A 396814-nucleotide genomic window follows, 5' to 3' on the forward strand; every position below is an offset into this window, starting at 1 on the left:
TTCGCATATCGTGATGACGGCGACAATTTCGGCCAACAGCCCATCGAAGAAAGAGCGGGCATAACACATTGACGCGATCAGGTAACGCACAAAACATTGCAGCCTTCGATGCGGTTAAAAACAGGATCTCATACAGCTGCAGCACATCCTATGGCATCGAGATAAAACGTGGTGAAAAGAGGAACTGTACATGAACAATCAATGGAAATTACGCGATATTATCGTGCTTAGCTCTTTATCCGTCGTCTTTGCGGTTATTTATTTGCTCTTTTTGCAATTGGGCAATGTGCTTGTCGGCTTTATGGGCCCGATGGGATACGAAGTTATATTCGGCATTTGGTTTATTGTGTCGATAATCGCAGCCTATATTATCCGCAAACCGGGAGCGGCAGTCATCTCGGAGACCGTCGCCGGTGTCGTGGAAGTTCTCATCGGCAACGCCGTAGGACCGATATTGATCGTGTCCGCCCTTATTCAAGGCTTGGGAGCTGAAGCCGTGTTTGCCGCTTCGCGCTACCGCAGCTATTCAACCAAGGTCCTGATGCTAGCCGGCGTAGGTTCCGCCATATTCAGCTTTGTATGGGGTTATTTCCGCAGCGGATTCGGGGCCTACTCCCTCGGTCTCGTCATCGCCATGCTCGTAGCTCGCTGCATTAGCGGAGCGCTCATTTCGGGCCTTCTCGGCAAATGGATTGCCGATGCATTGGCGAAGACCGGCGTCCTGCGCAGCTTCCCGATAGCGAAGGAGCGCAAGTAAGATGACGCCCGGTCAGCTTCTTGCAACAGGCCGCGGTCATGCTGCTTCTGCTCCAGCAGGGAACGTTGAGCACGACGGCAGGATGGCAGTCATAGCGGAGAGTCTCGCGCTCGCATTCGAAGAGCACGGGGAGCCCGTTTTTTCCGATATCGACGCTGCTGTTCGCGAAGGCGAGACCGTGCTGCTGCTCGGTCCGAGCGGATGCGGCAAGAGCTCGCTCGCTTTCTGCCTAACCGGACTGTATCCCTACGCGGTCGACAGCCAAGTGAAGGGACGGGTGAGCGTATATGGCAAGCCGCTGGCAGACTATGAATCGGGAGATATCGCTCAGCTCATCGGCATCGTGTTTCAAGATTTCGAGAGCCAGTTCTGCATGCTGCGGGTGGAAGAGGAAATCGCCTTCTGTCTCGAAAATCGGAATTGCCCCCGCACGGACATGGACTCTGCCATACACGAAGTGCTCAATAAAGTCGGTTTGAACGACTGGCGCCATGCATTCATCCACGAGCTGTCCGGAGGAATGAAGCAGAAGCTGGCCCTTGCCTGCGCATTGGCCCTTCGCACGCGGATGCTCGTGCTGGACGAACCGACATCGAATCTCGACCCGCATGCCAGACGCCAGTTCGCAGGCCTCGTGGCTGAGCTTTCGCGCAAGGAAGGACTTGCGTTGCTCATTATCGAGCATCAGCTTGATGATTGGATTGGCTTAGCGGATCGCCTGCTCGTCATGGATGCGGACGGAACGATCGCCTATGACGGACTGCCCGCTTCCTATTTCAAGCATCGCGTTATCGAGGCCAAGGCGCATGGCATTTGGCTTCCTCGCGCGCTTGAACTGCAGCAGGCGCTGGCGGAGGATTTGCCCGCGTCCGGGAAGGCAGACGGCACGGCCGGGAACGCATTGGCCGACACCGCTATGTATACAGGCGATCCGCCGCTGACGGAGCAGCAGCTGCTTGCCGCGCTGTGTTCCCTTCCCCGCGAAGCACAGGCGACAGCGCTGCGCCTCTTGACGCCAACGAAGACGAAGCGGCCGCATACACGAGACCGCGTCTTGCTGCAAGCGAACGGACTCGTTTATCGCCGCCAAGGGCGTGCCGTCATCGACGGAGTCACTCTTGCACTCCATGCTGGAGAATGGGTGGCGCTTGTCGGACCGAACGGGGCTGGAAAATCCACGATCGCCTCGCTTCTATCTGGACTGACCAGGCCGGACGTGGGGCACATTCTGTTGCAGGGGATTCACCTTCATCGTTACGCCGAACGGGAGCTGAGGGCGTCTATCGGCTACGTGTTTCAAAATCCAGAGCACCAGTTCATAGCGGATACGGTGCGCGACGAGCTTGCGTTCAGCCTCCGGCTGCAGGGCATAGGCGAAGAGGAGGTTCAAAGGCAAGTCGCCGGCACATTGACCCGTTTCCGGTTGACGAAAATGGAGGATGCCAACCCGTTCTCGCTTAGCCAAGGCCAAAAACGGCGTCTTAGCGTAGCAGCTGTACTGACCGACAGCCAGCAGCTGCTCATATGCGACGAGCCAACTTATGGCCAAGATGCCTACGCCTCGAAGCAGCTGATGGAAATGCTCCATTCACGGGTGCAAGGCGGTGCGGCCGTGCTTATGATTACCCATGATATGGAATGGGTTGAGGCGTATGCAGACCGTGTCATCGTGCTGTCCGAGGGACAGATTCGTTATGATGGCTCTCCAGCCGCCTTATGGAGGGAGCATGCTTCTCTGCTGGAGGCCAATCATCTGCGCATGCCGATGAATTATTCGGTGGCCGAACAGCTCCGCACTCTAAATCAACATGCGGAAGGCGGTGCTAGGATATGATGCTGCGGGATTGGAATCCTAGCATCAAGGGACTGGCGATTATTGTGGCCGTCATTTTGCTGTCTCTTACCTTTGATCCGGTAACGCCGCTTTTGGCGCTCGCCTATACCATCCTTTTTACGTTCGGATTGGGGCGGGTGCCTTGGCGCAGATGGCTGTTGGGCTTTGCCCCCTTTTTTATTATGGGCTTTGGCTACGTGTGGACGGCGCTTCTGTTTCCCCGTTCAGCCGCTACCGAAGCGAGTGCCGCGCTCTGGCAGTGGGGATCGTTCATCGTGACAGAAGCAACCCTTCATCAAGCGTTGTCACTGGGCCTAAGAGTGCTTATCTTCTCTGCGCTATCGCTCATATTCATCCTGACGACAGATCCTGTCCGCTTCATGCTGAGCCTGATGCAGCAGTGCAAGCTGTCTCCGAAATGGGCATACGGCATACTGGCCGGCTACCGCTTTCTTCCGTTCTTCAAGGAAGAGCTTCGCATTCTGCAGCATGCTCACCGCATGCGCGGCGTCGAACGCGAACGGGGCTGGAAGAACAAGCTGCGCGCTTGGAAGCGATATGCCATTCCGCTGCTTGCTTCCGCCATCCGCAAGTCGGAGCGTGTGGCAGCCGCCATGATCTCCAAAGGCTTCACCGGACGGCGCGGCCGCATCTACTACACGGAGCTGCGCGTCACCTGGAAGGACTGGCTCTTATTCGCTCTGCTGCTCGGCGGGATCGCGCTATGCTATTTCCTGTCGTGGAAGCTCGGATATGTGCAGTGGTATCGGGGACAACTGTGACACGATGCAGCAAAGTCATTGGACTTAGGGAGATGAGAGCGTGGCGGCCCATCTCCCTCATGCCTATTCTCCCCCTGAATCAGGAAAGGCTCCATATGGAATAGTCTCTGCCTGCGTACCCCGCTATCCATCTTCATTCCCGCACTTCTTTCCTTGCCATGTCCCGGTGCATTTCCCGTACATTTCCGCAGCTCCTCTGACTCTTAGGGAGAGCGTTGCTAAGGAAAGAAACAACAAGCCTGTTCCGTAAAAAAAGGCCCAAACGGGCTCCATGCTCTCCCATTCAGACCTTCTTGGCTAAGTTATTTCGCATGCGCTTCCCAGAAATTTAGCGGGAAGCCCCGCCTTCCGCAATCTCGATTTCACCCGCCACGTCACGGCCAGTCAAATCAGCGTTCATAAAGCCCGCAGTTTCCGGAAAATGAAGGTGCAGCTCCGCCGGCTGGCCAATCTGAACCGTTCCGCCAAGCAGCGTAAAATCCAGCACATGTCCGCCGCCTGTACGGTCATCATCCACAAAATGCAGATGGTAGCCTGCCACAGACAAGCCTTGGGCGAATGCCGGCATTCTAAATCCGGCCATTGTCCCCTCGACTTGATTCAGTGTAAATACCGGCTGGGATTTTGTCGCCTCGACCAATGTCGGGTACGGACGCTTCTGCTTCGTGACCGTACGAGTCACCACTTGTTCGAATTGGCCATCCATGCGCAGCGCATAAAACAAGTTTTCACTGGGAAGCAAGCCGTCAATTAATGCTTCAAGATCCGTGCGGCTCATCGGGCGATCGATGGTGAACGTCGTCTCTGGCTGAAAATAGGTGACGGAGGCGAACGGTGTCATCTCCTCCGCATGAACCGGATTGACGCTCCCGTCATGACGAAGGTGATAGAACTCGCCATCGAACGCGATTAATTCCCCGTCCAATTCATCAAATGTTCCGAGGCCGAAGTCTCCGTGCCGGGCCAATTCCTTCATCGTCATGCTCCCTTCATACACACCATCCAGCAAGGCGCTCATCGTGGATGTCTGAAAGATGGTGACGGGTTCTGAAGCACCCCCCCGAGGCGCATGGCCGGCAAGGGGGTTATTGTTCGCTGCCTGTTGTTTTGGTTGCTCTTGTTGCTCCTCCATCGGTTGTAAAACGGCATTCATAATGTTATGTCCTCCTTGCTTTTTAATGGAATTGATCCGGCAGAAGCATGTTGCCCAATGTGATGTTGTCGCTGTAGTCGACCGGAATATCGATGATGACCGGCCCTTCCGCCGCCAGCGCCCGCTGCAGCGTCGGCACCAAGTCGTCCGGATCGGTGACGCGGTAGCCCTGTGCCCCATAGCTTTCGGCGAATTGAACCATATCCGGCTGGCCAAAGTGAACCCCTGCGGTGCGTCCGTATTTCATTTGCTGCTGGAAGGCGACCATATCATACGTGCCGTCATTCCATACGAGATGCACGATAGGCAATTGGAGCCTTACAGCCGTTTCCAGCTCCATGGCTGAAAAGAGGAAGCCCCCATCGCCAGATACCGAGACGACCTTCTCTCCGGGTCGTACCAGCGCTGCGGCAATCGCCCATGGCAGCGCAACGCCTAGTGTCTGCATTCCATTGCTGAACAGCAAACGGCGCGGCTCATAAGAGCGGAAGTAGCGCGCCATCCAGATGTAGTGCGAGCCGACGTCGCACGTTACCGTCACCTTGTCATCGATGACACGGCGCAGGCTGTGTATAATTTGCAGCGGGTGCAGCAATCCTTCCCGCACATGCTCTGGAGGCTCGCAAGCTTCCAACAGCTTCGCTTGCAGGGAATCGCACAGCTTGGCGGCTTCCGGCGTGCGCTGCAGACCGGACAGGTGCTTCGTCAATTCCTGTATCGTCCGTTCAATGCTGCCGAGCAGTTCCAGATTCGGTTGGTAATCGTGGTCAATATCAGCTTGAACCTCATCCACATGAACAATGTGGCGCAGCCCGTCGCCGTTCCAGAACTTCGGATCATACTCGACGGGGTCATAGCCTACCGTTAGCACAACGTCGGCTTGCGCCAGCAAATCATCACCCGGCTGATTGCGGAACAATCCAATCCGTCCGAAAAAGTGGCTTTCAAGCTCGCGCGAGATGGCCCCGGCTGCCTGGAATGTCTCTACAACCGGTATATTTGTATGAGAGATCAATTCACGGATCGCATAGGTCGCTTCCGGCGCGCTTGCTCTCATGCCGAGCAAAATGACTGGAATGCGCGCCCCGCGCAGCGCTTCGGCTGCCGCCCGGATCTCTTCAGAAGGAGCGGCCCCCAGCTTCGGTGAAGGAAGCGGACCGATCGCCGACACTTCGACCGGGCTTGTGATGACGTCCTGAGGCAAGCTGACGAGTGCTGCACCCGGGCGCGGCGACGTCGCTGCCCGGAATGCATTCGTGAGCACTTCAGGCAAATTGTCCGGATGCTGCACTTCGGCGCTATATTTGGTTACGGGCTGGAACAGTGCCGCGTTATCCATCGATTGGTGCGTCCGCTTCAGACGATCCGCACGCGATACCGCACCGCTCAAGGCTACGACGGGATCCCCTTCCGCCGTAGCGGTCACGAGACCAGTGGCCAGATTGGAAGCGCCCGGCCCCGACGTGACGAGGCATACGCCCGGTTTGCCGGTCAAGCGTCCGACTGCGGCAGCCATAAACGCGGCATTCTGTTCGTGACGGCACACGATCAAAGAAGGGCCTTGATCTACTAGTGCATCAAATACACTGTCTACCTTAGCCCCCGGAATGCCGAATATGTGAGAGACGCCTTGCCGCATCAGGCATTCGACGACGATGTCTGCCCCGCGGCTAACGACTTGATGTTGTGGTTGTTCTTTCGTTGCATTCATGTCGGTCACCCTTTCTATGTTCCTATCAATAGAATAAACACACTGATACAGATTAAAACACATTATATGAAAACAAATGAAAATATTCAGTCTGTAATATATATAATACTCCTTTTTTTCAGTTTGTCCATTCGCAATTTCCAATCGTTCGTGGTATCTTCGATTTAACAGCAGTTATAGTGAAAGGATGAATCGAGATGAACGAAAAGTGGAACTCGCTGATGAAGGCGATGGAAAAGGAATCACTTCCTGCGATGCTCATTACCGATCCGAAGCATGTATATTATTTGACCGGGTTTGCCTGCGATCCGCATGAGCGCTTTCTTGGCCTCATCGTATCGAAGCACGAGGAACCGGTATTGATTGTGCCTGCTCTCGATGAGGATAAAGCGGCCTCCGCTTCCTCCGTCAAGCGGATCGCAACCCACGCAGATACGGATAACCCGTATGATCTGCTGAAGCAGCACCTGCCGCACGGCATTCCTCTCCTCGGCATCGAAAAAAATCATATGTCCCTGCATCGTTTTGAAGCGTTGGACCATGCCGTGCAGGCGCAACGATACGCGGATGCTGGTCCAATACTGCAAAGCATGCGGCTTATTAAGACGGAAGATGAGCTCGCGCGAATGAAAGACGCCGTAAACCTCATCGAAGACGTGCTTCGTCAAGGTGTAAGTAAAGTACGTACAGGCATGACCGAAATCGAAGTCGTGGCGGAATTGGAATATTTGATGAAGAAGCTCGGCGCAGACGGTCCTTCCTTCAGCACGATGGTGCTGGCAGGGGAAAACTCCGCACTGCCGCACGGCATTCCGGGTACGCGCATAATCCAAGAGGGCGAGCTTCTGCTGTTCGATCTGGGCGTATACTTGAACGGATATGCTTCCGATATAACGCGCACCTTTGCCGTCGGCGAAGTGAATGCGGCATGCAAAGAGATTTACGACACGGTGCTTGCCGCGAATGAAGCGGCGATCGCAGCGGTGAAGCCGGGCGTCACGTTCGGCAGCCTGGATCGGACAGCGCGCCAAGTCATCACGGAGAAGGGGTACGGCCAGTATTTTACCCACCGTCTCGGACATGGTCTCGGCATAGATGTTCATGAATATCCGTCCATACATGACCAGAATGAAGATCGGCTCCAAGCCGGCATGGCCTTTACGATAGAGCCGGGCATCTACGTTCCTCAGGTCGCAGGCGTGCGCATAGAAGATGATGTTGCTGTCACCGAAACAGGTGTCAAGGTGCTGACTTCTTATCCGAAAGAATTGACCGTTATCGGGGTATAAGCCGAATAAGCAGCAAACGTCTTTGCCCCTTCCATTTCATTAAGATTTTACTAGTGAAAATGGTATTGAAATACAATCAGTACTTATTTACAATAAAATCTGAAGACTCACGCCGTCCACTGGGACGATAACGTTCGACCATAATCGCCCTTTATCGGGCTACTGACTCCTATTCGGAAACGCGACGCCTTCGCCTTTCGATAGGGGTCTTTTTTATGTTGTGACACAGTCAGCCGAGAGGAGTTCTATCATCATGAAGGTGTTGCAAGCAAATGAACGGGCATCGGTGCGCCAACTGTGCAAATGGCTCATCATTTCCGCTGTTATCGGCATATTGACCGGTTCCGCTTCCGCCTTGTTCCTGCTTTCCCTGGAGGCTGTAACGAGCATTCGGGAAGCCAATCCGTACTTGCTTTACTTCCTCCCGATCGGGGGAATGACGGTCAGTTATTTGTATTGGAAGTATGGGGGCTCATGTGCCAAAGGGAACAATCTCATACTTGAGCAAATTCAGGGGGGACACGAGCGCATTCCGAAGCGGCTCGCGCCGTTCGTACTGTTCGGTACGCTCGTGACGCACGTGCTGGGCGGTTCGGCTGGACGGGAAGGGACCGCGGTGCAAATGAGCGGAAGCTTATCCGATTGGGTCGGCAGAGGCTTCCGCCTGAGCGGCAAAGAACGGAAAATCGCCTTAATGTGCGGAATTAGCGGCGGATTCGGCTCTGTATTCGGCACTCCGCTTGCCGGAGCTATTTTCGGAATGGAAGTGGTCGCCATCGGAGCGCTGCATCTGGAAGGGCTATTCCCCTGCTTTATCGCGAGCTACATCGGCGACTATGCCGCGACCGCAATATGGGGCGTTCATCGTTCGCACTATGCCGCTTTCTTTCCCGGCGTTGCGCTGCCGACGATATTGAAAGTCGCCTTCGCCGCCGTCTTGTTCGGCCTCGCAAGCCGCGGCTTCAGCTCGTTGACGCACGGCATCAAGCGGATATCGGCGCGTTGGATTGCCCATCCCGTCCTCCGCTGCGGTATTGGCGGCACCGTAATCGTGCTCGTCACGCTCGCACTCGGCACCACCGCCTATCAAGGGCTAAGCCTGCCGCTTGCCCATCAGTCGTTCGAAGGCGAAGTCGCGCCGCTGTCCTTCTTCTGGAAGGCATTCATGACCGCGCTGACGCTCGGCACTGGGTTCCAAGGAGGCGAAGTGACACCGCTCTTTATTATCGGCGCCACACTCGGCAACACCTTGTCCGCATGGCTTCACGTCGACATGACGTTCCTTGCGGCGCTTGGCTTCATCGGCGTATTCTGCGGCGCAGCCAACACGCCGATCGCGTGCATGTTTTTGGCATTTGAAATATTCGGCACGTCCGGCTCGTTCTACATCGTCCTTACCTGCTTAATCAGCTACTTGGTGTCAGGCCATTCCGGCATCTACACCTCGCAGCAGGTAAGCCTGCCGAAAGGAGCGCAGTCCGCCCGCCGCCGGGCCGTCAGCCTGACCCGATTCCAACAGCTGAAGCGGCGCGCCCACAAGATGAAGCACCGTTCTTCTTCGGGACAATAGCCGCTTCGAGTAAAGGACGCCATAGATTGCCACTGTCCCTAAAATAGCATCTGGCGCAAATGGGAATGGCTGCTTAACAGAACCTCCGCCAATGGATGCCTCAAGCAAAGGCAAGGATTCTATTGCTTCATTCTCCCCTTCCATCAGATAAAAGACGGCACGTCCTTTAACACTACACACAACGGAATGCGTCTAATATGTTATCCTGCCTGATTGCATGGGAGAGTATGGCAATGGATGGAACGGGCATAAAAGAAAGGGGCTGACTGAATAGGTGTGAGTGACCTAAGGAATAGTCACGGTTTGTTGCTGAATGAAGCACGGGGTGTATCTCTCGTGCCTGCTGCAGGCAACGGACGCGGAACAAGCTTCAAAAGCGAAGTATGCGATGCGCTCGACGTCTGGGCGGGGCGGCCGCAGCCAGTAAAATGCAAAATGGTGAAGCAGAAATAGTCTCTGCCCCACCATTTTTTTATTTATAGATTGCTTATTATTTCTTTATGCCGAGCGTGAAGATCTCTGCGCTGCCCAGCTGAATCGCTACGTCTTGGTTGTTCGCCGCGGACGCAATGCTGTCGCCCGTGTGCTCCAAGATGTTGCTGCGGTAGAAACCTGCCGCCGCTTCCGGCAGACGGACGTTCAATGTCTTGCCTTCGTGCGCGACGTTGAACCAACGGCCGACCATGTCGCCTGTCTCTTCCGCCATCTTGATCGAGGAGAACGCCACGCCTTCGCCTTCCCATGCCAGGAACGCATGGTTTGCCGGAAGACATCCTTCGTGCACGTCTACTTGGCGAACGATCCAAGGCACTTGGAACGAATGCGCTTCGGCGTGAACGCCTGCAGCTACGGCATCGCCCGCATGCGGAATAATTGCGTATTCCGCCGTGTGTGTGCCAATGCACTGCGCTTCCGGCGTCGGGAAGTAACCCCAGTCGCCCAATTCGCCCGAAGAGCGGAGCAATGTGACGGCAATTGTATTTTTATTGTCTTGCGATACTTCGTATTCGAACAAGCCTTTGTTCGCAACTGTCAAGCCGAGCTTGCCGTCGCTGACGCTGACGAACGTATGCTGGTGCTGGTCGTTGCTCGGATTCTCCCATTCTTGAGCCGGCACGTTGTTGCGGCGCGCCACTTCGAAGATCGATTCCGCCAAATGCGTTTCGGCTGTAAAGCCGCTTGGGAACAACGCTCTGACGCGGTGGTCTTTGGACTGGTTGTCCATGGTCACATGCACGTCCACGCGCTTCGCTCCGCGGTCCAGCGTGTAACGCGTCACGATATGGAACGGCGCCATTTCCATCGAACGCTGTGCCTTCCGTTTCGGGAAGTCAACGATGTCGAGCTGCTCTTGCTTCAACGTGTCATCTGCGGAAACCGGAATGCTCCAATGATGCGTGACTTCGATGACCGCGCGGAACGGCGTATTTTCGACGACATTACGCTCTGCCTTCAGCCCTGCCGTCGTCAACGGCTTCGAGCCTTCCGGCATGCGGAACATGTACTCGTTGCCGATGTCGCCCGCGTCTTCATACACGTTCAGCCCCGCGAGCGTGTGTCCTGTCTTTTTATCCGTCAAGGTAAGCGATCCGTCTTCGGCCACCTGTGCCTTCAAGTGATCGTTCTCCAGCATAAATTCGCCTGTAACCAATCCTGCGGATTGTTCTTTCGCCGCTCCTGGCACCCATGCGAGCGTCCGGTATCCGAATGCCGGAATATCTTTCGCCTGCAAGCGCACGTTGATGGAGCGCGCCATATATGGTTGGCGGAATTTGTCCTTCGGCAAGTCATAGCCGAATGTGACGCCCGCATCTTCCCATTGGCAATCCAGCACGTTGCCGTCCGCGTCGACGATTGCGCCCGGAACGATTGGCTCCTGCTTCATTTCCGCAGCCAATTTCGTCGGATGGCCTTCCCGGAAATAACGGCGCGACAGCTCAAGCTTCACTTCCACGACGCCGCTGCGGTCATACCCCGCCGTGTTGAACACCGTAAACGGCACCGCGCCTTTTCCGTTATATACAGTCGTATCGATTTGCTTAAGCAAGCTGTCGACTGTTTCATTAATAATCATTTCCGTCATATGCTTCGACTTCTCGAAGCGGGTAACCATTTCACGGTGCACTTCGTCCACGCTGCAGCCGCAAATGCTGTCATGCGGATGGTTCTGCATCAGCGTCTTCCATGCGTACACGAATAGATGATGCGGATAAGGCTTGCCTGCCTGATGAGCGAACGCAGCGAGCGGCTCCGCCACTTTCTCCAGCAGCGTCTGATTCTCGGCGTTCATCTGCTTCAGATAGACGCGGGAGGAAGCCGTATTGACAAGCGTATACCAGCCGTCCGTGCGTTGGCTGCGCAGCTCGCCTTGTATCGTCTGCAGATTCTCAGGCAGCTCTTGCTTCAGCTCATCCACATAGTCATTAAAGTTGGAGTGAACGAAATCGACGTCCGGGAACAGCTTCTTCGCCACTTCGATAGCCTTGGACAGATCGGTCTGAATCGGCTGATGGTCGCAGCCGTTCATGAACAGCAGATGGTTCGTCGACGCGAATTTCTCCGCATTTTCGATATTCTTTTCCCAATAGGCGACCGCTTGCTTCTCGTCCACCGGAACTTCCATGCCGTTGCAGTACCAATTCGCGAACAAAATACCGATGACACGCGAACCGTCCGGGGATTGCCAGATCATTTCCGAGAATGGAGACTCATAAGCCGCGTCCTCAGATACTTGGTTGTTGAAGCCGGTCGGCTTCACGCCGCGGCCGAATACGGCTACGTCGATATTGGCTTGCTTCAGCATCTGCGGAGCTTGTCCCATGTTGCCGAACGAATCCGGGAAATAGCCGACTTTAGAAATATGTCCGCCGTAATGGGCGCAATCGCGATGCCCGATTTGCAGATTGCGCACGTTCGCTTCGCTGCTTGTCAGGAACTCGTCCTGCAAAATGTACCACGGACCAATATGAATGCGGCCTTCGTGGATATATTTCTCCAGCTTGCCCTTCATTTCCGGGCGAACTTGCAAGTAGTCTTCCAGCATAATCGTCTGGCCGTCCAGATGGAAGCTCTTGAAGCCTGGATCATGCTCCAGCGTATCAAGCAAGGTATCCATCAATTCAATCAATAGCGCATGGTGATATTCATAAGGCATGTACCATTCGCGGTCCCAGTGAGTGTGCGAGATAATATGGGCTGTCTTTTTCGTCATGTTCAATCCCTCTCTTCCTCTAGTTGTTATGCCTTCAACCAGCGTTCGCGGTAAATCAATTCAGAGAACAAGCTGTTCGACCATGCGAACCATTCGCGCGTAAATTGCGCTGGATCGTCGACACAGAAGCCTTCGTGCATATATCCTGTACCCGCATCCGTCTCTGTAAGCAGCTGGATCAACGAGTCGATTTCTGTTTGGGAATTCGCTGTCAACCCTTGCATCGATAACGCAATGTGCCAGATATAACGTTCCGGCGTATGCGGGCTTCCGATGCCTTTCGCTTTTTTCCCGGCATAGAAGTACGGGTTCTCTTCGCTTAAAATAAAGCGGCGCGTATTTTGATAGATTGGATCGTCAGCCGTCGTATACCCGAGATACGGAATCGCGAGCAAGCTAGGCACGTTCGCGTCATCCATCAGGTTATAGTTGCCGAAGCCGTCTGTTTCATATGCATAAATTTTGCCGTATTTCGGGTGGTGGAAGACGCCGTAGCTTTGAATGCCATCTTCGATTTCTTCGTGCAAAGCACGCGCTTTTGCGGCAAACGGAGCATCTTGGTACACCGTGTCCGCGATTTCCTCCAAGTAGCGCAGCACAACAACTGCGAACATGTTGGAAGGCACGAGATAACCGAATGTGCACGCGTCGTCGCTTGGACGGAAGGCAGACCAGGTCATTCCGGTATAGTTCACCGGCATGCCCATGCCGTTGTTCTTCAACGTATCGGTCTTGCGGCAATCCATGCGCTCGAAGCGGTATGGCGAGTGCTCGAAATGACGCTGCTCCGTAGTCCACAAGTCCATGATGATGTGTGCCACAGTTTTGAATTCTCCGTCGAACAGCGATGTATCCCCAGTCTCTTTCCAATAAAGATAGCTGAGCTGCAACGGATAGCACAAGGAATCAATTTCGTATTTGCGCTCCCATACCCAACCGTTCAATTTCGTTTGGTCGCGGTGATGGATTTGGTCAAGCGGAATTTCTTCTTCGTTAAAAGCATTGGCATACGGATCGATTTGAATGTACTTCAGCTGCTTGCGCACCAATCCGGAAATTACGCGGCGAACGTCCGCATCGTCTTTGGCAAGCGGCATGTACTGGCGCACTTGAGCGCATGAATCACGCAGCCACATCGCCGGAATATCTCCGGTAAAGACATAGGACGTGCCGTCCTCGTGCAATTTGGTCGTTGTTTGCAGCGTGTTCGGGAAGCAATTCAAGAACAGCTGCATCAATTTCGGGTTATCCGCCAATTTTGTCTTTGCTTCTTCCATCACGCGAAGCACGGCTTGCGGTAGACGTTCCATATCGGCTCTCTCCTTCTCCAATCCAATCTGTGTGTTTTGTCTATAGCAAATAAATCATTAAATATGTCAATCATATTGTATATAAGCCATTGGGAAAATACAACTCATATAGCCCGTGTTCAAAATGGTCATTGAGCAACCTTATATAAACACAATCAGGTGAAGCCAACGCTTCACCTGATTGCACACATTGGGCTATTCATTTCGCTTATGCATCGCTGTCATTCCATGTTGTCAAATCTGCTGCAAGGCGAGATGCTGCTGCCTCATTATGAATTGCTGTTCTTTACTTTTTGGATGCTTTCCACTCATCCAATTGTTTCTGCATTTCCGCTTGAACTTTGTCAAGGCCGGCTTGCTTGAATTTCTCAATTGCTTTCGGAACATAGACTTTCGGGTCTACTGTTCCTGTGTACAAGGAAGCGTAGAACTCTTCTTTTACGTTCTGCAAAGCGGCAACTTCCGTTTTTACATTGTCTCCGTTGAAGTGGAATCCAAGCAATGGCGCATTTTTAGCGGAATTGTTGAACTCTGCGAATTGCTCCCATTTGTCTTTAGGGTCAGTAGGCAGCTTATCCAAGATGAAGAAGTTGCCTAATGTAAAGGACGGCATATCGTAACCCTCTGTTTTCGCAGGCAAGTATTCGATTGTTTCGGCGTCAATGCGTTTGTAGTGAACGCCTTCGATACCGTTGTTAACCAGGTTGCGCAAGTATTTGTCAGAGTTCAACAGGTTCAAGAATTCCATTGCTTTCTCTGGGTATTGAGAATTAGCGGAAATACCGTGCATGGAACCCATTACGGACCAGTTGTATACATAAGGCTCTGTGTAAGGCGTGGAGACGACTTCATAGCCCAATGTTTGGGACCAGAGGTTGTCTGCGAACGGTTGTGTATCCGGCATGTCAACAAGCCATTTGCCCGTTTTCATTTCGTCGCCGTTTTGAGCCGTTGCCGCGTCTTTTTTCAGATAGCCTTTTTTGTAGTACTCATGCATTTTTTCGAAATTTTTCATCATATCCGGTTGTTCCAGCACGTTAACCAGTTTCAGGTCAGTCGTATCTGTCAAAGCTACGCCAAGCGGCAAGTTTTCAGATACCAAGTCGTAAGGAACGCCGAATTTAAATTGCTTGTCAGCGGAGATTGGATACAATCCCGGTTCGCCTTCTTTCACTTTTGCAAGCAATGGCTCCAGATCGTCCAATGTTTTTACACTCGTGATATCAAGGTTGTACTTGTCAACGAATTCCTTGTTGAAGCGGAATACTTTTTGTGCAGGCAATTCTTTGTTGACCGGAATCGCATACGTTTTGCCGTCGATTTTTGCTCCTTCCAAGAAAGATGGATGAACGTTCTTCTTAATGTCCTGGCCATATTTCTCAAGCAGGTCATCCAGTTCATAAAAAGCGCCTTTTTTCGCGTTCGCAACATAATCAAATGCCCAGGAGCAAGTGAAAGCGATGTCATAAGGTTCGCCAGAAGCGGCAATTACACCCATCTTTTGGTTATAATCGCCCCAGTCGAACATTTTCATTTTTACAGTAACGCCGATTTTCTCAGCAGTGTACTCGTTTACTTTCTCCATAACCTTGTCAACGTCTTTTTGCGGTGTGCCAATTGTGTACCAGATCAGTTCAACCGGCTTTTCGTTCTTCGCTGCTTCACCTGTGCCGCCGGCAGCTTCTTCTTTCTTGCTGCTGCCGCAACCAGCCAGTGCCAAGGACGCGACCAACATGAGGCAGAACGTCATCAGCAACATTTTTTTTGCCTTAGCCATTTTGTTTCCTCCCCTTTTGTACCACACATAATTGTGTATATTATTTCCGAAATGGCGGCAACCATTCGAGACGGAAGCCGCCTTCCGGGAATAATCAAGATGGTAAGAACGTGTTACTCTTTAACGGCACCAATCGTTAACCCTTGTACGAAGTAGCGTTGGAAGAACGGATACGCACAAGCAATCGGTACGGTAGCCAATACGACGAGCGCCATGCGCGTCGCTTCTTGCGGCAACGAGCGGAGCAATTCAAGCGATTGACCCGAAGAGCTTAGCTGCGCGTTGCTGAGCAGGAACTGCATGCTGTTCTCGATCCGCATCAGCATCGACTGCAGCGGAACAAGTGCCGGATTGTCAATGTAGAGCAAGGCGTTGAACCAGTCGTTCCAGAAGCCGAGTGTCGCGAACAGCCCGATCGTGGCGATCCCCGGCAAGGAAATCGGAAGCACGATTTTGAAGAACGCCCGCAGCTCGCCGGCTCCGTCTATTTTCGCGGATTCAATAATGGCATCCGGAACAGTCGTGCTATAGAACGTCCGCATGATGAGCACATAGAACGCGTTCATGACGAGCGGAAGAATCAATGCCCAAATGGAATCCTTTAAGCCCAATACTTGCGTAACCACCATATATGTCGGTACGAGACCGCCGTTGAACAACATCGTAAAAAATGCGATGAAGGAGAAAAATCCCCGATACGTAAAGTTTTTGCGTGAGATCGCATAGGCGTACAATGCAATCATGGCCAAGCTGACAACCGTTCCGAGAATCGTAATAAATATCGTTACTCCGTAGGAACGAAGCAATTGATCCCCTGCTTTGAAGATATATTCGTAAGCTGAGAAGCTCCATTTATCCGGGAATATGCTATACCCTTTTGTCGCCAGCGATGATTCGTCTGTCAACGAGATGACAATAACGAACAGGAACGGATACACACATAGGAAAGCAAAACCACCGGCAATAATGTTGAACAGGATATTCATGCCTTTCGGTAAATCATGAACGTCCCGATGTTTTTTCTTACGCAATGTCATTCCCCCCTATCCTAGAACAGCGCATTTTCTTTGTTGAATTTTCGTACAATCCAGTTCGAGGTCATGACGAGAATGAAACCGACGATCGATTGATACAGACCCGCAGCCGTACTCATCGAAATTTCGCCTGTCGCCTTCAGACCACGGTATACGTAAGTGTCGATAACGTTCGTAACCCCGTACAACGGACCCGAATCGCGCGGAATTTGATAGAACAGACCGAAGTCAGCATAGAAAATCCGGCCAACCGCAAGCAAAGTCAAGATAGTGATAAGCGGCGTAATCGATGGAATCGTAATGTGGCGGATTTGCTGCCATTTGCTTGCTCCGTCAATCATCGCGGCTTCATAATACGTCTTGTCGATACCTACAATAGCCGCCAAGTACACGACGCTGGAATAACCGATCCCTTTCCATAGGTTCAAAAACACCAAAATGTAAGGCCAGTACGTCGTCTCTGAATACCAAGATAACGGTTCTTTACCCATCCAAGCCAGGAATTGGTTCATAACCCCTTTGTCCACGCTCAGGAAGCTGAACGTAAAGTATCCGACGATAACCCAAGATAAGAAGTGAGGCAGGAACATCCCTGTTTGATATACTTTGGCCAATCGTTTGTTAACGATTTCACTCAAAATAATGGCCATCGCCACGGCACATACGAGCCCGAGCACGATAAACACCAAGTTGTACAAAATCGTATTTCGTGTAATGACATAGGCGTCATTCGTACTAAAGAGATATTCGAAATTTTTAAATCCTACCCATTCGCTCTGCTGCAAGCTGGCAAGGAAACCTTCTCTGCTAAAACGATAGTCCTTGAAAGCGATCACAGTTCCGAACATCGGCAGGTAGGAGAAGAACAAAAACCACAAGGCTCCTGGCAGAACCATGAGAAGAAAGATCCGATTGCGGTTTAGGTTCGATAAGGCATTCTTGATGAATTGCATCCGATCATCCCCCGTTGCTTATGTTGTACATTTAGCGTAACCCAATTAATACGTTTTCAACAGTAAACAAACTTTAGATTTGGTGTACAAAATAAAGAAAGGGCTTTCACGCCGGAACTATTGCGCCGTTCCGATGTGGATGCCCTTTCCTGTTATGGTTTTCATCCCAATTCAGTCTGTCTTCCAGTGGATTTCACGGTATTCTTTAGGAGAAATGCCCACATACTTTTTAAATTGTTTGTAAAAGTAACTTTTGTCCCAATATCCGACTTTCGCCGCAATATCAGTCATGCGAAAGTTCGTTTCGACCAACATTTCTTTCGCTTTTTTAATCCTTGTCTTATTCAAATAATCGGAGAAGGTGGATTGCACTTCTTTTTGGAACAATTGACCTAGGTAGACCGGATTAATGTTATAAATCTGGCTTAGTGTCTTCAGTGACAATTCCTCCGCGTAGCGGTCATGAATGTCATTCAGCACCTGCTTCACGACCGGACTCATATCTTCCGGTTCAGCCAGCCGCTCAATCATGCGTCTGGCCACCTGCATGACATGCTCCTTCAATGCGTCCAGCGTCTGAATATGATACACGTCATCGAACCAATCCTGCTCATCATCCAGCTGCAGAATGGCAGAATCCTTCATCGATTGCTTCCATGCAATAAGGAGCTCGACCGCAAAATTGCGAATGTCGCGCGGGGCCGCCCCTTCCGTCACGGATAACTGATCGAAATCCTGCTGCAGCTGCGCGGCGATTCCCTGCCGATCACGAGCATACAATAACTTCACATAGGGTTCCGTCTCCGGTTGAACGGCAGCCGGGCGCGACGAGCGGTAGCTTGCGATCTCATCGCAATCGACGACATCGTCATCGAGCCGGACGAGATGATACGGCTGCACCTGCTTCGCGTGTGCGAAGCTCAGCGACGCATTGGAGTATCCGTCCTGCACGCTGCCGATCGTCACTTGCAGCGGTGTCATCAATCTGTGCTCCGCTTCCTTTTTCCACTGGCGCAGCTTCTCCACAATCGCCTGCTTGTCTGCAGGCTGGCACAGGCCGAATACAATGGCTGTCTCGCCATCCCACTCCCGGACACAGAAGCCTCCAGAGAGCGAAGCGAGAAGCTCCTTGGCCTCCTTGGCAACCGCATCCTGCTTCGCATAGTCCAATTCGTTGTCCATGTGAACCTCGGGCCGAACCAATACGACCATATAGCATGGGTGCTTGAACTGAATATCCAGCATATCGGCACGCTGCTGCAGTTCTTCCAAATGAATATGATCGCGCAGCCAGCGGTACAGCACATTATCACGCAAAATGTCGCGGTTATGCTGTTCAGCCATATGGTGCATACGGGATTGGTCTAATTTTTGCACTGTATTTTCCAAGGTCGATCGAAACTCTTCAATATTAATTGGCTTGAGCAGATAATTCTCTACTCCCAGCTTGATGCCTTCCTTTACATATACAAATTCGTTATAGCCGCTTAGTATGATAAATCTGGTGTGCGGATGAACCTGTTTTACTTTTTGTATCAATTGAAGTCCGGTCATCTTCGGCATCATAATGTCGGTAACGACCAAATCGACGGGCTGATCCTTCAAGATGTCCCATGCAGCTTCACCATTTTCAGCTTGACCGACAATGCGAAGCCCGTAATCGTTCCATTCTAAAATCGATTGCAAACCATCAATAATAAACGGTTCATCGTCGACTAAGAACACATCATACATCGTTTTATCCCCCCAACCCTAGTCCACTCCATTACTTAAGCGGCACGCGAATGGTAACTATCGTGCCTAGGTTCAATACGCTGTCAATGGTCAAACCATAAGATTCGCCATACAAGATTCTGAGACGTTCCTGTATATTTTTCAAGCCGAGCGACCCATGATCCTGTATCTGGGCTTCGTTCAATTCTTGCTGAATTTGCTTGAGACGTTCCGGTTCGATTCCCTTTCCGTTATCGGAGATGCGGATGACGAGTTTCCCTTCCGACTGCATCACTTCAATTAAAATGTGATTGTCGGTCCGCTCGAGGCCAATGCCGTGCACCAAATAATTTTCGATAATCGGCTGCACCGACAGTTTCATAATATTATAACCGCCCAGTCTTTCGTCCATATTGATCGTGTACTGCAGTTTATCCCGGTACCGAATCCGGGTCAATTCCAAGTATCTGCGGCAGTTCTCGATTTCTTCATTGACGGTAATGACGGTTTTATCTTTAACCATATGCCTGAACATCGAAGCAAGGCTGTAGATCATCTCTCCCACATCATGCACGCCTTGCGAGATGGCGCGCATCCGGATCACTTCCAATGTATTGAATAAAAAATGAGGCTTAATCTGGGCTTGCAGCGCGATGAGCTCCGCATGCTTCTGCTTCAATTCCGATTTATAAAAGCGGTTGATATATTGCTTCAAATCTTCACACATCTTATTGAAGCTTTCTGAAATCAGTCCCAGCTCGTCTTCTCTATCTACAGGCAGACGCGCATTCAAATTGCCGTCCTGCACTTTCTTCATCGCCTTGACAATCGTCTGCGTGCGGCGGGATAGATGGAGCACCGAAAAATAAGTCAGCATCAATACGGTGACGATGCATAGAACGGTAACGATGCCAATCGTATTTCTGATTCCGGATAAATGATCCGTAATCGCAGCTTGCGGCAAAGCCCCCACTACCGTTAACCCAAGCTTGTTCGTCTTGGATACGATGACGTAGGATTTTTGACCTTCCAGATCAACCGCTTGCGACTTATTGCGGTCTACAGAAGCCAGCTTCTCATAGTTCGGCCATACTTGCCCATCATAGGCCGCCTCGGCGGGATACACGATCTCGCCTTTCTGATTCAGGACAAGCCATTGCTCTCCTTTAATGGAAGAACCGATCTGGCGCGCAATCCCTTTGGCATTGAAATCTATCGATATATGGCCAGCCGTCAGCAACGTTTCCGGACTGCTGATGCGGGTCGTCACCGTGAATAACGACATATCCCGCGATCCGTCCATATCTTTCGCCGGCTCCTGACCGCGATTGCCCTGTGTGGATTCCGTTCCCTCCTGCTTCGCCTTTTTACTCATATAGGAAGGATTCTGAAAACCGTAGCGCTCGCGCCGCCACTGTTCATTCAATCCGGGATCCTTGCTCCAATCGTACATCTTGCCGCTTAACGCCTGCGCGCTGTACATCAGGGCAAACTGCTTCGCGGGGCTGATCAAGCTAATGTTCTGCAAGTCGGGATCCTTCCAAAATTGCAGGACATAAAAATCCTGTAAATTGCGGGTAAAAAACACGTTGCTCGAACTATACGTATCGAGGCGGTAACGAATGTATTGCTCGTATCCTTGCTCAAGCAAATAAACCGTATCGCGTATGAGCATATTATCCTGGAACATCTGCTGGGTTATCGCCTGCGCCATATCGTACTTCTGATCCAGAAAGCGATTCATGTTGTCCACGGTACGCTGCTGCTCCAGCAGAGCGGTATTAATATCATTGCGCGCAAAGTACTGATAGGCAAATACGGATACGGTAAGCAAAGAAGCGACCGCGATAAAGGAGTAGACGGCAATCAATTTATTGAACAGCTTTTTCTTAAAGTGTTTTTGATAAATTTGTTTGAACGCTTTGAACATGATGGCGCTTACCTCCATCTTAAAGTTAACGAAAATGTTTCCAAGGGAAACATATCTATTAGGTTTTCTGCAGACTTGGGCTTATTCTTCATTCTTCTTATTTACTTTATCAAACGTTTGCATGGAGAAGGAGAACCAAATGGTGCCAGACCCAAATTTTCAAATCGAAAATGTGCCACTCGTTTACTAGACTGGACTATACACCTATAATATCATAATCAATATATTAAATATTAATTATTTCTTTCTGAAGAGGAAGCCAGTTCTGGCCGGTGTGCGACTTGACAGAAATTGCGCAAGCAAGGTGATGCGCGCCAGGACGAATTCGCCTGTACGCTCAAGCCGTATGAGCACAGAGATAACAAAAAACAGCAGCCCGTACCGGCAATCGGTATAGGCTGCTGTTTTGGTATGCACTTGGTCCCGTCCGCTATCTTTTTTAAAGGAGAAAGCCGATAACGGGCCGGGTCCCTCTGCCCCATTCGTGCGCTATTGCTTCACTGCCATCTGCGATGCATCAATTCCGAACGACTCTGCCCAAGAAGCGTTTCACCGGCCCGTAAGGCGTATCAAGCATTTCATAGAAGTTGACGATGACCGGATATCTTACCGTTATCATATCAATATTCTCGAAAATGATGTTCTGCTCTCCCTCAGCCAGACGAGGCTCCTCGACGAGCGAGAACAGCTTCGATCCGAGCATGCGCCCGCCATGATCCGTCAGCTCCAGCTTTATTTTGGACAAGCTCGGATCGGCCATTACCTGTTGAGCACGTTCGATATTGAGCTTCAGCTTCAATCCGTATGACGTCGATTCCATTATCGAATTTCCGTCCCGAAGCCATTTGCCCTCCCAATCGTTGATCTTCAAGCGGAACGGGTACATGTCGAACAACAAGTCGCCTGTATAATCAGGACTCGTCTTGAAGCGAAACGTATCAACAACGAATGGATATTCCTTCTCTTCACGGTTGTCAACGATATGCAGCAACAACTCTTGCTCCTTCCCCCCATCCGGCAGAACGAACAGATGCGATTCGACTACGGCCGCATTCGGGATGAGCGACTTCTTGTCTGTCTTCGATCCGATACGTTCTCCGCCGAATCGGGCTCCGTCCTTATTCTCCAATTCAGCATGGAACGATGGCAGCACCACGGCGGATCCGCTCTTGTTTTCAAGCTTGAAGCGAAGCAGCAAGGCCTTGAAGCCCGCCTCCTTGTTCTCGAGCATCGTTTCCTCTTCGATCGATACGTTCAAGCCTTCTGGGAATAAATCGACCCCGGCTCCGAACTTCATCGGCTCCCGCAGCTTGTAGTCAGTCGGTGTCACTTGGCTTGACGCTTGCTTCGGAATGTTAATAAAGAGACGCCCCACTTGATACGTGACCGCTTGCGACGCATCGGCCGCTCCCGGCGGCTGGAACGATTCAGGCGTCATCAACTGCAAGCCGGTCAGCTCCGTCCGCGGTCCCGTCTCGACCGCAAACCGGAGGGTCGTGCCTTCCCCCGGCATGAGCGATTCGGGAACCTTGCCCAGCTTCTTGCTGTAATAGAGGACGTTGTTAGACCAAGCAGTCAGCTTAAAGTCCGGCACGCTTTCCCGTATGTTGTTCCGGTTCTCTACGCGGAACGTGACGACATGGACGGACTCCAGCTTTTCTTTGCCGCGTTCCGCCGCCTGCTCCGGCTTGCCCGAGCTCTTGACGATGCTTATCGGCGTGTAGACAAGCATCGACGCATCAGACAATGCTCTGAGTTGGAAAGGCTGGCCCCAGTCCTTAATCATCCGGGGATCGGTTATCGGCGTGTAGTCGTTCTCCCATGCCTGCTGCGGCATATGCATTGTAGCGACGGCCGTTTCCTTTTTCGGATACACTTCACGGTTGACTTCCTTCCATATGAAGCGGATTGGAGCGGCCGTTTCCTCAGCCACCACATGGCTCATCCAACGCCATTCGGCGACTTCGCCCTGCGACATTACGCGCACATTGTTCGAGCTGGGCTCCATGGCATACTCCGCCCTATTGTCCATCTGCACGAACAGCTCATAGTTAGGCAGGCGAAGCCGTTTGCCCGAATCGTTCTTTAGCTTGATAACAGCGGCAACCTGCCGTCCCTCAGTCGTATCGCTGTTAATGACATCGGCCAATTCGATGTTCAATCCGAATTTGGCCTTCATGTATTCCGTTGCATCCGGCACCAACGTTTGTATTGGCTTGGGCGGATTGGCGGTATTTGCGCCGCTTTTTTCATTAGTTGCATTAACATTGTTGGCGGCGTTAGCGTTAGCTTTATTAGCTGCATTAACTTTGTGCTTGGAATTAGCTTTATTAACCGCATTAACCTTTTTAACGTTATTTCCTTTGTTGACTGCAATGGTTTTGTCAGCGTTGCTAATCTTATTGGCATCATGGAGCGAGTTTACCTGACTGACTTGCATAGCCTCATCAGGCTGCAAAGCTGGCTTAACGGAATAGGCTGTCACTCGCCCGTCATCCATAGGCTGGCGCGCATGGACTGGAATCGTGCCGGCGTAGATTCCAAGCAGCACAGCAACTGCCGTCACTTGAATCATTTTTTTATTCATTGATCGCCATCTCCTTTACTGCGCAAGCCGCACCTGCTGCTTATCCTGCAGTTGATGCTGGCCTGATACTATGATGGATTCTCCTTCCCGCAATCCGTCCGTCACCGCATATAGAGCTTCCTCCAACGGCCCCAGTCTGACAGGACGCTTCACTGCGGCACCGTCTTTATATATAAAGACGAATGTTGCTCCCTCGTCGCGCACGACTGCGTTCGCCGGCACGACAGGAACCTCGCGCTCTTTCTCTCCCGCCAGGCTTAGCTGAACCTTCATTCCCGGCTTCAGTTCAAGCTTGGAATTATCCGCCTTCAGCTCGATGGCATATGTTCGCGTATCCATATCCATGACGGATGACAAATAGGTGATTGTTCCCTTAAAGATTTTCTCCCGGCTGCCGGATACATAAAAATCCAACGTCTTTTTACCGTGCACGAGCGGGAGCATATCTTCGGCCAGCTTCGCCTGAACACGCACCGTGCGGATGTTGGCGACGCGGCCTAGCTTCGTCCCGGGAGCCACATTCATCCCGGAGAGGGCTTCCCATTCCGTCAATATGCCATCGGCAGGCGATTTTATTTCCGCTTCTTCCAGCGCGAGATTCGCCTCTTTCAACTGATACTGCGCCGCCGCAATTTGATCTTCCGCTGTCACTTCGGACTGAACGCTCTCCGCTGTATCCAGCTTTATTTTCAGCACTTGCAAATCAAGGTTGGTATTTTTAAGCTGCACCTCCGCCTGTTCGACGGCCGTTTTTTCCACCGTGCCTTCGTCATATCCGTTTTTCAGCTTGTTCAGCGCCTTCGTCTGTTCCTCGACTTGGGCTTCCAGCTTCGTGATCGACAAGCGCGCTTCAGCCATGTCCGCGCGCTTGGTCTCCCGTGATGACGCAAGCAGCTTCTGGGCGCTCTGCAACGCTTGTTCCGCCCGCTGCTTCTGCGACTCAATGCGGGCTACATCCGTGCGGGCTATCACTTCCCCGCGTCTGACCTGCTCCCCGCGCCGCTTCTGTACCGACACGACATCGCCCCCTCCCTTCGCGACGATATCCATCATGATCGATGGAGCAATATCGGCTACAACCTCCGCTGGAGCTCCCATCGGCTGCTTAGCCACGGCCGCCGTCTTGACCTCGGGAATGGCTGTCTGCTGCCCGCTCTCGGCTCCCGGCTCAGTGGCCTGGTCTGGCTGAGAGCATCCGGCGGCGACAACAACCGTTCCCGCGAGTATCGCCAGGAGAAGCGCTCTTTTGATGCGGCTGCTTCTATAGGTTTGATTCATGAGTTATATCCCCTTTCCTGCGGCATGCGGCGCCGCATCGTTCCCCGGTTGTCCGGAAACGCGCTTGCCGCTTCGCTGCCGCCGGGCAATGATATCGTAAATGATCGGAACGACGACGAGCGTTAAGAGCGTAGATACGGTCAGACCGCCGATAACGACAACCGCCAACCCCCGCGAAATGAGCGTTCCGTGGCCGAACCCGAATGCAAGCGGCAGCAACGCCATAATCGTGGCGCCGGCCGTCATGATGATAGGACGCAGACGGGAGAGCCCCGCTTCGATCAATGCCGGACGTACTTCCAATCCCGCTTCGCGCAGCTGTTGCGCCTTATCGATATACACAATGGCATTCGTGACCACGATGCCGATAAGCATCATGAAACCGATGAGCGATGTAATATTGATCGATTCATTGGTTAAAAACAGCCCCAGCACGCCCCCTATAGCCGCAAACGGCAGGGAGAACAAAATCGCGAACGGCGCGCTCGCATTGCCGAACGTCAGCACCATAATCAAGTACACGACGAATACCGCCGCGCCCATTGCCACAAACAGCTGACTGAAGCTCTCGCCGATGTCCGCGCTCACGCCCGTTACTGAACGGCCAACGCCTTCAGGCAGCTCGACGAGATCCAATCCGGCCGCAACCTGGGCGCTGATGCCGCCCTTGTTCTGTCCGGTAATTTTTGCGGTTACGTTGATGACTTGCTTTTGATTGTCCCGCTTAATGGAGGCAGGCGCTTGCACCCGTTTGATATCCGCGATATCCGCAACCGCTATCGTGTCTTGAGTCGGTGTTTTCAGTTGAATAAGGCCAAGGGCATGTAAGCCGTTTTGCAGTCCGCCCTCCGTTTCGACTACGGTAGACAGCAGTCCTTCCTCGTACCGGTATTCGCCAATTTTGTCTTGAAACAGCCACGTTTGCAGCGTGTTCTGCACAACAGCAGGGGTAAGCCCGAATTGATTCGCTTTGCGCGGATCGACATCAATGACGACTTCCGATGCGGCTTCACTCAATGAGTCCTTGAATTCAGACAGCTCAGGGAACTTCTTCATTTCCTGCTTGATGACGGCGGCGGCCTGCCTCAACTGGGCAGCGTCTTCTCCAGACAGAACGTAGGTGAAATCCGGCGACGAGCCGGCATCTCCTGACAGAGTCATCGTATCCAATTCCGACCCTGCCGGAATGAGCTTGGCAAGCTTCGTTTTATATTCCCGCTTTACCTGATCGACATCAGCCTCTTCGTTTACTTCCGTATATATTTGCGCCATATATGGCAGCGCATTCGGATCGCCGCCATAACCGACCAGTGTTTCGATGAAGGTGAACAGAGGGCGATCTTGTCCGTCCCGTGCCGCACGCAGCTCTGCCTCCATTTCTTTCAAGATGAAGTCCGTCGTCTTCAAGGAGCTCTCATAAGGCAGCTTCACCGTGAAGAAGAACTGACGCGGCGGATTGCCTTCCGGCATAAAGGTGAAGGAAAGCTGCGGCACAATAGCCACCATCGTGACGATGAACAGCAGACCCGATATAAGCAGGGTCTTCAAGCGGTGAGCCAAAGACCATTCCAGCAATCGCCGGTAACTGGACGCAAGAGCCGATGGCTTAGACTGATCGTGCCCCTTGACGTCAGCCTGCTTCAGCACGATCAGCTTGGCAAGCATCGGGATAACGGTCAAGGCAACGAGCAGCGATGCCATCAAGGCGCAGGCCAGCGTAATGGCGAAGGGGCGGAACAATTGACCGGCCGGGCCGCTAATCATGCCGATTGGCGCAAATACGCCCACTGTCGTCAACGTGGATGACGTGATGGCATTCGCCACTTCCTTGGTCGCTAAGGCGATGACAGACTCGTCCCTCTCTTCAGCCCGCTGCAGCTTCGAATAAATATTTTCGATGACGACAATGCTATCGTCGACGACGCGGCCAATCGCTATAAACATGCCGCCGAGCGTCATAATATTAAGCGAGATGTCCATCCATTTCATAAGCAGCAGAGCGATAAGCACCGACAGCGGAATAGACACGAGCACGATAAGCGTCATCCGCATATTTTTCAGAAAGACAAGAATCATGAGCGATGCCAGCAAAGCGCCGACAAGCCCTTCGCGCACAAGTCCCCCGATGGATTCTTTGACTTGGTCTGCGTAATTGTATACCTTCTTGAAGGTTACGCCCGCGAGCTCCGACTTCCACTGTTCCATCAGCCGATCCGCCCCGCTGGAGAACTCGACTGCATTCGCGCCGCTTGCCTTATACAGCAAAATGCCGATGGCTGGTTGATCGTCCAGCCTTGCCATGAACTTGGACTCGGTAATCTCGGCGATCCTCCCCAGTTCAGCCAGGTGAACCGTTCCTCCTTGGGCAGTCTGCAAAGGAATATCCTCGAGCTGCTTCACGCTGCTTATTCCGTTGTCCATGCGGGCAAGAAGCGTGTTCCCATCCAGCTCCACCGTTCCTGCAGGACCGGATGCCAGAGCGCTGCGCACCGCTTCCGACACTTGAACCGGCGCAAGCCCGTATGCGCGGAGCCTCTCCGGCGATAGACGGATGCTCAGCGTCGTGCTGCTCGCACCGATAATATCCATATGATCCAAGCCCCTTAACGCTTGAAAGCCTGGCTTGATCGTCTTCTCGAAGTGCTGTTCCAGTTCAGACTGCGTCATGCCTTCGTCCGCATACATGGCCAAATAATAGGAAGGGATCGATGCAACGCCGAGCGTAGATACATGAGGGCGATCCATACCAGCCGGGAGTGAAATTTCCTGAATCAAACTTTCCATATCCGATTTCTTCCGATCCGGATCCACGCCTTCCTCAAATGTCACGAGGATCGAAGCTATTTGGTCGCTGGATGTCGAGGAGATCGACTTCACGCGCTCCATGCCGGATATTTTTTTCTCAATCGGCTTCGTCACCTCCTCCATCACGTCCTGCGGAGGCGCCGCATACCGCGCAGTCACTAAGACAAGCGGGAAGGAAATATCGGGCATGTTATCTATTTTCAAGCCCGTGGACGCATACACCCCTCCTCCGAACAGCATCGCTACGATAATGAGAACCGCAGCCACATTTTTCATTGAAAATCGAATCAACGAATTCATAGTTTTCTCCTTGCCTCCTCCTTTACAGCTTCATGTTCCAAGGTTCCGGCTTAGAACATAACGTATCAAGGAAATATGAACGGAGCATGAACAAAAGAAAATTCTGGAACAAGAAAAAGGCCATAACCGCAGGGAAGCGGTTATAGCCATTGAAAGCATAAATTATATGTTAATATGGAAGAGGCAGCATGGTAACAACTAGTAATGAGACCACGTTTGACTGGCTATCCCTTTATAATCGGCAGGGTCACCGTTACTTTCGTTCCTTGGCCTTTCGCGCTTGCCAACGCAATCGACCCATTGTGCAATGACACGACCTTGTTCACAATCGCCAGGCCGAGGCCGCTTCCGTTCCCATCCCGCCGCCGTGACCGATCCACCTTATAGAACCGTTCGAACACCCGCTTCTGGTCATCTTCAGGTATGCCTATGCCTGTGTCGGAAATGACAACTTCGATTCCTTTAGATTGGCGGGACAACGCTATCGTAATCGTTCCGTTAGCTGGAGTGAATTTCATACTATTACCGATTAGATTCATCCAGACGAGACTTAGCATATCTTCATCTGCAATAATGGCGACTGCTTCGAACCGAAGCTCCATCTGCAATGATTTGGCTTGCCACTGCGGTTCACAAGCAACAATGACTTTGCGCAGCTGCTCGTCTAACGAATAGGCCCTCATATTAACAGGGTGATGTTCTGACTCCAAGGAAGCGAGCTGCAGCAGATTGTCGCTCACACGGGACAAGCGTTCGCTCTCCGTCATAATGATTTGCAGGTACCGTTCACGCTGCTGTTCGGGGACAACGTTATTTTTGAGCGCCTTGGCGAAGCCGAATATAGACGTCAGTGGGGATTGAATCTCATGCGAGACATTCGAGACGAAATCTTGCCTCATTTTCTCCACCTGATTCAACTCTTTGGCCATATAATTGAAGCTGGCCGCCAATTCTCCGATCTCATCCTTTCTCTTCGTGCGCAATTCAGTCGTAAAATCACCCTTTGCCATTCTCCTTGTAGCCGCGGTCATCTTCTTCACCGGAAGGACAATATAACGCGCAGCCACGAGGAAGCACAGGCTTCCCACTGCCAGCACGACGATAAGCACCATGATAATGAAGCGCCCGATGACGTCCGAGCCGCCGAAGGACATCTGCAAAAAAAGCGCCTGCCGTTCTCCGCCAATATCGATAGGGAGTCCAATAATCGGACCGCTATCGTCATTATCCGCAATGATGCGTACTTGCTCGCCCGTCAACACTTGTTTAACCCTATCCGCTTCAACATGGAGCATCTGGCGTCCATTGATGCCGCGCTCCAGCAAAGTCCGGCCTCGACTGTCGAAGAGTTGCATTTGATACGTATCCAAAGAGTGCATCGAGAGTAAATATTGCTGAAATTGAGACAACGGCATACCTGTACGAAGTCGAACCAGATCTTGACCCAGTTTCGATAAATCCTGAAACGCAACCTCCTCCATCTCTTTTTGAAACAACATCCCAGACACAGAAAACGCAGCAAAGATGCCTACAATCAATGCTAGCATAAAAGTGAGCACGACCCGGACATACAGCGTCTTAATCATGGTATACCTCTAAGCGATAGCCAAGACTGCGGGCGGTCACGATGTTGAATGACTCCGCATAGCCGGAAAACCGTTCTCGGAGGCGCTTAATATGTACGTCTACCGTACGATCGTCCCCTTCATAATCCATGCCCCATATTTCTTGAATCAGCTGCTCGCGCGTCAAGATTTGTCCTGGACTGCATGCGAGCTTAAACAGAAGCTCAAATTCTTTCAGCGGCAATGTCATAGTCGAATCGTCTTCCTGCCGGATCACTTTATAACTGCTGCGATCCAACCGCAGCTGGCCGAGCTGGACAACTTGCGAATATACGATCCGATAACGTCGAAGCAGCGCCTTCACCCGCATGACAATCTCCATCGGATCGAACGGCTTCGTTATGTAATCATCGGTGCCGAGCTGGAACCCTTTGATTTTCTGCCCGGGTTCCCCATTCGCAGTAACCATAAGCAAGGGCAAATCAGGGTAGCCGCGGCGCAGCTCGCTGCATAGCTCCCATCCGTCCATACACGGCATCATAATGTCTAAAATGACCAAATCCACCCGATTCGTATCCATTAAATGAATAGCTTCCAATCCGTCCCGCGCTTCAAGCACGTGGAATCCTTCGTTGCGCAAATATAATCCGATGAGCTCGAGAATATGTTCGTCGTCGTCCGCTACCAATATCGTCCTCATCCGCCCTGGTCTCCTTCAACACAATTGGTTCATTTCCGATGCAATATGCTGCCAGATAAGTTCTTTTAGCAGTTCAATTGTATTATATTGCAAGGATTTGATCCATAATTTCCCCTATGCCGAAGCAAACCATATCCGTCTAATCGGCAGGCTCAATCCCGTCTTCTACCAACCTGTCAGCGAAATACAGCTCTATATCGGGGTTCACGGCGCGCAACAGCGTGCACTCTTGCCGGACGGCGCCGAACATCTCTCCTCTTTGATCGGACGTCAAGCCTTCGGCCGTAATATAGAATTTCAGATCCATCAGGTACCCTTCCTCATTCGCCTCATCCTCCACCTCAATCTGCAGAAAGGTCAAGTTCCATCCCTTCTCCTCGGCATAGCTCTCCATTGATATTGCTGCACTTGAAGCGAGAGAGAACAGCCATAGTTCCAAAGAACTAAATCCAGCTTTATCATCGCTGCCTCCGCCTTCATGATTGATCATGACGCTGCGTGAATCGGCATACCCAATTTGTTGCCGCGGTTTCAATCTTTTCACAAGCACATGCATAAATAATGTCTCCTTTTTCATACTCGGCTCGTTTGTTCGCAACTGCTGACATAGCAAGGGTTACAAACAAATTTCCAGTATATTTTTCGACAAATTTCTGGTTTTTTATTACTATCCCTTTCATTCCCAGTATCCGTTCTATGTTCTAGATAACTAAGATTTCGCAACAACCCGGCTCTGTAAAATGAATTGAAGTAATAGTTACATTTTTGTAATAATGATTCTTCGAGACTATTGTCAGCTTTTTAATAATTATGCTAGTCTATTTTTGTCGATTAATTAGTAATCAACTTACATTTTTTACATTGAAGGAGGAGATGCAGTGAAAACCGCATTACGCACTGTCCTGGTGGCAGGCGCAGTATTCGGCTGCATGCTGTGGGCAGATGACGCTCTCGGCGCGACGGTACATGCTGCCGAAGCAAAGCAAGTGACGATTCACGTTAATGGAGAAGCACTGCAATTTACTGATATTATTCCAATTCTTGATGAGAATAAGAACCTTTACGTCCCATTGCGCGGCTTTGCCGATCAAATGGGGTATACGATAAATTGGACTGCAATTAACGAAGATGTTGTTGAGATCGAGTTCTCCAACGGCGGCAAGACCGTTCGGTTCCGCACCGACAGTCCGAAGGCCGAAGTTGACGGACAAACCGTTGATATGGGAAGCAAGCCATGGGCGTATAAAGACAATACATATATCCCACTGCGCTTTTTAATGGAGCAATACAATTTAGCCTTTACGTGGAATTCAGATTATTTAAAGGACATTCCAAGCATTGAGCGCAATGCTCTGGAAAAACCTCAGGCAGCTAAAGCAAAAACAGGCGGCCAGGCTGATCGCATCCTGAACACGGCCAATAGTTACGTCGGCGTGCCCTATGTATGGGGAGGCACTTCGCCTAGCGGCTTCGATTGCTCCGGTTATGTTAATTATGTATATAGCAAGCACGGAATATCCCTGCCGCGCACTTCCCGCGAAATGTATCGTGCCGTGGGCACATCGGTAAGCAGCCTGCAGCCCGGAGATTTGGTCTTTTTTGCGGACGGAGGTAAATCCATAACGCATGTCGGCATCTACATCGGCAACAATCAGTATTTGAATGCTTCATCAGGCAAAGCCCAACGCGTTGTCGTGTCGAGCTTGTCTTCGTCCTGGTCCAGCCGCACCTATGTCGGCGCCAAGCGTGTTCTTTAATCATTATAACCAGGAAGAAACAGGAAACGAAACGACAGTGAAACAACAATTGAATAGCACTTCCAAGCCCGCAACGATAGTATGCGGGTTTTCTTCTGGGTGTGGTATTGTTCAAGGGAGAACAAATATCTCGTGACTGGTTTCTCCGGAAAAGACATATACCGGATCTGGTGCACAAGGTTTAAAAAAAGTAATATAGTCATGCATACAAAAAAACGGCAGATCCACATGAAATTAGATCTCCCGTTTCCTTCAATTTTCTTTCGCTGCCTCTGCCCTCATACGTCTACTGGTTCTTTAGCGCCGACTCCGGAAGCAACTGCTCCAACCGGACCGATTCAGCATCAATGGGATCCGATGCCACCTACTGCTCGGTTGCCTCAGCATATCAGGAACAACTTCTCCTACAGCTCAACATAACTTTGCAATGAGTTACCAGTACTCGTTGAACTCGCTGACACATTCTATTTTTTTCTTTTTTGAACAATGTTAAATATTACTGCAACAGTGTTAATAACAATTAGTATAATAAGCAAATTATTTGTGGTGCTTAGATTTTGACTTAAATTACTGAGCTCTGCTCGCACCTCGAATAAAGCATTGCTGGTTCCCTTGGCTACGTCTCCGATACTAGAACTTATGTCATTGAAAAACTGATGAAGTTCAGAAAAATCATTCTTTTCCATAATTCACCTCCAAAATGATAAGTTTTTATTGACTCTCCGCGCATCCATAGATTAACATATAATTGTAAAATAATGAATATGAGGGAGGTATTTTCTTTTGAGAAAAAAATTTGCACCCTTTTTGGCACTGTTTCTATGTATTGCTTTTATTGTTTCTTCTGTAGCATCTGCACAAGAAGGATTAGATCGATCGGTACAAAAAGTTAGGTTGAAAATGATGTATGTACAAGTTCCGAACTACGATAATGTAAAAATTGTAAGGAGCGAAACTACAAACACTGCAGAAGTTAAATTGTTCGACAAAACTACTGGCGACTTGTTACATAAATACGTAGAAACAGTTGAAAAGGACACTTCCTCAACCTTTGCTGCAAAAAGTGGAGATTTTTACATTGTAACCGTTCATGAAGAACAAACGGATGGGCCAGCTGTAACTAGATTAGAAGTGAAAATGAATGTTTATAGTTCAGGTTCATTCCGACAAATTAATAGCATAGAAAGTAAGAAAATGTTCCCTGTCAGTTCAGGATATTTCACTGTAGAAGACAGAGACGTAGTTGCTATCTCAGCTACTGGATCTTTCCCTACTACAGAAATTAGAGCCAATGGAACTGGAGTAGTGACCCACAAAAGCACAAAAACTGAAAGTGGAGAATTAGCTTTTACTGCAGGCTATTTAGCAATTTGGGGTTTTAATATTTCATACACCAACTCTGATCAAAAAGATTTCTACGCCAGAAAACACATAAGTATGTCACTAAACTATAATTTGTATCCAAACTGAATAATCGAGTAGGAGGAGGCTAGCCTCCCGACCTCTCACAGAATACGTGTAACGGTAGACGGTTTCAAAAGTTTCACAAAGTTCCAGATTATCAGCCCTCTTGCTTAGCAATAAGCCAAGAGGGCGTTTTTTATGTTTCGAGCTATTTCCCAAGCCGCACAACGGGAGAAAACCATTACGCAGGAATAGTAACACGATAAGGATTTTGCCGCCCATCCCGATCTCAACTTTCCCTGCTCGATGAGATCCGCTGCTAACACCTCCACCACTCTCTTGTCCAACTTCTGGTGTTAAGAAAAAAGTCTTCGAGTGAAAAGAAAGTATTAAACTGACTTATTTGGACGTGCCTCTCTTAGCTATTCCTTGATCGTACAGGGACTGCGGTGCCATGCGTGGGGCTACGGATGTTTTGAAGAGCTCGGAGTTAAAGATAAGGAATTATAAGAGATTTGGACCAGCCATGAAATCCAACCACCCACTAATCCCCAATCGTTCCAAAACCACTAACAGGCGAAGCTAGAGAATGGCACTAGGCTCCATTGGGCTTTTTGCTCCACAATAGTGGGTATCTGATAATGTAACCAGTAAATAACTTCAGTTTAGAGCTTAACAAACGATTCTATATTGGATATGTGGATCATTTTGTAAATTGTTAGGATAGAAAGAAAAAGGACTATTTGGCAGCCCTTTCTCTAGAGGAGAGCAAGTCAGTGGTCCACACGACTGTTAAAGTTGAATGCGCTTATATTGACATCGCGGAAAAGTTCATAATTCGGCGTAAGAAAGAGCAGCAGGGTAAACTTGGCATTTAAACAGTGACATTACAGCTATAGGAGAGGATTGTTCGCGATTCCATTATCTGCTACGCTCGTAGGGAATCGTAGCTGTGCATCAAAGGAGGAAAATCATGAAGTTATCCATAGGTGGATTTTCGTTCAACAACATGCGCTTGGAAGGGAAAATGGATATTTTCTCTTATATAGACACGGTGCATGCACGTTACCAGCTTCACGCCATTGATTTCTGGAACGCCTTCTTCGCTGATATCTCGCGTCCGCTTTGGAGAGTTGCTGATGACGACCTGCTGCGGCGCATCCGCGACGCTTTGAAGGAACGAGAAATGACGCTGGTGAACATTGCTGTAGATAGCGCGCATCTATGGGACCCCGATCCGGAAGTGCGGGAAGCGCTCCATCAAAATGCGCTCTCCTACCTGCGTGCCGCAGAAATACTGGAAGCGAAATCGGTGCGCTTGGATGCCGTGCTGCATGGTGACGGTCAGCTAAGTGACGAAGCTTTGGCGTACATCGCCGCGCGTTACCGTGAATATGCCGACCGGGCGGCCGACGGCGGTTACTGGGTCGGTCCCGAAAATCACACCGGCCTCGCCCTGCAACCGGCCTCGCTCGTTCGCATCTCCGAAGCGGTCGATCACCCGCATTACGGCATTCTGCTCCATCTTGGCCGCTGGCAGACGAGAGGCGTGTCATTCGGTCACCGCAAACCGTCAGCGGAAGATGCCGCACAGCTGGCGATGGAAGCAGATCGTCAAGTCAGCCGCTGGGTTCGCCACACGCACGTCGATAACCGCTTAATTGAAGCGGAGAACGCAGTGGAGCGTATATCCAGCTTGCTCCAAGCCGGATACGATGGATATTGGGCCATTGAGCACAATGCGGACAATGATCCGTTGAGCGCAGTTGGCGGCGCATTGAACAAACTTCGTCATCATGTGGCGGCTGCATGCCAGAACGAGAACAACTCAGAGCATACTTCAGACTGAATATGATTATAAGGAAGAGATAGGATAGCAGGAGGAATATAAATGGAACAAAGACGTATTGCCCTCATTGGCGTTGGTCAGATTGGCAAGCACCATGCAAGCGAGTACGCGCACGTCGGAGGTGTCGACATTGTCGCGGTGTGCGATGTGAATGAAGGAGAAGCAGCGCGCGTCGCCGAGCAATACAAAGTGCCCCATGTATATACCGACTTCCGCAAGCTTCTGCAACGAGATGACATCGAGGCTGTCGAAGTCTGCCTGCACAACAACTTCCATGCTCCGGTTACGATTGCCGCATTGGAAGCAGGGAAGCACGTCTACTGCGAGAAGCCGATTGCCGGATCCTATCGTGACGGCGCAGCGATGGCGGCAGCAGCCCGCGCAACCGGCCGCATGCTGCATATCCAATTAGGCACGCTCTATTCCAAAGAGACGAAAGCAGCTAAAGCATTAATCGACGCCGGGAAGCTCGGCAAGCTGTATCACGCCCGATCTACAGGCTTCCGCCGCCGCGGCCGCCCATTCGTCGACGGGTACGGATCGAAGGCCTTCACGCAGAAAGCGACCGCATCGGGCGGAGCCCTGTATGATATGGGCGTATATCATATTTCCCAGCTGTTGTACCTGCTTGGGCTGCCGAAGGTAACACGTATCAGCGGCCAGACGTATCAAGAAATGGAAATGCTCCCGGACCGCCGCGAGCAGAGCCAATTCGACGTAGAGGAGCTTGGTCTTGGCTTCGTCAAATTCGAAGGCGGCCTGACACTCGATATCGTCGAAGCATGGGCGATATACCTCAGCAGCTTCGAGGGCAGCAGCATCGTCGGATCCGAAGGCGGTATCCGCATGCCGTACCGCACGAGCCAAGGGGCTCATTCGTTCTCCTACCACAGCACAGTAGCCGATTTGGACTTGAATGCGACGATCGATCTCGACGCGATGGACAGCCGCCGGCACCTGATCAATCCGCATGAATGGGCATACGATTCTTCGCAGGGCCACTGGGTGGCTGCGCTGAACGGATTGGTTCCGCTTCTGCCCACTGCGGAATTGGCGTTGGATACAATGCTTATCAGCGAAGGCATTTATATGTCGAGCACGCTTGGCCGCGAGGTGACAGCCGAGGAAATTGCGGAATCCTCCGTATCCACGGCCTTTGAACTATCTTCCCTTTAGCGGTTCAAAATGGAAGCAGCTACCTCGGATAAGCGGCTTGAAGGTAACGGTTGAGCATAAGCGGTCGCCTAGAGCGTCTGATATGTTGTATGATGGAGGCAGCATACAGGCTTCCGTTCCGTCTCACCCCCGCACGGAGACCTAACATCTTAGATAGGAGTGATGCTTATATGTCCACATCCGAATCGATCATACCGTCCGCCCGATCCGCTGCACAAGCCGTTCAAGCCGAACTGACGCGCGGAAGCGCGCCCGGCAAGCTAAGCCTGCGCTTATCAGACGGCAGACCCGATGCCGAGTATGAAGTGTACAGCAGCCCTTCACCCGACTGGAACCGGGAGCAAGCCTCCTTCATCACCAGTACCATCGGCACCGAGGGGAACGCTCTGGAGATCGACGATCCTACGCCTGGACGACGTTGCTACATTCATGTGATGCAAAGCGGATACTCGGTGCTGACCGTGGGGGAACGCGTGCTGCCGCTTGCAGGGGGTTCCAACTTTCGCGATCTGGGAGGCTATGTCGCCAGCGACGGACGAAGGGTGCGCTGGGGCCGGCTGTTCCGGTCCGCAGAGCTGTCTGAATTGACAGCAGACGATGTGTCCTATCTTGATTCACTTCATCTGCGCGCGTTGTGCGACTTCCGCGACAGCGACGAAACAGCTTCCATGCCTTCTCCGCCTCTGCAGATTGTGAACAGCAATCACATTCCGCTCATGCAAGCGGCAGGGTCAACCGCCATTCGCCAGACACGGGATATCTTCCGGCAACCGTCCGCCTTTAATGCGAGCGAGCCAGGGCAATTGCTCGTCGACTTGAATCGTTCGCTCGTTCATTCAACAGCCGGTATCCGCAGCGTGTTCGAGCTTCTGCTTCGGGAGGACGGTGCGCCGCTTCTCTTCCACTGCACAGCCGGCAAAGACCGCACCGGGCTTATGGCGGCGCTTATTCTCATTGCGATTGGCGTGCCGAAGGAGACGGTCATGCACGATTATATGCTGACGAATACGTACCTGAATGTCTTTAACTTGCGCCTGAAGACGGAAGCTAAGATGGCCGACAGTCTCGGGCTGATGAACCCCGACGTGCTGCAAGCGGTCATGGAAGCTCGGCCTGAGTATTTGACCGCCGCCTTCAAGGAAATGGAACAAGCATATGGCGGCGTCCATTCATACTTGGAGGATGCGCTCGGTCTAACCGAAACAGATATAGAGGAGCTCAAGCGGAAGCTTCTGGAGCAACTATAACGCAGTCTGTCACAGCGAAAGATAGAAGAAAACCGGGCCCTAGCAAGAGCCCGGTCTACTGTATACACAATATGGAAGTTCGGTTGCTATCCTAATGTGACGACTTCATGCTGCGAAGCCAAATCGACAAACGCGCCCATGCTCGATATTTCGCCTGCCGCCAGCTCATCTGCGATGCCATAATGATCGACACATGTCTTGCAAGCGAGCACCGGCACTCCCGTTCGGGCCAACTCGGCCAACTGCAGCGATGCCAGCGAACGGGACGTAAGAGCCAGCACTCCGCGGTTCATGCAAAAAATGGCCGCCGGCTTCTCTTCCCGTTGCTTCAGCAGCGTTAAAAAAGTTTCCAGAATGGTCGCGCCGAGACCGTTCTCCTGCGCCCCAATCGAATCCGATGTCAGTAAAATGACTTTCCCTTTCATGCTTCTTGACCTCCCAGCCTGTGCGGCAATCTCTGCCGATCTCTCGTGCAGCCCTGCTCATTCCGGTCTATTCGTGCGTCAAGATACGGCGCAATTACTTCTTCGGCAGCTCAAAGGAGCTCTTTAACGAAACAATTAAGTTAAACACGATGTGATCGTCGCTCGAATCCTTCGGATCGACATTGAAATACCCATGACGGAAAAATTGGAACTTGTCTTGTCCCTTTACTTCCTTCATGTTCGGCTCCACGAAGCCGTGTTCCTTCACGAGCGAATTCGCATTGATGCGGTCCAAGAACGACGACGATTCATCTTCATCGTTCTCTTCATCCAGGATAAGCGGCTCATACAGGCGGAATTCGGCCGGCACTGCGTGCGAGGCTTCCACCCAGTGAATCGTCCCCTTCACTTTACGTCCGGTAAAGCCGCTGCCGCTCTTCGTTTCCGGGTCATATGTGCAGTGAATTTCAACCACGTTGCCGTTCTCGTCTTTCACGAAGTCATGGCATTTAATGAAATAAGCGTGCTTCAAACGGACTTCATTGCCAGGGAACAAGCGGAAATACTTGTTCGGCGGATTCTCCATGAAGTCATCCTGCTCGATGTAGATTTCGCGCGAGAACGGAATTTGGCGTACGCCCATCTCCAAATTCTCCGGATTGATTTCCGCATCCAGCCATTCCACTTGGCCTTCCGGATAATTCGTAATCACGACCTTAAGCGGCTTCAGAATGCCCATCGTCCGCGGGGCCTTCAGCTTCAAGTCTTCGCGCAGGAAATGGTCCAAATATTTGGAATCGATAACGCCGCTGCCCTTCGTTACGCCGATCTCCCGGCAGAACGTGCGAATGGACTCCGGAGTATATCCTCTGCGGCGAAGCCCGGAAATGGTCGGCATGCGCGGATCGTCCCAGCCGTCAACCGTCCCTTCATCAACGAGCAGCTTCAGCTTGCGCTTGCTCATCACCGTATTCGTCAAATTGAGGCGCGCGAACTCATATTGGTGCGGCGTCGAATCCATCTCGCACTGTTCGATGACCCAATCGTAGAGCGGACGCTGGTCTTCGAATTCCAACGTGCAGATCGAATGTGTAACGCCTTCAATCGCATCCTCAATCGGGTGTGCGAATGCATACATCGGATAGATGCACCATTTGTCGCCCGTATTATGATGCGTCGCATGAGCGATGCGATAAATGACCGGATCGCGCAAATTGATATTTGGCGAGTTCATGTCGATTTTGGCGCGGAGCACCTTTTCTCCGTTCTGGAATTCGCCGCCCCGCATACGTTCGAACAAATCCAGATTCTCCTCCACCCCCCGGTCACGATACGGGCTGTTCTGGCCCGGCTCCGTCAGCGTTCCCCGCATCTGGCGGATCTCGTCCGGGCTCAAATCATCGACATACGCTTTGCCCTTCTCAATAAGCAGTATCGCACGCTTATACATTTCCTCGAAATAATCCGACGCGAAATAAAGTCCGTCCCATTCAAAGCCGAGCCATTGCACGTCCTCTTTAATCGATTCGACATATTCCGTATCTTCCTTCAACGGATTCGTATCATCAAAACGCAAATGAACGCGACCTTTGAATTCGCGTGCCAGCTCGAAGTTCAAGCAGATCGACTTCGCGTGTCCGATATGCAGATAACCGTTCGGTTCCGGGGGAAATCGGGTCACGATGCTGTCCACGCGGCCTTCCTTCAAGTCATCTACAATGATGTTACGAATAAAGTTGGATGTGTTATTTGGATTCTCCACCAATATCAACCTTTCTGTGCCCTTTAACGCTTTGCTTATTAATATACCCGTATCGTTACGGGAGTTCAACTCCGATCACCTCGTCCGAATGACCTCTTGGGGTGCCTCGTGATTAAAAGTGAACTTTTCTCTTATAGTGCGTGTTCATAAAATCACTTTTCAGCACCGAGAAGGTTGCAAGAACTCGAAGGAGGAGGAGCGCAGTGTAGGCCGGGACTACATGAGCACCGGACTTCGAGAGCGAATGCAAGATTCGATGTCGAATGGCCTCTTGGGATGCTTCGTGATCAAAAGTGAACTTTTTGCACAACCTCTTATACGAGCAAATTAAACAGTGTCATATCTTTGTTCAATTCAATAAACTGAATGCCCTTCTTGCGGAGTCGTTCGACAAGCGGCTCGTAATCTTCCGGATGCTTCAGCTCGATTCCTACCAGCGCAGATCCATTGTCCATATTGTGCTTCTTGTTATATTCGAAGCGCGTAATATCGTCGTTCGGCCCGAGCACATCCTCCAAGAATTCGCGCAGGGCGCCTGCCCGCTGCGGGAAATTAACCGTAAAATAATGCTTCAAGCCTTCATAGATGAGCGAACGATCTTTGATTTCCTGCATCCGATCGATGTCATTGTTGCCGCCGCTAACGACACAGACGACATTTTTGCCGCGGATTTGGTCGCGGTACAAATCGAGCGCCGCTATCGCCAGCGAGCCGGCCGGCTCAACGACAATCGCATTTTCGTTATACAATTCGAGAATCGTCGTACAAGCCTTCCCTTCCGGGACGCGAATCACATCGTCCAGCACCTGCGAGCAAATTTCGTAGGGAAGCTGGCCAACCCGCTTCACAGCCGCGCCGTCAACGAATTTATCTATCGTCTCCAGCGTCAGCACTTCCTTATGTGCCAGCGCAGCCGTCATGGAGGCTGCCCCTTCCGGCTCCACGCCGACGATACGGGTCGACGGACTGACGGTCTTGATGTATGTTCCGACACCGGCTGCCAGACCGCCCCCGCCAATGGTCACGAACACGTAATCGGCCGGCACATCCAGCGACTCCATAATTTCCATGCCTACGGTGCCGTTTCCGCCCACGATAAATGGATCGTCGAACGGATGGATGAACGTCATGTCGTTCTCCTTGCAAATGTTCATCGCCGCATCATACGCATCATCATACGTATCGCCCGTAAGCACCACATTGACATGAGAGCCTCCGAAGCGCTTCACCTGCGTCACCTTCTGGCTCGGCGTCGTGCTCGGCATGACGATCGTGCCTTGAATCTTCAACGCCTGGCAAGAATAAGCCACTCCTTGCGCATGGTTGCCGGCGCTGGCGCAGACGATGCCCCGCTCAAGCTCTTCCGCGGATAAGTGGCGGATCATGTTGTAAGCCCCGCGAATTTTGAAGGATCGCACAATTTGCAAATCCTCCCGCTTCAAATATACGTTGCAGCCGTATTTGGCCGATAATATCGGGTCTCGTTGCAGCGGGGTCCGCACAATCACTTCCTTCAGCACGTGGTGTGCGCGGACAATATGCTCCATCGTAACGGCTGGAGCCGTGTGTGTCGTCTCCATATCGGTTTCCTCGCTTTCGGTGTAGGTCCTGCGTGTCTGGTCTTATATTTTGCTTATAAAAATAAAAAAACTCGCCCCTAATAAGGGACGAGATCTTCTTCTCGTGGTACCACCCTTGTTCCGCAGAAACAAGAGCTGCATGAATAAGGTTACTTCTCTCAGACGCCTCTTCTCTTCTGCTCAAGGAGCAAAAGACAGTTCGAAAGCAAAGCACCTTACTGCATACTACACTTATGTCCTGCGGCACTTGGCCGCGAATGAACCGCGCATCCGGTAACGGCGGATATACCGTCCACACTTACTATCTGCGAAGCCGCATGTTCCGGCAGAGTTCGGCATAGAATCTCGGAGAGGATGTTGCGCTGTGCCAGACATCGACTCGCACCGGCCGTCGACTCTCTTCAGACTGCATCACAACGAACTTGTTCTCGTCATCGATGTTGGTCCAACCTTCCAACTTATTTCTCTTATTATGAACAAGCGGCGTGCCCAAGTCAATGGGCCGCCGCAGTTCTTCACAAAACTCACAAGCTGATGGCACTATTTCGATTACGATTCCGTACCGGTAGCCTCAGCCTGCGGCATAGGCATCGCTTGCTTCCGCATCCGCAGAATCGGCGCCAGCACCACAATGCCAATCAAGAACAAGACCGTCGCGGCTTCGTACATGAACACAATCGAGGTCATTCCTTTAATCCAGCCAGACAAGGACATCGTAATGACCATCGCCCCCATGAACATCGGGCTCAAGATGCCATTGACGCGGCCGATAAACGCACCTTCGGTATTTTGCAAAATCATCGTATTGATTCCGATCTGGATCGAAGGCAGCACGAGTCCGCTGATGAATTGCGCAGTTAGCGTTAACCACAAATCCGTAGACAAGCCGGCCAGCAGCATGCCGCCGCTGCTGGTAAACATGCCGATCGCAAGCATATGCTGCGGCAACAGCTTCTTCGACAGCCCCATCGCAAGCGCCCCGCCGATCAGCATTGCAATCCCATTCGTCATCAACAGGTAGCTCAAATATTCTTTCGGCAGTCCAAGCCGCTCCGTAACGAGGAACGCTCCCATCGGCTGAATGAGGCCAAGCGCCAAGCCGGCAAAGGCAAAGCTGGCGCCAAGCGGCTTCAACAGGCTGCTGCGCATCACATAGCGGAAGCCTTCCGCCAGTTCCTGCCACACATTGGACTTCGCCTGCTTCTCTGTATCCTCCGCATGATCGGATGGCAGGAACAGAAGCGCAAGCGCGGACATGATGAACGCAATGCCCGTCACGATAAGCGAGACGGTTATGCCATATTTTTGAAAAATAGCCGTTCCGATAGCCGGACCGAGTATCATAAATAACGCAACCATCGTTTGAAAGATGGACATTCCCGCCTGCAGCATCTCACTTGGCACGTGCTGCTTGAACAGCTTCATAGAGGAAGGCTGCGAGAACTGGGATAAAATTGCGGAAATAAACGTCGTGAAAAAGACCGCCTGCCATGAGCCGGACAAAATGGTCAGCATGACGGCAAACACAGACATGGCGCTTAAGAAGTCGCACCATATCATCGTGCGTTTCGGACGCCAGCGATCGGCGAATGTTCCGCCGATAAACGAGAAAACAAAGATGGGAGCGAATTCCGCGACGGACACCATCGATACGGCGAACGCATCTCCATTCGTCATTTCCATTACAAAAAGCAGGACTGCAAAGTTCCTCACCCATATGCCAACCTGCATGAACAGACCGGCCAACATAATTGCTTGCACAAAGCGGTTGCGGAACAAGCTGAAAGCTGATTTGCTGTTCCCGGATTGGGCGGTAGTCATGGTGCATCTCTCCCCGTCAAATCATAGATTGTCGTTCTGTTCTCTCTTTTTGTTGCAGAACCCATTTAGTTTAATAGAATTGATTAAGTTGCGCAATCGTTTTTAGGACGTATTTTTTTCCTAGCCAATCCGTGGTTTATCCTGGGGTTGACTCTCGCCTCAGCCATGTCTGAATCACGTCTGCATGAAGCTTGAGCGGCAGCTTCTTCTCTCCCGGGAGCCAGAGCTTCGACTGCTCGGTCACGCTCATTGAGTATAAGTTTATTGGAAAAGATATTCGTATACATCCGCTCGAAGAGGGAGTTCTATCTCCTGTTGCAGAATGGATTGCGATCGGGTCACAAGACGGAAATCGAATAGGACTTCAGGAGGAGAGTTGAACAATTAAGAAAATTTATTGAAATAACAGGAAATTATTATACATTGCTATGGTAAAGTGTTAATGTTTTAATTAATTATCATAGCAACGTGAGGGTGACTATTAATGAATGCGGTCTTGTTATCATTGGTCGTATTATTCGGATTAAGTTTGTTGCGGGTGAACGTCATCTTCTCCCTGCTAACGGCCGCAGTCGTCGGCGGGTTGACCGGCGGACTCGGCATGACCCACATGGTGGAGGTATTCACCGAGGGCTTGAAGGATAACGCGAGCATCGCTTTGAGCTACGCACTGCTGGGCGCATTTGCCGCAGGTCTGACCGAGACCGGACTGCCGGAGCGGCTAGTGAAGCGGGCCGTTAGACTCGTGAAGGGCAAGCAACCGGGAGATGCTCCGCGGGCAGCGGCTCGTTATGGCGTGGTAGTCGCGATTGCCTTCATCGCCTGTTTATCGCAAAATGCAATCCCGGTGCACATCGCCTTCATTCCGGTGCTTATCCCGCCGCTATTGGCGCTCTTTAACTCGCTTCAGCTTGATCGGCGCGCAGTGGCGTGCGCATTAACCTTCGGCCTTATTACGCCGTACATGTTCCTGCCGGTCGGATTCGGCGCCATCTTCCACGAGACCGTGGTGAGCAATATGACGATGAATGGCCTTGCCGTTAATGCGTCCATGCTGCCGAAGGCGATGATGATTCCGGCTATAGGAATGGTTGCCGGCCTCTTGACGGCGATTGCTCTCTCCTATCGCAAGCCACGGTCTTATAACGCCGGCACGGAAGCTGCTGCCGAGGCCGGCAAGGAGGAGTCGGTGGCTTCCGGGAGCGGTGCCGGAGGCACCTGGGCCGGGCTTGGGGCCGTGGTAGCCATGCTTGCCGTACAGCTGAGCACTGGATCGATGATATACGGTGCCGCGGCGGGACTTGCCGTGCTCCTCATCACGCGCGTCATCGCATGGAGCCGGGCTGACCGCGTGCTAACCGACGGCATGCGCTCGATGGCTTATATCGGATTCGTCATGATGTCGGCCTCCGGCTTGGGTGCGGTGCTGCGCGAAACCGGGCATATCGAATCGCTCGTGCAAGCGGCTGTCCATGCGGTAGGCGACAACCGGGCTCTGGCAGCCATTCTGATGCTGGCCATCGGCCTGCTCGTAACGCTCGGCATCGGTTCGTCGTTCTCGACGATACCGCTCATCGCCACCGTCTTCGTGCCGCTCTGCATGGAGCTGGGCTTCAGTCCGCTGGCGGCCGTATCGCTTATCGGCACGGCCGCGGCGCTCGGCGACGCCGGTTCCCCCGCCTCGGACAGCACGCTCGGACCGACGGCCGGGTTGAATGCCGACGGACGGCACGATCACATTTGGGACACTTGTGTGCCGACATTCCTCCATTACAACGTGCCGCTCCTGCTGTTCGGCTTCATCGCCGCCATGGTGCTCTAACAGACTGCCCAATTGTTCAACTAGTGAGCTTTTTGAACGCGTGTTATACCACAAAAATACGAGGGCCTGATATAAGTCTAGTCAGAAAAGGGGCGATCCGCCGGATCGCCCCTTTCACTTGCCTCTGTTATAAGTCGTTCCGGCCTACACGCCATAACAGCACCGCGCATTATTCCGCAGCAGCACCGCCGCTTCACCGATGTCCATTGCGTGAATTCGCGCCCACGCTCCGGCAACTGCATGGACCATAGTAGGTACCGTCACCTGCCCCGCCCATGAGCCTTCAAAAGGCCATGGCCCATCCGTCTCAGTCATGACTTGCTCTACCGGATAGCGGCGGGCCAGTGTCTGTATTTCCTCTTCATATGCGATGTCCGGCGTGAACGAAATAAAATACCCGTTGCGCGCCATATGCTCCACTGTACGCGCATCTCCCTTGAACCAATGGAAATGCGCCTTCTTCACGCTAAAGCGCTCCAGCAAGTCGATGACGAGCGGAGCATCGTCGTACACGGCATGCAGCACAATCGGCTTATCCCATGCCGCCGCCCGCTTCACCATAGGCTCAAGCAGCTCCAAATACGGCTGCCGCTCGAAAGGACGCCCCTGCTCCAATGCCTCTTGGCGCATATAGTACGGCAGCCCGACCTCGCCAACCGCGATCATCGCCTCCGCATGCGCATCCATCCAAGCGAGCAAGCTGGCCAGCCCGGCTTCGGACGGCAGCGTCTGCTCGGGGTGAAAACCATATGCTGGCAGCACCCTTCCCGGGTAGCGCTCCGCCCACGTCTTCGTGCGGCGGCCTGATTCCAGCCCCATCGATACCGCCACGACATACTCCAGCTCGGGGCTCTCCAGCGATTGCTCAAGAGCCGCCGTCTGACCGGGCTCATATAAATCAAGATGGATATGCGTATCCACCACATACACAGGCTGATCAAGCCCTCCAGGGTGATTTGAATGATTAGGTTGCATGCCCTGCACCGTCATCCCCCTCTCCTCCGATCCTTTTACGCTTCGCCATATTTAAGCGCGTCATCGGCACCGCTGCCATTGTCAGGCTTATCGTTCTTCCCTTGGCCCCGCTCCACCATCCGGGCATTTCCCATCAGCGCGATGCAGATAAGCGCCAAGGCAACCGGCACGAGGGCCCACATAAAGGTGCCGCCGATGGAATCGGCAAGCGCGCCAGACATCCCCTTCAGCACTTCAGGCGGCAGATTCTGACTCTGACCCGCATTAAGCAGCTGTTCCGGCTTAATGTCGGCAGCTGCGCCGCCCTCAGGGAACATTTCTTGCATGCGGCTTGCAAAAATGCTCGATTGCACTGAGCCGAACACGGTAATCCCGATCGTCATCCCGAGCGAACGGGAGAAGGAGGCCGTCGAATTGGCCGCTCCGCGCTGATGATATTCCATGCCATGCATCGACGACATGCTGATCAAAGAGAAGGAGAACCCTACGCCAAGACCGGTCAACACCATGTATAGCGTAATTAACGCCCGCGGCGTATCTGCCGACAGCGTGCTTAACAATACGATACCTGCGGTAAAGAAGACGCCGGATATAATCATCAACTTACGATAACTTGTTCTGGCTGCCAGAATTCCGCCAATCGAACTCGTAATGACAGATCCGATCATCATCGGTGTCAGGACAAGACCGCTATTCGAAGCTGCCCCGCCATATACACCTTGAACGAACAACGGAATATAGACGGTGGCGAGAACGAACGTGACTCCATAGAAAAAGCCTACGCCCTGGCTGGCTGCGAACAGACGGCGTTTGAAGAGCGAGAATGAAATGATCGGCTCCTTCACACGCTGTTCAATGAGAAGGAATGCAATCAGGAAGACCGCAAACGTGGCAAATAACCCAACAATGAGCGGCGAGCTCCATTCAAATTTTTTCCCGCCAAGCTCCAGCGCGAACATAAAGCTGACTACGGCGACGACAAGCGTAACCGCACCGCCCCAGTCTATCCGCTGCTTCGTTGTCTTCGCTGTTTCTTTGTAGAACTGCAAAATAAACCATAATGACAGAACGCCGAGCGGCAGGTTGATGTAGAACACCCACTCCCAGCCGATATACTCGGTAATATAAGCGCCCAGCAGCGGCCCGGCTACGCTGGATATACCGAATACCGCACCGAACAATCCGGTCATTTTGCCCCGTTTCTCCACCGGGAACACATCATAAATAATCGTGAACGCAATCGGCATCAAAGCGCCCCCGCCAATTCCCTGAACGGCGCGGTACACGCTCAGCATGACAATGCTGTCCGCGGTTCCGCACAATGCGCTTCCAATCAAGAAGACGAGCAGTCCAAAAATATAGAACCGTTTGCGTCCGTACATGTCCGACAGCTTGCCGAATATCGGCATGCCTGCCATGGTCGCTACCATGTATGCGGAGGTAACCCAGACGTACTGCTCATATCCGCCCATCTGCCCGACTATGGTCGGCATCGCAGTCGCAACGATGGTATTATCCATTGCCGACATCAGAATACCCAACAGCAGTCCGGCCACAACATAGCGTAAATTGCTGTCCTTTGCTATCATTTTGTTTCCTCCCAAATCGAAACGGCCTTGCCGTCCCCTCGTAATGGACGAAACCGTTTCTGCGCGACGAATAAGTCAAGTATGTAGGTAATGAGCCCATCTTTCCCATTCATTCAGTCTGCGGTTTCACCTGTTCCGTCAACATTCGTTTTTAACAGAATCCCATTATAAACGTAACAGCTAACATTTTCCACTCAAATATGAACGGCGGGTCAGCCGCTTTTTCCCTTTCTGCTGCCCTTGCGCATATGTTTCATGTGCAAAGCTTTCTCAATGCAATTATGCCTGCAGAGGGGCGGTCATCGTTACGTCCCCTTGTAGAAACTAGCTTACCATAACATTACTCTTGGCGAACGAACCTATGCGGCTCATTTTTTCAGCAGATCGGGCAGCACATGCACCAACTGCAATTGTACATTTGCTTGATCCCCGTTACTCGCTATACGCGAGGCTGGACTGCAAAAGTGCACTTGATTTTCATATAATATCATAAATAATGGTAATTTTTGCGTTTTTAACTGTACTTTTGCATTTTAGAGGGCGAAAAGGTTCTATTTCCCTCAGTTCTAACTGCATCTTTGCAGTTAGCCCGCTGCAGGCCGGTAGGTGAACAGGCGTTTTGGGCGCTAAGCGCAATTGGCAGGCTGCACGGGCGTTTGGGCGTTTGGACGCTGAATATAGGCCGGCGAAGAAGCATATGCTGCTCAGGTCGGCTTGGCAGAAGTAATCATGTTCCAAGTGCCTCTTTTTGAACATGTACTAAACCTAAAAAGGGCTGTTCTCATATGGAGAACAGCCCCTCGCGTATTATTCGCCAACTGGCTTCTGAACACTATGCAGCAGTTCTGATAGCTCCTGCTTTAAACGGATGAACTTCGCTTCCGAAGCCAGCGACCCGGCACGCGGCCGCGCGAACGGCACTCGCACCTTCTGCAGCACCCGCGCCGGACGATTCGACAGCACGTATATTGAATCGGATAAGAGCAGCGCCTCCTCAATGCTGTGCGTAATGAACAGCACGGAGCGGCGGTGGCGCTCCCACAGCTCGATGAGCCAGCGCTGCATGTCGCTCCGCGTCAGCGCGTCCAGCGCGCTGAACGGCTCATCGAGCAGCATGAGCTCATGCGGGCTCATCATGGCGCGCAGAAAAGCGACGCGCTGCTGCATGCCCCCCGACAGCTCATGCGGGTAGGCCCGTTCATAGCCGGACAGGCCGACGTTCGCGAGCCACCGCCGCGCCTCAGCGCGCGCCTCGTTCTTGGGGGTCCCGGCTATTTCCTGGGCGAGGATGACATTGTCCTCCACCGTACGCCAAGGGAACAGCGCTGGCTGCTGCGGCATATAGCTGACGTGCCCCGTCTGTCCGACGACATCTTGGCCGTTCACCCGAATCGTCCCTGCCGCTGGACGGAGCAAGCCTCCAATCAGGTGGAACAAGGTGCTCTTGCCAGATCCGGAGGGGCCGATAATGGAGACGAACTCGCCTTGCTCCACCGTCAGCGACACGTTGTCCAATACGTGGAGCTTGCCCGTGCTCCCGGCGAAGGACATGCTGGCGTCCTTCAACTCAAGCGCGTGAGAGCGTCCTCCCGCTCGCGCGGATTGCGCATCCCATGCTTCCGCAACCATCGTAATTCCGTTCATGGGCTTCTCCTTTCATCACTCTTTGTCATCGCGCCGCCAGTGAATCAACATCCGCTCCAATGCGCGTACGGCTCCGAACATCGCCAAGCTCAACAGGACGACGACTGCAATCGCGACAAACATCCGATCGGTGCGGAACGCTGCCTTCTGCAGCACCATATAATAGCCGATTCCTTTGTCCGTCCCGAGCCATTCGGATATAATGGCGCTCATGACGCTGTACGTCGCTGCAATCTTCAGACCGGAGAACAGGGACGGCAGCGCATGCGGCAGCTCTAGCTTCCAAAACAGCTGAGCTCGTGTTGCCCCGGCCATGCGCATATAATTGAGCATCGTGCGGTCGGTCTGCGCCAGACCGTCTAGCGCCGCCACGCATACCGGGAAGAAGCAGACGAGCGTGATGACGACAATCTTCGGCATCATGCCGAAGCCGAACCAAATCATGAGCAGCGGCAGCAGCGCGATGGTCGGAATGTTCTGGCTGACGATGACAAGCGGATAAATGGCGTCCTTAAGCCAAGGGATCGGATGAAGCAAAAATGCGAGCAACAGACCCACGGCAGCTCCCACGCCGAACCCTATGATGGTCAGCTGCAGCGTTGCGAGCGTATGCGCAAGCAACGCGCTCCCGTTATCAGCTGCTTCCTTCATGATATCGAGCGGGCTCGGCAGCATCCATTTTTCCACGCCTGACACCATGACCCCGATTTGCCATAATAAGATAAACAGCAGGAACGCCGCTATGGGCGGTCCTGCTTTTGCGAGGCGGCGTCGGCTCATGACCGGTATTTCACCGTCAATTCATCCATTGTAATGCCAGAAGGCATATACAAGATTTTGACTTGGGAAATGACGTTTGAGCTGCCCAATTCAATCATCGCTTCGTTCATCCGTTCAATAACCTGCATCAATTCACTCAGTTCGCCTTCCATTGTCGTCTCCAGCGGTCCTACCTGATACTTCACACCCGAGGCCTGAATGACCTCGATTGCACGGTCCACGTACGGAATTACATTTTCCCCGTTCTTCGTCTTCGGAATAATTTGAATGCTCACTAAGCTGTTTGCCATTCGTGTTTCCTCCTTAGTCAATCCCCCGTCCTGCCAGTACACTCATCGTTTCCAACCAGCGTTATGCCGAAGGAAGGAAATCATTCGTGTATGCCTTATCGACATCAATCGCTTTTTCCATCAGCTTGTGGTCGAGCAGCCAGTTCATATAGTTGTCCCACACTTCCCGCTTCTGCTCGCCCCAACGTGCCGCATCATCCTGATATTTGGAGCTAAGCCATTTCTGGCTTGCCACAACCAAGTCTTTATCCAAATCCGGAACGGCCTTCAGCAAAAGATTGGCCGCATCTTCCGGCTTGTCGATGGCATATTTATAGCCTTTGGAGGTAGCGCGCATAAATGCTTTAATAAGTTCGGGATCCTCCTGAATCAGCTTCTCATTCGTGGCAATGACCGGTGTATAGTAATCCAATTTATCCGAATATTGATTAACATACATCATATCGATCGGTTCGTTGCGCAGCTCGGCTTCAATGCCCGTCCACGCGTAGAAAATCCATGCGAAGTCAATATCCTTTTTCACGGCCGTGAAGAAATCAGCCGAACCCATATTGACGTTCTTGACTTTGTCATAGTCTGCGCCTTCCTTCTCCATTAAAGAACGGATCACCATCTCTTCCACCGGAGAGCCCCAGCCCCCATAGGTTTTGCCTTCAAAGTCTTTCGGTGTCTTCATGTTTTTGTCCTTCGGCGCTGCAAAGCCTGACGTATTGTGTTGAATGATCGCTGCAATGGACACAATCGGCACGTTCTGTACGCGCGCGAGTGTAATGCCCTCTTGAATGCTGATGCCGAATTGCGCTTCGCCGGAAGCGATCATCGCATCTGCTCCGCCAGTGCCAGGCTGGATGATCTCCACATTCAAGCCCTCTTCCTCATAGAAGCCCTGCTCCTTCGCTACATAGAGGCCAGTATGATTCGTATTCGGCGTCCATTCCAGCACCACTTTGACGTCCTTCTTCTCCTGCGGCTGCTTCGTGCCTTCGCTTTGCGCAGCCCCGTCGTGAGACGCTGCTTCTTGCCCTCCGCATGCAGCCAGCACCACAGTCATGATCATGACAAGTGCGAGCAGCCATCCGCGTGCCATCCGTGTTCTTTGCATCGTCAATCCCCCGCTCCTCTATTCATTCGCAACGATATATCCGTTACGGGCATTTCAACGGCGCTGCCGACAACCCATGCATGCTATGAAAAATAAAAAAGCGCCCCTCATCGGGACGCTGTTCTGCCACTATGTGCGTACATGCGAAAATGCATGATGCGATGACCGTCATCTTCTCCTTCTCTCAAGTCGATGCTTGCCTGCTCAGCCGCTGCGAATGTTCTTCGGAAGCCGCTTGGCGTTCCAAAAAAGCGCAGCAAGTCACCGGACAATCTGACATGCATGAAACCCGATATTAGAGACGCGGTTCAACGTCTTTCCTACGCTGGCATTACCCAGATCAGGTGTAAGGGTCGGTATCTTATACGGGATACAATCTCAGCCGGCCATATTCCAGCACCCCTAGCGTGCGTATATAGTTGTCGAAGTTTGCCGTTTCATTCGTAATTATAGTCCCCGGTCACCGGAAAGTCCAGTATTTTGGACCCGGATGAATTCCTTCGTCTACATTGTTTCTACACATTTTTTATGTACATTAATTCACAAGGAGGGATGAACAATGAAAAAGAGTGTCATCGCCATTACCGTGCTGGCCGCAGTCCTCGTCATGGGTACGGCTGCTTATGCCGCTGTGGATGATACCGGATTCCGGCAAATGCTCCCGTGGATGAAGCAAATGCATCCATCGATGAATGACAACGAGCTGGAAGAAATGTATAACAACTGCCACGGCCGAAACGTTGAACAGACGCGTGGCATGATGGGAAGCGATACTCCGGCCGAATGGAGATAAAAGCATCTCCAGTTGTCTTACAAAGAGAAGCCTAACGTCGCATAGAGTTGGGCTTCTCAATATTTCCGCATACGAAATAAGCCCCTCCTTCAGATGGCGGGGACATCATGAGGGGGTATTAGACACTTTGCTTCATTCTCCCCTTCCATCAGAAAGCGGGCACAACAGCGGGATCTTCACTTTGACCGATTCTCCTCATCCTTCAGATGGTGGATACACTATGAGGGGGGATTTGACATTTTGCTTCATTCTCCCCGTCCATCAGGAGGCGATATGCCAAAGACCATTTCTGGCATACTGCCACTAGAATCGAACTCTTCATGGCATGGTGTCTATACGGCACCGCATGCCCCCTACCCTCGACATTCTCCCTCCTGACTATGTGGGAGAAGGGGGCCATTGCATGTGGTGTTTACAAGGGGAAAAAGGCTTCCATTCTGAATGAAGGGTAGAGCAAGCTTCGAAGCCTCCCCTCTATGCCATTGTCTAATAGGCCAATGTCTACTGCTGACCCGCTCACCCATCATCCCTCAGCCGTAAGATCTGCATACCAGCGCTTCACATCCGCCGTCAGTCGTTCCACCAGATCTGGATAATCCTTGGCCAGGTTAACACGCTCTCCCGGATCGTAAGATAGATTGGACAGATGGACTTCATCTGGCTGCCCCTTGTAGAAATCAAGCATGCCGCTCAGCACGAGCTTCCAACTGCCTTCGCGTACGGCAAGCTGCTTGCCATATTCCCAATACAGCCGCTCGTGCGGGGAAGCCCCGGATTGTGTCAGCATCGGCTTCAGACTGCGTCCGGCAAATGTATCCGCCGCATACGGCACGTCCGCCCAATCCAGCACCGTCGGCACCATGTCAGCCATCATGACCGGCTCATCGTTCACGCCGCCGCACATTCTGTCCCTAAGCGCGTCCGGCACGTACAGAATGGCCGGCTCGCGAATGCCGCCGTCGAACAGGCTCGCCTTATGCCCGCGGAAGATACCGGCGCTGCCGCCATAATACTCGTCCTCGCGTCCGTCCAACCAGTTGCGCGCTTCCGAGGACGGCCCGTTATCGCTCGAAAAGAAGAGGAGCGTGTTATCATACAGCCCCGCGCGCTTCAAGGCTGCCACTATTTCCCCGACTCCGTCATCGACCGCCGAGATCATCGCCGCCATCACTTGGCGATCCCACGGCAAATGCGCGAAGCGGTCCATATATTTCTGCGGAGCATGCATCGGATAATGCGGCGCATTGTATGCAACATAGAGGAAGAACGGCTTCTCTTCCCCCCCTGCCGCGTGAATGAATTCAACAGACTTCCCGGTAATGACTTCCGTCAAGTAAGCGCCGTTGTTCCATACCTCGCGTTCGTTGTCCCACAGGTCATGCGTCGGATTCACTTCCGGCGATCCATGATAAAAGATGTGGGAATAGTAATCCACGCAGCCGCTCAGAAATCCGTAGTAATCGTCAAAGCCGCGATCGTTCGGGCGCGCGCCTTCGCCCGCGCCAAGATGCCATTTCCCGTAGATGGCCGTCCGGTAACCATGCGGCTGCAGCAGCTCTGAAATCATCGGCACATCGCGGTGCACGCCGGCAGTATCCCGCTTGCCGCCCACGATATGGCCAATCCCCGCCCGGCGGGGGTACTGTCCGGTAAGCAGCGAAGCGCGGGACGGGGAGCAGACCGGAGAATTGGAATACCACTGCGTAAAGCGGACCCCCTTCTCCGCCAAATCGTCCAAATGCGGCGTTCGCACAGCGTCTGATCCGTAGCATCCCAAATCGCCATATCCCAAATCATCGCAATAAATAAAGATTACATTCAGCTTTCTTTCCATTGTTGCAAGTCCTCCCTATTTATCTCTTAGGCGCATGCGGGCAAACTCCGCAATAAGACTGTCGTCATGTTCCTTCATCCATGATGCCAACGCTCCCCGCATGTCGGCCAACTGCTCGGCATAGGCTGTATGCCCGGCCAGATTCACCAATTCATGCGGATCATCCTGCAGATGATACAGCTCGTCAACATCGCCGCAGTTGAACACATACTTGTAGCCGCCGCGCCGAAGCATACGCTGCGTGAACATGACGCCGCCAAGTCCAGCCCCTTCCGTGACGACCGACTCCGGCCAGTCTTCCACCTCATGACCATCGACCAGTGGCATCAGTGAACGGCCATCCGTGCCCGCAGGAAGGTCATGAACACCTGCACAGTCCAGCACGGTGGCATACAGATCGCACATGCCTGCCATTGCGGACTCGCGCCGGCCTGGGGGCTGTCCATGGGCTGGCTTAATGATAAGCGGGATGCGGCACGTTTCGTCATACATGAAAAATCCCTTGTCGCACAGTCCCCCATGGATGCCTAGCGATTCCCCGTGGTCGGCGCAAAACATAATGACTGTATTATCGTACACGCCGCGCTTCTTCAGGAATTCAACGACGCGTCCGATCTGTGCATCGATATGAGTCATGCTCGCATAATAGTGCTTCACGAAAGGCTCGAACACGCTCCAATCCGTCACCGGACTTCGCTTGATATCGTGTATGCGCGGCTTGTCCGCTTCCTTTGCATGGAAGCTCGGCCAAGGCGGGATGGATATATTACGATATACATCCAAAGCGCTGCTTGGCGAAATATAAGGCTCATGCGGCCCCCAGAAGTGAATGCCCATCATGAACGGGCGCTCTCTCTCCAGAAAACGTTCCATGTGAAACATGGCGCAATTTGTCAAATAATGCTCGATCGTCGTCTCGACCGGAGACGTCACTTCCGCCGCACAATGGCCCTCGTAATGGCCTCTGATGCGGTTCTCTATTTTCAGCTCCAGTCCGGCATCCGACAAGTACTGCCTGAACTGCGGATAATCCCATCCGCCTCCCCCGTGCCCCGGAAAATCATCCCCTTCATAGCCAACATCGGAAGGCAGGGAACGATGACCCGCCATCATGTCCGGGAACGCCACATGCTTCAAGTTGCGGTCGAACTTGGAGCGTTCCACCGGGCCTTGTCCGAGATGCCATTTACCCGTATGTCCAATGCTATAATTCGTATGCCGCTGCAATTGGCGGCTGAGCAGGCCTGGGCTGTCCGGAAGCTCGTTGACGATGCAGCCCAACGTGTACGTATTGGTCTGCATGCCATGCTTGAACGGATACATGCCGGTCTGAAGCGAAGCTCTTGCCGGCGTGCAGACCGGGCATGTCGTATAAGCATTGTCGAACACTACGCTGTCCGCGGCTAACGCATCCAGATTCGGCGTCTGGCACAATGTATTCGGGTCATAACAACGGAGCGTGTCGCGGCGCTGTTGATCAGTGACGATCATAACGATGTTGGGACTCTGTTCGCTCAAGATCAAGGGCCTCCTCTAGGTTGCAGGTCTCGTATTTTGGATTCTTATGAAAATACCGATATAGCAGAACAGCGAAGCCGCGCCTCCCCGGCTGCGGCTTCGCTGTATATCCGATTATTGCTTAGACTTCTTCCACTCATCGATCTGACGCTGCGCTTCCTCCATCACTTTCTCAATGCCAGCCTGTTTATATTTCTCCATGGCCTTTGGCACATACACCTTCGGATCGACGGTTCCTGTCGTCAGCGTCTTCATGAATTCGTCCGTCACGTTCTGCACGGCCGCAATCTCGGTGCGAATCTTGGACGTATCCAGCGCAAAGCCAAGCAACGGCGCATTTATGGCCGAGTTGTTGAAATCATCGAACTTCTGCCACTTGTCTTTTGGATCTTCCGGAAGCAAATCAAGCAGAAACAAATTGCCCAAGGTGAAGGTCGGCAAATCGTAGCGTTCCTTCTTCGCAGGCAGCAGCTCGATCGTTTGTTCGTCCACCCGCTTATAGTGCTCGCCTTCTATGCCGTAGTTGATTAGGTTGCGCAAATATTTGTCCGTGTTGAGCAGATTCAGGAATTCCATCGATTTCTCCGGATATTGCGATGTCGCTGAGATCGCCATCATCGAACCGGTAACCGACCAGTTATATACAATCGGCTCTTCCGCCGGTTGAACGACGACTTTGTCCGGAATGCCCTCAGACCAGCTGTTTTCCGCATATGGCTGGTAGTGCGCCGTATCGACGAACCAACGCCCTGTCTTCAGCGCTTCACTCTGATTGGCATCGGTGTATGATGCGACATCAGACGGCAAGTATCCCGCCTTATAGAACTTACGCATCGTTTCGAACTGTGCCATCTGCTCTGGCGTATCCAGCGTAAGTTGAAGCTTCAAGTCTGTGGAATCAAGCGGAACGCCGATTGGAATATCCGCGTTAATGATATAATCGAACATTTGCGGGAGACCGATTCTGGAGTTGATCGGTTTGATATTTTCCTTCTCAAAAACCGTTTTCAGCATCGGTTCCAAATCTTCGATCGTCTTTACTTTTGCAATATCAAATCCATATTTATCGACCAGCGTCTTATTGAAGCGGAATACCCGCTGCGCCGGAAGCTCTTTGTTGACCGGTATCGCATACAGCTTCCCGTCAATCTTCGCCCCTTCGAGGAAGGAAGGGTGAAGCGTCTCCTTAATGCCTTTTCCATACTGGTCCACCAGATCATTCAACTCAAGGAAAGCTCCCTTTTGCGAATTGTTGATATAGTTGAACGCCCAGGAACAAGTAAATGCAATATCATACGGCTCGCCGGAAGCGGCAATCACTTGCATCTTCTGGTCATAATCGCCCCAATCCAGCATCTTCATCTTGATGGTGGCGCCGATTTTCTCTTTCGTATATTCGTTCACTTTCGCCATGACTTTGTCTACATCCGGCTGTGGAGTGCCAATCGTGTACCAGATGAGTTCAACCGGCTTCTCGTCCTTCTTGGCCGTATCGCCGGAAGCATCGCCCGGCTTGCTGCCGGAAGAACTGCTGCCGCATGCCGCCAGTACCATTGATGACATGAGCACCATAATGAGGGTGAGCAGTAATGTCCTCTTTCCACGTTTCATCGTAAATCCCCCTTGCTGCAAGATATTTTCTAAAGCTGTTGAGATCAGTCAGTGCTATCGTATCCTTGCAAACGGACTTCCTGGGTTATAAATGGAATTACTGCAATAAGCGAGGATAAGGATTACAAACGGCGGGATCAGTACGATACTGCATAGCCATTTGTAATCGCTTACATTGATATATTTTTATTATATTTGACCTATTCGATAGAATCAACCTATTTTTCTCAATAAGCCCGCTTCAGCCTGTTTTTGTTTTCCGCAGCCTTCGCCACGCACACCTTCGATCAACGGTGTTTTATATAACTTTTTGTACAAAATGGTTAATATTTTTAGTATTGTTTTCATTTCTCAAATACCATGGTAAAATATAGGAAGTCAATGAAGAAGCAAAGAAAGGTGCAGATGTAGTGTGATCAATAAAACTGTAGCACTCATCCCCACGTGCGAAAAATCATGTTAATAGAATAAAAGGAAAAGAAATACTGACCTTGCTACATTCCAACTTTTGTCAACGCTAAGCACCTTCGGTTATAGCACCCCACTTCATGTAATAAATAAAATTTCATTTCTTTTTTTCCAAAAAAAAACTGTCAGATATAATAGTGTGATTATTATGGAAGGAACATTAATCTATGCGTTTAAGCGAGATGGAAAAAGAGGTAGCCGTTCTTATTGCACACGGATATAAAGACGTTGAAATTGCAAAACAGCTTTTTATCAGCCGACGACGAGTAGGCGAGATCATCTTTCTGATTAAAAAAAAGTGGAAGATTTCTTCACGTGTGGAGATCGGCGTTCTTGCGTATCACTTCGGTTGGATGTGTCCATTGGATCCACCTTCCACCGATAGGGAAATGAAGAGGTGACGCATATGTTTAAACGAGTACCATTCATTGAACAAATCGAAGATAGTGAGTGCGGGCTAGCCTGCACAGCAATGCTTCTTGGCTATTACGGTCATTCCATAACCCTCCATGAAATTAGAGAACAATTTGGCATCTCCAAGGGCGGTTCTTCCCTAGCTCATTTAGCGCAGATCGGTGCACATTATTGCATGAAATCAAAAGGATTGAAAACGGATTTCCCCGGGCTTGCTTCTGTACCTCTTCCCGCTATTGCTCAGTGGGATCATCATCGTATTTGGAAAAGGTGACCAATTAAATTTTTTCTAATTTCCTCCCAGTTGTCGTTTAAAGGCTTCAAATAGGCTTGAATATTCGCGGCAAAGAAGCTGGTTCGATTCGTAAGCAACTTGCTCAGGACGGGATATTCATCGAAAAAAACCATCATTTGCTCTGTGTTTACGAACCTCAGCCGCACATAACTGCGGAATCATTGTTCCGGGGTATCGCCTTCCAACAAACATTGCTCTTTGCAAGCATGCAATTCATTAATGAACGACTTGCTTGCAATGTATACCAGTGATTCACAAAATTCTTCCATCAACATTGTAAGGCTTGTTTCTGATAGCGTTATCAAGGCATAGCTGGCGTTTAGCTCGTCTAATCTCTCTTTCGCCCATACTAAGAACCACTTTAAAGCCATTGCAAAATCGTCTGTATTCTGCACTTGATTTGGAAGCGTGTGATGTCATTACGTTTTCCAGAATCCCCACTCCTTCAAAAATGGTTCCTCATAGCATCGCAAAACGTCTTCATCCTGCAGCTGAGCAATATAGCTTTTACCTCCATCACTGGATCTGTTTAAAAACAATTGCATTCGTTGTTTCATCATAGGATGGATGTCTACATCAGCAGTTTCCAGTAAAAGAAGTAACCTTTCCGCATCTTCCCGTTTATTCTCTAATCTTATATTCACCACCTCATAACATAATATAAGCGCCACCATTTCCCTGCTTTGCTTTGGTAACGTTAGATTGGATATAGATTCTTTTAGCACTTCAACAAAATCGTTTTTTATCCTAAGTTCTTTTCCTGTAACTTGGCAAAAGTACATAATGAAATAGAGGATGTGTAAATCAGACAAATTTAAAGCTATATTTTGTTTATTGTTTTCGAATGTAGAGCTCAAGTGGTATTCTGACTCATTCAGCAGAAAACGTAAGCTATCTTTGTTGACATGAGGAACAGTGAAGAACAAGGCCCAATAATAGGCTAAAGCATAGTTTTTTCGAAACATCATTATGCCTTGCTTTCCATCGGTCATCAGCAGAGTACCAATTCCAATTACGAGAGATAATGTTCCATACAATGACATAAAACCAATGCTATCATTAGGATAGCTCACTATCAGGGCGGCACCCCCGGTTACTATACTAATGAGTGGTCCCATAACGGAAATAACAAATTGCCTTTTGCAATCCGCCTTGAATGAATCTGCATCCTGAACATAATTGGATGAATCTACCATAACGGCTCCGAAAAAATATTTATTCTTCCAAGAAACTTTCAATCTTTTTTGCTGTACAAACAGCATAAAGGGGCCCCATAGAAATTGGACGATTTTCGCTCGCGTCAGCAGAGCTCCGATCACATGTCCAATCTCATGGATTAAGATTGCGACGGGAAATGCAATGAGGAGTAACACCAGAACTTTGATGATATGAATAGCAATATCCGATTCATACACTAAAAGCAACACTGACAACGATAGAATCAAACCGAACAGAAATGGCATTATGGATTGTTTCACAGTTACCTCCCTCTTTTAAATCGAGTAAGACATATATTCATACTAATGTCTTACTAATTAACGCTCATTTAACATTCCTTGATGGAAAGAAAAATTGTCACACCAGTTGCAACACCTGCACCGAATTTACCACTTTCATGAAATTCCGCCCTCCTTTCCAATCATTTGAGATTCAATTCTCCATTTATCCTATCAATGCTTCACTCTTGTTTGCACTTCGCAAAGTTGCAAAGTTTCGTTTGCGGTCGGAAAGCATCAAGTTGTTTTAATTAACCGTTAGCTATTGTTTACCACATCCCTTGACGCTGCGCGAAAATGTGCAGTAATCATGAAGCAGCCAAAAACAAGCACCTCCGCGCATCGGGTTCATGCGGTTGGGAAGGTGCTTGTTTTTATTGAAATGGGAGTTCCGCATTCACAGGCATGCGCAGCTGAACCAGCTATTTGCGCAGCAGCTTGTTCGCCTTCTCCGTAGCCGCTTGCAGCGCCTCGTCAGGAGTTGCTTGGCCGAGAACGACCCGCTGAATTTCGGTCATGATGACCTCCTGCAATTCTTTGTATCCAGGCACCATCGGACGGGCTTTTCCGTATTGGAGCTGGTCGATGGCGACCTTGAAGTTCGGATCCTTCGCAAATGCCTGCTTTAACGTATCGGACTCTACGGCCGATTTGCTGACAGGCATATATCCGGAGCCCTGCGACCACCGAATCGTCTGCTCTGCGCCGGTCATCCATTCGATGAACTTCCATGCCGCCTGCTTCTCCTCGGCGGACGATTTTGCGAGCACGGCTAGGTTCGCGCCGCCCGTGGGAGCGCCGTAGTCTTTATTCGCGGGCAAAAAGGCAGTGCCGACATCGAACTTCGCGGTTTCCTTCAAGCCCTTCAAGTCGCCCGTCGACGTAAAGATCATGGCGACCTGTCCGTTGACGAAGTCCTGCTTGGCCACGTCCCATGCATTGTATTTTTCACCGGGAGGATTCTTCATGATGCCCTCCTTAATCATGCGCGACCAGAATTCGAGCGGCGCTTTGCCCGCTTCGTTATGAAGCGCGAGCTGCTTGTTGTCCTCCGTCAAAATGCTGCCTCCGCTCTGGAAGACGAGCGCTTCGTAGAACCAGATGTCAATCGGTGTGGAGAAGCCGTAACGCACCGTCTTCCCGCCTTCCTGATTCGTCAGCTTGCGGGAGAATTCCTCCAGCTCCTGCCACGTCTTCGGACCATCCGGACTGAGACCCGCCTCCTGCAAGAGCGCCTTATTCAAGTAAAGGAGCGGCGTGGAACGGTTGAACGGAATGGCATATAGTTCGTCCTTCCAATAGGAGTTCCCCATCAAGCCTTCAATGTAATCCTTCTCTTTGCCTTGGGTATACGAAGTTAACGGCTCGATGACTTTCGCGTCCGCGAACGCGCCGACCGAAGCGACTTCAATCATCGTCACATCGGGTTGGTTGCCGGCGGCGACCGCGGCCAGCACTTTGGAATGGTTCGTATAGTAGTCGCCTTGATAAGCCGGCTTCACGATGACTGTATCCTGAGCGGCGTTGAAGTCGCTCACCATCTGCTCAATGAGCTCGCCATTTTTGCCGCCGAGGGAGTACCAGAAATCAATTTCCACCGGTTTGCCAGAGGCTGGCTCTGAGGTGACATCCACCTGCGCCGCGGTCGTTGGTGCGAGACCGCCATTTTGTCCCTCGGCTGTACCGCCTGCCGCTTTGGTGCCGCAGCCCGCCAGCAAAGTTGCCAATCCTATGAAAGCCGCCAACAACAGATGAAGCATCCGCTTGCCACGATACAAAATCGAAATCACGTTTCTCCAACCCCTTTTTTGGATGTTATGATTCACTTCCTTACTTCGTGCTGTATACAAATGCCCGCATAATATGGCGCTGGGCCAGAACGAACAAGAGCAAGGCCGGAACGACCAGCATCAGATTCCCGGCCATCAGCACATTCCACGCGCTCATGCCTTCGGTCTCCTTCAGCATGGCGATTCCGACGGGAAGCGTCCGCATCTCGGCTTGATTCGTCATGATTAGCGGCCAGAAATAATCGTTCCAATGATAAATAAGACTGAAAAGAGCGAACGTCGTCACGGCTGGCGCCGACATCGGAACCGCAATGCGCCACAGTATCGTCCACTCGGACGCATGATCCAACCGGGCCGCCTCCAGCATATCTTCCGGAATCTGCATGAACGACTGCCGGATAAGGAAGATGCCGAACGCGCTTGCCCCGAATGGCAGAATTAACGCCCACAACGTATTGACGAGGTTCCAGCCGCTCATCTGCACATAGATGGGAAGGAATACCACCTGTGAGGGAATCATAAGCGCAAGCAATAGAAGGCCGAACAAGAAGCCTCTGCCCTTGAAGCGGAATCGCGCGAAGGCGTAGGCTGCCGGAATGCCGGTCAGAAGCTGCAAAGCCAAAATACTGACGGCGACGATTATATTATTCAACACGTACCGGCCAAAAGGACCTGAATTCCACGCCGCCTCGAAGTTGTCCCAACGCCATTCCTCCGGTACCCATGACGGCGGGAATTGCAGGACTTCGGACTGTGATTTGAAGGCGGTCACGAGCATCCATAAGAATGGAAAGAGAAAGATGCCCGCAACGGCAATGAGTGCGATACCCTCCAACATGCGGACCGGCCATTTGCGTACAATCGTATGCACGACGGCAACCCCCTTCATTTTTTGTGTAGCGAACTAGTGGTAATGCACCCTGCGCGAGAGCAGCGCAAAATGCGCGAGCGTCACAAGACCGACAGCGGCAAGCAGCACGACAGATCCGGCTGCGGCGTAACCGCCGTTAAAGAAATCCATGCCTTGCTCGTAAATGTAATAGACAAGCATATTGGTGCTATTCACGGGACCCCCTTGAGTCATGATGCTGATCGTGTCGAATACTTGAAACGAGCTAATCGTGTTCATGATGAGCAGGAAGAACAGGCTCGGCGACAAGAGCGGGATCGTAATCCGCCAGGTTACACGCCAGCGCGATACGTTATCCAGCATGGCCGCTTCGTGGATCTCCCGCGGGATGCTCTGCAATCCGGCAATGAGCACGATCATGTTGTAGCCTACGCCTTTCCACAGCGCCACGAGGATAAGGGAAGGCAGCGCGGTCGATGGATCGGCCAGCCACTTCAAGCCGGACACTCCGATGGCATCGAGGATGGTATTCAGCAATCCGTACTGCGGATCCATAATCCACAGCCAGAGGATGGAGATCGAGACGAGGGATATAATATGCGGGCTGAACAGCATGCCCTGCAGCAGCCCGAACCTGCGCGAGGAACGATTCAGCCAAAGCGCAAGCAGCAAGGCCAGCAGCAGTCCCAATCCGACGGTGGCAACGGTGTAGATGGCCGTATTGGCAAGGACATGAGCGAAATCCGGGTCTTGGAACAGCTCGCTGTAATTCGCCAGTCCGTACCATGAACGGTTGGACAAGTCGAGCAGAGTCCAGTCGAAGAAGCTAAGCGTAAAGACGGACAACATCGGATAGTAGAAAAACAATGTTAAAAAAACAAGGGCCGGACCAATATAGAGATAAGGCCGAATACTCTCCCACAGACGACGGCGCCGAATGGCAGCTTCCGTCTCCTGTGCTGCTTGCGTATCCCGTTCCGCGGAAATCACGGTTCGATGTGCAGGCAAGACGGTGGACTTCATAATGGGCACCTCCCGCATTCAGATGCGCTAACGCATGCTGCGATTAACAAGGCATGGACTTTTGAACAACCTCTAATAGCGTAACGAGAAAGTGTGAACACAGTATTAGAGGTATGTTAAGCGAGCCCCCATTCTTTGCGAAGGTTTTATGAAGCTGCCTTGCCAACCTTTATCAACAGCAATAGGCATCTTTCGACGCTTCTACGCCTAAGGGGCTATATTCAACGCTTTGGTTCACTCTCCCCTTCGCTCAGTCGGCGGCACGCCAAGGTAACTCCGGTTCAACGCCATCGGGCGGCCACACTCCTGGCATGACGCTGATTCCCTGCCGCCACGATTGCCGCATCATCCGATTGGATCAAAAACGTCCTGTGCCTATCCCCGTCATTGTTTCCTGACTGTATGGGAGTATGGAGCTAGAGCTATTTTATGAAAGCCTGAAATCATGTCCGCGCGTGAAAAAGGGGCTGTATTACTGAGTGAGAGGGAGAGTGGGACAAAGAATAAATCAAGCAAACAGTCAACCCTTCCCGGGTATGGTCAAGGCCAACGAGTCCATTCAAGTTCATGCAAAAAAGCCTGCCTTCCTCTGCACACGCAAAAGGAAAACAGGCTGGCAAGCCGAACGTATAAGGGCTGACACGGATGCATCAGTTAGAAGCCCGCTCCCGTTCCAGATCGTCCGGCACACGGAAGCTTCTGGCCCAATACAGAAACGGAGTCGATGCAATGGACAAGATTAACTTCACCAGATAAGTGGTCAAAAAGATTTGAAACCAGACGTCCCACGTATATAATCCGGATCCGGCAAAAGCAATCGTACAGAAAACGAGCGAATCAGCCAATTGACTAATGCCGGTGCTTCCGTTGCTGCGGATCCACAGCTGGCTTGCTTTCGGATATTTCGCTCTCACGAGGGCAAACAGCTTCACATCGAGAAACTGGCTGACAAAATAAGCAGTCAAGCTGCCTAGCGCCAGACGCGGCATGAGACCGAATATCGTTTCGAGCGACGACTGGGCAATGTCGGTCGGCTGCGGTGTGAAGACGAGCGCCATCTGCATGATGACCGTCGTCATAATGAGCGTAAAAAAACCGAACCATACGGCGCGGCGCGCTTCCTTCGGCCCATATTTTTCGTTCAGCAAATCAGACGTCATGAACAGGCTGGCATTGGCCGTGTTGCCAAGCGTCATGACGATGCCGAACATTTCGATCGTCTTTGCCACTTGAATGTTGGCGATTACGGTCATAACACCAATCCAGGCATATAAGCCGTACTTCCCGAACAGGCGGTAGCAGAGCAAAAAGAACGCAAAGTTCGCCAAAACGAACGTGACGCCCCACACAAAGTTATACATGATGCAATTCCCCTTTAGTTTTGATTACGCGGGAGGTTTCGAACCGCGGCGCCGGTGAGTCCCGGACGCAATCGTTAACTTTAACATAAATCGATGAGAAAGCCAATATAAAAAACGCATGCCCGGATTGCTTAGAGCCGGACATGCGAAACGAATACTTTCCTTATCAATGCGGGTTGCAGTTTAAGATGACATTTCCCAGAACTCGTAGCCCTGTCCAGATTGCAAATAATCTATCCCCTTCTGCATAACTTTGATTTGCGCCTGATAGTCCTGCAAGCTGAACTGTATCGAAATAAGGCGCGGCGGCGATAAAACCGCCTTATGCTCCTCATATGCCGTTTCCAACTGCCGCAACAACCGAATTCGCTCGTCTATCCCCTCTTGCAGCCAGCGAACCAAAGCATCGGCGCTTCCGTATTTCCCAAAATATAATCGAGCCAATATATCCGAGCGATAAAAGTCCGGTTGAACGGGAGAAGCTAAGTAGTGCTGAAACTGCCGCTCGCCAAGCTCCGTAATGGTGAACATGTGCTTATTCGGCTTGCCCTCTTGCACGACGATCTCCTTGACGATCATGCCGGATTTCTCCAATTGCTTCAATGCCGGATACACGGAACCATAGCTGGCGTCAAAAAAATGGGACAGCCCCATTTCATACTCTTGTTTAATAGCATATCCCGATTTGGGGCCTTGCATGAGCAGGCCGAGAACGACGTCTTTCGCTTGCATGTTCTTTTCACCTCTTTGTTAGTCGGCAAGTTTGTTTTTGTAAAGAGCATGTAGTGGTTGACATATGATTCGAGTGAAATTTAGACTTTTTTTACGTGTCTATATTGTATAAGATAGCGCCCAACATGGCAAAGTATGGAGTAGTATATTTTAAAAATAACGTTTTAGGTGTGATATTTATCACATCTAAAATATGGGCCCGATGTTATAATTGGCTTGTCAAATGGTTAGTTAAAATTTTCACAAAGTATTTTTGAATAAGGAAAAGGTGGGGACTGTAATGAAAAAGAAACTTGTACTGTTGTTATCCGCAGTATTGGTCGTAGGCATGCTGGCTGGCTGCGGCGATAAGAAAGAAGAAGCGAAAGAGCCTGCAGCAGGTACGGAAGCACCGGCAACTACTGACACAAACACGACTGCGGAAGCTCAATACAAAGATGGCGAATATCATCAGGAAGCATCTGACTTTGACGAAAAATCCGGCTGGAAAGATACCCTCGACATTACTGTAAAAGACGGTAAAATTACAGCAGTCAACTGGGACGCTGTCAGCAAAGACGGCGGCAAAACTAAGAAAGAACTCGGCGAAGAGTATGGCATGAAAAAAGGCGGCTCTGAGTTCGAATGGAGCGAGCAAGCTGCGAAGATGGAACAAGAATTGATCGCAAAGCAAGATCCTAAAGCTGTCGCAGTTAACGATGAAGGCAAAACAGACGCTGTATCCGGCGTATCCATCCACGTAAGCGGCTTCGTTCAATTGGCTGAACAAGCGTTGGCTCAAGCGAAGTAAGACGAATCTCTTATCTTCCTTGATGGAAATAAGTAAGACTTTGGAAGCTCCGCTGTAGGAAAGCGAGATGGTCAACGAGCATGTTTTGAACGGCTTGGTGAAAAACATCATTGCTTTTTTACTTGCGGGGCTCCATTGTTGATAGCATGAAGTTCAATTTTTAACCATTTACACCATTTATAAATAATATAGCTATCGCAGGGGTGAAACCATGAAAAAGATCGTTGTGTTGGGCGGCGGTTACGGTGGGGTCCTGACGGCGAAGAAGCTGGCGAATCGTCTGAAAAAGGACAAAGATGTCAGCATCACGCTCATAGACCGCAAACCTTTCCATACGATGATGACCGAGCTGCACGAAGTCGCGGCCTGCCGTGTCGACGAAGAAGCCATCAAGATGGACCTGAAGCAAATCTTCGCCGGCCGCAAAGTAGAAGTCGTATTGGATGAGGTCACGAATATCGATTTCGACGGCAAGGCATTGAAAGGCAAGAAGAAATCTTACGATTATGACTATCTGGTTATCGGTACCGGTTGTAAGCCATCTTTCTTTGGCATTGCCGGCGCGGAAGAGAACTCGTTCTCGCTGTGGTCCTTCGAAGACGCAGTCGTATTGAAGCATCAAATCCGCCAAATGTTCATGGATGCGACGAAAGTAACGGATCCAGAGCTCCGCAAGCAAATGCTGACGTTCGTTGTCGTAGGCGCCGGCTTTACAGGTGTGGAGATGGTCGGCGAATTGGCGGAATATCGTGAAGAGCTGTGCCGCGAATTCTATGTGGACGAATCGGAAGTTCGCCTTGTCGTAGCCGACATGGCTCCGAAAATTCTGCCTATCCTGCCGCAGAACCTGATCGACAAAGCGGATAAATATCTCCGTAAAATGAAGGTCGAAATCGTAACCGGGGCTAAAATTTCCGGCGTTACGCCGAATTCCGTCGTTCTCGGTGAGAATAACGAAATCAAATCGAACACCGTCATTTGGACGGCCGGCGTCGAAGGTTCCGATCTGGTCGGCAACCTGGACGTGCAACAGCAAGGTCGCAAACGTATTTTGACGAACGACAAGCTGCAGTCCGTTGACCATGAAAATGTGTATGTTGTCGGCGACAACATCTTCTATATTCCGGAAGGCGAAGAGCGTCCCGTTCCGCAAATGGTCGAGAACGCCGAGCATTCCGCAGGTCTTATCGCCCATAATATCACTTGCGACATCAAGGGTGGCACGAAGAAGTCCTATAAACCGACGTTCCACGGCACGATGGTATGCATCGGCGGCCGTTACGGGGTAGCTGCCGTAGGCACACCGAAGAAGATGTTCCACTTCTCGGGCTTCATGGCGATGTTCTTCAAGCATATGATCAATATCGTGTACTTCTTGCAAGTGCTCGGCTTCCATAAGATTTGGTCTTACATGATGCATGAATTCTTCCATGTTAGAAACCGCAGAAGCTTCGTCGGCGGCCACTTCTCGAAACGTTCGCCGAATTTCTGGCTCGTTCCGCTGCGGATTTATATCGGTGTCATGTGGTTGATGCAAGGCTGGGAAAAAGGCACGAAATTGCTGAAGGATCCTTCCCAGATGTTCTTAATCCCGCCTAAGGCGATGGACGGCGTAACGGCTGCTTCGCAAGCGGTGGATGCGGTGCATTCGACCGTAGACGCTCAGACGGCGGCATCGGCCGTAGAAGGCGCAAGCACGGCTATCAAGGCTATTCCGGTGCCTGATTTCGTCAAGAGTATTGTAGATTGGTCGATGGATTTAATGTTCTATACAAATGACGGCGGATATACGACGATGGCTTACATTTTCCAAGGCTGCATGGTTGCGGCTGAAGTCATCTTCGGCATTATGCTCATCTTGGGCTTGTTCACGGCAATTGCGGCCATCGGCACATGCGCGATGGGCGTCATGATTTACACGTCCGGCATGGCTCCTTATGAGATGTTCTGGTACTTCTTCGGCGGCATCGCGCTTATCGGCGGTTCCGGCAGCACGTTCGGCGCGGATTACTATCTGTACCCTCGCCTCAAACGGATCTGGAAGAAGATTCCGTTCGTCAAGCGTTGGTACCTTTACACGGATTAATACGTAAATAAGAATAGTCTTTTATGCATACAGGAAAAGTAATGTGTACCATGTGTCACATTACTTTCCTTATTTCTTAGGGAAGCGGGGGGTTCCCATGAATCGGCAACTCATAATGGAAACAGGTCGGCTCCTGGCACAAGAGATGCCGCCTGAAGCAGGCATCCGATTAACAGTCGGAAGCGATGAGCATTTCTTGTTGGATATGGCGAGCGCGCTGCATGCCTACGATATGGGGCCAGATGAGCGGCGGGCGCTGTTAGGCTGCTATTGGCTGCTTCGTCAATCCATGCGCACCCACCAGCATGTTCCTGATGAGGAGCAGCTTGCGGGCAAAACCGTATTGGACGGCGACTTATTGATGAGCATGTATTATCAATTCGCCGCGCGGCACGGACAGATGAAGCTCGTCATCGACTTGGCCACGACTATCAAGCGCATTCAGATTCGGCGCGCGGAAGGCAACACGACGGATATGCTTCTGCACCAGCGCATATGCCGGTTTCTCGCGAAGCATTACAAGCAGGTGGCTTATGAAGTCATATAACGATTCGCTTCACGAGCAGTTGAATATCCCGCTGCAGCGCATTAATCGCGATTTAGAGCGCATCGTTCTGCACGATCCTGATGTATCCTCCCGATCCATTGTCGCTCAGAGCGTCTTGGAACTCATCCGTGCAGGCGGCAAGCGCCTTCGTCCGATGATGACGATCGTAGGCAGCCGATTCGGCACCGAGCCGGAATCCGATGATGCGTACCGTCTTGCGGCGGTCGTCGAGTTCATTCATGCGGCCTCGCTCGTTCATGACGATATTTTGGACCAAGCGGATATGCGTCGGGGCCAACCGGCTCTGCACCGTAAGACGGGCATATACAAAGCGGTCCATATCGGCAATTACATGATGAGCCGTGTCATCGAGCTGATGACTGCCAACGTCCAAGAGCCCGAACGTTACATTCAGGATGTGACGTCCGTGACGACCACCCAGTTGTGCATCGGCGAGTACCAGCAGATGCATCACCGTTATAACTTCGAGCTGTCGCTGGATGAATACTGGGAGAAGACGCGCAACAAGACAGCGCTGTTGATGGCGACATGCTTGCAGGTCGGGGCAAAAGCCTCCTATGCCGAAGACTTGGTATCCGATCGGCTTTACGCTTTCGGCGACAATCTCGGCATGGCGTTTCAAGTTCGCGACGATATTATGGACTTTACGAAGTCAGCTGAACAGTTGGGCAAACCAGCCGGTGCCGACCTTCGCAATGGCCATGCGACACTACCCGTCATATTGGCAATGAAGGATGAAGCGGTAGCGCGCAAGCTGCGCGAACTGCACTCGGCTTCACCCGACGCAGCGTTTGACGAGGCAATTGAGCTCATTCGCGCCAGCGGCGCGTTGGAGCAAGCGCTGTTGATAAGCCATGACTTCATGCGACGGGCATGGAATATCATCGATCAGCTTTCGGATTTCACCGCTCATAAGGATTTAACGACGCTGTGGAATTATTTCGAAGACCGAACTTACTAACGATATTGAACTGCCTCCATAAGTGGAAAGCCGAACCCTTTTTGCAAAGGGCTTCGGCTTTATTGTTATCTCCACTTACAAATTGTACCGTTTACTCTTTTGTGCGATAGGGCAAGGTGGTATTATGTTAATGTGCAGTTTGCTTGTCAAGCTTTCACATCTTAGATAAAGGGGGATCGACAATGAAGCCTCGACGATTTGTTATCGAAGCCGTGATGTTAGCGGTATACGGTCAATTATTTACTCCTAAGCGCCCGGTGGAGTATATCATTCCTTACACGACCATTATGGAATTGTATGAGATGCGTCAAGAAGGCGATCAGGTGATGCCCGACCCTGAAGATGACGTACACGCCAAGCAGCAGATTGAGCAGCTCATTACATTTTTCGAGAGCGAGCTGAATAAGAAGAAAATCGAACGCGCCTTGACGGTGCCTTGGCGTCAAAGCCCGCCGCTGCTTCTGCAAGATAACGTTTCCTGCATCATCGTGAATGCCATGGACAATGCCCGGTATGGAGAGCTGTTCGATCCAGTGGAGACTGAACTTATTCTTACTGCATTGCGCGAACAAGCTCCTCTGCTCACGGACCAATTCGAGTACGTCGGCCGTCTAATCGAGAATGAAATCCCGATTCCGATCTATGATATCGATGACTTTGATTATGCTTTAGAGCAGGAGGATGCCAAAGGCGACTCCAACATGAAGTAGAGACAACCCGCCCCTTCGTTGTCAGGAGGCGGGTTTGTTATGTGAAGTCCAGCACGATTTTACGACGCTATCTATTGTGTTGATCATTTATGTTTTTGTATATAGCCTCGTTTTGTCTAGAGTACCCAACAATGTCCACAGGGCTCCTTTCGATTTGATCACTAATCGCTATAACAAAGCGAGTGTCGTTGTAATCAATATATTTGAGCTCATGCTGCATCTCTTGCCCACTCATCGATTTCACCGTAATCCTGTCGATCGCATCGTCATATAAAATAGAAGTAAACAGAACGTTTCCATTATTCGAGATCGTATGCCAGTATACTCTAGTTTTCTCCGGTATCATTTTAGGCACATATAGATAATTGACAATTGAATGCTCTGCATTTACATAGAATACATGTGCACTGTACTGGTTATCCGTTATAAAAGATACATGGTACGAATTGACTTTATACTCTACAAGTGAGGAACGATCAAGCTGGTATTTTGAATTGAGATAGGACTGGAATGGAGCTAATTTATCGTTATTCTTCATGATGATGGCTGCCCCTATTATGATCAAAATAAGAGTGATACATGATGCAAGGAGATATTTTTTTTTCTTATTCATCCCTACCACCTTTCTTCACAGACAAAAAAGAGGAGTCGCCCCCTCTTTAAAAACTCATGTAAGTTACCTTCTCACGCAACCAATTATCATAAGATTTATCAAATGTTATACCTACAGACCACGGCCCAACACTTATACTACTTACATAATTTGAAGCCCATGTATGGCCCACACTAGCTTTGAATGAAATGGTAGTACCCGAAGGTGGATAACCATCAGTAAAGTTGAAATAATACCACATTAAATGTCTATATGCATTATATTTCTCGAACTTTGGTGGATTGACTCTTGCCACCTGAACAGTATCATCAAAATAGAAACCGGCTCCTCTGGCATCCTTTGGATCATTCGCTCTATATGACCAGTCAGTCTCAGCTAATGTGCCATGTGTAAGTGTATAAAACTTCGGAGCAAAAACATTAATATCTCGATGCAATGAAAATAACCCTATTCCATCCCTTCCTCCTACATTTATGGTTCCTGAACAGAAAGCTGGACATTGTGCATCATTATAGAAGTTTGTGTTTTGCCACATTCCTGCCATTTCGATAACATGCATATTTACTTTGGAATCATAATAGATTGTGAGCTTATCTATCTCATAATCAGCTCTAGTAGATAAGGGGGTAACTGAATTATCACCTTTATCGACCCGTATAAGACCAAGTCTTTCATAACCTTTCTCTAATTCTTCAAGCTCTGCTTTCGAAGCCAAAAAACTGTTTGAATTCGTCAAATGTTGCTCTGAGATTTGATCCAATTTTGCTCTTGCCTTTGCAACCGCAAGAAAATAGTTACCAACCTCTTCACTTCTCTTCTCAATTCTCACTTCTTCATCTTTCGAAAGAAACCTTTTATTTACTCGTAACTCGTCTCCAACCATGTTTTCATTTGCAAAGACAGTGCTAGAAATACATAACATGACGACGACAAAAGCTAAAATAGTTTTTCTCATTTTTCCCTCCTAAGAAATTATTTCCAAATGTCATATTAACCCATATTTTAGATGAATACAATAGGTATTTCCTATTTAACCGAAATCGTTTTCATTCATATTTATTGTAGAAATAAATAGAACAATGATGAAAAATTGAAATCTTCTTTGTATTGGTTCCACCATGTACAACTTAAGACCTAAAACATCTAAGTAATTCTATTGATGCCAATAATGAATTTCTTTTTATCACCACTATGAAAGACAGACAACCCCCTAGATATTACATATAAAATAAAACTCATTTTAATTTTTAAAAATGGATGGCGTATAGGACGGAAATGGTGGGCGTTAAATCGGATTCTTCGATGATCTTCATAAAATTCCATGAGGATATGGACTTGTGTACAATTGTTGTTAGAATCTCGCTTAACTCGCTAAGGAAAAGTGTCAATGAAAACACGCAGTGGTTCAACAAGGAGTCATAATGCACTACCGGAACGCTATCCATTTCGGCAGAAGTACCATTTACATTGATAAGATTAGTATCTGCCTGTACCGTTAACGTATTCCTATTCATTTTAAATGGAGTCCTTCTTTTCTCTTTGTAGTAGTTCTTTTGCCGCCGAGGAACTCGCTGACTGCATGCAGTGGGATTATGAGTTAGTTGTGCTTATCAAGGTACGGTGCTTAGGTAAGGTGTAAAGCACGTTGCATTGATTTGAAGCAAGATAGGTACTTTCTTGGCAGTGTTAAGCGTAGACGACGACGCATGTTCGTCGTTCGGTTGAGATGAGGGATTCGGCAAGAATTACCCAATATAACCCTATTCATCCGAAAGATAGAAGATTCGTTTTCCTAATAAAAAAGAAAGGAAGAATGCTTTGACGCGCACCTCCTTTCCCTATCGCACATATTCAGTTCAGAAAAAAGTCAGCCATCGTACAGAACAAGATCACCATACTAATGACTTGATTCAAGTTATATGACGCCACGTTCATCCGTTGACGGTTCGATGGCTTGATGATGTTGTGCTCGATCGCGAGCAGCACTGCTGCAGCCCCGATGCCCCCCAAGTAAATCCAGCCCAAACCCTGGATGAAGAACAGCGTCAGCAGGAGCACAACCATAATCGTGTGCAGCGAACGAGCGATAAAGAGAGAATCCTCGTACCCGAATAGGCTCGGCACCGACCACAACCCTGTTTTGCGGTCGAATTCAATGTCCTGCGTGGCATAGATAATATCGAAGCCTGCGATCCAGAGCATGACGATCGTGCCCAGAATGAATGGCGTGACGGCGAATTGGCCCGTTACCGCGAACCAAGCGCCGATGGGTGCGGAGGCAATCGTAAAGCCCAAATACAGGTGGCAAAGCCATGTAAACCGCTTCGTGTACGAATACGAGCAGATGAGCACGATCGCTACCGGCGACAGCCACAGACAGAGCGGGTTAAGCATGCCCGCTGCCAAGATGAAGATCGCGAAGTTAACGACGACGAACAGCGTCACTTCCCGTTCCCGCAGCAGCTTGCGCGGCATATGGCGGTGCGCGGTGCGCGGGTTCGCCTCGTCGAAGCGCCGGTCCACGAGCCGATTAAAGGCGTTAGCTCCATTCCGGGCTCCTACAAGCGCGATCAGCGACCACAGCATCACATGCGCCGAAGGTATGCCGCCCGCTGCCCACACCATGGAGATGACGGCGAACGGCAGCGAGAAGAGCGTATGCGAGAACATGACAAGCTCGCCGAACATGCGCGTCTTGCGGAATACTTTCTGAATCATTTCCATGAATTACTCCTCCATTGCAAAGCGTTCCGGCATTGCCGCCGTTACATCCAGCGGATGAGGCGAGGCAGGGCGATCTGATCCTATGATGGACGCCCCGATTCGCTTGACTCTGGCCAGCGGCGACCCGTGCGAATTACGCCTGAACACCAGCCAATACATTATCGAGCTCGGTCAGCATCGACTTGATGTCTTCCTCCGTCATGACGATCGGCGGCTGAAAAGCGAGCACGTTGCGGGCCACTCCATTTTTCCCGATAATGAAGCCCCGATCCTTCATCGCTTCGAGCACGCGATCCGTCAGCGCCGCACTGTCACCATCATCCGGACCGCGCAGCTCGGCACCAAGCATCATGCCTTTGCCGCGCACGTCGGCAATCATTCCGTGCTTCGCTTGGAGCCCTTGCAGTCCTGCCTTCAATAAGCCGCCCAGACGCTCCGCACGCTCTACCAAGCCCTCCTGCTCCATATAATCCAACACGGCGAGCGCCGTCGCCGACGATACCGGATTGCCCCCAAACGTCGATGCCGACGCGCGATTGAAGCTGGCCGCGATCTCATCGGTCGTGGCGAAGGCGCCGATGGGCACCCCGTTGCCGAGCGCTTTGGCCATCGACATGATATCCGGCACGACGCCGTAGTGGCTCATGGCGAACATGTGTCCCGTACGGCCGAACCCGGTCTGAATCTCGTCGGCGATAAGGAGAACGCCATATTGCTCCAGCAGCGCCTTCACTTCGCGGAAGTACCAATCCGGAGGCGCGATGATGCCGCCGTTGCCTTGAATCGGCTCTACGATCATGGCTGCAATCGTAGCGCCCTTCTCCGCGAGCACTTGCTTCAATGCCTCAACCGATCGGCGCGCAGCCGTCTCGTTGTCAGTAGCCGGGTCATATGGACGCGGAATGAAGGTTACGCCCTGATCGAGATAATCGTCGGAACGCCACATCGGAATGCCCGTTACGCCCATTGTCAAGAAGGTGCGTCCGTGCAAGCCCTGCTCCAGGGCGATGAAATCGCGCCGCTTCGTATGCAATCTGGCGAGCGTCATCGCGCCCTCATTCGCTTCCGATCCGCTGTTGCAGAAGAAGGTCCGCTTCAGCTCTCCGGGCAGAATCCCGTTCGCGAGCCGCTCTGCCAGGTCTGCCATCGGCTGGGTCAAATAGATGGTAGTCGTGTGCTGCAGCGTCTGCAGCTGCTTGATGGTCGCTTCTGTAATGCGGGGATTGCAGTGTCCGCAAGCGACGACCGATACGCCGGCAAAAAAGTCCGTGTACCGTTTCCCCGTGTCATCGAACAAATATTGCATGGAACCGCGCACGATTTGCGGCGGATTGCTATAAAAATGATGCGTGCACGGGAAGAAATATTGCTTCCGCTTCGCGACGACGCCCTCCGGCCCGATATATCCGTTCTCTTTATCTTTTCCTGTGTCTATCACCTTTCATCCACCCCTTCGTTTATACTCCGGCTGGTTCCAAGGCCAGTGCTTGTCCGAATTGAAGCGATCCGAGCGTATAACCTGCATACACCGGCTTCATCTCACGGTACAAATCTCCGCAGCGCGACAAGTCTTGAATAGCCGTCCGATACGTGCGAATGATTCCACGCAGTTGTTCGGTTGTATAGGTCTTGCCCTCAATCCGGAAATGATTCACGCCCGCTTCGTGCAGCTCCTTCAGGAATGGCATATAGCACAGCTCCTTCGCCAGCGCCAAGTGATTGCGGCCGCTCCAATCGCGGTAGACCGGATTTTCTCCTTTATCCGTCAGCAGCACAAGGTACTGATTGTCCACATGCTTGTTGTCTTCCTGCATGATCGGCTCCATCACTTCCGCATTTTCGTACAGGTCAAGCTCCAAATACATGACAATCGGCGACCCGTGCACAATGACTTCTACCGGTACTTTCGATTGCTTCAGCAGGCTTGTGAAGTCGTCCAATGGAAGCTCCAACGAAGCATGCACGCGCTCCATGCCGAAATGTCCGTGATAGAGCTCTGCCGACATATGATTGAAGACGTTCAAGTTAAAATCGCCAATCATCGGCAGTCCGAGATCGCGGAATTTGTGCATCGCGCCAATATTGGTCACAAGCAGTCCATCCAGGCCGTAATTGCCATTGCGCAGGAAATGATTGTATTGCTCCATATGCATTTCATTCATCATCCGCGGCATGCCGAGAATGATTTGGGAAGCACCCTTCATCGAGGTCAACGTTTCGAGATCATTCCGGGTAAACGGCCGATCTGGCTGAAAAACATCACCGGTCACATATACCGCATCGACTCCCTCTTCAAGAGCCGCCTTCGCTTGTTCCAAGTTGTTGACGTGTACGGACAACTGAGGACGCGCAGCTGCTGCGTCAGGCTTGCGGCTTTCCGCAATGGTGTCGCGAACCTGCTCCAACCGTTCCAGCTTCACTTCACGTTCCGCTGTTGGGGTGCTGAATACTTTCCCCGTACTATAGAACTTGCCTGTACCCTCATAACGGGTATTAATATATTCGATTCCCGGCTTGCCGAACGCATAGGCGGTCGAGAAATCACGCTTGCGATTTTCATGCAGCGTCTCGCTGTCCTTCTTGCGGTCATAACCGATCGGATCTGCAATATACCGATCAATCGCATCGCCATAGCTGTTGGTAATCATGAGCAGGAATTCCTGATCGCGCATCCGTCCTTCAAGCTTGAAGGAGGTAATGCCGGACTTAATCAGTTCTGGAATATGCTCGTACATGTACATATCTTTCGCCGCCAGCGGATATTCGGTTGGGTACACATTACCGTCCTTCTTCACCCGGTAATCCCAGCGGCAAGGCTTCATGCAGCGGCCGCGGTTGGCGCTGTTGCCATACAGCATCGAGCTGTACAAGCAGTTCGCCCCATGCACCGTACACATATCTCCGTGCACGAAATACTCGAACTCCATCCCCGTCTTCGCCTGCAGCAGCTCGGCCGTATGCAAATCCATCTCGCGCGAAGCCACGACCCGCGTCACGCCCATTTGCTTGAGCGCCTCAATCATGTCCAGATTGTGCACATTCATCATGACGGATGAATGGATAGGCACATTCGTTAAGTTCATTTCTTGGATGAGTGGGAATACGGCTAAATCCTGAGCAATGATCGCATCCGGACCAATTTCGTTCAAAAACGTCAAATAACGCTTCGCTTCGTCCAAATCCTCTTCGTTCATCAGATTGTTCACGGTCACGTATGCGCGTTTGCCCCGTTCATGCGCCATGATAATTGCTTCACGCACTTCGTCGTACGATAAATTGTAGCCCTTGCGCATCATTCTCATGTTGAGGCTCGGTCCCCCGAAATATACGGCATCGCAATTCGAATCAATGACCGCTTTGAAAATGTCAAACGTACCGGCCGGAGCCAACAGCTCAATTTCTTTTCCGTTAAAATATCTAGCCACAGTCGCTCTCCCCCAAGCTTATACTTTATTTATATTGCAGCATGCATAGCAGCAATTTCCTCACAAAAATCATATCATATTTTAAATTAAATTTGTGATAATTTTCACAATTTATGTGAAAAAATTCGCTTTCCAACCGCGATTGTTGAAAAAAATTCATTTTTCACACCTTTTATTGCCGCTTACCACCACATCACAAGCAGCAGCATTGCGATAAACAAGGCCATAAAGGCATGATCCGCACCGCTCCACGTTAGCTTCCTGAGTGAAGTGCGAGGAGCGTTTAAAACATACCCGCGCGCCTCCATCGCTTGCACAAGCTCCTCCGCACGCCGAAAAGCACTTACTATGACCGGCACCATGAGCGTCATGACCATCTTCCCCTTTTGAGTAAAGGACAGATCCTGAGCATCAGCTCCGCGGGACGCTTGCGCCTTCATCACTTTGTCTGCCTCTTCGAAAATGGTAGGAATGAAGCGCAGCGAAATGCCGATCATCATCGACCATTGCTGCGGCGACCCGCCTACGTATTTGATAGGCTTAAATACGCGCTCCAATCCGAGATTCAGCGCAACCGGGGTGGTCGTAAACGTCAATATCGCCGTAAATGTAACGAGCAGCGCCATGCGCCATACCGCATAAGCGCCATAGGTGACCCCTCCGGTCGTTATGTTAAGTCCAGCTACGTTCACGAGTGAATTGCCGCTCTTGTCGAACAACAAGTAGAAAATAAACATAAAGGCCATAATGAACCATAGCGGCCGTGACGCGCGAAAATAGCGGTACAGCGAAATGCGCGAGCTCATCATAATAAGAAGCGCGAATACGGTAAGCGCGGCAAGCTCCGTGAATTGCTCGGCTAATATCACAGCGACAAGATAGATAACCATCGCAATGAGCTTCGCACGCGGATCGAGCCGGTGTATCCAGGAGTCGGCATCAACGTAGCGTCCGATCATCATTTTGGCTTGCATAGCGGATCCTCCTTCCCGTTCTCGCCGTCGCCGTTGCCCTGTATGTCTTTGAGCCGAAGCGCAATCCAATCCGCCCACGCCTCGACATCACACGGCAGTTCTTCCCACGCAGCGTCCGTCCTCTCCATCACGAGAGAGGCAAAGCGCAGCGTGCTCGGAATGACAATGCCTGCCCTTTCAAGCTGTTCCGGTTGACTCATCAATTCAGACCGCGCGCCTTGGAACGTCACCGTTCCTTCTTTCATGAGCACGAACGTATCCGCATAAGCGAACACCTCGTCCAACCGATGCGTAACCATGACAATCGTCTTGCCCTCTTCCTTGCACAAGCGGTTGAGCAATTGAATCAGTTCCGTCCGGCTCACCGGATCGAGCGTGGCTGTAGGCTCATCCAGCACGACCACTTCCGGGTTCGATGACAGTACAGTAGCAATCGCTACTTTCCGAATTTGTCCGCCGCTCAGCTCGAAGGGGCTCGCTTGCAACAGCGCCTCATCCAGGCCGACTTGCCTTAGCGCCTTGCGGGCCGAAGCTGCGGCCTCCTCCTCGCTCTGCCCGAATTGAAGCGGACCGAACTTCAAATCGCGCTCCACCGTCTCCTCAAACAACTGATGCTCCGGAAATTGAAATACGAGTCCCACCCGTTGCCGCAACGGCTTCAGGCCTTTCTGCTTCTCGCCGCCGGCAAACTTATATTCAAGCACCTGCAGCGAACCCGATACAGGCTGCAATATACCGTTAAAATGCTGCAACAGGGTCGACTTGCCGGAGCCGGTCGAACCGAGCACGGCAATGAATTGCCCCGCTTCCAGCGTAAGATCCAGCCCATTTAGCGCCAGGGGCGCAGCCGGTCCCTGTCTAGGGTAGTGAAACGTCAACCGTTCGGCATGTACGATGGCCATAGCGAGTTCACCAGCTCTCTTTCATCATTCGTATCCGCCACGTTGATGCCGCGCGCTTGAAGCGCTTGGGACAATGCCAACGCAAACGGTGGCTGCAGGCGGCATTGCCGCATCAGGTCTTCATTGTGAAACAATTCAGCAGGCCGCATATCTGCCGCAATCTGCCCTTCCTTCAGCACGATGGCCCGGTCCGAGGCCAGAATTTCCTCCGCATCATGCGTGACGGAAATAATGGTATAACGGTTCGATGCATGCATTCGCTGCAATTGTGCCGTCAGCTCCCGCTTGGAACGTTCGTCGAGCATCGAGGTTGCCTCGTCGAATATAATAATATCGGGCCGCAGCACCATGATGCCCGCTATGGCCACCCGCTGCTTCTGTCCGCCCGACAGCTCTGCCGGATGACGATCCAACCACTCGTCTACGCGGAACTCGGCGGCAACCTCTGCAATCTGCCGCTCCATCTCTTCCCGGGAGACGCAGCGATTCTCCATCCCGAAGGCAATGTCGTCCTTCACTGTCGTTGCAAAAAATTGATTGTCTGGATTTTGGAACAAAAAACCGACGCGTCGGCGAATGTCGCCGACGCTGCTCTCATCGAGGTGCAGCCCATTCACATAAATATGCCCATCATGGGGCATAAACAAACCGTTCAACAGCTTAATGAGCGTCGATTTGCCCGAACCGTTCGGACCGACGATGGAGACCCATTGTCCATGCGGCACATGCAACGATATGCCCGCGAACAATTTCTGCTTGCCTCCATATTGAAAATGCACGTCCTTCATCACGATTGCATCGTCCGGCTTCCAATTACGCGCCTTACGCGCCGCCGCGGATTCCGCGGACGGATCAGCCGCAGACTGCGGCGCAGCTGCCTGATCCACCAGCATTGCTTGGGCAGAGGCTTGCTCCATTGAGGGCGCTCTGCGCTTGCCGTCCGTTGCTGATGCGCCAACTTGGGGAGTCCAAGTGTCGAACAGCGGCAGCTTCTCCAGTGCAGCAACAATATATTTCACGGCAATGCCGATAAAAATCCCCGTAACGACCCCGGTAATGAGCAGAGCAGGCAAATAGTAAAATATATTACCCGTGCCGAAGACGATGTAAGCCGCCGTCAATTGCCCCGCATTGTGCGCCGCCCCGCCGACAACGCTGATGCCGATTAAGCTCACGCTGTCGCGTCCTATCTTCAGAATGGCATACATGACGATAAAGCTGAACAGCGAGCCCAAAAAGCTGAATAAGAACGCGGAGAATGTGCCGAGCATTAACGTCATGAGGAGCGTCTTCAGCACGACGAGCATCAATGCATCGCGTCCGTTCAAAAAGTACAAGCACGCCAAAATCATCACGTTGGCAAGCCCCAGCTTCGCCCCCGGAATGGGCAGAATCGTCTGCACTGGAAGCATCGCTTCAACGAATCCGAGCACGACGGCAACAGCGCTGAAGATAGCAATGATGACTGCTTTCTTCAACGCTTCCGATTGGTTCGGCAGGCGGGAGCCCTCCGATTTACTGTACGACGGCATCGATGTCACTCTCCTCACCGGTGTCTCCTTCGCTAAACAACTCTACGAGCACGCGATGGGGAAGGCATACGATCGTATCGTTAGGCCGCGACACGAAGCCGAATGATAGACATACCTTGTCCGGACAGTCGGCATCGAACATTTCAATGCCGTAATCATGGACTTTTAAAATGTTGATGCCGTGATCGGTGTCGACTTTAATAATTTGCTCTTCTTGCGTCAATTCCACTTTTTTATAGAGCTCGCCATCTACGGATATGTGGGCGACCACCTTTGAATTGTGCAAATTTTCACTTTCGTTCTGAAACAACCACTTCGGCACGAGAAACGCCAGCGCCGCGATGACAATTACACCGATGAGGATCAGGTCTCCACGCTTCATGTTTGTTGACTCCTCGGGATTCATTTTAATTTTGAAACTATATGTCATTATAACTCTTCGTGTAGAAAGGTTCAATGTTCGCGCCTTGGCGGAACCGTGAACAAAGGGCATAAATCGGGCTTACGCCGCTCCATTTATGATGTGCTTGATTTGCAACTCGGATGGGAACTGCTATAATAAGATGCTTGCATAAGACCTTTAAAGCTTAAAAATGTTGGAGGAATGGCCTATGACACATCGTTCACGCGGTTTGCTGCGCAGTGCGCTCCTTCTGCTGGCTGCCTTCGCTCTCATTGTTAGCGGATGCGGAAATGGCGGCAAAGACAGCAGCGCTGCCGGTGCCAAGACGGATGCCGGTAAGGCGGGCAGCAAATCATCCATTAAACAACAGTCGTACTTTATCTTCGATACCATCGTTACCGTCAAGATATATGATGAGCGTGCCGGAGACAATCAATTCAAAGATATTGAGGCCATACTGAATGAAATCGACGCCAATCTGAACCGAACGAAAGACACGAGCGAGCTTGCCAAAATACGCAGCGCTGCCGGCAAAGAGGCAGTTCAAGTATCGCAGGAAACGTTCGATGTCGTGGCGAAGTCGATTGACTACGCCAAACGGACGAAGGGACGCTTCGATCCGACTGTCGGCCCGATTGTGGATTTATGGAATATTGGACACGAGAATGCCAAAGTACCGGACCCGAAAGTATTGCAGGATAAGCTGCAGCTGGTTGGATACGAAGACGTGACGCTCAATCCCGACAAACGCGAGATCAAGTTGAACCGAGAAGGGATGGAGCTGGACATGGGCAGCATCGGCAAAGGATATGCAGCCGACCGCATTGCCGATTACTTGCGCGAATCCGGCTTTCCAAGCGCGATTGTCGACTTGGGAGGCAACATCTACGCCGTAGGCGAGAAACCCGGCGGAAGCGATTGGACCATCGGCGTACAAGACCCGGATACTACCCGGGGCAATCAGATTGGAAAAATGAAGGTGAAGGATAAAACCATCGTCACTTCCGGCGTATATGAACGTTATTTTGTAGAGAACGGGAAACACTATCATCACATTCTTGATCCAGCGACGGGATACCCTGTCGATAATCAACTGAGCAGTGTGACGATTGTAACGAGCAGCTCGACGGACGCGGATGCGCTCTCCACCTCTACCTTTGCCCTTGGCTTGGAGGAGGGCATGAAATTCGTCGAATCAAATCCAGATGTGGAAGCGATTTTTATTACGACGGAGCATGATGTATACTGCACCTCAGGCATCAAGAAGATATTCGAACTAACGAACGATAAATATAAGATTGTCAATTAGAGGTTATTTTCAATCGCGACCTTTTTTGAACCTGCACCATTCGTGTTGCGTCAACAATCAAGCGCCCGCTTCGCGGCAAGCTCCTGCTCCATGCAGGCTGCCAGCGATAGCGGGCACTTCTGTCTTAATAAACGATATGAAGATGTTGGAAGGATGTTATCCATGTTTTGGTTACAATTGCTTATAGTCATCATTGCCTTATACATCGGATCCAGACTTGGAGGAATCGGACTCGGCGTTATGGGAGGCCTTGGTCTGTCCATACTCACCTTCGGCTTCGGGTTAGAACCGACTGCTCCGCCCATCGACGTGATGCTGATGATTGCTGCCGTCATCACGGCAGCCTCTACCATGCAAGCGGCCGGAGGGATGGATGTGCTCGTTCGCATTGCCGAACAGGCGCTGCGGCGCAATCCGCAGCACATCACGCTTATGGCGCCGCTTGTCACCTATTTGTTCACGATCTGCGCCGGAACCGGGCATGTCGCATACTCCGTGATGCCGGTCATTGCCGAGGTGTCCCGCCAATCGGGAGTGCGTCCGGAACGGCCGATGTCCATTGCGGTTATCGCCTCGCAGCAAGCCATCACCGCAAGTCCGATCTCGGCGGCGACCGTCGCTCTGCTGTCGCTCCTGTCCGGTCAAGGATACCATCTGTTCGATATTTTGCTGGTGAGCATTCCCGCAACGTTTATTGGCTGCTTAGCGGCCGCGTTAATTATGACCCGGTACGGCAAGCCGCTCGACCAGGACGAGGAATTTCGCCGCCGTGTAGCAGAAGGAAGCGTGCCGCCGATCGGCGTTCGTGACGGGCAGGGCGGTGCAAGCGCACAAGATGGAGCCAATGCGAATCCAGGCTTGGGACGGGGAGCGATTGCTTCGGTTGCGCTGTTCTTGCTTGGCGTCATCCTTGTCGTGCTATTCGGCTCTATTCCGTCCCTGCGTCCTTCTTGGACAGATGCGGAAGGGCTCATGCATACGCTCGGCATGCCCCAAGTCGTCGAAATGGTCATGCTCTCTACCTCTGCCGTCATTTTGCTCATCACCCGCATACCGGCTGGCAATGTAGTGAAAGGCGGTGTGTTTGTCCCCGGCATGCAGGCTGTTATCAGCATATTCGGCATTGCATGGATGGGGGACACCTTTTTTAAAGGAAATATGGATGTGCTCCAACGGTCGATCCATGATGCCGTCACTGCGGCTCCATGGCTATTCGCCTTCGCCTTGTTCGCCATGTCCATTCTGCTGAACAGCCAGGCGGCAACGATCCGCGGCTTAATGCCGCTCGGCATCGCTTTAGGCTTGCCCGCCCCTGCGCTCATTGCGATGTTTCCGGCGGTGAACGGCTATTTCTTTATCCCGAATTATCCGACAGTCATCGCCGCGATTCAATTCGACCGCACGGGAACGACGCGAATCGGGCGCTATTTGCTCAATCATAGCTTTATGCTGCCCGGACTGGTCGCTACCTTGGTCGCGGTCATCGCGGGGTTCATTCTAGCTCAGCTTGTGCTCTAGGCGGCCTAAGCCGCCTGGAACCACACTAGATCCGCCGTGACTGCCGCATGGTCAGAAGGGGAACGGATGGCATGTGTCTTAATGACAGAAGCGTGTGACCGCTAACACAAAGCCGGCATCAAACCTCCATAACGTCTTACTATACGCCAGAGCAGTTGCCTCGCCAGGCATTGCAGTGAATTCCATGCTTTCACCCTATCCCCAAATACTAATCAAAGCCATACCAGCCGCTACTATAGCTGAAGTAACAAGCCTCGCCCGCCCCTGCTGCTCTTTCAGCACAAAAATGCCAAGCAATGTCCCGATAACAATGCTGAATTCACGAATCGGAGCCAAGTGCGCGAGCGGCGCCAATGTCATGGCAAACAGGAACAAGAGATAAGAACCCGGCGATAAAATCGTTCCAAGCACAATGGTGCGCCAATTGATGCGCCATTCCTGACGCAGCTGCTTCGTCCGGACGACGGATGGAGCCAAGAAGAGAAGCGCGCCAAGGTTAGAAATTTGGATAAGTCCCAACGGGCTGAAAAATTCAACGACCATCTTGTCGGTAAGCGTATAGCCAGCGGTACACAGCCCGACGGTGGTCGTAACGGCCAACGTGAGCCACCATCGTCTGTCCCGCGGTTCCTTCGACGAGAACATTCCGCTTAAGGCGAACAAACCGCCAACGATGAGCCCCCATCCGATCCACCCGACGAGAGACATGCTCTCGTTATACATAAATACGCTGACGACAGGCACGATAAGAGCGGCTGTCCCCCGCATCATCGGATAGACCTTCGATAGATCGCCTACCTGATAGGCTTTGGAGACGAGCCATAAGTAAATCCCTTGCAAAAATAGCGAACCTGCGAGCAGCATTCCGCTCGGCCAGGTCCACTGCATAACGTATAAATCGTGGATAAAGAATGGCATGAACAAAATGGCAGCCAAGCCGTGCAGACAAAATAAAAAGGATTCCTTATGAACGCTCCGCTTCGCGAACATATTCCATGTGGCATGCGCGAAGGCAGAGGCAATGACCAACAATAATCCGTATATAAACATAACGAGGTTCCTTCTTTCAGTATGCAGAGGTATCGTAAGCGAAAGACGTGGCGCAGTCCTTCCCCCATCCTGCCCGGGCGGTTACTGCAAGACATCATTGTTATCAGGAGACCCGAAGACAGAGTCGTCGAGTCTCCCCTCTTGCAGTCAACAAGTCGTCAAGTAGCGGATAATACAGCTCCCGTCGCGATGCGGTGGAAGAACGGAGAATGAGAGATGCGATGCTCCCCTACCGGGTCGTTCGAATAGAACGGCAACCGCTCCGCTTCCAGCTCTTCCAAGCGCTCCGTCCGGCCTTCAACATAATCGATGAGGCGATCTTCCGCCGATTGCAGGCGGGCAAGGACACCGCCATAGCGAATGTCGAGCACTTCCCAACCGAATGGCTTGCTCGTCGCCATCCACAAGCTGCGGTGCGCCTTGCGGGTCATATCGACAAGCGCGCGAATGCGCGGCAGCACATCCTCCGCGATACGGCGCAGCTCCGCCTGGTCACCGCCTCGATAAGCGCGCGTCACCTGCAGACCGATTGATGTCTTCGCGGCAAGCGCCTCGGCCAGCTTCGCGTAGAGATCAAATACGAGCACGTGATCTCCTGACGCCTTCGCGCGCGCATCTGCGAGCCGCTGCGCCAGATTGGCATAGTGCCCTGGCAGCGCAGTCTCCAGCTCACCTTCAATATGCTTGTCGAACAAGCCAATGAGCGTATCCTGCCAGAGCAAGAACTTGGAGCCGTTCGAGCCGTGCATATTGTTCTTCGTTACACCCGGCGTCTCGTCCAGATACGTCAGCTGCCAGTAATCGTCGAAGTTCTGCCCCGTACACAGCTTAAAGCGTTCCTTCATCTTCGCTTCATCGACTTCCCCCGCCGTATAACCGTGCTCCGCGAATAATTGCAAGCCAGGCAAGATCGTCATATGGTTCGTTTCTTGCCCGTTATCCCCCCAAGCGGTGGCGAATACTTCCTTAATCCCCTTGGATTTGCATGCCATAAGCGCCGGATTCGTGTTTTGCCACGTCTTGCCGTAGTTCGGGCTCATGCTGCCCCATAGCCAGACGCCACCGGCAAACACCGGATCAGAGCCGAATTTGCGGTGCTTCTCAATGAATTCTTCATAAAAGCCTTGGTCGTCGTGGTAGTAATCCCAGTAAACGAATTGTACGCCCTTCGGAATTTTCTCCACCACTTCTGCGGAAAAATCAATGTCCAGATCGTAATAATGTCCGCCATTGTTCATCAACAGATGGAAGTACATATCGCTCCACATCATCGGTTCCAGCCCATGCTTGCGCGTAATGTCCATAACGCGGCTCAAATGCTCGTTCATAATGTCAAACCGTTCGCGGAAGCCATTCTTGAACAGGTAACGGCCGAGACCGAGGCCGAAAGCTTCGTCCATGCCGATATGAATGCGCCTGGAACGAAGCGATTGCGTCGCGGCTGTAATCATCTCTTCGATAAATCGATACGTCTCTTCAAAGCCGGCGAGCAGCACGTCCTCCGTATCACGCAGCTCATCCGCGTAATCCCACTTCAGCGCTTGCGCCAAATGGCCCAGCGTCTGTATGCATGGCACGATCTCGATGCCGAACCGTGCGGCATACTGATCGATGTCGTACAATTCTTCAGCGGTATAGCGGCCCCGCATATATCCGAAATACGGACGTTCCGGCACTTCATACGTATCTTCGGTGTAGAGCATGACGCCATTCAAGCCCATCAAGGCCATCGAACGCATCATTTCCTTCATCATGCGCACATTCGGGACTGCGTTGCGCGAAGCGTCGATCATCGTTCCATTGTAAGTAAATTGAGGTTGCTCCGTTATACTGAATTCCGTCCGCACGCGCGCCTGCTCCACAAAAAGCCCGAGCGCACGGAAGAAATGAATTTTATCTTGGTAGCGTATTACACCTTGCCCTTGCGAAAGCTCGGCTGCAAGCGGACCGTCCCTGCGCTCCACCCGCACGGCAATGCCGTCCTCCGCCAGTTCAATCCCTAGCAGCTGCCGAAGCTCAACCACCCCTAGTGTCAAATCATCGATGTCGCCTTGCATGTTCAGTTTCATGCCAGTTCCCTCCAAGTGGTCATCATTTCCTGCTCTCTAACCGTTGCGGAAACGGTTACATCTCGGTTAACTCCCGCAACCGCAATTTGGGCCCCTGTTAGATTGTAAACTGCTTTTAACACGAACCACTGCCTATTCTAACACAATTTCCAGCTCGTTCAACCGGAGCATTTATAGAAATGTACCCTTTGCTCCATTCTCCCCTTCCATCAGAAGAGTGGCGCGCTCTATGTACAATCTCGCTCTCTAATCGTGTTATTGCCGCCGTAGCAGATGGCAGCCGGTAGGCAGCTAATTCAGAATACGCTGCACTTCCCCGGTATCCTTTCTGATTGTATGGGAGCATGGACATCAGAGCCATTACAAAAAAGATAAACCACCTGTTTTCGCTCGAATGGATAGAATGGCTTTCATTCTGAATGAAGGGGAGAGTGAAACGAAGGATGAAAAAAGCCCCCCTCTCCGGCAAGGATATGGATGACTCCGCGACGAGACATCAAAAAAACCAAGCCCCATAAGGGCTTGGTCTCCTATATCAATCTGCCGGGAAATCAACTCACGCCCGCACCGGCCGCCGATGCTCCCGCAGAAGCGGAAGCGCTTGACTGCGCTGGCATAGCTTGCGGCTTCGCAGCCGTCTCTTGTTCGGGAATATTCCGCAAATAAGTCAAATAATATGCTCCGGCCACGAAGATAACGCCGCCAACCAAGTTGCCAAGCCATACCGGTACAAAATTCACGAAATATTCTCCCCAGCTGTAATGGCCTTCAAATATGGCAGCCGGAATGACAAACATATTAGCCACAACGTGCTGAAATCCGATGGCGACGAACGTCATAGTCGGGAACCATATTCCCATAATTTTGCCACTGAAACTTTTGGCTCCATACGATAACCATACTGCAAGCGCAACAAGCCAGTTGCAGCCGATACCGGAGATGAACGCTTGCAGGAAGCCATCATGCAGCTTATGCCCCGCCACATCCACCGTCTTTTCCAGGTAAACCCCTGATGCCGTCAGACCGACGATATGCCCGAAAAAATAAGCGACGAACAGCGCGCCGACAAAGTTGCTCAGTGTAATGACGATTAGGTTGCGCATCATTTCGCCTGTCGAGATGCGTCCTTTCATCCGTGCCAGCGGCACTGCCATCATGTTGCCTGTCAGCAGCTCCCCGCCTCCAAGCAGAACGAGAATGAGCCCTATCGGGAACAACGACGCTCCGATAAAGCTGTTTATGCTGCCCCATGCTTGAGGCGCGTCGGCGGTTACACGAATATATAGCAAGTACCCGAGCGCAATGAACGCTCCGGCAAGAAACCCAAGAATAATCATCGTCGAGAGCGGATTTCTCGCTTTTACCACACCGGTCTCTACCGTCGCCTCTGCAATTTGCTGCGGCTTTAAATAGCCAGCCATATGAATCCCCCCTATGCTACCGATGCCCGATATGTCTGGTTCTGCCTTGAAAAGAAAATCTGCATCCGATCCAGAGAATCATGCACTCTCCGTTCCGGTTGCAAGTTTATTGTAACGAAGTGAATCAGACGATGTTGTGCAAATTATCACAAAGATTGCTTCAAAGATGTACAATTTCATTCACAAGCCGCATCGTAACCCGCTGCATGACGAACAGGCCTGCAAGCGTAGCGACGCCTGCAGGCCTGGTGAACGGAGCTGCCTCATATATTAGATGAAGGTTCCTTCGCGTTTCTCGATAATGCTGCGCGCGATATGAACGCCTGCCGCCCCGGCTTGCGCCAATCCGCGGGTCGTTCCCGCACCGTCTCCTCCGCAGTACAGTCCGGAGATTTCCGATTCAAACGTCCGATCCAGCTTCGGCCGGGCAGAATAGAATTTCGCCTCCACCCCGTAGAACAGCGTATGTTCGGAAGCAATGCCCGGTGTTACTTTGTCTAACGCTTCCACCATCTCCACCAAACTCTTCATCGTATTGTATGGCAAGACGAGGCCCAGATCACCAGGAACCGCTTCTTTCAAGGTTGGCTCCAGGAACCCCTCCTTGATGCGGTTGTCCGTAGAACGGCGTCCGCGCATAATATCACCGAATTTCTGTACAATGACGCCGCCGTTGGAGAGGTCATTCGCCCGTTTGCAAATCTCGCGCGCATATTCGTTCGGCTTATCGAACGGTTCCGTGAACTTGTGCGAAACGAGCAGCGCGAAGTTCGTATTGGCGGAGCCAAGCTTCGGGTCTTTGAAGGAATGGCCATTCGCACACATAATGCCGCTGTGATTCTCCACCACAACGTGCCCCGACGGATTGCTGCAGAAGGTGCGGACCTGTGTTCCGACGGATGTATTGAATATGAATTTCCCTTCATATAGATGCTCGTTGATTTCGCGCATGACGACATCGGACGTCTCTACGCGCACGCCGACGTCCACTTGGTTGTTGAACATCTTCAGACGGCGCTTCTTCAAAATTTCCGTCAGCCAAGCCGAGCCGTCACGTCCGGGGACGATAACGACCTGTGCCGCCTCATGAATGTCACCGTTTTTCATCTCGATGCCTGTCACGACATGACGGCCATCCTGCTTGACAGTGACAATATCGGCCACTTCCGCCTTATACGCCATGTCAATGCGCGGGCGCAAATATTCGTATATCGACTTCATAATTTCTAGATTCTGCTCTGTGCCCAGGTGGCGCACCTGCGCGCGCAGCAGCTTCAGTCCCGCTGCATAACCCTGCTGCTCGATGCGGCGGACGGTCTCGGTCGTCGGGTCTGTAATATCTGGCGTCGCGCCATGCTCCAAATTGATATTGTCTACATATTTAATCAGATCCAACACATGCGAGGGCTGCAAATAATCGGTCATCCAGCCCCCGAACTCGGTTGTAACGTTAAATTTACCGTCACTGTACGCCCCGGCGCCGCCGAAGCCGTTCGTAATGGAACAAGCCGGAAGACAGCCCGCGAATTCCTTCCTGCCGGCAGCCGGCGGGCACATTTGAATTTTTTCCTCCAATATCGGGCAGCTGCGGCGGTAAATATCATGTCCTTTATCCACCAGCATCACTTTTAAATGGGGAGCCTTCAACGTCAGTTCATAGCATGTAAAAATTCCAGCCGGTCCTGCGCCAACGACAATTACATCATATTTGCTCATTGGTTCCTCCTCGATATGCTCGTTGTCATGGTCCGATTCGTCTCTGTTCCAGGGCCCGACATGATACGGGCAAAAAAAATATCCTGTTACGTTCAGGTATGCGGAAGCACACCCATCGTAGTCAGGAATTTACGGCTCCTGGTAGAGACCCCCAGACCTTATCTCCAGGGATATACGAACAGGATAAACAAATAAGAGTCCAATCGATTCTTGCAGTCGCTTTGCTGGCGACATGGATATTGTATCGAATTATGACGAACAAGTCAACAGTTTATTGGCCTAATGTTCGTAAATTAACTGTAAACACAGAAAAAACTCCCTTTTAAACTGGAGATTTCGGCACTTAAACACGAACGTTAATTATTTTCCCTGCTTTTGTAAGCCCCTTTTCTGCAACAACAGGCTACTCAAGCCCAGCATCTCGATCTATGATTATTAATGATATTTGTCACACAATCTTTGATTATAAAGAAACGGAGTGTTCTCCATGACCTTGAAGCCCGCCTCGGATTCGGACGGTCTCATTTTAGACAAGCTGCACGTAACGAAAGGAAACTCTACATTATTAGAATCGCTTAGCTTAACCATAGAACCCGGTCAATGCTTGGCCGTTCAATGTAATCATATAACCGGCTCGCTCATTATCGACGTGCTGATGGACAAATCGAAGCTGTCTGCCGGACGAGCGACATGGGGCGGACACCCCCTGTCCGCTGCCTCCTCGACTTCCCGTATCGGCTGGATCCGGCAAAGCGACGCCATTCACGAGCGGCTTAATGCCCGCGAAGCGCTAACCTTCTATATGAAGCTATATGGATCATTTAATAAAGCGCGCGTAGACCGGCTGCTGCAGTTGGTCGGCCTGCATGAAAGGCAGTATATCCCGCTCGGCAAATGCTCGGTGTCGGAGCAGCGGCGATTCCATCTGGCCCGAGGAGCGGTCCACCAGCCTGAACTGATCGTGATTGAGGATCCCGAATTCCAGATGGACCTGGAAAGCGGCTATTTGCTGCGCCAATGGATACAGGCAATGTGCGAGGAAGGCGTCTCGATCTTCATGACGGTGCCGTCGTTGGAAAGCGCGTTAACATTGACGGAGGATGTCATCCGCTGGACCCCATCCGGCTTCAAGCCCGTGCTGATCGAAAATGAAAACCAATCGTCGGAACATATTGGCTGGCGTGTTGCGGTAGCGGCAGATCCGGAGGCAGTCTGCGACATTGGCGGATCGGATCCAGACGGCTCGGCAGCGCCGCTTGACGCGCCACTTTCCCCGCCGGCAGCGTCGGATCGAATAGATGCGGAAGCCGGCAGCGATGCTGAAGACCCGCTTGAATCGAAGGAGGGGGAAGAGGCCGAGGCATCTGGGCAACGCTGGTATCCACCGCTCTCTTTTGACAAAATACCGGCGCGGGTAGAAGACAAAATCATGCTCATTGACCCGCTTGAGATGAATTTCATCGAGAGTCAGGATGGCACATCACAGCTGCATGTTCATACCGGTGTATACCCTTGCTCGATGACGCTGGCAGAACTGGAAAAGAAACTGAAGCCGTTCGGCTTCTTCCGCTGCCATCGCTCCTACCTGGTCAACCTGCAGCGGGTGCGTGAGGTTATCATTTGGTCCCGCAACAGCTATAGTCTGGTGCTCGATGACGAGAAGAAAAGCACGGTGCCGTTATCGAAGAATAAGTACGAAGAAATGAAAACCATTATGGGAATTTCCTAATTAGGGGCGGATCCGCCTGATTCATTCGCCCCTAGAAGCGTTCCATTCACCCTCTATAATGCGCCTGTTGCCGCCTTTATAAGGCAGCTTCCGGGCATGCGGGATATGATGAGGATGTCAAAAGGCAACCGGTTGACATGAACGACTCAGGCTTACCGTTCGCGGCTTGCAAGCAGACGACACGGAGTACGACAATCATCATAACCATTTATATAAAGCGAGGTAACGTGACATGGAACCAATCATTGAAGTGCGGGCGTTGAAGAAGGCGTTCGGCAACAAGCAGGCCTTGAAGCAAATCGACTTTACGATACAACGCGGGGAAATATATGGCTTTCTCGGGCCGAGCGGCTCAGGGAAGACGACGACGGTTAAAATTCTTTCCGGCCAAATGCTTCCCACTAGCGGCACGGCGCGCGTATTCGGCGTTGATATTGCAAAAATGAACGAAGCCGATCGCCATCGCCACTTGTCGCGAATCGGGATTCTAACCGATAACAGCACCTTGTACGACCGGCTGTCGATTCAAGACAATCTGGAGCTGTTCTGCAAGCTCTATAACATGCCATTGAGCCGCGTAAAGGAAGTATTAGAGCAGGTCAATCTCGCCAACGAACGGCAGTCGGCAGTCAAGACGCTCTCCAAGGGCATGAAGCAACGCGTTACATTGGCAAGATCGCTGCTGCACAATCCGGATATTTTGTTCCTGGATGAACCGACATCGGCGCTGGACCCTGCCAACACCAAACATATCCATGATTCACTGAAAGCTCTAAACCATGGCGGAACGACTATCTTCCTGACGACGCACGATATGGAAGAAGCCGAATCGCTCTGTCATCAGGTTGCCTTCCTCCATCAAGGTCATATCGCTGCAATGGACTCACCGCAAAGGCTGCGCCTGAAATATGCGGATTCGACAATAACGGTAACGACTACCGAAGGCACCTATACGGTGCAGCGCGATGACGAGGGCGCACGCCGCATTTACGACTGGATGACGTCAAGCAAAATGGTGGCGATTCATTCGAACGAGCCGACCTTAAGTGATATTTTCATCAAAGTAACAGGGGGCATATTAAAATGACACTTGCAATGAAACGTGTTTCGGCCATTATTCAGAAAGAATGGAAGGATGCTTCCAAAAATTCAATGCTGCTGTTAACAGGCGCAATTCCTATCCTATTCGCTTTCTTGTTCCGCGGCGAACATGGAGCAAGGGCTTCCGTCCTCACAATGCCTATAAACATGGCCCTGAGCATTACCGGAGCTTTCGTGCAGGCGATGATGGTTGCCGAGGAGAAAGAAAAGCATACGCTGCGCGTGCTCATGCTGTCTCCGGCCAAACCGTTGGAAGTGCTGCTCGGGAAGAGCGCCATCGCTGCCATTTTGACAGTGAGCGCGGTCATCCTGTCCATCTTGATTGCCAAGACGCCGAGCATCGATATGGTGTCCTTCTCGCTCCTGCTGCTCCCGAACATCGCCATGTATCTGGCGCTTGGCACCTTAATCGGATTGCTGTCCCGCACGTCAATGGAAACGTCGTTCCTTGGCATGCCGCTCCTGCTCATCTTCCTGATGGGACCGATGTTCGGCGCCCTGCTGAACAGTGAAGCCGTCAACGTCGCTATCGGCTACTTGCCTACCGAACAGATGTCGGCAGCATGCGAGACGCTGTGGAATGGCGGCAGCTTGGCTGATATTTGGAGCCATATCGGCGTTACTTGCATCTGGGCGGTTGCCTCTGTTCTGTTATGCGTCGTTGCGTACCGAGCAAAACGTTATGACGCATAACGAGTTCATTCGACGCGAACATGGCGAGGAAGCGTTATTTCCCGAGAAATACGCCGAATGATGACAAAAAGCCCCGTCAGGGACGCCATTGGCAGCTCCTTGTACGGGGTGTTCTTATAAAGGTAAGGTTTTCGTGTTGACTCACTATCAACATCCAATGCTGCTCAATCAAGTCTCGGATAATTTTTGTTCCACTTATATAGGAGATACATAATTGAGTTTAACAACCTAATATACAATTTTTTTAAAATTTTTTATAGCTTCGTTTCACCATCACGTCCGGGACGTTTTTCGCCGCCGAACAGATCGCTCAGGCTCCATTTCCCCCGTTCCATCGCCAAGTCTTCAATGGCGAAATGCTTGATGGATTTGACGCATGACAAAGACAACAGTTCCCCGAGCAATGTCTCGACATGCCAAGCCCGGGACTTCAAGGTCAATTGCATCAAGACGCATTCCATATTCAACGCGCCGACGTCCGTATTCGACTGCAATCCGTCTCCGTTGCCATTCCACGAATCAAGAGGCTCGACAGCCATGTCGCATACGGTTAGCCCCTGCTCTTTAAGGATTTGAAGCACCGTGCCAATATGGCTTGGCGCATCCTGCACGACGAGGGCAAGATGGCGGGTCTGCGAAGACTTCGTGAAGCGCGCGAACTTTTTCTCAAGCTTATTCAACATGAACAGACTGAAGAATGCGGTGAATGCGGTCAAAATGGCTCCGTAATAGAAGCCGGCCCCTACAGCAAGGCCAATGGCAGCTACTACCCACAGCGAGGCCGCCGTCGTGAGCCCGGATACGGTCATTCCGGTCCGCAGAATCGTGCCTGCGCCCAAAAAGCCGATGCCGCTGATGACTTGGGCCGCAAGGCGTGCCGGGTCCATCCGGACGTTCGTCTCATAGATGAATGCCGAGAAGCCGTAGCTGGACAGCATCATAATCAATGCGGAGCCAAGACAGACGAGAATATGCGTGCGGAACCCGGCCGCATGCTCGCCCAACTCGCGTTCCAGTCCGATTGCGCCGCCGAGCGCTACCGCAATGATCACGCGAATCGTTAATTCCCAATAATCGATCTGCCATACTTCGGGGTGTATGGATATCATGTCCGTCATCTTATTCATCATCCTTATAAGAGGTTGTTCAAAAAAGCTCCCTTTTGACCATTAAGGTTATTTAAGCTCAATACAGTTCACGTGATGTATAGCTTATGCGGCTGCCGGGGCATTCAGAAGCTTTTCCGGCTCGGAAGCCTTCTTCAACACGGTTTTATAAAGATTAATCCTGTCCGCTGCGGCTGTCAAGGCGATTCGCAAGCTTGATGTGCAGCCAATTCTGGTTCAACCCCAGTCTCCAAGCCAGAGGAGAGGTCATTTTATACAGAGGACACAGCCTTTTCCATAGCGAAGCCAAGCAAAAACCGGCAGAATGAGGACTGCCGGTTTTTTTGTTCCCTATTATTTTAAAACAGGCGGCTGTGCAGCCCTTCGACGGCTTTCGTCGGCTTGAATGCGATGAAGCGATATTCCGCTACTCCATAGGCCCAGAAAGGGTCCTGTTCAATGATGCGGCGCGCCTCCTCTTCCGTCTCGGCGTCCACGACGATGATACCTCCCGTACGCGGTTCTTTCGGTCCGGAAATAATGAATTTGCCCTGCGCATATTGTTCATCCAGGAAGGAACGGTGCCCATCCAAATGCACATCCACTTCCGCCATCGGCTTCGTATAGGTTAATTCCACGACGTACATCTTGCTCACTCCTGACTATCGTATGTATGAAGGAGGTTGCAGCCTCCTTCGTTCATTCATTATATATGATTCCGAACTAGACCATTAGGGATTGGCTTCCCCTCATACTCGCGCCAACGTCTGCAGCCCGACCGTGTTCAAGAAGTTCCACGGCTTGTTGAAGTGCGGCTGGAAGAAGAAGTCGACAACCGCCAGCTCGTCCATCGTCATTTTGTTCTGAATACTGAGTGACAGCGTATTGACGGCAGCCGTCAAATCGATTTTCGATGCCAGCTGTGCGCCGACGATGCGGCCGCCATCCGCTTCGTACACTACTTTGAGCATGACTTCCTCATGAGTCGGCATGAACTCGGGCCGATAGCTATCTGTTATTGTGTTCACTTTCACATTCATTCCGGCTGCAAGTGCCGCCTGCTCCGTCAAGCCTGTAGAAGCGATGTGGTGATCGTAAATTTTAATTCCAGACGTCCCTTGTGTGCCAAGAGAGCGGATACGCGGCTCCACCAAGTTGCATGCGGCAATCGTGCCCATGCGGACGGCATTCGTCGCCAGCGGAATGTAGGCGGCTTGCCCCGTCGGATTGTACTGTACGGCGCAGCAGTCCCCTGCGGCAAAGACATCAGGCTGGCTTGCGCGCATATACTCATCGACTACGATGGCTCCATTGTCCAGCATGTCAAGCTGGCCGCGGAACAGTTCCGTGCTTGGCTTGAAGCCGATGCAGAGAATGACGAGATCCGCTTCATACTCGCCCTCATTGGTAACCACCTTCGAAACGCGCCCCTCAATTCCTTCAAAACGGGCTACCGTTTCCCCGAGCGCCAACCGGACGCCTTTGGCCCGCAATGTCTCTTCTACCGGAGCCGTAAATTCAGCATCCAAGTATTTCGACATCACCCGATCGCTCATGTCGATAAGCGTTACTTCTTTGCCGTTCTCCTCGAACGCTTCAACGAGTTCGATGCCGATATAACCTGCGCCAATGACGACGACACGGCGGGCATCCCGAGCTTTTTCAATAATGGCATTGGAATGGTTATAATTTTTGCAGAGCATAATATTGTCAAGATCGATACCTTCAAACGGCGGCACAACCGGCCATGATCCCGTCGTAATGATCAACTTGTCGAATGTATCCTCAATCTCTTCTCCCGTCCCCAGATCGCGTACACGGAGCGTCTTATTGGCTGTGTCCACATCAAGCACATCGTGGCGCATCTTTGTGACGACTCCAAGGTCGGCAAGCTGATTCGGCGAAGAATAGAACAGTCCTTGCGGGTCTTTCACGACCCCGCCCACATATAAGGCGATGCCGCAGGACAAGAAGGAGATATTGTCGTTTCGTTCATATACGGTAATTTGAGCCTCAGGGTAACGCTTGGCTGTTTGGACGATAGCGGCCGTGCCTGCATGTGTACAACCGATGACTGCAACTTTCATAGTAAGTTCCTCCCTAATGTTCAAATCTATATGGTATGAAAAAGGTAAAAATGAATAATTCATGTGAATGTGAATACCTTCACTTAACAGGCTAAAAAATATCGCCTTATCAATTGCCGTTGTATGATATTGTTCATTGCATCAAGCGAACATACTATTATTATATTCGTTTCCTCGGGCGCCACAACCCCGGGCAAGCGCTATCATATGTCTAATTTGTGAAAATAAGAACTTTCACAATGTATACCGAATAAAGTTGTGATAAATATCATAGAATACTATCTCTGCCCATTCGCTCCGGGCTGCACAAAATCATATATTTACCTTTTTGGATTATGGCGGAAATCCTTGGATTTTATAAGGGTTTGTATTAAAGTATACGTAGTGTGCATAATTATACTTTTAGCTCGAAGGAGATTATATATGATACCAACGAACGACTCACAGCCGCCCGCTGCAGCACGGGGCGAAGGCTGGGGAGGAATTTTGCGCTTTGTCATCCCCTCCTTGCTGGGGCTTCTGCTCTTCGTCGTGCCTCTGCAATGGAATGGGGAGGTCACGGTTCCGATAGCCTTTTTGGCCAAAGCGCTTCAACATGCGCTAGCGCCATGGCTGCCGCTCACCGCCACTATCCTCATTGCGCTGGCATGGATCGGAACGGCATATACCCGCTGGTTCGCGCCGAAACGCTTGCTCGCGCTCCCATTATGGAAATCCATGTTCCACATCTCCCCCTTCTGGTTCGCTACCCGAACACTGGGGATGATATTTGCGCTATTGACGTATTTTCAGATCGGCCCCGGCTGGATTGGCTCGGACAGCACGGGCGGGATGCTGCTTAGCAGCTTGATCCCCGGCTTGTTCGTCGTTTTCCTGCTGGCGGGTCTGCTGCTCCCGCTGCTCGTTGATTTTGGCTTGCTCGAATTTTTCGGAACGCTGATGACGAAGATTATGCGCCCGATATTCACCTTGCCCGGCCGTTCATCCATTAACTGCATGGCTTCGTGGCTCGGTGATGGCACGATAGGTGTCATGATGACGAGCAAGCAATACGAATCGGGTTATTATACGAAAAGAGAAGCTGCAGTTATTGGAACGACATTTACGGCCGTCTCGATTACGTTCAGCTTTATCGTGCTGTCCAACGTCAATCTGGCCCATCTGTTTCTGCCATTCTACGCCACGGTGACGTTTGCCGGCATGGCCGCAGCCATCATCATGCCGCGCATCCCGCCGCTCTCGCGCAAGCCTGATACGTATTACGGCGAAGCGCGCCAAGCCGAAGAAGAAGTGATACCTTCTTCTTGGAAGCCATGGCGATGGGCGCTCCATCAGGCGGTCGGCAAAGCGAAGCAGCATGAAGGTACAGGCTCTTTTCTGCGGAACGGAAGCAAAAACATCATCGACCTGTGGATTGGCGTCATCCCGGTCGTCATGGCAATCGGCACGCTTGCAGTAGCGATTGCGGAGTTCACACCATTGTTCAAATGGCTCGGCTGGCCGTTCATTCCGCTCTTGAATCTATTGGGCGTGCCGGAGGCGGAGGCGGCTGCACAGACGATTCTGGTCGGCTTTGCCGATATGTTCTTGCCGACTGTGCTCGCCTCCAATATCGAAAGCGAGTTGACCCGCTTCGTCGTCGCAGCGCTGTCCGTAACCCAGCTCATTTATATGTCCGAGGTAGGCGGTCTCCTGCTTGGCTCCAAAATACCGGTCAATATGAAGGATCTTTTAATTATATTTTTGCTGCGCACACTCATTACGCTGCCGATTATTACATTCATTGCGCATCTGATGTTCTAATGCGAAATCGTGTGAAATGCCCCTATCCGGTAACGGGAATCCCCGTTTTTGCTTGGATATGGGCCTTTTTATATATTGCTTCCCTCCCTAAAAACGATTATCGTTACATCAATCATTAGCAAGTGCTGCGACATAGCCTCTTTTCAACTGACATCATGCATTCCGCTGCGCTATCTCTACTTATTCGCTCGTTTCTTCTGCCCCTGTCATCCCATGGCGGCAATGGGGAGATGAACCGCCATATCGCGAATGAACTTCTATTTCGATAATGCAACATACATAATACGCCAGTGAGAAAGGAGCTTGGCCATGAACGGCAAATCTGCCGCCGGCGCGAGCCCTGCATCCGCAGCGCATCGGCCGCAAGCAAACCCGCAGCAGACCACCGTGTTCCGGATTCTGCTCGCCATTAGCTTCGTACATTTATTCAACGATTCGATTCAAGCCGTCATTCCGGCCATCTTCCCGATTCTGAAGGACACGATGAGCCTGTCCTTCACCCAGATTGGCTGGATTTCATTCGCCATCAACTTTACCGCGTCGCTCATGCAGCCAGTCGTCGGTTATGCGGCAGATCGCAAGCCAACGCCGGCCCTCTTGCCGATTGGGATGGGCTTTACCTTTACAGGGGTGCTCCTGCTCGCTTATGCGCCCAATTATTGGATGGTGCTGCTTGCCGTCATCTTCGTCGGCCTCGGATCCGCCGCCTTTCACCCAGAAGGCAGCCGGGTTGCCCATATGGCCGCCGGAATGCGCAAAGGCTTGGCGCAGTCCATTTTCCAAGTTGGCGGCAATGCAGGACAATCCTTGGCGCCGATGCTGACGAAGTGGGTATTCATCCCATTCGGTCAGATAGGAGCGCTCGGCTTCACGATTATCGCTGCCGCGGGAATCGCCGTGCAGACCTATGTAGCCATGTGGTACCGGAGCATGCTCGATGCCGGCTACACGTTCAAGAAGCGCCATCAGGCAAGAGCGATCGACCCTGCGAGGCGCAAGAGCATTCTCTGGGCGACGACCATTTTAGTCGTGCTCGTCTTTGTCCGTTCGTGGTACGGCGCCGCTATCGGGAGCTACTACGCATTCTATCTGATGGATGCCTATCAGCTCAGTCTCGATAATGCGCAAATCTATATTTTCTTGTTCCTGGCCGCCGGTGCGGTTGGAACATTCTTCGGCGGTCCGCTCGCCGATCGCTTCGGCAGGCGCAATCTGATTCTCGTCTCCATCGTCGGCACGGTGCCGCTCGCTCTGGCGCTGCCGTTCGTCAATCCATTCTGGGCGGCCGTCCTGTTGACCTTGAACGGGTTCATCCTGCTCTCCAGCTTCTCGGTGACGGTCGTCTACGCCCAGATGCTTCATCCCGGCAATATCGGTACCGTATCGGGGCTTATTACCGGGTTCGCATTCGGGATGGGCGGCATAGGCGCGCTTGTGCTCGGTTACTTCATCGATGGCTGGGGCATCGCCAATGTGATGATCGCCTGCGGCTTCCTGCCGCTGCTCGGCCTGCTGACGTGGCTCTTGCCTAACGACGCAACACTGGATGAATGGGCGCAGGAATTGCCCGAGGATTAATCGCTAATCTGCAGCCAACGAATAACGAAAAGCATGGCACCGCTTATCTGACGAGACGCTTCTCCCAGATAGCGGTGCTTTTATGTTTGAAGCTTGCATTCATTATTTAGACACATTTTAACAATCCAGTCCTGCCAAGGGCTTGCGGCGCTAGCCGCTGAGATCTACAATATTGTCAGCTTCCCTTACTGATATATTTGACAACACACCTTTTTGGTTAGCGAATAAATATATTCAATGATGCAGAATGGAAGATAGATGAATGACAAACATGGAGGTGACGGAGGATGTCGCAAGAGCAAGACGGTAAACAATCGATCGAGACGATCGACGAGCCTCAGGCTTGCCACGAACAGCAGGAAGAAAAGGCGAATGAGCCTGAAGACCGCGAGTCGATCAAACACCTCCAAATGGCAATTCAACAAATCAATGAGCTGTATCAACGGCAACGATATAAAGAGGCGCTGCTGGAGACCGCCCGGCTGCAGCAGCAATACCCGGAGCATCCGACGATTATGTCGCTCGCTGCGATGGTCCACAAGCATGTAGCGCCGGACAAAGCGCTCCACTGGGCAGCGGAAGCGCTGAGGCGCGATATTTATCAACCCGATGCCTGGCGGGTAAGAATGTCGGTGTATTACGACCGCGGGGAATGGAGCGCCTTCGAGACCGCTGCGCGGCAGCTCGCCATCGTGGCCCTGGATGACCCGACGCCCCATTTGCTCCTGGCGCAGCACCAAATGCGAAGGGGCGCACTGGAGCAAGCGCTGCTGTCGCTGGAACGCTGCATAGCGATTGAGCCCGCTGGGATTGCCTATGCCACTTACAGCTATGTACTCGCCCAATTGGAACGGGTGCCTGAATCCAAAGAAGCCGAGCGCAAAGCGCTGGAGATGAATGAGGAGCATGCTTATACGTTGATGCAGCTGGCATGGGCGGCAGACCAACGCGGGGAACATGACCATTCCCTCAAATTCATGGAGGAGGCGGTCCGACTCGATCCGGGCGATCAGCAGGTGCGGGAGGAATATATGGACGCGCTGCAGAAGACCCACCTGTGGTTCCGCCTTCTCTGGTGGCCGGCACAACTGTTTCAAAAGCTTCAGCCCTTTATTCTGCTTATCATTTGGGTCATTTTCGCCATCATTCAACCGACTCTGCTTATCGGCTTCATTGTGCTTCATATTGCAACATATTGGCTTAGCCGCTTCGTCGTGAACTGGAAAGTATACGGCAGGCCGTGGGTGTCATAAGGCACCCTCTCGGCCTTCACGGGTGAACTGGCAGCTTAAGCAATCGTCGTCAGAATGACGCCTGCGGCAATCAGCACGACCCCCACCGTCCCCCATAACGATAGCTTCTCTCCCAGGAACAAAAAGGCAAAGCCGACAGCCAGCACGACGCTGAGCTTGTCGATAGGCGCCACCTTCGCCACGTCCCCTTTTTGAATCGCCAAAAAATAGAACAGCCATGACAGCGCCCCAGCCACACCGCTCAATACAATGAACAGCAACGCCTTGCGGTTCGCCAACACTTCGCCGATCTGGGTCAGCTTTCCTTGAACGGCTATGACGCCGATCAGGAACAACGCCATAATGACGGCACGAATCGCCGTAGCCGTGTTCGAGTCTACTTGCTGAAGGCCGATTTTACCGAAAATCGAGACGAACGCAGCCATTACGGCAGAGGCCAGAGCGAACCAAAACCAACTTCCCATGGATTTTCCTCCCTTTCATCATCAATTATGTAGTAGCATGCTCAAGCCAGCGGTCATTTACATGCGCCGAACGAATGCGCAGATTCCCGCATTGCATTGAGAACAATTATCAATTATAACAAAAGAGTGCGCTTGCAAACACCCTTTTAAAAAAGGAAAATGTTAATAAGTTAAAAACGGTCATTTACATACGTTGCTGGAAACGATATACTAGTGAACGTTTTGGTTTGAGTTCGGGGCGCGTCATTCTATTTGACGCGTATTTATAAGTTGAAATTAGGAGCCGTTCCTTCATGATAAGCTTTGTAAAAAGGAGACGTTCACATGAATACTTGGCGTAAACGAACGTTGCACTGGACGCCGGCACGCGTGCTGGTAACCGGATTTCTGTTTATTATTACGATTGGCACCATCCTCTTGAAATTACCGATTTCCACTGCACCCGGGCATTCCCTCTCGCTCATCGATGCGTTGTTCACGGCTACGTCAGCCGTCTGCGTTACAGGGCTGGTGGTGGTCGATATCGGGACGACCTTCTCCGCGTTCGGACAAGGGGTCATTATTTCGCTCGTTCAAATAGGCGGCATCGGCTTCATGTCCGTCGCTTTGCTCTTCTATTTGATGCTCGGCAAGAAGATCTCGCTGCGCGAGCGGTTGATCCTGCAGGAATCGATTAACGCGAACAGCATGGAGGGCATCGTGCGCACCATTCGGCGCGTCATTATCTTTGTATTTGTCATTCAAGGGACCGCAACCATCATTCTCATGCTGCATTGGTCCAGCCATATGCCTTGGACGCAAGCGTTCTGCTACGCCTTGTTCCATTCCATATCGCTCTTCAACAATGGGGGCTTCGATCTGTTTGGTTCAAGCTTTCAGCAGTATGCAGGCGACTTCGTAACGAACTTGGTCGCATTTCTGATCGTCCTGTCTGGCGGGCTCGGCTTCATCGTGCTGGCGGAGCTGTACGATTATCCGAAATCGCGCCGGCTGTCGCTCCATTCGAAAGTCGTGTTGTCCATGACAGCGCTGCTTGTCGTTGCAGGCGCCTTATTTATATTTATATTCGAAATAACGAACCCGAACACGCTCGGCGCATTATCTTGGGACGGAAAGCTGTATGCGTCGTTCTTCCAGTCCATTTCGGCGAGATCGTCCGGGACGGCGACGCTGGAAATTGCCGATATGCGGCAAGTGACGCAATTCTTCCTTATCATATTGATGTTTATCGGGGCCTCGCCGGGCTCGGCCGGGGGCGGAATCAAGACGACGACGTTCGCCATTCTGCTTGCGGCGGTCTATGCCATGCTGCGCGGACGCGAAGATGCGGTATTGTTCCGGCACCGCCTCGCCAAAGACCAAATCGTGAAGGCATTGACGATTATTTTCCTGGCGCTGTTCATGGTGCTGTCCGTCTCCATGCTGCTTGCCGTCACGGAGGACGAGCCGTTCATCAGCATCTTGTTCGAGACGGTATCCGCCGTCGCCACCGTCGGAATGTCCATGGGATTAACGCCGGAGATGACGCCCTTCGGCAAGCTGGTCATCTGCATGACGATGTTCATCGGACGGATTGGACCGATGACGCTCGCCTATGCGCTAGGCAACCGCAAGGAACAATCGTTGTTCCGTTATCCGGAAGGCAAGATTATGATCGGGTAAGGAAAAAAGGAACAGGCAGCAGCGCCGCGGCGCTGCTGCCTATTTTCATGCTCTTTGCGTATATAAGGGAACGGAACGATTAGGAAGCTGCCGTAGCGTCGCTTGACAGCGCGGACTCTTGATGCGTATTCTTTTTGCCTGACGGAATAAGCAGATTCAGTATCAGGGCCGCAAGCGCGCCGACCGTAATGCCGGAAGACAGGACGTAGACCGCGAAGTCCGGCAATCCGTCCAATGCGCCTTGCGGCAGCACCGTTACGGCCATCGTGAGCAGAATCGGCACTCCGATTATCATCATGGCTCGCTCATCCAGATCGACGAACTGGATAACCTTCAGTCCGTTGACGACAATGGCTACGCCCCCGAACAAAGCGCCGACGAAGCAGCCCAAGCCTTCCCCTGCCGCCGCGCGATTCAAGCGCTCATCTGTCAGCTCTTTTCCCGTAATGGAGGAGATGACGAACCACGTTCCCGTCGTTTCAATCAAAATAATAAAATATACAAACACCATCGTCAGAATGGCGCTTACATCGAATACGGGTGCGCCGAACGGAAAGAAGCTCGGCAAAGAAATCCAGTCTGCGTCTGCAACCGGCGCAAAATCAACCTTCCCCAGGAAAGAGGCAGCCACAGTCCCGACAACAATCGCTACAATAACCGACACAAGGCGCGATACCGTGCCCAGACCCTTGGACTGGCGTCCCAGCAGCATGCACGCGATAAGCACACCCGCAGATACAGCGGCAATGAAGATGTTCGTCCACAGATCCCCTGGCGCTCTATAAATATTGTTCATGCCCGTCGGCATGAGCGAAATGCCTACAATAAGAATAACCGTACCGCCTACAAGAGGAGGAATCACACGGCGTACCGCCTTGGCGAACCATTTCAGCGGCATGCCCAGCAGAATCATCAGCAGCGCGCCGGGAATGAGACTTCCTGTCATCGCGCCCAGCCCAAGCTTGCTGCCGATCGCGCCAATCGCGCCGATCGGCACATACGAAGGCCCTTGCACGACAGGCAGCCGCAACCCAAAGCCCGTCTGAATCAATGTCGCGATCCCGGTTCCAAGAAAGCACATTTGAATAAAGAAGGAAGTATCGGCTGCGTTTAACGAAAGCAATCCGGCAATAATGATCGGCGCAATGTACAAATCCATCGCCAAGACGTGCTGAAGCCCGAGAATGAAAGCTTTCCCCATACTGATCTTGTCGTCAACGCCGACGACAAGCGTATTTGACTTCGCTGGTTGTTCCATGAGTGATATCAGCTCCCAATTTTGTGTGTCGTTCCGTATATGATTTTTATCACAACCTGATTATAGAGCGAAGTTTTATTTTTGTATAGGCAAATTACGAATATTTTTTAGTTATAAAAATCAATTGTTCGTCTTTTAGGTTGACTGAACGGTCTCGATTCCCTAAAATAAGCTTATATCACACTAAACAACGAAAGTAACAGTTAAAGAAGTCATTTAGAGTATTCACTTCCATATAAAGGGGACTTATGTAATCATGATCGTCAACGACGCCGTATTGCACAATGAATGGATAGTAGCCTGCCGTGCTCAGGACCTTCAAGAGAAGCCGATGCAGGTGCTCATTATGGGAGAACGTGTCGTCTTGTTCCGCACCGGGGAAGGGGTGCACGCCTTTAAAGACTTGTGCGTGCATCGCGGCGCGGCGCTGTCGCAAGGCTGCGTAAAGGAAGGAAAGCTGGTCTGCGCCTACCATGCATGGGAGTTCGACGCTTCCGGCGCCTGCGCAAGCATCCCGCAGCTTCCGAAAGAGCAGGCCATTCCTACGAAAGCGCGTGCAATCACATACGGGTGCGAAGAACGTTATGGCTTCATTTGGGTCAACCTTGGCCAAGCGGACGCGCCATGGTTCCCGTTCCCGGAATACGGCGCAGGCGGATGGCGCAACGTTGTTTGGGGGCCGCAGACTGTGGCGGCGAAGCCGCCGCGCATCGTCGAGAACTTCTTGGATGTCGGCCATCTGGCTATCGTCCATGAGGGGTATTTGGGGGTTGAAACACATACGGAAATCGGAGATTATCGTGTACACCGGGTACCGGAGGGAATCCGTTCCGAGGAAATCGCTATTTTTCAGCCGGATCCGGATGGCTCGGGACAAGCGAAGCATGTCTATTACACCTATGAAATCGCCCGTCCGTTAACGGTGAAGTTTACAAAACGCGATAACGAGACCGATCATCTCATGTCTATCGTCCTGACGGTGCAGCCGAAGGATGCGGACACTTCGGTAGCATACGGAGTGCTCTCTTTCAATTACGATCCGGGCCTGACCGATGAGGAAATAACGAGCTTCCAAGACATGATCTTCGCGCAGGACAAGCCAGTGGTGGAGAATCAGAAACCAGAGGATTTGCCGCTTGATTTGCAGGTGGAGCTGTCTCTCAAATGCGATCGTGTCAGCATTGCCTACCGCCAATATTTGAAGGAGCTCGGCGTCGTCTGGGGAACGGCCTGATATAGCGATGCACGATCACAAAAAGTCTGGGACCTGGCAGGGTGCCCAGACTTTCTGTGCATTCAATGCGATCGCCTTCGTCTCCGGCAAGGCACTCATGCTCATGTCCATATCGTGACAAGGCAGCTTGTGCGGCCGCAGACCGTGGTGCAGCAGATTGCCGCATGCGCATTCCATAAGTTCGCCGCTCAACCTTTCCCTCGTTTTAACTCAGGTTGCCAGGCACAGATTTGGATACACGTCCGGTCTTTACGCATGCAGCCTGTGCTGCGGGACGGATAACTTTCATGTATGTCACCTCCTTGCAATGAGATAGGCAGTACGCTCGTTGCGAATTGACATGAGCAGAACGGAACATTCTCTATGCCGTTATGTTGCATTCCGATTCGCGATTTGCTGCCATTCGTTAGAGCTCGTTGCGAGAGATTGCAGTCCACTCTAATGCTTGTGGCAATATACCGCTCTATGCATCCACGGCTTCCCCGGTTTGGGTCTGCAGCCAAATCGTGCGCAGCACCTTTTTAATTTGGCGCTTCTCGTAGGAACAAGGGCGGTTGCCCGAACGCATCCGGTAGAGCGGACAATGATTGCCTTGGCAGGCCGGACGGAAGAAGCAGGCCTGACACTTCTCATCCGTTTCTTCTCCAGACGTCGTCCACAAAGCCAGCTTGTCCATATCCAATTCCAGATGGCCATCTGCATGTATGCGCCCGAGCTGATTGTTCTCTTGATCGATGGCGACAGAGCATTTGTACAGCTTGCCATCCGATCCGACAATCATCGAGTTCGGCTTCGCCGCGTAGCAGACCGCTCCTGTCGGCAGCAAAATGTCCGAGATGAAGGAGCTTACGTTCAGGCCCTCTTCTATCGCGCGTTCATTGAACTCCCAAATCTTCTTGTCCTTAGTCCGATCATCGCAGACCGGCAGCGTAAGATCGTTCTCGCCGCCCATGCAGCCGACCGGGCGGAAGTACACTTTAAAGCGCGGATCGTCCGCAAACAAATCACGCAGCATCGGAATGAACCGCTCGACCGCTTCCAAATTGCTGTTGTCGAAATTTACCCGCAAATTGATTTCGAACGGCCGTTCCACCGACTTAAGCGCCAGCAGATTGTCGACAATTCGCTGATACGTGCCTCCCCCGCCATGCAAGCCGCGGCGCACATCATGCGCTTCCTCCGGCCCGTCCAGCGTTACCATCAGACGTTCCACACGCCAATCGAGCAATTGCTCGAACCGTTCCCGCGTCAGAAAGTAACCATTTGTCGCCATCTCCGCGTTATAGGTCACGCCGTGCTTTTCGCATGCCGCCATGAACGACTTGGACAACTGCTCGATAATTTGCGGTACTAACAGCGGCTCGCCTCCGTGCCAGCTAATCGTCAGCAAATCAAGCGTCTTCGCGCGCTGCTCGATATAGGCTTCGAGACCCGCTACAACCTCCTCCCGCATACGGCCGCGGGGGAAGGATTCATAGCAGTAATTGCAGCGGAAATTGCATGCCTCCGTCACGAGCAGCACCAAATGCATCGAGTCGAGCTGATGCATCGTGTGATGAAGGAACTCGGCCCGGCGCAATTCGTCCGCGTCGGCCTGCACGAGAAACCCATGCTCTACCAGTTGACCGTGAAGTTCATCATCCGCTTGGAGCGCCGGCTGGTCCGGGCGCAGCCAAGCCGACACCCGATCGCGCTCTTCAGGCGAGAAAGAAGCTATTGCACCGGAGTAGCTATTGTATAGAACGAGACCCCCATCATCGACTTGCGTTTGCGCATTGAAGCGTGACGGGCGCCATTGAATCAAATCTTGTGTCATCGAAGTTCCCTCTCTTATTCTGTATAGAGCTGCAATAGCAACAACTATATATCATGCCGCGATTAGAGACGGCTCACAATGACACCGGTCACGTTCCTTGTGCATCAATGCACCCATTCACGCAAGGCAAGCACAAAAAAGAACCCTGAGCTTCTTCGCATGAAGAAGCCGGGTTCCCGATACGCGCTATTTTATTTTGATGCTGGCGCTATCCGCTTCATTAACTGCCGTCAGCTTCTGGAACTGCATCAGCATGGCTGCACGCCATGGCAGCAGCATGCCGAACGCCAAGATGAAGAAGATGGAGGCGCTTTGCGAGATGGATACGTACTGCTCCACCACATCGTGCAAAATGAGCCGCATAATCAATAGCGCGATAATGACCACGATAAACATGTTGGAGCGTTTCAAATATATCTCGCCGCCGTCCATTTCGAACTTGGAAGTGCGTATGAGCGGATACGAGAAACAGATCGCACCGACCAGAAAAGCGGCAATTCCCCACGTCCACGGAATGCGCATCGCCGGAACCGCAAACATCAAAAAGCCTGTGGCCATTCCCAGAGGCGGCATGATGATTTTTTTGGCGGACGTCGGTTTGTTGGATGCGCGCAAACGCAGCACAATGACGGCCATTCCGGCAAACAGCGACACGATTAACGATAGAAATTGCGACGACACCATGACTTGTGACATGGCAATTCACCTCGATATATTCAAAAATGAAGTCAATCAGCGTACATGCAATGTAATCTTTTGTCTATGATTTATTTTACATCATTATGTCCTTTCTTACAAAAGGTTCCCCATTGTTCGATATCGATGACTCCATTACCTGCAAAAAAGCGATCACTCTCCGATAGACCGGGAGCGATCGCCACTATACAAAATTTCGGGTTATATCCGCTTTCGTTTATAACGGGTGACAAATACGCAAGCCAGAACAAGCACCGCCATAGAGGCGACAGTCGTGACGGCTTCCTCCATGCTGCCTTGCGTGGCGCCGCCGCCCCCTTGACCTGGCGGCATGCCGTCAGGCCTGCCGCTAGGGCCGCCGCCAAAGCCGCCGGCGCCTCCTGGTCTGCCTTGGCCTGCTCCAGCGCCATTGGCGCCTCCTGCTCCGCCTTGGCCTGCTCCAGCGCCATTAGCGCCTCCTGCCCCGTCTTGGCCTGCTCCAGCGCCATTGGCGCCTCCTGCCCCGTCTTGGCCTGCTCCAGCGCCATTGGCGCCTCCTGCTCCGCCTTGACCTGCTCCGGCACCATTGGCGCCTCCTGCCCCGCCTTGGCCTGCTCCGGCGCCATTGGCGCCTCCTGCCTCGCCTTGGAAGCCTCCGAAGCCGCCGGGCGGTTCCATGTTGCCTTGATTAGCCTGCTCGTCTGGAGCGCTGGCGCTCTGATTATTCGGAGCGGCATCATCGTTATTGCCGGCGTTATCCACTCCCGGCATTCGCCCGCCTCTGCCTCCTCCCGGACCGCCGAAGCCACCCCCGCTGCCGCTCCCGTCGCCAGAGGAAGCAACTGTGCCGTCAAGCTGCTGTGCGATATTTCCGATCGTGCCGGCATTGGTCTCAGTCAACTGCTTTACCGCTTCTTGATGCTGCTCAAATGTGTAGAACGCAGTCGGATCCTGTTCAACACTGGCAGATATCATGTCCGCTACTTGCTCCACCCGCGCCGCAAATGACTCGGAAGACAGATATCCCTCGATCGCATTGCGGATAATTTCATGGTACGTATCCTTGTATTCGTCTACGGCGAGCAGCTTCGCGATAAGCGGCCGTTCTGACAAAGCGCCTTGTGTCGGTTCATCTATCAGCACACTCGCCCCTCCTGGTCCTCCGCCGAAAGCCATGTTATAGTCCCATGGCAGGACCGAAAAAACACCGTCGTTTTCGTACAAGTAATAATTTTGCTTGTTGGATCCAAGGTAACTGTCCCAATTGACGGTCACCACATTGAGTGCGATGTATTTCAGCACTTCCTCCACATCGAGCACCTGCTCATAATCGGAGCCGTTGTTCAATTCATTTAGCATATCGATCAGTGCGCTGTCGCTAGAGGCTTTGGATTTCAATACAAGCCCGGAATAGGAATCGGCCTTATCGCCCAGCCACGACAAATCGGTTCCGCTGCCGTTGAGCTCTGCCTTGTACAAAGACCCGTGCGCATTGCCGAAATTCCGTTCAAGATAAGCGTCGCCCACCTGTTCCACCGCCAAATAACACCCTCTCAGTTCCTCATTCACATATACATTTACGAAAGAGAATCCAGGCGTAGGCAGCCCCATCTTCTGAGCAAGTTCATAGGTTACAAATTCCCGCATATAAGAAGCGTCACTGTAATTGTTGTTCAGGTTGATTTTGCTGATGCCGTACAGCGTCTGATTCGATAAATATTCGTCAAACGAGAGCTTGAAGCTGTACCTGTCAGAATCGGAATTAACCACGCTGCGCAAGCTTAGATTTCCTTTAGTCCTTATGCCTACATTATCGAAATGCATGCCGTTGTAATCGACAGCAGCCGTTTTCATTTCTTCAGCAGACGCATTGTCCAGCATATCTTGAAAATCATCTTCGTCCAGTGTAATTTTCACATCGACAACTTCATCTTTTGGAAATACATTTTGATTGATCTCGGTGATTTTATCGGATGAAGAAGGGCTATCTATAACTCCCGATGCTCCATCCTTAAAAAAGGTCATCGTTACGGCTGTGATAATGATGAGCAATGCAGCGCCTGCGCACAAAATAATGGGTAAGGCGGATTTGAATCTCATGTTCCCACCTCCTGTCATTGAGATACATAATCGCCGCTGTAGCTGATTAACACAGCATTGCTCACTCCGGATAGCTTCGTAATTTCATTAACGAAACGCGGATCATCCTGGCCCAAGCGAACCTCCACTGTCATTTCGACGCCGGAGTCCGTGACCGTTTTTTGCTTCACATTAAAGCGTTTGACCAGTGAATTAAGCTTCTGCAGAATACCCTGCTCACTCTCAGCGGAATCGCAATTGACTATGAGCAAATAAGGTGTCTCAAACGAAGCGCTTTTAATGAAAATAAATAATACCAAGCCTACGATGACAGAGCCGACAACGGCCAGCGTATAAAATCCTGCACCAGTGACAATGCCCGCCACAGCCGCCCAGAACAGGAATATCAAATCCGTAGGATCTTTAATCGGCGTTCGAAAGCGGACGATACTCAATGCGCCGACCATCCCGAGCGACAGCACCAAATTGGAATTGATCGCGATGATAACGAGCGCAGTTATTAAGGACATGCCAATCAGCGAGACGTTGAAGCTCTTGGAATATAGCACGCCGCTGAACACCCGCTTGTATAACAAGTAAATAAAGAGCCCTATTACGAATGCGATAGACATCGTCAGCAAAATGGTAACGACACTGATATCCGAGTTGAAATTTTCAAGCACCGATTTCTTGATGAGATCGGAAAAGTTGGTCGATGTGTTCTGATCCATTATTGATCCTCCCATGTGTTGAATTTTAAATATTTGCGGCATATGACGTACTTGGAATTAGATTGACGCATCAGACCCTCGGCCTGGATTGCGGTTCGAATGTATTCGGGGAAAAACTCGTCATACTTCACCTCGAATACGATGGCGTTGTTGTCATAAGCATCGATTGTCTTCAGATCGGGAGCGAAAATATCGATGGCGTTCAGTCCCGTTCTGAGACGCTTATCGAACGTAATTCTTACGTTGCCCGCCCTGGATACATATGCCTCGCGGACATAATCGACGATAACCTTGGGCCTTAACAACCTGTTTTTCATCTCGCGGTACACCTCGAACAGCAGCGGCCTTTCCGGAACGTTGAGCACCTCATAACGTCCAGCCAAGATGGAGTCAACCATCTCTCTGGTTAGCGGCTCTTTCACTTTGGCAATGTAGTCGTTGAATTTAATTTTCTTCTCCAAATGAATGACCCGATCCGAGAGGTTGTAAATCCGGATTCGATATTTCTCCCGATCCCGGACTCCGCCCAGCTTCTCATGCAAAGCTTTGTTGTCGATATCATCAAAATAGAGGCTGCGAATATGATACTCGCCAGCCGCTTGAGCATGCTTGTCCCTTTGCAGCATATTGATCAGCTGTTGGCGGATAATGTGATACTGATGGTAATTCATGTGATATTTCAACTCATGACGGAACTTCAATGACGGGTTCAATGGATACACCCCTTTCTGCATTACAAACACTTTACAATGCGCAGCTAATTTTTCACTGAATAGAACCTGAATGCCAACTGAAAGTTTTCAACATATTTCATTTTGGGGTTGAATAAAGTTCACCGTTAAGATTTGATAAAGAGAACATCATTATGAAATGAGAGGAGCGAGGAGCATGGGTGGAAAAAAGGGGCTGTGGGCACTCGCAGCGATTCTAATCATGTTCATTGCAGCAGCTTGCGATTCCGAGTTGTTGCAGGCGAAGGAAGCGGCTTCCGTCAAGCCTAAGTCGCTCGTAACCACGTTCAAGGGCGATCCCCGCACGAGCCGGGCCTTCACGTGGCATACGAACGATCCCGATACGGCAGCCATCGTGCAAATAGCCAAAGGGACGCATCCCGATGCGTTGGAGGGGCAACAGGTTATTACGATAAAGGGAGCGACGACTACGCTAGATATTGGCAAGGGGCGTCTTCAAGGGGTTCATAAAGCAAATGTGGACAATCTTGAGCCGGGAACCGACTATACGTATCGGGTCGGAAACGGCGATCCTGACGGATGGAGTGAGCCCGCCACGTTCACGACCGAAGCGGAGGAGCTGACCGATTTCACTTTTATTAACGTTACCGATTCTCAAGGTGTGACAGAACGCGATTTTAAGATTTGGGGACACACGTTAAATCAGGCGTTTGGAAAGTTTCCAGATGCGCGGTTTATCGTGCATAATGGCGATTTGACTGAGGATCCCGAGGATGAATCGGAGTGGGACTATCTTTTCAGCGAAGCGAAAGCGTGGCTGACGCGGTTCCCTCTCATGCCGGCGACAGGCAATCACGACGAAGTAGATAAGAATGCGGACCATTATGTATCGCATTTCAACGTGCCTGACAATGGAGCAGACGGCTCTATTCCAGGGACAACCTACTCGTTCGATTACGGGCCAGTCCATTTCGTTTTTTTAAATACAGAATCTAATAAAAAAGAGCAAACCAAATGGCTACAACAAGATTTATCTGCCACGGACAAGGCGTGGATTATCGTAGCTCTGCATCGCGGTCCGTACGGCGGCAATCAGGATCAATCCGTACTTAAGCGATGGGTTCCCGTGTTCGACGAGTTCGGTGTCGATCTGGTGCTGCAAGGACATAACCATGAATATTCGCGATCGTATCCTTTGAAAGACGACCAAATCGTTGCGGAAGGAAAAGGAACGGTCTATGTCGTGACCAATGCTTCAGGAGCAAAATTAAATGCGAAGAAGAAGGATAAATATTATCATCAAGTCCATTTTCAGCCTAACAAGCAAACGTTTGCGGGCATCCGCATCAATGGCGACACCCTGACCTACCAAGCCTACGATGTTGATGGAACGAAGCTGGACGAATTCGTACTCAAGCATTGAACTGCAGCGAACAAGATGAGATTCCACCTGAAAAAGCGAGGCGGCAGAGTTCGCCTCTCTACCTCCTTGCCTGCTCCCCCCTTCACTCAGAACACCTGACCGCTACGGTGCTGCCATTTTGCTCTTATGACCATCCTCCCCTTCACTCAGAACACCTGACCGCGACGGTATTGCCACTTTGCTCTTATGACCATCCTCCCCTTCACTCAGAACACCTGAGCGCGACGGTATTGCCACTTTGCTCTTATGACCATCCTCCCCTTCACTCAGAACACCTGACCGCGACGGTATTGCCACTTTGCTCTTATGACCATCCTCCCCTTCACTCAGAACACCTGACCGCTACGGTGCTGCCATTTTGCTCTTATGACCATTCTACCCTTCACTCAGAACATCTGCCTACGACGGTATATACTACTGACTCTTATGCTCATTCTCCCCTTTAATCAGAAGCTTTATCTGCAGCCTGTATGAAACTTCTCGTCTCCCCTAGATATACCCCAATGCAAGTGTTCCTGCGCCAGGTCTACCGGTGCATCAGAAAGCGGCCTCCCAAATAAAAGGCAAAAACTGCCTACAGTTTTCTATACCGCAGTGAAAACAGCATATCTTTTGTTCTCACGATAATACATTTCTGAACCTTGGGGAGAGTGGCGCTAAGAGTTCGATAGGTATGTTTAGTTATCGAATCATCCTTTTTCTGTAAAAAATATAACTGCTCGTCAGGCGCACTTTCATAGGCTGTTTGCTTCCTAAAATAGGATCACACAAGCCCTTTCCGTGAGGTTTCGCAGCGTCTGAACGTTGGGGAGGTTGGCTCCAATCACGGCATACGGCATACTTCCGTTATTAAAAAAGACCGAACCATCAGACATGTGTTCTGACGGCTCGGTCTCTTCAACTATCGATCGATGAAGGCACGTTGTATCATACACCCGAAATGTCTCTCTCGCCTCAATACTATCAGCCGTTTGCCTGCTATCCTTGAGGCTTCGTTCTGCGCGTCGCTATCGCTTCATGCGGATCATCCGGCCAATAGTGCTTTGGGTATCGCCCTTTTAAGTCCTTTTTAACGTCAAAGTATGTCGTCTTCCAGAAGCTTGCCAAGTCTTGCGTCACCTGCACCGGGCGCTGTGCCGGTGAGAGCAGATGAAGCGTCAGCGGCACCTTCCCCATTGCAACGTGCGGTGTTTCTTTCAGGCCGAACACCTCCTGCAGTCGCACCGCCAGTACAGGCCGCTCCGGATCGCTGTAGTCGATCGCGATACGGGAGCCGCTCGGCACGACAAGATGAGTAGGCGCCTCTTGCTCAAGCTGCTGCCGCATGTCCCACGGCAGCATGGATTCGAGCACGGCGCTAACGTTCAGCTTCTGAAGATCGTCACGGCTCTTCATGCCGTAGACATGCGGGCCCAGCCACTCCTCCAGCGCCGCGAGGAGGGCCTCGTCACGGGCATCGGGCCAATCAGGCCAATGCCCGTGCATGAACTGGAGCCGCGCCTGCAACTGGCGCGCGTGCTTCGTCCATGGCAGCAAGGCAAGCCCCTCCTGGGCAATGCCTTGCAGCAGGGCGCGCAACACCTCGTCCGCGTCTGGCGCGGGGTGCTGCGCGTCCTTGAGCTTGAGCGCGCCCAGGCGCACGCGCTCGCGGGCACGGACGGACTTCGTCGTCCGGTCCCATGCAATGTGCGCTTCGCGCGCCATGTCAGCGGCGAAATGCTGCTCCAGCATGGAGCGCTCTATCGGCGCCGCCAGCAAAATGCGGCTGTCAGCGCCCTGGTCGTCCAGATGCAGCGCGACCAGATAAGGGGCCTGCGCCAGTGGAGAATTTGCAGCCGCGGCTTGCGAAAATGCCGCGCCACGGCCGTTCCGCAGCAGATAGCGCCCGTCTGCGCGCCGCTCGGCAATCCGGTCCGGGTAAGCGAACGCCGCCAGCAGACTCCATGCCTGTGCCTCATCCTGCAGGGTCACTGCAATGGACTTCTGCGCCGGTTCGGAGCAAGTCTCCTTACCAGCGCCAATCTCAAAAATGCGCATGTATTGCTCGGACTGCTCTCGAATACGCTGAATCGCTGCCGCATCCACCTGCGCCTGCGCCACTCGACCGGCAAGACGCTGCTTACCCCCGCCCGCCGCTTGAATAAGCATCTCCATGCGAAGGCGCAAATCTGGGCTTGACGGTCCTGTCCCGGGGCCGCTGCGCACGATATCCCGTTCGCCAAGCAACGCGGCCAGCTGGCAAGCTGTCTGACCCAGCCCAAGCGGCGCGGACTGCACAATCATATGCGCGAACCTCGGGTGCAGACCGGAACGGGCCAACAGGCGGCCATGCGGCGTGAGCGCCCCGGCAGCAGTCAATGCCCCGAGCTGCTTCAGCAGATCCGCAGCCTGATTCAACGCCGGGACCGGCGGCGGCGTCAGCCACTGCAGAGCAGCCGCTTCGGCACCCCATACCGCAAGCTCCAGCGCCAGCGGCGCCAGATCCGCGTCCAACAGCTCCGGTGTGCCGTGCGCTGAAAGCTGTGCCTGCTCCTGCTCGGTCCAGAGCCGATAGCAGACGCCAGGGCCCAGCCGCCCAGCCCGCCCGCGCCGCTGATCCGCGGATGACCTGGAGACGGGCATCGTCTCCAGCCGTGTCATCCCCGTTCGCGGCGAGAACCGCGGCACTCGCATCAGACCGCTGTCGATGACGACGCGGACGCCTTCCACAGTCAAGCTCGTCTCCGCAATCGCGGTGGCCAGCACAACCTTACGGCTGCCGTTACCGCTCGGAGCTATGGCCGCGTCTTGCGCCTGCGGAGAAAGCTGTCCGTACAGCGGCGCAATATTTACCCGCCCCTCAAGTGATTGCGCCCGCAACGCCTCGGTCAGCGCCTCCTCCACACGCCGGATCTCACCCGCTCCCGGCAGAAAGACCATCATGTCGCCCTCATGGCTGGCAAGGGCTGTTATGACGGTACGCACAACCTTCTGCTCTAAGCGCGCATCGTCCCGGCGGGTTAAATAATGCGTATCCACCGGATAACTGCGCCCGCGGCTTTCCACAATCGGCGCCCCGCCCAGCATGCCGGACACAGGTCCGGCTTCCAACGTGGCCGACATAACCAAGATGCGGAGATCATCGCGCAGGACGGCTTGCGATTCAATCGCAAGCGCAAGTCCTAGATCCGCATGCAAATGACGCTCATGGAATTCGTCAAAAATAAGGAGACCGACTCCGTCCAGGGAAGGGTCGTCCTGCAGCATTCTCGTCAATATCCCTTCCGTAATGACCTCCACTCGGGTCTTCGCGCTAACTTGCGTATCCAAGCGGACGCGGTAACCGACCGTCTCCCCGACCTTCTCACCGAGCGCCTGCGCCATGAAGCGCGCAGCCGAACGCGCAGCGATCCGCCTTGGCTCAAGCATCAGGATCCGCTGTCCTTGCAGCCAAGGCTCCTCCAATAACGCAAGCGGGACGCGCGTCGTTTTCCCTGCGCCCGGCTCGGCGACAAGAACCGCCCCTGTGCGCTCCGACAGCGCCCGCCTCAATGATGGCAACACTTCATCTATCGGTAAATGCTGATGCATCAATCCATATCACTCCAACCATAAAAAGCTGCACTTTTGTCCATTATACCCCTGTCCATCATAGACAAGATAGCCTCGCAATGACAATAGCAACAGACAGCTCGGGAGGCACGCAAAATGCAAGAAAGCCGCTCCAAAGAGCGGCATCTAGTCAGAAGGGCAGGCAGATGAATCGGAAAGCGAGGTTATACATGCATTTCTGCCTTGGCTTGCATACCAAGCGAGTACGTTTTCGGATGACGACGCATTAATATAGAGAAGCTGATCGCAACCGAAAGGATGACGGTACTGACGACGACTAACGATGTCGTGACTGTCAATGTATCCGTCAACACCCCGCTGGCGACAGGCCCAAGCATCATGCCGACGGCGTGAATCATATTGAACAGCGCGTACGCGGCGCCGTAATCTCCGCCTGCGGCATCTTTGTCGACTATGCTGCCGAGCGTCGGCAATGTCGGCGACAAGGTGAAGCCGACCGCAGCTCCGATGAAGCATCCTGCCAACATCATAAGCGGCACGCTGGTCGCCATGACGATAAGCGGCAAGGTGACGGCCAAGCCTGCCAGGCCGAACAGCATGAGCCGGAACGGATTATAACGCACGGCAAGCGAACCGGAGATCGGCGCGATCAGGCCGTAGCATAAGGTCATTGCCCCGAAGAGCAGACCAAGCGTCAGCGGGGATAGCTGGAACCGTTCCGTTACATATACAGGCAGAAGCGGCTCAAGCATCGTCAATGTCGTCTCCGCCAGCAGAATGACACAAGCTATGAACAGAACGGTGCGGTGGCGCAGGAGCGAGAAGGCTCCTCCTTCCGCAGGACGTTCCATCCGCTTCGGTTCACGCAGCAGCAGCACGACCAAAATAGTAATAAGCAACGTCAGTCCCATTGCAAACCAGAACGGTGTATGATGATCTCCCACTTCGAACAGCCAGCCTCCAATGGGAGCACCGAGCAAGGACCCCGAGGAAATGCCTGTCATGGCAATCCCCATAACAGCTCCGCGCATCGGACCCGGGAACAGATCAGCCAACAAGGCCAACGCCGCCGTCCAAGACGCCGCCGCAGCCAATCCCTGAATGAACCGGGCCAAAATGAGTGTCATTGTCGTCTGGGAGAAGACGAACAACAGCGTGGCGGCAATCATGCAAATGAGCCCCAAAATAATCGTTTTTCGCCGGCCCAGCCGATCGGTAATACGTCCGAACATCGGCGTGGTCAGGAACAACGCCGCCGCATAGCTGCCAAATAAAATACCAAGCGTCGTCGAAGACATCTGGTATTGTTCCGTAAAATACGGCACTACCGGAATAAATAAGCTGTACAACAACATGTCGACGAACAAAATACTAATAACCAACACAAGGCCAATCCACTGCGTACGTGTCAGCTGCCGCAGTAATGACATAAATCCCACTCCTAAAACTATTTCGTTTTTTTCAGTTTTCTTACACCAATCCTAACCGGATTGGCCATGCAGAGACGGCCGCTTAGCTTGAACAAGGCGAGCCGCCACTGCTGAGCACGTCAACACGCGCATCATTTTTCGGTCGATTCATTCTCACGCGGGACGAGGCCGTACATAATGACATCGGCAATGGCTTCCAATGCCTCAGGCAGCGCGATGTTCTGCTGCGCAAAAAAGCGTTGATCCAAAGTCGAATTCACTGCGTCCAGAATGACCTTCATAATAAAGGCCACATTTTGCTTGCGAATCGTCCCTGCTTCCATCCCTTGTTCAATCAGAATGCGCAGCGTATCCCAATCATCCTTCAAAGCCTTGTCAATCTTCACCCATTGCTCCGGGTAGACGCGCTTCATCTGTTCCAAGATGCGAATATCGTATAGTTCAAAGTGATTCGGCAGAACGGTCATTACGGCTTTCATCTTATCCATTAAAGACAATGATTTGTCCTCGATAATCTCGTTCGTCTTCGCGTCGCCCTCTTCAAGCGTCTGCTCGATGATCGTGTCGAGCACTTCCGCCTTCGAAGAAAAATGCTCGTACAGCGTGCGCTTGCTAATGCCGAGTCTCCGCGCCAAATCGTCCATCGTAAACTTGATGCCTTTGTCCTGAAGCTCTTCCATAAATGCCTTCATAATACGTTCGCGCATGGATATGGGTACCACCTCCAACACAGCCGACATTATAATTCGCGATAAAAAACTAATGAAACTATAATAGTTTTTCTAGTAATTATATGATGTATTATAGCTTATGATGAGCCTTTTCGGCAAGCTGCAAAATTAGCGGGCACTTGTTTACCGATACATTGAGAGAAGCACGATACCGCTTCAAGCAAACGGCGCAGCCGAATCAAGCTTTCGGGTGCGCCGTTTGTCGTTCCTCACGTCGTATAGTTCCCCAGTCTTCTGCTCAGACCTGACGGGAAAATCGCTTTTTTATCGTTTATTCTTGATGCCGCTGCAAGAACTCGACCATCGCGCGATACACGCGCATTTCATTTGCCTTCTTGGAGAAGCCGTGCCCCTCGTCATCCAGTACCATGTATTCAACGTCGCGGCCCTTGTCCTTGAGCGCCTGGACGATCTGATCCGACTCCGCCTTGACGACGCGCGGGTCGTTCGCCCCTTGAATGACGAGCATCGGGTTGGTCATGCCGTCCAAGTACGTAATCGGCGAATCGTAAATAAAGCGCTCCTTGTCCCGCTCCGGATCGCCGACCCAGCGCTCCATCAGCGGCTTCCAATGATCCGGCACGGAATGATAGAACGTGAACAAGTTGCTCACGCCGAATATATCGACCGCCGCCCGGAAATAGTCGGCATGCCGGCCATGAAGCAGCAGCGTCATGTATCCGCCGTAGCTGCCGCCGACGACGAACAGGCGCTCCTTGCTCGAGATGCCCTGCTCGAACAGCCAATCCATCGCGGCGACGCAATCGAGGCGCGGCCCTTCGCCCCAGTCGCATTCCACCATCTTCGTGAAGGCGCTGCCGTACCCGGTGCTGCCGCGGAAGTTCGGCGCGAATACGTGGTAGCCTTGCGCCAGGAAATATTGGAACATGCTGCGGAATTGCTTGCGCTCTGCCGCCTGAGGTCCGCCGTGCGGCCAAAATATCGTATAGCCGTTCGCCTGCCCCTCCTTCGCCCGGAAGAGAAGCGCCTCTATCTCCATGCCGTCATAAGAACGGTACGTCACGACGACCGGCTCGACGAGCTGCTCTTGGGCAAGCCCCGTAACCACGTTGCGCGTAAGCGTCTTCCACTCTCCTTGCTCATACTTATAAATATTCGCCGGAGAAGATGCGCTCCGTCCCAGTACATACACATTGCCGGAACGTGCGGCCTGCAGTTGATCAACGACTGCCACCGGAAGCGGCAGTTGCGTGGACTGCCTGGAATCGTAGTGAATGAGATATAAGCGGTCCTCCACTCCTTTTTCCGTAACGAGATACAAGCTCCGGTTCTGCTTATTCCATTTCAGAATCTTGGCGCTCTCTTGCTGAATTCGGCACACTTCTGAAAATTGGCGTGTTGGTATATGATATTGCGCGACATACGCGTAATCCGCATCATAATCCGTCAGAAATACAATCGTATAGTCATCGATGAACGACGCATCGCCGGAAAGGTGAACGGCATCGGCCGACGGGGTCAGGCACAGATCCTCCGTTTCCGTACGCGCGTAGCTCACGCGGTATGTATTGCCATAAGATTTGGCATACACGAAGCGCTGGCCGTTCGGGCTGATGTCGTCGAGATCGGTCAATGTGTCGGTCCCCTCGAGAATCAGCTCGTCTTCCTGCGTTAGCAGGTTATAGCAGCGGCTGTTCAAGAAGTTCGGATTGCCGCGGCTTGTCGAATAATACAAGCGCTCTCCGTCTTCGGATAGACGAACGAAGAACATCTTATCGTTCTCATCCGCTGCGATGAGCGCCAGCGGAGCGCCGCCGGATGGGGGAAGCGCATGGATATGATAGTTCTCGTTCCCGTCATGATCGAATCCGGTCAAAATATAACGTTTCTCCGGATCAATGGCGATAAAGTCGCTCGCTTGATTGCAATAGGTGATCGGGTACGGAAAAAGGGCATCCCCATTTAGATCGACTGCCCACAGGTTGAAATGCCCGTTCATGTTGCTGCTGAACACGATGCGGCTTTCATCCGCGCTTACTGCAAACTGCCGAATCACGTACGTCTGGAAATATTGCTCTACATCCGGCTTTGGAAAGCGTATCATATCAGTTCCTCCTTTGCGCCAAAACGGTTGTCGGAATGAGAGTTCATCCCAAAGTTTGGCATTCTATGCTTTTCATCATAGCTTGGAATTGACTGCGCTGTAAAGTGATGACCTGATGCGTAAAAAGCCGCAGCAACCGCATTGCAGTTACTGCGGCCCGTAAAAAATAGCATCATTTATCGGCCGGTCTATTATGATATCCGTTCTCTTCGTACGGCTGCAACTTATTTAACCACTGTTCTTCCAGCTTTTTCAGTTGAGCCGCATATTTCTTGCGATCTTCATCGCTGGCGACGTACTCTTCATCCGGCTTCACTTCTTCCAACAGGTGGAACTCGAAGCTGTCTTCCCCGTCCCGTTTCCAATCTTCACTAAGCCTCTTATTCACATGTGTGCCCATATTGAGCATAAAGTAGAGTCCGTTGCGTTTCCCATTCACATCCATGGCGCTCGCTATGAACCATTTTCCGCTTTGTTTATGCTTCAAGCCATACACGCCCATCAGCCGGTGGGAATGAGCGTACATGTTGCCTGCCTGCTTTCTCTCTTCTGCATTCATTATATTGCACCTCTTTCATTTCTATTACACGGACTGCAACGCGTTTTTACTTCATTACCCAATACGCGCTGCCGTCGGGAAGGCGATCCATAAATCCGTACTCGATCAAATATCGGCGCAGCGTGACGTATTCCTCGTCATGTGCGGTCTTCAGAATCTCATTCACTTCCTTCTCCGTATACTGCTTCTGCGCATCGAACCGCTGCATCAAGTGAGTCAGAATGACGATTTTGCGCTTCTCCTTCTTCGGAAATTCGGAGATCGGCCCATCCAATCCTTCCGTGAAGTATTGGTCCAAAATTTTTGCCCGCTCCTCCTCCGTGACCGCATATCGCTCGTCGACCATCGTGGCTGTCCGGTGCGCATGCACGAACTTCGGCCGCTGATCTGATTTTGATTCGGCCAGCTCCATCAACGCCAGGAACAGCTTCGCCTGCTTCATCTTCTCGCGCAGCGTGAAGCGGTGATTCCGAATTGTGGAGGCGCTGCCCCCGCCCATCAGCTTCAAAATCTCGTTGTCGCTCCGGTCCTCATGGAAATGGAGCAGCAGCTCCTTTTGCAGATCGGTTAACCCGGTCAGCTTCTTATCCAGCGTGAGTAAATAATGGAGCATGGACGTATGCCGCTCGGCAATGTGCAGCTCCGTATATTTTTTCGCTTCATACAACACGTTCCCATGTTGATAAACGACACCATTCGTGAACCGTTCTCCGCATACGAGGCAGGCGTACTCTTCAGCTTGCGCATCATATATATATCCCTTCTTCAATTCATCGATTGATGCGCTCCAAAACAGATCCAATACCGTTTTATTCATAAACAATCATCCTTATTGTTTGTTTAATATATAAACATTATATGTTAATGTTTGTTATTATGCAATACCACATTTAGTATGCTTCGACTATATCGACAATTGTTCCTATATAAAACGAATAAAAAAACGGAATCCAAACCCCTGCGGGTTCAGATTCCGTTCTGCGCGCGGCAGCCTGTACAGCCATCGCAATATAATAGAAGCAGCCAGCCATGTTGTTTTGTGCCCGATCGCCTGAATCATCCGCATCAATGCGCCGGAAAAAACACCATTTGAATAGCGAAAATGACGCCGAACACATATAGAATGGGGTGAACTTCCTTGCCCTTGCCGCTGAACAGCTTCATAAGCGGGTATGTAATGAAGCCAATCGCAATGCCGGTCGCGATGCTGGAAGTGAGCGGCATGCTGATCAAGATGGCAAACGCCGGGAACGCTTCATCGAATTGCTTCCATTGAATGCGCGCCAACCCGTCCATCATGAAGCAGCCGACGATGATGAGCACCGGAGCCGTAATGGCCGGCAGCGACGAAATGCCTTCAATAATCGGCGAGAAAAATAGCGACAGGAAGAACAATCCCGCCACGACTGCCGAGGTCAGCCCGGTCCGTCCCCCTGCGGCGACGCCGGCAGTGGATTCCACATAGGCGCTTGATGGAGTCGTGCCCATTAAAGACCCCGCCGTCGTCGCCAGCGCGTCGGCCATCAACGCCTGCTTCGCGCGCGGGAACGTATTGCCCTTCATCAGACCTGCCTGCTCGGCAACGCCGATCATGGTCCCCGTCGTATCGAAAATCGTCACGAGCAGGAACGCGAATACAACCGTATACAATCCATGCGTAAAGACGCCCGCAATATCCAAATCAAATAATACCGGAGCCGCAGGCCAAGACACGAAGCCTTTGAAGTCCATCATTCCCATGAAATAACCAATAACCGCTGTGGCGGCCATGCCGATAAATAAAGCGCCATGCACCTTGCGGGCCATTAGTATCAATGTAATGAACAAACCTGCCAAGGTCAGCATCGTGACCGGCTGCCGCAAATCGCCGAACGCAACCATCGTTGATTCATTCGCCACGACGATGCCGGATGATTTGAGCCCGATAAAGGCGATAAACAAGCCAATCCCTGCCGTAATCCCGAACTTGAGCGATGCCGGGATCGATTCAATCAATGTTTCGCGCAGCTTGGTGAACGTCAGCAGCAAGAAAATAATCCCTGCCAAGAACACGGTGCCGAACACGACTTGATAGCTCACGCCCTGGGAAGCGACGACCGACGCAAAATAAGCGTTCATGCCCATGCCGGGAGCAACCGCGATCGGGTGATTCGCGAACAATGCCATATATAACGTGCCGATGAAGGCCGAAATCACCGTTGCCGTGAACACCTGTTGAAACGGAACGCCCGCGCTCGACAAAATTGCGGGATTGACCACGACAATGTATACCATGGTCAGGAACGTCGTAATGCCCGCCGTGACCTCAGTACGCGCGTTCGTGCCGTTTTCCTTCAATTTAAACCATTTTTCCATGACAATCATGCTGCCCCTTTCACACCATATTCATAGCATATGGCAGAAAATTGGAAGCTTCGCCTCGGCGAAAGCCACCTTACGTATCCTAGTCGAAAGCCGATTTTTTGTCAATGATGTTGTCGATTTATTCGCTTTTAGGTCAATTAATTACCCGGGAAATCAAATTTTTACGATATTTATGTCGATTATGCGAACAATATCGCGTATTTGCGCAGTACATCCTCTCCATATAGTATACCTTTGCGAACCAGAAGCTCATTCATGCCTTTCTCCATCCTTTTCGCCTCAACATTAACTTGCTTCCGCCCTTCATTCGGAATCTTCACCCGTCTAAGTGCTCCATTCACCTTCCGTATCGCTCCTTTCATAGAAAATAGAAGGACAGGAGCAACTTGGCGGGGTTATGATGGATTCATCGAGAAAGTTAAAAACACCAACTTCATAGGGAGAGATGATACATTGAATTTATCATTCGCAATTTGGAAAAGACGTACGGTTCAAGTGCTGCTGGCATCTGTTATTTCATTGGGCGCCATGCTGTCATGGGGTCCGGCTGTATATGGGGAAGCTGCGCCTGAAAAGAGCGCTTCGGCAGCTTCCGTAAGCGGCACGACCTCCACCGATTTCAGACAACAGTGGGAGAACTGGATTCGGGAGAATGCTTACGCCCTCGATACGATTCAACCCGTGAAGACGACAGACGGACAAATACAGAAAGACAGCTTCGCCGATTTGGATATGTTGAAGCCTATACTGATGGACAAGCAAATCGTTTATTTGGGAGAAAGCTCGCATGGCGTTGCCGAATTCAATTCAGCCAAGGCGCGGCTCATTCAATTTTTACACGAAGAAATGGGATTCAATGTCGTAGCCTTCGAATCTCCGCTCGGGAATGCGGCATCCGCATTCGGCAACGTGAAGACGACGACGCCGGAAGAGACGCTGAAGAAATCGATTTTCCCGCAATGGTGGACGGAAGAGACGCTGCCATTGTTTCAATACATAAAGGAGACGCAAACGACGGAGAAGCCAGTGCAAGTGGCAGGCATCGACATGCAGCCGATGGGACCGATCCTGGCTGGCGAATGGATGGGCGACGAGGATCTCGCGACTCGTTATATCGAAACAGAGCAGTCGCTGTGGAAGTGGATGAGCGAGGAAGATATGGCATCTTACACGAAAGTAAAGCCAGAAATGCTGAAGCTGTACAAGGATGTCAAGGCGAAGGTCGCCGAACGCGAGTCGCAGCTTGCGAAGCTGTACCCGGACAACCCGCATTTTATTGCCATGGCGAACCGGATGCTGGACGACCGTATCCGCATCGTGGACGAATACATTGAACTGAGCATTACAGCGAATCAAGCGGCGAAGACCGGGGATTATGCAGCAATGACGAAGATGATGGAGTGGCGTGACCAATCGATGGCGGACAACCTCCTGTGGCTGGCAACGGAAATCTATCCAATGGAGCGAATCGTCGTCTGGGGCCACAACGCGCATATCAGCAAGGCAGAATCAAAAATGAAGCAATCGTTCCTGCCCGTTTCAGGCCGCTTCATGGGTGAAATCATGCAGGAGACGATGTTCGGCCCTTACAGCTATACGATTGGATTGTATATGGGGGGCGGAACGAACGCGGATAACCTAGGCGAGTCGATGGAAGTGCAGCCGCTGCCGATAGATTCGGTGGAAGCGATTATGAAAGCCGCGAATCGTCCGTACTCATTCGTGGATATGCGATACCACGACATCACCCCGGGCAACTCATGGATGGCCGAGCCGCGTTCCGCGCTCTACTTCGGCTTGCTGCCGGAAGTATTCGTGCCGCGCGAGCAGTATGACGGCATCCTGTACATCGACAACGTGAAGTCGCCTACTTTTCTGAAGTAAAAATGGAAGTGGATAAAAAGGAAAACTTTTTCATCAAATGGGGAGGGCACATCATTGAACTCATATAAAAGGAATTGGAAACGCCGGGGAACGTCCTTGTTCCTTGCATCGATCATGACGTTCGGCACCCTGCTGTCATTCGGTGCGACGGCGCACGGGCAAACCGCATCGGAGAAGGGATCAGCAGCCGATACGACACTGGCGGCAGCCTCGCCCGAACGGGCACGAACAAGCACGGAAACGCGCCAGGAGTGGAAAGAATGGATGCGGCAGAACGCTATTGCGCTGGACTCCATTCAGCCGGAGACGACGAAGGACACGGTTGTGCCGGCGGAACGGTTTACAGACTTGGAAGCTTTAAAGCCGCTGCTGCAGGATAAGCGAATCGTATATTTGGGCGAAAGCTCGCATGGCGCAGCGGAATATAATTCGGCCAAAACCCGCCTGATTCAATACTTGCATCAAGAGCTTGGCTTCAATGTGATTGCATTCGAGACGAATTTGGGCAATGCCGCCTCGGCATACGGCAGCATGACGACGAGAGAGCCGATCGCCACGATGAAGGATTCCATTTTCCGCATTTGGCGGGTGCAGGAGAATGTGCCGTTGTTCCAATATATGAAGGATACGCAGAAGACGAACACGCCGTTGGCGCTTGCCGGCTTCGACATGCAGCCGCAAGGGCAGCTCATCTCCGGAGAGTGGATGGGCGATGAGAAGCTTGCCAAGCGCTTCCAAGAAGCAGAGTTAGAGTTGGATAAGTGGCAGCAGTCCGAAGATGTCGAGGCTTACCGCCAAGCGAAGCCGAAGCTGCTGGACGTGTACAAGCAGGTGCGCCAGCTCTTGCCGAAGCGCGCGGAAGCGTTGCGCAGCCAATATCCGGACAATCCGCACATTGTGAAGCTAACGGAACGGGCTTTGGACAACCGGATTGAAGTGGTCGATCAATATATGGAAATCTCGATTCCCTCCACCTCGTTCCTGAATGGGAAATCGGCTGATTACATGACCATTATCCGTTCTTCGGAGTACCGTGATCGCATGATGGCAGACAATCTGATCTGGCTGGCCACGAACGTATATCCGAACGATAAGATTATCGTATGGGCACATAACGGCCATATTTCCAAGGCCTATTCCAAAGAGATGAACTCGCTCCCGCGCCGCCATATGGGCGAGCTGATGCAGAGCACCAAGTTCAAGGACGAGAGCTACGTCATCGGCCTGTTCATGGGCGGAGGCACAAACGCGCACGTCGCCGGGGGATTCTCCGATGTGCTGCCTCCGATGGCGCATTCCGTGGAAGAAGTGATGAAGAGCGCAGGCCATCCTTACACTTTCGTCGACATGCGCTATCAATCGCGCGTCCCGGGCAACACTTGGATGACGCAGCCGAACATTTCGTATTACGACGGCGTCATGCCGGTCAGCAGCATCCCGTTGGAGCAATTCGACGGCATGCTCCTCATCGATAAGGTCCATTCACCGGATTATTTGAAATAATCCGCATCATTCAAAAAGGCTGCACCTTCAAGCAGGCAATCTGCTTGAGCGTGCAGCCTTTCTCCATTTACAAATAAGAAACCGTGGAACCGCAATACTCGCAAGTCACGGTCGTTCCTGGCGGCACGCTGTTCTGTGCGCCGCAGCCAGAGCAGGCAATCATTTTCGGAAGCCGGAACGGCGGGGCGCTAACGGCTGCCTCGGCCGCAGCCTGGCGCGCTGACTGCCCCCGGTCTTCTTCCCGCTCGTCTTTATTCCAATCCCCATCTTCCTCCCTATCCGATAGAAGCGGATTGTGCATGAATTCCATAAATGCCGCTTGCTGCAACGCATCTTGTTCCGCCGCTTTTTTGTTAAGCTTCCCGCCCGCCCGATACATCAACGCGCCGGGAGTAAAGACCAGAACCAAAAATAATAGGAATAATTCCAGTTTATCTTTCTGCGTAGACCAATATAATGTTATCACCATCACTACTATCCCGAACAAGAACAGGAATATCCCGCCGAATACGCGCAGCACATTGCCGAGACTGAATGCTTTTCGCCGCACGACGATCCCCTGCTGACGCATTGCTTTGATTGCATCCGCTTTTCTCTTCCTGTTCTCCCCAGCCTTGAACAACAATACTCCGGGAACGCTTATTGCAAACACGGATAATAGAACTGTCCCGATCTTATATGCGCCATCAAATGAATGGAGCCGCAATATGGGCAGGCTGCCTGCACCTTTTTTCCTCCTCACCCTATTTCAAAATGGTCAATTGCTCATTGCGAAGCCGGATCGCATTCGACAAATCCTGAATCATGCCGCGCAATTCCTCTGCAGAATAAAGCGTATGCCGCTCCCGCACGGCCGAGCGCACGCCAGCTTCCAGCCGGTTGGCTTTCTCCATCAGCTGCGCCTCCTCCAGCACCATGGCAGGAAGAGATACCGGATCGCTATATTTGACTTGCTCCTCCAGCTTGCGCAGCAGTTCCAGCATCGTCTCACGTTCCGCATGCTCCCAGCCCTCCAGCTCCAGCCGCGCTCCATGCACGACGAGCTGCAGCTGCTTCATCGACTGCAGGCGCATCCGCTCGTCCGTTACCAAGCGCCCAACGAACACTTTAGAGAGGCCCAACAACAGCGCAATCACGAGCGCCACCGCAAACGTAAGTAACTGAATCCAGAGATACGCTTGCGCAGATACGTCTAAAATGATCCAAAATAAAACGATATGTATCAATACGGCCAAATCATAGAAAAACAGCACGGTGCCTAAGGACAAATACGCCGGAACGGCAGCCTTGAACTCAGGTCCGCCCTTAAGCAGCTTGAAAGAGAACAGATAACTAAGCAATTCCGCCAATACGAGTGAACCTAGCGACAACCACCAGGAAAGGTCGCGGGTATCGATTTCACTGAAAGTAAAAAACAAAGCAACCGTGACAGTTAATATCGTCAGAAAAATCGCCGTCGTGATCCAATTGTACTGCGTGTCTTGTTTCAAAGTGGCCCCTCCCTTCTACGTGAGCTTGTTGCCGCATTCCACGCAAAATTTTTGCCCCGGCTGCACTTCGAGGTTGCACTGGCTGCACGTCAATGCCGTCTCGCCGCCGCAATGCGGACAGAACTTGACCTTGTCCGGCACAGCTTCGCCGCAATGGCGGCACGGAACAGGCATGGCTTGCCCGCATTCCGCGCAATGGGTCCGATCCGGCTGATTGTCGGCGCCGCATTGCGGGCACGGATTATATGGATCGCCGCAATTCGGGCAGAACTTGGTATGGCACGGCATCCTTTCACCGCACGCTTGGCACTTCACCTCTGCTGGCTGCCCGGGAGCATCCGATGCTGCGAGCGATGTGCCGCAGCCCGTGCAGAAAGCGGCATCCTGCTGGTTTTTCCGGTGACACTTGGAACAGACCTTATCGTAAGCTTCAACCTGAAGCTTATCGGCCAGCCGCGACACCGCGCCTCCGATTGCGCCGCCAACGCCGTATCCCATGCTGAGCCCAATCCCGGCCCCCATCAGATCCGATTGGATGCCGCCCTCATTCTTCGCCACCTGCCCGAGCGTATCGAACGTGCGCTCCTGTTGGTAGGTGAATCCGATGATATCCATCTCCGCCCTCTTCGCAAGCGCTTCCCGCAGACGTATCGTGGCCGGGTCATCCTCCGGCGTATTGACGGAATCAACGTAGAAATTGAGCAATCGAATGCCGTACTCCTCGAATGCAGGTGCCACCCGTTCTTGAATATGCTTTGAAATGTCAGATATGTATGCATTGATTTCTAAGATGCTAATTTTTCGATGCACGAAATAGGAAGAAATAAGCTCGTGAATGTTCATCATCAACACGCCGCGGAAATATTCCGTAAGCGTCTCTTGATTGAACACCGGCAGCGTTCCGACGAGCTTGCCCAGAAATTTGCAGGCGTCATCGATTTGAATGCCGAATTGGCCGAAGGAGCGCACCTTGACAAACAGTTGATACTTCGGGTCCTGCAGCTGAAGGGGAGAGCGCGTGCCCCACTTCACATTGAGCGAATGGAGCTTATTGACATACCATACCTCCGCCGTGAAGGGCGAATCCCCGCCAAAAGGCAGATTGACGATATGATTGAGAATCGGAATATTGGCCGTACTTAGCGTATGCCTGCCGGCTGTGAACCGATCGAACGCCTGCCCGCCTTTATATAAAATCGCTTCCTGCGATTCATTAACAATAAGCTGCGTCCACGTTCCGAGCTCATGGTTCGGATATTTCCACGCGAACACATCAGGTGAACCGTCATATTTGATAACATCAATGATTGCCATGCCCGATTAGACCTCCGTCACAAAAATGTATTATGGAGCAACACGCCCCTCTATGAGTTCATCCATTACTTTTATACTACGAAGAAGGAAGCAAAAAGCATCCGCGATGCGCCCGCATTCCTAATCTCTTGCATTTCGGCGCCCGTTTCTATTATAAATGACAGCCGCATCGGAACCCATCCTAATACTGGAAAACATAAAAATAGTTCAAAACAACTATCTTCATTTTTTTCCAATACTATGATAATACATCAAACCCCCGCTCGTTTTCATACAAATAAGTTACAGTTTTCTAATAGAAATCATATAAAAAAAGACTTACCTCCCTCGCGGATGAAAGGAAGGAATAAGCCTTTACACGTTTTCACGCACCCAATTACTAAGATTCATCTGAGCTTGGCCACACATTAACATCTTCAGCGTCCAGAACCGCTTCAATCTCATCGCCTTTGTACACGGCCATATACCCCCGGGGCAGCGCCAGCACTTGCAGCAGAGACGGCCGAAGGTGCAGCAGCTGATATATATAATATGCCTCTAAGTCTTCATCTTTGACTGCCCCATCAACCGGCCCAATATACCAGCCTGAATCTCCATCCCCGCCATTTTGAGTCCGTTCGAGATATACGCGTTCTGTATCCATTACACCTTTGGCAGCAATGATTTTGTCTTGGAACACTGCCGCTTCTCCTTCAAGCCGCAGCCTTTGCAGACAGTAGTTCTGCTGCAATTGCACAAACAGCGAGGCAGTCAGATCGTCGGTTTTATCCACGAATGGATTTTTGTCATACGCAGGCGCCATAACGGCAACATCTTCACCACGCTGGGACAGATAAAGAATGGTCCAACCCACCTGAATGTTCGCACCGTCTTTTAAATGCCCTTTCTCCTGCTCCAACTCCTCGAATATTTGCAGGAGCGAATCCGCTGCCACGGCTAATTCCTCTTTGCATGTGACATGAAATGTCCGCGTGCCTATCCTTTTTGACCTCACAATCATGGTTATATTCTCCTTTTCGGATGCATATGGGTTGATTCAGAGAGATGGTTATGTAATTGCATTTAGATTTATTCTGCAAATATCTCGTAAGACCTTTAAGTTTCAATTTTTTGGTGAAGCCAAGGCCCGACACTTTTTATCGTAATTACGACAATTTGCAACGTGTACTTCAATGATTTCTTTTGCCACCACGGTTGATATCGCAAATAAAGATAAGCGTTACCTAGTGCCAAATTCCAATTGTATACATGTCCTTTGTGACGTATGGCAGGTTTAATATCAAACCAATCTCGAAACAATAGTGCGAGCTGATTGTAAAAGTGGAGCGTCACTCCTTGATACTCAACGGAAACTTTATCAATGGAAAGTTGTACGTTATTCATGCGTTACCCCCACAGGCAAAACTTTTGACGGATTTGCCGGTTGTATATAATAGATGAGGGAGTCGATGGCCAGCCTCTCACACATGACCTTCCCGTTGATATAAAACATTCAGTTGTTTCCTGACAATCTTTATGGTCGGCTTACCCTACTCGAAAGTTGCGACCGTCTTCCTTTCACCCTATCAATCGTCCTATGTATGTACATTATGGCAGTTATATTTGAAAAAACCGCAAGAAAGCGAAGATAACAAAAAACAGGTCAATCATGGTAGTATCTGACCATAATTGACCTGTTCAATGTAACGGGATATCGGTATTTTGGTTATAAAATAACAGCATTTGATGTGCGTACAACCGAAATGGATAAATCTTTATACGGGTATTACATGGGTTAAGTCTACTTGGACTTAGCCGCCTGACTTATTCGGCACTGGGTAGTCCTACCAAATGACCTTGTTAATATATAGCCTATTCTGTAGACTTCACTCTTGCATACGTTATGAATGAATCTTCACAAGAAAATCTTCAAGAACTTTTTTTACTGGTGTACTTGCTTTTGACATTAAATCATCTATTCGAGGCAGTATAGATGGATTGGCTAATATTAATTGCTTACTTTCCAGACTGATAAAACTTCTTAAAGTATCAATGCAAACCTCAAAAAGCTCCTCATCCTCAGTATCAAGCAATGACAATAGAATCTTTAGCTCGTACATGTTGCAGTTGTTATCCATACAATAGGCTAGTTTTTTCTGCCATGCTAATGGTTTTATAAGAACGCTCTTTGATAGCTCCTCCCAATCCATTGGACTGAACTCTGAAAGTATCTCACTTGCAATTTTACAACCATCATCATACCAAGAATCCACTGATGATTCGGCTAATAAAAGATTATCCAATTTTTTGTACATTTTCATTTCATCACCTAACTTTTTATATTACTTACTAAAAACCTGCCGGACGAGCACCATTCACAGTGCCTGTAGGATAAGCGCTAGTTACATTATCAACAATTTTAAGTACATCAATCTCTACACCATCTATGATTGCTCTATGCCAAGTTGCCCCATCCCTTAATCTAGTTGATATCGCAGGTTTATTTCCGACTTTGGTAATGCCCTCAAGAATTTTCTCATCACTCCATGAATCTGGAAACAGCGTACTCTTTTTAAGTTTAGAGATGTTACCGTCTGAGAATTGTTTGGTGAATTGGACATTTTTCGTTCCATCTGCATTTGTTGAAAAGACTTCCACCGCAAAATCATCATTCGCGTTATTAATAGCAGGGGAATGCCCTCCTATAACTTCATTCTTTGGATATTTTCTTTGACCTTCTAATATCTTGGCTTCCATCTCTGAACTAATTACAGTCTTAGATGGTGTTACAACTTCACCCATCCCCTATGTTGTAAAGCTAAACTATTGAAAAGTAACAGTGGCTGCTAGGTACCAACAATACCACCAGTTAGCTTGCTTGTTTCTCCACTTGATCGGGGAGACGGAACGCTGTCTTGTTCTTCATCATGCCGTAAATGATGTTGACTAAACGCCGCATCACACATACCAAGGCTTGCGTAGGCGTTTTTCCTTCCTCTTTCTTGCGGTTGAAGTATTCGTAAAATAGTGGATTTCGTGGCTTTTTACTTCCTTTTGAAACCTGTACTTGCTGAACAGCCAGGTTGTAAAACAGTCCGTGCAGCACCCGATTTCCCTGTCTGCTTTTCAAATTGACATGCTTGCCGCCCGAACCCACTTTCACTGGAGCAATCCCGGCAAAACGAGCCAGTTTATCTGCGCTGGCAAACCGATGAATGTCGCCTATTTCCGCTACCATTGCTGAGAACGTGACCAAATCTATGCCCGGCATCGTCTCCAGTTGATAGTCCAGCAGATTCATCATTCTATGTAATTCGCCTTCCACTCTGGCGATTTCCTTCTTGTTGAACCTTATGTCGCGAACATGGCTCCGAATCAGGAAGTCACGCTGCTCCTGATACGTTCGGGTCGTGTCACCATCCGCTTCTATCCACTCTAGCAATTGCCCTGCCTTCCGGGTGGAACAGGCGTTGTTACTGGTTAATCGTAGAAAATGAGTCAGCGACTCTACCGTTTTGCCATTAAGCAAATAAGGAGACGGGTACTTATGCCAAAATGCCAGCGCACATTTTCCATCCAGCTCGCTAAAGAACTTTTTGTAACTCGGATAGTGGTAACTGAGTTGCATATGCAGTTGGTTTTTAAGAGAGGTCAATGCCTTAATCAAGCCATTCCTTCTCGTCACCAGTTGACCAATCGTCCAGTATACGTCTTGTGGGTTTGCGTCCGGTAATATGTCTAGCTTGTTCAGCAGGATTTTCGCTACACATTCCGCATCCCAACTATCGCTCTTTTGCACAATGGGATTGCTCTTGCGTTCCGCATACGACAGGGCGGAGTTGACCTCCTTCACCTGTTGTTTCTGCTCCAGCAAGTATACTGCCAGCGATCGACCATAGCCGCCTACATCCTCTAACCCATAAATCGGCGTAATGCCGCGTTTCTTGAACTGCTTCACAAAGGCAATCAGTTCAGGGAATGCCGATGGCTTGTTTTCAAACGTAACCTCACCTAATTTCTCATGCCAGCAATTGACCACAACTGCCGTATGGGTCTTCTTGTGTAGGTCAATACCAATATAAATATGCTTCGCTTTGTAGTGCATGTCATCCTTCCTTTTACCCATCAAGTACAATGCTTTGTGAAAACATGTCGGCAACCTCAGTTCAAGCGTTAGCTGCTTACACAGACCGCAACGGGATGCTAGCCTGTCCATGCTCCCTTCTGCATCGTCTGATGGATATATATCAAATTTTCCCTGCTTTTTTTAAGTGCAGCGGCAAAAAAGTTTCAGGTTGTTCATGCTGTCCAGTGTGCCGCTTGCCTTTATTGTTGCGCAGTATACGATATTTCCCAAAATCTGCACAACCCTTATTTTTGTTGTCGTGTTCAGCCGAGGAGCTATCGTATACTGTATTTGTTACTGCCATTTGTAATGGTCGCTCTTGAACTTGTGGTTTCTGCTGCCCAAGCAATACCCCACATAGTTCTTCTAATAGCGGCTCCCATGCTTCCCTTGCTAACTCGTTGAAATCTACTTGAGACGAGGGAGCAAGGGTTTCTTTTACCTTCTTGCGTATATACGGCGTTACTTCCTCTATATCTGCCCCATCTCTTAACCTTTGCGCCTGTTCTGCTCGCTTCTTTGGAAGGCTGTCCCAGTCCGTAACTACTGCTGCAAAGTATTGCTTGTTTTGCTCGGGTGGATGATGCAGCAATTCTGCTAATGGTATTCTCTTCTCTGGCTTGTAAACGATCTCGATTCGTGTCAACTCGTGGTCAATCACTATGTCCTGATTCTCCAGCAACTCAAACTGCTTGTTATATATCTTACAATGACCATTCGTCTTCCGTTGATGCTTCTCCCCGAAATAACGTGTCCCTTTGTATCCCGTCATTTTTCTGCTTCTGTATATCCCTGAGCTTGCCGTTCTCCCGAATCAGTGCCGCGACATTCATTTGGACTTTCGTGATGGCATCTTCAATCGCTCTGATTTCAGCAGGATCAGGGCTATCCTTCTGTTCCTCTTGCCGGATGCGCCATAACATGCGCCTAATACGTAATGCTGAAAGTCGATATTCGCTATCTACCTGTACATTCGGGTCAGTTGAAACCTGCTGGTACAGTTCCCGTTCTGCCTCGGTTAGCGTATCCATCCAGATCGTTTCGTACAGTCCGTGCTTCAAGGCATTTTTGTTACCCTTGAGCTTTGCCGGGTCTTTCGGCCCCGTTGATTTACCTCCGTGCAAGCGGCATCGACCATTCGCTAATGCCCTTCTCTTGCAAGGTTTGCCGTTCCTTGTCTTTGCTCCGCATTGGCTTTTTTCCATCTTTTTCACCCCTAACCTCATTTCATGGGGTTCGTTTCCCTGACCGTGGGGAGGGCATCTTGCCTCCAAGCTGTTTATCTATCCGTTTTCACTACATGCTTCCGTATGCTTATTCATTCGGTTTCAACAATCAAGCTCTGCTAATTGCTTTTCTCTACTCTCTGCTCTCTGCTTCTGATGTAATTGAAATGCCTCAAGCTGTTCTGTTTGAGCAATGAATGTCAGGCAATCAAAGGCCATCCGTGTTAGCTCTGCTTCCATTTGGCTTTCTTGAAGGAGTTGCTCCCATAGGAATTCTTCATGCTTCGTCATTGTGCTACTTCCTCCTGTGACTTTCGTATTTGGTTGCTCTCGTGGTTTCGTATCTGCTGCGGTAAAATGTCCTTGGTCGTACGTTTGAATCGGTGCTCAGCCTATGAGCGTTGGGCTGCTTATGCTATGCTTTGGATTGCTGTGCCTTGCGTTCCCAGTATCTGCGCTCGTACTCTCTTTGCTTCTCTTTGTTTTCAGGTTTTTGCCGCCATTTCCGTCTGTACTCTCTTTCGTAATGTCGGCGTGCTTCTAATGCTTCCGGGCTTAGTTTCAACATATCACTATTCCTCTCTCTGCTTACATTCTGCCTGTAGCGTTGCTAATCGTTTCACGTACTGCGCCTTGAACAACCGCTCTCAATTCTTCTGTTGAGCCTACACCATCAACTTCAATGACTTCGCTATCTTCTACAATCTCAATCACGAAGTTGCTGCTATCTTTGCTGGCCTGCATCGCATAGGCTCCCTTCTCCGTAATCAGTTCAATTTGTTTGCCTGTTCCCTTGTATCGCTGTAACAGAGCTTTCATCATGTCATGATCGGGTTGTGGTATACGGTTACTCATCTGCCTTAGCCTCCAGTTCTGCAAGCTGAGCCTCTTTTTCAGCCAGTATCTTACTTGTTTGTTCCAACCGCTCCTCTGCATCCTGAACCATTTCCGCCGCCGTTACCTTTGCATCTTCAAGTTCTTGTTGCTACCGATCTAGAACTGTCCTGTTATACTGCACAAGTTTCCTGCATTCGGACGCTTCTCGCTCTAACCTGTCTATGAGTTGAAGTGCTTGCTGGCGCGGCAGTCCATCTTTCTGATCTGCTACTGCATCCAAATGCTCCGCACGTTTCAACAACTGCTGAATCTTTTCGCTAACCTGAAAATCTGTGCACTCTGATTGCTGTAACTTTTTCGCCTGTTCGCGTAATTCCCTTGCTTGCTGACAGTAACTACGAATTTCATCCATAAGCTGCTCACATGCTGCTTGTGCCTGTACAATCAATGCTGCCTGTTTTACTTCCTGTTCTCGTTGTGCCATATCATTCAGCTCCTCGGTTTAATTTCTGCATACAAAAAAGCTCATTCCTACTCATGGTTCAAGTGGGAAAGAGCTTTAGAAAGTTTATAAAGTATGTTTATCAAGTCTTTAAGTGTTTGGTTTGTTGATTGTATTGTACGACCTTGTAACTAAGATGTAAACCCAAGATTTTTAATCACCAATCTCCTCTTTCAAAATCATCATTATCTAGTTCTTTAACATATACCGATATCCACAATACTGTATGTTCAACAGGGTCAGTTTCAATAAATACTCCTTTGGGGCTAACATAGACTTCTTCAAAATCATCGTATTCAAAACTTGGCTCTATTTGGAGCACATCATCAATATGCATCCCAATATGAATCTTATCAAATAATAATCCTTTGTAACCTCTCGACGCCGTTATTTTAAAGAGTTTCCCATTCATCAAATTAAACCACAAATCTACAGAATCTTTAATTTCAAATCTTACAAAGAATTTCACTAACAACGATGACTTTTCATCCAACTTATCAATTAAATCGTAGTAATGACTTATATGACTATAAAGTTTAACTCCTCCAAGTCCGACCCATGGTATAATTGGCGAATTATTGTCAATCACTCTATTCCCTCCCTGTAAATATAATAGTTGCAGTTTCTGCACCGTCTGTTTTATAAACCTTCTCAGAACCATCGACAATCTTAATAATCCCCTGGTCACTTGTGCTTATTTTAACGTATGGACTATCCCCGTGCCTTCCTCCACCAGGTGAAACCTGCACTTGCGTTATGTTTTTCTCACTTCCAGTATTTTGAATTTTGATAATTTTTGCACCTGATCTTGATTTTTTAGAAGCCTGAACTGTGACTTCGTATCCTGCATCCTCTAACATCTTTGCAATTTCTTCGGCTGATTTGTCACTGAAAACCTTTGGATTTGACTTGAATGTTTCAATTGACGCCCGACCATTCTCAAACACAGCTTTTGGCGTCCCCTTATTCGAACTCTTCTCACTCTTCCCGCTGTTCCCTTTTCCGCCACTGCCGCTCTTTAATTTAACTACCTTGCCGATTCCCTTGTCCGTTATCCCCGAGACGATTGAATTGCCTACACCTTTGGCTATCCCGTTCCAGTCTTCGGTATCTATCATATGTTGAATTCTTCGACCATCGGCTTCTGCCTCTGCAACCAGTTCATCCCATGCCTTCTCAGGATTGCTTACCCATTTCCATGCTTCTGCGGCGGTGTCAGTTACCACATTCGTTGTGACCCCGATGGGGTCGTTAAGGACGGCCTTTGCCGTATCCAGTGTCGACTTGACCGCTTCGGTACTTCCAGCCCATGCCCCTTTCGCCACATCTAGCGTTTTATCCAGAGCCGTAGGCTGATATACGACTTCACCTTTTTTCAAAGGGCACATATATCCGTTGCCCATTGAACATGATTATCGTTTTATAACGCATCCGGTTCTTTATCTGCTGTGTCATTTCTTTTTACGATTTTGTGCGTGCTCGTATTTAGAACCATTCCTAATGGCTTGGACAGTACATTTTGAGCAAAAAAAGCTTACTCCTACTCATATTTCAAGTGGAATAAGCCTTCTATGTTTATCAAGTTGGTCAAAAGTGTTTGGTTTGTTTGTTGGTTGTATTGTATGATCTTCTTGTTAGGATTGTAAACGCGATAATAAGAACCGTATTGGATCACATCTGACCTATAAAGCAACTAATTTAAGTATCCTCCTTTTTTAGTAATATTTTATTTGCAGGAAGAAGAAAATCACTATTTCTGGATCGATCTCCGATTAATTTGTTGAACAAGCATGTTTCACAATATTCATATAAATCTATGCCCTCGGCATCTGTAAGTATTCTAAGGTGATCACTTGTACATTGTGGGCAAACTATGTTTGATGTAAAAGTAATTAAATCTTTAATAAGATTAGAGATCCTTCTCAAAACCTCCAAATGGGACCTTGGGGCTCTATGAATGTAATTATTTACGATTGATTCAAAATTGTCTCCTGATGAACCTATTACAAACATTTCTGGATCGACTTTGGTTATAAATTTGAAGAATAACTTTTCACTTTCTGAGAATTTATATTTCTGATTTTGACGATCATCGTTTAATAACATACCGACAGAATTCCCATATTTTGTTACTAACTCGATCAAACTACATAAAAAAGCTAACTGATTAGTATTCTTGATTTCTAAAAATAAAACCTTCGACCTCTTCGATTGGCTATATATCAAGATAGTATCTGTAATTTTAAAAATTCATCACTTCCTTGGTTTCTTTTCTCTTCAGAAAAATCCCCGTTGTTGAGAATAAATTAACGAACGAGTTAAGTCTTATATTCGTTAATAAGGAAAGGCCTCATCCCTGTAGGGATTTTCTCTTCTCTCAATTGGTCAAGGGTACGCTACGCCATTGCCCTTGACCCTAATGGCTCAGAGAAAGAAAACTCCAAATAGAGGATGAAACCTTTTTCATATACAGGCTGAGACCATCTACACAAAATCGTTGACAGACCCTCTAGTATAACTCTAATTGTTTCTTCTGACTTTCTGCAATTTGCCTAAACGGTTCAAATAAATCGTTAATTTTTTTAGTAAATGAAATTTCTGCTAATAAGCACTCATTTGAATTTATTTCATTTAGTATACTGTAAAAATCCTCATACTCATTTATTGATGATGCTGTTGATATATCATCTTCGTCACTTAATTTATCAATTAAATCACGTAGGCTTATTTTATTCTCTAGAAATTGGATATAGTAATAGCCAACTATTGCATCACTTGGTGAAGATTTGTTTTCTTCATAATAGCATTCTTCGAGCTTTTTATCACTTACCGCCGAACTCAATTCTTCTATATCTTTGGCTAACGAAACTTTATATATCCAATCTTCAACCTCGTTTTTCTTTAATATTTGTCTATCAGCCCACCCCTGCCAATCTGATTTAGAATAGTATCCGCTTACACAGGCTATATATAAAAAGTGCCCTATAGTCATTTAATACCTCCTTGGTGTCTCTGGATGCAATCCTGGGATGCCTTTTCCATGTTGAGCTGGGTCTGTAGCTGGGTTTGCATGATAATGAGGATTTGTATGTGTTGGAATATCTGGCCTTCCATGGTCTGTAAAATCATTATTACCTATCCTTCGTCCATACTTGTCAAATATTGTTTCTCTCATATATGTTTCACCAGTCTTTTCATTAATTTTTACATCCATGATGCTTCTCTCACCAGGAACAGTGTATAATCGTTGCCTTGTATTAATTTGTTTTCCTTCCATTACTTTATATACAAATTTCCCATTCTCTTTCACTTTTTGAATTGAACCAGCACCTTGTTTCCAGTATGCTTCATATCTAGCCGCTTCTGCAGATTCCATCATATCAACAAAGGTTTTTTTAGATTTACCCGACCCCTTATTCGAACTCTTCTCACTCTTCCCGCTGTTCCCTTTTCCGCCACTGCCGCTCTTTAATTTAACTACCTTGCCGATTCCCTTGTCCGTTATCCCCGAGACGATTGAATTGCCTACACCTTTGGCTATCCCGTTCCAGTCTTCGGTATCTATCATATGTTGAATTCTTCGACCATCGGCTTCTGCCTCTGCAACCAGTTCATCCCATGCCTTCTCAGGATTGCTTACCCATTTCCATGCTTCTGCGGCGGTGTCAGTTACCACATTCGTTGTGACCCCGATGGGGTCGTTAAGGACGGCCTTTGCCGTATCCAGTGTCGACTTGACCGCTTCGGTACCTCCAGCCCATGCCCCTTTCGCCACATCTAGCGTTTTATCCAGAGCCGTAGGCTGATATACGACCTCACCTTTTTTCAAGGGCACATATATCCGTTGCCCATTGAACATGATTATCGTTTTATAACGCATCCGGTTCTTTATCCGCTGTGTCATTTCTTCTTGCGAATGGTTACTCTGCATCTTCCGGGCAGCCGTAAGCACTTTGCCAATTAGGAAGTTCGTGCTTAGCCCTGTCCCTCCCGTTTGAGCCAAGCCGCTTCCGGTTGCTTGCATGCCCTTCGGCGCCAATTTCCCTCCTGTGGCGGTCAATCCCATATACGGCACGCTCGCAGCCAATGATAGTCCAGCTCGTGTATAATCGCCGCGGGCAGCCGATATTCCAGCGTTCGCCACACTAGCTGACTTTCCTACAACCGGTATCATCCCGACGACATCTAGCGCAAGCTGCACTCCATCAAGAAACTTATCCAAGAGGCCCTTCTTCGGCCCCTCCGCAGCTTCCCCATTTTCCCCGGACTCCGGTTCCAAGTCTTTCACGTAGACGGGCGCTTTTGTCAGTCCTTCGATGCGAAGGCTTGTCCCTTGGATATCCGTATCCCCATCCAGCACCATACTGCTGCTGCCGCACAGCAGATATACAGCCTCTCTCGCGTGAATATTCAGTTTCTTGTCGAGCCCGAGCTCCAAATCCCTCTCTGTATGAAACACGATTGCTTGTTTACTATGAATCTCAATGCCCTCATGTTCATCCAGTTTGACGAAGACATGGTTCTCTTTGGCGGTCAACATAAGGTCATTGCTTCCGAATTTCACTTCCTTGCCGAAGCTGGTTCCCCAATATTTTACGCCCGGGTTCGCCATCTTTGGTAAATCATGACCGCCTCTGCGAACGGAATTCAAAGCAACCGCTTCTTCCTCCTGGCTGCTCGGAAAATACACCTGCGCTGCATCACCCACCTGAGGCATCAGTAGAACCCGCTGTTTCCTTCCGCCGTGTATACGGAAGAGTAAGGGAACCAGCATGCTTCTTGCTTGGCTTGAACCGAGTCGATATTCAAATGTACCTGAACTTTATCTTTCGTGACATCAATGATTTTTCCTTCCAAAGACGCCCCGCAAATATCAGGATTGGTCATCGGATTCTGCCGGATGCCCGTTGCCGGGCGCAGAAGGTATTCATAAATGAAGGCCCCTTCGTTGAACCGGGCTATTGACTCCATCACGGTTAATTCCTTGTCTTTGAATACAATGCGGTCTCCGATGGAGTAGTACCGTTCAGTTTCGATGGAATAGCTTGTAACGTCCGTTTCCTGCAAAGCATCGTTATTGTGCCAGTCAATTAGCGTTCGCATGACGCTATAATGAGCATTCGTCATTGAATCGGCCTTCCCATCTGGCACGCCTATCCACAGCTTCGGAGAATCCGCCGCCGCTTCGGGGATGAGAACCGCTCCGAAGCGCGAAGCCATTCGTTTGAGAAACTGCCAATCCGTTTCCTGATACTGCAAGGTGAATTGGTTTAATGAGGTGTTGTCAAAGGCAAGATCAATACAGTCGGACCCTGGGTATTCGGAAAGGATATGATGGACAAGTTCGTGGCATAACATGTTACGATTCTGGAAGGAACGCGATTTCAGCTTGATATCCATACGGGAGGTATGAGATATTCCTTCCAATTCCAAATAGTAAATGCCCCTAACCGATTTAATGGCCATATCAGAGACTATACCGTGGAACAACGTTCTGACCGCATTACCTTCATCGATCTCTTGAATTTGAATCGTGTCCGAATCACTGGCCATATCTATGTATCTGTCTTTTTTCTCTTCCGGTATAATCGCTGTAAGATGCAGATGCGCATGCTCGTTTACCTTTTTTTCAATTTGAACGCTGCTGAGGGTCTGTATTTCGTAAGGTGACACTAGCCGGATGTGTTCATACCCGTTCAGCTTGCTTGCTGTGCTCACATAATCCCCCCTTCATTTGGGTGGTAAAGCAGTTCATAAATAGATACTTTACAGTCGCAGAAAAGAACTGAAATTCATTTGATATCCGTTCCAGAGGCTTCAGCCTTCTCACGGTATTCTTGCAACACTTGGTTGTAAGCTGTTTCCTCCATGTCTTGATAGCCGGTGAAGAATACTTTTTCGATCTGGCAATGATCAAACAGAAACGCTTGATTAGCATCAATATTCCCTTCTGGATATAAGCATGCAATATAATCCCACAGCTTTTCGTTGTCTCCCGTCTTTTGCAGCCTTCCGTAAATCATAATTCTTTTTTCTCCGCCCTTTAGCAGAACAACAGAACCGTTGGGCAGCAATCTCATCGTTTCATCACGCTCCAATCGATCCATATTAATCATTTAAGTGAAATTAGCCAGTATACCTATTACTCCAACCATCAACAATACAGCTACAACAATAAAGATACAGGCAAGTACTACTCTATGTTTATCGGGGTCATTTTTTGTTTTGATATATGCTCCAGCTAAAATACATACACCTGCTACTAAGATACAGAAAATGGCTATCATTTCCACTATCCACAATTTATCTGTCATCAAATTATAGTTTTTTAATATTTTATTTGTGCCCAATAAGATACCGCCTACACCCACGAGCACCATACCTAAAACAGCAACTTTTGGATAGCGGTTTGGTTCTTTTACAACAAGTCTTATTGTAATGAAGGCACAACTGAAAACCAGTATGACGAACAATGGCCACGGTAAATAGCTAAAACTCATCCCGTCCACCTCTCCTCATTTTCCAAACCATTTTTCCTTAAGATAGCTTACACCTGCACTTACTCCCACGCCCACAACAACACCTATCCCTATTACTCCTATAACAGGAGCTCCAAGTGCAGCAGCTCCTGCACCGACTGCTCCCGCCACAAACGTACCGCCAATAGATAAACTAGCAGCACCAACCAAATCACTGCCTTCATATTTCTGAAAGTCTTCATAAACGTCTAACCCAGTTGTTAAAACAGCAGCTGGACCTGCAAATTTAGATACTCCTTTAATCACACCTACGCCTCTTCTAAATCTAACACTCTCAAATTCAGCAGCCGGCCCAAGCCCCGGAGCTTTTGTTACATAATGGGTTCGGTCACTGATTTTATCGATTACTTGTTTTCCGGCTATAGCATCCGCAACTCCAATACCGGAGTTTTTTATAAGATCCTTTTTCAATTGCTCCTGCCAGGTTTGAGCCGCTTCTTGCTCGTTTATGTCTTCCAACAGAGAAGCTCCCTCTAGATTCTGTCCATCATCCTCAACTCGGATTTGCCCGCAATACATGCACATATTCGTTGAATCATTCAACAATGCCGGGAAATTCTCAACCGCCTTGTCTGACTTCCCGCCAATCCACGGCATGGTAACCATTGGCATACAAGGCATTCGCGTCAAGACGCCATTACTCGCTGCCGTCGCCGAACCAACAGCTGGATTCATTCGACTGCCGCAAGTTCCAAATGGCATAATATTGATGTTCGGGACGTAGTCCATCACATTCATGATGGGCTTGCCCTTCACGTACACGCCATGGCTCATCTGCATTTTCAGTCTGCTCTTCTGGGAACCGAAGCTGCAGCTCAGTATTGCCCCCGCAACGACATAGCTTTTTTTGTCGCCGCTGCCCGGCTGGGGTATATTCCCCATCATATCTTTTTCCGCACTCATCGCCGTTCACCTCCTGCTCCAATAGAAGCTAGGCTTCATTTTCAATCTTCTTTAGCTTCAGCCCATTGAAGTCTCGTCGCAGAATGCTCTCTGCTAGAGCCAAATTCACCACGATGATCGTCTCCTTTATACCATCTAATTGGAATAACGGCGCTTTCCCCGCCCTCGTTCTATCAATGACGAGCCTCTTTAGCGTGTCGTTTCGATAAAATTCGCTCTGCGGGGAGAGGCAATTGAGACGCTGCGGAATCATGAGCCAGTATACATCCTGCCGCATCCGAATCATGTCGAAGATTCCAACCGGGCGATATTTTTGCCTTGGCAAGAACCTGGCTATCAACTGCTTCAGCTTGTCCGACAAGAGTGGAATTGGCCTCTCTATGAAATCTACATATTCTATGTGATCACGTTGTTGAACCTGGAACTGCAGTGTCAGACGATCCAATTCACTTCCTCTCGCCTCGGTTAGCATGTCTTTATGGACTATCTTCGAAATTCCAGCTGGTACAATGGCATCTGGGATGCGTTCATCCTGCGAGAGGATAAAATAGCTCATCTCCCGTCTCCTTTCCCCTTTACACTTTCCATAGCACCTGTGTTTGTTGAATCTCGTTCAAGTGAACGCTCTCTCTCTGTTTTACAGAAAACACCGCATTTTTCATGTTCGCTCCGTCAAAGACGGCATCAATTATATTGGCGTCGGAGAAATCTGCACCATACAGCCGCGCTCCTGTGAAATCGGCTCCTTCTACATTTGATCCGGCAAAGCTTAATGCCGATATACCGGGCATATAGAGAAAACGCGATTCCTCCCAACCGTTCGATCCTTCAATATCACGGAAAACGGCTCCCTTGAGATCGCAATCGCGGAATTCAGCGCCATGAATCTTGCAGCGGGAGAAATCTGCCCCCTTCAAGTCGGAGCCAATCCACCTTGTTCCAATAAGCACACAGTCTCGCAACAGGCTATGCGACAACTCGCTGTCAATGAAGTCGGAATAACGAAAGTCGAGTTGTCCGTAGTCCCCATCAGTCAATTTAAGATTCCGAAATGACTCATATGCATACTCACCATCGTTTTTCTCGTCCAGCCATGCCTTGACGGCTTGCAGTTCCTGCTCCCGTTCGTCCTGTTTGAACACTGCCTCACTGATATCCATATATTCTCCTACCCGGATCTCGAACATGGGCTCCTTGACGATATCCCGGTACTCCTTCAGCTGTACCGCTCTTGGCAAGGCATATCTCGCCAATGCAATGACGTAGCGATGAATGAAAAGCGCTTCGTGGAGCAGAATTCTTTCCACAACAGGGAGAGTCACTGCTCCCCCATACAGCTGACGGCTAGCAGTTAATCTCTTACCCAATATATCCAGATGGCGGAACGCCCACGTGGCATCATAGCTCCCTGCACACGGCGCACCGTCAAATAACCAGTTGGTGTCCATGGCCTCGACGAGGTAAGTGTACCTTCCTTCTGCAATTTCAGTACGCAGCATGGAATACATCAAGTATCCGATGGCACCTTTGTCTCCCTGATCCTGCGCATCCGTTATCGTTCGGCACATATCCGTGAAGGAAGAAATAAACTCTTCGGCACGCTGCGCCTTATGCAACTGAAAATCCCTCTCCAATATAAGCAGCATGTTCATCCGTTCCCGCCGTACGACATGCTCCCGGAAATGGGCAATTGACTCGGCCTTCTTCACTTCATCCCCCCACTTAGTTCGTCTTCAGTTCCTTCCCGATAATCGTGGCATTTCCGTCCAGCTTAATGCTGCTCTCCTTGCACGACATACTGATTTCATTTTTGGCCGATATGACGACTTTCTTCCCGGAATCCATGAGAATACTATCCTCTGACGTAATTTTGATGTTTTTCTTGCTAAAAATCTCAATTCCGTTCTTCTCATTCAGCCTGATGAAAATCTCGCCGTCTTTTGCAGTAATCACAATCTCGTCCGGGCTCATCATCAGTTCCTTGCCGGAAGCCGTTCGGAAATATTTGATGTTCGGGTTGCCGAGCTTGTTCGTCCCGCCCTCCGTCGAGTCTTGGCGGACCGAACTGCTTGCCACGCCCTCTTCTTCTTTTTCGCTTGGGAAATAGATCCGCACGGTGTCGCCAAGCTCGGGCATGACGTACCAGCCGCTATGACCTTCTGCCGTGTACACCGAAGTATATGGAAACCAGTGGGCCTCGCCCTTGTTCTGCTTCTCATCGATATCCAAGTGCACCCTTACCTTATCTTTGGCGATGTCGATGACTTTGCCTTGCAGCGAAGCGCCGACAATCTGACGATTGTAGAGCACCTTCTGGCGCAGTCCTTTGTGCAAACATAGCACGTACCGATGCATCAGCAGACCGTTCTTCACTTCCGTCAGCGCCTCGCATACGTACAAGCTCTTGCCTTTGAACCCAATCCAACTGCCAAGCTCCAGCACCCTGTCCGTCTCCACCTCATAGTAGATAAAGTCATTCTCGTCCACGTTCGGAGAATCGTTTTCGGCAAAATAACGATATGTGGTCATCCGCTTTCTGACCGTATAATGGTAGTCTTCCAAGCGGGTTTGCGAGCTGCTCTCGAAAATACCGAAGTAAAATTTGGGGCGATCGAATACCGCAGCGGGCATTAAGCTCGTATGAAAGCGGGACGCCATTCGTTTGAGAAACTGCCAATCGGTTTCCTGATATTGCGCGGTGAACCGTCCCAATCTCGCATTGTCGGTAGCTTCATCCACCACATCCATGCCCGGATAATCCAATGCAATCTCATTCAGCAGCATCGGGATCGTCATGGCTTTGTTCTGAAAGGATCGGCTCTTCCGTTTCACATCCAGCTTATAAGAATGAGACACGGCCTCCACCTCAAGATAATAGATGTCACGCACAACCTTGATCCCAATATGGAGCACGATGCCGCTGAACAACGGTTTACTGCCGCCCTCCTCATCGATTTGACTGATCTCGATGGTTGTATCTGCGTCGGTCATCTCCACATAACTGTCCTTCAATTCCTCGGGTACGATGCCTGTAAATGTAAGCCGCGTATGGTCGTTAATTTTCTTTGTCAACTTCAGTTCCTGCAAATTGACAAGCCGATAGGGGGCCACCTGCAAATTGTGATAAGTCAGAGCGGATTGACTCATTGCTTCGTCCTCCCTTCCTCCGATTCGCCGATAACGAGGGAATCCATGAGGCCCCGGGCAATCGGCTGCCAATGTTTCATTTCCTCTTCCGTGCAATTGAACGTGCAGAGCAGCGCCTTATGCTCCAACTCGGCAAAGAACATCAAATTATACAAATTGGCATTCAGAGCAGGAGCCAGAAATTCGCAATATCCTACATGCTTCCCGCGAATCTCTCGGGCACCGTCTTCGTACCACTGCAGAATGGGCTGCGTTCGACGCAAAATTTGAATCATGGCCATCGTAAACTCTTCCATTTCTTCTTCCATCACGGCATGATCCGTATGGTTGAATGCGATGTTAATGGAGGTGCTGTCATTCGTATATATTATGTTAGGCCTTCGTTCCGACGGGTATTTCATGGCTGCGGCTTGGGGTGGCATCAGGTGAAACGTCCTGGGCAGCGGTACGCGGATTTTCCCGTCCAATAACCGTTCTTCCGTGAACGGTATCGTCTCCCCGTCTATCTTCAGTACAGTCTGGTGGAAAAGGAGGGGCTGATCCGGTTCTGTTAAACCTTCATTATGCTTATCCGCAGCTTGCTCTTCACGCCCTTGATCCCCATATAACATGGAAATGATCTGTTCATCCATGTGCTCCATATCACTCATCTTCCTCACCTCTCGTTCATTGCGCCCCTATTGCTGGCATCCTCTTGCGTCAGTCCACAATCACCCGCTGCCGGCCGCCGTGCCGGACATCCGGCGCCAGCGCTCTGCCGCCCCCCGCTTCGCCCAGAATCCGCCGCAAGCCCGCAAATATCCTTTCATTGGTCAGCTCCCTGTACCCCGTTCCGAGCCGGTGCCCGAGATAATGCTGGATCACGTCCCGCTCCACGTCCCCGCCGTTCAGGCACAGCATGGCGAACCCCGCGTCATAAGCATGATCCGTTCCGCTCTTCAGCAGCTCATTCGCGAAATACCGCAGGATGAACGGAGACAGCGTACTGTGCCCCAAGCCCGCATAGGGCACATGGATGACGTTGAACGTATTGTATTCAGTCGCCAAGTCGGCGAAGCTCTGATAGTCCGCACGCAGCCGGGCGCCCTCCTTCAGCTTGAAGCGCCCCAGCTCCAGCTCGTCGGGCCGGACATGGACGTTGTCCTCATCGAGCACGATCTCCCCTGGAAGCGTGGTGAAGTCGCTCAATACCTGTTCCGCAAGAAAGCGGATTTTGAGCACCGTCTCCTTCCCGTTCGACCGATAGGGGAGTTCGAAGTCGCGCTCCAATGTGTATAAGCGGCCCTCATGCTTGACGATGCCTCTTGCAATCGTCAGGCTGCTGGCATGAACCTGAACCTCGGCCCCCGTTATAATCCCATCGGAGTGCCGCTGATAGGCGATGTCGGCGAACTGTCTCGGGTAATCCCGCAAATTTTCGAGCATGGCGGTCTTCAGAATCCGCCCTTTATGGAAGTGTGGAACATGATGCGTAAACAAGACGATCCCCCCTTTCCCTCACACCCCGTTATTTCAAGCCGTCGAAGAAATCCAGCTCCGACAGGTCATTTTCAAAGGCATAGAACTGCTTCTTGCCTATATACAGCTGCTCGTCGAGCCGTGCGACCGGCACCGTGTCGAAGCCCCAGCTGCCATCGCCTGCGAACACGAACCACTTCGCCTCCCCGTTGGCGATGGAATCGGTATCGTCCTGCGGAATGCAAGCGCCGAACTGCGCGGCAATCTCCTCATACAGCACGGGACGGTAGCTCGCGAAATCATTCTGGTATACGGCCGTATGCCGCAGTTGTCCGTCGCCCCCGCGAATATGGAATTCGATCTCGTGCGCGCCGAGCGGCCTCGAGATCGAGCCCTGCGCCTGATCCAGCCGTTCGTAGCCGGAGATGAGCATCTTCTCCCGGCCCGTGTGGGTCCAAGCGCTGACCGAATACGGAACGACAGGCGCGTGATTCGTCAGCTTGGCTTCGATAAGCCCCGACTTCCGGGCGCTCAAGTAACGCAAGGCGCCCCGCAAGCAGGCTAGCTTCAGCTCCGGCACCTTCCCCGAATCCTCCGCCTTCTGCCGGAACTCGATCGCCCGTCCAGGCACGAATTCCTTGAGCGCTTCCCGGAATACGTCGATGCGGCACGATTGGCCCGTCAGCTTGATGATGGAATAATCCTGCAGCCGGCCGTCGCGGTAGAACTCGTCCAGGAACTTGCGGACGATGGCGTAGATATCCCCCCGGATAAGCTGGTTCATCTCCTGAATGTTGAACACGACGTCCGGCGGCTCGTGCACATCCCGGAATTGCCCGTTCTCCCGCAGCGACAGGCACCACCGGTCAACGGCGGTAAGGTTCAAGTCGCTCTCCTGCCGGCAGCCTTGGCCCGAATGGAACCGGCTGCGCAGAATGCCCGTCTTGCGGAAAAATTCCTTCTTCATGCCATCGGCCATCTCCCATAGGACATAGAAATTGTTCCGCACCCGTTGGTATTCATCGCGGGCCCGGTTCTCGTATTCCTTGAACCGGGTCGGAAGGAAGGCCTCCGCCTCGCGGTAGCGGGCGTCGAACTGCGCATAGACCGCCTCTGCGCCGAACTCGTCCACGTGGCGGTAGATGTCCGTGGCCGGGATATCGATTAAGCTGTCGATATCCGGCAGAACTCCCCCGCTGCCATAGAATCCGGCAAATGCGATCTTCATGAATTGCATAATGCGGTATGTAATGTTGTTCCCGCCGAAGTTCGTATCCCCGTTCTCGTAAGACGTATGGATATCGAGCTTGTAGGCGATATTCCCATCCTCGATGCGGAAGCGGCAAGACGACAGGTCAGTCGTTCCCCCGCCGCAGTCGATGACAAGCGCTTTATATTCCTCTCCGTCCATGAAGCGGCGTTTCTCCATCTGATCGGCGATCGTGTTGTACAGCACAGCCAAGCCTTCATCGAGCGCATCGCCCGACTCGATGTTGTATTCGGGCAGGATGTCGGCGAACATGTCGATGAACTGCGCCTTCAGCTTAACCGGCCCGGATAGATGCAAATGCTTGAAGCGGCACTTGAACTGGTGCTCGGCCATACGCACCACGTGCCGCATATACGCGCGCAGCATGTCGCTTCTCGTCACGGCGGCCGCGTTCCCTTGGCCATCCGTCACTTCCTCCAGCCGCTTGTAGTTGTTCACCCAGCGCTTCATGCCGTGGAAGACGGAGGCGCTGCCGCTGTACCCGCCCTTCTTCTTGTCCTGCAGCGCGTCGTAACCGAAGCTGAACCGGACACGCTCCGGATCGGCGCAATCGGCGACCCCGATCACCGTCGGCAGCACCTCGATCCATTCCCCATCCCTGGATGTCGTATCGGGGAACGACACATAGTTGATCCGATCCAGCCGGATGCGGCCATTCAACAGGTCAGTTGCGTTGAGCGAAGTCACGTATCCGCCGTCCAAATACGCCCCGGCCGTCGTATTGGACGTCCCGAAGTCAATCGCCAACACGGCATCCGTCTCTTCGAGCTCGCGGATGTCGAGGTCTGCGACCGGAACCTTGTAATAGTACAGGTTGGCGGGCGGAAGCGGCTTGTCGCGGTAATAGGTGTGATACATATATTCCGACACCTGCTTCTGGAAGAAAAGCAAGCTATATTGACGGTTCGCCGTCTTCTTCACTTCCGCGTCTTCGCCCATCGCGAGGCAGTAGACGCCCGGCTTCGCTCCATCCTTCACCAGATTGAGAATGGCGCACAGCTCCAGATTTTCGTTGATGAGCAGCACATTCGATTCGGTAATTGCCTGCCCGGCTTCGACCCGATATCCGTCGAACCGATCCAGCTTCAAACCGGAATACAGGGTGATTTTGGCTGGAATGCGAATGCCTCCACCATCGGAAAGAGGCGTGCCTAGATAAGTTCTCAGCGCCGCCTCGACCCGGGCGAATCCGCCTGGCTGTATGTCATTAATGAGCAGGCTCTCATCTGCGCCCCGGTATTTCATTATGGTCGCGATGAGCCCTTCCCGATCCAGTGTATGAATTAGTCCTATGACCAGCTTCTCTTGATGGCAAATGTTCCGGAGCTGGAACGTCGTCATCTCCGACAATTCCTCCCGGGTATATTCCGCGCGCTTCCGCCCGCCGTCCCGGCTTGCCGGCTGCGTATAAAGCCTGTATGTATATCCGCCCATCATTGCCTCCCTCCCAGCCTCGCTTCATGAGGCTGCTGTGCTGAACCGTTCGCTTTTTGTCCGCACCTCGTTTTTTGACCGACCGCTAATAGAGCGAAATGCCGCCCAGCCGCATCGTGTCATCCACATCGATGATGCCGAAGTGATCCCGCCAATATACTTCTATGTGGAACCGCGCCGGCAGGAACAGCTCCTTAATCAATTCGAGCTTGGCCCGAGCCGTATCGGTATCCTCCTGTCCGACATAGAACAGCAGCTCGTCCTTGTCCTCGCAGTTCGCATAAATCGTCGAGCGCGGGAAAATATCCCGCATCGTATCCTTGAGCAGATATACCGCTTCGCCCGTCTCATACAAACGCAGCACATTGCCGGCGATAGCCTCGCGCTCCTCGCGGTCGAACAGCTTGATGCCCTCGCTGACGCGGGCTCCGAATCGGCCTTCCTCCATGTCGCGCAGCGCGAACCTGATGTAATATTCCCGCCTGTTCATGCCCTGGACACGGTCAATGCCCGTCAAGAAGTGCAGCACGATGTCGAACAGCGTGCTGCGCAGCTCCACATCCTCTTCGTTGTTAATATCGAACATGTCCTTGAACAGATCATAGAACCGGTAATACGGATTGACCTCGACCATACCCAACTGCCCAATCGCCTGCGCGTTGAGGTCCTCCAAGCTTAGCTCCATATAGGGCGAATACACTTTGGCGGGAGTGAACCGGATGTCCAGCGCGTTCACGCCGGATTGTTCCGCCTTGATGATCAAATCCCATATATAATTCACGCCCATTCCCCTTCGCACTTGTATTCCGGAAAATACATCTGCACTTCGGACACGAGAAAGCTCATCAGGTCATGCAGGATGAAGCGGTTGCCTTCTTCCGCATTGCGCGCCCGGAAGCCTAGCCGCATCACCTTCTTGTCTCGTTCCGTGCGGACATTGTCACTAATGAACGGGTTCATCTCGTACGTCTGCTCCGTCCCATCCACCCGGTCCCGGATATCCACATGCTCCAGCTGCAGCATGCGGGCAGCATCGAAGGAGTGCACGATCCGCAGGATTTCGCCCTTGGCCCGCACAATCTGCGCTTGCCTGCGCGCATACTTGCCGATAAAGCCATCCGTTCTCCGATTGGACACCAGCTCGTATTCAAGACTGCCGAGGCGTGAAGCGACAGGCTGCGAAATTTTCAGAACGTTCCAGATGCCTGCCTTCTCCTGCGGCGAGACAATCGTCAGCTCGTCCCGCGTGCGCTTGATATAGCGGATGTTATCTTCATTGCCCTCCACGAGATAGCCATGCTCGCTGCCCGTCTTGTGCAGCGACAGCACATGCTCGAAGTTGACGCGATCGGACGCGGGAACCGGGAATCCGCTGTTTTTGATGGCAAGCTGCTCGATGTTCCAGAGGGGAACGACATCGACCCGCTTATGCGGCTCGAATTCCTCCAGATCGACCGTAATCTCGTAAATCTCGTCTTCTTCCCGCAGCGTATCCTCGCAGTCCGTGAGCAGAACGTCGAAAAACTTGTGCGCATACGGATGATTGACCGTTTTCCATGGAATGCTATTTTGCTGAAATACATGGTATAGCTTTTCAATCTCGTTGATGTACAGCTGGCTTTGCGACAATCGCACCTGTATGGCGCAGCTGCCTCCAGATGTCTTCATTTCCCCGCGGAATGTTCTCTTGCCGGTCAACAGCTCTCGCAGCGCCGCGAAATCACACTGCAGAAACAGCGTAAACAGCAGCGCTTCCTCCTGCCGCTGCACCTGTCCCACGAGACTGCTCATATCGATGGGCTTCCGCGCCGCATCTTCCGGCAGCATCGGGTGCAAGAAGTCGTGAATCGGGTCGAGGTCATCCCGGCGGCACATCGAGACGAAGATGTCATGCTTGTCCTCGCCGTCCTCAACCTCGTCGAACACCTTGCGCTCCATATTCCGGTTCATCTCTTCCTGATACTCCACCAGATTCAAGAACAGTCCGGTCATCAGCTGCTTCAGCAGCTTGCGCTGTTCGAGATCCTCCATCCTGCTTAACCGATCGTGTACGATGTCCTTCATGGCGATTGATGGGTTCCCTCCTTCTGCGGTTATTCCCCGCTGCCTTTGGCATCCGCCGCTTCCGCTTCCACAGCAGAGGCCGTACCTCCGCCATCCGCAGCAGCCGCTCCGGCGGATGAGCCCGAGGACGTACCGCCGGTAGACGGCTGCTTGGCGCTCCCGGATCCGGCTCCCGCCCCTCCGTTGCCGGAGGCTTGTCCCGCGCCTGCAGTGCCGGAGTTGGCTCCGCCCGCTGCGGGCTGCGCCTGTCCGGCGCCCGATACCGGACCGCCGGCCGCATTGCCCGCTGCTGCGGCACCGGCACCATCCAAGCCGGCAGACGGCTGAACGGCTGGCTGCGCCGGATTGAGCTTATCAACCGCTTTGTCGATCTTCCGCTCCATGCCAAGCACCCGTTCCAGCATATCGATTTCCTGATAGATCTGCTGGGCGGCGGAGTAGGCGTCGATAGCTCCCACATAATCCTGCGCGGCAAACTGCTGATCGCCCTTCTTCTCGTGCTTGTCGCCCTCCAGCAGCCGTTTCTCCTTCTTCAGGCCGGAGACCTTGTCCTCCGCCGCATCGAGCTTCGCGCGAATATCCTTCTCGCCGTCCGCATAGCCTTCCTCGATGGCCGCCTTCCGCGCCTTCTGGTAGGAGCTGCGCGCTCCGACGTAATCTTGGCCTTCGAACTTCATGTCCCCTTCCTGCACCCAGCTCATAATTTGCATGTACGTAAGGGAACGGTCTATTTTGTCTTCCAGCTCTTTATGATTGAACTCCTTGTACGGCTTCGCTTCTTCCTTTGCCTTCTCGTATTTGTCCAACGCCTTGGCGAAATCCCCATCCTTGAAGAAGCCGTCTCCGTCCACCATAAGCTGCATCAAGCGCTGCTTCTTGCCGTACATGTCGCGGTGAATCCGATCCTTCAGCCGGATGGCCATATTGCGTGCTTCGCTGTACTCCTTGACGGCCTTCGGATAGTCGCCGTCCTTCATGTACATGTCCGCATTCTGCGAGAATTCAAGCATATTCGCTGCATTCTCCGCCTTGCGTGCCGCCTCCTTCACGAAGAAGAAGGTCGCGCCTCCCCCTGCAATGAGCAGCACGATCAGCGCCAGCAGCCACTTTTTCAGCAGCCGCCATTTCCGCTTCGGGTCTTCCTTGAACACCTTGTTGGCGTACACGGCGACGGCGGTATAATTATTCACCGTCCTCCGCTGCTTGCTGAGCAGCACATCCTCCAGCGTATCGGTGAATTCCTCCGGCTCCTTCGCTTCCGCGAGCGCATCGATCATTTCCGTGCCGTTGACATCCTCCCATAGCCCGGGCGTGCAGAGCAGCAGGGCATCTCCCTCGGAGAGCGGCACCTTCTTGGAGACGAACGGCTCGAAGCCGTCGGGCTGGCCCATGTAGTGAATCAGGTTGTGGCGCTCTTCATGTACCTCCATCGCTTCTTCCGAGATTTCCCCGGCATCCGCCATCATCTGCGCCAGACTCTGATCCTTGCTGCGCGCGAACAGACGCCCGCCGCGGAAATGATACAGCCGCGCATTGCCCGCCACTGCCCAGACGATCTTCGCATAGTCGGTCACGACCAGTATCAGGCTCGCCTTGAGCCGCACCCTGCGGCTCTCCGCCTTCAGCCATTCGTGCGCCTCCTGCATATATTGCTTCAGCCGCAGCGGCGACATGGTCGGCTTCTCGGTGAATCGCCGGAGGATGCTTTTGACGACCATCTCGGCGCTGTCCGCTTCCCGGTCCGCATCCAGGCCGTCGGCGATGACCCAACAAGCCATATCATCAAGCTCGACATAAGCGAAATAATCCTTATTATGTAGAAAAGAACCGGCTTCCGAGACGAAGCTGGTCTTGAATTCGCTGTTCTCCTTTCTCATTCGTACCCCCGCTTCTCCTGTTATCCGCATGCGCGCTCATTCATGGAAATCTCCCGAAGCCAGGAACAGCCGCTTCAGACGTTGTCCACAATGATAACGGTCGCGTTATCTTGATTCGCCAATCCCTTCTGTTCGATCGCTTCGATGATCTCCTCGGCGGCATCGTGAGGCGGGAGCGGCTTGGATAAAATATGCTCCATTTCCACTTCAGTCAGCGTGTTGTACACTCCGTCGCTGCACAGGACGACCCGGTCTCCCGGGTGCAGCTCAAAGGGCTCGCTCCCGATTTCGATGCTTTTGAAGTTCTCGTAGCCCAAATAATTGATGAGCCGTCTCTTCATCGGGTGATCCAGCGCTTCTTCCCTCGTCATCTCTCCCGTTAAATAACGTTCCTGCAGCACCGACTCCAAAATGTGCTTCTCGTTCATCCGGATGAACTCCCCGTTCCGGAACACCATAATGATGCTGTCGCCAACGGCTCCCCAATACAGGCGTTCGTCCGCAATGACGGCAGCCACGAGCGTTGTTCCTCCGGGTGCCCCCTTCAAGTTCCTTACAATTTCCGTATTGCTCACTTTAGCCGCCTTCGTGAAATAGTGCCGGACATCCCGGATGTCTTCCAGCTTCAAAAACTCCCGGATGAATACCGTCACGGCCAGCGTGCTCGCCATTCTGCCGTGCGCAAGGCCGCTGATGCCGTCTGCCAGCACGGCCGCCGTACCGTGCGCAGTGGTGACGCTGGAGAAATAATCATCCTGCTCCTCCCGGACACCGATGGTCTGGCCGTTCCCAATCGGTATGCCCGCCGGCTCGCTGCTTGCCGCATCCGCCATCAGGCGGCTCCGCGCCCCGAGCAGCAGCAGAATCGCGGCAATAGACGACAGCACGATCAAATACGGCACCCAATCCTGTACTTCCATCGTGGTCATCATCCCTAACCCATATCGTTATTCCATTCAAAATGGACGCCGCAAAGCGCAATAAAGATGAACTTGCTGCGGCCGAGCTGAATGACATCATAGGCGGCCAGCTCTACTGGCGAATAGACGGCCTCGTTGTTGTGATAGGCAAGGCCCGACGCATCTCCTGGCAGAAGGTAGAAATTGCGCTTCTTCGGGTCGTAGACAATAACCGCATGGTTCCGCCGCGATATGGCATTGTCCCCGAGGATGCGGATGTGCATTTCTTCCGAGCGGCCAATGAAGTTTTTCTCCGCCATAATCCGGTAATCCTGACCGAGCTGCGGCCCCTCGATGCAGACGAGCCATCCGGTCACCGGCTCGATGCCGGTCGTTTCGCCCAAATACGGCATCGTCTTCTCTTCTTCCTCCGCCCGCGCCTGCTTCTTCACTTCGCCGCTCGGCGCCTGTTCCACCGAAATGCTGCAATAAGGGCATATGCTGCCATGTTTTCTCGTGCTGAACATGTGTCCGTTTGCGCATCTTGTCAGACTCATCCTGTTCATTCCTCCGTTAATTTTGATCGATGCTTGAATGGGTATGGTTACTTCGCTAATATTCGCGTGTTGGCAATGCAGATGATATCCCCGGATTGAATCCGGTACGGCTCATCCACCTCCAACCGGCTTGCCGTTCTGCTCCCTGCTTGGCGTATGCCGACGCCGTTCCGGGAATCGAGATCCTCGACGAACCAGTTCCCCGACGCATAATTCAACACCGCGTGATGCTTGCTGATGAGCGACGCATATTCCGAATCGGACAAATCTATGTCAACCTCGCTTTGCGCGCAATTTTTGCCGATGAGCAAGGATGTTTCCCCATGGATGTACCATTCCTTTACGCTCTCCCCTTCTTCGTCCAAGAGGACAAGCTTGGCAATGGTTGCGTCTTCCTCCTGTCCGGCCGTACGGCTCCGGGCGCGCAGAACGGCATAAATCACCGCCGTTGCCGCCAACAGGACACCGACCGCCGCCTTCAAGACAGGGTCCATATTCCATACATACACATAGAACAGCGCTGCCGCCGCAATGACGGCGATCAACAAATCGATGACGATAATCCAACCGGACCTTTCCTGCCGGTACGGGTGACGCTTTGCTGGCTCAGTGCCCGCTATATTCCCCACGTTCCATTCCTCCGTTACTCCCTTGAGTCCGCAGGGGACCCGTCCAAAATCAATATATGTTTGGCCATAACAACGAAAAAAAGGCCCCGAACATGAGCAGAATGATGTATCGGACATCCTGCATCATTCCACCTTGCAAAGGTTGTTCCAAAGTGCCCTTTCGACCGTGAAGCATACCATTTTAAAAAATAAAGAGCACATAGCAACGCCGGGCCGTTATTTCTTCTTCATTCCAAAATAGCGTTGAAACAGATCCGACGTGTCGATCGGATTGGCCGCTCCCTTCCCGCCGTCCTTCTTGCCCGTCGGCCGCTTCGTCTTCGGATCGAAGCCGAAGAACCGCGCAAAGTCAGCCTCCACGTTCCGCGGATCGAACTGCGTCCGCGCTTCCCGTGCCGCAGCTGTTCCCCGAGCCGATCCCTGTCCTTCCGTCTGGAAGCCGCTTCCCCGGCCGGAACCTTGGCTGTTGCCGTCCAACCGTTCGTCATAGGCTTTCCGCGCCGCCTCGTCCTGCAGCACCGCATACGCCTCATGGATCTGCTTGAACCGCCGCTCCGCTTCGGGACTGCCGCCGTTCACATCGGGATGATGCTGCTTGGCGAGCCGCCGGTACGCCTTCTTCAATTCCTCCGGCGCCGCATCCCGCCGTACGCCCAGCAGGTCGTAATAGTTAACCATCCGCCTCACCCCGCCAACCATTAGAATATAAAATTTTAAGAGGCTGGAAGCCTCTTAAAATTTGTTGTCCGATTCTAGTTACGAGCACATGCGTAACCTTATTAGGCAGGATAACCGCCGTCAATCGTAGCAAGCTCGGTTTTGTCTTTCTTCTGTTTGATGTAGAGGCTGAACGTACCGACCCCTTCAGTGTCGCCATAAGTCTCGGTGTAGTCCACAACGAAAGCGTTCGGGAAGTACACTTTGCGCACGACCTGATCCGCGGCGATAACTTCCAGCGTTACCTTGCGGTAGCAGTCCGACTTCTCGGCAGGAACAAGCGACCACAGCGCCAGTTTTTTCGTATCATCGGCATTGTCGCCATCGGTTGCCGTGATGATTTTGCCGGAAATGCGCATTGTCGCGCCTACGTCCGTCGATCTCGCATTGGAATCGTTAGGCGTGTCGGTGTCATAGATGACTTGCTGAATGTTGTCCATGCCGAGCTCGATTGTTTCTGCGCCTTCTACTCTGAGAATGAATCCCATGAATAAAACCTCCTTGAATTGGGTTGAAATATTTTCCGAAAGCACAGACCGCTTTCGGGATTTATGTTTGGAGGCGAACTTGGATAAGCACGCCTCTAACACACGTTTCCATATGCCTGTCACGCTCTTCATGCTTTGACAGGCGTCGTGCCTTTCGTAATCATGACTTCGAGGTTTTTCACGTTGCCGTTGAACACGAGGTCAATGTGGCACAGGTTGCTCTTGTCGTCGATAATATAGGACATGTCGTCCCCGTCTTGAATGATGGAGTTGACATACCCGCGTGAACCGAGCCATTTGCTCTTTTGGCTGCTCGGGTTGTTGCTGAAAAATTTCACGATGTTCTCATGCTTGAAATCGCCCGTCTGGAAGCAGAGAATGCGTTCGATGTAGGTGCTGACAAGCGTTTTATAGAGCGAGTCGAAGCCGTTCTCCGTCAAGGCCATGCTTCTCGCCTTGTACACCGTAATCCGCTTGATATCCTTGTCCTGCAGCTGCGCATTCTCGGAAGAGAAGACAAAGCCGAAGTTTTTGCGGTTGATCGCGTCTTTGATATTGTTCGTGAAGCCGGTGATTTCCTTCGCCATCGTCGTGACGGCGCGCAGCGCATGGTCGCTGGCCTCGATATCGAAGCGCACGCCCGGGTATTCCCGGCTGACATTTTTGAACGACTCGCGCAAATATTCAGGACATTGGTACGCGGCGACTATCCCGGCAGCGACGTAGGCTGCTCCCACATACACGCCTTCGATCCACAGCTTCAAAATGTCTTCCTTCTCCTGGGACAATTTGACGCCGTTTTCCGTTTGCAGCATGCGGCTGTCGATGATAACGCCGGATTTGTCCTTCGGAATGACCGTGAAGTTCGGGATGCACGGAATGGCGAATTCGCTGTATTCCTTGCGGACCATGCCGCTGCACTTGTCGATGTACTTGTCGAGGCCGGCAGTCGCCATGCTGCTGAAGGTCGTCTCTTCGCCCGATTCGAAGCTGAAGAAGACCTGCACCTTGTAGTCCTTGACGACCTGCAACAGCATCGTCAGCGATTCCATCGTATTTCCGTCCTGCTTCACGACTTTTCCGTTGCCCCGGAACCGCTCGCGGGTGACCTTCACCTTGCCGGCCGATTCGAGCTCAACAGAAGGCACGATGCCGAACCAGATCGTATCGGAGAATTCGTTTTTGGAGTTCACTGTGTTCAAATACGTTTCCAATCTCGGAATATTATTGCTCTTCACCGTCATGTCGAGCTTCGCGTTCGTGATGAGAAGCGATGGCTGCATCCCTTTGTTTTTGGTCGCGTATTGGTCGAAGAACATGCGGACGCCCAATATTTTTTCCACCAAAGGTTTAACCGTTTTCACAAAGTCGTCCTTGGCGTTTTTGTAAAACTCTAAATACGTGTTATAGTTCTTTACTTCTGTCTCCGTATCGACCTCCGTCTGGACGGCTGGCAACGGACAGAACGTGCGCACCACCAGATCTTTCACGTAGGAAGACGGCGTCTCCGTAATCGATTCATAATCTTCCTCGAATACGTTGGCGAGCCCGGTGCCGCTGCTGTCATCCAGCAGCATCAGCTCGGTATTCTCGCTCTTCGGCGCTTCAATGATTTTCAGTTCCCCGGCCTCGCCGATCGTGAGCATGCCGATTTGAATCGCTTCGGACTGGTTCTCTTCCCGCGAGCCCCCGAGCAACAGCCGGGTCTTAATATCCTCGATTGCGAGCGGAAGCATCGCCATCACGTTGTTATAGTTTTTGCTCGCATCCTCGAACATGCCGTTCAGCTTATCGCCCAGGTCGAGCTTCTTCGGATCGCCGTCATCCAGCTTGTCGTGCTGGCTGTACAAGTAATGAATCTCTTTCCGCACTTGGCGGATATCATCCATGACCTTCTTCGGCGAAATCATGTCCAACAGATTTTCGAACTTGAAGTCGACATTCGTAATGCCTTGGCTGCGCTTCGTATCGATGAGCGTGAACAGCATCTTCAGGAAATCATTGCTCTGATCGATTTTGATCTCCGAAATGCAATCTTCCGAGATGCCTTCCGGCTTCTTCAAGGTGTACATCACTTTCTGGTTCGCGGCATTGTAGAACGAATACACGCTCGGCGAGAACTTGTCCAGAAACTCGTCAAAGCTGCGGACAAGCAAATGCTCGTTGACTTCCTTGATTTTGTCGTCACTGAGGCTGTCAATCCCTTTGACATCGCCTACGATAGTCAGAAGGTCCAGCATCTCTGGATTGATTTCCTCGAAGAGCATGGCGCGGTTCGTTTGATTAATAATGTCCATCGTGTTCAGCATAAAAAGTGGCAAACCGCCTTTCACGCTTGCGCGCTCATGCCGGCCTGCAAATCTTCATGCTTCCTCCTCTCTATTTCGTTGTGATAGTCTCTTCGCACTAGCTGCGTGAGTATCTCTATCGCAAAAGTACTGCTTGTTCAAAATCTAGGAGATTAGTTCGACACAATCTTATATAGACCCATCCTTTTTTGTCAATATTTTTTATAAAAGGTACTAAATAACTATAAATCTCCTTGATTCCCCCAACAAAGAATGATTTTTTACAAATCGTCTTCAGTTTTCGGGACAATTTGCCGATGCTATATTTTGGGACGGCGAGCTGAATTCTCCTATTGTCCCGATTAACCCCCTCATTCTCCCAATTATTTCGGTACTAATTAACAAAATGTTTATATCGTTACAAAAAAATATATATTTTTATTTTAAGTTAAAAGGTGGTATCTCGATTTTTATGAGGAGAATATGGGGATTTAATCCTATTATTTCACTTCTTTTAGCCTGTGCCGTATGGCTTGCCGCATCGGCCATGATACCCATCCGATATGCCGATGCGAAGGCCGGATCGGAGCAGGGAATCGACGCTGTCTTTGTCATGGACGTCAGCTACTCCATGAATGAGACCGATAAAGAGGGTATAGCAGCGGAAGTCGTCAACATGTTCATGGACATGAGCGATTCGGAGCGGACCCGCATCGGGTTCGTCGCCTATAATGACAAAATTGTGGCGTCGGAACCTCTCACGTCCCTCGCGCTGCCCGGACAAAAAGAGAAATTAAAGCGCAAAGTCGGCAGTTTGCGCCGTTATGGATATACGGATCTGGGCCTCGGCTTGAAAAAGGGCGCGGATATCGCGACAGGCGGGACGGGCAAGGGCGGCAAGCCCTTTATCATCCTGCTGTCCGATGGGGGGACCGATTTTGGAAATACATATACCGGCAGAACGGTAGCGGACTCGAATAAGGATGTGGAGCGTGTCATCCATCAGGCCAAAACAAAGGGGTATCCCATTTACACCGTCGGCCTGAATCATGACGGCTCCGTCAACGAGCAGCAATTGGAGCAGATTGCGTCGGAGACCGGCGGTTCTTCTTATATGACGAGCAGTGCGGAAGATCTGCCCGAAATATTCAACCGGATCTTCGCCGATCAGATTCAATCCGTTCTCGTTCCCATCGCTGCGGTAACCGCAACCGGGGGCATGCAGGAAGTGAAGGTGAACCTTCCCAACTCCAGCATGTCCGAGGCGAACATCATTCTGCTCTCGCAGAACCCGTTGAAGGAATCGCAAATTTATTACAGCTCCAAAAACGTCCGGTTCTTCAAGTCCGGCAAATATACACTGATGAAAATAGCAGAACCGAAAAAAGGGGAGCTGCTTCTGAAGTTCAGGGGAACGGCCGGTGGCGTAGTGAAGGTGAACCTGCTCGGCAGCTACAACATGAAGGCTGGCGCGGAATTGACTTCCGCAGAGGCCATTAAGGGACAGCCGACCGCTTTTGCTTCCCGACTGCATTCGTTCCAAGGCAAGGCGTTGGCAGACAAGGACGTATATCGCAACCTGGAAGCAGAGCTCGTCATCAAGGATCGGAAGACGAACAAAGAAGAGCGGGTTCAGATGGATAATAACGGGGCAGGCTTCACGGCAGAATACCAATTCCGTGTATCCGGAGCTTACGATTGGAAGGTCGTCATGAATGGGCCTTATTTCTTCCGGGAAACGGCGGGCAGTCATCTGGACATTACGAATAAGGCTCCGCTTGCCACCGGCCTGACATCGATTGAGATCTCGAAGGAGGACGGCGAGGCCAAGCTGGATTTCAGCCGTTATTTTACCGATCCGAACGGGGATGAATTAACATACAAGATTGCTGCCGGCAAGCGCGAAGACCGGATCGAGGCACGAGTGGATGGGACGTGGCTCTTCCTGTCGCCTCTTCGTTCCGGTTCTGCCGTGCTGACCGTAACAGCCACGGATCCGGAAGGCGGCACCGTCACGGGCGATCTGAACATTACGATAACTTCCGTGTGGGATCGTTACTTGATTATAGGGGGCTGCGCGCTCGCCGCATTGATAGCTGCGGGGGTATTATTCGCGTTGCTGCGGCCCAAGCCGGCGTTCACCGGCAGGCTGGAGGGCTACTTCCTGAATACGGCGAGCGGCAATGAAGTTCCCGTCAAATATTGGCCGCTCACCTCCTTGGGCAAGGCGCGGCGCGTAAGCCTGCAGCAATTGTTCGCCCGCCTGGACGTGAATGAACCGCTGCCTGAAGCAGCCAATATCGTATTCGAGGCGGGCAAGAACGGCACGCTTCGGGTCAAGCACCGCACCAACTGTACGGTTGCCAAGGGCCGCACGCCGCTGAAGCCCAATCATACCGAAATCCTCGAATACAATGACAAGCTGTACATTACATTCGAGGACGGAATTACGGAGATCGAGCTGCGCTTCAAGGCGGTGAAGCCGGGCTCCGTGTCGTATGCGGATCCGTCTGCGCTCCAAGCCCGTTAGACCTCGACAGCCCTTCCGGGCCCGGATTTGACAGCGGAATCCTTTTATACGCGGAGCTGCGCCGAGCTTCCGAACTCGCGGGTGGCCGGCACGATTCCGCACGAAAAAGACGCCACTTGCCGTGCTGTTGCACGGTGTTGGCGTCTTTTTCGTGCTGTAACTGCAGCGTGTATCCGAAGCTAGCCTTTCCGGACCCGGGCTTCCGGAACTAGGCTTGTTTGCGTCCGGGCATATCCTGCCGGGCATTGTCCGGCTTGCGCTTCCCGGGCAGCCGGTCGAGAACCGTCCGCAGAAGGCGCTCGGTATGAATTGCGGCTTTCAGCGTCTTCATGGAAGCGTGTCTCTTATCCGGATTGACGGCAAGCCCTTTGCGAATAACATGCGACATCAATGGGCTCACGCTCCGGTTCCAGCTTCTGACCGGATCGATGCTGTCGTCGAACAGCCGCCTTGTCACATCGTTCGGCGCCCGGCCGCAGAGGCAGAAGTACAACGTGGCCGCAAAGCTGTACACGTCGGATACGACGCCCTGGCGTGACTTTTCCGAATAAAATTCAAGCGGTGAATATCCTGCGCTCGTAAAAATCCGGTGTCCGGTCTGCTCATAATATATCGCCGAACCGAAATCGAGCAGCTTCGGCTGCCCGTCTTCGCCGATGATAACGTTAGCCGGCTTGATGTCGCGATGAATGATGCCTTCGGCATGAACGTACTCGAGCGCATCGATGAGCGGCAGCATCGTTCTATGCAGGAAGTCGGCCATTGAAGCGAGCCGGCCTTCCTCGATGTAACGATCCAGCGGCACTCCCTTGCAATATTCCGTGACGATATAATGCGTGCCGTTTTCTTCGAAGTGATCGAGATAACGGACAATGTTCGGGTGGCTCAATTGTTGAAGCACCTTCGTTTCGAGCAGAAACGCTTCGCGCAGCTCGTCATACTGCCTTCTGGCAGATGGTATTCGGCAGAGCACCGTCCGCTTGTCCAGATCGCGAACCGCCAGCTGCTTCGGATACGACTCCTTAATGATGACGGCTTTCCCGCTCTCCACATGGCGTCCGGTATAGATGATCGCCAGTTCGCTGCGAGAGACCGTTTTTTTTACTTTGTACGCATGATGAAGCAATGCATTTCTGTTCAGGCATATGCCGGCATGTTCCGGTTTCACAGCTTCCTCCCGATACTCATGGCCTCAGAACCGTGGCAGAGTCAGATTTCCCTGCCTGCTGTTCACTAGGCGCGTAATTACATCCTATTGTAGCACAGCACCCATAATTTTCTACGTGATTCTAGTCGCTTCATTCAAAAAACCGCCTCATGCTTAGTCCCTTGAATCATGCATTGCTTCACTCTCCCTATCCATCAGGATGCTAAGCTTCTGCGTAACAGAGAGCCTTAACGCGATGAAAATAACTGCTCGCTTCTGAGTGTGCGGGAGCGCGCCCTCTATATCCATTCATTTATTAACCGGTAAAAACAATTCCGTAATCCGCCACGACACGGTTGCGTCCGGCCTGCTTAGCCATGTACAACGCTTGATCCGCCTGGGCAATAAGCATGCTTGGGGTATGATCCGGCAGCGTGTTCTCCGGCAGCCACGTTGCGGTGCCCAAGCTGCAGGTCACAATGGATCCCGTTTTGGAAGCGACATGCGGGAACGCCAGCGATGCCACATATATGCGAATCGCCTCCGCCACTTCTATCGCCTTGGCAGCATTCGTCTGCGGCAGGATGATGCCGAATTCCTCGCCCCCATACCTGGCCATCACGTATAGCGGATGAATAACCACCGTTCGGATAGCTTGCGCTACGTGACACAGGCATTCGTCTCCGGCCAAATGTCCATACGTATCGTTGTATTTCTTAAAATAATCGATATCGAGCATAATGAGCGATAAAGGACTCTTCTCCCGCTTCATTCGCTCCCATTCCTGCTGCATCATCTGATCGAAATATCGGCGGTTGTATACACCAGTAAGCCCATCCGTGTATGAGAAGTCGGTCAGGAGCCGATTCGCCATTTGCAGCTTCTTGTTCGCTTCCCTCATTTGTTCCTCTGCCACAATCCGATCTGTCACATCGCGATAGTACATGGATATCCCGTGGCGGGACGGGTATACCCGAATTTCAAGCCAGCGGCCGCGCAGTTTGTCGAAGTCGGTAAATTCCGCCGGCTCTGCTTGCTCCATTACCTGATGACACATATGATACAGCTTCGTATTCAACAGATGCGGACTGATGGTCCAGATGGATTGTCCCTTTATTTCGTCGAACGTAAATCCGGAATATTTCTCTGCTGCTTTATTCATATAGGTATATCCCCACTGTCTATCCACGGCGAAAAAGGCATCCGTTATGCTGTCCAGAATAACGGCCACCCGTTCTTGAGATTGCTTAAGCGCGCTCTGCGAAATAATTAACCGCACATACAGACGATTCATCTGATGAAAGAAGACAAACAGCACCACTGTCGAAGATATAAGCGAATTCACGCACGCCACGTACCAGCCCAAGCTGTAACGGACCCCCGCGAACTGCGTAACCACAAGATCGAGAAATAACATAAAGACCGAGAGCAAAAGCCACAGATGAAGCAAGCTTTGCCCTCTGGTCATCACATACAAATATACAAGCACCGCCAAATTCATCAAGGACAAAACAGGACCTATCCCCATCGCGATCAGTTCGTGATATTTCCCCCCCTGTATAATGACGGGCAGGAACTCATGATGCTTCGTAAGCAAATAAGTCAATCCTGCGAGGATCCCGATGACACCGCCAAAAATGACACCTGGCCCGGCCTTGCCTTTGCGCTCTGTCGAGGCAAAGGTCCATCTTCTCAAACTGATCGCATACATGAAAATGCCTAATGGAAACCCGGCATGCCAGCATATCCAGAACCAGACGGGCGACTGCGGCCCTGCATTAAGCAGCCCCTGCTGCGCAAACACCCCAGGAAATGTAAGAATTTCCGGTATCGTAATCAGACCGGAATATAGAAAGGTCGCGGATAAAATCAAAATCGGTTTATATTGCGTTACCTGAAATTGAATATAGAGCAAATACGACGTCATGAAATAACCAAACATAACCCATGCGATAATGATAGACATGAACGGTTTAATAGGAATCAATGGGGTCGACGCAAAAGGAATTGAAATCAGTGATATGACGAACATGACGGACCCGATAATGATGGCCATCAGCTTCTGTCTGGGAGCAGCCGGAGTATTAATTAAACTTGTTAGCGGGTCGCGCATGCGCAGCATCGATGTCTCTCAACCTTTCTTCCAGTCGTTCGTCCCACCTGTCAACGAAACAAAGCTTACTTCTCCATAGTAACATACTTCTGTAACCCGCTTCGCATTCAACAATGAAAGTAACCCTACACGATGTGTAGGGTGAAACGGACATGTTATGCTTCTAAACTACTACCCGAAGATCGTAAGGTTTAAACACGCATTTTATTTTTCATTGCTCACCTTGCTTCGAATGCCGATATGTCTAAGGGATTTATTTGCTACTTTGCCCCATTCTGCCCTTTCATCAGGTAGTTTGGGCGACTATGAGCCTTTTCTGCTCCTTTGCACCATTCTCCCTTTCCATCAGGTAGTTTGGGCGAGTATGGGCCTTTTCTACTCTTTCACCCATTCTCCCCTTTCATCAGGTAACGGCTGTCTAGTGATGACTCTTGTTCATTGTCCTCTCTGGTTCTTTCGCTGCATCTCTTGCATACGAATCGGAAACATTAGGCTTCGCCTCGCTTGCCTTCTGACTGTATGGGAGAGTGAATCTAAGAACATATACCGAAAACCGATCGGCTGTTTTTAGTACGAAGGTAAAAGGAGACCTCTTTACTGAATCAAGGGGAGAGTGAAGCAATGAGAAAAATAGGCATGCTTTCTCACTGAAGGACAGCGTATCATCTTCAAGGCAATAAGAGCCCAACCAAGGTTGCAAAAAGTCTATCAACGCTTGAAAAACAATCAAAAAGCGCTTATGGCCGGATTAGCCATAAGCGCCTGATATTAGCGACTAGCGTGTTCTCTTATTGTTCCTTCTGCCTGCACTTGCGGGCGCATTGCCCTTGCGATTCGGCGAGGAAGCGCGTGATGCGCCAGATGAGCGCGTTCTGGACGCCGGCTTGGAGCCCTGCCGCTCATTGCGGCGCTCTGGCCCTGCTTGTCCCGGCCGCGCCGGCCGCCCCTGCTTCCGCTTCTCGCCTCTAGCCTGCTCTCGCTTCGCTGAGCCCGGCTTGCTTCCTTCGGCTCGGGAACGCTCGCCACGGCGGCCGCGAGCGGCTTCATTGCTGCGGCGCTTAGCGGCCGTCCCCGCCCGTCTAGGGCCGCCAGTCCGCTCAGCCTCGCCAGCCGATTCAGTCGAACGAGCCGCACCGTCGGCTCCGCGCTTCTCCAGCTTCTGCCCGATGCCCCGCTCGATGAGCTCCAGATACACGCGATCCCGGGGAGCGGCGAAGGTAATCGCAAGCCCGTTGTTGCCGGCCCGGCCCGTCCGCCCGATACGGTGAATGTAGCTTTCCGCATCATGGGGAATATCGTAGTTGAATACGTGTGTCACGCCTTCAACATCCAGCCCCCGCGCAGCCACGTCCGTCGCAACGAGCAGCTGCATCTTCACATCGCGGAAACGCTGCATGACCTGCTCACGCTTCGCTTGAGACAAATCGCCATGCAGTTCGTCCGAATCGTATCCTTGCGCATGAAGCGCTTCGTTCAACGTGCTCGCTCTGCGCTTCGTCCGGCAGAAGATGATGGCTTGGTACGGGCGGTGCTCGTCAATGATCTGGCACAGCGCCGCCTGCTTCGCCCGGTCGCTCGTCTCGACGACAATCTGCTTAATTCCCGTCAAGGTGACGCGTTCGCTTCGGATCCGAATGTCGACCGGCTTGCGCATGAAGCGCTCTGCCAGCTGCCGAACCGCGCCCGGCATCGTAGCCGAGAACAACAGCGTTTGACGTCTTGCAGGCGTGTTGCGAATAACCTCCTCCACTTCGGCCAGAAAGCCCATATGGAGCATTTGGTCAGCTTCATCAAGCACAAGTGTGTCCACATGCGACAATTGGATCGTGCCCCGGCGCAAATGATCGAGCAGCCTGCCCGGCGTAGCGATGACGAGATGCCGCCCGCCCTGAAGCTTCTGCATTTGCCGCTCTACATCCTGTCCACCGTATACGGCCAACACTTTCACGCCGTTCTGCGAGTCGACGAGCTTGCGGACTTCTTTCGTAATCTGTAAAGCCAACTCTCGTGTCGGCGCCACAATAAGCCCTTGAACATAAGGCTTGCTCACATCGATGCGCTGCAGGATAGGAAGCAGAAACGCAAGCGTCTTCCCCGTCCCCGTCTGCGCCTGCGCCACGACGTCCTTGCCCGCCAGCACGACCGGAATCGTCTGTTGCTGAACTGGCGTCGGAACGGCAATGCCGTTCTTTTTCAAAGTGAGATTAAGTTCCTGTTGAATCCCTAGTTGTATAAAGCCTGACAGACAGGCCACCCCTTTTCTTTAACTTTCGGACGAATTGCCGCCCGATTGCGTGGTGTGAATAATGGTCTTGACCCTGCCGACTTGCCCGTCCTGCAGGCGCACCTTGATTCCGTGCGGATGGTACGGCGAATTCGTTAATATATCCTTCACCTTGCCGCGAGTCGTCTTCCCTGTTCGTTGATCTTGCTTTAACACAATGTCCACTTCCAGATCGGCATGAATATGTTGACGATGCTGTCCGTTATTTACCATACGCAACCTAAAGCTCCTGTCCAGCGAAAAACCGCAGTTTAATGTCGATGTTAGCCGCCGTTTCCAGCGGTATCCTCCATATTATACACGTTATTGTGCATATGGTATAATGAACAGGCAAAATGGATTCCGATCCATATTCAGGAGGAAACATGCTGACGTTTGAACAAAAATTAGCGGTAATTGAATCCTTTTCCGAGCTGCAGCGCAAGGACGTCTCGCTTGGACGAGTGAACTTCCATTACGCCGAGAGTGTATTGGATAAGAAAACCGTCGTCTATCACCTGCATCCGAACGGCAATGGCTACGTATACGCCGGGAATCTGGCTGGATACGCGGCAGATCCGAAGGGCATGGTCAATATTCGCGACTATACGGAGGAAGAGCTGCGCGCTATAATTCGGGCATCTATCGATTCGCTTGCGCCCGGAACGCATGCCGGCGGAGCCGCCTCGAAGGGCACCGGCGACGAGATTTGGAGCAATCGGGACAAAGAGAAATTGGTGCTCGTTCATGAGCATGATTTGTGGAACGTCTATGCCGGGTCCAATCTGGAGATGGCTTTTGAAACTCGCGAAGAAGCAGTGGAATATTTGCATGAAGAAGGGTTCATTCCATCCAAATAATTATTGTGCACGCTCTTTCCATCGGGGAGAGCGTTTTTTATTGAATCAGGCATCCGGCAATGATGCACCGTTTTCCCCATATATAAAGAAGGGCCAACCGTATGCGTGAAAATGATGGAGTTTCCAAGTCAGTGCGCGTTACAATAGAGGAAGCTTTTGGGTAATGAGTATAAGCTTCACGTCATGATAGATAATCAACAAGAGGAACGAGGCCATGGGTATGGAGAGAAAAGTGAAAATAATCGGCACGGGGTCATATTTGCCGAAGCAGCGCATTACCGCGGAAGAGATGGATCGGAGGCTCGGCGTTCCCGCCGGTTGGTCCTTGAAAAAGTCGGATGTTCGCGTGCGATATTTTGTTGAAGACGAAACGGCTGCCGAGATGGGGGCGTTCGCTGCGCAAGCCGCGCTGCAGGACGCGGGGCTTACATTCGCTGACATCGACTGCATCGTATGCGCGAGCGGAACGATGCAGCAGCCGATTCCATGCACAGCCGCATTGATACAACAAGCAATGGGGCAAGGACAGTCCGGGGTACCGTCCTTTGACATCAATTCGACCTGCCTCAGCTTCATGGCGGCGCTCGACGTCATGTCGTACCTGATTGCCGCGGGACGCTATCGGCGTATCCTCATCGTCTCGACAGAGATTGCCTCGGTCGGCCTGAACTGGGAGCATAAAGAAAGCGCGGTTCTATTCGGCGACGGCGCCGCTGCCGTCATTGCAGGCCAATCGGCAACGCACGAGCAATCCCGAATCGCAGCCTCTCTAATGGAAACCTATAGCACCGGAGCCTCATACTCCGAGATACGCGGCGGAGGAACGGGACTGCATGCCAAGCTCTACGATGATACTCGGATGAGCGACTATATGTTCCATATGGACGGTCATGCGATCTATAAAATGGCGTCCAGGCTGTTGCCTGAATTCCTCGAACGGCTGCTCGGACCGGGGAATACGGCAATGTCGCAATTCCCGCTCATCATCCCGCACCAAGGCAGCGCCATGGCGATGCGCGTGATTAGCCGCAAGCTGGGCATTGCGCCGGAACAGCTCATGAACATTACGGCGGATCACGGCAATACGATCGCGGCCTCCATTCCGATGGGATTGCATGAGGCGATTCGACAAGGGCGGATGCAGCGCGGTGACCGCATTCTGCTGCTTGGGACCTCTGCCGGACTGTCGCTGGGAGGCCTGGTGCTTGACTACTAGCAGCGCGTCCAATAATATTCCGCGGGGCAGGGGACGAACCGTCCTGATTACCGGGAGCCGCGCCCCCGTCTCCTTGGAGCTGGCGCGCCTATTGGGCGATGCCGGGCACCGCATCGTCATGGCGGACAGCTTGCGCGTGACGCTAGGCTCGGTCTCCCGCTTTGCCTCCCGCCATTACCGTTATCCGCCGCCCCGCCACGAACCAGAGCGGTTCCTTGCCGCAGTAGAGCGCATCGTGATAGACGAGCAGGTGGATTGCATTATTCCGACCTGCGAGGAAGTGTTCTATCTGGCGCAGAGGGAACAGGCATGGCCCAATGGATGCGAGCTATTCGCGTCGCCGCGGGAGATGCTCAAGCAGCTGCATCATAAGGGGCAGTTCATCGAAATGGTCCGGCAAGCTGGCTTAAGTGCGCCGGCGACACGGCTGCTGACATCGCAAGCGGAAGCAAGCGGCTACGTGCGGGCGCTTGGGGCGGATGCTGCCGTGCTCAAGCCGGCTTACTCGCGCTTCGCGAGCCGTGTTTTATTCGTCCGGGCCGGCTACGCCCTGCCGGACGGCATTCAAATATCCCCGGCCCGCCCTTGGGTCGGGCAGCAATATATTCGCGGCGCGCTGTACTGCACGTACAGCATCGTCCGGGAAGGCGCTGTGCGGGCGCATGCTTGCTACCCCTCCGAATTCACGGCGGGCGCAGGGGCAAGCATCGCCTTCAAGCATGAGCCGCGGGCCGATCTGCTGGCATGGGTGCGCCAATTTGTCGCCCCGCTTCGTTATACGGGACAGATTGCGTTTGACTTTATCGTCACGCCGGAACGGGACATTTACCCAATCGAGTGCAATCCCCGCGCAACAAGCGGCGTCCATTGCTTTACGGCCTCCGATCGGCTGGACAAGGCATTCTTCGGGATGAACGGCGGCACCGAACGCGGTCCGGATGGCGGAACGGGCGGCTGGGCAGATAACAGTGCCGATAACGATGAATATCTTGATGCACATCTTGGCGCGCATCACGCTGAATCCTGCCCCATCGAGCCAACGTCCGCCCGCGCCGCCATGTTGACGCCCGCCATGCTGGCATACGGCTGGAGAAGTCCGCGGCGCGCCTATTGGTTAACGCAGCTATGGAAGGGACGAGACGTCATCTTCCGCTGGCAGGATCCGAAGCCGTTTGTCGCGCAAGCCATTATGCTGCACAGCTTCTGGCGGGAGAGCCGCAAACGCTCCATCTCGCTGATGGAGGCCACTACATCAGATATAGAATGGAATGGTGAAGCATGAGCCGACGAGCATTAGTGACGGGAGGAACCGGATTTCTCGGACAGCGCTTGGCCTTAAAGTTGGTTGAAGAGGGCTATACAGTTAGCGTCATTGGCCGCAATACGCATGTAGGCCATGAACTGGAACGGACGGGGATCCGGTTCATTCCGCTCGACTTAGGCGATGCCGATCGGGTCAAGGAGACATGCCGCAGTCACGATGCCGTATTCCACTGCGCGGCGCTGTCTGCTCCATGGGGCGCATACGCTGACTTCTACGCCAGCAACGTCATCGGCACGCGCCATGTCGTGCAAGGGTGCTTAAGCGGAGGAGCCCGGCTCGTGCATGTGTCAACGCCGAGTATTTACTGGAATTGGCAAGACCGGCTGAATATTAAGGAGGCGGATCCGCTGCCTCCTAAGCAGGCGACTGCCTACGCCGCCACGAAGCTGCTCGCCGAGCGGGAAGTGGATCGGGCCGTGGAAGAGGCCGGACTGCACGCCATTACGCTGCGGCCGCGCGCGATCTACGGGCCGGGCGACCGCGCCATCCTCCCGCGTCTGATAGAGGCGAACCGGGGCGGCTATATGCCGCTCATTCGCGGCGGCCGGTCGCTGCTCGACGTGACATACGTCGACAACGTGGTCGACGCGCTGCTGCTCGCCGCCACAGCCTCCCCTGCCGCGCTCGGCGGAAAGTACAATATTACGAACGGCGAACCGATGCTGCTGAGCGATATGCTGGCGAAGCTGTTCGCCCTGCTCGACACGCCGTTCCGCCCCATCCCGCTCGCCTACCCGATTGCTTCGGCGGCGGCCGGACTGCTGGAGCTTCGCGCCCGGTGGCTTGCCGGAGGCAAGGAGCCGAAGCTGACCCGCTATGCGGTTGGGCTTATCGGACGGAGCCAGACGCTCGACATTACGGCTGCCCGCGAGAGGCTGGGTTATAAGCCTAGGATCGGCACCGAGGAAGGCATGAAGCGATTTGCTGAAGCACGAATGCAGGAAGGAGACGCATCGGCAGCATGGAAGTGAACAAGGAAGCTAGGACAGAAGTTAAATTGAACTTGATGACCGCAGGTTACTGCACACACCGGGAATGGCTCACGATTCAAGGCGGAAGCCGCGCTTCCGTGCGCTTTCCGGCCATGTTCGCCTATATCGAGCATCCCCGGCTCGGGCCCGTCCTGTTCGACACCGGCTATTCCGCGCGCTTCTTTGAGGCGACATCAGCCTTTCCCGCGAGGCTGTACCGGTGGACGACGCCGGTCTATATCGGCAAGGAAGAGAGTGCAGCCAATCAGCTGCGCGATCTTGGCGTGCCGCCAGAGCGCGTGCGTACGATTATATTGTCGCACTTTCACGCGGATCATATCGGCGGTGTGCGCGACTTCGCGAATGCCGAGTTTTATTATTTGCGCGAAGCCTATCGTCCCCTGCAGGACATGTCCCCTTTCAGGGCTACGCAAGCCGGCTTTCTGCCCGGGCTATTGCCGGACCGGTTCGGAGAACGGTCCCGCCTTATCGAAGAGACATGCAGGAAAATAAACTTAGACGAGGGATATGCGCCCTTCACGGAGGGATATGATTTGTTCGGGGACGGCAGCATCATCGGCATCGACGTATCGGGACATGCGCTTGGTCAGCTCGGCCTGCTTCTGCGCGCCGCAGGGCACGAGTACTTCCTCTGCGCCGACGCTGCTTGGTCAACGGCGGCCTTTGCATCGCACCGGCTCCCGAAGCCCGTCGTCAAGTGGATAAAAACGGATTGGCGGCAATATAAAGACAACCTTTACCGTCTGCACATCCTGCACCGTCAACGGCCGGATCTGCGCATCATCCCGACGCACTGCCGGGAGGCCGAACAGAGATACGTAACAAGCCCTAAGGTTAAGGGAGGTGCTCGGCGTGAATAAAGGAACGATGATCGCCGCCTGGGAATATATCCACACGAAGTACGGGCGGGGCTGGAGCAGCCGGGAAGCCCTGGAGCAGTGGCAGCATCGTCAAGTGGTAAAGCAGCTGTGGCGAATCGGGAAGCGCTCCTCCTTCTTCCGCGAACGCATGGGCGGACGGCCCTTCGAGCAATGGCGCAACATGCCAGTGATGGACAAGGCGATGATGATGGAGCATTTCGACGCCCTCAATACCGCCGGCATTCGGAAGGAGGAAGCGTTCGCCGTGGCGCTGGCCGCCGAGGAGAGCCGCGATTTCACGCCCGAATGGAACGGTATTACCGTGGGCATGTCCTCGGGGACATCAGGCAATCGCGGCCTCTTCCTCGTCAGCGTACAGGAGCGCATGGCATGGGCCGGAGCGATGCTCGCGAAGGCCTTGCCTGGATCCGTGCTGGCACGGGAGCGCATTGCGCTCTTTCTGCGCGCCAACAGCAACTTATACGGCAGCGTGAGCAAGCGGCGGCTGCAGTTCGCCTACTTCGACCTGCTCGACCCGTTGGGGGAACAGGTCAAGCGGCTGAACGCATACGCCCCTACCCTGCTCGTCGCGCCGCCGTCCATGCTCCGCATGCTTGCGGACAAGCTGGCGCAGGGCATGCTGGCGATACATCCGCGCAAGATCCTTGCCGTGGCGGAAGTGCTGGATCCGCTCGACGAAGCGATAATAAGCGCGGCCTTCCAGCAGCCCGTGCACCAAATCTATCAATGCACGGAAGGCTTCCTCGGCATCACGTGCGTACACGGGACGCTTCATTTGAATGAAGACCTCGTCTACATAGAGAAGGAGTGGCTAGACAAGCCGGCACGCAAGTTCACACCCATTATTACCGACTTCCGGCGTCTGACCCAGCCGATCATCCGCTATCGGCTGGACGATGTCTTGACGGAGCGAGACGAGCCTTGTCCGTGCGGATCTCCCTTCACCGCGCTGGATCGCATCGAAGGGCGGCACGACGATATGTTCTATATGCCCTCCCTGAGTGACGGCACGCTCACGGCTGTCTTTCCCGACTTTATTCGCCGTGCGATTCTGTCCGCCTCATCCAAGATTGAACACTATGCGGCGGTGCAGCATGCGCCGCAACACATGACGGTGGCGCTGCAAGTGCCTGCGAAATACCGGGCGGCATGTGAACGGGACATTGCGCTAGAACTGCGCAAGCTGTCTGAAATCGTTCATTGCGCAGCGCCTGACATCATATTTACCGATTGGAAGCCGCAGCCTGCCGGGCATAAGCTGCGCCGGATCGAGAGGAAGTTTCCTTTATGAGCACCGTAGTACTATATGATGCGACTAATATCGACGGGATGCCTTGGCCGAACGATGAGGAGGGACAGGCGGCTAAGGCATGGATAGAGCCATGGATACGGCAAGGGCCAGAACGCTACGTGGACAATATTCAGACCCGCATGATGGCGCTCGTCATCGACGGCCAATATGTGCTGCCGATTACCGTTAATGAGCAAGAGTACGACAACGCATACGTATGCTCTCCGTATACGCACTATGTCTCTTATGCGAAGCAAGAGCTCGGCATGCTGAAGCAGCCGCTGCTGGAACGGCCGCTTGCGTGGCTGCTAAGCGGAATCGGATATGGCATGAAGCTCGCCCGGTGCAATCGCGTCGTGAATGTGAACAATTGGCTGTTGTCCACCAACCTGTATCCTCGCATGACGCCAGAGCACGTATCAGCCATTATCGCCATGCTGCAAGCCAGGTTCCCGGATTACGCGATCGTGTTCCGTTCGTTAAATCGCCACTATTACCCGGAGCTGTGCCGCAGCTTGGAGGAGGCTGGGTGCGCGCTTGTGCCAAGCCGCCAGATCTACTGCTTGGATACCCGTGATTCCAGCACCCAGAATGCCAAGGCAAGGTGGTTAATCAAGCGCGATGAAGGACTGCTTGCGAAACACGGATACGAGGCGGTTTCGCATAACGAGCTGGCGCCGGCTGATATTCCCCGCTTGGTTCAACTGTATAACTTGCTCTACATCGATAAATATTCGCCGTGCAACCCGCAGTTCAATGAGCGCTTCTTCGCACACGCATTGGCGGAGAAGACGCTGCGCTTCATCGCCCTGCGCACAGCGGGGGGCCGAATTGACGGCATCCTGGGTTACTTCTGCCGCGGCGGCATTCTGACGACGCCTATCTTCGGCTACGATACAGCCCTTCCGCTGGAAACCGGCCTCTACCGCATGCTGTCCGCCGTCCTGTTCCGCGAGGCGCAGCGGCTTGGCATGCAGTGGAACGAGAGCTCGGGGGCGGCGCAGTTCAAGCGCAACCGGGGGGCCGCCGGGCATTGGGAATATTCCGCCGTCATGGACCGGCATCTGCCAGCATACCGCAGGAGCTGCTGGTCATTCATTTCCTTGGTCGCCAATCGAATCGGCGTTCCGCTGATGGAACGCCACAAATTATGAGCATACAGACGCGGAAGGAGGCATCATGTTGACATCGCCAATTACGAAGTCGCGGCAGAGCGCAGCTTCCCCTTCGCGGCCAATCGCCGTCGTCACCGGTACGTCCAGCGGCTTCGGGCTCTACACGAGCGTCGCGCTGGCAAGCGCAGGATATGATGTCGTGGCGACGATGCGCAATACGGCCAAGCAAGGGAAGCTGCTTGCTGAAGCGCAGACAAGCGGCGTCTCCGAACGCCTCCATGTGCTGCCCCTTGATGTCACTAATCAAGAGAGTATTGAAGCTGCATTCGAGCATATCCGCCAGCACTTCGGCAAGGTCGATCTGCTGGTTAACAATGCGGGCTATGCCGCAGGAGGATACGTCGAGGAAGTGGACATGGACGCTTGGCGCGCCCAACTGGAGGCCAATTTCTTCGGCACGGTCGCCGTTACGCGCGCAGCGCTGCCCATAATGCGGGAACAAGGCAGCGGAACCATCGTGAATGTGAGCAGCATTAGCGGCCGATACGCTTTTCCGGGCTACGCCCCGTATGCCGCCTCCAAGTTCGCCGTCGAAGGCTTCACCGAGGCGCTGCGGCTCGAGATGCTGCCTTTCGGCGTCTATGCGGTTCTGATCGAACCTGGCGCCTACAAAACCGATATATGGGGAAAAGGGTTCTCCTCCATCCACATACGCGAGGATTCACCATACAGCACGCCGCTTCAAGCAGTGCTGCAGTTCTCGAAGCGCAGCTCCGAGACGGCTCCGCCCCCGCAGGAGGTGGCGCGTCACATCGTCAAGATTGCGCGCACGCCAAGACCGAAGCTGCGCTATTTCATGGGCAGGGGAGCGGCGCCTCTGCGCCTTATCCGCCTATTGCCCTGGAAGTGGTATGAGCGGCTCGTGCTGTGGGCTTTACGACGCTAGACAAGGAGGCTGGCCCGGCACGGATACCGGGCACAGCCTCCTTTGCGTGCGTTTGCCTATTCATGAATAAGGCCGATGGGAAAAAATTCAGCCGAGCTATGTGTCGGACAACGGGGCGCTGAACGTTCATGTCAAAGGCAAGCCCGATCAGAAGGTGTGCATTTCCATTAAATATAAGACGTTCGAGGTCATTAGTTCCGTGCGTCCGAAGCAACGAAGAAGCCCCCTCCAGCAGGAGGGGGCTTGAGCCTGTTGAGAAATCGTAAGCCGCCGCTACTTGTTCTTATCCACTGCCGCCTGCGTGAACAGATTGCCGTCCAGATCGACGTCGAACGCCTTGCCGAATCCGGCGACATAGCGCCCTTGTCCCGGCGCCAGCTCGAATAGAGAAAAGTCGAGACCGCGCAGGACATTCATCAGCTTTACGCTGTGACGTTCCTCGAACAGTTCAAAGATGGAATCAGATCCCTCGTTGCCGATATGCCTTGGCACGCATCTCCAGCGGACGCGCTCCAAGCCGAACAAGTTCGGCGATTCCGATTCATCCGCAAGCAGCATGACGTGAAGGCAAGCGCTGCGCTCAATGAGGCGGTAATGATCGGCGATTCGGCTAATGTATATGTATAGCTTGCCGTCCTTTTTCACGAAAGGGGCGTAACTGACAAAAGGCTCCCCTTGTTCATCTGTCGAGCTTATAATGAGCGTCTTCCGGTTATCTATGAAATCGAGATAATGCTGCTTATACTTTTCGAGATCGATCGTAAACTCCATACAAGCTCCCCCTCATTCACGCTTCTTTAAATGATTATGATAATCATTATCAATTATACATCATTTATAAAGCTACCACGTTTATCCCCGCATTTCAAGCTGCAATGAACGCGCAAATTTGCCTCTGCAGCCAGAAGCGGTATCATCCTGTGGCCTGAAGAAGGTAAAAACATAATAGGGCCGCAAAAAGAAGGCCTTTCTTATAACAGCAGCATCCGCTTCAGCAAAGATAAATGCAGGAGCGGCATATAGGAAAGGCTCATCGGTATCTTATTACCGGTTTCAGCCCGGAAGGCTTGGACTATTCGGATGGCGCACTACGATATCATCTGTGCTGTCTGGTATGGATGGCATACGGCCTCGGCCCGATGAGTCACTTTATTGCGCAGGTCGCCTTTAAAGACCAACTGCAGCGACTTCGACTTTCGGAAATCATCTGGCGTAACGAGCGCCGCTGATTTGTCGATCAGCTTCATTCCGCTGTCTTGGAACAGCGCAGCGACGAATTGGGAGCAAAAATAGGCATTCTCCCGCTCGATATGCAAGTTGAATGGAATGCCGAACAAGCCCAGAAAATTATATTTATACTGTTCTTTGCTCTCTTCCATGTGCTGCACGCGCTTGCGTATTTGATCGTAAATGCCGCTCGTAACGCTGCAACGATACAGGGCGCACAATGTGGGCCGCCCATCGGTGCGGATGAGGCTGCCATGCACCTGCTCCTTCACAAATCCGCCGACGAACGGATTGGCCGCATCCCTGCGCCCAAAGCTGTATATTTCCCTCAAATCTGCATCGAACGCAATCGATACATGATTAAGCGGCGCCCGTGTGTACATCTTTATCATTTTGGACAACAATGTCCCGGTATCTGTAAGAAGAATATAAATGTTCCTCTCGCTCACTATACTCACCAACCCATATTTTGCTTTGTGTCTTCATTGTACGGGGTTCATGAGCTTTCCAACACAATCCCGCGGCGGGATTCATCCTAGACTAGCGACGGGGTTAAAGGATCGGAAGCTATTACTTGTCCGGGACAGCGCTGCAGCTCTCACGAATAATGAGCTCCGTCGGGATTAACACTTTTTTGCCGATGGTTCGGTTTTTCTCGATACGTTCAAGCAGCAGATCCAGCGCCGTTTCCCCCATGAATTCGCTGTGAAGCTTCACGGTCGTCAAGGACGGCGTCATGAATTGGGCTACGGTTATATCATTGAAGCCAATGACGCTAATATCGTCCGGAACGCGCAGTCCCTGCTCTTGAATCGCGCGAATTGCGCCAATGGCCATCGAATCGTTGGCGGCCAGCACAGCAGTGCATGGCGTGCCGGACGTCAGCAGATTGCTCATGAGCCGATAACCGTCCTCTGCCGAGAAGGAACCGATCTGCACCAGTTCAGCATCGAATAGGCACGCATCCTTCATCCACCGTTCATAGGCCTCTTCCCGCCGATCCGCCATCAGTTGACCGTCCATTTCGTCTCTGCCGCCAACATAGGCGATTCGCCGATGTCCCAGATCATGCAAATAGGTCAGCGTCCGATTGACCGCATCATACAGATCCACCATGACAATATCGCTTCGGCGATCCCACGGGACGGCATCGACGAACACGATATTGGGCGCTATGCCGTATAATTGACGGATCTGTTCCTCATTGATGGGGCCTATGACGATCATGCCGGACATCGAGGCGGCAGGCAAATCCGGCTCGTCCTTAAATCCCGCCCTCAGTTGAACGTCATGCTCCTGCGCAGCCTCTTCTATCGCAAGTCTCATCGCTAAATAATAGGGGTCATTCAATTCTTCGCTTTTCGTATAGGTCATGACAATCCCGATTTGCTTCTTCTTCGCAGCCGGCTTCGATGCAGACGAAGCCCTGCCATCGTTGCCGTCGCTGTGCTTGACCCGTTTGAATTTGCGGTATTCCAACTCTTCCGTTATTTCGAAAATGCGCCGCTTGGTCTCATCCGACACCGACAACGTCTGATCGAAATTGAGAACCCGGGAAACGGTAGAAATAGACACATTCGCCCGCTCCGCAATATCTTTCAATGTCGCCACTATATATCAACTCCATATATATGTACTCTTAAGATTTACTTTGCCATCCCCTTGATTGTACTTTGTTTTTTAGTAAAAATAAATACGATTTAGTAAATGGACCCCTGAATAACAAAGCCCGCTGCCCTGTCGGATAGCGGGAATGGAGCTTACTCCATCGTTTGTATCGTTTCTTTGGCCTTCATGATATCGGATACTTCCTTGTTCGAATACACGGACAGCTTAAGGTTCAGTTGGAATGGCTCGAACTTGCAACGGTATTTATCCAGCTGGTTCTGGCCGCAAGAATTGGAACCGAGCCCATTCTGCTTATAATCGAGATTCAGCACGATATAATCCCGCTTCTTCAGGTCAATCGTATGCTTGGCGGCGTCCACATCCTCCACTTCGTAATAGGATGCGCTGAAGTCCAGGCGCGGATAACCGACGGCCATCAGTCCAGCCCCATACCGATCCGCCAACCGGACCCACCGGCAGTCGGTATGATTCCCGTTCTCCTGCGGATACACATAGCCGGTGAACATCTCATCGACCGTCCGCTCATATACGCCGAATAGATTCGCTTGCTTCGAATCGGCGTATGATTCTCCCGGCCCGCGGCCATACCATTTTCCGAATTCACAAGCTTGATTCAGACGCATGGCCACTCCGATGCGCGGAACCATGTCAGGCGCATGTTGAATCATGCCCTCAGGCATGCCGCTCACTTCGAACAGCATATCCCCATTCGGGTAAATCCGGTACTGATAACGGGAACGGTAGTGCCACGCGGAGTTCGTCGTGCCGTTGATTACCGCTGCAGTAAACCGCACATAGTTCCCGGCGTGCTCGTAAGACACTTCTTCCACGATTTCATGCATCAGATGCATAAAGGTTTTCTTTTTATAATCTTGTACAATCTCCATATCGTTATCGATCGTCGCCCGCCAAAATTGAAGCCGAGGTCCTTGCTCCACAATGACCTTTCCGTTGCGTTTCCATGATGTCAACCTGCCTTTGACCGTGTCAAAGCGAATTTCAAAGTCAGCTCCGCGCACGATAAGCTCGCAGTGCCGCTCTTCAGCCTGCAAGGTCCCGCCCGGTTCAATCACGTACGGTCCGGTCTCAATCGGGAGCCGGAATTGAGCCGTCGCCAGCTCATGCCCCTTCGGCGCCCACCGATATTCGCGGTTCAAAATATAAGATAGATTCAAATAGTAATCCGTGCCAAGCTCCGGCTCGAAGTCGAGTGAATAGTCAAGCTGAATGTCCCGGCTGGAACGGGCTTGAATTCCCGACAGGCCCGCTTGTCCGGTCTGCATGATTGCATCGTCCTTCACGATGGTATAGATGAGCGTCAAATGATCCAGTGAAGCAAAATCATATTTGCTCTCGACCGTGATCACGCCTTGACGCAAATCGACGGCATGGGTATGCACGGGTTCGATGACCTTTTTATACTCCAATAGCCCCGGGGATGGCGTACGGTCTGGCATAATGAGTCCGTCGATGCAGAAATTGCCGTTCGTCGGATCGTCACCGAAATCACCGCCATAGCGGTAATACGTGCGGCCGTGTTCATCGACGCTCTGGATGCCGTGGTCGAACCACTCCCAGATGAAGCCGCCCTGCAGCTTGTCATGGGCATAGAACAGGTCCTGATAATCCTGCAAGTTCCCTGGACCGTTCCCCATTGCATGGGCATACTCGCACAAAATATGCGGTTTCGCGGACGTTTCGATAATTTTCTGCATCGTCTTCCTCGTCGGATGATCAAGCCAAGAGTACATCGTCGAATATACATCGGTCACTTCCGCCTCATGGTCCCCTTCATAATGCACTAGGCGGGTCGGGTCCAGTTCCTTCGAGCGCTGTGCCATCGCCTTGAAGTTACACCCGAATCCGGATTCGTTGCCTAGCGACCACATGATAATGCAAGGGTGGTTTTTGTCCCGGTGAATCATCCGCTCGATTCGATCGACATAAGACAGCTCCCAAGCCGGATCGTCGGAGAGCCAGTCGTAATTGCCGGTTAGTTCGAACCCGTGGCACTCGAGGTCGGTCTCATCAATGACATACATGCCGTATTCGTCGCACAAATCGTAAAAATACGGAGAGTTCGGATAGTGCGCAGTACGTATGGCGTTAATATTATGCTGCTTCATGAGCACAATATCTTTGACGATATCTTCCTTGGCTACGACGCGGCCCGTTACCGGATGGTAATCATGGCGGTTGACTCCTTTCAGCTTAATCGCGACGCCGTTAACCGTAAACGTATCTCCTCTTGTCTCTATCTTGCGGAATCCGACCTTCTGCGGCACGACTTCCACAACCGTATCCCCTTCCTTAATCGTTAACAGCAAGGTATACAAATAGGGCTGTTCGGCGCTCCACAGCTCCGGCGCTTGGACATGCTCCCGAATCGTCACGCTTGCTCCCGCTTCCCTCCCGCCGGACAGCACCTGCTTGCGGTCAGCATCCAACAGCTCGTAGGCCAGTGCAAGACCCGGCTTCGCCCCGCGAATTGCGGCGGTGATCCGCAGCTCCGCTGCCGTGCAATCGGAGTTCAAATCGGTGACGACGCTGTAGTCCTCCAAGCCCGTCAACGGCTGCGTGTACAGATCGACATCCCGGAAAATCCCGCTCAGCCACCACATATCCTGATCTTCCAAATACGTGCCGTCCGACCATTGGTAGACACGGACGGTGATTTCATTGTCTCCGGCATGAACATAGCCGCTAATATCAAATTCAGATTGCAGGCGGGCGCCCTTGCTATAGCCGGCCTCCTGGCCGTTCACCCACACGTGGAAAGCCGAGTCTGCGCCATGGAACCGCACGATCACTTGCTGATTACGGAGCCAGTCCTCGCCGATTGCAAAGTTCCGTTTGTAAATGCCGGTAGGGTTGTCGGTCGGTACGTATGGAGGACGAATCGGGAAGTTGTACCACAAGTCGGAATAATGCATATTGCCGTATCCCTCAAGCTGCCAATTGCTTGGAACGGCAATGTCATCCCAGCCCGCGCAATCGAACGAAGGCTGTTCAAAACTCACGGGCGAATACTCGGGCGCTTCGAGAAACTTGAATTTCCATATGCCGTTCAAGCTTTTGAAATGATGTGTATAGGCAGGTTGGTCAAATAACGCTTTTTGTCTATCGGGATATGAATAAAAGAATGCCCTTGGCTTCATCCGGTTGACATGAGTGATTGAAATATTTTCCCACGTTTTTACTTTGTTCATGATAGATAGCCTCCTTTTGCTTCCCTGTTGCGCATGAATATATCTACGCTCGCAATGTCTCCAGCCAATAACCGCAGCGCCAGTAAATATAATGATTTCGAGCACGAAATAGAGCAATGCAAAGCACGGACAGGCTCCTCGCTTGCAATCGTTTACAATGAAACTTTACCATTTGTTTTACTTGTTATCAATATATTTTAGTAAAATATTTACTTGAAGAATGCAGCGGTTTTATTTACCCATTTGTGTAGTAGTAAAAAAAATAAACCAGCCTGTTTTTACAGGCTGGTTCAAAATTTCCTTTTCATTTCATTTTGACATCATCCATTTGCCGCGTCTCCGGCGGCTCCAGACCGTCCATGCGACATCGGTCAGGAAATAGAGCATAAACATAGGACACAGCAGGTTCCATATGAGTGACAACTGGCCATATAGCGCCGTCACCCAAGGGTGAACCCCGTACACGACGGCGAAAGACAAGAGGAGCCAATAAAGCGAAAACTGTAAACATATATGTCCATGCAGCTGAAGCGGATGCTCCGAATAGTCCCACAATTGACGGTAAAATACTTTTTGCAGCATCAATCCGCTTATATATTCGACGGCCGATGGGATAATGAAGCATAAAATAAGCATCGTGCTCCAATGCGTTCCCCGTTCCGCATAGAGCAGCAAGAGAACCGGCGCAATGCCGTACATCGGCTTGAACGGTCCCCACAGGAAGCCTTCTTTCCAGAAGGTTCCCGTGGTGAACCAACTATATACTTGTTCCAGTAACCATCCGCCGAAAGAGTAGAGCATAAAGTAAAAGAGGAACGCGAGCGCATCGTCCGACCCGGAGAAAGCTGCCTGAAATGGATGAGATGGAGTGAGCAGGTTCATATGGATGACCAACCTTTACGTGAGATATATGTCTCCCTTATTATGGTTCGCCATCCTTGCTTTATTCCCATTGCTTGTCGAATGATGGGCTTCGCGCGCCATTCCCGGCGTGGACCTCGTGCTTATTCCATTATTCCATCCGGGAATGGGCGCAAAGCCCGCGTATTAAGCTTCTCCGTTAAGCTTGCTGATCCAATCCGCAATCGCCTGCTCCGATTGGATATTACCCATCATTTTTGCGATTTTGCCAATCGGCATATCCATCATGAACGTAATCAGGAACTCATCCTTGTACAATCCTGCCGGCGCTCCGCCTCCCGTGGACGGATCGGCCAGCATCTGCAGCGCTTCGGCAGCGGTATAACGCTTCAGCACATCCTTGAACAAGGACATGGCGTGGAAGCGCGCCTGCACTTTCTGCGTCGATTCCATCATGACCGACGCGCGCAGCGGCAAATCGGCGCTCGACGTGCCCGCCAAGATGACGAATTCGCCTGACTCCACGCACCAAGTGCTGCGCTCGCTGTCATAATAGGCGAAGTCACGATCCTGCAGGACGAGCGTCACTTCCTTCTCCTCACCCGGCTGCAGGCTTACTTTGGCAAATGCCTTCAGCTCTTTGATCGGACGCGCCATCCGGGACTCGGCGTCTTGAACATACAGCTGCACCACTTCGCTGCCCGGACGCGCCCCTGTGTTGCGCACGCAGACCTTGACCTCCAGCGTATCTCGGTCTGTCATGTGATGGCGGTTGACATTCATGCCCGTCAGCTCAAACGTCGTATAGGATAAGCCATACCCGAACGGGAATAACGGTTCAATGCGCTTCTTGTCATAATAGCGGTAACCGACGTACAGCCCTTCGCCATAGCGCACTTTCCCCTCTTCTCCGGGGAAGTTCAAGAAGTCTGGCGCGTCCTCCAGACGCATAGGGAACGTCTCCGATAACTTACCGGAAGGATTGACGGCGCCCAGCAGCACATCCGCGGCGGCAGCGCCGGATGCTTGCCCGCCGAGCCAGCCTTCCAAGACGGCCTTCGGTCCCTGAATCCACGGCATCGCAACCGCGGAACCGTTCGACAGGACGACGACGGTATTCGGCTGCACACGGCACACTTCTTCAATGAGCCGGTTGTGGGATGCGGGCATATCGATATTGCGCCGATCAAAGCCTTCTGACTCGAAAGATGGCGGGAGTCCAGCAAATATGACGGCGACATCCGCCTCTGCCGCCTGTTGCGCCGCTTCATTCAGCAGCTCTTCATCCACGCGATCTTCCCCTGGGTAACCATCTGCATAAGAGACAGTCACTTGATCTCCCAGCGACTTCTTCAATTGTTCGATGGCCGTGTCCACTCGGGTCGGTTCAATCTGCGAGCTGCCCGAACCTTGATATCGGGGCTGCTTGGCGAATTGACCGATTACCGACACCGAACGCAGCTTATCCGGCTGCAGCGGAAGCAGGCCGCCCTCATTTTTCAACAGCACGAAGCACTCTGCCGCCACCTGCCGTGCCACAGCATGATGAGCTTCGGCATCGAAAGACGCGCCCGGCTTGCGATTGCGCATCGTGGCAAGCACGATGCGCAGGATGCGCTCAACCGATTGATTGAGCACTGTTTCCGGGAACTCCCCATTCCGCACCATGTCCGCCAAGCGCTGCACCGTCTCTTCGTCACGGCCCGGCATTTGCAGGTCCATACCGGCGCGAAGAGAAGCCGCTTTGTCGTTCACTGCTCCCCAGTCGGAGACGACAAAACCTGTAAATCCCCATTCTTCCCGCAAAACTTGTTCCAATAGCTCACGATGCTCTGTTGCATAGATTCCGTTCACTTTATTGTAGGCTGCCATGACAGTCATCGGCTGGGATTGCTTGATGACGCGCTCAAAGGCGGTCAAGTAGATTTCACGCAGCGTGCGCTCATCGACTTCCGAGCTTATCGTCATTCGCTCATGCTCCTGATTGTTGCAGGCAAAGTGCTTGAGCGACGTGCCTATGCCGCGGCTCTGAACGCCGCGCACGAACGCAGCTCCCATCTCTCCCGCCAGCACCGGGTCCTCGGAATAATACTCGAAGTTGCGTCCGCCCCGTGGCGAGCGCTTAATATTGACGCCTGGACCGAGCAGCACTTGCACGTCCAAGGCCAAGCATTCGTCTCCAATGGCCTGCCCGACGCTCTCCAGCAGCTCCACGTCCCACGATGAAGCGAGCGCTGAAGCGGTAGGAAAACAAGTTGCCGGCAGCGAATCGAAGCCGACATCCGTACCGGCTTTCGGCTTGCGTATGCCATGCGGTCCGTCATTTAGCGAAATCGACGGAATGCCTAACCGTTCTATCGAACGTGTATGCCAGAAGTCCCCGCCAACGGTAAGAGCCGCTTTCTCCTCTAACGTTAACTGTTCCATCCATTCCTTTAATTGCTGTTCCATTCTGTCCAGTCTCCTTCCATTTATCTGTATGTTTATTGTAAGCGGTTTACATCTAATGTTCCTCCCGTTTTTTATCCCTTTTTGGGTCTTAATTTAAGCCTTATTGGAGACAGGTGATAGAGACGCCTGCGCTCGGCTTCAATTAAGGACACAATTTGCCCTTTCGGGCTCTCATGCCCGTATATTCCGAGGCAGGTTAACCGCACCAAACGAAAAAAAAGACCGGGGACTATCCCCGGCCTTGCCATGCCTGCTTGTTGAGTTGAACTCGAAGCCTTCCCAATGGGGCATGTTGTCAGAAGTTAGCCTTGCAGGCCTTTCTTCACCCATTCGGCAACCGTGACGGTTCGTTTGGCTTGATGCATAACCGCTTCGCGCACATTCTCGACCATATTGCCGTCTTGGTCCACCGTAACACTAGTTCCGTATGGATTGCCTCCCGCGGCGAAGATGCTAGGGTCCGTATACCCCGGCGTAGCCACAATTGCGCCCCAATGATGCATCGTAGTATAGAGGGACAAAATGGTCTGCTCTTGGCCGCCATGCGGATTCTGAGCGGAAGTCATCGCGCTGACGACCTTGTTGGCGAGCTTGCCTTGGAACCACAGGCCGCCTGTCGTATCGAGGAATTGCTTCATCTGAGCCGGCATATTGCCGAACCGGGTCGGGATGCTGAATATAATCGCATCAGCCCACGTCAAATCATCATGCGTTACGACCGGCACGTCCTGCGTTGCTTCCACATGGGCTTTCCAAGCCGGATTGCCAGCGATGGCGGCTTCGGGAGCCAGCTCCTGCACCTTCACGATCTTCACTTCCGCTCCCGCTGCCTTCGCGCCTTCTGCAGCCATTTGCGCCAATTGATAGTTCGTGCCGGTAGAACTGTAATAAATAATCGCTAATTTAACATTGGACATGTGAGACACGCTCCTTTAATGGTTGTTGATTTATGGTTTTTTCGGATATAACGGATAATCCACTTCTGTTGGCACTTCAATGAGAACGAACCGCAATCCGTTGGTGCCTCGGGCTGCAAAACGGGCCTGGCCGTCTTCTTCCGAGCGAAGCACGAGGAAATCCTTCCCCGCGAACGACTGCGCTTCGGCATCATCCGCTGAGCATTCCCCGCCGCCTCTCACGGCTAGAACTGCCAGTGTTCGGTTGGGATGCAGAGCGTGCACATATGACGCGCCCGGCGACACCGATACGTCCCACATCCCGGCATCAGCCACGATATGAATGGGAGATGGCCCGCCGATGACGGTCTTCACCGTGACTCCCTCTTGCTCTCGCTCAGGAAATTCATGAGCTTCATAGGCGGCGTACTGCGGATCTCTGCGCAGAGCGTCCCGAATATTCGGCTCAAACCAGATCTGGAACAGCTCAGCGTCTGGGCCGACGAGCCGTTCTTGATGATATACGCCGGAACCGGCCTGAATGAGCTGGGCGCCGCCAGGGCCTACTATACTCTCCGTCCCGAGCGAATCTCCGTGATAAGCTTGCCCGTGAATGACATAAGTGAGAATTTCAAACGCCTGGTGGGGATGCGAGCCGATAAAGCCTTCCGCTTCCGCATGCGCCCATGCCCAGTAGAAGAGCGGCCCCAGCCGATGTATAGCCGAGCCTTCTCCGGAAAATCCTATTGGCTTCTGCTCGGTAATCGCGCCTCCATCGAACTCTCCAGAGCCTTGTTCGGCTGGAGGCAGAATGCGAAGTTTCATCTTGGAACACCCCTTTCATCATTGTTGCCCATTGTCTGGAAGTTATGAACTATCACGAATTCAATAATTACGAATTCGAGATATCAGTCAAAAAAATGACGAGTTCAACTTTTATCTTGAACTCGAGATAATTATAGATCGCCATTCCATCAAAGTCAAACCAAATCGATCACATACATATCGGACCCGATCTAACGGCGGTTACTAACAATCTATATTAAATTGCTTATCGTTTCGACAAGATGCTGTTCTTGAAATGGCTTGATAACGAAGCCCTTCGCTCCAGCGCAGAAAGACTCCCGTATAAAATGGGACTGTCCCATCGCCGACACCATGACAACGTTAGCCTGACCGTCCTGCTGGCGGATCTGACGCAGCGCAGCCAGCCCATCCATGACCGGCATCGTAATATCCAGCATCACAATATCGGGCTTGAGCCGGCCGTACTGCAGGACCGCCTCGCTGCCATCGGCTGCCTCGCCAATCACTTCATAACCATTGCGCTCCAGTATATTTCCCAACACATGCCGCATAAACATTGAGTCATCAACAACGAGCACCTTTTTCACCATTCGCCTCTGCAAAATTTTCCGATTCACCCCCGTTCTGAGCAAGCTGCTTCACGAATTCCGCCAATGCATTTATGATGGACAAATCGTATTGATGGCGGTTCGAGTAGAAATAACCCAGTATTTCTTCGTCCGACACTTCGATATCGCGGTAAGCTCGGGGCACCTTCATGGCCGCGTACACATCGGCGACGGCAGCAAGCCGCCCGATCGCCGGCACCTCCGTTCGTCCGGCTGGATATCCGCTTCCGTCTGCGCGTTCGTGATGATACAAGCAAAAATCTACAATGTCCTTATTCATTCCTAGATTTTGCAGAATGCCGACCCCCTCCGTCACGTGCTCTTCCAGTTCATTTCTCTGGCTTCCGTCCAGCTTCTTGTCCGATTTTAAAATGTCATCCCCCATGGACAGCTTGCCAATATCATGCAGCAGCCCGCCGAGATAGACTTCATCAATATGCATATGACGCAAAAATGCGCTCTTGAACCGCAAATGAATCAACAGCTGAACCGACACATATCCCGTAACGAGGGAATGCATGGCCGTAACGGCATCCCGGCATTTCAACGCCTCCAACAAAGCTTGGGCCTGCTTCCACTTGGTCCGGTGACGGTGATTCCGGCTCATGTCTGTATAGAATCTGCCTGATAGCTCAATTATCATGCTGGTTCCCTCCTATCCATTTTCTTCTTGTGTGCCGCAATGTTTACACCCTAACAAAAGACCGCACCGATGCATAGCGATTCGGCCGCTTTGTCCAAGCAACGTCCACAGACGATATTCATGTAATTTCCAGCACGCTGCCCAGCTGCTTTTGTCCTCAATCTGTCCACAAAAAAAGAACCACTATCGGTATGTGAGTCGAATAGTGGTTCCGTTATTATATTTTGGCGCTCAAATTAATTTGTCCAGCGTTGTCCTATTGTCATCCAACCAAGCGAGATGCTTCTCCAGCCAGCGTATCCAGTGGGCTTTATCCTTCGACTTCCAGTCCGCATGCTCCCAGTTCAACAGATACCGCTGCTTGAACAGGCTGACAATAAACGGATCTTCAATCGAAATGTGAATGCTCTCCGCCGCCGAGCCCGTTTTGTGTCCTGACGGCTTGACACGAAGCTCAATTTGCAACTGGTTATCATCGAATAGAATGGCCCGGTTCAGCCGTTTATGCTCTATATCTTGAAGGTTGTATACAAGCAAGTTAACGGTTGGATTACCCAGCATCTGCATCAAATACTCGATGCATTCTATCCGTTCCTGTACCGAGAAATGCAGATCGACACCGAACAGCGTCAATTTTCCCGTTCGCACGAACTGCATGAAGGTGGATTTGGACAGCTTGCAATAAAATTTGTAACTGGTCATTTGCGTCAACATAAGCGCTCTTTTTTCCCGCATGTTATGGATAAATTCATCTTGGTTGCCGGAAAATAGCGGTAGCTTCAATTGTTCAAGCACACGTTCGAACAGCTTGTCCGGCATGAATATGGTCGGAATATTGCGCAACAGAATGTACATGTCCCCTGCAAGATAATTCCATTCCTCCGCATCGGCCGTAATGGCCGGATCTTGATCATGCGTGCGAATGAGCGGGCGGAATGTCTTCAGCACGTTGCGATAATACATAAGCATCTGGCCTACGGCTTCGGTATTGCGCACGATAATCGTCAGATCTCTTCCCTGATCATGGAGTTGATAACTTAGTAATGCTCCAACACCGGATATGACGGTTACTCTATCGATGGATATCAGCTTATAATTGCTGCTCGGCATGAAGTAGTTGATTTCGGGGCATTGGATATGTACGGCTATCAGTTTTTTGAACGAATCATACGAGATTTCCTCATATAGATCGTGGATATATCCGACAGCAAGCCCCCATCCTTGCCGCGATAGCTGCTTGAGCTGACGGATGAGGCCCTGACGCATGTCTTCGGGCTCGCTCAGCATGTCACTCCCCCACCGTACGATGCTGATAAGCTGCTTGTCCGCGACATCTCCGGCTTTGCCCGCTTCTTTCAGCAATGCAAGCAGCGCTTGATGGTAGCTTTCCGAATGGCCGCAAATTTCGGCTCCAGCAGGAATAGGATAGTCCGCACAGACAGGCTGCATGGACTGTCCATCCGCTGCCGCCATGTCAGGGCTGGCTCCGTCCGCTCCGCTGGCTGCGAACGGCCATGACGCATGATGGCGCTTGGAAAATTTGGAGACCGTATATGCATGCTGCAGAGCGTGCTCCACCCATTGCTCGTAATGTTTCTGACGAGGCATGGAAGAGAAGCTCTCTTCCGGTTCCGCGGCGTAGCAGAGCAGCAGCGGTCTGATTCGGTCTTCCATCGGAGAATCGGGCACGATGAGCCCGGCGATCTCAGCGGCGATGGAATTGCACAGGCGCGCCATGCTGTTCTGCTGCGGGAGCCGCTGCCCGGTCATCCATTTATATACAGACGACACCTCGAAGTGAAGCGTATGCGCCAAACGACGTGCCGTCAATCCAGTGATGTCCATCATCGTCTTGAGGCATCTGGAAAAAGTCAGTCTGTCACTCATTTTATTTCATCTGCTTTCATTATTGAAAAATAAGACTTGAATTGACTTACTCTATACTGAAAACCGGCTCGAAAATTCAGCGCTGAGAGGTTCATTGTCGGAAAACAAATCCGGGAACTCACGCAGCATCTCGAGCAGCAGCTCTGTCATTCCCGCCGTAGCGCATACACGCGCTTCGGCATCGCCGAATGTGCCCTTATGCATGACGCCTCTCTCCTCGAACACACCCTCTACCTTCCAGAAATGCTCTGACCAATTCTTCCCGCAATGCCTCCGGGAAGGGACCGGTATTTCCGTGCCGTCAGGCAGCACCGTGTACAGCAGTTCCGGTTCATCGGCGATCCGTCCGGGAATATCGGCCCATTCTTCCACCCCGTGCATGAACGTATTCCGCCGCAGATCGACGCCAATAAGCAAGATGGCGGCCTGCTTGTCGAGCAGCTTGCCCCAGACAGATTCCCTCGCGCATGGGGTATCGCATCGTTCGTCTCCGCTTGTAAAAGCCGAGGCGTCTGCTCCCAATGCCGCCACTGAATGCGTCGGATGCCAAGAACGCACCACGCCTTGACGTTTGCGGAATAGTTCCGGCAATATGCCTATGCAAGAGGGAGAGTCGTCCACATGGAACTTCGGGTTGTCCGCATTAATGTTCGCCCATGTATGGGTAGGCAGCACCAGCAACCCGTCCTGCATATATTCCGACAATGCATCGAGCACTGTATCGGCACCTTGCTCCAACTGGCCCATGCTCTTTAATGAAGAGTGGACGAGCAGCGTGCCATATCTGTCGATGCCCAACTGCTCCAATTGCTTCATCAAGCTTGCTTTCGTATGCACAGCAATCCTCCTCTACAGACCCCATGCCTATAGTATACCTGATGTTATGAACGGTTCATATTGACATAACGGATCGTCAACGGGCGGCAATTCTCCGGCTAATGAACGAATCGAAGCCCGCTTTGATGACGGCCACAATCGGTACGGATACAAACATGCCGATAATGCCGAACCATCCTCCGCCGATAATAATCGCGAGTATAATCCAGATCGGGCCAATTCCGACTTTGTTGCCCAAAATTTTCGGTCCAATAAGATACCCGTCCAATTGCTGCACCAGGAAAATGAACAAAATAATCCATAGCGTCTGGGCCGGGGATACGAACAAGGTAATGATGCCGACAATGACCATACCCATGAACGGACCGAAATACGGGATCACATTCGTCACTGCCACAATCAAGCTCGATAGCAGCGCGTACGGCGATTGCAGGATGAGCAGGCCTGCAAATACAATAGTGCCGATAACCGTCGCATCCAAGATAACGCCGACGAAGTATTGCGAGAAGATGTTGTCCGTCCGCTTGACGATCGCAATGATCGAGTCAGCCCGCTCCTTGGACAGCAGCGCATACAATATTTTGACGGAACCCGCGCCAATCTTCTCCTTATCCTTCAGCAAATAAATCGAAATGATAAAACCGATGACTAAATTAAGCAGCGTGGAAGTAAACGTAAGCAGACTGGACAGCAAATTATTCAAAATCAATTTGAGAAAGTCGCTGATGTGACTGGAAACGGAACTCAAATACGAGCCCAGCTTCTCGCCTAATCCCGAACGGATAAACCATTCTTGCTCCAGCACATTCGATCGTATCCATACATCACTGCTTGCCAGATAACTCGGCATATTGGCCAGCAGATTGCTGACGCTAGAGATGACCCTTGGCGTAATCACCGTGATGCACAGCACGATAATACCGAGAAATAACGTGTACACGAGCAATATACTGTACATTCGCTTCAAACGGGTCTTGGCCAGCAATTTTTTCTCCAAAAGGTTCACGAGCGGCCGCAGCAAATACGCGATGAAAAAAGCAATGAAGAGCGGCGTAAGCATGGTTAAGAAAGAAACGACAACACCCAGTACATTATCGATATTGTCAACAAGCTTGTACAGCACCAATCCAATGGTGAACAAGCCCAAATAATACAGCGTTCTCCGATCCTTGAACATCATGACCTCCGGGACTGTAATTTTCGTATATACAGATTAGTATATATGGATTACGTTTTGAACTACAAATGGTTGCCAATCATAAAACAAGCCGGCATCTGTCGAAACAGACGCCGGCTTGCGGTCGAACGGGAAGGGGATGAAGCTTATTGCTTATTTTCGATTATTTTTGCTCCGCAGAACGGCCGAACATAAGCCGGTCAAGCGAAAGCAGGGAACTGCCGCTTACGAGCAAATGCAAAGACATCGCGATTAACGCCACATCAAGCTCGTAACCGCCGATGAAGCCCATTGACAATTTGACCGTCGCAACCGCACCCAGCATAATGATGAAAAATGCCCCGGCAATGATTCGCGTGCCAAGACCGAGCACCATGCAGATGCCCCCTACCAGCTCTATCGCGGCAACGACATACGCCATAAACCCGGGAATGCCTACGCTATCGAAAAATCCGGACGTATTTTCAATCCCGCCTTGGAATTTTTGCAAGCCGTGCGCAAAGAATATAACACCAAGCACCAAACGAATAATTAAAGAACCTGCTTCTTTGTTTGCAAACATAATGAAATCCTCCTCATTTGAATGATTGTACATTTTTCAAACTACATGTTGTAGTGCAATATGTTAAAAAAAATTAGGACAAAGCAACAATAAACATCGCGCACAGCGCGAGCAGCACCTGCAGCGAGATCATCGCCGGCGTAAACGGCAGCTTCCACGAATCATCCGTCTCCGGATCGACCAGTTGTTGAATACGGTAGTTGATCGACGTGTCGGCAAATGACACATAGGAGAACGGCATCGGTGCCGCTTGGCCGCGTTTCAGCATTTTGAACAGAGCGCTGCCTAAATGCGCCGGTGTCCCAAGCCGGCTGATCGCATAATGGTCCGCCAGCACTTCTCTGGCGATTTTATATTTTTGTCTTGACCATTTCAGGATCGGAAGGTACCACATAATCGATGCAAACAGCGATACCGCAAAGGTCTTGAGCGGGTCTCTATGCTTCAGGTGATACATCTCATGATAGATGACCGCCTCGAGCTCATTGCTGTCCAGCAGTTCCATCAGGCCGGTGGAAATAACAATTCTCGGCTTCCACAAGCCCATCGTAAACGCAATCGGCGATCGGCATTCGATGACGACGATTCGTTCCCTACCGCCATTATAAGTGCGGTTGAAGGCTTCGGTGTGCCATTCGTGCCGATAGGTCTTTAATCTTTTATAGGCATTCTTGGAAAGCGCGGTCTGTCTTACTGCTGCAAACAGCATTAAGAACAACGTATAAAAGACTAAAGCGTCAAGAGCGTAAACAAACGTGGACAAGCCGTAATTCTGCATCAACGTCGAGCATGCCTCGACGAGGTTAAAATGCAGCTCCCAGCCTGCGAGTACCTGCATCGCGTACATTCCCATCTGACACAGAACGATTGCCGCAATCAGAACGGACGACCCGAAAATGAGCCTTGATCGATTATTCCACATGGATTACGTATCCTTTTTCCACTCTTTTATTTTTTGCTCAAGCTTATCCAGCAGTCCTTCATCCACATCCTCCAAAGCATCGAGCATATGATTGACAACAAGAGGACCGAATTCATCCATCAGCTCGTGCGTCAGCTCCTTGGATTGTGTATCCAGGAACGATTCGCGGCACAATACCGGGTGAAATAACGAAGTTCTTCCTTCCGTCCGCTTGAGCAGAATCCCCTTCTCTACCAGTCGGTTCATCACCGTCATGACGGTATTGAAATTGAAATTCTTCTCTTGCTCCAGCTTCTTCTGAACGTCTTTAATCGACATTTCATTGCCGTCCCACAGGATGTTCATAATCTTGGCCTCCAACGGTCCAAAGAAACGATTCAATCCGCTCTCGTGAAACTTGAAGTTCTGAATCTTCATCACTGCACGACCCCCCACTACGAATTGTAGTGTGAAACCGGAGCACATGTCAAGTATGTCCATATTTAGGTATGATTATGGTCTGCAAGCGAGCCGCCTTCATCGATTGATGTGCGCGAAGCGGCTCGCTGTTAGTAAAGCTATATTTTACAATATCGGCGACAGCAGGCGGGAGATCGACTCGACGAAGCGGCTGCCGATGCCTCTCCGATTGTATTCGGGCCACGTCAATAGACGCGCATCCCGCATATCGTCTTCGAAGATGCGCTCCAACCGCCTACCTATCTCACCGTCATAGACAAAGGCATTTACTTCGAAGTTCAACTCGAAGCTGCGATGATCCATATTGGCCGTGCCGACCGAAGCCGCTTGTCCGTCCACCACGACCGTTTTGGCATGAAGAAATCCTTTCTCATACCAATAGCAGCTCGCTCCTGCGCGCAGCAGCTCTCCCAAATACGAATTGGAAGCCCACTGCACGACCCGGCTGTCCCCTTTTCTCGGTATCATGATGCGCACATCCACTCCAGACTGAACGGCAACCTTGAGCGCCGTCAGCACACTATCATCCGGTACCAAATACGGCGTTTGCAAATAAATTCTTTCCTTTGCCTCGAAAAAGAGCTTGATCAGGCCGTTGCGAATTTGCTGCTTGTCCGAATCCGGTCCGCTCGCCACGATTTGCACTGCTTTGCTGCCGTTCGTATTGATCTCCGGAAAATACGCTGGATCAAACGGAATGTATTGCTGCGCCGCAATCGACCAATCGAGCATGAACTGGGCCTGCAGCCGATGAACGGCATCCCCCCTAATCACGAGGTGAGTGTCGCGCCAATGCCCTATTTTCGGGTCTAATCCCAGATACTCGTTCCCGATATTGAACCCGCCGACAAAGCCGACTTCCCCGTCGATAACCGCGATTTTGCGGTGATTCCGATAGTTGACCCGCAGATTCAAATAGGGAATCCGGGACGGGAAGAATCGGTATACCTCTCCACCGGCAGCCCGCAAACCTTGAAGAGCGTTCTCCTTCAATCCGGGCGAACCGATGTCATCATACAAGAGCCGCACCTCCAATCCTTGCCGCGCTTGAGCGGTCAGAGCATCGATGACCCTTGTGCCCGTCTCGTCGCCCGCCAATTTGTAATAGAGCAGATGAACATGCTTCGCGGCGTTATGTATGCGCGCAATGAGCTCATCCATTTTTTCATGGCCATCCGTAATGATGTCAATTTCATTGTTCTGCGTCAACGGCGAGTAATTGTTCGCCAGGTTCATATAGATTAGATGCTCGTATTTCCGGTTCGAAGGCTGCCGATACTGAAACTCGCCTTGCTGCATCTGCCGCACCTGCACGGCAATTTCGTCCCGGACAAGCCGCTCCGTGCGGGGCTTTATTTTATATACTTTTTGGCGGGCCATATTTTGCCCAATCAAGATGTAGACGAGAAAGCCGATGTATGGCAAAAACAGCAGCAGCATGAGCCAAGCCCATGTCACGCCGACGTTGCGCCGCTCCAGAAAGATGATGACCGCCGCGAACAAGAAGTTGATAACGACGATCCACTTCGCCAAAAAGTTGATTGCTTCCGACATCCACATTCGCTTGTTTTCTCCTGTTCTATGCCTGTTCCTCGTTGTTCAGGGGCAGCCAGCGGAGCACATCCTGAATCCGGGCATCCCAATAGGCCCAATCATGCGTTCCCGGACCTTCCTCGTACGTGTAAGCAAGAGCCGTCTGCTGCGCGGCATCGCGGAATAACACATTATCTTCGTATAAGAAGTCCTCGGTGCCGCAGCATTGATACAGCTTCGGCTTCGCGCCTTCCTTCCGGCCGCATTCCGCCAGCAGGTGAAACAAGTCGTTCCGAGTCCCCTTTATATCCGCTTCGCCGTAAATCAGCTTATAATCCAGCGGCATCATGTCCTCGCGAAAGTACGGGTTCGCCATATTGACCGCGCCGGACAAGCTTGCCGCTGCCGCAATGCGGTCCGGATGGGACAGCGCCCATTTGAACGCGCCGTAACCGCCCATGGACAACCCCGCGACGAAATTGTGTTCGCGCTCCGGTGACAACGGGAAGAAATCCCGCGCAATCATGGGCAGCTCCTCCGTCACAAACGTCCAATAGTTATACCCATGGGCCATATCGGTATAGAAGCTGCGCTGCACCTGGGGCATGACGACGGCGAGTCCCAGCGGGGCAACATATCGCTCGATCGAGGTGCGCCGCAGCCAGTTCGTATTATCATCCGACAGCCCATGCAGCAGATACAGCGTTGGATGGAGCTGCTTGCGCACCGCGATATTTTCAACCCCATACTGCGTCTTCGTGCTCTGTGGCAGTATGACGGTCATGGATGTGTGGAACCCCAACACTTCGGAATAAAAACTGCAGTTGATTAGAGCCACTCCTCTATCCCCTTCCATGTTTGCTTGTAGAGGTTATTAAAAAAGCATATTTAGCGAACTTGCATTTCGAACAGGTCGTTCAAAAATTCTACTTTAGTATCACAAGGCCATTCTGGCTGCATATTCGGCATCCAATCTTGCAATCAACCTCAGCTTTATCATAACCGATATTAAGCCGGCGCAAAAGACGAGCCCCACTGTCAATTCACCATAGGAAAACATGCAGCCTGTCCTGTTTTAAAATGTGGTTTTCACACTTGGAGAAGAGGGATTGAGGCCGTCAACTGCAAATATGCAATTGTTTTTGCGCAACACCACCCATATTAAGCATTTGAACTGCAAATGTGCAGTTCAAAACGAGGAAACTACCATTATTTATGAGATTACGCAAAAATTAACTGCACTTTTGCAGGCTAGCGTGACGAAAGACGAAAAAAGGAATTTTCAAATGTATATTTGCAGTTGAAGACGTTCGCTTCCCTATCTTATTAACCGTTAATCACACCATAGAACACTTGGGCGATGCGGGAAACGTACATTTTGACTGTAGCCAACTCGCATCCATTCAATAGTTCAATTTATGTATGCCGTTATTATAGTTACGCCCGTTTTAGCCAGTATTCGTCGTGATGAAGCGGTTATGGTGCCCCAAACATCAGCATAGATCCGCTTAAAAGACTTGGAGCATCTCCCAATCACTTGTCCAGTGATCAGGCAGATGCTCCATCCACTCTGCGATGCCTTGAGTATCGTTCTTAAGAAATCACACGACTTGCTTCTGTATGCCTCCATTCGAGAACTGGCTATTGTACAGATCGGCGTAAAATCCGCCTTGCTCCAGCAGCTGCTCGTGGTTGCCCTTCTCGATGACGCTGCCCTGATTCATGACGAGAATGAGATCGGCATCGCGAATCGTAGACAAACGGTGGGCTATGACGAAGCTCGTTCTGCCGTTCATCAGCTCTTTCATCGCCTTCTGGATATATACTTCGGTACGCGTATCCACGCTGCTCGTCGCTTCATCCAGAATCAATATGGCCGGGTCTGCCAGAATCGCGCGGGCAATCGTCAAGAGCTGCTTCTGGCCTTGCGATATATTCGACGCTTCCTCATTCAGAACCGTGTCGTAGCCGTCTGGAAGCGTGCGGATGAAATGGTCGGCATGCGCCGCCTTGGCGGCCCGGACGACATCCTGCACCGAAGCCCCTGCCCGCCCGTAAGCGATGTTATCGCGAATGGTGCCGTTAAAGAGCCATGTGTCCTGCAGCACCATCCCGAACATGCTGCGCAGGCTGCCGCGCTTCAAGTCGGTGATATTCACGCCGTCAATCGTAATCGCCCCGTCATTAATTTCGTAGAAGCGCATAAGCAGGTTGATGAGCGTCGTTTTCCCCGCGCCCGTCGGCCCGACGATAGCGATTGTCTGGCCGCGCTTCACATCGATATTCATGTCTTCAATCAGCATTGCATCTTTTTTATAGCCGAACTGGACATGCTCGAAGCGAACATCGCCTTGAGGCTGAGCGATCGCCGTGGCGTTCGCCGCTTCCGGCGCTTCCTCTTCCTCGTCGAGCACCTCGAATACCCGTTCCGCAGAAGCGATGGTCGATTGAATAATATTAGCGATGTTGGCTGCTTGGGCAATCGGTTGCGTAAACTGTCTGGCGTATTGAATGAATGCCTGAATATCCCCGATTTCGATCGAGCGCTTCGTGACAAGCACCCCGCCGACGACACAGATCAACACATAGCCGATGTTGCCGATGAAGGACATGAGCGGCATAATCATGCCGGAAATAAATTGCGAGCGCCAGCCGGAATCATATAGCTTATCATTGATTTTATTGAATTCGTCCAGCGATTTCTCTTCGCGGCCGAAGGCTTTTACAATTTTATGTCCGGTGTACATTTCTTCCACATGCCCGTTCAGCTGGCCGAGCGAGGCTTGCTGGCTCATAAAATGCTTCTGCGAACGCTTGGCAATCATGATCGTGGCGACGAAGCTGAGCGGCAGCGTCAGGATGCAGATAAGCGTCATTAACGGGCTAATCGTCAGCATCATCACGATAACTCCGATAATCGTCACGACCGATGTAATAAGCTGCGTCAAGCTCTGCTGGAGCGTGCTGCTTATATTATCGACGTCGTTCGTCACCCGGCTCAATATTTCCCCATGGGTGCGTGAATCGAAATATTTCAGCGGCAAGCGCGACAGCTTGTCGTTGACCTGCTTCCGCATGTCGTACACGATGCGCTGCGCCACGCCAGCCATCAAATATTGCTGGATATAGCTGAACATGGCGCTCACCAGATACAGTCCGATTAAGACGAGCAGGATGTGCCAGATGTATTCAAAATCGATCCCCGTTCCCGTCATCAAGCCTTCGAACAGCTTGGTCGTAGCCTTACCCATAATTTTCGGGCCGACAATCGTAAATACGGTGCTAAGCACCGCCATAATCAACACGGTAATCAATTGATACTTGCGGGGCTTTAAATAGCCCATCAGTCTCTTTAATGTTCCTTTGAAATCCTTGGCCTTCTCGGCCGGCATCGCCATGCCCGGCCCCATAGGTCCTCCATGTCCAGGTTTCGGTCCTCTCCGTTGCTCACTCATGCAATCTCCTCCTCCGACAGCTGTGAGGATACGATTTCCCGGTATACGCTGCAGGTATCCATCAGTTGGTTATGCGTGCCTATCCCTGCAATGCGGCCTTCATCCAATACAATGATCCGGTCCGCGGCCATGACCGTGCTTACACGCTGCGCCACGAGCAGAACGGTCGATTCGGTCGTCTCCTCCTTCAACGCCGCGCGCAGCTTCGCATCGGTCTTGAAGTCCAATGCGGAGAAGCTGTCGTCGAACACATAGATTTCCGGTCTTCTTACGAGCGCCCGCGCAATGGACAAGCGCTGCTTCTGTCCTCCGGATACGTTCGCGCCGCCTTGCGCAATCTCTGAATCGAAGCCGTCCTTCATGCCCGAAATAAATTCGCCCGCTTGGGCAATCTCCGCGGCATGGCGTATTTCTTCGTCCGTCGCGTCTTGCTTGCCGTAACGGATATTATCGTTAATCGTGCCGGTGAAGAGAACCGCCTTCTGCGGAACGAATCCAATCTTCGAGCGCAAATCTTGCTGCGCCATCTCGCGCACATCTACGCCGTTTACTCGAATGCTGCCGCTATCCACATCGTAGAAGCGCGGAATGAGGCTAAGCAGCGTAGATTTACCCGAGCCGGTGCCGCCGATAATCGCCGTCGTCTCGCCAGGTCTCGCGCTGAAGGATATGTTGGAAATCGCCGGTTGCTCCGCGCCCGGATAGCTGAAGGTCACATCATTGAATTCGATGAAGCCCCGTTCGCGATCCGATTTCTTGATTTGCGCGGCGTCCTTGATTTCCGACTGCATGTTCAACACCTCGTTAATCCGGGCGGCCGAAGCGGAAGCGCGCGGAATCATCACGAAGATGATGGAGACCATAATGAGCGAGAACATAATTTGCATTGCATATTGAATGAAGGCCATCAAGCTCCCGACCTGCATATTTCCGTTGTCGATGCGAATGCTGCCGAACCAAATAATCGCAATCGTGGAGAAGTTCATCGCCAGCATCATAATCGGCATTAGCGAGGCCATGATGCGGTTGACCTTCACGGCCGTGTTGGTCAAGTCCTGGTTCGCCTCGTTGAAACGCTCTTTCTCGTGATCAATGCGATTGAAGGAACGGATAACCCGGATGCCAGTAAGGCCCTCACGCAGCACCAGATTCAATTTGTCCAGCTTCTTCTGCATCGCCTTGAACAGCGGAATCCCTTTGCTGGCCACTGCGAAGATAGCCAGAGCAAGGAGCGGAATGACGACCGCGAGCACCAGCGTCAGCTTCGCATCCTTCGATACGGCCATAATGATGCCGCCAATGCACATCATCGGCGCGCTGACCATCATGCGCAGTATCATAATCAGCACTTGCTGCAGCTGCGTAATGTCATTGGTCGTGCGCGTAATGAGCGAAGCCGTTCCAATCTTGTCGAACTCCTGCAGCGAGAAGTTCTCCACATGGGCGAACACCTTGCCGCGGAGCAGCTTGCCGAATCCTGCGGCAACCTTGGAAGACAGGTAGCTCGCTCCAATCGAACAGATCATGCCTCCAGCCGCAACGAGCAGCATGAAGCCCCCTATTCTCAAAATATAGGGCGTATCCCCCTGCACAATCCCCGTATCCACAATATCCGACATCAGCGTCGGCAAGTACAAATCCGACAGCGACTGCACAAAAATAAGCGCCAGCACAAATACGATCTGAATGCGGTACGGTCGTAAAAATCGAAACAATTTCATCATGCGTCATCATCTCCGCTCGAATCAATTTCCTCTAAACATACGGGATTTTCTTTATAGTACGTAAAGACTTTAAACAACAGATCCGCGAGGAGATTGCTCTCCTCTTCCCCCAAATAAGCAATCAACCCATTAAAGGACATGTTAAAAGCCGCTTCTGCCTTCGCGGTCACCTTTTCCCCCTTGCCAGTCAGCTTGATGCGCACCGCACGGCGGTCGGAAGGGTCGACCGTGCGTTCCACCAGTCCCTTGGTCTCCAGGCCTTTAATAAGCTGCGTAATCGTGGGCGACGTCACGTGCAGCAAACTGCTGATTTCCGACACCATCAGGCCGGGCGAGTCCGGCTTCATTTTCTTTTTAATACAAAACATCACCGTCATCTCGCTCGGCTTATGGCCTTCTATCGTGCGACGTTTCCACTCCGCCTTATTGAATTGCATAAAAGCCTGCAGCAGTTTATGCGCAGTTGTGTTATCCGTCATCTCATATACCACCCTTGAACATTAGTTAGTGCACCTATTAATTAGGCAACTAATTTATTTAGTAACCTAAGTATATTTCTGCAAAAAATCATTGTCAACCTTATGCCATCGCCTATTTTTCCCACCATCCAACACATCGGAGCCGCTGTTCCAATGGACATGTGAACTATAATTTTCCCTGTTGGTTGACGGAAACATGGCCGGCCTATACAATGTAGAGAATCAAATCGAATAGGCCTTTCTTCGTATAATATTGGAAATATGGTCCAGCCGTCTCTACCAAACTACCGTAAATAGTTTGACTACGAGGAAGAGAGCGCTTGTCACGGATGATCGCACCCGCAATGACAGGCGTGTTCTTGCTCCTTGCCGTCAAACTCTAGTTGCTGAACTAGAGTTTTTTTGTTGTACCTGCATCGGCACTATCATCCTACAACGAGCAAAGGAATGTGATATAGAATGAATTGGAGCAAGCAGCATTGGAAAAAGCGGATTTCCGCAGCCGGCAGAACGGAACCCGCCGATCTCGTCATTACGAACGGACAAATCGTCGATGTCTTCAATCTCGAAATTATGGAAGGGGATATCGCGATTGTGGACGGCATCATTATCGGCATCGGCGGCAGCTATGAAGGCGCCCGTGTCGTCGATGCGGAGCGGCGCTACATCGCCCCGTCCTTCATCGATACGCATGTTCATATTGAATCCGCGATGGTCACGCCGGCTGAATTCGCCCGCGTCGTGCTCCCTCACGGCGTTACGACCGTCATTGCCGATCCGCACGAGATCGCGAATGTGGCGGGTACGGACGGAATTCAATATATGCTGGATGCTTCCGAGAATCTGCCGCTTGACGTATACGTCATGCTGCCATCCTGCGTCCCGGCCACTCCGTTCGAGCATGCCGGCGCGAAGCTCGACGCAGCCAGCCTGGAGCCGTTCTACTCCCACCCCCGCGTATTGGGATTGGCCGAGGTAATGGACTATCCTTCCGTACGCCGCGGCGATGACGACATGCTGGCTAAATTGCTGGCCTCGCATCAACATGGCGGGATGATTGACGGTCACGGCGCGGGGCTGGATGAAGAGGCCATCAATGTGTACCGTGCGGTCGGGGTTCGCAACGACCACGAGTGCGTGACGGCCGAAGAAGCCAAGGCGCGTCTGCAGCGGGGCATGTACGTCATGATTCGCGAAGGCTCCGTCGCCAAGGATGTCGAAGCGCTCATCCCGGCCGTCACCGCGAGCAACGCGCGCCGCTGTGTGTTCTGCACCGACGACAAGCATTTGGACGAGCTGCTGCAAGAGGGCAGCGTGGACCATAACGCACGCCTGGCCATACGATGCGGGCTGGATCCGCTGCAAGCCATACAGATGGCCTCTCTGAATGCGGCCGAGTGCTTCGGACTGCATGCCAAAGGTGCGATCGCTCCCGGGTATGAGGCCGACTTGCTGCTGATCGACGACCTGCAGCGCCTCTCGATTGCCCAAGTGTATAAATCGGGCATCCTCGTCGGCGACAACGGCCAATATACCGGACCGGTGCCGCAACCAGCCGAGATTCCGTCCCGGCTGCTGGAGACGGTCCACCTGCCCGAGATAACGGAACGGGAATTGCAAATCCAGCTGCGTGAGGATCGCCGCTGCCATATTATCGGCATTAATCCGAACAGCCTCATTACGACGCATCTCATGGAGGAAGTCGATACGGAGGACGGATGCTTCCGCCCATCCGTGGATAAAGATCAACTCAAAATCGCCGTGCTGGAACGGCATCACCATACCGGATGCATCGGACTCGGCATCGTCAAGGGCTTCGGCATCGAATCCGGCGCGATCGCTTCTACCGTGGCGCATGATTCCCATAATCTTGTCGTGGCCGGAACCAACGATCAGGATATGCTGGCCGCCGTTCGGGCGCTGCGCCATATGGAAGGCGGGTTGGCCGTTGCAAGCGGGGGCGCCGTGCTGGCGGCCATCGAGCTGCCCTTGGCCGGATTAATGTCCACTGGCGATTATGTCGAGGTGCTTCATCATATGGAACAATTAAATCAAGCATTATCCCGGATCGGCGCTTCTAGCGAGTTCAATCCCTTTGTCACGCTATCCTTCCTGTGCCTGCCCGTAATACCCGAACTGAAGCTGACGGACATGGGATTATTCGACTTCTCCGCCTTTGCGCATATTCCGGTGTCGGCAGATAGCAGCCGCACCCCTGATTACGTGTCGGGCTGATTCTGTCCTTCCGATGCTGTTGCAGCTTCTGCCGCCTTCGCCGCGCCTTTGCCGCGAATGGCGGCTACGGCCAACAGCAGGGCTGGCAGCAGCAGCCCCAGCGTAATGGCATGCAGCGCCCAGGTCGGATACACCTCGAACCAAAAGGAAGTATTCGGGGAAATCAAGATCGAGTAAACGATGAGAATAATCCCCAATGGCATGGTGAGGAAACGGTACTCTTTCAGGTTCAAGCTCTGGGCGAAACCGATAACCGAAATATAGAACAGCAGCGTCAGTTTAAAAAAAATCGTGAAAAACCAAATGATGGCCATCAGCCCTTCGATACGTTCCAAAAAATTGCCGATGCTTATCTTTCTTGCAAGCATATAGCTCGGATATATTAAACGGGCAGTCGTATCTGGGCCCATAACCAGCACTGACATCATTGTAATAATGAGCAATACCGCGCCTCCAATCAAAATTCCCCAGAACAAAGCGCGTCCCACCTTATCTGGACGATTGGCATGCGGAAAAAGCATCAAAAATACGGCAGTCTCCATAAACGGAAAGGCGGTGAACGGGATCCCCGCTCCGATGACCGGCCTAATGCCGCCTTCAAGCACCGGCAAAATGTTCTCCCACTTTATTTGCGGAGATATAAAGATGATGAAGCAGCCAAAGAGCAGAATGAACCAGGGAAAAATAATTTCCGCTGCCCGCATAATCGGTTCCAATCCCAGCCTCACTCCGATGATGACTATGATCAGAAATATAATATGAATGGCTTGAATCGGGGTATCGGGCATAATTTGCGTCGTCATGAAATCTCCGATATTTCTCAAGGAAAACGCAGCCATGGTAAATGGAAAGGCAGCCAAAAAGAAAAGAGACACCGCCTTTCCGAGCCACGTGCCGAGGATGTCTTCCATATATTGAACCAACGTCTTTCCGGGATACTTATTCCCCAGCGCTATATATAAGGGCAGCACCGCCAATCCCGTCGCTATCGACAAAAGTGCCGAGATCCAAGCATCTTGGCCCGCATATGCCGCAAGATAAGACGGAATGATTAAGATGGAGCTTCCGACCATATATAAGGCGACGATGATTGTCAATTCACGCGTGCTTATCTTTCCTTTGTCCAGCATAGATGCCTCCCTCCTCCCTTCCCAAAGCGCTGCAGGCCGCTATTTTAGCACACTGGTATACCAATCGCTCAAAGGCTTATAGACTGCGTGCACCAAGCGCATCGGGTTCGGAAGTTCCACATGCATCAGCATGGCAATGCTCAAGATTGTTCCCGTCAAAAGCAGAAGGTAAAATACCCGCAGCTCTTTAGCCAACCGTTTCCTCTTCAGAGAGGGGGCCTCCATCTTCATGATCGCCGCAGCAATCGCTATTATTGCCAAGCTTGACCACATGTCCAGTTACTCCTTCAGCTGATTGAAAAACGGGCTGGCGACCGTACCCGTATGTCTGATTTTCACATCCGCCTTGATACGTACGGGCAGATCGACGAACCGGCTTCTCCAATCGTTCTTGACCGTGCTCCAATAACGGGGGTTGTCCCGGCGAATCGCTTCCCCGAACCCGAATATATCCGCTTCTAGCGATTTCGCTTTTTTGATTGCTTGCTCCGCATTTTGTTGCATAATTTTCTCGAATTCCTGTTCCAGTCTTACAATCGTTCTTTCTTTCGTCAGGTCAAGCTTGCATTCAACATCGCCGATGTTGGCCTCGGTGCGGATCTCGAGCTCCACTTCCGGCTTGCCGTTTCTTGCTTTTCCTTTCATTTTCGTTTTGGATTTGATAACCTCGATCCCCACCCTTCCACCCTCGGGGCAAGGCGCACTAATAATTGTGCTGTCCAACATGTCCGTAATGATGCTGTACCCTTTGCTTTCCTTTTCATTTAACCAGCCGACCAGTTTATCCTCCTGAAATACGCCAATTCCTAAATATTTTAAAAATGCGGGCGGATCGATCGTTTGAACATTCTCTCTCTTGGTGCCCTCTTCCCGCTCCCCCAGAATGGTAATCCCCGTCAATACCGCCTCTTTCCCGTCGCTTACCAGATCCGTAATCAGCTCATCCAGCTTTATGGCTACGGTCGGCGCCCATGATTTTTCCGACACATCCAACGAATTATGCATCTTGCTGGCCGGTATTTTCTCTAACGGGGTGTAGAACGACATTATTTCTTTCGCAGTCAATTCTCTGGCTACGGCAATGTAGAAATCAGTGCGCAGCTCGTGATCCCGCGACAAGAAATCCAACGCTTCCCTGATGCCTTCTCTCGCTAATGCGTCCCCGATAATGAACATCCGAAGCTGCGAAAAATAAACCTTTCTCGGAGTGACCGTCGTCATTCTGCGAATGGCTTCAAACACCGTATTTCCTTTGGCATGATACATCGTGACCGGAGCACGCTGGCCGCCTGGCTGCTTGGCAGCCACTTCGCCCGGATTCACCACCTGAACCGACACCTCATATTGCTCCCCCGACCGATCGATGCCGAATCCCACCGCAATCGCAAGATCGTTCAATTCACGACGGCTCCAGCATCCGGCGATGAATATCAACAGAACACACATTAACAAGGCTGCCTTGCGCTTCACGGTTTCAACTCCTTTTCTGCCGGTGCATTCAAGCGCTTCATTCCCTTGATTTTGGCTGTGGTTGTTCAGGAATTTTCTTTCGAGTCAAGCTCTTCTTGCCAATAAGCCGCGGACGCGAGAATAGAGCCCATTGCGGCAAACGGAAGATCGCATCTTTCTGGTCCGTCGGAATTAACGGCGCAAACGGACTCATATATGGAACGCCGAATGAACGCAAACTGCTCAAATGAAGCACAATCGCGATAATTCCGATGATGATGCCGAACAACCCAAAGGAAGCAGCCAGCATCATAAGCGGAAATCGCAGCATGCGAATCGAGTTGGACATGCTGTAAGAAGGAAACACGAAGCTGCATATGGCCGTCGTCGATACGACGATAACCATAGCTGCCGATATAATTCCCGCTTCAACAGCCGCTTGACCGATTACGAGCGTACCGACGATAGAGACCGCCGGCCCAATCATCCGCGGCATGCGCAGTCCCGCTTCCCTCAAGATCTCGAAGGTGACCTCCATCATGACCGCCTCGATAAATGCGGGAAAAGGAACGCCTTCCCGTTGCGCCGCCAGACTAATCAACAGCTGCGTCGGCAGCATTTCCTGGTGAAACGTCGTGATCGCGACGTACAAGGATGGACCGAGCAAGGCGATAAAGATGCCGATGTAGCGCAAAATACGGACCAAGCTGCTGATGTCGGCGCGAAAATAATAATCCTCCGCCGCATGGAGAAAGCTGACGAACAAGGCCGGGACGACGAGAACGAATGGAGTGCCGTCAATCAGAATGGCTACCTTTCCCTCCAGCAGCTCCGCGGCAATAACGTCCGGACGTTCCGAGCTATAAATAGTGGGAAACGGCGTATACGTCTCATCTTGAATGAGTTCTTCGATATAGCCGCTTTCCAAAATGCTATCCGTATCGATTCGATCCAGACGCGCATGAACCTCCTTGACGACCTTATCGTCGGCAATCCCCTTGATAAACATGACGGCCACGTTCGTCTGCGTTACTTGCCCGATTTGCTTCGTCACCAACCAGAGATGCGGACTCTTGATTTTGCGCCGCAGCAAGGCAGTGTTCGTGCGCAGCGTTTCCGAGAAGGCCTCGCGCGGTCCGCGTACAACGGATTCAGACGTCGCTTCATTCACTCCGCGGTCTTTCCATCCTGGAGTGGCGACAGCGATCCCCGTTGCATATCCCTCCAGTAAAATAAAGGTATCCCCTGACATTATCGAATTGAACAAAGACTCAAAATCGGCGACTTCTCTGATTTCGCCTACCGTGAGCACATAGTCTTTCAGAATTTGCACGATATTCGGTGCTGCTATTGCTGTTTGGCTCATATCCATCTGCTTTACGTCCAGCATTAACGTCTCCATAATGAAGTCGATGACAACTTTGCTGTCCGCCAAGCCATCTGTATAAATAACCGCTATTTTTTGTTCACCGGTCTTGCCGATCGGGACTTCCCTTATGATGATGTCGGTGCTGTTCCCGACCGTCTCTTGAATATGCTGCAAATTCACCTGCAAGCTTGTCTGCAGCGGTTGCGCAGCCGTTGCAAGTCCCTGATCCGGGGCAAGCGCTGCCTCATCGAAGTTGATTTCCATTGCTTCTCCCTTATGTAAAAGCATTTTTGGAATACATTATTTCCTTGCGGCGCGTTAGATAAACTCAGGTGCCCTCGCTCAGACTAAAATTGCGTTGCTCTCATCCGCCTGTTGCCTCATTCTCCCCCTCCATCAGAACTATCCATGTCGGATTTCATAAAAAAACCGATAGCATAATGCTACCGGTTCTCAACTATGATTTGAGTTGATCAAGCAGTTTTTCGGCCAGTCGTTTATAGATGTTGGCGTGATGAGTCAGAGCAAGAATCGTAAGCAGCATTCGTTCCTCCTCATTATCCACACGATCCAGCGCTGCGATCTGCTCGTTCATTTGTTTTTCGATTTGTATGGACTGCTCCTCTTTATGTTCCAAGAAATCTTGGTACACCTTCCACAAGTCGACACCGTCCCGATGAAGCGTGCTTTGAAAGAGGGTCTTAATGTCACCGATGGAGAGCGATTGCTTCAAATGATAAATAAGAACCATCTGAATGATATGCTCGGGCGAATACTTTTTGTTCTGAGCCGGCTGCAAAATCTTATCCTTCGTGTAATTGTTAATCATCGTCTTGGTCAGCAGCTTGTCGTCAGCGTTCCGTTTCGTTTGCTCCAATGTGTTCTCGAAAAGCGTAATGACCTGGTCCATATATAAATCAAGCTTCGGAATATCCGATACTTCAATCTCCGGCGTATTCACGAGTTCCCTTAATAGGTCATGGATAGGTTCGTTCATAGTCTCTCCTCTTATGCGATCCCGTTTCCGTGATCTCCGTTACTGTTTTCATATCATCATACTACGAACTAATATATCCGAACAACATTGCGCATGTATAATATTTAATATTTACACATCTATATTCCATGTTATAATATAGTTATTACTTGATGTAGTTTTGAATACTACATATCGAATATGTCTATATTAATAGATGAATCAATTTATTGGAGAGGAGTCGGGAGCATGGAATTTAAGGAGCACTACAACGTTGTCCTATACGGAGATTCGATTGCCAAAGGGATTGTGTATGATGATGAGAAGGGAAAATACTCGATGTCTGGCAATAGCTTTGCCCAAATCGTTCAGCATCGTCTCAAAGGGATGCTGCACAATGCCGGAAGGTTCGGCTGTCTGATTACGAAAGGAGCCGAGAAGCTGCAGCATGATGTGCTGAACAAGCGTCCCGACATCGTGCTGCTGGAATTCGGCGGCAACGATTGCGACTTCGATTGGGGGCAGATTGCGGAGCACCCATCGAAGCAGCACGAGCCCCGGACGAACTTGGATCGGTATACGAGCACATTGCGCAGCATGATCGCCACCTTGAAAGACAACGGCATTGTTCCTGTGCTGATGTCTCTCCCGCCTCTTGATGCAGATAAATATTTCCGCTGGATAAGCAACAACAACGAAGCTTCCGCGGCCAACATTCTGTCCTGGCTGGGCAGCGTCAGCCGCATTTACTGGTGGCATGAGCGCTATAACGCCGCCATTATTCAAGTCGCCGAGGAAATGAACACGAAGTGGATTGATGTAAGAGGGGCTTTTTTACAGGCATACGATTTCCGGAAATATATTTGTTCCGATGGCATTCATCCGAACGAACAGGGCCACCGTTTAATCGCCGACAAAATTACCGATTATATGAAAGCCCACTACCGCTGCCTGCTCAAATCCGTGTAAACCGGCAGCCTGATGAAGAAAGAGTTGCAAAAAATAAATAAAACGGAGGCGCCCAAGGCGTCTCCGTTTGCATGTTCACATATGCTATTGAACGATCGGGGCTGTGCATGCTACAATAAAGAATGGCTGCGCAGCTTTCGAAAGATATTATTTTATCCCAATACTATAATATCACAGAAGAGCTCGCTTGTCAAACCTTTCTCCAAATCGTAATGCAAAGGAGCGGTACCATGAGCACAGCAAAGCAAACTTGGCCGGAAGAACAACATCGGGTCGATCGGATTGTCGGCGAGATTCACAAGCGAATGACGGTCCTTGAGCAGCAGGTCGACGGTATTAACAAGGATATCGTGGAGTTCCGCAAAACGTTCTGGGACGATGTCACCGTGAATCTGGACGAACCGGATGATGCGGTAGAGACTCATGCGAGCATGAAGCAGCAGGCGGAAGTGCTGTCTGAGCGGGAGCGCATCCATCGCCATGCCCGCAGACAGCTTGCCACGCTGCGGCGGCTTCAAGATACTCCCTATTTCGGGCGCATCGACTTCACCGAGGACGGAGAGAAGAACGCCGAATGCGTCTACCTCGGTATCGGCTCTTTCCTCAATGAGAGCGGCGACCAATTTCTTATCTATGATTGGCGGGCCCCGGTGTCGAGCCTGTATTACGATTACCCGCCTGGACCTGCCCAATACGAAACGCCCGGAGGAACCATATCCGGCACGATGGAGCTGAAACGCCAGTTCATCATTCGGGAAGCCCGCATCCGCAGTCTGTTCGATACAGGCGTAACGATTGGCGACGAGCTGTTGAAGGAAGCGCTCGGCAAACAGGCGGATGCGCAAATGAAAAGCATCGTCGCCACCATTCAGAAGGAGCAGAACCGAATCATCCGCAATGAACGCAGCCGGCTGCTGGTCGTTCAGGGCGCGGCTGGCAGCGGCAAGACGTCCGCCGCCTTGCAGCGGGTCGCCTACTTGCTCTATCGCTACAGGGAGACGCTGCGGGCAGAGCATATCGTGCTGTTCTCCCCCAATCCGATGTTCAACAGCTACGTGTCTACCGTACTGCCCGAGCTTGGAGAGGAGAACATGCAGCAGACGACGTTCCAGGAATATTTGGAACATCGGCTAGGCCAGACCTATCAGATCGAAGATCCTTCTATGCAGATCGAATATGTGCTTACTGCGAGGAATGATCCCGAATATGAAGCCCGCGTAGAGGGAATTCGCTACAAAGCCACCGCTGGCTTCATGGAGATTATCGATCGGTATGTCACGTATTTGCAGCAGGAAGGCATGCGGTTCGCAGATGTAACGTTCCGCGGCGAAGCGCTGATGACTGCGGAACGCATGAAAGAGCGCTTCTACGCCATCGACCGCTCCTTGCCGCTTCCGAATCGAATCGGCCTGCTGACCGAATGGCTGCTTGGCGAGTTGAAGGAGCTGGCTCGTCGCGAGCGCAGCAAACCCTGGGTGGAACAGGAAATGGAACTGCTTGATAAAGAGGATTACTTGCGCGCATTCCAGAAGCTTCAGCGGAACAAACGCTTTACCGAGGAATCGTTCGACGATTTCAGCCGCGAGCAGGAGCTGCTGGCCGCCATGATCGTAAAAGATCATTTCCAGCCGTTATTGAAGCGCGTGAAGCGATTGGAATTCATCGACATTCCTGCGATCTACCTGCAGCTATTTGCGAATCCGGAGTTCGCACATTCTTTGGCGCCGAACGGTGCACTGCCGCAGCAGTGGGCCGCCATCTGCATGCAGACGTCAGATAGGCTGGAGCGATCCGATCTGGCGCATGAAGATGCAACGCCTTATTTATATTTGCAAGAACGGATTGAAGGCTTCCGTACCAATACATCCGTCCGTCATGTATTCATCGATGAAGCGCAAGACTACTCCCCGTTCCAGTTCGCCTTCCTGAAACGGATGTTCCCGCGCAGCAAGATGACCGCGCTTGGCGACTTGAACCAGGCGATATATGCCCATAGCTCTGGCGGAGCCGGCCTCGCACCGCTCTCCTCGTTGTTCGGGGCCGATGAGACCGAAATGTTCGTACTGACGCGCAGCTACCGTTCCACGAGGCCAATCGTTGAATTTACACGCCGCTTGCTCGGTACAGAAGAAGCGATAGAGCCGTTCAATCGTGAAGGCAGTATCCCTACAGTAACGAAGGTGGCCGATACGGGGGAGTTAACCGCCAAGATTGCGAATCGCATCCGCGCGCTGCAGGAAGACGGACATCGCACGATTGCGGTCATTTGCAAGACGGCCGAGGAAAGCAGGCAAGCGTATGAGCAGCTGCAAGACATTACACCGCTGCGCCTGATCGGGAAAGAAACGGCCTCCTTCGAGTCCGGAACGCTCGTCATCCCTTCCTATCTCGCCAAAGGTGTCGAATTCGATGCGGTCATCATCTACAACGGTTCCCATGCACAGTACGGGGAAGAAGATGAACGCAAGCTGTTCTATACGGCCTGTACCCGGGCCATGCATGAGCTGCATATCTATTCCGCCGGAGAGATAAGTCCTTTTATTACCAATCCTGACACGTATGCGCTTGAGCTGTGAATCCGCCTTTAATGAAAGACAACCTTAGTCCGCATTTGCGCCGGCTAAGGTTGTCTTCTTCACATTATGTCGTCCGCCCACTCCTCACGAAATTGAACAAGACACATTCCCCTCTTGCCGGGGATGGCTATGATAATCCACATATCGCGATATATACTCCGGAAATGTCAGCTGTTCGCCGCCAAGTGTATACGTTCGGTCCCCCGGGCGCACAAAGCGCAAATCAAGATGCTTGATGACACTTGGGTATATCGGGTGTATCAAGTCAATAAAATCAACATCGTGGAGAACGTGGGCAACCTCTTGTCCCGAGATGCCTAACCGCTCCAAAATGTTCATCGCCAAATATCGTATGATGTGGTATCTGGGGTGGCATACCGTGCAGAACAAATGGAATTGCTGATAATTGCGGTCGATGAAATCGGCAAGCGGAATGTCGATGCCGATCTCTCTGGTTCGCAGATCCTCCATAAAGTTGGCATACATCTGCTTTAAATCCCGAGAAGAGTAAAATTGTTCATCTGACAACAGAGCAACGATTTGATCTTTGCTCGCTCCGCTCTGCAATAATCGAATCACGTTCTGATCTCCGTATCCGAACAACGGCTCTTTGTTGTCCGGGGTGAATTGAGGATAATAAGGCATGAAATAGGCATTGCCGATGCTGATGCGCTTGCATCGCTCGGGAAGCCTGCTTAAAAGATACTCGGTGGACAGATAAGGCCCGAATGCACCGCTCGTTCTCTGATAGATGAACACATCGCACTGATTCAGCAAGTGATCACCCACTCCGGTTGCCTGATTGCATACTTGTACGAGCGGAACTTCAACCAGCTGGTACGTTTGTTGAAAGGTCCTGGACGACGCTAAATATCTGCGAATGGGAAATCCATGGCAGTTCCCAAACACTATGCATTTTTTCATATCGCTACCACCCCCATAGGCGCCCGTCAGGGCGGAATGACATCTCAACATTCAACGCGGTTCAGCCTCTTTGGCAATCATGCCGAGAGTTCTGCACTGGATTGAGAGGATATCGGCCGAATGGGGCGGGATTTTCCTGCCCCAAAGCGCCCTCTCCGGTGAATTCCCTATATTTAATGCAGAGCAGACGCCGCGTGTCAGGGACAAAATGCCCCTTCCGCCGAAAATACCATCTCCTCCCCTGACTCTGCTAGATGCGCCATGGCGATGAATGTCCGTCCGGGCGGCAAACGCCTTTTTATGCGATTACACGGACAATCCCCGAGTCTCTTTCCCATGCCTGCACATAGAATAATGCAGATTGTCTCTTCATTCTGTAATTCTATTTATGGGGGAATGATGAATGTCCATTGAGGAGAAACATGTCCTGCAGCCGAGCCAGCCTATAGCAGATGCCAGGCAGGACGGGGAGACGGATGGGGTGGGAGCCATCCCCAATCGAACGGATGAGAACATGATGATGCGCCCCGACCCGAACTCCAATCAGAATGCGCTGTACGGGATTATCGCAGATGCGTCAACCAACCTGCCTATCGATAACGCAACGGTCGAGCTGTTCCGGGTACAAGGCGCCGAAGCGCTCAGTGAGGGAATTATCGCAACGAATGCCGAAGGGCATTATTTATTTGCCGATTTGCCGCCGGGACAATATTGGATCGCCGTAAAGAAATTCGGCTTTTTCCCGGCCGAAAGCGATCCGATCCATCTGTCCGCACGGGAGCGTGCTTCTGCAAATATCGGCCTGACCGTTGACGAGGACGCAGCTGCCGGATCCGTCAGCGGAATAATAAAGGATAAGGCCAGCGGCGCCCCGCTGGCCGATGCCATTGTCGCTCTATATGAACTGACTGATTCTATCGAGACTCTGACGCTAATTACGAGAACGAATGCGGATGGATTATACGTGTTCGGCAATCTCCCGCAAGGGCGATATAAAGTAAAGGCAACCGTTCACGCGGTTTCGGAGTGATTACCATGACCATACGAGACCTGTACACACTGACGACAAGCGCCCCTTTTTCATTAGAGTCCAGCGATGTAGAAGATATCAGTCTCCTGCTGACGAAAGTGCCTCCCAGCCTGCACACCCATATTTCCGGAAAAGTAGTCACCGCGGCAGACGGAGAGCCCATCGAAGGAGCCACCATTAAAGTATTCAGCTCGGATCTGGAACCGCTCTATCACACGTTAACCGATGCGGAAGGGAATTATTCATTCACAAATGTCATTCCGCCCGGAACATACAAAATTGCCGCCGTTGCGGAAAACTATTTGCTCTCTGAAATCAAAAATCTGTCGATTCGCAAAAGAGTGCCGCTCTCAGATAACTTTAAGCTGCCATCCAACCCCTTGGCCTTATATGGAATCATTTATGGGAAAATCGTCGATCACGAGACAGGGATGCCGTTGTCTTATTGCACGGTTGTGTTGTTAAATACCGATGGAACAACTTATGCCGAAACGACAACAAACGAAGACGGAGAATACTTGTTATACCATGTACCGCCCGGCCAATATGAAATCGTTGCGAAGGCAGCGGACTATTACAACTCCGGCCCGTTGTCTGTAGATTTGCAACTGAATGATCGGATCAAAGCGAATGTGGGCCTTAAGACGGCAGCTATGGCCAACACCGGAGCAATCAGCGGGGTGATTCAGATCGATAATTCGCCTGCTTCCAGTATCCCTGTCTTTTTATTCCGGAAGGAAGGGGAAGAAGAGAAGATTGTGCAGGTGCAAATGACGCAGGAAGATGGCCTGTATCTATTCGGCGCAGTGGAGCGCGGAGAATATGTGGTGAGGGCCAAGCTGCAGGAAGGCGGCGTATATATCGAGGTTTTGTCGGTTACCTGAATGAACAAGGTAGAGCGGCTGAAATTCAATTTCGTTCAACCGTTCTACCGCTTCTTACATATGAGGAATCAGCACTTCATTTATAGGCCGTGAAAATGAGTGGCCCTATTTTCCTAATTACGAATATTAATAAGAAAAATGTAAATATAAATCGTATTTTTAGTGATATTATCAAAAATATCACTTTTTTTTTGCTTAAAAAATAAAATTATAGACAAAAACACGAATATTAATTATTATGTTAATCGTGCAAAGCGCCACAACATACTAGAATCCGCTCAAGGGGTGTGCTTATGAAAAAAGTAGTAATGCTATTATCCATGTTGATGATGATAGGTATCGGATTGCCAAGTTACGGAGCGACAGCGGCCAACAAAGATGACCGTCCAATCGCCGTTCAAGGCGCTATGGATGTAGAAGTATCGGCGCTGCTCAAGGAAATGGGCAGCTATCGGACGGAAACCTATGGCTCCTATACCTATTATATTGGCCATATCGGCAATGTCCCTGTCGTCGTATCGAGAACCGAGATCGGCATGGTCAATGCTGCCGCTTCGACAACGCTGCTGATCGAGAAATACCATCCGAAAGCGATTGTTAACCAAGGCACCGCGGGCGGACACGATCCGAACCTGCATGTCTTCGATACCGTCGTAGGCTCGAAAGTTATGAATATAGGCAACTATCGGACGGAACGCTTGGCCGACGGTCAAGGAATTAAGCCGGAAACGTGGATTTTTCAGGAGACTTCGTTACGCGAGCATGGTACAGAATCGTCTTATGACACCTTTTCCAGCGATCCAGAGCTCGTCAAAGCCGCTTTAAGCGCCGCTCCTGCATACAAGCACGGCAAAGTGGCAGAAGGCTTTATCGGCAGCGCCGATGTCTGGAACCGGGAAGTGGACCGGATTCAGTGGTTCCATGACAAGATCGGCACGAGCGCCGAGGAGATGGAAGCGGCAGCGGTAGCTCAAGTGGCGCAGGCGTTCCACGTTCCATACTTATCGCTCCGGACGATTTCGAACTCGGAAGTATCGGGAGATACCATTGAAGATTTGACGACGGCAGGGCAATACGGGGCGGAATTCGCCGTTGAAGTCGTCAAAGCCATCGACAAACAAGTTCAATTCGCTTCAATGCCTTCTATCTATGTGAAGCAAATCAAGCTGCGGAACCAGCATGCCGTATGGAACAGCAACGGCGAATGGTTGGTGCCGGTACGAAGCGTAACGGAATTTTTGGGCGGCCAAGTGAAGTGGGACGGTGCGAAGCGGCAATTCTCCATTCAAGTGAATGATGCGGAAGCTGACGTATCCCTCGCGGATGGCACAGCAGTCGCAGACGGCAAGCCGCACGCCCACACGGTGCTGAAGCAAGATGGAGTCGTCTGGGTTGATGCCGATCTGTTTCATACCGCATTAGGCTTAAGCGTTGATGTGCTAGGCTCCGAGGTATACATTCAGTAGATAGTTGTTGATTGGCAATTAATCCATCCTCTTGCTTGCCCTATCTGATGGGATGCCCGCTATCGACAGCGGTTGCGTGACGGTGATAGTATAAATACGTGTTCAGAGGCAATGGGAACGCAGCAAAATCACCCGGAACGATCATGGTCCGGCTGTACGAGGAGGACATCATAATGGCAAACCGCTCACAAGGATTGACGCTCGTCTATACCGGCGATGGAAAAGGGAAGACGACTGCCGCTGTCGGGTTGTGCGTCCGCGCCGTCGGGCGAGGCTTTAAAGTGCTCATGCTTCAATTCATAAAAAGTCCGCAGCGCACATATGGAGAGCAGATTGCTCTCGAGAAGCTCGGAGTGGAAGTCAGGCAGCTCGGCATCGGCTTTACTTGGACCAAGACGCCAGAGGAGCACCGGGAAGCTTTCGCCAAAGCATGGGCGGAGGCACAACGGGAGATTACGTCTGGAAACTACGACATGATCATTTTGGACGAATTGAACAATGCGCTGGCGATTACCAGCTTTCGCGTCGATGATGTGCTGCCGCTGGCTGAGATCACCGATGTGATTCGGAATCGTCCAGAGAAGCTGCATGTGGTCATTACCGGCCGTTCGGCTGCGCCGGAGATTCAGGAAATCGCCGATCTGGTCACGGAGATGCAGCCAGTAAAGCATTATTACGAGGAAGGAATCCCAGCCGTGCTCGGTCTGGAGTTCTAATAAAGACGCCCGGATTGCTTCTGCAGCATCCGGGCGTTTTGCTATGCTAATCCAATACTTTGTCTTTCGTCTCCGGCACGAACAGCAGCATGGTAAGCAGTCCGATTGGGTAGATGATGAAAATAAGCGACATTGCGCCCATAATATTGCCGCCAACCGCCAATGCGCCGATAATGGTTGGCCCAAAGCCCGCCAAGCCGCGCCCTGTGCCAAAGATGAAATTCTCTGCCGTGGAACGGGCTTCCGACGGGTAATTCTCCGCCAGAATCGCGCCGAAGCCGCCCATCATGCCGTTGGCGAAAAATCCGAGCAATGCGCTTCCCCACAGCAAAGCGGACTCACCTTGGAGAACAAAGAAATAAATAAGGCAAAATACCGTTCCCCCTATATAATAGATGGTAAACGTTTTGCGGCGGCCAATCTTGTCCGCCAAAATGCCGAAAATGGCGATGCCAACCAGCATCCCAACCGTAGAAATGAGCATCCAGCCGCTTGCTTTTGCCAAAGAATATCCGTATTTCTGCGATAAAATCGTCGGCATCCATGTGAATATCCCATAGTATCCGAAATTTTGAATGAAGGACATAATGATAAGACCGATTGTCGTCATCGTAATCTTCTTGTTGGCAAACAATTTTTTCAACGGGAATTTCCGGACCTGATTGAGCTGCTCTTGTTCCTCGGCGGTAATCGTTCCTGCCGCTTCTTTCTTCAGCAGTTCCCGCTTCATCTCTTGCTTCCGTTCCCAGAGCTTCGGTTCAGAAATGCTCTTTCGCACGAACACGGCCAGCAATGCCGGTATTAGACCGAATAGAAATACGGCTCTCCAACCGAATTGCGGCACGACGAGCGCCGGAATGATGGAAGCGCCAAGCACTCCCAGCTGCCATCCGAGAGCGACGCAGGAGGTTGCTTTTGCGCGCATCTTTTTCGACCACGTTTCGGTTACGATGGCCATTCCCACTCCGAATTCGCCGCCGACACCCATGCCGACCAGAAAACGCAGACCGAGAAGCTGCCAATAGCTGTCCGCAAAATAAATGAGCGCGGTGGCGACGGAAAACAGTAAAATGGTCACCGTCATCACGCGGATTCGTCCGAATAAATCGGCTAAAAATCCGAACAGATACGAACCGGCCATCATCCCGACAGTCGTCGCCAATGTCAAATTGCCGGCTTGCACCGGGCTTAGTGAAAAATCGTGAATAATAAACACGAGCACGAAGGACAAGAGCAGCATGTCCAATCCTTCTGCGGCGTAACCCAAGACAGAGCCGATGAGCGCCTTATAGCGCTGCCCCTTGCTCTCGGTCGGTTCCGACGCTTGCCGTTGTTGCGTTACTGCATTCCCCATGATGTCCCCAGCTCCTGATGTTCGTTTTTTGCACAAAACTACAAACATTTAATCATAAATGGAATTGAAATACAATTTATAGTTTCATCCAATTTATGTGTCAATTTGTATTTGATGGAAGACCGTGCCAATTCGTGGCTGTTTGTACGGATATCACTGCTATTTTTAAAGAAAATGGCACTTGTATGGGTTGAAATGGATGGTTCACAGCTTTATAATGATAATGAGAATCCTTATCAATAATGAACTTTATGAATATAGAGGGGGAATCCCGCGTGGAACGTTTATACACGGAGCGGCTCGATATCGCATATGGCGAGCTGTCGATTGTCCATAACCTGAATATTGGCATTCCTTCAGGAAAGATTACCGCCCTGGTCGGAGCAAATGGATCAGGCAAATCAACCATTCTTAAGGCTATGGCGCGCATTATGAAACCCAAGGGCGGAAATGTTTTTTTGGATGGCAAATCAATCCATCAACAATCGACGAAAGACGTCGCCAAGCAGCTCGCCATATTGCCGCAAAATCCGGTAGCTCCTGACGGATTGACCGTGTCGGAGCTCATCACCTACGGACGGTTCCCGCACCAGAAAGGCTTCGGTTCTTTAACGAAAGAAGATAAAGAGATTGTGCAATGGGCCATTGAAATGACAGGCATGACCGAGTTCTCCGATCGCCCCGTCGACCAACTGTCCGGGGGACAGCGGCAGCGCGCTTGGATTGCAATGGCGCTTGCGCAAGGAACCGACATCTTGTTCCTGGATGAGCCGACGACGTTTCTCGATATGGCTCACCAGCTCGAAGTGCTGAAATTGCTGCAAAAGCTCAACTCGGAGCAGCAGCGCACGATTGTAATGGTCGTTCACGACCTCAATCACGCCACTCGCTACGCCCAGCACATGGTCGCCATCAAGCGCGGTCAAGTCGTGTGCGGCGGATCTCCGGAAGAGGTCATGACCCACGATGTGCTGCGGGAAGTATTCGGAATTGAAGCGGATATCATCCCTGATCCGCGCACTGGCGTTCCTTTGTGCCTGCCGTACGAATTGGGCCGGAGCGCTTCGGCTTCGAGTTCCGCCGCATCCAGCAATATGGCGCAGAACATGAAGCACCGCCCACAGCCAATCGCGGTTGGATAGCAGCTGCATCCGCAGCATGGGATATGCCATTTTTCGGTGACTGAGCCCATATCCATAAGCGCTTGCCGAAATACTATCCACATGTGGACAACTTTTTCAGGCACAGTTATTCCCCCTTATCCACATATGAAATGTGAGTTACGAACAATAAAACCGTCTCTTTCCGGTCAACGCACCGGAGAGAGGCGGTTTTATCTATCTCTTCTATCAATTCACCAGCCCCGGTCCGCAAAGAACACCTATTAATCCGCATCCTATCATACTTCTTGCTTTACATTCCTGAGCTGCTCCGTGCGCAATCTGAATCATGGGGGATGCAGCGGAGAACCGCATTCGGATACATATCGATTGATCTCTTGGCAACGAAAACAGACCTTTGTCCAGTTGTACAACCCCACGCCGATTTTTTCTGCTGTCATATTTATAAATGGTGATCATTACACTTAATATGAATAGCACGAGGCTAATAGCTTCTGATAGGGAGAGAGCGAGGTTGAAAAGAAGAACAATTATGGAGCTGTTGTCCGGATATGAAGCAAAGCGATTCACCCCGATAGAGATTACGATACAATACTTGAAGACGATTAAAGCGAAAAATCCGAAACTCAACGCGTATATTACCGTTACGAAGGAGCTCGCTCTCCGGCAAGCTCAAATGCTCGAAATAAAGCTGATGTCAGGGGAGCAGACGGGACAGTTGTTCGGCATTCCCTTGTCTTATAAAGACAACTTCGCAACGAAAGGCATCCTCACCACGAACGGTTCCTTCATCGACCGGAACTTCATTCCGGACAAGAATGCCGCCGTCGTGCAGCAGCTGGCAGCAGAAGATGCCATCACTGCGGGAAAAACGAATATGCATGAGTATGCGTTCGGCATTACGTCCAACAATCCGCATTACGGCCCGGTCCGCAACCCGTGGAATCCCCAATATACACCAGGCGGATCAAGCGGCGGATCGGGAGCGGCTGTCGCAGCCAATATGTGCGTGGCTTCGCTCGGCTCGGATACGGGGGGCTCGGTGCGGATACCTGCAGCCTCCTGCGGTGTCATCGGCCTCAAGCCGACCTACGGGACGATATCTGCGGAAGGGGTATTTCCGATCTCCTGGACGCTGGATACGGTTGGCCCGATTACAGCCAATATGTGCGATCTCGCGGTCATGATGGAGGCGTTGACGAATCGCCCGTATACTTCCTTCCTGGTCGAGGACATACGCGGAATGCGAATCGGAGTGCCCACGAATTATTTCAATGAGCTCATCGATCCAGAAACATACAAGCTGTATTTGCAAGCCGTTACGGCGCTAGCAAGCCTTGGCGCAATTCTCATCGATGTAGACCTCCCCTTTCTCGCAGGCCATCAAGAGGTGGAGCTGACCATTGCGACGGCGGAAGGAGGGTACGTGCACCGGAGCAGAATGGAGTGCTGTCTCTCTCAATATGGAGCCGACATAAGAGCTATACTGGAATCCGCCAAGAACATTACCGCTGTGGAGTACATCGGGGCTTTGAAAAAGAGAGAAGGTTATGTCCGCGAATTTGCACGGGTATTCGAACGCATCGACGTGCTGGCGACGCCTACCCTGCCGATTCCGCCGCGAAAGATCGGCGTGGAGGAAGTAAAGTTCGGTTCCGTGACCGAAACGATCTTCGATACGATGACCCGGTATACGGGCATTTTCAATTTGGCGGAAGTTCCGGCCATGTCCATCCCGTGCGGCATTACAAACGAAGGGCTTCCCGTCGGCTTGCAATTGGTGGCTGGCCTGAATCGGGAGGATCAGCTCATCCAGGCTGGATATGCCTATGAACAGAGCCAGCTTGCCGATTTCTATCAGAAAAGAGACAGTCTGTAAATTCAGGCTGCCGAAAAACACTGGTACAGCGAAACAGCTGCGCAGCGCGGGCCGGCACGATAACTTCCCCAAGCATAACAAGGCGGAGCAGAAATAGTCTGCTCCGCCTTGTTCTCATTGCCACGCTGCAATATCAACGGGACAACTCCTCGTTGATTGCGGCACGCACAATCGCCGTTACGCTCACCCGGCGGTATCTCTCGTTGCAGCCGATGCAGCAGGAGCATTGCTGCTGCGTATCATAAAGAGATAGCACATGACGGCACCCAGACCGCAGCCAGCGATGACCAGTCCCATCGGAACGGCAGTCTGGCTGCCCGCGATGCCGACCAGAGGAGCCGCGGCAGAACCGGCGATGAACGGCAGCAGTCCGAGCATAGCCGAAGCGCTGCCCGCCGTCTTCCCTTGATTTTGCATAGCCAGCGAGAAGCCGGCAGTGTTGACCATCCCCGTGCTCGATAACATGACGAACAGGCAGATCAAGACGGCAATTAACGGACCATGCAACAATATGACCGCTAGCAAGGCCGCGGCACTGGAAACGGCTAGCAGGATCCCTGTCAGGAACAGCTTCGACTCATGGAATCGTGCGGCCAGTCTTCCCGTCACTTGAGTAGCAAGAATGAGGCCGAAGCCATTAATTGCGAAAAACATGCTGAACGCTTGCGGCGATGCGCCATAGATATCCTGAAGCACGAACGGGGAGCCCGATATATAGCCGAACATGGCAGCTGTTATAAAGCCCTGCGTGCAGGCATATCCCATGAACTCGCGGTCGCCGAGCAGGCCGCGGAACGTGAATAGAGTCGACTTCACGCCTCCCTTGGAACGGCGTTCGGGAGTCAACGTTTCCGGAAGGCCGAGCGCCGCCGATAAGATCATCACCAAGCTCAGCAATCCGAGCACGACGAACACGCCATGCCATGAGGTCACCTTAAGCAGTTGCCCTCCGGCGATCGGCGCAAGGATAGGCGCCAGTCCGTTAATTAGCATGAGCAAGGAGAAGAACTTCGTCAGCTCCGTCCCGGAATACATATCACGCACCATCGCGCGGGCGATGACGATCCCGCCGGAACCAGCCATCCCTTGGATAAAGCGCAGAACGATGAGACCCCAAATGGAAGGCACGACGGCACAGAGAAACGACGCAATCGCATAAACGATAAGGGAAATAATGAGCGGCATGCGGCGGCCGCGTGCGTCACTGAGCGGACCGAGCAGCAGCTGGCCCACCGCCAGACCGAGCAAGCAGGCTGTCAGACTGAGCTGAACCAGCGATGTGCTCGTATTCAAATCATTCGCGAGTATTGGCAGCGACGGCAAGTACATATCAATGGAGAGCGGGCCAATGGCCGTCATCGACCCGAGAATGACAGCCATAGACCACCGTTGCTTACGCGTGGAAGAGGGCCCGGAACTATCCAGACGGTTCGTGCTTATATTCATATCCGGCTTTCCACCTTTCTTTCATACAGTCTAGCTGTTAATTTTTTTATTTACATTTATATTAGCAAAAAGAATTCCATTCATCATATAAAAAGGGGGGCTTCACCCATTGAAGCTCCCCTGTGCATTACATACGCCAGGCGGCAGAGCGATATTGCGCCTGCTAGAGGCTGTTCAAAAAACACCTTTTTGAACATGCGCTTTTTAGTAAAACTTCACCACTTCGTCATGAGGCAGGAAGGAACGCTCTCCCGGCTGCTCTGCAGGCCATCCGAACGGCATTTGCCCGATCAGGGTCCACTGCTGCGGAATGCCCCATTTCTCTTTGACTTGGTTATCAATGAGCGGATTATAGTGCTGCAGCGACACACCGAAGCCTTCGGCAGAAAGCGCCAGCCATAGCGCGTATTGCAGCATGCCGCTGCCTTGCTGCGACCAGTTGTGGAAATGCTCCTTATACGAAGGGGCTTTCTCCTTCATAGTCTCCACCGTCGCTTGATCCTCGAAGAACAGGACGGTCCCGAGCCCATTTCTAAATCCTTGCAAGCGCGCTTCCGTAGCTCCAAAACTATCGGCAGGCACGATAGGCCGCAACGTTTCCTTCACGAGATCCCACAATTGTTCGTGGCTCTCATCCATGAGCACGACCAATCGGCCGCTCTGCATATTGAATGCGGAAGGCGCATGAAGAGCCAACGTAACAATCTCGTCAATGCGCTCCTTTTCCACCTTCGGGCTGTTCGTTACGTTGCGAATCGAACGTCTGCCTTGAATTGCTTCGGCTAGAGTGCGATTTTCCATTTGATTTGCCATCACCAATCATCCTCTCATAAGTAAAAATCTGAATTATATTCCCCTGAAACACGAATTAGCATGCGGATATACGCAAGTAATATGTCTATTCCAATCCAAACCCCAATGTAACTATTATAGTTACAACGGATATGATAATCAAGCATTGATTATTCCAACTTCGACATGGGGCTTCCATCAGCGTTCAGACGCAAAAGAAGCGCCGCGACGTGTGATATCGTCTTGGCGCTTCCCTTATTTTCAATTGATGTGATGCTGCGCCAGCCTACATGAAACCTGTGTCCGGACGATCGAGATGGTACAGCTTCCGGTAACGCGGGACATGCTCCATTAATTCGGCATGCGAGCCTCTCATTTCAACTTGGCCGTTCTCGATAAAAATGACTTCATCCATCTGCTCCACCCCGACCAAATGATGCGTAATCCACACGAGTGACTTGCCTTGGATCGTCTCGAACATCGTGGCGAGCAATTCCCGTTCCGTCCGCGGATCGAGCCCTACGGTCGGCTCGTCCAGGATGACGACAGGCGTATCTTGCAGCAAAATGCGCGCCAAGGCGATCCGCTGCCGTTCTCCACCGGAGAAACGCTGCCCAGTCTCCAGCATCGGCGTGTCATATCCCGCAGGGAGCGAATCGATTAACGCATCCAAGCGAACCTGCTTCGCAACGCGGCGGATATCCTCATCCGAGGCATCCCGTGCGCCCAAACGGATATTGTTCGCCACCGTGGTATCGAACAAGTGCGGGCTCTGATTCAGCACGGAGATGACGCGCGGAATGGCCTCGCCATAAGCGGACGCGTCAACGCCGTTAATGGCGACGCTACCCTGATCCGGCGCGACCGCCCCTTGAATCAGCTTCAATATTGTTGATTTGCCCGCACCGCTGCGCCCGATAAGCGCGATTTTCTTTCCTTGCGGGATATCTATGGAGATGCCGTCGATGATCCAGGCATCCGCAGCATCATAGCGATAGCGCACCTTATCCATCGTGATGCGGGCATTCGTCTCCGCTGCCGGCAGCGCTTCAGCCGGCACATGCCGTTCAGCGGTTCCGGCAGTCTCGCCGGGCGAATCTTGAATCTTGGCGAGCCGTTCAAGCGAATCTTGGTATTGCGGAATCTTCTCGATGGCTTCGGATACAGGCAGAAATGCCTCCATTAACGGGAAGACCACCAGCGTGAAGGCTGCGATTAACGTGACCGAAATATGGCCGTCCGCAGCCTGCTGTCCCGACCAATAGAGCATGGAGACGACGGCCAGACCTGCCACGCACTGCCCGATGAACATTCTCCATCTCGACCAGCCGCGCAACGTGCCATCCACGCGGGCGACTGCCGCTTCATCCGTCTCATAGGATGCCACGAACTGCGGCGAGCGTCCGCTGATAACCCAGTCGCTCATGCCGAGCACCGCATCGGTCAGCTTCTGATAGAGCCGATTGCGGTCCTGCTTGACCTGCTTCTGCTTCGTTCTTGTGATCAGCAGGGAGAGCCAGGGCAGGACAAATATAAGAATGAGCAGATACAGCGCCATCAGTAGAGCGAACGGCACGTCGAACCAGCCCAATGCCGCAATGCACGCCACATACATAACGACAGCGACAATAGTCGGAAAGACAGTGCGCAGGTACACATTTTGCAAATACTCAATATCATCCGCCAGCACACCGAGAATATCCCCTGTGCGGAAGCGGGAACGGATGAACAAGGCTTGCGGCTCCAGCATGCGGTATAGTCGAACCCTCATACTCGATAAAATGCGCAGCACCGCATCATGCCCCACGAGACGCTCGATGTAGTGCACCGCCGCTCTTCCGATCCCGAACGTTCGGACCAACACGATTGGCACGTACACCATTAATATATTTTCCGGACGAAGGGCGGACTTCGATATGAGATAACCGGACGTGAACATAAGTGAACTGGCGCATAACACGGTTAACATGCCGAGGGCGACAATGATTGCGAAGCGCCAAAAATAGGTTCTTAAATAGGGGCGAAACCATGCTTCCCGTTTCAATGTACTCCCTCCCGCTGTGATGCCATCATGTCGTAGTACACGCCTCGCCGCGCGAGCAACTGCTCATGCGTGCCTGTCTCGGCCACGCGGCCATGGTCCAGCACGATAATCAAGTCCATATCCGGCATCCAATGCATGCGATGGGTTGCCAGAAAAACCAGCTTGTGCTCGAACAAGGAGAGCATCGTTTCTTTCAACTCATACTCCGTTTCAATATCCAAATGCGCAGTCGGCTCATCCAGCAGCACGATCGGACGATCGCACAGGAACGCGCGCGCAAGCGCGACACGTTGCTCCTGGCCGCCGCTCAAGGCACGCCCCCCGTTGCCGATCATTTCATCGCAGCCCTGAGGCAGGCTCGCTGCCAGCTCGGAAAGTCCGGCCGCAGACAGAGCCTGTTCGACCTCTTCCTTCGACGCCTCCGGAGCATAGAATCGGACATTGTCCGCGAGAGAGCTGCTAAAGAGATATGGATGCTGCGGAATGTACGTCGTTTCCTTGCGCCACGCTTCATCGGTCAACGCCTGAACGCTCTTGCCGTTCAACTCGAACTGTCCCGCCGAAGGAGGCAGGAAGCCTGCAAGCACATCGATGAGCGTTGATTTCCCGGCGCCGCTTTCTCCGATTATTCCGATTTTCTGCATTCCGGTAACTGTAAGGGTCACGTCCTCCAAGGAAGACGGTCCTTCTTCTTCATGGCGCACTTGTATTCCAGATAGCGTCAGCGTGCTTTCCTCCGTCCATGTCAAGACTGGCGGCAGATCGGATGGCGTCGCCGACATCGCATCATGAGCGAGAATAGAATCAATCGCTTTCCCTGCCTCTTTGCCGTTCAAGGTAGCGTGATAATCAGCTCCCACCATGCGAACGGGCAGGAAATATTCAGGCGCCAATATGAGAATGGTCAGCCCCGTAACGAGCGTCATGTTCCCTTCCACAAGGCGCAGCCCCAAGCTGACTGCAACCGAGGCAACGGACATCATCGTGAAGAAGTCGAGCGCGAAGGAGGACAAGAAAGCGACGCGCAGCGTCCGCAGCGTCGCCGACCGGTACTGATCGCTCACCCGGTCGATCGTGCCGCTGTGCGCGCGGCTGCGGCCGAGAAACTTGAGGGTTTCCAATCCCCGCAGCGAATCGACGAAGTGGTTCGACAATATCCGGTACGACTCCCATTGCCGATCCATCTGCTTGCGTGCGGCCAATCCGACCAGAATAAGGAACGCGATCAGAATAGGCATCGTCAGGACGAGTATAATACCCGCAACCATATCTTGCATGAACACAAAAGCAACCACCATAATCGGTGTAATCGCCGTGCTGATCATGCGCGGCAGAAACAGCTCCAAATAGGTGCGGAATTGAGAGACCCCTTCCAACACAAGCGTTACCAAATTCCCGGTTCCTTCTGACTTGGAAAATCTCGGACCGAGCTGAAACAGTTTCTCCATCAGCCGTTTCCGCACATCCGCTCCTGTCTTCTCGGCAAAGCGGTACGCCACCTTCTGCTGAAGGAGAGCGGCAGCTTGACGTACAACAAAAGCAAGCAGGAACAACATCGTCGTTCCAGCCTGCTCCTGCAGCGGCTCCCCGGCAAAGAGGGCGGAAATGACTTCCGCCAACCACTTCGCCAGAAATATTATGGAAATACTTTGCACGAGGGTAAGCACGGTCAACCAGAACAGAACCGGCTTAATCCCTTTGTATCCGAGTAAGTTGTTACCCATTAGTATTCCAAATGCTCCTTCTCATGTACGCGTTTATGAAATACGAAATAGCTCCAAATCTGATAGCCTAGCACGAACGGCAGCAAGGTTAAGGCTACAATCGTCATCACCTTGAGCGAATAGGCGCCTGAGGCTGCATTATGAATCGTCAGGTCGAACGCCTTGTCGATGGAGCTGACCATGACGCGCGGGAACAACCCGATGAACAGCGAGGCAATCGATAATGCAATGAGCGTTCCTGTCATGCCGAAGGCCCAGCCGTCTTTTTGCTTCGAACTGAAGGAGCCGGCCAGCACGAAGGCCACCACGCCGAGCACCGCCACGGCGTAGAGAATGCCGCCATGCGCTTCGAACACATCGGTCATGAAGTAGGTCATCGCTCCGAACGCAACCAGCAATGCGGCAAGCGGGATCAACAGCTTATGAGCCAGCTTGCGCGCCCGTGCCTGCAAGTCGCCGGTCGTGCGCAGCGTCGTGAAGAACAATCCGTGCACGAGACAAAGCATGGTCACGGTGATTCCCCCAACGAGCGTATAGGCGTTCACCATGTCGAACAGTCCGGCGCTCATCTCCATATTTTGGTCAATAGGCACCCCTTTTATAAGTCCCGAAAAAGCGACTCCCAGCAGGAACGGAGGGAGCAGGCTGCCAAGGAATATGGCGAGATCCCACGTCTTCTTCCAACGCTCGCTCTCCACCTTGCCTCGGAATTCGAACGCGACGCCGCGTCCGATTAAGGCAAGCAGCACAACGACGAGTGGCAAATAGTATCCGCTGAACATAGTGGCATACCAGTTCGGGAAGGCAGCGAACATCGCTCCGCCTGCCGTCAGCAGCCACACTTCATTCGCGTCCCAGAACGGCCCGATGGAGTTGATGAGCACGCGGCGTTCTCCATCCGTGCGGGCCAAAAATTTAGTAGACATCCCTACCCCAAAGTCGAACCCTTCCAAGAAGAAGAAGCCGACGAACAATACAGCGACAAGTAAAAACCAAAGTTCATTAAGAGAAATCATGGTGTCCCTCCCGATCAAATGGGTCATTGGAATGCGCGGCCTTCACGGTTTCATTCGGACCCTTTTTGATAACACGAACGAACAAGTATACCAATACAATAGCAAGTATCGTGTAGATAGTCGAGAATGCGATCAAGGAGAATAGCACTTCTCCCCCGCTCACGCTCGGCGAAACGCTGTCTTCCGTCCGCATCAATCCGAATACCGTCCAAGGCTGGCGGCCAAACTCGGTCATAATCCAACCCGTTGTATTGGCGATGAACGGAAGCGAAATGGCGAACAGCATAAAGCGCATGAACCAAGTGTTCTTGTTATCCAGCTTCTTGCGATAAGACAAGTACAAGCCATACATGGCCAGCAAAATCATGAGCGAGCCCGCGGCCACCATGATGCGGAAGCTCCAGAACGTCGTGCGAACCGGCGGAATGTAGTTGCCAGGACCATAGGTCTGTTCGTATTCCGCTTGCAGCTCGTTCATACCTTTCACTTCACCGGAGAACTTGCTGTAGGACAGGAAGCTGAGTAAATATGGAACCTTGAATTCCATACTATTCTCCTTCTTCTCCGGATCAATGGCCGCAAATACGGTCCAAGGCGCCGGGTCGCCGCTCTCTCCCCACAATCCCTCTGCGGCCGCCATCTTCATCGGCTGCGTGTGCACCAGATATTGCGCTTGCTGGTGACCGAAGACGGCCACCAGGATGGACGAAATGAGCGCTACGATTACACCGAGATGGAATGACTTCTTGAAAAATTCCGTATCCTGCTTCTTCAGCAGCTTATACGCGCTAATACCCGCGATGAGGAACGCGCCCGTCGCAAAAGCGCCGAATACCGTGTGCGGAAACTCCACCAACAGCTGCCCGTTCGTAATGAGGGCGAAGAAATCGTTCATTTCCGCGCGTCCATTATTAATCGCGAAGCCGACTGGTCTTTGCATGAAAGAGTTCGCCGCCAAAATCCAAAATGCGGACATCGTCGTTCCGAATGCGACCAGCCAGATGCAGAGCAGGTGCACCTTCTTCGACAAACGATCCCAACCGAAAATCCACAAGCCGATGAAGGTCGATTCCATAAAGAATGCCAACAAGGCCTCAATCGCGAGCGGCGCGCCGAAGACGTCGCCTACGAATCGGGAATAGTCCGACCAGTTCATTCCGAATTGGAATTCCTGAATAATCCCCGTTACTACACCGACGGCAAAGTTAATGAGAAACAGCTTCCCCCAGAACTTAGCCATTTTCTTATACTCTTCTTTTCCTTTGACGACATACATCGTCTCCATGATTGCAATTAGCAGCGCCAACCCGATCGACACCGGGACGAAGAAGAAGTGAAATATCGTCGTCGATGCGAACTGAATGCGTGCAAGCATAACCGTATCCATGAGTTACCCCTTCCACCTTTCTCTTTATATTTCAAATGTTAATTCTATTAGGTCCCGGTTAACCCCTAGCTTCTATTTATATCGGGCGAATTTGGCGAAATTTGTCAATTCTTCGCCCTATAACCGGAGTTGAACGCGGGATCAATGACGTTGATTACACGTTTCATGTGATATTTTGTCAGATACAGTCGTCTCGCAATGTGATTTTTGTCACATCTTTTGGGGGAGAGATTGAGCAAAATGCGAACTTTGTGCCTTTCGTCACAAAATAGTAATATTTAAAGCGGAAAAAGAAGAAAAATGATATTGAATTACGCTCATTTCGCTTCGCCCAGAGCCAATTCCGATCTGGAACCTTCATGGCTCCCGGCTCCCCTCTATGATTTCCCATAAATTAACACATGCAAGACCCGCCGCAGGTCTAGGATCGAACCGAACCGTGGTCCATTTCCAGTCACTTCCGTTTTCAGTAGGATCGAAGCAAGAGGATACACAAATGCGATATCAAGCATCGTGATGATTAAATAAGAGGTTGATCAAAAAGATCCTTTTTGATCACGTATTCATATAAAGTTCTCAGAGGTAAAGGAGCGGCTGAAAAAGATGATGGAACGAGGAGACAAAATGGAGACACAAAGGAAAGCGCAGGTGCTTGTCTTGACAGGCGCCATTGGCCACGGCCATATGCAGACGGCCAATGCGATACGGGAATCGGCCGCGGCGTGGTTCCAGGAAGAGGTCGATGTGCGCGTCGTCGACTACATGGAGCAGATGGCGCCCCATTTGCACGGGGTCGGCTCCTACTGCTTCATTCAGTGGCTGAAGCTGTTCCCGAATATGTACGGCTATCTGTTCGAGATGACACGCAAAGATCGCGGCCTCGCCCAGTTGCTGAAAAGTGTCCGGCTGACCAGTCTGCGGCCCTTGTCCAAGCTTGTGCAGCGTATGAGACCAGACGTTATCGTCAGCACGTTCCCGGCTGCAAGTGCAGCCGTATCGAAGCTGAAGGAACGCGGACTCGTCGATTGCCCGGCCGTTACCGTCATTACAGATCATACGGATCACAGCTTCTGGCTCCACCCTTACACCGACCTGTACATGGTCGGATCGGAGGAAGCGCGGAACGTGCTGGTCGCGCAGGGCATCTCCGCGGCGCGCATCGAGGTGACGGGAATTCCTGTTCGTCCGGCCTTCTACAATACGTATGACAAGCAAGAGCTGCGCGAGCGCCGCGGGCTGGACGGCTCCGCCATGACGGTGTTGATGATGGGCGGCGGTTGCGGCCTGCTCGATGCATCGCTGCTGCGGGAATTGGAGAAGGCTCCTTGGGCGCGCAGCATGCAATTCATCGTCATTTGCGGGCGCAACGAGCGGCTGCAGCACCAGCTTGCGCGATGGGCAGGGCAGACGTCCTTGCGCGTGCACATCGAAGGCTATGTCGAGGCCGTGCACGAATATATGGCGATGTCCGACCTGATGATTACGAAGTCGGGCGGCGTAACAACGACCGAAGCAGTCGTGCAGAAGCTGCCGCTGCTCGTCTATAAGCCCCTGCCTGGACAAGAGCAGGACAACATCCGCTACTTGCTACGGAACGGGCTTGCCCGCCGTGCCAAGAGCGCAGACGACCTGCTGTCGAAGCTCGCTTCCTTCGAAGCTCAACCGGAACAGCTGGAGCGCATGCGCGAACGCGCACAAGCCGAGCGGCAGCATACACCTGTCAGCGCGCTTCAGGCCATTCTGAATGTGCTTCATCAACCGGCGGTGCTGCCGAAGGCGGCCGGACAATGGTTCCGGCGGCGCAGGATCGTATAGGCGGTAATCAGCCAAGCTGTTTACCGCCTAACTGTATATTCTGAACGACTTATTCGTTCGCTCAGCTATCGCCTATTAGTCTGATCGTAAATGCGTCTAGTTGCCTGACCAGACTCTTCATGGGCGATGGCTAGGTGATGTGGGCGTACAACCGCTCCACTTTTTCATCGGCAATTTCTTTTTCCCGTACCGCACTACATTCTACGCCTCACCCAATTCCATCAAGATGCTGCAATCCGCAGCATGGTCCTGCCGTCCGATTTCGTGGACAGTCTCCTTCGGCGTCAGAGCAACAAACGAACCTGCATTCCATGAATCAATACGTTTCACTTGGACCGGAACCAATCCCCGAACCCCGCCGGCACCACCTGATCCCGTACTAAGATTGGCCTTGCGCAGTTGGATACAGTTCATTTGAAACAGCATGACACACTCACGATTATGCCAGCCCCCGCCAGGTGTGCTTGGAACGAAGTCATTTCTGGACGATATTCCTTTTGGATCTCGATTTCCCACACTTGCGAACCGGACCGTGGAGATTAAAAGCTTACCGCTTGCATACTCATGCCTCTGTTTATATTCCATTCAGAACTATTTGGTAATTATTTTAAATCCATGACATAGTTCTATATTGAATCCATGATAATATATGGGCGATTTCTTCCTGCTGGAGGAGATTGAATTAACTTGGAACCGATGGGACCAAATAAAAAAATTACAATTTTTCTAAAACCATTGACATTTAACCACATATTAACTTACCATAAATTTAGTAAAATAAAACATATTTAGAAAATGGAGGTTTTTGTTATGGGTTTGTCTGTGCGTAAAATGAAGCTAGTGACTGGTTTTTTGCTTTTTAGCGCAATGCTGCTGCTAGTAGTAACTGTTTTATCGCCTTACGCCACCGCTCAAGCTCTTGCTGAAAACGACGCTACTACTCAATTCGAAGAAGAATTAGAGTTTATTTTCGAGGAAGCATCCACGTTAAAAGATGGGCTATTCGTTCTTGACACTGAGAAAATTGAACAACGATTCGGTAAAGAGCAAGTAGAGGGAATTGCTTTATTAGTTGAATTTATCAACAGTACTGCCCCCGGTTCCATGACTACATTCAGCTTTGGATCCTGCATGTTGGATGCTTTGAAGGATTATTTGGGAGTATCGGTTGTTGAGGCGGCACTAAGTGGTGGGTTATATACTTATTTAGTAAAAAAGGCATGGAAAGATGCTGCAAAATTACTTGTTCGCTATGCGGTTACTATGAACGTTGCTGGTTTAACGGCTACTCTTATTTTCTATAGCGGCAAGTGTGCCATTTGGGGTTACAATGTAGACGGCGAGATAGCTTATGGATAAAAGCAGGTTTCCGAGCAGGTTTAGTTTCATTATTTTCCCCATTATATTCTTCCTATCTTTTGTTGCGGTAAAGCTCCTGTCGACTTCCATGGGTTTCACAGAGATACTGGCTGATATAGTCTTGATTTTAGTTATATATTACATTATAGTGGCAATTTATTGGATTTTTTTCAGAAAAAAATAGCGAATGCTTGCTCCATCACAAGACCAGCAGGAAGGGGCGTTCTATTAGTCAGAGATAGGACACAAATATGCAAGCTGCATACATCCCAGTCATAACCCAGTTTGTTTCCTTAGGAGATACTGATTAAGCATCCTAATGCACTAATTAACATGGGGGAGATTTCTCCCCCATGCTCTATTACGAAGAAATCGTATTATTTAAAGTGGGATCGGTGCCGATGCAAGAAATGAATATATGAAGTGAGCAACTATGTTTCACTTGCATTGATTCTATCATTTATCCGTGTTAATAATCAATCTGCCCCGGCTCAGGATAACGCTCGTGTCACCCCTTGGGCAATCTCGCTCATGCAATCTTCCGCCTGCGGATAGCTTCCGAGCTTATCCATGAAAGCATGGTCCATGCCGTTATACTGAATAAGCCTCGTATTTACACCGGAACGGAGCAGCTTGCGCGCGTACGCTTCGCATTCCAGCCGCAAAAAATCGTATTCCGCCGTAATGATAAGCGTCTCCGGCATGCCGCTCAAATCATCCGCCAGCAATGGAGAGACGTACGGATTCGCAACCTCCGCCCGGCCTTGCAAATAAAGCCGATCCACAATGCCTGACATGTTCCCCAACCCCTGAATGCCCGCCATAATGAGATCATGATGATTGTTAATCGTACACTGAGCGATATCCCACTTGTAATCATCGGGTTGCAACATTGCCCATATTGACGGTCGGATAAATCAGAGCCTCGAACTTAATCATTCCGGTTCCCAAATCCCGGTCCATCATGGCGCACACCGTCGACAGATTGCCGCCTGCGCTGTCACCGGCTATCGCCAGCTGGTCGCAGTTCATGTTCAGCTCGTCCGCATGCTGATAAGAGAGGTGTTTTTTATCCACGTTGTCCCCAGCGGTGACACGCGTCTAACTGTAATCATGATTGTCCGCTGAATTGGTTATAGTAACATCGACACCATGTCCAAGGAGGAATATTGGATGGATAATACGCATGAATTTGTGGAAAAAGTGCACGAAACCCAACAAAAGAACGAGAAGAACAGAAAGAGCGGCAAAGGCAATCCCGGTTCCAGACTGCCCGGCAAGCAAAAGAGCACAAACAAATAACGGCGTGGAAAAAGGTAAAAGATTGCCTCCTATTCAGCCTTCTGGCCGGATGGCGGGCAATCTTTTTGATGTACTTCCTTCCTTGAATAACAGCTTCATTCGGCTCTGTCAGGTCATCTTCCCGCCTGCTGCCCCTTGAAAATTAAAGGAAAACAAAGGCCGCTCTCGAATAGAAATATAAGGGTCCATGCTTGCGAATACGAAGAGTCAAATGGATATGCATTAGCGCTAATATTCAAGTAAGGGGGAGAAACTTTATGATTCAGGCTGCTTGTCGAATGGAAAAAGAAATTAAAAAAAAGGTGCAATTAAACTACCTCTTGCATTTACCGGAAGGATATGAAAAAGACTCTCCAAAGAAATGGCCTCTGATCCTCTTTCTTCATGGGGCAGGTGAAAGAGGCAATGATATTGAACTGGTTAAAATTCATGGCATACCAAAGATCGCGGAACAGGATCCCAAATTCCCATTCATCGCGATTTCTCCCCAATGCCCGAAGCATTCGTACTGGGAAGCTGAACAAGATGCCGTAATGGCGCTATTGGATGAGATCACGGCAAACTACAACGTAAATGCAAAGCAAATATACATGACGGGACTGAGCATGGGGGGACAGGGAACATGGCACTTGGCAGCCGAATATCCGGGAAGGTTCGCGGCCATCGCTCCGATATGCGGCGGAGGCGATCCTGAACGCATCAATACCTTAAAGGGAACGCCCGTCTGGGTCTTTCACGGCGCCAAGGATAGTGTTGTGCCGCTTGCCGCATCAGAAAAGATGGTGGACACGCTTCGCGCAAATAGCGGGGACAGGGATGTGAAATTCACCATTTATCCTGACTTAAATCATGACTCTTGGTCAAAAACGTATAGTAACCTGGAATTGTATGCTTGGCTTCTCAGCCATTCTTCCCAATGAGGAGGACGGCCGCTGAATCAACACAGCAAACACAGCACAGTATCGCTTCACAGCACTTAAACATTCCTGAATGGTAAATAGCCTATCGAAGTTAATCAACAGGCTGAGCCTTGATCCCTTTGATCAGGGCTTTTTGTATACAAAACATAATTAAATGTCTCCGTTACCTGAATAAACCATGCAGTATTGCTCTAAATCGCTGTTCGGCAGCGGAATGACATCAACGATGGCAAAGCCGTAACGCTCATATACCGGAATGTTGCCCGGATTTTGCGTTTCGAGCGTGCATGCGATGCCGCGCTTGCCGCATTCCTCTATCAAAGGCTTCATGATGCGAGAGACAAAGCCTTGCCCCCGATGCTTGGACTGCACCACGAGCATATCGAGGTGAATATACTCCCGATCGCCGAGCATGGATAACCACGCCGAGCTCATGCTATGCAGAATGGCTATCCCTCTTGCGAATTGCCGGATACCGATATAGCGGCATATCGGGAAGGACTTGACGATGGCAAGCAGCAGCGCGGATCTATCCTTGAGCCGTGACACGATGGACGAGCCAGTCCGATCGGATCGGAATACGAGCGCAACCGCCTCCATATTGCCGGAAGTCGTGTACACGTCCGAATACGGGTACAGCATCGCGACATAATTACGGAAAAAGATTCGGAGCACATCGAGCCTTGTCGAGTGTTCGGGCAAGATATGCCGATACAACGGATCGTCCACGAAGCCTTCGGCAAGTACGTCGGCTGCTCTGCGGATATCTTTACGGTCTAATGTTATCAATGGCGTGCTACAAATAGTTCCACCCCGGATCTGAGAAAATGTCTTGCTTATATACGGAGCGCCTTTGCCCAGCGCTCATGTCATCATCGTACCGCCGGAGACACGGAGAGTCAAACCGCCCATGCCCAATCCCCACGCTCTATGTCCGACTTCTCCCTGTTCTACAAAACCATATATTGCTATTCGCCTGTTATCTATGCTACACTAAAAACACAATTATTTTGTTTTAAGTTACCTTATTCAATTAAAGAGGTGGAAAACGGTGCCGAACAATAAAATTAAGTTGGGCGTACCCAGCGATGAAGGACAAGTCAGCATCATGTTCACCAGAGGCGGGCCCCGCAAAGGCGCAGGCCGTAAGGGATTCGGGGAAACAAAGAAAATATCTTTGACCCTAACCAAGGAGCTATGGGGAGAAATTGAGCAGCGCTGCAGTTCGCGCAACTGCTCCCGTTCGGAAACCATTCGGGACATCATTGAATCATATTTCAATGCAGAGTCGGAGAGATAGGTGAATTGATGTGCTGATTGAGGTACCGCAGCCTATTCTAGCCGTGGCGCTGCAGCACGTAATGAGAGCAGTGTCGGCGAACTGTCCTATTCCGATATTGTCTGGAATTCTGCTGCGGGCGAATCGGGAGGGATTGACGCTTACTGGCGGCAATTCGAGCATGATGGTTCAATATAAGATTCCCGTCGCGGAGAAAGTCAACGTGCGGCGTGCCGGAAGCATGGTCATACCTGCGAAATATTGGAGTGAGATCGTTCGCAAATTGCCTGCGGGCGTGGTGTCGCTAGAAACAGTAGAACCCCTTATCATTACGGTTCGAAGCGGCAATGCAATTTACCGTTTATGCGGCATGGATGCGGAGCATTTTCCTCCCATGCCAGCAATCCATGACAGCCTGCAAGTCCGCATGTCGAGTGCCGCGCTGAGAGCCATGATCCGCCACGTCGTATTTGCCGTCTCTCCCTCCGAGAAAAGACCTGTACTTACAGGCGTATCCTGCCACATTGATTGCGAGGGCAAGCTCAGATTCTTGGCAACTGACAGCGTGCGTCTCGCCTCCCAGGCCACCCGCGTGGAATTGGCACAAGACATGGTTATACCAGCATCGAGCATCATTCCGGGGAAAAATGTACGGGAGCTATCAAAAATGTTGAACGAGGATCCGGAAACGATCGAAGTTACGATTGGAAAAAGCCAGATTGGGTTCCGGACAAAAAACCTAATGTTTCAATCGGCCTTAATCGAGGGAACCTATCCATCCTTAGATCGGTTAATTCCGCAAATCCATGAAACCGAATTCGTCGTGGACTCCATTGAATTGTTGCGTGCGATGGAACGCGTCTTCCTCTTGGCAGGAGATGACAATATGGTCCAATTAAGCATCAACGAGCATACCCGCATTGAATTGATTTCCAAAACTGCTGAAATCGGAGAAGTGTTGGAAGAAGTACAGGCCGAGAAAATGAGCGGGGAACGCCTGTCCATTTGTTTCAATGGACATTATATGAAGGATATCCTTCGTGCCGTTAACGCTGTCAAGTTGAGATTTGCCTGCTCCGGAAAATGGAGCCCGATTGTCGTACAACCAGTAGAGGATGCCGAATTGACGTACGTGATTACCCCTTTGCGGGCGCATATCTAGCTGCGAGCGCGAATAGGCTGCGGGGAATAATAAGCGCAAATCAGCCCCCCATCACAGGGGGGCCTGCATCGCGTGAATCCATACCCGGAATTAATGGTTATCATCGAATCCGGCCGACATTACTTCAAGCTGTTCGCAGCTTGAATCAGCTGCTCCTTCGTGACGTGCGGCGAATCTGTCGCCACACGGATGACGAACTGCTTCCCTTCCTGCCCGCTCATCCAGAACAAATCCTGATACCGATTGGAGTCGTTGAACAAGAACTGGTCATTGACCGTATAATGCGCCTTCACTCCATTCACATTAAGCTCTTCGTATTGTGCCGATTCCGGAGCCAGTACTTTGCTCGCAACGTTCACGTCGGGCATAACCTCAACAGTCACGTAGATGCGATGGCTATCCGCATTTGTATAGGTGGTGGTGTAGCTGTCAAATGGCAGCTGCGGCCGCGGCACGACACGCCAGACTATGCCCTTTCCGTTCTGCTTGCTCTCTTGGCGCAGCTCGTCGAGCAGACTGTAGCCTTTCTCGTCGACCATAGACTCGTATGGATTGCCTTCCTTTCCTTCAAGGAAGCTGAAGCTGCCAGGCAGCTCCTGCGGCAAGGATAATGGAGCATGCAGTTTCTTAACGGTCTCCTTCCACGACTCTGTATCGTTCACAATCTCCGGCTTGGTTACACCGAACAGAGGATATCGCTTGTATAGGGGGTGATCCTCTTGTTCTAATGACGCCACGTATACGACCGCGGCCTGTCCGGCTGCCAACCGCTGCTGCACATCCGCCAACGCGGTGCGGATATGCTCCGTGGATGCCCGGGATAACGAGAATCCGGCATCGGTTCGCATCTCCATGTTCACGGTCCCTTGGTTCGCACTGAACAGCAGCTTCTGTGCCGAGTAGGCGAACCCGGTCAGAAGAACGACCGCCAGTGCGACCGCTGCCATTCTACGCGGCTTGAACCTGCGCGCCGCGTAACCCTTTCTCCCCTCCGCCTGAATATGGCTGTGATACAAAGCCTTCACCCGTTCATCAAGCGAAGAAGGGCAGCTGACAAGATTGGACGCCATTTCATATTCACGCTTCAGTCTTGTTTCCATTGACATAGGTGGACGACTCCTTTCCTGCATTTCGCACTTCCAAAAGATGGCGCAATCTTTTCAGAGCGAGATGATGTCTCGATTTCACCGTTCCCGCAGGAATCTGAAGGATGACCGCAATGTCCTCCATGGAGCAGTCCTGATAATAACGGAGGACGATGACTTCCTTCAGCTTCTGGGACAGCTTCTCTACGGCCGGCATCACTTCCAACTGGTCGCTCAGTGCAAGCACATGCTCTTCCATGTCGTTATGCCGCGGCGCATCGAACCCCGTCGCGACCCGCTCCAGCAGGCGGAACCTTCTCCACGCGCTTCGCTTCCAGCTGCGCACCTGTCTTACAATCAAGCCGTTGAACCAAGCTTGGAACGGCTGTTCCGCATCATATTTGGACAAGCTGCGAAACAGCTCCAAGTACACCTCGCTCATGATGTCGCCCGCGTCCTGCTTATACGGTGCAAGAAAATAAATGAGCCGGTACGCATGATCGCGGGTAGACCGGTAGACGTATTGGAACGCCTCGGCATCCCCTTGGCTCATCCGGATAAGCCAAGGCTTCAAATCGGATTCCTTCATGTGGCCAGCCTCCATTCAGGTGTTACACGATATATTGGTCACATCCCCTAATTTAGGTTCACTGCAAGATGTCGAACCAAACCTCGCTTAGCCTTCGAATTCCCTCCTCTATCCGATCCAATGGTATTCCGCCGAACCCGATGAAAAATTCCAAGTCACTGTTCTTCGGAGGGGTGAGCCATGTAAACGAAGCAGAGGCAAGGCGAATTCCAGCGGCGCCCGCCATCCGGATCAACTCTTGCTCCGTGCAGGAGCTATCGATCTTCATCAGAATATGGAACCCCGCATCTGCCCCTATAATGGCCGCCCGCTCCCCGAAATAACATCGGATGGCGGTAATGAGGCGATCATGCTTTTGGCGATACAGGTTGCGCATTTTGCGAACATGCTTCTCCAAGTGGCCCCGTTCCATGAATAGTTGCAGCGCATGCTGGTTCCATCGCGATGCCGACTGCTCGAAGAGCGTCCGATGCTCCATCCGCTGGTACTCGCCGAGCAGCGACTTCGGCAGCACCATATAGTGAACGCCGATCGCCGGGGACAACACTTGGGCAAATCCGCCCAAATAAATGACGTCCGCGTCTGGATTCAATCCTTGCAAAGCGGGAATCGGGCGGCCATAATAGCGCAGTTCGCCGTCATAGTCATCCTCGATGATGAATCCATTCGTCTTCCGTGCCCACTCCAACAGCTGCAATCGCTTCGCGATCGGCATAATCATCCCCCGCGGAAATTGATGCGACGGAGACACGCAGACGATGCGGGCGGAGCTGCCGTATAATTCACCGAGGTTGATCCCATCTTCCTCCAATGACACGGGCGTCACGCGGTAGCCGTGCTGACGGAAAGTGGATGGGCAGAGCAGGTACCCGGGATTTTCCACAGCTATATGATCGGTGTGCTCCATTAGTATCCGGCTTAAAAAAGAAAGCAGAAAGTGAGGATCCGAACCGATCACGACCTGCTCTGGACTGCAGCGGACTCCTCTGAATTGGTGCAGATAGGCCGCAATGGCCTGCCTCAGTCCAGGCTCGCCCTGAGGATCCCCGTAACAGAGCAACTGCTCCATTCCCCCGCGAAGAGCTTCATGGAACAGGCTGCGCCACACCCTGAAGGGGAAATGGGAAACGTCTATGTTCGACATGTGAAAGTCATACCGGTATTCCTTCGTATCGCGGGCTGGTGCGGCTCTCTTCCGGGTTGCGGTTGCCGGTATCGGGAGTTCTCCTTCCCCGTTCCCCAGCCGTAAATACGGATCTGGCAAATGCTGCACATAATACCCCTTCCTTGGCTTACTGGCAATGAACCCTTCCGCAGCAAGCTGGCTGTACGCCAGCTCAATCGGCGTCGTGCTTAGCGAGAGGAAATCCGCCATGGCGCGAGTCGAAGGCAGCCGGGTATGTTCGGTGAGCCGGCCAGATACAATTTCATGCTTTATATATTCGAGCAGTTGCACGTACTGGGGAATATGGCTGTGCTCGTCAAGCTTAGGGATAAGCAGCATGTCAAGCCTCTCCTCTGTCCTTTTGTTTTTTATCAATCTGTCTATTTTCGAGTATACAAGATTTGACTATAGTTGGAGTAGAACATACAGGAGGGTTGCAAGATGAACGCTGTGAAACAAGCAGAAACGCCGGTACGGTTTTTGGAAGGGGAAGGCGTCTATCTACGGCCTATTGGCTTGGAGGATGCGGAGTCCTATTATTACAGTCTGTTCGATCCGGAAGTCAGAAGACTGACCGGCACGCAAAAGCATTTTTCGAAGGAACAAGTCATTCGTTACATCGAAGGCAAAACACAGGATTCATCCGGCATGCTGCTGCTGATTGCGATCTGTGAGACGGATGAGGTCATCGGGGACATCGAGCTGCAGGATATTGACGGGATTAACCGCAGCGCTCACATGCGCATCGCCATTGGCGGCTCGGCCCATCAGGGGAAAGGGCACGGCAGCGAAGCGATTGGCCTGCTGCTCGAATACGCATTCGGCACGCTGCAGTTGCATCGAATCGAGTTGAACGTATTTGCGTTCAACGAACGGGCCATCCATGTATACGAGAAGGCAGGGTTCAAACGTGAAGGCGTGCAGCGCGATGCGCTCTATTATGACCACAAGTACCACGATGCCATTATGATGAGCATTCTTGAGGATGAATACCGGAGCAACAAACGGCGGTGAACACTAGCGTAATAGCAAGCCAGAGAGCGTGATGCTCCCTGGCTGTTCTCGTTTGAATAAATGCAATCGCGTCAGTCTGCTTTGATTGAATGTTGAATATTATCATAAAGTATTATATTATCATAATTGATATTATAATGTTAAATATAGGGTTCTCCTCATTAACAAACAGCTAATCAGGCCGATTAATGAACAGAAAGGCGCATCTTATGAACACAACCGCCGCAAAGGCAAAGCGAACAAAACGAAGGAGCGGGGCTGCATTGATAGTGACAGTCCTTAGCGTTCTCATCTGTATCATCGGGAGCAGCTTTTTATACGAATGGGTCGCATCCCTGCAGGCAAAACAAAACTATCCCCCGCCGGGCAAGCTTGTTGACGTCGGCGGGTTTCGCCTGCATATGAAGAAGAGCGGGACTGGCTCGCCGACCATCGTCTTCGAGGCCGGAAGTCGCGAGACCAGCCTCATCTGGAGGGATATTCCCGAACAGCTGTCGAAGGACGCCACGGTCGTCACCTATGATCGGGCAGGCTATGGCTGGAGCGAACAAACGGAGACGGAGCGAACCGGCGGCCGGATCGTGCAAGAGCTGCATACCGCGTTGCAGCAGGAAGGCATCCGCGGGCCGTATATTCTTGTCGGCCATTCCATGGGCGGCATGTATTCCCGGCTGTTCGCGCAGCAGTATAGGGACGAAGTCGCCGGATTGGTGCTGCTGGATGCGCGGCCGGATCAATACTCACAGGAAACGGATACCATTTTCGAGCGGGAAGGAATGGATCCGAATAAAGCCGGAGTGCCGCCGACAGCCTTGGTGAAGCTATTGAAAATGTCGGGGGCTATGCGGCTGTTCCAGCATTCCCTGTTAGCCCAATTACCCGTTGAAGAGAGAGGGGTCTATGTCAATGTGGATGCAGCGTCAGCTTACTTGGAGACGGCGGAAGAAGAAGACAGGCACATGACCGAGATGGAACAGGCCATCCGCGATCAACAGCTCGGCTCCCTTCCCCTCAGAATTGTCACGCACGGCATTCCGACCGACGCCACCGCGCTAGGCATGAGCGAGGAAAGCAGCCGCCAACTCGAGCATATTTGGCAGGAGCAGCAAAAGGGCTTGCTGGACATGTCCACCGACAGCGAACTCATTATAGCCCGCAACAGCGGCCATATGATCATGCATGACGAGCCTGATGTAGTGGTTCAGGTCGTCCGAGAGTTAATGGAACAACACCGGAATTGACAGCCGTTGTTGTTCCATTTTGCGGCACGCGCTCCCATAGCGATCCCATACCTTGCATCATGTATGATCCCGCCAACCGCAGCTTCGTTTCCACCAGCTTCGTGCCGATGGGTTGTCTTGGGTAATCGGTATGCTTGGTCTGTCCACTACCCATGTCACATGATTGACAAATGTTAGTTGATTGACAAGTCGTGCACATGGGCAGTATTATAACTATAAACACGATGTGTAACCGGTTACACATGGAAGGAAATGAAATCGCAATGGCCACAATCAAGGACGTGTCCAGACTGGCGGGCGTGTCGGTAGCTACCGTCTCCCGGGTCTTGAATCAGAATGGTTATGTCCACGAAGACACCGAAAAGAAAGTGTTGAACGCCATTCGGGAGCTCAATTATATCCCGAATGACGTGGCGCGAAGCTTGACGAAGAAGTCGGCGAAGATGCTGGCGCTGATCGTGCCCGACATTACGAACCCGTTCTTCAACGAACTGGCCCGAGCCGTGGAAAAGGTTACCCAATTGTACGGATATGCGACGATCTTGTGCAATTCCGACGACACCCCAGCCAATGAGAAGCAGTACATTCATGCTTTGAAGCAGAAATATATCGATGGGTTTATTTTAGCTACCAACACCTTGTCGCCTGAAGAAATCAAGCAGTTGGATGTCCCCGTCGTCATGCTTGACCGGACGATTTCCAGCACCATTCCTACGGTAGCGTCTGACAACCGTGAAGGCGCCAGCATGGCCGTACAGTTCCTGCTGAATCAAGGCTGCCGGACGATCGCCCACATTCGCGGACCGCTCGAATTGTCGATTGCTGACGAGCGATGCCAAGGCTATCTCGACGTGGTGGGACAAGCGGATTGGTTCCGGCCTGAGTTGATTGTCAACGGAGAGTTCAACTTGCATGAAGCGGCCGCGGCCGTTCACGGGCTGCTGGAGCGCCATCCGAACATTGACGGCATATTCGCCGGCAATGACATTATGGCCATGGGTGCCCTCCGCGCCGTACAGAAACGCGGCATCGCTGTTCCCGATGCGATGCAAATCGTCGGCTATGACGGCATTGCACTCGGCGGTATGGTCTACCCAGAGTTATCGACCGTCGCACAGCCAATCTATGAGATGGGCCTGCTTGCTGCACGCATGCTCATCAAGCTTATCGAGAAGAAGACGTTAGACGTTATGCACTATAAGCTCGATGTGGAGCTCGTGCAGCGGGGAACGACCCGAGAGAGCACAAGCCAGCTATAATTCCGTATTAGAAATACAACCGTTGGGAAATACTACATGCCAACAGGCACCCTTCCCATCGGCAACGAATCATGTTGTATGTTTCTCTTCATACCCGTATTAAAAGTCTGGGATGAAGAATTTCTTTGTTCGATGTGTAATCGGTTACACATATAAAAATCGAACGTTCCCGTTATTTCATAGCTCTGTATTCTAACCTATTGGTTACATCTTAATACATCAAAAGGAGTGCATTCACATGACAAACTTGAAAAAGACCCCTATCATCTTGGACACCGACCCTGGCATTGACGACGCTGTCGCTATTGCCGCCGCCCTCTTCCACGAACGCATCGACGTCAAGCTGATGACGACGGTAGCAGGCAATGTGGGCTTGGACAAAACGACAAACAATGCATTGAAGCTGCTTCAGTTTTTCGGCAAAGACATTCCTGTAGCTCGAGGCGTCTCCAAGCCGCTCGTCCGGCCAGCAGAGGATTCGAGCCACATTCACGGAGAATCCGGCATGGATGGCTACGAATTCGACGCACCGGTTCAGGATCCATTGACGCAGCATGCGGTAGAAGCCATGCGCGACGTCATTCTGAACAGCCCCGAGCCGATTACGATCGTGCCGATTGGACCGCTTACCAACGTGGCGCTGCTGCTTACCTTGTATCCGGACTGCGCATCGAACATCGAGCGCATCGTGCTGATGGGCGGCTCCGCATCGCGCGGCAACCATACGCCGAATGCGGAATACAACATTTACGCCGATCCGGAAGCGGCCAAGATCGTCTTCAATGCAGGTCTGCCGCTGGTCATGGTCGGTCTCGATGTAACGAGCCAGGCCACATTAACAACGGAAAATGTGGAAACGATAAGAGACATGAATAAGACGGGCAACATGCTGTACTCCATGTTCCAGCATTACCGGGGCGGCAGCCTCAAGGCTGGCGGGTTGAAAATGCACGACCTGTGCGCCATTGCCTACTTGGTCAATCCCGCACTGTTCGAAACGCAAGACTGCTTCGTCGATATCGAAACTGCGGGCCTCTATACGGCCGGCACGACCGTGGTTGATATTCGCAACCGCTTGGCCAAGCCAAGCAACGTGACGGTATGCTTGGACATTGACGTTCCGGCTTTCCGCGAATGGGCGCTGGAAGTCCTTCGCAACGCGATTTAACCTCAACTTAGAAAAGGGAGCGTGTCCTACATGTTGGAGATTATTATCAGCTTAGTTCTCCTTGTCGCAACAGGTTATTTAATCGCCAAAAACTATGATGCCAAATTCGTGCTCCTGGCTGCCGGTATCGTGCTCATGATCGCGGCCGTGCTGCTTGGCCACCCTGTGCTGAAGCCCGAAGATTCGACAGGCCTTGCCCTGTTGGATCCGTTCAAGCAGATTGGGCTTATCTTCGTCAAGCAGCTCGGCAGCGTCGGGTTGACCATCATGGTGCTGTTCGGCTTCTCCAGCTATATGACTCATATCGGCGCTAATGATGTCGCCGTGCATATGATGACGAAGCCGCTCGGAAGGATTAAATCCCAATATATTCTCGTGCCGATCATCTTCCTGCTTGGCAACTTGCTGTCGCTGGTCGTGCCGAGCGCTTCCAGCTTGGCGGTCCTGCTTATGGCGACGCTGTATCCCGTATTGAAAAATACGGGCATGTCCTCGCTGACAGCCGGCGCAGTCATTGCGACGACGGCTACGATTATGCCGACGCCGCTCGGGGCTGATAACGTCGTCGCAGCCGAGAAGCTTGGGTTGGACCTCGTTGAATATGTCTTCTCGTACCATGCCAAAATTTCGATTCCGGTGCTCCTGATCATGGCAGTAGCGCATTATTTCTGGCAGAAGTATATGGACAAGCGCCAGCAAGGCACGCTCCAACAGGACATTAATGACGAGAAATTGAACGTCAGCAAGGATCTGCCGCCCGCTTATTACGGTTTGCTGCCGATTTTGCCGCTCATTCTCGTATTGGTATTCGGTTTGTTTATAACGAACGTCAAGCTCGGTCTTATCGAGATTACGTTTATTTGTATGGCGCTTGCCATTATAATTGAGATTATCCGCAAAGGCTCCTTCAAAGAAACGTCGAAGCAGCTGTCCATCTTCTTCACCGGCATGGGCAACGGGCTAGCGCAAGTCGTCTCGCTTATCGTGGCGGCAAGCATGCTGGTCGAAGGTCTGAAAGCGATTGGCCTTATCGATATGCTTATCGAATCGGTTCAGCATGTTGAAAGCGCAGGCGTCATTCTGATGTTCATCTTCGCTGGCGTTGCGGGCTTGATCGGATTCATTAGCGGAAGCGGCTTGGCCGTGTTCTACTCGTTCATCAATATCATTCCGGAAATTACGGAAAAAATCGGGGTCAGCAGCATCATGGTCGCACTGCCGATGCAATTGACTTCGAACTTGGTTCGTTCCATATCGCCGGTGGCGGCGGTTATCATCGTCGTTGCTTCGATTATTAAGGTCAACCCGATTCAAATCGTCAAACGCACATCCGTGCCGATTCTGGTCGGGATCGTCTCTTGCTTAATCTTATCGTTTATCTTTTTCGCATAAGACAGCAAGAGGCAAGGCACTGCTATAAGGACGTGTCTTGGGTAGGAAGGAGAGATTTCATATGAACCATATATGCGTACTGGGGAGTTTAAATAGAGATACGAGTCATTTGTTAACCAGATTGCCCATGGTCGGAGAGACCGTTCACGGTATCGGCACATCATCAAGCGCTGGAGGAAAAGGGTGCAACCAGGCGGTGTCTGCCGCGCGTCTGGGCGCCAGCGTATCCTTCATCGGCAAGGTCGGCGAAGATAAGGGAGGAGAGCAGCTGCTTAAGGTGCTGCGGGAAGAGAACATAGACACCGCCCATATTCAAGTTGATCCAGACATCCCTACGGGAGAAGCCACCATTCTGATTCAAGAGGATGGGAAAAATGCCATCATCGTAACGGCGGGCGCCAATATGAGCATCAAGGATGAAGATATCGAGCAGGCGTATGCGGCGATCGATCAAGCCGACATCGTCATCGCCCAGTTCGAAATTCCAATCCCGGCGGTGACGAAGGCATTTGCCTATGCCAAGCAGCAAGGCAAGGTGACCATTCTGAATCCGGCGCCGGCGAAGGAGATTCCTGATGCGCTGCTGCAGGCAACCGACATTCTTGTTCCGAACGAGACGGAGATGCAGGTCATTACAGGCGCCGAGCTGAACGGCGATGAGGCCATTCGCGCAGCAGCCAGTCAATTGCTCGGCCACGGCATCCGTTACGTCATCGTGACGCTTGGCGAGCAAGGCGCGCTCATCTGCCATGCAGACGGCGCCGAGCATGTTCCGGCGCAGCGCGTCTCGGCCGTTGACACGACAGCAGCAGGCGATTCGTTCATCGGCGCGTTGTCCAGCAGACTTGATCTAGCCCGCTGGGACAATCCGCAGCATCTGCGGGAAGTGGTGTCCTTCGCCAATTCCTTCTCGGCGCTGGTCGTGCAGCGGAAAGGGGCCATTGCCTCCATTCCCTATTCACATGAGCTCAATTCGTAAATAAGCTACAGAAGGCGCAGCCGAACAGCACGACTGCTGAGGCTGCGCCTTCGTGTATGCGCCACGCCATCCGTTGCGCTCTCCGCCGACATCCGATATGCTGAAATAGACTTCATTACATGAGAGATAAAGGATGAGCCTGCATGGTGAAATGGATTGAATATTGTCTTAGCAAACGAGGCGCTCTTCTAACCTACCCATTCGGCGAGAATATTCCCGTCGTCCGCGTCGGCGGCAAAATGTTCGCTTTATTCCGCGACACCGACGGTTCTCCCAGTGTCAACTTGAAATGCGAGCCTTTCCGCGCCGAGGCGCTGCGGGAACAATTTGCCGAGATTACTCCCGGATATCATATGAACAAACGACACTGGAATACCGTACAGCTCCAAGGCAGCCTTGGCGATTCCGAGATCAAAATGCTCATCGATCACTCCTATGAGCTGGTTTATAAAGGACTGGCGAAAGAGGAGAAAAAGTCGATCGGTCAACACGAATGATAATAGCGAGGGAAAGCCCATGAATACAAAAGCCCAATTAATTCTGCATCCGGTCCGCATGCGCATTGTGCAAACCTTGATGGGTCACCGCAAGCTGACCGTCCATGAGATGGCCGAGCGGCTGCCGAATGTGCCTCAGGCTACACTATACCGCAATTTGAACAAACTCGTTGCGGGCAATATCCTGGAAGTGGTTGATTCAAGGCAAGTGCGCGGAACCGTAGAGAAAATATATGCGCTCGGGGACATGAAGGCGAATCTTACGAAAGAAGATTTCGAACGCAGCACCACAGAAGAGCAAATGAATTGGTTCATCCAATTTGCTGCCGGCTTGATTGACAGGTACGGCCGCTATCTGGACCAGGACCAGATTGACTTGGTCAAAGACGGCCTCGCGTTCCGCGAAGCCGATCTATACATGAGCGAAGAAGAATTCGAGACCTTCAAGTCAGACATTCTTAACGCCTATGAGAAAGTGATGCAGAATGAACCCGCACCGCATCGCAGCAAACGGACCGTGTCCTTCATTGCAATCCCCGAGGCCGATAATTCGAGAAAAAGCGACCGGGAATAACGGCTGTGGTCGCAGGTTTACTCTCATTTCCGGACTTCTGAAACAGATTGTCTCTCCACCAGCACCGGCGGAATAGTCTCTCCTCGGCCCGTTCCCCCGTTCAGCGGCCCGGGCGCCTTTTTCACTATTTTCCACAAACGTTTGCAATTAAGTCATGAAAAGAGCCCTCACCTCAGTGAAGGGCCCGCTGTCGTATTCGGTTACATCATGATTGCCGCAATCCCGATGGCGGCAATGCGGGCGACGTTCGTCAACATGAAATTTTGCACGGCCAAGCCGAACGTCTCTGCTTTCGTCTGCTTCCCGATGAACATATTGACGTTCTTGCGAACCGGAATGAAGGTAAGCAGCACGAGCAGCGGAATAATAGGATTTACTTGCAGCAGCAGCAGAGCAATAAGGTCCAAATAGGACGCGTAATACAAGCAGCGGAACAGAATTAACGCGTTCGGTTTGCCAATATAAACGGGAAGCGTATATCGCTTGTTCTCAATGTCTTCTTCAATGTCGCATATGTTATTGGCCAACATAATATTCGCAATGCCTATTATAGCCGGGATGGAGATGAAGAAAATAAACAACACTTCGATAATGTTGATATGTATATCAAGATAACCATTTTCAATAAATAACGTAACCAGCTGTTGATTATCGATATGGATGTAGGTCGAAATAAATATAATGACAAAGCCCATAAAGAGCCCTGAAAATAGTTCGCCGAGCGGCATTCGCGAGATGGCGATCGGACCCAGGGAATATAAAAACCCAACCATGAAAGACAGTCCGCCCAACAGCAAGATTAAAATATCCGTTTGCAAAAACAACACGAATCCCGCCGTCATTGCCACGAAGAGCAGCGTGATGATGACACCGACGACCGTGCTCTCTTTTAATTTGAATTGAACGATCGCATTATGGACTTCATATCCATAGCCATGGGTCTTGACCGCCTTTTTATAGTCGATATAATTGTTAATCGCCGTCGTAGCCATATCGAAGGACAACAACGAAATGAACATGAGCAGAAAATGAGTCAACCGAAATTCTTGAAAGCGAAAGACTGCATAGAGGGTGCCTATGCAAAACGGAATCATGCTTGCCGCTTTGGTCTTCATTTCAACCAGCTTTAAATATTGTCCGACTGTCACAACCATACTCCCTTTTGTCTGAAAATTGAAAAATCACTTTTTGAAATCTTTCATCATTTTATCGCAAAAAGCGGCAAATTACAGCATATTCCGTTCAATTCTTCGCTGTTGTGTCGATAATTTGGGTAAATTGATGTAGGAAACGGTCGAAATTTTGTGCGTTCAGATACCTTTCTTTTTGCCCCGCTTCCTATGGAAATATTCAACGCATGATTGTATATGCGGAGTGCAGAGGGACGCTCTCCGCCAACAATGTCTCATATTGGAATTGATTTGGAACTATTTCTATATTTGAAGCGTCTATTATATAGAGAAATAGATAAGGGGGATTTATCCAATGGTTCCTGATGCCAGATGCAGACGAAGGGATATCGTCATCCTGCTGCTGTCGCTCGTCGGTGCTGTAGCACTGTTCATAGTCATATTCGTTGCCTTTTCCTTCAAACCCGTGGAAGCACAAGTGCAGAAGGATAATCCCGGTCCCGACATTAAAATCTTGCAGGATGGTGTGGAAATAAAATTAAGCAATCCGCCCTTCCTCAAATCGGGCAGAGTTTTCGTACCGCTGCGCGATCTGGCTCAACTGCTGGATTTCAAAACGGACTGGGATGACACACATAAAGTAATTACTGTAATTGGAATCAACCATGTTGTAACGGTGGACCCCTACAGTATCCAGGCTCTCGTTGACGGGAAATCGGTCACAATGAATGTTCCTCCGGTTATTAGAGGCAGTTCGACCTATGTTCCTCTGCAATTTTTCGCCTCTGCCTTCTCAACTCCGGTTACATGGGATACGTATACGAAGACGGTCAACATCAATAATCAATCGAAATATCTTCATGCCGTCCATCCAAACGGAACCATGTTCTGGGTCAGCAAGCAAAACGGCACGCTCTATATGAGCGCTGGGGGAGCCAAACTCGTAACCGTTGGTCAAATCCATTTGAACACGATCGAGATCGACAAAGGGAATATGAGGGTAGAAAGCTTAGACTCCCGCGGATATGACATTGAAATTGCGGTTTCCATGAAAGACATGACGGATGCTGTGTATAACGTGCGTGTCCTTGGCGGTAAAATCGCGAGGGAAACGATAACTAGTCCAAGCGACTGAGGCCGGCTGCAACGACACGTTATTCTCTTGACTTTCGAATCTATCAGCTTTAATCTAAAGATAGGCAGATAACTAGATTCATTTTCCAATTACATACTATCTTTATTGATAAAGGCAAACCCATCGAAAGATGGCGACGCAAAGCTACAGGGGCTACGGCGAAGTTTTTCGCTAAGCCAGCCAGTTACCGATATAGAAGCTTAACGTTTCTTTGCGACGTTATGAAGCCCTTCTTATTTCGGTAAGAAGGGCTCTTTCATTTATAATTTTACAACTGCATATGTCAACTCCGTATTGATAAGGGCAAACCCACTGAAAGGTGGGGACGCAAAGCTACAGGGGCTTCAGCGATATTCGCAAAGCCAGCCAGTTACCAATAATGAAGTGTAACGTCTTGTTGCATGGATCATGCCCTTCTTATATCGATAAGAAGGGTTTTCTGTTTCAAGACGGGCTTCGATAGGAGAGATTTGTCATGAAGTGGGACAAACGTTTACTCGTCTTCCTGGCCTTTTTAACTCTAATATTTGCCTTGCCTGCATACACGGTTCATGCAGCAGACAACACTATTGATAAATTGGTCGTTCTGCCAAGCGGCGACTATAACGTCAATGAAGCAGCCGCTATGAAGCAACGGCTAGAAAAGATTCCTGCCAACATCTTGAACACACTGTTCGACAAAGGCGTCAAAATTAAATTAACGAACGATATGATTACGAATGAGCCTGAATTGAATTATTTAAAAGGCGTGACGCCACGAGGCTGGGAAGGCACCGGAAAAACGTGGGATGATGTTCCAGGGGTAAGCGAGAGAGTCGTCGTCGCCAGAATTGGTTACAGCAACACAGGCAAAGGCCATAATTCGTTGAATCTGGAAATCCACGAAACGATGCATGCGGTAGACCGGTTCGTATTTAACGAAGTCAGCAGCACAGAGGAGTTCAAAAACATATTTAATGCCGAGGCTAATGTGAAATATAGCGGAGATGGCTATGTCTCGGTTCAGCCGACAGAGTACTTTGCGGAAACCGCCAGCTTGTATGTATATAGCGAGAACACACGCAATGATCTGAAGAACAGCATGCCCCTCACATATGAATTTTTGGACAAGCTGTTTGCCAGATAATACAGATACATGAGAAAAGCTCCTCTCTGGTCACGCCAGAAGAGGAGCTTTCTTATTGCATAGCGGTGATATCCTTCAGGTCTTAAGGGTAAACCCGATCCGGATTCACTTGATCCCAGATTTCGGTTTCATCCGCATTTCTCTGATACTCATGGTGATTCGTAGCTTCCAGCACGTCCGTGTAGTACCACTTGGTCGGCGTGTTGTCCGGCCACTGCTTTGCATCCTTGTGAATGCCGTCTGCCTTCACCTTCCGGTTCAACACGCTATTGATGAAGGACATGGCTTCCGCACGGGAAATGTACTGGTTCGGCTTGAACGTTCCGTCTGGATAGCCCTTAATCCAGCCTTTGTTAGCTGCTGATACGATATATTTTTCTGCCCAATGTCCGCTAATGTCGGTAAACATATCGTTCTTCTGCTCATCCAGCTTGTCGAAGCGTGATGCGATGGCGGCAAATTCCGCTCTCGTAATGGAACGTTCCGGCTTGAAGTTTCCGTCTGGATACCCCGTGATAATGCCCGCATTTTCCATCGTGGAGATATGTTTGTTCGACCAGCGCTTGCTGTCGACATCCCCATAGGAATTGCTGCCTTTCATGTAGTTGCTGCGGGTCTCATCCTTCATCAGCCGGTAGAAGATAACAGCAACTTCCTCGCGGCTGATAAGGTTCTCCGGCTTAATCGTTCCGTCCGGATAGCCGTTAATGTAATTGTAGTGATTATCCGTTTCCAGCTTCGGTGGAACTGGCGGCAATGGCGGTACCGGAGGCAACGGGTTGGCTGGGTTGCTCGGGTTGGTCGTTATTGTTGTCGTCGAGCCGCCCGGGCTTCCCGTTCCAGGATTCCCCGGTTCAGGATTGGTCGTATTTTTCGTGTAGTAGAAAACATACTCCTGCCCTTCGCCAGTCGTAAAGGTATACGTGTCACTTGCCTTGACAGGTATGTACCCGGATACCGATACAGCCGAAAGAGTTACCTTCTCGCCAGCTTTGCCGCTCTTCGTCGTCGGCGCGGCCAGCTGCTGGCCTGTGCCTTGCTCCAAATACTTCACGGTGACGTGTTGGTCTACATTAGATGCATCCTTGGTGTAATGAATCTCCAGTACCTGATTCGGTTCACTCGTAAAGGTATAAGGGTAAATGGACTGTTCAGGCGTATATACCGCCCCAGTAACGGTAATCGGTGTCGGTCTTACATTAATGTGTTCTCCCGTTCTGCCTTTAACGCTTGTCGAGTCCTTAACAGGGTGGCGTGTTTCCTTATCCAAGTGCATGATAGTGAGCAGTTGCACATCATCAGCGCCACCCTTGGTATAGAAGAAGGTGTACTCTTGATCCGGATTCGCGATAATTACATATTCATGATTAAAGTTCAATGGCGTGTACACCGCATCAGACACTGTAATCTGATCGGCGGTCAACCAGAGAATATCTCCAACCTTGCCTGTATAGAGGGTCGGTTCTTGCAAGACTGCATTTGTATCCTGCTCCATATATTGAACAGTTACCGTATAATCTTCACCTTGATTTACTTTGTTGTAGAAGAAAGTGTACTCCTGTACGTCTGCATTTGTGATAGTGTAATCAATGCTATAGCTTTCAGGAGCGTATACGGCATCAGATACCGTAATATCGGTTGCTGTTAACTTGATGCTCTCTCCAACTTTTCCGGTATGTGACGTGGACTCTTGCAACACCGCATTTGTCGCACGCTCCACATAATTCACTGTCACGGTGCGTTGTTCATCCGTTGGAGCATCTTTCTTGTAGTAGAAGGTGTATACATTGTCTTCCGCTTTGAAGGTGTATTCGACCTCTGCCTTTTCCGGAGTATACCCGGCCACCGGTACAGCCTTCAGCGTGATTTGCTTGCCTGTATAGCCTTCTTGCATAGTTGGCTCGGCCAGTTCTCTATCCGTATCTTTTTCAAAATACTGGACGGTCAGGACCTGCCCTTTAGGCGCGTAGTAGAAGGTGTACACATTGCCTTCGGCCTTGAAGGTGTAGTTATCCTTGGCCTTCACTGGTGTGTAGCCCGGTACTTCCTCGGCTTTCAGCTCAACCGTTTGACCCGTGACTCCATCTATGCTCTTCGCCGGGGCTAGAACTTTATCCGTGCCTTCCTCCAGATAGTTCACCGTCAGCTTTTGTGCCGCACCTTTGTAGTAGAAGGTATACACATTGCCTTCCGCTTTGAAGGTGTAGTTATCCTTGGCCTTCACTGGCGTGTAGCCTGCTACTTCCTCAGCTGTCAGCTCAACCGTTTGACCGGTGACTCCGTCTACCGTCTTCGCTGGGGCCAGAACTTTATCCGTGCCTTCCTCCAGATAGTTCACCGTCAGCTTTTGCGCGCTTCCTTTGTAGTAGAAGATATGCTCCTGCTTGCCTTCCGCCGTGAACTTGTAGTCCACTTTGTCTGGCTTCACCACGCTGTATCCCGCTACTGTCTCCGCAATCAGCTCAACGGTATCTCCCGTCTTGCCTTTGACCACTTTCGAAGGATGTACCTCTTCGGTTGTTCCTTCTTTATAGTACTTCACGGTGACGCTTTGCTCACTGGCGGCATAGTTGAATGTAATGTTTGCATTCTTGCCAGGCATCACACCAGTTACACGGCCATCGCTTACGTTCAAGCCGCTTCCTTCACTGACCACGGCGTCCGTGAAATGATACCCTGGGAAAGCCTTGCTTCCAACGTCTACGGATTCCCCCGGCGCTTTATCCACTTCGCTGCTTTCAAACACTTTATCTCCGGCCCGATGCACGATGGTCAGCTTGCTCGGAGCATCTGTAAATCCGAACCAAATAATTTGTGAAGGCTTGCTCAGCGTTAAATCAACCGTTGTAGGATTAGAACCGACCTTCAAATAATAGCTTTCAATCGGCGGCGCAGGAACCGAATACGACTGACCTATATCCAGCGCTTTGTTCCCTTCCACCATGAAATAATTGCTGTAAAGCTCTTCTGCCAAATCCGGTCTTTCGACGACTTCCCCATCCGCATTAACCGGAGTCCCTTCGGCATTGACCTTGTAACCTTTAACGAGAATGGAGCCTTTGCCGAAGCTTACTTCCGGCACTTCGAAGTCTTTCGCTGTGCGTTGGCTATTCGCGTCCGTATAGTTCATCGTCGTCTTGCCGTTCGTCGGATACAGCTTGCTCGGATCCGGATTCTTTGACAGATCCATCAACACGGTGTAAGTCAGTGTCGCCGGAGTGCCTTCCACGATATTGCCGACATTCCACGCAAATGTCTCCGTAGCCGGATTCCACGTCACCGTGCCTTGTGAAGCCTTGTAATCGTCTTCGCTCACAGAGCTGCCCTTCATCTTCAGATTGAACATGTCACCCATCGGATCGGTGACTTGGGCGTTCTCGGCCGCAAAAGCGATTTTGCTTGCCAGCTCGGCAAAGATTTTCTCGAGCTCTGAACTGTTGGAAGAATAGTACCCCTTATTCTGACTGTTGGTCAGGACATAGGTGGCATTGCTGTTACTGCCGACATCAAGACCGATGGAGTAGATGTTAGCACCGGAATCAATAATGTTCTTGGCTTCGGAAATCGTGCCAATCCCATTGTCCAAAATCGTTTTTCCATTTACCTTATAAGACTGATCGAACTGATTCCACCAGCTGCCGTATTTCAACGAGAAATTAGATCCCGAACCTAGAATCGTGTTGTAATTAAAATTTGAAAGTATAAAGTCATATTTCCCGCCGGGCCATGTGTGATTGGCTGCAGTAGAAGCCTTATAGCTGTATGTAGGTTCGCCATCACTCAACAGCACAACAACCTTGTTCTGAGCATTGCTGCTCTCGAGCAACGTGCGGGCACGGAGAAGACCTGCCTGGATATTCGTCCCGCCGTCTGCTCTAATCCCTTGAATCGCTTGTTTTAAGGCATCCTTTTGCTCGATCCCTTTAAACCCGGACACTTCTTGATAATTTTTGTTGAAGGTAACAACCGCAATTCGTGTCGTAGAATCCTTCACCAGCAAATTGTCGACAAACCGATTCGCCGCATCTCTGGCTTTGGCCATCCGCTGTTTATCGTTCATACTCCCGGACTTGTCAATGACGAGTACGACATCGGAGCCGCCGGTTTTGAGATTTTTACCTTCAGCTGTCAGCGTAATCTTCCATTCGCCCTTGGTCCCGGTAGGCTCAGCGCTCTTGGTCAACTTAACCGCGCCAGGATTAGGCCAGATCAGATCCCCCGAGTTTGCGGCTGCCGCTGCACTTGGAAGGGTATTGGGCATAAATCCGAAAAACACCGACAACATGCACAACCACGTAACGGCCAACCTTGCTTTACGTTTCATGTATCCACCTCATTTTTTCATTTAAATCCTCCTTTGCCTGTTCCTACTAGCCTCCTCATTCTTATTTATATAACTCTGCGGAACGAAAATTCCGCTGAGAGACTCACATAAATAAAAAAGCCCGGCTGCATTAACATGATTGTTAAATGCAGCCGGACGATCATTAGTCGGAGCGACTATTAGACTCCAAAGCTTTGCGACCTAATCTTTCGATTAGTGTGCCGTAATTCAATTATCAAAATGGCATACATAAGATTAATACCATTAAGCCTTAAAACCTAGTAACCAAGAACTAACAAGCTCAATATATTTCATGATGTTCTATTTGTCAATGGGGTTCTTGAAACTTTTTTATGTATCATTCGAATATCAATCCCCCGCCCGATAACGGTCTTCATTCCTAGATCCGCTGTTAGCAGAGGGTGGTTACATTGCCAGATGGGGAGGGGACGAATTTGCATTAATCATCCCCTGCACAGATGAATCAGGCATGCTGCTGCTGCAGAACCGCCTCCAGCGCAGCATTCATGGCTGTACCAGCACAAAAATCAATCCCGTCATACGTCGGAACGCATCATCCATTCACTCATTCAGCTTCATTCCGCGAAAAGGCAGCCCTCTCATCATACCGCACAGCCCCATACTCTACCTTACCAGAAAGAATAGGCCGCAGAGGCGTTCTTCCCTGTCACCGTGAGCCGACATATTCCAATACGTCATCGATTTTTGTCAAACGCAGGTGCGCCCTGCTGCAGCTGCACGCTTCGCCGATGGCGGCTGTCCGCATTCCGGCGCGCAGGGCAGCGTCGATGCCGGCTTCCGCATCCTCGACGACAAGGCAGGAGGCCGGATTCGCGCCCAGCTTCTCGGCCGCCAGCAGAAATACCTCTGGATGCGGCTTGCTGTTCGCAATCTCGTTGCCATCCGCCACCGCATCGAACGCCGTCTCCAAGCCGACCTGCCGCAAAATAAGCGGCGTGTTCTTGCTGGAGGAGCCGATTGCTATCTGGATGCCCCGCCGCTTAAGCTCATGCAGCGTCCGTATGACGCCCGGCAGCAAATCCCGCTCCGTCAGCCCGTTCAAGTACTGCCGGTAATAGCCATTCTTTTGCTCCGCCAACTGGGTCTTTTCCACATCGGTATACGCCCGTTCCGCCTGCTCCACGATGATGTCCAAGCTCTCCATCCGGCTTATGCCGCGCAGCCGATTATTGACTTCACGATTGAACGGAATACCCTCCTGCTCTGCCATTCTCGCCCAAGCCAGGTAATGATACTCATCGGTCGTCACGATAACGCCGTCAAGGTCAAAGATGACCGCACTCACATCCAAGCCCGTTGTTGCCGCTGCGCCTGCCGTGAATCCCTTCGTCACCAGCGCATCCATTATAGCTTCGACTCCCAGCAGTTGCAGAACGGATCGATTGGGTTGATGCCTTTGAACGGAGAACGGCCGAGCATTTTATCGATAATGGCATCCTGCACATATTCGTTGGAGGAATAACCGTTAATGAACGTTTTTACCTGCGGCACGTCTTGGAGATGATACGGGCTCGCGACAGATACGAAGGCCGTCGGCAGCTCGTGGATGAACCAAGGCATATCCGCCCCCATCGGCGGCGCGAAGTTGACGCGTACGGCGGTCTGGTTGCTCTTCGTCTCCAAGTTCGCATAGTAGAGCGCCAAATCGTATTTCCCGGTCACTTCCTGGACCGACATGGACATGATGCTGAAGTCGAGATGTTCCTTCTGGAAAATGTCCACCTCGAACCCTTCGCGCTCCAGCACTTCCACAAAGCGCTTATACGTGCCTTCTCCGCCGAAATGTCCCGCTTCATCGCCGAATACGTAGAACAGAATGCGCTTGTGCTTCTCGATGCTAATCGGGAGCAGTGACTGCGTATCCTTCACGAGCGTGACCGCTCCATCCGCGCATTCGCGCGCCCAAGCCACGTGCTCTTCCGCTTGCAATACTTCAAGCGCTTCCGGACCGGGCACAAGCGTGCCTTCCCGCTGCTTGCGGTGCAGCCCAAGCGCTGCCTTGAGCGCCAAAATGCGGGTTACCGCCTCATCGACGCGTTCTACCGTCAGAATACCGTTCTCGATGCCCTTCATCATGAATTCGTAGTCTTCCGATATGTTCTTGTTGAACAAGAACATATCGCAGCCGGCAGCAATCGACTTCGGTACCGCAATTTCGCGCTTTTCTGCCATCGTGAAGCCGCCCATCGGCGTCGCGTCCGTCACGATCATGCCGTTGAAGCCAAGCTTCCCGCGCAGGAGGCCGTTCAGCAGCTCCGGAGCCAGCGTCGCCGGCATAATCTCCTCGTCCTTGATGCCCGGCACGAGCGCACGGCTATATGCCGGCTGCATAATGTGGCCGATCATGACCGTCATGGCGCCTTCATCAATCAGCTCCTTGTACACGTATCCGAACGTCCGGTCCCACTCCTCCGTCGGGAGCGAGTTAATCGTAATGTGCAGATGCTGATCGCGCTCGTCGACGCCGTCGCCCGGGAAGTGCTTAATGGAGACGGCCACCCCGTTCTCCTGCGAAGCCTTCGTATAGCCGCGGGACATCCGAAGCACGCGCTCCGGATCGGAGCCGTACGTCCGCACGTTCGTAATCGGATTGCGGAAGTTAATATCGATGTCGATGACGGGCGCGAATGCCCAGTTGCAGCCTACCGCCGCGCCTTCGCGGCTGGCCACCGCGCCGAGGCGGTAGCCCATCTCTTCATTATCGGTAGCCGCTACTTCGAGCTGCTTGCCGAAGAAGGTGCCTTCCGAGGCAATGCCGTTGCCGCCGGCTTCCAGGTTAGCGGAGATGAGCAGCGGCACCTTGGAATTCTCCTGCAAGAAACGATGCGTCTCCTGCACCATTGCGCCTTCGCCGGGACGGTACATAATCCCGCCGATTTTATGCGTATCCAGCATGTTTTTCAGTTCGTCCTTATCTTGGCTGAGACCGATCGGGCAGAACAATTGCCCCACCTTCGTCTCCAAGTCCATCGCAGCCAAAGTATCCTGTACCCATTGAATATCGTCATCGTTCAAATGAAACGGTTTCGCTTTCAAATCGATCATATTGCACTTCCTCCTTAGGTGTAGTGAAATTGGCGGCGGTAAGGTCCTTATCACGGATCCGCTCTGTCACCGCCAAGGTTGTTCATTTTGAGCCCGGTTAAGCTTGAAGCGTCGTTGCGCCGCCTTGACGCTTCGCTTCCAATTCGCCAATCATCTGCTGCTCGACATGGTCCAACTTGTAGAACAGGAACAGCACCGCACAGATAACGAAGCAGATGAACGGCATCCATACGAAGTTGAATTGGATGGCTGCCAGACCGGATGCAGCCTGCTCTTGGTTCGGAACGTATTGTCCAATTGCGAGAACCCACGCTGCCAATGCGCCGCCGATCCCCATGCCGAACTTGACGCCGAAGGAACTGGCCGCCGTCAGCAGCCCTTGGGCTCTGACGCCGGATTTCCATTCACCGTAATCAACGGTATCCGCCAGCATGGCGAACAAAAGGCCTGCTGCAAATCCGATGCCGACATTACCGATAATTACGGCGCCCAGCAGAACCGGAATAGAACTCATAACTGCCGCCCCGTATGCAATGAGCTGACCGAGGGCACCGAGGACCATGCCGAGCAGCGCCGTATTGCGCTTGCCGATTCTCTTCGTCAGCAGCGGCATCAACGCAATACCAACGAGCATGAGCACATTCAAGCCGTTAACGAGCGGAACGAGATCCTCGCGGCCAAGGTTATATTTCAGGAAAAACACAGTGGACTGGCCCTTGCCTGTCATAGCAACCCATACGAATACGTTGATGACGAGCAGCAGCCACCAAGGCACATTGCCTTTCAGCGCCTTGACGCTCTGTCTGAACGGGACGGCTTGATTTCCGTCTGCTGTCTGGACCCGTTCACGCGTGTTCGCGAATGTAGTGAAGAAAAACACGACGGCGATCGCTGCGAACAAAATCATCGTCCACATGAAGCCTTGCTGCTGATTGCCCTTGCCGAACGCCGCTACCAGCGGCAGCGCGCCGATGCTGACGACCAAGCCGCCCAATTGACCGAAAATCATACGGACTGAATTCACGACCGTACGTTCCTGCGAATTGCTGGTCATGCTCGGCAGAAGCGATGTTAACGGCAGGTTAATCGCCGCATACAATATGCCAAGCAAAATATAAGTAACGTAAGCGTATACAAGTTTGCCCGTGCCGCCGAAATCCGGAGTCATAAACGTCAGGACGGCAACGATGGCGAACGGCAAGGCGAGCCACAGGAAATATGGTCTTGATTTGCCCCACTTCGTATTGGTGCGGTCGATCAGCACCCCGATGATCGGACTGTCGAAGGCGTCGATTACCCGAGCCACCAAGAACAAGGTGCCTACTGCCGCCACATTCAATCCGTATACATCGGTATAGAAAAACATCAAATACATCGTAATCATCTGGAATACAAGGTTGGATGCCGTATCCCCGAGGCCGTAACTAATTCGCTCTTTCCATGACACCTGGTTTCCCATGAGGCGTACCCCCTTCAATAGTCCTTGCCGTAATCGCATCGCGTTCGTTCGTTAACCTTACCCCACATAAGTTGTAACCCCTTACATTTATGATTATAGGGACTTTCGGACTGTTCAACTTTCCGTTTGTTAATAGAAACAATGTCACTTTTTTAGGTTGTCCCCTCACTTTTTAGAGCGCTTACATTGAAACCATAAAAAAAGACACATCGAAATGTGCCTTTTTGTCATAATTATGCGATTGGATTATGGCTGCCGCAACGGCCGCAGCTCGAACAGCCGCACCTCGTGCGGCGTCAGCTTGCAGCTAAATGTTGCCGCCCCCTCGATATCGATCACCTTGTACTGCTGATGCGGCGCCGCCTTGCGGTTCAAGTAGTCCGCCATGTCAGGCGTCAGCGATGCGGGCGCGCCCATATCAAGCCAAGTGTCATAGGCGCTGCCGTGCTCACGGCTAATCGCGATCTGGCGCAGCTCGTATCTTCCGGCGGGAATGCCTTGGCAAACAAAGTTCATCTCCAGTTCGTTCAAGTCCTGAAACACGTGATACCGGTTATACGTGTCGATGCCAAGCGATTCGCGCACTTCATACAGCTTGTCATAATGGCAATAATGGTAGGCCAGCAATTGGAATCGATCGCCTGCCTGTGTCACGCAGTATCCGCTCCCGCGATCCAGAAGCCGGTCGCCCAACTGGCTCAGCAGCTCGTAGGCATAATATCCCGGCTTTTTAATCCCGTTGTTCGTAATGAGACCCAAGCCGCCGTGGAACGTGTGCTCCGGCAGCGGAAGCTCCTCCAAGTGATCCGTGATCGTCCAGTACGCCAAGCTGCTAACCTCATCAAGGTTCTCTACGATGTTCTTGGCAATGTAGGCTGCTTTGAAGCAAGTATCGTTCGTTAAATCCCGATGGCTTCCGGTTGCATTCCACTCGGTGACATGAATTTCCGGGATCCGCAGCTGCTCCTGTTGGAGGTTCTTCTTCAACTGCGCCACCGTGTCCGACAAGTAATCGCTCGCTCTGCTGTTCGGCAGCCAGATGAACTCCCCCTTCTCGTCATCGTGGAACCCGGCCGGATAGCTATGGAAGGAGGCGAAATCGGGAAGGCACTCGCGGCTGCGGCAGAAGGACCAGAACCGTTGCAGCCAGCCTTCCTTATATATCGTGTCCGATATCATCTCCGGCCCGCCGAACCTGAAGTCCGGGGACATATCCTTCACGACGCGGTACGTATGCAGGTACAGATCGCAATAATCTTCGAACGAATCCTCCCAGAATAACGGCAGATCGGGCTCGTTCCAGCAAGTGTAGTACCACGTTCTCATTTCCTCCAGACCATAGCGGTGCCTGCAATGCGCCATGAATTGCCGCACCAGCTCGACCCAACGGGCCAGATCTTTCGGCTTGCTAATATTGCTCTTCTTATAGAAGATACACTGATCTCCGCTCGCCAAATCCGAGGGCATGAAGCCAAATTCAATGTACGGCTTGAGCCCGATGTCCTGCAAGAAATCGAACAGCTGATCCACGTAGAAGAAATTGAATACCGGCTGTCCGTCACGATCCTCGCGATAGACCATCATCTCGTCATCAAAAATGCCGTGGAATCGAATGTATTCGAATTTAATCACCGACTGAATCGAGCGGAGCTGCTCCTGCACGGTCCGGTACAATCCTTCCTTCGCCTTGCCGATCGTGCACAACGTGCGCCAATACGGCTTGAGCGGTTTGCCCTTGCCGTCGAACTGCACGCGAATTTCCTTCGTTACAACCCCCACGTCCGTCGACTTGCGCCCGAGGCCCTTGCTTTGGTCCGGCAAATATTTGAACAGCGCTCCGTAGCCGTTTTCCCGGTCGAATTCCAAATAGGTCACCTTGTTGCCCGACAGCTTAGGCTCGGTCTCCGTCTGTTCCCGCAAATTCTTGCGGTATTGATTGGGCGTCGTATTGTATACGTCCTTGAACACTTTATGGAACGATTTCAAGTTCGGGAAGCCATGATCCAACGCAATCTTCGTAATCGAATAATCCGTAAAGGCAATATCGTTGACAGCATGATTGAGCCGAATCCGATTGACGTAGCGGATGAAGGACTGACCCATATGTTTTTGAAAAAAACTGGACAAGTACGGCACGGACAGGTGCTCCTGCTCCGCCAGGTCGTTCAGATTCAACGGTTTCGTGTAATTTTCCTGAATGTAGTGCGCGATGCGCAGCATCCGCTCCATATGCTTCGGACTGAGCCTTCCGCCGTCCTCCCGCTCCCCCTCCTTGAACTTCCGCAGCAGCAGGTAGACGAGCTCGAACAATAGCGACTTCATCTTCATCTCATATCCATAGCTCTCCTTGCTGTACACCCACATCATTTCGGCAAGCAGCGCCCGGATTTCATTGAATTTCTCCTGTTCGTCCGGCTCGTAGAGGAACGATTTGCAATGGAACGTCACCTGATCGATATCTTCGAAATGATCCCGGATGAACGAAATCGGAATTTGCAGCGCGAGCAGCAGATTGTCCGCTTCCGATTCGATCGAATGAATTTCATTACTGTTGATGAGCAGCAGATCTTCTTCTCCGAGGCTGTATTTCTTCCGCTGTATGAATACGCTAACATTCCCCTTCAGCACGAAGAGCAGCTCCAAGCTGTCATGCCAATGATCGGGCACGTACTTCGGATTGTGCAGAAAGAGATTGATGTTCAGCTTGGCATCCATCGGGATGCTCTCATAGATATAATCCAATCCGGTCACCTCAACGCCTTCCGGCACGACATTTATAACCTATATTATACGCGTCTGCCCAACATCACGAATATGAAATAATTGCCATGTCGTGATACGAACGCACATACCCTAAACCAGGGCCTTTTTTAGTGAAAAAAGTCACATGAAGGCGGTTTAATTGTTACAATATTGCGAAGTGAGAGGCTTGCGGCGCCAATTATGAACAAAATGAAAAGTCGTCGTAAATGAAAGAATTCGCGAGAAAATGAGCTTAATTGAGAGATAAACGTTACGGAACACCCGGGTGGATCTAAAATTTATGGGGATTCATGGCAAATATGGTGCTCTTTATGTTTTGTTTATAAAATAACTTCTCACTAATATAGATGTGATCAAGTTTATACGACATTTGTCATTTTCATAGCTCATCTAAAGCACATCTTAGAGAGAAAGGGGTACCTTATGAAGAAGAAAGGGTTGTTAGTAAGCTTGTTTGCAGCTCTTCTTGTCCTCTTGACCGGGTGTAACTCTCTAGCAGTTCTGAACCCGAAAGGTCCAGTGGCCAAGACACAGTCTGACGTCATTATTTTTTCCATAATTGTTATGGCTGTGGTATTGCTTGTCGTCTACGTCCTGTATATTTACATGTTAACGAAGTACCGTGCCTCCAAAGCGGCACCCGATTATGAGCCGCCGCACATGGAGGGCAGCAAATGGCTGGAGATTACATGGACTTTAATTCCGGTCATCATCGTCATTATTCTGTCCGTGGTGACGGTTCGCAGCACCTATGCGGTTGAGACGACGCCTGCAGGTTATGAGAACGATAAGCCGCTTGTTATTTATGCCTCATCCTCGAACTGGAAATGGCATTTCAGCTATCCGGAGGAAGGCATCGAGACGGTCAACTACGTCAACATTCCGACGAACCGTCCAGTAGAATTCCGCTTGTATTCCTTCGGGCCGATTACGAGCTTCTGGGTGCCTCAGCTGGGTGGTCAGAAGTACGCGATGAGCGATATGGTAACGAAGCTCCGTCTCGTAGCTGAACACGAAGGATCGTTTGTGGGTAAAAACTCGAACTTCTCGGGTAAAGGCTTCGCCCATATGGAATTCGAAGTGTTGGCAATGCCGCCGGCAGGTTATACGAAATGGCTTGATGAAGTGAAACAGACGGCTTCCGAACTAACCGAGCAAGAATTCAATACCTTGCTCGAAACCGATCACGTCGGACGTAAAACATACACTTCTACGCACTTGGCATTCAGACCGGCGCCAGAGGGCGAACATGGGGGACATAACCATGGATCTTCCGACGCCGATACCAATGATGGTACGAATACAGAGATGGATCACTCCAAGATGGACCACTCGACGATGGACCATTCCAACATGGGCCACGACGAGAAGGATAATCAGGAAGCCGATCATTCTCAGCATGGCAACTAGAACGAACCAGAAAGGAGTTCTTTCAGTATGAAATGGGACGAATTTTTCGTTACCGGCGAACCGATGATTTACGGCGCTATGGCCAGTATCGTCCTCGTGTCGATAGCCATCCTCTTTTGCTTGACCTATTTCAAAAAATGGGGCTATCTGTGGCGTGAATGGCTAACTACCGTCGATCATAAAAAGATCGGGATTATGTATATTTTGAGCGCCCTGATCATGCTGTTCCGCGGCGGAGTCGACGCGCTGATGATGCGTACGCAGCTTGCCGGCCCGGACATGAAGTTTTTGGACGCGCAGCACTACAATGAAGTATTTACGACTCACGGCATCATTATGATTTTGTTTATGGCAATGCCGTTTATTATCGGCTTGATGAACGTCGTCATTCCGCTCCAAATCGGGGCGCGCGACGTCGCATTCCCGCGCTTGAACGCAGTCAGCTTCTGGCTGTTCTTCTCCGGCGCGATGCTGTTCAACATATCGTTTGTTATCGGGGGATCTCCCGATGCGGGCTGGACCGCTTACTTCCCGCTTGCAAGCACCGAGTTGAGCCCGACCGTGGGCAATAACTACTACTCCATCGCCTTGCAAATAGCCGGGATCGGTACGCTTATGACAGGCGTCAACTTTATCGTGACGATCCTGAAAATGCGCGCGCCTGGCATGACGTTGATGCGTATGCCAATGTTTACATGGTCTGTACTTATCACCTGCGTCATTATTTTATTCGCGTTCCCTGTCTTGACGGTAGCGTTGGCGCTTATGATGTTCGACCGCATGTTCGGCGCCCAGTTCTTCACGATGGCCAATGGCGGTATGGATATGCTGTGGGCCAACCTGTTCTGGGTATGGGGTCACCCTGAGGTCTATATCGTTATTTTGCCGGCGTTCGGTATTTACAGCGAAATTATCGCTACCTTCTCACGCAAAAATCTGTACGGCTACAAATCGATGGTCGTCAGTATGGTAGCTATTTCACTCTTGTCCTTCCTCGTATGGGCGCACCATTTCTATACGATGGGGCATGGCGCCATGGTTAACGGATTCTTCTCCGTCACTACGATGGCAATCGCGGTGCCGACAGGGGTTAAAATATTCAACTGGCTCTTCACCCTGCAGAAGGGCAGGATCGAGTTTACGACACCGATGCTGTATTCGCTCGCCTTTATTCCGATCTTTACGATTGGCGGCGTAACCGGCGTTATGCTCGCGATGGCGAGCGCAGACTATCAATATCATAATACGATGTTCCTGGTCGCTCACTTCCACTATGTGCTGATTCCGGGTACCGTCTTCGCGGTAATCGCCGGGATGTACTATTGGTTCCCGAAACTGTTCGGCTTCCGGCTCAACGAGCGGCTTGGCAAGATCAGCTTCTGGATTATCGCAATCAGCTTCAACGTGACGTTCTTGCCATTGTTCTTCTTGGGACTGAAAGGCATGACGCGCCGTATGTACACGTATTCCGAGAGCACCGGCTTCGGACCGCTGAACCTAATCGCTACGATAGGATCAGCTGCTCTGGCTATCGGATTCGCCATTCTCGTATACAATATTTACTGGAGCTTCCGCTACCAGCCAAGAGATACGACAAGCGACCCTTGGGATGCGCGTACGCTTGAATGGGCAACGCACAGCCCGGTTCCGGAATATAACTTTGCCATTACGCCTAACGTAAAAAGCCTGGATGCATTCTGGTTCTGGAAGAAGAACAAGCAGCCATTGTTCGAAGACAAGATCGAAGAGATTCATATGCCTAACAATAACGGACAGCCGTTCGTGCTTGGCATTATTTTCTTCTTTTTCGGATTCTTCATGGTATTCAGTTGGTGGACTCCGGCTATCATAGCAGGCATTGCGATTCTGATTATGCTCGCCGTGCGTTCCTTCGAACGCGATCATGGCCGCCATATACCGGTGAAGGAAATTAACAAGACGGAACAACAATTGCGGGGTGATAAAGCATGAAGATCGATAACACGCTGCCGCTAGAATACCAGACGGAAGAGAACAGCAACCGTATATTTGGCTTCTGGTTGTTCCTCGGTGCGGAGATTGTGCTCTTCTCTACACTCTTTGCCGTCTACTTAACACTATGGACTCGTTCGGGCAACGGCCCGACGGCTCAAGAAATATTTCAGATTAAACCAGTACTGCTGGAAACGTTCCTGCTCCTGACGAGCAGCTTCACCTGCGGTCTCGCGATCCACAGCATGCGTCTCAGCCTGAAGAAGCCGGCATTGATCTTCTTCGCCATTACGTTGCTGCTCGGTCTCGGGTTCCTGGGCATCGAGATCTATGAATTCGTCACTTATGTGCATGAAGGCGCGACGCTGCAGACATCTGCATTCCTGTCCAGCTTGTTCGTCCTGCTGGGCACGCACGGTGCGCACGTAACGCTCGGTCTCCTCTGGGGATCAGGCCTGATGATTCAAATTAAGCGTGAAGGCTTCACGCGGGATACGGCGAATAAATCGTTCATCTTCTCGCTGTACTGGCACTTCTTGGACGTTGTCTGGATCTTTATCTTCAGCTTTGTATACTTGAAAGGATTGATGTGACATGAAACAACTATTCCCGATACGTCATGTGATGGGATATGTCTTTTCTCTCATCCTTTCCTTGGTTGCGCTAGCCGTCATTGTCTGGGATATGTCGTTCGCAACAGGCCTTACGATCCTGCTCATCTGTGCAGCGATTCAAGCAGGCGTGCAGTTGATTTTGTTCATGCATATTGACGAGGACAAATCCAATAAGGCCTCGAACTACACGAATATCGCGTATGCGCTGTTCGTAGGTCTAGTAACGGTGTTCGGTACGCTGTTCACGATGATCTGGGGTTACTTGTAGGAGAACAAACAGTTAGTGCATTAGAAAGGCTATCCATGAAGTCCATAACTTCAGGATAGCCTTTTTTTTGCATTATTCGGCTTACCTCCGCATCCGAAGCTAGAAGAAAAGCAGGGCTGAAGGATATGCCCGATTCCACTTTTTCTCATGCTGAATTGGATTTGGTGCAATGGAACAGAACGTATATCTCATTGTGTCAGCTGAAACGCTTCTGCCAACAGACGGTAGGAGGTCAGTCTTGCTTCGAAATCGTGCATAATGGTTACGATCATGAGCTCATCCGTGTTGTATTGCTCGCTGTACCGGAGCAGCTCTTGCTTCACCCGCTCAGGGCTCCCGACAACCATTCGCTTGCGATTTTCTTGAATGCGGCTCAAGTCGAATGGCGTGTAAGGATAAGCGGCAGCCGTCTCTACGGAAGGAACGCCCGGCCGCTGGATGCCCCGCTCCAGGAACAGAAAGGTCAGATCCAGACTGGAAGCCAATCGCTCCGCTTCTTCATCGGTTTCGGCGCAGACAACAAATACGGCGAGTATGGAGTGCGGACGTTCCCCTGCCGCAGATGGCTGGAAATGCTGCTGATACCAGCGCATCGCTTCCGCTCCCCCATAGCTGTTAATGAAATGGGCATACGCGAATGCCGTACCCAGTTGGGCTGCGATTCTGGCACTTTCGCCGCTCGACCCGAGCAGCCACATTTCCGGAGCCGTCGAAATGATTGGCGTGGCCTGGAGTCCACTATGACGGTGATTATCAGGCAGCGTATCATGCAAATAGTGCATCAGATCGGTTACCTGCTCCGGATAGCGATCGACCGACGCCCGCCCATCCATCAAAGCTCGGGTCGCCAGCGGCATGCCGCCGGGTGCCCTCCCCAGTCCCACATCAATCCGGTTCGGATACAAGGCTTCGAGCAGACGGAAGTTCTCCGCGACTTTATAAGCACTGTAATGGGGCAGCATGACTCCGCCTGAACCGACACGAATACGGGCGGTTACGGCCGCCAAATGCGATATCAGCACCTCCGGGCTTGAACCTGCGAGGTTAGAAGCAAAATGGTGCTCCGAGACCCAAAAGCGGTGGTAGCCCAGCCGTTCCGCTTCTTGCGCGAGCCGGGCCGTCTCGCCCAGTGTATCGGCCGCCGTGCTGCCTTCAGGTATCGGCGATTGGTCCAATATGCTAAGTTGAATCATACCTCACTCCCCTTCGGTCATCTTATTCCAGAACGTCACGTCATTCACGGCCAATCTCGGCGAGGAATGCGCCGGTTCGGAGGCTTTGCCTACAGGCAATAACATCACGGGGATATAACGCTCCGAGATTCCGAAAGCCTCCTTGAACTGCTCTGGATGAAATCCGCCCATTGGCACGGTATCATATCCCTTAGCTTTGGCAATTAGCATCAATTGCATCGCAATTAATCCGCCATCGATGAGTACAATATTTTTAATCTTCTCCGCACTCATGCTTGCATAGCCATTTGTAATTCGGGTTATGAACGATTGTTTCAATTCTTCATCCATGTAGCCTGATGCAACCGCTTGTTCATAGATGCGCTCCGCCTGCTTGTAGCCCTCCAGATCCCCCAATATGGCGATGACGGCTGACGCATCGACAACCTGCTGTTGATGATTGGCGATTGGAAGCAGCTTCTCCTTCAATGCTTGGTCGGTAATGACAAGGAACCGCCAAGGCTGAAGATTCGCGCTGGAGGGAGCAAGCGTGGCTTCCTTCAGCATGTCTTGCAGATCCGCCTGCGATATGGTTACGGTTGGGTCATAATGACGCACCGAATGCCGATCACGCAGCACCTTAAAAAAATCTTGCGCTTGTTCTACTTTTGTCTCCATCCCATCCAACCTCCGTTATTGTGTGAATTGAAGTATAAAAATTGCAAACATGATACTGTGCTAAATATTACACAGTTAGCAATAAAAAAATAGCTTTTCTTGTTAGCTTAACACACCATATATGACATTACTATGCGCGAATGTTCACAGTTAGCGCCGCTTAACTGTGAAACGATATGCACAGTATAATCCTCATCCCGACCGTTGTCAATCATCACTTCCTAAACTAAGGAATGATCCGCCAGGTCGGCAATGGTGTACTTCTGCAGCACGGCAAGCACGCTTTGATCCAACTCCGCCATCATTTCGGAAAATGCGGCTTTCATGCAAAGGCCAAACGGATGGTCACCCGTCGATTCGAGCAAGCTGGTATGGAACGATTCGTCCTTCTGGAGAGCCATAAGGATGTCGGCGCATGTAATAAGCTCCGGCGCTCTCTTCAGCCGGTATCCGCCGTCGCGCCCTTCTCGAGTCTCCAATATATTCTCTTGAGCCAGCTTAGCGAGAATTCGCCGAATCAAGGTCGCTTCCGATTGAAGATGCTCGGCGATGTCCCCGCTGGGACACCGATTCGGACATTGGGATATTACCGTTAACGCCTGTAGTGCCAATCCAAACGATTTAGAGTGGAGATGACAGGTGTATTTTTCTTTTTTCAATGCTGGTCACTTCCCTCTGGTCACATACTCTGTGTGCATTGTAGCAAAACCGCGTGTTTTAATCAACACGGCGCAAACACAGTAACTGTAGCACGTCGGGCTCTTCCCGAATACGGTATTTTAGGCGAATATCATGAGTTGGAGGTTACGAAATGAATCCATATCCGATGTATCCCTATTACGGGAAGGAGATGAAATGCGAGGAGAAACCGCTTTCCTTCCCGCCGCAGCATCAAGACCAGCAGCCAGGGTTGGAATATGTCATGTCCCCAAGGCCGATATATGACAATCCTGCATATGCCGGCAGTTGCAAGCTGCAGGACCGCGTGGCTCTCATCACAGGAGGAGACAGCGGCATCGGCCGCGCAACGGCGGTGGCGTTCGCCAAGGAGGGGGCGGATGTGGCGTTCGCCTATTTATATGAAGAACAGGATGCGTTGGAAACGCGAACGCGCATCGAGCAATTGGGCAGACGATGCTTGCCGCTTCGTGCCGATCTGCGCACCAAGGCAGCCTGCGCCGCCATCGTCGAACAGACGCTGCGCCGCTTCGGCAAGCTTGATGTGCTGGTCAACAACATCGGCGTCCAATATCCGCAGCATAGCTTGCTGGACATTACGGAGCAGCAGCTGGAGCAGACGTTCCGCACCAACATCTTCTCCTTCTTCTTCGTCACGCAAGCCGCACTGCCTTGCCTGCGTCCGGGGAGCTCGATTATCAACACGGCCTCGGTTACCGCCTACCGCGGAGAGAAGACATTGATCGACTACTCCAGCACCAAAGGAGCTGTCGTCTCGTTCACCCGCTCGTTGGCGCTATCCGTGGTCGATCAAGGCATACGGGTCAATGCGGTTGCTCCGGGACCAACCTGGACGCCGCTCATTCCGTCCAGCTACTCCGCCGAGCGCGTGGCCACCTTCGGCACGGATACGCCGATGCATCGGGCCGGCCAGCCATTTGAGCTCGCTCCGGCTTACGTATATCTCGCCAGCGACGATTCCCGCTACGTGACGGGCGAGACGATGCATGTCAATGGCGGAAGCTTCATCACCTCATGAAGCATGAAAATCACCTGTTCGCCGCCCATCATGCCGCCCGTCTTCGCAGCAATTGATAGACGACCTCCGAGAACACAAGCCCGATCGCAATGGCGCCCGATATCATGGATGCCTTGAAGGCAAGCGGGATCGCGATCGCGTATTCATTTTCAACCATGTTCCGCATCGCATCATACGCCATGCCGCCCGGCACAAGCGGGATAATGCCGGACACGTTAAACACGATAATCGGCGTTCTGTAAATCTTGGCGAACAGGTGGCTGATCATTGCCACCGCGAACGAAGCAACCAAGCTTGCCGGAATCGGGTCAACGTCATTCAGAATGAATGATAAATAGACGACCCACCCGGTCATCCCGACGGATCCGCACTTTATCAACGTTTTTTTCGGAACGTTGAAAATGATGCCGAAGGCGGCGGAAGCGATGAAGCTGGTGATAAGCTGCTCAATGAGCATAGACTTCCCCCTCCTGTTCTAGCTGAAAGAAATGACGCAGGCCACGCCCGCTCCGATCGCAAATGCAGTCAGCAACGCTTCCGCGCCCTTCGAAATCCCGGACACGAGATGACCCGCCATCAGATCCCGCACTGCATTGGTGATGAGCAGTCCGGGCACGAGCGGCATGACGGATCCGATGATGATTTTGTCCAAATCCCGACCCAGCCCGTTCTTGACACATAAGTATGATACCGCTCCGATCGCCACCGATGCCAAAAACTCGGCAAAAAACTTGATGCGGACCAGACGGTGGACATAGAGCAGGAGCGAGAATCCAATACCGCCCGCCAGCAGCGCGGGAATGAATTCCGGCCAGCCGCCCCGGAACATGATGGCGAAGCATCCGCTCGACACGGAAGCGGCAGCAATCTGGATCCAGATGGGATAAGCCAGATTCGCCTTTTCTATCTTTTGCAGCGCCCGGTAAGCTTCTGCGCCAGAGAGAGCGCCGCCGCTGATCTTCCTCGAAATATCATTGACGAGCGTGACTTTCTCCAGGTCGGTGGAGCGCTCGGAAATGCGGAACAGTCTCGTCGTCGGAGCCGATCCGTCGATAGCGAATATAATGCCTGTCGGCGTCACGAAGCTGTGGCAGTTCTCATATCCGTAGGAAGCGGCGATGCGCATCATCGTATCCTCGACACGATATGTCTCTCCACCGCTTTGCAGCATGATTTTGCCCGCCAGCAAGCATATTTGGGTAACCTCGTAGCTTTCGTTCGTTTGTGCGCTCATTCCCTGTCTCTCCTGTGAATGGCTTGTAGTGGGGCTATATGTATTCGGACGAGTCCGCAGCGTTCATTAACAAAAAGGAGAGCCTGCGCCCTCCTATTTATGCCTATAGTGTAACCGAGACCCATGGGTTTAGTCTACGACTTAAGCACACGTTCGGCTCTCATGAGCCCGTCGAATCTTTCCGATCGAATCCATGCCCGTTCAGATGCTCCTCATCCGGCGTCTCCCTAGTAAAGCGGGCCTCGAGTTTTTTGCTAATCCAGAACGACACGGCGAGAAACAAGATGACATATAAGATTTGCACCGGATCTTGTATGATGCTCGATATATTGTGTCCGATATAGGAGACCGAGAGCACCATCAGCGCCTTGCCGCCAGCGACGGCGATCAGGAAGGACCGCAGCGGCATGCGGGCCATTCCCGCAACCATATTGATAATAACGAATGGGCCGACCGGAAAAATGCTGAGCAAAAACACATAGCTGAACGCATTGCGGCGGACCCAGAGCATGCCTTTTTTCACCTTCGGCTTCTGTGCCCAGCGTTCCAAATATGGATGGCCGGCAATTTTGCGGACGATGAGGAACGTCACCAAGCAACCGCTTACCAACCCGATCCAAGAGTATAAGAATCCGAGCCACATTCCGTACACGGCCGCGTTTACGCCGACGATGACAAGCGTTGGCAGCGGAGGGACGAATGATTTCATAAACGTTAATAAAATGCCGGGAAACGGTCCGAAGGAGCGATACTTCTCCAGCAATTCCAGTAAATTGTCCTCCGTCAGGTAAGACATCACATTCGATAACTCCATCTCTTCGCATGCACCCACTTTTTCTTCACATTAACTAACATCCTCGCCCTAGCATATCATAAATCATCTCGTTTACGGTTGCCTCAACATGTCATTTTCGTGATGGCATTCACGACTTCGAGTGCCTTGCCGTTCTCGCCGGAGCAGTGCGCAAAATTTAAGTTGACAAACCAACTTAGTTGTAACTATAATGATTACAACAAAACGAAATAATATGATTGCCAGCAGGAAAGCGCGACCCCCATCCGCTTATCCTATTTTTTAAACCTAGTTGTAACAATATCGGTTACATGTAATCTATTAGGAGGTGAACACGAACCATGACATTACAGATCAAAGTATACTCTGATTTTGTCTGTCCGTTCTGTTTCCTGGCCAAAGCGCCCTTCGAGGAAGCCATAAAAGGAAAAGACGTGGAGGTCGAGTGGATGCCATTCGAGCTGCGTCCAAGTCCAGCGCCCAAGCTCGACCCTTGGAATGATCCATCCAAATTGCAAGGCTGGAAATCTTATATTACGCCAACGGCCGATAAGCTGGGCGTCGATATGAAATTGCCCCGGGTATCGCCGCATCCTTATACGGGTGTTGCGTTCGAAGGATATCATTACGCCAAGGAACAGGGCAAAGGCAACGAATACATGAACCGCGTATTCAAAGCATTTTTCCAAGAAGAACAAAACATTGGCGAGATCGAAGTGTTAACGAAGATTGCCGGCGAATTAGGGCTGGATGAGCAAGCATTCAGAGATGCGCTGCAAGCCGGAACGTATAAGGAAACTCAACAACGGGCCCTCCAGCATGCATATGAAGAAGCCCGCATTACGGGGGTGCCTACCTTTGTAATCGGCGACGAGCGTGTACAAGGCGTAGCCAGCAAAGAAATGTTCGAGAAGGTTCTCTCGCAACAAATCGGAAACAGCGCGTCTGTGCCTGAGGGTTTGCAATGCGATATAGATGGAAACTGCTAAATATATAACATATAACTCATTTAAATGGAGGTAATGGAATTATGAAAATCGGAGTTGTCGGAGCAAGCGGAAAAGCGGGAAACCTCATTGTGCAAGAGGCTGTAAACAGAGGACATGAAGTGACGGCGATTGTGCGCGACGCATCCAAAATGAAGGACAGCAACGTATCCGTTATCGAAAAAGATGTATTTGCCCTTACATCTGATGATGTAAAAGGATTTGATGTGGTCGTGAACGCCTTTGGAGCACCGCAAGGACAAGAGCATCTGCATGTAGATGCAGGAAGAGCATTGATTAAAGCCCTGCAAGGAGCGCCTGACACCAGACTGATCGTTGTGGGCGGCGCCGGCAGCCTGTTCGTCGATGAAGCCAAGACGACTCGTCTGATCGATACGTCGGAATTCCCGCAAGAGTATGCGGCAACCGCATCGAACCAAGGGAAAAACCTGCAGGATTTGCAACAGTCGAGCGGCATCAAATGGACCTTCATCAGCCCGTCTGCATTTTTTGACCCAGCAGGCAAAAGAACCGGTTCTTATCAAAAAGGCAAAGACAATCTGATGGTGAATGCGAAAGGGAACAGCTATATCAGCTATGCGGATTATGCGATCGCGGTTCTGGACGAAATCGAACAGCCTCAGCACATCAATGAACGATTTACTTTGGTTGCAGAAGCAGAATAATGAAAAGTCACTACAGAATAAGCCGATTTTTCCTGGATTACAGGAGAAGTCGGCTTTTTTCACCTGCTTCCCTAACCGGTGTACAGCAAGACATCCTTAACAATGCGGGTAGGCGGCATCGTATAACGCTGATTCAAATAGCACAAGGCTTGAGACAGCGGACCATTCGCTCCCCCGTATGCTTCAAGCAAGTATCCCGCCATCTTCACATCGCACTTGCTTACCCGGACCGGGTATTGCAATGCTTATTCTCCATATTCTATTAATGGAATCCTTGACATGAACTCTAGCAATTACACATTTCATTGAGAGAAGATACTTCACCAATAATCAAATGGATATATTTACAAGCTGTTCCCGGTTCGATTATGGCGTATTAACGAAGCGCGCGAATGAAATAGCGCAAGCTTACCCTAAGTTGGCGGTTCGTGTGTATAACGATCGGTAGACGGCGAAATTCAGGGCTGTATCCGGCCTTGCCCTCATCCTCCATTGATGATGTACAGGGAAACGAGTACGTTTTCCTCTTTACGGCAGGGGGTTCGCCCCCTGCACAACAAGCGGATGCAGGGGGTTCATTATGTTCACTTAGCTAAGTCTCAGTTCAGAATCACCGCTGATGATTGTGCCCGTGTCCTTGCCATTCATAATTTCAGTCATGCAGCCGGGCTTATCGAAGTTGAACACGTGAATCGGAATGTTGTAATCTCTGGCGAGAATGAATGCGGACTGGTCCATGACATGCAAATCATGTTGAATCACGTCGTTATAATGCAGCGAGGCGTACCGCTGCGCATCCTTGTTGCGCTTCGGGTCCTGATTGTACACGCCGTCCACCCCTTGCTTGGCAACGAGTATCGCCTCGCAGTTCACTTCAATGGCCCTCTGTACCGAAGGATAATCGGTCGTCACGAACGGTTGGCCGTTCCCGCCCGCGAAGATGACGATATACCCTTTCTCCAGATGGTGAATGGCCTTTAAGCGGATATAGGGCTCGGCCACGGACGTGACCGGAATGGCAGTCATTACCCGCACCTCTGTCTTCGTCTTCGATTTCAACACGCCTCTGAGCATCAAGCTGTTAATAACCGTCGCCAATGTCCCGATATTGTCGGCCTCGGCCCGTTCGATGCCCCAAGCTTCGCCCATGTTGCCGCGGAAGATATTGCCTCCTCCGATGACGATGGCCACTTCGACCCCCATGCTCACGACGGACAAGATCTCGTTCGCAATATGCTCCAGCCTCTCCGGATCGAACCCGAATTCGCCGCCCCCCGCAACGGCCCCGCCGCTAAGCTTAATGAGAACCCTTTTGTACCTCATCTCTATGCCACACCTCCCAATAAAATAAAAAACACTAAAGCATTGACTGCTTTAGTGTCGAAAAAAAGGAATATGAACGATCGGATCAGAGCTCTGCTTGATTCCGGTCATGAACATACTCCTCCCACCTTCCATGCACATTTGATTTCCAAGTTTATACTACCAGATAACGAATTGCAACCCTTATACTTTCTCCGCAAAATGGCAGCTTCCCGATTTGCAGAATCCAATCGAGGACAGAGGAAAGACGGTCAAGCCTAGATTACGGATGAAATTGATAACGTTCTAAATTTACGCGGTTATCTTCGCCTATTTCTATCCCCTCTCCCTGAAGGAACAACTGCTGCAACGATTTCGACTCATCGTCCTTGATCGCAATCTCGCCTAATGAATTGATGACCCGATGCCACGGCAGACGATATTTTCCGCTCATGGAATGAAGAATTCTGACGACTTGTCTTGCCGCTCGCGGGCTTCCGGCCAAGCGCGCGATTTGCCCATACGTCATTACTTTTCCTTCCGGTATTCCCTTAATAATTTCAATAACGGTTGCTGTAAACGGTTGCATTCTACCCTCTTATCCTTTCATGCATATGCCATCGCCGTTAAGCCTTGAGGTTGGCGTTAAACCACGGCGACAGGATTGCAATCTCGATGGATTAATCGTGACTGCGATACACGGACGAGAGAGGCCAGATGCCCCCCTCCCCTCCTGGCCTATCCCTTTAATCCGTTGTCTCCCGGTCAATGACCGCAAGCGGGGGAAATGCGGCTGCACCGATTGGTTCGTCCGCTTCCACCAGATGCTTGAGCATGGACAATTTATTGTCCCAGTATCGCTCGTAGTAAGCGAGCCATCGCTTCAATTCAAGCAGCGGTTCCGGGTCAAGGCTGTATCGCGTCTCCCGGCCGACCTTCCGGCCCTTGACGAGTCCCGCATCCGCCAAGATGCGCAAATGCTTGGACACGGCCGTCCGGCTCATCGGAAAGTGGCCGCTGATAACGGTGACAGGCATCTCCTGCTCGCCCAGCAGCTCCAGCAGTTGGCGGCGTGTCGGATCGGCGATAGCCTGGAACACATCATGCTTCGGTAATGGAGCCGTCATTTCATCCCTCGACATAGGCGGCGAGCGATTGCTGCAGCCCTGTCCAGCCCTGATTCATCCGGTCGCGCACCGTGGCATGGGATTGTCCGAATTCGGTAACCTTGTCGGCATCCCAGCCCGCATGGATTAGGGTAAACTCTGTTTTTCCGTCCAGATCGACCAGTTCGAACGTAAGAGTCCAATCTTTCCCCCAATTGAAGGACAAGCGGTTGGGCGGATCGATTTCCGTCACTTTGCACGGAGACATGCCGAATGGGCCAGCATTCAATTCGAATTCATACCCCTCTATAGGTTGAAAATTATTAGGCATGAACCATGCGGCAATTCCCTCCGATGTGGCGACCGCATCCCATACCTTCTGAATCGGTGCATTCAGCACCAGCGTCTGGCGAATGTCAGGCAATGTATGTTTCGAGTTGTGGTCCATAATGAAGCCTCCTCATCTTTATGACACCTTTTGGTTTCGTTTCGTATTATATGACACCTTTTGGTTTCATGTCAAACGGCAACACAACTTCGATTGAGGTTCCTGCATTCAGGTTACTTTGTACCGCAATGCTTCCCTCATGCATATCCACAATTTTTTTGACGATGGACAACCCCAAGCCGCTGCCGCCTTTTTCGGAGCTTCTCGATTTGTCCGCTTTGTAAAACCGCTCGAACATACGCTTCCTATGCTCTTCGCTCATTCCGATCCCTGTGTCCGATATAGTCACGAATGCATTCCCGTTCCGCGCATATGCTTGTATCCGAATCGTTCCGCCATTCGGCGTGAACTTCACGCTGTTCGTGATGAGATTATTCCACACTTGGCTCATTAAATCTTCATCGGCCGTGACGGTGACCGCTTCGCATTCAAGCTCCATCTCCAGGTCCTTCTCCAGCCAAGCCGGTTCACACGCCAACACGGCGTTGCGCAGCTGCTTATCCAGCCGATAGCGTGTTGGTTCGAACGGATGATGCTGCGACTCCAAGGAAGTGAGCTTTAACAAATTTTCGCTGATTTTGGATAAACGATTGCTTTCCATCTCAATGATGGCGACATAATGCTGCCGTTCTTCAGGCGTCAAGTCGTCCCTTTTCAGCACATTGGCAAACCCATGAATCGAAGTAAGCGGAGATTGAATTTCATGGGACACGTTGGAGATGAAGTCTTGTCTCATTTGTTCTATTTCCCCAAGCTCAACCGCCATCTGGTTAATGGTGCTTACAATTTTGCCAAGCGGGTCATTTTCATTGGAGCGGATGTCCAGATTGACAGTGAAATCTCCCCTGGCGATTTTCCGCAAAGCCTCTACGATGATATCCCATACTTTATAATGCTTCTTGCCTACAATGAACGAGATAAGATACATCGTGCATCCAAAAACAAAAAAGACGATCAGCACATTGATCCATAAGGCAACGAAGCTGTGAGGATATGCGCCAATATACTTATAGAGCGCATCGGTGCCATAGAATGCTATCCAGCTCCCCATCGTTACGACAGCCACAGCAAGGAAAATACCGGATACTATTTTTAGAATGGCTATTCCCTTCTTCATGAACCGATCTCCAATCGGTACCCGAGGCCGCGAATGGTGCGGATTTTGAAGCCGTGCCGCTCTTCCGGGAACCGCTCGCGCAGCCGCTTAATATGCACATCGACAGTGCGTTCATCGCCTTCGTAGTCATATCCCCATATCTCTTCAATCAATTGCTCTCTGGAAAATGTTTTGTGCGGATAGCTCGCCAGCTTGTACAACAGCTCGAATTCTTTCAATGGCAAGGTCATGGGCTCGCCGTCGCAGCGCAGCTCATGCGTGCCGCGATTCATGAACACAGTGCCGACTTCGACCGTTTGCGATACCAAGATGCGATACCGTTTCAATAACGATTTCACTCTCGCAACCAGTTCAGGGGGATCGAAGGGCTTGACGAGATAATCGTCCGTGCCGAGTTGGAAGCCTCGCACCTTCTGTGCCGTCTCCCCCTTGGCTGTTAACATAAGGATCGGCATATCCTCATGATAGCTGCGCACCTCGCGGCACAACTCCCATCCGTCCATATTCGGCATCATAATATCCATAATGACCATATCGATCTTGGCCGATTCGAGCAAGGACAGTGCCTCGACACCGTCCGCCGCTTCAAGCACGTGAAACCCTTCATTGCGCAGACAGACCTGCACAAGCTCGCGAATATGCGCATTGTCATCCACTATCAATAGGTTTGCCATCGCATAATTCCCTTTCATACTAGTTCTTGAATGCGTAATTGCTGCGCAGCGAATTCCCGGTACATACCATGGGTCTGGTATAGCTGCTCATGCGTGCCGCTTCCGGTAATGCGCCCTTTCTCCACGAACAATATGTTGTCGGCATCGACGACGGTCGAGAGACGATGCGCAATGACCAGCGTCGTTCTTCCCGCCATTAGATTATCGAGCGCCTTCTGCACGGAAATTTCCGATTTGCTGTCGAGACTGGACGTGGCCTCGTCCAGCATTAGGATTTGCGGGTCGCGCAGCAGCGCGCGTGCAATTGCAATACGTTGCCGTTGTCCTCCCGATAGCTTGATGCCCCGCTCCCCGACCTCCGTGTCGTATTGATCCGGAAGCTCCGATATGAATTGATCCGCATAAGCCATCTGCGCTGCCCGCTCCAACTCTTCCTCCGTTACGTTTCTCTCGGTACCATATACGATATTATCGCGGATAGTACCGGACATCAACGCGCTTTCCTGTGCAACATAGCCGATCTGACTGCGCCAAGATTGCAGTGAATACTCATCAATCGGTGTATTCCCCAGCTTAATGACGCCGCTGGTCGGAGTGTAGTAACGTTCCAAGAGCGAAAACAGCGTCGTTTTGCCGCCGCCGCTCGGACCGACGATAGCCGTTACTTTGCCGGGCTCGACCGTGAAATTCATTTTCGACAAAATCTTCTCGTCCTCATAAGCAAACTCAACCTGCTCCAAGACTATCGGTTGATTCACTTCTGTCAACTGCTTGCCTGCATGCAAATCTTCTTCCTCATGGTCAAGCACGGTAATGATGCGCTCCGTTGCGCCCATTGCTTTCTGCAATTGGGTGAAGAACATCGTTAATTGCGTCATGGGCATAATAATTTGGATCAAGTATAAAATGAAGGCGACCATATCTCCAGCCGTCAGCGCCCCGGAGGATACGCGCACGCCGCCGTATCCGATAATCGCGACCAGCACGACCATTAGAATAAAAGAAATCAATGGGCTGATAATTGCCTGAATCTTCGCCTCGCGCAAACCGTACCGGAACAAGTTTGTAATCCCGGACTTGCCTCTTGCATATTCAATCCGCTCCGCATTGGAGGCCTTGACGAGCCGGGTTTCAGGCAGCACCTGATTAAGTACGGCGGTGAACCGTGCCGTTTCATCCTGCATCCCTTTCGAGATGGCGAACATCTTCTTCCCGAGCAGCATCAACACGAGCATCGCGAGCGGCACGGCCAGCAGCATAACCAATGTCATCTGCCAATCCAGAAATAACAGTATCGTAATAGACCCGATAATCGAGATGACCCCTGTCAGGCAGCCCGCCAAGTGCTCGGTAATCAACTCCTTCACAACCGCCGTATCGTTCGTTACCCTGCTGAGCGTTTCGCCAGTGTCGTGCTTGTCATAATAAGAAATGGGCAGGCGGAGCAGCTTGTTCCACAGTTGATCGCGCAAGTTCGCGACAACCCTGTGCCCCACCCGGTTCAACAAGTAAATGGACAGGCCGCTTGCAGCCGCTTGTACGACGAAGGCAATGACCAGCATGCCGATTTGCCACCTGTTCAAGGATTCCATCGAGAAGCCGTCGACCAGATTTTTCGTGAACAGCGGCACGACGAACCCTACTCCTGTCGTGGCTACGCTCATGCAGAGCGCAATGATAAGCAGTAGCTTCGACGGATTGGTCTGTTGTATAAGACGGACAAACTGCCGCCAATTCCCCGACATTTTTTCTTCCTTGGCTGCTATCATCTATTTTTCCTCCCCCTATGTTCTTCATGCTATAGCCGATTCTTCTTATTGTTCGGCCTTCTATCATGACTCTCTGTCGTTAACTTACCAATGTTTTATGAACTGAATATGAACTTCGGGGAATGGACCTTTATCACCTAAAAAAAGGTGACTGCATCGATGCAGTCACCCTTGATGATATATTCCTCCGCAGACCGTCCCTTACTTATTCGGCTGCTTCGCCAAATTTTCCTGCGCGAGGCGGATCATTTCGCGAACCATCGTGCCGCCAATCCGGCCGCCTACGCGACCGGCCGACTCTGTGGACAGATTTCCATTGTCGCCCGGCTGCAAGGGCACTCCCAGCGTCTTCGCCACTTCGTACTTGACATCATCCGGACGATTCGGGTTGACCGCGAACCCCTCGCGCCGCATCACTTCGGCCTTGAATGCGTTGACTCCTTGTTCCGCCCCCGTAACGAGCAGCTTCCGCCGGCTTCTTCTTGCCATGCCGACATCCCTCCTAGTTATTATTGAATTCATTACATATTCATAGCATTCCCCTGCCCGTTCATAATATGTGAAGTTCGGAAGCTGAGAGTAATGGCGCATCATTCGTGGTAAAATGAGGATATATATAAATACGAGTTTGGGGTGACGATACATTGAAAAGCGAAATCATTCAAAGATTTACGACCTATGTAAAAGTGGATACGCAATCCAATGACGACAGCGATACTTGCCCATCCACGCCGGGACAGCTTGAGCTGGGCCGGATGCTTGTTAACGAGCTGAAAGAAATCGGCATGAAGGACGTGTCGATGGACGAAAACGGCTACGTTATGGCCACCCTTCCCTCTAATACGGAGAAAGAAGTGCCGACGATCGGATTTTTGGCCCATATGGATACGGCGGCTGACTTTACCGGCGCAGGCGTCAATCCGCAAATGGTAGAAAGCTATGACGGTAACGATATTGTGTTGAACAAAGCGCTGAATGTCGTGCTGTCGCCGCAAGACTTTCCGGAATTGGTTAACTACAAGGGCCATACGCTCATCACGACAGATGGAACGACACTGCTCGGAGCGGATAACAAAGCCGGCATTGCCGAAATCATGACGGCGATGGCGCATCTCATCCGCCACCCGGACATCAAGCATGGCAAAGTAAGGGTTGCGTTTACGCCGGACGAGGAGATCGGAAGAGGCCCGCACCGCTTCGACGTGGCTGCCTTCGACGCCCGGTATGCATATACCGTGGATGGCGGACCGCTCGGCGAGCTGGAGTACGAGAGCTTTAACGCCGCCCAAGCGAAGATTACGATAAAAGGGAAGAACGTTCATCCCGGAACGGCGAAGGGCAAAATGGTGAACGCCGCCAAAATCGCCATGGAGCTGAACGGAAGACTGCCAGCGGAAGAAGCTCCGGAAAAGACGGAAGGATACGAAGGCTTCTATCATCTCATCTCCATCAATGGCGACGTAGAGCTGGCCAAGCTGCGTTACATTATAAGAGACTTTGACAGGGACAGCTTCAACGCCAGAAAAAGCAATGTCGAGAGCATCGTTAAGGATCTGCAGGCAACGTATGGACAGGAGAACATCACCCTGGAGATGAGCGATCAATATTACAACATGAAGGAAAAAATCGAACCGGTCAAAGAAATTGTCGACACGGCTTATCAGGCGATGAAAAATGTGGGCATCAAACCGAGCATCAAACCGATTCGGGGCGGCACGGACGGGTCGCAGCTCTCCTATATGGGACTGCCAACGCCGAATATTTTCACGGGCGGCGAGAATTATCACGGCAAATTCGAGTATGTCTCGGTCGACAATATGGTGAAAGCGACAGACGTCGTCATTGAAATCATCAAGCTGTTCGAACAGAAAGCGTAGCACTTGCTCAAACGGTGAAGGCCATCCCGGAAGGATGGCCTATCTTCTTTTCATCGGAAAAGATCGCACTTCCTGTTGCATCAAACGTGCATATGCTGCTCGGCCTCATCCCACGGGACACTGTACGCTTGTCCCTTCGAACAAAACATGGACGACGACGTATACGACGGATCGGCATCTTTGTTGTATGCTTTCTTAGCCATAACCTCTTCTCGATTATGGCATTCGCCGTAACCGCCGAACATCAGTTGGATCGTCCCTTTGCCCTGTGTAAATGAAGCAAGCTCCGCGCTGTAATTCATAAATGCAGCTACCGGCACTTTGCCCGTAATAACGGCTTTGCCGCCGGCGAACTCTGGGGGATCGAACCGGCCATGCGCCTTCTGAATATCTGTCAGCACTCTGCCCATATCGTCAGCATCAACTTTAATCTTCACATCGTAATAGGGTTCGAGCAGTATGTTGTCTGCTTTCTCCAGCCCTTGCCGAAGCGCCCGATACGTTGCTTCCCGAAAATCCCCGCCGCTTGTATGCTTGTTGTGCGCCCGGCCCTTCAGCAGCGTAATGCGGAGGTCCGTGATCGGCGATCCGGTCAGCAGCCCGTGATGACCCCGTTCCAGCAGATGCTGCTCGATAACATGCTGATAATTGACCGTCAGCACGTCAGGATGGCATGCATTCTGGAACAAGATCCCGCTGTTGCGTGGGGCGGGCTCCAGCTTCACGTGCACTTCGGCATAATGTCCCAACGGTTCGAAATGTCCGCAGCCGGAAACCGCGGCAGCTATCGTTTCCTTATATAAAATTTCAGGAGGCCCGAACGCCACATCCATCTGGAACCGATCCTTGACCACTTGCTCCAGCACCTCAAGCTGAATGGCGCCCATCACATGGATATGAATTTCCTGCACATGCTCATCCCATAAGACGTGAAGCGAAGGGTCTTCGATATCCAAGAGGCGAAAGCATCTTAGCACCTCTTTAGCATGAAGCGAGGGCGGATAGATCACTTTCGACGTCAAGGTAGGAACGATATCGTACACGGCCTGTTCCTGCAAAGCGCCCAGCCCGTCACCCGTTGAAGCTGCCGATACCCCGGTTACTGCAAACAGCTGTCCTGCCTCGGCACGCTCCACATTTTGATGCTTATGACCGTTGTACACTCGAATGGACGTGACTTTCTCCGTGATCCGGTCCGCTCCAGCGCCATAGCTAATCTCCTCTCTTACCTGCAGCGCTCCGCTTAACGCTTTTATATAAGTGACACGGGTTCCGTTCTCGTCATGGCGGACTTTATAGACCCGGCCTGCAAATGCGCCCTGGCTCGTGTATTCGGTCACCGTCCACATGTCCAGCTGTTCCAGAAATTCCGCAATGCCGATATCCTGCAGCGCGGATCCGCTTGCGCAAGGAAACAGCTTGTGTTCCTTCAGCATGACCTTCATTGCCTGCAGCCAGACATCCCGGTCATATGCATCGTCCATATAAAGCTCAAGCAGCCGGTCATCCCGTTCGGCAATGAAAGCGATCAGCTCTTCACTCATGCCGCCATCCTTCCCCATTGACGCCACATCAAAAACATCCGGGGTGAGATTCAAGCGGATGTCCTCGATCACCCGCTGCGCATCTGCGCCCACCCGATCTGTTTTATTAATAAAGAAAAACGCCGGCACCCTGTGCTTGCTTAACAGCTGCCAGACTGTCTCCGTGTGGCCCTGTACGCCTTCGACCGCACTGATGACGACGATGGCATAATCCATCACTTGAACGGCCCGCTCCATCTCTGAGGAAAAATCGACGTGCCCCGGCGTATCGATCAAGGTATAGGTACTATCCTTATAGGTCATCACGGCTTGATCCGCAAAGATCGTGATGCCGCGTTCCTTCTCGATATCATGGCCATCCAGGAAAGCATCCTTGTCATCGACCCGCCCCCGGCTCCGAATGCTTCGGGTATGGTATAGCAGCTGTTCGGCCAAAGTCGTTTTACCGGCATCCACATGGGCGAATATGCCGATTGTTTTATTCATAACGACACCTCGTATTTTGTAAGAGCAACTTTTGTTGCTTCCATGATAGCACAGACGCAGCCAAGGCTTCACGAGACATTATCGGATTCAGTCCGCCGGGCTGCTCAGCTCAATCAACAGCTGTGCTGTTTCCCGCGATCGAAAGACGGGAAATTGATGAGCGAACGGAACTGCGCTCACACGAGGATCTTGCAGGAAAGGCTCCGTAATCGTGTATACCTTGTCTTTCTATCCCCACAGAATCGACATCACTGAAGCATCAGACTGACGGAACCCTCTAAGGTTGAAAACGCATTAAATAGGCAGAGGGCATCCGCTGGAGAAACCTGGCGATCGCAGCATCGCCAGGTTTCTCTACGGTGTGGCCGAAGACCAGGATTGGGAAGCGAATCCAACTGCAACTATACATTTGAACGCCCCTCTTTTTCGTCCTTCGTCACGCTGGCCTGCAATAGTACAGTTCACTTTCGTAATATCTACTAAATAATAGAAATTGCATATCTTTAAACTGCACATTTGCTGTTCAAACGCCGAGAAGGGCGTTTTTTCGCAAAAACAACTGTATAAATGCAGTTCGAAGTTCTTCCGCTCACTCTCCCTTCGGTCAGCAACTAAGGTTCCTGCATGTCACAGGCGCTAGGCAGCGTGATCTAACGTTGATGATGCCGCATCGGCACTGACATCCCGCCGGAATTCTTGTTTCTTGTCTCCCTGAGCGAACAACTTCGTCAATAACGGCAACAATTCGGCGAACAGCCGGGCTTCATACATATCGGCCTAGAATTAGATGACGGCCAGCAGCAGTTCCTCCTTGCTCTTGAAGTGATCATTCGACTTCGACACCCGGCATACGCCCGCAAAACGCTTCATACCTTATTAAAATAAAATATTGACCCTCATCCCAAGAATGATATTGAGGCAAAGGAGCGTGTTACATCATGGATAACCTCCCTCTGCAGCAACCTGCAACCGCAAATGTGCCGCAGCCCATCAGAAAAGACGGGGCAGGCGCAACCGATCTCGGCCCGCGCGATATCATGCGTGACTTGGAGAACCCCGATCTGCTGGTGCCGCCGGTCACCGATGCCGGAACGGTTCCTAACTTGAAATTCTCGTTCTCCGATACTCACATGCAGCTGAATCATGGCGGCTGGTCACGGGAAGTGACAGTCAGGGAACTGCCGATCGCAACGACCCTTGCAGGGGTGAACATGCGGCTGACGCCGGGAGGCGTGCGGGAGCTGCATTGGCACAAGCAAGCGGAGTGGGCGTTCATGCTGCTGGGCCGGGCACGCATCACCGCGGTCGATCAGAACGGGCGGAACTTCATTGCCGATGTCGGACCGGGAGACCTGTGGTATTTTCCGCCGGGGATTCCGCACTCGATTCAAGGATTGGAGGAAGGCTGCGAATTTCTGCTCGTCTTCGATGATGGCAGCTTCTCGGATATCGACACGTTCTCCATCACCGATTGGTTCGCCCATACGCCTAAGGACGTGCTGGCATCCAATTTTGGCGTGCCTGAAAGCGCCTTTGAGGGGATTCCGACGGAACAACGGTACATTTTCCAATCCACCGTGCCCGGCCCGCTGGATAGCCAGAAAGTGCCGGATCCCAATGGAACGGTGCCGCTATCCTTCACTTACCGCATGCTCGCCCAAACTCCAATCAAGACATCTGGCGGATCGGTGCGTATTGTCGATTCGTCGAATTTTCCGGTTTCGACCCGCATCGCGGCAGCGTTGGTCGAGGTTCTGCCGGGCGGCATGCGGGAGATGCATTGGCATCCGAATAACGACGAGTGGCAATACTACCTGTCCGGCACTGGACGCATGACGGCATTCGCGGCGGAGGGCGAAGCCCGGACGTTCGACTTCAGGGCTGGGGATGTAGGATATGTTCCGTTCGCCTTCGGTCACTACATCCAGAACACCGGGGATCAAAGCCTGTGGTTTCTGGAGATGTTCCAGAGCGACCGCTTCGCCGATGTGTCGCTGAATCAGTGGATGGCGCTCACCCCTCACGAACTCGTGCGTGAACACCTCCATGCGAGCCCCGAACTCATGCAGTCACTCCGCAAACAGAAATGGCCTGTCGTCAAATACAAGGGAACGCCCAAGCCGTTGTGACGGGGGAAATGACTGCTCTAAGAACTGCTCAATCCCATGTCCGCCGTCCACGATTACCCTGTCTCCCGTTTTCAGCCTTGTTGTGGCATTGCCGAGCCTACGACAGCTGGAATCGCGAGCTCTCTGGCTAAGATGGCGGCATGGGATAGAGGAGCCCCGATAGAGAGAGAAAAAACAGATCGTCCCCCATCCCGGCAAGCTCTCCCACGCCGCTTCGTATTGCGCATGCTGCTTCGCCAGAAGCCCTTCCACCTTCGAATCGGACTTCTTGTATTCCTCGATCTATTTTTCCAGTCAATTGGCATCCTCCTCGGGATGAAGAATGCACAGCTCGAACTCATGGAGACCCCGATGACCATACTGCTTCAAGTATTCCTCCCGGCTTAATTCCCCCGGAAGACCTTCGCCACTCCTACTACCGGCCCCAGGCTTGCCATGCCCGCATCTCCCCTGAGGTTGGACAGCATCGCATTGGCGGCTTCCGTTCCGGCCAGCTAGGACCTTTTGTGTGTCCAACATTCAGCGAAATTTTGAAACGTCCATGCTATTGGAAATATTCAGCCGAATTTACGGGATGGGCGGTTAGAAGGCGAATAGACTGGATTTTGTACAGTGGATCCGGCAAAACATTGGATAAATTCCAATGAAACAAGAGACACCGAGGACACGAAGCTGCCTATCGCCGCTTTTTCTCTGTATATGAGGAGAGAGACCAAAGGAGCATTCCCTGCCAGAATTACCACTGCAACGGAATTCGTCTTCCCGGCGCGTTAGTGGATGCTTGCTCCGGCAGCGTACTACTAAAAAAGCCTATGGAGTCATATGAACTGACTCATAAGCTTTCAACGAACCAAACGAACCATTTATCTAATTGCAGCGCGCAACGCTTGCGCGAATTTGGATATGCCAGGACCGATCTCATCAGGCAGCGTACGCGCATACGTCAACCGGACATAGCCCGATTCCGAGCCGTACACGCTTCCCGGAACAAAGACGACTCCCCGCTTCATGCCTTCCTCCAGCAGTCTGCCATCGTCGACGGGACGCTTGATTTTGCACCAAAGATGCAATCCGCCTTGCGGCAGCGTATAGGACACCTCGCCAGGCAGCTCGCGCTGCAAGGCGTCAATCAGCAGATTCCGCTTGTGCGACAGCTCCTGCCGCAGCCGGAGCAAATGCCGGTCAAAATGGGCCGATGACAACAATTGCGCCGCAATGCGCTGCGGCAGCACACTAAGGCCGAAATCCATCTGCTGCCTCTCGTCCGTGAGCCGGTTCACAACGGATTGCGGAGCGACCATCCACCCGATGCGCAAGCCCGAAGCCACTATTTTGGAGAGCGAACCGATATAGAGCACGGTGCTGTTGGCATCGATCGATTTGAGCGAGGGCGGCGGGGTGCCCGCGAACGAAGTCAAGCTGAACGGATCATCCTCCACTACGGGAATTCCCAAATGACCGCAAATATCGAGCAGCCGCTCCCGGCGTGACGGATCAAGCACGCGGCCGGTCGGATTGTGATAATTCGGATTCACAAAAATCATCCGTATGTTATGTTCCCGGTACAACGATAGAATCCCCTCGGGACAGACACCCTTCTCGTCGACGGGCAGACGGAACAAACGGAGGCCTGCCGAATGGAACATCGGCAATGAATAGTAATAAGACGGATCTTCAATCGCCACGGCATCGCCCGGACTTAACAGACGCTGGGTAATCAAGTATAGCGACTGATGGGATCCCGAAGTGACAAGGATCGAGGATTCCGTTGCCCGTATGCCGCGATACTGCTGCAAATAAGAGGCCAACGCCTGCCGGAGGGGAACGTAGCCCTGCGGATTGTCGTAGCCCAAATCCTCATGCAACGGATGCTCGCTCAAGAGGAGCCGAATGGCTTCATTGGGAGATAAGTCGGGAGACAACTCCCCGCTTGCGAAGTCGATGAGCCGACGTCCCGAGTCGAGCTCTTCGCGGATGGCCCGCAAGTAAGATTGGTTCGGCCGCATGACGGTGCCGCCCTCCAAATACTGAAGCCAATCCGGTGTTTGCTTGGGAGCAGCCCCCCATTTATATTTGCTTACCCGCGTACCGCTTCCAACCATGCTTTCAATCATTCCCGAAGCGCGCAATTCTTCGTAGGCTTGAACGACGGTACTCCGATTTACGTTTATTTGCTCGGCGAATTTACGCTCCGAAGGGAGGATGCTCCCTGGCGGAAACTCCCCGTAAAATATTCTACGCTCCATATATGCGGCAATCTGCTGATATAGCGGTTGTTTGCTGGAGCGATCCGGTTGCCACATCAGAATCCACCTCTTGTTTTGCTTAGTCTGTGATTTTTATCACACGATTTAAGTATAACATCTCACTAAATCATACGGAGCAAACTGATTTCATCGAAACCTTGTCAACTATGTGTCAGTGTGTTGAACATGGATGATCTGCCTCTAAAGAAATGGATGGCGACACGTAATCCAGTCTGCTCTATGATAATTCTAAAGCGATTCGCTATGTCAAAATTCGGTCTAACGGCAGTATCGTGCCGAATAACGCCTAGGCAATGTAATGAAAAATGACGGTTAAAGTTACGTAAAGTTACGTTCATACGATGTATAAGCGGCGCATCATCAGCCATCTTTTACGTGAACCTATTCACATGGTGAAAGCGCCGCAGGCCGTAAAACACGCAGAATCGTACTCAGCTAAAGGAGGCCATTATGGATCAGGTTATTCTCGCACGCATCCAATTTGCATCCACTACGCTATTCCATTACATCTTCGTTCCGATGACGATTGGATTGGCGTTTTTAATCGCGATATTGGAGACGCTCTACGTTCTGAAAGGCAAAGAGATATATAAGCAGTCCGCTAAGTTTTGGAGCAAATTGTTTCTGATCAATTTTGCGGTTGGTGTCGTTACCGGCATCTTGCAGGAGTTCCAGTTCGGCATGAACTGGTCGAATTATTCCCGCTTCGTTGGCGATGTGTTTGGACCTTCGCTGGCGATTGAAGGGTTGCTCGCCTTTTTTATGGAGTCTACGTTTATTGGTTTGTGGGTGTTCGGGTGGGACCGCTTATCGAAGCGCGTTCATCTGGCATGCATTTGGCTTGTATCGATTGGCACCGTTTTGTCGGCCTTTTGGATCTTAACGGCCAATTCCTTCATGCATGCGCCTGTCGGTTATGTATTCCAGAACGGAAGGGCGGAGATGAGCGATTTCTTCGCCATCATCACCAATCCGCAGCTGTGGCTGCAATTCCCGCACACCTTGTTCGCCGCCTTCGCCACCGGCGCGTTCTTCATGGCCGGGGTCAGCGCATGGAAGCTGCTGAAGCGGCATAATCCGGAAATGTTCCAAAAGTCGTTCCATGTATCGATTACGGTCGCCATCATATCCGCTCTGCTCGTTGCCGTAATCGGACATCAGCAGAGCCAGCATCTCCTTGCATCGCAGCCCATGAAGATGGCTGCCGCTGAAGCATTGTGGAACACGAGCGAGGATCCTGCGCCGTTCACCCTCTATGCCAATATCGATACGGAGAAAAAAGAAAATTCAGCCGAAATCAAAATTCCGTATATGCTGAGCATTTTGTCGTTCAACAAGCTCAGCGGCAGTCTGGATGGGATGAACCAGATTCAAGCGCAATACGAACAAAAATACGGGCCCGGGAATTATATTCCTTCGGTAAAAATGACCTTCTGGAGCTTCCGCACCATGGTTATAGCCGGCGGCCTCATGTGTTTGCTTGGCATCTACGGCCTCGTGCTGGCCCGCAGACGGAAGCTTGAGCAGCGGCCCTGGTTTTTGAAGCTGATGGTCGGCGCGATTGCATTCCCGTTTTTGGCCAACTCGGCGGGATGGCTAATGGCGGAGATGGGGCGCCAGCCTTGGGTCGTGTTCGGGGTGATGCGAACCGAAGACGCGATATCGCCTACCGTGACCGCGGGCGAGCTGCTCTTTTCGCTCATTGCCTTCACAAGCATTTATGCGATTCTGGCCATCATCGATGCGTGTCTGTTCGTCAAAGTGATTCGCAAAGACGGGGAGGCAGAAGAGGCCGAAGCATCCATTTTGTACGATCCGTTTGACAAGGAGGAAGCGCATGCTCTCGCTAAATGAGTTCTGGTTTATTCTCGTTGCTGTTCTGTTTGTCGGTTTTTTCTTCCTTGAAGGGTTTGATTTCGGCGTAGGCATTGTCGCGCGGTTTCTCGGCAAAAGCGACCAAGAGCGCCGTATCCTCATCAATACAATCGGCCCTTATTGGGATGCGAATGAAGTATGGCTAATTACGGCCGGCGGTGCCATGTTCGCCGCTTTTCCGGAATGGTATGCCACTTTGTTTAGCGGCTTTTACATTCCGTTTGTCGTGCTGCTGCTGGCGCTTATCGCCCGTGGCGTAGCCTTTGAATTCAGAGGGAAAATGGATCACGGCGCATGGAAAAGAACATGGGACGCCGCCATTTTCATCGGCAGCTTGCTCCCGCCTTTCCTGTTCGGAGTCGTGTTCGCGAATCTCATCCGCGGCGTGCCGATCGACAGCAATAAGGAAATGGTCGGCAGCATATTCGACCTGCTGAACGGCTATGCGCTCGCCGGAGGGGTGGCTGTCGTCCTGCTGTGCATCCTGCACGGCCTCGTGTTCATTACGCTGCGCACCAACGGAGAGCTGCGGAATCGGGCACGGAAGGCGGCGCGCGACATGGGTCCCGCCGTTGCGGCCGTCCTGCTCCTGTTTGCCGTCATGACCTATTTCAGCACCGACATTTATACCGTGCATGGACTGCAGTGGATCGGCCTGCCGATTCTGGCCGGGGCGGCGCTCGTCATGGCGGGTCTGTTCATCCAGAGAAAACGTGACGGTTGGGCATTCGCCATGACAGGCACGGTCATCATCCTGTCCGTATGCAGCATGTTCATCGGCTTGTTCCCGCGGGTGATGGTCAGCTCGCTTAGCCCCGACTTTCACTTGACGATTGTCAATGCGGCTTCCGGCGCGTATTCGTTAAAAGTGATGACGTATATTTCCCTGACGATTCTCCCATTCGTATTGGGCTATCAAATTTGGAGCTATTATGTATTCCGCAAACGAATCGATGATAAAGAACATTTGGAGTATTGATATGGGAAAACAAGGGATAGCGAACTTGGAAACGGCCGAGCCGCTATGTCCAGTTCGCCTGGGCTGTGGTCCCCGTTCGAGACTGTGCTTATGGACGGGGACAAGGCCGGAGAGGAGCCGGCGAACTGCAAGTCTCGTGCTTATGAGTAGGAGCTTGCGAACTGCAAATATGCAGTTGTTTTTGCAGCATAACGCCATTTTCGGCGTTTGAACTGCAATTGTGCATCTCAAAACGAAGGAATTACCATTATTTATGCGATAATACGAAAATGTACTGCACTTTTCAGACTGTTGAAAAATCGGTTTAAGCGGCAGAATTTAGAGCTAAAGGTTTCGATAAGTTCCTTAATTTGGTTAAAACAACAGGTGGAGTCTTTTGCTTCTGCCCACCTCCGACCTTTTGGGCCAGGTACCTGGCAATCTTTTTTACATTCTGGGCTATTGCGGTCATGAAAGCTTGTTCCTGCGTTTTAGCTCTCCCGCGGAACTTGCAGCGACGATATCCATGAAGCTCTTTTGCATCTGCAAAGCTTCGTTCTATCGTTTGAGGACGCAACTTATAGGCCGCCTCTCCGGAATGGGTTTTCCGGTACTGAGCGACCTTCTCTTTACTCTCTTCCCATATATGTCGTTCGATCTTACGTTGGTGGTTGGCCGATTTCGTACACTGATTGAGCAGGGGGCAGTTTGCACACTCCTGGGCATTTGACGTGTATTCCCGATACCCTTGTCGATTGGTAGTCGTATACATTAGCATTTTTCCTGCAGGACACAGGTAGCCATTTTCTTCCGCATGGTAGATAAACTGTTTCTTCGGAAAAATGTCAGGGGGCGTTGGAGCATTGCGTTCCGCGATAGCCGCAGCGATCTCTAGCTTTAGCGTCTGATCGCATATGTAAGGCGTCATGTACCCCGAATCCAGCGCGACGGCTTCCAGCGTCGATTGAAATGCAAAGGTTTGGATTTGTCGCTTGAGGCGTTCCACGTAGACGGCAGCGTCATTAACATGGCCAGGTGTCACATGGACATCGGTGATAATGTTATATTTATGGTCGACGGTGCGATGGTCGAGATAACAGAATGCCTCCGGTTTACCGCTTCGTTTCATCAGTCCGCACTCGGGATCGGTTTGACTTACTTTACGTGGTTTTTCCTCCCCGGAAGGCTTCCGGGGAGGAAGGGGCTTTTTTCCGTGGCTCTCTCGATCCTCGTTGATGGCCTTCTCTAATTCTTTTAGATAGTCATGAGGGGTCTCTTCGAGAACCTGCATCGTGTAGCGATTATTGTTAGCGTTGGCTCGAATATGAGTCGAATCGGTCACCAAGAGACGACCATCCACCATCTTATGGTTGATCGCCAGATGTACCATTTCATCAAAAATCTCTTGAAAGAGATTCGTATCTTTAAACCGATTATTCCGGTTCCAACTGATCGTCGAGTGATCGGGGACGCGATCGGAGAAACGCAGGCCAAGGAACCAGCGATAAGCAGCATTCGGAATGATTTCTTGCTCCAATTGACGTTCAGAGCGTATGCCGTACAAATATCCGATGAGCATCATTTTAAATAATACAACGGGGTCTAAGGCCGGTCGTCCCTTGGTTTCGCTATAGTAAGGCCGAACTTTTTCCCTGATAAAAGAGAAATCCACATATTTATCGATAAGGCGTAGCAGATGATCTTGAGGTACCAATAAATCCATGCAAATAAGTTCCATTTCATTATGAGCTTTGTTTTCGGACTGCTTGCTATTCAACAAGATCACCACACGCCTCTCATCCAAATTAATTACTGATATTGTATCATACTAATGCGTTAGTGCACCGAAAAACACGGCTTTTTTCAACAGTCTGACTTTTGCGTTCCAGCGTGACGAAAGACGTAAAAAGGAAACTCTCAAATGTATAATTGCAGTTGGAGACGCTCCCTCCCGCTATTTCATCATCCGTTCGATCATGCCAAAGAACGTCTGAGCAATGCTGAAATCGTTGTTACTGACCGAAGGGGAGAGTAAGCGGAAGCGCCGAACGGAGAGCCGAACGGAGAGAGAGTTATATAGAGGGCATCCGCAAAAAATAATGCCGTTACGGAAAGCGCTGTTCATGGCGCAATCTGTAACGGCATTGCTTTATCCTCGCTTATTCCTCCCAAAACAAATCATTCAGTGTCTTCGAGAGCGCCTTGCAAATGGCGACGCACAAGCTCAAGCTGGGATTATATTTGCCGAGCTCGATTAATCCTATGGTCTGCCTGGACACTCCCACAAGCTGGGCCAATTCTTCCTGCGACAAATCTTTTTCCACCCTGGCCAGCTTTAATCTCATATTTTTCATCCCCGAATCACCTCACCCGCCTCTATCCATGTCTCCTATTCATCCAGCTCTTCTGCGGCGGCCGCTTTGCTGGCCTTATTGGCCAATGCATGCCCAAGTGCCATAATGCCGACGAAAAGCGGGATATATATCATCAACGAAGCCGCAAACACGATCGTGAAATACCACCACGATTGCGCACCGCCATCTCCATAAGTGATCGCGCTTCGTATTCCAATAAACAGAGCAAGCGCCACACCCAATCCTAAACCAATAAGAACATTTTTCAAGCTGAATGGCAGCTTGCTCGTTCGATCATGCATCTCCACTTCGTCTGAATAGAGACCCAAGAACGCCGATCTGATTCCATAGTACAGTGACGGGAGCAAAAGAACGATGAGCTCGGTTGCGACAGCGCCTATGTTCGGCCCATAGAGGATATACTTCACGATTACGGACAGACAACATATGAGCACTACGAATACGTAGGCTTCTTTATAAATTTTGTTGCGCATATTTACTATTCTTTCATCTACCGGTCTATTCTTGCTTTGAAGCCATTTCATTTTTCATCCACTCCTCAATGTGAATCCCTCAGCAACTTTAATGGTAGTGTATATTAAACAACTCATAATGTCAAATATATATTGCATTTAAATTAATATAGATGTCTTTATGCACAAAAAAAGGCATCCCGCTTGGGGCGCCCATTCTCTGTTGCCATGTATAAACTGAAGTGGAATCATGGTTTTTATCATAGGAGATATGATGCCGCCTGCGGGAATCTTCCTGCGTATTCCGCCGCTCGGCAGGCCTTCATCCTGGTTCCGCTTGGCTCTTCAACAAATACAAGTCTTTTTCTTCACGCCGATCTTCCCGCGCGCATCAATCTTTTCGATATAGGCTCTCGCCTCGGGCACTTTACATGCGGTAGGCCCCACGTTGACGTGCACCTTCCCGATGGCATCGGCAACCCGTATCGCCTCGTCATGCAATTCCCGGATATAGGCGCCTGTTGCAATAACAAAAGCATTCATTTTATAGCGCACACGGTTTCTTTCCGTATGAATCGTTGTCTCGATTTGGCGCAGCAGACGGCGTATTTCATCGATATCCAATTGTTCGTCCGGGGTGATTGATATGTAGTTGCCGTATGTGCTCCAGCCGCAGGTGGCAATCAGCTCATCGCTTGAATCCATCCATTCCCTTGCCAGCTCCAGAGCAAAAGGGCTCTCTGCGGCTACTCCGGCTACCGTAGTTTCTGTGTGCATCGACCAGTTGGCCTTGTTCGCCCAGTCTTGAAGCGTTTCTTTCGTCATCGTTCTCGGATTGACGGACAGACCTGCCAAATACATGGCATCGCTATTTCCGGTGTCGTATAGAGCCCGTGCAAGATTTTGATCCTTCTTCACATCTTTAACCAGCTTTTTCAGGTCGCCAATCTTCACACCGTATAGGGGCTCTGTCGCTCCGTGACGGATAAAGGTCCGCTTGGTCTGCTGCGAACCCAACGCTTCCAGCTTGCGCATCACTTCTTCCAAGGTCATCACCCGCACCCCTTTCGCTATCCTATAACATTACGGCACCGGTATCGTAAACTCAAGTTCGGGGATATACTTTTTTTCGCGTTTATTATTCTCCACCGTTCTCATGATATACGCCATCCGTATGCATCTCTCTTCCAGTTCATAGTTTCATATATTAGATCCTGCATGGCCGGAAAAGGTTACATATATATTTAGGCTCCCGCTTTTGCTGGATTCCGCCCACATCTGACGCCGATTGTAGTAAAATGAAGGATGGCATTTTCACTTGGCGTATACATAAGGAGTGTTTTGCCGCATACAAACCGATCAGGAATTGCATTTTGACAGATTGAAGGGATTAGAAAAATGAAACACATGTTAGGCAAATTGTTCAACAATTACTGGAGCCCATATACCGCGATGGGGATTGCAGGCGTTCTGAGCGCTCTCTATTTTGGAATTACCGGAACCGTATGGGCCGTAACCGGCGAATTTACTCGTTTGGGAGGTCACGTTTTACAGCTGTTCGGCGTGGATATTTCCGATTGGGCCTATTACGGCTTGATTCATATGAATGGAACTACCTTCAGCAGAACAGACGGCTGGATCGTATGGGGCATGTTCATCGGCGCCTTGATTATGATTTTGATCAGCAATAACTTCAAGGTAAGAGTGCCGAAACAAAAGCGCCGCTTGCTGCAAGGGCTGATTGGCGGATTCATAGCGGGTGTTGGCGCCCGTTTGGCTCTAGGCTGCAATCTGGCTGCCTTTTTCACTGGCGTGCCTCAGTTTTCATTTCATTCCTGGATATTTATGATCGCCACCGCAATCGGCACTTATGCGGGCGTTAAAATCGTCAATACAAGATGGTGGAAGGGCAAGCCTGTCCTGCAAAAAGGCAATATAGCGCAAAGCGCTGCCAAAACAAGAAAAATTCAACCTATTGCAGGTGCCATCATTGCGTTATTGTATACGGGCCTTATCGTTTACTTTTTCATATCGGGCCGCACGATGTTGGGCGTAGCTGCTCTATTCGGGGCCGCATTCGGCATTTTGATTGAAAGAGGACAAATTTGCTTTACATCTGCGTTCCGCGATCTGTGGATTAGCGGCCGGGCCACCATGACGAAAGCAATCACGGCTGGCATGGCCATTAGTTCCGTGGCGACACTGCTCATCATCCTGATTTACGGATTGGACCCGATTACCAAAATTGCCGCGCCAAGCACATTTGTCGGCGGCGTGCTGTTCGGCATCGGCATCGTACTGGCCGGCGGCTGCGAGACAGGCATGATGTACCGGCTGATGGAAGGGCAAATCGTCTTCTTGCCCGTATTTATCGGCAACATCATCGGCGCCACGGCCCTCGCCTATGCATGGGATCATCTAGGTGTCTACAACCTTTTCGTGCAGAGCGGCGCCAAAATCAATCTGCTCACGATAATGGGGCCAGCCGGCGCGCTGCTGGTGACGCTGATCTTGTTGGGAATCGGATATGCTGTAGCCGTATACTGGCAAAAAAACTACCGCTTCGGCGTTGGATTCAAGAAAGGGGACTATAAAAATGTCAGTTGAAGTTGATTTCACGTTGGACCTTAGAGGGGAACCTTGTCCATACCCGGTTATTTATACGCTGGAAACATTGCGCGACATGAAGAAGGGGCAGCTGCTGCAGGTCATAGCGGATTGTCCGGCAGCCTTCCGCAACGTCCCGGAAGAAGTCGTCAAGCACGGCTATACGCTCGCACAGGAACCTGTAAAAAACGGGCAGGAGTTAATCTTTTATATTCAGGCCTAAAAACACCAAAGGATTAGGCGCGAGAAATTCGCGATCTAATCCTTTTTCTTATTGCGGCTCCGGCTATTCTATCAGCAATTTTAAAATATGATAAAATAAGGTTAAAATGAAAGAAAAAATAATTTTTATACACCCTTAAAAACTAACCTTTATCTAACCGTCCTCCCTGTAAACTAAAGTCACAGTTGCAAGTCATACTCCAAAAAAATGAAAGCTAACTACAGGAGGAATTAATATGAAAAAGGTTACGATGTTAAAAACAGGATTAATGGTTGCCGCGATGGTGACCGCATTGCCGCTTAGCGCTTTTGCAGCAACTGGGGTTCCCATGGCAAAGGTGGATTCCAAAGTCATTAAAATGGAATCATGGGATGCAAGCAAGGCCACTCACCAACTGGCCAATAAAGAACAAGTTCAAGTAAAGAAACAAATAACCGAAAAGATTAAAAATCTTAAGCTTGATCAACAAATAGAAAAAAAGGCAACCGAAATGGTCGCGAACCTCAAAGCTGATCAACTATCCGAGAAAAAATTGCGCGAAGTGATTGCAAGCCTCAAACTTGATCAGCAAACGGAAAAGAAATTGAACGCAACGATTGCAGATCTTAGTCTTGATCAACAAATCACTGGAACGGAAGCGCTGGGCGACATGAAAGTTGTAATTCATGCTTCTCCCGCTGACAAAACTGCCGCTAACCAATTGAAACTCAAAGACGGTCAAGTTGTACTGAAAGCACAAATTGTAAAAAACAACTAAACCCCAAACAAACGATTTCATTCAAGAATATCATCTTCTTGCAACTGTATGATACGCAGCCAAGCAGCCAGAAAGCATGGCTGCTTGGTCATGTTTATGGCACACAAGGAGTGAAAACGCAATGAAGCTATTATTAGTCGAGGACGAATCTATACTCTCGAACATCATAACCAAAGGACTTAAAAAATGCGGCTATGCGGTGGACAGGGCGATGGACGGCGAAGAAGCCATCGAGCTGCATGAAATCAATCAGTATGATTTAATTGTTCTGGATTTAAATTTGCCTAAATTAGACGGCTTGGAGGTTCTTAAAAAAATTCGGGACGAGAACAAAGAAATCAATATATTGATTCTATCGGCCCGCTCCGAAATTGAGGATCGCATTACCGGACTGGATTCCGGCGCAAACGATTACCTAATTAAACCCTTTGACTTTAAAGAGCTGGAAGCGAGAATCCGCAATTTGCTGCGGCGCTCCTTCGTACAGCAGGATTCCATTCTGACTTGCGGCCCTATAAGCATCGATACGGCCCAAAAGTGTGTGCATGCCAATGAGCGGCTTGTTGAGTTGACCAAAAAGGAATACTCCCTGCTCCAATATCTCATGCTGAACAAGAACAGCGTAATCAGCGCCGAGCAGTTGATTGAACATACATGGGACAGCGATACGGACTTATTTTCCAACTCGCTCAAATTTCATATTTATTCCTTGAAGAAAAAGCTTGTCGAAGCGTCAGGGGAGAAGGATGTAATTAGAAATATAAGAGGACAGGGATACTTTATATCAGATACTGCGGGGGAGCACGATGTTGAATAAACTATCTTTGCGTATGCGGTTGACGCTGCTTACAGGGTGTATTGTCATTCTTACCGCCGTATGTTTAACCCTGATTTCCATCCATAATGCGGAAAGCAAATTTGTGCGGCCCAACGTTCTACAAGCAGTCACCGCAACCATGGTTCCACTGAATTCCAGCATAACGCCAGACCATGAAGCCTGGACTCGACCAGCTGCGAATGAGGAAGCACCGAGTAATATATCAGTCCAAATAAAAGCTATCGAGGCCAATGAGCAGTTTGTCGATGCCAGTGTCATTTATATGATGATCATCATTATCCTGGGGATGGCTGCAACCTATGTCATATCGGGCAGAGCTCTAAAGCCGGTCAATCAACTCAGCAAAACCATTAAAAACATCAATGAGCATAATTTATCCCATCGCATTGACCATATTCAGACAAGGGATGAAATCGGCAGCCTGGCTGATTCCTTCAATACGATGCTGAACAAACTGGACGAGTCATTCGCCAGACAGAAAAGATTCGCCGCCAATGCGGCCCACGAGCTAAAAACACCGCTTACAACAATAAAAGCCGGAATTCAAGTGCTGAAATTGGACGAATCCCCCTCTATCGATGACTATAGAGAAAATGTGGACATTACGGAAATAAGCACGCAGCGGCTGATCGATGTCGTCGATGACTTATTGAAGCTCACTTCGGAAAAAAAGGAGAAGTTTGCGGATACGATTGCCCTATCCGACACGCTCCAACATATCGCACAGGAATTAGAGCCGATGACCCGGCAAAAAAATATCCAAATACAAGTAGGCGAATGCAGTCATGCTATAATTGGCAATCAGACGCTTGTATATAGGGCCTTGTTCAATCTGCTAGAAAATGCGGTGAAATACAATAAGCACGGCGGCAAAGTTCAAATAGCCGTTTCACTGCGCGGATATACTACGAACATCCACATTGCCGATACGGGCATAGGGATTCCGAACGAAGAGCTCCCGCATATATTTGAACCTTTTTATCGTATTGATAAATCACGCTCCCGCGACATCGGCGGTTCCGGATTAGGGCTGTCCATCGTGAAAACAATTATTGAAAAACACAATGGCACTATTGCCGTACAAAGCGAGCAAGGCGTCGGCACGACATTTGATGTGTCATTTCCAAGTCAACACAAGTAAACCACCCTGTACATTGATTTCATATATAAAAACTTGGTACATTAATATCGTCCAGACATAAATATTACAATCAAAGGTGTGTATAGGGTGCGAATAAATAAATACATTAGCGAGTCCGGCATAACGTCCAGACGAGAGGCCGATAAATGGGTAGCAGCCCGAAGAGTGACAATCAACGGAATCATAGCCGAGTTAGGGAGCCAAGTAGAACCAGGGGACGATGTGCGCGTCGACAATAAACCCATTATGGCCGAACAAAAACATGTCTATATTGCGCTCAATAAGCCAGTAGGCATTACCAGCACAACGGAACGCCATGTGAAGGGGAACATTGTGGATTTCGTCAATCATCCGCTGCGGATTTTTCATATAGGAAGACTGGATAAAGACTCGGAAGGCTTAATCCTGCTGACGAACGACGGCGACATCGTGAACGAAATTTTGCGCGCGGAAAACAAGCATGAAAAAGAATACATCGTAACCGTCGACAAGAAGCTCACTCCTTGGTTCTTGGATTCCATGGCTGCAGGTGTGGAAATTTTGGGCACGAAGACTCTTCCTTGCAAAATTACGAAGATGACCAATTTTGTTTTTAAAATCACGCTCACCCAAGGACTGAATCGCCAAATTCGCCGCATGTGCTCCGCCCTTGGCTATGAGGTGCGCCGTCTGCAGCGAATCCGGATTATGAACATTCACTTGCAAGGTCTGCCCGTGGGCCACTGGCGTGACCTGACCCCAGAGGAACAGAATCAATTATTCAAGGATCTCAACTATAAACCAAAGCAACCCTAGTACAATTCGGATATATGTGGAAAACCAACCGGGAACATGCTGTATATTGGTGTATGATGGATGAAAAAAGGAGCCAAACAAACTCATGGCTGAAGCACTCAAAGAGATGTACAACCTGTCTTTTTTCCAGCATTTCTGCGCGATTGTCAATCAAGCACATCCTGAATTCGATGACCGGCTGTTTCTGAACTTGATTTTCGATCAAGAGTGGGAAAATAGAGAATTAAAACAAAGAATTCGCCACATTGCACATGCGTTGTCTGCAACTCTGCCTCCATCTTATCCAGATGCGATTCAGATATTAGCCCAAATAACTTCGCAATGCAGAGGATTTGAATATTTATTTTTTCCTGATTTTGTAGAGGAATATGGCCTTGCCCATTGGGACGTATCCATCTCTGCTCTAAAGCAGTTCACTGCATCGTCCAGTTCGGAATTTGCGGTTCGTCCTTTTATTCAACATGATCCAATAAAGATGATGTCCATCATGGAGGAATGGGCCCGAGACGAAGATCATCATGTGCGCAGATTAGCCAGCGAAGGCTGCCGCCCCAGACTTCCTTGGGCCGCGCCTCTGAACATGTTCAAAGATAATCCTGCCCCTATATTGCCTATATTGACTCTGTTGAAAGAGGACGAAAGCGAATATGTCCGCAAAAGCGTCGCCAATAACTTAAACGACATTTCCAAAGATCACCCCGGCTTGGTGAAAAAGATAGGCTTGGAATGGAAAGGAAAGCATCCCCATACGGACTGGATTATTAAACACGGCTGCAGAACCCTATTAAGAAAAGCGGATCCTGAAGTGCTGCGTTTATTTGGATTCCATACCGAGCCGGACGTTCAAATCAAGAATCTGTTATTGTCGTGTGATCAGTTGTCCATTGGCGACACGCTTGCGTTTGATTTTGTATTGGTGAATCCGTCGCCGGATACCCATAAGCTCCGTATCGAATATGGAATTTACTTCGTCAAAGCCAACGGCTCAACTTCCAGAAAACTGTTTAAGATTACGGAGAACAGTTATAACAACGGTGAAGTTGTTTTCCATCGGACGCATTCCTTTAAAGACCTTTCAACGAGAACTCATTATGAGGGGCAGCATCGCATATGTATTGCAATCAATGGGCGGGAGATGGCCGAAGCTTATTTTCAATTGAATGGAAGCAATTGACAAACAATGAGTTCAGCTTTATTAGAGCAAAAGAAGCATCAAGGATTTGAAAGATCCTCTGATGCTTCTTCCGAGCGTAACCATGCCGTTCACTAGGATACCCGGATCTGTTTGCTTCTTAACTGGCCGCAGGCGGCATCGATATCCGTGCCATGTTCAAGGCGGACACTGCTATTGATGCCATGCTGCTTCAATATGTCATAGAATTCCCGCACCGATTGCTGCTCGCTTCGCTGATATTGACTATGTTCATCCACCGGGTTATAAGGAATTAAATTAACGCTTGCGAGATCCCGCATATCCCGAATCAGATCAACAAGCTCAAGGGCGTGTTCCTTGCGGTCATTCACATCCTTAAGCAGTATATATTCCAGCGTCACTCTGCGTTTCGTCTTATCCAAATAGTATTGAATGGCCTGCATTAACTTCTCGATTGGAATGGCGCGGTTTATTTTCATGATTCGCGTGCGGAGCTCGTTATTGGGCGCATGCAAGGAAATCGCCAGATTGACCTGCAGATTCATATCCGTAAATTCATAGATCTTATCCGCAAGGCCGCTCGTCGATACCGTAATGCGTCTTGGACCAATGGCCAATCCTTTGTGATCTTTGATCACATTGAGAAAGTCCACCAGGTTATTGAAGTTGTCGAACGGCTCTCCAATGCCCATCACCACAACATGGCTCACTTTTTCGTCTTGCTTCGCTTCATCCAGATGCAATTGGACCTGCATGATCTGCTCCACGATTTCGCCGCTGGACAAATCCCGGCTCTTCGCCAACAGCCCGCTTGCGCAGAAGCTGCACCCGATATTGCAGCCTACTTGCGTGGTGACACATACGGATAAACCATATTTATGCCTCATCAACACCGTTTCAATCAGGTTGCCGTCCTGCAGCTTGAACAGGAACTTAATCGTTCCATCCGCCGATTCTTGCTTCACATGCTCGCTCATCGTCCTGATGGCAAAATGTTCGGCCAATAATTCGATGCAATCTTGATTCACATCGCTCATTTCTGGGAAATTCGTTACCCGCTTTCTATAAAGCCAGTCCCAGACTTGCGCTGCCCGAAACTTTTTATGCCCATATTGAGCCAACCATGCCGTCAGTTGCTCCAATGTTAATCCATATATGGATTGCTTGTTCATTCCGGTATCCTCATTTCACAAACTTTATCACTCTGCCCTATTATACTAAAGCTGGCGCAGCACACAATCTGTTTATTATTGTCCTCATTATTAAATCTATACAAGGGGGAGGAAACAGTTATCTTTCTTCGCCTCATTGGGGTATGCATCTGGATGCGGTGAGTCCCGGGAACTGGCCACGCTGCAAAAAAATACGGTATACTTAGCATAGAAAGGACAGGCTTTGTCCAATGGTGGAATCTATGATCTTCATAACGAGAGGGAAACAGAATGGCATATTCTTTCCTGAACAGCCGCAGAAGCATCAACAAGAAGGGGGAGGATATTATTGAAAAAAAGGTTGTTGATTGTGTCCGTTACCATTCTAGCACTGCTATTGATTATCATCACGTCTGCTAGTTTTTATTTCTACCATGTCGCCATTGCTCGCGCCGAAAAGAGCTTCTTGAAAGGCAATCCCGATCTGGCGGTTAACGCGAGCGCCGCGAATCCATTCGATGACAAGGAGTGGTGGGGGAAACAAGCCTTTACGGAATGGAGCTTGACGTCCGAGGACGGGCTTAAGCTTCACGCCTACTATCTGGCAGCGGCTCAACAGACGGATAGAACCGTAATTCTCGCTCACGGATATTCCGGACACGCCGAACAGATGGGGCATTTGGCTCAAATGTACAGGGACGTGCTGGGCTATAACGTGCTTGTCCCAGATGCCCGCGGACATGGGAAGAGCGAAGGGAATTATATCGGATTCGGTTGGCCGGAACGGAAGGATTACGTCAAATGGATCGGAAAAGTCATCGAACATACAGGCGACCAAGCGCAAATCGTCCTTCATGGCGTGTCCATGGGAGGAGCGACGGTCATGATGACTAGCGGCGAGGATCTGCCCTCTAACGTCAAAGCGATCGTGGAGGATTGCGGGTATACATCGGTTACAGACGAGCTGACTTACCAACTGCAACGAATGTATCATCTCCCGTCTTTTCCGATCGTTCAATCGACCAGCCTGTTGACCAAAATTCGGGCGGGGTACTCTTTCGGAGAAGCTTCGGCCTTGGAGCAAATAAAAAAATCGAAAACGCCGATGCTGTTTATTCACGGCGGCGCAGACTTGTTCGTGCCGACCGAAATGGTTTACGAATTGTACGAGAACGGTCCCGCGCAGAAAAAAATGTTTATCGTGCCCGGCGCAGGACACGGCATGGCCAGACAAACCGATCCGAAAGGGTATGACCGCGAGGTAGCCCAATTTATCGGAATGTATGTAAAGTAAATAAGCAATTCGCCAACAAGCCAAGACGCTCCACAAGCCCTGCACAGGGACATGGGAGCGTCTCGCTGTCGTCTTGCCATCACTTTATCATTTGTTTCACGAGTTGGCGGTTGCGCTCTTTGAACAAATCATTATGGGAGGACACCATTCCGTAGCTATTGGCATCGGGCTGGATGAATTGCTTCGCCTTGTTCACCGCGTTGGCCGCATCCTGGAAGGCCCCTGCGATCAAGTGCAGCTTCCCGTCATGATGCAAAATATCGCCCGCCGCATACAGCCCGGGAATGGACGATTCGCTGCTCGCATTCCCTGCCACGTAAAAGTCATCCACCTGCTCGATCTTCAATTCGCTGTTCCCGATTAGGCTCGAATCCCGTTCATAGCCATGGTTAATAATCACTTCGTCAATCGTCAAGGTTGTTACCTCGCCAGTTGCCTGATTCGTCAGCTCAACCCGTTCAATGACCTCGTGATTGTCGGAGGCTATCAGCTTCGTAATGGATGAATTGAAGTGGCACACGATGGAGCTGTTCATCAGCTGCGTGATTGTCGCTTCATGACCGGATAGGGACTCCTTGTCCTTGCGATAGGTCAAATACACCTGCTTCGCAATCGGCTCCAGCTCATTCGCCCAATCAATGGCCGAATTGCCCCCGCCGGAAATCACAACCGTCTTATCCTTGAATTGCTGCAGAGACTTCACCGTATAATTCAAGTTGGACACTTCAAAGCGTTCCGCGCCCTCGATGTCCAATTTCTGCGGATTTAATATTCCGCCACCCACCGCGACAATGACTGTCTTTGAATAATGCTTTCGCCCCGAAGCCGCGTGCAGCACAAATATCCCTTCCTCGTTCCGCGCGATCGACTCCACCTTTTCATTCAACACGACTTCCGGATCAAATGTTAACCCCTGTGCGGTAATCTGTTCTATTAATTGGGCTCCGGGTACGGGGGTCAAGCCGCCCACGTCCCAGATCATTTTCTCAGGATAGACATGAACTTTACCGCCCAGACGAGGCTGGTACTCAATCAGCTTCGTTTTCATTTCCCGTAGTCCACTATAGAAAGCGGAGAACAGCCCTGCCGGACCTCCACCAATGATCGTGACATCAAATAGTTGTTCTTGATCCAATCGTGTTCACTCCTTGGATTTATATTGTTAATGATTATCATTATCAATATAAGCGTTTTCCTCTTTTTTTACAACAATAAACTATTGACACGAGAAAAAGAGATCTTTATTATATGTAAAGAAATCGAGGATGATAATCATTATCACTTGATTTAACACTAAAAAACAATGTGTGACACACACCATTCAGTAAAAGGAGCATACCCACATGAAAAAGCTATTTATTCCTTTCATGCTCATTTTCGTGCTTATGATTAGCGCATGCAGCAGCGGGCCAGCAGATAACAAGGACAACTCCGCTGCCAAGGACAGCACATCAGGCACGATCACATATCAGTCCGAAAATGGCCCTGTTGAAGTGCCTGCCGATCCGCAGCGCGTTGTCGTGCTGTCTTCCTTTGCAGGCAACGTCATGGCGCTGAACGTCAATCTTGTCGGCGTAGACTCATGGTCGAAGATGAACCCGCGTTTCCAAGATAAATTAAAAGATGTGACCGAAGTATCGGATGAGAACTTGGAAAAAATCATAGAGCTCCAGCCTGACCTAATCATCGGTTTGTCCACCATCAAGAACGTGGATAAATTGAAGCAACTTGCGCCTACGGTAACGTTCACCTACGGAAAAGTAGACTACCTGACGCAGCACTTGGAAATCGGGAAGCTGCTGAACAAGGAAAAAGAAGCGCAAGCGTGGATCGATGATTTCAAAAAACGCGCTGGGCAGGCCGGAAAAGATATTAAAGCCAAAATCGGCGAAAACACAACCGTGTCCGTCATCGAGAACTTTGACAAGCAGATTTATGTGTTCGGCGATAACTGGGGCCGCGGCACCGAAATTTTGTACCAGGAAATGAAGCTGAAGATGCCTGAGAAAGTGAAAGAAATGGCGCTGAAAGATGGCTACTACGCTCTATCGCTGGAAGTTCTTCCACAGTTCGCCGGTGACTATTTGATTTTCAGCAAAAACAAAGATACGGATAATTCTTTCCAGAAGACCGATACGTACACGAATATTCCTGCGGTGAAAAACAACCGCGTGTTCGAAGTCAATGCGAAAGAGTTCTACTTTAACGACCCGGTCACGCTGGATTTCCAATTGGACTTCTTTATCAAAAGCTTTCTGGGCCAGTAACGTTAATGGGAGGAGGAATTCTTAAATTTAAGAATTCCTTTTCCTGTATTCTATAACGGAAAAGAAGAGGGAATATGAGGAAAGAGAAGCGACGTTTCATCCCATTTGTATATAAACTGATGGCAGGCATTGTTGTATTTATGGCTGCGTTTGTTGTTGCCATGGTATTTGGGGCTGCTGACACCACAGTGAGAGAAGTATGGCTGGCACTGACTTCCCGAGCCGCCAATGACAACATTTCCCTGATTCGTGAAATTCGCCTTCCGCGCGAAATCGGCGCTATTATGGTTGGCGCTGGACTGTCCGTATCCGGCGCAATCATGCAAGGAATGACGAGAAACCCCCTTGCCGATCCCGGTTTGCTTGGTTTGACTGCCGGGGCTAATGCAGCGCTCGCCCTGACGATTGCGTTGATTCCATCAGCGAACTACTTCCATATTACGATCGCTTGCTTTATCGGAGCGGCTGTCGGAGCCACCATGGTATTCGGCATCGGAGCCATGAAAAAGGGCGGCTTATCCCCGCTTCGCGTTGTATTGGCCGGCGCTGCGGTTTCGGCATTCCTGTACGCCATCGCGGAAGGAATCGGGCTCTATTTTAAGATTTCGAAAGATGTGTCCATGTGGACGGCAGGCGGAGTCATCGGCACTTCATGGAGCCAGCTTCAGGTCATTGCGCCTTTCATCATCACCGGTATCGTGATTGCTCTTGTGCTTGCGAGACAGCTTACCATTCTGAGCTTGAACGAAGAGGTTGCCGTTGGATTGGGCCAGCAGACCATTGTAGTGAAAACGATCCTGTTCATTGTCATTATTCTGCTCGCCGGCGCTTCTGTCGCGCTGGTTGGAAATATGGCATTCATCGGCTTGATGGTGCCTCATATCGTGCGTGCCATGGTCGGGACGGATTATCGCTTTATTTTGCCGATGTCTGCGCTTGCAGGGGCTGCTTTTATGCTGCTGGCCGACACCCTGGGCCGAATGATCAATGCTCCATATGAAACGCCTGTGGCAGCCATTGTGGCAATGATGGGCTTGCCTTTCTTCCTGTTCATCGTTCATAAAGGAGGCAAAGCATTCTCATGATTCCATCTGCCTTATTGAAAAAACAACGGCTCATCGTGGGTGCTTTGCTCATGCTTATTGCACTGACCGTCGTGATCGGCATGGGATTGGGGTATTCCTCCCTGTCGTATGATCGGCTGCTTCCAACCCTGTTCGGGCAAGGAACGTTCAAAGAAGAATTTGTTCTGTTCTCCGTTCGGCTGCCGCGAATCATCATCACGCTGTTGGCTGGGATGGCACTCGCCCTATCTGGCGCTATCTTGCAGGGCATCACGCGCAATGACTTGGCTGAACCCGGAATACTGGGCGTCAATTCCGGGGCAGGCGTGGCGATTGCTGTTTTCTTCTTGTTTTTCCCGATAGACGCAGGCTCATTTGCATATATGCTGCCTCTTGTAGCGTTTGCGGGCGCGCTGCTTACGATTTGTCTGATTTACGTGTTCTCGTACAACAGAACGGTTGGCCTGCAGCCTGTCCGGCTGGTGCTCACCGGGGTGGGATTCTCCATGGCGCTGTCCGGGACCATGATTGTTCTCATTTCATCGGCTGAGCGTTCGAAAGTAGATTTTATCGCCAAGTGGCTGGCGGGCAATATATGGGGGACGGACTGGCCATTTATATGGGCCATCCTGCCGTGGCTGGCCGTGCTGATTCCTTTCACCATGTACAAGGCGCATCGCATGAATCTGCTTGCGCTCAGCGAGCATGTGGTTATCGGCGTTGGCGTTGCGGTTGAAAAGGAGCGGATTATTCTCCTGTTAACTGCTGTTGCGCTGGCGGCTTCCGCCGTTTCCGTCACGGGAGGAATCGCATTCGTCGGTCTGATGGCTCCGCATATTGCCAAAGCGCTGGTCGGACCCAGACACCAATTATTTATCCCGATCGCGATTCTGATTGGCGGATGGTTGTTACTGTTCGCAGATACGATCGGACGCAATGTGCTGGACCCTGACGGAATTCCGGCGGGCATTGTAGTCGCGTTAATAGGCGCCCCATACTTCGTCTATTTGTTGCTGAAAAAGTAGCGGAAGTGCTAACGGAATGTGCATGGCAAATAGACCATCTCCTTCAGGGGATGGTCTATTATTACGATTCCATGGCTTAGTCTCGGCTCCACAGCTTGGAAAGAAGACGGATAATCTCGACATACAGCCATACTAGAGTGACCATAAGGCCGAACGCTCCATACCATTCCATATATTTAGGAGCTCCCTGCCGAGCGCCCTTCTCGATAAAATCAAAATCAAGAACGAAATTAAGCGCGGCGATAATGACAATCACAACTGAAATACCGATACCTATCAAGCTGTTATCGTGCAGATAAGGAACAGTTACCCCGAAGAACCCCAGAACAAAGCTTAGAAGGTAAACAAGGGCAATACCAGCCGTAGCGGCAAATACGCCGAGCTTGAAGTTCTCCGTTGCCTTGATCATTCCGCTTTTATAAGCGACGAGCATACCGATGAATACACACATCGTCAGCAGGGCCGCTGTCGGCTTGAAGCTGATGATTAATGCCAGAATGAATCCGACAATCGCACCGCCATAGGCGTAAGATACCACGCTGTACCCGTTATAGTACATGGTCCACGAGACAACAGCGGCTGCTACGAGCAAGGCTAGCGTCATAAACGCTTTGTTGACCGTGCCGCCAATCGTCATGGGTTCCTGTGCGGATCGGTTTTAATTAGTCAAGCGCATACCGCTCCTCGCCAACTGTTTGTATATCATTTGCCTTGTTATTCAAGACGTTATCTTCCAATACGGAGAATTTGTCGCCATATTCTTTAATAATATGCTTTTCCCCCCAAGCGCATAGGGAATCCAATATCGATTTCAAGCTCCACCCGTATTCGCTAAGCTCATACTCCACTTTCGGAGGCACTTGATTATAGACAATTCGATTCACGATGCCGTCCTGCTCCAATTCTCTTAGCTGCTGCGTTAACATTTTTTGCGTAATTCCGGGCATAAGGCGTTTTAATTCACTTGTTCTTTTCTTCCCGTAAGTCAAATGACACAGGATGACACACTTCCACTTCCCGCCAATGACTTCCAGGGTTGCTTCCACTGAAATATTATATTTCTTTTTAATCACGGCCTTTTTCCCTCCACATGAGTCTATAGGAACTTTTAGGTACCTATATCACTTTAAAGTACGTACTATTCAATTTCATCCTAATGATTGATAATAGCATTTACCGGCCGGACATTACAATATTTCAGGAGTGGAACGAATGACATTGGAAAATAAGCGGAGCACTTTGGCGCTGCTGGCGTTGGCAATTAGTGCCTTTGCGATTGGCACAACCGAGTTTATCAGCGTGGGACTGCTCCCTCTCATTGCTGAAGACTTGAATATATCTGTCACAACATCCGGTTTAACCGTTACTTTATATGCGTTAGGGGTAACCTTCGGGGCTCCCGTTCTAACGTCCTTGACGTCTAACATCTCACGTAAATCGTTGCTGCTGTGGATTATGGCAGTTTTTATTGCAGGCAATATGCTGGCCGCCGCTGCCAGTGGAATTGCCGTGCTGTTGGCGGCGCGCGTCATCTCCGCGTTGTCACATGGCGTATTCATGTCGATTGGCTCTACCATTGCGGCCGATCTCGTGCCTGAGAACCGTAGAGCCAGCGCTATCGCGATTATGTTCTCCGGACTTACTGTCGCGACCGTTACCGGGGTTCCCTTGGGAACCTTAATTGGACAACAATTCGGTTGGCGAGCAGCCTTTCTCGTGATCGTTGCGGTCGGCATTCTGGCTTTCATAGCCAACATGACCTTAGTTTCTTCCCATTTACGAAAAGGAACGAAAACGCCGCTGCGCGATCAACTTAAACTGGTCACGAACGGACGATTGCTGCTTGCATTTGCCATCACTGCCTTGGGATACGGCGGGACGTTTGTCGTCTTTACCTATTTATCCCCGTTGCTTCACGATATAACCGGATTCGAGGCAAAAACGGCAGCAATCATTCTGCTTATATATGGAGTTGCCATTGCCATCGGCAATGTTATCGGAGGCAAAGCCGCTAACCGAAAACCTGTTACTGCCTTGTTCTATATGTTTTTTATACAGTCCATCGTGCTCTTCCTGTTAACGTTCACCGCGCCCTTTAAAACAGCCGGGTTAATAACCATCTTTCTTATGGGGCTGTTCGCATTTATGAATGTGCCTGGCTTGCAAGTATATGTCGTCATGCTGGCCGAACGTTTCGCGCCGCAAGCGAAAGATGTGGCGTCTGCTGTCAATATTGCCGCGTTCAACGCAGGAATTGCGATCGGGGCCTACTTGGGCGGTGTCGTTACGGATACGATCGGGCTGATTCATACCACATGGGTAGGAGCATTAATGGTAATGGGAGCCGTATTGCTGACAGGCTGGGCACGTACCCTGGAAAGGAAAGATGCGTCCGCCCGAACCAGCGGAACAAATACAGTGATTCCTGGCTCGCAGTGCGCTTAACCTCATTCAACAAACCATTCAGGAGGCTATTATATGATGTCTAAAAATCTGCAAGATACAGTAACGTTACACAACGGCATGAACATGCCTTGGCTCGGGCTCGGCGTGTTCAAAGTGGAAGAAGGGCCAGAACTGGTACAGGCTGTGAAATCAGCCATTGCACATGGTTATCGCAGTATTGATACCGCAGCTATTTATGAGAATGAGTCAAGTGTCGGTCAGGGGATTCGCGAGGCCATGCTGGAGACTAAAATCTTCAGAGAGGACCTCTTCGTCACATCTAAAGTGTGGAATGCCGATTTGGGATACGAATCGACACTGGCCGCCTATGAAGCAAGTTTAGAAAAATTGGCCTTGGAATACCTTGATTTATACCTGATTCATTGGCCTGTACAAGGCAAATATAAAGAGGCGTGGAGAGCTTTGGAGACCCTATATCAAGAAGGACGGGTCAAGGCCATTGGGGTAAGCAATTTCCAAATCCACCATCTTGAAGACCTGATGAAGGACGCTGTCATTAAACCTATGATCAACCAAGTGGAATTCCATCCGCGTTTAACCCAAAAAGAATTGCTCCGATTCAGCAAGGAGCAGGGCATTCAGTTGGAAGCCTGGTCGCCATTAATGCAAGGCGGGCTGTTGGATAATCCGATGCTGAAGGAGATCGCGGCCAAATATGGAAAGTCCGTTGCGCAAGTCATCCTGCGTTGGGATTTGCAGCATGGCGTTATCACCATACCGAAATCTACGAAGAAACATCGCATTATCGAAAACGCGGCCCTGTTCGATTTTGAGCTAACCCAAGAAGATATGGACCAGATTGACGAGTTGAATCAGAATCTTCGAGTCGGTCCCGATCCGGACAACTTTGATTTTTAATAAGATGACGAAAAGACGCCAACTCTTTGAGGAAAGGAGTGGCGTCTTCTTTTTGTTTTTTCCATTCGGGTTCATTGATACCAATCATCAAGCTCATTACAGAGAATCATCTTGCAAGATGCTCCATATATTTCTTGGGCGTGAAGGAAGTGAACTTTTTAAATTCTTTAATGAAATGATTCTGATCATAATAGCCCAGCTCCATCATTTCCTCAACAATTCCATCATAGTTCTCTTGCATCAATGCAGCCAATACATGCTGAAACCGCACAATGCGGCTGAACAACTTGGGAGGCATGCCGACATATTCATTAAACAGCTTTGAAATGTAACGTGAAGAGTAGCCAATATCTTGCGATAGGTCGGTCATGCTTCGCGCTCCATGACTTGAAATGATTTGGCCCGTTATATATTTCACCCAGTCTGGTGTCTCAATCTCGGGCCGGGAGAACTGTTGATAGAACCTTTCAAACACGTTGATTCTGCCATATAAACTATCTTCAGCAGCGATTTGCTCTAACAGCAGCGCGGAGTTGGGGATTACATCGCTTAAAGGGATTTCCTGTTCAGTGAACTCACAAGCCGGATACTTGAGAAAACGCCTTCCATAACCCGGAAAAAAGCGGACTGCAAAAATATCACACTCCCCATGACGAAACACGCCCTGCCTTTCAGTAATAATAGAACCGCAAATATTAGCCGAAGGATTGTCTTTATTGCAACAAATGATGACATCGATGCAGCCATCAGGAAAAATCATCATGGTATCTTTATTCGTCGCGCCTAAATAAAAAGAATAATATTGTGCTCCAACCGGGTGCTGAACCGAAGCTGAACTCATTTCAGTGTAATTCATCAGCTTGGTTTCGAATGAAGGTTGATGAGGAAAGTAGCCGGTGCTGTTGGAGAATTCAATCATAACCGTTTCACCGTCCCAACACAAGATTATACCCATTAAATATATAGGATTAATATATCTTAAATTCATAACGATTTAGATGTCAATGCAGAATCAAGATCTGTTCCGATTTTTACTATATTTCAATGGCGAATTCACTTATGATTTACTCTAATAAGCATATAGGATTACTTGGTTTTAAGGAGGGAAGGATGCTGAACATGAATAGAAAAAAATCCATATGGATATTGACGCTGATCACTGTGCTGGCTTCGACGCTCCTGTTAGCCGGCTGCGGCAAAGAATCAGACGGCACATCAGCTCCAGCTTCCGACAAACAGAAGGTGCAAAAGCTGCTGGTGGGCACAAGCGGGGGACCGAAGCCTTATGTTTATTTGAACAACAACAATAACCTCGATGGTTACGACATTGCCGTCTTGAAGGAAATTGACAAGTTGCTTCCGCAATATGAGATTGAGTTTGAAGCGACTGAATTTTCGAGTATTTTTGCCGGAATCGATTCGGGCCGCTATCAAATCGGAGCCAACAATATTACGAAAAAGCCCGAACGCGAAGAGAAGTATTTGTTCGGCAATGAGTATTACTACTTCAATAAGACCGTTGTTGTCGTGAAAAAGGGCAGGACGGATATTCAATCGATAGGGGACTTGGCCGGTAAAACAATACCTGTCAGCCCTGGAGGCGGATTTGAGCAACTGTTCGTCGAGCAATTTAACAAAGAGCATCCTGATAATAAGATTCATGTGACGTACACGGATCAGGATCGAGTTAAGACTTATCAGGACATCGCAGCCGGTACCGTTGATTTCACTTTCGCTGAGAGGGTGATGCTCAAGGACATAGAACAGGATTATGGCATTCCGTTGGATACGGTAGAGCTGTCTAAGGAAGACATCCTAAAGGTCCAAGATCCGAAGGCGTATTTTATATTCAGCAAAACCGGTGACGGACCTGCCATTCGTGACGCGTTTGACGGCGCCCTCCGCACATTGCTTGCAAACGGTAGACTGAAAGAGATTTCGAATCAATATTTAGAGGCTGACTATACGAGATAGTCACGTTTCGTTTTTCGGACCAAAATTTCAACATGGAAGAGATGTGCGATGCCGAAATTATTCGATCTTGAACTGGTGTTCAGTCAAATTCCGCAGATCCTGACATATTTGCCGGTTACATTGGGAATTGCGTTCGCATCCATGATCCTCAGCTTGCTGATTGGACTGGCGACAGCGCTTATCAAGATTAAGCAAATTCCCGTGCTCCGCACAATATCAGCGTTCTATGTCTCTTTTATGAGAGGAACGCCAATCATTGTGCAGCTGTACTTAACATTCTATGCCGTGCCAATGGTGATGCAGTATATCAATTATTACTATGGGACGAATTACAATACGAACAATGTGCCTCCCATTTTGTTCGTGCTTCTGACATTTGCATTAAACGAAGGGGCTTATAACTCAGAGAGCATTCGTGCCGCAATTCAGTCCGTTGACAAAGGCGGTATTGAAGCCGGGTATTCCATGGGAATGACAACAATGCAAGTACTGCGCCGCATCATTCTTCCTGAAGCGATCATTGTAGCGCTCCCGACACTAGGCAATTCCCTCATCGGCTTAATTAAGGGAACGTCCCTCGCATTTGTATGCTCGGTTGTGGAAATGACGGCTGCGGGCAAGCTGTTGGCCTCGCGGAACTTCAGATTCTTTGAGATGTACGTATCGCTGTCGATCATATATTGGATCGTTACTATTTTATTGGAGCGGCTGATAGGCTATTGGGAGAAGCGGTTAAAGGTGAATGAAAGGAGCTTGCCCGCAGATGATTCAAATCAAAGGCTTGCACAAGAAATTCGGTAAGCACCATGTGTTAAATGGCGTGAGTCTCACGGTAGAAGATGGTCAAGTCATTGCCATTATCGGCCCGTCCGGTTCAGGAAAGTCTACGCTGCTGCGCTGCATCAACTTTCTGGAGACGCCACAGTCAGGAACGATCTCACTTGATGATGTCATCGTGGACGTGTCCACAGCGACCAAGCGGGATATGCTTCATCTGCGCCGCAATACCGCGATGGTCTTCCAGCAATTCAATCTGCTTAAATACAAAACAGCCGTCGAGAATGTCATGGAGGGTCTCGTCACCGTACAAGGGGTTAGAGAGAACGATGCGCGAGACATTGCTTGCACTTATTTGGACAGAGTAGGCCTTGGCGATCGAAAAAATTATTATCCTCGCGAGCTTTCCGGAGGCCAGCAGCAGCGTGTAGGAATTGCCCGCGCACTTGCGCTCCATCCGCAAGTCATCCTATTCGATGAGCCGACTTCTGCCCTCGATCCGGAAATGGCAGGAGAGGTTCTGGCAGTTATCCGTTCGGCTGCCAAGGAAGGACGCACGATGATTATCGTATCCCATGAAATGAGCTTTGTGCAGGAAATCGCCGACAAAGTTATATTTTTCGAACAGGGTGCTATAGTAGAGGAAGGGACGCCTAAAGAGATATTCAGGGAGGCGAAACACGAGCGAACCAAACAATTTCTCTCTCGTGTCCATCTGCCAGTTGATTATGCTATTTAATAATATAGGGAGAAGGTGTTACCATGTCTGAAGCGCCAGTATTATTTCTTGCCCACGGCTCGCCATTGATTGCCATACAGGAGAATGAGTACACACGTTTTTTAACGCAAATCGTGAACGATCTGCCCGCCAAGCCTACTGCCTTCGTCGTGTTCACGGCACACTGGGAGGTAGAGGCAAGCACCCGTATTACGTATACAGACGACGTGTACGAGACGGTTCATGACTTCGGCCCATGGTGGATGGATGAGCTGTTTGCCGTGCAATATCCGGCTAAAGGGAACAAGGAACTCGCTGCAAAAATAAACAATCTTCTCAGACAGCAAGGTATAGACAGTCAATTCGATACGGAAAGAGGCTTGGATCACGGAACGTGGTCATTACTCAAACAGTTCGATCCGGATGCTTCCATTCCCGTCGTTCAGCTCTCGGTCAACCCGAACCTGCATCCCAGAGATCAATATTTGATTGGTCAGGCCATAAGGGAATTGCAATATGAAGGCGTGATGATTATCGGGAGCGGAGTCACTGTTCATAATTTGAGTCTGCATAGCGACGTAACGGAAGCGTGGGCATTGGAGTTCGATGATTGGTTAATCGACAAAATTGAAAGCAAAGACTTTGAGGCTTTGTTCAATTATGCGGAAGAGGCTCCTCATGCCGCCCTTGCCGTCCCCACCCCAGAACATTTCGTTCCTATATTAATCGCATTAGGCAGTGCGGCTCCCGACAGGAAGTCCAAGGTGATTTATAGAGATTATAGCGGACTTCTCAGTTATCTATGTTATCAATTTTAGGTTTGCTTTTTGCATACGCAGTCATCAATTCAATCCATGGAGGTGTTGGAAATGGCGAATTGGTCACGAGCATTGCCATTTTCCCCCGAGTCCGCGGCACTCATTCCCGAGGACATCGGCCTGTTTGTATTTTTGAGCGAGCAGCTTGAGAATCGAATGTACAAAGTGATATATGTAGAACAAACATCGAACCTGCGGGCGCGGTTTCTCGATTATGTGAACGGGGAAGAGCCATATTTGCTTGAGCATGCAGTCAACTATCGCTACGTGGTCGAACCGAAGCAGGACGTCCGCGATGCCGAAGAGAAATTGGTGCTTACAGAAGGCAGTCCGATATTGAATCTGATCAAGAACGGTACAGTATCTGCCGATATACTACTCAAATGAGCTAAGTTATCTAAAGGCAGGGAATGATCGGATGAAACAAGGAGAAAAGGAATTCAGCAAACAAGAACAGATGGTATTGTTATTGAAAAAGGCAGGTTGGCATGAGGGCAGGCAGGTTGATATTTCGCGCTTTGAGCTTCGCTGCAGGGAAGAAGGCGTGGAGTTATTCGACAGTGCGAAACATTTTCTTCAAGAATTCTCGGGCATAGACGATATGGTCTTTTTCAAATACCATCATGACGTGCCCGAGAGCCGGTTTGCTGATTCATGGCATGAGTACACATTCAATTTTCTTCCCAACGCGCTTGAAGAAATTTCACGTCCCGAGGATTATCGCGAAATTTTGGCTTTTGCTCGGGAGGACTGCTTCTGTCTGGGAGAATCAGGATACTACTATCCGGCCGTTGCAGCCATTGGGCGCTCCGGGAAGCTGTATTTGAAACATGATTATGAGAACGATGTCCGAGTGTTTGACACCCTAATCCAAAGCATGGAGCATGAGTTGTCTCATCTTGACATCGTAATCTCTTCTTTGCATGAAAAAAACGAGGTTGTGCTTCCAACGTTATGGGGAAATAAAATATTTCCCGTCAAACGGCAAAATCCTTTTTCGTAATGGGATGCAGCTGATATCTTCGTCTGCGCGCAGATGCGATCTGATTAAGCCTCAGATGTGGTGAACCATTATGCTGCTCTTGTCCTGCGCGATTGTCCTCAGGCTGGAAGCAATGAAAAATTGGGCCGCGTAATACGTTATCATAATTAACGGTTCCGCGAAGGCAACTTCAGACACAAACATGTTCCAGGATAAAATGGAATCCGATGCCGCAAACAAAATGCTTCCGGCAGCCGCCAGCTTGTTGCCGGTCATGATGGCCAACCAAGTCATTACGGATATGACGATAATATAGACGAGAATAGGCGCGATTAAGGAAGCATTCCCGTCACGAATCAACGCTTGAATGAGCTGCCAACCCATGAACGAAGCATATATTAGGAGCGGAACGATCGTGCTGAAGCGCAGTTTGGAAAAGCGCCATCTGCCAATAAAACCGGTCAAATAAAACAGATGCCCGATGAGGAATGCGGACAGGCCAACGACAAACCAGCCCAGCAGCCCGTCGCCCAGCATGCAGAAAAATAACCCGACCCAGATAACCCAATGACAGCCTTTTCTATCGGAAGGCATTTGAAGGCATCCATAAGCGATAATAAGCCACATCGGAATTAATTTAAACAGCAGTTTGACCGCTTGCGGCTCGCCGGGAATGATGAAAATGTAGAGGATACTCATGACAACGATGAGTGCGGGCAGCCCATACTTAATCAAAAGGAATCGCTCCTTTCATTTCATTGTTTTTAGCAAAAACACTCCAATTTCATGCATCTTCCGTTTTTTGTAAACTCCTTTGTGCTATCCTATTCGTTGTGACCGCTGCAAATTCCTTTCAGACAAGCCATAAAGGTGAATTGCTCATCTTACATTTGGATATGAGGGACTGATATTCAGCTTTATGAGTTTCAGTAATGATACTGCGCATATTGCTTCGATCTTTTTAGTGATAAAATGAAACAAATAGAGCTAGGAAGCCTTATATATCATATGAAATCAGTTAATCCCACAGATATCGTGCAAAAGCCATAAACAACAGAGGGGAAAGAGATGAATGACAGAAATGACAGATTGGAAAAATGGCGCTCGCGGGCATAAATTCATTGCCTCTTTTAGTGGAGGAAAGGATAGTGTGTTAGCTCTATATAAAGCAATGAAGGTTGGAGAAGCAGTTGGACTAATCGTGATGTTGGAGGAAGAAGGGAAACGTTCCCGGTCCCATGGAATGCCTCCAGAGCTAATACGCGCTCAAGCTGAATCGATAGGATTGCCTGTATATACTGCAGCTGCGAGTTGGACAGATTATGAAACAATCTTTATGGGCCTTCTAGAACGAGCTAAGAATCAGGGAGCAGAAGTATTGGTAACTGGAGATTTGGATGTTCCTGCTCATGGTTGCTGGCATGACAGGGTTACGGCAAATGCCGGATTAAAGCTTGGGATGCCTCTATGGGAAATGAATCATCTTGAAGTTGTCCAAGAGTTCATCAATCTAGGATTTGTAACGATCATTGTCACTGTGAATTTATCATTAGGAATGAGGGAAGACGATTTAGGACGAATGTTGACCCATGAATATGTGAAGGAGCTTGAAGCTCGCGGTATTGACCCATGCGGAGAAGGTGGAGAGTTCCATACCACCGTAATCGACGGGCCCATTTTCAAAAATCCTATTCCCGTTCGCAGATGTGAAATCGTTAAGAATGGAACATATGCTTTTTTGCCTTTGGAGCTAGAACGAAACAGCAACGGCGGGAGTTCTCATCAAGGAGAATAATCTAGTCACCGCTCAGGATTAAAAAAAGCCCTCCATGCCAGAGGGCTTCCCATACAGACTCGTTCTTTTTCATTAATACCGCATTTATATCTTCTTAACAAATTCAGACTTTAATTTCATGGCTCCAAAACCATCGATTTTGCAATCAATATCGTGATCTCCATCAATCAAACGAATATTTTTTACTTTTGTGCCTATTTTTACGACCAATGAACTTCCTTTTACTTTCAGGTCTTTGATTACCGTTACAGAATCACCGTCGTTTAACACATTTCCATTTGCGTCTTTGATGATCTTTTTATCTTCACTGTTCTCGGTTTGTAATTCCAAAGACCACTCATGGCCGCATTCCGGGCAAACAAAAAGACCTCTATCTTCGTAAGTGTATTCAGAATTACATGTTGGGCAGTTTGGCAAATTAGACATAATTTCATTTTCTCCATTCGTTATTGTCCGTTTTAATATAAGAGTTCCTTATATGCTTATATACTGTCATAGTCTTCTCATATTGGCAAACCTTCGTCTTTTTCGCTTTTCAATCTCCCTAAACATAAATACGGATTCCATAATCGTATCGATAACGTCAGGAAAAGAACGTTTCAGAAACTCAAACTTCGTACCCCGGTTCTCATTACAAAAGAAATGGTTTCCGGGATTCGGTTATGCCGGTTTTTCCCTTCCCGCTTATACCCAAGAAAACGCCCTCCATCTATCCACTTATTAATGGCCTGCACCGAGACACCGAAGATTCGGGCCAACTCACCCGTAGTGTACGTTGTTTCCTGCAAATACCCGAATATTCATTTAGGCATCAAAAAAAGCGCCTGCAATCAGACGCTTGCATATTTGTTAGATATAAAAAGCCTGCACCAGATGGCTATCCCCATGCGCCGTGCACGTGCGTACTCAACGAATGTCATCCTCTGCTAAAGGCCTCTTCAAAGGCTCGGATGCATGAACCGCTTCGGGAATTGTCCAACACAGCAAATACAATTTCATCAAACAGCGTGCCGTAGCCCTCGACCTCCAACAGTTGCTGCCACCATTGTGCCACATCAACCGGATTGTTGCGGAATACGCCGCATCCATACGCCCCTAGCACCAAGTATTTATCTCCTCTATCCGCAAAAATCGCCAGCGCCATGCGCATGCGATCCTTCATCACACGTTTCGCCTTCTCGCTGTCTTCGCCCTTCAACAGCACTTGGCCATAGTTGACCGCGGGCAAGGTCAGAACCGAAGCAGTCACCGGCTGCTCCAGAAGCTGAAACCGTTCATTTCGGAAAAATACAACATTCGGCGAATAGATGGCATAATCGGTATACATCATGGTGCGGCAGGCGCGATTAGCCGCATAATAGGCCTCGTTGCGCAGCTGCGTTCCGTACAAGCCGCTTGAAGCGGCGAGACTTTCCTCCTGGGCCATCGCACCGTTTAGAAATCCGCCGCCCGGATTTTTCGCGCTTGCAAAGTTAAGCACTCCCACGCCGCGAATCCCTGCTTGTCCGGCATCCAGAACCGGTTTAACGGTGGCCTCGTTGGCTGCGCGTTGTTGTGCCTGGTTCCCATTTGACGGCAACTTGCAGCTCTTTACCAATTCCATGCCCTGCTCAGGCGCAATAAGAAGGCTGTTATCCTCCGAATATTGCTGTAGAGCCGAGAAGTCCACCTTCTGCCCGTTCCATTCATAATATCCCTGCCGGATATAGCGAAGCGTATCCTGCGCAAGCTCCTTTCGGTTCATGTTACTCCCCTTCTTTCTCTAACAGCTGGTCCCGCACCTCAGTCAGCGCAAAGCCCAGCAGATTTCTCCCTCGCCATTTCATTGGATTGTCCGCAGCGGCATTCTCCTTCACCATTCCAATCCCCCACATCCGATCAGCGGGGCTCGCTTCCACCAGAATCCGCTGTTTCGTTGTTCTCATAAACGCCCAAAGCTCCGGATTCTGCGAGAATTTCGCCAAGTTGCCCCGCTTCACAATGTCATAGCAGTTGCTATTCCATATGTCGTTGTTAAAGTGTTTAACCGACCGTCCAAAGGCTTTCATTTGTTTCGGATGCTTCGCCTTCATAATTTCCGCAAGCATCTCGTCATCGTGGAACAGCCGCGCCTTTTCCGCCATCATGTACTGTTCGGTACAGCTATATGTGTTCCCGTCTACGGTAAATTGGCACTTCCACCATTGGCTGAAGCAGCTCTGATTGACGCTCCCGTCAGCGGGAGGCGTATGTCCCCAGAAAAATAAAAACTTATATTTCTTTCCCGCTTGATAGGCTTGCTGCAAGTCTTCGATATTGTAAACCATCATATCCCCTCGCGATTCCTCCGGTACAGCCGCGACGGGCGGTGCCCGGCATTCTCCGTGTAATGATCCGTCTCTTCGACAAGCGGGGCCGCTTTACGGCGGAAAGCCGCTTTCAGCAGTTCCTTGTCCAGAATAACTTCGTATACCTGCTGCAATTCGGTCAGTGTAAACAGCTTGGGCATCAAATGCAGGGCAATGTCGGTATACTCCACTTTTCCCCGCAAGCGCTCGATGGCATAGCTGATAATCTTGGCATGGTCGAAGGCCAGACCCTCATTGGAGAGAATGACATATTCCACTGCAGACGATGCTTCCGCAGTCGTCATTTTGCGCTCCACCACGGCGGTTAACACTTCCTGCTCCCCCGTTAGCTTCAGCTCGTACTGCTTCGTCTTGATTATTCCATCCTCCAGCAATTCCTTCTGCTCTCTCATGAGACGATAGGAGACACTGAACCAAGAGGCTTCATCTGCATCATCTCCAGCCTCGATATGCACCTTAGAGCTATCGATCAGCGCCATATAGGAACAGCTCATGACCCAAGTCCGCGGATCCCGCCCCGGCTCGCTAAATGTATACAGCTGCTCCAAGTAGACGTTGTCCACTCCCGTTTCCTCCTGCAGTTCCCTCTGTGCCGCCTGCTCCGTCGTCTCCGCAGGACGGACGAAACCGCCCGGCAGCGCCCAATTCCCCAGGAAGGGATGCCCGCCGCGCCGAATAAGCAGCACCCGCAGTTCCTTCTTCGGAAGCTTGCGGTAATTACTTTCCTCGGTATCGGTAACTGTAAAAATGACCATATCTGTTGCCACAGACGGGCGTTCGTAATCTCCTGCGGTATATTGCTCAAGAAACTCTTGCTCGGTAAGCCCATTACGGTCCCTTATCGACATTACACCACCACCTGTTCGTAACTATTTGTTATTATCTATTTGTTACTAACAAGATATGCGATTTCGGGCGATTTGTCAACATATTCGCAAACAAGCGTTTCAAACAGGGAAACAACAATCGGACGATAATCCTACTTTTGCACACGAAACTCAAATAAAATAAAGCGCATACATGATACCATATAAGTACTTTTTGCACTTCATTGCCAAGTGGATTACGCCTCAGCCTCAAAAGGATTTAAATAATGGGAGGGATTCGATATGAGTAAGACGATTGTAGCCATTATCGGCTGCGGGACGATTGCCAACAGCGCCCACATTCCTGCTTACGTTGCCAATCCAGAAGCCGAGATCAAGTACTTCTGCGATATCCGCAAGGAAAGAGCAGAGAAAGCGGTAGACCAGTACGGCTGCGGGGAGGCCATTGAAGATTACCGCATCATTCTGGAAGATCCGGAAGTGGAAGCCGTCTCAATATGTACGCCGAACAATTGCCATGCCTTGATCGCTATCGATTGTATGCGTGCCGGCAAGCATGTGCTCTGCGAGAAGCCGGCAGCCAGAACGTATGAGGAAGCGCTTGAGATGCAGAAGGTGCAGCACGAGACCGGGAAGACACTGAACATCGGCGTCGTAAATCGCTTTAATACGGGTGTGAACATCATTAAGAAGATGATCGAAGAGGGAGAACTGGGCGATCTGTACCACGTATACGTCAGCTTCCGCTCGCATCGTTCGATTCCGGGACTGGGGGGAGACTTCACGAACAAGGCTGTCGCAGGCGGCGGCGCGCTCATTGATTGGGGCGTGCACTTTCTCGACATCGTGATGTACTGCGCAGGCGACCCGGATCCGAAGACGGTTACGGGACAGACGTACTCCAAGCTGGGCAAGGATATGAAGAATTACTCCTATATCAATATGTGGGCGGGACCGCCCAACTATGAGGGCACGTACGATGTCGATGATTTCGTTACCGCCATGATTCGAACGGCAGGCCCTTCGATTACGGTAAATGGCGCCTGGGCGCAAAATATCGGAGTCAACGAGATGTACATTGACTTTCTGGGTGACAAAGCGGGAATTCGGCTGCAGTACGGGGCGGATTTCACTATTTACAGCGCCAAGCATGGCGCATTGCTGGAAAGCAATCCGAAGTTTCCGAAGACCGATCAATTCCAGAACGAGATCGACAGCTTCCTCTCCTGCATTAAGTCGGGGGAAAAATTGCCGTCACACATTGATACCGTCATCCTGACAGCTAAAATCATTCAGGCCATCTATCAATCTTCAGAGCAAAGAACAGAGATCTCTTTCGTGAAAGAGGGAGCGCCAACATGAAGAAAATAGGCTTTATCGATTATTATCTGGATGAATGGCATGCGAACAAATACCCGGAATGGATTCGAAACGCATCCGGCGGGAGTATGGAAGTCACTTATGCATACGGCATGAGGGATGCCGATCAGGGATTAAGCAACACGGCGTGGTGCGAGCGTCATGGCGTCACGCTGCTGAATACGATTGAAGAGGTCGTGGAAAAGAGCGATTATTTGATCGTGCTCTCACCCGATCACCCGAAGCATCATGAGGCGCTCGCTTATCTGCCATTGGCATCGGGCAAGCCGACTTACATCGATAAGACATTTGCCCCTGACCGCGCAACCGCGCTTCGCCTGTTCGAGCGGGCGGCCCAGCATGGCACGCCGTTATATTCCTCGTCAGCCTTGCGATTCGCGACCGAATATGGCGACGCGGAGCGAAGTGGCATTGAGGCCATCTCCAGTTGGGGGCCCGGCGCGTTCGAGAACTACTCAATCCATCAGATCGAACCGATCGTATCGCTGATGGGGGCAGATGCGAAGCGAGTCATGTTCATCGGAACGAAGACAGCTCCAGCCCTGCTGATCGAATTCAAGGATGGACGGCAAGCGATGATTCATCACCTGGGCGACGAGTGTCCGTTTACGATGGCAGTAAAGTATAATTCGGGCAGCTGCAGCATTCTGAAGCCCGAATCGAATTTTTTCAACCTGTTCATTCATGACCTTATTGCCTTCTTCGAGACCGGGCGCATATCGGTTCCTTCCGCTCAAACGATCGCCATTATTACGATTATCGAGTATGGTCTAAAAGCGGCTAAGCAGCCGTATGAATGGATAGAGCTGCCATAGCGTTCCTGTTCGATCGCTACTGGCATTCGGATAATTCCATGGATCTACCCTCTTTCTGTGGAAATATTTGCATCTATGAATTCTATCAGAATTAGATCATTTCTGTAGAATTTTCCTTTTTATATAAGTAAAATAGAGATCGATAAGAGAGTTATAGATTCGATTTCTATGCACGAAAGAAAGAGGGTAGTTTTATTGAGTAAGCGGCATTATGTATGCTCTATATTAGCAATGTTGTTGACGATTACACTGCTATTCCCGCAACAGACGGCGGAAGCGGCAGGTAAGCCGAATGCGACTGAAAGAACGAAGATTATGCTGGATGAATATCCGCTTGAATTCTCGGCAGAGCCACTCATTGTGCAAGGCAATACGATGGTTCCATTCCGCGGAATCGCTGAAGCGCTGAATATCGAAGTGCTGTGGAATCCAAAGAATCAGACCGTAACGGCGAATCAGACGACTGTTCAAGAGAATAAGGTCGTTATTTTGCAGTTGAACCAGAAGACGGCGAAAGTTAATGGCGAGTCTGTCCAACTGTCAATGGCGCCTTTCGTCAAAGCAGGCACAACGTATATTCCACTCAGCTTTTTCAGCAGACAATTCGGAGCACAAGTGTCCTGGAATTCGGCTGCGAAAGTTGTCTCTATCCAATCACCGCCGAAGAAGATGTATAATATGGCGTTCTATGCTATTGCTTCATCTTATTCCGCAGTTCGATGCGACCGCATTCGGATGGGCGCGCCTTCAGGAAGACGGGACGATTACGACAGAAGGCAAGGACTTCTATTGGCCGCAGGCAGCGGGAGATATTACGCCGGAATCTATTGTTGCCGAAGCGAAGCAGGCGGGAACAACTCCTTACCTGATGGTGTTCTCCTCGGATAGAAAAGGCGAGCTGACGAAAATGCTGGAAGATGAGACACTTCGGGACAAGGCGATAGAAGATATCATGCAACTCGCACAGGATAAGAACTTTTCAGGCATTGTGCTTGATTTTGAAGGATTGGGATTATCCGGAGACAAGGCGAAGGCGAAGCAGGATTACAACTTCTTTGTCACTCAGCTTGCGAATAAAGCGAGAGCCGCCAATTTGAAGTTGACGCTGGCGCTGCATCCGCTGAACGGCGCTTATCAGGGGTATGATTATAAGACACTTGCTTCTGTAGCGGACGATATTATGATTATGGCGTATGCCTACGCGGGTGAAAAAGCGCCGGAACCGCTCGATAAAGTGAACGAAGCGATTCAGCTCGCATTGAAAGAAGTTCCAAAACATAAGCTTCTATTAGGTTTGTCGATGGGCAGCGAGAACAGCAAGTCCATCTCGAGTGTCATTGGGCTTGCCAAGCGCTATCAGTTGAAGGGCACGGCAATCTGGAGATTGGGGCTCATTGGAGAAGAAGCGATGAAGCAGATCGAGCAGAACGTAGTGCCGTTGAAGTCATAATAGAAGTTGCTGAACATTTTAATTGCCAAAAAGGTCGAGTCAGGGTTCCCATTTGCTCTTGAACTCGACCTTTTTGGCTCATCGTTGCCCACTTGAGCAGATTGGGGGCATCGGAATGCATTATTTACTGGATCAGCTATTCAGGATGCCGATGGTTCCGAAACCGACATTTCCAAAAACTCCCCTTTTTCATTGATCGAGCCTTTGACGGTTGAATTTCCATTCTTCGCAAACGTATATACATTATATTTGACGCTTACTTGGTAGCCTTCCAAGTCCAGATTGAAATACTGCTCGGCCATGGCAAACGCAAAATAGTGGAGTTCAGGGTTGAATAAGCATTATAGGAGGTAGCGGTTATGTTCATGTCTCGCAAACTTCGTATGTCCGGCGCCTCTGGCATACACACACTGCCCCCTGCAAGAATGATGCATGCCGAGAAGCAAGGGGATCCTTGCGCATGTGCGGGCAAACACAAGGCTTCCGCTCTGTCAGGACCTACCATTCAGGTGGATCCGTCATTCACCTATTATCAAAATCGCTCGGCAGCGAGCATCGCTGATGAGATTGTTCAGAACGGGTACACTTCCGTCCACTATTTTGTCGTCAACGAGAATATTGTCAATCGTGAACTCATTGAGGCTTTCCAGAAGAGGGGGCTGTCTGTCTGGGCGCTTGTCCTCGGGAATGGATCATACTCTGTCGAAGGCTTTCCTGCGGATTGGCCGAGTTGGCAGATGGAGCTGCTAAAGCCAGTGAATGACGGATATTACCGCTTCTCTCCGCATAGTGAGAGCTATGTGCAATGGAAGAAGCTGAAGCTGGCCCAATTGGTGAGGGATTACCCGTTCGACGGCATCGAAGTTGCGGAGCCCTATTTTCCGGAATGGGATGGCATTCATAGCGGCGTGTACGGCGATGTCGGTCCGCTTGCCCAAGCGGCGTTCCAGCAGCAATACGGTCATCCCCGCATTCCGAATTTCACAAATCCGCGCCATCCTGACTATTACCTGACGAATAAAGCGTTATATAAAGATTGGGTCGAGTTCCGGGTCGATGCAGTAAATAGCTTCCTGAACGATCTGATGAACGGGAAGGGCGGGGTGCGGGACGCCAGATGTAATATTCTCGTCGCGACCTGGTCACTTGCAATAGACGCCGGTGCTGACTCTGTAAATAAACTGCGTGAGATGCAGGGTCTCGATGCCGCAGAGATGATATCGGCCGTCCGGCCTGATATTCACTTTCTGCAGACACACTGGCCAGATTGGATGAAGCCCCAAAACAAGCTTCCGCCACATTATATTCGAAGCTACCAGAACTTCGTCGATGAGATACGCGCCGTTCATCCGGATATTCCGCTTGGCGTGCAGGCCGATATCGGATCGAATCTCTCGATGGTGAAGGACCGCAATTGGTATCACACATTTGGCCAAGTGGCATGGAGCATGGGGTTTGACACCTGGACGGCCTATGAATATCATCTCGGAAAATATATGTACGAGGAAGCGCCCGTTCCGACCGCGATCACCCGGCCGCAGCACGATAAGGTAGTGATTTCGTTCCAGAAGCGAATCGATGAGGCTTCCGCCAAGCTCCCCGGCAGCCTGAACATCTTAACCAAGAAGGGTGAGGTACCTATTCCTCCCGATTATATAACCGTGGACGGCAATATGCTGGTGATCCGATCGAATCAGCTCCCGCAGAAGGAATTTTGCCTGCGAATTCAACATGTAACAGATACGCCGTCCTACTGGCTCTATAACAAGGAACAGCCTGCAAATGTAATCAAAAGCATTACCATTGTGACGGTAGGCAGGAAGAACCGTTCCTGATGAATGCCGAATGAACACCGACCCTTCCGTACACAGGAAAATAGACGGGTATTGCAACTCCTTCTGAAAAGAAGGGCTTCCCGCTTTTAAAGAAATCGATACTGCTTCTTCCAACCGGTAATGATAGTCCTCCATCATGATCCCCCTAATCTTGCAGCCAACACGTTAAGACAATAACTAAAGTAATGCGTTCATTATATATGATAGTTGATAATGACAATCAATTATTTCGTTACATATCAAACAAAAAAGGAACGAAAATTCGCTCCTCTTAGAAAGTTTGATATCCTTGTATGTGCAACAACGGATAGGAATCCACCCGCACGAAATTCCCTGTAGTGTCCCGACTGGCATCATCAGTTATGAGCCGCTTGCCACACCGTTTCATAACTGATGGATTTCGAATCATAAAAAACAGATACGACGATTGTCACACTGAAAAGAAGGCATAATAGGACAATCTGAACAAACCTTTGGCTTCACAACAAACGCATTCCGTTCTGCTCCATTCCTTTACTTATCCAGGTGCTTTTGCACACTTTCTAGAAATTTGATTCGACTATAAGCGGGACCTCCTTCCATAAGTGGATCAACCATGTTGACATATACGTGATCTTGTTTAAAGGCATTTATGTTTTGTATAATGGGGTTCTTTTTCAAGTCTTCAAATGCATTTTTCGCCTCATCATTTTCACTTATAGAGAATTGCACAAACAAATAATCGGGGTTCATTTCCGCCAGCTGCTCGGCAGAGATCGCTTCTTGCGTTTTCGCCGCGCTGATCTGTTGCGGAACTTCCAAACCAAACTCATCATACAGGACAGGGTTAAAGTATACATCTTTCGGGTAAACGAAAGCCTGTGCCCCGCGAATACGAACAGCGGCTACTTTTTTACTTTGAAGCTTTTCTTTCAGCGATGCTTTAACTGCTTGTGTATCTGTTTTATATTGGGTTAGAATCTTTTCTGCCTCTGCTTGCTTGCCTGTTAATTCTGCCATTAACTTCAAATTGGATTCCCAGTCGGTCGAAATGTGCGATACCAAAATCGTAGGAGCGATTTTTTGCAATTTCTCCACCACTTCTTTTTGGAACTTGGTTGAACCTAAAATAACGTCTGGCTTCAATTGCAATATTTTCTCATAGTTCGGCTGCTGTTTTTCACCAATTGATTCCGACTTGCCCGTTACCGAAGCAAACATTTTCGGAAACTTTCCACCTATCGATATTGCCCCTGCTGGATGAACGTCAAGCACTACCGCATCTTCCATCGCTTCCATAGCCCCAGTAATCACAATTTTTTCTACCTTTTGCGGAACGGTATACTTTTCACCGAGATACTCAATCGTTCTTGTTTCACTTGTTCCTGTATTGTCCACTTTATTTTCCACTTTGGATCGTGCTGGTTCTCCGTTGTTGCTGGAGGTTGAATTTGATTCATTCTGTGTGACTCCTCCCCCACATGCAGCCAAAACAAGCATGAATAATGCAATCAAACCAACTATCATAAACTTTTTATTCATTTTTCTCCTGAACTCCTTTCAAAAAGGATAGCGTAATTGAAATTTCGAGCCCCTGACTGCGAGCGAAGCGCCTCTACGTTTAGCAACAGAGCATCCGGGCTTGAAAACAAAATCAAGCTTTACCTTTTCCGCCCTCTTCGCCAGCTATTCCCCTTCATCCAGGTCGTTGACAACGACAATCCGATGCAAAGCTGTCTTTTTTCGTTCAATTCTATCAACCCTTCCCATATGATAAAAGTAGTTTTGCGCCTAGGAAATACTCCGATCAGATGCATGCTCAAGAAGGCGAAGCCGACCGATTGAACATCCAGCAACAGCGCCTCCTCCATGGCATCAAGCGCCCCAGTGATCTTGATGCGACCTCCAAAGGCATTAATAATGATTATCATTATCAATCTAGAGTGTAGCAAGGACTGAAACAAATGCAAATACACAAATCACGAATACTATATGTATAATTATCTAATCCGGACTTGCTGTGTGATTATTTAGCTGAGACTGAGGACAGGGCAACGGAAAATAGAATTTCAATATGTATGATTATCTAATTTATATGCGTATGCGGAGGGAGACACACCGAATTTCTTTTTAAATACTCTACTGAAATACAGCGGATTGACATAGCCGACACTAACAGCAATATCGCGGATGGGAAAATTGCCTGCTTTAAGCAATTCACTCGCTCTTTCCATACGATCATTGATGAGATAATCGATTAGACGGTACCCAGTATATTTGTGAAAGAAGTATGAGAAGCGCTTGGGACTCATTGAATGCAGCTCAGCTAACTCGTCCAGTGTCAACGGATTCATATAATGCCCGTTAATGTATGCAATGGCTTCCTCTATCGCCCTTTTACTTGAAGAACTAATTCGATCAATCTCGGATTTGCTCCCGGTTCCAGCTTGAAATGAAAGTCCCATTCATGACCGCTATTTTCGTCACCTAACTTGTCCAATCTATAAAAAAGTGAATAATACTCGAACTCTGATTGGCCTATAACTTGCGAGTCCAGTTGCATGCCTGGAGCCGCATGAAATACTGATCCTGGATGTAATTCGTAGGCAGTTCCATTCACACACATTCTAGCTTCTCCCCGAATTGTAAAAAGAAATCCATGCCTTACGTTCCCTAAATTCACGCAATATACTTTTCGGCTGGATAACCAAACGGTAGACACCTTCTATCTCTAAGGAACGACTAGCAAATATCTCGGCTAATTTATCCAAATCTATCATGCTACAGCACCTGCTCCTTTCGTAGATAAAGTCATCCACTCTCCACTTTACCACTATGATAAGGTTCACCGTCATGTACCTAATCAAAAATTTCATTATAGTTTGAAAAACTATGATTTAGATTCCTTCAAATATTCAGCTGAAAACGATTTTCATATGATGAATAACATTTGGAAAGAACGAGAATATTTCAAACTAAGCATCCAGAAAACCCTTTACAACTATAAAAATTAATGAAGATATATAATAAAACTTTAAAAATAACAAAAATAATCATTTCCATATCCCCCAATTTCGATTAGAATATAAACTGTCTTCATAATATCGAATTGGAGTGTTTGATATGGATCAATACAAATTTAGTCCTGAACACAATAAAATGATTGTTGATGCTATTGTTGATGGTTATCGTGACTATATTGAACATCGTAAAGATCGCAAATCAAAAATGAAGATTAGCTCGGCTTTTTCCTGGACGAAAGGTAATTTTATTGAAAGCAAACTTGCTGAGGAGTGCATTGGTCACGGCTTCACATACAAGAAGTCAAAAGCAGGTTTAACATGGGATTATCTACAATTCATCCATGGAGACTCCAAGATTCTTTTTCTTATTAAGAATGCTGCTTATTTTAATGAAGATTGCTTTTCACAAGCAAAGCTTCCTAATAATAGTGGAAAGAAAGGTCCGCGGCGCACCTATCTTCATGAACTCTCGAAAATCAATAAGGACTTAGCATTTCCCTTCACACGCCAATCATCAAAAAGAGAGAAAAAAACGGAAACGGTTGAACAGCTTTCCTGGTTCATTCTAGAAAGCCGGGTGAGAGATGAGCTAGAAAATTTCACATCATCCTACAATCAATTTCATATACTCACATACGCACTTGATGAGGCATATCAGATATCTGAAATCATGCACTATTTGCCTAATCCAAATGATAACTATGCTTACCTCGTAGAAGATCTCTCCGACTTTATCTCCGGAGCTGAATTAACGGAAGAGGATCGCGATGTGGTGGCACCTGAAATGAACGATGATGTTATGGATCCAGCCGCATTTGATATCGGGATTTATGAAGAGGAACAGCAAAATTCATAAACAAACAGAAATGGTGTTAGTAAAATAAGGAGGGAGCAGGCTTGTTCATTGGTGAAAATCTAGCCAATTTACGGATCATGCACGGATATTCGCGAAAGCAGCTCTCCGAAATGTTAGGTGTTACAGAGCAAGCAGTCTGGCAGTACGAGAACGCTTATACATCACCGAAAATGCAGATCGTGAACGAGTTAAAACGAATTTTTAGCGTAAAAAGCAAATACTTTTATTCGGAAGACATGCTTGCACGGTACATGACGCCTGCTAATATCGACGTAATGAATATTGCGTACCGTTCAAAAGTATTGAATGTCATCTCGAAGACGCAGGCAGAAGCAAAGCATATTGAATATTTAGATACTTTTGTCAACTATATAACGACCAATGTGAGCCTTCCTACCCTGAAAATCATTAGGCTAAGGGACGAAGTTATTGAGTATTTAAATCATACAGAGGATGACAGATCTACTCAAATCAATCATATCGCCCATTTAGCGCGAAAAAGACTCGATTTATCGAAAACAAATAATGATGATTTCATGTTCCTGATCGAAAAGAGCGGAGTGTTCGTTTTTGAGAAGGCAATTGGCGAGGAGATTGATGCTTATAGCCTGTGGACCCGAAATGATCGACCCTATATCATTTTAGGTAATATGAAACGATCGGCTGTTCGGAGGAACTTCGATATCGCACATGAATTGGGTCATATGTTGCTCCACTATCGCCTTGAGTTCGCTAACTTAGACCGAAAAGAGCACAAAATGATTGAGAATGAAGCGGATCTATTTGCCGGAGCATTATTATTACCGGAAGACGAATTCGTACTTGATATGAAGGATGTTTCCCATATTACGAATCCAGATAATTATTTAGATTTGAAAAAGAAATGGAAAACTTCGTTGCAAGTGTTAGGATATAGGGCTGCTAATCTTGGGATCATCGAACCAAAGGATCATCGGAACTTTTACGCAGCAATGCACCGGAAAGGTTATTTAAAAATGGAGCCACTTGATGATGTAATTCCGATCCAGAAACCAATGAAAATTAAAACAATCATTGATTTTGTTTCAAAAAAGGGGCTCGTGGACATTGCTCAAATGATTGAGAAGGATTGGAAAGTGGAAGTATCCTTCTTTCATCATATGACAGGAATTGATCCAAACTTTTTTAATAACTATATGACGAGAAACTTGGATTTCGGCCTCCAGAACGTTACCAAAATACCTGATCGTATTTCTGGTGATAATATGTAAAGACGACTTTCATTCTTGAATTGGCACTATCCCCTTCAAGTAGAAACTCAAAAAAGACCTCAGGTTATCATGAGGAAACGAGTGAACTTGAAGGGGATATTTGCATTCGAAGCACTTCTCATCGGTTTTCAACAAAAAATCTCCAATGGAGGCTGATAGAAAATGAAAATCGCGCAAATTTCAGAGCATATCTGGAGCTTAAAAATGTGGTTATTGATCCCAATCCACGTTTGGGTAGTTGCAGAAGAAGAAGGGGTCACCTTAGTAGATGCAGGGATGCCGATGATGGCGAACGGAATTGTGAAATTCATTGATCGGTTACAAGCTGGTCCGCTGCAAAGAATCGTGCTGACACATGGGCACCCTGATCATGTAGGAGCTCTCAAGCGCATTCTAAGAACAAATCCGGTCCCCGTATTCGCCCACCGTACCGAAATACCTTATATCGAAGGAGAACTCCCTTACCGTCCTGGAAAAAAGGCTGTCTCTACCATGGAGAAGGGAATGACCGAAATGTTGCTCGAGGGCAAACACGGGGAATTACAATCGATAGGTAGCTTAACGCCTTACTATACACCCGGACATTCCCCAGGACATGTCGTATATTACCATGAGAAAGATCAGGTACTGCTCGCCGGAGATTTGTTCTCTTCTAAGAATGGAAAATTGCGCAAACCCCTCTTTACTCCTGCTATCGAAGAAGTTCTTCGAAGCAGTTCCATCGTCAGCAGGCTGCGCCCTGTTAGATTGGAAGTTTGTCATGGACACTCCGTGTTTCATGCAGCGGATCAGTTAGAGATATACATCGCCAAGGAATCTAAACGATAACAATTTCCACTGCACGGTTTACCATTATTTTCAATAAGGTTCGCCATGCTTTTTATCGCCCTCAGCGAAATGATAATGTCTCTATAACTTAGATGCCCATTATTCCACATGCCCAACAACACCCTTCCAACTTTCCCACAACAAAAATTTTTCACCGTTACTTGTGATACGGTTCACCGCGATTAATCTTCACCGCACGGTACATTTGCTCCGTCAGCACGAGACGCATCAGTTGGTGCGGCAGCGTCATGCGGCCGAAGGACAGCTTCGTCTGGGCACGGCGCAGAACACCATCGGACAGACCGTTGGAACCGCCGATCACAAACACGACGTGACTCGTCCCATACGTCGCCAAGCGATCAAGCTGCGCCGCCAACTCCTCGCTCGACCAGAGTTGGCCGTCGATGGCAAGCGCCACGACATGCGCATCGGGCTTTATATGACTGAGAATGCGCTCTCCTTCCCGCTCCTTCACCTGCTCCAGCTCGGCATCGCTCATCTTTTCCGGCGCCTGCTCGTCCGGCAGCTCCGTGATTTGGAATTTTACATACGGCGCCAATCGCTTGCTGTATTCCGCAATCCCTTGCACCAAATACTTCTCTTTCAACTTCCCCACGCACACCAATTGAATAAACATCTGTCCGCCTTCAACCCCATTCCTTATTCCGTATCCTGATATGTAAAAAGAGAGCTCTGTTCACCCTCCGCTTTTACCGCAATATTGTTCTAGTGTACCCGACTTCCATATCTTTCGTCCATGCGGGGATTATGACAGTTGGCCATTGCAAGAACGATTCAGCCAGACCTGATTTATCCACGCAACAAGCCGATCGGCTCATAACGCAATGCGCTTTCTGAAGGAGGGGGAGAGTGGCCATATACACTTTTACAGACAACATGCTCGCCGAGACCGCCCCACGTTCCCAATCACATAAATAATTGCAAAAAGGGCGCTCTCCTTAGAGAACGCCCTACTATACATACCACTTGACCGCTTTTCTTCACTCATACACGCGGTTGAGCACCCGGTTCAAGAAGACGGCCACTTCCGCCCGCGTAGCACGGCTATCTGGATGCAGCTTGCTGCCGCTGCCTTGAAGGAGACCTTCCTGCAGCAGACCGGCTAGACTACCCTTCGCATAGTCAGATACCTGCGCCGAATCCGTGTATGCCGCTAGCGCATCCGAATCGCCGTCAACCTGCAGCATGCCTGTTATCTCTAAGGCACGGGCTGCCATCGTGAACATGTCCTGACGCGCTACGCTATCCCGCGGTCCGAATGCATTATCGCCCTTGCCCTGCACGAAACCAAGCTCCTTCGCCATGCCAACCGCTTCGGCATAGTACGCGTCTGCATTGACATCAGCGAAGCCAGAGTCCGCGCCTGACCCGGCGGTACCGCCGCCAGAAGTTTGAAGGCCGAGCGCCCGTACCATCATGACCGTAAAGTCCGCTCGCGTTATGTCCAGCTGCGGCGCGAAGCGATTCTCGCCCACACCGTCAATTATGCCTTTTGCCGCCAATGCTTCAATGGACACCTTCGCCCAATCCAGCTTGGCTGTATCCGCGAATTCCTTGTTATTGAAGCCGACCGCATACGTCCCGAGTTGCATTGCTTCGAAACGCACTGTACCTGTTGCCGCATCATATCTGGCGCTAGGCACCGCAATCGCATGACCGCCAACATCGACCAGCCAGATCATAAGGTTGTGCGGCTGCGCCAGTTCCTGCGCCGTTGGCTTATACGGCAGAGCGATCATCATCGGCGCTTCCGCCCGCATGCCGCTCAACGGCTTGCCATCGGCCTTCAGCTCTACCCTTACCGCAGGTCGCTCGCCTAACTTCGCGCTCAGCGCTGCGGGCCATGAACCGCGATCGGACTGTCCAATGACGATACTTATCGTTTTCGCATCCTTCGCCGCATCCTTCGATACCATATTGGATGGCACCGTCACGATGGCCTGCGGCGTCACCATCACATACTGCTGCTGCAATCCAGAGCCTGTCAATGCCGCTGCCGGCATGGATACATCCACGCCAGTCGCTTCCTTATCCGCCGCGACCTCGATGCGAACCTTCTTCACGCCGCGCTTATCCGGCTGTGCATCCTTCAACGCCTGATCCAACGCCTCAGCCGTGATGACAGCCGTCGCCACGGCATTGCCTTGCTCCCGCTTCGCCTGAACGGCAATCTTGCCGTTCTCCACCTTCACAGAAGGCTCCGCCGGCTTCGCAGGCTCGCTTGGCTTATAGCTGCCCGCATCCGACGAAGAAGACGAAGAGGAAGAGCCCGGCCGCTCTGGCTCCGGCGGTCTGCTTGCCGACTCCACCGTCAAGTTGAAGTCAGCGTACTTGCCGGCATCTGCCTTGCTCAAGGCGCGGATGACGGCCGTTCCCGGCTTCACCGCTGCAATGAGCCCGCTATCCGACACCGTTGCCGCGCCAGCAGGCGCTGCGCCATACACGGCCCAGATGACGGACTTATCCTGAACCTTCTCTGGCAGCACGGCAGCGTGCAACTGCAGCGTCTCGCCCACCTTCAGCTTGCCTTCGGTCCGGTCCAGACGGACTTCGCCCACCTTTACGTCCGGCAGATGGTCAACCGTAATCAAGCTGTCCGCATAGACCGCTTCCACCACGCTCGTTGCACGGACGACCGCTGTCCCCATCTCATGGGCGGTGACGACTCCATCCCGAGTCACCTTCACCATGCCGTCCGCCGAAGCGCTGTATACGGACCACGTTACCGTCTTATCGGCGGCATTGTCCGGCAGCACGGCGGCGTTCAGTTTCACGCTTTCGCCGACTGCCAAATTCATTTCCGGCTGGTCGATAACAACCTCAGCCGGAGGCACCGCTGGATCTCCCTTGCGAAGCGTGAACTCATCAACCAACCGATCGCCTATCGTCTTTACCGTGAACTTGAGTTCACCGCCAACAATCTCGATCGCGCCGTAGATTTGCGTCTGCTCGCCGTCCACCTTGAGCTGCCACTCACGCGGCGTCACGGGATAGAACTTTGGACCGGACGAACCGCCGACGACATACGTCGTGCCGTCTCCTTCGGCGACCGCCTTCCCGCCGCGCAGCGGATAAGTACGGACGTACACGTGATCGTGTCCGTTCAACGCCAGATCAACATTGAATTCGTCGAACGCGGATGTCCACGCGTTGCGGATATGCTCCGAATTGTATTGGCTGCCGTATGGCCCCCGGTGGAACGTGACAATTTTCCACGTTTTGCCGGTGGCGGCCAAATCACGCCGCAGCCACTCTTTTTGTTCATCGAGATCGTACTCGCTATTCAGCACTGCAATATGCGCATTATGATATTCAAACGAATAATTGCTGCCTTTCAAGCTCTCCAACCCGTTCTGCGGGTTGTTGAAATGGGCGAGGAAATCGTCATTCTTCCTCGTGCCCGTCACCTCATGGTTACCGACTACCGATACGAGAGTCGTACGCAAGAAGATATCCTGGGCCGCCTTGAACCACATGCTCCATTCCTTCTCCTTGAAGCCATCCTCGACCATATCCCCTGCCTGCAAGATGAAATCGAAATTTGGATGATCCAACACAGCCTTATGGGCGATATCGCTCCACAGCTTGAATCCGTCTTCGTTGGAAGCTTGCGAATCGCCAAAAAATAAAAATTCCGTCCGCTCACCGTTCGCTTCCGCCGTCTTGAACGCCCCTTGCTTACTGACCTTTCCATTCCCGTCACCGACTCGATATACATATTCCGTGCCTGGTTCGAGCCCGTCGGCAACTGCCTTGTGAACCCGCACGGTGCCGATATCCCACGTATGATACAGGCTGCTCGTTCCGCTCACCTTTTGAACGTTAGGCGCATCGAACCCGGTGAATCCATCCCGCTTCGCCATTTCGACGACCGTCGCCTCCACGTTGGCATGGGTGTGCCATGTGAAGCCGCGGGATGTCGCCGGATCCGCCATCGCAACGCTAATATTATACGGCTCATCGCTGCCTGCCAGCGGCGACACCTTGAATTTCACTACCGGACTGTATTGGTTGCCCAACACCGCCTGCAGCTCATATTCTTGCACCTTGCTCGTTAACTCCTTCGTGGCAAGCTTCCCTTCCTCATCGGTGACGCCGATGTCTGTGCCATCCGCTGTCATGATGCGGGCGCCTGCCACCGGCAGCCCCTGCTCGTCCACGACTCCGAATACGGTCTCCTGCCCTTCGGCCACGCCGTCCGGATTCCAATTCAAGCGCAGGTGATATTGAATGGCCGCCACAAGCGGCAATCCGAAGAAGCCGAAGTCGGTCTCCCCTTTATCCATGAAGGCGATGGAGCCTGAAGTGAAGTTAACCTTCAATTCGCCATCTGCATTCGTCTTTACCCGATACTTGATTTGCGCCAGCACATCGTCGTCCGTCAGCTTAAGCGAGTTCAAGCCGATGAACTTCAGCCGCACGGCTCCCTTATCGGCTTCTACCTCCGGCTGTACGTTCGCATCGGTCAGCTTGGGGCCAGCCGCCACTTCCAGATTCCCCACCTTCAACGGATCGAACGTAAACGCGATGTCCGCACGCTTAATGTTCGACGCCTTGACGCTCTTCACATCCACCGTGTACACCTTGCCCGCATATACATTATCCGGTCCGTCATACGTCAGCTTGGAGGAACCGGTATCAACAATGAACATCCATTCCTTCTCCGACTGATTGCCAGACAGATCGCGTATCTTCACCTTGACCGTATGAACGCCGTCCGCCAATGGCACACTCGGCGTATAATGAATCTTGCCTTTCGGCGGATAGAAGCCGTGCTGTACAAGGACGCCGTCCAGATACATGCGGGTTTTATCCGGATCGATGAGCGTTGTGGCCGGATGAGTGACCGGATCATACCCATAGTCCTCTCCATACACATGAATTTCCGGTGTCGCCGTCTTAATCGTGCTGCCATCCGCCGGAGAGAAATCCTTCAGAATCGGCGGGTCCATATCGTCAGTGGCCGGACCGTACAACGCCCGAATCTGATCGATGTAGATCTCGCCATCCGTTTTGTTGTCATTTTTCGTCTCCATATAACGGATCGGCATCGTCATGCGGAGCGGCAGCGGTTTGCCCTTCGGAACATCGGCCTCCAAGTACTTCCAGCCTTCGAAGTCGAGACCTTCTTTCTCATCCGTGAAATTCAAATCTACAGCTCCGTTATTGGCATCGCGCAGTTGTCCGCGCAGCCAGTGCTTCTTGCCGTCACCGTATACCCAGACGCTAATCTTCTCCGGATAACCAGGAATCTCAATCTGGGAGGCCGGGTCTTTTGCTTCCAGATAGGCGCCGGAAATGCCGACCGTATCGGTGAAATCATACTTCAGCTTGGCCGCTTTGCTGCCGAAGCGGACGAAGTCTTCTCCGGTCTCCTCGCTGACTAGAACGCTCTTGTAACGAGCGCCGCTAACCTCCTTGTAACGTCCCACTCCGTCCTCGAAGTCTTCCAATATAACAGGGGGCTGGCCGACAGTGACCTCCATCGAAGCCTCAATCCCCCCGTAGCTGACAATAATTTTGCCGCTCTTCTCCGACTCATTGGCCGCCACAAAGACACCTTGCTCGTCGATGCTGCCGATGGGCCCTTCCACTCGCCACGCAAATTGGCGGTTATCCGCCACGATTTCCTGTCCGTCCCGCACCGCCGTCACTTGCATTGCCGCCTTCTCGCCAGGCGCATATGACTTGACCGTGTCCGGAAAGCGAAGCTCCGTCAGTTCTTTGACAACCTCGACTCTCCCTTTTCCGGTCAAACCGTTTGCGGTAACGGTCACATCAGCCTCGCCGGCGGTCTGGCCAGCCGTAAATGTGCCGTTCGCATCGAACGCGCCCAGCGCCGGATCGGCACTCCATTGCGGTGTTCCCGTAATAGCCGCCGGATGCCCGTTCGCATCGACGCCCGCCGACTTGAGCGAATAAGAGGAGCCGACAAGCACCCGCTCCATATTTGGCTGCACGACCAGCTTGGACGCGGCCCCCTCCGGCGCTTTGTTCACGAGCAGAATGCCGTTCGCCGTCTTCCGCTCTCCGCCATCGGACGGACGGTTCAGAAGCTTCCGCACCGGTTCGCCCGGAAGCTTCACCACGAAGGTGGAAGATCCGCCTCCATCGAGGCAGAGCGCATTGACGACGCCGATGTCCTTCATGACCTTTGCCAAGTCGTCATACGAGACGCCTTCGCTAAACCCCGGCGCCCGCCCGTCAATCTCGATCATGACGATCGAGCCGTCTGCCTTCGTGCCGATCGCCACACGCGGATAGAGCGCCTTGTCATCCTGCGGCTGCAGATCGCCGTCCTTCAGCAGCTGCGCCACGCCGCCGATCGCCATCTTGACATCCTTCCACGCCTCTTCCAGCTCGAATTGGGCCGTCACCTCATCGCCGACCTTTAGTCCTTGCAGCGCATTACGATAAGTGCCGGATGCGGACAACACAACTTTCCCTGGGGACAATGGCGTATTTCCTTTATCCTTGCGGATGTCGGCCACCTTCAACTTCAAGGCGCTGCCGCTCTTCACTTCGCCGGACACAATATCCAGCACGACCTCGTCACCCAGATTATTCGTCATCGTCGACGTATGAAAAGAAGACGTGTACAGATTCAGTTTGCTGCTATTTTCCCGCATACGATTAATCTCGGAAATTTCAATGTCTTTCCCGCCGATATGGAGCGTTCGCTTGAGTGCGGGACTTAATCCGTAAATCGTCGTGCCGTCATTTTTCAGTCCAAACGCATACCAATCGGTAGGCGCAGGCGGACTGACCAATATTTCGCCGCCGCCCATGAACAGCCCGAGCGGCACGCCAGTCGTCATATCGTAGAAGTCACCGTTTATAGCTGCGATGACCCGATTGCCCTCCTTGTCGGCATCGTCCGCCATTTTCGTAACGCCCTGCATGCCGTATACTTTTCCGTCAGTCATGCCTGGCTGCATATCCAAGGCCTGATTTTTCGGGTCGAATTCCAAAACATGAACCTTCTCCAATCCCTGCGGCAGGCTCATGTTGTACCAGGTGTAGTCCGCCCCGGGACCAATCTCCATGCTTCGCTTATCCAGCACTTGTCCGAACACGGGCTGCGGCCAATCTGCCGCAACAGCCTGTCCAGCCGGAACCAACAGCGACCATATCATGCACAAAGATAAAATAAAGGCCGGCCTTTGACGTTTCCATTTCATCCGCAATCGATTCCTCCTAAAATTAAATTTCAGAGAGCTCTCTTAAGATGCTATGTGTATGCAGTAAGCCGTGCCGATATGCTATCGGGATGACCTGCTCCATACTCACAACAGCCAACTCTGCCTCTTCAACGTAGCATATCGCCGCCATGAACAGCCCGCTTGCGGCCATTCTTATCAAAATCTTATCAATCGCCCTGCCAACCAATAATCTCCCTTATCGAATGGTCAAATTGAATCTTAGACATAATGAAGTCAAAAGAGATTCATTGGGGGCCATCATGAAGCACATTTTCTTCATCTATGCAACGGACTTGAAACGCATTACGCGCAACTGGGCCGCATCCATCATCATTGTCGGCTTAATCGGGCTGCCTTCCTTATATGCTTGGTTCAATATTCTCGCTTCGTGGGATCCATACGGCAATACGAAAGGCATCGCCATCGCAGTCGCCAACAATGACAAAGGAACGACCATTCTCGATAAACCGATCCATATCGGAAAAGAAATCGTAGCATCGCTCAAAGGAAATACGCAGATCGGATGGACCTTCGTAGACGAGCAAAAAGCATTGTCCGGGGTAAAGCGCGGGACCTACTATGCAAGCATCATCATCCCGGACAATTTCTCTGCCCGCATCGGGACCGTGCTCTCGAACGAGCCCGTCAAAGCCGAAATCGTCTATTACGTGAACGAAAAGATTAATGCCATTTCCCCGAAAATTACGTCGAAAGGCGCTTCGAGCATCATCGAACAGGTGAGCTCCAACTTCGTCAAGACGGCGAACCGGGCCATCTTCGAAATTTTCAATGAAATCGGGGTCGAGTTGAAAAATGAATTACCGACGATTGAAAAGGTGAAGAACCTGGTCTTCAAGCTGGAAAAAGGCTTTCCCGAGTTCGTCCGCATCGCCAATACCGCCTTGGACGACGTAAGCAAAGCGAATGCAATCGTTCAGGAAGCGCAGAAGAACCTGCCCCTGATCGCACAAATCGCCACCGAAGGAGAGCAATTCGCGCAGCGCATTGGCGAGCTTCTCCAGTACAGCCAGGAAGGAATCGAGGCCATTTCCCCATTCATCAAGCAGGACCTCGCTTCCGTACAGCAAACATCGCTCGCGGTGGAGCAGCTAACCGCTATCGTGCAGGATGTGAACGAGAAGCCGTCCGTCGTTCTGAACGCGCTGGATCAAGCAGCGCGGCGGCTAGATGCCGCACTGAACATCGTACATGGCACGACAGAGTGGCTGGGGCGCCTGAATCGATTTACTTCCGGCAATCGATTCGGCTCCGAAATCGGGAATCTTCAGCGGATTGCCGATAAGTTCGGGCAGCAATTGTCCACTATCAACGAAATGAAGGCCGCCATCAATGCAGGCAGAACCATATCCGGAGAGCTCGCCGACCGGTTGAACGGGTTAGCCCGCGATACGACCGCCATTGCCGGTGACTTGCTCGGGCGGTATGACGACGGCATCAAGCCGAAAATCATGCAGGGCGTCGACAAGGCGCGCACCACGGTAGCCAATACGCAAACGGTGCTGCATGATGCGGTAAAGCGGATTCCCGACGTCAACAAAATTTTGAACGACGCAGCCAAGGCGCTTACGTTTGGCAACAAAGAAATCATCGCCTTGCAGCGCGAGCTTCCTGCCGCGCAATCGAAAATCAAACAAATCGCCGATAAAATCCGCACGCTGGAAGCCCAGGGCGATATCAATGAGATTATCGACTTGCTGCGGAACAACTTCGAGAAGGAAAGTGAATTTTTTGCCCAACCCGTTCTATTGAAGGAGCACAAGCTCTATCCGATCCCGAATTACGGATCTGCGATGTCGCCGTTTTTCACCACCCTGTCTTTATGGGTCGGCGCCTTGCTGCTCGTATCGCTGCTTACGGTTGAGGCTCACAGGGAAGCAGAGGATGTGAACGGAAACGCCAATCAAGCGAAGACGAGTCCCGAGAGCGGATCCTACTCACGGAAGCAGAAGTTCGCCTCCCCGATGAAAGACCATCACGTCTACTTCGGCAGATACTTGACGTTCGTCACCATCGCGTTGCTGCAGTCGCTTCTCGTCACGACAGGCGATATTTACGTTCTAGGCGCGTACGTGCTTAATAAACTGTGGTTCATTGTCTTCGGCCTTATTTTGAGCGCCGTATTCATGTTAATCGTGTACACGCTCGTATCCGTATTCGGCAATGTCGGCAAAGCGCTCGGCATCGTCCTGCTTGTGCTGCAGTTGGCCGGCTCCGGGGGAACGTTCCCGATTCAAGTGACGCCGCCATTCTTTCAAGCAATCTATCCTTATCTTCCTTTCACGTACGGCATTAGCATGATGCGCGAGGCCGTGGGCGGGATACTCTGGGATGTCATTGAGCGTGACTTGCTCATGATGTGCATATATGTGGGGCTTACGCTCGTCATCGGCTTGGCGTTGAAGACACCGATTAACAGATCCAGCGCAAATTTCGTCAAGAAGGCAAAAGAAAGCAAACTCATTCATTAAGCGGCATCGGGCTGCGGCTCAGGCAATCACTATCCTTCGACGCGGGTATACAGATTCCTTCCGGCGTTAACCACGCAGAGTGCATCGCCGCCTATAGTCGCTGCCTATGCGGCAGCTCTGCTTCCGTTCCGTGCGGCATCGCATTATTGCATAATCCTCTTCCTTGGAAAGGGTTCCCTTGTTACAATGGAGAAGGCTATCGACTTAAGAGACTGTTCCCGCAGTCTCTTTTGATCACGCGCTCTAATGGAGGAACGATCATGCGTTTTTATCAGCAAGCGGCAATGGACTTCAAGACATGGAATCGCAACATACGATTGTTTTTTCTGGCTAATGGGTTATTTCAAATCGGCAGCGGCATGTTCATGGTGCTGTATAACTTGTATATTCAATCGCTCGGTTACGGCGACGAGATGAACGGGACAATTATTAGTCTGCAGTCATTGGCTACAGCACTGATGTTTGTCCCGATTGGCTTTCTCGGCGACCGGACAAGCCGCAAATGGATTCTGATCGCCGGAGCGCTGTTCACCGGCCTTGGCTTTGTGGGGCGTTCCTATGTGGTGACAGAGTGGGGCTTGCACTCTCTGGCTATATTCTCCGGGCTGTTCGCCGCGTTCTTTCAAGTAATAGCCGTGCCGTTCCTTGCGGAAAATACGCGCAAGGAGCAGCGGCTGCAGCTGTTCAGCTATCACTTCGCGCTGGGGCTTGCGTGGCAAGTGCTGGGCAGCATGGGGGGCGGATATATGGCGGACCTGCTGCAGGCCGCCGGCTGGAGCAAGGTAGCGAGTCTGCAGACCGTCTTGATGGTTGGCGGCCTCGCAAGCTTGGCCGCCTTTATTCCGCTCCTGTTCGTGCTGGATCGGAAGAAGGCGCCGGAGACTGTCGCGTCATCGACTGCGTCAGAGCTTCATCCCGATTCATCGAATTCCAAGATCGAGTGGAGAGACATCCGCCGGCTTACCTTCTGTCAGCTCCTTGTCGGCCTCGGCTCAGGATTGGTCGTGCCTTATTTGAACCTTTACTTTACGAACCGGTTCGCTGTGTCGCTGACGGCAGTCGGCATTCTCATTTCCCTCGGACAAGTGATGACCATCATTTCGATGCTCATCGGCCCGACATTGGTCAAGCGAGTAGGCCAAGTGAAGGCGATCGTCATCTTTCAATTGCTGTCGCTGCCCTTTCTGCTCTTGACCGGATTTACGAACCTGATCTTCATCGCCAGCATCAGCTTCTTGTTTCGGCAGGCGCTTATGAATGCGGCCAATCCCATTCAATCGGCGGTCATGGTGGATAGGATTTCAGATACCCGGCGGGGAATCGCCAATTCGCTCACGCAGACGGCCTTTATGCTTGGCTGGGCCAGCATGGGATCGGTGCAATCGCATTTGGTCACCACGTACGGGTACTATTGGGGCTACGCATTAACGTTCAGCATGACGGGTCTTCTATATGTAACGTCAGCCATCTGCTACTACGTCATGTTCAAGGAAAAGAAGGCTGACATGCCGCTCGGCATGAACAAGGAATTGGCCAAGTAAGAGGCAAGCCGCCGACATATGCAAAAGCGAACCCCTTCACAGGCGTTCGCTTTTTGTATAAATAGACCGATTCGTATGTTCAATCGGCGGACCGCGCTTGCCGTTCCACACCGGACAAATATGTCCGAAGCATGCGCGCCAGACTCTCGTCGGTATCAAGCTTCAGACCGAATCCTCCCCTTAGCTCCAATGACGCGAACCCGTGCAGCATGCTGCGCAGTCCCCTTACAATATGCAGCGCGTCGCCGCGTTCGAGTTGATATTCATCCAGCACGTCAAGCAGCAGCTGCACGATCCGGCGGGATGCGGCAATCAGTTCCTCATCCACCTGATCAGGGGCGGGCTGCGTTGCTTCATACAACCCGGGATGCTCCCGCACAAATGCCACATAGGCGATGCCGATGGAGAAGAGCGCCTTCTCCCCCGCTTTGCCGACAGATGCCCTCGTCATTGCATCACACAGCAGCTGCAGTCCATGCAACGCCAATTCCCTCCGCAATCCCTGCATGCCGTCAATATGATTATAAAGCGATGGCGACTTGATACCCAGTCGTTGCGCCAAGGAGGACAACGTTACTTGTTCCAATCCCATATCATCGGCCAGTTCAATCGCTGCCTGCAAAATGGCCGCTTTATCGAGTGATCTTCTGGACATAATCTACCTTCCCCCATTCTTGTTCAGCTTCCCGAATGGCCCGATCCAGCGCCGACTGCGGATCGGCAATCATTGCGCCGTGACCGACCGCCAGCAGCGACGGCGACAATGCGCGCAGCTTGCGCACGCTCTCAAGCGCGGCGGCCTTGTTCCAGGTCGCGAAGGCCGGGAACGGAAACAATGGCTTGGGCTTGCCGGATACGGCGATGCCGCCGCGGGTCTGGAGCGCGTCGCCGGCCAGGAGCGCACCGCTTCGCTTATCCAGGAAAGCCATCATGCCCGGGGTATGCCCTGGCGCGGATATCGCCGTTAACGAACCGACGCGATCTCCATCCCGCAGGAGCACATCCGGCTGCGTGCGCACCGCTTTCGGAACGCCTCCCCGGATTGGGGTCTGGGGCTCGCCCGGTTCAAGCGCTCGATCGCCGCGCAGCAACTTGGCGTCCCGCTCCGAGATCAGGACTTGAGCCTGCGGCAGCGCCTCCTTCAACGCATCGAGCGCGCCGACATGGTCGTCATGCGCATGGGTAAGCACAATGCGCGCAATCGGCTTGTTAAGCCGCTTTGCTGCCTTTAATATTCCTTTTACGCTGAAGGGAAGCGCCGCATCAACCAAGGTCAAATCATGCTCCTCCTCCACCAAGTAGCAATTCACCGGAAATAGATATGGCAAAAATGTCAATTGAATAATGAAACCGTGCTTACGCATCCGCATAAGGACCAACCTCCAATAAACTAATTATATTAGTATAATAACTAATACCGTTAGTTTATACAAGCATTATTTTGCCCCTTTTTCATTTGCTTCAATATCCACATGTGGACAACTTTTGTTTTGTGACGTTTTATTCTCTTTTCCCCATTATCCACACCCGGTGTGACAGTTACTCACAGTCTAAGCTGTGCTCTACTCTCCATACGGAACAAAAAACAAGGGCCTGCGACCCTCACGGTCTCTCGCCCTTGTTCCGTTCTTGTTCCTATTCAGCCTGACGCAAACCATGTATCTATTCGTTCTGCCTTACGCCTCTTGGCACGTTACACGATAAGGAATTTCGCTTCATGCTCGCAATCCATGCAGCATTTAATCGGTCTTTCCCAGTCGCTGAATTCTACTTCATCCAGATCGACAACGTCCGGAGCGTCCTCGAATTCATCTACGAATTTGTCGATAGCCAATTCCACATGCTCTTTGCATACTACGTACATGTCGTTCCCTCTTTCTTGCCAGTCCTGCTGTCCTCTAACACCATGCAGCACGCCATTGCCATTCGGAACAGCGTCCCTGTCCATCATATCATAGTTCTGTGTGTTCCCGTAAGACATTATGCATATCTGTCGTGTTCAAAAAACGCCTCTGTTCGGCACCGAGAAGCACAAGCCTCTATCTATGATTCACTCTTAGTGTAACCCGCTCACTCTGGCTTATCCGACAGTTCCACTGCCGTTGTCATCAGCTTGCCGTCCCGGTAGAACTTTACATCCAAGTTCTCCCCGATCTGCTTCTTCTCATATAAATACTTGCGCAAATCGAGCGTCGTGCCGATAGGCTCGTTATCGAACCGGACAATTACATCATTCAGCTGCAATCCAGCCTTCTTCGCCGGTCCGGTCGCTTCCAAAACAATAACGCCCGCCTTTACCTCTGACGGCAGTTCCAAATCATCCCGTTGTTCCTGAGTGATAGGAGCATACGGGTTATTCAAATCCACCGTGTATACGCCCAAGTAAGGGCGCACGACCTTGCCGTTCTGCGTAATCTGGTCAACGACCCACATGACTTCATTCGTCGGAATCGCGAAGCCCAGTCCTTCCACGCCAGTCGTTGCGATCTTCATCGTGTTGATGCCTATCACTTGACCGTCCAGATTGACCAAGGCGCCGCCACTGTTGCCCTCGTTAATGGCCGCATCAGTCTGAATGACCATCTGCTCCCAATCATATATCCCGTCTTGATTGAGCGACACTGGTATGACGCGGTTCGTATAGCTGATAATACCTGCCGTAAGCGAATCCCCGAATCCAAGCGGATTGCCTATCGCAATCACCGTCTCGCCGCGCCGCAGCTTCTTGGAATCCCCGATCTCCGCCACCGCCGTCACACCAGCATCGTCCATGCGAATGACGGCAATATCCATGACGCGATCTTTGCCGACCAGCTCCGCGTTCTTGCGCTGTCCATTGGCCAAGACAACCTCGAGCTTATCGGCGCCTTGCACGACATGCTCATTCGTCAGCACATACGCCTTCCCGTCTTCCTGATTGAAAATAACCCCAGACCCCAAGTTCGTTTCCTTCACGGCTTCACTGTCATCGGCAATTCCCTTCTGCTGATTGACGATACTGACGACGGCAGGGCTCACCTTCTCCGCAGCCTGCACGATCCGCTCATACGGATCGTACGGGCTTACGCCGCCCGCTACCGCAACCGGCTGCTGCGAAGCCGTCCCGGCACCAACTAGCCAACTGTATAGAAAGACCGCTAACAACGCACTAATTACCGAACTGACGACCGCAACTTGTACGGTTGACCATTTGCGACCTGATTGCCGTCTGAACTTTTTTCGTCTCCATCCCGGCGTTTCCGTTTGCCCGTGCCATTTTCTCTTGATCCGACGCGATACCTTCGGCGAGAAAAAATCATCATCAAAAAAGCTCATCCGACCCAACTCCCCTCAACACGGGCTTTTCGCCATGTCCGGCTGCTTCGCCGCAACCTAACCGCCGTAACACCGATTTACATGAATGCTATGCGTTCAAATGGTCAACACTATATATTAAATGCTTGCTATGAGCCTATAATGTAAAATGAAATGTCATAGATTTGAAACCTTGTACATATTCTATCATACAAAAGAGAAGTTGAGAGAAAAGAATCGGGATTGTAACCACTATCATTCTATTCACCCTGAAAGGAGTACATGCCTATGAAATCATCATCCTCTGCTTGGTCGGACGTGGATCTGATCGGGAAGCTTGCCGATATGAAGGAAGACCAGTACCGCTTGACGCTGGCTCTTTCCACATTAATGGAACTGCTTGTGGAGAAAGGCCTGCTTACGCATGAAGACATCGCCCTCAAAGCCGAACAGCTCGAGCTGTGGCTTACAGACGAACCGGAGACTTCGCATGAACCGTGTCCCACGGCGTAGGCTTGTCGTAATACGTATCTCGCAATTGAAATTCGCTTTCTTTGAAAAAATGTCCGTTATCCTCCATCACATTTTGCACCGTCATGCGGGCGAGGTCCATCATGTTATGATCACGGCTCAAATGCGCCAAATAAGCACGGCGCGTATTGCCTGTCACAACCTCGCCTAGTGCCTCGCCTGCAGCTTCGTTCGACAAGTGGCCCATATCGCCTAATATACGCCGTTTAATGTTCCAAGGATATCGTCCCATCCGCAGCATTTCGACATCGTGATTCGACTCCATGACAAGCACGTCCGAATCGATGATCGCATCTCTAACCTTATCGCTCATATAACCGAGGTCCGTCGTGACGCTCAGCTTCGTCTCCCCTTCATAGAAGCTGTAGCCGACCGGTTCGGCCGCATCGTGGGAAATCCCGTATGATTCCACGCGCAAATCCCCAAAATCTCGGGCTTCGCCCGTCTGCATCACGATCCGTTTCTCTTCTGCAATCGTACCGACATGCTTCGTCAGCGCCTCCCACGTATTTTCATTGGCGTAAATGGGCACATCATATTTGCGGGCAAATGCGCCCAGCCCCTTGATATGGTCCGAATGCTCGTGCGTTACAAGAATGCCGTCTATCTGCTTGCCGGAAAGGCCCTGTTCCTCCAGCAGCTGCTCCGTACGTTTACAGCTTAAGCCGACATCAATCAGTAGCGTCGCCTCATCATTTTGAATCACTGTCGCATTGCCCGTCGATCCGCTCGACAATACGGTAAATCGTAAACTCATTTGTCTATCTCCTTCTTTCCGGCTTGCGAAGTATCGACCGCTGCATTGATGGCATTAACGTAATACACCTCGTCGTTATCCAGCGTAATACGCCAGGATGGGGCGGCCACCTGAGTCTCCGCCTCAAAAAGCTGCCCGTGGTATCCAAGCTGAACGTTCCTGACCACCGAACCGGGCAACAAATATTTCTCGATGACGATCCCCAATGCCTGGGAAGCCGGCAATATTTTTTGCTCTTTGTTCGTCTTGGATTCGACAAGCTCGACATATTGCTGCTGATACGCCGTTATCTTCTGACTGCGGTGCATAAGCTTCAGCGTCACCTCGAAGATCGGGAGCCCGTTCGGCAGGCGCTGATGGAATAGGAACGGTCCTGTGCCGCCCACCGTCTCGTCATAGCGGTACATATCGATGTTCGGAATCTCGCCTTGCAATGATCGTATCAAGTCCTTCTCGGAAAAAATGATGACACTGTCCTTCGGCGTTTTCAGCGGCACCTCCATTTTTCCGCGATTGACGAAACGATACGTAATTTCCCGCAGTGACGGAGTTTCCGCTGGAATCTTCGCCGTCACCTGAATTTTCTTCATGTCCATAATGATCCGCGTCTCTTCGGACAGAGATGTCCAGTCGAGATCGGAATGCATCCGGTCGCGCATATCCTGCCAGAGCTGGTAACCTAGCACGATATTGAGCAGCAGAAACGCATAGATTAATACATTTTTGGCCCGGCTCCAATCCATACGGAACCTCCCCCCTCTCGCTCGATAGACGGTGCCGATGTGACGGCATGCGCTTATTGCAGCAGCGTCTCCGTGCCGTCGCTGTACTTCACCTGCCATGCGGGGACAAGCCGGATGACATCCTTCTCTAGTGACGGAACGTATACCGGGTCAAGCCCGGCAATCTTTTTAGGCTTATCCAGCGCGTTCAGTTTCTTCATCAGCTCGTCTCCGCTTGGCAGACGGCGCACTTCCTTCTCCTCGGAATGGTTCTTGAGCTGAACGAGCGAGCGCTCGAAGCTCGTCACGGTTCCCTGCTGCATCGTCACCTGCATGTAGCCGAAGCGGAACGTGCCCGGGCTTATAATCGGATACGATCCCCAATACTGCTGGAAGCGCAGCACCGTGCCCGGACTGTCCGCGCTGCCGAACATGCCGGCCTGCTGCTTGCCTGGAGACATGCTGAATCGGAACCGGCCGTTCCAGCCGCCGTGCTGATTGACGAACCGGACAGCGCCCGTTACGTCGGCCGCAATATCTTGACGGCCTTCCGTCGGCACGGCAGGATCGGAATAGATCATCCACTGCTGCCCCCGCTTGACCTCTAGTCCGCGCTTTGCGTCGGTGTATATTTCAGAGCTGCCCGTTTCAATATTCTTCGTAACCGTCGGATCGAAGAATAGGCTGCGCTGCATCTGCTCAACCGTAATGCGATCGTAAGGCAGCGCCACTTCCATCAGTTCAAGCGGCTGCTCGGGAACGTAATAGATGCCGTTAACCAGCTTGTACGGCGTCCATGAGCGCCCGAATTCAACCTGCTGCTTGATATCCTGCACCGTCAAGTCAGCGCGGGTCGATTCGTATACCGTATCTCCCTTTTCGTTGAAGAAAAATACCCGTACCTCATTGCCGTCTTTTGCGGCATACAGCCAGATGAGATGGATGTTCTGCGACAAGAACGCCGAGTCTTCGGCTATCGGAAATACTTTCTGCAATATTTTCGCCGGAACGGGCGTCGGAAAGCGAAGCTCTACGCCCTCATTCTCCTCCCGAATGCGGCTCCATTCGAGCGACGAGATCGAACGGCTTTGAAATCCGTCATACGAACGCCCCTGCAGCCGTTTCATTATAATGTTGTAAAACGTCATCCCCGGATACAGCACCGTATGCTTGTTTTCCCCAAGATGAAGTACCATTTGATCCGGGAATACGAGATTCTCGACTTTTTCCTCTGGCCCGAGCGGTTCGGTCTTAATATAATCGCTTGACGTCTTCTCGACCGCATCAAAGTTCGGCATATCATACGTAAGGAAGAAGCTCTGCACAAGACTGAGCAGCACGAGAACGGTGAGCAGCACCGTTTTTACCCGCTCCTTCATTCGCTTGCTTCACTCCTTTCGAATGTCATCGGCAAACTAAATGTCACTTGCGTGCCGACATTCCACTCTGATTCGATCTGAATGTCGCCCCCGTGCGCTCTTACAATTTCCCGGGCAATGGACAGCCCGAGGCCTGTCCCGCCCATATTGCGAGATCGGGCTTTATCGACGCGGTAGAATCGCTCAAATATTCGTTCCAAATCCTTTTTCGGAATGCCCATTCCGGTATCCTGCACCGTCAAGTTCACCATCCGCCTCGACTCAGACAGCGAGGCGGACAACGTCACCTCGCCGCCATCCGGCGTATACTTCACGGCGTTGGATACAAGGTTGTCCAGCAGTTGGTCGATCTGATCGCGATCGATGACGACGTTGCCGATGTCACCGTCCGCCTCTACCCGGGCCACAATACCGCGCTTGCGGAATTGGAAGGAGAAGCGGTCCACGACATCCTCCAGCATCTCCACGATATCTGTCGGTTGCTTGCGCAGCGTCGCCTGCTTGGAATCAAGCCGCGACAGATGCAGCAGATCGGTTACGAGCCGAATCATGCGCTCCGACTCATTGCGGATAACGCCGACGAAGCGGCCAGCCAGCTGCGGCTCCTCTAACGCCCCGTCATCGAGCGCTTCCACATAGCTCTTAATCGTCGTAAGCGGCGTGCGCAGCTCATGCGACACATTCGCGACGAACTCGCGCCGCGACTGCTCCAGCTTCTCCTGCTCGGTCACATCCTGCAATACGACGATAGAGCCCGTCATTCCTTCTCCGCGGCGGTGAACCGGTGTGAACGAAACGCGCAGCACCGTGTCGCTGTCCTCTTGCGTGTGAGTCTCTCCTTCCACCGGAGAGATTAGAATCCAATTGAGCTGCCCGCTGACAAGCTGCTCTACCTGTGACATTGGCACACGCAGCAAATCCGCAATATTAATCCCTTCCGCGCCTTCCGTTTCTACATTCAGCATCTTGCAGGCCCGGCGGTTCACAAGAATAACCTTGCCGTTCTCATCGGTGGACACGACCCCATCGCTCATATTGGTCAAGATGGAAGCCAGCTTCTCCTTCTCCTCTTCGTTCGCGTTCAGCGCTTCCTGCAGGCGTCGGGTCATATAATTAAACGCTTCGCTCAATTGGCCGATTTCATCCGTTCCCAATACAGGCACTTGTCCGGCGAAGTTCCCATCCGCCACCTTCGTGGCCTGCTTCGTGATTTCTTTAATCGGCTGAGTAATCGTATGCGCCAGTATGATACCGAGCACCGCCGTCAGCCCGAGCGCAATCGCCATTCCGGACACGAAAATACGGTTGATGCCCTCCATCGTCTCGTACAAATCCTTCATTGACGCTACGATATAGAGGGCCCCGACGATTTTGTCGTTCGAATAAATCGGCTTTGCCAGCACCTGTTTCCGCACATTATCCTCGTCGATGATCACTTCCTGATTGATGCGGTTCCCTTGCAAAGCCCGGTTGACGACCGTCTCCGTATTTTTGCGTCCAACGTACTCCGTATCCGCCTGCACGGATGTCGTTAAGACTCTCCCTGTCGAATCCAGCACTTGAATCTCGTAGCCTTTCATATTGACGAAGGTGTACACATATTTGTTCAAGTACTCCAAGGTCTGCTCGTTGTCCAGGGTTTCGTCGCTCTCGAGCGTCGGGCCCACATATTTAGCGAGAAGCTCCGATGTCGCCAGCAAGTCATCCGCAAAGTTATTGGTCAGCGAGTGCTTCATCGTGCTGACGAAATACACCCCGATAAGCTGCATCGCAATCAAAATGAGCAGGACGTAGATGATGATGAGCTTTGCCTGTATCGTTCGAAAGAAACGGCCGATGCCCCATTTCATCTAGAAGCCTCCGTGCGAGGGTTGCGCATCATGTAGCCGAGACCGCGCCGCGTAATTATATACTCCGGCTTGCTCGGATCATCCTCGATCTTCTCGCGCAGACGGCGAATCGTCACATCGACCGTCCGCACATCGCCGAAATATTCATAGCCCCATACGGCTTGCAGCAGATGCTCCCGCGTCATCACCTTGCCGGAGTTGCGCACCAAATAATAGAGAAGCTCATATTCACGGTGTGTTAAATCGAGCATCTCCCCATTTTTATAGACGACATACATATCCGTATCGATAAGCAGCTCGTGCAAACGCAAGCCCTGCTTCTCCCCCGCCTCAGCGCCAGCTGCTGCCGCGTCCCCGCCTTGGGCTGCCGCTTTGTTCTGACGCCGCAAATGCGCTTTGACCCGCGCCAGCAGTTCTCTCGTGCCGAACGGCTTCGTCACGTAATCATCCGCGCCCATCTCGAGGCCAAGCACCTTATCGAGCTCCGTATCCTTCGCCGTCAGCATAATAATGGGCATATGAAGGTGCTGGCGCACTTCCCGGCACACATCCATCCCGTCCTTGACGGGCAGCATCAAATCGAGCAGAATGAGGTCTGGCTTCTCCGATAAAGCCAGTTCGACGGCTGTCCCTCCATCGAAGGCACAGACGACCTCGTAGCCCTCTTTTTCCAAGTTGAATTTCAAAATATCCGCAATCGGTTGTTCATCATCCACGACGAGAATTTTGCCGTACATGGAATCTGCACCTCTCTCCAATTTCAATATCACTTAGTTCGATCCCTATTCATGATAGCTGTTCACCAGTGTCACTCTATTTTACCATAATTGTCTCTTCATCCCGATAGCAAACGTTGGTGGGAGGAAAATATGGTCCGAGACGCAAAAAAGACGGGATCGTGATTCATCCCGCCTGCCGCTTTATTTATAAATATTTAAGAGGATTTTGCACTTCATCATCTTTATGAATCTCGAAGTGAAGGTGCGTTCCCGTTGAATTGCCCGTATTGCCCATGACGCCGATATCCTGGCCCTTTTCCACTATATCCCCGACATTGATATCAATCTTGCTCAGATGGCCATACAATGTCTTATAACCGTTGCGATGGTTCACAATAATGCAGTTGCCATAGCCGCTCTTCTCGCCTGCGAACACGACAACCCCTTCATCGGCCGCCATAATCGAACGGTCGGACGAAACCATATCAATGCCTTTATGCATACGTCCCCATCTTGTGCCGTATCCGCTCGTCAGCGTCGCGCCGCTGACTGGCCAATCGAACGAGCCTGTGCCTTCTCCGCGCACGACTTTCGTTCCCCGTATCACAATTTCAGGAATCGCCGGCTCGACTACTTCCTGATCGATCCACTCTTCATTCGACAGCATCCCGTTATCTTTAACGAGACGATACGACATGCGTTTTAAGCCCTGCTTCCCTTTACGCACGACTTTGGATTCTCCCGCTCGCATTTCCGGGTCTTCTTTTACAATCTTCTGCGGCTCTGTCACGATATACTCGCTGTATGCCTCAACCGTCTTTACGGTAATCAACGGCTTCGCTTCCGTCAGATCGAGCTCTTGCCCCGCTTTCAGGACCTCTTCACCGGCAGATGGATTATTCGTGTAAATCGCTTGAATCGATACGTTCATCTTCTTCGCGATGGAGGAGACGGTATCGCCTTTTTGCACTTTATATGTGACCGGCTTTTTCTGGCCGGTGGTCAATTTGTGAATCGCTTCTTCCGGGCTGAGCAGATTGTCTGGATCTGTGTTGCTGTCTTCCATGTTCACCCGTTCGCGGAAGCTTACTGATTCCAGACGAGATACCGCCTTCGTCGCATTGACGGATCGCACCGGAGCGGACAGCACTTTGACTTCCTTTGCGTTCTGGCTGTTTTTGGCTCCCTTGTCCGTAAACTTACCTTTAACCTGCTGCAATATCTTCTCAGCCGTCGCTTCGTCTTTCACTATCCCGATGCTCTGGCCATTCACCTTCAGCTCCACGCCTGTCGCATATGCGGTCATCATGCCGCCGAGCTTGGCAAGCGTTTCCTGCGTTGCGGGCTGCGCCTTGAAGCCGGAATCAGCCACCGTGCGGATGCCCTCCATATCGAGCTGCATATGCGCATTCGGGTGCTTTGCCTGTACTTCATCCTGCTTCTTTGCGTAGAAGCTTTCCAAATCATTAAGAGCAGATATCGTTCCTACCAATTCATTATTTTTATATACATGAAAAAAAGAAAATGTGTTCGCTTGCACATAGGCTGTACCGCCCCATACGGCAGAGGCAATGAGCGCCAATCCGCCAACTGTAAGCACGATTTGCTTGCGTGATTTCGCAACCCATCGTGTAGCGGTGTCAGATGCCAACCGCTGCCGCCATGCTGCCGTCCATTGTTGCCATCGGTTCTGCGAGTCTTGTCCGACTTCGTTGTCCCGACGATTTCCGTTGAAACGTTCCATGTTGGTCTCCTTTATTTCAAGTTCATCGATTGCAATAAATGCGATTTCAGCAAAAAGTGACAAAGGTTAACGTTTTGTCATCTTTTTTCATCTTGTTTAATGTAACACAGGTCAAAAGAACATTGCAACTTACGACAAGGATCATGCCCTTGACACCGGCAAGTCAAATAACAAAGAAAAACGCGAATGGCCTCTTCTATAAGAAGATGACTCTTTTCGCGTTTAATATACTTGGTATTTATTTCTGGATTATTCCTGGCCCGTATTTTGTCCGGATTCAGACTCTAAGCTGGCATCCATTCCGGATCCCGGCCCGGTTTCCTGTTTATTCGGTGCGGCCCCGGCTCCAACTTTCTCTCCATCTTTCTCTTTGACGGCTGTTCCGCTCTCTCCTACAAGCCATTCCCGCATTTGCCCATACTCTTCGTCATTTAGATGCTTTGCCAGAATCTGCTCCGCTTCTGTCAATTCGCTTGAGGTTAAGCCATCCTCCATCAACGTGGATAGACGCTGCCATTCCTCCTGCGGGAGCTTCTTCATGAGTATGGCGAACAACTCTTCTTTCTTTGTCTTTGACATATCCTCTTTGTTCTTGGACAGCACATCCGGCGGCACGACGACCCGCTCTTGCTGACGAGCCTCCTGTCCGGATGATATGCCTCCCATTACAGGCAGCGCACCGTCTGACGGTGCGTCAGGGGGCGCATTCGGATCAGGCTTGGATGGATTCCCTGTTGACAGGCCATCTCCATCTCCCGTTTCCCTTAATCCGCCCGATTCTTTACCATCTGCCTTATTTTGCTCACCGGCAGGCTTAATCCCTTCTGTCAAAGACCCGGATGCCTTGTTCGGAGCGGCTGTCGATCCGGAACCTAGCAACACGCCCCACATCGATGTTAATGTTAATGGTTTTCGCTCCAACGGAATGTGAAAGGTATGTAATGCCGTCTGAATATACCGGTCAACGACGATTGCCGTCGTTCCTACCGTTAATAGACTTGAAATCAGACTTACCGACAGTATCGTAATCACCATTCGAACTACGCGCATGGTCCATCGCATAAATGATGCCTCCCAGCTTGCCTTCCCGTTACTAGTCGCTTCCCGACCGTGATACGACGGCGGTTCTAGTTCTATCATTTTCTTGAAAGTCACGGTACGGCGCAAAATCATTTACTGCTTAGTATGCCCGTAATTCAATAAAAAAATCCGGCCCTTCCCAAGGAAGAAGCCGGATTCATATTAACGGTAGATTGGTCGAACTTGGTTCGTCTGCTCGCGATTGCGGCCAACCGAGAAGATAGAGATTGGAATGCCTGTCAACTCGGATACGCGTTTCACGTAGTTACGCGTCGATTCCGGCAAGTCTTCCAATGTTTTGCATTGCGTAATATCCTCGGACCAGCCCGGCATTTCCTCATAAATCGCTTCGCACTTGGCAAGCATATCCAAGCTCGCCGGATAGTGTTCGATAATTTCATCGCCGTATTTATAAGCGGTGCAGATCTTGACGGTCTTCAAGCCAGTCAACACGTCAAGCGAGTTCAGCGACAAGCCTGTAATCCCGCTTACGCGGCGGGCATGACGGACTACGACGCTGTCGAACCAGCCGACGCGGCGGGCACGGCCCGTTACGGTGCCGTATTCATGACCTGCTTCACGAATGAAATCGCCGGTTTCGTTATTAAGCTCCGTAGGGAACGGTCCGTCACCTACACGAGTCGTATAAGCTTTCGCTACGCCGACAACCTCTTCGATTTTGGACGGTCCTACGCCAGAGCCTATGCAGACGCCTCCTGCCGTTGGGTTCGAAGACGTTACGAAAGGATAGGTGCCTTGGTCAATGTCGAGCATGACGCCCTGCGCGCCCTCGAACAGCACCTTCTCGCCAGCATCGATCGCATCATTCAATACGACAGACGTATCGACGACATACTTGCGGATAAACTCGGCATATTCTAAGTATTCTTTCAGGGTCGCTTCAATATCAAGCGCTTCGCCGCCATACATGCTGATCAATTCGTTCTTCTCATTCGCCAGATGGCGGAACTTCTCTTCGAACACGTCCTTGTCAAGCAAATCGACGATACGAATGCCATTGCGGGCTGCTTTGTCCATATAGCAAGGGCCGATCCCTTTGCGGGTCGTACCGATTTTGTTCGGGCCTTTGCGTTCCTCTTCCAATCCGTCCAGCACCATATGATACGGCATAATCACATGCGCGCGATCGCTGATGCGGAGATTGTCGGTCGAGAAGCCATTATCATGAATATATCCAATTTCTTCGATTAATGCCTTAGGATTGATGACCATTCCGTTGCCGATGACACAGATTTTATCCGTGTAAAAAATACCGGACGGTATCAGGCTCAGCTTATACTTTTTATTATCAATCAGGATCGTGTGCCCCGCATTGTTACCACCTTGATAACGCGCGACCACGTCGGCGCTTTCGGCGAGGAAATCGGTAATTTTCCCTTTTCCCTCGTCACCCCATTGGGTTCCTACGACGACTACTGTAGACATATTCATACCCCCGTCGGGTGTTCACACACCGGTTATTCGCTGCTTTACCGAAAAGCAGCATTTCTAGTTTATCAGCGAACTGCCATAAAGTCAATGAAAAACGAACGTTAATTTCCGCAACTAGACTAATGTTCGGAAACTAACGTTCGCTCCTATAAATTATATGTTATTATCCCGCAGATAAGTCCTGATGATTCCTCTCGTAGCTGACGAATTTATTGAAATTTTTCAGAAATACAAGTTCTACCGTGCCGACTGGACCATTCCGCTGCTTGGCTATAATGATTTCGATTATATTTTTCTTTTCCGTATCCTGGTTATAATAATCATCCCGATACAGAAACGCAACGATATCGGCATCCTGCTCGATCGAGCCGGATTCCCGCAAGTCAGACATCATCGGGCGCTTATCCTGCCGCTGCTCTACGCCGCGGCTAAGCTGAGAGAGCGCGATGACAGGAACTTCCAGCTCCCTTGCGATCATCTTGAGCGTCCGCGATATTTCGGACACCTCCTGTTGACGGTTATCCCCGGCTTTGCCGCGTCCATGGATAAGCTGCAAGTAGTCGATGAGAATCATGCCGAGGCCGCGCTCTTTCTTCAAGCGCCGGCACTTGGCGCGGATATCCGCAACGGTAACGCCCGGCGTGTCGTCGATATAGATCTCCGCTTCCGACAATGCTCCTATGGACATCGTCAGCTTCTCCCAATCATCGTCCTCCAGCTGGCCTGTACGGAGCCGTCCGGCATCGACGTTCGACTCGGCGCACACCATCCGCTGCACAAGTTGGGCCGCCGACATTTCGAGACTGAATATAGCTACCGTCTCTTTTGCCCGAACGCCAACGTTCTGCGCAATGTTAAGCGCGAAGGCCGTCTTCCCTACGGAAGGACGGGCCGCGACGATAATCAAATCATTGCGTTGAAATCCCGATGTCATTTTGTCGAGATCGGGAAAACCAGACGGTATTCCGGTTGTGATGCCCTGCTGCAGATTCAGCTCTTCGACTTTCTCATAGACTTCCATCAGGACGTCTTTAATGGCGATAAATCCGCTCGATGAGCGGCGGTTCGATATTTCTAAGATGCGACGTTCCGCATCGCTCAACAATCCGGAGACATCGTCACCGCCGGTATACCCCTCGCTTACGATCTGCGTGGCGGTGCGAATGAGGCGGCGCATCATCGATTTCTCTTCAATAATTTGCGCGTAATAATCAACGTTGGCTGCGGTAGGCACCGCATTGGCCAGCTTCGTCAAATAGGACACGCCGCCGATGTCTTCCAACTGCTGCTTGCCTTGCAGCTTGGCCGTCAGCGTGACGAGATCGATAGGCTGATTATCTTCCCCCAGCTCGATCATCGCCTCATAGATCATCTGATGGGCCGGGTTATAGAAGTCTTCCGACTGCACCCGTTCCATCGATGTAATCAACGCCTCCGACTGCAGCAAAATGGCGCCGAGGACCGCTTGCTCGGCCTCTACATTTTGCGGCGGAACACGATCGACTAACATTTCGTTCATTTTATTCCTCCGTTACGTGTACCTTCATCGTTGCTTTGACATCCGGATGCAGTTTCACCGTCACGTTTGTATATCCTAACGAACGAATCGGATCGGGAAGCTCGATCTTGCGCTTATCCACTTTAATTTTCAGCTTGCTCAACGCTTCCGCAATTTGCTTGGAAGTGATGGCACCGAATAAGCGTCCGCCGTCCCCTGCCTTCGCTTTCAGCTCAACCGTCGTTTCATTCAATGTCGCTGCAAGCTTTTCGGCTTCTTCCTTTTCCTCTTCTTTGCGTTTCAATTCCGATTTATGCTGCTGCTCCAGGGTCTTCAAATTGCCCTCCGTCGCCGGACGCGCCAGTCCTTGCTTAATAAGAAAGTTCTGTGCGTATCCTTCGGAGACCTCTTTGATTTGTCCTTTCTTGCCTTGTCCTTTTACATCCTGCAACAAAATGACTTTCATTCGAACAACCCCTCTTCCGCATCGATTTCTTCCAGCACGCGCTTAAGCTTATCCTGCGCCTCTTCGAGTGTGCCGTGCATTTGCACGGCCGCATTCGTCAGATGTCCCCCGCCGCCCAGCCGTTCCATGACGACCTGCACGTTCATCTGACCCAAAGAGCGCGCGCTGATTCCGATAATGCCGTCGGGACGTTCGCTAATGACGAACGAAGCCAGCACATCGGTCATATTTAACAGCGTATCAGCTACCTGAGCAATGAGCAACTGTGAAAATTTGCGTCCCGGCTCCGTCACCGCGATAGCGATATTGCCGTACATCATTTCTGCATGGCGAATAATCTCCGCCTTCTGAATGAATTCGTCCAAGTCTTCCTTCAATATCTTCTGAATGAGCAGCGGATCCGCTCCTTGCCGCCGCAGGAAGCTTGCCGCATCGAACGTCCGCGACCCCGTCCGCAGCGTAAAGTGCTTCGTATCCACCGTAATACCCGCTAACAAGGACGTTGCTTCCAACGTGCTCAAGCTTAGGCGGTTATGAATGTACTGCAGCAGCTCGGTGACGAGTTCGGCTGTAGAAGACGCGTACGGCTCCAAATAGACGAGCACCGCATCGTTAATGAACTCCTCGCCGCGGCGGTGATGATCGATAATGACGATGCGTTCCGATTGCAGCAGCCGCGGCTCTTCCACCATCGACGCCTTGTGCGTATCGACCACGACGACCAAGCTGTCTTCCGTAATCATCTCTATCGCCTCGCCTCGCGAAATGAAACGTGACCATAAGATTTCATCCTTCTCCAAATAGGCAATCATTCTGTCAATCGACGGATTGCTCTCTTCCAGTACGATATAAGCCTCCACATTCAGCGAGCGGCAAGCATTGAGCACGCCGATTGCCGATCCGATGGAATCCGTGTCAGGGTTCTTATGCCCCATTATGAATACAGCATCGCTCTGTTGAATGAAATCCCGCAATGCATGGGCAATGACACGGGCGCGTACCCGCGTCCGCTTCTCCACGGCGTTTGACTTGCCGCCGTAGAAGGACAGACGCTGTCCCAAGCGGACGGCTACCTGATCCCCGCCACGGCCGAGCGCGATGTCGAGGCTCGATTGGGCAAGCTGTCCCAGCTCCGTCGTTTTGTCTGCGCCGGCTGCAATCCCCATGCTGAGCGTTACAGGCAGCTTGTTATCCACCGTCGTCTCCCTTACTTCATCGAGAATGACGAAGCGCGTCTGCTCCAGCGCCTTTAACGTCTGCACGTCCATCACCATGAAGTGACGTTCTGAGGACAACCGCTTTATCAGGACGCCATGTTCGCTAGCCCATGACGTAATCTGGCCGGTGACGCGCGCCAACAGGGCGGCGCGCTGCTGATCATCCAAGCCTTGAGTCGATTCTTCCAAATTGTCCATAATGACCATGCCAACCGCAAGCCGTTCCTCTTCGTACCGCTTGCGCAAGGTCCAAATGTCTGTAATATCGGTGAAGTAGACGACCCGCTCCTCGGGAACGATATCCGCATGCAGGATGCGTCCGCCGATAAACAGCTCTGCCGAACTTTCCTTCTCTTTCCCGATATGAAGCTGAGGAAAGACTTCGGACAGATCTGCCCCCACTAGGGAGGGTTGATCGGCAAGCTGCGCCAAATAAGGATTATGCCATTCAATTACCCGTTCATCACTATATAGCAAAATGCCGTAAGGCAACTCAACAACTGCTTCTTCTCCCGCTCGTTTTACCCGTAACCCCAGTGTTGTCAGATACGACTCCATCTCTTGGCGGAATTTGCGTTCCGCCGCAAGTGAAGCAACCGCAAGCGCCACGATGGCGACAAACGCCATCGTGCCGATCATCCAATTATAGATGGACACGACGATGGTTAAGGCTGACAGCAAGACAAACGTCCAGCTCGTATACTTCGTATACCAGCGATGGAACAATAGTTTAGGCATGCCTTCTCACCCTATACTCTTGGTTTGGATATGGATTGCCGTATCGGAAACGCCAAGTCCACAATTCCAATAATACGTAATATCGCATGAAGCATCGGCAGGAATATGACCGCTATCGTCATAACGATTGGTATTCCCTTATTCCACCGCCTTGCATGCGCCAAGAAGAAGAGAAAAGAAATCCCTTGAAGCATAAACGCCATCTGAAGCAGGGGCGCCAAGTTCAATAAAATAAGCGTCATGAAGCTACCCGATGATTTCGGCAAGACCAAATCCAAAATAATCGTAATCAAGTAATACCAGAGCAGCGATTTGGGCAGCATCCATTGGCGAAGCGGCTTCATTTTCTGCACACCGGCGCCTTGGGCCGTCAACAACGGCCTGCTGATCGCATACGTGATGGTCCCCATATAAAGCGCGCTGATGATAAGCATGAAAGGAATCATTTGACTGAGCAGCAGAACAAACTGCTCTTTCATATCGGACGTCATCTCCGCAGGGAATAGCGCCGTCTGTTCAAGCCCCACCAGAGACTCGTTCATTATCGTCATAATATAATCGTAGAAGTTGAAGTTGAGCGCCCATTTTGCCAAAGCCAGCACAACCAAAGATTGAACGAGGAATGTGAGCGTTCCCGCAAAATAAACGTTTAATGCAGGCTTCTTCTTTTTAAACATATGCCCGAAGACGATACCTGGAACGATGAAATAGAGCGCCGTCAACACGGCAATGGACCCTAAGTTGCCCAACAAGAAAAATATGATGACCAGCACCGGCACCACAAATAATGCGAACCTGCGCGTCGATTGCGTCGCGTAGAGCATTACAAACGGAACCGCCATAAAGCTCATCGTCAACACCTGTATCGGCTGAAAGATAGATAGTAGCAACACGAGCGCGACAATCGCCCATGTAATCGATGACCAGCGGTTTTTCAAAAATGTTCACCTCTTGCGAAAAAATTGTTCCCTCACTCAATACGATGTCTTCTTATACCCGCGGCGGTTTGGGGCGGGGCAATCGTTTGGTTTTTCTAGTTTTTACCTTATCCTCTAAAAAACCGTCATCTTTCATTATACCATAATTACTTCACGTCCATAGCCTTGGTAACGAACTGCTCGCAGTATTCGATGATCTGACTCCGGCGGACAATACCGATGAACCGGTTCATATCATCCACGACCGGAACGAAGTTCTGCACCTTGGCGAGATTGATTAAGTCCTCCATATTTGAGTCAATCCGAACGCTCTTGTTGCGCATATTGAGCGAGACATCCTTGAGCATAAACTTTGAAGCGTTCTCAAATGTAACTTCACTGTTTGAATTTTTCATATGCCATAGTAAATCTCCCTCAGTGACGGTGCCGACATATTCCCCATCTTCGTTCAAAATGGGCACCGCGGTATAACGATGATATTCCATCCGTTCAAGCGTCTGGCGCAGCGTTGCGTTCAAGGTTAAGCAGACGACTTCATGTTTCGGCGTCAAGAAAAAAGCGATATTCATCCGTAAGGTCTCCTCCTCAATAAAAGCAGGGCCGTATTTATCCATAACTCCCTAACACTAAATTAACACATTTCCCCGGTCAAAAACAAAAAGTCAGCCGTAAAACGACTGACTTCTTGTGAATCAATCTTCTTGCATCGGGCGAGGCGCCATTAACTCTGCCTTTGGCGTACTTGCATCCAACCAATTGTGAAGCAGCTTCTGCACATAGTCCAAATCCTCGTCATCAACCATGTAGTACCATACATGATCCATCATTTTGCCGTCTCCGTGCAGCATATAGCTGCTAATTTGCGGCGGTTCATCTTGCGTAAACATCGTCTTGGCCAAATCAATCATATATTTCGGACGCATATCCGTTGTAAAATTATCACCCATGATTTCAATAAGCTCGGGTATGCGCGCGATTTTATCCATTTCAATAGCCCGTTGCATGACCGCATTCAAGAATACACGGTGCCGCATGGTCCGATTCATATCGGAATCCTCGCGGTAGCGCACGTAATACAGCGCCTCTTGACCGTTATAGATTGGTTTGTTCGCTTCAATTCGGAACTTTTCGTGATTCGGGTCCTTGTTGACGATATCCTTCGTTATCGGCAGCTTTACGCCGTCCAACGCATCGACGACATCCTTCAGCCCGTGAAAATTGATTGTCGCGTAATGATCCACTTTATGATTGAGCAGGTTCTCTACCGACTCCATGCTCATTTTGGCGCCGCCATAGGCGTATGCGTGATTCAATTTCGTATTGAACCCTTTACCGATAATCTCCGTGTACGCATCCCGTGGAATGGAGAGCAGCAGCACCTTATTATCCTGCGGCCTGACGACGGAATAAATAATCGTATCGGAGCGGCCTATTTCCTTATCCCGTTGATCCACCCCGAGGAGCAGAACCGAGAACGGTTCCGTCACTTTGCGGACGACTTCTTGTTTGCCTTCAATCGGCTTATAAGATTTATCTAACGTTTCCTCCACGTGGCCCGACAAGAACATATCGAAGGCCAAAACTGCGATTTGCTTGCGGAAGAAAAAACCGCTAAAGCCTATGATGGCTATGACCGCAAACGCAATTCCCCATTTTTTATATTTTTTCATTCAAAACCACTTCTTCCTAATGATGTGTTATAAGATTCCCATCGAGACAACAATCGTTGTATTATGCATACTTCGTTCCCATATTTGAACATAATAAAAGTGAGCATTCACACGGACTATATTACTCCCTAGAAACTTACGCCAGTCAAGTCTGGCACATGTCCTTGCTTGAATACGCCTTGCTCCTTTCCTCCTTCAGCAATCATCCCGCTTGCTTACGCTGTGTCTCATGTGGCGGGAAGATGGATCAGAGTTAGGATGAGCAGCCGTGACCGATTTTATCTCTATTTTCGGTCCTTGAAATTAAGCCCTGTTTTGTGAGTTCGTTGTTGTGTTGTGATGTTTATGCAAGAAACAATATTTTTATTTTACATGCAATCGCCCGAAAAATAAAATAAAGATTCGTCATATTTATGGAAAAAAGGCAGCAGCAAAGGAAAAAGCCGCCTTGAGAAAGCGGTTTCCGACACGCATTGTCGAACGGTGACAACTGTATAGATTCGTCATAAACAATGATTCTGCGATGACGTATTCCATGCTGGAATTGGCATAGTCAATCAGCCTGGTCTCTGGACTGATTCGGACACCATAAAATGTGAAACACAAAAAACCCTGCAGAATGAATGCAGGGTTTCTTAATAAGAACTCCCCGGTTACCCGGCTTGTCCTATTATTCCGTTGTGTATGGCAGCAATGCTACTTGACGGGAGCGTTTGATCGCAATCGTCAATGCGCGTTGATACTTTGCGCTTGTGCCTGTGACACGACGCGGCAAAATTTTGCCGCGTTCGCTGATGAATTTTTTCAACAGCTCGATGTCTTTATAGTCAATGTGAGTGATTTTATTCACTGTGAAGTAGCACACTTTACGGCGCTTGTTACGGCCTTTACGACCGCCAAACTTACGTTCTGGACGTTCGCCGCCTTCGCTTCTGAAGCTCATTCTATTCAACTCCTTGTCGTTAAAATTCCGTTCCAGGCAACTTTACGAATGCAAATTCGTAACCGGTTCCTTAGAATGGCAAATCGTCATCGGATATATCGATCGGTTTGCCGTCGTCAGAGAAAGGATCCGCTGCTTGCCCGCGAGAATAGTTCGAACCGCCACCTCGCGGCTGCGAGTTGTTGTTCGGTGCAGGCGCACCGCCACCATAACCCCCGCCCATATCGTCGCGAGCTCCACCGCTGTCACGGTTGGATTCCAAGAAACGCACGTTATCAGCAATAATTTCCGTCACGTATACACGTTTACCTTCATTATTGTCATAGTTACGTACCTGGATGCGCCCTTCTACTGCTGTCAGCCGACCTTTGCGCAAATAATTCGCACATGTCTCTGCCAACTGCCGCCAAGTAACGATTGGAATGAAATCCGCCTCACGTTCTCCATTCTGGCTCGAGAACGGCCGATCGACCGCCAGCGTAAATTGCGTCACCGCAACTCCAGATGGTGTGTAGCGCAATTCAGGGTCACGCGTCAGACGACCAATTAAAATCACGCGATTCAACATGATATCCCCTCCTTCGGACGTTTTCCTTACGAACTCACGATGGTTGGCAATTAAGCCACGTCGCTTACTACGAGATGGCGGATAACTTCGTCAGAGATCTTCAATTGACGCTCCAACTCCGCTACTACTGCAGGTTCTGCAGTAAAGTTCACGAGGACGTAGATACCGTCACGGAACTTCTTAATCTCATACGCAAGACGGCGTTTACCCATTACGTCGTGTTTCGTAATTTCACCGCCGTTAGAGATGACGCCCTGGAATTTATCGACTGCTGCTTGAACAGCTTCTTGCTCGACGTCCGGACGAATGATGTACATCAGTTCGTATTTGCGCATTTCACGTTCACCTCCTCTTGGACTTCAGGCCCCTGATCAAGTCAGGAGCAAGGAGCGAGAAAACTCGCACTAAATTAATATAACAAAATGAGCCCGATGGCGCAAGTCTAAATCACGTACCCACGGTATTCGCCATGAAAAAAATAACCAAATGTGATTTACATGTATCATTTCACCACTCATGAAGCTTCCTTCACTTGAGTACACTAATGACGATAATAGTCTGCACATCACAATATACAGGAGGTCTTCAAAATGGGCGAACAAACCGAATTCGAGCCAGGCGATAAAGCTCCAAACGACGCTGTCTATATGGAAGTGGGCGAAAAAAGCTTTCACACGGAAATTCAAGATCCAAAACAGATCCGACTAAAAAAAGGCGAGCGGTTTCCCGAAACCACAAACAAAGACCGCAAATGGAAGAAAAAATCGCACGCGCTGACGCACTGATTCGATTTCCCTTATTTAACACTCATTTTGGTCTTAAGCTGATGTATATAAAAACCGGCTGCGGTCATAATAACAACTGACGGTGCGAAGCGAGGTGGGTTCCGTTGAATGATGGAGCGAAGAACCAAGTGGAGACATCAACTTTACGACATAAGAGAAGCGAGGGGTTGTGCTAAAGACTATTCTGTCTGACACACGAGTTTCATGTATGGCGTAAACCATATGCGATAGCCTAAGCCATCTGAAGAAGTGAAGTGTAGAAGTCGAATAAAGCACCGTCAACGAGGAAGGGACTTTGCGTACGCAGAGTCCCTTCATTCATGCCTTCATTCATGCCTTCGTTCATTAACTCGGTATAAATACAAAAAACTCCGAAGCACATTCGCTCCGGAGACTCATTTGCAATATAGTGGCGGAAAGGGTGGGATTCGAACCCACGCACGCCTTGCGACGCCTAGCTGATTTCGAGTCAGCCCCCTTGGGCCTCTTGGGTACCTTTCCATAGCAAAAGTTATCTTACCATAGACTCCACTAAATTGCAACATCTTTTTTTCATCCTACTCGTCCGCTTGCGCTGATTTCAACACTTTTTTCATGCTTTTTTCGAACTTGGCACGCGGAACGAGTACACTGTGCTTACAGCCGACACACTTTATCCGTATGTCCATCCCCATGCGGATAATTTCCATTTCATTCGTTCCGCATGGATGAGGCTTTTTCATCTGCACAATATCACCCAAGGCAAAGGTCTTACGCTCCATGGTTGACTCCCCCCTGTTCCATTCGCTGATAGGTTACGAGGCGCGGATACGGTATTTCAATCCCATGATCTTCGAGCGCCTTCTTCATTTCCGCATTCATTTGCCGCGATACCCCCGCCTGCGTGTACGGTTTGCATTCTGCAATTACGCGAATCGTCACCTCAGATGCGGCTAACATTTGTACCCCTAGCACTTGCGGCACATTGACGACATTCTCATTGCGTTCTGGAAGCGTTCCTAACGCCTTCGACATGACATCAATCGCTTCATCCACATTCTCTTCATAAGCAATGGAAATATCGACAACAGCAATGGAATTGTTAAGCGAAAAATTCGTTACTTCTGTAATGATTCCATTCGGAATAATATGAACTTCCCCTGTCCAGCTATGAATGCGGGTGGAACGCAATCCAATCATCTCGACCGTTCCTTGGAACTGCCCTACTTTGATGACATCGCCTACCGCGAACTGATCCTCGAAAATAATGAAGAAACCAGTCATGACATCCTTTACCAGACTCTGTGCCCCGAAACCGATGGCAAGGCCGACGACCCCTGCCCCAGCCAACAGCGGGGCTAAGTTCACATTGAATTCGGATAGAATCAGCAAGATCATAATGAAATTCATAACTAACGAAGTTACATTTTTCAATAGCTTCCCTACGGTAAGCAGACGTCTTGGGTTCATCCCCATTCTATTTTTCTCGCGCTTCATTACCGTATGGTTAATCATCCGATACACCACTCGAATTACGATGCGGGTTATGAGCACAATAAGTGCGATTTTAATCGCTTTGATCAAAATCATTTCCCAAGTTCCGCTATCGGTCAGCCAATCAATAACCCCTTGCTGCCATTTTTCAAACAAGGATAACGTATTTTCGATATTATCTTCCACGGTTTGTGGGTTGGCCGGTTCTGCCCATAACATTGACTTCACTCCCTAATGACTAAGTAATGCTTATAATTATATATTCCGCTCCTTGCTTGTGAAAAATTCCTTTTATTTCAATATGCTCGGTTGCTATTAACGATTTCACCTGTTCCAAATCATCGGGATGAAATTGGATCGAAAGCGCGCAGCCTGCCGTAATCTCTTTTGGTGTCGGACAGGTATCAATGTCCAAGCCTACATATTCCATCAGCATTTCGGCCCGCAGCGCTTGCTGCGTGGAGTCAAATGCCATAACTAACTCTTCGCTCACATGACTGCTTCCCATTTCTCGCCCTTCTTTCATCAAAGATACATTTTCCTAGCACCGAAGTATAAAAGTTCTCTTCCATCCATATACTAGTTACTACCATTAGTAGAAACGGAGGCGGCACGATGACCTATCCCTTGTTCAATGACCCGGCCCCGGTCGAATGTCATCCTTGCAAAGTCGCGCATGATTCACCTGATGCTCTTCCCTTATTGGTTCGCTCCTGTCAGGAGCATCTCGCATTACGGGCCCCCTATCGCCCGGTAACCGTTGTATGTATCGGAACGGATCGCTCCACTGGAGATTGCTTGGGTCCATTAGTAGGCACGCGCCTTGCTAAACAGTCATCTCCCTATTATCGGGTGCTCGGCACGCTTAATCAACCAGTTCATGCTATGAATTTGCAAGAAACGATAGATTCAATGCAAGCTGCTGACCCACATTCGTTTATCGTTGCAATAGATGCCTGTCTCGGCCAGAGCAGCAGCGTTGGATCTGTCCAGATTCAGCAGGGTCCGGTACGCCCTGGCGCAGGGGTAAACAAACAATTGCCCCCGATCGGTGATATGCATATTACTGGCATCGTCAACGTCGGAGGCTTCATGGAATATTTTGTATTGCAAAACACACGGCTTCATCTTGTGATGAGCATGGCGGAATTAATTGCAGAGACCGTCCATCAATCCGTTACCAATATGGGGCGAATGAGTTGAACTGCCGCTGCCCCATCCTCGGCCAGACTAGTTGGCGGCAGCGCGCCGCCGGGCTTCAGCCGACTCAATCGCTTGTTTCTCCTCTGGAGATAAAGAATACGGGGACTGGCCTTTCTCAAGCGGCTTCGCATAGACATAGGAATGTTCGCGTCCATGTATCCCTGTTATTACGATGCCATCCTGCTCATCGTCAATCCATGCAATCGAAAAGCTCAAATCGCTCCCATGCTCCGCAAAGGCGTTATAACGCTGAATGCCAACATGGGATTTCATCTTTTTCAGCGCTTTGCGGACTTGCTTCAGATCCTTATGGTGCAGTTCATTGGCATGCTGGAGCTTGGCAACATCCTCATGCATGCTGGACAAGACCATGTCCAAATGCTCAACACCACTATCGCCCATAATAGCTGAATACTGACGGCGAAGCTTGCGCAGCTTCGCTCCTTGGATAAGGACAATAATAACTAGCATCAATGACAAACCTGCTGTACATAACACGATCCACGGCAACCAATCGTTGACTTCATTCATCATAGGTCTCAGTTCTCTCCTGCCTCTAACTTATCCCTTACATACCCAATGCACGGCTTCCAACAGACGATCTACATCGTCCTCTGACGTATTCCAACCTACACTAATGCGAACCGCTCCCTGTCCAATCGTGCCGGCTGCTTCATGCGCTAACGGTGTGCAATGATAGCCCGCTCTTACCGCAATCCCGAATTCCTTATCCAGACGATGGGCAATCGCAGCACTATCGGCCTGTTCCGCCACAAAGGACACAATTCCGGTGCGCGGGCGCCCTGGATCCGGCCCCAACACCCTTATACCGTCTATAGACAACAGCGTTTCCATAATGCGCTGAGTTAAGCTCCATTCCTTATAGTACATTTTTTCAACGGACTCATTCAGCACATACTTTACGCCGGCTTCCAATCCAGCAATTCCCGCCGTATTCGGCGTCCCTGCCTCATATCGATCAGGTCGGGTCAATGGTTGAGCCACCCCTTCCGAATGACTTCCCGTTCCCCCTTGAATCAATGGATCGATATTTATATCTGGATGAAGATATAAGCCTCCGGTCCCCTGTGGACCGAGCAATCCTTTATGCCCGGGGAACGCCAGCATATCTATCCCCATTCGTTCCACCTGAATCGGCAGCAATCCGGCAGATTGCGCCGCATCGACCAACAACCTCGCTCCATGACGATGGCAAATAACGGAAATTTCCTCTACCGGAATAATGGAACCAAACAGATTCGAGCTATGGTTGCAGATGACTAATCGGGTACTGGAGGTTATTGCTTGTTCCAATTGCTTGATGTTTAATTGCCCTTGCTCATCCGTATTGACATAAGTAACATGAACGCCTTGCTTTCGTCTCAGCTCTTCAAGGGGCCTTCTGACCGAGTTGTGTTCGACTGCTGTTGCCACAACATGATCCCCTGGACGAACGTAGCCGTATATCGCCATATTCAGTGCCATCGTCGTATTGTACGTGAAGGCAATATCAATGGGATTAGACACTTGTAACAGATCGGCCAGCGCCATCCTTGCCCGCAGCAGACGCTGGCCTGCACGTTTAGCCATGATGTGCCCGCCGCGCCCCGGATTCGCTCCTTCTTCCAGCATGGACTCTTGCACCGCTTCCATGACAGCCTTGGGTTTAGGCCATGAAGTCGCCGCATGATCGAAATAAGTTACAGGGGAATGCGGCATATGAACTCCTCCTTCTTTGAGTTCTTGCAACCTTCTCGGTGCTGAAAAGGGGCCTTTTCGAGCCCTCTCTTTTAGCTTACAATTGCATCTTCATATTTATAACTTTATCGCAAATCGTTAGGTGTATATAGTACAATTTTGTAACCTTTTAGACGCTAAACAAAAAAACTAGCATTCCTAGTTTAATCCCTCCAACATCGGATGACAACTAAAAACACTAGTATATTTGCAATCATTTTTTATTCTTTTTAGAGGTTGTTCATAATGCCTTTTTGAACGGGCACCTTCTAGTTGGACGACAACGTTTGCAGCATTTCCAACAAACGCTCTAAATCTTGCTTGCTAAAATAAGCAATTTCAATTTTTCCTTTATCTTTGTTTTGCTTTATTTTAACGGTTGTGCGAAAACGTTCTCTTAAGTTTTCCTCTAACTCATCCAAGTATGGATCCTTACGCAACGTTTTCGCCTTATCAGTTGCTTTCCCTTTTTTGTGAAGCTGCTGTATCGCTTCTTCAAGCTGACGCACACTCCATTCCTGGCTAATGGCAGACTTAGCCAGTTGCTTCACTTTGACTGGATCCTTCACTCCTACGATAGCACGCGCATGTCCCATTGAGAGTGTTCCACGTGAAACATAATCCTTTACTTCTTCTGGAAGCTGTAGAAGACGAAGGAAATTAGCGATGTGGGAGCGAGACTTTCCTACTTTTACGGATAACTCTTCTTGTGTTAATGAAAACTGATCCATCAGCGCTTGATACGCAAGCGCCAGTTCAATTGCATTTAAGTTTTCGCGCTGCAAGTTCTCGATCAGAGCAATCTCCATTACTTGCTGATCCGAAAAATTACGAACGACTGCAGGAATCGTAGCTTGCCCAAGCAGTTGAGACGCGCGGAATCGGCGTTCACCTGCAATGATTTCATATCCTTTTAATACACTGCGTACAATAATTGGCTGAATGACACCATGCTGCTTTATCGACTCGGCCAATTCTTGTATCGATTGCTCATCGAAATTTTTTCGCGGTTGATAAGGATTGGGACGCAACTGCTGTAATGATACTTCGACCACTTTATCATCATCGTTCACGGACAGTGACGGAATAAGTGCGTCCAATCCACGTCCTAAGCGCTTACTCATACGAAATCACTTCCTTCGCAAGTTCCAAATATACTTCCGCCCCTTTAGATTTAGGGTCATAGGTCATAATGGATTGACCATGCGATGGCGCTTCGCTTAAACGAATATTTCGCGGAATGATCGTCTGATACACTTTCTGCTGGAAGTATTTCTTTACTTCTTCAATGACTTGAATTCCTAGATTCGTACGGGCATCGAGCATGGTCAATAGCACACCTTCAATTTGCAATGAAGTGTTCAGATGTTTCTGTACCAAGCGTACGGTATTCAATAATTGGCTCAGGCCTTCCAATGCGTAGTATTCACATTGAATCGGAATAATGACCGAGTGTGAAGCTGTCAAAGAGTTAATCGTCAAAATCCCTAATGAAGGCGGACAGTCTATCAAAATATAATCATAAAGATGAGCAACGAGCTGTAAAGATTTTTTAAGACGAACCTCACGTGAAATCGTCGGTACTAACTCGATCTCTGCGCCAGCCAGCTGGATCGTTGCTGGAATAATATGCAGACCTTCCACCATTGTCGGAATGGTTGCATCCTTCGGATGCACATCGTTAATGATGACGTCATAAATGCAATTCGCCACATCCGCTTTGTTGATCCCAACTCCGCTGGTCGTATTTCCTTGCGGGTCAATATCTACAAGTAATACCCGCTTCCCCAACAGCGCCAAACCTGCACCCAAATTTACCGTCGTCGTTGTTTTGCCGACGCCGCCCTTCTGGTTGGTAATGGCAATGACTTTAGCCATTCCTCTTCACCTCAATGTTGTTTCTTCGCGATTCTAGTTGCATCATTACTTCAGTTGTTTTCGTATAAACAGAAAAAGAGCGGCCCTCTTGCCTGCTGCCGCACTTAGCACTACGCATGACAACCAAATCGTGGCTTTGTTCTAACCTGAGCAATACCTTATGAAAGAAATCAACGATACGTGAGCAGGTGAATCTAGTTGCGTTGTATGTTATCGTTTTGGTATTTTGATGACAATTTCATAATGATCATCATGATCATGTTCATCTGTCTTTATTTTCAGCCCCGATCCTGACACCATCTCAATCGATTGGCGAATCGTATTGAGCGCTAAACGAACATCCTTCGTAAAGGAAACCCGTTTCGTTTTTTTTGCCTTATGGACTTCTTTATAAAAAGCAACCCTTGCTTCCGTTTGCTTCACGTTCAGCTCTTTCGCAATAATTTCTTCCAGAAGCTTTAACTGAAGCTCTTCCGAATCAAGTCCGAGCAACGCCCTTGCGTGGCGTTCCGTAATCTTCCGGCCCATTAACGCTTGCTTGACTGCATCCGGCAAGTTCAAAAGACGAATCTTATTGGCGATGGTAGACTGGCTTTTGCCCAATCGCTGCGCCAAGCTCTCCTGCGTTAATTCATGCAGATCAATTAATTTCTGATACGCAATCGCTTCTTCTATTGCTGTAAGTCCTTCACGCTGCAAATTCTCGATTAAGGCAATGGATGCCGCCTGGGAGTCATTAATTTCTCGGACGATACCCGGAATTGTATCCAAACCCAACTTTTTCACAGCACGCCAACGACGCTCACCGGCGATAATCTCGAATTTCCCATTCCGCTGCCGAACGACGATAGGCTGAATTACACCATGTGTTTTAATAGTCTGACATAATTCATCAATTTTATCATCATCAAAAATTGTGCGTGGTTGATAAGGACTGGTGACAATCTCGTCCACCGGAAGTTGTTTCACCTCATCCAGCGATTGACGCTCCGCAAAACCGAATAACCGAGACAGTTGTTCTTTCATTTCCGTATAATACCACCTAACTTCAAAATAATGCCAGGCACATGAAGAAGCGGTAGTGCTCTGCTCCACTCTCATTACGTTAGTCCTTCACTAGAATCAAGCGCGATCATGACCTAAAAACAATCTTTTGCGCTTGCTCATAAATGAGGACTGAGATGCAGTCACGTAAAGACGTTCATCCCACATCATCGTTCACCATATCGAGAACGTTATAGAGATGCAATGAGTTTGAAAAATCTTTTCTTCGACAGAATGAATGCTTTTCCGCTATTCATATGTATTCTCCAGGCTACTGCCTTTTTCCTGCCTTTTGGGAAGATGAGTAAAAAAATTATGTTTCACGTGGAACATTTCCCCAAATCATCAAAAGCTTGCATCTCTATCCTATCACAAATGGCGAGTTTATTTCATATATTTCTGACAAAAAGAAGCGGCAATCCCAGCTTTATTTATTTATTTAAGCATTGATTGTGCATATGAATATATATAATGTTCTATGTAAAGAGACAGATCGCCAACGTCTCCTCCTCCATAATCTAAATATACAGATTAGTTACTTCGATACGCTAAGTGGCTTCGTTATGCAATGCCTGGCAGTAATCCTTATTCTTGCAACCACTGAAAGAAAGCGGAGCAGGCACATTACTCTGATTTCTCGCCTTTTGTCATGCTGGACTGCAAAAGTGAGCTTGTTGGAGATATCCGCTGCCGTCGCTGTTGAATCCAAGTCAAGTCATATAGGAATGAGACTGTCCGGGGATGACTCGGATTCAAAGGCGATCGGCAGGTCTCTCCAACTGGCCGCGCCCCAATAGACCGCAAAGATACGTTCTACAATCCCCATCCGCACCTTGGACAAGTCTGCCTTCCCATTAGGGATAATACCAATAAAAAAAGAGCCGATTTCTCGACTCTTTTACCTTGCCATTTCAAACTAAACCTAATTATCGTGCGTGTTCAAAAAGGCCGCTTTTCAGCACCAGGAAGGTTGCAAGAACCCGAAGCATACGCTTTTCGAGGGTAATGCAAGATTCGACGCCAAATCTCATCTTGAGATGCTTCGCGATCAAAAGAGGGCCTTTTGAACAACCTCTTATAGGATCGGGGATTTCAAAGGCGTCCCCGGCTTCCGCGGGTATCCCTTCGGTGTAGGCCCCGTCTTCTTCACGATAACAATGTGGCGTTCCGATTGTTCAATAGGCAGCTTTAGCGCATAATCGGATACGAACTGTGCTTGCAGCACCTGCAAGCTGCGTTTTGCTTCCACCAGCTCCTCCTGCGGATTCGTCCCCTTCATGGCAGCGAAAGTGCCGCCTGGTCTGACGAATGGCAGGCAGAATTCGTTCAATACGTTCAACTTGGCTACCGCACGCGCCGTAGCCAAATCATAGCGGTCGCGATGCTCTGGCTTGCGCGCCACCTCTTCTGCCCGGCCGTGAATGCAAGCAACGCCGGTTAGTCCTAGTTCCTGCGTCAAATGATTTAAAAATTGGACTCGTTTATTAAGCGAATCCACAATCGTCAACTGGATATGCGGAAACATGATTTTTAACGGAATTCCGGGAAATCCCGCTCCGGAGCCGATGTCTGCCATCGACTGAATCCCGTCCATCGGGACATGGAATCCGAGCGTCAAGCAATCATAAAAATGCTTTTCATACACAAGCCCCCGCTCCGTAATGCCCGTCAAATTCATTCGCTCATTCCAGTCCGCCAAAATGCGGTGATACGTATCAAATTGTTCCCACTGTGTGTCCGAGACTGACCATCCTTGCTCGGATAACCAGCCTGCAAACTGTTCTTGTACGGCATCCATCATCCGAATCTCCTATACACCAATGTGGCTTTGTAAGAACCCTGCAGCCGCTGCCTGAGCCGACTGCGATTATTATTCCCCATTGCCCTGAGACTGCTTAACCGCCGTTACTCGATTATAATGCTCCAAATATACGAGCAGGATGGAAATATCCGCAGGCGATACCCCGGATATGCGGGTAGCCTGGCCGATAGAAAGCGGGCGAACCTTCGCCAGCTTTTGCTTCGCTTCCGAAGCGATTCCGTGCACGTCATCATAATCGATATCATGCGGAATCAGCTTTTTCTCCATCTTGCGCAGACGTTCTACCTGCAGCAACTGCTTCTCGATATAACCGGAATATTTAATCTGGATCTCGACCTGTTCCTTCATCTCATCATCCAATTCCAGCGTGGACGGATAGAGCTGCTCCACATGAGCGTAGGACACTTCAGGACGACGCAACAGTGTCATGACGTCACAGCCATTTACCAACGGAGCTGAACCCGCCTCAGCCAACATCGACTGCACGGCTTCATCCGGCTTCACCTTCGTCGTCTTCAGACGCTCCAGCTCCTGCTCCACCAATTCCACCTTGTGCTTGAACGATGCATAGCGTTCCTCGGTAATAAGGCCAATATCGTAACCAATCGGCGTAAGCCGCAGGTCGGCATTGTCATGGCGGAGCAGCAGACGATACTCGGCACGCGAAGTGAGCAGACGATAGGGCTCATTCGTTCCCTTCGTGACCAAATCATCAATGAGAACGCCAATATAAGCTTGGGAGCGTTCCAAAATAACAGGAGCCTGCCCCTGTATCTTACGAGCAGCGTTAATGCCCGCCATTATACCCTGCGCTGCCGCTTCCTCGTATCCGGATGTTCCGTTAATCTGTCCTGCTGTGAACAAGCCCTCGATCGCCTTTGATTCCAATGTAGGCCAGAGCTGCGTCGGAACGACCGCGTCATATTCAATCGCATACCCGGTCCGCATCATTTCCACGTTTTCCAGACCGGGAACCGAACGCAAAATCTTTAATTGCACATCTTCCGGCATGCTCGTCGATAATCCTTGCACGTAATATTCAGCCGTATTCTTCCCTTCCGGCTCCAGAAACACTTGATGCTTCGGCTTATCAGCGAAGCGTACAATTTTGTCTTCAATGGAAGGGCAATAACGCGGTCCCGTTCCTTCAATTACTCCCGAGAACATTGGAGCACGGTGCAAGTTATCGTTGATGATCCGATGCGTGTCTTCCGAGGTATACGTAAGCCAGCACGGCAATTGCTCATTGTCCGAGGATTTGGTCTCATGGGAGAAAAATTTGGGATCCTCGTCTCCGGGTTGAATCTCTGTTTTGGAAAAATCAATCGAATCCCTATGAACGCGCGGCGGCGTCCCCGTCTTGAAGCGCACCAGCTCGAAGCCATGCTTGCGCAAGCTCTCGGACAACTTCAACGAAGGCTGCTGATTATTAGGGCCGCTTTCATACATCAGCTCACCCATAATGATTTTTCCGCGCAGATACGTTCCCGTCGTCAGCACAACGGCTTTCGCAAGGTACTGAGCGCCCGTCTTCGTCTCTACGCCAACGCATTTGCCGTCTTCCACGATAAGCTCCTCCACCATGCCTTGACGCAGCGTCAAGTTCGGTGTCGATTCTATCGTTTCCTTCATCGTTTGCTGATACAAAAATTTATCCGCCTGAGCGCGCAATGCGTGGACGGCCGGCCCTTTCCCGGTATTGAGCATCCGCATCTGGATGAACGTCTTATCGATGTTGCGCCCCATTTCGCCACCGAGCGCGTCAATTTCGCGCACAACGTGGCCTTTGGCCGGTCCCCCGATCGACGGGTTGCACGGCATGAAGGCAACCATATCTAAATTAATCGTTAACAGCAGCGTATTGCAGCCCATGCGTGCGGCCGCCAATGCGGCTTCACAGCCTGCATGACCGGCACCGATAACGATGGCGTCATATTGTCCTGCTACAAATGACATGAGTCTCCCTCCTTTAACTTGCACTCTTGCTCTGTCCCGCCTTTATTTGGACTCGCGCCACATTTATTTCCCGAGACAGAATTGGGAGAAGATCTGATCAATTAACGAATCCCCTACGGCATCGCCGATAATTTCTCCAAGCAGCTCCCACGCGGTGCGTACATCAATTTGAATCATATCGATAGGAATGCCTTGTTCCGAAGCCTCAACCGCATCATGCAGCGACTGCAGCGTCTTCTTCAACAGGGAAATATGTCGAACGTTGCTGACATACGTCATATCGTTAGACTCAATGCCTCCACTGAAGAAAAGATTGGAGATTGACTTCTCCAGGGAGTCCATCCCCTCTTGCTCTTTGACAGACATCGTGACGATACTGCCTCCGCCGAACACGGCTTTCAATTCATCTTCCTCTAACCGTTTAGGCAGATCCATTTTATTCACAATTACAATGACTTGTCTACCCACAATTTGCTGCATCCACTCCCGTTCATCCGGATGAAGCGGTTCATTGTGGTTCACGACGAACAGGATGAGATCGGCTTCCTGCAGCGCGCTTCTCGAACGCTCCACACCGATGCGTTCAACGACGTCCGAGGTTTCGCGAATGCCTGCCGTATCCAACAGACGAAGCGGAATCCCATTTATCGTCACAAATTCCTCGATGACATCCCGGGTCGTGCCGGGAATGTCCGTTACAATCGCTTTATTATCTTGGGCAAGGGCATTCAGCAAGGACGATTTCCCTACATTCGGTCTGCCGATGATGGCGGTCACAATGCCCTCTCTTAATATTTTCCCTTCCGAGGCCGTCTTTAACAGCTTTTCAATTTCGGAAATCACTTGTCCACAACGTTCTTGAATGAAGCGGCTCGTCAATTCCTCCACATCATGCTCCGGATAATCAATGTTGACCTCTATATGGGCCAGCGTCTCGATTAAGATGTGCCGCAACTGTTTAATGCGTGTGGACAACTGTCCGTCCGCCTGCTTCATCGCTACCGAGAAGGCTCGGTCCGATTTGGAGCGAATCAAATCCATAACCGCTTCCGCCTGAGACAGGTCAATACGCCCGTTCAGAAAAGCGCGCTTTGTAAATTCTCCTGGTTCGGCAACGCGAATCTGCTGCTGCAACAGGAGGTCCATCACCTTGCGGACCGAGATGACGCCGCCATGCGCATTGATCTCGACCACATCCTCGGCCGTAAACGATCGCGGCCCTTTCATGACGGTTACCAGCACCTCTTCCACCTTTTCACCGCTATCCGGATCGACGATATGTCCGTAGTGAATCGTATGGCTATCTGCTTCTGTCAGCTTCGTCTTCGAGCGAAAAATGCGCTCCACCTCGACTAGCGCCCCTTCCCCGCTTACGCGAATAATGGAGATGCCTCCTTCGCCAAGCGGAGTCGATACCGCCGCAATTGTCTCATACATCATGCTATGCTGCCTCCTTACATGAGCCCTTCATGTTCTATATATCATGTTATAACCCGTTTGCCTGGCTTTCAGCAGGTTGGGTTGCGCTTTCTCGCTTTGCAGAACTTAAATCTCCCTGATGTTAAAAAAATGCAATGATTACTCCTGAACCAGGCGCAACCATTGCATCTTGTGTCTATCTTTACGCATTTATAAATATGGATTCATAATGGCAATCGTGTTTATTTCAACGTAATGACGACGCGGCGGTTCGGCTCTTCGCCTTTGCTGTAAGTCTTCACCTTCTGGTGATCCTGCAGCTTCGCGTGAATAATCTTGCGTTCCTGCGGCGTCATCGGTTCCAACACTACCTCTTGCCGTGTACGAACCACTTTGCTCGCCAGACGGTCGGCCAGCGATTCAAGCGTCTTCTTCCGGCGCTCGCGAAATTGCTCTGCATCTAGGATAATACGGAGATGATGCTTGGAATAACGGTTGGCAACCAGGTTCGTTAAATATTGCAACGAATCCAACGTTTGACCCCGGCGCCCAATAATAAGACCTAAATCCGAGCCGCATATATCCAAAGTAACGGTGTCTTTGCGTTTATGCACCGCAACTTCCACTTCAAGTCCCATCGGGCGCGCCACATCGATAATGAACTGTTTCGCTTCCTCGATTGGGTCTTTCCCGTCGATAGAGGTATCAGAAGATGCATCGAATGCACCCTCTTCTTTTTCTCTGGACGACAAGCTTGCTGCGCTCTCTTCCATCTTTACTGCCGCGACATGAACCGGCTTAGCAAACGATGTCGATTCTGACTTTGGTTCAGGGTGCGGCGATGCTGCAGCATCCGCACGGAGCGTGAGTTCCACTTTCGCAGGACGCACTCCGATAAGACCGAACAGTCCGCGCGATGGTTTGTCCAACACGCGAACCGTTACCCGGTCTGCCGTAACGTTCCATTGTTCCAATCCGCTTTGTACTGCATCTTCGATCGTTTTTCCTGATACAATCAGCGTCTTCATTTCGCCGGCTGAACCTCCTTATCTTTGGAACGATAAAGGAAATAGTTCTGTACGATGGTAAACGTGTTGCTAAATACCCAGTACAACGGGAGCGCAGCTGGGAAGCTGAGCGACATGACAAAAATCAGAACAGGGAAAATCAGCATCATGAACTGCATCGACGACTGCATCGGATTTTGGCTGGCCATCATCTTCGACTGCAAGAATGTCGTCAGAGCGGCAATAATCGGGAGCACATAATACGGGTCAGGTTCCCCCAACTTCAGCCACAAAAAGGTATGCTCGCGAATGGCCGAGTTCATATAGATGGAGTTGTACAAGGCGATAAATACCGGCATTTGAATAAATACCGGCAAACAACCGGCAAGCGGATTGACATTGTGCTGCTGGAACAGCTTCATCGTCTCTTCCTGCTGCTTCTGCGGGTTGTCCTTATGCTTCTTCTTTATTTCAGCGAGCTGAGGCTGCAGCTTCTGCATTTCCTTCGAGCTGCGCATCTGTTTGATCGTAAGCGGCAAAATACAAAAACGGACGATAATCGTCAGGAGCAGGATAGCAAATCCGTATTCTCCTCCAAACCAACCTGCAAACGTATCCAACGCCAATGAAAAATAATAGACAACGTTACGCTCCCAGAAGTTACCCTGCAGCAGGTCTTCCGTCTTCATGGTAGCGGTCGATGACGTACATCCACTCAGTACAACTAATACCAGAACAGATACCGCCACTAAAAGCCATTTGCGGTTCGAAAACAACTTCTTCAGCGACAATAACGACAATAGCATAACCCCTCTCTTCAACCATCCGATTCCAAAGTAAATATATCATATTTCCAGCGTCAAAGGAAACGGTTCAATCACTCATCGCCGCGTCCTTTATTTCGTTACGGAAGCTTTGCGGAGCACATGATGAACACTTTTGGACAACTGCTCGTAATTCATCGTCGTCGCCCCTTTGCGCACGATAAAAATAAGATCGACATGATCGACGATCCGATCGGATTGAAGTCTGACAATTTCTTTAATCATTCGGCGCATGCGGTTGCGCATGACGGCATTGCCAATCTTTTTGCTCGCCGACACCCCTACGCGGAATCGCTCCACTTGAGGGCGGTGGAAGACATAAAGAACCAGCTGGTGATTCGCGAATGAGCGACCGTAGCGGTATACCCGGGTAAAATCTGCGCGGTCCCTGAGCCGATACTTTTTTTGCACGTTCATTCTCCTATCTTTTCCTCTGACAAGCAATCACCTGTATGTACCACCGCATTGATGCCGCAAAATACATTAACAAAGTATGCGCTTCTGTCATAAGGAATAAACGTTTGCCTTATTTCCTTAAAGAGCGAGTTTAAAAAAGAAGCCTTTTAAACAACCTCTTTATTAAAATAAGAAAAAAAGACCACCGCAGTGGTCTTGCATTCACGCTTATTATGCGCTCAATACTTTTCTGCCTTTTTGGCGACGAGCAGATAACACCTTGCGGCCGTTTTTCGTGCTCATTCTTTTACGGAAACCGTGAACTTTCTTACGTTTGCTCACGTTTGGTTTAAATGTCGGTTTCAACGTACTGCACCTCCTCAAATGATATATGTCATGGTGAACCAATCCATTGCTTCATTATATCTCTTTGCGGCCTGATTGCGCAAAATTCCTTTATATAGTTAAGCAGAATCCCATTGAAAAGTCAATATTTATCCATCATCTGGCGGGTATTTTTCCAGTTGCTCATGTAGCGCCGCCTTTTGTTCCAAGCAGCTTCATCTGCACCGACTCTCCATCCACAGGCCAAGCCCATTCCCTTCTCTTTTTTTCAGTTACACACATGTGCAAAACATTTTGAAAATCGACAAATTCCCAATCTATCTTGTGCATAACGTTTCAGGCGATCTTGTCCACAGCTGTCGAAAGGCAACAGGTTATGAACAATATGTAGTGGTGTATATAATTTTTATACACAAGTTATTGAATTTGTGGATAAAAAACGCGCTTTCGTTGAAAAATAAGGGCTCATCTGCTATGATTATATTGCTTTTCGGTTGTGAATAGAGAATGTGGATAAATAATTATCAACAACCTGTGGATAAAGTTGTGAACAATTCAGTTTAATCTGTTTAGAATTGTCCGACACCTTCTGCATATTGTGGATAAATAATAGCACGAAACGGTATACTTCGACATTATTTATGTCCGTTTCACGTACGTGATGAAGCGGAATATTGTCATGTCATGTCAGCATAGACCCCGACAAAACGCCCTTATAAGGAGGGCTTTCTGCGCCTTGGAGAGCCTTCTTTGCGTCTTGTCGGGGCAATTGTCCTTTTTTTGATGGATAATCATCGCGATCTATTCATCTCCTAGAAACGCTCGTCCATTTTTTTCAACGGCGCAGCCGTTTTCTTTGTAAGGCGTTTAACGCCGGTAAGCGCGTCATGTGACGACGCAGCAGGTTTGAAGGAGTGAAACAATCTGTGGAGCGCCAAGCGAATGAACATTGGCAGGAAATATTGTCCGTCATCCAGACCAAGCTAAGCAAGCCAAGCTTCGACACTTGGTTTAAAGCCACGAAGGCGGTCAAGTTTACGGACACGCAACTACTCATCACCGCGCCGACCACTTTTGCGGTCGAATGGCTGGAAAGCCGCTATACGAAGCTGGTAAGCTCGACGATCTTGGAAATGACGGGCCAACAAGTGGACGTCAAGTTCATTATCGAAGAAGCTGCCCAAGCAGAGCCGGAAGTCGTACAGCCACAGACTCCGCTACCTAGCAAGGCGATCCAGGACGAACCGGCTTCGAACATGCTCAACCCGAAATATACGTTCGACACGTTCGTTATCGGATCGAACAACCGCTTTGCGCACGCCGCCTCGCTCGCCGTTGCGGAAGCGCCAGCCAAAGCTTACAACCCTTTATTTCTTTACGGAGGCGTCGGACTGGGCAAGACTCACTTGATGCATGCGATCGGGCATTATATTTTGGAGCATAACCCGGCGTGCCGTGTCGTTTACACGACTTCAGAGAAGTTCATGAACGAATTCATCAACGCGATTCGCGACAACCGCGGGGAGAGCTTCCGCAACAAGTACCGCAACATCGACATTTTGCTCATCGACGACATTCAGTTTTTGGCAGGGAAGGAACAAACGCAAGAAGAGTTCTTTCATACGTTCAATGCGCTGCACAACGAAAATAAACAAATCGTCATTTCAAGCGATCGGCCGCCGAAGGAAATCGAGACACTTGAAGAGCGGCTGCGCTCCCGCTTTGAATGGGGACTCATTACCGATATTCAGCCTCCGGATTTGGAAACCAGGATCGCCATCCTGCGCAAGAAGGCAAAAGCGGAGAACTTGGACATTCCGAACGAAGCGATGGGCTACATCGCCAATCAAATCAATACGAATATCCGCGAGCTGGAAGGCGCATTAACGAGGGTTGTCGCCTTTTCGACGATGACGAATCAAGATATAACGACACATCTGGCAGCCGAGGCTTTGAAGGATATCATACCGTCCAGCCGGCCGAAAATGATTACGATACAAGACATCCAGCACAAAGTGGGCGAGTTCTACGGCATGAAGCTCGAGGATTTCAAAGCCCGCAAACGGACGAAGGCCGTTGCGTTCCCACGCCAAATTGCCATGTACTTGTCTCGTGAATTGACCGACTATTCGCTGCCTAAGATAGGAGAAGCATTCGGTGGGCGTGACCATACAACAGTCATCCACGCTCACGATAAGATTACGCAAAATATTCAGCAAGACCAGGAGTTATATAAAGTGATTCAGAATCTGATCGACAAAATTAAAAACCCGACTTTGTGAACAACATAAAAAGCCTATGCACAAACTATACACATGTGGATAGGCTTTACTTTATGCCCTTTTGAGACACTTATCCACATATTCAGGGCCCCTACTATTACTACTATATTTTAAAAGATTATATAGATCATCATAACAACAACATGACAAGATTCAACGCTAAAGCGTTAAGGAGTGATCACATGAAACTGTCGATATTGAAAAACGAACTGAATGAGGCGATACAAAACGTATCCAAGGCAATTTCCAGCCGGACTACAATTCCCATTTTGAGCGGGATTAAGATGGACGTTACGTTTCAAGGTGTGACGCTTACTGCAAGCGACACTGACATTTCCATCCAAAGCTTTATTCCGGTGGAAGACGATCGTCAAACAATCGTCCAAGTCGAACGTCCGGGCAGTGTTGTTTTGCCGGCTAAATTCTTTGTCGAAATTATTAAAAAACTTCCATCCCAAGACGTAGAAATTGAAGTGAGGGACCATTTTCAAACGTTTCTGCGTTCGGGAACGACAGATATTCAGATGGTTGGTCTTGACCCGGAAGAATTTCCGGTCCTGCCAAGCATTGAAGAAAATCAAATCATTACTGTAAACGGCGACTTGTTGAAGACGATGATTAAGCAAACCGTATTTGCGATTTCAACAAACGAGACCACTCCGATTTTAACCGGGGTGCTATGGTATTTGAACGAAGGAAGCTTGAAGTTCGTAGCGACGGATCGCCATCGTCTGGCCAGCCGTGTAGCCGATATTCAGGTGGATCATGAACTGCGCTTCAACAATGTGGTTATTTCTGGGAAAACGCTCAACGAGCTGAGCAAAATCATTCCCGATCAAAATACGATGGTTGATATTGTTGTTGCAGACAACCAAGTATTGTTCAAAATTGATCGCGTTCTGTTTTATTCACGCATTTTGGACGGGACGTATCCCGATACTTCTAAAATTATTCCGCAGCAATATAAAACAGAACTTGTTTTGGATACAAAAAAATTGACGGATGCAATCGACCGCGCCTATTTGCTCTCTCGTGAAGAGAAGACGAATATCGTGCGCCTGCAGACGAAAGAGGACGGGACAATCGAGATCTCATCCAGTTCGTCCGAGCTGGGCCGCGTCCAGGAGCAGCTTGAAGTGAAAGAGTTCAACGGTGAACCGCTCCGCATCGCATTTAACTCCAAATATATGCTGGATGTATTGAAAGTTGTCGAATGTGAACATATTTTCATCGGATTTACTGGCGCCATGAGTCCGATTATTATTAAACCAACAGAGCATGTAAACAGCCTGCATCTGATTTTGCCATACCGTACGACGAACTAAGCGCCCATGGCAGTTTACATGTGACGCGCCTTACGGTACAGTCAAAGGATAACGCTAGGCGGTACGGCAACAAGGAGGAAGCGACATGAACGACATTAAGATTTCAACGGAATATATTACGCTTGGTCAATTTCTGAAGCTGGCGAACTGCGCATCGACGGGAGGCCACGCCAAGATTATGTTGGCGGAAGCCATGGTCAAGGTGAACGGCGAAGACGAAGCGCGGCGAGGACGCAAGCTGTATGCTGGAGATGCCGTCAGCGTGGAAGGCTGCGGCGCGTTCCGCATCGTGCCTGCTCAGGAGGAGTAGCGGGTGTTCGTCAAAAGTGTTGCTTTGAAGCAATATCGCAATTACGAAGCTCTTGAAATGGACACGAGCAACCGGGTCAATATTTTTGTCGGAAACAATGCCCAAGGCAAGACCAACTTGCTGGAATCGATTTTTGTGCTCGCCCTGACCAAGTCTCACCGGACTTCGCGGGATAAGGAGCTTATCGGCTGGGAGGCGGAGCAAGCTCAGCTTAAGGCTGCTGTCGATCGGAAATATGGCACCGTGCAGCTGGAGCTGAATATTTCCCGTCAGGGAAAAAAGGCTAAATTGAACGGGCTCGAGCAGAAAAAACTAAGCGGGTTTATCGGCGCATTGAATGTCGTCATGTTCGCTCCGGAGGATCTAGAAATCGTTAAAGGCGCGCCCGGCATCCGCCGCCGGTTTTTGGACATGGAGATCGCTCAGGTGCAGCCTAGCTATCTGTATCATTTGCAGCAATATCAGAAGGTGCTGGCTCAGCGCAACAATCTGTTGAAGCAGATGTGGAGCGGTCCGAGCGCACAAGCCAACACCATGCTGGAAATATTCAACGAACAACTGGCGGATAATGGTGTTAAAGTTATAAAGAAGAGGAAACAATATTTAAAGAAGCTGCAAGCGTGGGCCGAACAGATTCACGCGGGAATTACGAACGAACGTGAGGCGCTCATGGTGGAATATGCGCCTTCGTTTACAGTGTCCGACGAAGATGACGCTGTTTTATTTGAGCAATTTATGATAAAGTTAACACAAATGAAAGACCAGGAGGTGCGGCGCGGCATGACACTTGTCGGGCCGCACCGGGACGATCTAGCCTTTTTCATTAACGGCAAAGAAGTGCAAACGTACGGATCTCAGGGGCAGCAGCGGACGACGGCTTTGTCGTTGAAGCTGGCTGAAATTGAGCTCATGCATGAAGAAATAGGGGAATATCCCGTACTGTTGCTCGATGATGTATTGTCCGAGCTGGATTCGTTTCGGCAAACGCAGCTGATTGAAACCTTTCAGAGTAAAGTACAGACGTTCATCACGACAACGGGCATTGAAGGCATTAACACAAGCAAGCTGCAAGATGCAAATATGTTCCACGTGGAAAACGGGCAAGTTAAGCGTTAAGGGGTGAGCGGGATGTATATTCATTTGGGCGGAGAGAGGGTTATTCGGTCCTCGGAACTGGTCGCTATTTTTGATGTGTCGATAGAAAAATCATCCAAGCTATCCAAACAGTTCGTGGCGAACGCGCACAAGGTAAGAAATGTGGAGACGATAGGCGAGGAAGATGCGAAATCCATCGTCGTGACGAAGGGAAAGGTATTTTACTCTCCGATTTCATCGACGACATTGAAGAAACGCGCACACTTTTTAGTGCGTGTGGAAGAAGCATAGATGGAACTGAAATTTATGAAGTAGGTGAAGGGCATGTCTTTGAATCAGAATTCGTATGATGAGAGCCAGATTCAGGTATTGGAAGGCTTGGAAGCCGTACGCAAGCGGCCAGGGATGTATATCGGTTCAACCAGTGCCAAAGGGCTTCATCATTTGGTATGGGAAGTGGTCGACAATAGTATTGATGAGGCGTTGGCCGGTTACTGTACGAAGATTCAAGTGATCGTGCATGAAGACAACAGCGTCACGGTCATTGACAACGGACGCGGGATTCCGGTAGGGGTACAAGAGAAGCTGAAGCGTCCTGCGGTCGAAGTCGTTATGACTGTCTTGCACGCAGGCGGGAAATTCGGCGGAGAAGGCTACAAAGTGTCCGGCGGTTTGCACGGTGTCGGGGTGTCGGTCGTCAACGCATTGTCGGAAATGCTGCTCGTTACCGTAAAGCGGGAGGGCCATATCCACCAGCAGGAATATCGCCGTGGTGTGCCGCAGGCAGACTTGAAGGTTATCGGGGAGACTGCGGAAACGGGAACGACCATTAAGTTCAAGCCAGATCCGGACGTGTTCACGGAAACGACGGAATATGAATATGATATTCTTCTTTCACGGATTCGCGAGCTCGCCTTTTTGAATAAAGGCATCGAGATGGTCCTTAGCGACGAACGGACGGGACAATCGCAGACGTTTAAATACGAAGGCGGAATCATGGAATTCGTCGATTATTTGAACCGAAACCGTGAAAAAATGCACGAGCCTCCGATTTATGTAGAGGGTTCCAAAGACAACATTACGTGCGAAATCGCACTTCAGTATAACGATAGCTATACCGAAAATATTTATTCATTCGCCAATAATATTCATACGCATGAGGGCGGCACGCACGAATCCGGATTTAAAAGCGCGCTTACTCGCATTATTAACGATTATGCCCGCAAGACGAACTTGGTGAAGGACAGTACCTCCAACTTGAGCGGTGATGACGTGCGGGAGGGCTTGACCGCTATCATTTCGGTGAAAATTCCGGAGCCGCAATTTGAAGGGCAGACGAAAACGAAGCTTGGCAACAGTGAAGTGCGCGGCATCGTGGAATCCGTCTTCTCCGAGAAATTTATGGATTTCTTGAATGAGAATCCGGCAATTTCCCGCAAAGTAGTGGAAAAAGGCCTGCAGGCTTCGCGCGCTCGTGAAGCGGCTCGCCGCGCCCGCGAATTAACGCGCCGGAAGAGTGCGCTCGAGGTTAGCTCCTTGCCAGGGAAATTGGCGGACTGTTCCTCGAAGGATGCAGCGCAATGCGAGCTCTTTATCGTCGAAGGTGACTCTGCGGGGGGCTCGGCGAAGCAAGGGCGGGATCGTCATTTCCAAGCGATCTTGCCACTGAAGGGGAAAATCTTGAACGTCGAGAAGTCCCGTCTGGATAGAATATTATCCAACGCGGAAATTCGGGCGATTATTACCGCACTAGGGACGAGTATTGGCGAAGACTTCGACTTGTCGAAGGCGCGCTATCACAAAATCATTATTATGACCGATGCCGATGTGGACGGCGCGCATATTCGAACGCTAATGTTGACATTCTTCTATCGTTACATGCGCAAGCTCATCGAAGCTGGTTTCGTGTATATCGCACAGCCGCCGCTCTATAAGATTGAACGCAACAAGGTTGTGCGTTATGCCGACAGCGATAAGCAGAAGGATGAGATTATTGCGGAATTCGGCGAAGGCGTAAAGGTCAACGTGCAGCGGTACAAAGGTCTCGGGGAAATGAACGCGGAGCAATTGTGGGAAACGACGATGGATCCGGAAAGCCGTAAAATGTTGCAAGTGACATTCGATGACGCCAAAATGGCGGATGAAGTATTCGATACACTCATGGGGGACAACGTCGAACCTCGCCGTGATTTCATCCAGCAACACGCGAAGTTTGTCAAGAACTTGGATATTTAACGTTTACCGGCGTACCTTGCCTGATTGTGCAGAGCAATTCAATGCCCCAGTTCGATGGACTGGGGCATTGCTGTATAACCAAGCTCCGTGAGTTGATTTTGGATGCTTAAGCTCAGAAATTACTTCCGGTCGAAGCGTCCATACGCTTTTGCGTAGCGGCGAATGCGCCGATAGGCAGGAGGATCAAAGGTGCGGTAGACATATATAGCAGGCTTGGTGTTCACCTCTAGTATCCATGGATGCATGCTTTTATCGAGCGCGATATCTAGACCTAACTCTTTAAGTCCCTTATATGATCGACCTAATTGTTGGCCGGTAGATATACCTAGCTGCTCAAGCTCACGGCCTAACCGGCGGATAGCAGCATTGTTCAGGCGGGAGTGAAGCAGCTTGGCCAGAGTCTCCATTTTGCCGCCGTTGCTTACATTGGTCACGATTTTACGGGCTGCTGCTTTCCGGCCCAAGATGGACATCGTTTCCCATTTGTTGTCCAAGTTTTTTTGCACCAACACCCGTAAGTCAAACTTTCGGCCTCGATGAGTCATCATGCGAATGCCTTGCTGCACCAAATACGTCCGATTTCCGATGCGTGATTTGATTGCAGCATGCAGGTTATCTAAGGAGTTGAAGGTCTGGGTCGAGACGCCTCCCCTCAGCTCGAAAGATGTATCGGAGCGTTGTTCGGCGCGCATAACGCCGTTCCCGTGCGTCCCTTTGTCTGGCTTTACGTATACCATTTTATGGCGGGCTATCATTTCTTTTAAGTGGTCGTAATTGAAGACCGCTGTCTCCGGAACGAACCGTTTTAACGATGAGCTTTGCAGAGTGCGGGTCTTTTTCCACTTGCTGAATACGCGACGAATGGACAAAAATGCATCACCCTTTGCGGAGTAGTCGGTTGCATCGCCTAGCTGGAACAAAGCGCTCCCTCAATTTAGACGATTTATACCAATGTATGGCTTAATCGTCTAAGAGGAATAGAACAAAAACCTATTTTTTGTGGAAAATGTTCGGATTTTGGGCAGTTTTATGGAACGTTTAATTGTATCTCTTTTGTGAAAGTAATATAATGAAAATAGCGTAGTTATGGAATTGATGAATATGATTTTATCCGTATGACTTGATGAATGCAGGAAGATTACGCTGGGCTTCACATGAATCGCGTGGCTATTCATCGGCTTGAATTCGGTTATACTCCATACGAGGAGGTTTGCCGTTTTTACTTGGAAAAATGATATTCATCCGTGGAGACGGTTCGTCCCCGATAATGGGGGTGGGAGCCGTTTTCGCTTGCTAAGCAAATTTTTGCTTTTTGCCATACAATGTGGACGCTGTTAAAGACGAAATATGAGGAGGTCCAACATGGCGGAAGAAAAACAATCGCAAATCAGGGATCGTGACATCGGAACCGAGATGCGGGAATCTTTCTTGGATTACGCGATGAGCATCATCGTAAGCCGTGCCTTGCCGGATGTGCGGGATGGCTTGAAGCCGGTGCATCGTCGTATTTTGTATGCGATGTCAGAACTCGGCATGTCGCCGGACAAGCCCTACAAGAAATCGGCCAGAATCGTCGGCGAAGTCATCGGTAAGTATCATCCGCATGGTGATTCAGCGGTATACGAGACGATGGTCCGTATGGCGCAGGACTTCTCGCTCCGCTACATGTTGGTAGACGGACACGGTAACTTCGGTTCTATCGACGGCGACTTCGCCGCGGCTATGAGATATACGGAAGCGCGCCTCTCCAAGATAGCGATGGAGCTGCTGCGCGATATTAACAAAGATACGATTGACTATGCTCCGAACTACGACGGGGAAGAGCAAGAGCCTGTCGTACTGCCTGCCCGTTTCCCGAACCTGCTCGTTAACGGGGTATCGGGGATTGCGGTAGGTATGGCGACCAATATTCCGCCACACAATTTGACGGAAGTCATTAACGGATTGCAGGCGCTTATCCGCAATCCCGAATTGACGCCGCTTGAGCTGATGGAATATATCAAAGGGCCGGATTTCCCTACATCAGGTTTAATTATCGGCCGTGAAGGAATCCGGCAAGCTTACATGACTGGACGCGGTTCAATTACGATGCGGGCCAGAGCGACCATTGAAGAGAACAACAACAAGGCGCGCATTGTCGTGCATGAGTTGCCTTATCAGGTCAATAAGGCGCGTCTTGTCGAGAAGATCGCGGAATTGGTCCGCGAGAAGCGCATTGACGGCATCACGGATTTGCGGGATGAATCGGACCGCAACGGGATGCGCATCGTTATTGAGCTCCGCCGCGATGTGAATCCGAGCGTTGTGTTGAACAATCTGTATAAACATACTGCCATGCAGTCCAACTTCGGCTGCAACATGCTGGCGCTCGTCAATCAAGAGCCGCGCGTGTTGAACCTGCATGACATGCTCTATTATTACTTGGAGCACCAGGTTGAAGTCATCCGGCGCCGTACCGAGTACGACCTAAGGAAGGCAGAGGCGCGTGCCCACATTCTCGAAGGGTTGCGTATTGCGCTTGACCATATCGATGAAATTATCGCGCTCATTCGGGGTTCCCAGAATGACGAGCAGGCGCGTGAAGGCTTAATGACGCGCTTCGGTCTCAGCTTCGATCAGGCTCAGGCGATCTTGGACATGCGTCTGCGCCGCCTGACTGGATTGGAACGCGAGAAGATCGAAGCCGAATATCAAGAGCTTCTGCTCAAAATTGCAGAATATCGCGAGATTTTGGCGAGCGAGGAGCTCGTCCTGAACATCATCAACGATGAGCTGGAAGAAGTGAAGCAGAAGTATGGTGACGAGCGCCGCACGGAAATCACGATTGGCGAAGACAGCATCTTGGATGAAGATCTCATTCCGAGAGAGGATGTCATCATTACGATTACCCATAGCGGATATATCAAGCGTCTTCCGTTAACGACGTATCGCAGCCAGAAGCGGGGCGGACGCGGAGTTGTGGGTATGGATACGAAGGATAACGACTTCGTCGAGCATCTGTTCGTAACCAACTCTCACCACTACCTGATGTTCTTCACGGACAAAGGGAAAGTGTACCGCATCAAAGCCTATGAAATTCCGGATCTGAGCCGGACGGCCCGCGGCACGCCGATTATCAACCTGATTCAAATCGAGCAGGGCGAATCGATTAACGCCGTTATTCCGGTAGAGCAATTCGACGACGAAAACTACTTGTTCTTTGCCACACGTCAAGGGATCGTGAAGAAGACGCCGTTGAATGATTATGTCAATATTCGCAAGGGCGGTCTCATAGCCATCAACCTGCGCGAGGATGACGACCTTATCGGGGTCCGCCTAACAGACGGCGAGCAAGAGATTATCATGGGGACGATGAACGGAATGTCCATCCGTTTCCCAGAAAGCGATGTCCGTTCGATGGGCCGTTCGGCGACCGGTGTCAAAGGCATTACCCTCGAAGCAAAAGACGCCGTCATCGATATGGATGTCGTGAAGATTGATAACGACGTCCTGATCGTCACTTCGAAAGGATATGGCAAACGGACGCCAATGGCGGACTATCGTATCCAGAGCCGTGGCGGCAAAGGTATTAAGACGATCAACGTAACGGATAAGAATGGTCCTGTCGTCGGCTTGAAGGTCGTTCAAGACGAAGAGGATCTGATGATT

344 protein-coding genes, 1 tRNA gene, 5 pseudogenes, 6 riboswitches and 1 other annotated feature (2 of these 357 cut by a window edge) are annotated in these 396814 nt (G+C 50.9%); of the genes and pseudogenes, 119 read left to right on the top strand and 231 right to left on the bottom strand.

Annotated elements, in window-relative coordinates; all coding sequences use genetic code 11:
- From JSQ80_RS09030 to JSQ80_RS09045, 4 genes are all read left to right on the top strand, one after another.
- On the top strand, window positions 1-64 hold the final stretch of the coding sequence (locus JSQ80_RS09030; protein ID WP_206095062.1) for a YkoF family thiamine/hydroxymethylpyrimidine-binding protein. It extends 539 nt beyond the left edge of the window; 64 of the gene's 603 nt are visible here — the last part of the coding sequence; its start codon lies off the left edge, out of view; it ends in the stop codon at window positions 62-64.
- 126 nt (window positions 65-190) lie between these two features.
- On the top strand, window positions 191-757 hold the full coding sequence (locus JSQ80_RS09035; RefSeq protein WP_206095063.1) for an ECF transporter S component: 567 nt from the start codon (window positions 191-193) through the stop codon (window positions 755-757).
- Between the two features lies 1 nt (window position 758).
- A complete protein-coding gene (locus JSQ80_RS09040) occupies window positions 759-2591 on the top strand; it encodes an ABC transporter ATP-binding protein (RefSeq protein WP_206095064.1) in 1833 nt (610 codons plus the stop codon).
- Window positions 2588-3373 carry an energy-coupling factor transporter transmembrane component T family protein gene (locus JSQ80_RS09045; protein ID WP_206095065.1) on the top strand — a complete coding sequence of 262 codons (786 nt, stop codon included), beginning with the start codon at window positions 2588-2590 and terminating at the stop codon, window positions 3371-3373. The genes JSQ80_RS09040 and JSQ80_RS09045 overlap by 4 nt, the downstream gene beginning before the upstream one ends.
- A gap of 328 nt (window positions 3374-3701) precedes the next feature.
- Here the strand turns inward: JSQ80_RS09045 and budA are convergent, their stop codons facing one another.
- Complete coding sequence (gene budA, locus JSQ80_RS09050) at window positions 3702-4526, bottom strand: acetolactate decarboxylase (RefSeq protein WP_206095066.1); 825 nt, start codon at window positions 4524-4526, stop codon at window positions 3702-3704.
- Window positions 4527-4548: 22 nt separating this feature from the next.
- Window positions 4549-6237: an acetolactate synthase AlsS gene (gene alsS, locus JSQ80_RS09055; RefSeq protein WP_206095067.1), complete on the bottom strand. Its 1689-nt coding sequence runs from the start codon at window positions 6235-6237 to the stop codon at window positions 4549-4551.
- A gap of 197 nt (window positions 6238-6434) precedes the next feature.
- Between alsS and JSQ80_RS09060 the strand changes: the two genes are divergently transcribed.
- The 3 genes from JSQ80_RS09060 (at window position 6435) to JSQ80_RS09070 (ending at window position 9549) form a co-directional block, all read left to right on the top strand.
- Entirely contained in the window at window positions 6435-7526 is a 1092-nt protein-coding gene (locus JSQ80_RS09060) for a M24 family metallopeptidase (protein WP_206095068.1), read from the top strand.
- Window positions 7527-7779: 253 nt separating this feature from the next.
- Window positions 7780-9096 carry a voltage-gated chloride channel family protein gene (locus tag JSQ80_RS09065; RefSeq protein WP_206095069.1) on the top strand — a complete coding sequence of 439 codons (1317 nt, stop codon included), beginning with the start codon at window positions 7780-7782 and terminating at the stop codon, window positions 9094-9096.
- 303 nt (window positions 9097-9399) lie between these two features.
- Entirely contained in the window at window positions 9400-9549 is a 150-nt protein-coding gene (locus tag JSQ80_RS09070) for a hypothetical protein (RefSeq protein ID WP_206095070.1), read from the top strand.
- A gap of 37 nt (window positions 9550-9586) precedes the next feature.
- On the opposite strand, the gene JSQ80_RS09075 is transcribed toward JSQ80_RS09070, so the two are convergent.
- The 13 genes from JSQ80_RS09075 to JSQ80_RS09135 form a co-directional block, all read right to left on the bottom strand.
- Entirely contained in the window at window positions 9587-12307 is a 2721-nt protein-coding gene (locus tag JSQ80_RS09075; RefSeq protein WP_206095071.1) for an alpha-mannosidase, read from the bottom strand.
- A 26-nt stretch (window positions 12308-12333) separates the two neighbouring features.
- Window positions 12334-13617: a glycoside hydrolase family 125 protein gene (locus JSQ80_RS09080; protein ID WP_087433907.1), complete on the bottom strand. Its 1284-nt coding sequence runs from the start codon at window positions 13615-13617 to the stop codon at window positions 12334-12336.
- A 286-nt stretch (window positions 13618-13903) separates the two neighbouring features.
- Window positions 13904-15394, bottom strand: coding sequence for an ABC transporter substrate-binding protein (locus JSQ80_RS09085; protein WP_206095072.1), 1491 nt, complete (start codon window positions 15392-15394; stop codon window positions 13904-13906).
- Window positions 15395-15507: 113 nt separating this feature from the next.
- Window positions 15508-16431, bottom strand: a complete 924-nt coding sequence (locus JSQ80_RS09090; protein ID WP_026011015.1) for a carbohydrate ABC transporter permease — start codon at window positions 16429-16431, stop codon at window positions 15508-15510.
- Between the two features lie 11 nt (window positions 16432-16442).
- Entirely contained in the window at window positions 16443-17381 is a 939-nt protein-coding gene (locus tag JSQ80_RS09095; protein ID WP_087433905.1) for an ABC transporter permease, read from the bottom strand.
- A gap of 171 nt (window positions 17382-17552) precedes the next feature.
- Entirely contained in the window at window positions 17553-19115 is a 1563-nt protein-coding gene (locus JSQ80_RS09100; protein ID WP_206095073.1) for a response regulator transcription factor, read from the bottom strand.
- A 31-nt stretch (window positions 19116-19146) separates the two neighbouring features.
- Window positions 19147-21024: a sensor histidine kinase gene (locus JSQ80_RS09105; protein WP_206095074.1), complete on the bottom strand. Its 1878-nt coding sequence runs from the start codon at window positions 21022-21024 to the stop codon at window positions 19147-19149.
- Window positions 21025-21541: 517 nt separating this feature from the next.
- Complete coding sequence (locus JSQ80_RS09110; RefSeq protein WP_206095075.1) at window positions 21542-23611, bottom strand: hypothetical protein; 2070 nt, start codon at window positions 23609-23611, stop codon at window positions 21542-21544.
- A 15-nt stretch (window positions 23612-23626) separates the two neighbouring features.
- Window positions 23627-24889 carry an efflux RND transporter periplasmic adaptor subunit gene (locus tag JSQ80_RS09115; RefSeq protein ID WP_206095076.1) on the bottom strand — a complete coding sequence of 421 codons (1263 nt, stop codon included), beginning with the start codon at window positions 24887-24889 and terminating at the stop codon, window positions 23627-23629.
- Between the two features lie 3 nt (window positions 24890-24892).
- Window positions 24893-27994, bottom strand: coding sequence for an efflux RND transporter permease subunit (locus JSQ80_RS09120; protein WP_206095077.1), 3102 nt, complete (start codon window positions 27992-27994; stop codon window positions 24893-24895).
- A gap of 224 nt (window positions 27995-28218) precedes the next feature.
- The gene (locus tag JSQ80_RS09125; protein WP_087433900.1) at window positions 28219-29580 is read right to left on the bottom strand and encodes a sensor histidine kinase; all 1362 of its coding nucleotides are present in this window, start codon (window positions 29578-29580) and stop codon (window positions 28219-28221) included.
- Window positions 29573-30259 carry a response regulator transcription factor gene (locus JSQ80_RS09130; RefSeq protein WP_087433899.1) on the bottom strand — a complete coding sequence of 229 codons (687 nt, stop codon included), beginning with the start codon at window positions 30257-30259 and terminating at the stop codon, window positions 29573-29575. Before JSQ80_RS09130 ends, JSQ80_RS09125 begins: the two co-directional genes overlap by 8 nt.
- A 139-nt stretch (window positions 30260-30398) precedes the next feature.
- Window positions 30399-30815 carry an OsmC family protein gene (locus tag JSQ80_RS09135; RefSeq protein ID WP_206095078.1) on the bottom strand — a complete coding sequence of 139 codons (417 nt, stop codon included), beginning with the start codon at window positions 30813-30815 and terminating at the stop codon, window positions 30399-30401.
- A 322-nt stretch (window positions 30816-31137) separates the two neighbouring features.
- Here JSQ80_RS09135 and JSQ80_RS09140 point away from each other — a divergent pair, with 322 nt between their 5' ends.
- Window positions 31138-32016: an NlpC/P60 family protein gene (locus JSQ80_RS09140; RefSeq protein WP_206095079.1), complete on the top strand. Its 879-nt coding sequence runs from the start codon at window positions 31138-31140 to the stop codon at window positions 32014-32016.
- 464 nt (window positions 32017-32480) lie between these two features.
- Here JSQ80_RS09140 and JSQ80_RS09145 read toward each other — a convergent pair whose 3' ends face one another.
- Window positions 32481-32702, bottom strand: coding sequence for a hypothetical protein (locus JSQ80_RS09145; protein WP_206095080.1), 222 nt, complete (start codon window positions 32700-32702; stop codon window positions 32481-32483).
- Between the two features lie 97 nt (window positions 32703-32799).
- On the opposite strand from JSQ80_RS09145, the gene JSQ80_RS09150 reads away from it, so the two are divergent.
- The 4 genes from JSQ80_RS09150 to JSQ80_RS09165 all read left to right on the top strand — a co-directional run bounded on the left by JSQ80_RS09150 (window position 32800) and on the right by JSQ80_RS09165 (window position 37692).
- A complete protein-coding gene (locus JSQ80_RS09150; protein WP_206095081.1) occupies window positions 32800-33486 on the top strand; it encodes a hypothetical protein in 687 nt (228 codons plus the stop codon).
- 907 nt (window positions 33487-34393) lie between these two features.
- Window positions 34394-35269: a sugar phosphate isomerase/epimerase family protein gene (locus tag JSQ80_RS09155; RefSeq protein WP_206095082.1), complete on the top strand. Its 876-nt coding sequence runs from the start codon at window positions 34394-34396 to the stop codon at window positions 35267-35269.
- Window positions 35270-35311: 42 nt separating this feature from the next.
- Window positions 35312-36445, top strand: coding sequence for a Gfo/Idh/MocA family protein (locus JSQ80_RS09160; RefSeq protein ID WP_206095083.1), 1134 nt, complete (start codon window positions 35312-35314; stop codon window positions 36443-36445).
- A 170-nt stretch (window positions 36446-36615) separates the two neighbouring features.
- The gene (locus tag JSQ80_RS09165; protein WP_206095084.1) at window positions 36616-37692 is read left to right on the top strand and encodes a tyrosine-protein phosphatase; all 1077 of its coding nucleotides are present in this window, start codon (window positions 36616-36618) and stop codon (window positions 37690-37692) included.
- 86 nt (window positions 37693-37778) lie between these two features.
- Here the strand turns inward: JSQ80_RS09165 and JSQ80_RS09170 are convergent, their stop codons facing one another.
- The 4 genes from JSQ80_RS09170 to JSQ80_RS09185 all read right to left on the bottom strand — a co-directional run bounded on the left by JSQ80_RS09170 (window position 37779) and on the right by JSQ80_RS09185 (window position 43280).
- Window positions 37779-38117 (bottom strand): DsrE family protein, encoded by a 339-nt coding sequence (locus tag JSQ80_RS09170; protein WP_206095085.1) that lies wholly within the window; start codon window positions 38115-38117, stop codon window positions 37779-37781.
- Window positions 38118-38211: 94 nt separating this feature from the next.
- Window positions 38212-39879 (bottom strand): glutamine--tRNA ligase/YqeY domain fusion protein, encoded by a 1668-nt coding sequence (locus tag JSQ80_RS09175; protein ID WP_206097528.1) that lies wholly within the window; start codon window positions 39877-39879, stop codon window positions 38212-38214.
- 314 nt (window positions 39880-40193) lie between these two features.
- Complete coding sequence (gene ilvA / locus JSQ80_RS09180) at window positions 40194-41459, bottom strand: threonine ammonia-lyase IlvA (protein WP_206095086.1); 1266 nt, start codon at window positions 41457-41459, stop codon at window positions 40194-40196.
- 80 nt (window positions 41460-41539) lie between these two features.
- Window positions 41540-41903 (bottom strand) — a binding site (T-box leader).
- Between the two features lie 105 nt (window positions 41904-42008).
- Window positions 42009-43280, bottom strand: coding sequence for an MFS transporter (locus JSQ80_RS09185; protein ID WP_206095087.1), 1272 nt, complete (start codon window positions 43278-43280; stop codon window positions 42009-42011).
- Between the two features lie 484 nt (window positions 43281-43764).
- Between JSQ80_RS09185 and JSQ80_RS09190 the strand changes: the two genes are divergently transcribed.
- Window positions 43765-45102: a Na+/H+ antiporter family protein gene (locus JSQ80_RS09190; protein ID WP_206095088.1), complete on the top strand. Its 1338-nt coding sequence runs from the start codon at window positions 43765-43767 to the stop codon at window positions 45100-45102.
- A gap of 144 nt (window positions 45103-45246) precedes the next feature.
- Here the strand turns inward: JSQ80_RS09190 and JSQ80_RS09195 are convergent, their stop codons facing one another.
- The 6 genes from JSQ80_RS09195 to JSQ80_RS09220 all read right to left on the bottom strand — a co-directional run bounded on the left by JSQ80_RS09195 (window position 45247) and on the right by JSQ80_RS09220 (window position 51482).
- The gene (locus JSQ80_RS09195; RefSeq protein ID WP_206095089.1) at window positions 45247-46092 is read right to left on the bottom strand and encodes a TatD family hydrolase; all 846 of its coding nucleotides are present in this window, start codon (window positions 46090-46092) and stop codon (window positions 45247-45249) included.
- A 20-nt stretch (window positions 46093-46112) separates the two neighbouring features.
- Window positions 46113-47666: an MDR family MFS transporter gene (locus JSQ80_RS09200; RefSeq protein ID WP_206095090.1), complete on the bottom strand. Its 1554-nt coding sequence runs from the start codon at window positions 47664-47666 to the stop codon at window positions 46113-46115.
- Between the two features lie 807 nt (window positions 47667-48473).
- A complete protein-coding gene (locus JSQ80_RS09205; RefSeq protein ID WP_418888897.1) occupies window positions 48474-49295 on the bottom strand; it encodes an ABC transporter ATP-binding protein in 822 nt (273 codons plus the stop codon).
- Between the two features lie 30 nt (window positions 49296-49325).
- A complete protein-coding gene (locus tag JSQ80_RS09210) occupies window positions 49326-50090 on the bottom strand; it encodes an ABC transporter permease (RefSeq protein WP_206095092.1) in 765 nt (254 codons plus the stop codon).
- Window positions 50087-50380: a thiamine-binding protein gene (locus JSQ80_RS09215; protein ID WP_087433885.1), complete on the bottom strand. Its 294-nt coding sequence runs from the start codon at window positions 50378-50380 to the stop codon at window positions 50087-50089. Before JSQ80_RS09215 ends, JSQ80_RS09210 begins: the two co-directional genes overlap by 4 nt.
- Window positions 50381-50441: 61 nt before the next feature.
- Complete coding sequence (locus JSQ80_RS09220; RefSeq protein WP_206095093.1) at window positions 50442-51482, bottom strand: ABC transporter substrate-binding protein; 1041 nt, start codon at window positions 51480-51482, stop codon at window positions 50442-50444.
- Between the two features lie 299 nt (window positions 51483-51781).
- Window positions 51782-51896: riboswitch (TPP riboswitch) on the bottom strand.
- A 145-nt stretch (window positions 51897-52041) separates the two neighbouring features.
- Between JSQ80_RS09220 and JSQ80_RS09225 the strand changes: the two genes are divergently transcribed.
- The gene (locus JSQ80_RS09225; RefSeq protein WP_206095094.1) at window positions 52042-52275 is read left to right on the top strand and encodes a hypothetical protein; all 234 of its coding nucleotides are present in this window, start codon (window positions 52042-52044) and stop codon (window positions 52273-52275) included.
- Between the two features lie 523 nt (window positions 52276-52798).
- Here the strand turns inward: JSQ80_RS09225 and JSQ80_RS09230 are convergent.
- The 3 genes from JSQ80_RS09230 to JSQ80_RS09240 all read right to left on the bottom strand — a co-directional run bounded on the left by JSQ80_RS09230 (window position 52799) and on the right by JSQ80_RS09240 (window position 57238).
- On the bottom strand, window positions 52799-54109 hold the full coding sequence (locus tag JSQ80_RS09230) for a sulfatase family protein (RefSeq protein WP_206095095.1): 1311 nt from the start codon (window positions 54107-54109) through the stop codon (window positions 52799-52801).
- Between the two features lie 15 nt (window positions 54110-54124).
- Window positions 54125-55627 carry a sulfatase family protein gene (locus tag JSQ80_RS09235; RefSeq protein ID WP_206095096.1) on the bottom strand — a complete coding sequence of 501 codons (1503 nt, stop codon included), beginning with the start codon at window positions 55625-55627 and terminating at the stop codon, window positions 54125-54127.
- A gap of 114 nt (window positions 55628-55741) precedes the next feature.
- Window positions 55742-57238, bottom strand: a complete 1497-nt coding sequence (locus JSQ80_RS09240) for an ABC transporter substrate-binding protein (RefSeq protein WP_206095097.1) — start codon at window positions 57236-57238, stop codon at window positions 55742-55744.
- A 635-nt stretch (window positions 57239-57873) separates the two neighbouring features.
- Here JSQ80_RS09240 and JSQ80_RS09245 point away from each other — a divergent pair.
- Window positions 57874-58107, top strand: coding sequence for a response regulator transcription factor (locus JSQ80_RS09245; protein ID WP_087433880.1), 234 nt, complete (start codon window positions 57874-57876; stop codon window positions 58105-58107).
- A 5-nt stretch (window positions 58108-58112) separates the two neighbouring features.
- On the top strand, window positions 58113-58394 hold the full coding sequence (locus JSQ80_RS09250) for a cysteine peptidase family C39 domain-containing protein (protein WP_206095098.1): 282 nt from the start codon (window positions 58113-58115) through the stop codon (window positions 58392-58394).
- 440 nt (window positions 58395-58834) lie between these two features.
- Here JSQ80_RS09250 and JSQ80_RS09255 read toward each other — a convergent pair whose 3' ends face one another.
- The 6 genes from JSQ80_RS09255 to JSQ80_RS09280 all read right to left on the bottom strand — a co-directional run bounded on the left by JSQ80_RS09255 (window position 58835) and on the right by JSQ80_RS09280 (window position 65667).
- Window positions 58835-59893 carry a site-2 protease family protein gene (locus JSQ80_RS09255; RefSeq protein WP_206095099.1) on the bottom strand — a complete coding sequence of 353 codons (1059 nt, stop codon included), beginning with the start codon at window positions 59891-59893 and terminating at the stop codon, window positions 58835-58837.
- Window positions 59894-60333: 440 nt separating this feature from the next.
- Window positions 60334-61671 carry an ABC transporter substrate-binding protein gene (locus tag JSQ80_RS09260; protein WP_206097529.1) on the bottom strand — a complete coding sequence of 446 codons (1338 nt, stop codon included), beginning with the start codon at window positions 61669-61671 and terminating at the stop codon, window positions 60334-60336.
- A gap of 70 nt (window positions 61672-61741) precedes the next feature.
- Entirely contained in the window at window positions 61742-62539 is a 798-nt protein-coding gene (locus tag JSQ80_RS09265) for a carbohydrate ABC transporter permease (RefSeq protein ID WP_240463992.1), read from the bottom strand.
- Between the two features lie 66 nt (window positions 62540-62605).
- Window positions 62606-63574, bottom strand: coding sequence for a carbohydrate ABC transporter permease (locus JSQ80_RS09270; protein ID WP_206095101.1), 969 nt, complete (start codon window positions 63572-63574; stop codon window positions 62606-62608).
- 650 nt (window positions 63575-64224) lie between these two features.
- Complete coding sequence (locus tag JSQ80_RS09275; protein ID WP_087433872.1) at window positions 64225-64935, bottom strand: queuosine precursor transporter; 711 nt, start codon at window positions 64933-64935, stop codon at window positions 64225-64227.
- Between the two features lie 183 nt (window positions 64936-65118).
- Complete coding sequence (locus tag JSQ80_RS09280; RefSeq protein WP_206095102.1) at window positions 65119-65667, bottom strand: PadR family transcriptional regulator; 549 nt, start codon at window positions 65665-65667, stop codon at window positions 65119-65121.
- 280 nt (window positions 65668-65947) lie between these two features.
- On the opposite strand from JSQ80_RS09280, the gene JSQ80_RS09285 reads away from it, so the two are divergent.
- The 5 genes from JSQ80_RS09285 (at window position 65948) to JSQ80_RS09305 (ending at window position 70782) form a co-directional block, all read left to right on the top strand.
- A complete protein-coding gene (locus tag JSQ80_RS09285) occupies window positions 65948-66457 on the top strand; it encodes an FMN-binding protein (RefSeq protein ID WP_206095103.1) in 510 nt (169 codons plus the stop codon).
- A gap of 211 nt (window positions 66458-66668) precedes the next feature.
- Window positions 66669-68543 carry an FAD-dependent oxidoreductase gene (locus JSQ80_RS09290; protein WP_087433869.1) on the top strand — a complete coding sequence of 625 codons (1875 nt, stop codon included), beginning with the start codon at window positions 66669-66671 and terminating at the stop codon, window positions 68541-68543.
- Window positions 68544-68640: 97 nt separating this feature from the next.
- Window positions 68641-69090 carry an adenylate kinase and related kinase gene (locus tag JSQ80_RS09295; protein WP_087433868.1) on the top strand — a complete coding sequence of 150 codons (450 nt, stop codon included), beginning with the start codon at window positions 68641-68643 and terminating at the stop codon, window positions 69088-69090.
- The gene (locus tag JSQ80_RS09300) at window positions 69077-70072 is read left to right on the top strand and encodes a polyprenyl synthetase family protein (RefSeq protein ID WP_206095104.1); all 996 of its coding nucleotides are present in this window, start codon (window positions 69077-69079) and stop codon (window positions 70070-70072) included. Before JSQ80_RS09295 ends, JSQ80_RS09300 begins: the two co-directional genes overlap by 14 nt.
- Window positions 70073-70254: 182 nt before the next feature.
- A complete protein-coding gene (locus JSQ80_RS09305; RefSeq protein WP_087433866.1) occupies window positions 70255-70782 on the top strand; it encodes an ADP-heptose synthase in 528 nt (175 codons plus the stop codon).
- A 67-nt stretch (window positions 70783-70849) separates the two neighbouring features.
- On the opposite strand, the gene JSQ80_RS09310 is transcribed toward JSQ80_RS09305, so the two are convergent.
- The 9 genes from JSQ80_RS09310 to JSQ80_RS09350 form a co-directional block, all read right to left on the bottom strand.
- Window positions 70850-71395, bottom strand: coding sequence for a hypothetical protein (locus JSQ80_RS09310; protein ID WP_206095105.1), 546 nt, complete (start codon window positions 71393-71395; stop codon window positions 70850-70852).
- Window positions 71396-71441: 46 nt separating this feature from the next.
- The gene (locus tag JSQ80_RS09315; RefSeq protein WP_206095106.1) at window positions 71442-72350 is read right to left on the bottom strand and encodes a hypothetical protein; all 909 of its coding nucleotides are present in this window, start codon (window positions 72348-72350) and stop codon (window positions 71442-71444) included.
- A gap of 896 nt (window positions 72351-73246) precedes the next feature.
- Window positions 73247-74119 carry a UbiA-like polyprenyltransferase gene (locus JSQ80_RS09320; protein ID WP_206095107.1) on the bottom strand — a complete coding sequence of 291 codons (873 nt, stop codon included), beginning with the start codon at window positions 74117-74119 and terminating at the stop codon, window positions 73247-73249.
- Window positions 74120-74252: 133 nt separating this feature from the next.
- Entirely contained in the window at window positions 74253-75557 is a 1305-nt protein-coding gene (locus JSQ80_RS09325) for an aminotransferase class III-fold pyridoxal phosphate-dependent enzyme (RefSeq protein WP_206095108.1), read from the bottom strand.
- A gap of 19 nt (window positions 75558-75576) precedes the next feature.
- Window positions 75577-77544, bottom strand: coding sequence for a U32 family peptidase (locus JSQ80_RS09330; RefSeq protein ID WP_206095109.1), 1968 nt, complete (start codon window positions 77542-77544; stop codon window positions 75577-75579).
- Window positions 77545-77726: 182 nt separating this feature from the next.
- Complete coding sequence (locus tag JSQ80_RS09335; RefSeq protein ID WP_087433862.1) at window positions 77727-78518, bottom strand: energy-coupling factor transporter transmembrane component T family protein; 792 nt, start codon at window positions 78516-78518, stop codon at window positions 77727-77729.
- Window positions 78503-79420 carry an ATP-binding cassette domain-containing protein gene (locus tag JSQ80_RS09340; protein WP_206095110.1) on the bottom strand — a complete coding sequence of 306 codons (918 nt, stop codon included), beginning with the start codon at window positions 79418-79420 and terminating at the stop codon, window positions 78503-78505. Before JSQ80_RS09340 ends, JSQ80_RS09335 begins: the two co-directional genes overlap by 16 nt.
- On the bottom strand, window positions 79393-80952 hold the full coding sequence (locus JSQ80_RS09345; protein ID WP_206095111.1) for an energy-coupling factor transporter ATPase: 1560 nt from the start codon (window positions 80950-80952) through the stop codon (window positions 79393-79395). Before JSQ80_RS09345 ends, JSQ80_RS09340 begins: the two co-directional genes overlap by 28 nt.
- Window positions 80936-81334 (bottom strand): NusG domain II-containing protein, encoded by a 399-nt coding sequence (locus JSQ80_RS09350; protein WP_206095112.1) that lies wholly within the window; start codon window positions 81332-81334, stop codon window positions 80936-80938. Before JSQ80_RS09350 ends, JSQ80_RS09345 begins: the two co-directional genes overlap by 17 nt.
- Before the next feature lie 229 nt (window positions 81335-81563).
- Here JSQ80_RS09350 and JSQ80_RS09355 point away from each other — a divergent pair, with 229 nt between their 5' ends.
- Entirely contained in the window at window positions 81564-82664 is a 1101-nt protein-coding gene (locus JSQ80_RS09355; protein WP_206095113.1) for an FAD:protein FMN transferase, read from the top strand.
- Between the two features lie 162 nt (window positions 82665-82826).
- Complete coding sequence (locus tag JSQ80_RS09360) at window positions 82827-84182, top strand: anaerobic C4-dicarboxylate transporter family protein (RefSeq protein WP_206095114.1); 1356 nt, start codon at window positions 82827-82829, stop codon at window positions 84180-84182.
- A gap of 195 nt (window positions 84183-84377) precedes the next feature.
- Here the strand turns inward: JSQ80_RS09360 and JSQ80_RS09365 are convergent, their stop codons facing one another.
- The 5 genes and pseudogenes from JSQ80_RS09365 to JSQ80_RS09380 all read right to left on the bottom strand — a co-directional run bounded on the left by JSQ80_RS09365 (window position 84378) and on the right by JSQ80_RS09380 (window position 90438).
- On the bottom strand, window positions 84378-85232 hold the full coding sequence (locus JSQ80_RS09365) for a DMT family transporter (protein WP_087433856.1): 855 nt from the start codon (window positions 85230-85232) through the stop codon (window positions 84378-84380).
- A 158-nt stretch (window positions 85233-85390) separates the two neighbouring features.
- Window positions 85391-85981: a hypothetical protein gene (locus JSQ80_RS29960; RefSeq protein WP_418888898.1), complete on the bottom strand. Its 591-nt coding sequence runs from the start codon at window positions 85979-85981 to the stop codon at window positions 85391-85393.
- 513 nt (window positions 85982-86494) lie between these two features.
- Window positions 86495-87301, bottom strand: a pseudogene (locus JSQ80_RS29965) (family 20 glycosylhydrolase); the annotation flags it as partial.
- 551 nt (window positions 87302-87852) lie between these two features.
- Window positions 87853-88722, bottom strand: coding sequence for a formate/nitrite transporter family protein (locus tag JSQ80_RS09375; RefSeq protein WP_206095116.1), 870 nt, complete (start codon window positions 88720-88722; stop codon window positions 87853-87855).
- 270 nt (window positions 88723-88992) lie between these two features.
- Window positions 88993-90438 carry an NAD(P)/FAD-dependent oxidoreductase gene (locus JSQ80_RS09380; protein WP_087433853.1) on the bottom strand — a complete coding sequence of 482 codons (1446 nt, stop codon included), beginning with the start codon at window positions 90436-90438 and terminating at the stop codon, window positions 88993-88995.
- Between the two features lie 98 nt (window positions 90439-90536).
- Window positions 90537-90636: riboswitch (purine riboswitch) on the bottom strand.
- Window positions 90637-90925: 289 nt separating this feature from the next.
- On the opposite strand from JSQ80_RS09380, the gene JSQ80_RS09385 reads away from it, so the two are divergent.
- The 3 genes from JSQ80_RS09385 to JSQ80_RS09395 all read left to right on the top strand — a co-directional run bounded on the left by JSQ80_RS09385 (window position 90926) and on the right by JSQ80_RS09395 (window position 93961).
- The gene (locus JSQ80_RS09385; RefSeq protein ID WP_087433852.1) at window positions 90926-92167 is read left to right on the top strand and encodes a LytTR family transcriptional regulator DNA-binding domain-containing protein; all 1242 of its coding nucleotides are present in this window, start codon (window positions 90926-90928) and stop codon (window positions 92165-92167) included.
- 232 nt (window positions 92168-92399) lie between these two features.
- Window positions 92400-93254: an ABC transporter ATP-binding protein gene (locus JSQ80_RS09390; protein ID WP_206095117.1), complete on the top strand. Its 855-nt coding sequence runs from the start codon at window positions 92400-92402 to the stop codon at window positions 93252-93254.
- Window positions 93251-93961, top strand: a complete 711-nt coding sequence (locus JSQ80_RS09395) for an ABC transporter permease (RefSeq protein ID WP_206095118.1) — start codon at window positions 93251-93253, stop codon at window positions 93959-93961. Before JSQ80_RS09390 ends, JSQ80_RS09395 begins: the two co-directional genes overlap by 4 nt.
- Window positions 93962-94215: 254 nt before the next feature.
- On the opposite strand, the gene JSQ80_RS09400 is transcribed toward JSQ80_RS09395, so the two are convergent.
- The 3 genes from JSQ80_RS09400 to JSQ80_RS09410 all read right to left on the bottom strand — a co-directional run bounded on the left by JSQ80_RS09400 (window position 94216) and on the right by JSQ80_RS09410 (window position 97154).
- Window positions 94216-95079 (bottom strand): MgtC/SapB family protein, encoded by an 864-nt coding sequence (locus JSQ80_RS09400; RefSeq protein ID WP_206095119.1) that lies wholly within the window; start codon window positions 95077-95079, stop codon window positions 94216-94218.
- A 347-nt stretch (window positions 95080-95426) separates the two neighbouring features.
- The gene (locus JSQ80_RS09405; protein WP_206095120.1) at window positions 95427-95714 is read right to left on the bottom strand and encodes a YciI family protein; all 288 of its coding nucleotides are present in this window, start codon (window positions 95712-95714) and stop codon (window positions 95427-95429) included.
- A gap of 102 nt (window positions 95715-95816) precedes the next feature.
- Window positions 95817-97154 carry an FAD-dependent oxidoreductase gene (locus JSQ80_RS09410; protein ID WP_206095121.1) on the bottom strand — a complete coding sequence of 446 codons (1338 nt, stop codon included), beginning with the start codon at window positions 97152-97154 and terminating at the stop codon, window positions 95817-95819.
- A gap of 423 nt (window positions 97155-97577) precedes the next feature.
- Here JSQ80_RS09410 and JSQ80_RS09415 point away from each other — a divergent pair, with 423 nt between their 5' ends.
- The 3 genes from JSQ80_RS09415 to JSQ80_RS09425 all read left to right on the top strand — a co-directional run bounded on the left by JSQ80_RS09415 (window position 97578) and on the right by JSQ80_RS09425 (window position 101788).
- Window positions 97578-98957: a YjiH family protein gene (locus JSQ80_RS09415; RefSeq protein ID WP_206095122.1), complete on the top strand. Its 1380-nt coding sequence runs from the start codon at window positions 97578-97580 to the stop codon at window positions 98955-98957.
- Between the two features lie 309 nt (window positions 98958-99266).
- Window positions 99267-100535: an MFS transporter gene (locus JSQ80_RS09420; RefSeq protein WP_206095123.1), complete on the top strand. Its 1269-nt coding sequence runs from the start codon at window positions 99267-99269 to the stop codon at window positions 100533-100535.
- A 287-nt stretch (window positions 100536-100822) separates the two neighbouring features.
- Complete coding sequence (locus tag JSQ80_RS09425; protein WP_206095124.1) at window positions 100823-101788, top strand: tetratricopeptide repeat protein; 966 nt, start codon at window positions 100823-100825, stop codon at window positions 101786-101788.
- A gap of 35 nt (window positions 101789-101823) precedes the next feature.
- Here JSQ80_RS09425 and JSQ80_RS09430 read toward each other — a convergent pair whose 3' ends face one another.
- Window positions 101824-102252, bottom strand: a complete 429-nt coding sequence (locus tag JSQ80_RS09430; protein ID WP_087433843.1) for an EamA family transporter — start codon at window positions 102250-102252, stop codon at window positions 101824-101826.
- Between the two features lie 324 nt (window positions 102253-102576).
- On the opposite strand from JSQ80_RS09430, the gene JSQ80_RS09435 reads away from it, so the two are divergent.
- Window positions 102577-103914: a TrkH family potassium uptake protein gene (locus tag JSQ80_RS09435; protein ID WP_206095125.1), complete on the top strand. Its 1338-nt coding sequence runs from the start codon at window positions 102577-102579 to the stop codon at window positions 103912-103914.
- Window positions 103915-103993: 79 nt separating this feature from the next.
- Here the strand turns inward: JSQ80_RS09435 and JSQ80_RS09440 are convergent, their stop codons facing one another.
- Window positions 103994-105172: a solute carrier family 23 protein gene (locus JSQ80_RS09440; protein ID WP_206095126.1), complete on the bottom strand. Its 1179-nt coding sequence runs from the start codon at window positions 105170-105172 to the stop codon at window positions 103994-103996.
- Between the two features lie 256 nt (window positions 105173-105428).
- Here JSQ80_RS09440 and JSQ80_RS09445 point away from each other — a divergent pair, with 256 nt between their 5' ends.
- Window positions 105429-106406, top strand: coding sequence for an aromatic ring-hydroxylating oxygenase subunit alpha (locus JSQ80_RS09445; protein WP_087433840.1), 978 nt, complete (start codon window positions 105429-105431; stop codon window positions 106404-106406).
- Between the two features lie 463 nt (window positions 106407-106869).
- Here the strand turns inward: JSQ80_RS09445 and JSQ80_RS09450 are convergent, their stop codons facing one another.
- From JSQ80_RS09450 to JSQ80_RS09470, 5 genes are all read right to left on the bottom strand, one after another.
- The gene (locus JSQ80_RS09450; protein ID WP_206095127.1) at window positions 106870-108222 is read right to left on the bottom strand and encodes a radical SAM/SPASM domain-containing protein; all 1353 of its coding nucleotides are present in this window, start codon (window positions 108220-108222) and stop codon (window positions 106870-106872) included.
- Between the two features lie 186 nt (window positions 108223-108408).
- Window positions 108409-108918, bottom strand: a complete 510-nt coding sequence (locus JSQ80_RS09455) for a CcdC family protein (protein WP_206095129.1) — start codon at window positions 108916-108918, stop codon at window positions 108409-108411.
- A 201-nt stretch (window positions 108919-109119) separates the two neighbouring features.
- Window positions 109120-110997 (bottom strand): CotH kinase family protein, encoded by a 1878-nt coding sequence (locus JSQ80_RS09460; protein WP_206095130.1) that lies wholly within the window; start codon window positions 110995-110997, stop codon window positions 109120-109122.
- A 14-nt stretch (window positions 110998-111011) separates the two neighbouring features.
- Window positions 111012-111707 carry a DUF4956 domain-containing protein gene (locus JSQ80_RS09465; protein WP_206095131.1) on the bottom strand — a complete coding sequence of 232 codons (696 nt, stop codon included), beginning with the start codon at window positions 111705-111707 and terminating at the stop codon, window positions 111012-111014.
- On the bottom strand, window positions 111707-112420 hold the full coding sequence (locus JSQ80_RS09470; RefSeq protein WP_206095133.1) for a polyphosphate polymerase domain-containing protein: 714 nt from the start codon (window positions 112418-112420) through the stop codon (window positions 111707-111709). The genes JSQ80_RS09465 and JSQ80_RS09470 overlap by 1 nt, the downstream gene beginning before the upstream one ends.
- Window positions 112421-112595: 175 nt before the next feature.
- Between JSQ80_RS09470 and JSQ80_RS09475 the strand changes: the two genes are divergently transcribed.
- On the top strand, window positions 112596-113822 hold the full coding sequence (locus JSQ80_RS09475; RefSeq protein WP_206095134.1) for a purple acid phosphatase family protein: 1227 nt from the start codon (window positions 112596-112598) through the stop codon (window positions 113820-113822).
- A gap of 978 nt (window positions 113823-114800) precedes the next feature.
- Here the strand turns inward: JSQ80_RS09475 and hrpB are convergent.
- The 8 genes from hrpB to JSQ80_RS09515 form a co-directional block, all read right to left on the bottom strand.
- Window positions 114801-117392, bottom strand: coding sequence for an ATP-dependent helicase HrpB (gene hrpB, locus JSQ80_RS09480; protein WP_206095135.1), 2592 nt, complete (start codon window positions 117390-117392; stop codon window positions 114801-114803).
- 185 nt (window positions 117393-117577) lie between these two features.
- Window positions 117578-118804, bottom strand: coding sequence for an MFS transporter (locus JSQ80_RS09485; protein WP_206095136.1), 1227 nt, complete (start codon window positions 118802-118804; stop codon window positions 117578-117580).
- A gap of 131 nt (window positions 118805-118935) precedes the next feature.
- Window positions 118936-119511 carry a TetR/AcrR family transcriptional regulator gene (locus JSQ80_RS09490; RefSeq protein WP_087433832.1) on the bottom strand — a complete coding sequence of 192 codons (576 nt, stop codon included), beginning with the start codon at window positions 119509-119511 and terminating at the stop codon, window positions 118936-118938.
- Window positions 119512-119806: 295 nt separating this feature from the next.
- The gene (locus JSQ80_RS09495; protein ID WP_206095137.1) at window positions 119807-121600 is read right to left on the bottom strand and encodes a S9 family peptidase; all 1794 of its coding nucleotides are present in this window, start codon (window positions 121598-121600) and stop codon (window positions 119807-119809) included.
- 172 nt (window positions 121601-121772) lie between these two features.
- Complete coding sequence (locus tag JSQ80_RS09500) at window positions 121773-122159, bottom strand: GIY-YIG nuclease family protein (protein WP_206095138.1); 387 nt, start codon at window positions 122157-122159, stop codon at window positions 121773-121775.
- A gap of 46 nt (window positions 122160-122205) precedes the next feature.
- The gene (locus JSQ80_RS09505) at window positions 122206-122976 is read right to left on the bottom strand and encodes a DUF2087 domain-containing protein (protein WP_206095139.1); all 771 of its coding nucleotides are present in this window, start codon (window positions 122974-122976) and stop codon (window positions 122206-122208) included.
- 248 nt (window positions 122977-123224) lie between these two features.
- Entirely contained in the window at window positions 123225-124514 is a 1290-nt protein-coding gene (locus tag JSQ80_RS09510; RefSeq protein ID WP_176392840.1) for an NCS2 family permease, read from the bottom strand.
- A gap of 188 nt (window positions 124515-124702) precedes the next feature.
- Window positions 124703-124864, bottom strand: coding sequence for a hypothetical protein (locus JSQ80_RS09515; RefSeq protein WP_176392839.1), 162 nt, complete (start codon window positions 124862-124864; stop codon window positions 124703-124705).
- Between the two features lie 112 nt (window positions 124865-124976).
- On the opposite strand from JSQ80_RS09515, the gene JSQ80_RS09520 reads away from it, so the two are divergent.
- Together JSQ80_RS09520 and JSQ80_RS09525 are read left to right on the top strand one after the other, a co-directional pair.
- Complete coding sequence (locus tag JSQ80_RS09520; protein ID WP_206095140.1) at window positions 124977-126407, top strand: erythromycin esterase family protein; 1431 nt, start codon at window positions 124977-124979, stop codon at window positions 126405-126407.
- A 54-nt stretch (window positions 126408-126461) separates the two neighbouring features.
- Entirely contained in the window at window positions 126462-127910 is a 1449-nt protein-coding gene (locus JSQ80_RS09525; protein WP_206095141.1) for an erythromycin esterase family protein, read from the top strand.
- 67 nt (window positions 127911-127977) lie between these two features.
- Here JSQ80_RS09525 and JSQ80_RS09530 read toward each other — a convergent pair whose 3' ends face one another.
- From JSQ80_RS09530 to JSQ80_RS09705, 36 genes and pseudogenes are all read right to left on the bottom strand, one after another.
- Window positions 127978-128460 (bottom strand): hypothetical protein, encoded by a 483-nt coding sequence (locus JSQ80_RS09530; protein ID WP_206095142.1) that lies wholly within the window; start codon window positions 128458-128460, stop codon window positions 127978-127980.
- A 193-nt stretch (window positions 128461-128653) separates the two neighbouring features.
- Complete coding sequence (locus JSQ80_RS09535) at window positions 128654-129400, bottom strand: hypothetical protein (protein ID WP_206095143.1); 747 nt, start codon at window positions 129398-129400, stop codon at window positions 128654-128656.
- Window positions 129401-129415: 15 nt separating this feature from the next.
- On the bottom strand, window positions 129416-130714 hold the full coding sequence (locus JSQ80_RS09540) for an SPFH domain-containing protein (protein ID WP_206095144.1): 1299 nt from the start codon (window positions 130712-130714) through the stop codon (window positions 129416-129418).
- 379 nt (window positions 130715-131093) lie between these two features.
- The gene (locus JSQ80_RS09545; protein WP_206095145.1) at window positions 131094-131714 is read right to left on the bottom strand and encodes an immunity protein Imm33 domain-containing protein; all 621 of its coding nucleotides are present in this window, start codon (window positions 131712-131714) and stop codon (window positions 131094-131096) included.
- 95 nt (window positions 131715-131809) lie between these two features.
- On the bottom strand, window positions 131810-132097 hold the full coding sequence (locus JSQ80_RS09550; protein WP_206095146.1) for a hypothetical protein: 288 nt from the start codon (window positions 132095-132097) through the stop codon (window positions 131810-131812).
- A gap of 497 nt (window positions 132098-132594) precedes the next feature.
- Entirely contained in the window at window positions 132595-133008 is a 414-nt protein-coding gene (locus JSQ80_RS09555; RefSeq protein WP_206095147.1) for a hypothetical protein, read from the bottom strand.
- Between the two features lie 34 nt (window positions 133009-133042).
- On the bottom strand, window positions 133043-133495 hold the full coding sequence (locus JSQ80_RS09560; protein WP_206095148.1) for an EndoU domain-containing protein: 453 nt from the start codon (window positions 133493-133495) through the stop codon (window positions 133043-133045).
- Between the two features lie 67 nt (window positions 133496-133562).
- Window positions 133563-134798: an IS110 family RNA-guided transposase gene (locus JSQ80_RS09565; RefSeq protein ID WP_206095149.1), complete on the bottom strand. Its 1236-nt coding sequence runs from the start codon at window positions 134796-134798 to the stop codon at window positions 133563-133565.
- Window positions 134799-134940: 142 nt separating this feature from the next.
- On the bottom strand, window positions 134941-135480 hold the full coding sequence (locus JSQ80_RS09570) for a hypothetical protein (protein ID WP_206095150.1): 540 nt from the start codon (window positions 135478-135480) through the stop codon (window positions 134941-134943).
- Window positions 135481-135523: 43 nt separating this feature from the next.
- A complete protein-coding gene (locus JSQ80_RS09575) occupies window positions 135524-136024 on the bottom strand; it encodes an HGGxSTG domain-containing protein (RefSeq protein WP_206095151.1) in 501 nt (166 codons plus the stop codon).
- Window positions 136025-136147: 123 nt separating this feature from the next.
- Window positions 136148-136336: a hypothetical protein gene (locus JSQ80_RS09580; RefSeq protein WP_206095152.1), complete on the bottom strand. Its 189-nt coding sequence runs from the start codon at window positions 136334-136336 to the stop codon at window positions 136148-136150.
- 297 nt (window positions 136337-136633) lie between these two features.
- Window positions 136634-136900 (bottom strand): hypothetical protein, encoded by a 267-nt coding sequence (locus JSQ80_RS09585; protein ID WP_206095153.1) that lies wholly within the window; start codon window positions 136898-136900, stop codon window positions 136634-136636.
- A gap of 130 nt (window positions 136901-137030) precedes the next feature.
- Window positions 137031-137366, bottom strand: a complete 336-nt coding sequence (locus tag JSQ80_RS09590; RefSeq protein WP_240463606.1) for a hypothetical protein — start codon at window positions 137364-137366, stop codon at window positions 137031-137033.
- Between the two features lie 175 nt (window positions 137367-137541).
- A complete protein-coding gene (locus JSQ80_RS09595; protein WP_206095154.1) occupies window positions 137542-137973 on the bottom strand; it encodes a hypothetical protein in 432 nt (143 codons plus the stop codon).
- Between the two features lies 1 nt (window position 137974).
- Entirely contained in the window at window positions 137975-138763 is a 789-nt protein-coding gene (locus JSQ80_RS09600; RefSeq protein WP_206095155.1) for a hypothetical protein, read from the bottom strand.
- Between the two features lie 1130 nt (window positions 138764-139893).
- The gene (locus JSQ80_RS09605; RefSeq protein ID WP_087434644.1) at window positions 139894-140376 is read right to left on the bottom strand and encodes a hypothetical protein; all 483 of its coding nucleotides are present in this window, start codon (window positions 140374-140376) and stop codon (window positions 139894-139896) included.
- Window positions 140377-142101 (bottom strand): hypothetical protein, encoded by a 1725-nt coding sequence (locus JSQ80_RS09610; RefSeq protein ID WP_206095156.1) that lies wholly within the window; start codon window positions 142099-142101, stop codon window positions 140377-140379.
- A complete protein-coding gene (locus tag JSQ80_RS09615; RefSeq protein ID WP_206095157.1) occupies window positions 142101-143102 on the bottom strand; it encodes a contractile injection system protein, VgrG/Pvc8 family in 1002 nt (333 codons plus the stop codon). The genes JSQ80_RS09610 and JSQ80_RS09615 overlap by 1 nt, the downstream gene beginning before the upstream one ends.
- Window positions 143103-143176: 74 nt before the next feature.
- Window positions 143177-143464, bottom strand: a complete 288-nt coding sequence (locus JSQ80_RS09620; RefSeq protein ID WP_206095158.1) for a DUF4176 domain-containing protein — start codon at window positions 143462-143464, stop codon at window positions 143177-143179.
- 36 nt (window positions 143465-143500) lie between these two features.
- Window positions 143501-143884, bottom strand: coding sequence for a hypothetical protein (locus JSQ80_RS09625; RefSeq protein ID WP_206095159.1), 384 nt, complete (start codon window positions 143882-143884; stop codon window positions 143501-143503).
- Between the two features lie 510 nt (window positions 143885-144394).
- Window positions 144395-144808 (bottom strand): annotated as a pseudogene (locus JSQ80_RS28995) (DUF4280 domain-containing protein); the annotation flags it as partial.
- 46 nt (window positions 144809-144854) lie between these two features.
- Window positions 144855-145382: a serine protease gene (locus JSQ80_RS09635; protein WP_206095160.1), complete on the bottom strand. Its 528-nt coding sequence runs from the start codon at window positions 145380-145382 to the stop codon at window positions 144855-144857.
- A gap of 19 nt (window positions 145383-145401) precedes the next feature.
- Window positions 145402-146535, bottom strand: coding sequence for a pentapeptide repeat-containing protein (locus tag JSQ80_RS29720; protein WP_206095161.1), 1134 nt, complete (start codon window positions 146533-146535; stop codon window positions 145402-145404).
- A gap of 13 nt (window positions 146536-146548) precedes the next feature.
- A complete protein-coding gene (locus JSQ80_RS09645; RefSeq protein WP_206095162.1) occupies window positions 146549-147973 on the bottom strand; it encodes a phage baseplate assembly protein V in 1425 nt (474 codons plus the stop codon).
- On the bottom strand, window positions 147970-148623 hold the full coding sequence (locus JSQ80_RS09650; RefSeq protein ID WP_206095163.1) for a hypothetical protein: 654 nt from the start codon (window positions 148621-148623) through the stop codon (window positions 147970-147972). The genes JSQ80_RS09645 and JSQ80_RS09650 overlap by 4 nt, the downstream gene beginning before the upstream one ends.
- Window positions 148624-148672: 49 nt before the next feature.
- Window positions 148673-149452, bottom strand: coding sequence for a DNA and RNA helicase (locus JSQ80_RS09655; protein WP_206095164.1), 780 nt, complete (start codon window positions 149450-149452; stop codon window positions 148673-148675).
- Window positions 149453-149480: 28 nt separating this feature from the next.
- The gene (locus JSQ80_RS09660) at window positions 149481-152135 is read right to left on the bottom strand and encodes an acetate and sugar kinases/Hsc70/actin family protein (protein WP_206097531.1); all 2655 of its coding nucleotides are present in this window, start codon (window positions 152133-152135) and stop codon (window positions 149481-149483) included.
- 85 nt (window positions 152136-152220) lie between these two features.
- Complete coding sequence (locus JSQ80_RS09665; protein ID WP_206095165.1) at window positions 152221-152922, bottom strand: iron-dependent peroxidase; 702 nt, start codon at window positions 152920-152922, stop codon at window positions 152221-152223.
- A complete protein-coding gene (locus JSQ80_RS09670) occupies window positions 152913-154199 on the bottom strand; it encodes a normocyte-binding protein (RefSeq protein WP_206095166.1) in 1287 nt (428 codons plus the stop codon). The genes JSQ80_RS09665 and JSQ80_RS09670 overlap by 10 nt, the downstream gene beginning before the upstream one ends.
- A 29-nt stretch (window positions 154200-154228) precedes the next feature.
- Window positions 154229-156076 carry a PP2C family protein-serine/threonine phosphatase gene (locus JSQ80_RS09675; protein WP_206095167.1) on the bottom strand — a complete coding sequence of 616 codons (1848 nt, stop codon included), beginning with the start codon at window positions 156074-156076 and terminating at the stop codon, window positions 154229-154231.
- Between the two features lie 74 nt (window positions 156077-156150).
- Window positions 156151-156996: a PP2C family protein-serine/threonine phosphatase gene (locus JSQ80_RS09680; RefSeq protein ID WP_206095168.1), complete on the bottom strand. Its 846-nt coding sequence runs from the start codon at window positions 156994-156996 to the stop codon at window positions 156151-156153.
- A gap of 14 nt (window positions 156997-157010) precedes the next feature.
- On the bottom strand, window positions 157011-157532 hold the full coding sequence (locus tag JSQ80_RS09685; RefSeq protein ID WP_087434662.1) for an FHA domain-containing protein: 522 nt from the start codon (window positions 157530-157532) through the stop codon (window positions 157011-157013).
- Between the two features lie 47 nt (window positions 157533-157579).
- A complete protein-coding gene (locus JSQ80_RS09690; RefSeq protein ID WP_336245719.1) occupies window positions 157580-158161 on the bottom strand; it encodes an FHA domain-containing protein in 582 nt (193 codons plus the stop codon).
- Window positions 158162-158377: 216 nt separating this feature from the next.
- Window positions 158378-158839: a J domain-containing protein gene (locus JSQ80_RS09695; RefSeq protein ID WP_206095170.1), complete on the bottom strand. Its 462-nt coding sequence runs from the start codon at window positions 158837-158839 to the stop codon at window positions 158378-158380.
- Window positions 158840-158940: 101 nt separating this feature from the next.
- On the bottom strand, window positions 158941-159366 hold the full coding sequence (locus JSQ80_RS09700; RefSeq protein ID WP_087434665.1) for a membrane-associated protease 1: 426 nt from the start codon (window positions 159364-159366) through the stop codon (window positions 158941-158943).
- Between the two features lie 128 nt (window positions 159367-159494).
- On the bottom strand, window positions 159495-161663 hold the full coding sequence (locus JSQ80_RS09705) for a transcriptional regulator (protein ID WP_206097532.1): 2169 nt from the start codon (window positions 161661-161663) through the stop codon (window positions 159495-159497).
- A gap of 463 nt (window positions 161664-162126) precedes the next feature.
- On the opposite strand from JSQ80_RS09705, the gene JSQ80_RS09710 reads away from it, so the two are divergent.
- Window positions 162127-164184 carry a VWA domain-containing protein gene (locus JSQ80_RS09710; RefSeq protein WP_206095171.1) on the top strand — a complete coding sequence of 686 codons (2058 nt, stop codon included), beginning with the start codon at window positions 162127-162129 and terminating at the stop codon, window positions 164182-164184.
- A gap of 208 nt (window positions 164185-164392) precedes the next feature.
- On the opposite strand, the gene JSQ80_RS09715 is transcribed toward JSQ80_RS09710, so the two are convergent.
- The 4 genes from JSQ80_RS09715 to JSQ80_RS09730 form a co-directional block, all read right to left on the bottom strand.
- A complete protein-coding gene (locus tag JSQ80_RS09715; protein ID WP_206095172.1) occupies window positions 164393-165352 on the bottom strand; it encodes a protein kinase domain-containing protein in 960 nt (319 codons plus the stop codon).
- A 295-nt stretch (window positions 165353-165647) separates the two neighbouring features.
- Window positions 165648-167453, bottom strand: coding sequence for an MASE4 domain-containing protein (locus JSQ80_RS09720; protein WP_240463607.1), 1806 nt, complete (start codon window positions 167451-167453; stop codon window positions 165648-165650).
- A gap of 766 nt (window positions 167454-168219) precedes the next feature.
- Window positions 168220-169641, bottom strand: a complete 1422-nt coding sequence (locus JSQ80_RS09725) for a DEAD/DEAH box helicase (RefSeq protein WP_240463608.1) — start codon at window positions 169639-169641, stop codon at window positions 168220-168222.
- 66 nt (window positions 169642-169707) lie between these two features.
- Window positions 169708-169941: a YwbE family protein gene (locus tag JSQ80_RS09730; protein ID WP_206095173.1), complete on the bottom strand. Its 234-nt coding sequence runs from the start codon at window positions 169939-169941 to the stop codon at window positions 169708-169710.
- A 152-nt stretch (window positions 169942-170093) separates the two neighbouring features.
- Here JSQ80_RS09730 and JSQ80_RS09735 point away from each other — a divergent pair, with 152 nt between their 5' ends.
- The 8 genes from JSQ80_RS09735 to JSQ80_RS09770 all read left to right on the top strand — a co-directional run bounded on the left by JSQ80_RS09735 (window position 170094) and on the right by JSQ80_RS09770 (window position 178332).
- A complete protein-coding gene (locus JSQ80_RS09735) occupies window positions 170094-170567 on the top strand; it encodes a hypothetical protein (protein ID WP_206095174.1) in 474 nt (157 codons plus the stop codon).
- A 214-nt stretch (window positions 170568-170781) separates the two neighbouring features.
- Window positions 170782-171783, top strand: a complete 1002-nt coding sequence (locus tag JSQ80_RS09740; RefSeq protein ID WP_418888873.1) for a beta-ketoacyl-ACP synthase III — start codon at window positions 170782-170784, stop codon at window positions 171781-171783.
- On the top strand, window positions 171773-173065 hold the full coding sequence (locus JSQ80_RS09745; RefSeq protein ID WP_206095175.1) for an ATP-grasp domain-containing protein: 1293 nt from the start codon (window positions 171773-171775) through the stop codon (window positions 173063-173065). The genes JSQ80_RS09740 and JSQ80_RS09745 overlap by 11 nt, the downstream gene beginning before the upstream one ends.
- Entirely contained in the window at window positions 173062-174078 is a 1017-nt protein-coding gene (locus JSQ80_RS09750; protein WP_206095176.1) for an NAD-dependent epimerase/dehydratase family protein, read from the top strand. The genes JSQ80_RS09745 and JSQ80_RS09750 overlap by 4 nt, the downstream gene beginning before the upstream one ends.
- On the top strand, window positions 174069-174959 hold the full coding sequence (locus tag JSQ80_RS09755; protein WP_206095177.1) for an MBL fold metallo-hydrolase: 891 nt from the start codon (window positions 174069-174071) through the stop codon (window positions 174957-174959). Before JSQ80_RS09750 ends, JSQ80_RS09755 begins: the two co-directional genes overlap by 10 nt.
- Window positions 174952-176271: a F390 synthetase-related protein gene (locus tag JSQ80_RS09760; RefSeq protein WP_206095178.1), complete on the top strand. Its 1320-nt coding sequence runs from the start codon at window positions 174952-174954 to the stop codon at window positions 176269-176271. The genes JSQ80_RS09755 and JSQ80_RS09760 overlap by 8 nt, the downstream gene beginning before the upstream one ends.
- The gene (locus JSQ80_RS09765; RefSeq protein ID WP_206095179.1) at window positions 176268-177425 is read left to right on the top strand and encodes a GNAT family N-acetyltransferase; all 1158 of its coding nucleotides are present in this window, start codon (window positions 176268-176270) and stop codon (window positions 177423-177425) included. The genes JSQ80_RS09760 and JSQ80_RS09765 overlap by 4 nt, the downstream gene beginning before the upstream one ends.
- Window positions 177426-177450: 25 nt before the next feature.
- Window positions 177451-178332: an SDR family oxidoreductase gene (locus tag JSQ80_RS09770; RefSeq protein ID WP_206095180.1), complete on the top strand. Its 882-nt coding sequence runs from the start codon at window positions 177451-177453 to the stop codon at window positions 178330-178332.
- A 273-nt stretch (window positions 178333-178605) separates the two neighbouring features.
- On the opposite strand, the gene JSQ80_RS09775 is transcribed toward JSQ80_RS09770, so the two are convergent.
- From JSQ80_RS09775 to JSQ80_RS09875, 21 genes are all read right to left on the bottom strand, one after another.
- Complete coding sequence (locus JSQ80_RS09775) at window positions 178606-179103, bottom strand: HugZ family pyridoxamine 5'-phosphate oxidase (protein ID WP_206095181.1); 498 nt, start codon at window positions 179101-179103, stop codon at window positions 178606-178608.
- A 317-nt stretch (window positions 179104-179420) separates the two neighbouring features.
- A complete protein-coding gene (locus JSQ80_RS09780; RefSeq protein ID WP_336245720.1) occupies window positions 179421-180008 on the bottom strand; it encodes a hypothetical protein in 588 nt (195 codons plus the stop codon).
- Between the two features lie 121 nt (window positions 180009-180129).
- Entirely contained in the window at window positions 180130-181170 is a 1041-nt protein-coding gene (locus JSQ80_RS09785; RefSeq protein WP_206095182.1) for a substrate-binding domain-containing protein, read from the bottom strand.
- Between the two features lie 149 nt (window positions 181171-181319).
- Window positions 181320-184397 carry a beta-galactosidase subunit alpha gene (ebgA, locus tag JSQ80_RS09790; RefSeq protein ID WP_206095183.1) on the bottom strand — a complete coding sequence of 1026 codons (3078 nt, stop codon included), beginning with the start codon at window positions 184395-184397 and terminating at the stop codon, window positions 181320-181322.
- A gap of 309 nt (window positions 184398-184706) precedes the next feature.
- The gene (locus JSQ80_RS09795) at window positions 184707-185279 is read right to left on the bottom strand and encodes a putative ABC transporter permease (protein WP_206095184.1); all 573 of its coding nucleotides are present in this window, start codon (window positions 185277-185279) and stop codon (window positions 184707-184709) included.
- Window positions 185280-185444: 165 nt separating this feature from the next.
- Window positions 185445-187709, bottom strand: coding sequence for a glycoside hydrolase family 3 C-terminal domain-containing protein (locus JSQ80_RS09800; RefSeq protein WP_206095185.1), 2265 nt, complete (start codon window positions 187707-187709; stop codon window positions 185445-185447).
- A 302-nt stretch (window positions 187710-188011) separates the two neighbouring features.
- On the bottom strand, window positions 188012-188626 hold the full coding sequence (gene wrbA, locus JSQ80_RS09805) for an NAD(P)H:quinone oxidoreductase (RefSeq protein WP_206095186.1): 615 nt from the start codon (window positions 188624-188626) through the stop codon (window positions 188012-188014).
- Between the two features lie 30 nt (window positions 188627-188656).
- The gene (locus JSQ80_RS09810; protein WP_206095187.1) at window positions 188657-189430 is read right to left on the bottom strand and encodes a pirin family protein; all 774 of its coding nucleotides are present in this window, start codon (window positions 189428-189430) and stop codon (window positions 188657-188659) included.
- A 212-nt stretch (window positions 189431-189642) separates the two neighbouring features.
- Entirely contained in the window at window positions 189643-190002 is a 360-nt protein-coding gene (locus JSQ80_RS09815) for a response regulator (protein WP_206095188.1), read from the bottom strand.
- Window positions 189977-190663 (bottom strand): HD-GYP domain-containing protein, encoded by a 687-nt coding sequence (locus JSQ80_RS09820; RefSeq protein ID WP_206095189.1) that lies wholly within the window; start codon window positions 190661-190663, stop codon window positions 189977-189979. The genes JSQ80_RS09815 and JSQ80_RS09820 overlap by 26 nt, the downstream gene beginning before the upstream one ends.
- A gap of 231 nt (window positions 190664-190894) precedes the next feature.
- Window positions 190895-192550, bottom strand: a complete 1656-nt coding sequence (locus JSQ80_RS09825) for a hypothetical protein (RefSeq protein ID WP_206095190.1) — start codon at window positions 192548-192550, stop codon at window positions 190895-190897.
- 51 nt (window positions 192551-192601) lie between these two features.
- The gene (locus JSQ80_RS09830; protein ID WP_206095191.1) at window positions 192602-193387 is read right to left on the bottom strand and encodes an AAC(3) family N-acetyltransferase; all 786 of its coding nucleotides are present in this window, start codon (window positions 193385-193387) and stop codon (window positions 192602-192604) included.
- Between the two features lie 76 nt (window positions 193388-193463).
- Window positions 193464-194567 (bottom strand): AI-2E family transporter, encoded by a 1104-nt coding sequence (locus JSQ80_RS09835; RefSeq protein ID WP_240463609.1) that lies wholly within the window; start codon window positions 194565-194567, stop codon window positions 193464-193466.
- A gap of 160 nt (window positions 194568-194727) precedes the next feature.
- The gene (locus JSQ80_RS09840; protein ID WP_087434687.1) at window positions 194728-195126 is read right to left on the bottom strand and encodes a DoxX family protein; all 399 of its coding nucleotides are present in this window, start codon (window positions 195124-195126) and stop codon (window positions 194728-194730) included.
- Between the two features lie 73 nt (window positions 195127-195199).
- On the bottom strand, window positions 195200-196048 hold the full coding sequence (locus tag JSQ80_RS09845; protein WP_087434688.1) for a M56 family metallopeptidase: 849 nt from the start codon (window positions 196046-196048) through the stop codon (window positions 195200-195202).
- Window positions 196049-196051: 3 nt separating this feature from the next.
- Window positions 196052-196465, bottom strand: coding sequence for a BlaI/MecI/CopY family transcriptional regulator (locus JSQ80_RS09850; RefSeq protein ID WP_206097538.1), 414 nt, complete (start codon window positions 196463-196465; stop codon window positions 196052-196054).
- A gap of 147 nt (window positions 196466-196612) precedes the next feature.
- A complete protein-coding gene (gene cls / locus JSQ80_RS09855; protein ID WP_206095192.1) occupies window positions 196613-198067 on the bottom strand; it encodes a cardiolipin synthase in 1455 nt (484 codons plus the stop codon).
- 19 nt (window positions 198068-198086) lie between these two features.
- Window positions 198087-198878 (bottom strand): alpha/beta hydrolase-fold protein, encoded by a 792-nt coding sequence (locus tag JSQ80_RS09860; protein WP_206095193.1) that lies wholly within the window; start codon window positions 198876-198878, stop codon window positions 198087-198089.
- 763 nt (window positions 198879-199641) lie between these two features.
- Window positions 199642-201495 (bottom strand): ABC transporter ATP-binding protein, encoded by a 1854-nt coding sequence (locus JSQ80_RS09865; RefSeq protein WP_272491101.1) that lies wholly within the window; start codon window positions 201493-201495, stop codon window positions 199642-199644.
- Entirely contained in the window at window positions 201492-203219 is a 1728-nt protein-coding gene (locus tag JSQ80_RS09870) for an ABC transporter ATP-binding protein (protein WP_206095194.1), read from the bottom strand. The genes JSQ80_RS09865 and JSQ80_RS09870 overlap by 4 nt, the downstream gene beginning before the upstream one ends.
- Complete coding sequence (locus tag JSQ80_RS09875) at window positions 203216-203698, bottom strand: MarR family winged helix-turn-helix transcriptional regulator (RefSeq protein ID WP_206095195.1); 483 nt, start codon at window positions 203696-203698, stop codon at window positions 203216-203218. The genes JSQ80_RS09870 and JSQ80_RS09875 overlap by 4 nt, the downstream gene beginning before the upstream one ends.
- A 223-nt stretch (window positions 203699-203921) precedes the next feature.
- Window positions 203922-204023, top strand: a riboswitch (purine riboswitch).
- Between the two features lie 134 nt (window positions 204024-204157).
- Here JSQ80_RS09875 and ade point away from each other — a divergent pair.
- Window positions 204158-205933 carry an adenine deaminase gene (gene ade / locus JSQ80_RS09880; protein ID WP_206095196.1) on the top strand — a complete coding sequence of 592 codons (1776 nt, stop codon included), beginning with the start codon at window positions 204158-204160 and terminating at the stop codon, window positions 205931-205933.
- Here ade and JSQ80_RS09885 read toward each other — a convergent pair.
- The 5 genes from JSQ80_RS09885 to JSQ80_RS09905 form a co-directional block, all read right to left on the bottom strand.
- Window positions 205918-207063, bottom strand: a complete 1146-nt coding sequence (locus tag JSQ80_RS09885) for a GerAB/ArcD/ProY family transporter (RefSeq protein ID WP_206095197.1) — start codon at window positions 207061-207063, stop codon at window positions 205918-205920. The genes ade and JSQ80_RS09885 overlap by 16 nt on opposite strands.
- Before the next feature lie 39 nt (window positions 207064-207102).
- Entirely contained in the window at window positions 207103-207336 is a 234-nt protein-coding gene (locus JSQ80_RS09890; RefSeq protein ID WP_206095198.1) for a hypothetical protein, read from the bottom strand.
- Window positions 207337-207342: 6 nt separating this feature from the next.
- Complete coding sequence (locus JSQ80_RS09895; RefSeq protein ID WP_206095199.1) at window positions 207343-208533, bottom strand: Ger(x)C family spore germination protein; 1191 nt, start codon at window positions 208531-208533, stop codon at window positions 207343-207345.
- A gap of 37 nt (window positions 208534-208570) precedes the next feature.
- On the bottom strand, window positions 208571-210145 hold the full coding sequence (locus JSQ80_RS09900) for a spore germination protein (protein ID WP_206095200.1): 1575 nt from the start codon (window positions 210143-210145) through the stop codon (window positions 208571-208573).
- 193 nt (window positions 210146-210338) lie between these two features.
- Window positions 210339-210878 (bottom strand): DUF1836 domain-containing protein, encoded by a 540-nt coding sequence (locus tag JSQ80_RS09905; RefSeq protein ID WP_206095201.1) that lies wholly within the window; start codon window positions 210876-210878, stop codon window positions 210339-210341.
- A 228-nt stretch (window positions 210879-211106) separates the two neighbouring features.
- Between JSQ80_RS09905 and JSQ80_RS09910 the strand changes: the two genes are divergently transcribed.
- Window positions 211107-211826, top strand: coding sequence for an SGNH/GDSL hydrolase family protein (locus JSQ80_RS09910; protein WP_087434701.1), 720 nt, complete (start codon window positions 211107-211109; stop codon window positions 211824-211826).
- Window positions 211827-212056: 230 nt separating this feature from the next.
- Entirely contained in the window at window positions 212057-214402 is a 2346-nt protein-coding gene (gene helD, locus JSQ80_RS09915) for an RNA polymerase recycling motor HelD (RefSeq protein WP_206095202.1), read from the top strand.
- 84 nt (window positions 214403-214486) lie between these two features.
- Here the strand turns inward: helD and JSQ80_RS09920 are convergent, their stop codons facing one another.
- A complete protein-coding gene (locus JSQ80_RS09920) occupies window positions 214487-215326 on the bottom strand; it encodes a WcbI family polysaccharide biosynthesis putative acetyltransferase (protein WP_206095203.1) in 840 nt (279 codons plus the stop codon).
- 403 nt (window positions 215327-215729) lie between these two features.
- On the opposite strand from JSQ80_RS09920, the gene JSQ80_RS09925 reads away from it, so the two are divergent.
- From JSQ80_RS09925 to cobO, 4 genes are all read left to right on the top strand, one after another.
- Window positions 215730-216356 carry an MSCRAMM family protein gene (locus JSQ80_RS09925; protein ID WP_206095204.1) on the top strand — a complete coding sequence of 209 codons (627 nt, stop codon included), beginning with the start codon at window positions 215730-215732 and terminating at the stop codon, window positions 216354-216356.
- A 5-nt stretch (window positions 216357-216361) separates the two neighbouring features.
- On the top strand, window positions 216362-217240 hold the full coding sequence (locus tag JSQ80_RS09930) for a carboxypeptidase regulatory-like domain-containing protein (RefSeq protein ID WP_206095205.1): 879 nt from the start codon (window positions 216362-216364) through the stop codon (window positions 217238-217240).
- A gap of 293 nt (window positions 217241-217533) precedes the next feature.
- Entirely contained in the window at window positions 217534-218706 is a 1173-nt protein-coding gene (locus JSQ80_RS09935) for a phosphorylase family protein (protein WP_206095206.1), read from the top strand.
- Between the two features lie 173 nt (window positions 218707-218879).
- Window positions 218880-219422, top strand: coding sequence for a cob(I)yrinic acid a,c-diamide adenosyltransferase (gene cobO / locus JSQ80_RS09940; protein ID WP_087434708.1), 543 nt, complete (start codon window positions 218880-218882; stop codon window positions 219420-219422).
- 46 nt (window positions 219423-219468) lie between these two features.
- On the opposite strand, the gene JSQ80_RS09945 is transcribed toward cobO, so the two are convergent.
- A complete protein-coding gene (locus JSQ80_RS09945; RefSeq protein WP_087434709.1) occupies window positions 219469-220776 on the bottom strand; it encodes an MFS transporter in 1308 nt (435 codons plus the stop codon).
- A 275-nt stretch (window positions 220777-221051) separates the two neighbouring features.
- Between JSQ80_RS09945 and JSQ80_RS09950 the strand changes: the two genes are divergently transcribed.
- Window positions 221052-221918 (top strand): ABC transporter ATP-binding protein, encoded by an 867-nt coding sequence (locus JSQ80_RS09950; RefSeq protein ID WP_087434710.1) that lies wholly within the window; start codon window positions 221052-221054, stop codon window positions 221916-221918.
- A 493-nt stretch (window positions 221919-222411) separates the two neighbouring features.
- Entirely contained in the window at window positions 222412-223776 is a 1365-nt protein-coding gene (locus JSQ80_RS09955) for an amidase (RefSeq protein ID WP_240463610.1), read from the top strand.
- A 183-nt stretch (window positions 223777-223959) separates the two neighbouring features.
- Here JSQ80_RS09955 and JSQ80_RS09960 read toward each other — a convergent pair whose 3' ends face one another.
- The 6 genes from JSQ80_RS09960 to JSQ80_RS09985 all read right to left on the bottom strand — a co-directional run bounded on the left by JSQ80_RS09960 (window position 223960) and on the right by JSQ80_RS09985 (window position 232185).
- The gene (locus tag JSQ80_RS09960) at window positions 223960-225222 is read right to left on the bottom strand and encodes a multidrug effflux MFS transporter (protein WP_206095207.1); all 1263 of its coding nucleotides are present in this window, start codon (window positions 225220-225222) and stop codon (window positions 223960-223962) included.
- Window positions 225223-225426: 204 nt separating this feature from the next.
- Window positions 225427-226035, bottom strand: coding sequence for a nitroreductase family protein (locus JSQ80_RS09965; RefSeq protein WP_240463611.1), 609 nt, complete (start codon window positions 226033-226035; stop codon window positions 225427-225429).
- Between the two features lie 265 nt (window positions 226036-226300).
- A complete protein-coding gene (gene cydC / locus JSQ80_RS09970) occupies window positions 226301-228058 on the bottom strand; it encodes a thiol reductant ABC exporter subunit CydC (protein ID WP_087434713.1) in 1758 nt (585 codons plus the stop codon).
- Window positions 228055-229782, bottom strand: coding sequence for a thiol reductant ABC exporter subunit CydD (gene cydD / locus JSQ80_RS09975; protein ID WP_206095208.1), 1728 nt, complete (start codon window positions 229780-229782; stop codon window positions 228055-228057). Before cydD ends, cydC begins: the two co-directional genes overlap by 4 nt.
- A complete protein-coding gene (cydB, locus tag JSQ80_RS09980; RefSeq protein WP_087434715.1) occupies window positions 229782-230798 on the bottom strand; it encodes a cytochrome d ubiquinol oxidase subunit II in 1017 nt (338 codons plus the stop codon). The genes cydD and cydB (JSQ80_RS09980) overlap by 1 nt, the downstream gene beginning before the upstream one ends.
- Window positions 230785-232185 carry a cytochrome ubiquinol oxidase subunit I gene (locus JSQ80_RS09985; RefSeq protein WP_087434716.1) on the bottom strand — a complete coding sequence of 467 codons (1401 nt, stop codon included), beginning with the start codon at window positions 232183-232185 and terminating at the stop codon, window positions 230785-230787. The genes cydB (JSQ80_RS09980) and JSQ80_RS09985 overlap by 14 nt, the downstream gene beginning before the upstream one ends.
- Before the next feature lie 603 nt (window positions 232186-232788).
- Between JSQ80_RS09985 and JSQ80_RS09990 the strand changes: the two genes are divergently transcribed.
- Window positions 232789-234000, top strand: coding sequence for an MGDG synthase family glycosyltransferase (locus JSQ80_RS09990; protein ID WP_206095209.1), 1212 nt, complete (start codon window positions 232789-232791; stop codon window positions 233998-234000).
- 201 nt (window positions 234001-234201) lie between these two features.
- Here the strand turns inward: JSQ80_RS09990 and JSQ80_RS09995 are convergent, their stop codons facing one another.
- Window positions 234202-234426, bottom strand: coding sequence for a hypothetical protein (locus tag JSQ80_RS09995; protein WP_206095210.1), 225 nt, complete (start codon window positions 234424-234426; stop codon window positions 234202-234204).
- Window positions 234427-234810: 384 nt separating this feature from the next.
- On the opposite strand from JSQ80_RS09995, the gene JSQ80_RS10000 reads away from it, so the two are divergent.
- Window positions 234811-235359 (top strand): hypothetical protein, encoded by a 549-nt coding sequence (locus JSQ80_RS10000; RefSeq protein WP_087434718.1) that lies wholly within the window; start codon window positions 234811-234813, stop codon window positions 235357-235359.
- 491 nt (window positions 235360-235850) lie between these two features.
- Here JSQ80_RS10000 and JSQ80_RS29475 read toward each other — a convergent pair whose 3' ends face one another.
- Window positions 235851-236156, bottom strand: a complete 306-nt coding sequence (locus JSQ80_RS29475; protein WP_272491102.1) for an alpha/beta hydrolase fold domain-containing protein — start codon at window positions 236154-236156, stop codon at window positions 235851-235853.
- Window positions 236157-236235: 79 nt separating this feature from the next.
- Window positions 236236-236436 (bottom strand): alpha/beta hydrolase, encoded by a 201-nt coding sequence (locus JSQ80_RS29480; protein ID WP_336245721.1) that lies wholly within the window; start codon window positions 236434-236436, stop codon window positions 236236-236238.
- Window positions 236437-236532: 96 nt separating this feature from the next.
- Between JSQ80_RS29480 and JSQ80_RS10010 the strand changes: the two genes are divergently transcribed.
- Window positions 236533-236661, top strand: a complete 129-nt coding sequence (locus JSQ80_RS10010; RefSeq protein WP_087434720.1) for a DUF4023 family protein — start codon at window positions 236533-236535, stop codon at window positions 236659-236661.
- 257 nt (window positions 236662-236918) lie between these two features.
- Window positions 236919-237581, top strand: coding sequence for a carboxylesterase family protein (locus JSQ80_RS10015; RefSeq protein ID WP_206095211.1), 663 nt, complete (start codon window positions 236919-236921; stop codon window positions 237579-237581).
- A gap of 150 nt (window positions 237582-237731) precedes the next feature.
- On the opposite strand, the gene JSQ80_RS10020 is transcribed toward JSQ80_RS10015, so the two are convergent.
- Entirely contained in the window at window positions 237732-238370 is a 639-nt protein-coding gene (locus JSQ80_RS10020) for a GNAT family N-acetyltransferase (protein ID WP_240463612.1), read from the bottom strand.
- 262 nt (window positions 238371-238632) lie between these two features.
- On the opposite strand from JSQ80_RS10020, the gene JSQ80_RS10025 reads away from it, so the two are divergent.
- On the top strand, window positions 238633-238881 hold the full coding sequence (locus JSQ80_RS10025; protein ID WP_087434721.1) for a hypothetical protein: 249 nt from the start codon (window positions 238633-238635) through the stop codon (window positions 238879-238881).
- Between the two features lie 10 nt (window positions 238882-238891).
- A complete protein-coding gene (dnaN, locus tag JSQ80_RS10030) occupies window positions 238892-240022 on the top strand; it encodes a DNA polymerase III subunit beta (protein ID WP_206095212.1) in 1131 nt (376 codons plus the stop codon).
- Window positions 240023-240141: 119 nt separating this feature from the next.
- On the opposite strand, the gene JSQ80_RS10035 is transcribed toward dnaN (JSQ80_RS10030), so the two are convergent.
- Genes JSQ80_RS10035 through pdxR (JSQ80_RS10045) form a run of 3 tightly spaced genes read right to left on the bottom strand, consistent with a single transcriptional unit; the run spans window position 240142 to window position 243200 of the window.
- Complete coding sequence (locus tag JSQ80_RS10035; protein ID WP_206095213.1) at window positions 240142-241128, bottom strand: hypothetical protein; 987 nt, start codon at window positions 241126-241128, stop codon at window positions 240142-240144.
- A complete protein-coding gene (locus JSQ80_RS10040; RefSeq protein ID WP_206095214.1) occupies window positions 241100-241696 on the bottom strand; it encodes a sigma-70 family RNA polymerase sigma factor in 597 nt (198 codons plus the stop codon). The genes JSQ80_RS10035 and JSQ80_RS10040 overlap by 29 nt, the downstream gene beginning before the upstream one ends.
- Before the next feature lie 58 nt (window positions 241697-241754).
- A complete protein-coding gene (gene pdxR / locus JSQ80_RS10045; RefSeq protein ID WP_206095215.1) occupies window positions 241755-243200 on the bottom strand; it encodes a MocR-like pyridoxine biosynthesis transcription factor PdxR in 1446 nt (481 codons plus the stop codon).
- Window positions 243201-243302: 102 nt separating this feature from the next.
- Between pdxR (JSQ80_RS10045) and JSQ80_RS10050 the strand changes: the two genes are divergently transcribed.
- From JSQ80_RS10050 to JSQ80_RS10085, 8 genes are all read left to right on the top strand, one after another.
- A complete protein-coding gene (locus tag JSQ80_RS10050; protein ID WP_206095216.1) occupies window positions 243303-243875 on the top strand; it encodes a GNAT family N-acetyltransferase in 573 nt (190 codons plus the stop codon).
- A gap of 269 nt (window positions 243876-244144) precedes the next feature.
- Window positions 244145-245116, top strand: a complete 972-nt coding sequence (locus tag JSQ80_RS10055; RefSeq protein ID WP_336245841.1) for an alpha/beta fold hydrolase — start codon at window positions 244145-244147, stop codon at window positions 245114-245116.
- Window positions 245117-245379: 263 nt separating this feature from the next.
- On the top strand, window positions 245380-246375 hold the full coding sequence (locus tag JSQ80_RS10060) for a LacI family DNA-binding transcriptional regulator (RefSeq protein ID WP_206095218.1): 996 nt from the start codon (window positions 245380-245382) through the stop codon (window positions 246373-246375).
- 238 nt (window positions 246376-246613) lie between these two features.
- Entirely contained in the window at window positions 246614-247543 is a 930-nt protein-coding gene (gene rihC / locus JSQ80_RS10065) for a ribonucleoside hydrolase RihC (protein ID WP_206095219.1), read from the top strand.
- Window positions 247544-247573: 30 nt separating this feature from the next.
- The gene (dcuC, locus tag JSQ80_RS10070) at window positions 247574-248935 is read left to right on the top strand and encodes a C4-dicarboxylate transporter DcuC (protein WP_206095220.1); all 1362 of its coding nucleotides are present in this window, start codon (window positions 247574-247576) and stop codon (window positions 248933-248935) included.
- Window positions 248936-248996: 61 nt separating this feature from the next.
- Window positions 248997-249914 (top strand): ribokinase, encoded by a 918-nt coding sequence (gene rbsK, locus JSQ80_RS10075; protein WP_206095221.1) that lies wholly within the window; start codon window positions 248997-248999, stop codon window positions 249912-249914.
- A gap of 143 nt (window positions 249915-250057) precedes the next feature.
- Window positions 250058-250411 carry an MmcQ/YjbR family DNA-binding protein gene (locus tag JSQ80_RS10080; protein ID WP_206095222.1) on the top strand — a complete coding sequence of 118 codons (354 nt, stop codon included), beginning with the start codon at window positions 250058-250060 and terminating at the stop codon, window positions 250409-250411.
- A gap of 19 nt (window positions 250412-250430) precedes the next feature.
- Window positions 250431-250985, top strand: coding sequence for a helix-turn-helix domain-containing protein (locus JSQ80_RS10085; protein ID WP_087434731.1), 555 nt, complete (start codon window positions 250431-250433; stop codon window positions 250983-250985).
- A gap of 200 nt (window positions 250986-251185) precedes the next feature.
- Here the strand turns inward: JSQ80_RS10085 and JSQ80_RS10090 are convergent, their stop codons facing one another.
- A complete protein-coding gene (locus JSQ80_RS10090; protein WP_206095223.1) occupies window positions 251186-252133 on the bottom strand; it encodes a 1,4-dihydroxy-2-naphthoate polyprenyltransferase in 948 nt (315 codons plus the stop codon).
- A gap of 337 nt (window positions 252134-252470) precedes the next feature.
- Here JSQ80_RS10090 and JSQ80_RS10095 point away from each other — a divergent pair, with 337 nt between their 5' ends.
- Window positions 252471-253250 (top strand): copper amine oxidase N-terminal domain-containing protein, encoded by a 780-nt coding sequence (locus tag JSQ80_RS10095; protein WP_206095224.1) that lies wholly within the window; start codon window positions 252471-252473, stop codon window positions 253248-253250.
- Between the two features lie 103 nt (window positions 253251-253353).
- A riboswitch (cyclic di-GMP riboswitch) is annotated at window positions 253354-253442 on the top strand.
- A gap of 100 nt (window positions 253443-253542) precedes the next feature.
- A riboswitch (cyclic di-GMP riboswitch) is annotated at window positions 253543-253628 on the top strand.
- A gap of 97 nt (window positions 253629-253725) precedes the next feature.
- Entirely contained in the window at window positions 253726-254376 is a 651-nt protein-coding gene (locus JSQ80_RS10100) for an anthrax toxin lethal factor-related metalloendopeptidase (protein ID WP_206095225.1), read from the top strand.
- A gap of 82 nt (window positions 254377-254458) precedes the next feature.
- On the opposite strand, the gene JSQ80_RS10105 is transcribed toward JSQ80_RS10100, so the two are convergent.
- Window positions 254459-258700: an S-layer homology domain-containing protein gene (locus JSQ80_RS10105; RefSeq protein ID WP_206095226.1), complete on the bottom strand. Its 4242-nt coding sequence runs from the start codon at window positions 258698-258700 to the stop codon at window positions 254459-254461.
- A gap of 144 nt (window positions 258701-258844) precedes the next feature.
- A riboswitch (cyclic di-GMP riboswitch) is annotated at window positions 258845-258933 on the bottom strand.
- Window positions 258934-259109: 176 nt separating this feature from the next.
- Here JSQ80_RS10105 and JSQ80_RS29970 point away from each other — a divergent pair.
- A complete protein-coding gene (locus JSQ80_RS29970) occupies window positions 259110-259397 on the top strand; it encodes a nucleotidyl cyclase domain-containing protein (RefSeq protein WP_206097542.1) in 288 nt (95 codons plus the stop codon).
- Here the strand turns inward: JSQ80_RS29970 and pgmB are convergent.
- From pgmB to JSQ80_RS10130, 4 genes are all read right to left on the bottom strand, one after another.
- Window positions 259389-260033 (bottom strand): beta-phosphoglucomutase, encoded by a 645-nt coding sequence (gene pgmB / locus JSQ80_RS10115; RefSeq protein WP_206097543.1) that lies wholly within the window; start codon window positions 260031-260033, stop codon window positions 259389-259391. The two genes, JSQ80_RS29970 and pgmB, sit on opposite strands and share 9 nt — an antisense overlap.
- Window positions 260034-260086: 53 nt before the next feature.
- Window positions 260087-261787, bottom strand: coding sequence for a glycoside hydrolase family 3 protein (locus JSQ80_RS10120; RefSeq protein WP_206095227.1), 1701 nt, complete (start codon window positions 261785-261787; stop codon window positions 260087-260089).
- 97 nt (window positions 261788-261884) lie between these two features.
- Window positions 261885-263246: a glycoside-pentoside-hexuronide (GPH):cation symporter gene (locus JSQ80_RS10125; protein WP_206095228.1), complete on the bottom strand. Its 1362-nt coding sequence runs from the start codon at window positions 263244-263246 to the stop codon at window positions 261885-261887.
- A 246-nt stretch (window positions 263247-263492) separates the two neighbouring features.
- Window positions 263493-266015, bottom strand: coding sequence for a GH39 family glycosyl hydrolase (locus JSQ80_RS10130; protein WP_336245722.1), 2523 nt, complete (start codon window positions 266013-266015; stop codon window positions 263493-263495).
- Between the two features lie 417 nt (window positions 266016-266432).
- Here JSQ80_RS10130 and qoxA point away from each other — a divergent pair, with 417 nt between their 5' ends.
- The 4 genes from qoxA to qoxD are packed head-to-tail and all read left to right on the top strand — an operon-like array spanning window position 266433 to window position 270272.
- Window positions 266433-267419 carry a cytochrome aa3 quinol oxidase subunit II gene (gene qoxA, locus JSQ80_RS10135; protein ID WP_087434738.1) on the top strand — a complete coding sequence of 329 codons (987 nt, stop codon included), beginning with the start codon at window positions 266433-266435 and terminating at the stop codon, window positions 267417-267419.
- Window positions 267420-267446: 27 nt separating this feature from the next.
- Window positions 267447-269390: a cytochrome aa3 quinol oxidase subunit I gene (gene qoxB, locus JSQ80_RS10140; RefSeq protein ID WP_087434739.1), complete on the top strand. Its 1944-nt coding sequence runs from the start codon at window positions 267447-267449 to the stop codon at window positions 269388-269390.
- Window positions 269387-269983, top strand: coding sequence for a cytochrome aa3 quinol oxidase subunit III (gene qoxC / locus JSQ80_RS10145; RefSeq protein WP_087434740.1), 597 nt, complete (start codon window positions 269387-269389; stop codon window positions 269981-269983). Before qoxB ends, qoxC begins: the two co-directional genes overlap by 4 nt.
- Before the next feature lies 1 nt (window position 269984).
- Window positions 269985-270272 carry a cytochrome aa3 quinol oxidase subunit IV gene (gene qoxD, locus JSQ80_RS10150; RefSeq protein ID WP_087434741.1) on the top strand — a complete coding sequence of 96 codons (288 nt, stop codon included), beginning with the start codon at window positions 269985-269987 and terminating at the stop codon, window positions 270270-270272.
- Between the two features lie 188 nt (window positions 270273-270460).
- Here the strand turns inward: qoxD and JSQ80_RS10155 are convergent, their stop codons facing one another.
- The 3 genes from JSQ80_RS10155 to JSQ80_RS10165 all read right to left on the bottom strand — a co-directional run bounded on the left by JSQ80_RS10155 (window position 270461) and on the right by JSQ80_RS10165 (window position 272781).
- Window positions 270461-271465 carry an LLM class flavin-dependent oxidoreductase gene (locus JSQ80_RS10155; RefSeq protein ID WP_206095229.1) on the bottom strand — a complete coding sequence of 335 codons (1005 nt, stop codon included), beginning with the start codon at window positions 271463-271465 and terminating at the stop codon, window positions 270461-270463.
- A 3-nt stretch (window positions 271466-271468) separates the two neighbouring features.
- The gene (locus tag JSQ80_RS10160; protein ID WP_206095230.1) at window positions 271469-272122 is read right to left on the bottom strand and encodes a nitroreductase family protein; all 654 of its coding nucleotides are present in this window, start codon (window positions 272120-272122) and stop codon (window positions 271469-271471) included.
- A gap of 221 nt (window positions 272123-272343) precedes the next feature.
- On the bottom strand, window positions 272344-272781 hold the full coding sequence (locus tag JSQ80_RS10165; protein WP_206095231.1) for an RrF2 family transcriptional regulator: 438 nt from the start codon (window positions 272779-272781) through the stop codon (window positions 272344-272346).
- Between the two features lie 152 nt (window positions 272782-272933).
- Between JSQ80_RS10165 and JSQ80_RS10170 the strand changes: the two genes are divergently transcribed.
- A complete protein-coding gene (locus JSQ80_RS10170) occupies window positions 272934-273839 on the top strand; it encodes an SDR family oxidoreductase (RefSeq protein WP_206095232.1) in 906 nt (301 codons plus the stop codon).
- Window positions 273840-273867: 28 nt separating this feature from the next.
- Here JSQ80_RS10170 and JSQ80_RS10175 read toward each other — a convergent pair whose 3' ends face one another.
- The 3 genes from JSQ80_RS10175 to JSQ80_RS10185 all read right to left on the bottom strand — a co-directional run bounded on the left by JSQ80_RS10175 (window position 273868) and on the right by JSQ80_RS10185 (window position 275887).
- Window positions 273868-274296, bottom strand: a complete 429-nt coding sequence (locus JSQ80_RS10175; protein ID WP_087434746.1) for a threonine/serine exporter family protein — start codon at window positions 274294-274296, stop codon at window positions 273868-273870.
- An 18-nt stretch (window positions 274297-274314) separates the two neighbouring features.
- The gene (locus JSQ80_RS10180) at window positions 274315-275073 is read right to left on the bottom strand and encodes a threonine/serine exporter family protein (protein ID WP_206095233.1); all 759 of its coding nucleotides are present in this window, start codon (window positions 275071-275073) and stop codon (window positions 274315-274317) included.
- A 160-nt stretch (window positions 275074-275233) separates the two neighbouring features.
- On the bottom strand, window positions 275234-275887 hold the full coding sequence (locus tag JSQ80_RS10185; protein ID WP_176392890.1) for a TVP38/TMEM64 family protein: 654 nt from the start codon (window positions 275885-275887) through the stop codon (window positions 275234-275236).
- Between the two features lie 320 nt (window positions 275888-276207).
- Here JSQ80_RS10185 and JSQ80_RS10190 point away from each other — a divergent pair, with 320 nt between their 5' ends.
- Both JSQ80_RS10190 and JSQ80_RS10195 read left to right on the top strand, forming a co-directional pair.
- Window positions 276208-276855 (top strand): DsbA family oxidoreductase, encoded by a 648-nt coding sequence (locus tag JSQ80_RS10190; RefSeq protein WP_087434748.1) that lies wholly within the window; start codon window positions 276208-276210, stop codon window positions 276853-276855.
- Window positions 276856-276896: 41 nt separating this feature from the next.
- Complete coding sequence (locus JSQ80_RS10195; RefSeq protein ID WP_206095234.1) at window positions 276897-277538, top strand: NAD(P)-dependent oxidoreductase; 642 nt, start codon at window positions 276897-276899, stop codon at window positions 277536-277538.
- 71 nt (window positions 277539-277609) lie between these two features.
- On the opposite strand, the gene JSQ80_RS29485 is transcribed toward JSQ80_RS10195, so the two are convergent.
- The 9 genes from JSQ80_RS29485 to JSQ80_RS10240 form a co-directional block, all read right to left on the bottom strand.
- The gene (locus JSQ80_RS29485; protein ID WP_272491107.1) at window positions 277610-277780 is read right to left on the bottom strand and encodes a manganese catalase family protein; all 171 of its coding nucleotides are present in this window, start codon (window positions 277778-277780) and stop codon (window positions 277610-277612) included.
- 346 nt (window positions 277781-278126) lie between these two features.
- Complete coding sequence (pyrH, locus tag JSQ80_RS10205; protein ID WP_087434750.1) at window positions 278127-278861, bottom strand: UMP kinase; 735 nt, start codon at window positions 278859-278861, stop codon at window positions 278127-278129.
- Window positions 278862-279123: 262 nt separating this feature from the next.
- On the bottom strand, window positions 279124-279429 hold the full coding sequence (locus JSQ80_RS10210) for an MGMT family protein (RefSeq protein WP_206095235.1): 306 nt from the start codon (window positions 279427-279429) through the stop codon (window positions 279124-279126).
- Between the two features lie 157 nt (window positions 279430-279586).
- Window positions 279587-279967 (bottom strand): ArsR/SmtB family transcription factor, encoded by a 381-nt coding sequence (locus JSQ80_RS10215; protein ID WP_087434752.1) that lies wholly within the window; start codon window positions 279965-279967, stop codon window positions 279587-279589.
- Window position 279968: 1 nt separating this feature from the next.
- The gene (locus tag JSQ80_RS10220; RefSeq protein ID WP_206095236.1) at window positions 279969-280394 is read right to left on the bottom strand and encodes an SRPBCC family protein; all 426 of its coding nucleotides are present in this window, start codon (window positions 280392-280394) and stop codon (window positions 279969-279971) included.
- Between the two features lie 46 nt (window positions 280395-280440).
- Window positions 280441-281511, bottom strand: coding sequence for a HAMP domain-containing sensor histidine kinase (locus tag JSQ80_RS10225; protein WP_206095237.1), 1071 nt, complete (start codon window positions 281509-281511; stop codon window positions 280441-280443).
- Window positions 281508-282185 carry a response regulator transcription factor gene (locus JSQ80_RS10230; RefSeq protein WP_206095238.1) on the bottom strand — a complete coding sequence of 226 codons (678 nt, stop codon included), beginning with the start codon at window positions 282183-282185 and terminating at the stop codon, window positions 281508-281510. Before JSQ80_RS10230 ends, JSQ80_RS10225 begins: the two co-directional genes overlap by 4 nt.
- 14 nt (window positions 282186-282199) lie before the next feature.
- The gene (locus JSQ80_RS10235) at window positions 282200-283954 is read right to left on the bottom strand and encodes an ABC transporter ATP-binding protein (protein WP_240463614.1); all 1755 of its coding nucleotides are present in this window, start codon (window positions 283952-283954) and stop codon (window positions 282200-282202) included.
- A 201-nt stretch (window positions 283955-284155) separates the two neighbouring features.
- On the bottom strand, window positions 284156-284443 hold the full coding sequence (locus JSQ80_RS10240; protein ID WP_087434756.1) for an alpha/beta-type small acid-soluble spore protein: 288 nt from the start codon (window positions 284441-284443) through the stop codon (window positions 284156-284158).
- A 155-nt stretch (window positions 284444-284598) separates the two neighbouring features.
- Between JSQ80_RS10240 and pepT the strand changes: the two genes are divergently transcribed.
- Window positions 284599-285831 (top strand): peptidase T, encoded by a 1233-nt coding sequence (gene pepT, locus JSQ80_RS10245; protein ID WP_206095239.1) that lies wholly within the window; start codon window positions 284599-284601, stop codon window positions 285829-285831.
- 80 nt (window positions 285832-285911) lie between these two features.
- On the opposite strand, the gene JSQ80_RS10250 is transcribed toward pepT, so the two are convergent.
- On the bottom strand, window positions 285912-287861 hold the full coding sequence (locus JSQ80_RS10250; RefSeq protein WP_206095240.1) for a GTP-binding protein: 1950 nt from the start codon (window positions 287859-287861) through the stop codon (window positions 285912-285914).
- Between the two features lie 938 nt (window positions 287862-288799).
- Between JSQ80_RS10250 and JSQ80_RS10255 the strand changes: the two genes are divergently transcribed.
- Window positions 288800-289990 carry an oxalate decarboxylase family bicupin gene (locus JSQ80_RS10255; protein WP_206095241.1) on the top strand — a complete coding sequence of 397 codons (1191 nt, stop codon included), beginning with the start codon at window positions 288800-288802 and terminating at the stop codon, window positions 289988-289990.
- A 71-nt stretch (window positions 289991-290061) separates the two neighbouring features.
- Here the strand turns inward: JSQ80_RS10255 and JSQ80_RS29975 are convergent, their stop codons facing one another.
- From JSQ80_RS29975 to pdxR (JSQ80_RS10265), 3 genes are all read right to left on the bottom strand, one after another.
- Window positions 290062-290151: a PEP-utilizing enzyme gene (locus JSQ80_RS29975; protein ID WP_418888899.1), complete on the bottom strand. Its 90-nt coding sequence runs from the start codon at window positions 290149-290151 to the stop codon at window positions 290062-290064.
- Window positions 290118-290288, bottom strand: coding sequence for a hypothetical protein (locus JSQ80_RS10260; protein ID WP_240463615.1), 171 nt, complete (start codon window positions 290286-290288; stop codon window positions 290118-290120). Before JSQ80_RS10260 ends, JSQ80_RS29975 begins: the two co-directional genes overlap by 34 nt.
- Before the next feature lie 565 nt (window positions 290289-290853).
- Window positions 290854-292293 carry a MocR-like pyridoxine biosynthesis transcription factor PdxR gene (gene pdxR, locus JSQ80_RS10265; RefSeq protein ID WP_206095243.1) on the bottom strand — a complete coding sequence of 480 codons (1440 nt, stop codon included), beginning with the start codon at window positions 292291-292293 and terminating at the stop codon, window positions 290854-290856.
- A 414-nt stretch (window positions 292294-292707) separates the two neighbouring features.
- On the opposite strand from pdxR (JSQ80_RS10265), the gene JSQ80_RS10270 reads away from it, so the two are divergent.
- Both JSQ80_RS10270 and cydB (JSQ80_RS10275) read left to right on the top strand, forming a co-directional pair.
- Window positions 292708-294111 (top strand): cytochrome ubiquinol oxidase subunit I, encoded by a 1404-nt coding sequence (locus JSQ80_RS10270; protein WP_206095244.1) that lies wholly within the window; start codon window positions 292708-292710, stop codon window positions 294109-294111.
- Window positions 294095-295111 (top strand): cytochrome d ubiquinol oxidase subunit II, encoded by a 1017-nt coding sequence (cydB, locus tag JSQ80_RS10275; RefSeq protein WP_206095245.1) that lies wholly within the window; start codon window positions 294095-294097, stop codon window positions 295109-295111. Before JSQ80_RS10270 ends, cydB (JSQ80_RS10275) begins: the two co-directional genes overlap by 17 nt.
- 397 nt (window positions 295112-295508) lie before the next feature.
- On the opposite strand, the pseudogene JSQ80_RS10280 reads toward cydB (JSQ80_RS10275), so the two are convergent.
- The 4 genes and pseudogenes from JSQ80_RS10280 to JSQ80_RS10295 all read right to left on the bottom strand — a co-directional run.
- Window positions 295509-296870, bottom strand: a pseudogene (locus tag JSQ80_RS10280) (IS1182 family transposase); the annotation flags it as partial.
- A gap of 379 nt (window positions 296871-297249) precedes the next feature.
- Window positions 297250-297444, bottom strand: a complete 195-nt coding sequence (locus JSQ80_RS10285; RefSeq protein ID WP_087434763.1) for a helix-turn-helix transcriptional regulator — start codon at window positions 297442-297444, stop codon at window positions 297250-297252.
- 35 nt (window positions 297445-297479) lie between these two features.
- The gene (locus tag JSQ80_RS10290) at window positions 297480-297989 is read right to left on the bottom strand and encodes a DUF6773 family protein (protein ID WP_087434764.1); all 510 of its coding nucleotides are present in this window, start codon (window positions 297987-297989) and stop codon (window positions 297480-297482) included.
- A 273-nt stretch (window positions 297990-298262) separates the two neighbouring features.
- Window positions 298263-298970, bottom strand: a complete 708-nt coding sequence (locus tag JSQ80_RS10295; protein ID WP_206095246.1) for a DNA alkylation repair protein — start codon at window positions 298968-298970, stop codon at window positions 298263-298265.
- A 345-nt stretch (window positions 298971-299315) separates the two neighbouring features.
- On the opposite strand from JSQ80_RS10295, the gene yedE reads away from it, so the two are divergent.
- From yedE to JSQ80_RS10330, 7 genes are all read left to right on the top strand, one after another.
- The gene (yedE, locus tag JSQ80_RS10300; protein ID WP_206095247.1) at window positions 299316-300524 is read left to right on the top strand and encodes a selenium metabolism membrane protein YedE/FdhT; all 1209 of its coding nucleotides are present in this window, start codon (window positions 299316-299318) and stop codon (window positions 300522-300524) included.
- Window positions 300514-300747, top strand: a complete 234-nt coding sequence (gene yedF, locus JSQ80_RS10305) for a sulfurtransferase-like selenium metabolism protein YedF (protein WP_206095248.1) — start codon at window positions 300514-300516, stop codon at window positions 300745-300747. The genes yedE and yedF overlap by 11 nt, the downstream gene beginning before the upstream one ends.
- A 235-nt stretch (window positions 300748-300982) precedes the next feature.
- Window positions 300983-301504: a hypothetical protein gene (locus JSQ80_RS10310; protein ID WP_206095249.1), complete on the top strand. Its 522-nt coding sequence runs from the start codon at window positions 300983-300985 to the stop codon at window positions 301502-301504.
- Between the two features lie 121 nt (window positions 301505-301625).
- Window positions 301626-302321 (top strand): response regulator transcription factor, encoded by a 696-nt coding sequence (locus JSQ80_RS10315; protein ID WP_206095250.1) that lies wholly within the window; start codon window positions 301626-301628, stop codon window positions 302319-302321.
- Entirely contained in the window at window positions 302311-303483 is a 1173-nt protein-coding gene (locus JSQ80_RS10320; RefSeq protein WP_206095251.1) for a sensor histidine kinase, read from the top strand. The genes JSQ80_RS10315 and JSQ80_RS10320 overlap by 11 nt, the downstream gene beginning before the upstream one ends.
- A gap of 87 nt (window positions 303484-303570) precedes the next feature.
- Entirely contained in the window at window positions 303571-304278 is a 708-nt protein-coding gene (gene rluF, locus JSQ80_RS10325; RefSeq protein ID WP_206095252.1) for a 23S rRNA pseudouridine(2604) synthase RluF, read from the top strand.
- A gap of 85 nt (window positions 304279-304363) precedes the next feature.
- Window positions 304364-305452: a DNA alkylation repair protein gene (locus tag JSQ80_RS10330; RefSeq protein WP_206095253.1), complete on the top strand. Its 1089-nt coding sequence runs from the start codon at window positions 304364-304366 to the stop codon at window positions 305450-305452.
- A gap of 92 nt (window positions 305453-305544) precedes the next feature.
- Here JSQ80_RS10330 and rlmN read toward each other — a convergent pair whose 3' ends face one another.
- A complete protein-coding gene (rlmN, locus tag JSQ80_RS10335) occupies window positions 305545-306603 on the bottom strand; it encodes a dual-specificity RNA methyltransferase RlmN (RefSeq protein ID WP_206095254.1) in 1059 nt (352 codons plus the stop codon).
- 328 nt (window positions 306604-306931) lie between these two features.
- On the opposite strand from rlmN, the gene JSQ80_RS10340 reads away from it, so the two are divergent.
- Entirely contained in the window at window positions 306932-307876 is a 945-nt protein-coding gene (locus JSQ80_RS10340) for an alpha/beta hydrolase (protein WP_206095255.1), read from the top strand.
- 79 nt (window positions 307877-307955) lie between these two features.
- Here the strand turns inward: JSQ80_RS10340 and JSQ80_RS10345 are convergent, their stop codons facing one another.
- Window positions 307956-309011: an NAD(P)/FAD-dependent oxidoreductase gene (locus tag JSQ80_RS10345; protein ID WP_206095256.1), complete on the bottom strand. Its 1056-nt coding sequence runs from the start codon at window positions 309009-309011 to the stop codon at window positions 307956-307958.
- Window positions 309012-309219: 208 nt separating this feature from the next.
- Between JSQ80_RS10345 and JSQ80_RS10350 the strand changes: the two genes are divergently transcribed.
- The 3 genes from JSQ80_RS10350 to JSQ80_RS10360 all read left to right on the top strand — a co-directional run bounded on the left by JSQ80_RS10350 (window position 309220) and on the right by JSQ80_RS10360 (window position 312232).
- On the top strand, window positions 309220-310143 hold the full coding sequence (locus JSQ80_RS10350) for an iron-hydroxamate ABC transporter substrate-binding protein (protein ID WP_206095257.1): 924 nt from the start codon (window positions 309220-309222) through the stop codon (window positions 310141-310143).
- 74 nt (window positions 310144-310217) lie between these two features.
- Window positions 310218-311228 (top strand): FecCD family ABC transporter permease, encoded by a 1011-nt coding sequence (locus JSQ80_RS10355; protein WP_206095258.1) that lies wholly within the window; start codon window positions 310218-310220, stop codon window positions 311226-311228.
- Window positions 311225-312232, top strand: coding sequence for a FecCD family ABC transporter permease (locus JSQ80_RS10360; RefSeq protein ID WP_206095259.1), 1008 nt, complete (start codon window positions 311225-311227; stop codon window positions 312230-312232). The genes JSQ80_RS10355 and JSQ80_RS10360 overlap by 4 nt, the downstream gene beginning before the upstream one ends.
- 76 nt (window positions 312233-312308) lie before the next feature.
- Here JSQ80_RS10360 and JSQ80_RS10365 read toward each other — a convergent pair.
- Window positions 312309-312884: pseudogene (locus tag JSQ80_RS10365) on the bottom strand (Bax inhibitor-1/YccA family protein); the annotation flags it as partial.
- Window positions 312885-312894: 10 nt separating this feature from the next.
- Window positions 312895-313302: a winged helix-turn-helix transcriptional regulator gene (locus JSQ80_RS10370; protein ID WP_336245842.1), complete on the bottom strand. Its 408-nt coding sequence runs from the start codon at window positions 313300-313302 to the stop codon at window positions 312895-312897.
- Between the two features lie 142 nt (window positions 313303-313444).
- Between JSQ80_RS10370 and JSQ80_RS10375 the strand changes: the two genes are divergently transcribed.
- The gene (locus tag JSQ80_RS10375; RefSeq protein WP_206095261.1) at window positions 313445-314677 is read left to right on the top strand and encodes an MFS transporter; all 1233 of its coding nucleotides are present in this window, start codon (window positions 313445-313447) and stop codon (window positions 314675-314677) included.
- A 36-nt stretch (window positions 314678-314713) separates the two neighbouring features.
- Window positions 314714-315556, top strand: a complete 843-nt coding sequence (locus JSQ80_RS10380; RefSeq protein ID WP_206097546.1) for an aldo/keto reductase — start codon at window positions 314714-314716, stop codon at window positions 315554-315556.
- A 106-nt stretch (window positions 315557-315662) separates the two neighbouring features.
- Here the strand turns inward: JSQ80_RS10380 and JSQ80_RS10385 are convergent, their stop codons facing one another.
- A complete protein-coding gene (locus JSQ80_RS10385; RefSeq protein WP_206095262.1) occupies window positions 315663-316475 on the bottom strand; it encodes a helix-turn-helix domain-containing protein in 813 nt (270 codons plus the stop codon).
- 200 nt (window positions 316476-316675) lie between these two features.
- Between JSQ80_RS10385 and JSQ80_RS10390 the strand changes: the two genes are divergently transcribed.
- Genes JSQ80_RS10390 through JSQ80_RS10415 form a run of 6 tightly spaced genes read left to right on the top strand, consistent with a single transcriptional unit; the run spans window position 316676 to window position 320846 of the window.
- Window positions 316676-317530 (top strand): transporter substrate-binding domain-containing protein, encoded by an 855-nt coding sequence (locus tag JSQ80_RS10390; protein ID WP_176392892.1) that lies wholly within the window; start codon window positions 316676-316678, stop codon window positions 317528-317530.
- Between the two features lie 48 nt (window positions 317531-317578).
- Complete coding sequence (locus JSQ80_RS10395; protein ID WP_206095263.1) at window positions 317579-318331, top strand: amino acid ABC transporter permease; 753 nt, start codon at window positions 317579-317581, stop codon at window positions 318329-318331.
- On the top strand, window positions 318294-319046 hold the full coding sequence (locus JSQ80_RS10400) for an amino acid ABC transporter ATP-binding protein (protein ID WP_206095264.1): 753 nt from the start codon (window positions 318294-318296) through the stop codon (window positions 319044-319046). The genes JSQ80_RS10395 and JSQ80_RS10400 overlap by 38 nt, the downstream gene beginning before the upstream one ends.
- A gap of 23 nt (window positions 319047-319069) precedes the next feature.
- The gene (locus JSQ80_RS10405) at window positions 319070-319843 is read left to right on the top strand and encodes a dioxygenase family protein (protein WP_206095265.1); all 774 of its coding nucleotides are present in this window, start codon (window positions 319070-319072) and stop codon (window positions 319841-319843) included.
- 51 nt (window positions 319844-319894) lie between these two features.
- Entirely contained in the window at window positions 319895-320230 is a 336-nt protein-coding gene (locus JSQ80_RS10410) for a hypothetical protein (protein WP_206095266.1), read from the top strand.
- A 31-nt stretch (window positions 320231-320261) separates the two neighbouring features.
- Entirely contained in the window at window positions 320262-320846 is a 585-nt protein-coding gene (locus JSQ80_RS10415; RefSeq protein WP_206095267.1) for an SUKH-3 domain-containing protein, read from the top strand.
- Window positions 320847-320897: 51 nt separating this feature from the next.
- Here JSQ80_RS10415 and JSQ80_RS10420 read toward each other — a convergent pair whose 3' ends face one another.
- Complete coding sequence (locus tag JSQ80_RS10420) at window positions 320898-321560, bottom strand: lysoplasmalogenase (RefSeq protein ID WP_206095268.1); 663 nt, start codon at window positions 321558-321560, stop codon at window positions 320898-320900.
- A 337-nt stretch (window positions 321561-321897) separates the two neighbouring features.
- Between JSQ80_RS10420 and JSQ80_RS10425 the strand changes: the two genes are divergently transcribed.
- Window positions 321898-322620 carry a Dph6-related ATP pyrophosphatase gene (locus JSQ80_RS10425; protein ID WP_087434789.1) on the top strand — a complete coding sequence of 241 codons (723 nt, stop codon included), beginning with the start codon at window positions 321898-321900 and terminating at the stop codon, window positions 322618-322620.
- Between the two features lie 84 nt (window positions 322621-322704).
- Here the strand turns inward: JSQ80_RS10425 and JSQ80_RS10430 are convergent, their stop codons facing one another.
- From JSQ80_RS10430 to JSQ80_RS10450, 5 genes are all read right to left on the bottom strand, one after another.
- Window positions 322705-323046, bottom strand: coding sequence for a zinc ribbon domain-containing protein YjdM (locus JSQ80_RS10430; RefSeq protein ID WP_087434790.1), 342 nt, complete (start codon window positions 323044-323046; stop codon window positions 322705-322707).
- 173 nt (window positions 323047-323219) lie between these two features.
- On the bottom strand, window positions 323220-323408 hold the full coding sequence (locus JSQ80_RS29980) for a helix-turn-helix domain-containing protein (protein WP_206095269.1): 189 nt from the start codon (window positions 323406-323408) through the stop codon (window positions 323220-323222).
- Between the two features lie 128 nt (window positions 323409-323536).
- Window positions 323537-324364 (bottom strand): TIGR02452 family protein, encoded by an 828-nt coding sequence (locus JSQ80_RS10440; RefSeq protein WP_206095270.1) that lies wholly within the window; start codon window positions 324362-324364, stop codon window positions 323537-323539.
- A 1-nt stretch (window position 324365) separates the two neighbouring features.
- Window positions 324366-324926: an NADAR family protein gene (locus JSQ80_RS10445; protein ID WP_206097547.1), complete on the bottom strand. Its 561-nt coding sequence runs from the start codon at window positions 324924-324926 to the stop codon at window positions 324366-324368.
- Window positions 324926-325816, bottom strand: a complete 891-nt coding sequence (locus JSQ80_RS10450; RefSeq protein WP_206095271.1) for an NUDIX hydrolase — start codon at window positions 325814-325816, stop codon at window positions 324926-324928. The genes JSQ80_RS10445 and JSQ80_RS10450 overlap by 1 nt, the downstream gene beginning before the upstream one ends.
- Window positions 325817-326077: 261 nt before the next feature.
- Here JSQ80_RS10450 and JSQ80_RS10455 point away from each other — a divergent pair, with 261 nt between their 5' ends.
- From JSQ80_RS10455 to JSQ80_RS10470, 4 genes and pseudogenes are all read left to right on the top strand, one after another.
- Entirely contained in the window at window positions 326078-327157 is a 1080-nt protein-coding gene (locus JSQ80_RS10455) for a Gfo/Idh/MocA family protein (RefSeq protein ID WP_206095272.1), read from the top strand.
- Window positions 327154-327990: a Gfo/Idh/MocA family oxidoreductase gene (locus JSQ80_RS10460; RefSeq protein WP_206095273.1), complete on the top strand. Its 837-nt coding sequence runs from the start codon at window positions 327154-327156 to the stop codon at window positions 327988-327990. Before JSQ80_RS10455 ends, JSQ80_RS10460 begins: the two co-directional genes overlap by 4 nt.
- Window positions 327991-328158: 168 nt before the next feature.
- Window positions 328159-329440, top strand: a pseudogene (locus JSQ80_RS29985) (stalk domain-containing protein).
- A 359-nt stretch (window positions 329441-329799) separates the two neighbouring features.
- Window positions 329800-331275, top strand: coding sequence for an N-acyl-D-glucosamine 2-epimerase (locus JSQ80_RS10470; RefSeq protein WP_206095274.1), 1476 nt, complete (start codon window positions 329800-329802; stop codon window positions 331273-331275).
- A gap of 513 nt (window positions 331276-331788) precedes the next feature.
- On the opposite strand, the gene JSQ80_RS10475 is transcribed toward JSQ80_RS10470, so the two are convergent.
- From JSQ80_RS10475 to JSQ80_RS29010, 3 genes are all read right to left on the bottom strand, one after another.
- Complete coding sequence (locus JSQ80_RS10475) at window positions 331789-332796, bottom strand: ABC transporter substrate-binding protein (protein ID WP_206095275.1); 1008 nt, start codon at window positions 332794-332796, stop codon at window positions 331789-331791.
- 527 nt (window positions 332797-333323) lie between these two features.
- On the bottom strand, window positions 333324-333719 hold the full coding sequence (locus JSQ80_RS29005; protein ID WP_336245724.1) for an AraC family transcriptional regulator: 396 nt from the start codon (window positions 333717-333719) through the stop codon (window positions 333324-333326).
- Window positions 333641-333880, bottom strand: a complete 240-nt coding sequence (locus JSQ80_RS29010; protein WP_240463616.1) for a hypothetical protein — start codon at window positions 333878-333880, stop codon at window positions 333641-333643. Before JSQ80_RS29010 ends, JSQ80_RS29005 begins: the two co-directional genes overlap by 79 nt.
- Before the next feature lie 497 nt (window positions 333881-334377).
- Between JSQ80_RS29010 and JSQ80_RS10485 the strand changes: the two genes are divergently transcribed.
- The 3 genes from JSQ80_RS10485 to JSQ80_RS10495 all read left to right on the top strand — a co-directional run bounded on the left by JSQ80_RS10485 (window position 334378) and on the right by JSQ80_RS10495 (window position 337211).
- A complete protein-coding gene (locus JSQ80_RS10485) occupies window positions 334378-335133 on the top strand; it encodes a spr1630 family ClpXP-sensitive toxin (protein WP_206095276.1) in 756 nt (251 codons plus the stop codon).
- Between the two features lie 41 nt (window positions 335134-335174).
- The gene (locus JSQ80_RS10490; RefSeq protein ID WP_206095277.1) at window positions 335175-336383 is read left to right on the top strand and encodes a spr1629 family repressor/antitoxin; all 1209 of its coding nucleotides are present in this window, start codon (window positions 335175-335177) and stop codon (window positions 336381-336383) included.
- Window positions 336384-336545: 162 nt separating this feature from the next.
- Entirely contained in the window at window positions 336546-337211 is a 666-nt protein-coding gene (locus JSQ80_RS10495; protein ID WP_206095278.1) for an MBL fold metallo-hydrolase, read from the top strand.
- Between the two features lie 157 nt (window positions 337212-337368).
- On the opposite strand, the gene rlmH is transcribed toward JSQ80_RS10495, so the two are convergent.
- Both rlmH and JSQ80_RS10505 read right to left on the bottom strand, forming a co-directional pair.
- Window positions 337369-337848, bottom strand: a complete 480-nt coding sequence (gene rlmH, locus JSQ80_RS10500; protein WP_026011248.1) for a 23S rRNA (pseudouridine(1915)-N(3))-methyltransferase RlmH — start codon at window positions 337846-337848, stop codon at window positions 337369-337371.
- Between the two features lie 364 nt (window positions 337849-338212).
- Window positions 338213-344413: a phosphodiester glycosidase family protein gene (locus tag JSQ80_RS10505; protein ID WP_206095279.1), complete on the bottom strand. Its 6201-nt coding sequence runs from the start codon at window positions 344411-344413 to the stop codon at window positions 338213-338215.
- A 281-nt stretch (window positions 344414-344694) separates the two neighbouring features.
- Here JSQ80_RS10505 and JSQ80_RS10510 point away from each other — a divergent pair, with 281 nt between their 5' ends.
- Entirely contained in the window at window positions 344695-346923 is a 2229-nt protein-coding gene (locus JSQ80_RS10510) for a YhgE/Pip domain-containing protein (RefSeq protein WP_206095280.1), read from the top strand.
- Window positions 346924-347183: 260 nt separating this feature from the next.
- A complete protein-coding gene (locus JSQ80_RS10515) occupies window positions 347184-348464 on the top strand; it encodes an MFS transporter (protein WP_206095281.1) in 1281 nt (426 codons plus the stop codon).
- A 79-nt stretch (window positions 348465-348543) separates the two neighbouring features.
- On the opposite strand, the gene JSQ80_RS10520 is transcribed toward JSQ80_RS10515, so the two are convergent.
- The 4 genes from JSQ80_RS10520 to JSQ80_RS10535 form a co-directional block, all read right to left on the bottom strand.
- Window positions 348544-349119, bottom strand: a complete 576-nt coding sequence (locus JSQ80_RS10520; RefSeq protein ID WP_206095282.1) for a TetR/AcrR family transcriptional regulator — start codon at window positions 349117-349119, stop codon at window positions 348544-348546.
- Entirely contained in the window at window positions 349097-349834 is a 738-nt protein-coding gene (locus tag JSQ80_RS10525; protein ID WP_206095283.1) for an MBL fold metallo-hydrolase, read from the bottom strand. Before JSQ80_RS10525 ends, JSQ80_RS10520 begins: the two co-directional genes overlap by 23 nt.
- Window positions 349835-350157: 323 nt before the next feature.
- The gene (locus tag JSQ80_RS10530; protein ID WP_087434817.1) at window positions 350158-350328 is read right to left on the bottom strand and encodes a CxxH/CxxC protein; all 171 of its coding nucleotides are present in this window, start codon (window positions 350326-350328) and stop codon (window positions 350158-350160) included.
- Between the two features lie 206 nt (window positions 350329-350534).
- Entirely contained in the window at window positions 350535-351779 is a 1245-nt protein-coding gene (locus JSQ80_RS10535) for a S1C family serine protease (protein WP_206095284.1), read from the bottom strand.
- Between the two features lie 267 nt (window positions 351780-352046).
- Here JSQ80_RS10535 and JSQ80_RS10540 point away from each other — a divergent pair, with 267 nt between their 5' ends.
- Complete coding sequence (locus JSQ80_RS10540; protein ID WP_087434819.1) at window positions 352047-352271, top strand: hypothetical protein; 225 nt, start codon at window positions 352047-352049, stop codon at window positions 352269-352271.
- Here JSQ80_RS10540 and JSQ80_RS10545 read toward each other — a convergent pair.
- From JSQ80_RS10545 to rpsF, 17 genes are all read right to left on the bottom strand, one after another.
- Window positions 352225-353046 (bottom strand): MBL fold metallo-hydrolase, encoded by an 822-nt coding sequence (locus tag JSQ80_RS10545; RefSeq protein WP_087434820.1) that lies wholly within the window; start codon window positions 353044-353046, stop codon window positions 352225-352227. The two genes, JSQ80_RS10540 and JSQ80_RS10545, sit on opposite strands and share 47 nt — an antisense overlap.
- Window positions 353043-353789 carry a two-component system regulatory protein YycI gene (gene yycI / locus JSQ80_RS10550; protein WP_206095285.1) on the bottom strand — a complete coding sequence of 249 codons (747 nt, stop codon included), beginning with the start codon at window positions 353787-353789 and terminating at the stop codon, window positions 353043-353045. Before yycI ends, JSQ80_RS10545 begins: the two co-directional genes overlap by 4 nt.
- Window positions 353790-353842: 53 nt before the next feature.
- The gene (locus JSQ80_RS10555) at window positions 353843-355147 is read right to left on the bottom strand and encodes a YycH family regulatory protein (protein WP_206095286.1); all 1305 of its coding nucleotides are present in this window, start codon (window positions 355145-355147) and stop codon (window positions 353843-353845) included.
- The gene (gene walK / locus JSQ80_RS10560; protein WP_206095287.1) at window positions 355144-356997 is read right to left on the bottom strand and encodes a cell wall metabolism sensor histidine kinase WalK; all 1854 of its coding nucleotides are present in this window, start codon (window positions 356995-356997) and stop codon (window positions 355144-355146) included. Before walK ends, JSQ80_RS10555 begins: the two co-directional genes overlap by 4 nt.
- Window positions 356994-357734, bottom strand: coding sequence for a response regulator YycF (gene yycF, locus JSQ80_RS10565; RefSeq protein ID WP_206095288.1), 741 nt, complete (start codon window positions 357732-357734; stop codon window positions 356994-356996). The genes walK and yycF overlap by 4 nt, the downstream gene beginning before the upstream one ends.
- Window positions 357735-357921: 187 nt before the next feature.
- Window positions 357922-359460, bottom strand: coding sequence for a peptidoglycan DD-metalloendopeptidase family protein (locus JSQ80_RS10570; protein ID WP_206095289.1), 1539 nt, complete (start codon window positions 359458-359460; stop codon window positions 357922-357924).
- 249 nt (window positions 359461-359709) lie between these two features.
- Window positions 359710-360522 carry a spore coat protein gene (locus tag JSQ80_RS10575; protein WP_206095290.1) on the bottom strand — a complete coding sequence of 271 codons (813 nt, stop codon included), beginning with the start codon at window positions 360520-360522 and terminating at the stop codon, window positions 359710-359712.
- 180 nt (window positions 360523-360702) lie between these two features.
- A complete protein-coding gene (locus JSQ80_RS10580) occupies window positions 360703-361986 on the bottom strand; it encodes an adenylosuccinate synthase (RefSeq protein WP_206095291.1) in 1284 nt (427 codons plus the stop codon).
- Window positions 361987-362155: 169 nt separating this feature from the next.
- On the bottom strand, window positions 362156-363511 hold the full coding sequence (gene dnaB, locus JSQ80_RS10585; RefSeq protein ID WP_087434828.1) for a replicative DNA helicase: 1356 nt from the start codon (window positions 363509-363511) through the stop codon (window positions 362156-362158).
- Between the two features lies 1 nt (window position 363512).
- The gene (rplI, locus tag JSQ80_RS10590) at window positions 363513-363956 is read right to left on the bottom strand and encodes a 50S ribosomal protein L9 (protein ID WP_087434829.1); all 444 of its coding nucleotides are present in this window, start codon (window positions 363954-363956) and stop codon (window positions 363513-363515) included.
- Window positions 363953-365911 (bottom strand): DHH family phosphoesterase, encoded by a 1959-nt coding sequence (locus JSQ80_RS10595; protein WP_206095292.1) that lies wholly within the window; start codon window positions 365909-365911, stop codon window positions 363953-363955. The genes rplI and JSQ80_RS10595 overlap by 4 nt, the downstream gene beginning before the upstream one ends.
- Before the next feature lie 11 nt (window positions 365912-365922).
- Window positions 365923-366849, bottom strand: coding sequence for a DUF2232 domain-containing protein (locus JSQ80_RS10600; protein ID WP_087434831.1), 927 nt, complete (start codon window positions 366847-366849; stop codon window positions 365923-365925).
- A 146-nt stretch (window positions 366850-366995) separates the two neighbouring features.
- Window positions 366996-367418, bottom strand: coding sequence for a CBS domain-containing protein (locus JSQ80_RS10605; RefSeq protein ID WP_087434832.1), 423 nt, complete (start codon window positions 367416-367418; stop codon window positions 366996-366998).
- A gap of 123 nt (window positions 367419-367541) precedes the next feature.
- Window positions 367542-368519 (bottom strand): LCP family protein, encoded by a 978-nt coding sequence (locus tag JSQ80_RS10610; protein ID WP_087434833.1) that lies wholly within the window; start codon window positions 368517-368519, stop codon window positions 367542-367544.
- Between the two features lie 670 nt (window positions 368520-369189).
- The gene (gene rpsR / locus JSQ80_RS10615) at window positions 369190-369462 is read right to left on the bottom strand and encodes a 30S ribosomal protein S18 (protein ID WP_087434834.1); all 273 of its coding nucleotides are present in this window, start codon (window positions 369460-369462) and stop codon (window positions 369190-369192) included.
- 70 nt (window positions 369463-369532) lie between these two features.
- A complete protein-coding gene (gene ssb, locus JSQ80_RS10620; RefSeq protein ID WP_087434835.1) occupies window positions 369533-370030 on the bottom strand; it encodes a single-stranded DNA-binding protein in 498 nt (165 codons plus the stop codon).
- Window positions 370031-370080: 50 nt separating this feature from the next.
- On the bottom strand, window positions 370081-370365 hold the full coding sequence (gene rpsF / locus JSQ80_RS10625; protein ID WP_087434836.1) for a 30S ribosomal protein S6: 285 nt from the start codon (window positions 370363-370365) through the stop codon (window positions 370081-370083).
- 255 nt (window positions 370366-370620) lie between these two features.
- On the opposite strand from rpsF, the gene JSQ80_RS10630 reads away from it, so the two are divergent.
- Window positions 370621-370815: a YjzC family protein gene (locus JSQ80_RS10630; RefSeq protein WP_087434837.1), complete on the top strand. Its 195-nt coding sequence runs from the start codon at window positions 370621-370623 to the stop codon at window positions 370813-370815.
- A gap of 410 nt (window positions 370816-371225) precedes the next feature.
- Here JSQ80_RS10630 and JSQ80_RS10635 read toward each other — a convergent pair.
- From JSQ80_RS10635 to JSQ80_RS10650, 4 genes are all read right to left on the bottom strand, one after another.
- Window positions 371226-371316: transfer RNA gene (locus tag JSQ80_RS10635), tRNA-Ser, on the bottom strand.
- Window positions 371317-371372: 56 nt separating this feature from the next.
- Window positions 371373-371576, bottom strand: a complete 204-nt coding sequence (locus JSQ80_RS10640) for a DUF951 domain-containing protein (protein ID WP_087434838.1) — start codon at window positions 371574-371576, stop codon at window positions 371373-371375.
- Window positions 371566-372507 (bottom strand): mechanosensitive ion channel family protein, encoded by a 942-nt coding sequence (locus JSQ80_RS10645; RefSeq protein ID WP_206095293.1) that lies wholly within the window; start codon window positions 372505-372507, stop codon window positions 371566-371568. Before JSQ80_RS10645 ends, JSQ80_RS10640 begins: the two co-directional genes overlap by 11 nt.
- A 19-nt stretch (window positions 372508-372526) precedes the next feature.
- On the bottom strand, window positions 372527-372796 hold the full coding sequence (locus JSQ80_RS10650; protein WP_240463617.1) for a putative Se/S carrier protein: 270 nt from the start codon (window positions 372794-372796) through the stop codon (window positions 372527-372529).
- Between the two features lie 107 nt (window positions 372797-372903).
- Between JSQ80_RS10650 and yyaC the strand changes: the two genes are divergently transcribed.
- A complete protein-coding gene (gene yyaC / locus JSQ80_RS10655) occupies window positions 372904-373491 on the top strand; it encodes a spore protease YyaC (RefSeq protein WP_206095294.1) in 588 nt (195 codons plus the stop codon).
- A 27-nt stretch (window positions 373492-373518) separates the two neighbouring features.
- On the opposite strand, the gene JSQ80_RS10660 is transcribed toward yyaC, so the two are convergent.
- From JSQ80_RS10660 to rpmH, 12 genes are all read right to left on the bottom strand, one after another.
- Window positions 373519-374025: a DUF4446 family protein gene (locus JSQ80_RS10660; RefSeq protein ID WP_206095295.1), complete on the bottom strand. Its 507-nt coding sequence runs from the start codon at window positions 374023-374025 to the stop codon at window positions 373519-373521.
- Window positions 374026-374052: 27 nt separating this feature from the next.
- Window positions 374053-375210 (bottom strand): aminotransferase class V-fold PLP-dependent enzyme, encoded by a 1158-nt coding sequence (locus JSQ80_RS10665; RefSeq protein ID WP_206095296.1) that lies wholly within the window; start codon window positions 375208-375210, stop codon window positions 374053-374055.
- Window positions 375211-375497: 287 nt separating this feature from the next.
- Window positions 375498-376352: a ParB/RepB/Spo0J family partition protein gene (locus JSQ80_RS10670; RefSeq protein WP_206095297.1), complete on the bottom strand. Its 855-nt coding sequence runs from the start codon at window positions 376350-376352 to the stop codon at window positions 375498-375500.
- Window positions 376345-377106 carry a ParA family protein gene (locus JSQ80_RS10675; RefSeq protein ID WP_019423248.1) on the bottom strand — a complete coding sequence of 254 codons (762 nt, stop codon included), beginning with the start codon at window positions 377104-377106 and terminating at the stop codon, window positions 376345-376347. Before JSQ80_RS10675 ends, JSQ80_RS10670 begins: the two co-directional genes overlap by 8 nt.
- 210 nt (window positions 377107-377316) lie before the next feature.
- Complete coding sequence (gene noc / locus JSQ80_RS10680) at window positions 377317-378132, bottom strand: nucleoid occlusion protein (protein WP_087434844.1); 816 nt, start codon at window positions 378130-378132, stop codon at window positions 377317-377319.
- 1093 nt (window positions 378133-379225) lie between these two features.
- Entirely contained in the window at window positions 379226-379948 is a 723-nt protein-coding gene (gene rsmG / locus JSQ80_RS10685; RefSeq protein ID WP_206097548.1) for a 16S rRNA (guanine(527)-N(7))-methyltransferase RsmG, read from the bottom strand.
- Between the two features lie 72 nt (window positions 379949-380020).
- Window positions 380021-381928 carry a tRNA uridine-5-carboxymethylaminomethyl(34) synthesis enzyme MnmG gene (mnmG, locus tag JSQ80_RS10690; protein WP_206095298.1) on the bottom strand — a complete coding sequence of 636 codons (1908 nt, stop codon included), beginning with the start codon at window positions 381926-381928 and terminating at the stop codon, window positions 380021-380023.
- Between the two features lie 63 nt (window positions 381929-381991).
- Window positions 381992-383368, bottom strand: coding sequence for a tRNA uridine-5-carboxymethylaminomethyl(34) synthesis GTPase MnmE (gene mnmE, locus JSQ80_RS10695; protein WP_206095299.1), 1377 nt, complete (start codon window positions 383366-383368; stop codon window positions 381992-381994).
- Window positions 383369-383589: 221 nt separating this feature from the next.
- Window positions 383590-384375 carry an RNA-binding cell elongation regulator Jag/EloR gene (jag, locus tag JSQ80_RS10700; protein WP_206095300.1) on the bottom strand — a complete coding sequence of 262 codons (786 nt, stop codon included), beginning with the start codon at window positions 384373-384375 and terminating at the stop codon, window positions 383590-383592.
- Window positions 384372-385160 carry a YidC/Oxa1 family membrane protein insertase gene (locus JSQ80_RS10705; protein WP_087434849.1) on the bottom strand — a complete coding sequence of 263 codons (789 nt, stop codon included), beginning with the start codon at window positions 385158-385160 and terminating at the stop codon, window positions 384372-384374. The genes jag and JSQ80_RS10705 overlap by 4 nt, the downstream gene beginning before the upstream one ends.
- A gap of 90 nt (window positions 385161-385250) precedes the next feature.
- The gene (rnpA, locus tag JSQ80_RS10710; RefSeq protein WP_087434878.1) at window positions 385251-385589 is read right to left on the bottom strand and encodes a ribonuclease P protein component; all 339 of its coding nucleotides are present in this window, start codon (window positions 385587-385589) and stop codon (window positions 385251-385253) included.
- Between the two features lie 216 nt (window positions 385590-385805).
- Complete coding sequence (rpmH, locus tag JSQ80_RS10715) at window positions 385806-385940, bottom strand: 50S ribosomal protein L34 (RefSeq protein WP_087434850.1); 135 nt, start codon at window positions 385938-385940, stop codon at window positions 385806-385808.
- A 905-nt stretch (window positions 385941-386845) separates the two neighbouring features.
- Between rpmH and dnaA the strand changes: the two genes are divergently transcribed.
- The 6 genes from dnaA (at window position 386846) to gyrB (ending at window position 393166) form a co-directional block, all read left to right on the top strand.
- A complete protein-coding gene (dnaA, locus tag JSQ80_RS10720) occupies window positions 386846-388201 on the top strand; it encodes a chromosomal replication initiator protein DnaA (protein ID WP_087434851.1) in 1356 nt (451 codons plus the stop codon).
- 182 nt (window positions 388202-388383) lie between these two features.
- A complete protein-coding gene (gene dnaN / locus JSQ80_RS10725; protein WP_087434852.1) occupies window positions 388384-389526 on the top strand; it encodes a DNA polymerase III subunit beta in 1143 nt (380 codons plus the stop codon).
- 85 nt (window positions 389527-389611) lie between these two features.
- Window positions 389612-389836 (top strand): S4 domain-containing protein YaaA, encoded by a 225-nt coding sequence (gene yaaA / locus JSQ80_RS10730; RefSeq protein ID WP_087434853.1) that lies wholly within the window; start codon window positions 389612-389614, stop codon window positions 389834-389836.
- A gap of 3 nt (window positions 389837-389839) precedes the next feature.
- Window positions 389840-390952: a DNA replication/repair protein RecF gene (recF, locus tag JSQ80_RS10735; protein ID WP_087434854.1), complete on the top strand. Its 1113-nt coding sequence runs from the start codon at window positions 389840-389842 to the stop codon at window positions 390950-390952.
- Window positions 390953-390964: 12 nt separating this feature from the next.
- Window positions 390965-391222: an extracellular matrix regulator RemB gene (gene remB / locus JSQ80_RS10740; RefSeq protein ID WP_087434855.1), complete on the top strand. Its 258-nt coding sequence runs from the start codon at window positions 390965-390967 to the stop codon at window positions 391220-391222.
- Window positions 391223-391255: 33 nt separating this feature from the next.
- A complete protein-coding gene (gene gyrB / locus JSQ80_RS10745; RefSeq protein WP_087434856.1) occupies window positions 391256-393166 on the top strand; it encodes a DNA topoisomerase (ATP-hydrolyzing) subunit B in 1911 nt (636 codons plus the stop codon).
- 119 nt (window positions 393167-393285) lie between these two features.
- Here the strand turns inward: gyrB and JSQ80_RS10750 are convergent, their stop codons facing one another.
- Window positions 393286-394035 carry a YheC/YheD family protein gene (locus JSQ80_RS10750; RefSeq protein WP_087434879.1) on the bottom strand — a complete coding sequence of 250 codons (750 nt, stop codon included), beginning with the start codon at window positions 394033-394035 and terminating at the stop codon, window positions 393286-393288.
- 493 nt (window positions 394036-394528) lie between these two features.
- Here JSQ80_RS10750 and gyrA point away from each other — a divergent pair, with 493 nt between their 5' ends.
- On the top strand, window positions 394529-396814 hold the 5' portion of the coding sequence (gene gyrA / locus JSQ80_RS10755) for a DNA gyrase subunit A (protein ID WP_206095301.1). 243 nt of this gene lie beyond the right edge of the window; 2286 of the gene's 2529 nt are visible here — the first part of the coding sequence; it begins with the start codon at window positions 394529-394531; its stop codon lies beyond the right edge, outside the window.

It is taken from the genome of Paenibacillus apiarius (assembly GCF_017052585.1).
Classification (GTDB): domain Bacteria; phylum Bacillota; class Bacilli; order Paenibacillales; family Paenibacillaceae; genus Paenibacillus_B; species Paenibacillus_B apiarius.

Coding starts and splice junctions, on each gene's coding strand:
- JSQ80_RS09035 (WP_206095063.1), top strand. CDS start 191: ATGAACAATCAATGGAAATTACGCGATATTATCGTGCTTAGCTCTTTA.
- JSQ80_RS09040 (WP_206095064.1), top strand. CDS start 759: ATGACGCCCGGTCAGCTTCTTGCAACAGGCCGCGGTCATGCTGCTTCT.
- JSQ80_RS09045 (WP_206095065.1), top strand. CDS start 2,588: ATGATGCTGCGGGATTGGAATCCTAGCATCAAGGGACTGGCGATTATT.
- budA (WP_206095066.1), bottom strand. CDS start 4,526: ATGAATGCCGTTTTACAACCGATGGAGGAGCAACAAGAGCAACCAAAA.
- alsS (WP_206095067.1), bottom strand. CDS start 6,237: ATGAATGCAACGAAAGAACAACCACAACATCAAGTCGTTAGCCGCGGG.
- JSQ80_RS09060 (WP_206095068.1), top strand. CDS start 6,435: ATGAACGAAAAGTGGAACTCGCTGATGAAGGCGATGGAAAAGGAATCA.
- JSQ80_RS09065 (WP_206095069.1), top strand. CDS start 7,780: ATGAAGGTGTTGCAAGCAAATGAACGGGCATCGGTGCGCCAACTGTGC.
- JSQ80_RS09075 (WP_206095071.1), bottom strand. CDS start 12,307: ATGACGAAAAAGACAGCCCATATTATCTCGCACACTCACTGGGACCGC.
- JSQ80_RS09080 (WP_087433907.1), bottom strand. CDS start 13,617: ATGGAACGTCTACCGCAAGCCGTGCTTCGCGTGATGGAAGAAGCAAAG.
- JSQ80_RS09085 (WP_206095072.1), bottom strand. CDS start 15,394: ATGGCTAAGGCAAAAAAAATGTTGCTGATGACGTTCTGCCTCATGTTG.
- JSQ80_RS09090 (WP_026011015.1), bottom strand. CDS start 16,431: ATGACATTGCGTAAGAAAAAACATCGGGACGTTCATGATTTACCGAAA.
- JSQ80_RS09095 (WP_087433905.1), bottom strand. CDS start 17,381: ATGCAATTCATCAAGAATGCCTTATCGAACCTAAACCGCAATCGGATC.
- JSQ80_RS09100 (WP_206095073.1), bottom strand. CDS start 19,115: ATGTATGATGTGTTCTTAGTCGACGATGAACCGTTTATTATTGATGGT.
- JSQ80_RS09105 (WP_206095074.1), bottom strand. CDS start 21,024: ATGTTCAAAGCGTTCAAACAAATTTATCAAAAACACTTTAAGAAAAAG.
- JSQ80_RS09110 (WP_206095075.1), bottom strand. CDS start 23,611: ATGAATAAAAAAATGATTCAAGTGACGGCAGTTGCTGTGCTGCTTGGA.
- JSQ80_RS09115 (WP_206095076.1), bottom strand. CDS start 24,889: ATGAATCAAACCTATAGAAGCAGCCGCATCAAAAGAGCGCTTCTCCTG.
- JSQ80_RS09120 (WP_206095077.1), bottom strand. CDS start 27,994: ATGAATTCGTTGATTCGATTTTCAATGAAAAATGTGGCTGCGGTTCTC.
- JSQ80_RS09125 (WP_087433900.1), bottom strand. CDS start 29,580: ATGATTAAGACGCTGTATGTCCGGGTCGTGCTCACTTTTATGCTAGCA.
- JSQ80_RS09130 (WP_087433899.1), bottom strand. CDS start 30,259: ATGAGGACGATATTGGTAGCGGACGACGACGAACATATTCTCGAGCTC.
- JSQ80_RS09135 (WP_206095078.1), bottom strand. CDS start 30,815: ATGCATGTGCTTGTGAAAAGATTGAAACCGCGGCAACAAATTGGGTAT.
- JSQ80_RS09145 (WP_206095080.1), bottom strand. CDS start 32,702: ATGGAAAAGAATGATTTTTCTGAACTTCATCAGTTTTTCAATGACATA.
- JSQ80_RS09155 (WP_206095082.1), top strand. CDS start 34,394: ATGAAGTTATCCATAGGTGGATTTTCGTTCAACAACATGCGCTTGGAA.
- JSQ80_RS09160 (WP_206095083.1), top strand. CDS start 35,312: ATGGAACAAAGACGTATTGCCCTCATTGGCGTTGGTCAGATTGGCAAG.
- JSQ80_RS09165 (WP_206095084.1), top strand. CDS start 36,616: ATGTCCACATCCGAATCGATCATACCGTCCGCCCGATCCGCTGCACAA.
- JSQ80_RS09170 (WP_206095085.1), bottom strand. CDS start 38,117: ATGAAAGGGAAAGTCATTTTACTGACATCGGATTCGATTGGGGCGCAG.
- ilvA (WP_206095086.1), bottom strand. CDS start 41,459: ATGGAGACGACACACACGGCTCCAGCCGTTACGATGGAGCATATTGTC.
- JSQ80_RS09185 (WP_206095087.1), bottom strand. CDS start 43,280: ATGACTACCGCCCAATCCGGGAACAGCAAATCAGCTTTCAGCTTGTTC.
- JSQ80_RS09190 (WP_206095088.1), top strand. CDS start 43,765: ATGAATGCGGTCTTGTTATCATTGGTCGTATTATTCGGATTAAGTTTG.
- JSQ80_RS09195 (WP_206095089.1), bottom strand. CDS start 46,092: ATGACGGTGCAGGGCATGCAACCTAATCATTCAAATCACCCTGGAGGG.
- JSQ80_RS09200 (WP_206095090.1), bottom strand. CDS start 47,666: ATGATAGCAAAGGACAGCAATTTACGCTATGTTGTGGCCGGACTGCTG.
- JSQ80_RS09205 (WP_418888897.1), bottom strand. CDS start 49,295: ATGGTTGCGGAAGCATGGGATGCGCAATCCGCGCGAGCGGGAGGACGC.
- JSQ80_RS09210 (WP_206095092.1), bottom strand. CDS start 50,090: ATGAGCCGACGCCGCCTCGCAAAAGCAGGACCGCCCATAGCGGCGTTC.
- JSQ80_RS09215 (WP_087433885.1), bottom strand. CDS start 50,380: ATGGCAAACAGCTTAGTGAGCATTCAAATTATTCCGAAGACGAAGAAC.
- JSQ80_RS09220 (WP_206095093.1), bottom strand. CDS start 51,482: ATGCAAAGAACACGGATGGCACGCGGATGGCTGCTCGCACTTGTCATG.
- JSQ80_RS09225 (WP_206095094.1), top strand. CDS start 52,042: ATGAAAAAGAGTGTCATCGCCATTACCGTGCTGGCCGCAGTCCTCGTC.
- JSQ80_RS09230 (WP_206095095.1), bottom strand. CDS start 54,109: ATGGAAAGAAAGCTGAATGTAATCTTTATTTATTGCGATGATTTGGGA.
- JSQ80_RS09240 (WP_206095097.1), bottom strand. CDS start 57,238: ATGAAACGTGGAAAGAGGACATTACTGCTCACCCTCATTATGGTGCTC.
- JSQ80_RS09245 (WP_087433880.1), top strand. CDS start 57,874: ATGCGTTTAAGCGAGATGGAAAAAGAGGTAGCCGTTCTTATTGCACAC.
- JSQ80_RS09250 (WP_206095098.1), top strand. CDS start 58,113: ATGTTTAAACGAGTACCATTCATTGAACAAATCGAAGATAGTGAGTGC.
- JSQ80_RS09260 (WP_206097529.1), bottom strand. CDS start 61,671: ATGCTTCATCTGTTGTTGGCGGCTTTCATAGGATTGGCAACTTTGCTG.
- JSQ80_RS09265 (WP_240463992.1), bottom strand. CDS start 62,539: ATGTTGGAGGGTATCGCACTCATTGCCGTTGCGGGCATCTTTCTCTTT.
- JSQ80_RS09270 (WP_206095101.1), bottom strand. CDS start 63,574: ATGAAGTCCACCGTCTTGCCTGCACATCGAACCGTGATTTCCGCGGAA.
- JSQ80_RS09275 (WP_087433872.1), bottom strand. CDS start 64,935: ATGTATAACTTTGTGTGGGGCGTCACGTTCGTTTTGGCGAACTTTGCG.
- JSQ80_RS09280 (WP_206095102.1), bottom strand. CDS start 65,667: ATGCAAGCGAAAGACGTCGTTCTCGGCCTGCTCATGCAAGGCCCCAAA.
- JSQ80_RS09285 (WP_206095103.1), top strand. CDS start 65,948: ATGAAAAAGAAACTTGTACTGTTGTTATCCGCAGTATTGGTCGTAGGC.
- JSQ80_RS09290 (WP_087433869.1), top strand. CDS start 66,669: ATGAAAAAGATCGTTGTGTTGGGCGGCGGTTACGGTGGGGTCCTGACG.
- JSQ80_RS09295 (WP_087433868.1), top strand. CDS start 68,641: ATGAATCGGCAACTCATAATGGAAACAGGTCGGCTCCTGGCACAAGAG.
- JSQ80_RS09300 (WP_206095104.1), top strand. CDS start 69,077: ATGAAGTCATATAACGATTCGCTTCACGAGCAGTTGAATATCCCGCTG.
- JSQ80_RS09305 (WP_087433866.1), top strand. CDS start 70,255: ATGAAGCCTCGACGATTTGTTATCGAAGCCGTGATGTTAGCGGTATAC.
- JSQ80_RS09310 (WP_206095105.1), bottom strand. CDS start 71,395: ATGAATAAGAAAAAAAAATATCTCCTTGCATCATGTATCACTCTTATT.
- JSQ80_RS09315 (WP_206095106.1), bottom strand. CDS start 72,350: ATGAGAAAAACTATTTTAGCTTTTGTCGTCGTCATGTTATGTATTTCT.
- JSQ80_RS09320 (WP_206095107.1), bottom strand. CDS start 74,119: ATGGAAATGATTCAGAAAGTATTCCGCAAGACGCGCATGTTCGGCGAG.
- JSQ80_RS09335 (WP_087433862.1), bottom strand. CDS start 78,518: ATGCAAGCCAAAATGATGATCGGACGCTACGTTGATGCCGACTCCTGG.
- JSQ80_RS09340 (WP_206095110.1), bottom strand. CDS start 79,420: ATGGCCATCGTACATGCCGAACGGTTGACGTTTCACTACCCTAGACAG.
- JSQ80_RS09345 (WP_206095111.1), bottom strand. CDS start 80,952: ATGCCGTCGTACAGTAAATCGGAGGGCTCCCGCCTGCCGAACCAATCG.
- JSQ80_RS09350 (WP_206095112.1), bottom strand. CDS start 81,334: ATGAAGCGTGGAGACCTGATCCTCATCGGTGTAATTGTCATCGCGGCG.
- JSQ80_RS09355 (WP_206095113.1), top strand. CDS start 81,564: ATGACACATCGTTCACGCGGTTTGCTGCGCAGTGCGCTCCTTCTGCTG.
- JSQ80_RS09360 (WP_206095114.1), top strand. CDS start 82,827: ATGTTTTGGTTACAATTGCTTATAGTCATCATTGCCTTATACATCGGA.
- JSQ80_RS09365 (WP_087433856.1), bottom strand. CDS start 85,232: ATGTTTATATACGGATTATTGTTGGTCATTGCCTCTGCCTTCGCGCAT.
- JSQ80_RS29960 (WP_418888898.1), bottom strand. CDS start 85,981: ATGCACGGCTCGAACGGCTCCAAGTTCTTGCTCTGGCAGGATACGCTC.
- JSQ80_RS09375 (WP_206095116.1), bottom strand. CDS start 88,722: ATGGCTGGCTATTTAAAGCCGCAGCAAATTGCAGAGGCGACGGTAGAG.
- JSQ80_RS09380 (WP_087433853.1), bottom strand. CDS start 90,438: ATGAGCAAATATGATGTAATTGTCGTTGGCGCAGGACCGGCTGGAATT.
- JSQ80_RS09385 (WP_087433852.1), top strand. CDS start 90,926: ATGACCTTGAAGCCCGCCTCGGATTCGGACGGTCTCATTTTAGACAAG.
- JSQ80_RS09390 (WP_206095117.1), top strand. CDS start 92,400: ATGGAACCAATCATTGAAGTGCGGGCGTTGAAGAAGGCGTTCGGCAAC.
- JSQ80_RS09395 (WP_206095118.1), top strand. CDS start 93,251: ATGACACTTGCAATGAAACGTGTTTCGGCCATTATTCAGAAAGAATGG.
- JSQ80_RS09400 (WP_206095119.1), bottom strand. CDS start 95,079: ATGACGGACATGATATCCATACACCCCGAAGTATGGCAGATCGATTAT.
- JSQ80_RS09405 (WP_206095120.1), bottom strand. CDS start 95,714: ATGTACGTCGTGGAATTAACCTATACGAAGCCGATGGCGGAAGTGGAT.
- JSQ80_RS09410 (WP_206095121.1), bottom strand. CDS start 97,154: ATGAAAGTTGCAGTCATCGGTTGTACACATGCAGGCACGGCCGCTATC.
- JSQ80_RS09415 (WP_206095122.1), top strand. CDS start 97,578: ATGATACCAACGAACGACTCACAGCCGCCCGCTGCAGCACGGGGCGAA.
- JSQ80_RS09420 (WP_206095123.1), top strand. CDS start 99,267: ATGAACGGCAAATCTGCCGCCGGCGCGAGCCCTGCATCCGCAGCGCAT.
- JSQ80_RS09425 (WP_206095124.1), top strand. CDS start 100,823: ATGTCGCAAGAGCAAGACGGTAAACAATCGATCGAGACGATCGACGAG.
- JSQ80_RS09430 (WP_087433843.1), bottom strand. CDS start 102,252: ATGGGAAGTTGGTTTTGGTTCGCTCTGGCCTCTGCCGTAATGGCTGCG.
- JSQ80_RS09435 (WP_206095125.1), top strand. CDS start 102,577: ATGAATACTTGGCGTAAACGAACGTTGCACTGGACGCCGGCACGCGTG.
- JSQ80_RS09440 (WP_206095126.1), bottom strand. CDS start 105,172: ATGGAACAACCAGCGAAGTCAAATACGCTTGTCGTCGGCGTTGACGAC.
- JSQ80_RS09445 (WP_087433840.1), top strand. CDS start 105,429: ATGATCGTCAACGACGCCGTATTGCACAATGAATGGATAGTAGCCTGC.
- JSQ80_RS09450 (WP_206095127.1), bottom strand. CDS start 108,222: ATGACACAAGATTTGATTCAATGGCGCCCGTCACGCTTCAATGCGCAA.
- JSQ80_RS09455 (WP_206095129.1), bottom strand. CDS start 108,918: ATGTCACAAGTCATGGTGTCGTCGCAATTTCTATCGTTAATCGTGTCG.
- JSQ80_RS09460 (WP_206095130.1), bottom strand. CDS start 110,997: ATGAGATTCAAATCCGCCTTACCCATTATTTTGTGCGCAGGCGCTGCA.
- JSQ80_RS09465 (WP_206095131.1), bottom strand. CDS start 111,707: ATGGATCAGAACACATCGACCAACTTTTCCGATCTCATCAAGAAATCG.
- JSQ80_RS09475 (WP_206095134.1), top strand. CDS start 112,596: ATGGGTGGAAAAAAGGGGCTGTGGGCACTCGCAGCGATTCTAATCATG.
- hrpB (WP_206095135.1), bottom strand. CDS start 117,392: ATGCATCAGCATTTACCGATAGATGAAGTGTTGCCATCATTGAGGCGG.
- JSQ80_RS09485 (WP_206095136.1), bottom strand. CDS start 118,804: ATGTCATTACTGCGGCAGCTGACACGTACGCAGTGGATTGGCCTTGTG.
- JSQ80_RS09490 (WP_087433832.1), bottom strand. CDS start 119,511: ATGCGCGAACGTATTATGAAGGCATTTATGGAAGAGCTTCAGGACAAA.
- JSQ80_RS09495 (WP_206095137.1), bottom strand. CDS start 121,600: ATGATACGCTTTCCAAAGCCGGATGTAGAGCAATATTTCCAGACGTAC.
- JSQ80_RS09500 (WP_206095138.1), bottom strand. CDS start 122,159: ATGAATGCAGAAGAGAGAAAGCAGGCAGGCAACATGTACGCTCATTCC.
- JSQ80_RS09505 (WP_206095139.1), bottom strand. CDS start 122,976: ATGAATAAAACGGTATTGGATCTGTTTTGGAGCGCATCAATCGATGAA.
- JSQ80_RS09510 (WP_176392840.1), bottom strand. CDS start 124,514: ATGGAAAAATGGTTTAAATTGAAGGAAAACGGCACGAACGCGCGTACT.
- JSQ80_RS09540 (WP_206095144.1), bottom strand. CDS start 130,714: ATGGCAATCATTGATGTTATCAAATATGACGGTTCACCTGATGTGTTC.
- JSQ80_RS09545 (WP_206095145.1), bottom strand. CDS start 131,714: ATGATTGTGAGGTCAAAAAGGATAGGCACGCGGACATTTCATGTCACA.
- JSQ80_RS09550 (WP_206095146.1), bottom strand. CDS start 132,097: ATGAATAACGTACAACTTTCCATTGATAAAGTTTCCGTTGAGTATCAA.
- JSQ80_RS09555 (WP_206095147.1), bottom strand. CDS start 133,008: ATGTACAAAAAATTGGATAATCTTTTATTAGCCGAATCATCAGTGGAT.
- JSQ80_RS09560 (WP_206095148.1), bottom strand. CDS start 133,495: ATGGGTGAAGTTGTAACACCATCTAAGACTGTAATTAGTTCAGAGATG.
- JSQ80_RS09565 (WP_206095149.1), bottom strand. CDS start 134,798: ATGCACTACAAAGCGAAGCATATTTATATTGGTATTGACCTACACAAG.
- JSQ80_RS09575 (WP_206095151.1), bottom strand. CDS start 136,024: ATGGAAAAAAGCCAATGCGGAGCAAAGACAAGGAACGGCAAACCTTGC.
- JSQ80_RS09580 (WP_206095152.1), bottom strand. CDS start 136,336: ATGACGAAGCATGAAGAATTCCTATGGGAGCAACTCCTTCAAGAAAGC.
- JSQ80_RS09585 (WP_206095153.1), bottom strand. CDS start 136,900: ATGAGTAACCGTATACCACAACCCGATCATGACATGATGAAAGCTCTG.
- JSQ80_RS09590 (WP_240463606.1), bottom strand. CDS start 137,366: ATGGCACAACGAGAACAGGAAGTAAAACAGGCAGCATTGATTGTACAG.
- JSQ80_RS09605 (WP_087434644.1), bottom strand. CDS start 140,376: ATGACTATAGGGCACTTTTTATATATAGCCTGTGTAAGCGGATACTAT.
- JSQ80_RS09610 (WP_206095156.1), bottom strand. CDS start 142,101: ATGCCTCAGGTGGGTGATGCAGCGCAGGTGTATTTTCCGAGCAGCCAG.
- JSQ80_RS09620 (WP_206095158.1), bottom strand. CDS start 143,464: ATGAGATTGCTGCCCAACGGTTCTGTTGTTCTGCTAAAGGGCGGAGAA.
- JSQ80_RS09625 (WP_206095159.1), bottom strand. CDS start 143,884: ATGAGTTTTAGCTATTTACCGTGGCCATTGTTCGTCATACTGGTTTTC.
- JSQ80_RS09635 (WP_206095160.1), bottom strand. CDS start 145,382: ATGAGCTATTTTATCCTCTCGCAGGATGAACGCATCCCAGATGCCATT.
- JSQ80_RS09645 (WP_206095162.1), bottom strand. CDS start 147,973: ATGAGTCAATCCGCTCTGACTTATCACAATTTGCAGGTGGCCCCCTAT.
- JSQ80_RS09650 (WP_206095163.1), bottom strand. CDS start 148,623: ATGAGTGATATGGAGCACATGGATGAACAGATCATTTCCATGTTATAT.
- JSQ80_RS09660 (WP_206097531.1), bottom strand. CDS start 152,135: ATGGGCGGATATACATACAGGCTTTATACGCAGCCGGCAAGCCGGGAC.
- JSQ80_RS09665 (WP_206095165.1), bottom strand. CDS start 152,922: ATGGGCGTGAATTATATATGGGATTTGATCATCAAGGCGGAACAATCC.
- JSQ80_RS09670 (WP_206095166.1), bottom strand. CDS start 154,199: ATGAAGGACATCGTACACGATCGGTTAAGCAGGATGGAGGATCTCGAA.
- JSQ80_RS09675 (WP_206095167.1), bottom strand. CDS start 156,076: ATGAGAAAGGAGAACAGCGAATTCAAGACCAGCTTCGTCTCGGAAGCC.
- JSQ80_RS09680 (WP_206095168.1), bottom strand. CDS start 156,996: ATGGAAGTACAGGATTGGGTGCCGTATTTGATCGTGCTGTCGTCTATT.
- JSQ80_RS09685 (WP_087434662.1), bottom strand. CDS start 157,532: ATGAGTCTGACAAGATGCGCAAACGGACACATGTTCAGCACGAGAAAA.
- JSQ80_RS09695 (WP_206095170.1), bottom strand. CDS start 158,839: ATGGTTAACTATTACGACCTGCTGGGCGTACGGCGGGATGCGGCGCCG.
- JSQ80_RS09700 (WP_087434665.1), bottom strand. CDS start 159,366: ATGGGATTCATTCTCAGAGTAGAAGGCGCAGAAACAATCGAGCTCGGC.
- JSQ80_RS09705 (WP_206097532.1), bottom strand. CDS start 161,663: ATGGACATTATTAATCAAACGAACCGCGCCATGCTCTTCGAGGAAATC.
- JSQ80_RS09710 (WP_206095171.1), top strand. CDS start 162,127: ATGAGGAGAATATGGGGATTTAATCCTATTATTTCACTTCTTTTAGCC.
- JSQ80_RS09720 (WP_240463607.1), bottom strand. CDS start 167,453: ATGCTGCGCATGCGCGACCCGCTAACAAGTTTAATTAATACTCCGGCT.
- JSQ80_RS09730 (WP_206095173.1), bottom strand. CDS start 169,941: ATGGTAAATAACGGACAGCATCGTCAACATATTCATGCCGATCTGGAA.
- JSQ80_RS09735 (WP_206095174.1), top strand. CDS start 170,094: ATGCTGACGTTTGAACAAAAATTAGCGGTAATTGAATCCTTTTCCGAG.
- JSQ80_RS09740 (WP_418888873.1), top strand. CDS start 170,782: ATGGGTATGGAGAGAAAAGTGAAAATAATCGGCACGGGGTCATATTTG.
- JSQ80_RS09750 (WP_206095176.1), top strand. CDS start 173,062: ATGAGCCGACGAGCATTAGTGACGGGAGGAACCGGATTTCTCGGACAG.
- JSQ80_RS09755 (WP_206095177.1), top strand. CDS start 174,069: ATGGAAGTGAACAAGGAAGCTAGGACAGAAGTTAAATTGAACTTGATG.
- JSQ80_RS09765 (WP_206095179.1), top strand. CDS start 176,268: ATGAGCACCGTAGTACTATATGATGCGACTAATATCGACGGGATGCCT.
- JSQ80_RS09770 (WP_206095180.1), top strand. CDS start 177,451: ATGTTGACATCGCCAATTACGAAGTCGCGGCAGAGCGCAGCTTCCCCT.
- JSQ80_RS09775 (WP_206095181.1), bottom strand. CDS start 179,103: ATGGAGTTTACGATCGATCTCGAAAAGTATAAGCAGCATTATCTCGAT.
- ebgA (WP_206095183.1), bottom strand. CDS start 184,397: ATGAACAAAGTAAAAACGTGGGAAAATATTTCAATCACTCATGTCAAC.
- JSQ80_RS09795 (WP_206095184.1), bottom strand. CDS start 185,279: ATGAACCTGCTCACTCCATCTCATCCATTTCAGGCAGCTTTCTCCGGG.
- JSQ80_RS09800 (WP_206095185.1), bottom strand. CDS start 187,709: ATGGAACAGCAATTAAAGGAATGGATGGAACAGTTAACGTTAGAGGAG.
- wrbA (WP_206095186.1), bottom strand. CDS start 188,626: ATGTCCAATGTTAAATTAGCGATTATTTATTACAGTTCTACCGGCACG.
- JSQ80_RS09810 (WP_206095187.1), bottom strand. CDS start 189,430: ATGAAACTTCGCATTCTGCCTCCAGCCGAACAAGGCTCTGGAGAGTTC.
- JSQ80_RS09815 (WP_206095188.1), bottom strand. CDS start 190,002: ATGGTGAAAAAGGTGCTCGTTGTTGATGACTCAATGTTTATGCGGCAT.
- JSQ80_RS09820 (WP_206095189.1), bottom strand. CDS start 190,663: ATGATAATTGAGCTATCAGGCAGATTCTATACAGACATGAGCCGGAAT.
- JSQ80_RS09825 (WP_206095190.1), bottom strand. CDS start 192,550: ATGAGTGACAGACTGACTTTTTCCAGATGCCTCAAGACGATGATGGAC.
- JSQ80_RS09835 (WP_240463609.1), bottom strand. CDS start 194,567: ATGATGTTCAAGGATCGGAGAACGCTGTATTATTTGGGCTTGTTCACC.
- JSQ80_RS09840 (WP_087434687.1), bottom strand. CDS start 195,126: ATGTTTGCAAACAAAGAAGCAGGTTCTTTAATTATTCGTTTGGTGCTT.
- JSQ80_RS09845 (WP_087434688.1), bottom strand. CDS start 196,048: ATGTGGAATAATCGATCAAGGCTCATTTTCGGGTCGTCCGTTCTGATT.
- JSQ80_RS09850 (WP_206097538.1), bottom strand. CDS start 196,465: ATGAAGATTCAGAACTTCAAGTTTCACGAGAGCGGATTGAATCGTTTC.
- cls (WP_206095192.1), bottom strand. CDS start 198,067: ATGTGGATGTCGGAAGCAATCAACTTTTTGGCGAAGTGGATCGTCGTT.
- JSQ80_RS09865 (WP_272491101.1), bottom strand. CDS start 201,495: ATGAGTGAGCAACGGAGAGGACCGAAACCTGGACATGGAGGACCTATG.
- JSQ80_RS09870 (WP_206095194.1), bottom strand. CDS start 203,219: ATGATGAAATTGTTTCGATTTTTACGACCGTACCGCATTCAGATCGTA.
- JSQ80_RS09875 (WP_206095195.1), bottom strand. CDS start 203,698: ATGACGGATAACACAACTGCGCATAAACTGCTGCAGGCTTTTATGCAA.
- ade (WP_206095196.1), top strand. CDS start 204,158: ATGAATTGGAGCAAGCAGCATTGGAAAAAGCGGATTTCCGCAGCCGGC.
- JSQ80_RS09885 (WP_206095197.1), bottom strand. CDS start 207,063: ATGCTGGACAAAGGAAAGATAAGCACGCGTGAATTGACAATCATCGTC.
- JSQ80_RS09890 (WP_206095198.1), bottom strand. CDS start 207,336: ATGTGGTCAAGCTTGGCAATAATAGCGATTGCTGCGGCGATCATGAAG.
- JSQ80_RS09900 (WP_206095200.1), bottom strand. CDS start 210,145: ATGGAAATCAACTTCGATGAGGCAGCGCTTGCCCCGGATCAGGGACTT.
- JSQ80_RS09905 (WP_206095201.1), bottom strand. CDS start 210,878: ATGAACGAACCTATCCATGACCTATTAAGGGAACTCGTGAATACGCCG.
- JSQ80_RS09910 (WP_087434701.1), top strand. CDS start 211,107: ATGGAATTTAAGGAGCACTACAACGTTGTCCTATACGGAGATTCGATT.
- helD (WP_206095202.1), top strand. CDS start 212,057: ATGAGCACAGCAAAGCAAACTTGGCCGGAAGAACAACATCGGGTCGAT.
- JSQ80_RS09920 (WP_206095203.1), bottom strand. CDS start 215,326: ATGAAAAAATGCATAGTGTTTGGGAACTGCCATGGATTTCCCATTCGC.
- JSQ80_RS09925 (WP_206095204.1), top strand. CDS start 215,730: ATGTCCATTGAGGAGAAACATGTCCTGCAGCCGAGCCAGCCTATAGCA.
- JSQ80_RS09930 (WP_206095205.1), top strand. CDS start 216,362: ATGACCATACGAGACCTGTACACACTGACGACAAGCGCCCCTTTTTCA.
- JSQ80_RS09935 (WP_206095206.1), top strand. CDS start 217,534: ATGAAAAAAGTAGTAATGCTATTATCCATGTTGATGATGATAGGTATC.
- cobO (WP_087434708.1), top strand. CDS start 218,880: ATGGCAAACCGCTCACAAGGATTGACGCTCGTCTATACCGGCGATGGA.
- JSQ80_RS09945 (WP_087434709.1), bottom strand. CDS start 220,776: ATGGGGAATGCAGTAACGCAACAACGGCAAGCGTCGGAACCGACCGAG.
- JSQ80_RS09960 (WP_206095207.1), bottom strand. CDS start 225,222: ATGAATATAAGCACGAACCGTCTGGATAGTTCCGGGCCCTCTTCCACG.
- JSQ80_RS09965 (WP_240463611.1), bottom strand. CDS start 226,035: ATGGCAAATCAAATGGAAAATCGCACTCTAGCCGAAGCAATTCAAGGC.
- cydD (WP_206095208.1), bottom strand. CDS start 229,782: ATGGGTAACAACTTACTCGGATACAAAGGGATTAAGCCGGTTCTGTTC.
- cydB (WP_087434715.1), bottom strand. CDS start 230,798: ATGATTTCTCTTAATGAACTTTGGTTTTTACTTGTCGCTGTATTGTTC.
- JSQ80_RS09985 (WP_087434716.1), bottom strand. CDS start 232,185: ATGGATACGGTTATGCTTGCACGCATTCAGTTCGCATCGACGACGATA.
- JSQ80_RS09990 (WP_206095209.1), top strand. CDS start 232,789: ATGATGGAACGAGGAGACAAAATGGAGACACAAAGGAAAGCGCAGGTG.
- JSQ80_RS09995 (WP_206095210.1), bottom strand. CDS start 234,426: ATGCTGTTTCAAATGAACTGTATCCAACTGCGCAAGGCCAATCTTAGT.
- JSQ80_RS10000 (WP_087434718.1), top strand. CDS start 234,811: ATGGGTTTGTCTGTGCGTAAAATGAAGCTAGTGACTGGTTTTTTGCTT.
- JSQ80_RS29475 (WP_272491102.1), bottom strand. CDS start 236,156: ATGTCAGGCATTGTGGATCGGCTTTATTTGCAAGGCCGGGCGGAGGTT.
- JSQ80_RS10010 (WP_087434720.1), top strand. CDS start 236,533: ATGGATAATACGCATGAATTTGTGGAAAAAGTGCACGAAACCCAACAA.
- JSQ80_RS10015 (WP_206095211.1), top strand. CDS start 236,919: ATGATTCAGGCTGCTTGTCGAATGGAAAAAGAAATTAAAAAAAAGGTG.
- JSQ80_RS10035 (WP_206095213.1), bottom strand. CDS start 241,128: ATGTCAATGGAAACAAGACTGAAGCGTGAATATGAAATGGCGTCCAAT.
- JSQ80_RS10040 (WP_206095214.1), bottom strand. CDS start 241,696: ATGAAGGAATCCGATTTGAAGCCTTGGCTTATCCGGATGAGCCAAGGG.
- pdxR (WP_206095215.1), bottom strand. CDS start 243,200: ATGCTGCTTATCCCTAAGCTTGACGAGCACAGCCATATTCCCCAGTAC.
- JSQ80_RS10050 (WP_206095216.1), top strand. CDS start 243,303: ATGAACGCTGTGAAACAAGCAGAAACGCCGGTACGGTTTTTGGAAGGG.
- JSQ80_RS10060 (WP_206095218.1), top strand. CDS start 245,380: ATGGCCACAATCAAGGACGTGTCCAGACTGGCGGGCGTGTCGGTAGCT.
- rihC (WP_206095219.1), top strand. CDS start 246,614: ATGACAAACTTGAAAAAGACCCCTATCATCTTGGACACCGACCCTGGC.
- dcuC (WP_206095220.1), top strand. CDS start 247,574: ATGTTGGAGATTATTATCAGCTTAGTTCTCCTTGTCGCAACAGGTTAT.
- rbsK (WP_206095221.1), top strand. CDS start 248,997: ATGAACCATATATGCGTACTGGGGAGTTTAAATAGAGATACGAGTCAT.
- JSQ80_RS10080 (WP_206095222.1), top strand. CDS start 250,058: ATGGTGAAATGGATTGAATATTGTCTTAGCAAACGAGGCGCTCTTCTA.
- JSQ80_RS10085 (WP_087434731.1), top strand. CDS start 250,431: ATGAATACAAAAGCCCAATTAATTCTGCATCCGGTCCGCATGCGCATT.
- JSQ80_RS10095 (WP_206095224.1), top strand. CDS start 252,471: ATGGTTCCTGATGCCAGATGCAGACGAAGGGATATCGTCATCCTGCTG.
- JSQ80_RS10100 (WP_206095225.1), top strand. CDS start 253,726: ATGAAGTGGGACAAACGTTTACTCGTCTTCCTGGCCTTTTTAACTCTA.
- JSQ80_RS10105 (WP_206095226.1), bottom strand. CDS start 258,700: ATGAAACGTAAAGCAAGGTTGGCCGTTACGTGGTTGTGCATGTTGTCG.
- JSQ80_RS10120 (WP_206095227.1), bottom strand. CDS start 261,787: ATGATCGATTTGAAAGCGAAACCGTTTCATTTGAACGATGACGATATT.
- JSQ80_RS10125 (WP_206095228.1), bottom strand. CDS start 263,246: ATGGGAAACCAGGTGTCATGGAAAGAGCGAATTAGTTACGGCCTCGGG.
- qoxA (WP_087434738.1), top strand. CDS start 266,433: ATGAAGAAGAAAGGGTTGTTAGTAAGCTTGTTTGCAGCTCTTCTTGTC.
- qoxB (WP_087434739.1), top strand. CDS start 267,447: ATGAAATGGGACGAATTTTTCGTTACCGGCGAACCGATGATTTACGGC.
- qoxC (WP_087434740.1), top strand. CDS start 269,387: ATGAAGATCGATAACACGCTGCCGCTAGAATACCAGACGGAAGAGAAC.
- qoxD (WP_087434741.1), top strand. CDS start 269,985: ATGAAACAACTATTCCCGATACGTCATGTGATGGGATATGTCTTTTCT.
- JSQ80_RS10155 (WP_206095229.1), bottom strand. CDS start 271,465: ATGATTCAACTTAGCATATTGGACCAATCGCCGATACCTGAAGGCAGC.
- JSQ80_RS10160 (WP_206095230.1), bottom strand. CDS start 272,122: ATGGAGACAAAAGTAGAACAAGCGCAAGATTTTTTTAAGGTGCTGCGT.
- JSQ80_RS10170 (WP_206095232.1), top strand. CDS start 272,934: ATGAATCCATATCCGATGTATCCCTATTACGGGAAGGAGATGAAATGC.
- JSQ80_RS10175 (WP_087434746.1), bottom strand. CDS start 274,296: ATGCTCATTGAGCAGCTTATCACCAGCTTCATCGCTTCCGCCGCCTTC.
- JSQ80_RS10180 (WP_206095233.1), bottom strand. CDS start 275,073: ATGAGCGCACAAACGAACGAAAGCTACGAGGTTACCCAAATATGCTTG.
- JSQ80_RS10185 (WP_176392890.1), bottom strand. CDS start 275,887: ATGGAGTTATCGAATGTGATGTCTTACCTGACGGAGGACAATTTACTG.
- JSQ80_RS10190 (WP_087434748.1), top strand. CDS start 276,208: ATGACATTACAGATCAAAGTATACTCTGATTTTGTCTGTCCGTTCTGT.
- JSQ80_RS10195 (WP_206095234.1), top strand. CDS start 276,897: ATGAAAATCGGAGTTGTCGGAGCAAGCGGAAAAGCGGGAAACCTCATT.
- pyrH (WP_087434750.1), bottom strand. CDS start 278,861: ATGAGGTACAAAAGGGTTCTCATTAAGCTTAGCGGCGGGGCCGTTGCG.
- JSQ80_RS10210 (WP_206095235.1), bottom strand. CDS start 279,429: ATGCAACCGTTTACAGCAACCGTTATTGAAATTATTAAGGGAATACCG.
- JSQ80_RS10215 (WP_087434752.1), bottom strand. CDS start 279,967: ATGACGGCTCCATTACCGAAGCATGATGTGTTCCAGGCTATCGCCGAT.
- JSQ80_RS10220 (WP_206095236.1), bottom strand. CDS start 280,394: ATGGACCACAACTCGAAACATACATTGCCTGACATTCGCCAGACGCTG.
- JSQ80_RS10225 (WP_206095237.1), bottom strand. CDS start 281,511: ATGAAGAAGGGAATAGCCATTCTAAAAATAGTATCCGGTATTTTCCTT.
- JSQ80_RS10230 (WP_206095238.1), bottom strand. CDS start 282,185: ATGGCAAACCTATTGATAGTGGATGACAATGCGCATATTCGCGAGCTT.
- JSQ80_RS10235 (WP_240463614.1), bottom strand. CDS start 283,954: ATGATAGCAGCCAAGGAAGAAAAAATGTCGGGGAATTGGCGGCAGTTT.
- JSQ80_RS10240 (WP_087434756.1), bottom strand. CDS start 284,443: ATGGCAAGAAGAAGCCGGCGGAAGCTGCTCGTTACGGGGGCGGAACAA.
- JSQ80_RS10250 (WP_206095240.1), bottom strand. CDS start 287,861: ATGAATAAAACAATCGGCATATTCGCCCATGTGGATGCCGGTAAAACG.
- JSQ80_RS10255 (WP_206095241.1), top strand. CDS start 288,800: ATGGATAACCTCCCTCTGCAGCAACCTGCAACCGCAAATGTGCCGCAG.
- pdxR (WP_206095243.1), bottom strand. CDS start 292,293: ATGTGGCAACCGGATCGCTCCAGCAAACAACCGCTATATCAGCAGATT.
- JSQ80_RS10270 (WP_206095244.1), top strand. CDS start 292,708: ATGGATCAGGTTATTCTCGCACGCATCCAATTTGCATCCACTACGCTA.
- cydB (WP_206095245.1), top strand. CDS start 294,095: ATGCTCTCGCTAAATGAGTTCTGGTTTATTCTCGTTGCTGTTCTGTTT.
- JSQ80_RS10285 (WP_087434763.1), bottom strand. CDS start 297,444: ATGAAAAATATGAGATTAAAGCTGGCCAGGGTGGAAAAAGATTTGTCG.
- JSQ80_RS10290 (WP_087434764.1), bottom strand. CDS start 297,989: ATGAAATGGCTTCAAAGCAAGAATAGACCGGTAGATGAAAGAATAGTA.
- JSQ80_RS10295 (WP_206095246.1), bottom strand. CDS start 298,970: ATGACCTTGGAAGAAGTGATGCGCAAGCTGGAAGCGTTGGGTTCGCAG.
- yedE (WP_206095247.1), top strand. CDS start 299,316: ATGAAACACATGTTAGGCAAATTGTTCAACAATTACTGGAGCCCATAT.
- yedF (WP_206095248.1), top strand. CDS start 300,514: ATGTCAGTTGAAGTTGATTTCACGTTGGACCTTAGAGGGGAACCTTGT.
- JSQ80_RS10310 (WP_206095249.1), top strand. CDS start 300,983: ATGAAAAAGGTTACGATGTTAAAAACAGGATTAATGGTTGCCGCGATG.
- JSQ80_RS10315 (WP_206095250.1), top strand. CDS start 301,626: ATGAAGCTATTATTAGTCGAGGACGAATCTATACTCTCGAACATCATA.
- JSQ80_RS10320 (WP_206095251.1), top strand. CDS start 302,311: ATGTTGAATAAACTATCTTTGCGTATGCGGTTGACGCTGCTTACAGGG.
- JSQ80_RS10330 (WP_206095253.1), top strand. CDS start 304,364: ATGGCTGAAGCACTCAAAGAGATGTACAACCTGTCTTTTTTCCAGCAT.
- rlmN (WP_206095254.1), bottom strand. CDS start 306,603: ATGAACAAGCAATCCATATATGGATTAACATTGGAGCAACTGACGGCA.
- JSQ80_RS10350 (WP_206095257.1), top strand. CDS start 309,220: ATGAAAAAGCTATTTATTCCTTTCATGCTCATTTTCGTGCTTATGATT.
- JSQ80_RS10355 (WP_206095258.1), top strand. CDS start 310,218: ATGAGGAAAGAGAAGCGACGTTTCATCCCATTTGTATATAAACTGATG.
- JSQ80_RS10360 (WP_206095259.1), top strand. CDS start 311,225: ATGATTCCATCTGCCTTATTGAAAAAACAACGGCTCATCGTGGGTGCT.
- JSQ80_RS10375 (WP_206095261.1), top strand. CDS start 313,445: ATGACATTGGAAAATAAGCGGAGCACTTTGGCGCTGCTGGCGTTGGCA.
- JSQ80_RS10380 (WP_206097546.1), top strand. CDS start 314,714: ATGTCTAAAAATCTGCAAGATACAGTAACGTTACACAACGGCATGAAC.
- JSQ80_RS10385 (WP_206095262.1), bottom strand. CDS start 316,475: ATGATTGAATTCTCCAACAGCACCGGCTACTTTCCTCATCAACCTTCA.
- JSQ80_RS10390 (WP_176392892.1), top strand. CDS start 316,676: ATGAATAGAAAAAAATCCATATGGATATTGACGCTGATCACTGTGCTG.
- JSQ80_RS10395 (WP_206095263.1), top strand. CDS start 317,579: ATGCCGAAATTATTCGATCTTGAACTGGTGTTCAGTCAAATTCCGCAG.
- JSQ80_RS10400 (WP_206095264.1), top strand. CDS start 318,294: ATGATTCAAATCAAAGGCTTGCACAAGAAATTCGGTAAGCACCATGTG.
- JSQ80_RS10405 (WP_206095265.1), top strand. CDS start 319,070: ATGTCTGAAGCGCCAGTATTATTTCTTGCCCACGGCTCGCCATTGATT.
- JSQ80_RS10410 (WP_206095266.1), top strand. CDS start 319,895: ATGGCGAATTGGTCACGAGCATTGCCATTTTCCCCCGAGTCCGCGGCA.
- JSQ80_RS10415 (WP_206095267.1), top strand. CDS start 320,262: ATGAAACAAGGAGAAAAGGAATTCAGCAAACAAGAACAGATGGTATTG.
- JSQ80_RS10425 (WP_087434789.1), top strand. CDS start 321,898: ATGACAGAAATGACAGATTGGAAAAATGGCGCTCGCGGGCATAAATTC.
- JSQ80_RS10430 (WP_087434790.1), bottom strand. CDS start 323,046: ATGTCTAATTTGCCAAACTGCCCAACATGTAATTCTGAATACACTTAC.
- JSQ80_RS10440 (WP_206095270.1), bottom strand. CDS start 324,364: ATGAACCGAAAGGAGCTTGCGCAGGATACGCTTCGCTATATCCGGCAG.
- JSQ80_RS10445 (WP_206097547.1), bottom strand. CDS start 324,926: ATGGTTTACAATATCGAAGACTTGCAGCAAGCCTATCAAGCGGGAAAG.
- JSQ80_RS10450 (WP_206095271.1), bottom strand. CDS start 325,816: ATGTCGATAAGGGACCGTAATGGGCTTACCGAGCAAGAGTTTCTTGAG.
- JSQ80_RS10455 (WP_206095272.1), top strand. CDS start 326,078: ATGAGTAAGACGATTGTAGCCATTATCGGCTGCGGGACGATTGCCAAC.
- JSQ80_RS10460 (WP_206095273.1), top strand. CDS start 327,154: ATGAAGAAAATAGGCTTTATCGATTATTATCTGGATGAATGGCATGCG.
- JSQ80_RS10470 (WP_206095274.1), top strand. CDS start 329,800: ATGTTCATGTCTCGCAAACTTCGTATGTCCGGCGCCTCTGGCATACAC.
- JSQ80_RS10475 (WP_206095275.1), bottom strand. CDS start 332,796: ATGAATAAAAAGTTTATGATAGTTGGTTTGATTGCATTATTCATGCTT.
- JSQ80_RS29005 (WP_336245724.1), bottom strand. CDS start 333,719: ATGGGACTTTCATTTCAAGCTGGAACCGGGAGCAAATCCGAGATTGAT.
- JSQ80_RS29010 (WP_240463616.1), bottom strand. CDS start 333,880: ATGTGTGTGAATGGAACTGCCTACGAATTACATCCAGGATCAGTATTT.
- JSQ80_RS10485 (WP_206095276.1), top strand. CDS start 334,378: ATGGATCAATACAAATTTAGTCCTGAACACAATAAAATGATTGTTGAT.
- JSQ80_RS10495 (WP_206095278.1), top strand. CDS start 336,546: ATGAAAATCGCGCAAATTTCAGAGCATATCTGGAGCTTAAAAATGTGG.
- rlmH (WP_026011248.1), bottom strand. CDS start 337,848: ATGTTTATTCAATTGGTGTGCGTGGGGAAGTTGAAAGAGAAGTATTTG.
- JSQ80_RS10505 (WP_206095279.1), bottom strand. CDS start 344,413: ATGAAATGGAAACGTCAAAGGCCGGCCTTTATTTTATCTTTGTGCATG.
- JSQ80_RS10510 (WP_206095280.1), top strand. CDS start 344,695: ATGAAGCACATTTTCTTCATCTATGCAACGGACTTGAAACGCATTACG.
- JSQ80_RS10515 (WP_206095281.1), top strand. CDS start 347,184: ATGCGTTTTTATCAGCAAGCGGCAATGGACTTCAAGACATGGAATCGC.
- JSQ80_RS10520 (WP_206095282.1), bottom strand. CDS start 349,119: ATGTCCAGAAGATCACTCGATAAAGCGGCCATTTTGCAGGCAGCGATT.
- JSQ80_RS10525 (WP_206095283.1), bottom strand. CDS start 349,834: ATGCGGATGCGTAAGCACGGTTTCATTATTCAATTGACATTTTTGCCA.
- JSQ80_RS10530 (WP_087434817.1), bottom strand. CDS start 350,328: ATGTACGTAGTATGCAAAGAGCATGTGGAATTGGCTATCGACAAATTC.
- JSQ80_RS10535 (WP_206095284.1), bottom strand. CDS start 351,779: ATGAGCTTTTTTGATGATGATTTTTTCTCGCCGAAGGTATCGCGTCGG.
- JSQ80_RS10540 (WP_087434819.1), top strand. CDS start 352,047: ATGAAATCATCATCCTCTGCTTGGTCGGACGTGGATCTGATCGGGAAG.
- JSQ80_RS10545 (WP_087434820.1), bottom strand. CDS start 353,046: ATGAGTTTACGATTTACCGTATTGTCGAGCGGATCGACGGGCAATGCG.
- yycI (WP_206095285.1), bottom strand. CDS start 353,789: ATGGATTGGAGCCGGGCCAAAAATGTATTAATCTATGCGTTTCTGCTG.
- JSQ80_RS10555 (WP_206095286.1), bottom strand. CDS start 355,147: ATGAAGGAGCGGGTAAAAACGGTGCTGCTCACCGTTCTCGTGCTGCTC.
- walK (WP_206095287.1), bottom strand. CDS start 356,997: ATGAAATGGGGCATCGGCCGTTTCTTTCGAACGATACAGGCAAAGCTC.
- yycF (WP_206095288.1), bottom strand. CDS start 357,734: ATGTACGGCAAAATTCTCGTCGTGGATGATGAACAACCGATTGCGGAT.
- JSQ80_RS10570 (WP_206095289.1), bottom strand. CDS start 359,460: ATGGAACGTTTCAACGGAAATCGTCGGGACAACGAAGTCGGACAAGAC.
- JSQ80_RS10575 (WP_206095290.1), bottom strand. CDS start 360,522: ATGCGATGGACCATGCGCGTAGTTCGAATGGTGATTACGATACTGTCG.
- JSQ80_RS10580 (WP_206095291.1), bottom strand. CDS start 361,986: ATGTCTACAGTAGTCGTCGTAGGAACCCAATGGGGTGACGAGGGAAAA.
- dnaB (WP_087434828.1), bottom strand. CDS start 363,511: ATGAACGAAATGTTAGTCGATCGTGTTCCGCCGCAAAATGTAGAGGCC.
- rplI (WP_087434829.1), bottom strand. CDS start 363,956: ATGAAAGTCATTTTGTTGCAGGATGTAAAAGGACAAGGCAAGAAAGGA.
- JSQ80_RS10595 (WP_206095292.1), bottom strand. CDS start 365,911: ATGCCTAAACTATTGTTCCATCGCTGGTATACGAAGTATACGAGCTGG.
- JSQ80_RS10605 (WP_087434832.1), bottom strand. CDS start 367,418: ATGAATATCGCTTTTTTCTTGACGCCGAAACATGAAGTCGTCTGCTTA.
- JSQ80_RS10610 (WP_087434833.1), bottom strand. CDS start 368,519: ATGAAAAAATATAAAAAATGGGGAATTGCGTTTGCGGTCATAGCCATC.
- rpsR (WP_087434834.1), bottom strand. CDS start 369,462: ATGAGCTTCAGAAGCGAAGGCGGCGAACGTCCAGAACGTAAGTTTGGC.
- ssb (WP_087434835.1), bottom strand. CDS start 370,030: ATGTTGAATCGCGTGATTTTAATTGGTCGTCTGACGCGTGACCCTGAA.
- rpsF (WP_087434836.1), bottom strand. CDS start 370,365: ATGCGCAAATACGAACTGATGTACATCATTCGTCCGGACGTCGAGCAA.
- JSQ80_RS10630 (WP_087434837.1), top strand. CDS start 370,621: ATGGGCGAACAAACCGAATTCGAGCCAGGCGATAAAGCTCCAAACGAC.
- JSQ80_RS10640 (WP_087434838.1), bottom strand. CDS start 371,576: ATGGAGCGTAAGACCTTTGCCTTGGGTGATATTGTGCAGATGAAAAAG.
- JSQ80_RS10645 (WP_206095293.1), bottom strand. CDS start 372,507: ATGTTATGGGCAGAACCGGCCAACCCACAAACCGTGGAAGATAATATC.
- JSQ80_RS10650 (WP_240463617.1), bottom strand. CDS start 372,796: ATGGGAAGCAGTCATGTGAGCGAAGAGTTAGTTATGGCATTTGACTCC.
- yyaC (WP_206095294.1), top strand. CDS start 372,904: ATGACCTATCCCTTGTTCAATGACCCGGCCCCGGTCGAATGTCATCCT.
- JSQ80_RS10660 (WP_206095295.1), bottom strand. CDS start 374,025: ATGATGAATGAAGTCAACGATTGGTTGCCGTGGATCGTGTTATGTACA.
- JSQ80_RS10665 (WP_206095296.1), bottom strand. CDS start 375,210: ATGCCGCATTCCCCTGTAACTTATTTCGATCATGCGGCGACTTCATGG.
- JSQ80_RS10670 (WP_206095297.1), bottom strand. CDS start 376,352: ATGAGTAAGCGCTTAGGACGTGGATTGGACGCACTTATTCCGTCACTG.
- JSQ80_RS10675 (WP_019423248.1), bottom strand. CDS start 377,106: ATGGCTAAAGTCATTGCCATTACCAACCAGAAGGGCGGCGTCGGCAAA.
- noc (WP_087434844.1), bottom strand. CDS start 378,132: ATGAAAGAACAACTGTCTCGGTTATTCGGTTTTGCGGAGCGTCAATCG.
- rsmG (WP_206097548.1), bottom strand. CDS start 379,948: ATGGATGCCGTACAAGAACAGTTTGCAGGCTGGTTATCCGAGCAAGGA.
- mnmG (WP_206095298.1), bottom strand. CDS start 381,928: ATGTCATTTGTAGCAGGACAATATGACGCCATCGTTATCGGTGCCGGT.
- mnmE (WP_206095299.1), bottom strand. CDS start 383,368: ATGATGTATGAGACAATTGCGGCGGTATCGACTCCGCTTGGCGAAGGA.
- jag (WP_206095300.1), bottom strand. CDS start 384,375: ATGAAGACGCTGATTGTATCAGGAAAAACGATCGAAGATGCAGTACAA.
- JSQ80_RS10705 (WP_087434849.1), bottom strand. CDS start 385,160: ATGCTATTGTCGTTATTGTCGCTGAAGAAGTTGTTTTCGAACCGCAAA.
- dnaN (WP_087434852.1), top strand. CDS start 388,384: ATGAAACTGTCGATATTGAAAAACGAACTGAATGAGGCGATACAAAAC.
- yaaA (WP_087434853.1), top strand. CDS start 389,612: ATGAACGACATTAAGATTTCAACGGAATATATTACGCTTGGTCAATTT.
- remB (WP_087434855.1), top strand. CDS start 390,965: ATGTATATTCATTTGGGCGGAGAGAGGGTTATTCGGTCCTCGGAACTG.
- gyrB (WP_087434856.1), top strand. CDS start 391,256: ATGTCTTTGAATCAGAATTCGTATGATGAGAGCCAGATTCAGGTATTG.